This window comes from Microbacterium sp. LBN7 (genome assembly GCF_045690345.1).
Lineage (GTDB): Bacteria > Actinomycetota > Actinomycetes > Actinomycetales > Microbacteriaceae > Microbacterium.
Genome location: NZ_CP147856.1, coordinates 959,353 through 1,413,742 on the forward strand (window position 1 = coordinate 959,353; position 454,390 = coordinate 1,413,742).

A 454,390-nucleotide genomic window follows, 5' to 3' on the forward strand; every position below is an offset into this window, starting at 1 on the left:
CACCATTGTCAATCACACATTTATGTGAGGGCTCCCGTGGCAGTTCTGGCGGGTGTCTCCATCCACGACCCGCCACAGCTGCCACGGGAACGAGAAGGCATGGGGGCACAATGGGGTCATGCTCCCCCCGCTCGCAGACCTCCTCGCTTCCGCCCGCGTCGTCTCGCTCCCGATGCACACCCGGTTCCGCGGCGTCGACACGCGGGAGGCGCTCCTGTTCGAGGGGCCGGAGGGGTGGGCCGAGTTCTCCCCCTTCGTGGAGTACGACGACGTGGAGGCTGCGACCTGGCTCGCCGCCGCCATCGATTTCGGCTGGCAGCCCCAGCCCGCGCCGCTGCGCGGTCGAGTACGCGTGAACGCGACGATCCCCGCGATCCCGGTGGAACGCGTCGCCGAGGTCCTGGCGCGCTTCGCCGGATGCCGGACGGCCAAGGTGAAGGTCGCCGAGCCCGGCCAGACGCTCGCGGACGACGTCGCCCGGGTGCGCGCAGTGCGGGAGGCGATGGGCCCGGAGGGTCGCATCCGTGTGGACGCGAACGGGATGTGGAACGTCGACGAGGCCGAGCACGCGGTGCACGCCCTGAACGAATTCGACCTCGAGTACGTCGAGCAGCCGTGCGCGACCGTGCCGGAGCTCGCCGACCTGCGCAGGCGGGTGAAGTACATGGGCATCCCGGTCGCCGCCGACGAGAGCGTGCGCAAGTCGTCGGACCCGCTCGCCGTCGCCCGCGCCCGCGCCGCCGACATCCTGGTGGTCAAGGCGCAGCCGCTGGGTGGAGTGACGCACGCACTGCAGATCGTGACGGCCGCCGGTCTCCCCGTCGTCGTGTCGAGCGCACTCGACACCGCGATCGGCCTGTCACAGGGCGCCGCCCTCGCGGCTGCTCTCCCGAACCTGGACTACGACTGCGGACTCGGCACCTCGTCGCTCTTCCTCGATGATGTCGCCGACCTGCGCCCTGTCGATGGCGCGATCCCCGTCGGCCGGGTGACGCCGGATGCCGCAGCGCTCACGCGCCTGGCCGCCTCGGCCGAGCGCCGCGACTGGTGGCTGGCCCGACTCGAGCGCTGCCACGGAGTGATCGCCGAGGGCTGAGCCGGCTCAGCCCTCGATGAGCAGCTGCACCAGCCGGCCGAGCTCTTCGCTCCCGGAGTGGCGGAGCTTCTCGTCATCCTGGCCGGCCATCGCACCGCGGACGGTCATGCCCTCCCAGACGATCATGAGCATGCGGGCCGCGACGTCGGCCGGCAGTCGCAGCTTCAGCAGTCCCGCCGCGACGATGTCCTCGACGATCCGCGCGATGCTCGCGACCATCTCCCGCTCCTGCGCGAGGTAGGCGATGCCGAACTGCTCGTCGCGCAGGGCGCGGATGCGGATCTCGCTCATCAGCATCACCCCGAGGCGATCATCGCCCCCGAGCTCCATGACCTGCTGCACGAGATCGATCGGATCGCATCCCGGGGAGAGCGCGCCCTCTGCCGTCATCTCCTCGACCCGGGTGCGGACCGCGTTCACGCGCACCTCGGCCACACTGGCCGTGAGCATGAGGAACAGCTCGTCCTTCGACTCGAAGTTGGAGTAGAACGCGCCGCGAGTGAAACCGGCGCGCTCGCAGACGGCCTCGACAGAGGCGCCGTCGAGGCCGACCTCCGCGAAGACCTGTGCCGCCGCCTCGAGGAGTCGGGCACGCGTGTTCTCCCGACTGCGGGTTGCGGGTGTCGTCATCGAAACCTCCTGACCCTTCACTCTCGCATGATTCACACCCCGCACACAGACTCCAGCGGGCGGGTCACTTTACGATACATCTATGTATTGAGTACACCTGTGTATCCAATCGGCATCTCTCGGAGGAACGCGTGTCCACTCTCCTGTCCTCGCTCGGTCGCTGGTCCTACCGGCATCCGTGGCGTGTCCTCGTCTCCTGGCTCCTCGCGCTCGGCATCGCCGGGGCGGGCGCCCTGGTCCTCGGTGCAGGAACGGACAACTCGTTCTCGATCCCCGGCACCGAATCGCAGGCCGGTCTCGAGCAGCTGTCGCGCTCGTTCCCCCAGGTGAGCGGCACCAGCGCGCAGATCATCGTGGTCGCCGCCGACGGCGACAAGGTCACCGACGACGACTATCGCGACGAGATCGAGCAGTCCATCGGCGAGATGGAAGACCTCGACGGCGTGCTCGCGGCCAACTCGCCCTACGACGAGATGGTCAGCGGCATGATCAACGACGACGAGACCGCCGCGATCGTGCGGCTGCAGTTCGACGGCGAATCCACCGACGTCTCGGACGAGACGAAGGACTCCCTGCGGGCGGTGTCCGATGAGCTCGGCGAAGCGCTCCCCGACGGCGCGCAGACAGCGCTCGGCGGCGACCTCTTCGCCACATCGATCCCCGGCCTGACGCTCACCGAGGCGGTCGGGCTGCTGATCGCGCTGCTCGTGCTGATCGTGACGTTCCGCTCCTTCGTCGTCGCCGGGCTCCCCCTCCTCACGGCGGTCCTCGGCGTCGGCATCTCGATGGCCGGCATCTTCGCGGCCACCGCGTTCGCCACCGTCTCCTCCACCACCCCGCTTCTGGCACTCATGCTCGGCCTCGCGGTCGGCATCGACTACGCGCTGTTCATCATGGCCCGGCATCAGGACCAGGTGCGCGACGGCGTCGATCCCGAGGAATCCACGGCCAGAGCCGTCGGCACGGCCGGATCCGCTGTCGTTTTCGCCGGCGTCACGGTGCTCATCGCCCTGATCGGTCTCGGATTCGCGGGCATTCCGTTCCTCACGACCATGGGCATCGCGGCATCCGTCGCGGTGGCCATCGCGGTCGCGATCGCGGTCACGCTCACTCCGGCACTGCTCGGCTTCATGAAGGGCAACGTCGTCGGCCGCCCGCGTCGCGCACCCAAGCCCAAGAAGGGACAGAAGGTCGCCGCTCCGCGTCGCCGGTTCAGCGACCGCTGGGTCGGCGGCGTCACCAAGCATCCCGTCCTGGTCTCGCTCGCCGTGGTGATCGGGCTCGGCATCGTGGCAGTGCCCGCGCTCAGCCTGAACCTGGCCCTCCCCAACGCCGGCGTGCTGCCGAAGGACTCCGAGGCGCGCCAGAGCTACGATCTCGTCGGCGAGGAGTTCGGGCCCGGTTTCAACGGTCCCCTGATCCTCACCGGAACCATCGTCACCTCGACCGATCCGCTCACGCTCATGGAGGATCTCGGGGACGCCGTCGCCGACATCCCCGGCGTCAAGGAAGTCGCCCTCGCGACCCCCAATGAGACCGCCGACACCGGCATCGTGCAGATCATCCCGGAGACGGCACCCGACGATCCTGCGACGGCCGACCTCGTGCGCGAACTCCGGTCTCATCACGACGAGTGGCTCGACGAATTCGGGATCGACCTCAAGGTCACCGGCTTCACGGCCGTCGGCATCGACATCTCCGATCAGCTCGGCAACGCCCTCCTGCCGTTCGGCATCTTCGTGATCGGGCTCTCGCTGATCCTGCTCACGATCGTGTTCCGCTCGCTCTGGGTGCCGATCACCGCCGCCCTCGGCTACCTGCTCTCGATCGTCGCCGCATTCGGCGTCGTCGGCGCGGTCTTCGAATGGGGCTGGTTCGCCGATCTCCTCCATGTCGCCAAGGTCGGCCCCATCATCAGCTTCATGCCGATCATCCTGATGGGCGTGCTGTTCGGCCTGGCCATGGACTACCAGGTGTTCCTCGTCTCCCGCATGCGCGAGGACTTCGTGCACGATCCCGCCTCGAAAAGCCCCGATCGCGCGACCCGTCGTGCCGCCGCCCTCCGCGCCGTGCGCAGCGGATTCACCGGCTCGGCGAAGGTCGTCACGGCCGCGGGCCTCATCATGTTCGCGGTGTTCGTCGCATTCGTCCCCGAGGGCGACTCCTCACTCAAGCCCATCGCCCTCGGCCTCGCGGCCGGCATCGCGATCGACGCCTTCCTCGTGCGCATGACCCTGATCCCCGCGCTGATGGCCATCCTCGGCGAGCGCGCCTGGGAGATCCCGACCTGGCTGGAGAAGATCCTCCCCCGCGTCGATATCGAGGGCGAGGCCGTCGAACGGGAGCGCCACCTGTCCGAGTGGCCCGGCGACGGCTCCGTCGTGGCAGCGGACGACCTGGTGATCAGCGCGGACGCGCCGGTCATCGAAGGCCTGACGGTGCGCATCCTCGAGGGCGGCGCCGTGGTCGCGACCGGAAGCGACGCGCGCACCCGCCGCGCTCTGGCGCTCACGATCGCCGGCCGCATCGCCCCGAGCGACGGGCGTCTCCGGGTCGGCGGCCACCTGCTCCCCGGCCGCGCGGCCTGGGTGCGCTCGCACGTCGGGTGCGTGCTCGTCGACGATGCGGATGCCGCGCTCGACGATCTCGCCGAAGCCCTGCGGGGCACCTCCGCGGTCGTCGTGATCGACGGGCTCGACCGTCTGAGCGGCGGCCAGCGCGATCAGGCCGAGGCGATGCTGCGGGATGCCGCGGCCTCACGGCCCCTCGCCGTCTTCGCGACCGCTGCCGATGCCGCATCGGCCCGCACGACTCTCGCCGAGGCCGGCTGGCCCGACGCCGACACACTCGACACGCGCGCTCCGCGCCGAATCGCCGCAGAATCCACCGAGGTGACCGCATGACACTCCCCATCGAGCGCGCCCGCTCCCGCAAGCCGGTCACGTGGCTGACCATCCTCGGCATCCTGCTCCTGCCGGCGGCCGTCGGCGGCATCCTCGTCGCGGCGCTGCAGAACCCGACCGAGCGGCTCGACTCCATGACGGCGGCGATCGTGAACCTGGATGAGCCTGTCACGATCGACGACCAGCTCACGCCCCTCGGGCGTCAGCTGGCCTCGGGACTCGTGGAGGGCTCTGACGAGCTCGACTCGAACCTCACCTGGGTCATCTCGAACGAGGACGACGCGAAGGAAGGGCTGGCCGACGGCACCTACCAGGCCGTCATCACGATTCCCGAGGACTTCTCCGCGGCGGCGACCTCCGCGGGGCAGGCCGTCGCCGACGGCGGAGGGGATGCCGAGAAGGCCACCATCACGGTGACCACCCCCGACGACGGCCTCGTCGCCGACGACCTCATCACCGGTCAGATCGCGAACGTCGCCGCATCGACCATGGGAACCATGCTCACCGAGGCGACGACCGACAACATCCTCGTCGGCTTCACCACGATCGGCGATCAGATCGGCGAGGCAGCCGACGGCGCCGTCGAACTCGCCACCGGCGCCCGATCGGCCGCCGACGGCGCGGCCGCCATCCCCGACGGCGCCACGCAGCTCGCCTCCGGGGCGAGCCAGCTCGCGACGGGGGCGTCGTCGTTGGCCTCCGGGCTCGACACCATCGCGGGCAAGACGCGCGAAGCGGCCACCGGCGCCGGGCAGATCGGCGCCGGACTCACGAGCGGAGCTGCAGCTCTGGAGCAGAACGTCGGAGGGATGAACCAGCTCGTCGGAGCGATCCAGGCAGGTTCCGCCTCCGCGGGATCGGCGGCGACGCAGTCGGCCGATCTGGCCCAGCGTCTCGGCGAGATGGCGGCTGCCTGCGTCCCCGCCACGAACGGACAGGCGATGTGCGATGAGCTCTCCGCGGCAGCCGCGGATGCCGGCGTCGCCGCGGAGTCCGCCGGCACCGCATCCGGAGTGCTGAACAGCGACCTGGTCGCCCCCGGTGTCGCCGCGATTCCCGGAACCTTCAGCACTCTCGCGGCGAGCATGTCCCAGGCCGGCGCCGGCGCCACGCAGCTCGCGGGCGGACTGAACCAGCTCGCCGGTGAGGGCATCGACCAGTCCGCGGCCGGTGCGCGCTCGCTGTCGTCCGGTGCGACCCAGCTGTCGGGCGGCGCGACCGAGCTCGCCACCGGCACGTCCGAGCTCGCCACAGGACTGGACACTCTCGCGACGGGCACCGGCGATCTCGCCGGCGGTCTGCGCACCGCGGCCGAGTCCCTCCCCTCGTTCAGCGACGAGGAGTCGACGTCGCTCGCCTCGGTGATCGCCGACCCGGTGTCGACGAACTCGTCGATGAACACCATCTTCGGCCCGACCGCGATCCCGCTGCTCGCGGCCGTCGTGCTGTGGTTCGGCGGATTCGCGTCGTTCCTGGTGATGCGCGCGCACACCGCCCGCACCCTGACCTCGCGGCGTCCGTCGGCCGCCCTGACGCTACGCGCGTTCGCTCCGGCCGCACTGATCGGTGCGGGACAGGGCCTGCTCGTCTCGCTGGTCGTGCAGATCATCGCCGGCTACGAACCCGCCGCGTGGTGGGCGTTCGCGGGCACCGCGGTGCTCGCCGGGATCGTGTTCGCCGCCGTGAACCAGGCGCTCGTCGCGCTCTTCGGCGGCACGGGGCGCTGGATCGCCGCCCTGGTCGGCGTCCTCGCGGTCGCGACGGGACTCATCTCCACGGTTCCCGACTGGCTCGCCGGTCTCGGAGCCGCCCTGCCGACGGCTCCGGCCTTCGCGGGCCTGATCGCGGGCAACGGCTCGGCGATCGCGGCGCTGGTCGTGTGGGGCGTGCTGTCCCTCGTCGCGACGACGCTCGCGGTGACCCTGCGCCGCACGACCTCGGCGAAGGCGGTCCTCGCCACCGCGTAGCCCCGGCACCCCCACCGCAACAGGGCACCCCCACCGCACGACTTCGGAGATCGGCCTCGACTCGCCGAGAATCGCCCCTCGAACACGGCGAGTCGGGCCGCAGCTCCGAAGCCGTGCCCGGGATCGCACGTGTTCGGCGTACGCTCGCGTCATGCGCCGACCGTTCATGGACACGCCCGACCAGCTCGCCTCACTGGAGGGTCAGCAGTACCTCGTGCTGCGTCCGACGCTCGGCGTCGCCTCCCTCTTCCGAGAGGTGCAGGATGCCGCGCTCGCGCGTTTCGGCGGTGAGATCCGGCATCCGCACACCGAGCATGCGACGCTGCGCGCGTTCTTCGAGCCGGACCGTCGGGCGGAGCTCGGCGCGCTGATCCGCCGGTGGGCGGCGGACCAGCCCCCGATCGAGGTCACGGCCGAGGCGATCGACGCGTTCCCCGCACCGTGGCAGGTTCTGATCGTGCGTCTCGCACGCACACCCTCCCTCGTCGCGGCCTATGCGAGCCTCTCCGCGGCCCTGGCGGGCACCGACTTCCGACGGCTCGACGAGCTCAGCGTCGACGACTGGACGTTCCATCTCTCCGTCGTCTACGGCAGGTCACTCGAGCCTGCGGTGTGGGAGGAGTTCCGTCAGACGTCGGTGAGCGAGCTCGGACGCACACCCACCGAGACGATCGCCGAGGCGGAACTGGTCTGGTACCAGGACGGCGCCGAGCACGCGGAGCTCATCCCCCTCGGCGGCTGAAGCCCGGGAGACCCAGACCGTGCACGACGGACTCGGCGCGTCCCCGCCCGACACGCCGAGGCGACGGCATCCGCTCTCCGTTCTCCGAGAGCGAGCCGGACTCAGCTGAGGCCGGAGTACGCGTGCAGGCCCTTGAAGAAGACGTTCACGATCGTGAAGTTGAAGATCACGGCCGAGAAGCCGACGATGGCGAGCCATGCCGAGGGGTTGCCCCGCCAGCCACGGGTCGCCCGCGCGTGGATGTAGCCGGCGTAGATGACCCAGATCACGAAGGTCCAGGTCTCCTTCACATCGAAGCCCCAGAAGCGGCTCCACGCGTAGTACGCCCAGATGGATCCGGCGATGAGCGTGAAGGTCCAGAGGATGAACCCGATGATCGTGAAGCGGTACGCCATGCTCTCGAGCCGCTCGGCGGAGGGGAACGTGCGGAGGAAGCCGGGGCCCGTCTTCTGCGCGTCCTCGGAGATGAGGCGCTCGCGTCGCGACTGCATGAGCTGGATGACGGAGAGCGCGAAGGCGAGCGCGAAGAAGGCGGTCGCGAGCGACGCCACGAAGACGTGGATGATGAGCCACACGCTCTTCAGCGGGTCCATCAGCGGCGAGACCTCGACGTAGAAGTTCGTCGCCGCGAGCCCGAGGAGCACCACGACGAGACCCGTGATGAACGTGCCGAGGAAGCGCAGATCGATGCGGGTGAGCACCACGAGGAAGACAGCCACGATGAGCAGCGTGCCGATCATCGCGAACTCGTAGAGGTTCGCCCACGGCACGCGACCGGCCGCGATGCCGCGGGTCAGCGTCGCCCCGAGGTGGAAGAGGAACGCGAGCACGGTGAGCGAGGTGCCGATCCGCGCCATCACGAACCGCTGGGGCTTCGCGTCGGTGACGGATGCCGCACCGGAGGCCTTGACCGCGCCTCCCCCTGCGCCGACGAGGGCGGACTCGCGCACGGTCTGCGCATCCGCCGACACCTCGGAGCGGCGCGCGAGATCGAAGGCGTAGGCCACGAAGGCCGCCGCATAGATCGCGATCGCCGTCCACAGCAGGATCGGCGAGATCTCGTTGAGCTCGAGCATGGTGTCAGTCTACTTTCGGGGAATCGGATGCCGGGGCCTGCTGCGCCGTGGACGGATCGGCGTCGGCCTGGGGTTCGCGGGCGGTGGTGCCACCCGCTGCATCGAGCAGACGCGCGTGCCCGGCGACAAGGTCGTCGACGGCAGCGGCGAGGGTCGGGTCCTCACCGCGGGCGAGCGCGGCGTACTCGATGGTCACGGCGCCACCGTCGGCGGTCGCCTTGACCCAGACGCGGCGTCGGGGGACGAACAGCGCGATCATGAGGCCCGCGAGGGCGAGCAGCGCGAAGCCGAGCACCCAGGGGCCGGAGTCGTCGCGGTGGATCTGCAGCGACGCGAACCGCTTGACGGACTCCGAGGCGTCGGTCGCCCCCGCGGGGGACTCGTCGTCGAACGTCACGCTGCCGAGGCCGTTCGGCAGCTGGGCGGTCTCCCCCGGCGTGAGCTCGATCGACTCGACGTCGGTGGTGCGTCCGGTCAGCTTCGTCATGCCGGTGGTGTCGAGCACGTAGACCGAGCGGGGGACGCCGTCGTTGATGCCCAGGTCGCCGGTGTAGACGTCGAGGGTGAGCGTCGGGTTGGTGAGGTCGCCGTAGGCCGAGAAGAACGCGCCGCTCTCGAGGATGCCGGTGGTCGGGTAGAAGAAGCCGACCAGGCCGACCTGCTCGGCGAGTCCGTCGGGGATCTTGAGGACGCCGAGCGACGTCATGTTGTTGTCCTGCGGGAGGAATGGCGTGCTGTTGGTGAAGACGACGTCGCCGTCGGGGTCGCGCACCGTGACGGTCGGAGCGTACCCGTTGCCGAGCAGGAAGACGTCGTCGTCGGCGACCGCGAGGGGCTCGTTGACCTTGACCGCGCCGGTGCGCTCCTCGCCCTTCTCCTGCACGGTCATGTTCGCGGAGAAGTCCCCGGCCTGCCCGGATCCGGGCTCGCCGAACGGCTGGTACGACACATCGAACGAGTCGAGGCGCATCGAGTAGGGCGCCAGCGCGTCGTCGCCGACGAAGCGCCCGCGGTTCATCGAGTCGTAGTCGACCAGCGTGTTCGCGAAGGTCTCGCCCTCGACCAGCACGCGCTGGCCGGTGTACGAGAAGCCTCCGCCGATGCCGACCGTGACGAGCACGCCGACGAGCGCCAGGTGGAAGAGCAGGTTGCCCGTCTCGCGCCAGTAGCCGCGTTCGGCCGAGACCGAGAAGGTCCGTCCGCGGTCATAGCGCTCGACGCGGTATCCGAGTGCCTTGAGCTGCGTGGTCGCGACGTCGACGGAGGCGGATGCCGCGGCCTCGGCATCCGTCCCTGAGCTTGTCGAAGGGTCACGCACCACCGACCGGTAGTCCTCGAGACGCTGCAGACGGGCGGGTGTGCGCGGCGGACGCGCGCGCAGCGCCTTCGCGTGATGCTTGATGCGCGGGATGACGCAGCCGACCAGCGAGGCGAACAGCAGCAGGTAGATGGCCGAGAACCACGGCGACAGGTAGACATCGAACAGCTTCAGGGCGTCGAGCACCGGGAAGAGGTCGGGGTTGTCGCGCTGCCACTGCGTGACGCCGTTCGGGTCGGCCATCCGCTGCGGGAAGATCGAGCCGGGGATCGCGGCGATCGCGAGCACGAGCAGCAGGATGAGCGCGGTGCGCATCGAGGTGAGCTGTCGCCACCCCCACCGGAGCCAGCCGACGAGGCCGAGGCGCGGCTGCGAGATCGAGTCGTCGCCGTCGACATGGTCGGACGGACGCAGGGGGTCGCTGATGTCGCTGTTCACAGCATCCTTGTTCTTCGTGGCGTCGGTCTCAGAGCGGGAGGATGACACTGCCGATCACCGCCGTCAGCCGGGACATGATGTCGGTCCAGAGTCCGGTCACCATCAGGATGCCGAGGACGACGAGCAGCACGCCCCCGATGATGTTCACGACGCGGATGTGGCGGCGCAGGAAGCCGATCGCCTTGGTGGCCCAGCCGAATCCGAGAGCGACCAGCAGGAACGGGATGCCGAGGCCGAGCGAGTAGGCGAGTCCGAGGAAGCCCGCGCGCACGGGGTCACCGGCGTTGAACGACAGCGCGACGATCGCGGCCAGCGTCGGTCCCATGCAGGGCGCCCAGCCGATGCCGAGCGCGATGCCGAGGAGCGGGGCTCCGACGACGCCGTACTTCGAGTCGACGTGGAACCGGAACTCGCGCTGCGCGAATCCGAACAGCCCGAGGAACACCAGGCCCATCGCGATGATGACCACACCGAGGATGCGGGTGATCAGATCGCCCCACTGCAGCAGGAAGACGCCCGCCGTGCCGCCGAGCACCGTGTAGAGGATGAAGACGATGCTGAACCCGAGGATGAACAGCAGCACCCCGAGCACGAGCCGCCCCCGCGTGGCCGTGGCCGTCGCGTCGGTCGCACCGCTGGGTCCCTGAGCCTGTCGAAGGGCGCCATTCGACGAAACCGACCGAGGCGCGACCGCACCCCCGAGGAATCCGAGGTACCCGGGCACGAGCGGCAGCACGCATGGGGACAGGAACGACACGAGCCCGGCCAGCATGGCGACAGGGATCGCGAGCCAGAGGGCGCCGGATCCGATGATCGTCTCGGTGTTCACAGCGCTCCCGTGGCGGTCACGAGGACTCCGCGAGCGCGTCCCCCACGAGCGTGGAGAGGATCGAGGTGCCGTCGATCGGCCCGATGATGCGAGCGGCGACACGGCCCTGCTTGTCGAGGACCAGCGTCGTCGGGGTGGCGGCGATCGGGGTGACCTCGGCGAAGGCGAGCTTGGCCTCGGCCGTGTCGACGTCGATCAGGCTCGGGTACGTGATGCCGTACTCCTCGGCGAACGCGACCGCCGTGTCGGCCTGGTCGCGGGTGTTGATGCCGACGAACGAGACGCCGTCTCCCTCGTACTCCTGCCAGACGCTCTCCAGAGCGGCGGCCTCCACACGGCACGGTGCGCACCCGGCGTACCAGAAGTTGACGACCGTGACCTGCCCGGCGAGGTCGGCGCTGTCGAGCTTCTCCCCGGTCTCGGTGACTCCGCCGAAGTCCACCGGCTCACCGCGTTCGGCCTCGGGGATCTCGACGATCGCGCCGTCGGCCGCCACGTAGCCGGTGTTGTCACCGCTCAGGAACGACTCGCTCACCGGATCGGGGGCGCACGCGCTCAAGCCGACGGCGAAGAGCGCGGCGAGCGCGACTCCGAGCGCACGCCGCGGGAGGCGGGTGCGGGAGGGGCGGCCGCTGCGGATCGGCCCTTCGACAGGCTCAGGGACCCAGCTGGTCTGTGGCACGATTCCCAGTTTACGTGCGGGTTCCTATGCATGGGGTGGACGAGGCTGCCGGTCAGACCGCCCCGACGTCGACCGCGCCGTCGGTCGCTGCGGGCTCCGCGTAGGCGACTTCGCGCCAGACATCGCCGACCCTCTCGAACGAGGTGACGCTCGACAGCGCACAGCGCCGTGTGCGCGGATCGTGGCGGAGCGGAAGACCCGCCACCCTCAGGTGGGTGATCCAGATCGGCGCCTGGTGCGAGACCATGACCACGTCGCCGCCGTCGGCGGCATCCCACGCCTCGTCCATGATGCCCAGCATCCGCTCGGCGATCGACGCGTACGGCTCGCCCCAGCTCGGCAGCGCCGGCTGACGCAGGTGCCACCAGTTGAGCGGATTCATCAGGGATCGCCGCATCTGGGTTCCCTCGAACACGTTGGTCGGCTCGATCACGCGCACGTCGATCTCGGGCACCAGGTCGAAGCGCTCGGCGAACGGCTCGGCCGACTCCTGCGCCCGCTCCAGCGGCGAGGAGTACAGCGCGGCGATCGGGCGGTCGAGGGAGGCGACGTGGTCCGCCGCCGCCCTCGCCATGCGCCGGCCGGCTTCACTCAGGTGATAGTCCGGAAGTCGCCCGTAGAGCACACGATGAGGATTGTGCACCTCACCGTGTCTGACGAGATGCAGGCGCTCTCGCGACATCAGACCTTGTTGTACTGGGCCGAGCCGAAGCCGATGATCAGGTGGCCGATGAAGGGGAACAGCCAGAGCAGGAAGAAGGAGAAGACCCCGCCCTTGCCGAAGTTCTTGCCCTCCTTGATGGCGACGACGATCGCGAAGATGACGTTCACGATCGGGATGAGGTAGAGCAGCGCCGCCCAGCCCGACATGCCGGCGATCTTGACCAGGAACACCCAGTTGACGATCGGGATCAGCGCGAGGATTCCCGGGTATCCGGCCTTGGAGAAGACCTTCCACATCGTGATCGCGTAGATCAGGTAGTAGATCACCGAGATGACGACCGAGCTCGTGCTGAAGACCTGCTCGCTCAGCATGTTGGAATCCATGGGTTCTCCTTCGTTGTTCGCCCGCCGGCCCCTCGTACCGTCGTGGCTTCGGCGTGAGTCTAGCGACTGCCCTCGTCGCGTCGTGGCGTCGTGGCCGACCCCGCATCGTTCCGGGTTCCCGCGCCCGTAGACTGGGCGGGTTCGCCATTTCCCAGATCAGAAGGAATCCTCCGTGCTTCGCACCCACTCGGCAGGCTCTCTGCGAGCCGAGCACATCGGTCAGACCGTCACCCTCACGGGTTGGGTCGATCGCCGTCGTGATCACGGAGGAGTCGCCTTCATCGATCTTCGGGATGCGTCGGGCATCGCCCAGGTCGTCATCCGCGACGAGGAGATCGCCCACCCGCTGCGCAACGAGTTCGTGCTGAAGGTGACCGGCGAGGTCTCGCAGCGCCCCGAGGGCAACGCGAACCCCAACCTCCCGACCGGCGAGATCGAGCTCATCGCGAACGACGTCGAGGTGCTCAACGAGTCCGCTCCGCTGCCGTTCCAGGTGTCGACGGCTGTCGCCGACACCGAGACCGTCGGCGAGGAGGCACGCCTCAAGTACCGCTACCTCGACCTTCGTCGTCCGGCTCAGGCGTCGAACCTGCGCCTGCGCTCGAACGTCTACAAGGCGATCCGCGACGTGCTGCACGCCGAGGACTTCACCGAAGTGGAGACCCCGACCCTCACGCGTTCGACGCCGGAGGGCGCCCGCGACTTCCTCGTGCCCGCGCGCCTCAGCCCCGGCAGCTGGTACGCGCTGCCGCAGTCCCCGCAGCTGTTCAAGCAGCTGCTGATGGTCGGCGGCGTCGAGAAGTACTTCCAGATCGCGCGCTGCTACCGCGATGAGGACTTCCGTGCCGACCGCCAGCCGGAGTTCACGCAGCTCGACATCGAGATGAGCTTCGTCGACCAGGAAGACGTCATCGCGCTGATGGAGTCGCTCGTCGTCGCGATGTGGAAGACGATCGGCGTCGAGGTCGCGACCCCGCTGCCGCGCCTGACCTACGCCGACGCGATGGCGAAGTACGGCTCCGACAAGCCCGACCTGCGCTTCGGACTCGAGCTCGTCGAGGCGACCGAGTACTTCGCCGAGACGCCGTTCCGCGTCTTCCAGGCCGAGTACGTCGGCGCCGTGCGGATGCCCGGCGGCGCGAGCCAGCCGCGCAAGCAGCTCGACGCGTGGCAGGACTGGGCCAAGCAGCGCGGTGCCCGCGGTCTCGCCTATGTGCTCTTCAACGAGGACGGCTCGCTCGGCGGCCCTGCCGCGAAGAACCTGTCCGAGGCGGAGCAGGCGGGCCTCGCGGCCTTCGTCGGCGCCGAGCCGGGCGACTGCGTCTTCTTCGCCGCGGGTTCCACCAAGGAGAGCCGTGCGCTCCTCGGCGCCGCGCGCGTCGAGATCGGCCGCCGCCTCGGCTACCTGAACCCGGACGAGTTCGCGTTCACCTGGGTCGTCGACGCCCCGATGTTCGAACCTGCGGCGGATGCCGTGGCCTCGGGCGACGTCGCCGTCGGCGCCGGCGCCTGGACCGCCGTGCACCACGCGTTCACCGGCCCGAAGCCGGAGTTCGCCGACACGTTCGACACCGACCCCGGCTCGGCCCTCGCCTACGCGTACGACATCGTGTGCAACGGCTCCGAGCTCGGCGGCGGCTCGATCCGCATCCACCGCGAAGACGTGCAGAAGCGCGTGTTCGAGGTCATGGGGATCAGCGACGAGCAGGCCGACGAGCAGTTCGGGTTCCTCCTCGACGCGTTCAAGTTCGGCGCTCCGCCGCACGGCGGCATCGCGCTCGGCATGGACCGCGTGCTGCAGCACCTGTCGAAGACCGAGTCGATCCGCGAGGTCATCGCCTTCCCGAAGTCCGGCAACGGCTTCGACCCGCTGACCGCGGCTCCGGCTCCGATCACCCCGGCGCAGCGCGCCGAGGCCGGGGTCGACTTCGAGCCGGAGGACGACGAGGCCTGATCCGCGCGTCTCGTCTCATGGCGTTTCGTCTCGCTTCGCTCGCTCGACGACCGGGCTCCTCCGGTCGTCGAGCCTGCCGCCACTTGGGTCCCTGAGCCTGTCGAAGGGCCCGGGTCCCCGAGCCCTGGGTCCCTGAGCCTGTCGAAGGGCCCGGGTCCCCGAGCCCTGGGTCCCTGAGCCTGGGTCCCTGAGCCTGGGTCCCTGAGCCTGTCGAAGGGCCCCGTCGCTGGTGCTTCGACAGGCTCAGCAACCCAGAAGGCACGCTCAGCAACCCAGAAGGCAGGCTCAGCAACCCAGAGGGTGGTCTCAGCAACCCAGAGGGCGGTCTCAGCACTCGGGGTGATGGTCAGGCCGCGGCCAGCGCCGGCGCGATGTTCTCGTTCCAGACGTCGACGCCGAGCTTGCCGATGAGCCCGATCACCACGACGAGGAACACGACGCGGATGAACGTCGTGCCGCGCGAGATCGCCATCCGCGACCCGAGGTAGCTGCCGCCGACGTTCGCCACCGCGAGGATGCCGCCGAGCAGCCACAGCACCGATCCGTTCGGGATGAACAGCAGCAGGGCACCCGCGTTCGTCGCGAAGTTCACGATCTTGGCCTTGGCGCTCGCCTGCAGGAAGTCGTAGCCGAGCAGCGCCACCAGGGTGATGACGAGGAAGGTGCCGGTTCCCGGGCCGATCATCCCGTCGTAGAAGCCGATCGCGAGACCCGCGAGACCGGCCATGACGTGGTGCTTGTGCCCGTGGAACCGCAGCTTCGTCGCCGCCCCCATCTGCGGTCGGAACGCGGTGAAGAGCGCGACGGCCAGCAGCGCGACCACGATGATGGGCTTGAAGGCGGCGGGCGGCAGGATCGTCGCCACCGCCGCCCCGCCGAAGGACCCGGCGAGGGCGATCCCGGCCATGGGCAGAGCCGTGCGGATGTCGGGTTTCGCCCGTCGGTAGTACGTGACACTGCTGGTCGCCGTGCCGAAGACCGAGGCGAGCTTGTTCGTCGCGAGGGCCTGGATGGGCGCCATCCCGGGGATCAGCAGGAGGGCAGGAAGCTGGAGCAGACCTCCCCCGCCGACGACCGCGTCGATCCAACCGGCTGCGAAAGCCGCCACGATGACGAGGATCAGCATCCCCCAGGTGAGCTGCTCGAGCCCGAGGAGTGCGCCGATGTCCATCCCCTCAGGATGTCAGACTGGACGCATGCTCGATGCCCTCGCCCTGCCGCATCCGATCGACTCCCGCGCCGGCGCCGCCGTCCTGCGCCGGGCGACGATCGACGATGCGGATGCCGTCATCGCCCTGCTCGCCGACGACGCGATCAGCGCTGCCCGCGGTGACGTGGCATCCGACGACGATCGCCCCGCGTACACCGCCGGACTCGTCGAGATCCTCGCCGACGCCTCGAACGATCTGCTCGTCGTCGAACTCGACGGCGCCATCGTCGGAACTCTGCAGCTCACCTCGATCCCCGGCATGTCGCGACGGGGCGCCCGTCGGCTTCTCGTCGAGGCCGTACGGGTGCGCAGCGACCTGCGCTCGTCCGGCATCGGCTCCGCGTTGATGCGCTGGGTCTCCGACGACGCCGCACCGGCCCTCGGCGCCGCCATGGTGCAGCTCACCTCGGACGCCAGCCGCATCGACGCGCACCGCTTCTACGAGCACCTCGGGTACGTCGGCTCGCACAAGGGCTTCAAGTACGCGGTCCCGCAGGGCTGAACGCCACCGGCATCGGCTCCGCAGCGCAGGAGAAGCGCGCTTCCGAAGGATGAATCGTCCGGATTCGTCCTCCCGTAGCGCACTTCTACTCCGCAGGCGCTCGCGAGCGCGTTCTCGCCACGACCCGGTCACCTGACGTTCACCCTCGCCGGCACAATCGGCAACCTCGCCCTCATAGTGTCCTCTCGCAACCCCGAACCGGCCTTCGCCGGTCACCCGAGAGGAATCACATGGCTCGCAACATCCGCCGCGCGCGCATCGGCGCCGGCATCGCCCTGGCCACCACGGCCGTACTCGCGCTCACCGCGTGCTCCGGCGCCGCTGACGCCTCCGCCGGTGGCGGCGACTCCGCCGTCGATGCGGCATCCGCGACGTCGGTCGCCGACTTCGGCACGTTCGCCGACCTCGAGGCTGCAGCGAAGGCGGAAGGGCAGCTCAACGTCATCGCACTCCCCCGCGACTGGGCGAACTACGGCGAGATCCTCGATCTGTTCGCCGAGAAGTACCCGGAGATCACGATCAACGAGGCGTCGCCCGACGTCTCCAGCGCCGAGGAGATCCAGGCCGCCGAGACCAACCAGGGCCTCGACACCGCCCCCGACGTGTTCGACCTCGGTCTGACCGTCGCCCTGCAGAACACCGACGTCTTCGCGCCGTACAAGGTCGAGACCTGGGACGACATCCCCGACGCCCTCAAGGAGCCGACCGGCCTGTTCGTCGGCGACTACGGCGGGTACATGTCGATCGGCTACGACTCCTCGAAGTTCGATGCCCCCGAGTCGCTCGACGACCTGAAGAGCGCCGACTACAAGGGCGCGGTCGCGATCAACGGCGACCCGACTCAGGCCGGTGCGGCGTTCGCCGCGGTGGGCCTCGCGACGGTCCAGTCCGACGGCACGCTCGACGACTTCCAGCCCGGCATCGACTTCTTCTCCGAGCTGCAGAAGGCCGGCAACCTGCTCAAGGTCGACGTCACGACCGCGACCGTCACGAGCGGCGAGACCCCCGTCGTCTTCGACTGGGACTACCTGAACGCGTCGCACGTGGCCGACAACGAGAACTGGAAGGTCGTCGTGCTCGACGGCACCGGCTACGCGGGCTACTACAACCAGGCGATCAACAAGGATGCCCCGAACCCGGCCGCCGCGCGCCTGTGGCAGGAGTTCCTCTACAGCGACGAGGTCCAGAACCTGTGGCTCAAGGGCGGCGCACGTCCGGCCCGCATGGAGGCCATGACCGAGGCGGGCACGATCGACGCCGACCTGGCCGCGACCCTTCCCGAGGTTCCGTCCGAGACCGTCGTGCCGACCGAGGAGCAGTCCACGAACGCCGGTACCCTGCTCGGCGAGAAGTGGGCCGCGGCCGTCCAGTGACGACCCTCACCCGAACGGGGGCGGATGCCGCGACATCCGCCCCTGTCACCACCGCCGGGACCTCGCATGACGCGAGGGCCCGGCGGTCCGCGCCCTCGTGGGCCTGGCTGGGCCTCGTGCCCTTCGCCGCCTACGTCGTCCTCTTCCTGGCGGTCCCGACAGCCCTCGCGATCGGCTCCGGCTTCTTCACCGAGAGCGGCGCCTTCACATGGACCAACGTGTCGGCGCTCGGTGATCCGGTCGTGCTGACCACGTTCGCCAACTCCGCCGGCCTGTCGCTGCTCACCGCCGTCGTCGGGGCGCTCGTCGGCGCCCTCGTCTGCTACGCGCTGCTCGGCATGAACCCCGAGGGGGCCATCCGGTCGATGGTGGATGCCGCGGCGGGCGTGCTCGCGCAGTTCGGCGGCGTCATGCTGGCGTTCGCGTTCATCGCGACGATCGGCATCCAGGGCGTCCTCAAGCTCTTCCTCCAGGACTCCTTCGGCATCGACATCTACGCGAACGGCACCTGGCTGTACGAGCTTCCCGGCCTGATCCTGCCCTACATCTACTTCCAGATCCCGCTGATGGTGATCACGTTCATGCCCGCACTCGCCGCGCTCAAGCCGCAGTGGTCCGAGGCGAACCTCACGCTCGGCGGCACCCGCGCGAGCTTCTGGCTGCGCATCGGCATCCCTGTGCTCGCCCCCTCGTTCCTCGCCAGCCTGCTGCTGCTGTTCGCGAACGCGTTCTCGTCCTATGCGACCGCGGCCGCACTCGCCAGCCAGGGCTCGCAGATCGTGCCGCTGCAGATCCGCACCGCCCTCACGAGTGAGACCGTGCTCGGCCGGGAGAACCTCGCCGGGGCGCTCGCCCTCGGCATGATCGTCATCGTCGGAGTCGTGATGGCCCTGTACTCGCTCATCCAGCGTCGAGCCGCGCGGTGGCAGTCGTGAACCGCCTCGGCCCCTCGCTCGCGACCCGCTGGGTCATCGGCATCCTGGTCGGCGCCTTCTTCGCGATCCCGCTGGTGTCGACGCTGCTCTTCACCCTGCGCGATCCGTCCGGCGGGATGTCCCTCATCCACTGGACGGCGCTGTTCGACCCCGCCGCATCCGCCGCCATCAAGCCGATCTGGACCGGACTCGGCAACTCGCTCATCCTCGCCGTCGTCACGGTCGCGATCGTGCTCTTCCTGCTGGCACCGACGATGATCCTGGTGAACCTGCGCTTCCCCCAGCTCAAGCCGGCGTTCGAGTTCGCGGTGCTGCTGCCGATCTCGATCCCCGCGATCGTGCTCGTCGTCGGCCTCGCGCCGATCTACCTGCAGATCGGCCGCTCCCTCGGCACCGGGACCTGGACGCTCGCGTTCGCGTACGGCATCACGGTGCTGCCGTTCGCGTTCCGCTCCATCCAGGCCTCGATCGACGCCGCAGATCTCAAGACCCTCGCCGAGGCCGCCCGCTCCCTCGGGGCGAGCTGGCCGACCGTCGTGCTGAAGGTGCTCGCTCCGAACATCCGTCAGGGCCTGCTCGCCGCATCCCTGATCTCGATCGCCGTCGTGCTCGGCGAGTTCACGATCGCCTCTCTCCTGAACCGCCAGGTCTTCCAGACCGCGATGGTGGTCGTCCAGAAGCAGGACCCCTACGCACCCGCGATCTTCACCCTGCTGGCCCTGGTCTTCGTCTTCGTCCTGCTCCTCGTCCTCGGCCGCGTCGCCCGCGGCACCGGAAAGGCCCGCTCATGACCCTCGACCACGCGCTCCCCCGAACGAAGGACAACGTGCTGCTCGCCGAAGCCGGGGAGGGCACCCGCGTCGAGCTGCAGGGCATCGTGAAGAGCTACGCCGGCACGAGGGTGCTGCACGGCGTCGACCTCGACATCGCGCCCGGTGAGTTCGTCTCCCTGCTCGGTCCCTCCGGCTGCGGCAAGACGACGCTCCTGCGCGTGCTCGCCGGGCTCGAGGGCGCCGACGAGGGAGCCGTGCTGCTCGGCGGCGGCGACGTCTCGCGCGTGCCGACGAACAAGCGCGACATCGGCATGGTCTTCCAGTCGTACTCCCTGTTCCCGCACCTGCGCGTCGTCGACAACACCGCCTTCGGCCTGCGGCGGCGGGGAGCAGGGAAGACGGATGCCGCGAAGCGCTCGCTCGACGCCCTCGCCCTCGTGGGTCTCGCCGACTTCGCCGACCGCTTCCCGCACCAGCTCTCCGGCGGTCAGCAGCAGCGCGTGGCCCTCGCCCGCGCGCTCGTCACCGAGCCCAAGGTGCTGCTGCTCGATGAGCCGCTGTCCGCCCTCGACGCGAAGGTGCGCGTGCAGCTGCGCGACGAGATCCGCCGCATCCAGCTGCGCCTCGGCATCACGACCGTCTTCGTGACGCACGACCAGGAGGAGGCCCTGGCCGTCTCCGACCGGATCGCGGTGATGAACTCCGGTCGCATCGAGCAGATCGGCTCCCCCGAGCAGCTGTACACGACGCCGTCGACGGCGGGCGTGGCCGCGTTCGTCGGGCTCTCCAGCGTCGTCTCGGGGGTCGCCGACGGAGATCATGTCATGGTGTGGGGGCAGGCGCTGCCGCTGCAGACGCCGGCCGACGGTCCGGTCGACGTGTACCTCCGTCCGGAGAACGTGCACTTCGCCTCCGAGGCGGATGCCGCGACCGACGCGCTCGTCGAGGAGAGCACCTTCCTCGGGAGCATGCGACGCACGCTGGTGCGGACCGAGTCGGGCGAGCTCGTGCGGGTGCAGCATGCACCCGGCATCCATCCCTCCTTCGGCGACCGCGTGCGCATCGCGGTCGCGCCCGAGCCCGTCGCGGTGCATCCGCGCGGCTGACCGGCTCTTCCCTCCGATATACGGGTGGGGATAGCGTGAACGCGAAGGGTCGATCCCCCGACCCGACAGAGAAAGGACGCCTCCATGGCAGGCAAGTTCGAGCTGTACACCGACAAGTCCGGCGAATACCGGTTCCGTCTGAAGGCCGGCAACGGCGAGGTCGTCGCCGTCAGCGAGGGCTACTCCTCGAAGTCGAGCGCTCTCGCCGGAATCGAGTCGGTGCGCCGCAATGCCGCGGACGCCGAGGTCGTCGAGGCCTGACCGCGCTTCTCGGTCGTTGCGCGAGGAGCGCAGCGACGAGACGAAACGCCTCACGTTCCGCGGAACGTGAGGCGTTTCGTGTCGCTGCTCCCGCGCGACGAGCGAACTGGAGCCGGGTGCTAGAGCACGCGGGACAGGAAGTCCTTCGTGCGCTGGTTCTGCGGGTTTCCGAGGACTTCGCGCGGGTCGCCCTCTTCGACGATGTGACCGCCGTCCATGAAGATGAGCCGCGAGCCGACTTCGCGGGCGAAGCCCATCTCGTGCGTGACGACCAGCATCGTCATGCCCTCGTCCGCGAGGGAGCGCATGACCTGCAGCACCTCGCCGACGAGCTCGGGGTCGAGCGCCGAGGTGGGCTCGTCGAACAGCATCATGTCGGGGTTCATGCACAGCGCCCTGGCGATCGCCACGCGCTGCTGCTGACCTCCCGAGAGGTGCCCGGGATAGGCATCGGCCTTCTCCGCCAGCCCGACGCGGGCGAGCATCGCCAGCGCGACCTGCTGCGCCTCGGTCTTGGAGCGCTTCTTCACGCGCTGCTGCGCGATCATGAGGTTGCCCATGACATCGAGGTGCGGGAACAGGTTGAAGCTCTGGAATACCATGCCGATGCGCGTGCGCACGCGGTCGATGTCGACGTCGGGGTCGGTGATGTCGATCCCCTCGATGAGCACCTTGCCGCCCGTCGGCTCCTCGAGCAGGTTCACGGAGCGCAGCAGCGTCGACTTGCCCGACCCCGAGGGGCCGATCACGCAGACCACCTCGCCGGCGGTGACCGTGAGGTCGATGCCCTTGAGCACCTCGTTGTCGCCGAAGCTCTTCACGAGCCCCTGCAGGTCGATCGCCGGGGCGTGCACATCAATCAGGTCGGTGATCATCGCTGCTTCGCCATCCGTCGTTCCAGCCACGCACTGAAGCGTGTGAGGGGGATCGTCACGATCAGGTACAGGATCGCCGCCATGATCAGCGGCGTCGCGTTCGTGTTCTGCGTCGCCGCGTCACGGGCGAAGTTGGTGAGCTCCTTCGACCAGATGAAGGTACCCGCCACGAAGAGCAGCGAGGTGTCCTTCAGCAGCAGCACGAACTCGTTCGTCAGCGGCGGGATGATGATCCGGAACCCCTGCGGCACGATGATCCAGAAGGTGGTCTTCATGGGCGACATGCCGAGCGAGCGAGCCGCCTCGGTCTGGCCCTTCGGAACCGCCTGGATGCCGGCGCGGATGGTCTCCGCCATGTAGGCCGACGCCACGAGGATCAGACCGATCAGCCCCAGGACGACAGGACCGCCGAGATCACGGCCCGAGATCCCGAGAGCGATCGGCAGGATGAAGGCCACCGCGAAGATCGTGAGGATCGCGGGGAGCCCGCGGAACAGCTCGATCCAGGCGGTGGCGATCCACCGGAAGGGCCCGATGCTCGAGAGCTTCAGGAGCGCCAGGACCACGCCGAGCACGAGCCCTGCGACGAACGCCACCGCGGTGAACCACAGGGTGTTGACGAGCGCGGTCGTGATGATCCCGGGGAACATCTTGACCGCGACCTCGGGGTTGAAGAACAGCGGACCGATCTTCGCCCAGTCGGTGCTGACCGCCGCCCAGACGACGACGGCGATCAGCACCACATAGACGATGTACCGATAGAGCTTGCTCTTGGTGGTGCGCCTCAACGCCATTGTCAAGGTCTCCTTGCTCTACGCTGCTCGCCGATTACTTCGCGGTGAAGTAGTTGTCGTAGATCGTCTGGTAGTCGCCGCTGTCCTGCAGCTCCTTCAGCGCACCGTTGATCGCCTCGCGCAGCGCGTCCTTCTCGCCCTTGGCGAACGCGAAGCCGTAGGACTCGCCGGTCTCGTACTCCTCGACGATCTTGTAGGCGCTGTCGGCCTTCTCGTGCTCGAGGTTCACGGGCTGGTCCTGCAGGATCGCGTCGATCTGGCCGGCCTGCATCGCGGGCCACAGTTCGCCGTCGGACGGGTACTGCACGAGCTGGGCGCCGGTCGCGTTCTCGGTCGCGTAGGCCTCACCCGTCGTTCCCTGCTGCACGCCGACGTTCTTGCCGGAGAGGTCGTCGATCGACTTGATGCCCGAGTCGGTGCGCACGAGCAGCGACTGCAGCGACTCGTAGTACGGGTCGGAGAAGTCGATGTTCGCCTTGCGCTCGTCGGTGATCGTCATGGCCGAGGCGCCGATGTCGCAGGTGCCTGCCGCGAGGGTCGTCCCGGACTGGAGTGCGTCGAATCCGACGTCCTGCACCGAGAGCTTGAGGTCGAGCTTCTTCGCGATCGCGTCGAGCAGATCGATGTCGAACCCGGTGTAGCCGGTGCCGTTGTCGCCGCCCTCGAACTCGAAGGGCGCGTAGGGGATGTCGGAGCAGACCGTCAGCGTTCCCGCCTCGACCAGACCGTACTCGTCACCCGCGGCGGGCTCGCCGCCTCCGGAGTCTCCCGCGCCCGTGGCGCAGCCTGCGAGGGCGAGAGTGGCGGTCGCCACGAGGGCGAGGCCGGCGAGGATGTTGCGACGGGACATGTCGACTCCTGTGAGACGAGGGCGATGACGCCCACGGACTGGTAGGTGATCATCTAAACATGCGGCTCGTCGCCCCGACCAACGGGAGAGGACCTCCGCGGATCACATTTGTGTTGCAAGTGTGTCCGATTGTGACGGCCGTGTTTCCGAATCAGACCTCGAAGTCGACGGCGACGCGCGACGCGACGACCGAGCGCACGTAGGCGACGACCTCCTCGTGCGCGGGGTGCACCTGATACTCCTCGAGCGCGGCGATCGAGGCGAAGTCGGCGACGAGGGTCACGTCCCAGTTCGCGTCGGGGTAGGCCATGTTGGCCCCGGCGGAGATCGACAGCAGCTGCGGCACCACGCCGTCGAGCGCATTGAGACGACGGGCGACCTCGGCGGCCTGCGCGCCGCGCTCGGCGGCATCCTCGGCGGCGAGCTTCCACGTCACGACATGGCGAACGGTCACTTCGACTCCTTCTGGTCGCTCAGCGCGACGGCTCGGACGGACTCCTCGAGGGCGAGGCGCAGCCGGTCGGGCGAGAGCCGCCAGTGCGCATGGAGCTGTCCGTCGATGAGGACGACCGGGATCTTCTCCCACCACAGCTCGTAGAGCGCCGGGTCGTCCTTGATGGAGACCTCGGTGATCTCGATCTGCTCCGCAGCGGCGTCCGGCAGCTCGGCGACGACCGCGTCGATCACCTCGGACGCGACGTCGCAGAGATGGCAGTCGGGCTTGCCGATCAGCGTCAGCGTGGTCACGCCGACGGCACCTCGACCTCGCGGCCCTGGGCGATCCATTCGCCGGTGCCGCCTTCGACGTTCGTCACGTCGTAGCCGCGCGCCTCGAGCGCCTCGACGACACGGGCAGAGCGACCGCCCATCTGGCAGATCACGTCGAAGGCCTCATCGGGCAGCTCGTCGAGGCGGTTGCCGATCTCGGACATCGGGATGTTGACAGCACCGGGAACATGGCCCGAGGCGAACTCCGCGGTCTCGCGCACGTCGATGAGCGGCGTGGTGGAGCGCTCGGCAAGCTCGGTGACGGTGATCGACTTCATGACGTCCTCTCGACGGTGCAGACATGCGGGCAGAGACACAAAGCGCCCGTCCGAAGACAGGCGCTCGTGTCTGGCCGCTTACTTCTTGTTGCGGCGCTGGTGGCGAGTCTTACGAAGCAGCTTGCGGTGCTTCTTCTTCGCCATGCGCTTGCGGCGCTTCTTGATGACAGAACCCACGGAAACCTCACTAAGTCAGCGGCTGGGCGTCGCGCAAAATCGGACGCCCGGGTAACGGGCACGAAAAAATGCCTCGGATCAGTCTAGCAAACCCGAGCGGCCCCTCTGTGCGGTCTCACTCCGCGACGTCGTCCGTCACCAGGAACCGCCACACGAGGGCGTGCCCGAGAGCCACCAGGCCGATGAGGAGCAGCGCCTCGACCTGGATTCCGGTGAGGCCGAGAGACGTCACGAGCTGTGGAGCGACGCCGATGACGGCGATCGCGATGTACACGAGCACGGTCCCGAGCTGGGTCCAGCGGATCGCCGCGGGGGTGCCGTCACGACCGGCCTGCGCGACCAGGCGCACCATGGATGCGCCGCCGACGACGGCGACGACGACGAACGACGTGCGCCACAGCAGGGGGTTCTCCGTGCCCCCGACCTGGGCGAACAGGCCCATCAGGGCCGGCAGCAGGAAGGAGAGGTAGATGCCGCCGATCGTGCGACGCATCGCCGGATCCGCGGTCCAGTCACGGCGAGCTCGGACGACGTTCCACCAGAGCCCGGTGAGCGTGAAGCACGTGGTGGAGAAGAGGGCGTAGAACGTGCTGACATCCACGACATCCTCCCGTCAGGTATCAGCCGACGTCGGCGATGGGTCGCTGCAGGGCGTCGCTGACCGCTGATTCGGGCACGCGGTAGCTGCGGCCGAAGCGGATGGCAGGCAGCTCGCCGGCGTGAACGAGCCGATACACGGTCATCTTCGACACGCGCATGAGCTCGGCGACCTCGGCCACCGTGAGGAACCGGACGTCAGGCACTTCGGGCATCCCACGTACCCCTTTCTCGATGTGCACACTCTATGGGGTGGGTGGGACACCTGTAAACCCATGTGGCTCGTGTGATCAGTGAGGTGCCGCGACCGTCGCGAACGCGCGGACCGGGAATGTGCCGAAGCCGCGCACCGCCGGGGGCGCGGCCGTGAACCGGGCGCCGCGCGGCGGCAGCCGGTCGAGCCCGGTCAGGTGCTCGACCACATGGATCCCGGCGGCGAGCAGGATGCTGTGCGCCGGCCGCTCCCCTCCGCTCTCGGTGTCGTCGATGTTGAGCGCATCGATGCCGACGAGCCGCACGCCGGCCTCGACGAGGAAGCGCACGGCGTCCTCGGCGAGGAACGGCGAGCCGGTACCGTACGCCGGGGTCCCGAAATGCCGGTCCCATCCGGTGTCGAGGAGGACGGCGGCGCCGCGGAGGTCGCGATCCCCGAGCGTGATCGCCGCGATTCCGCGCCGCTCGGCCGTCCAGGCGTCCCGCAGGTGGAACACCTCGGCGGGAAGATCGACGAGGGTCTCGAGGTCGAGCGAAGCCAGATCGCCGCCGTCCGCGTAGCGGTGGAACGGCGAGTCGATGTAGGTGCCGGTGTTCCCGATCATCGTGATGATGTCCATCGCGAACTCGGTCCCCGGCGCGTACTTCGATCGCGAGTCCTCGCGCGTGAGGTGCGAGGTGATGGTGGGCGCGGGAAGCCCGGGGTAGGTCACCAGTCCCGCTTCGATCGGGTGGCTGAGATCGATGACGCGCATCGCCGCAGAGGCCTCGACGGGGGCCGACGTCTCGACGCCCCGACTGCCGCGATGCGCCTCGGCGACGATCCGGAGGTCGCGGATCACGACCTCGCTGACGAGCGCGAGACCCAGGTGCGCGACGAGAAGCGCGCCCACCTGATCCGACGTCATCTCCTCGCGCGGCACATCGAGACGGAATCCCTCGCCCTGCATGCCGCCGCCGTTGGCGAAGGCGATCGTGAAGTCGAAGTGCGCTCTGAAGTCGGTCGTCATCCCCCTATCATCCCGGTGGCACGGCCTCCGGGATGCACGTCAGGCGGACTTCGCCGCCTTCGCCAGCCGCTCTCCGGCCTCGCGCAGCGTCTGCCGCTCGACCTTGCGCGCCGCGCGAAGCATCTTCTCGGCCTCGCGGACGGCCTTCTGCGCCTCGCGCAGCCGGCGGTCGCCGGCGAGTTCGGCGGGATCCAGAGCGACCCACTCGTCCGAGGGATCGCGCGGCTCGTCGCGATCGAGCGTCGCGATGTAGGCGGCGACGCCGTCGAGCATCCGCTCCATCCCGAACCGGAACGGGTCGGCCGGAGAGAGGAACACGTCCTCCTCGATCGCGCGACGGAGGGCGGGGAATTCGTCGGCGGTGATCACCCGGTCGTAGAGGGTGGCCTCGCGCACGGCGACCTCTTCCGGCGTCAGCCCGGAGCCGCGGGACTGGGCGGTGTACCCGGCCTGCACGATCCCGCACCACCGCGCGTCACCCGTCACCGCCAGCGCGACGGCCACCCGCTCATCGGCGGTCAGAGGTGTGCTCTCGAGTGCCGCGAGCGACGCGTCCAACCACGCCGAGCTGTTGGGCGTGATCGGCGAGCCGTTGATCGGCAGGGACAGCATCCAGGGATGCCGGAGATACAGGAGCACCTGCTCCTCGTAGAGGGCGAGCATCCGCTCCCGCCAGCCATCCACCTCGAGGTGGCTCTCCGGCGGGAGCCCGGTCGCCTGCTCCTGCATCAGCAGCAGCAGGTCGTCCTTCGCGCTCACATAGCGATAGAGCGACATCGGTGTGAATCCGAGCTTGGCGGCGACGGCGGCCATCGACACGGCGCCGATGCCCTCGGCATCCGCCAGCTCGACGGCCGCGTCGACGATCTTCTCGACGCTCATCTCGCGCTTCGGTCCGCGCTGCGGATCGGCGGCCACGCCCCAGGCGAGCGCGATCCCCCGCGGCAGCTCCGGCGGCTCGGTCTCAGTCATGCGCTTCATCCTACTTCTGTTTATTTAATAAACAGTGTGTTACGGTCATACACAGTTGTTTGTCACGTACACAGTTTTCCCCATACACAGAGAGGATCGACCATGGAGACAGCCATCGCGGTGCAGGGCCTCAGCAAGGCCTTCCAGGGCAGGGTCGTCGTCGACGACCTGGACTTCACCGTCGCGCGCGGAGAGGTGTTCGCGCTGCTGGGGCCGAACGGCGCCGGAAAGACCACGACGATCAACATCCTCACCACGCTCACCACCGCGGATGCCGGCTCGGCCGAGGTGGCCGGATGGGACGTGCGCACGCAGAGCACCGAGGTGCAGCGCCGGATCAGTCTCACCGGGCAGTCCGCCGCGGTCGACGACGCGCTGACCGCCACCGAGAACGTGGTCATGTTCGCCCGACTGTCGGGCCTCGGCCGCGCTGCGGCGAAGCGCCGCGCCGCCGACCTCATCGCGCAGTTCGACCTGACGGATGCCGCGGGCCGGATCGTGCGGACCTTCTCCGGTGGCATGCGTCGCCGTCTCGACCTCGCGCTGAGCTTCGTCGTGACACCCGAGGTGCTGTTCCTCGACGAGCCGACGACGGGCCTCGACACCCGGAGCCGTCGCGACCTCTGGGACATCATCCGCATGCTCGCGAGCGCCGGCACGACCGTCTTCCTCACGACGCAGTATCTGGAGGAGGCCGATCAGCTCGCCGACCGGATCGCCGTGCTCCACGACGGGAGGATCGCCGCCCTCGGCACCCCCGCGGAGCTGAAGGCCCGCATCGGGGGCGACACCGTCGAGCTGCACGACGATCGCGGCGAGCTCCGCCGGGAGATCCCCACCGACGGATCCGTCGCCGACCTCCGCCGCGCACTCGACCTGCTCGACGAGGAGGGCGCGGACGGCATCGTGACCCTCCGTCGTCCGACACTCGACGACGTGTTCCTCGCCGTCACCTCATCCCCTGCCGCCCGCTCGTCGAAGGAGCTCGCATGAACATCGCCATCGCCGCGCCCCGCGCCACGGCATCCGTCCCCTCGTCCCCCGTCCCGCGCCCGCGCGTGCGCGGCCTCACGGCCGAGTCCGTGTTCGTCGGCCGGAGCCTTCGCCATTCGCTGCGCGACGGCGAATCGCTGCTGATGGCGATCATGCTCCCCGTGATGCTCATGCTCATGTTCACGTGGGTGTTCGGCGGGGCGATCGATCCCTCCGGCGCCTACGTCGACTACGTCGTCCCGGGGATCATCCTCACCTGCGCGGGCTTCGGAGCCTCGTCGACGGCCGTGTATGTCGCGAACGACATGCGCACGGGGATCATCGACCGCTTCCGCACGATGCCGCTGCGCGCCGGAGCCGTGCTCACAGGGCATGTCGTCGCCAGCGTGCTGCGCAACCTCATCGCGACGGCGATCGTGATCGGCGTCGGCATCCTCGTCGGCTTCCGACCGACCGCGACTCCGCTGGAGTGGATCGCCCTGACGGGACTGATCGCGCTCTACATCCTCGCGATCACCTACCTGTTCGCCGCGATCGGTCTCGCCGCCGGCAGCCCCGAGGGCGCGAACGGCTACGGCTTCGTGCTGCTGTTCCTGCCGTACCTGTCCAGCGCATTCGTCCCGGTGGCCAGCATGCCCGCCTGGTTGCAGCCGGTCGCCGCCCACCAGCCGATCACTCCCATCGTCGAGACCATCCGCGGACTGCTGACGGATGACCCGCTGCAGAGCGAGCCCTGGTGGGCGATCGGGTGGTGCCTGGTCATCCTCCTGATCGCGGTGACCTGGGGCGCCTGGCTCTTCCGCCGCAAGGCCGCCCGTCGTTGACACCGAGGACCACAGGTCCGGGACGGAGTCTCAGCTGAGACATAGCCGTTCCGGGCCTTCCACCCAGCCAGGCCTGCGATGGTTCTGGCAGGACTTGTGCCGGCACCGCCGAGTCCACGCGGGCTGGGGCCCGCGGATCGCCCCTGATGACATGCCCCCCTGTCATCGGGGGCGTGTCATGTCCAGGGCGGAACCCGACGGCGGGAGCGGATGCCGTCAGGCGCCGAGCCGCTTGAGCGCCGATGTCACGACGTGCTTCGCGGAGGCGGCCGCGCGTCCGACGACCTCGGCCGCGTGAGCTGCGCTGTCGGGCAGCGGGACCGGGTAGGCGATGTCGGGAGCCTCATCGCCGTACGCGTCGACGAGGAACGGCACCAGCCAGTCGTCGACGACCTCGAGGGGCTCGACGGACAGGCTGTAGAAGCGACGCTGCCCGTCTTCGCGCACCGAGACGAGCTCGGCGTCGCGCAGGACCTTGAGGTGCTTCGACACCGTGGGCTGGCTGATGCCCAGATCGGCGACGATGTGGCTCACGCTCGTGCCCGACTCGCCTTCGGCCGTGCGTCGCAGCAGGAGCTGGAGGATGTCGCGCCTCGTACCGTCTGCGATCACGTCGAAGATGTCCGTCATGAGATCAGGGTAGTCGTCCCCGGCACGGAGTACCATGACGAAGGCTCGGCGAAAGGCGCCGTGTGACCGCACCGCGGGCAGGCGCAGGACGAAGGGGGACGCGATGTCGGGCATCGCTTCGGCGTCGTCCCCACGGGAGCGCCTCGAGAGCGTCGCCGGCTGGGTCAAGCACATCGTCACCTCGTCGCCCTCACGATTCGCGATCGTCATCTTCGCTCTGCTGATCCTGGTCTTCACCGTCCTGCTGTCGCTGCCGATCGCCTCCGCGAGCGGCACGGTGACTCCGCTGAGCGACGCGCTCTTCACCGCCGTCTCCACCATCTGCGTCACGGGCCTCGCGACCGTCGACATGGCGAACCACTGGTCGCCGTTCGGTCACGTGCTGGTCTTCGTCGGCGTCAACATCGGAGCCCTGGGCGTGCTCACGCTCGCCTCGCTGATGGGAATGCTCATCTCCCGGCGGCTCGGCCTGCGCGCCAAGCTCATGGCCGCCGGAGACACGAACCCCCTGCGCGCGCACGGCGGGGTCGTCAACGAGAGCCAGACCGTGCGTCTCGGCGAGGTGGGCCAGCTGCTCACCACGGTCGCCGTCTCCGCGTTGATCATCGAGGCCTCCCTCGCGGTGCTCCTCTACCCCGCGCTCGTGATGGCGGAGGTCGACCCCATCGCCGCGCTGTGGGAGGCGCCCTACTTCGCCGCGATGGCCTTCACGAACACCGGCTTCGCGCCCAACGACGGCGGCGTCGCGGTGTTCGCCGACGACTACCTCGTGCTCTTCCTGCTGATGGTGGGCGTCTTCCTCGGAAGTATCGGGTTCCCGGTCATCTACACGCTCGCCAAGCACGTCTGGCACGTCAAGAAGTGGTCTCTGCACACGAAGCTCACCCTCGTGACCACCGTGCTGCTGTTCGTGCTCGGCGCCGCGGTCTTCCTGATCCTCGAGTACGCCAACCCGAAGACCTTCGGGTCGATGGATGCCGCAGACACCACGTTCCAGGCCTTCTTCCTGTCTGCGATGACCCGGTCCGGCGGGTTCAACGTCATCGAGATGGACGATCTGAACGGCTCGTCGCTGCTGGCGGCCAGCATGCTGATGTTCGTCGGCGGCGGCTCGGCGTCGACCGCCGGCGGCATCAAGGTCACGACGCTGGCGGTGCTGGCGATCGCCGTCTGGTCGGAGGCGAAGGGACGCCAGTCGGTCGAGGTCTTCGGCCGTCGCATCCCCAGCGACGTGCAGCGCGTCGCGCTCAGCGTCGTCGCGTGGGGCGCCACGATCGTGGCCCTGTCGACCATCATCATCGCCCAGATCACGAAGGCCGACATCAGTCATGTGCTCTTCGACGTGATCTCGGCGTTCGGCACCGTCGGGCTGTCGACCGGTCTCACGGCGGAGCTCCCCGATTCAGCGTCCTATGTGATGGCCGCGACCATCTTCATGGGGCGCGTTGGTACAGTGACTCTCGCCGCGGCAGTCGCCGCGACATCGCGATCGCAGTATTACTCGCTGCCCGTGGAAAGGCCGATCGTTGGTTGAAGTCCTCCGGGGCGACGCTCCCGTCCTCGTCATCGGTCTCGGTCGATTCGGCGCCGCGTGCGCCGGTGAGCTCGACCGGCTCGACCGCGAGGTCCTCGCGATCGACGACAACCTCGAGCTCGTGCAGAAGTGGTCGGACCGCGTCACGCACACGGTGCAGGCCGACGCGAAGAACATCGATGCACTGCGGCAGATCGGCGCCGGAGACTTCCAGGTCGCCGTGGTCGCGGTGGGCTCGTCGATCGAGGCATCCGTCCTCATCACCGCGAACCTCGTCGACCTCAAGGTGCCGCAGATCTGGGCCAAGGCCGTCTCGCAGTCGCACGGCAAGATCCTCGCCCGCGTGGGAGCGAACCACGTCATCTACCCCGAGCGGGAGGCCGGCGAGCGCGTCGCGCACCTCGTGAGCGGCCGGATGCTCGACTTCATCCGCTTCGACGACGACTTCGTGCTGGCCAAGATGTACCCGCCGAAGTTCATCCGCGGCGTCGGGCTCAACGAATCGGGCGTGCGCTCGAAGTACAAGGTCACCGTCGTGGGTGTGAAGAGCCCCGGCAAGCCGTTCCGCTACGCGGAGGCGAACACGATCGTCACCAACCACGACCTCATCATCGTCTCGGGCACCAACAGCGACATCGAGCGCTTCGCCGCGCTCGACCGCTGACGCGGACGGTAGCTACTCAGGCGTCGATATCGAGGGTGATCGCGACGACGTCGTCCACGGTCACTCCCTCGCGGTCCTGCAGCACCTTCTTGATCGGCACGATGTAGCCGCCGTCCTTCGGCCAGAGCGCCGTCGTCACGGTGGTGGCGCCGATCGTGACGGACGCCGGGATCATTCCCCATCCGTAGGTCACGATCGAGGCGATCTCGTGGATCAGCTCGCTCTCCGCGGGTGGCACGGCGACGAAGTGGAACGGCGCAGGACCCCGCCAGTGGAAGATCTCCCCCTCGATCCGCAGCCGCATCGCTCAGGCTCCTGCCGCGAGCTCCTTGGAGCGGGCGAGGGCCGCCGCCGCGGCATCCGAGAAGGTGCGGTCGAGTCGAGCATCCTGCAGCACGGCGATCGCGCGCTCGGTGGTGCCCTTGGGGCTCGTGACCCGGCGGCGGAGTTCGGCGGGGTCCTCTCCCGAGGCATCGAGCAGCGCCGTCGCACCGATGAACGTGTGTTCGGCCATGAGGCGCGCATCGGCCTCGGCGAACCCCAGACCGATGGCGGCCTTCGTGAATTCCTCGATCAGCAGGTAGACGTACGCGGGCCCGGAACCCGAGATCGTGCCGAGCGCGTCGATCTGCGATTCGGGCACCTCCACGACCGCGCCGACGGTCTCGAACAGGCGGCGGACGAGGGCCAGGTCGTCTGCGGTCGCAGAGGCCCCGGCTGCGAGCCCGGCGACGCCCTTGCGCACGGTGGACGGAGTGTTCGGCATGGAGCGGATGACGCGGGCGTCGTCGCCGAGCACATCGGCGAAGGTCTGGAGGGTCACGCCCGCTGCGAGGCTCACGACGATCGCGTCGTCCGCGAGGTGCGGGGCGATCTCACGGAGCAGCTCCGGCACCATCGCCGGCTTGACGCCGACGAGCACGATGCGCGCTCCGGCGACGGCATCCGCGTTGCCCTGCGGCCGCTCGGAGAGCGCGATGCTGGTGACCCCGTCGACGTCTTCGAAGGCCGCGGCCTTCTCGGGCGTGCGGTTGGTCGCGGTGATCCCGCCGTCGATGCGGATGCCGGAGGCGACGACGCCCCGGAGGATCGCGCCTCCCATGGAACCGGCACCGAGGAACGCGAGCGAGGGAAGCGATTCAGCCATGTCGTCATCCTACGGCGGGCGCTCCGGAATCCATCGGCGAGCAGTTCTAGACTCGTGCCATGAGTGCATCCGGAGGCAACAAGGCCATCGTCGCGGCGTTCCTGGCGAATCTGGGCATCGCGCTCGCGAAGTTCGTCGCCTGGGCGCTCTCCGGCTCCGCGTCGATGCTCGCCGAGGCGATCCACTCGGTCGCCGACTCCGGCAACCAGCTGCTCCTGATGCTCGGCGGACGCAAGGCCCGGCGCGAGGCCGACCGCTCCCACCCGTTCGGCTACGGGCGCGAACGCTACGTGTACGCCTTCGTCGTCTCGATCATCCTCTTCTCCGTCGGCGGCCTGTTCGCCATCTACGAGGGCGTCGACAAGCTCACCAACCCGCACGAGCTCGACAAGACGTGGTGGTGGCTGCCTCTCGTCGTCCTGGTCATCGCGATCGGCCTCGAGTCGTTCTCGCTGCGCACGGCCGTCAGGGAGAGCAATCTCGTGCGCGAGAAGGGGCAGTCGTGGGTCTCGTTCGTGCGCCGATCGAAGGCGCCGGAGCTCCCGGTCGTGCTGCTCGAGGACGTCGGCGCGCTGACCGGTCTCACCTTCGCCCTCCTCGGCGTGGGTCTCACGCTGATCACCGGCAACCCGGTGTTCGATGCACTCGGAACGGTCATGATCGGCGTGCTGCTCGTGCTCATCGCGATCGTGCTCGGCGTCGAGACCAAGAGCCTGCTGGTCGGCGAGGGCGCGACGCAGGCCGACTACGACCGGATCGTCGACGCGATCAACGCGGGCGATGAGATCGAGAAGATCATCCACATGAAGACCCTCTACCTCGGTCCCGACGAGCTGATGGTGGCTGCCAAGATCGCGCTCAGCGCCGACAAGCCGCTGCGCGAGGCCGCCGACGACATCGACGCGATCGAAGCCCGCATCCGCGAGGCCGTGCCGGTCGCACGAGTCGTCTACATCGAGCCGGACGTGTATCGACCGGCGATCGATCCGCAGCCCTCGACCGACGTCTTCGTGCTCAAGTCCTCGGACTGAGTCTCTCCGAAGAACGTGGAGCTCAGCGACGCTGCTCGAAGAAGTCGCGCAAGAGGGCCGTCGCGGCATCCGCTTCGATGCCGCCGATGACCTCCGCGCGGTACGGCAGGCGCCGGTCGCGGAGCACGTCGTACAGGGAGCCCGCCGCTCCCGCCTTGTCGTCCCACGCCCCGAAGACCACGCGGCCGATGCGCGCCTGCAGGATCGCCCCCGCGCACATGAGACACGGCTCGAGCGTCACCACGAGCGTGTGACCCCCGAGATTCCAGGAGCCCGCGGATGCCGCGGCACGTCGCAGCGCGTCGATCTCGGCATGGCCGGTGGGGTCGTGCGTCTCCTCGCGGTTGTTGCGCCCCTCGGCGACGATGCGACCCTCGGCATCGAGGATCACCGCCCCCACCGGGATCTCCGACGCAGCCGCAGCCTCCGCCGCGAGCACGAGCGCGCGTCGCATCGCGAGATCGTCGGCTTCGGTCATGGGTCGAGCCTACGACAGCGGCCTCCGGCATCCGGCAGCATCGATGTCGTGCGGAGGGGCCCCGCGCATTAGCCTGTATCCATGCGTGTTCACGTCGCCGACCACCCCCTCATCACCCACAAGCTCTCGGTGCTGCGCGACCAGCGCACCCCGTCGCCGGTCTTCCGGCAGCTCACCGAAGAACTCGTGACGCTGCTCGCGTACGAGGCGACGCGCAACGTCAAGGTCAGCCCGATCGAGATCACGACACCGGTGACGACGACGATGGGCGTGAAGATCTCGGAGCCGCGTCCGATCGTGGTACCGATCCTGCGCGCCGGTCTCGGCATGCTGGAGGGCCTCGTGAAGCTCCTCCCGACCGCCGAGGTCGGCTTCCTGGGCATGGTCCGCGACGAGACGACCTTCGAGCCGACGACCTACGCCGAGCGTCTTCCCGACGACCTGAGCGACCGCCAGTGCTTCGCCATCGACCCGATGCTCGCCACGGGCGGCTCGCTCGCGGCGGCGATCCAGTTCCTGTTCAACCGCGGAGCCAAGGACGTCACCGCGATCTGCCTGCTCGGCACCCCGGAGGGTGTGGCCGCGATCGAGGCCATGGCCGGCGACCGCGATGTCACGCTCGTGCTCGGCGCCCTCGACGAGCGTCTCAACGAGAAGGGGTACATCGTGCCCGGACTCGGCGACGCCGGCGACCGGCTCTACGGCACCGTCTGATACCCCGGGCGCGGCGGCTCGCCGACCGATCTAGCCCGCCGACCGATCCGCTCGCCGACCGATCTAGGCGAGATCCAGGCGATACGCCCGCTCATCGCCGTAGTGCTCGAAGCCGACCCGAGTGAGGATCGGCGCCGAGGTGGCGATCCGGCCCTTCACCAGCGCGGTCGTCGCGCCGAGCTCGACGCTCGCGCGCAGCCTTTCGGCGAGGACCGCGCGGTACACGCCTCGGCCGCGGAACTCCGCGAGAGTCGCCGCGCCCCAGAGCCGTGTGAAGCCGTCGACGATCGTGCATCCACCGGTGCCGACCGCCAGGCCGTCGAGGCGTCCGAGCACGCGCAGACCCTCCCCTGCCTCGCGCTCGGCGGTGAGCTCGGCCAGCTCGACGCGGAGGCCCTCGTCGTCGAGAGGCTCCTGCTCCCAGACCGGCACGTTGATCGCATCGACCTCGCGCACCTGATCGAGAGTGCGGACGACCTCTCCCGATGCCTCCGGGGGAACGTCGCCGGCGAGATCGTCGATCGCGGGCGCATCGATGGCGCGCGCGAGCACCGCGACCGTATCGATGTGCTCCGCACCGCGTCGTCGCAGCTCCGCTTCGAGGTCGGGATCGTCCGAGGGGTTGGTCCAGAACGTCAGCCGAGACTCGCCCCAGCTCCTCGCGCGCTCGACGGCGTGATCGAGCACCGCCGCGGCCTCCGAGGTCGAGTGCACCTGCGAGCCACGCACTCCGCCGCCGAGTCTGGCGGGATAGCGCACGAGGCGGAGGTGGACGTTCTCCTGCTCGCCGTCTCGCGGGAACCACGACCACGCTGCCGCGGCCCGGAGGATGTCGCCTTCGGTATGGGTCGGCGCGGTCACGACGCGGCTCCGACCAGACGCGCGAACGCGCTGAGCCGGGCGACGCCCTCCGGCGTGTAGGGCAGGTCGTCGAGCAGTGCCGGGGAGTGGATCAGGTAGGCGACGGCCTGGGCCCGGGAGATCGCGACGTTGAGCCGATTCTGCAGCAGCAGGAACTCCGGTCCCCGAGGAGCATCCCGCCCGCTCGACGCCGCCAGAGAGGTGATCGACACGACCGCCTCCTTGCCCTGGAAGTTGTCGACCGTGCCGACGGGGACATCGGGGAATCCGGCATCCGCGAGCGCGTCGAGGACGAGCTGGCGCTGCGCGTTGTAGGGCGTGACCACGATGATGTCGGACGGCTCGAGGGGCCGGATCGAGGCATCTGAGTCGTTGTCGGTGAAGGTGCGGCCGACGAGGTCTCGCACGAGACGCACCACCTCGGCGGCCTCCTCGGGCGACTGGGTCGCGTTGCCGCGATGCCGGAGAGGAATCACGTGGAGCCCCGGCTCGATGCCGTCGATCGAGCGGCGTTCCGTTCCCGGTGCAGAGGCGAGCTGGCCCGCGTACGCGAGCTTCGAGACAGGAGCCGCCACGAGCGGATGCATCCGCCACGACCGCGCCAGGAAGTAGCCGAACTCCGGACGCACGACCGGGTCGCCGTCCATCACCCAGCCGAGGGCCGACGTGTCGACGGGCTCGGGGTGAGCGCCCTGGCTGACCTGCGGGAGCTGCTGCGGGTCGCCGAGAAGGAGCAGCCTCTGGGCGCCCGCCGCGACCGCGATCGTCGACGCGAGCGAGAACTGCCCCGCCTCGTCGATCACGAGCAGGTCGAGCCCGCCCCGATCGACGCGCTGGGTGTTGCTGAAGTCCCAGGCGGTTCCGCCGACGACGGCGCCCTCGTCGGCGTGCTCTGCGAGGAATGCCGCCATGCCGTTCTTCGGTATCGCGGTGTACGAGGTCTCGGCCTCGCTGTCCTTCGGCGCCTTGGCGACCTGAGCCGGCGCCACGCCGTCGGAGACCACCCGCTCCAGCAGCGTCTCGATGATGGCGTGCGACTGCGCGACGACGCCGATCTTGAAGCCGTGCTCGTTCACCAGCCGCGCGATCACCCGCGACCCGGTATACGTCTTGCCGGTTCCGGGAGGGCCCTGGACCGCGAGATAACTGCGGTCGAGATCGAGGACGCCGCGCACGATCGCGTCGATCACATCGTCTTCGGCAGGGGGAATCGGCGCACCCGATGCCGTGCGCGGCGGAAGGCGCCGCAGGATGTCGGTGGCAGGGTCGGCCGGGAAATCCGGCGCCGCAGCGTGCACGGCATCGGCCCACTCGTCGATCGCACCCTGCAGCGACACCACCCGCGGCGGCGCGGCAGGCGTGAGTGCGAGCGGGAGCTCGTCCCATGTCTGCCCCTGCACGGCCGACTCGGTCACCAGATAGCCGTCGTCGAGCACCTCGGACACGGTGACCGTGTGCGGGACATGCACCGCCCGGGAAGGCACCTCGGTGTCGAACGGCGCCGGCACCTCGTACAGCGCGAACGGCTGCGCACCGACGCCCAGCGTCGTTCCCGGTGAGACCTCGCCGCGGATCTCGATGTCGCGCGACATCGAGCGCCGTCCCTCACCGATGCTCCAGTCCCGGCGGACCGACGAGGACGGCCGATCGACCCGCACCACGTCGCGCGTGCCGTCCCACATGGTCACGGGTTCGCGCAGACGCTGGAAGTGCGAGACCCAGAAGCTCTTGGCCTCGCGAGGGAAGTAGTCGATCGCGGCTGCCGCGATGCGGTGCACGAGCCCGTCACCGCCGGCGTCGACCGCGCGTTCCGCATCCGCGAGAAGGGCGACGGATCGCGGAGAGGGCTCGTAGATCACCTCGTCGATCTCGTCCGGTGGCGCCGGGGTCACGCCCTCCTTCCGAGCGATGTCGATCAGCCAGTTGCGCAGCCGACGCGTGGAGACGCAGTCATAGCGGTTGTAGTCCGCGAGGTCGGCGAGCACGGCATCCGCTTCGCCCCGCTCCCCCGCGGCGGCGAGCTCTCGTGCCGCGACGTACTGCACGATCGAGTCGTCGCCCTTCTGCACATCACTCGTGCGCACGTCGTCGCCCATGTAGAGCGGCTCGAGCTTCTTGATCGAGTACGAGCGGGACCCGACCCTGACGGTGCGCAGCACGAGCGGATACAGATCCACGAACACGCCCTCGCGCAGCAGCCGGTCGACCTCGCCCTCACGCACACCGTGCCGTGCCGCCATCGCCACGAGGTGCGAGGTCTCGTAGGGCGCGTAGTGATAGATGTGCATGGCGGGGTGCGCGGCCCGTCGCACCTTCACGAAATCGAGGAATGCTTCGAGGGCCCGACGCTCGTCGGCGAAGGTGTGCGCCCACAGCGCGGAGTACTGGTCGGCGTTGTCGACCCAGCCGAACAGGTAGTCGATGCCCCAGTGCGCCTCGCCGTCGGGGGCCGGTTCCGTGTAGAGCGGATCGCCTTCGAAGTCGAAGAAGATGTCGCCGTGGCTCGGAAGAGGAAGGGTGTGGATCGCCGGCGCGTAGTGCACGTCGTAGGTCGGCGTGCCATCGGCATCGGCGCGGATCTGCAGACGCGCCTGCGCGCGGAGGTTCTCGAAGGAATCGACGTTCATGCCGACAGGAGCGTCGGATGCCGTCGCGAGGGCGTCGATCGTGTCGATGCCGGAGGCCCGCAGACGTGCCCGCTGCACCGGACGCATGCGCGCGACCATCAGGAGGTCGCGGTGCGCGAGGACCTGCTCCTCGCAGGTCGCGCACCGACCGCACGCCACGATCTGCAGGTCGTCACGGTCGTCGCCCCAGGCCAGCGGGGTGCCGGTCGCTCCGTCGCCGATGCGACGATCGGCGATCAGCGCTCGCAGTCGCGCTCGGCGCACCTGGAACAGCGGGAGGAGATCGTCGACGCGGTGCGTGCTGAGGGTGCTGTCGCCGAGGATCAGGTCGACCTCGTCGGATCGTGGGATGCCGAGACGATCGAGCTGGTCGACGTATGCCGCCAGCTGCATGAGCGCGGTCACGCGCGCCTTGCGCGCCAGCTTCGAGTCCTGCACGCGCCAGCGGCCGTCGTCGTCCCTGCGGAGGAAGTCGGCGAATCCGACGAACTCCTCGGTCGCGAACGCTGCCTGGAAGACGACCAACGCGTCGGACTGCAGCGCAGCGACCGTCTCCTCCGTCGCAGCGCGAAGGGCCTCGGCGTCGACGGACGAGACCTTCTCGATCTGGTGGACCCTGTCGTCGCCGAGTTCGTCGACGTACCGCGCCAGCACATTCTGCTCATGCACGTCGCCGAGCAGCGCGGCACGCTTCAGAGTGGCGTCTTCAGGCTCCTCGACGGCCGGGACGCGGCCGAGCTTCGCGTCGATCGCACGGCACCAGGCGAACTCGCATTCCGCGGCCGCCTTGAGATCGCTGGCGCTCCAGATGACGCGCTGCGCCGCAGTGTCGATCCGCACGATGCTCCCGTTCTGTCGGATGCTTCGACACTATCCGCGGCATCCGACACGGGACGAACGGCGCGCACCTCCGGTCAGCGCCACCAGTCGTCGTCAGGGGTCACCGGGAGGTGGCGCTTGTGCTGCGTCGCGAGGTACTTCGCCTCGATGCGTCCGGCCGCCTCGGGGTCGACGGGTCGCCCTTCGAGGAAGTCGTCGATCTGCTCGTACGTGAGGCCGAGCTCGTCCTCGTCCGCGCGACCCGGCTGGCCGTCGAGGAGGTCGGCCGTCGGCACCTTGAACGCGAGCCGGTCGGGAGCGCCGAGGAACTGCAGCAGCGAGCGGCCCTGCCGCTTCGTGAGCCCCGAGAGCGGCAGGATGTCGGCCGCTCCGTCGCCGAACTTCGTGTAGAAGCCCGTCACGGCCTCGGCCGCGTGGTCCGTGCCGATCACGAGCAGGCCGTCGTGGCCGGCGAGCGCGTACTGCGTGACCATGCGCACGCGCGCCTTGATGTTGCCGCGGTTGAAGTCGCTGATGTCGCTGGTGACGGCGAACTCGATGTCCTCTTCGACCCCGTCCACCCCGTTCTGGATGTTCACCTCGACGGAGGCGTCCGGCGCGATGTACTCGAGTGCCGCCTCGGCATCCGCCGCATCCTTCTGCACCCGGTACGGCAGACGCACGGCGAGGAACTTCGCCTCGCCGCCCTCGGCGCGCACGCGTTCGACGGCGAGCTGCGCCAGGCGCCCCGCGAGGGTCGAGTCCTGCCCGCCGGAGATACCGAGGACGAAGCCCCGTGCTCCTGTCGTGCGGAGATAGTCGACGAGGAATCCGACTCGACGCTCCACCTCGGCTTCGGGATCGACCTCGGGCTGGACACCGAGGGCTTCGGAGATCTGCTGCTGCAACGACACGGGGGCCTCCACTCTTCCTCGAATCAGTATCGCGCTTCTGTGTTACGCCGGGGTGACAGAACCGCCCGTGCACACTCCTGTCAGCCACGACCTGAAAGAATGAGGAAGTGAAACTCCTCGTCGCCGCCCTCGCGTCCGAACTGTCCGCCTTCCCTGAGGCACTCGAAGGCTTCGACCGCCTCGTCACCGGCCCCGGCAAGCTCCAGGCGACCTACGCGCTCACCCGGGCGCTCGACGCACGCGCCTACGAGGAGATCGTCGTCGTCGGCACCGCCGGCGCGATCGCCCCCGGTCTGGAGGCGACGGTGCACGAGATCGGCACCGCGTTCCAGCACGACGTCACCGACCTCGACGGCATCGCCGGCCAGCATGTCTCACTGCCCGCCCGGGTGTCGACCGGACGCGAAGGCGTTCTGATCGCCACCGGTGATCACTTCGTGGAAGACGCGGAGGTCACTGCGGTGATCCGCCCCTCCGGTGCCGCGCTGGTGGACATGGAGACCTACGCCTACATCTGGGTCGCCGAGCAGTTCGACGTGCCCATCCGGGTGTTCCGCGCTGTCTCGGACCAGGCCGAGGACGGGGCGCTCACGGACTGGCGCGAGGCCGTCGCGCGGTGCAGCGTCCAGCTGCGCGATTTCATCCGCAGCGAGTACGGCGTCTGACCTCGGGTCGACGCCGCCGGATCAGGAGACGCCTCAGCGCGTCTCGATGATGCTCGGCCCGTGGGGCGTGGCGCGGACGGTGAGCTGCGCGGGGATCTGCTCCTGCATGGCCTCGACGTGGCTGATCACGCCGACCGTGCGGCCACCCTGCCGGAGTTCGTCGAGAGTGCGCATCGCCACGTCGAGCGTGTCGCCGTCGAGGGATCCGAAGCCCTCGTCGATGAAGAGCGTGTCGAGGCGGATGCCGCCGGCCCGCGCGGTGACCACCTCGGCGAGCCCGAGCGCGAGAGCCAGCGAGGTGAGGAAGGTCTCGCCGCCGGAGAGCGATTGGGGCGGACGGGTCTGACCCGTGAAGGCGTCGGACACCACGATCCCGAGACCGGATGCCGCGCCGCGCGCAGCGAGAGCATCGGAGTGCTGCAGCTGGTAGCGGCCCGTCGACATGTCGTACAGCCGTCGGTTCGCGGCCTCGACGATCTCCTCGAGCTCGGCCGCGAGGACGAAGGTCTCGAGCGCCATCTTGCGGGTGTTCGCACCCCTCCCGGCGATCGTGTCGGCGAGGCTCTGGAGCACCTCGAACTCGGCGGCGTCGTCGGCCGTCTTCGCGTGCTCGGCGTCGGCGGAGGCGATCAGGCCGTCGAGCCGCTCAGCGGTTCCGGTCGCGCGGCTCGCCTCGTCGACCGCCCGCACCCAGCTCGCGCGCGCCGTCGCCGCGGCCGCTTCGGCGGGCGAGAGGTCGATGGGCTCCTCGGGGAGCGTGCGCAGCTCGAGGTCGAACAGGGTCGCGCGCTCCTTCTCGCGTTGCACCGCGTGCTGGGAGATCCGCTCGTCGAGAGCCTCCTGCGCGGCGGTCGAGCGCAGTGCGGCGACAGCGGCGGCGGCATCGTCGAACGCCGACCCGGTCAGCGCGGCATCCCTCTCGCTCTCCGCCTCGCTCAGGGACTGTGCGCGACGCGCGCGTTCGGCCATGGCCTCGACGAGTGCGCGCGCCGCCGTCACCTTCGCCGTCGTGTCGGCGAGGCGTTCGGCCACGGTGTCGAACGGCCCGCGTGCGTCGGCGATCAGCCGGCGCGCTTCGGTGACGCGCTGGGTCAGCAGCGCGTGCTGCTCGCGCGAGGCCGCGAGCGCAGCATCGTCATCCGCTCGTTCGCGCTCGAGCAGCTCGATTCGATCGGAGAGCGCCTGCAGCCGCGTGTCGAGGGACGCGACGCGATCCGCCGCGACGAGGCCCTGTTCGTGCCCCTCGACGGCCTCGAGGTGCTCCTTCTCAGCCTGCTCGACGGTGCGCCCGTCGGCCTTCGTCTCCGCGGCCGCGAGTTCGGCCCGGAGCGCGGACGACGTCGCCGCCGCGTCGCGCTCGCGCTCGGACGCGGCATCTCGGGTGACCTCGGCGGCGGCGATGTCATCGGCCGAGACGGGATCCGCGTGCGTTGCCGGCGCCGGATGCTCGTGCGCACCGCACACGGGGCACGCTTCACCGTCAGCCAGCCCCGAGGCGAGCTCGCCGGCCATGCCGTCGAAGCGGCGCTGCCGGAGCTGCGCCAACGTCGTCTGCGCAGCGGCGTGCTCCGTCGTCGCGGCGGCCAGCTGCTGCTCGGCGCGCGCGTGGTCCGTGCGCAGCCGCACCGCGTCACGGGCTGCACGGAGGCGGGAGTCAGCGACGTCCCGAGCGATGAGCAGGTCACCGGCACGGTCGGCGACCCGCCGTGCCTCGTCACGCTCGATGGTCAGCGCGGAGATCTGCGCCGGCAGCTCGGCGCGCTGCGCAGTCCCCGCCTCGGCGCGGGCCTCGGCCGACCGCACGGCGGCCTCGGCCGTCTGGAGCTCGTGTGCGAGGGAGCTCTCCTGCCGCTCGAGGTCGAGTGCGCGCTCCCATGCTCCGCTCTCCTTGAGGCGCTCCGCAGCCCATGCGGCCAGCTCGTCGTCGACCTCGATGTCGAACGACCGCCACGACTCGCGGGCGACGTCCTCTGCTCGGCCTGCACTCTCGAACGCGCTTCGCGCTCGGTCGGCTGCGGCGATGGTCGAGCGGAGCGCTTCGGCCGCGCGCGCCTCATGCAGTTCGGCGCGGGCCGCCGTGATCGAGGGCTCCTCGGCGTCGAGACGGTCGAGCGCGGCCCGCGCGCGATCCCTCTCGGTCTGCGCACGCTGCTCTTCGCGGGTGGTGGCCAGCACGGCATCCGCGTCGGCCGAGCGCTTCTCGGCCTCGGCGCGTTCCGAGGCGCGACGCTCCGCGCGGTAGTCGGCCCTGGCCTTCGCGCGCCGCAGGTCGTCGAGACGCTCCGGGGTCGTGGCCGCCACCGTGGGATGAACGGATTCCCCGGCGCCCGCCTCGTCGTCGGCCCCGTCTCCCCAGAGGCCTTCCGTCGAGACCAGCCGCTCCGCCTCGTCGACCCGCGCGGCGACGGTCGCGAGGCGAGCCCCGAGCGCCTGCTCCGCGGCCCTGCGCCGGTCGTCGAAACGCGACTGGACGTCTTCGAACCGCTGGGTGCCGAACAGCCGCCGGAGAAGCGTCTGACGGTCTCTGCTGCCCGCGAGGAGGAACTCCGAGAACCGGTTCTGCGCGAGCAGGATGACCTGCAGGAACTGTTCGCGACTCAGCTGCAGGATCTCGTCGAGCTCGGTGGCCACGTCGACCGCCCGCGCCGCGCGGCCGACCCACCCCGCATCCGTACGCTCCTCGAGCGAGACGGCGGCGGCCTGCTTCGTCATGCCGCCGCCGCGCTTGGCCGGGCGCAGGTACTCGGGTGACCTGGTCACCCGGAAGTGACCGGCGGAGGCGCTGAACTCCACGACGACCTCCGAGATGTCGTCGGGTTCGCAGTGGTCGCTGCGCAGCCGCTTCTCTCCGCCGTCGTAGCGCGGTACCCCGCCGTAGAGGCCGAAGCAGACCGCATCCAGGATGCTGGACTTTCCCGCGCCTGTTCGTCCGGCGATCAGGAAGATGCCGTCGTCGGCGAACGCATCGAAGTCGACGGTCTGGCGGGAGCGGAACGGGCCGAATCCCTCGACCTCGAGGCGATGGAGACGCATCTAGACGAGCGCCTCCGCGCGCACGCGATCGTCGAGCACGGCGCGGATGAGGCGGCTCTCGGTCTCTGTCGCTCCGTGGCCCGCGCGCACATGCTCGAGGAAGGCCTCGATGCGCTCCGCGTCGGTGACCGCCGCACGCAGTCGCTGGGAGTAGCTGCGCTCGCGCTCCTCGGCGACGACCTCGGGCTGGTGCTGCACCATCGCGCAGAACGGGAAGCTCTCGCGCAGGCGACGCATGGGCTCGGCCTGCGGCGCCGCGTCGGTGTAGATCGCGCACACCCAGTCGTCGACATGCTCGGCGATGTTCGCCTCCGAGAGGATCTCCTCGAGCGGACCCGTGAGCGTGACGAGCCGTCGAGGCACCGGCAGCTCCAGCCACTCGACACCGGCGAGCCCATCGGCATCGAGGTCGACCAGCCACGAGCCACGGGGCTTGTGCTGCTCGCCGAAGCTGTAGTGCAGCGGGGCGCCCGCGTAGCGCACGCGCTCACTGATCTGCTGGCGTCCGTGGATGTGTCCGAGCGCGACGTAGTCGGGCCCGTCGAACACGCTCAGCGGCACGACGTCGAGACCGCCCTGTCGCACCTCGCGCTCGAGCCCCACCGTCGCATCGACGCCGGCGGCGAAGCAGTGCGCGATCGCGACCGAGCGACCGGAGTGCCGCCCCATGCCGATCCGCACGAGATCCATCGCATGCGCCATGGTCTGCGCCTGCGTGCGCAGCTGACGCCCCTCGGCGTCGCCCTCCGGCCAGTGCTGACGCACGATCGCCGGCTCGAGATAGGGGATGCCGAAGAAGTTGACCGGCCCGTCGGCATCGGCGATGATGACCGGCTCGCCGACGGCGAGCGGATCGGTCAGGACGTGGATGCCGTCGCGCAGCAGCCGTGCCTGGAAACCGAGCCGGGCCGCGGAGTCGTGGTTGCCGCTGGTCACGATCACGCGAGCACCCGTCTCGTGCAGCGCGACCAGCGCATCGCCGAGCAGAGTGTAGGCGGGACCCGAGGGCGTCGCAGAGTCGAAGACGTCTCCGGCGACGACCACGACGTCGACCGCGTTCTCCCGCACCTGCTCGGTGAGCGCGGCCAGCACGTCGGCGAGCGCGTTCATGGTCGAGTGACCGTGGAACGTGCGACCGATGTGCCAGTCGGAGGTGTGCAGGATTCGCATACTCACACGCTACGAACCACCACGGACATTCGGCCCCAGGCGTGCCGCAGATGCGGAGGAGAGAGCGGAAGGTCCCCTGACCCACCCTCGTCACGACGATCGGCACGCGGTGATGCATGGTGCGCTGTGCGCTTTCACCTGTGCGGCGTGCGGGGCTGCGCGATGCGATCCGGGCTGCCCTCCGCCCTCCAGGTGTGCCGGAACTTGCCCCTCCCGGCGGGGGTTGTGCCCGCTCCGTCGTGACTACCGACTTCCGCTCTCCTCCTCCAGCTCGTTCGTCCAGTTCGCCTGCTGGATCCGGTTGTCGAGTTCGCGAAGCTCCTGCGCCACCGCGTCGGCTCTGGCGCGCAGCTCGGCGACCGGGAGCGCGGAGATCTTCCGGAGCTCGGATCTCATCTGGCGCTGGAAGTGGTCGTTCGCTCCGGATGCCGCTGCCGCGGCATCCGTCAGCAGGGAGTGCTGGAGACGCAGCACGTCGCGCGCGGCGAGGGCATCGGTCATGGTGCCGTCGCGGCCGAGATCGAGGCGCGAATTCGTGGCGTTGACGCGACGGATCAGGTCGCGCAGCTGGGTGAGCGCGGCATCCGCTTCGACGATCAGGGCCCCCGCGTCCTCCGCAGGCTCCTCGCCCTCCTGGTAGCGCGCGTTCGAGGTGATGCGGGCGCGCAACTGCTCGATGCGACGCTGCAGATCGGCTCGTGCGGTGAGGGCCTCGGCGAGTTTCATGCCTTCATCCTCGCAGGGCCGCCGCGTAATAGAACGAAATACTCGGGCGCGTCAGCGCGAGCGCAGCAGGTGGGCGTGCTCCGGGTTCGCCGAGAACCAGTCGGCGACGTACCAGCAGACGGCGTCGACCTTGCGATCGCCGCGCGACTCGATGTCGGCCACGGCGCCCTCCACGACCTTCCCCGCATAGCCGTGGCCGCGGAAAGTCGGGATGGTGAACGCCCTGGTCAGCGCGATCGTCCGACCGTCGTCACGGTAGTCGAGCACGCTCACCAGCCGTCCGTCGCGCATGAGGGTGTAACGCGATTCATCCTTCTCGTCGGTCAGGATGAAGCCGCCGACAGTGGTCGAGATCGTCATTCGAGCAACGTTACGCCCGCTTCTGCGCACGGAGCCCGTTTTGACACGAGGCGACACGATCAGACATAATCCCCCCATGACCACCAACGCACGCCCTTTGTCCGCCCAGGAGGCGAACGGGACTGCCGGGATGATGATGCCCGGTCGCGTTGGCATGTGTTGCCGAATGTGTCGCTGAACGAACAGCCACCCCGCCTGACCTGATCCTTCGCCATCTGCGAGGTCAGAGTCACCGAGCATCCACCCTTGCTCGCTTCCCGGCTCCGCCGGTCATTCATGCAACGCATCAGAGCCGCTCACCGGCTCACGTCCTGAGGACTTCATCATCATGTCGAACATCGCACTTCTCGAGCGTCCCGCCTCCTCCGCCCAGGCCCGCACCGCCCGCCCCACCTCGTCCGAGGCCGCAGCGCCGCTGAACGGCGCAGCCGCAGATCTCCCCGCCGTCCGCTCGCCCCGCGGCTTCGCCCTCTACGTCGGGCTCGACGAGATCAAGGCCGCCGAGGCCGGCGTCAGCCTCCCGCTCCTGGTCGACGCACTTCGCCGTACGCTGGCCGAGCTCGCACCGGGCGCCGAGACCCACGCGACGGTCGCCCTCGCCCCGCACGGCTCCGGAGGTCGCGACCTCGACGTCGTCCGCCTCGCCCTGCAGGAGCCGGGCGCGATCGCCCGGACCAAGGCAGCTGCCGAGGAGGACATCGCCGAGGAGGAGACGGGCGTGACCGTCGACATCTCCCGCAAGCGCGTGCTCATCGACGGCGAGTCCGCCGCGTTCACCTACAAGGAGTTCGAGCTGCTGCAGTACCTCGTCCTCCGCGAGGGTCGCACCATCGAGCGCAGCGAGCTCGTCTCCGCCCTCTGGCAGGCGCAGGACGACGAGACCCCCGGAGAGCGCACGATCGACGTGCACGTGCGTCGACTGCGCGCCAAGCTCGGCCGCTACGAGGACATCGTCCGCACTGTTCGCGGCATCGGCTACCGGTTCGACCGCCACGCCGACGTCGTCATCCGGTACGGCCACGGCACCCCGTCACCCGACCGCTTCTGACCCGCGTCGCGCAGATTCGCCGTGGTCGCACCTCAGTCGTGAGGGCGGTGTCAGCGCCGCCGCGTAGGGTGGGCGCATGACCCTGACAGCCGATCCCGCCGCGGCCGGTGCCGCGCGCGCGAGCGCGGCGCAGGAGACGGTCTATCGCCCCTCGTACGACCTCGATCTCAGTCGCACGGTCGGCGTGCTGCGCCGCGGGGGAACCGACCCGACGACCGTCGTCGAGGGCCCCGTGATCTGGCGGGCCGTGCGCACGCCGCTCGGCACGGCGACTCTCGCGCTGCGGTCGGTCGGCGGTGAGGTCAGGGCCACCGCGTGGGGAGCCGGAGCCGCCGTGGCACTCGACCGAGTGCCCGAGCTGTGCGGCGCGCGCGACGATCCCACGGGCTTCGACGCGTCGCGGCATCCGCTCATCGCCGAGGTCGCCCGGCGCCACCCCGGCATCCGTCTCACGCGCACTGATGAGATCTTCGACGCGCTCGTCGGCTCGATCCTCGAGCAGAAGGTCACGGCGGTGCAGGCGTTCGGCGCCTGGCGGTTCCTGGTGTCGCGCTTCGGAGAACGCGCGCCGGGTCCCACTCCGCGCCCGATGTTCGCTCCTCCCCCGGCATCCGTCTGGCGGACCGTCCCGTCCTGGTCCTGGCATCGTGCGGGCGTGGAGCCGCCGCAGTCCCAGACGATCGTGCGATCGGCCCGACGCGGCGACAGCATCGAGCGGGCCGTCCGCGCCGCGTCGACCGGACCGGACCGCGACCGCGTGCTCAGCAGCCTTCCGGGGGTCGGCGCGTGGACCTCGGCCGAGACCCGTATCCGGGCGCTCGGCGATCCGGATGCCGTGAGCGTCGGCGACTTCCATCTGGCGCACGAGGTGGGCTACGTCCTCGCCGGCGCGCGCACCGACGACGACGGGATGCTGGAGCTCCTCGCTCCGTGGGCGGGCCATCGCCAGCGCGTGATCCGGCTGATCTACGCCAGCGGGGTGAAGGAGCCGCGCCGCGGTCCGCGCCTCGCACCGGAGAACCATCGCGACCGCTGAATCGGCACCCTCCATGGGACAGGATCTAGGCTGAGGCCATGTCCCGCACCGCGCTCCGCGTCTCCGTCACCGTCGGCCTGCTGATCCTGGGCGTCGTCATCGGGCTGATCTTCCAGAACGTCTGGCTCGGCGTGCTGCTCGCCGCGATCGTCTGGCTCGGCTGGTTCCTCGGCTACGAGTCGCGGCGCGGGAACAACGCCGGTGTCAACGACGAGGACCACGGCATCGAGCTCTGAGTCGCGCTCGGGTGCGTCAGTAGTAGACGGCGAGCGGTCCGGAGGGCCCGTCGATCACGTGCACCGGTGTCTCGAAGACGCGGGTGAGCACATCGTCGGTCATGATCTCCCCCGGAGCACCGAACTCCACCACCGCGCCGTCCTTCATGGCGCAGATGTGATCGGCGTAGTGCCCGGCGAAGTTCACGTCATGCAGGACGATGACGATGGTCCGCCCGAGCTCCTCGGCGGCGCGCCGCAGATGCTTCATCATCTGCACCGCGTGCTTCATGTCGAGATTGTTCAGCGGCTCGTCGAGCAGCACGAACTCGGTGTCCTGCGCGAGAACCATGGCGACATACGCGCGCTGGCGCTGTCCGCCGGAGAGTTCGTCGAGATAGCGCCCCTCCAGGGCAGCGAGATCCAGGAAGTCGATCGCGCGGCTGATGATGTCCTCATCCGCCCGGTTCAGCCGCCCCTTCGAGTGCGGGAAGCGCCCGAAGCCGACGAGCTGACGCACCGTGAGTCGCGTGACGAAGTGGTTCTCCTGCCGGAGGATCGACACCACCTTCGCCAGGTCCTTCGACTTGGTCGAGGCGACGTCGAGACCCGCGATCTCGATGGCACCGGCATCCATCCCGTTCAGACGGCCGATCATCGTGAGCAGTGTCGACTTGCCCGCACCGTTCGGACCGATGAGGGCCGTGATCCCGCCGGCCGGGATCTGGAGGTCGACGGGGCCGATGGCGACCTCGCTGCTGTAGTCCCGGCGGACGCCGTCGAGTGCGATCACAGCCTGCCCTTTCTGAGGATGACGATGAGGAACACGGTGCCGCCGACCAGCTCGATCAGGATCGACACCATCCCCTGCGCGTAGAAGATGTTCTTCATCACGAAGTACGCCCCGGCGAGGATCGTGAACGCCGTGAGCACCGCCACGGGGAAGATCAGGCGGTGGTCGTACGTGTCGGCGAACTGGTAGGCGAGAGTGGCGACCAGGAAGCCGAGGAACGTCATCGGCCCGACCAGCGCGGTGGAGGTGGCCATCAGCACCGCGACGAGGAACAGCACGATGAAGAGTTCGCGGCGGTGATCTAGACCGAGCGAGCGCGCGGCATCCGACCCCAGCGCCATCAGGTCGAGGCGTCGCGAACGCAGCCACAGCAGGACGGATGCCGCCACCACGAGCGGGATGGCCAACGGCAGGTACGAGGGGTCGGCGTTCGACACGTTGCCGAACAGCCGCGCGGTGAGCACGTCGAACTCGCTCGGAGTGAGGAGGCGCTGCATGAACGTGGACACGGCCCCGAGCCCGCCTCCGATCACGATGCCGATCAGCAGCATGATCTGCAGGTTGCCGTAGCGTCCGGAGAGCAACCAGCCGTAGAGCGCCACCGCCAGCCCCACCATGATGGCGACCTGGATCGCGAACTGACCGACGCCCTGGATCGCGACGACTCCGGCCACCCCGAAGAGGTACACGGTCGAGGTCTGCACGACGCGGTACAGGGACTCGAAGCCCATGATCGACGGTGTGATGATGCGGTTGTTGGTGACGGTCTGGAAGCTGACCGTGGCCACCGCCTGGGCGATCGCGACGAGCACCATCACGGTGACGTCGGTCGCCCGATGCTGCGCGATGCGCCAGAACCCCTCGGAGCCCGGCGGCATCGGATTGCCCCAGGCGAGCAGGCCGAACCCGGATCCGACGGCGAGCACGGCCAGGATGGCGACCACGATCACATAGCGGCGACGCGCGCGCGGTGACGTGAAAGCTCCCGCCGATCGCGAAGGAAGGCCCGCCGGTGCGGTGACCACCTGGCCCTCAGCCACGTCGACGCTGCCGGAGCAGGAGGAGCACGAAGACGACAGCGCCGACGACACCGAGGATCAGGGACACCGGCACCTCGAACGGCATGATGATCGTGCGGCCGATGATGTCGCAGACCGTGACGATCGCGATGCCGAGCAGACACACCCACGGGAGGTTGCTGCGCAGATCATCGCCTCGGACCATCGAGACGACGTTCGGCACGATGAGGCCGAGGAAGGGCAGATTGCCGACGACCACCGTGACGACTCCCGTGGTGATGGCGATGAGCACCGTTCCGAGCAGGATGATCCGGTTGTAGTTCACACCGACATTCGTGGCGATCTCCTCGCCGAGTCCCGCGATCGTCAGGCGGTCCGCGACGATGAACACGATCACGCCGACGAGCGCGACGATCCACAGCATCTCGTACTGCCCGCGCATCACCGACGTGAAGCTGCCGGCGAACCAGACCCCGATGATCTGCAGCGAGTTCGTCGCGAGGGCCAGGTAGGTCGAGACGGCGCCGACCACCGCGCCGAGCATGATCCCGACGATCGGGACGATGAGCGAGGACTTCAGGGCGACGCGGCGGAGGAAGGCGAAGAACACGAGCGTGCCGACGAACGCGGCGAACACCGCGCCCGCCATGCGCAGCGGAAGCGAGGGCTGCGGCACGAGGACCATCACGGCGAGAAGGCCGAGTCCCGCCCACTCGGTGGTGCCGGTGGTGGTCGGCTCGACGAAGCGATTCTGGGTGAGCAGCTGCATCACGAGTCCCGCCATGGCCATGGCGGCGCCGGCGAGCACGAGGGCGATCGTGCGGGGGACGCGCGTGATCTGGAACATCTCGGCGCCGTCGCCGGCGCCCGCGATGTCGTAGACGCCGGTGAACAGCGAGATGACGAGCAGGACGGCGACCGCGAGAACGCCGATCAGCAGCTTCACGTCGAAGAGCCGCCCGGCGTTGCGGGGCGGCGCGGCGGGGCCGACAGAGGTCATGAGGAGGTTCCCTGGTTGTTGCCCTTCGTCTCGCTCCGCGGGTCCTGAGCGAGCGGAGCGAGACGAAGGGCGCTCGACGACCGGCGACTGCTACTTGGCGCCCTCGAGGGCGTCGGCGAGGTCGTTGAAGAACGTCGTGTACGTCTGGATGCCCTCGTTCAGGTAGGTGTCCGTGGGCATGTAGACGATCTGCTCGTCCTTCACCGCGGTGACGCCGGCGAGCGCCTCGGAGCTCTCGAGGATCTCGGCCGCCTGCACGTAGTCGGGCGTCTCGGCCGCGAACACGGCGTCGCGGTCGAGGACCAGGACCCAGTCAGGGTTCGACGCGGCGATCGCCTCGACGGAGATCTCATCGCCCTGGTGGTCGTCGGTGGCATCGTCGACCTCGAGCGCGGGGGTGAGACCGAGGATGTCGTACACCGGGCCGAGCGAGCGGCCGACGGTGGGCGCGAGATAGCCGATCTCGCCGCCCGAGGTGTTGACGGCCATGACGGTGTCGGCGTCGTCATAAGCAGCCTTGGCGCGCTCCACGGCGGCGTCGAACTCGTCGACCAGCTTCTTCGCCTCGTCCTGCTTTCCGAAGATCTCGCCGAGGACGGTGATCTGCCGCTTGAGCTCCTCGTCGAAGGGCTCTCCCTCGCGCGGCTCGAGGTCGATGATGGTGGCATCCGGCACCAGGTCGGCGATGGCCGCGTTGTGCTGGGTGAAGCGCTGGCCGCTGATGATCAGGTCCGGCTCGACCGCGACGACAGCCTCGAGGTTCGGCTCGCTGTGCAGGCCCACGTCGACGATCGCGTCGTCCTTCACGTAGGAGACCGTCTCCGGCATCAGGGCCACGGCGCCGGCGGAGAGCTCGACTCCCCAATCGGACAGGGTCTGGAAGGTGCGGTTGTCGAGCGCGACGACGGATGCCGGCGGGGTCGCGATCTCATGCTCGCCCGTGTTGTCCTCGATCGTGACGGATGCCGGTGCGGCTTGCGTCTCCTCGGGTTCGGCGGCCGCCCCCGAGGCGCAGCCTGCGAGAGCGAGAAGGCCGACGAGGCCGAGGCTCGTGGCGGTGAGAGTTCTGGGCACGGACATGGAGAGACTCCTGTTCTGCGGGATCTGCGCGCACGCGTCGGGGCGCCGGACGGGCGAAGTTAGGGTGACCTTGCCTTCGCCTTGATTAGGTTAGCCTTACTTTATGAGCGATACGAAATCAGGCTTCTCGATCGAGCGTCGCGGCCTCGATCTGCGCTTCCGCAACGTCACCCTGAGCGCCCGCGAGTGGCTGGCTCCGGACTTCGTGCGGGTGCGATTGACGGGGCCCGATCTCGCGGGCTTCGACTCTCCCGGCTCCGACGACCACATGCGCCTGTTCTTCCCCGCCGGCCCGACGGAGACGGTCGATGAACTGCGCGCCGCTCCCAGCCGCGAGTACACGCCTCTGGCGTGGGGCGAGGACTGGCTCGACGTCGAGTTCGCCGTCCACGGCGATGCCGGTGTCGCGGCCCCCTGGGCGGCGACGGCACCTCTCGGCTCAGCGATCGGCGTCGGCGGCCCACGCGGATCCGCGGTCCTGGTCGGCACGCCGGACTCCTGGCTGCTCGCCGGCGACGAGACCGCGATCCCCGCGATCCGCCGGTTCGCGACGCTCATCCCCGCAGACTCCCCCGCGCGGATCGTGATCGAGACGGTCTCCCCCGGTCGCGAGATCGAGATCGACGCCCCGGTCGACGTGGAATGGCTGCATCGCGGCGAAGCCCCTTCCGGCTCGGCGCTCATCGCGTTCCTCGAGTCGCTGACCGCGGATGACGCCGTCGGCGAGGATCCGTTCGTCTTCATCGCCGCCGAGCAGTCGATCGTGAAGCCGGGTCGGGCACTCCTCGAGCGGTGGAGCGTCGATGCGTCGCACGCCGTCGTGAAGGGCTACTGGAAGCGCGGCGAGGCCGAGTACCACGCCCCACACTAGTGCGACGTCCGCGGTCCCTGGAAGACTGGCGGCATGGCTCTTCTCGATCATCTGGGCATCACCGTCGACGATCTCGAGCGCGGCCGGGCGCAGTTCCATCCGGTCCTCACGGCGCTCGGCTACCGCAGCGGCGGCGAAGACGACCACTCGATCTCGTGGAACAACGGCGACGAGACCGAGATCATCCTCTACACGTGGGATGAGGACTCCGGTCCGCACCGGCACGGTCGCGTCGGGTGGCAGCATCTCGCTTGGGCGATGGACTCGCGGGACGAGGTCGATCGCCTGCACGCCGTGGCGCTGGACGCGGGGTGGACCGCCGTGCGCGACCCCAAGGAGTACCCCCGCTACTCCGATCGCTACTACGCCTCGTTCGTCGAGGACGCCGACGGCATCCGCATCGAGTTCATGTACAACCCTCCGCGCGAGCAGGCTTGACGCCCGGGCGTGTCGCCCCCTAGTCTCGGAAAGCTGTGCCGACCGGCGCAGCACGCCAGCCGAGGAGACGACAGGATGACCGCTCTGCGGAAACTCCCCTTCGCCACGGTCGAGGCGCTTCAGCCGAAGCGCAACGACCGTCACGAGTCGTACCCTCCGGCGCGCGCCGTGTGACAGCATCCGCTCTCGCAACGCCCCGCACCGTCAGGTCCGGGGCGTTTTCTGTGGGAGAGACCCCCTGACCTGTGGCTGCACACCACCACAAGGAAAGGAATCATGGAGAGGCTCTCCGCACGGCTGCTGTCGTGGGCGTCGCTGATCGACGAGAAGACACTCGCGCAGGCGCACACCACGGCACGCATGCCGTTCATCCACCCGCACCTGGCGCTGATGCCGGATGCGCACCTCGGCAAGGGGGCGACGGTCGGCTCGGTCATCCCGACGCTCGGCGCGATCATCCCTGCCGCCGTCGGTGTCGACATAGGCTGCGGCATGATCGCGGTCCGCACCCAGTTCACGAGAAGCGACCTCGAAGGTCGTGAGCTCGCGGAGCTCCGGGAGCAGATCGAACGCGCCATCCCGCTCTCGGCCGGCCGGTACAGCAACAAGGTCGTCACGACCGCCGAGCCCCGCATCGCGGAGCTCGAGGCACTGGCGGAGAAGAACGGGTTCGACCCCGCGCAGTACGCCGGGAACTGGCGCCTGCAGCTGGGCACGCTCGGATCGGGCAACCACTTCATCGAGGTGTCTGTCGACGAGCGGGACCGGGTCTGGCTGTTCCTGCACTCGGGATCCCGGGGCATCGGCAACAAGATCGCCATGAAGCACATCTCGGTCGCGCAGCGGCTCGCGAGGCAGTGGTGGATCGACCTCCCCGACCCCGACCTGGCCTACCTCGTCGAGGGAACGCCCGAGTTCACGCGGTACATCCGAGAGCTGCGGTGGGCCCAGCACTTCGCCCTGCTGAACCGGGAGGAGATGATGGACCGCGTCGCGCGGCAGGTGTCCGAGTTCCTCGGGACGGCTGTCGACGAGCAGGAGAGGATCAACTGCCACCATAACTTCACCGAGTCGGAGAAGCACTTCGGCAAGCAGGTGTGGGTGTCGCGGAAGGGTGCGATCCAGGCGGATGCCGGTCGGCCCGGACTCATCCCCGGCTCGATGGGCACGGCTTCCTATGTGGTGGAGGGGCTCGGCGACCCGCAGTCGCTGAACTCGTCGCCGCACGGCGCCGGGCGGGAGTTCTCCCGGTCGACGGCACGGAAGACGTTCACGCACGAGCAGCTGCGGGAGGCGATGACGGGGATCGAGTTCCGTGACACGGACGCCTTCATCGACGAGATCCCACAGGCGTACAAGCCGATCGACCAGGTGATGGCGGATGCCGCGAGCCTCGTGTCGATCCGGCACACGCTGCGGCAGCTCGTCAACGTGAAGGGCGACTGACCGGAGGGGGCGGGCGGAGCAATCTCCGTCCGCCCCCTCTCCGAATTCCGCCAGGGAGCTTCGCCTCCGGCGCGGCCGACGTCAGACCGCCGGTGCCGCCTCGGTCTCCACCGACCGATCCGTGAACGCCGCCTTCGGGACGAAGACGAGCAGCACGGCGGCCGCGAGCGCGGTGACACCGCACACGACCCAGACCGTGAAGTAGCCGGCGAGCGACCCCGCCGTTCCTTCCGTGGCACCGGCCGTGCTCGCGACCCCGTTCAGCAGGGCGATGCCGAAGACGCACGATGCGATCGCCCCACCCACCGTCTTCACCGAATTGGTCAGCCCGGTCGCGACACCGGTCTGCGACGCAGGCGCAGCGGATGCCGCGGCCGCCGGGAGCGCCGCGACCAGAGCGCCGGAACCGAGTCCGACGATCACCATGTTCGTGATCACCTGGGCGTACTCATGGTGGAAGGGCAGGAACAGCAGGAAACCGATGCCCACCAGCACGGACGCCCCCATCAGCGTGAGGCGCGGCGACATCCGTCGCGCGATCGTCGGGAAGAGCAGGGCACCGGTGATCATGGCGATGAGGTAGACGCCGATGATGAGCGACGTCGCGAATCCGGTCGTGCCGAGCCCGTAGCCGTACACCGTCGGATCGGTGCGCGCGAAGGTCGACAGCGGAGCCTGTGCACCCAGCACGCTCACCCCGAAGAGCCCGGCGGTCAGGAACACCGGGCCGAGCGCCGGCGACCGGAACATGCGCACGTCGATCAGCGGGTCATCGCACCGCAGCTCCCAGAGCACGAAGGGGATGACCAGCAGAAGCCCGGCGACGACCACGGCCCAGGACCAGGGGTTCGCGAGGCCGCCCTCGAGGCGCAGAAGGCTGAGTCCGCCGGTGAAGCACACGAGCGCCAGCGAGATGAGAACGAGACCGACGGTGTCGAAGATGCCGCCGGTCGGATCGGGCGACTCCTTCACTCCGAACAGGATCACGAAGAAGCAGACCACGATGAGCACCGCCGGAACCAGCAGCACGACGGTGAGCGGGAGCACGTCGATGAGCGCTCCACCCACGAGGGCGCCGATGATCGCGCCGCCTTCGAGAGCGGCCACGAGGAGTCCCGCGGCCTTCGCCGTGATCGACGAGCGCCCCTCCATCCGACGCGACCGCGACCAGATGAGGGCGATCTCCAGCGGGAGCCACACGACGTAGAACCCCATGAGCGCCCAGGCCGCGAGGAAGACGCCGAACGAGTCGGTGAACGGCAGCACGAGCGCCGCGGCAGCCGTGAGGGCCGTCGAGATCAACAGCATCCGCTTGTGGCCGACCATGTCGCCGAGCTTCGCGAACGCGGGGACCACGAGGGCCGACAGCATGAGCTGCGCTCCCTCGAGCCAGTTCACGTCGGCGTCGTGGATGCCCAGGTGACGGGCGATGTCGCTGAGCATCGGCGTGTAGTAGCCCTGCAGCACACCGCTGGTGAACTCCACGAAGGCGAGGAAGCCGACGACGACGGCGAGGGTTCCCAGCGTGCGGGTGCGCGTCATCGCGTCTCCTGCTTCTCTCTAGCCCCGAGCAGATCGAGGGGCGGGTGAGATCACTGTAGCTGCTCGAGGAGAGCGCGATGGAATCGCTCCCCACGCTCCAGGGCGGCGATCTCGACCCTCTCGTCGACCCCGTGGATCGACGCCCGCTGCGCGTTCGACATCTCCAGCGGCGCGAAGCGGTAGACCGCCGGCGAGAACCGATGCAGATGCCGTGAATCCGTCGCGGCCATCATCACATACGGCACGGCGGGGACGCCCGGGTGGGAGACCTCGAGGGCCGACGCGAGGAGCGCGAACTGCGCGTTGTCGGTCGGCGACTCCGGGGACGGCTCGCTCGCCTCGACAACCTCGACGGCGACGAGCGGGTCGCGGATGCGGCGTCGCACGCGGAACACCGTCTGACTCGTCGTCTCCCCCAGCGCGATGCGGAGGTTCACGGTGGCGGAGGCCTGCGACGGAAGCACGTTCGCCGCCGTGCCGCCGGACTGCATCGTCGGTGCGACGGTGGTGCGCACGAGAGCCGCAGGTTCGCCTCCGAGCGCGGCAAAGAGCCGGGCGGTCAGCAGCGGCGCCGCGCCGAGCAGACGCAGCAGGTGGCGGGCGGGGCCGGGCGTCTGCGCAGCCAGCTGCGTCAGCATCCGCCGGATCGCCGACGACGCGTGCGGCCGGAACGTGGAAGGTCCGAGTCGGTCGACGGCGCGGGCGATACGCCGAACGGCCGTCAGCGAGGGAGGTGCCGAGGCGTGGCCGCCATCGCCCCGGGCCGACAGCCGCACGGTCATCACGCCCTTCTCCCCGACGCCGATCATCGCCGCCCGCCCCGGCACGAACGGCAGCGGCGCGTCCACCACCGCTCCGCCTTCGTCGACGACGAGCCAGGGGACGATCCCGCGCTCGCGCAGCACACGTGCGATCTCCTCCGCCGCCCGCCCGTACGTCTCCTCGTTGCCGCCGAACGAGAGATAGACGTCGCGCGCCGGGACGAATCCATCGGCGAGGAGGTTCTCGACGGCCTCCAGCACCACGATCAGCGGACCCTTGTCGTCCAGCGCGCCGCGACCGTGGACGGAGCCGTCGGCGATCACCCCGGCGAAGGGCGGGTGCGACCAGTCGTCGCTCTCGTCGACGGGGACGACGTCGTAGTGCGCCATCAGCACGAGGGGGCCGTCGGATGCCGCGCCGCGCCCCGCCCAATGGAACAGGAGCCCGAAGTCCGTGTGCCGCTCCAGCCGCAGCGTCTCGTGCGTGAGCGGATACAGCTCGGCGATGAGGGCGACGAAATCCTCGAACGGACCGGAGCCTCGTTCCTCGAGCTCGGCCGACACCGTGGGCAGCCGGATCATCTGCGAGAGCCGGTCGGCGATGCCCGGGCGCACGGTCGCTGTGGTCACAGTCGCCATCGTAGCGAGCGCCCCGTCACTGCCACTGCGTGAGCTTGTCGGGGTTGCGGACGATGAAGATCTCGGTGATGCGATCGCGGGCGACGGCGAAGGATACGACCGAATCGGTGCGGCCGTTCAGCGTGGCCAGCAGCGCGATGCCGTCGGGCGTCTCCGTGGGGGTGAGCTCGATCCCCGGATTGAGATGCGGGATGCCGAGCAGGAACCGCGCGACCCGGTCCGGGCCGACCACGGGACGCCGCGCTGCGGACATCTTGCCGCCGCCGTCGGACCGCAGCACGACGTCGGGATCGAGCAGTGCGATGAGCCGCTCGAGCTCTCCGGTCGCCGACGCCTCGAGGAAAGCGCGCGCCACGGCGTCGTGCTGCTCTCGTGTGGCCATCCCGGCTCGACGATCCCGCACGCGCCGTCGCCCCTGCGAGGCGAGCTGGCGGACCGCGTCCTGGCTGCGGCCGACCGTCTCGGCGATCTCGGCGAACGGCACGCCGAACACGTCGTGCAGCACGAACGAGACCCGTTCCGCCGGCGTGAGCGACTCCAGCACCACCAGCAGCGCCATGCTCACGGACTCATCGAGCGTGACGCGCTCGAGCGGATCGAGTGGGGCGGAGGCCACGAGCGGGGAGCTGCGCGGGAGCGGTTCGGGAAGCCATGGACCGACGTAGCTCTCGCGTCGCACCCGCGCGGATCCGAGGACGTCGAGGCAGACGCGCCCGGCGACGCGCGTGAGCCAGGCCGCCGGGTTGAGGATCTCGGCGCGCTCCTCTCCGGACAGGCGGTACCAGCGCACATACGTCTCCTGCACCGCGTCCTCGGCGTCGGCCACGGTGCCGAGCATGCGGTACGCGAGGGCGAGGAGGTTGCGGCGCTCGGACTCCAGCGCGTCGATATCGTCCATCGCCCTCTATCCTGTCCCGGATCAGAGCATCCGTCGACACGGGCGCCTCACGTTTCCGGTGCCCGCGTCGTCGAAGGAGTATGAGCCCGTATCGAGGAGAGTCCGTCATGAAGATCGCCATCGCAGGAGGAACCGGAGTCGTCGGCAGGCATACCGTCGAGGCGGTGCGGGCAGCCGGCCACGACGCCGTCGTGCTCAGCCGCTCGCACGGGGTCGATCTCGTGACCGGGAGCGGCCTGTACGCCGCTCTCACGGGTGTGGATGCGGTCATCGATGTCGCGAGCGTCGAGACGCTCAAGGCCGCGGAGGCGATCGAGTTCTTCACCGCCGCGACGGGGAATCTCGTCTCGGCCGCCGCGGACGCCGGCGTCTCGCACGTCGTGCTCCTCTCGATCGTCGGCATCGATCGCATCCCCTACGACTACTACGCAGGGAAGGTCGCGCAGGAGAAGGTGATCGAGGCGTCACGGGTGCCGTGGACGATCCAGCGTGCGACGCAGTTCCACGAGTTCGCGGCGCAGCTGTTCGCGCGGGCGAAGGTGGGCCCCCTCCACATCGCCCCGAGGGCCCGCACCCAGCCCATCGCCGCTCGCGAGGTCGGCGAGCGCCTGGCCGCCCTCGCCGTCGACGAGCCACGGGGACGGGCGGCGGACATCGCGGGTCCGCGCGAGGAGCAGCTCGCCGACATGATCCGCGCCTATGCGCGCGGACAGGGCTATCGCGGATGGATCCCGGCGCTGAACGTGCCAGGGCCGCAGATGGCCGGCATGCGCGCCGGGGCCGCCCTCCCCGGGCCGGATGCCGTTCTGGGGCGACAGACCTTCGAGGAGTGGCTCGCCGCGCGCTGACGGATGCCGGGCGGCGGCGACAATGGAGGGGTGAGTCTCTTCACCTTCGCGCCATCGCGCGGTCCCCGGTGGCCGCTCGCGCTGCAGGCCGCGCTGGGCATCGGGGTTCCGATCGCCGTGATGGCCCTTCTCGGTCAGCCGGCCCTCGGATACATCGCCGCGAGCGGTGCGTTCACCGTGCTGTACCTCGGCTCGGCGCCGACCGTCGATCGGGCACGAGCGCTTCCGCTGATCGCGGCCGGTCTCATGCTCAGCGCGGTGCTCGGCGTTCTCGTCGCAGAGAGCCCGTGGCTGGTGAGCGCCGGTGTCATCGTCGTGGCGGTCGCCTCCGCCGGGCTCGCCTTCGGCTTTCGTCTCGGCCCGCCGGGACCGCTGTTCTTCGTGCTGGTCTTCGGGCTCTCCGCGCACGTGGTGGCGGCCTCGGACGTGTCACCTCTCGTGTATGTCACCGCGCTCGCCGCGGGGTGCGCCTTCTCGTACGCCGTCGCCCTGACCCCGCTGCTGTCGGCGAGAGCACGCGCCAAGACCGCACGACGGCTGAACGCGCTGCTTCCCGGGCCCGCGCTCGACGCCGGATCCCGCGTGCTCCTGCTGCGCGTCGCCATCGTCGCGGTCGTCGGCGTGCTCCTCGGACTCGTGATCGACCCTGCTCGCACCTACTGGGTCGTCGGTTCGGCGGTCGCGGTCATCGGTGTCGCCGCGGCCCGAGGCGCGGCATTCCAGCGCGGGTTGCATCGTATGCTCGGCACCGTCGTCGGGGCCGGCGTCTACGCGGCTCTCGCCCTGTTGCATCCGTCCGGACTCTGGCTCGCACTCCTCCTGGCCGCGCTGCAGTTCCTGATCGAGCTCGTCGTGGTGCGCCACTACGCCCTGGCGCTGGTGTTCATCACACCGCTCGTCCTGCTCCTCACGGGAGCCGCGACCGGGGAGATCGGCGCGATGGACGTCGCCGGAGAACGCATCGTCGACACACTCGTCGGGGCGGTGCTGGGCGCGGCATCCGGCCTGCTGCATCCGCGGGTGATGCCCGAGAGCCGCTGAGAGCGTCAGTTCTCCTCCCCAGAGCCTGCGGGATACGGCTTGTCCCCAACCGCTGCCGCAACACGCAACCCCTTGGCAGGATGGCATCGTCCGAACAGAATGGGAGCGTGCCCGCCTTGACCGAACCTCAGACCTGGACCATGATCGGTGCCGTCATCGCTCTCATGTTCGGCATGCTCACGATCGTGTCGACGCTCTTCATCCGCATTCTCCGGGCGGAGATCAGCGGGTTGCGCGGAGAGGTGATCGGCCGGTTCGACGCTGTCGACTGGAAGTTCGAGTCCGTCAACTCCCGCTTCGACTCCATCAACTCCCGATTCGACTCCGTCAACTCCCGATTCGACTCGGTGAACTCCCAATTCGACTCGGTGAACTCCCAATTCGACTCGGTGAACTCCCGATTCGACGCCATCGACTCCCGCATCGACGGGCTCGACCGAGACGTCCGCGCACTCGTGAAGCACACCTTCGGGCTGGACAGAGGCTGACCATGTCTCTCCCCGACGACGTACTCGGCTACCACCGAAAGCTCGCGCCCGAGGATCGGGAGATCTGCGACCTGCTGGCGGCGGAGATCGACCGAGGGCTCCCCGAAGCGGCCGCGAAGGTCTGGCATGCGCATCCTGTCTGGTTCCTCGACGGCAACCCGATCGTCGGCTACGACCGCCCGAAGGACGCCGTGCGGCTGATGTTCTGGAGCGGGCAGTCGTTCGACGTCGAGGGACTCGCACCGTCGGGTTCGTTCGAGGCCGCAGAGGTGCGTTACCGGGGCGCCGACGACATCGACGTCGAAGCACTGGGCGCCTGGCTGTCGGCGGCTCGCGAGATCCAGTGGGACTACGAGCACATCCGCACCAATCGCGGCCTCGTCAAGCGCACCGAGTTCTGAACGCGGTCGAGGCGCGCCGGCCCCTCAGGGAACAGGCGACGATCGCCGGCGGTTGCATCCGAGGAACAGGCATGGTCCCGAGGAGGTGCGGATGGAGCTGACCCTGGTCTCCTCGTCGTTCTGTGGCGCGTGTTCGCGCACCCGCTCGGTGCTCGCCGATGCCGTCCGGTTCCTTCCGGACGCCACGGTCACGGAGATCGACGTCGCTCTCGAGCCGGATGCCGCGGAAGCGCTCGACATCCGCTTCACGCCCACCGTCATCATCCGGGACGGCGCCGGCGTCGAGGTCTTCCGCGCCGAGGGCGTGCCCACGGTCCCGCAGGTTCTGACCGCGGCGGTCAAGGCGCTGCCGACCTGACACAGGACCCCTTGCGGACGACCCCGACCCGGCGCAGACTGTCGTGCATCGATGCCGATCCGGGCTCCGTCCCGCACATCCTTGGAGTCGTCCATGCCCGACCTCAACCCGTATCTGTCCTTCCGCACCGACGCGCGCGACGCGCTCGAGTTCTATCAGAGCGTCCTCGGCGGGGAGCTCGACATCAGCGTGTTCGGGGACTTCCCCGACATGGTGCAGGACCCGAGCCAGAAGGACCTGGTCATGCACGGCCAGCTGACGACACCCGAGGGGCTGGTGCTCATGGCGTCGGACACTCCCGACGGCATGACGTACGAGAAGCCGCAGGGCATATCGGTGTCGCTGAGCGGCAACACGCAGCAGGTCACGCAGCAGGTGTGGGACAGGCTGTCCGACGGCGCGACGATCACCATGCCATTGGATGTCCCGCCCTGGGGCGGCACGTTCGGCATGCTCGTCGACCGCTTCGGCATCGCCTGGATGCTGCACGGCAACCCGGAGTGATCCGAGGCGTCCGCGCACGCCGACTCAGTGCAGCGCGTTCTCCGCGATGAAGGCGCGGAGCACGTGCTCGTCGTCCGCCATCTCGGTCACGTGCTGCGGAGCATCGAGCATCTCGCGCAGCTCGGGAGCGTAGGCGAGCTCGACGCCGATGGCCTCGTGGATCGTCTCCGCGAACTTCTCGGGCTTCGCGGTCTCCAGCACGAGCATCGGCACACCGGGCTCGAGGTACTCCCGGGCGATGCGGACGCCGTCGGCCGTGTGCGGATCGATGATCTCGCCCGTGGTCTCGTAGACGGAGCGGATCGTCGCGAGCCGGTCGTCGTGGGTCGATGTGCCGCTCACGATGCCGAACTCCGAGGCGAAACGGGACAGCTCGGCGGAGAAGTCGAAGAAGCCCTGCTCCTCGAGGTCGCGCCAGGCGCCGACGACCCGTGAGGCATCACGACCGACGAGCTCGAAGATGAACCGCTCGAGGTTCGACGCCTTCGAGATGTCCATCGACGGGCTGGAGGTGGCCAGCGTCTGCTCCGCGCTGCGCGGACGATAGATACCGGTCCGGAAGAACTCGTCGAGCACGTTGTTCTCGTTCGCGGCCAGGACGAGCCGACGGACAGGGAGCCCCATCTGCTTGGCGTAGAACCCGGAGAGGATGTTCCCGAAGTTGCCGGACGGAACCGTGAACGAGAGCTCGGTCCAGCCCCCGGCATCCGTCGCCCGCAGCCAGGCCCAGAAGTAGTACACGACCTGCGCGGCGATCCGCCCGAGGTTGATGGAGTTCACCGCGCCGAGGTGCTGAGCGCGCTTGAACACGAGGTCGCCCGCGAGGTGCTTGACGAGATTCTGGCAGTCGTCGAAGACGCCCTCGACCGCGATGTTGTGCACGTTCGCGTCGTCGAGCGAGAACATCTGCGCGCGCTGGAACGCGCTCATCCGCCCCTGCGGCGAGAGCATGAACACCGCGACGCGCTCCTTGCCGCGCAGGGCGTGCTCGGCAGCCGAGCCGGTGTCGCCGGAGGTGGCGCCGAGGATGTTGAGCACGGCGTCCTGGCGCTCCAGCGTGTACTCGAGCACCTGGCCGAGGAACTGCATCGCCATGTCCTTGAACGCCAGCGTCGGCCCCTCGGAGAGTCCGACCAGCGTGAGGTCGCCGTCGATCGCGCGCAGCGGGACGACGCCGGCCGGGAAGTCCGCGTACGCGTCGGCCGTCATCCGGGCGAGGTCGGCACGCGGGATGTCGGTGGCGAACAGTCCCAGCACCTCGGTCGCGAGCTGCGGATACGTGAGCGCGCGCCAGCGCTCGAGCGTCTCGCCGTCGACCGTCGGGATCACCTCGGGAACGGCGAGTCCCCCGTCGGGCGCGAGGCCCTCCAGCAGCGTCTCGCTGAACGACTGCGGCTGCATGCCGCCGCGGGTGGAGATGAACTGCACGTTGGCTCCTCGGGATCGGGACTCGGCGCCTCCATTCTCTCAGGCCGCGGTGGGCCGAGATGACGGGATGACGAGGACCGGATCAGAACAAGGAGGCGGGCAGCGCGCCCTCGAGTTCCAGCAGCCATCGCTTCGTGGCGAGTCCCTCGCCCGGGTTGCCGCCCGAGTATCCGCCGAGGCCGTCGCCGGCGACGACCCGATGGCACGGCACGATGATCGGGATCGGGTTCGCTCCCATGATCGAGCCGATCCCCCGCGCGGGCACGTCGGAGCCGCTGCGCGCGGCGAGCTGACCGTACGTCACCGGCGTGCCGTAGCCGACGGTCTCGTGCAGCGCCGTGAGCACGGCGTGCGTGCTCGCCGTCTGCGCGCCGAGATCGATCGGCAGATCGAACGTCGTCAACTCGCCTGCGAAGTAGGCGCGCAGCTGGGCGAGCGCTTCGCTCAGCAGCGGATCCGGCCGGGAATCGCTTCCTTCGGGAGCGGGGGCGCGCCAGCCGAGGCGAGTGATCGCGGTGCCGTCGGTGACGACGCCGATCACGCCCACCGGGGTGTCGAGCGTTCCGAAAGCGACCATGAGCCGAGGCTACTCCGCGCCACGGACCTGACGTCGCACTCCCGACGTGTGGCTCACCCCGCGGATCGGCTCTCGGGCGAGGGCAGCCACGCGCCCGCCGGAACATCGAGCCACCCCCGGGTCTCCGTGAGCCGACGAGCGGCCTCGCGCAGCTCGTCGAGCCCCGGGTGGTCGAGATCACTCCGCCACGACATCGCCCAGGGGAAGAGCGGGATCGGGTCGACCACCGGAAGGAGGACGGCCCCCTCGACCGGATGCTGGGAGGCGAGAGCGAGCACGGGAGCGCTGCGCAGCCGCAGATGCTGCGCGAGCTCCTCCCCTCCCGCCACCACGGGGTGGCCGATCGCCGGGTCTATGCCGAACGGTGCCAGCAGCTGCGCGGTCGCGTCGATCCACCCCTCTGTCACGTGCCCGCCGGCACGCGAGCAGACGCGCGTGCCGCGCAGATCCTCGAAGGCGACGGCGTCCCGATCCGCCAGCGGATGCCCCTCCGGCACGAGCACCGCGAGCGGTTCGAAGCGGACCAGCTGAGACGACACCTCGGGCGACGGACGCCGCACGCGATCGAAGAAGACGTCCGCCGACGAGCCTCGGCCCCCGTCCCCGCGCTGATCGAACCGGGCGATGAACTCGCTGCCCGATGCTCGGCTCCGCACGGCTTCCAGCACCAGAGCTGGAGTCAATTCCGCGTCCACGACGTCGACCACGAGGGGTTCATCGTCACGGAGCTCGCGCAGCGCGAGGTCGTGCAGCGCCAGCATCTCCTTGGCACGCGGCAGCAACCGTCGCCCGGCATCCGTCAGTTCGACGCTGCGGGTGGAGCGGATGAGCAGCGGGGTGCCGACCCGATCCTCCAGCCGCCGGATGTCGCGGCTCAAGGCCTGCTGGGCGATGAACAGCCGTTCGGCGGCACGACGGAAGTGCAGCTCCTCCGCCACCGTGACGAAGTGGCGCAGCAGACGCAGCTCGAGCTCATCGGCCATGGTCTCGTTATACCGGATTCACAACAGGAACGCGTCAATCGCGCGCAAAAGGGTGTTGGAGATGGCGGCCGGTGCCGGCGCACCCTGGAGCCATGGACATCCTCCGCTCCCGCCGCCGACTCATCACCCTCTGCCACGGGCTGACCGGTCTGATGACAGCGGTCTGGGGCGCAGGTCTCCCCGCGCTCGACGCGCGCCTCGACCTCGGACCGGCGGCCATCGGCGTCATGCTGCTCGTCGTCGCGGGCTTCGCGCTGCTGGCGATGCGGGCCGCGGGCCGCTTCTCCGGTTCGGCCGGGCGGATGCTGGCCGCGGCACTGCCATGCGCCGGCGGTGCCCTCATGCTGGCGGGCATCGCGCCGTCCCTTCCCGTGCTGCTCCTGGCGGCCGGGATGTTCGGACTCGGCTGCGGTGCGACGAACATCGCGCTCAGCACCCAGGCGATGGCGGTGGAGACGGCGATGGGGCGGCCGGTGATCGCCCGCATGCACGGCTTCTGGACGCTCGGCGCCGCGGGCGGCGGGCTGCTGCTCGCCGCCGCTCTGCACGCGGGCCTCGACAGTCGCCTCGCGATCTCCGGAGGCGCGGGGCTCCTGGTGACGGCATCCGCTCTGGTGGGGATGCGGCTGCGCGGGCTGCCGACGGCGTCCGGTGCTGCTCCGGCGTCCGCGCTCGTCCCTTCCGTCGACGGCGATGCAGGAGATGCCGGCGCTGCACCGCTCCGGCCGGGCCATCTCGTCGCCCTGGGCATGGTGGGGGCGGCCGCCTTTCTCGCCGAAGGTGCCGCGACCGACTGGGCGGGTGTGCACACGACCCGCATCCTCGGCGCGGATCCGGCGACCGGTTCCCTGGTCTACGGCGTCTTCTTCGCGGCGATGACCGTGATGCGCTTCGGCGGCGACGCGCTCCGCCGCCGGCTCGGGCCGCTGCGCACGGTCCGCCTCACGAGCGGGCTCGCCGCGATCGGCTATGCCGCCGTGCTCACCGCGGGTCTGGTGCCGGACAGGCCCGTCGCCGTGATCGTCGCCGTCTCCGGCTGGGCGCTCGCGGGGGCCGGGACCGCCCTGATCTGGCCGATCGTGATCGGCACCCTGGCTGAGCGCGGCGAGACCCCCCGGAAGCTCTCCGTCGTCACGATGATCAGCTACGGCGGCGGGCTCCTCGGCCCCGCCCTGATCGGATTCCTCGCCGCCGCGGCCTCTCTGCCCGTCGCGATGCTGCTGCCCGCCGGGCTCGCGGTCCTCCTGGCGATCACCGCGCCGTCCGTGATCCGCCGCTGCCGCGGCATCCGCTCGACGTCATCGTCGACGCCCCTGACCACCGCCGTACCCCAGAAGCAGTGACCGAGAGAAGGAGACACCCATGAACACCACCTCGACCCTCGACCGCCCCGACGCACGCCTCCACTACGAGGTGCGCGGGGAGGGTCCGCTCATCGCGCTGATCGGCTCCCCGATGGATGCCGACGCGTTCGCCCCTTTCGCGGACGAGCTGGCCGCCGATCACACGGTGCTCACCGCCGATCCCCGCGGGATCAAGCGCAGCACGGTGGCCGACCCGACACGCGAGTCGAGTCCTGCCGTGCGGGCGGCGGATCTCGCCGCCCTGATCGAGCATGTCGGTCGCGGACCCGCGACGGTCCTCGGATCGAGCGGAGGTGCCGTCACCGTGCTCGCCCTCGCGCAGGACCGACCGGACCTCGTCGAAGTCGTGATCGCCCATGAACCGCCCCTGCTGCGCCTGCTGCCCGATCACGAGGCCCAGCTGCAGACCGCTGAGGACCTCATCGCGCTCGCTCTCGGCGGGGATCGCCTGGGCGCGTGGCGGATGTTCTTCGCGCAGGCGAACATCGTCATGCCGGAGGAGGTGCTCGTGCAGTGGTTCGGCGGGGATGCCGATCCGCAGAGCCTCGCCGACGAGCGGTTCTGGTTCGAGCGCGAGTACCTCGGCAGCGTCGGCTGGCAGCCCGATCTCGACGCGCTGCGGCGCGCAGACGTGAGCTTCGTGCTCGGCATCGGCGAGGAGTCGGTCGGCCAGCTGTGCGAGCGCACCACGACGGCGCTCGGCGCGCAGCTCGACGTCGAGCCGACGAGGTTCCCGGGCGATCACACGGGCTTCGTCGACCACCCCGCGGAGTTCGCCGCACGGCTGCGAGCCGTGCTCGAGACCCGGTGATCGGAAAGGGGGTGCGCCTCGGACGCACCCCCTTTCCTCACGCCGACCGCGCGAACCACCGCCAGAGCCCCGACCACTGCTCCGGTCCGAGATCGCGCGGGAGACGCCGGTCCGATGCGCCGGCGGCCGTCAGCGCCTGCCGCGCCTGGGCCCTCGACACGCGAGCCGCCGAGGCCACGACCGCGTCGAGGGTCGCCCCGCGCGCCGTGAACATCGACCGGACGAACCCCTCGTACGCGCGACGCTCGGCGGTCGGCACGAGCGGTGAGCCGCGTCGCGTGATCGACAGCAGACCACCGTCGACGCTGGGCTGCGGCGAGAAGCCCCACGCCGGGACACGCCCTTCGAGTGAGAACTCGAACCACGGTGCCGACTGGGCGGTCATCAGGGTGCCTCCCCCGACGCCCGCCCGCTTGCGGGCGACCTCCCACTGCGTCAGCAGAACCGCGTCGCGCCACCGGCCCGTCGACAGCATCCGCCGCAGGATCGGGGTCGTCAGGTGGAAGGGGATGTTGCCGACCACGACATCGGCGTCGAGCGGATGGCGCGTCGCGTCGGCGTGCTCGACCCGCACGCTCGGCAGGCGCCCGCTCAGTCTGCGGACCCGATGCTCGTCGATGTCGATCGCCGTGAGCGGTCGTCCGAGCTCCGCCAGCGAGCGGGTGAGAGCGCCGTCGCCGGCGCCGAGTTCGAGGATCGACCCGGACGTTCGCCGGACGATCATCGTGATGCGTCCGAGGGTGGGGCGATGGGTGAGGAAGTTCTGGCCGAGTTCGTGTCGGCCGCCGTGGATCGAACGAGGCATGAGTGCGCTCCAGAGGAAGAATCGGAGCACCTCGAAGGAGGGAAGGACGCGGAGACGCGTCAGTGAGGACTGCCCGTCCCGAGGTGCGATGACATCTCGATGGACGGCGCGCAGATGCGTGCGAGCGAGCGCGCCGTCAGGCGCGGCGGTCGCGGAACACGAGGGTGCGCCCCATCACGGGCGCGAAGCATATTGTTCCCATGGCCGACAGCCTAGCGACCTCCAAGACGCGGCTCCAGTCAGATCCAGCCGCGCTCCTCGGCGATCAGCACGGCCTGCTGTCGGGTGCCGACGTGCAGCTTTCCGAGGATCACCGAGATGTGGTTGCGGACCGTGCCCGGCGCGAGCGCGAGGGCACGGGCGATCTGTCCGGTCGTCTCCCCCCGCCGTCCGGCACGCAGCACGTCCAGCTCGCGATCGGTCAGCGGCGAGCGCTCGTCGCTCAGCGCATCCGCCGCGATCTCCGGGTCGACGTAGCGCGCGCCCGCTGCCACCCGCCGGATGACGGCCGCGACCTCGTCGGCACCGCGGGACTTGGGCAGGAACCCCGCGACGCCGGATGCCAGCGCGCGACGCAGCACGCCGGGCCGCGCGTGACGGGTGACGACGACGCAGCGCGTCGCGATCGCCCGATTCAGACGCTCGGCGACCTGCACGCCGTCGAGGCCCGGCATCTCGAGGTCGAGCAGGCAGACGTCGGGCTGCAGGCGCAGCGCCTCGGCGACCGCCTGCTCGCCGTCCTCGCACTCGGCGACGACCTCGATGTCCTCCTCCAGGCGCAGCAGCGCCGCGAGCGCCGACCGGATCATCCCCTCGTCGTCGGCGAGCAGCACGCGGATCATCGAGCCTCCTCCACGTTCGACGGCACGGTCACCACGACCACGAACTCCTCCGCGTCGGCGTGGATCTCGAGCGTGCCGTGCACGTCGTCGATCCGACGACGGACACCGTCCAGGCCGGAGCCGTCGTCACCGAACCGGGCGCCCTGCACCGCGTCGTTGGCGATCTCGTACCGCCAGGCATCCACCGTCCGGGTCAGGGCGAGACGCGCACGGCGTCCACCGCCGTGCCGCAGCACGTTCGTCGTCGTCTCCCGGATCACCGGCCCGAGAGCGGATGCCGGTGCGGCGGCGGCATCCGGATCGATCACCGCCTCGACCTCGAGGCCGGCGGCGCGCAGGAGGTCTCGGGCGTTGGCGAGCTCATCGCTCAGCGGGACGGACCGGTACCGGGTCGCGAGGTCCCTCGTGCCCTGGCGCGCCTCGTCGACGCTGACCCGCGCGGCGCGGAGCTGTTCCATGCCGGCATCCGGATCGCGCGGCAGCAGCCGCTCCGCGAGCTCCAGCTGCAGCGCGATGACCTGGAGGTGATGCCCCTGCAGGTCGTGCACATCGGTCGCCACGCGCAGCCGCTCCTGCGTCGCCGCGAGGCGCGCCTCCGATGCACGGGCGCGGTCCAGAGTCACCATGACGTCCCAGAACCACAGCGAGCTGACCGTCATCCCCGGCAGCAGCGCGGTGTAGGCACCCGGGAGCCAGGTGGGGATCCCGACACCGAGCGCGTCGGTCGCCGAGTCGACGAGGGCGAGCGCCACCAGGAGCAGCGTCGCCGCCACGACCACACGGAAGCGGACGCCACGCGGCCAGTTGAGCAGCACCAGCGACTGCGCGAGCGGCATGACGGCGAGCTGCCAGCTGCCGGTGAGCGCTCCGGCGACCGCCCCGAAGGCCACGGCGACGACCAGCGGGACGGCCAGGCGCCGCCAGGGCACTCCCGGTCCGGCATCGATGCGGTGCCGGTAGTCGAACAGCAGCAGCAGCGTCGACGCGCACCACAGCAGGCCTCCGACGGCGATGACGAGGACGACAGTGACGCGGAGGTCCATCGCCGCCACGATGCCCGCCCAGGCGCCGATCAGCATGACCTCGATGAACAGCACGGCGGTCAGCGTGTACCACCAGGTGACCGTGACGCCGCGCGTCAGCGAGACCGCCCCCGGGGTCGGAACGGCGGGGGCGAGGGGCTCGATGCGGCTGCTCACGCTCTCACGATACGGGCGTGACAGATGTCACGGATACGACGTGCGATACACCCGAGAAGCGGTGACGGCCCGGCACTGTCGTGCGCGACCCCGGAGCGGTGGACTGGATCCATCGCGACGGACACGCCGTTCGCACCGACAACCGGGAGCACACCCCATGAACCTCATCGAGATCTTCCAGAACTGGGTCGCCCAGGTCCCCGAGCTCGTGCAGCCGCTCATCGTCGCCCTCGCCGGCGCGATCCCCTTCATCGAGGGCGAGGGTGCCGCGAGCATCGGGATCATCGGCGGCATCCACCCGGTGATCGCCGCCGTCGCAGCCATCGTCGGCAACTTCGTGTGCGTCGCCGTGCTGGTGCTGGCGAGCTCGGGTGCCCGCAGCGCGATCGTGAACCGCTCTCGTGTGACGGAACCGGCCCTCGCAGGAGGAGGAGCGGCAGCTGCACCCGCGTCCGAGGCGCCGCACGCCGATCGCAAGGCCGCCCGCCGGGAGAAGTTCCAGCGCGCGTTCGAGCGCTACGGCGTCCCCGGGGTCAGCCTTCTCGGACCGCTGCTGCTGCCGACCCACTTCACCGCCACGATGCTCGCCGCGGCCGGCGTCGGCAAGGCGCGCGTGCTGTTCTGGCAGGCGCTCGCGATCATCGGCTGGACGACGGCGGTCGCCGTGATCGTCGGCGGTGCGGTCTACGCCATCCGCTGATCCGAACGGCGCCTCCGACCGATTCGGCGGACTCGCGTCATGATTCGTCCGCCACGGGGTCTTGCCTATGACGGAGGTCCGGGCCTTTGGGGATATTGGCTCGCTCCGTCATCGGCCGCCCACCCCTCACACAGAGCGGCCAGAGGGTGGGATCCCTTCCCCGGGATCCCACCCTCTTTCTCGTGGTGCGGTGCTCCACTGTCGTCGTAACCCTCGCATGTCGGCCACCCGGTCTGCGGTAATCTCTCAATCCCCCGACGCGACACCCGGACGTCGTGCGACGGAACACGAGGTCCCATGGAAAGCTCTGGCGCAGGCACCGCCGACGAGACCGACGCCGACCTCCTCCGGCGCAGCCGCGACGGCGACCGTCGCGCGTTCTCCGAGCTCTGGCGCCGACACGCTCCGACCGCCGTGGCCTATGCCCGCAGCCTCGGCGCCGCGCCGCCCGACCCCGAGGACGTCGTCTCGGATGCGTTCCTGAGCATCCTGCAGCTGGTGCGCACCGGCCGAGGGCCGGAGGAGAGGTTCCGTCCCTATCTGCTCACCACGGTGCGCAACACCTGGCTGACGGCCGCTCGGCGCGCGCCGTCGACGGTTCCGCTCGACGCGGTCGAGGAGCCCCCCTCGGGCGTCGGCACGATCGACGTCGAGGCGATGATGAACTCCACGGCCCTCGCCGAGGCCTTCTGCGCGCTTCCGGATCGTTGGCAGCATGCGCTCTGGCTCAGCGAGGTCGAACAGCTCCCCCCTCGCGAGATCGCCGATGTGCTCGGCATGAGGGCGAACGCCGTGGCCGCTCTGACGTACCGCGCCAGGGACGGGCTCCGGAAGGCGTGGATCGGCGCGCACCTCCGCCGTGCACCTGCCGGTTCCGACCATGTGCGCGTGATCGAGCTGCTCGGCGCCTACGTGCAGGGCGATCTGGGTCCGCGCCCGCAGAAGTTCGTCGCGGGGCACCTGGAATCGTGCGCCGACTGCCGCGCGGCGGCCGGTGAGGCGAGACACCTCGCGCGCGCCATCACGCTCGGCCCGCTCCTCGTCGGCGGCGCCGGACTCGTCATCGTCCCCGCGTATTTCGGGGCGGGGCAGGCCGCAGCGGCGATCGTTGCGGCCGCAGCGCCGACGGCGCCCGTGCTGTGGCCCGTCGCCGCCGCCGTGGCCGTGGCCCTCTCGGTGAGCGGCAGTCTGTTCCTGCGCACCCCGACCGAACCGGACGCGACCGCGGTGGATCTGCCGTCGGTCGCGCTGCCGGACGAGGCGGCATCCGCACCGCCTCTCGCTCCGTCTCCGGACCTCGCACAGCCGAATCCCGCCACGTCCTCGACCGTGGGCATCCGCGAGATCGCCGCTCCGATCGCCGACGCTACGAGCACTCCGGCACCGGTGCCGACTCCCGTTCCGGTGCCGGCACCCGACGCCGCTCCGGCGCCCGTCGAAGAACCTCCGGCGTCACCCACGACCGCCCCCGTGACGGCGCCCGTGACCGCGTCGAGCGAGCACGATCCCCCACCGACGACCTCCCTCAGCCGATCGCGCTGGTGGTGGGTCGATGTCGCCGTGACTCCCGCCGATCTCATCGGATGCCCTCCGATCGCCACCGTGACCATCGGCGGGGTCGCCGGAACGACTGTCCTGGTCGTCATCGATGATCAGCGCAGCGGAGCGGTCGTGACCCTCGATTCCGACGGCGTCTGGACAGGAGAGATCGAGCTGCCGATGACCTCGGGGCAGCATGCGGTGTCGATCATCGATACCGGCCCGCGGGACGAAGATCCCGAGGTGCTCGCGCAGGGCACCGTCGACTACTGATCTCAATTCAGGCATTCCTGAATTCAGGTTCTGCTGTACGGTTGTCATCATGACCACGGCGACGGCATCTCTCACCCATACCGCGGCGGTGGCCCGTCTCGGCCACGCATTGTCCGATCCGACGCGTGCCGGCATCCTGCTCGCCCTGCGGGCGACCGACCGCTACCCCGCCGAACTGGCCGATGATCTCGGCGTCTCCCGGCAGGTGATGTCCAACCACCTGGCCTGCCTTCGCGGATGCGGACTGATCGAGAGCGTCCCCGACGGCCGCCGGAGCAGCTATCGCCTCACGGACCCGCACCTCGCGCCGGCCCTCGACGAACTCGTGCGCGTCACCCTGATCGTCGAGCCGGACTGCTGCGACGGCGAAGGATGCAGCTGCTGATGTCGACGCTCACCGCGGACCGCCGCGCGACCCTCCATCGACGCATCCGACTCATCGTCGCGATCACGATCGCGTACAACCTCATCGAGGCGGTCGTGGCGATCGCCGCCGGGTCGATCGCCTCATCGGCGGCGCTCGTCGGGTTCGGCCTCGATTCGACCATCGAGGTCCTCTCTGCAGCGGCCGTCGCCTGGCAGTTCACGCGACGCGACCCGGAACGCTGGGAGAAGCCGACCCTGCGCGTGATCGCGATCGCCTTCTTCGCGCTCGCCGTCTACGTCACCGCGACCTCCGTGCTCGCCCTCGTCACGGCGGAACGACCGGAGCACAGCACGATCGGGATCGTCCTGACCGCCGTCAGCGTGGTGGTCATGCCCTTCCTGTCGTTCGCCGAGCGGCGAGCGGGTCGCGAGGCGGGATCCGCCACTGCCGTCGCCGACTCGAAGCAGACGCTGATCTGCACCTACCTGTCGGCCGCCGTGCTCGTCGGCCTCGTCGCGAACTCGCTGTTCGGCTGGTGGTGGGCGGATGCCGTGGCCGGGCTGGTCATCGCGGCCTTCGCGGTGCGCGAGGGCGTGGAGGCATGGAGGGGCGACGCATGCGCGACCTCCGTCGGGATGATCTTCGACGACGAGCACGATGACCACGACCACGATCACCACGATCACCACGCGCACTGAGCATCTAGGTTGGGGAGATGGATGCTCGCCTGCCGCTGCGGCACGACCTCGACGGTCGCACGATCCTCGTCACCGGAGCCAACGCGGGAATCGGGTACTGGTGCGCCGAGCGTCTCGCCGCTCGCGGTGCGCGCGTGCTTCTGGGATGCCGATCGCCCGAGCGAGCGCAGACCGCGGTCGCGGCGATCACAGCCCGCGTCTCCGACGCGCAGCTGCGCATCGTCTCCGTCGATCTCGGCTCACTCGACAGCATCCGCAGCGCGGCAGCCGACGTCGATGAACGACTCGATGCGGTCATCTGCAACGCCGGTGTGAAGACCGCCCGCAAGGATGCCCGGACGCACGACGGCTTCGACCTGATGATCGGCACCAACTTCCTCGGGCATTTCGCTCTGCTCGCCCAGCTCGCCCCGTTCTTCGCCGACGATGCCCGCGTGGTGGCGGTCGGCTCGATCGCGCATCGCTTCGCCCGGCTCGAGCCCGGCCGTCTCTCGGATCCCTGGCGCGGCTCTTCGCTGCGTCAGTACGGGCGTTCCAAGGCGGCGCTCATGGCGTTCGCCTTCGAGCTGGACCGACGCTGGTCCGATACCGGGCGATCCGCCCTCTGCGCACATCCGGGGTACGCGGTCGATCCGCTCACCGCCCCGCGGCCCGGACTCGTCGAGGTGCCCGCGGTCGTGCGCGCTCTGGCCACCCTGAGCCGACCGTTCGTGCAGGGCAAGGACGACGGCGCCGCGCCGCTGATCCATGCGGCCACGGCCACCGAGGCAGAGAGCGGCGACTACTGGGGCCCGGGAGGGGCGCTCGAGTTCCGCGGCGCACCCACCCGCGTGCGCGCCTCGGACGAGGTCCGATCGCCTGCCACCGGCCCCGCCCTCTGGGATGCTGCGGAGCAGCTGACCGGCGTGCGCTTCCCGACCTGAGCCGATGTCGGATGCCGCGGCCAGACTGGGGTCATGATCACTCTGCTGTCCGCCCCCAGCAACCTCGGTCTGCGGCCGCCTCAGCGCGGAAGCGTGCCGGGCACGGCGAAGGCTCCGGAGGCGCTGCGCGAGGCAGGACTCCACACCCGCTTCGCCGAGCGCGGGGCGATCGACGGAGGTGTCGTGCTCTCCGCACGCTATGTCGATGACGACGACACCAGGGCCGCCGGGCATGTCCGCAATGAAGCGGCGCTGGTCGAGCACTCCCGGCGCCTCGCCGCGCGCATCACCGACGTGCTCGCCGCGGAGAGTGCTCCGCTGGTGATCGGCGGCGACTGCGCCCTGCTGCTCGGCGCCGGCATGGCCTCGGCGCGACGAGGTCGCACCGGGCTGGTGCACGTCGACGGGCACACCGACTTCCGCCATCCGGGGAACAGCGACGAGAGTGCGAGCGTGGCCGGCGAGGCACTGGCGGCCGCGATCGGGTACCACTGGCCCGCCATCGCGGACATCGACGGCCTCTCCCCGTACTTCGCGGCTGCCCGCACCGCACACATCGGTCATCGCGATGACGACGAGGAACAGGAAGAGGTGCGCGCGCTCCTCGGACTCGTCACCCCCGCCGCCGATGTCATCAGACGGGGTGCGGCGGCCGTGGCGGCCGACTCCGCCGCGGCGGCCGGTCCCGACGGTTACTGGCTCCAGGTCGACGTCGACGTGCTCGATGCCTCAGTGATGCCGGCGGTCGACAGCCCGGATCCCGGCGGCCTGACCGCGGCGCAGCTCACCGATCTCCTGCGGGAACTGGCACCTCGGGCCATCGGCGCGAGCATCACCGTGTTCGACCCCGACCTCGACCCAGACGGCCGCTACGCGCGACTGCTGGTCGACATCCTGGATGCCGGCCTGCGCGAACTCGGGTCGGGCATCCGCGGTTGACGCGACAGCCCTGATCACGCCGGCGTCGCCTCGGCATCCGCGTGAGCCGTCACCTGCACGAGGGAGATGCGGCGGCGATCGAGCTCGACCACCCGCAGCGTCGCTCCGTCGACCTCGATGCAGTCGCCGACTGCGGCGAGCCGCCCGAGACGCTCCGTGACGAATCCGGCGATCGTGTCGGACGACCCGCGCGGGATCGAGAGGCCGGTGAGCTCCTCGAAGTCCTGCAGGTTGAGCCTGCCGTCGATGCCCGCGTCAGGAGACGCGACGACGTCCGCGTCGTACTCGTCGAAGATCTCCCCCACGACCTCTTCCACGAGATCCTCGAGCGTGACCAGTCCGTCGGTGCCGCCGTATTCGTCGACGACCACCGCGATCTGATGACCGTCGGCCCGCATCCGGGTCAGCGTCGGGAGGACGCGCGCGGTCGACGGGATGTACGGGATCTCTCGCATGAGAGATCTCAGCGGCTCGGTCACGCCTGCGCCTGACGCCTCGAACAGATCACGCACGTGCACGAAGCCGATAATGTCGTCGATCGAGCGATCCGAGACCGGATAGCGGGAGAACGGCAGATCCCGCACCTGGACCACGGCGTCCGCCACACTCGCCGATTCGTCGAGCGCGACGACCTCCGGACGGGGGCGCATGACCTCGCTGATCTGCCGCCCGCGCAACGAGAGTACATCGTCGAGGATCCGACGCTCATCGTCGGGCAGTCCCTGATGCGAGGCGACGATGTCGCGCACCTCGTCGTCGGTCATCTCCTCCCCCGTCTTGTGCGGGTCGCCGCCGAGCAGCCGCACGAGGGCGTTCGTCGACACGGAGAGCAGCCAGATCACCGGGCGCATCACGGTCGCGAAACCGTTCAGCGCCGGCGCCACCGCATAGGCGAACTGGGCATTCCGCTGGATCGCCAGTCGCTTCGGGACCAGCTCGCCCAGCACGAGGGAGAGGTAGGCGATCAACAGGGTCAGCACGACCGTCGCGATCGTGAGGGCGAGAGCGGGCGCGGCGCCCCACATCTCGAACAGCGGGGCGAGCGACGGCGCGATCGACGTCGCTCCGTATGCGGCCGATGCGAAGCCCGCCACGGTGACGCCGATCTGCACGGCCGAGAGGAAGGTGTTGGGATTGCGAGCGAGCGCCGCCACCTTCGCACCACGGCGTCCACGGAGCCCGATCGCGGTGATCTGGCTCTCACGGAGGGTGACGAGCGCCATCTCGGTCGCGGCGAAGACACCGCCGACCAGGACGAACACGAAGACGAGCGCGATGTTCCAGAGCAGATCACCCATCAGCGGAAGCTCCCGCTGAGGGGACCGAGCACGCCCGGTGGGAGCCGGGCGCTCATACTGTCAGGGTCTGAGGAAGGGGTGGAGCAGCGCGACGCGCTCACGAATTCTCCTTGTCGATGGCGGATGTCGAGGGAACGGCGATCCCTGCGGTGTCGGTGCTCTCCAGCGAGCTCAGAGTCCCCGAGGCATCGACCGTCTCTGCGGCCCCCGGGGATCGCCGCGTCTTGAGGAGGCTGGCGACCGTGGCGACGGTGATCGTCGCGGCGATGAACAGCAGCGAGAACCAGATCGGGATCTCGGGAGCCCAGAGCATCGGCTCGCCGCCGTTGATGAAGGGCAGCTCGTTCACGTGGAGGGCGTGCAGCACGAGCTTCACGCCGATGAACGCGAGGATGACCGCGAGCCCTTGGGCCAGGTAGACGAGGCGCTCGAGCAGGCCGCCGATGAGGAAGTACAGCTGCCGCAGACCCATGAGCGCGAACGCGTTGGCCGTGAACACGATGTAGGCCTCGTCGGTGAGCCCGTAGATCGCCGGGATCGAGTCGACCGCGAACACGAGGTCGATGAAGCCGATCGCGATGATCGTGAGCAGCATCGGGGTGACGAAGCGCTTGCCGTTGTTCACGACGGTCAGCTTGTCCTCGTTGTACTCGTCGGTCACCGGGAGGTGCCGACGGACGAACGTCATGAAGCGGCCGTTGGCCGGGTTGCTCTCGTGGTTGCTGAAGGCCTGTCGGTACGCGAGGACCAGCAGCAGCGCGCCGAACAGGTAGAAGATCCACGAGAAGTTCTCGATGAGAGTCGCGCCGACGGCGATGAAGATGCCGCGCAGGATCAGCGCGATGACGATGCCGATCATCAGCACCTTCTGCTGGTAGATCTTCGGCACGGCGAAGCCGGTCATCACGATGAGGAACACGAAGAGGTTGTCGATCGACAGCGCCTTCTCGGTCAGATACCCGGCGAAGTACTCCCCGCCGAAGGTCCATCCGGAGAAGACGCCGATCCCGACGCCGAAGAGCAGAGCGAGGCTGATGTAGAAGATCGACCAGCGGGCGGATTCCGCGATCGAGGGCTCGTGAGGCTTGCGCACGTGGGCGAAGAACTCGTACACGAAGAAGGCGATCGTGACCGCGATCGTGATGATCCAGATCAGAGGCGTGATTTCCAACAGGGGCTCCAGACTCGGCGTGACAAAGCAGCGCCAAAGTCTTCTCCATTCCTGAGATCAGGAACCGGTGGCCCGGGATGCGACGTGCATCCGTAATGACGACCCGACCGTATCGGAGTACTCCCCTTGGGATCTCCAGGGTACAAGGAGGCCTGGATCATCCCTGTGGATCTGCCGACAACCGCGGGGCGGCGGGCGCAGCGCACGACGCCCCGCGGTTGAGACGGTCAGTTCAGGGTGAACGTCACCGTCGCGCTGTTGCCCGCGACGTCCTGGACGACCAGGGTGTTCTCCCCCTGGACAGCACCGAAGACGCCGGGCTTCACGTGGTTGATGTCGGACCACGTGTTGTCGGAGAGGTCCTTCACCACCCCGTTGAGCGAGACCTGCGAGACCTTGCCCGCGTCGAAGAGCTTGAAGCTGACGAGGTCGTAGACCCCCGCGGAGCCCGCGGTGAACGATGCCCCCTCCTTGACCGTCGCGGTCGGAGCGGTGGCATCGATCGTCACCGCGAAGACGCCGGTCTGCGCGATGTTGCCCGCGAGGTCCTCCGCGTTGTACTTCACCGTGTACGCACCGTCGGGCAGGGTCTGGGTCGTCTCGTGCACACCGCTCGTCGCACCGTCGATCGCCGACTGCGTGCTCTTGACGAGCGTGCCGTCCTTGTAGATGTTCGCGACGATGCGCTTCAGACCGATGTCGTCGGTCGCGTCGACGCGCAGCGTCAGCGCGGGCATCGGACCGGCAGTGGTCGGCGCGACGAGAGTCGCCACCGGCTTCGTGGTGTCGACCGGAGCAGCATCCTGGCCGAGGGCGACGCGATCGACCGCCCAGAACGCGCTGTTGGTCCCGGTGTAGTGGAATCGGAACTGCGCGGTCTGCGCGCCGGCAGGCACGTCGAAGACCAGACGCTCCTCGGCATTCGTGTTCGCCGTGTACGCCTTGAGCGACTGCGCCTCGCCGCCGTCGAAGCTGACGAGGACCTCGGCCGACTGCGGCCCGTCGATGAAGTAGTTGGTGGCGTACGCCAGAGTCGCCGTGGAAGCGCCGGTCAGCGGGTAGGCGGGGCTGACGAGCGTCGAGTCGAAGGCGCCCGCCGCGTGCGACTTGTCGTCCCACTCATCCGAGTCGGCCACGGCGAAGACGTCGCGGACGCGCACCGACGTCTCCCGACGCTGCCCCAGCTCGACGTTGGTCCAGAAGTCATCGGTGGAGAAGGACCAGCCGGCCCATTCCCTCACACCGCCGGAGGGCATGAGGGAGTTGTCGATGCTCCAGCCTTCCGGTGTCGCATGCGTCCAGCCGAGGACATCCGCTCCGGGGCGGGTCTCGTCCGCGCGGGTCTGCAGCGCTGGGCGCAGCGCGTCGAAGGCATCGGGCGCGAGGTCCGGTACGGCAGTGCCGTCGAGTGCCCAGGCCGGGTCAGCCGCGATGCCGACGGCGGAGAGGACGGTGGGGGCGACGTCGGTGATCTTGACGTCGTGACGCACACCGGGCTCGATGCCCGGTCCCGCCGCGATCACGAACACCTTGCGCTCAGCCGGGCTGCTTCCGCCGTGACCACCGGTCGGAGTGTGGCCGTGATCCGCCGTGACGACGATGGTCCACTCCTCCTCCGAGGGTCGGGCCTCGACCGCGGCGAAGATCTGGCCGATCTCGCCGTCCGCCTTCGCGAGTGCCTGTCCGTAGGCAGTGCCGTTCGTGCCCGTGCTGTGCCCTGCGCCGTCGACCTCGTCGAGGTGCACGAACACGTCGTCGGCGCCGCCCGCGATCGCCTCGACCGCCTTGGCCGTCGTGCCGACATCGTTGCCGCCCTGGATGCGCGAGTCCGCGGCCGGCCCGAAGACCGTGGTCGCGATCGGAGACCACGTCGCCACGACCGCCGTGGAGCGCTCCGGCTGTGCGGCTTCGATGCGCGTCAGGTAGTCGGGGTAGAGGTCGTACCGAGGTGCCGTGAAGTTGTTGTCGACGACGTTGTGCTTGTCGGGCCAGACACCCGTGGCGATGGTCGACCACCCCGGTCCGGAGATGGTGCCGGCCAGCGGCGTGCCGTACAGGTTGCTGGACGAGACCATGCCGCGCGCCATCAGCGCGTCGAGGTTCGGCATGTCCGCATCGTCGAGGAAGTCGAACGACGCACCGTCGATCCCGATCACGAGGGTCTTGACGGCGGCCGCGTCGGCGGCCGCCAGGGCGGGTGCGGCCACCAGCGGGGACAGGAGGCATGCGGCCGCAGTTGTCAGCACAACTGCGCGCTTGCGATACGAGGGCATTTGATCTCCGAGACGTTGGTTTCACGGGCATGGTGACGTCCATGCCCGGAGACAGTCTCGAACTCGGAGACCGCGCCGCCAACGGTTCGCGCGAAGATGTCAATACACGTTGAGGTGCCGTTCACTCTCGGGCGCGCAAATAGGTATCTATGTGCGTGAACGGACGAGCGCCGCGGTCAGTCGAGCAGCTCGCCCACCAACTGTTCGATGCGGCTGCGGATGTCGTCGCGGATCGGCCGCACCGCGTCGATGCCCTGGCCGGCAGGATCATCGAGCTTCCAGTCCTCGTAGCGCTTGCCCGGGAAGAACGGGCACGCGTCGCCGCACCCCATCGTGATCACGACATCGGATGCCTGGACGGCCTCGGTCGTGAGCACCTTCGGCGCTTCCGCCGTGATGTCGATGCCGAGTTCGGCCATCGCCTCCACGGCGATCGGGTTGATCGCGTCGGCGGGCATGGACCCGGCCGAGCGGACCTCGATGCGGTCGCCGGCGATGTCGCGGAGAAACCCCGCGGCCATCTGCGAGCGGCCGGCGTTGTGCACGCACACGAACAGGACGGAGGGGGTGGATGCGGCGTCGGGCATGGTGGCTCCTGTCTACGTTTCCAGTCTGACATTCATCGATGCGGGGGAGGCTGCTCGGATCAGCCGACCGCGGCAGGGCGCGAGCCGATCTGCAGCACGGAGGGCGCAGGAGCGGCGCAGCATCCGCTCGCTCCCTCGTCGAAACCGCCCGCGCCGCCGCAGACACCGGTGTCCGGCAGCACCAGCTCGTTGCGGGCCGCGGACTCGTGATCTCCGGCGAGGTGCGCGACGACGCTCCGCACCTGCTCGAAGCCTGTCAGGGCGAGGAAGGTCGGCGCGCGCCCGTAGGACTTCGCGCCGACGATGAACAGACCCTGCTCCGGCTGTGCGAGCTGACGCGCACCCGTCGCCGACACCGAACCGCACGAGTGGATGTTCGGATCGATCTCGGTCGCGATGCCCGCGACCGCCTCGAGTGCGGGATCGAGATCGATGCGCAGCTCCCGGAGCAGGTCGGAGTCGGGTCGGAATCCGGTGAGCGCGAACACGTGGGAGACGTCGGCGACCTCTCGCCCGTCGTCCGAGCGGATGCGGAGAGCGCCGTCCTGTGCCCGGAACTCGGCGACACGGAACCCGGTGACGACGTCGACCACGCCGGACTCGATCACGCGGCGAGCGCGCGCTCCGAGAGCCGCCCGCTCGGGGAGCTCGTCGCCGGCACCGCCTCCGAACACGTTCGTCGCGGTTCCCCGTCGCAGCAGCCAGGTCACCCGCGTACCCGGTGCGCGGCGTGCGAGCTCACTCAGTCGCAGCACCGCGTGCGTCGCGGAATGGCCGGCTCCGACCACGACCACGTGCGCGCCCGCGAAGGCGGCGACGTCGTCGGGGATCCGATAGGAGATGCGATCTGCCGAGGCCGGCTCGCCCAGCGCAGGGTAGCCGTCCGCACCCGCCGGGTTCGGCTGCCCCCACGTGCCGCTGGCGTCGATCACCGAACGTGCGAGGAGCCGGCTCTCGGTGCCGTCGGCATCTCGCGTGTGCACCACGAACGACTGACTCCGACGTCCGCCGTCGACGACCTTGTCACGCCCGTAGCGTGCGACGCCGGTGACGGCGACCCCGTAGCGGACCCGCTCACCCAGCGCGTCGGCCAGTGGGGCGAGGTATCCCTCGACCCACTCCGCACCCGTCGGGTACCCGGCCGGCGGAGCCGACCACCCCGACGGCTCGAGCAGGCGCCGACCGGCCGCATCGGTGAGTTCCGGCCACGAGGAGAACAGCCGCACATGCCCCCATTCCGAGACCGCGGCCGCGGCCGCATCCCCGCGTTCGAGGACGACGGCGTCCAGCCCGCGTTCGGTCGCATGCGCCGCGGCGGCGAGGCCCTGCGGCCCCGCTCCGATGATCACGACGGGCAGTTCATCCATGGCGTCTCCTCAAATCGAAAAACTTCAATACGAAGACCATCCCCCACCTATCGAAGAATGTCAATACGTGACAGACTAGCGGGGTGAGCCTGCCCCTGACCATCGAAGCGACCTCCTGCTGCGTCCCCCGCGTCACCTCTGCCGTCTCCGTCGAGGACGCGGAAAGGGCAGCCCGCGTGTTCAAGGCGCTCGGCGACCCGACACGCGTTCGACTGCTGTCACTGATCGCCGCGGGCGAGGGCGGGGAAGCATGCATCTGCGACCTCACGGAGCCGGTCGGTCTCTCCCAGGGCACTGTCTCCCACCACATGAAGCTGCTCGCAGAGGCGGGGCTCGTCACGCGCGAGCAGCGCGGCAAGTGGGCGTACTTCGCCCTCAACGACTCAGCGCTCGACGCGGCCGCCGATGCCCTGCGGACGACCTGAGGGTCGCACCGCCGGCTCGGCCTCGAAGTAGAGGTGGGCATGCAGCGCGCACCTCTCGTTGAACCCGGCATCGCACTCCGGACATGAGGATGCCGCCAGATAGTCCGTGATCGTCAGCTCCGCACCGCAGGCTCCGCACAGCACGGCCTTCGTCTCGCGCTCGTCGAAGCCCCACTGGCGCGCGGGATGCCCGGCAGCCTCCGCATGACAGAGGTGGCACGGGTAGTACTCGCCGCAGCAGGCGAAGCGGATCGCGATGATGTCGACGGCGGTCCGATAGTGCACGCATCGGGTCATGTCGTCGACGACCGCGCCGCGGACGAGCGGACGACTAGGCATGGGGCTCGCGACCTTCGATCAGGGCGGCGAGAGCGTCGAGCGTACGCGCGAGCCCGAACGCCCAGGCCTGGCTCGCACCCCACGCGCCGCCCTGCGCCTCTCCGGCGGCGGCGCCGATGCGCACCGCCCGCGGAAAGGCCGCAGGGTCGAGGGCGCGGGCGAGGATCGGCTGGTTCGCCGACCACCACTGCTCATCGCTCATCGCGGTGTCGGTGACCGCTCGGGCGGCGTCGTGCGCCGAGCGACAGTGCGCCTGGACGAAGCCGAGGAGGTAGGTGAGCGAGGCGTCGACGTCGACATCCGAGAGCCCGGTGCCGTCGAAGGCGGCGAGCTCGTGCTCGTACTTCGCCATGACCCCGGGACCGAGCGGCGGTCTGCTGAGCGCGGCGACCTCGGTGAGCCACGGATGCCGGGTCAGCAGCTCACGGTTCGCCTGCGCGATCTCGGTCACCCGTTCGCGCCACGGCCTCTCCCCTGGATCCGGCCGCGCCATGCCGGCGTAGAGCGCGTCGACCATCAGGTCGAGGAGCTCCGGCTTCCCCGGGACATAGGTGTACACCGACATCGGCGCGATGCCCACGCGCTCGGCCACGGCACGCACGGTGACTCCGGCGAGCCCCTGCTCATCGGCGATGGCGAGGGCCGCCTCGACGAGCCGACCCACGGCGACGGAGCGCGCCGGGCCCTTCCGCGGAGCCGACGGCTCACCCCAGAGCAGAGCGAGGGTCCGGCTCGGCTCTCCTGCGCCCGTGCGATCGGCATCCATGGGAATGATCTTGCCACATCTGCGTTATACGCAGTACATTGTACGTCGTACAGTGTTACCGATAGGAGCATCCATGCAGTTCACCTCGACAGCGATCTCGCTGAACGTGCCCGACGTCGACGCCTCCGCCGAGTGGGTGCAGAAGCACCTCGGCTTCTCCGTCGCGATGGCGGCCGACGGATTCTGCTCGCTGCAGCATCCGGATGCCGGGATCAACCTGATCTACCTCCGCACGGGCCTGCCGACGTTCAAGCCCGCGTCGGCGGCTGCGGACGCGACAGGCCTCCTCGTCGTCTTCACGGTCGACGCCATCGACGACGACTACGCCCGCCTGCGCGAGGAGGGCGTCACCATCGTCACGCCGATCGAGACCGAGCCCTGGGGCGAGCGCTACTTCCAGATGACGGACCCGAACGGCATCGTCTACCAGCTCGTCCAGTGGGTCGAGCCGACGGAGGAGCACGTCGGCTGACAGCGGTGCCACGCGCTGAGCCGCCTCGACGCCGCTCAGCGCGTGGGTGCGCTCGACCGCCCCTGATCACGACCGCTGAGCTCTGCGTCGAGCGTCTCCTGGGCGACGCGCATCTGCTCGGCGTAGACCGGCTCCCGCAGGCGCTCCCAGATCAGATCCTCCGGGACGTCTTCGACGTCGCTCACCACCCACCAGATGTTGCCGAACGGGTCTTTGATGCGTCCCCCGCGCTGACCGAAGGCATTGTCGTCGAGTGCGGTCACGACCACGGCTCCCGCTGCGATCGCCTGAGCGAAGGTCGCATCGGCATCCGGTACCCACACCCGCAGCAGGCTCGGCATCACCGGCCACTCGGGACGGCGATCGAAGGCCAGGACGACCGTGTCCCCGACCCGGACCTCGGCGTGGCCGATCAAGCCGTCCTCCGTGGCGACGCGCGCGATCTCCTCGCCGTCGAACGCCGCGGCGACGAAGTCGAGCAGTGCTCCGGTGTCGTCCGTGACGACCCATGGCGCCACGGTCGTGTAGCCGGCGGGGGCGGAGTTCTTCGTGTCGGTCATCTTCTTCTCCGATCTGGATGTCATGCGATGAACCTACGAGCAGATGCGGACAGATCCTGTCCTCGTACCCTCCAGCCGACACCCGGTCAGTGCGCGTACCGCGGCCCCAGGACCGAGAGCAGCTTCAGCTTCTCGTGACTCTCCGACCCCGGGGCCGCGGTATAGACCAGCAAGGCCTGCGAGGACCCCGGATCGATCAGGCTCTGACAGGACAGATCGAGGGCGCCGAGCTCCGGGTGGATGAACCGCTTGGTCTCCTGCGGCCGCAGCCCGATCTCCTGCCGCTCCCAGAGCATCCGGAATTCCTCGCTCTCATCGCGCAGCAGGCGGCAGAGCTCGGCGGCGCGCGACTCCGGGCCGTTGCGGGCCATCACCTCGCGCAGGCCGGAGACCCACAGCCGCGCGAGGAACGCGTGGTCGCGGGGGTCGTAGAGCTCGCGCGAACCCGGATCCGTGAACCACCGGAACCCGATGCTGCGCTGCGGGCCGGTGAGCTGCGCGGTGTCGCCGGTGAGCGCGACGCCGAGCGCGGTCTGACGCAGCGTCTCCCCCAGCTCCGTGACGACCTCGGCCGGCGTGTCCTCGAGGCGGTCCAGGATGCGCAGCATTCCCGGTGAGACGTGGTCGCTCTCCACACCGCGGGCGGGAGGTCGGTGGCCCGCCAACCGGAACAGGTGGTCGCGTTCATCCGCCGAGAGATGAAGTCCCTGGGCGATCGACGCGATCATCTGCTCCGACGGCAGCGGGCCGCTGCCGCGCTCGAGGCGCGCGTAGTAGTCGGCCGACATGTGACTGAGCGCAGCCACCTCCTCGCGCCGGAGTCCGTCGGTGCGCCGACGCTGCCCGCGAGGCAGGCCGACGTCCTCCGGCTGGAGCACGTCGCGCCGCATCCGGAGGAACTCCGCCAGCCCTGCCCTGTCGATCCCCATGCGCACGGCATCCTCTCGTCGCCACGATCCTGACACGCCGGTGCTCCGGCATCCACTGATCGACGAGTCCTGGATAGCGCGCCGGGCACCGATGAGAGTGGAGGAGACCTGAAGGAGCACGCTCATGCCACGCACCATCGACATCACCATCCCACCGCTGCACGGTCGACGCGCCGTCGTCACCGGCGGGAGCGACGGCATCGGACTGCGGATCGCCACCCGTCTCGCCCAGGCCGGCGCAGACGTCGTGCTACCGGTCCGCAATCTCCGCAAGGGCGAGGCGGCGGCCGCCGGGATCCGGGAGAAGGCTCCGTCCGCCGAAGTGGAACTGCTGCCCCTGGACCTTTCATCGCTCGCGTCGATCGCCGCATTCGGCGACAACATGCGAGAGGACGGACAGCCCATCCATCTCCTCATCAACAACGCCGGCGTGATGACGCCACCGGACCGGCAGGTCACGGCCGACGGCTTCGAGCTCCAGTTCGGCACGAATCACCTCGGCCACTTCGCGCTCGTCGGGCAGCTGCTGCCGCTGCTGCGTGCAGGCAAGGCCCGCGTCACGTCGCAGGTCAGCGTCGCCGCGAACGAGCGATCCATCCACTGGGACGATCTGAACGGGGAGCGCTCGTACAACGGCATGACCGCGTACAGCCAGTCGAAGATCGCCTTCGGTCAGTTCGCGCTCGAGCTCGACCGTCGCAGCGAAGCACAGGGCTGGGGCATCACGAGCAACCTCTCCCACCCCGGAGTCGCCCCCACCAGCCTGCTCGCCGCCCGGCCGGAGCTCGGACGCGGACAGGACACGGTCGGTGTGCGGGTGATCCGGTGGGGATCCGCCCGCGGGATCGTGTTCGGCACTCCGGAATCGGCGGCTCTCCCCGCCCTCTACGCAGCGACGTCTCCCGACGCCCGCCGTCGCGCGTTCTACGGACCGCGAGGGATCGGTCACCTCGGCGGCGCTCCCGCCGAGCAGCGGCTGTACTCCCGTCTGCGCAGCGAGGAGGAGGCGCGGCGGGTCTGGCAGGTCTCCGAGGAGCTGACCGGCATCCGATTCACCGGCGACGGACCGATCGAGACTGTGAGCCCACCCAGCTTGGGGGCGTAACGTCCGGTCATGAACGCACAATTGAAGATCGCGGGGCACAGCCCCGATCCGCTGGGTCACGGATCTGCCCTCGTCGACGCGCTTCCGGCCGCCTTGACGACGAAGCACGTGCCTGACCACCACACCGCCGCAACGGTGACCGACGACGACGAGGCACGCATCTCGGACTGGGCCGAAGAGGGCGGTGCCGCCCGCGACTAGGGCGACACCCGCGAAGAGGTCATCATGGACGACATCCGTCCGACCGTCCGCACCCGTCCGCGCGACAGCGCGGCCCGCGCATCGAGCACCTTCACGGAGCTCGCTCAGACCGTCCGCGAGCGCGGACTGCTGCGCCGCCGTTACGGCTACTACTGGTCGAAGCTCGTGGGAGCGCCACTGGTGCTCATCGCCTGCATCCTCGTGTTCGTCTGGATCGGCGACACCTGGTGGCAGCTGTTCACCGCGGCCGTGCTCGCGATCGTGTTCACTCAGATCGCGTTCCTCGGCCACGACGCCGCCCACCGCCAGATCTTCGTCTCCGGACGCTGGAACGACTGGATCAGCCTGATCCTCGGCGACCTGCTCGTCGGCATGAGCTACGGCTGGTGGCAGCACAAGCACACCCGGCATCATGCGAATCCCAACAAGCTCGGCGCCGACCCCGACATCGAGCTGCCTGTCATCGCGGTCACAGCCGACAGCGCCGCACGGCATCACAGCCCGCTGGTGTCATGGCTGCGGGCGCACCAGGGCCTGATGTTCTTCCCGATCCTGCTCTTCGAGGGCCTGTCGCTCCACGCGTCGAGCGTTCGACGCGTGTTCACACGCGGACGCCTCGAGCGGCGATGGGTGGAGATCGTCTTCCTGGCCGTGCGGATGATCGGCTATCTCGTCCTGGTCTTCCTGGTGCTGTCACCGGGCATCGCCTTCGTGTTCCTCGCCGTGCAGCTCGGACTGTTCGGCTTCTACATGGGCATCGCCTTCGCACCGAACCACAAGGGGATGCCGGTCGTCCCGCGGGACATGACGCTGGACTTCCTGCGGCGCCAGGTGCTGATGAGTCGCAACGTGAGCGGAAGCCGGTTCATCGATGTTCTCCTCGGCGGGCTGAACTACCAGGTCGAGCACCACCTCTTCCCCTCGATGCCTCGCCCGCACCTGCGTCGCGCGGCGCCCGTGGTCGAGGCGTACTGTCGCGAGCTCGGGGTGCCGTACACCCGCATCGGCCTGTTCGCCTCGTACGCGATCGTCGTCCGCTACATCAACCGCGTCGGCCTCGGCGAGCGCGACGTGTTCAGCTGCCCGCTGATCGAGCAGCGCAGTCACGTGTAGTGCGCTCCCGTGGCAGGTATGGCGGGTGTTTCGCTCGCAGACCCGCCAAAACTGCCACGGGAGCACCATGATGGACGGATGACGGACGGGTATCGGGACGACTTCCTCGCCACCGCGGTGGCGTTGCCGCAGACGGGGCGCGCCACTCGGAGGCTCGACTACCCGCGCTTCTCGGTGCTGCTCGACCCTTCGCGTCGCCTCGCGGCGGCGACGGCGGTGAACATCGACGGCGCCGAGCTCCGCGACCTCGCCAGGGAGGGCGAGTGGCGCCTCGATCCCCGGGTCGATGCCGACGAGCAGACCGGCCCCGAGGTTTACGCGCGCAACGACCTCGACCGCGGGCACCTGGTCCGCCGGCGCGATCCCGGCTGGGGCGAGCCTGCCGACGCACGGGAGGCGATGGAGGCGACCTTCTTCTACCCGAACGCCGCGCCGCAGGCCGCCGGCTTCAACCAGTCGAAGGAACTGTGGCTCGGCCTCGAAGACCATGTGCTCGCCTATGCCGAGACGACCGATCAGCGGCTGAGCGTCTTCACCGCGCCTGTCCTCGCCGACGAAGACCCGGCGTACCGCGGCATCCGGATCCCGCTGCGATTCTGGAAGGTCGCCGCCTGGCAGGATGCGATCGGTCTTCGCGCCGCGGGGTTCGTCCTCGACCAGACCGAACTCGTCGACACCGGCGAAGGCCTTCTGGCGAAGCCGCCGCTCGGGGCCTTCCGCACCTTCCAGGTGCCGATCGCGGACATCACGGGCATCACGGGTGTCGACTTCGGGCCGCTCGCTGACGCCGACGTGCTGGATCGCGCCGACCTGCGGGCGGGCGGCTGGCGCGCGCTGCGCTCGGCGGGCGACACGATCCTCTGAGCAGCCGCCCGCCCCGGGTCAGCCCTGACGACCCTTGAATCGGGGGTTGACCCTATTGATGACGAAGACGCGCCCGCGACGGCGCACGACCTGGGCGCCGGGTTGATTCTTCAGGGACTTGAGCGATGCTCGAACCTTCATACGATCTCCTTATTGATAATCTTTCTCAATAACAAGGTAGGGTGGCGAGGACCGCCCGTCAAGAAGAGAGCAGATCGTCCATGGAGCACCCCCTCATCGTCGTCGGCGTCTGCGTGCCGGAGCGACGACGGTACGCGGCCGCGCTCGCCCGAGCGACCGGCAGGCGCCTCGTGCGGATCTCGGAGCTCCCTCCCGCGCGTCGGGAGGAACGCGATCCGATCCCGTCGGAGCGGTCTCTCGGCAGCGGCGAACTCTGGCGATTCGTGGCCGACATCGGGACCGAGATCGACCTCCCGCACGTCGACCTCGCGACGGATCCGCGGATTCCGGTCGTGTGCGTCGTGGACGCCCTGCACCTACTGGAGGACCTCGCCGACCAGCGCCCGCTCCTCGAGACCGCAGGCCCCGGTGACGACCGCGGCGACGTCGGCGCTCGCGCCCGTCGCGCCGTGTCCTTCGTCGAAGGCGCGACGCTGATCTCCTTCGTCAACTGGGAGGCGGTCGACACGCCCCGTCTGGCCCTCGTGATGACGATCGCCTCTCACCTCAATCCCGCCGCCCGCGTGCGTCTGTCGCGCGGACCGGCGGACGACATCCGCGCCCTGAGCTCCGGGTCGCCGGAGTCGCCGCTGCTGCTGGAGAGAGCGGGCTGGGTGCACGCGCTCAACGATGAGCACGATCCGCACATGACAGATGCGCGTGTGACGACGCTCCGCTACGAGCAGCCCCGCCCGTTCCACCCCGCGAGGCTCGCCGCTGCGCTGGACGACATCGAGTCCGGTCGCCACGGCCACATCCTGCGGTCGGCGGGATTCTGTCGTCTCGCGACGCGGGCGAGCGTCCTCGCACGCTGGGATCACGTCGGTTCCGCGATCTGGATGGATCCGCTGTCGTCCGATATCGAGGCGGCGTCGACCGTGCAGGACATCGCGTTCACCGGGCTCGGCATCGATGCGCGGGCACTCCGCGACGCCCTCGACGACGCCGCCGTCACCGACGAGGAGCTCACCGCCGGTCCGGTCGCATGGCGCGAGTTCGAGGACCCGCTCCCCGCGTGGCCGTCGATCGTCGAGGAGCGCCCCTGAACGACCGCCCGTCGGTCGTCGTGTCCGGCCGCTCGCTGCCTCAGGCTTCGGCCGATGCCGCCTGGTCCGCGCTCGCCGACTCCGTCGCGACCCAGCTGGCGAGCATCTTCAGCTTCTCCTCGGATGCCGTGCCGGGCTCGGCCGTGTACGTCGACATGCGCAGTCCCGGGTCGGAGGGCAGCTCGAACGCCTCGTAGACGAGCTCGATCTCGCCGACGACCGGATGCCGGAGCCGCTTGACCCCACTGCGGTGGTGGCGCACATCGTGCGCGGCCCACAGTGTGCGGAACCGATCGCTGCGCGTCGAGAGCTCGCCCACCAGGTCGCTGAAGCGACGGTCGAACGGATTGCGGCCGGCCTCACCGCGCATCGCCGCGACGATCTCACGGGTGACACGGTCCCAGTCGGGGTAGAACTCGTGCGCCGCCGGATTCAGGAAGGCGAAGCGCACGCTGTTCGGCGCGGGATCGGTGAAGTGCGGCGAATAGAGTGCCTTGCCGAGCGCGTTCGCGCCGAGATAGTCGAAAGAGCTGTTGCGCACGAGTGCCGGCGCCCCGGTCATCGCGTCGAGCAGGCGCTGGATGCTGGGGCGGATCGCCTCCGCCTTCTTTCGCGGCTTCCTGGCCACGGGTGAGGCGTTCGCGGTGCGGGCGAGGTCGAAGAGGTGCGCCGTCTCCGCGTCGTCGAGCTGCAGCGCCCTCGCGAGGGAGTCCAGCACGCTGTCGGACGCTCCGGAGAGGTCACCGCGTTCGAGGCGGGTGTAATAGTCGACGCTGACGCCCGCGAGCAGCGAGACCTCCTCGCGACGGAGCCCCGGCACGCGTCGGTTGCCCCCGAACACGGGGAGCCCTGCCTTGTCGGGGGTGAGTCGTGCGCGCCTCGTGGAGAGGAACTCACGCACCTCGCTGCGGGTGTCCATACCTCGACGGTACGCCTCGCCGGCTGCGGAAGGGAGGTACCAGCACCCCCTCCCATCCGGCCGCGTCCATCCGCACACTGGAGGTATGACCATGAATCTCACCCTGAACAACGGCGTCACCATGCCGGCACTCGGCTTCGGCGTCTTCCAGGCCGCTCCCGAGGAGACCGTCGCAGCGGTGACCGCGGCGCTCGAGACCGGCTATCGCCTGATCGACACGGCAGCGGCATACGGCAACGAGCGCGAGGTCGGACAGGCCATCCGACAGTCGGGCATCTCCCGCGACGAGATCTTCATCGAGACCAAGGTGTGGATCAGCGACTTCGGCTACGACGAGACGCTGCACGCCTTCGAGAAGTCGACCGGCAAGCTCGGCGTCGACACTCTGGACCTGCTCATCCTGCACCAGGCGCTGCCCTCGCAGTTCGACCTGACCGTCGGCGCATACAAGGCCCTCGAGTCCCTGCTCGGCGAGGGGCGCGTGCGCGCCATCGGCGTCAGCAACTTCATGCCGTCGCACCTCGCCGACCTGGCCGCCTCGACCTCGATCGTGCCCGCGGTCAACCAGGTCGAGGTGCACCCGTACTTCCAGCAGCGCGATGTGCAGCGGGCGGATGCCGCGGCGGGCACGATCACGCAGGCCTGGTCGCCGATCGGCGGCATCACCGCATACCGCCCCAACGGCGCATCTGCCTTCGACGACGAGACGCTGAAGGCGATCGGCGCGGAGCGCGGCAAGTCGCCGGCACAGGTCATGCTGCGCTGGCACCTGCAGCAGGGCCGCTCCGCACTGCCGAAGTCGGTGCGACCCGCGCGCATCGCCGAGAACTACGACGTGTTCGACTTCGAGCTCACGGCCGAGCAGCTCGCCTCGATCGACGCGCTCGACACCGACGTGCGTCGCGGGCCCGAGCCGGAGGCCGTCACTCTCGAGGCCTTCGGTCGGGAGATCCCGGAAGCATGAGCCGTTCGGCGAGCGCCGCGGTTTCACCGCCGCGGACGGCACCGTCTGGAGCGTGATCGCGCTGGACGAGGACGAGCTGGACATCACGGGCTCGGGATAGAACTCCTAGGCTGTCGGGATGAGTGACGCGCTGGACGAGGGACCGTTCTTTCACGGCACGAAGGCCGATCTGCAGGAGGGCGACCTCCTGACGGCGGGCTTCCGCTCCAACTACCGCCCCGAGATCGTGATGAACCACATCTACTTCACGGCTCTGCGGGATGGCGCAGGGCTGGCGGCCGAACTCGCGGCGGGTGACGGCGAGCCGCGCGTCTACCTCGTCGAGCCGACCGGCCCCTTCGAGAACGACCCGAATGTGACCGACAAGAAGTTCCCCGGCAACCCCACGCGCTCGTATCGCAGCACCGAGCCGATCCGGGTCGTCTCCGAGGTGCTCGACTGGACCCGGCTGACCCCCGAAGCACTCGCGACCTGGCGGGAGACGCTGGCCGCGATCCGCGCCGACGAGCGCGGCGAGATCATCAACTGACCGCGGCGACGACCGGAGCCGCACCATTGCCGCCGCGGTGGCGGCATGAGAGGCTTTCCGTCGTGACCATCTGACAGCGATCCCCCTCCTCCCCACGCCGTGGGTGAGTCGAACGATCCCGCGAACCGAAGGTTCACCATGTCATCCCCTGATCACACCGGCGTCGAGCCGGCCTTCACGATCTCCGCGCTCACCGTGCCGGAGACCATCGATTCCCCTGATGCCGCGGACTTCATCGGCATGGCCGAGGTGAGAAGCACCGTCGAGGCCGAGCAGCGCGGAGCCCCGGGCGAGCTCTTCACGGCAGAGGAGATGCTGCCGAACTGGAAGGACGAGAGCACCGAGATGCTCGGGTTCGTCGCCAAGGTCGACGGCCGGGTCGTCGCGCGCGGCAGCCTGGCGCTCCCGGCCGATGCGAGCGAATGCTGGGCCTCCGTCGCGGTGCTTGCCGATCACCGGAACCAGGGCGTCGGCTCAGCGCTCTACGAGCGCCTCGAGCAGACGGCCAGAGCCCGAGGTCGAACGACGGTCCAGAATCAGACGAGCTTCCTCGCGACGCCGACAGACACGGGCGACCGCATCTCCGCCCCGACCGGCTTCGGATCCGTGCCGGCAGAGCTCGCCTCGACGCGCTTCCTGCGGAACCGCGACTTCTCTCTCGAGCAGGTCGGTCGGTTGAGCGGCCTCGCACTGCCCGTCGATGAGGAGGCCTTTTCGGCCCTGCTCGCTGAGACGACCGCGGGGGCCGCCGGCTACCGCACTGTGACGTGGCAGGGGCGGACGCCGGACGAATGGATGGAGAGCATCGCACATCTGCGCACCAGGATGAGCACCGATGCTCCGAATGCCGTTATCGAACAGAGCGAAGACGTCTGGACGACCGAGCGTGTGCGTGCGTTCGATGACCTGTGGGAGACGAGCCCTCGCATGCTGCTCACGACCATCGTGGTCCACGACGCCACGGGAACGGTGGCGGGTTACACCGAGCTCGATGTACCGCCGGAGCCCGATCGATCCGTGGAACAGCGCGACACCCTGGTGCTGCGCGATCATCGCGGTCGCCGCCTCGGGATGCTGTTGAAACTCGCCAACATCCGCGAGCTCCGCGACGGGTTCCCCGATCACGGTCTCATCGAGACGATGAATGCCGAAGAGAATCGCCACATGCTCGACGTCAACGAAGCAGTCGGATTCGTGCCGCTGTCGTACGCCGCCCGATGGAAGAAGGTCCTCGGGCGAAGGTGACGGAAGTCGTCGTCACCCGCCCGGTGTCAGTCGTCCGCCGGCGTGCGCGTACGCCGCTCGCCACGCTCGGTCGAACTCCCGTCGACTGATCACGCCGTGTCTGCAGGCGAAGGCGGCATCCTGCAGAGCTTCGGCGATCGTGTCGAGCCTGCGCTGCTGCGCGCGCTCCTCGGCGGTCTCCTCGTGCAGGCCGGACCGGCTCGCTGCCAGCGTCACGGTGCGCTGACGGATGCCGCGCGCACGGCGCGAGAGCGAGATGCCGACCGGGAGCAGTGCTGCCGTGAGCACCAGGGCGGCGAGCATCGGGGGGACGTCCACTGCGCAGAGGCCCACCCAGACGACGACGCCCCCGCCGAGCGCGAGCGGCGTGAAGAAGCGGTTGGCCTCGGCGAGGCGCCGTTCCGCGCCGGTGGAGTCCGGCGGGTAGACGGCGAGCACGGACGCGACGGTACCGTAGTGGCTCACGGTGCGCGACACGTGACCCCAACGCGGAACCGACGAATCTGCGGGAGCGGGGACGGTGCGGGTGGTGGCAGTGAATCGAGGACGATGGACGAGGGACATGTCCCCCACATTCCTCCGCGCGGACCCCGGGAGCGCGGATGCACACGGAACCCATGCGGCCCCGCCCCGTTTCCATGCGAGAAGGCGACGCCGTCGCAGTGAGCCGACTAATCCTGACGGGGTGGGGACGGCTGCCCGTTGTCTTCGATGCTGAGCATCCGCAGCCGGGTCGTGCTCCGCCGGCGACGCGGTCGGCGTAGGCGGGCGGCTCGTCGACCCCGCCTACGTCCTGCGACGAGCTGCACGTAGAGCGTCGCGACGCCGGCGATCAGCAGACCGGCGAGATTGACGAGCAGCTGGATCGCGGAGCCGCGCGCCTCATCCCAGGCGCCGACGGCGAGCGTGAGCCCGATGGTCCCCACCGCCGGCACCGTGGTGATCGAGATGAACACTCCGACGAGGGCCGAGGACTTCGCCGTCGTGAGCGAGAGCACGCCGGCGATCCCGGCGAGGATCGCGATGACGAACGACCACGCGTCGGGAGCGACGATGAACTCCGTCGCGGGGCCGGTGGTCGCCTGCTCGTAGGTGATGACGCCGATCGAGTAGAGGATCGCCCAGATCGCCCAGGCGATGGCGGCGCACGCGGCGAAGCCCCCGAGGAGCGTTCCGAGGGCGGGACCGACGATCCCGCGGCGTCGACGGACGATCGCGTAGGAGATCGCGGCCAGCGGCGCGAATTCCGGGCCGACGACCATCGCACCGATGATGAGGATCGGCTGGTCGAGCAGACGGCCCACACCCGCGATGAGCGTCGCGAGCAGCAGGAAGACGAAGAAGGAGACCGACGGATGCGCATCTTCCTCCGCCTTGCTCGCGAGCTGCGCCCAGAGCACACCGTCGGCAGGATGTCCGGGGGCGAGAGCCTCGGCCCGGTCGGCGGCATCGGAGACCACGACCAGAGGTTCCGACACGACGATGCCGCCCTCGGCGGGGATGCCGAGGTGCCGCAGCGAGCGCATGATGTTGTTCGCGTTCTCCCTGGTCATCTCGAACAGGATCACGTCGCCGCGTCCGTCCAACGCCGCCCCGGGGAGGACGGCCAGCCCGCAGACGGTGGGGTCTCCCGAGAGAATCTCCTGCGTCTGATCGGAGAGAGCCTGGGTGACGCTGACGCGGACGGAGAGCATGCAGCTATTCTGCTCTGTTCACCGCTCCCGCCGCGCCGACAGGAACATGCAGCTCTGTGCGCACATCATCGGTGCGGCATGCGCTCTCGGGACTGTGGAATCGGCCGATATCGTGGAGGCATGAGCCGCCCGGAACCCCGTCCCCTTCTCGGACTCGTCGGGGCATTGCTGTTCTGGGGCGGCCTCTGCTTCACCATCCTCTTCGGCGCGGTGGGCGCCTGGCTTCTCGCGACAGGATCTCAGCCGTCGTGGATCCTGCTGGCCGTCACCGCGGGAGTGTGCCTCGTGGGTCTCGGGATCGTGAAGTGGAGCGGCGTGCCCCTGAGCGAGGCGATGCTGCTCTGACGGGAGCTCCCCGAAGGGCGCCCGTGCGCGCGACGCCGCGAAGTCATCGTCGGATGCCGGCCTGCAGCGATGCGTGCAGGCGCATCAGCTGCGGGACCACGAGGTAGACCGCGACGGGAACGACCACGATCGTGAGGACGAACGCGCGGAGCACGGGATTCCATCCCTCGGAGAACGGTGCGATCGCGATGAAGCCGAGCGTCACGAGCGGGAAGATCGCGAGCCAGGTGATGACGGCGCGGACATGCACGGACGGAGGCTTCGTGATGGCGCGGTCGGCGGGGCGCGTGGCGGCCTGAGGGTTCGACATCGTCTGTCCTTCATTCGGGGTAGGAGCGCGGCTTCTCCGCGCATGGGACCACCGTCCCAGGTACCGGCACGAAAGTGGGAATTCCGTTGCCGAAACCGGGAAGGAGATGCTTGAGTGAGCGGATGAGCACGAGGCAGCGGATAGAGACGGAACTGAGCCAGATCGGGCCGCGGCTTCGACGAGTCCGTCTGGCCAAGGACACCACTCTCCTCGACCTGGCGAGCATGACGGGGATATCGAAGAGCACCCTGTCCAGGTTGGAGTCCGGTCAACGCAAACCCAGCCTCGAGCTGCTGCTGCCGATCGTCGCCGCTCTCGCCGTGCCTCTCGAGCAGATCGTCAGCCCTCCCCGCATCGGCGACCCCCGTGTGGCTCCGAAGACCTCTCGCGCCGACGGACGCATCCTCACGAGACTCTCGGCCAGAGGAGGTGAGCCGCAGGCCTTCCAGATCACGATCCCTGCGACTGAGCGGGAGCCGACCCTGCGCGCCCACGACGGGTACGAATGGATCTACGTACTGGACGGTCACATGAGGCTCGTGCTCGGCGAGCACGACATCGTCATGCGGCCGGGCGAGGTCGCGGAGTTCGACACGAAGAACCCGCACTGGTTCGGGTCGGCCGGCGCGGGACCCGTCGAGATTCTCAGCCTGTTCGGCGCACACGGACAGCGGATGCATCTCCGCGCGCGCACGACTCCCGCGAAAGCCGGCTGACGCGCACTCACGCAGCCGTCAGCGACGGATCACCGCTCGTCGCCGTCGCCGGCTCGCCGGCGCATCCGCCCCGTCTGGTGCGCCCAGATGGCGATCTCGACGCGATTGCGGGCGCCGAGCTTCGTCATGAGGCTCGCGACGTGCGTCTTCACCGTGCTGATGGTGATGTAGAGCTCGCTCGCGATCTCACCGTTGCTCAGGCCTCCCGCGACGGTCGCGAGCACCTGCTCCTCGCGCTCGGTGAGCGGCTCGACGGGCTGCGGGGGCGGCGCGGCGGGACGCGCTCCGGCGAATGCCTCGAGCAGCCGGACCGTGACGTTGGGGGCGATCAGAGCATCCCCGCCGGCGGCAGCGCGGATCGCCTGCGCGAGAAGCTCCGGTCCGGCATCCTTGAGCAGGAAGCCCTTGGCGCCCGCCCGCAGCGCGGCGAAGACGTACTCGTCGAGATCGAAGGTCGTGATGACGACGACCGCCATCGGGTCATCCACGCCCGGACCGGCGAGCAGGCGGGTCGCCTCGATGCCGTCGAGATCGGGCATGCGGATGTCGAACAGGCAGACGTCTGGCCGCAGGCTGCGGGCCAGGGCGACGGCTTCGTTGCCGTCGACGGCCCGACCCACGACCTCGATGTCCGGCTGGGCGCCGAGGATCATGCTGAGGCCCGTGCGCACGAGCTCCTGGTCGTCGGCGACGAGCACGCGGATGGTCATGCTGACCATCCAACACGAGGGAGCACCGCGGTGACGGCCCATCCGCCGCCGGGCGCCGGTCCTGCCTGACAGGTGCCGCCGAGCAGAGCCGCGCGCTCCATCATGCCGATGATCCCGAATCCGGGCGTGGGAGAGGAGGCGACCTCTCCGTCGTTCGTCACGCTCAACCGCAGCCCTCCCGCGTCCGCCTCCACGAGCACGTCCACACGCGTGACCTGCCGGGCGTGACGGAGAGCGTTGGTCACGGATTCCTGCGCGAGACGGAAGACCGCGGCGGCCACGGGCGGCGGGATGCTGCCGTCATCCCCCGCCACCTTCACGACGACCGTCGCGCCACCGGGTCGTGTTCCGGCGAGCTGCATGATGTCGCCCAAACGCGGACTCGGCGCAAGCTCGGCCGTATCGCCCTGTCGCAGCACCCGCACCATGGACCGCAGCTCGCTCAGGGTCTTGGCCGCCTCCGCCTCGATCACGCCGAGCGCGTCCTCCGCCGCTCCAGGGTCTCGCGCCGCCACCGCCAGGCCCGCCTGGGCCCGGATCGCGATGGCCGAGACGTGGTGGGCGACCGTGTCATGCAGATCACGGGCAAGATGCTCACGTTCCCGCATCCGGATGCGGTCGAGGCCACGCTGCCGGGATCCGGCGCGATAGCGGAAGGCGATGCCGAGCAGCACCACCGTCAGCAGCAGCGCGAACCCACCGATGAGCTCATCAAGGCCTTCCCCGCGGACGAACGTGAGGCCGAGGCTCGCCAGGAGGACGACCGAGCCGATCACGAGGTCGCGACCTGCCCCCCAGCGATAGAGCGCGTAGACGTTCACCATGGCGAAGAGGCTCGTGTAGAGGGTCGAGTCGGGCAGGAGCAGCCCGAGCGGCACCATCACGGCGATGAGCATCAGCAGCGGCTTCGTGCGGCGCCAGAGCACTGACGGCAGCACGGCGAGGAGCACGAGCACCGAGAGCAGCGGCTGTTGCAGGTCGGTTCGGAGGATGCTCTCGACCACCGCCAGCACGGCGACGACGGTCAGGAGAACCCAATCCCGCCAGACCCGGCGCGGCGGAGGGGGCACAGCGCTCGGCGCACTCCACGCGGAACGCAGAAGTCCGGTCACTCCGTCAGGATACAAGCGCAGCGCCATCCGTCACGCGGCTCATCCGCCGGCCGGTCCGTCGGCGGATGAGCAGCTCCGCCACGACGCTGTTGATGACGAAGGCCACCGCGACCAGCCAGGCCTCGCCGAGCGCGTCGACCTCGCCGAGGGGGATCGTCCACGACGCGAAGACGAGCGCCTGGGTTCCGCCGGAGATCGCGATCGCGTAGGCGCGTGTCATCCATGCACCGTGCGCGGGGAAGTCCCGGCGTCTGATCGCGATCACCGCTCGCACCAGGAACACCGTCATCGCCGTCGCGAAGACGAGGCGGATCATCGCGAGTGCGAGCTCGTCCGGAGGTCCGCCGAAGAAGACGGCGAGCCAGACGGCGGACGAGGCCGCGAGGAAGGCGGCGGGAACCAGGACGCGGCCGGCGGAGCGATGCCAGCGATGCCGTGCTCGCAGCGCCGGAGAGAACTGGAAGGCGCCGAGAACGCAGTACACGGTCATCGCCACGATGTGCACGACCAACGCGACTGTCGAGGCCGGAGGCGACGGGTCCCCGGAGCCGGCGCCCACCTCTCCGAGGCGGAGCACGCCGCCGAGCACCGGGAGCGCACTGAGCAGCAGGAGCCCGGTGATCGCCGGCCATCCGCTCTTCGGACGCGCCCGCCGTCGCACCGAGGTCGGACGGCGGGTGGCCTTCATCTGTTGCGACATGTCTCGATGCTCGTCGCCTCGGAGGGCCAGGACATCGGCCCGCGGCACAGAACGGATGCCGTACTTTCGGCCGAGCAGAGCCGGACCGCCTGGCCGATGATCCGCGCACCCGGGAAGACGAGCATCGAGGCATGACACCCGATAAGACCATGACCGCGGCCGTCTACCGCCGGTTCGGCGGCCCTGAGGAGGTGCACCTCGAACAGCGCCCCATCCCCTCGCCGAAGTCCGGCGAGGTGCTCGTCCGGGTGCACGCGAGCACGGTGAGCATCGCCGATCATCGGTCCCGCGCTAGGGACGTGCCGCCCGGCCTCGGTCTGCTCGCGGCCGCCGGGATCGGCGTGTTCCGGCCGAAGCATCCGATTCTGGGCATGGATGCCGCGGGCGTCGTCGAAGCCGTCGGCCCGGGCGTCACAGCGTTCACCGCCGGCGACCGTGTCATCGCGGCGATGGGCGGAGCGTTCGGCGGTCACGCCGAGTACGTGTGCGTGCCCGCCGACGGGGCGATCACCCACGCTCCGGCGAGCATGACCCTCGAGGAGGCCGTGACCCTCGTGTTCGGCGGCATCACCGCGCAGGGCTTCTTCAGACAGGTCTCGATCGGGCCGGGCACCTCGGTGCTCGTCAACGGAGCATCCGGCGCGGTCGGCACTGCGGCGATCCAGCTGGCGAAGCAGCTCGGCGCCGACGTGACGGCCGTCACCAGCGGCGGCAACGCCTCTCTGGTCCTGTCACTCGGCGCGGACCGGATCATCGACTACACCCGCCAGGACTTCACCGCGGGCGACGAGACGTACGACGTGGTCGTCGACGGCGTGGGCAATGCCGGGTTCGACCGCGTCGAGGAATCGATCGCTCCCGGCGGGGCGCTCCTGCTCGTGGTCGCCGATCTGCGGTCGATGCTGCGCAGCCGCGGTCAGATCCGTCGATCGGGAAAGCTCGTCACCTGGAACGTCGGCAAACCCGGCGCCGACGAGCTCGCCCACCTCGTGGCTCTCGCAGACTCCGGTCGCTACCGACCCGTCATCGACCGGTCCTTCGCCCTGGCCGACATCGTCGAGGCGCACCGCTACGTCGACACCGGGCGCAAGCGCGGCAACGTCGTGCTGCGCATCGCCGACGTCGACCCCCTTTCATGATCCGCACCCGACAAAGGAGTACCTGATGAACACACGACGACCCACCACCACCGCGCTGGAAGAGCAGCGGATGCCGGTCAGAGTCAGACTCGCTGCCGCCTGGACGAGCTTCATGCTCTTCTACATCTACGTGGACATCCTCGCCTTCTACAAGCCCGGCGTCGTCGATGACATCCTCGTCGGCGTCGTCTGGCAGTTCGACATCACCCAGACCTGGGCGATCATCGCGCTGAGCCTCCTCGCGATCCCGATCCTCATGGTCGTGCTGTCGGTGGCGCTGCCCGCCCGAGCCAGCCGCATCGCCAACCTCGTCGTGGCCTCGATACAGGTCCCGTTCGCGGCCTTCAACGCCGTGGGCGAGGTAGGCGGGTCGTGGCTGTTCTTCTACCTCCTGGGCGTCGCACTGGAGCTGGTCGTGCTCGCGTTCATCGTGCGGTGGGCCTGGACATGGCCGCGCGGCGCAGCAACGACGGACACGGCGGCCAGCGCAGAGCGTGCGGTGAGAGACGTGCGGTAGGCACGGATTCGACGCTCACGGATGGGGTCCCCTGGGATCCCGTCCGTGTCAGGCGGCGGCCTTCTCGACCCAGGCGCGAATCGTGGCCTCGGTCGCAGCATCCAGCGATGTGACCGTCCACGCGACAGGATGCAGATGGGCACCCTCTTCTCGTGTCGGGTTGACGACCTCGCCGAAGCCGAACGCGAGGTAGTCCTTGTCCGGCTTGATGTAGCAGATGTCCTTGCCGTCTCTCACGTAGAACACGAGTCCCCAGCGGACGACCGGCTCCAACGAGGGCGCGCTCTCCCGGACGAGAGTGTGGAGGCGCTCAGCGACCTCCCGGTACTGCGCGGGGGCTTCTCGGAGCTTCGCGAGAACAGCCTCGTCGCCCTTCTTCGCAAACAATCCCATGTTCCTGCCTCCCTGAGTCAGCCTGTGGTCACCGGTGGCGAGTCTATGTCGACGGGCTCGAGAGCGTCACTCCTACACCGCCGGCTGGCGTCTGGGATGCCGCGGCGTGCATAGTGAGAATGTGAGCGATCAGCACGTACGGAGAGCACGGCCTGAGGAGCACGAAGAGATCTCAGCTTTGGCTCTGCGCTCGAAGGGGTACTGGGGGTACTCAGCCGAGTTCCTCGAGGCATGCCGAGCAGAGCTGACCTTCGATGCGACGACCTGTGGGTCACCGCTGATGTGGGTCGTGGAGCAGGACAATACCGTTCTCGGCTTCAGCCTCGTGAAAGGTGACACAGACGAAGGCGAGCTATCGGCGTTGTTCGTCGATCCGTCCGCGATCGGCACCGGATGCGGCCGAATGCTGCTCGAGCACACACTGCACTCCGCGCGGGCCGCGGGGTTCACACGCCTGGAGCTCGATGCGGATCCAGGTGCGGAGTCGTTCTATCTGCGTTTTGGAGCTCGACGCATCGGCACCTCGCCCAGTGGCTCCATTCCGGGCCGCGAGCTTCCGCGACTAGCGATTGCGCTCACGGAGTAAGCGGAAGCCGGAAAGGAGCAACCCCGATCGACAGTCTCCTGTCCGATCTCGCGTGAGCTGTCACAAAGTGCGACACGACTTCTGCGGAATTCCGCGGGAATCGTGTCAGGCTCATGAGGTGACCTTTTTCACCAGACCTGTCTGAAAATCCGCGATCCATCCGCCCTGCTCGCTACTCAGCGCCGGCCGAGTCCGTGCTGCTCGGCGCTGTGTCAGCTGGGGTCGACGCTGTACATTTCGCCGGGCCTCAGGACGCTCGGCGCAACAAGACAGCAGGTCGATGAACGCGATCGCGTTCCGCAATGCACCTGCGGCGCTTCGGAGCAGTTGAACATCCGCCACCAGTTCGTCCGATGAAGGACGGGTGACGACGTCGGCCTCAGAGCCGAGCACCTCAGCTGCTTGGCGATGATATCGGGACCGAGTACTTGCATCACCTTTCCGTGCTCGGTTCGCTACCGGTCCAGCGCCGAAGTTGCCGCTGCTGCTCAGGAGGACGCCGGGGCTGTCGGGCTATCTGCGGGTTCAGAGACGGAATGCGTGTCCGCTGCTCGCGCGAGCCCAGTGGGAGATCCAACATGCGAACGGTGTCGGGAGATCAGAAGCCACAGGATGAGCGAGGGCAGAATCGGAGCCACGAGCGCATAGACCAGATTAGTGGCCCCGCTCACAGTCGACTGGTAGACCAGGATTGCCGCGGCACTGGCCACGAACGCGGCAAGGCAAGCCGCGAGCCGCTTCGGCGCTGACAGGCCTGAAGCGGCTGCGAAAGCGACGATGCCGTTGATGAGGAACGGCGCGATGAAGAGGCCTTGCACCTCGAGTGTGAGGCTGTTTCCGGCGTCGATGGTCGCACCCGCTGCCAGGGCAAAGAGCACAGATACGACTGCGTACCCCATGAATGCGAGTGACGCCGCTACGACGGCACGCAACAAACGTTCAAAAACCGCAGGAAGCGCAGCGAGCACTCCCCGCGGATGGCGAATCACGAGCCCCGTCAAGACGCTGAACAGGAGGGTTTGCACGAGCATCTCCGGCAATCCGATGGCGTGATACCAGAGCGGCAGTTTGGTGTACACGACTCCCTCGATCGACGATGGCGCCGCAGCCGCTGTAGAGAGGATGGAGATTCCCACCATCAACATCCATAGCCAGAACCAGCCATATCTGGCTGCGAGAGCACTGCGGAACGGCAAGAGCACAGCGGCGATGATCAGACCACGAGCTACTTGGACGACGGGACCGACGAAAAGCGCAATGGACCCGAAACTCTTCATGTACTCCCGAATGATCGGTTCCGCGAAAAGCGACTCGTAGTCGAGCACCGTCGCAGCGACCATTCCCACGAGGAAGTAGGTCACGACGTGGGCCACGGTGACCTTGACGAGGAAGTTCGCGACTTCTGATGGCTTCTCCACGCAGATAGTCTCGTCAACGCTCCGCTCGGCGATCGGGCCGAAGGTCCCGCGGGCCATGGGTTCGGGATGACGGCTGTTCGCGCGTTCAGCGAGCTTCCTCACAGGCACGCTTGAGCCATCCGATGAGCTCGTCGTCGACGTCCGCCACCGATCGAAGCTCAGCGTGGTGCATCCAAGTTCGCGGCGACACATGGACGACTTCTTTGAACCGAGAGGAGGAGAGCTTCTCGCGCAACGCGATGGACACGACGAGAGGCGCAGTGCTTTTTACATAGCGAGAGGGGTCCCACGCGTACGCGAATGCTCGTCGCGCCCGGAGTGCCACCTGACTTCGCGATACCACCACATTGACGCCGTCGAGCGCCACAAGCGGTCGGGCGAGCGAACGATAGATCGGGATCGCCTTCTCATTCGAGGCGAAGAACGTCTCGCCGATGACTGGCCGCGCCATAGGACGATCTCCGGGGCCAGATCAGGCGCCGAGAGCTTCCAGTACATGAAAGATGACGTAGGCGGGCCAAACGGCCGCTTGAAGCAGGCCCAGGATCGCGCCCCAGAAGCTGCCATCTGCACCTGAGATGAACTAGATCGCGGCACCGATGTAGGCGAGCAGGAAGAAGAAGCCCCATTGGCCGGCCGTCTCCACCACTCTGATGGTGCTCCGTTCTTCACGCATACGACTTCCTCGTTTCGGTCTGTGCGCTAAGCATCTTGGGCGACTAGCGATGCGAGCGGGCCGAAAGTCCCCCGACCGATCGTCGTCGGTCCTCGCGCGCGGGCTGAGATCGTCTGGCTCCGGGTGTTCCGTGGGACGTTGGACTCTATGGCGCACCGTCGCGCCCATCAGTGTTGTGGAATGACGAATATCCGGATCACCGAGGAGCCTCAGCAATGGACCGCCGGCGTCAGGGAGCGGGTTCCCGCTACGGGCCTGACCGAGTTTTTCTCGCGAGCCTTCCGCGACACCATGAGTGTTCTTCAGTCCCAGAACATTCGACCTCTCGGTGCTCCGTTCGCAAAGTACTACGGCTCTCCGACTGACACCATCGATGTCGAAGCGGGGTTCCCAGTAGCGCTCCCCATCATCGCGACCGGCGACGTGAAGTCCGGCACGCTTCCCGCAGGAAAGGTCATCGAGGCATTCCACACTGGGCCCTACGACACGCTTGAAGAAACCTACGCAGAGATCGAGCGATACATGTCTTCGGCGAACCTCGCGCCTGCGGCGGTGATGTGGGAGCACTATCTGACCGATCCCGAAGCAGAGCCTGACCCTCGCAGATGGCTTACCCGCGTCTGTTGGCCCTTCGTACCCTCGGATGCGGCGACCGAAGCAGAGGACAAGTGATCAGCACTGTGTCGCACGTCGCCTCGCGAGATGCTCGGCGCCGTCTCCCCGCACAACCGGACCAGCGCACGCAGTGATCGGAAGGACGAAGATCGTGCAAGAGAGCATCCTCGTAGGAGTGACCGACACCCAAGCCTCCCGGCGAGCAACCGACTGGGCAGCAGAGCGCGCGCAGGAACGCAAGGGCAGGATCGAACTCATCTCGATCGTCGGTGGGGCGACAGGCGCCGTCGGCGAGGGAGCTGTCGTCGATCAAGCCATGACGCTCACTCAGACGAGGCTGGATCGAGAGGCTAAACGCATCGGCACCAGAGGTATCGCAGCCGACACGCGAGTCGGCCGCGGGAACCCTGTCGAAGAGCTCATCAATGCGTCGATGATCTTCGATCTGCTTGTGATCGGAAGCGACTACCGCGGACCGGACGCGGGGATCAGCCGCGGACCGCATGGGATCCGGATCGTCGCAGGCGCGCATTGTCCCGTCGCCGTGGTTCCCGACATCGATCTGGCGGGAAGAAGCGGAGTCATCGTCGGTATCGACGGATCCCCGACGTCGGAGCGAGCCCTCGCAGTCGCAGCTGCGGAGGCGGACCAAGCTGGCGACCGGCTGACCGCCGTCATGACCTGGTCGACTGTTCCGCTTCCCGTAGGTATGCACTCCTACCCAACGACTTACTTGTCCGGCATGCAGAAGATCGCAGAGGAGACTCTCGGCATCGCGCTAGCCGGAATCGGACAACGGTACCCGGACCTCGTCGTGCATCGTCTCGTCGAACGCGGATACCCGGAGAACACCATCAACCGCCTCGCGGCGACAGCCCGTCTGACTGTCATCGGATCTCATGGACGAGGAGCGATCGCGCGCTTTCTCCTTGGATCGACCAGCCGGGAAGTCCTCGCCCGAGTCGCCACCACCACCATCGTCGTCCGCTGAACCGCGGAGCGTGCTCCGATCGCACCCTCCGTGCGCGGCCGAGTCCTGGGCCCGATCACGTCACGCCACGCGCGGTCCCCGCAGCGCACGGAGCGCATAAAGGATCGTGGCCAGGTCGACGAACTCCTGAGTGACAGCACCGACGACGGCCGGGATGATTCCGCTCATGGCCACGACCATGAGCACGAGGCTCAGCCCGATGCCGATCCAGATCGCCGCAAGTGCGACCTGAAGTGTGTGGCGGCCGATCGCCACAGCATCGACAACACCTGCCAGAGAATCCACGAGGACCACGACATCGGCGGCATCGCCGGCGGCGGTCGCCCCCTTCGCTCCCATGGCGACACCGATGTCTGACGCGGCCAGGACGGGTGCATCGTTGACCCCGTCACCGATCATCATCATCGGTCGAGGTTCGAGCTCCCTCGCGAGGCCCACCTTCTCCGGAGGCAGCAGCTCAGCGCGAACCTCCGTGATCCCGACGCGCTGCCCGACGGCCTCGGCGGTCGACCGCACGTCGCCGGTAAGCATGATGATCTGATCGATACCGTGGGCGCGCAGCCACGAGACGACGTCCGCTGCTTCCGGACGTACGTCGTCGGCGAGTACGAGCACGCCGGCGAATCGTCCGTCCACTGCCATGTAGGCCGCGGCCTCGCCGGCATGAAGCAGGGCCCGAGTGGTACCGGGGGCGAGCTCGGCGACGAATGCGGGCTTGCCGACGACCACGGTACGCCCATCGATCGTTGCCACGACGCCGTTGGTGGCTTCCTCGCGAGCATCGGTGACAGCCCGCAGGAGGAGACCCCTGCTCTCTGCAGCACGCCGGATCCCGTCGGCGAGAACATGAGAGGAGTACTGCTCCGCTGAGGCCGCGAGCTGCAGGATCTCGTCGGCGCCGAACCCCTCTGACGGGCGGATATCGACAACCTCGGGGCGCCCCTGGGTGAGGGTTCCCGTCTTGTCGAACGCTGCAGAGCGCACCCGGGCGATCTGCTCGATCACCGCACCGCCCTTCATGATCACTCCCGCCTTCGCTGCCCGAGAGAGACCGCCGAGGAACGCGACCGGTGCTGCGATCAGGAGTGGGCAAGGCGTGGCCAGCACGAGGACCTCAGCGAACCGTGTGGAGTCTCCCGAGATCGCCCATGCCGTTCCCGCCAAGATCAGCGCTACGGCGGTGAACGGTATGGCGAAGCGGTCAGCCAATCGGACGACGGGAGAACGGGAGTCTTCCGCGGCCCGCACGAGTGCGACGATCTGTTGATACTGGCTGTCGGCGCTGGAGCGCTCCGCACGAATTCTTACCGCCCGGTTCCCATTGATCGATCCCGACAGTACTTCCCCGCCGGCTTCGCGAGTGACAGGCATGCTCTCGCCCGTCAGCGAGGACTGGTCGAAGGAGCCGGTGTCGGTGAGGAGGGAGCCATCGACGGGGACGATCTCGGATGGGCGGACGAGAAGCACGTCTCCGACGACGACGTCATCCACCGGGACGTCCTTGACCTCTGCGCCAGTCGGGTCATCAGCGTGCACGAGCACATGTGCGACACGGGGCGACCTGTCGAGCAGGGCGGACAGATCGCGCTTGGCGCGTCTGCTGGCGAAGTCCTCCAACGCCTCGCCGCCGGCGAGCATCAGCACGATGATGAGCGAGGCGATGTACTCGCCGACCGCGAGGGTGGCGATCATGGCCACAAGGGCCAGGATGTCGAGCCCGACGTGTCCGCGAATCACGTCGCGGATCATGACGTTCATCGTCCAAGCGATGAACCCTCCGACGTAGATCGTCGCTATCCACCGCCCCGCGTTCTGCGTGCCGATGGCATGCAGCGCCAGGACCCCGATGAAGACGATGATCGTGATCGCGATGACGGGGTACCTCCGGAGCAGAGAGATCAAGAAGTCGCTTCCTCGTCCGCGCCCTCATTGGTTTTCCGTGTGTGCACGATCAGCACCGGGCAATGCGCGTGCTCGGCGCAAGCCGCACTGACTGAGCCCAAGAGGAGTCCCACGAATCCACCATGGCCTCGACTGCCCAGCACGAGCATCGCGCACGTATCGCTCAGTCCGATGAGCGTGCGCGCTGCTGCCCCGGGGAGGACGGCACGGGTGAGTCCCTCAGGGGGCGTCTTGCCGAAAGCCTCCTCGATCGCGGCGTCCAGCGTCTCCCCGGCGTACTTCTCAGGCGTCCAGTCGATGGCCAGGTAGGGATCGATCGGGGGTGCTGTCCACGTCGTGACGACGTGCAGCGGCGCGTCAAGTGCGGCGGCCATTCGCGCGGCGTAGCGAAGGGCTGAGATAGAGGATTCAGATCCGTCCACGCCGACGACGATGCGATCTGCGGCTGCTTTTTCCATAAGTCCACGGTGTCTTGCCGAGCTCGCAGCGAACGGGACGAAGGTCATACGAGCATCGGTGCGGTCAGTCGTGGGACCTAGGACCCTGACGCCCCTGGGCAAACGCGACGACCGTGAATCGTGTGCAGGAGATGCACCTCAGCGAAAGGAAGAACCATGCCCATTGCCACAGACAGCGACCTCGACGTGCAGATTCTCGTCATCGATGAACTCGAATGGACCCCGGATGTCGACGCCGCGCGTATCGGCGTCGCCGTCGCGGACGGGACTGTCACGCTCTCCGGCGAGGTGGACACGTATGCGGAGCGCCTCGCCGCGAAGCGCGCGACTCGCCGTGTTCGGGGAGTGCGGACGATCGTCGACGACATCAGGGTGCACCCGAGGTCGGCGAACCCCGTCACCGAGACGGACATCGCGAAAGAGGTGAACCGTGCGCTCGCACGGACCGCCAATGTCCCTGACGCCGTTCAAGCGGAGATCGACGGCCACAACGTCACGCTCACGGGTGAGGTCGACTGGGACTACCAGCGGACAGCCGCGAAGCGGGCCGTCCAGTACCTGCGTGGCGTCTATACCGTCAACAGCATGATCACACTGAAGGCGCGTCCCTCCGCCGCTGATACGGAGGAGCGCATCCGCAAGGCGCTTGTCCGGAACGCCCAATTGGAGGGCCACGGCATCCATGTTCGTGCCGAGGGCGACAAGGTCGTCCTGACGGGAACCGTGAAGTCGTGGGCGGAACGTCGCCAAGCGGCGAACACCGCGTGGGCCTCTCCGCACGTCACCGACGTGGACAACAGGATCGAAGTTCGCGGCTTGTGAGGCGACGAACCAGAGGGGCGCCGCATCCATCGATGCGGCGCCCCTCTGGTCCGGATGCGACGTGCGAACCTCGAGGTTCTCAGGACGACGGTCCAGTCACGAGATCGAACGCTCGACCTTGGACGCTGGTGGGAGTGATCCGCACCCAACGGTCCTTCTCTTCCGGGGCCCAGGGACGCACCCCCAGGCGTTCCGCGTCTCGCACCTCAGCATCCCGGTCGAACTCCTCCGCGGTGCCCTTGACGACCACGCTGAAGGCCTCACGATCATCGTGCCCGTCGATCTCGAACGCGACCGAGCTGCGGATCGTCAACTCCACCAGCTTCGTGCCCGCCGACGTGCGGAAGACGAGGGAGTGCCCGTCCGTCCGGTGGTTGACCGGGAAAATATCGATCTCGCCGGCTGCGCTGGATGCGATCCGTCCATAGGGTGCCCGCGACAGATGCTCCCAGCACTCATCCTCGGTCAGCTGTCGAGAAGGCTGGCGTTCCGTCTCGGTCATGATGGCTCCCGTTCTTGAGACTTCGGTGTCGTGCAGACATCGTGGGCCCGCTTCGCTGGTGCAGCCAGGGTCGAAGGTCCCGCCACCGCGATCCCGACCGGCGGGACCTAGGGCACTGGCGCGGGTGTCGGCTCAGGGCAAGACTGCAGCAATGGACGAACTATCCGCTGGGATGCCCGATGACCGCTCCGTCGACTTCCTGGCCGCACATCCGTGGCCGCTACGTGGCGTGAGGCCCGTCGCAGAGCCGACACTCCATGCTGTGAACGCGTGGTGGCGGGCAGCGAACTATCTCTCCGTCGGGCAGATCTACTTGCTCGACAATCCACTGCTTCGAGAACCGCTTGACAGGGAGCACATCAAACCGCGACTACTCGGACACTGGGGAACCACCCCGGGCCTCAACTTCGTCTACGCGCACCTCAATCGCGTCATCCAAGAGCGATCTCTCCACGCGATCTACATCGCCGGCCCCGGGCACGGCGGTCCCGGCATGGTCGCGAACGCCTACCTGGATGGGACGTACAGCGAGATCTACAACTCCATCGATCGCTCGGAGGACGGCGTGCGGCGACTGTTCCGCCAGTTCTCCTTCCCTGGGGGCATACCGAGCCACGTCGCACCGGAGACCCCCGGGTCGATCCACGAGGGCGGTGAGCTCGGCTACTCCCTCTCTCATGCCTACGGCGCCGCGTTCGACAATCCCGACCTCCTCGTCGCCACGGTCGTCGGTGATGGCGAGGCAGAGACCGGCCCTCTGGCGACCGGGTGGCACGGGAACAAGTTTCTCGATCCGCAGCAGGACGGGGTGGTTCTGCCGATCCTGCATCTCAATGGATACAAGATCGCCAACCCCACGCTTCTCGCTCGGATACCCGAGACGGAACTGCTCGAGCTCATGCGTGGGTACGGCCACACCCCGTACCTTGTCTCCGGTGGGTTCGACGGCGAGGATCCGATGGACGTGCATCGACGCTTCGCCGTGGTCATCGACGAAGTACTGGATCACATCGCGCAGATCAAGGCCGATGCAGACTCCGGCGCTCTGCGCGGGCGACCGGCGTGGCCGATGATCATCCTGCGCACGCCGAAAGGGTGGACGTGCCCGAGAGAGATCGACGGCCACCCGGCGGAGGACAACTGGCGATCGCATCAGGTGCCGTTGCGCGATGCGCGCGACACCGAGGCGCACACAAGGCTGCTCGAATCGTGGATGCGGTCCTACGGTCCGGATGACCTCTTCGATGAGAACGGCGCCGTCGCCGAATCGGTCTCAGCACTGGCCCCCGACGGGGACCTGAGGATGAGTGCCAACCCGGTAGCGAACGGCGGGCTGCTGAGGAAGGATCTGCGACTCCCGGACTTCCGCGAATACGCGGTCGACGTCCCAGAGCCGGGCGCGACTGTGAGCGAGGCGACCCGTGTGCTCGGGGGCTGGCTTCGCGATGTGATCGAGGCCAACCCGCACGACTTCCGCATCTTCGGCCCCGACGAGACAGCATCCAACCGCCTCGATGCCGTCTTCGAAGTGACGGACAAGCAATGGAACGCCGAGTCGCTGCCGATGGACGACGACAACCATCTGGCGCGCACCGGCAGGGTCGTGGAGATGCTCAGCGAACATCAGTGCCAGGGCTGGCTGGAGGGATACCTGTTGACCGGCCGCCACGGCCTCCTCAACTCGTACGAGGCGTTCATCCACATCGTGGACTCGATGTTCAATCAGCATGCGAAGTGGCTGAAGACGAGCCGGGGCATACCGTGGCGGAGGCCGATCTCCTCGCTGAACTACCTGCTCAGCTCTCACGTCTGGCGGCAGGACCACAACGGGCTGTCCCACCAGGACCCCGGGTTCATCGACCACGTCGTGAATAAGAAGGCCGATGTCGTCCGGGTGTATCTGCCGTTCGATGCGAACACCCTCCTATCGACTTACGACCATTGTCTGCGTTCTCGCGACTACGTGAACGTCGTCGTCGCAGGGAAGCAGCCTGCGCCGAACTGGCTCGATATGGATGCCGCGATCGAGCACTGCACCCGCGGATTGGGCCTTCTCGACTGGGCAGGGACGGAACGGCCCGGGGAGGAACCCGATGTCGTCCTCGCGGCGGCGGGCGACGTCCCGACGCTGGAGGTGCTCGCCGCAGCATCCATCCTGCGGAGCCGGATACCGGGACTGAAGGTGCGCGTCGTCAACGTCGTCGACCTCATGCGGCTCCAAACGCAGGGCGAGCATCCGCACGGCCTGGACGATCAGGAATATGACGCGATCTTCACCGCCGACAAGCCTGTCGTCTTCGCCTACCACGGCTACCCGTGGCTCATTCATCGTCTGACCTATCGCCGGCACGGCCACGCCCATCTCCACGTGCGCGGATACATCGAGGAAGGCACCACGACCACACCATTCGACATGGTGATGATGAACGACATCGACCGGTTCCACCTGGTGATGGACGTGATCGACCGAGTTCCTGGTCTCGGAGCCAGGGAGGCGGGCTTGCGACAGGAAATGCAGGATTCACGGGTACGCGCACGGGCATATACGCGGCTCCATGGCGAGGACGCACCCGAGATCAAGAACTGGACCTGGACGGGGCCTGCTGGAGGGACCGTTCACCGACCGAGCGGGTGATCGGTCGAGCGATTTGCCCGCTCAGCCTGAAGGACTGCCGCCTGCGTGCGCCGCTCAAGCCCCAGCTTGTTCAACAGGGAAGAGACGTAATTCTTCACGGTCTTCTCGGCCAGGCCGAGCCGGTCGCCGATCTGCCGATTCGATAGTCCCTCGGCGATGAGGGCGAGGATCTGCTTCTCGCGCAGACTCAGCGCGCCGAAGCGAGGGTCCTCGTCGTCAGCCGCACTGACACTGCGCGTGACATGTCGCACCATCGATGGTTTCAGCAGTCTCTGGCCTCCCGCGACGGCGCGGACCGCCGCCACGAGTTCGCCGGTGCGTAGCGTCTTCACCAGGTAGCCTGCCGCGTCACCCATCACGGCCGCGAAGACCGCATCGTCATCGTCGAACGCGCTGAGTATCAGACACTGCACTCTTGGATGCGCCTGCCGAATCTGACGGCAGAGATCGATGCCGCTGCCGTCAGGGAGATGCACGTCCAGCACCACGACATCCGGCAGCGTTGCCGCTACGCGTGCGGCAGCCTCGCGAACGGTCGCCGCCTCGCCGATCACGGTGAGATCCGGCTGCGCGTCCAGGAGGTCGGCGACACCGCGCCGAACCACCTCGTGGTCGTCGACGAGAAAGATACGGAACATCTCGCCCCCGTTCATGTCGCTGTTCTCAGGTGCGCATCAGCGTACCGCTGGAATCGCAAGCATTCTCGGGACCTTCGACCCTGTCCGGTCGGGCTGCTCGACGGTTGACTGGACACCTTCTTGCACAGCAGCCGGCGACTCAGGAGACAGACGATGGCAAACGACGACCCGAACCCGTACTACCGCGATGCGCCGCTCGCATCCGTGCGGGCCGAGTTCGCCGGCGTCGAGAAGATCGGCACGGCCATGTGCTGGCGGCTGGTTGAGGCGAACTCTTTGGGCCGGCTCGCCATCCAGAACGTCGATGGCCACCCCGATGTGTTTCCTCTCGACTACCTCGTGCACGAGGGGAACCTGTTCATGAGGTCGGCGCCGGGCACCAAGCTGAGAAGCATCGTCGCCCATCCCGAGGTGGCTCTCGAGGTCGACGGCATGGAGGACGCGTTCCATTGGAGCGTCGTGATCAGGGGAACCGCGACGCGAATGAATACCGATGCGGCCATCGAAGCGTCCGGGATTCTCGGCCTTGTCTCGAGCACGCCCACCGCCAAGCACAACTACGTGCGACTCGTCCCAGAGACGGTCACAGGTCGCCGCTTCGCTGCACGCGGTCCCGTCTCGAACCGTGGAGGCGATCCATCCCCGACCCCCGGTCTCGAGATCACATCGGACGGACGCAGCTCGACGCGGGGCCGTACGCCGCCTCAGGCGGCAGACAAGCCGCATCCGATCCCGCATCTCAGACCGTGGGGCGGTGGGTGACGCTGCACAGTACGAGACCACGTCCGGAGGGATCGATGGTCAGCCGCCTGTACTGGGGATTCGGTCTTGTGCCAGGTGTGGGACCTGACACAAAGGCGAAGGGTGGCGCCGAGAGGGGAGATGGAAGGGGCGGTGCTTCGGGCGCACCGCCCCTTTCACGGGTGTGACGCTCAGATGTTCAGTGCGGCGGGAGCGTGGACGACGAGGACGGGACAGCGTGCATGGCTTGCGCAAGCGGTGCTGACTGAACCGAGCAGCAATCTGCTGAATCCGCCGCGGCCGCGGCTGCCGACGACGAGCATCGCCGCGCGGTTGCTCTGCTCGAGCAGCACCTCGGCGGCCGGACCAGGAAGAGTGGAGGCACGAAACCGGTCTGGAGGGGCTCCTTGAAATGCTTCTCGCACGGACTCGTCGAGAAGCCTTTGCGCCTCCTCCTTCGGCGACCAGTCAGTGCTTGGATCGAACGGATCCACCATAACCGGGTACGTCCAGGTCGTGATCGCCTCAAGCGGCGTATCGAAGGCGGCAGCAATTGTCGCCGCATGCACGAGCGCCTCCACCGAAGCGGCGGAGCCGTCGACACCCACGATGATCGGCACAGCAGCGGCGTTATCGATCATGATGTTCGCTGCCCTCCCAGCTCGGCGTGGTCCTCCGGTGACGGGCGTACGATCAGGACGGGCGCGTTGATGTTCACGAGCACGTCATGGGTCACGGATCCGAGAGCATGCCCGGCTCCCCGCGGGTGCCCCGCTCCGATGATGAGAAGTGACGCGTTCCGCGAGGCGTCGAGCAGTGCCTCCGCGGGCGCGCGCTCCGTCCCGTGGGTTCGAACCCTCAGGTCAGCACCGTTGATGATTGCCGCGGACGCAGCGCGATCGAGGATCGGCCCCCGCGTCTCGACGGGGGCAGGGACGAGACCGGCAAACGATGAGTGGATCAACTGAAGCGGCTCCTTCCGGGCACGCGCCTCCTCAGCGGAGGCCCGAATGATTGCCGGCAGCAGGTCGTCGTCTTTCACACCGGCGACGACCCCGGTACGGAACCGCAGGTCGACCTCAGGAATCACGGCGACGCTGCACGCGACCTCAGCGGCGATCTGCAAGCTCAACGTGCCGAAGACACGGCTGCGGATGAACCCGGTCTTACCCGTACCGATCACAAGGATGTCATCGGCATTTACGAAGCGCGCGAGTGCTTCCGGGACCGGACCGTCGAGATACACCAAATCGTGCGCCGGAGTGTAGTCGGCCGCGTGATGATGGTGTGCGGCAACGGCATCTGTCCTTCGGACGCGCACACGGACTAGAGGAACGTCCGCGACGGACGCGTGGGATCTCGCCCAGGCCTCGGCCCCATCCACCCCATCTGGATTGCCGACGCCGAGGACGTATCGTGCAGGCATTCGTCCACCGCCTCTTGGATCGGAACAGGTTCGAAACGATCGTCGGTCATCCGTCGCCCGGCGTGCAGAGTCGAAGGTCCCTCGGCGTCTGTTCGGGAGTAGTGTCGTCAGCATCGACAGCCCGGAAGGGAGTGCGATGGAGGAAGGTCACCTCAACTTCCCAGATGAGCGGCGCTCGGAGTTGGAGCGCACGATCGGGGAACTGGTCGAACGCGCTCACCGTGTTCTGGGGGCTCAAGGACGTCTTCGCAGTCTTCTTCGCGCGAACCAAGCCGTGGTCGAAGATCTTGAACTCGAGCAGGTCCTTCGCCACATCGCCGAGGCTGCCCTCACTCTGGTGGATGCACAATACGGTGCTCTCGGGGTCATCGATCGCGACGGACGTCTCGAGCAGTTCATCCACGTGGGGATGCCTGACGAGGTGGCCCTGGAGATCGGACACCTTCCCGAAGGTCACGGCATTCTCGGAGCGGTCATCGAGAGCGAGCATCCGATCCGGCTCGAAGATCTCGGAGACGATCCTCGGTCGGTAGGGTTCCCGGCCCACCATCCACCGATGCGCACCTTTCTCGGGGTGCCAATCCGAGTGCGCGGTGAGATCTACGGGAACCTGTACCTCACCAACCGCGCCGACGGCACTTTCTCCGATGAAGACGAGGAGCTCGTCCTCGCGCTCGCGTCGACCGCGGCGATCGCTATCGACAACGCCAGGCGCTTTGAGGAGTCCCGCCGACTGCAACGCCTGAGCACCGCACTCGCCGAGATCAACGCTGCTCTCCTGGCCCCGGACGCTGGCGACGTTTTCGGCGTGCTCGCCGAGCGGGTCGCCTCGCTCGTCGAAGCCGACCTCGTCTACATCGTCGTTCCGAACCTTCTCACCGGCCATTATCGTGTCGAGACGGCGCGCGGAGCCGGCGCTGAGTCCCTCGAGGGCGCAGAGATCTCGAGTCCCCGGTCGGCGGCGTCGCGAGCGATGGCCACTGGGGGCGCGGCGGTGTCCGAGGGGCCCCCGGATGCATTGTCGGACGACCCGCGCCTCGCCGGCGGCGCCACGGTCGCAGTTCCTCTGGTGGTCGGGGGTGAATCTGCTGGAGCTCTCTGCGTGACACGTGACGCGAAGGGTCGACGGTTCTCGCCCGAGGATCTGTCGACGCTTGCGGAGTTCGCCGCCCAGGCGGGTCTCGCACTCGCACTCGCTCAGGCGCGCGCCGATCGTCAGCGGCTGGACCTGATTGAGGACCGAGCCCGTATCGCCAGAGATCTTCACGACAACGTCATCCAGCGACTGTTCGGCACAGGACTCGGCCTGCAGGCGCTCGCGGCGAAGATTCCCGAGCACGCCACGAAGATCACCGCGCAGGTGGGAGAGATCGATGCCGCCATCGCCGATTTCCGCACGGCTATCTTCACGCTGCAGACCTCTGATCCCGGATCGCTCCGCCATCGCCTGCTCGATGTGGCGAACGAACTCACGCCGCTTCTCGACAGCTCGCCCCGTATTGCATTTGCCGGGCCGGTCGACCTCTTGGTGACGGGAATGCTCGCCGATGACGTGGTCGCCGTTGTGCGCGAATCGCTCACCAACGTCGCTCGTCATGCCCGTGCGACGACTACGGAGGTCAGCGTCTCGGCCACGGCTTCGCACGTCACGATCATCGTGGACGACGACGGGATCGGCATGCCCGCGCGGCCGGCGCGCGCGAGCGGCACGGCGAACCTCGCCACTCGCGCGCGCACACACGGCGGCGTCTGCAACATCGAGCCCCGAAGCACGGGCGGCACGCGGGTGCGATGGCACGTCCCGCTCGAATCGGCAGAGGAGATCTCTCCATGACCCGCGTGTTCCTCGTAGACGACCACGAGATCGTGCGCCGCGGCATCGCTCAGATGATCGATGCTGACCCAGGACTGGAGGTCATCGGGGAATCGGGGGCCGTCCACGGGACCCTCGGGCGAGTCGCCGCGACGTCGCCCGACGTGGTCGTCCTCGACGTGCATCTTCCAGACGGGAACGGGATCGACCTGTGTCGCAGCATCCGATCCGAGCATCCTGGCATCTTCTGCCTCATGCTCACCGCGTTCGATGACGATGCTGCGAGCGTCGCCGCGGTGATGGCGGGGGCGTCCGGGTACGTGCTCAAGACGATTCGGGGCACGCTGCTTATCGAGTCGATCCACCGTGCGGCGCGAGGCGACAACTTGATCCCTCAGGAGATAGCGGATCGCGTGCGCCGCAACATCGAGGCCCGAGCGGCAGAGACGCGCTCTCCGTCGGTGGATTTGACTCTTCGAGAGCGCCAGGCTCTGGGGCTGATCGCCGAAGGGCTCACGAACCGTCAGATCGGAGAACGCCTCGGTCTTGCTGAGAAGACGGTCAAGAACTATGTCTCCGGCCTCCTCGCCAAGCTCGGCATGGTGCGCCGCACCCAGGCCGCGGTCTATGCGGCGGCTGAGGGAGCGGGCCACACACCAGCTTGATTCACGCTTCGCTCGTGTGCGGCACGCGGTCGTGAACGTCAGAGGGATGCGAGTGGGGCGGGCCCTGCGCGTGCATTTCGCGGAGCAGATCCAGCTGAAGTCGGTTGATCTCCATCAACTCCTCGAGTTCCTGCTTGGCCGCGACGTTCGTCTCGTAGTCGTGTTGTGCGAGCACAGCGGCGATCGCGTCCTGACGCTTTGCGGCGATGAGAAGGATGGCTCCCTGCAGACCAGCCAGCATGCTGAGGAACAGGTTCAACAGGATGTACGGGTAAGGGTCCCAGGAGAAATCCATCGCATTCACGCCAGCCCAGGCGAGCATGAAGAGAAGGAAGCACGCGATGAAGAACCAGGACCCCATCCCGTTCCTCAACTTGTCAGCCGCCCGCTGCCCAGGGGTGAGGGCCTCGCTGTGCTGTGTGTGCCAGTTGGTCGTCGGGCGAGACACCCGCACGCGGCTTTGCTGCCCGTAACTCTCGGTCGTGGCGGTCATCGTCTCTCAGCCCTTCTCTCTTTGCATCGGTCGCCGAAAGCTATCTCGACCTACGTTGCGCAAGAGGGCAAAAGGTCCTCCGAACGTTGCTGAACGCCATGGGACGTTCGACCCTGCGTCCGAATCGGCGACGGGAAACGATGTGACATCGGGGGAACCAGATCGCCGCACAAGGAGCATCATGAACGACACCAGCTTCGTCATCCGTCCACCGCTTTCCGTCGGTCCGGCCGACTTGCAGCTTCCGCCCACGCAGCCGATCGACATCACCGATCTGATCCGAGTGGAGACGGGGCGGTGAACACGGATGCGCCTCAAGAATCGCTTCCGACGGTGACCCTCGTCTTCGAATCGCTGTTCGGCGGAACGCGGCGCGTGGCTGAGGCCATCGCTGACGGAATCCGGGAGACCACTCCCGTGTCTTTGATGTCCGTTGTCGACGCACCCGCCGTCACTGAATGCGACGTCCTGGTCCTCGGCGCGCCGACTCACGCACATTCGCTGAGCGGGCCTGCCTCCCGGGCGGAGGCCGAAAGCTGGGCACGCGACCCGGTCAAGCATCTGCGGTTCGAAGGCAACGCCGGCACCACCGGGGTGAGGGAGTGGATCGACCGCTGTCCCTCCGTCGGTATCGGCTACGTCGCGTTTGACACCCGCGTCGATATGCCGCGGATCTTCACCGGTTCCGCAGCTTCCGCGATCGCGAAGCGGCTGAGAAAGCAGGGCCTGCACGAGGTGCTCCCCTCGGAAAGCTTTCTCGTCGACAAGGACAGTCACCTGCTGCCGGCGGAACTGGACCGTGCACGACGGTGGGGCCGTGAGATCGCGAACACGGCAGCGGCAGCGGCACCTCCGGAGACTCGGGTGAAGCGATGACCGCGAGAGACCGGCGGCGTGTGCGGGACTCGGGCGGCGTCTCGCTGGCGTTTCTCGGCGCCGCGGACACCGTGACGGGCTCGCGCTACCTTGTCTCCGACTCATCCTCGCGGGTTCTTGTGGACTGTGGGCTCTTCCAGGGCTTCAAGGTGCTCCGCGAGCGAAACCGAGCCCCGTTCCCGGTCCCTCCGGAGTCCATCGACGCGGTAGTGCTCACGCATGCGCACCTGGATCATTCCGGCTACCTTCCGGCGCTCGTGCGCGACGGGTTCCGCGGTCGCATCTACGCGAGTGAGGGCACGGTCGCGCTCTGCCGCATCATGCTCCTGGACAGCGCGCATCTTCTCGAGGAGGAAGCGCGCCATGCGGCAAAGCACGGTTGGTCCCGGCATCCGGAACCCCACCCGCTCTATACGGTCGACGATGCCACCGCGGCCTTGGAGCGGTTTGTCGCCGTGCCTGAGGGCGACGACGTCGCGCTCACCCGGTCGGCGAGTGTCCGGCTCCTCAGGGCCGGCCACATTCTGGGGGCCATGAGCGCCTACCTTGATGTCAGCGGGGTCCGGCTGTGCTTCACAGGTGATCTTGGCCGTCCGGATGAACCGCTCATGCGCCCACCGCACCCATTCGATGGCGCCGACGTGCTCGTCACCGAATCCACTTACGGAAACCGCAGCCACAGCGACGCCGATCCGGAGGAGCAGCTCGGGGACATCGTTCGCCGCACTGTTCGCCGGGGTGGCGTCGTCCTGATCCCGGCTTTCGCGGTGGGCCGCACAGAGACGATCCTGCTCCATCTGTCCAGGCTCCTAAAACGCGGAGATATCCCCGACGTGCCGATCTATGTGAACAGCCCGATGGCTGTGAGCGTCGCGGATGTCTATCGCGGCCATCCCGAAGAACACCGCATGTCGTCCGAGGAGGTCGAGCGCCTCTACCAGGTTGCGACACCGGTCCGCAGCGTCGACGAATCGAAGCTCCTCAACCTCCGCGGCGGTCCGATGATCATCGTCTCGGCCAGCGGGATGCTCACAGGTGGTCGCGTCCTTCATCATCTCCGGGCATACGGTCCTGACCAGCGCAACACCATCGTCCTCACCGGCTTTCAGGCGGGTGGCACGCGGGGAGCACGCTTGGCCGCGGGCGAACGTTCTCTGCGCATCTTCGGCAAGGACGTGCCGATCAAAGCTGAAGTCGCGGCGATCGACTCGATGTCCGCGCACGCTGATGCCGACGACATCATCGACTGGATGCGGAAGGCTCCTCGGCCGCCGGCTGCCGTGTACGTCACCCACGGCGAGCCCGCAGCGGCCGACACGCTCCGCCTGCGGATCGAACGCGAGCTCGGCTGGCCTGCGCGGGTCCCCGAGCACGAGGAAGAGGTTCCGGTCGCGCCGAGCGCCGCCACTGCCCTCTCCGTGCCAGCAGCGCCATGATCGTCGGTCCGCACCACACGATCTCCACACGAAGGGACCTTGGACCCGTGGCCTCTCCATCACCCGCGAAAGACTTCCGTCGTACGAATCCCGTCAAGGAGGAATGATGCGAGCAGCAGTTGTCACAGAATTCGGTTCGCCGGCGCACGTCGAGGAGCGCCCGATCCCGCAGCCCGGTCCCGGACAAGTTCTGGTCCGCCTCGAGACGTGCGGGCTGTGCCACACCGATATCCATGCGATGCACGGAGACTGGCCGGTGAAGCCGAGTCTTCCTCTGGTTCCCGGGCATGAAGGCGTGGGGATCATCGAGCAGCTCGGAGACGGGGTGACGAACCGCACGATCGGGCAGCGGGTCGCGATGCCGTGGCTCGGACACGCGTGCGGCGAGTGTCGGTACTGCATCGACGGCCGCGAGAACCTCTGCGAGCAGCAGTACAACAACGGCTACGCCGTAGATGGCGGGTTCGGCGAGTACATGCTGGCTGACTCCCGTTTCGCCACCCCCGTGCCCGACGGCGTCACCGCGCTCGACGCCGCACCCCTCACCTGCGCGGGAGTCACGACGTACGCAGCGATCAAGAACGCGCGCGTCACTCCGGGAGAAACCGTCGTGATCTTCGGCATCGGCGGACTCGGACATCTCGCCGTTCAGTACGCCCGCCTCGTGGGCGCCAAAGTCATCGCAGTGGATGTCACGGACGACAAGCTGGAGCTGGCATCCGAGCTTGGCGCAGATCACGTCGTAGACGCGCGCAACTCGGATCCAGTGGAGCAGATCCGGAGTCTCGGAGGTGCCGACGTGGCCGTGGTTCTCGCCGTCGCGCCCACCGTCTTCGACCAGGCATTCACGTCTCTGAATCGCGGAGGCCGACTGGTTCTCGTCTCCCTGCCCGCAGGCGGCGAGTTGACGGTGCCGATCTTCGACACCGTGCTCAAGGGCATCAGCATCATCGGTTCCATCGTCGGTACCCGGCAGGACCTCACCGAAGTCTTCGCCCTGCACGCCGCCGGACGCACCAGGGTCGTCACGGAGCCGCGCGAACTGCAGCAGGTGAACTCGTCCGTCGACGAGGTACTGGCAGGCGCGGTGCCCGCTCGCCTCGTGTTCCAGTACCACACGGCTGACGTTGTCCCGTTCTCCGAGCCAGCAGTCGCCGCCCGGTGAGGCGTGAGGAGAGCGAGATAGGACGAAACGACGCCGTCACAAAGATTCCGTGACCAAACCGTTGCATTCGTTACCTCGCCGTTATACAGTGATCACACGGTGAATGTTTGCTGTGGCACTCACCGCATGTGATTGCAGGACACTCTTGGTGCAAGGGACAAGGGCCGGTCGGGAGCCTCTCCGACCGGCCCTTTACTGTTGCCAGTATTCTGTGACCATGACCGATCGCAAGCTCGCCCTGGAGGCCTGGGAGAGCCTGTTCCGCGCGCAGCACGAACTGTTCGACGAGATGGTCACCGACTTCGAGCACGGCGATCTCGCACAGGCCGAGTACGACGTGCTCCTCACGGTGACACGCTCCCCCGGCATGACCGCCCGCCTTCGCGACGTCACGAACAACATGCTGATCAGTCAGCCCAGCGTCTCGCGACTGGTCGACCGCATGGTCACGCGCGGCCTCGTGGCGAAATGCCCCGACCCCGACGACGGCCGTGGCGCGTTGATCCGAGCGACGGATGCCGGGGCCCGCACGTTCCGCGCTCTCGCGACGATCCACGGTCGTTCGATCGCCGAGCGCATGTCGCGCCTCGACGACGACGAGCTCCGCACCCTCCGCGACCTGGCCGAGAAGCTCCGCCGCGGTTGACCCTTCTCACCGCGCTCCGCCCGATCTGGCAGGGTGGAGCGTGAAGGCGCGCAGCATCGCGCGCCACCCCTTGGGGGGAAGAGGGAGGGTCATTCATGGAGATCGCCGGAATCATCGGCATCCTCGTCATCGTCGGCATCGCCGTCGTCGTCGTTGTCGTCGTCCTGCTCATCCTGCTGCTGTTCGCACGCAGCTGGATCAAGGTCGCCCGAGCCGACGAGGCTCTCGTCATCTCGGGACGCAAGCAGAAGGTGCAGCTCGCGGTTCTCGGTGCCGACGGATCGAGCCGCGACGAGATGTCGGAGTCGCCCGTCACGGTCATCGTGAACGGCAAGTCTCTGGTCAACCCGATCACCCAGCGCCACGAGATCATCTCGCTCCGCTCGCGCCAGGTCTCCCTCAACGCCGAGGCGCAGTCGCTCGACAGCGTCACCCTGAACGTCGACGGCGTCGCGATAGTGAAGATCGGCTCCGACCCGCTCCTCGTGCGCCGCGCCGCCGAGCGCTTCGCCTCACAGGACACGGCCATCGAGCAGTTCACCACCGAGCAGCTCGAGGGTGCCCTCCGCGGCATCGTCGCCACGCTGTCGGTCGTGGAGCTCATGCGAGAGCGCAAGAAGTTCTCCGATCAGATCGCCGCCGACGTCTCGCAGGAGCTCGCCGAGCAGGGCCTGATCCTCGACTCGTTCCAGATCAAGGGCATCACCGACAAGGTCGGCTACATCCAGTCGCTCGGTGCTCCCGAGATCCAGGCGAAGCGTCAGTCGGCGGAGATCTCGCAGACCAACGCCGACCGTGCGATCAACCAGAAGAACATCGCCAACCAGGAAGCCAACCTGGTCGAGCAGACCGCGCTCGACACCAACACCGCCAACGCGAACGCCGGCATCGGCCGGGCGCGCGCCGAGGCGGAGCAGGCCGAGAACCTCGCCCGCGAGCAGGCGCAGCAGGCCGTTCTGCAGCAGCAGGCCGAGAACCGGCAGGCTCAGCTCGACGCCGACGTCAAGCGCGTCGCCGACGCGCAGCGCTACGAGGCCGAGACCCGCGCGCAGGCCGAGCTCTACACCCGTGAGCGCGCCGCAGAGGCCGCCGCGATCGAGCAGGTCAAGCAGGCCGAGGCCCGCACCCGCATCGCCGAGCAGCAGGCTCAGGCCGACAAGGCCCGCGCCGACGGTGAGGCTGCCGCGGCCGTGGCGAGCGCCACGGGTGAGGCCGACGCGCTCCGCTCCAAGGCCGAGGCCGAGGCACACGCCCGTCGCCTGCAGGCCGCCGCCGAGGCCGAGGCGATCCGCGCCACCGGTGACGCCCGCGCCGCCGCACTCGAGGCAGAGGCCAAGGCCATCGCCTCCAACCAGGACGCCTTCCTCTCGCAGCGCGTGCTCGAGGTGCTGCCGTCGATCATGGCCGAGTTCGCCAAGGGATATGGGGCGATCGGCAACGTGTCGATCATCGGAAGCTCCGGCGAGGACGGCGCATCGAGCGTCGTCGGCGCCGACAGCGCGAAGGCCCTGCGCTCGGTGTTCGACAGCGTGCACTCGGCGACCGGACTCGACCTCGCCGGCATCATCCAGGGCCAGGCCGTCGGTCGCGGCATCGGCGAAGGCGTGGCTGCGGCTGCTCCTCCCGCCCCGCGCACCCCCGCGCCGACCAGCCCGCCGCCGCCCGCTCCCCCGGCGTCTGCCGCGGAGTAGAGCACAGGACACAGCGGACGCCGCGGCCGATTCGGTCGCGGCATCCGTCGTCTGCGGGCAGTCGCGCGTGCGCAATTCAGCAAGAACGGCGCGCAAGCGGTCGGATTCGGCCTGCGCGGCGCTGATCCGCTGCGTTCTGACTGAATTGTGAACGAGCCGCCGAGCTGCCCGACCCGCCAGTCCGCGCGCCGACCGGGCAGACTGGGACGATGACGTCCGCCGCCTTCGACCTCGCAACGATCGGCGCGGGTCTGTCGTTCGCGGCCGCCGTCGACGAGCTCTCGACGGCCCTCGACACGAGCACGTCCGTGGTCGTGAGCGCTCCTCCGGGCACCGGCAAGACCACGCTCGTGCCGCCGCTGCTCGCCTCGCGCCGCCCGGGCCGCGTGATCGTCACCCAGCCGCGTCGGGTCGCCGCCCGCGCCGCCGCGCGTCGACTGGCACAGCTCGACGGCTCGCCGCTCGGCACCCGCGTGGGGTTCACCGTCCGCGGCGAGCGCAAGGCCGGTGCGGACACCCGGGTCGAGTTCGTCACGGCGGGTGTGCTCCTGCGGCGTCTGTTGGATGACCCGGGACTCGCCGGGGTGGATGCCGTGATCATCGACGAGGTGCACGAGCGCGCCCTCGAGACCGACCTCCTGATCGGCTTGCTCTCGGAGGTGCGCGAACTGCGCGACGACCTCGTGCTCATCGCGATGTCGGCGACTCTCGATGCCACGCGGATCGCCGCTGTGCTCGGCACGGACGAACAGCGCGCTCCGATCGTCGACCACGTCGTGCCCGCCTTCCCGCTCACCGAGCGTTGGGCCCCGAGTCCCGCGCCGCGCCTCGACGAACGGGGTGTCACCTGGGCGTTCCTCGATCACGTCGCTCGAGTCACGGCATCCGCTGCCCGGGAGCTGCACGACGACGACCCCGCTGCCGACGTGCTGGTCTTCGCACCGGGCGCGCGCGAGGTGTCGGAGATCGCGCGCCGCATCCGCAGCGCGACCGAGGCGTTCGACGTGCGGGAGTTGCACGGACGGATGCCCGCCGCCGATCAGGACGCCGTGATCCGCGGACGCCGCCCCGGCGAGCTGGCCCGCATCATCGTCACCACCTCGCTCGCGGAGTCGTCGCTCACCGTGCCCGGCGTGCGGCTCGTGGTGGACACCTGCCTGGCCAGGAGCCCGCAACGCGATGCAGCCCGCGGGATGACGGGGCTCGTGACCACCGCCGCCTCCCGCGCCTCGTGCGTGCAGCGCGCCGGGCGCGCGACCCGTCAGGGGCCGGGGTCCGTGGTGCGCTGCGTCGACGAGCGCACGTATGCCGCTGCTCCCGCACGGCCGACGCCCGAGATCGCCTCGAGCGATCTCGCGGATGCCGCCCTGCTGCTCGCCTGCTGGGGTGCGCCCGGCGGAACGGGTCTGCGCCTGATCGACCCGCTGCCTGCCGAGAGCCTGGCAGACGCAGTCACGGTGCTGCGCGATCTCGGCGCGATCGACGACGACGGCCGCGCGACCGCCGCGGGCCGCGCCCTCGCACGCATCCCGACCGATCCCCGGCTCGCCCGCGCCTTGCGCGACGGCAGTCCGGTCGTCGGCACTCGACTCGCCGCCGAGGTCGTCGCGCTGCTGGGTGGCGACGTGCGCACCGCCGACGCCGATGTCGCACAGGCGCTCATCGCGCTCCGTGGCGGCCGGACGCCCGATGCGCGTCGGTGGCGCAGTGATGCCGATCGCCTCGAAAGGCTGACGCCGTCAGCGCCCGGCGCGCGCTCCGATCTCGATGGCACAGGTCTCGTGATCGCGCTGGCGTTCCCCGAGCGCGTCGCCCGACGCGTGGACCACACGGCCGGCGGAGCGACGTTCCTGCTGGCGTCCGGCACGCGCGCCGGAGTGAGCGGTCCGCTCGCCGCGCTGGAATGGCTGGCCATCGCCGATGTCGCGCGGGCGTCCGGCCGTGCGGCCGCCGGCTCCGGGGCGATCGTCCGGTCCGCTGCGGCGCTCACCGAGGAGCAGATGGAGAAGGCGGCCAGCCACCTGCTCTCGGACCGCGTCGAGGCGGAGTTCGTCGGAGGTCGCATCCAGGCGCGCCGCGAGCGTCGGGTGGGCGCGGTCCTGCGGTCCTCGGCGCCGGTGCGGGCGTCGGCCGACGAGGGGAGGGACGCCGTTCGCCGAGCACTTCGGCGCGAGGGGCTGAGCCTGTTCGTCTGGTCCGAGACCGCGGTCGCGCTGCGACGCCGCCTGGCGCTGCTGCACCGAGAGCTGGGATCGCCCTGGCCGGATGTGTCGGATGCCGGACTCCTCAAGGCCCTCGACTCCTGGCTCGCGCCCGAGCTCGACGCGCTGGCCGGCGGCACCCCTGCGGCCCGGCTGGACCTGACCACCGCGCTGCGCCGCCTGCTCCCCTGGCCCGAGGCCGGGCGCATCGACGAGCTCGCGCCCGAGCGTCTCGAGGTCCCCAGCGGATCCCGCATCCGCATCTCGTACCCGGACCCCGACGACACCGACACCCGCCCCGTCATGGCCGTCAAGCTGCAGGAGTGCTTCGGATGGGCGGAGACTCCCCGGCTGGTCGATGGGCGCGTGCCGGTGCTCTTCCACCTGCTCTCCCCTGCCGGGCGCCCGCTCGCCGTCACCGACGACCTCACCTCGTTCTGGTCGGGTCCGTACGCCCAGGTGCGCGCCGAGATGCGCGGCCGCTATCCGAAGCATCCGTGGCCCGAGGATCCCTGGTCCACTGCACCGACCAGGCACACCAAGGGCCGCGCCGCGCGCTGAGGCCGGCCGCTGGCGTCCACAACTCAGCCAGTTCTGCGCGCGCGCCCTGGAAACCGGTCCGTCTGTCCGCGTTGTGCGGCGTTCTTGCTGAATTGTGAACGGGCAGGGTCGATCAGCGCGTGCGCCGCCGCAGAGTCAGAGACGCGAGCACCAGCGCACCGACAGCGAAGGCGACCACGATCAGCAGCGGCCCGAACACGTCCCACCCGTCGTCACCCGCCGCGACCGCGTTGATCGTGTCGATAGCGTGGCTCAACGGCAGCCAGTCGGAGATCGCGTGCAGCACATCGGGCATCCGGTCGCGCGGCATGAACAGTCCGCCGAGGATGATCTGCGGGAACACCAGCAGGGGCATGAACTGCACGGCCTGGAACTCGGTCTGGGCGAAGGCGCTCGCGAGCAGCCCCAGGGCCGTGCCGAGCAGCGCGTCGACGACCGCCACCAGGCCCAGCTGCCAGAGCGGGCCGTCGACGTCGAGCCCGCACACGCCCACCGCGAACGACACCGTGATGACGGCCTGCAGCAGCGCCATCAGCCCGAAGGCGAGTGCGTAGCCGAGGATGAAGTCGGCTTTGCCGAGCGGCGTCGTCATCAATCGCTCCAGCGTGCCGGACCTGCGCTCGCGCAGCGTCGTGATCGACGTGACGAGGAACATCACGACGAACGGGAAGAGCGCCAGGATCGCGCCGCCGAACTGGTCGAACACCCCGTCCTGATCGCTGAACAGCCAGGCGAACAGGCCGACGAGAAGGCTCGGTGCGATGAGCATCAGGGCGATCGATCGGGGGTCGTGCCGCAGCTGTGCGAGCACGCGCCCTGCGGTCGCCAGCATCCGCCGGCCGTTCACCGCCCCGCCTCCTCGTGGTGATCGCGTGCATCCCTGCGGGATCGACGCGTGTCGCCGTACACCTCGCGGTCACGTTCGATGAGCGCCAGGAACGCGGCCTCCGGGTCGGCGGTGCCGGTGTCCTGCAGGAGGGCCGCGGGAGTCGTGTCGGCGATGATCCGGCCCTCGCGCATCAGCAGCAGTCGGTCACAGCGGAGCGCCTCGTCCATGACGTGACTCGACACGATCAGGGTCACCCCCCGATCGGCGAGCTCGCGGAACAGCCCCCAGAGCTCGGCGCGCAGCACGGGATCGAGACCGACGGTCGGCTCATCGAGCACGACCACCTCCGGCGAGCCGATGAGCGCCATCGCGAGCGACACTCGAGTGGCCTGCCCGCCGCTGAGCGAATCGACCAGCTGACCGCTCTGCGGCCCCAACCCGACCTCGTCGATCACGCGGTCGACGTCGGATCTCGGCGCCTTCAGCAGGGCAGCGAAGTAGACGAGGTTCTGTCGCACGCTGAGGTCGCCGTAGACCGCGGCACCCTGGGTCCCGTATGCGACGCGACGGCGCAGCTGGCGGGATCCACCGGGCTCACCGAGAACCACCACCTCACCGGACGCGATCTTCTGCACGCCGACGATCGTGCGCATGAGCGTGGTCTTGCCGCACCCCGACGGCCCGAGCAGTCCGGTGATCTGCCCCCGCGGAATCGCGAGGTCGATGCCGTCGAACACGTGCGTGCTTCCCCGCCGCACACGCAGCTGTGAGATCTCGACAGCCGAGTTATTCATCATGTGATGAATTATGCGCCTCGGACCCGAGCACGTCAACGATGCCGACACCCACCGCACAGCTTCGGAGAACCGGGGCGACACACGCGCAGTCCTCCGCCGACACCGGCGCGGCGGATGCTGTCTCCGAAGCTGTGCGCGGGCGCGGGGGCGGGGGTGCGGCAGCGGCGGGGTGGGTGGGACCGCGGCGGGGTGGGGCGGGTCAGGCGAAGAGGTAGCGCTGCACCGTGGGGCCGATGCGGGCGACGAGCTCATCGATGGATGCCGCGGCGATGGGCGCGATCTTGAGCACGTAGCGCGTGAGGAGGAGCCCGGCGATCTGCGAGGCGACGAGTGTCGCGCGCAGCTCGGCATCGTCCACTCCCAGCTGCTTCGCGATCCGACCGATCAACTCGCGCGAGAGGAAGCCCGCGAGGAGCGGCGTCGTGAGCCGACTGCCGATCGCCGTGCGCATCAGCATGACGCCGCGACGGCGGATGTCGGGCTGCTCGAACGCCTCGAGAACGTAGCGGACGAGGCGCTCGCCGACCTCGTCTCGGGGCCCGCTCACGATGCCGGGGACGTCGATGTCCGGACGGAGCGGGATGCCGACGGCCTCCGCGAACAGGTCGGCCTTGGTGCCGAAGTAGTGGTGCACGAGCGCCGAATCCACGCCGGCGCGCGCGGCGATCGAGCGCACGGTCGCGCCGTCGTACCCCTGCTCGCCGAACTCGTCGACGGCCGCCCCGATGATCCGCTCTCGCGAATCGGAACCACCCCGCGGGCGCCCGCGACGACGCAGCGGCTTCTGCTCGGTCATGCCCGCCAGCCTACGACGCCGCCACCACCGCTAGTCGAGCAGGTGCCGAAGGTAGCGATCGGGACTGTCGAGGAACGAGCGCCAGTGGTTCACGATCTCGAGATCGTCCCACTCGGTCGGCCGGATCCCCCAGTCTCCGACCTCGAGGATGCGGGCCCCGGGAAGCGCGGCGAGCACCGGTGAGTGCGTCGCGCAGAGCACCTGCCCGCCCTCGTCGGCGATCCGCCGGAGCACCGCGATCAACGCGAGCGTCGAGTTGAACGACAGCGCCGCCTCCGGCTCGTCGAGGCAGTAGAAGCCGGGATCGTCGAAGCGGCTGTCGAGCAGCGCGAGGAAGGACTCTCCGTGGCTCATCTCGTGAAACGGGACGTCGGGCCCGCGGGTCGACGGGTTCTCCTCGAGATATGTGTAGAACGAGTGCATCGTCTCGGCTCGCAGGAAGAAGCCCCAGCGATTCGCGCCGACGCCGCGCTGCAGACGCAGCCAGTCCGACAGGGGCGACTCCGTCGGGCGGGTGCGATGCCGAGCCTGCCGCGAACCGCCCTCCGGCGACAGGCCGTAGGCGATCGCGATGCCCTCGACGATGGTCGACTTGCCGCTGCCGTTCTCTCCCACGAGGAAGGTCACCCCCGGGTCGAGCTCGAGTCCCTCTCGGAGCACCTGCGCCACCGCGGGGATGTTCGTCGGCCAGTCGGCGCCCGCCTCGGGAGCGTCATCGGCAGGCTGCACCGAGACCACGGGCTGCTGCTTTCGTCGACGCGAGGTCGGCAGCCAGAAGTCACCCGTCATGCTCACTCCCCCGGCATCCGCTCACTCAGGGAGACTAATCGCGACTCCCGACAAAGGCGACCCACCCCTTCTCATGCGAGTGGCCCCCGTGAGGGCGCGCACCGAGGGGCCGCTCGTGCACAAGGGGAGCGCTCGGCGAGACGGGAGGGGTCAGCACTCGATGACGTTGACCGCGAGGCCGCCCTCGCTGGTCTCCTTGTACTTGGTCGACATGTCGGCCCCGGTCTGACGCATCGTCTCGACGACGGCATCCAGCGACACGTAGTGGCTGCCGTCGCCGCGCAGCGCGAGCCGCGCGGCGGTGACCGCAGTCGAGGCGGCGATCGCGTTGCGCTCGATGCACGGGATCTGCACGAGCCCGCCGATCGGGTCGCAGGTGAGGCCGAGGTGGTGCTCCATCGCGATCTCGGCCGCGTTCTCGATCTGGCGGTTCGTGCCGCCCATCACCGCGGTGAGGCCGCCGGCCGCCATCGCGCACGCGGAGCCGACCTCGGCCTGGCATCCGCCCTCCGCCCCCGAGATCGACGCGTTCGCCTTGAAGAGCGATCCGAGAGCCGTCGCCGTCAGCAGGAAACGACGGATGCCGCGGCGGCGGTTCGCCTCCGCGACGAGGTCGTCGTCGCGCTTCGCCTCGTCGCTCGACGACCGCGAGCCATCGAATCCGAGCAGGGCGCTGCCGACCAGCTCTCCGTAGGGGGTGACGGCATTGCCGGCTCCGAGCCCGGAGTCGGCCATGAACCGCCACCAGTACATGCCGACCGCCGGGAGGATGCCCGCGGCACCGTTGGTCGGAGCGGTGACGACGCGACCGCCGGCCGCGTTCTCCTCGTTGACGGCCAGAGCGAAGGCACCGAGCCACTCGCCCGGGAGCTCACGGTGCCCGTCGGCTTCGGACTCCTCGAGCTGCGCGCGGATCGTGCCGGCGCGACGCTTCACCTTCAGCATCCCCGGCAGGACACCGTCGGAATGCAGCCCCGCGTCGACACAGGCGGACATCGCGTTCCAGATCGCATCGAGCCCCGCGGCGACCTCGTCCTCGCCTCGCACCGAGGACTCGTTGAGTCGCGCGAGCTCGGCGATCGACAGCCCGTTCTCGTCGCAGAGGGCGAGCAGCGACGCAGCATCCGTGTACGCGTAGGGGAAGCTGCCGGTCGTGAGCCTCGCCTCCTCGCCGTCGCGGCGGATGAAGCCCCCGCCGATCGAGTAGTAGGTGTCTTCGGCGACGACACCGCCGTCGGCGTCCCACGCGGTGATGGTCATGGCGTTCGGGTGGCCGGGGAGGCGCGTGCGCGGCTCGAAGACGATGTCCTCCTTCGCGAAGGCCACCTCGTGCACGCCGTTCAGCCTCAGCGGCTCGCCGGGCGTGTAGGCGGTCCACGCCGAGCGGACTTCGGCGGGGTCGCATGTCTCCGGCGAGAGCCCGCGGAGCCCGGCGACGACGGCATCCGGTGTGCCGTGGCCGATCCCGGTCGCGCCGAGGGAGCCGTAGAGCGTGCTGCCGATACGGGCGACGCGGTCCACCGCGCCGCTCGCGTCCAGCCGCTGCGCGAAGGCGAGAGCCGCCCTCATCGGTCCGACCGTATGGGAGCTCGAAGGTCCCACTCCGATGGAGAAGAGGTCGAAGGCCGAGACATACGCAGTCACAGGTCCAGGCTACGCCGCATTCCCGCACTCGGTTCACCCCCGCTGACCTGACGCTCGTCAAGCCCCTTCATCGAGGAGGGGTGACGCGGCATCCTGATCGTGACGACATCGAGAAGGGACGATCATGACCGACAGCATGCCAGACCAGGGAACGACACCGGCCGTCGACGAGGACACGGTGCACGCCCAGACGCCCGAGCAGGTGCACACGACGGATGACGCCGAATCATCCGGCGAGGCGACGACGCCTGCCGAGGCCGAATCACCCGAGCAGGCAGACCCGGAGGAGATTCCGACCACGGAGCAGCTCGAGGAGCCCAGCACCGAGAAGGACCCCGGCGAGGAGCCGAAGGCCCCGAAGCGCGATGACCCCGAACCCGACCATGAGGCGGTCGGGATCGGGGTCATCGACACGGAAGAGCCGCAGGCCGGCTGAGCCCTTCGACAGGCTCAGGGACCCAGAGGCGGGCTCTTCGACAGGCTCAGGGACCCAGAGGCGGGCTCTTCGACAGGCTCAGGGCCCCAGAGGCAGGCTCAGTGATCCGGGGATGGGTCGCTGAGCCTGTCGAAGCGTCGAATCTACTCGACGAGCTTGCCCTCGGTGTCGACCTCGCGCATGAGCTCGGCGATCTCGGCCGGGATCTCCGGGATGGCCTCCCGGGTCACGCCGTCACGCGGGCTCCACACGAGGTTCACCTGCAGCGTCGGGTCGCTGTCGGGGAAGTCGCTGCGGTTGTGGCATCCGCGGGTCTCCCGTCTCTCCAGCGCCGCCTCGAGCGTGGCGCGAGCGGCGAGCGCCGACGCCTTGAGGTCGAACGCGTGCGCGAGATCCTGGAATCCGGCGATGTCGGGGTGGATGCCGACGTCCTCCATGCGCCCCTCGATCATGTCGAGGTCGGCGAGCCCTGCGCGCAGCCCGTCCTCCGAGCGCACCACGCCGGCGTACTCGGTCATGAGGTTGCGGATCGCGCGCTGCAGCGCCCGGACGTTCTCGCGGCCGTCGGCGGCGAGGAGATCGGCGATCTCGGCGCGTGCCTGAGCGACCGCCTCCGGCGAGCGCCGCTGTGCATCGAGCCCGGCCGCGTGCGCCATGGCCGCCTGCCCGACGATGCGCCCGTAGACGAGCAGCTCGATGAGCGAGTTCCCGCCCAGGCGGTTCGCGCCGTGCAGTCCGCTCGAGGCCTCGCCGATCGCGTAGAGTCCGTCGACGTCGGTCTGGTGGTCTTCGGGCCGCACCCACACGCCGCCCATCGAGTAGTGCGCCGTGGGGGCGATCTCGATCGGATCGGTCGTGATGTCGAGCATCTGCAGCTCCATCATCGTCTGGTAGACGCGGGGCAGCCGGGTCATGATCGTCTCGCGCGGCAGGTGCGAGACGTCGAGCCAGACGCCGCCGTTCTCGGTGCCGCGTCCCTCCGCGATCTCGGTGTACGCGGCGAGCGCGACCCGGTCACGCGTCGACAGCTCCATGCGCTCGGGGTCGTACCTCTCCATGAACCGCTCGCCGAGCGCGTTGCGCAGGATGCCGCCCTCGCCGCGGGCCGCCTCGGAGATGAGCGTGCCGGCGGCGTTCTCGGGCTCGATGATGCCGGACGGGTGGAACTGCACGAGCTCCGGGTCGCGCAGCCGGGCCCCGGCGTCGACCGCGAGGCGGAACGAGTCGCCGGTGTTCTCATCGCGACGCGACGAGGTTCGACGCCAGATGCGGTTGTGCCCGCCGGCGGCGAGGATCACGGCATCCGCGTGGATCAGGTAGCGCGTGCCGTCGGCCTGGTCGAAGCCGTAGGCGCCGAACACGACGTTGTCACGCACGAGCAGACGCGTGATGTAGACGTGGTCGAGGATCGGCACCTCGAGCTGCTCGGCCCTGCGCACGAGGGTGCGCTGGATCTCGAGACCGGTGTAGTCGCCGGCGAAGGCCGTGCGACGGAAGGTGTGGGCGCCGAAGAAACGCTGCGAGATGCGGCCGTCGTCCTCGCGCGCGAAGTCCATGCCCCAGCGCTCGAGATCGCGGATGCCGCGCTCCGCTCCCTGCGTCACGATCTCGACCGTGTGCGGATTGGCGAGGAGGTAGCTCTCCTTGATCGTGTCCGCCGCGTGCTGCTGCCAGCTGTCATCGGCATCCATGGTGCCGAGCGCGGCGTTGATGCCGCCGGCGGCGAGGGAGGTGTGGGCATCCTGTCGGGGGCGTTTGCCGACGGCGAGGACGTCGATGCCGTGTTCGGCGACCTCGATCGCCGCCCGCAGCCCGGAACCACCGGTCCCGATGACCAGGACGGTAGTGGAGATCTGACGTTCGCGTGTACTCATGCATTTCACGCTAGTTAGGCGATCCTAATAACTCCAATGCATAGTTCGACTTCGAACCATGCAGGTAGGCTATGGTCATGAACCTCGAGCAACTGCGCGGGTTCGTCGAGGTGGCACGACTCGGCCACTTCACCCGCGCCTCCGAGCACCTGCATCTGGCGCAGCCCTCGTTGAGCCGCCAGATCTCGACGCTCGAGCGCGAGCTGGGGGCCGAGCTGTTCCATCGCGCACGCGGTCACATCGCTCTCACCTCCGCCGGAGAGACGCTGCTCCCCCGCGCTCAGCGGATGCTCGCCGAGGCCGAGGCCATCCGCGAGGAGATGGACGAGCTGCAGGGCCTGCGCCGCGGGCGCGTGCGACTGGGGGCTCCTCCGACGCTGTGCATCAGTCTCGTCGCCGAGGCGATCAGCGTCTTCCACTCCGCGCACCCCGACGTCGATCTGCACCTCATCGAGAGCGGCTCGCGCCTCCTCGTGGAGCAGCTCGCCGTCGGCGCCGTCGACATCGCGCTGATCACCGAATCGGACGGACCGCCGCCATCGGGGTTCAGTCTCACGCGCACACCGCTGCTCACCGAGGAGCTCGTCGTCGTCTCTGCGGCATCCCGGCCACCGGTGGCGGTGACACCTGCGATCGGACTCGAGCATCTCGCCACCCTCCCGCTGATCGCGCTCGACGAGACCTACGAGCTGCGCGCCACGACCGACGCCGCCTTCCGCTCTGTGGGGCTCACGCCGACGCATGTGCTGGAGGGCGCCGAGATGGACGCCGTGCTGCGCTTCGTCGAGCGCGGGCTCGGTGTCGCGGTGGTGCCGGCGATGGTGCTGCTCGACCAGCCGGCGCTGCGATCGGTGCGGCTGACGCATCCGATGATGACGCGGATCGTGAGCCTCGCACACCGATCGGACGTGACGCCGGCCGTCGCCGTGGCCGCCATGCGGAAGGTCATCCTGTCGACCGCCGCTGAGGTCGCCCGCCGCGACCCGGCGATCACGAGCCTGCTCTGACGCGGTGCGGCTCATCCTCCCGAGGTATCGGATTCCACCCCGAGGATGACGACCCGTGCAGGCGCCGGCTCCTAGCGTGGAATACATGCCCTGGCTCGACATCGCGGTGGCCGTCGGCCTCATCGCCACCCTCCTCACCGCGCTCACGACACGCAAGCGCTCCCTCACTCCGGTCTCGGTTGTCGGCGGTGCGGCGTTCATCCTTCTCGGCGTCGCGTGGTGGGTGGAGGGCGACCGCTGGCAGGTCATCGCTCTGACCGTCTGCGGTGCGCTCGTCGCCGGTCTCGCCGTGTGGGCGCGGTCCGGCCGGCTCACGGTGCTGTCCCGTGCGGCATCCGTCGTCGTCGTGGCCGCGCTCGTCATCGTCGCCGGTGCCGCGTGGGGACTGCCACCGCTGCGGGTGCCCGTGCCGTCCGGCCCGCAGGCCGTGGGTGTGGGGTCGACGGTGTGGATAGACGACACCCGCGATGCGCGCGGCGGCGACGGGGGCGAAGGCGAATCCCGATCGATCCCGGCCACGGTCTGGTACCCGGCCTCCGCCTCGGGCGAGGCCGCCGCCTACCTCCCCGATCGAGGACGAGTGGATGAGCTCACCGGCGGGCTGGCCGCCCAGTACGGCATGCCCGCCCTGATGTTCGACGGCGTCGCCCGCGCTCGCGCCAACGCCACCGAGGATGCCCCTCCGACCGACGGCCGCTTCCCCGTGGTCATCGCATCACCGGGCTCGGGGAGCACCCGATGGCTGATGACCTCGTGGGCGGAGGAGCTCGCGAGCCACGGCATCATCGTCGTGGCGCTCGATCACCCCTACGACTCGGCATCCGCCGAGCTGGCCGACGGCTCGACGGCCGACAGCGAGCTCGTCGCGACCGGAGATGACGAGCGTGACCAGGCCGCAGCCGACGCCGCGGCGGCGATCCGCGCGCAGGACATCAGCGCGGTCATCGACCGGATCGATCGAGGAGACGCCGGGCTCCCGGCGCTCGACCATGCGGATCCGTCGCTCATCATCGCAGCCGGGCATTCGCTCGGCGGCGCCGCCGCGGTCGAGGCCGCACGGATGGACGATCGGATCCGGGGCGTGATCGACATCGACGGGATGCCGCGATCCCCCGCCGGCACGGACCTCGGCCGCCCCGTGGTCTTCCTCGTCGCAGGAGACAGCGACCCCAACCCGGAGTACGAGACCGCGGTGAACGGCTTCCTCGCGCACGGGGATGCGGAGCGCGTGACGCTCGACGGCGTCGCCCATCTCGGCTTCGTCGATGCGGGACTGATCCTCGCTCCGCTGCCGACCATCACCGGGATCCGGGGGCCGGAGGGTCCGCGTCTCTCGGCGCAGGCGACGCTGGCCCTGGTGGATGCCGTGACCTCGGATGCACCCCTCGACCAGAAGGCGCTCAGCGGGATCGGCGTCGTGGGCTGATGAGCGGGTCGGGAGCACCGCCCGGTCGCACGCGAGACCCCGGACGAAGCAGAGACCCCGTCGCTTTCGCGACGGGGTCTCTGTCACTGTCTCAACACAGTGTGCGCCCGAAGGGACTCGAACCCCTAACCTTCTGATCCGTAGTCAGATGCTCTATCCATTGAGCTACGGGCGCATGACTCGCGCTGCGGTGAAGCTCAGCGGGCCGACGATAAGCCTACAACAGTCCCGACGCGAAAGCGAAACGAGGCCTCACTCCGAGGCGGCGTCGGCCGTCTCCTGCTTCTTGCGGCGCTTCGCCCGTGCACGCTGCTCGGACGACAGTGCCTGAAGGTCGACGAGACGGAGCGCCTGCATGCGCGCCTCGCGCATCTTGCCGTACTCCGGATCCTGGTCAGGACGCATGCCCTCCACCCGCAGTCGGCGGTCGAGGTTGTGCCGCACGTCGGCCCAGGCCGCCTCGCGCGCCTCTTCCACGATGACGCTCAGCCGCTGCCGGTCCTGCATGATCTCGCGCAGCTTCACGGCGACGCCGGTGGACTGCTTGGCCCGTCGGCGGAGGTTGCGCACATCGCGGTCGCGGTAGTCATGCGTGCCGTGCGGATCGGAGTGACGACCGCGAGCGCGCTTGCGCAGGGCCGTCACGTTCGCGGCGGCCTCTTCGGCCTCGGCGGCCATCGCTCCGAGCGCCTCGCGGGCGTCGGCGATGTACTTGTCGGTGTCGAAGACGCCGTCCTCGGCGATGGTGCCCACGAGGATGTGGTTCTTCACGGCGAGGCGCGCGGCAGCGGTCGCGATCGCAACGCCTTCGGCGATGGCATCCGCTGTTCGTCCCACCGCGACCTCCTCTCCTCGAGCGTACCGGTATGCCGCCGGAGCGGTGTGGGTGAGAATGGGTACCGGTTCAGCATCCCCCATCGGTCCGACATTCGCCCGGTGCGACCCGTGACGCGTCCGCAGGAGGCCGCATGAAGCATCTCGACCTGGTCGGCAGCACCACCGTGATCACGGGAGCGGCGAACGGCATGGGCGCAGACATCGCCCGACTCCTCGCGGCCCGCGGAGCGCATCTCGCGCTGATCGACCACGACGCGGCGGCCCTGTCGGCGCTGGCCGACGGGCTTCGCGGGTCCACGGTCACGACGCACGTCATCGACCTCCGCGACGATGACGCCGTGTTCGCCGGCGTCGCGGAGATCACGGGCGCGCACCCGCGCATCAATGCGCTGATCACCTGCGCCGGCTCGTCGATGCTGGGCACCCTCGACCAGCTCACGATGGAGGAGATGCGCTGGCTCACCGACGTCAACCTCTGGGGAACGGTCTCGGTCACCAAGGCGCTGCTCCCGGCGCTGCGCGCAGCCCCCGCCGCGCACATCACCCACCTCGCCAGCGTCTACGCCCTGGCTGCTCCCGCGGGACGGATCCCCTACGCGATGAGCAAGTTCGCGGTGCGGGCGTTCTCCGAGGCGCTGCGGCACGAGCTCGAGGGCAGCACGGTCTCGGTCGGCGCGGTGTATCCCGCCGGCGTGCGCACCGGGATCATCCTGCACGGCCGCTACGCCGCGGCGATCGATCCCGATGTCGCCGCGCGAGCCGCCGCCGCGCAGGCGGCGATGTACCACACCGAGCCCACGGATGCCGCGGCCCGGATCATCCGCGCGACGGAGCGCCGCGCGGCGCGCACGATGGTCGGGCGCGAGGCCCGCCTGATCGACGTGCTGGTGCGCGCCACGCCGTCGGGCTACTGGCGGGCGATGCGCCGGCCCCTGCGCGCGGCGATCGACACGACGACGCCCGTCGCCTGACCGCGCGACAGAGCGGTCACTGGACCGCGCCGACCCAGATCCCGGATGCCCAGGCCTGCTGATCGCCGTCGCAGCCGACCGAGCCCGGATAGCCGCGGACCACGGCCATGCAGTTCGCCAGGAACTCGGGATCGGACCCGAACATCGAGTCGTACGCCGACGACGAGGTCAGGGAGCCCCAGACGCGGAACTGGTAGATGTGCGCGAGCTCGTGCGCCATCGCCCAGTTCAACCGCCCCTCGTCCCAGTCGGCGACATCGGCGCGGTACTTGATGTACCCGTTGCTGTTCGCACAGGCCGGCGCGCTCCCACCGGCGCAGGACGACGACTCGTAGAGACCCACACCCGCACCCCCGACGCGGTCGAGAGCCGCGCGCACCCTGGCGTAGCCGCCCGGACCGCTCGTCGCCCACGGGGGGCCGTCGGGGCCGGCATACTGCGCGGCCTGGACCGACTCCCAGCTCGCCACCTCGGAGCCGACCTTGGCGGTCAGTGCGTGGATCGTTGCCGTCGCCGCCACCACGGTGGCGGGATCCGCCTTCTCCGCGAGGACCGTCTGCTGTGTCGAGAGCGCCGACGCGAGATGCGTCGCGGTGTCGACCTTGCCCTGCGCCCCGTCGAGCGCCGCGCTCAACCCCGCGAGCTCGGTGACGAATGCCGGGCGCACCTCCAGCACGGCAGCACGATCCTCCGCGTCCTGCTCGGCCCGGTCGACGGCGCCTTCGAGGTAGTCGGTGCGCTGCGCGGCGGAGTGCGACTGGGCTGCCAGCGCACGGAGCTCAGCGACGGCCTCCGCCCGCTCCTGGTCGAGTCCGGCGGCGCGCGCCGCGATGCCGGCGCAGAGCAGGATCGCGGACACGACCATGACCGCCAGCATCCGGCGCATTACTTCAGGAATCCGGTGGTGTCGGCGAGCTTGGCGTCCTGTTCGGCGATCTGGGAGCGCAACGTCGTGAGCTTCTCGGCGAGCTCGAGGTTCTCGCCGCGCGACGCATCGAGCTCCTGCTCGACCTGCTCGATCTGCGCCTTCACCTCGGCGACGGCCGAGGCGCGCTCCTGATCGGCGACCATCACGACGACGGCTCCGCCGACCAGCAGCAGGCTTCCGACGACGACAGCAAGATTCCGCATCTCGCTCCCCAGGGCAATCGCGACAGCTCCGGAACCGTTCCGATGTGCCCAATATACAACTGGGGCGCGGGCCGACCCACCCGTCGCCGCTCGCGCGTCGCCGGGTCAGATCACGACGTCGTTGTCCGCGAGCCGCAGCTGGGCCGCCAGCTGGCCGCTCGCGAGATGCTCGGGGACGATGCGGCGCAGCGCATCCGTGTCGCGGGCGCTGATGGCCTCGAGGATCGCGCGGTGCTCGGCCGCCATCGCCAGCAGATCGTCGTGCTGCCCGAACAGCCAGCGCAGACGGGTCGCGAAGACGTCGATCAGTTCGCACAGCATGTCGTTCCCGGCGAGGACGGCCGCGACCTCGTGGAACTCCCCCGCCGCCATCCGGGCGGCCTCCGCGTCGCCCGCCTGCGCGGCGGCGAGCTCCCGCTCGTACACGTCTCGGAGTCGCGCGATGCCGGCTTCATCGTGTCGCTCGGCGGCGAACACGAAGATGAGCGTCTCGACGGACTCGCGCACCTCGGCGAAGTCCCTGATGTCGCGCTGCGTGAACTCCCGCACCACGGCCCAGCTGCGCGGTCGCGCGACGACGACACCCTCCGAGACCAGCGTGCGGATGGCCTCACGCACCGGGAGGCGCGAGACATCGAGCTCGGCCGCGATGTCCCGTTCGACGAGTCGCGATCCCGGAAGTCGTCGACCCAGGACGATGTCGTCGCGCAGAATACGCGTCACCCTCACCGACTCCAGTTCGCCGGTCGCCCCCGCCGCCGTCATGTCCGCATTCTCTCACCTGGACGACGGTTCACCAACTTTTGGTATCCCAACCGTGACGGGAGGGGACCCCGAGCGGCGGGGCCGCCGTTCAGGGCAGGCGGTTCGCGATCGCGAGGTTGGCCTCGAGCTCCTCGGCGTTCTGCCGCACGACGTACGCCGGACGGTCGCGCTCGACGCGCCAGGATTCGCTGAGCGGTCCGACGTTGACGGTGTCGAACCCGGCCTGGTCGTAGAAGCGCGTGACGAAGGCCACGGCCTCGGCATCGTCACCCGCGGTGGCGAGCGCCCGGCGGTCGGGGGTGCCGGCCGGGGTCCCCTCGCTCGTGATCGCGGCGGCGTAGATGTGGTTGAACGCCTTGGCGATCCTCGAGGTGGGAAGCTGGCGCTGCAGCAGTTCCGACGTCGTCGTCTCGCCCTTGTCGAGCGCCTCGATGTGGCCGTCCCGCTCGAAGTAGTAGTTGTTGGTGTCGAGGACGATCTTGCCCGCCAGCTCCTCGACCGGCAGGCGATCGATCGCGTGCAGGGGTACCGTCACGACGACGGCATCGCCGGCCGTCGCCGCCTCTGCCGCGGTGGCCGCGGTCGCCCGCGGTCCGAGCTCTGCGACGAGGTCGGCGAGAGTCTCCGGGCCGCGCGAGTTGGCGATCACCACGTCGTAGCCGTTCGCCACCGCGACCCGCGCGACCTGGCTGCCGATGTGTCCTGCACCGATGATTCCGAGAGTTGTCATGCTCGGGGCAACGCCGCAGCGCCGGGGCTATTCCCGGACGTGACGCCGTGTGACCGCGTCCCGCGCGGAGTCAGCTCCGCGTCAGCGCGTCCTCGGCGGCGACCCAGGCGAGCATCGCGCACTTGACCCTGGCCACGTACTTCGAGACCCCGCCGAGCGCGGCCGCGTCACCCAGCAGCTCCTCGTCGGGTTCGATCTTCCCCCGCGAGCGCATGGCCTCGCGGAACGCCGCGATCCGGACCTCGAGCTGCTGGACCGAGAGACCCTCCGCGAGTTCGGCGAGCAGAGAGGCGGAGGCCTGCGAGATCGCGCAGCCGTGCCCCTCCCAGGCGATCGCCTCGACGGTCCCGTCGGCGGCGCGGTGCACCTGCAGGGTCACCTCATCCCCGCACGTCGGGTTCACCTGATGCGACTGCGCGGGGATCTCGTCACGCAGCCCGTACCCGTGCGGCGTGCGGGAATGGTCGAGGATCAGCTCCTGGTACAGATTCTGCAGATCGCTCATGCGCCCCTCCGGAAGAAGTCGATCGCGCCGGCGACGCCGTCGATCACCGCGTCGACCTCGGCATCCGTCGTGTAGAGATAGGTGCTCGCCCGCGTCGACGAGGTGACGCCGAGGCGGCGATGCAGCGGCTGGGCGCAGTGGTGCCCGACGCGCACGGCGATGCCGAGGTCGTCGAGGTACTGGCCCACGTCGTGCGAGTGGATGCCGGCGACGTCGAAGCTCGCGAGCCCTACCCGCGGCAGATCGATACCGGCGCCGAGGACGCGCACGCCGTCGATCGCGGCGAGTCCGTCGACGAGTCGCCGACCGAACGCCGCCTCATGGGCCGCGATGCGCGGCATCCCGACAGTCGTCAGGTAGTCCACGGCGGCGGCGAGCGCGATCGCCTGCGAGACGCGCTGCGTTCCGGCCTCGAACCGCTGCGGCGGCGGAAGGTACTCGGCCTCGGTCGTGGTGACGGTGGTGATCATCGAGCCGCCGGTGAGGAACGGCGGCATGGCCTCCAGCAGCGCACGCCGACCGTACAGCGCGCCGATGCCCGTGGGTCCGAGCATCTTGTGGCCGGAGAGCACGGCGAAGTCGACGTCGAGCGCGCGCACGTCGAGCGGCAGATGCGGGGCCGACTGGCAGGCGTCGAGCAGAGTCAGCGCTCCGACCCCGCGGGCGAGCGAGACGAGCTGATCGACCGGATTGATCACGCCGAGCACATTCGAGACGTGCGTGAACGCGACGAGCTTCGTGCGCTCCGTGATGAGGTCGGCCGCGACGTCGAGGCGGAGGGCGCCGTCGTCATCCAGCGGGATCACCCGGAGCGTCGCACCGGTGCGGGCGGCGAGCTCCTGCCACGGGATGAGGTTGGCGTGGTGCTCCATCTCGGTCGTGACGATCTCGTCGCCCTCGCGGAGACGCAGTCGTCCGGCCGCCGCTCCCCCGCGGCCGACGGACGCGTTCGACAGCGAGTAGGCCACCAGGTTGATCGCCTCGGTGGCATTCGAGGTCCAGACGATCTCGTCGTCGTCGGCGCCCACGAAGTGCGCCACCGTGCTGCGGGCGTCCTCGAAGAGCTCGGTCGCCTCGGCGGCCAGGGTGTGAGCGCCGCGGTGCACGGCGGAGTTCATGGTCGTCGCGAACGCGCGCTCGGCATCCAGGACGGCGAGCGGCCGCTGCGAGGTCGCCCCCGAATCCAGGTAGGCGAGCGGATGCCCCTGCACCTGCGTCTGCAGGATCGGGAAGTCCTCGCGGATGCGGCGGACCTCGGCCTCGCTCAGAGGGGCGATCACGTCGACTGCGGGCGAATTGCTCATCGTTCCAGTTTCTCACCTGACGGCGCGGACGGGGCGATGTCACGGATCCGACCGCTGTCCGGTCACAGCTGGTGTCACGGATCCGACCGCTGTCCGGTCGCAGCTGGAGACAGGTGCGTGCGCGACGGCGCGCGTACGATGACCACGAAGGGTGGAGCCGCATGCAGCAGGAGCCGATCACCGAGCTGGACGACGCGATCGCCGTCTTCGATGCACACAGGCGGCGACTCTTCGGCATCGCCTATCGGATGCTCGGCACCGTCTCGGATGCCGAGGACATGGTGCAGGAGACCTGGATCCGCTGGCAGAGCACCGATCGCGCCGACATCCGCGAACCCGCCGCCTTCCTCGCGACGATCACCACCCGGCTCTCCATCAACGCCCTGCAGTCCGCGCACTCGCGGCGCGAGACCTACATCGGTCCGTGGCTCCCGGAACCGGTCAACACCGACGACGACCCCGCTCTCGGCGCCGAGAAGGGCGAGGCTCTGCAGTACGCGGTGCTCATCCTCCTCGAGAAGCTCACCCCCACCGAGCGCGCGGCCTACGTGCTTCGCGAGGCCTTCGACTACCCCTACCCGCGGATCGCCGAGGTCATCTCGTCGACGGCGGTCAACGCCCGGCAGCTGGTGAGCCGCGCCCGCGGTCACCTCGCCTCGGCGCGGAAGGCCGAGGCGAGCAAGAGCGAGCAGCGCCGACTGCTCGAGGCCTTCCTCTCCGCCGCACAGCGCGGCGACGTGAGCGCCCTCGAATCGATCTTCGCCGCCGACGTGGTCAGCTACACCGACGGCAACGGGGTGAAACTCGCCGCCCGGATCCCGATGTTCGGCCGCACGCGGGTCGCGAAGTTCACCGCCGCCTTCGCCGATCACTTCTGGACGGGGAAGACCATCGGCTGGGTCGAGGTGAACGGCCAACCTGCGGCGACTCTCCTCGTCGACGGCGAGGTGACGACGCTGGTCACCGTCGTCACGGGAGAGGACGGCATCGAACAGGTGCTCTGGGTCATGGCTCCGGACAAGCTCGGCAACGCCGAGCTGGTTCGGGGATGACGACACGTCCGTCTCGGTGGTGGCGACGACGACGTGAGAGCGTGCAGGACGCGGAGCTCGTCGCTGCGCTCGCGACCGCGATGATCGTCAAGGATGCGGCCGGGATCCGGAGGCTGCTCGACGCCGAGGTGACGATGGTCGTCGACGGCGGTCCGCTCGACCTCGGCGGCGAGCTGATCGGTCGCGACGTCGCGGCGGTCGAGCTGCTGTCGTATCCGCCCGACCTCGCGGTCGTGGGCATCAACGGCGCACCGGGCATCGTGGCGCGGCGCGACGGCGAGGTCGTCGCGACCGTCAGCGCGGTCGCACGTCGCGGGCTCATCGTGACGCTATGGTCGGTCCGCAACCCGGACAAGCTGCGGCACTGGGATTCCTGAGCAGAGTCGGCGCGCACCCGTCACAATCGCGGGTGCCGCGCGGACCTAGCTGTGGGGCGACATCACTCTCATCGCATCCGCGCTCCAGAGGGAGTCACCATGAACATCGTCGTCATCGGCGGAACAGGACTCATCGGCGCCCGCGTCGAAGTGCGGGAAGCATGCAGAAGGGGCCGGGATCCATCAGGATCCCGGCCCCTTCGTCGTGGAGAGCTGTCAGCGCGTGGGCGGCGGATTCAGCGGCAGCCAGTCGGCGAAGCGCGTTTCGAAGATCTGCGCCCCGGAGCCCGGGAGCAGCATCTCGGTCGTGAGCCGCTCGCCGAAGTAGGTCGCGTCGGGGTCGACCACCACCGGTCGCGGGTCTTCGCGGAACGTCAGTCCGGTCCGCACGAAGTCCGCCAGGGTGAACTGCTCGGGACCGGCGACCTCGGTGATCCCGCGCGTCGGCGACCCGACGGTGGCGCGGGCGACGGCCGTCGCGACGTCGTCCGCGGCCATGGGCTGGATGAGAGCCGAGGAGAGGCGCACCTCGTCGCCCACGGTCGCGCTTCCGGCGATCGCGCCGACGAACTCGAAGAACTGCGTGGCGTGGACGATCGAGTACGGGACCCCCGAGTCCGCGATCAGGCGCTCCTGCTCGACCTTGGCGCGCATGTATCCGCTGTCGGTCATGCGCTCCGCTCCGACCACCGAGAGCGCGACATAGTGACCGACGCCTGCCTCCGACGCGAACCGGGTGATGTTGCCCGTCGCCGTGGTGAAGAAGGCGAGAACATCGGCGTCGGCGAAGGACGGCGAGTTCGACACGTCGAGCACCGCCGATGCGCCGGCGAGAGCCTCGGCGAGCCCGGCTCCGGTGAGCGTGTCGACTCCGGTGTTGGGCGATGCGGCGACGGCCTCGTGTCCGTGTTCGGCGAGCAGTCGGACGACCTTGGATCCGATCAGACCGGTGCCTCCGATGACGACGATCTTCGACATGGGATTCCTTCCGTGAAGGGGGGCGCCGAATGCGCCCGCTCTGTCGGCTATGACCGGGCACCTCGACGATCCGTGACAGTAAGCTCGCACCATGTTCAGCGCCGAGACCCTCGTGACCTTCATCATCGCGGCCTTCGTCATGGTCGTCATCCCCGGTCCGACCGTGCTGTTCACGATCGGGCGCGCGATGGCGCTGGGGCGCCTGGGCGGTTTCCTCAGCATCCTCGGCACGGCCGTCGGCTCGATCGTGCTCGTGGTGGCCGTCGCCCTGGGTGTCGGCACCGTGGTCGCGCAGTCGGCGGTGCTGTTCACGATCGTGAAGGTCCTCGGCGCCGGGTACCTGGTGTTCCTCGGCATCCAGGCGATCAGGCACCGGAAGGACGCGGCGAGCGCGATGTCGGGTGCGCAGCCGCAGCGCTCGCGTCCGCGGCTGCTTCTCGAGGGCTTCGTGGTCGGCGTCACGAACCCGAAGTCGATCGCCTTCTTCCTGGCGATCCTCCCTCAGTTCGTCGACCTGCACGCCGGCTCCGTCCCGACGCAGCTCTTCGTGCTCGGGGTGATCGTCGTGACGATCGGCGTCGCCTGCGATGCCGTCTGGGTGCTTCTGGCCAGCGCGGCACGCGACTGGTTCGGGCGGTCCCCGCGCCGGATCGAGGCGATGGGCGCGACGGGTGGGGCCCTCATGATCGGCCTCGGCGCCTTCCTCCTCGTCTGGAGCGAGAAGCCGGCGACCACCTGATCCCCGTGTGCGACTACATCCGCGCGTAGCGCGAGCGCGCGATGCAGAAGAGCCCGTAGACGGCGAGCCCCACGCCCACCGCGCAGAGGATCGCCGGTCCGAGCGGGAGTGCGACCAGACTGCGCAGGGCACCGTCGAGACCCGCCGACTTCTCGGGGTCGTTCGTGAACGCGGCGACCACGAACAGCACGCCGGTCACCGCCACCGCGATGCCCTTGGCGATGTAGCCCACCACTCCGAAGGTCACGATGCCGCCGCGCTCGGCGCCGGAGGGCAGATCGAGCAGCTTCTCGAAACCGCGCGTGAAGCCGCTCACGACGAACCCGACGCCCACCCCGCTGACGGTGAGTCCGATGATGACGAGCACGACGACGCCGGCGGGTGCCGCGAGCATCACCTCGCTGAGGGTCTGCGAGGCCTTCTCGGAGGAGACCCGGCCGCCGAACGCGACGATGAGGGCCATCCCGGCGATGACGAGATAGGCGAGGGCGATGCCGAAGAACTTGACCCGCTTGCCCCACTTCTTCGTGTCCGCCGGGTCGGAGGCGAGGAAGGCGCTCGCGATCTGCCACCCGGCGAGGCCGATGAGCCCCGCCGCGATCACACCCAGCAGCAGCCCACCGACGGGACTCAGCCGCACCTGCTCCATGGCGCCGTCCTGGTCGGCGTCGCCGCCGGCGCCCACGGCGAGCGAGACGGCGAGGCATCCGATGATGATGTGGATGACCCCGACGATGACGAAGCCGACACGAGCGATCCGGCGGAACCCGTCGGAGCGCTGGGCCGCGCGCGCGGCATCTTTGGCGGTGGTCATCGCTGCAGACTACGCCGGTCGTGGGCGGGGTGCCGAGGGGGTTGCCTTCCTCACCACCGGGTCACTCGCCCGCCGATCCGTCGATTCTCGCCACCGGCTGCCGCAGGATCGTGCGCAGCTTCGACGGCTCGACGCGACGCATGTCGCTCAGATAGATCTCGTGATGCAGCCCGGTCATCTCCAGCCCGTTCTCGGGGATGAAGCGATGGTGCAGGTCGTCGAGCACCGGTCCCTCGTCGTCGAACGGTCCGACATGCAGCGTCTGCACGCTCAGCCCCTCGGCGAGCGTCTCGAGGCGCACCGACGGGAGCGCGGGTGACGGCTGCTCCTTCTTCTTGACCGCCTTCGTCTCGACGCTCGCGACCGCATCGGCGAACATCTCGGGGGTGACGTGGTCGGGGACCATGATCATGAGGGTCCACAACCAGGCCGACTTGTCGCGCTGCGAGGTGAACGACTCCATGTCGGGCGCATGCCAGAGCCCTTCGAGCGGCATCACCACGGTGTCGATGCCGAGCTTCTCGCGACTCGCGAACTTCAGGGTGTATGCCAGGGGGAACAGCGCCGTCACGGCATCCTGATACGCCTGCGCCGTGTTGGGATCGCCGGTGCCGTCGACCATCAGATACTGCAGGGGCGGCACCTCGACCAGGCGGATCACGCCGCGCTTCGCCTGATACGCGTCGAGTGTCTTCTTGGGATCGGTAGCCATGGCACGCCTCCGTGTTCGTGCCACCAGTGTGGCAGGGCCCGCCGACATCGGGCCGGGGACCGCGGTGATCGCGCTCCCCGGCCCGGCCGGGTGCTCAGCCCTGCTCGATCGGCAGCCAGAGCTGGCAGGACGCGGTCGTCCCGGTGAACTCCAGATACCGGACGATCGACGGACCGGGCCGCAGCCGCCACGGGTTCGACGGGAACCACTCGGTCGCCGTCGCCGCCCACAGGTTCTGCAGCGTCTCGGGGAACGGGCCGCTCGACGCGAAGACCGCCCACGCACCCGCCTCGAGGCGGATGGCGTCGAGGTCGTCGGGCACCGGCGTCGACGCCTGCAGGGCGACCCCGTGCAGGTAGGTGAGCATGCTGCCCTCCGGCGCGTCGGGCTCGACATCGGCGGTCACCGCCAGGATGCCGCTCGGCTCGGCGTCGCCGAGCGCCTTGAGGCGAGCGTGCTCGCTCGGCGGGATGGCGGCGATGTGCTGCTGGATGTGAGGGTTGACGCCCTCGTGGATGAGCGGGACCTCGGCCGAATGACCGGCGAGGACGAGCTCGGGCTGCTGCGTGATGGTGACATCCATCGGGGTTCTCCCTTCGACGCTCAGGCGGAACCGGAGCGTGGGTTGTGTGCGGAGAGGCCCCCCGTCTCGACGCGCATCGTTCGGGCCGATCCCGTGCACGGCGCGGAACGCGCGGCCAAACGCCTCGATCGAGCCGTAGCCGTGGCGCACCGCCACGTCCAGGATGTTCGCGGCGCCGGCCACGAGTTCGGCTCCGGCCAGCGTCATCCGCCGCCGACGCACGTACTCCGAGAGCGGCATCCCCGCCAGTGCCGAGAACATCCGACGCAGGTGGTACTCGGTCGTGCCGTGCTCGCGGGCGAACCCGACGACGTCGATCTCCTCGCCCGCATCGGCGTCGACGAGATCGATCAGGGCATTGAGCGTGCCGATCATGAGGTCCTCCTTTCCTCACCATCGTCGGTGCCGGACGCACCTCGTCACCCGATCATTCTGGTCGGATCCGATCGGCCAGGGCATTCATCACACTCGATCAGCCAACTGTGAACAAGGGACGGCTAATGTTGATGTTCCTGGGGAAAACGGCGAAGGCGAAGCAACATGAAGGTGAACGATGTGCTCGCCGGCGTCCCCTTCCGGGCACCCGACCTCGACGATGCCGAGAACCCGTTCCTGCACACCGAGCTCTTCGTCGACGCGCAGGTCACCCGCATCCTCGTCGACGTCATGACCGGCACCGTCGGCATCCTGTTCGAGCTGCGGCAGGCCGAGCGCCTGCGTGCGAACACCGCGCTGCTGCGCGTGACCGGCGTGGCGCAGCAGAACTGGATCTGCACCGCGATGGCCAACGAGTTCACCGCCTGGTCGATCACGGGAGCCACGATCCACCAGCGACTCGGCGAGTTCCAGTTCGTCGCGCAGTGCCTTCCCGCGGGCGCCCTGCGTGTGGTGGGCTCCTCAGCGGAGTTCATCCTGCTGGAGGCCTCCGCTCTCGCGACCGCGCCGCCCGACTACCGGACGGACTCCCACGACCTGATCCGCTTCGGCGTCGCGAACGAGACCACCGAGTGCGAGGCGGTCGGCATCGCCCGCTCGGTGCAGACCGAGAAGGTCTGACGCGGAGTCAGCGCGAGAAGGCGGCGAGCGCTTCGTCGACGATGTCGAGGCCCCGTGTCGCATCCTCCGCGGTGATCACGCACGGCGGAACGACGTGGAGGCGGTTGTCGGCGAAGAACGGCAGCAGACCGCGCGCGAGCAGATCGCTCTTGAGCGCACCGATCGAGGCCGCCGGCAGCGGCGCCCGTGTCTCCCGGTCCTCGACGAGCTCGACGGCCCAGAAGACGCCGCTGCCGCGGACCTCGCCGATGACGTCGTGCTTCTCCGCGAGCTGCTCGAGGCGCGGTCCGATGACCTCGGCGCCGATGCGCTTCGCGTTGTCGACGACGCCTTCCTCGCGCATGGCCTCGATCGTCGCGACGACGCTGGCGGCCGCGAGCGGGTGGCCGGAGTAGGTGAGCCCTCCGGGGAAGACGCGCTCATCGAAGTGGTGTGCGATCTCACCGGGGATGATGACGCCGCCGATCGGCACGTAGCCGGAGTTGACGCCCTTCGCGAAGGTGATGAGGTCGGGGCGCACGCCGAAGGCGTCGAGCGCGAGCCACTCGCCGGTGCGGCCGAAGCCCGCCATGACCTCGTCGAGGATCAGCAGGATGCCGTAGCGGTCGGCGATCTCGCGCACGCCTTCGAGGTAGCCGGGCGGCGGCGTGAGGATGCCGGCCGTCCCGGGCACGGTCTCGAGCAGGATCGCGGCGATGCTGTCGGGGCCCTCGGCCTGCACGACGCGCTCGAGGTGGTGCAGCGCGCGGGCGGACTCCTCCTCGGGCGTCGTCGCCCAGAACTCCGAGCGGTACAGGTACGGCCCGAAGAAGTGCACGTGTCCGCGGGAGTACTCGTTGGGGATGCGGCGCCAGTCGCCGGTCGCGACGACGGCGGCTCCCGTGTTGCCGTGGTACGAGCGGTAGGCCGAGAGCACCTTGTCGCGCCCGGTGAACAGGCGGGCCATCCGGATCGCGTTCTCGTTCGCGTCGGCACCGCCGTTGGTGAAGAACACCTTCTCGAATCCCTCGGGAGCGATGTCGACGATCAGCCGCGCGGCCTCGGCGCGCACGGCGTTGGCGTGTGCGGGAGCGACGGTCGTCAGCACCTCCGCCTGCGCCTGGATGGCCGCGACGACCTTCGGATGCTGGTGCCCGATGTTCACGTTGACGAGCTGGCTCGAGAAGTCGAGGAACTGATTGCCGTCGGCATCCCACACCGTGGTGCCCGAGCCGCCGGCGATCGCCATCGGCGCGAGCGAACCCTGGGCCGACCACGAGTGGAACACCCGCGAGCGGTCGGCGTTCGACACCTCGGCGTTGGTGAGGGTCGAGGCGGAGGGGGTGCTGGTCGTCATGGAGGGCCCTTCGAAGTCGGCGGCACCCCGATCATCTCAGGTCGCGGCGCGGAGAGATCGCGACAATCCGTCTACCAACCGGCCACTTGACGGACAGAACGGCATCGGACAGGATGCGGGAGTGCCCGCCACTCTCCGCGCCCTGCTGAACGAGTCGCGCTTCGACCTGCGTCCGGTCAGCGGCGTCGACGACGCCCTGCTCGCGCAGGCCGTCCTGTGGGCGCACAACTCGGACCTCCCCGATCCGACCCCCTGGCTCGACTCGGGGGGTCTCCTGCTGACCGACGGCGTGCAGTTCGACGCACCCGACCCCGAGCCGGCGCACCCCTATGTGCAGCGGCTCGTCGATCACGGCGTGCTCGCGCTGGGATTCGCCACCGGGATCGTGCACGAGCGCATCCCGAGCGAGCTGACCGAGGCCGCCGCGGCCCGGGGCCTCCCTCTGCTCGAGGTCCCGAGGGACACCCCGTTCATGGGGATCATCCGCTTCATCTCCGACGCGGTGGCCGACGACGACCGGCAGATGCTGGAGCGATCACTGCGCGCGCAGCGCTCGGTCGCCCGCGCGGCCCTGCGGCCCGACGGACTCGCCGAGATCCTCCGCGAGCTCGAGCGCAACCTGGACTGCTGGGTGGCCCTCTTCGACGCCTCCGGCGCGCGCGTGAAGGTGCCGACGCTGCGGGAGATCCCGCCGTCGATGGCACCCGAGATCCAGGATGCCGTGGCGAGCATGCTCGCGCGCAGCCGCACGGCGGCCGTGCGGCTCAGCGTCACCGGAGCGGACGAGGTCACGCTGCAGACGCTCGGTCAGCGCGGAGATCTGCGCGGCATCCTGGCCGTCGGCACGGGCACGGGGGCTCTCGATCGGGCACGCGCCGACCTCGTCGATGCGGTGATCGCGCTCGCCAGCATCGCTCTCGAACAGAGCCGCACGCTCGACGATGCGCGGCGGCGCCTGCGCTCCGGCGTGCTCGAGCTGCTCATGGCCGGCATCACCGCGGTAGCGCAGCGCACCGTGGCGCACCTGTGGGGGCCGCTCCCCGACGGCCCTCTCCGGGTCGGCGGCATCGCCCTGCCGGACGACGCGGAGGGCGGCGCGCAGGCCCTGCGCTCCGCCCTGGAACTGCTCGCCGTCGAGAGCCGTGGAGCGGTGTTCTTCGCGGAGCGCGGCGACCGTGTCGTGACGGTCACGCCCGACGACGGCAGAGCCGGATTGCTCGCGCTGCTGAATCGCCACGGCGTCGCCGCGGGTTTCTCGGCGGCCGCGAGCTGGGACCGGCTGACCGAGGCGATGGCCGAATCCGAGCGGGCGCTGGCCCGGACGACGCCGCACGAGCCGATCGCCGAATTCGACGACATCGCCGGGGCCGGACTGCTCGGACACCTGGAGCACACGCAGGCGCACGACATCGCGAGACGGATGCTGCTGCCGCTCGAGAGCGCCAACGACCCGGCTGACCTGCGGCGCACCCTCGAGGTCTGGCTGGAGCACAACGGCGCGTGGGATCCCGCGGCCAAGGCGCTCGGCATCCATCGGCATACCCTGCGCGCCAGGGTCGATGCCGCCGGCGCGCTGCTCGCGCTCGACCTCGACACGTTCGCGGCGCGCGCCGAGCTCTGGGGCGCCCTGCAGCTCACGCAGCGCTGATCCCCCCTCTCTCGGCGAGAAGAAGGGCTCAGTTGTTCTGGGGGAAGCCGAGGTTGATGCCGGTGTGGGCGGAGTCGTTGCGAGTGGCGGGGTCGATCCACCGGGCGGTGACGGCCTTCTCGCGGGTGAAGAAGTCGAAGCCGTGCACACCGTAGGCCTTCGCGTCACCGAACAGCGACTTCTTCCAGCCGCCGAACGAGTGGTACGCGACCGGGACGGGGATCGGGACGTTGATGCCGATCATCCCGACCTGCACCTCGTTCTGGAACCGGCGGGCCGCGCCCCCGTCGTTCGTGAAGATCGCCGTCCCGTTGCCGAACTCGCCCGAGTTGATCAGGGCGAGGCCCTCGTCGTACGAGGCGACCCGGACGACGGAGAGCACCGGCCCGAAGATCTCCTCCGTGTACGCGCGGGAGGTCGTGGGGAGGCCGTCGATCAGGGTCGGGCCGAAGAAGAAGCCGTCCTCGTGACCGTCGACCGTGAACCCGCGCCCGTCGACGACGATCCTCGCCCCGTCGGCCTCGGCGATGTCGACGTAGGAGGAGACCTTGTCGCGGTGCACGTCGGTGATCAGCGGGCCCATGTCGGGCTCGACGCCGTCGAAGCCGGCGCCGTTCCCGATCTTCAGAGCCGCGATGCGGTCCGTGATCTTCGCGATCAGATCATCCGCGACCGGCTCCACGGCCAGGACCACGCTGATCGCCATGCAGCGCTCGCCCGCCGCGCCGTAGCCGGCGTTCACGGCGTTGTCGGCCACCAGGTCGAGGTCGGCATCCGGCAGCACGAGCATGTGGTTCTTCGCCCCACCGAGGGCCTGCACGCGCTTGCCGTGCTTCGACGCGGTCTCGTAGATGTACTGCGCGATCGGCGTCGACCCCACGAAGCTGATCGACTGCACGACGGGAGAGGTGAGCAGCCCGTCGACCGCGAGCTTGTCCCCCTGCAGCACCGTGAAGACGCCATCGGGAAGCCCGGCCTCCTGCCAGACCCGCGCGAGCCACAGGGCGGCGGACGGGTCCTTCTCGGACGGCTTCAACACCACCGCGTTGCCGGCCGCGATCGCGATCGGCACGAACCACAGCGGCACCATCACCGGGAAGTTGAACGGCGAGATCACCCCCACCACGCCCAAGGGCTGCTTGAGGGAGTACACGTCGATGCCCGACGACGCGTTCTCACTGAACGCGCCCTTGATCAGGTGCGGGAATCCCGTCGCGAGCTCCACGACCTCCTGCCCACGCAGGATCTCCCCCATCGCATCCGACACGACCTTCCCGTGCTCGGAAGTGATCAGCTCCGCCAGCTCCTGCTTGCGGGCGTTCAGGATCTCCCGGAACGCGAACAGCACCGACTGCCGCTTCGCGATCGAGAACCCCGACCACACCCGGAATCCCGCCTCCGCCGACGCGATCGCCTCATCGATCTCGGCCTGATCCGCCAGCGCCACATGCGCCTGCACCGCACCGGTCGCCGGGTTGAAGACCGGAGCGGTCCGCCCCGACTCCGACGGCCGCAGCGCGCCATCGATCCAATGCGCGATCACAGGAACGGAGGATGCCGTCGTCGAGGCGGCGGACGTGTCAGTGATGGTCATTCTTCACCTCGGGGTCGTCGGGGGTGGTCGACCTCAGTGAAGCAGGACACGCGCAGGCGGAGACGTGCCACTACGTCCTGACACCACGAATCTCATCGACAGTCAGGCAGCACCGCGGCCCCGACGTCCGCCGCGAACGAGATTGGCTACTGTCGATCGGGAGAGCGAACCGGGAGGCGTCCGCATGAAGAAGCGACGACGGGCCGCCGTCGCCCTTCTCGTCGGAGGTCTCGCCCGGCTCCGCTCGCGATCTCAGCCGAAGCCGCCGCTGGACAGCCCTCGCTAGGATGGCCTGGTTCGCCGCCCGGTGACGATTCGCGGGCGCGCAGAGGGAGAGAGATGCCACGGTCGAGCCGGAGGACTCGGATCACCGACGTCGCCCGGCTCGCGGGAGTCTCCCTGTCGACCGTGTCACGGGCGATGAACGACAACCCCACGGTCGACCCCGCCCTGGTCGCGCGCGTCAAGGCCGCAGCCGCCGAGCTCGGCTACACCGCGAACCCCGTCGCGCGCAGCCTCGTGCTGAGGCGCACGCAGACGGTCGCCGTGGTCGTCCCCGACCTCGAGAATCCCACCTTCCAGGCGATCCTGCGCGGACTCAGCCATGCCGCGGCATCCGACGGCTATCACGTGCTGATCGCCGACTCGGTCGAGGATCTCGACAGCGAGCGCGCCCTCGCCCGGGCCACACGGCTACGCACCGACGGCCTGGTGCTGTGCTCGCCGCGGATGCCCGCGGACGAGCTGACCGACCTGCTCGCCGACGTCTCCCCCGCCGTCGTCATCAATCGCGAGGAGCTCCCCGACATCCCGGTGATCGCCGCCGACTACGGCGCGGCACTCGGCGAGCAGATCGAGCACCTGCGCGCGCTCGGTCACACGCGCCTCGCGTATCTCGCCGGCAGCACCCGCAGCGCGTCGCACCACGCGCGGCGAGAGGCCATCGCCCGCGCTCGGGTCGACCAGCCGCAGATCGAGGTTCTCGAGATCCCGACCGGCGTCGACTTCGAGAGCGGTCGCGCGGCGGCGGATGCCGTCGTCGATTCGCGGGCGACGGGCGTTCTGGCCTTCAACGACCTGGTCGCGATGGGGCTGCTCACCGCGCTCGCCGATCGCGGCATCCTGGTCCCTGCCGACATCTCGGTCGTCGGCTTCGACGACATCCCCTTCGCCGCACACGCCCACCCTCCGCTGACCACGTCCGCCGTGCCGGCGCACGAACTCGGAGCGCGTGCGTGGCAGGCGATGCACGAGCAGCTGGAAGGGCATGCCGCCCCCGGCAGGCAGACGCTCGTGCCGCGGATGGTCGTCCGCGCGAGCACCGCTCACGTCGCGCACTGACCGCAGCGACTTCCTTGCCACCCGGCCAGACCGCTGTGTTAGCGTGAGATGAGAAAACGTTTCCTGGAGGTCCTGCGATGGCGAAGAGCTCTCCCCCGTCGATCGGCGCATCGTCATGAGGATCGTCGTCACCGGCGGCTCCGGGCGCCTCGGGCGTTCCCTCGTCTCCGATCTCGCGGATGCCGGGCACGAGCTCGTCTCGCTCGATCGCACCCCGACGTCGTCGCTCGACCGCGACGGCGTGGAGCAGGTCGCCGTCGATCTCGTCGACGCCGGCGCCACGGTCGATGTCCTCACCGCCGCTCGCGCCGATGCCGTGATCCACCTCGCCGCGATCGCGGTGCCGTTCAGCGCACCGGAGGACGAGATCCTGCGCACCAACGCGGCCCTGGCCATGTCGGTGCTGGGTGGCGCCGTGACCGCCGGTGTCCCGCGTATCGTGGCGGCGTCCAGCCCGACGGTGATCGGCTACGGCGCACCGGCCGGGTGGGCGCCCGATCGGCTCCCGCTCGACGAGGAATCGCCGACCCTGCCCTGGAACGCCTACGGCCTCTCGAAGCTGGTGATCGAGCACACGATCGGGATGCTGCGGCGTCAGACCGGCGACAGCACCCGGTTCGCGGCGTTCCGCCCCTGCTACGTCATCGCGCCAGAGGAATGGGCCGGTGCTCCGACCCAGCAGGGGCATACCGTGCGGGAGCGGCTCGATGACCCGGCGCTCGCCGCACCCGCCCTGTTCAACTACGTCGACGCGCGCGACGTCGCGACCTTCGCCGACACGCTGGTGCGAGGACTCGACGACATCCCGAACGGAGAGGTCTTCTTCGTCGGGGCCGACGACGCTCTCGCCCGCCAGCCGCTCCGCGAGCTGATCCCCCGGTTCCACCCCGGAGCCGCGCCGGCCGCTGAAGCCCTCGACGGCACGGCATCCGCCTTCAGCTCGGCGAAGGCCCACCGGCTGCTGGGCTGGCGGCCGACGCGCACGTGGCGCAGCGAGCTCGCCCCCTCGACATCCCTCCCCACGAAAGGTCTCTGATGGACTTCCGCGGCATCCTGTTCTTCCCGGTCACCCCCTTCGACGCCGGCGGTGCCGTCGACCACGATCTGCTCCGCGCGCACGTCGACGCGGGCATCGCCGCCGGAGCGGGCGGGGTGTTCCCGGCTTGCGGCACCGGAGAGTTCCACGCGCTGTCGGCATCCGAGGCCGCGTCGGTCACGCGGACGGCCGTCGAGGCCGTGCAGCGACGGGTGCCGGTGATCGCCGGTTCCGGCGGCCCTCTGGGCCACGCGCTCGAGGTCGCTCGCGCGGCGGCGGATGCCGGCGCCGACGGACTGCTCGTGCTGCCGCCGTATCTCGTCGGGGGCACGCAGCAGGGCCTCGTCTCCTACGTCGAGCAGATCACCGCGGCATCCGCGCTCCCCGTCATCGTCTACCACCGCGCCACGGCGCAGTTCTCCGTGGACGTCATCCGCCGGCTCACGCAGAACCCGAAGGTCGTCGGGTTCAAGGACGGCACCGGAGACATCGGCACGACGCAGCTCATCGTGCGCGCGATCGCCGAATCCGGGCGCACGGACTTCGCCCTCTTCAACGGGCTGCTCACCGCCGAGCTCACGCAGGCCGCCTATCGGGGCATCGGCGTTCCGCTGTACTCCTCGGCCGCGTTCGCGATGATCCCCGAGGTCGCGAACGCCTACTACCGGGCCTACGTCGACGGCGACGACGAGCGCAGACTCCGCATCCTCGACGGGTTCTACCGTCCGCTCGTCGCGCTGCGCGACGAGACTCCCGGCTTCGGAGTCTCCCTGATCAAGGCGGGTCTGCGTCTCTCCGGCGTTCCGGTCGGCTCGGTGCGGGCTCCGCTCGTCGACCCGACACCGGATCAGGAGGCGCGGCTCGGCGAGATCCTGGCGGCAGGACGCGCGCTGTTGTGACCACGATCGAGCGGTTCGAGACACGCCTTCAACGCATCCCCCTGACCCGCCCCTGGGGAACCGACGTGACCTCGGTCGGAGTGATCGCCACGCACGTGGTCCGCTCCGACGGCGCCGAGGGCTGGGGATTCTCATGGACCCCGCAGATCGGGGCCTCGGCCGTGCACTCGCTGCTCGCGGACGACATCACCGCGTTCGCCCTCCGACGCTCGGCGGTCCCCGGCGAGATCTGGCAGAGCGCCTGGGAGCACCTGCACGAAGCGGGCGGGGGCGGGATCACGACGATCGCGCTCGCCGGACTGGATCTCGCACTCTGGGATGCCGCCGCCCGCGCCGACGACGTGACGGTCTCCGCACGGATCGGCCGGCGGCGGGACCGGGTACGGGCGTACGGGTCAGGCGTGAACCTGCATTACTCGCAGGACGAGCTGCTCGCGCAGGTGCAGCGCTGGATCGATGCCGGCTTCCCGGCCGTGAAGATCAAAGTGGGAGGGCCCGATCTCGCCGAGGATGTGGACCGTGTGGCCGGTGTGCGCGAGCTGCTCGGCCCCGACCGCGCGCTGATGATCGATGCGAACCAGCGGTGGGATCTCGCGCGTGCGACGACGGCGATCGAGGCGCTGTCGGCCTTCGACCCCGCCTGGATCGAGGAACCGCTGCGGGCCGACGACCTCGCTGCGCATTCCGAACTGGCGCGCCGTATCGACGTTCCCGTCGCCGTCGGGGAGAACATCCACACCGCGCACCGCTTCGCCGACTTCCTCCGTGCGGACGCCGCGCAGATCCTTCAGCCGAACATCGTCCGCGTCGGCGGCATCACGCCGTTCCTGCGCATCGCGGAACTCGCCGCGGAGCACGGCGTCGCGGTGCACCCGCACCTGCTCCCCGAGCTCTCCGGGCAGCTCGCGATCACGCTCGACGGCGACCCCTGGGTGGAGGATGTGGAGGATGCCGGGTTCGGCGCGCTCGGTGCCCTGGCCGACCCCGCGCCCGTGCGGATCGCCGACGGCTACCTGACCGAGGCGCCGCATTCCGGGCTCGGCATCCGTTTCGCGCCGGTGCTCGGCGGGGAGCCCGATCGCACCGGCCCTCGTTGACGCCGCTCCGCGACCTCTCGGACCCGACCGGTCGCTCCGGTGTCGCGCGCCCTCACACCTCGGCGGCCACGCGGGCCCAGATCGTGCGATCGGGGTCGAGTGCCCCTCGCGAGGATGCGTCGCTCGCCAGGAAGACGTTGAGGCCCGGCGGGACGCGTACGGGCTCGCTGCCGAAGTTCGTGATCGACACGAACTGCCGGCGCCGGAACGCGATGACATCGTCGCCCAGATCGAGCCACTCGAAGTCGTCGGCGCGCAGGTCGGGGATCTCCCGTCGCGCCCGCAGCGAGGCGCGGTAGAGGGAGAGGGTCGAATCGATGTCCTGCTCCTGGCGCTCGGCGGCGTAGGTGTACCAGTCGTCGGGCTGCGTGAGCCACGTGGACGCCCCCGCGTCGGGCGAGAATCCGAAGGGGCGGCGCATCCCCGCCCAGGGCAGCGGAACGCGGCATCCGTCACGACCCGGACTCTCGCCACCGGTGCGGAAGTACATCGGGTCCTGCAGCTCGTCCGGCCGCAGATCCTCCACCTCCGGAAGGCCGAGTTCGTCGCCCTGGTAGACGTACAGCGATCCGGGAAGGGCGGCGATCAGAAGAGCGGCCGCGTGCGCCCGACCCCGGCCGAGGGCGAGATCCGTGTCGACGCCCCAGCGCTTGGCCTCGAAGGAGAACCCGGTGTCGGCGCGGCCGAATCGGGTCACGGGCCTGGTGACGTCGTGGTTGGAGAGGACCCACGTGCAGGGCGCACCGGCTCCGCGGTGCAGGTCCATCATCCGGTCGATCGACTCGCGGTACTCCTCCGCCCGCCACGCCCTCGTCATCAGGTCGAAGTTGAAGGCCGTATGCAGCTCATCAGGCGCGAGATAGCGCGCGAATCGCTGACCGTCGGGAATCCATACCTCTCCGATGAGCACGCGCGGCTCGTCGTAGCCGTCCGCGATCTCGCGCCACCGCCGGTAGACCGCGTGCACCTCGTCGCGGTCGAGATTCGGATGACGCCCCGGGGCGTGCGATCCGTCGTCTTCCGGCAGCGCGGGATCCTTCATGATGTGCGCGGCGGAATCGATCCGGATGCCGGCCACCCCGCGGTCGAACCAGAAGCGCAGCAGGTCCTCGTGCTCGCGCGCGACGTCGGGGTGGGTCCAGTTCAGATCCGGCTGCTCCGACGAGAAGAGATGGAGGTACCACTCCCCCGGCTCGCCGTCGGCATCCGTCGTCCTCGTCCAGGTTCCGCCGCCGAAGTTGTTCTTCCAGCGGGTCGGCGGTTCCGATCCCCCTTCGCCGCGGCCCGGATGGAACCAGAACCGCTTGCGCGCCTCCGAGCCCGGAGGAGAGGCCAGCGCCTCGACGAACCAAGGATGTCGCTCGGAGACGTGGTTCGGCACCAGATCGATGATGGTGCGGATCCCGACCTCCCGCGCCTCGCGGATCAGCGCCTCGGCCTCCTCCAGCGTGCCGAACGCCGGATCGATCTGCCGGTAGTCCTCGACGTCATAGCCGCCGTCGGCGAGCGGAGATCGGTACCACGGGGTGAACCAGAGCGCGTCGATGCCGAGCGAGACGAAGTACGGCAACGCGGCCCGCACGCCGGCGAGGTCGCCGATGCCGTCGCCGTCGCCGTCGCGGAAGCTGCGCGGATACACCTCGTAGACGGCGGCGCTGCGCCACCATTCCTGCTGCTCGCTCATGCGTCGTTCATCCCTTCAGCCCGGAATGCGCGAGACCCTCGACGAACTGCTTCTGCGCGATGATGAAGACGATCAGCATCGGCACGACCGTCATCGTCGCGGCGGCGAGCTGCGTGTTCCACATCTCCCCGCCGTACGCGTCGGCGTAGCGGGTGAGCGCCTGCGGCAGGGTGAAGAGCTCGGGAGACGTGAGGTACACGGTCGGCTCGAGGTAGAGGTTCCACGAGGCGAGGAACGTGAGGATCGCGACCGCCGAGAGCGCCGGCTTGGCCAGCGGCATGCTGATCCGCCACCAGATCCCGACCCGTCCCAGCCCGTCCAGGCGCGCCGCCTCTTCGAGCTCGCCGGGAAGGGCGATGAAGAACTGACGCATGACGAACGTCGCCAGCACGCAGGGCGCGGCCAGCGCCGTGACCAGGATGAGCGGCCAATGGGTGTTGACCAGGCCCGCCTGCGTGAACATCTGGAACAGCGGCACGATCGTCACCTCGCTCGGCACGAGCAGTCCGACGAGCACGATGAAGAAGAGCAGGTTGCGCCCGCGGAACCGGATGCGTGCGAACGCGTAGCCGGCGAGACTCGCGACCAGCATCGTCACGAGCGTGACGACGACGGCGATGTACACGCTGTTGAAGTACTGGCGCGCGAACGGCTGGAACGTGAACGCCTCCGCGTAGGCGGCGAGCGTCGGAGATCCCGTGAAGATCGTCGGGGGCGACTGGAAGATCTCGTTCAGCGGCTTGAGAGACGAGGCGATCATCCACACGGTCGGCAGGACGAAGGGGATCGCGAGGACCGAGAGCGCGACGATCAGGATGACGCGGCGCAGGACATGGGCGCCGCGGCGCTGACCTCGGGAGAGGACCTCAGTCTTCATAGAACACCCACTTCTTGCGGAGCTGCCACTGCAGCAGCGTCAGCAGCATCACGAACGTCAGCAGCATGAGCGCGAGAGTCGACCCGTAGCCGATGTTGTTGAACTCGAACGCCTGCTGGAACACGTAGTAGACGAGCACGGTCGTGGAGAGCCCGGGACCGCCACCGGTGAGCACCGCGATCTGGGCGAAGGCCTGCAGCGCGCCGACGATCGTGATGATCGCGGTGAGCAGCACGGTCGGCGAGATGAGCGGGAGCGTGATGCGGAAGAAGATGGTGGCGCTGCCCGCCCCGTCGATGCGGGCGGCCTCGTGCAGTTCGCTCGGCACTCCCTGCAGCGCCGAGAGGAACAGCACCATGTTGATCCCGACGCTGCGGACCACCTGCGAGACAATCACGGCGATCATGGCGGTGTCGCCGCTCTGCAGCCAGTTCGGGCCGTCGATGCCGATGACGGAGAGCGCGCCGTTGATGCCGCCGTTGTCCTGCAGGAGGAAGCCCCAGACCAGCGTCCATGCCACGACCGACACGACGACGGGCGAGAAGAACAGCGTGCGGAAGAAGGTCACACCGCGGAAGCGGCGATTGAGCATCACGGCGATTCCGAGCCCGAGGGCGATGTTCAGCACGACGATGCCGCCCGAGAACACCACCGTCGCGAGGAGGACGGACGGCAGCTGAGGATCGGTGAGCAGGTCGGCGTAGTTGTCGCCGCCGACGAACTCGAGCCGGCCGCTGAAGATGTTCCAGTCGTTGAGGCTGTACCAGACGGCGAGCCCGACGGGCACCAGCACGAACAGCACGACGCCGATGAGCTGCGGAGTGATGAACAGGTAGCCCGCGAGCGCGTCGCGGCGGCTCGCCGACCAGAACCGTCGTCTGGGCGGCGCGGCGGGGGGCCGGGAGGCGCCGGCGGGCGCCTCCCGGGTTTCGACGGTGGTGACGGTCATGTCAGTTCGCGAGCACGGGCTGGATGGCCTCGCACACCTCTCCGAGCACGGCCTCGACATCGGCATCCGCGACCCACATCGCATCGAAGGCCGCCTTGCCCTTCTGCGCGATCTCCGCCGGGTTGGTGTGGTTGGGCAGCGTCACGGAGTCCGGCACCTGGTCGACGACGACGGTCTGGAGCTGATCCGCCGTGAGCTTGGCGTTGTTCTCGGCGAGCTTCTCGCCCGTGAGGAGCGACGCGCGGGGCGGCGGGAAGTACTGGGCCAGCAGCGCGGCGTTCTCCGGATCGGTCAGGTAGGCGAGGAAGTCGGTCGCCTCCTGCGTGTGCGCGCTCGAGGAGAGCACTCCGACGCCGGCCTGGCCGATCACCGAGTAGTCGCCCTCGGGCCCCGCGGGCAACGGGATCACGTCGTAGGCGAAGGTCCCGTCGAGCAGCGACGCGCGCGACACCTGCGCCACGGTGAAGGCCGCGTCGCCGGCGAAGAAGTCGGCGGCCACCCCCGGCCCCGGCATGGACTTGTCGACGAAGGCGGCGTCGTGGAGGAACTGGAACGCGTCGACCATCTCGGGGCTGTCGAACGTGCACGTCGCCCCGTCCTCGGACCACGCCGATGCTCCCCAGCCGGTCCAGACCGTGGCGAGGTTGTTCCACGACGAGTAGTCGAAGTCGCGGATGACGAAGCCGGCCTTGCCGGTAGCGGCGTTGACCGCGGCGCCGATGGTCGAGATGTCCTCCCACGTCGGATCGCCGGTGGGGAGCGTCTGGCCCGCCGCCGTCAGGAGGTCGGTGTTGACATAGAGAGCGAACGGCGAGTTCGAGAACGGGTACGCGTAGAGCTCGTCGTCGACGGAGAACTCCGCGGTGACGCTCCCCAGGAGATCGTCGTAGTCCCAGCCCTTCGTCGCCTCGAGCTTGTCGGTGAGCGGGACGAGCGCGTCCGCGGCGATGAGATCCTTCGACAGGTCGCCCATCCAGGCGAGGTCGGGCGCGTTGCCGCCGGCGATCTGCGTCGTCAGCGTCGTGTTGTAGTCGGCGAAGGGGAGGCTCTCGAACGTGATGGAGCCGATCTCCGGATGGTCGGTCTTGTACGCCTCGGCGATCGAGTCGAACAGGGCGAGCTGGTCCTCGTTCGAGGTCCACACGCTCATCCGGAGATCGACGCTGCCCGGTGCTGCCTCGGTCTCGACGGGCTCCGGCGGGGATGCCGCGCAGCCCGCGGCCACGAGGCCGATCGATGCGGTCAGCGCTGCGGCGCTGAACAGCTTCTTTGCTGTGTTCATGTCGTTTCCTTCTCTAGTAGCCGATGATCTCGGGCCAATGGATCTCCACGCCGGCCTCGATGAGACGGGACTGGAGCTGTACGGTGAGCGCGGCCTGCGCCGCGACGTCCTGCGGGCGGAGTCCCTGCTCGAGGCAGAAGCCGGCGAGCTCGCCGGCCGATTCGCCGATGTTCCACTCCACGGGGTGCAGGCGGTACGCGCCGTTCGTGATGTGGGTCGTGCCGATGTTCTTCGCGGCGGCGAGCAGGTTCTTCGTCCGCACGGGGATCAGGGCACCGAGCGGGATCTCGAACGGAGCGCACTCGACATCGATGTAGTTGTCGCCACCCGTCGACGGGTGCAGATCGATGCGGTACATGCCGACCCCGACGGTGTCGTCGAAGGTCGCCGGTCCCCCGTGGCCGCGGTACGCGACGGAGATGTCCTGCTCGACCACGGTGCGCAGCGCGCGGATGCGGCGGGACTCGCGGATGTACGGCGCCTGGGCGAATCCGTCCTCCGTTCCGGTGACGTCGCCTCGGAGTCGGAGTCCCGGCCATCCGCGGCCGCCGTCGGGGCGCGGTGCCTCGGTCTGCAGCCAGTGGAAGTAGGCCAGCGACTGCGCCTTCGCCGCCGCCAGATGCGACTCCCGGTCGGCGGTGTCGATGATCGACCCGCCGACGTAGTCGAGCTGCGGCCAGTTCGCCAGCACGATGTCGCTCGGGGCGAAGCCATCGCGGAAGGTCTGGCGGGCAGCGATCCGACGGAACTGCCACAGGTCGGTGTCGCCGGGGTCTACGCGCGGATCACCGGAGCGATCGAGGTCGGGGTTGACGTCGAGCGTGCGCTCCTCCGGCTCCAGGGTGCGCGGGTTCGGGGCGGTGAACGACAGCATCGGCGCACCCCAGAAGGGCAGCTCGAGCTGCTTCCACTCGTCGTAGTCGGCAGGACGCGGGATCGTGTGATCGCCGTCGACGTGATCGAAGACGAAGCACCAGGCGATGGACTGCACGTTATCGGGATCGGCGACCGCCGCCGCGCTCGGCTCGCCCGTCTCGGAACGGGCCTCTGCGCCGACGACGTAGTCCGTGCCGGTGAGCGGCAGCAGGTCTCCGGTCTCGGTGGCGTCCAGCACGAACGACGCCTCGATGACGGTGCGGATGCCGGACCTCGTGTCTTCGACTGTGACGGAGCGCACCACCCCGTCGGTCACCGCGGCAGCGACCGGCACAGCCGGCTGCAGCACGACGAGCTGCCCGTTGGACCGGTACGGCGCCAGCATCTGGTCGATGACCGAGACCGCCACACGGGGCTCATGGCAGAGGCGGCTCACGCGCCCGCGCCCCGGATTCAGCGTCCTGTCGGCGCGTGCCTCGTCGGAGAGGGGGTAGTGGTCGCGGTAGTAGCGGCGGATGCCGTCGCGCAGGGCGCGATAGCGGGCGGTCACGCCGAACTGCTCGACCCAGATGTGCTCGTCGGGCGGCACGGCCTGCGAGGTGAGCTGTCCGCCGAGCCAGGCGTACTCCTCGGTCAGGACGACACGATGGCCGCGCTCGAGCACGGCGAGGGCCGCGGCGACGCCGCCGAGTCCGCCGCCGATGACGGCGACGTCGGTGGTGAGGTTCACTCTGGATGCCGTTCGACGAGGGTGGCGCCGAACTCGACCTCGGCACTCAACAGGCGCTGCGTGTCGAGCTGGGGCCAGTCCTCCTCCGCCGAGCTCGAGACGAGCTGCTGCAGCAGAGCGAGGGCTTCGACCGCGACCTGCTCACGGGGAACGTGGAACCCGGTGAGCGCACGGTCGCCGACCCGGTGCCCGCGCACCTCGGCGAGGGATGCGACCGAGAGGTCGCCGGGAACGCTGATGCCCGCCTTCGACAGGGCGTGGATCACGTCTTCCGCGAGGAACGAGTCCTCGGCGAACACGACGCTCGCCGCGCCGATCGCGCCGGGGAGCGACGCGAGATCGGCCTCGCGGACGTAGTCGAACGCCAGCAGCCGCGCCGCGTCCGCCGCACGAACGGCGTTCATGCGGTCGTCGGCGGCCGGGCTCGTGAGGTCGTGGTGCACGTAGACGGCGCGCTCGTGCCCGAGGTGCGCCGCTCGTTCGATCAGGGCCGTGGTCGGGGTGACGTAGTCGAGTCCGACATAGGGGACCTTGGCGTCGGTCTCGTCTCGGCGACCGACGGCGACGAAGGGGAACTGCTCGTCGACGAGACGGGCCAGGTCGTCGCCGTCCATCCGCTGCCCCAGCAGGATGCAGCCGTCGGCCAGGCGCAAGCGCGTGTTCTTGTGGAAGAGCCGGCGAGAGCCGTCCTCCACCGGAGAGCTCGTGAAGAACAGGAGGTCGCAGCCGGCGCGCTCCGCGGCGCGTTCGATCCCGTTGAGGAGGGGGCCGTAGAAGTCCATGCTCTCCGGCGAGAGCGCCGCCTCGTAGGTGAAGACGCCGATGATCTGGTTGTCGAGACCGGCGAGCCGCCGGGCCGCAGGGTCGGCGACGTATGTGGACTGCTCGATCGCCTGCCTGACTCGAGCACGGGTCGCCTCGGGGATGCGGACGCTCGCTCCGTCGCGGTCGTTGAGCACCATCGACACAGTGCTCTGACTCACCCCGGCGATCTCCGCGATCTCGCGTTGCGTCACCTTGCGTGGCTTCGATGCCATCCTGACTCCTGACCCAGTGATAATTCGTATTTGCAGGACGCTAATACGTATCTGCAACTTTTGCAAATTCGCTTGACAACCGTCGGAGACACTCCTCAGGATGGGGAAACCGAATCTGCTGATACGCATGAGCAGATTCCTCCCCCACCGACAGCAGGAGTGACGATGACGTCAGCAGCAGCCCCCCGCACGCCCGGCCTCAGCCGCCGGGGATTCCTCAAGGCCACGATCGTGGCGGGCGTCGTGCTCGTCGCGGAGGCGAGTCCGGTGACGGCACACGCGGCCGCCGGAGACGTCACCCTCTCCGCGACCGGCATCAGCGTGCTGGCGAGCGTCGGCGGACGCGTCGCAATCCGCGACGCGTCCGGAGTGATCCGCACCCAGGGTTCGAAGTTCCAGGTGAAGGATCGGGTCACTGGCATCCACGTCTCCGTGGGAGGCACTCCGAGCCTCGTCACAGCCCCCGACGGCTCCCCGGCGATCCGCATGGACTACTCGTTCGACGCCGCAGCCGGACCGACGACCGTCGTCGGACTGATCACCCTGTCGACCAACCATGCCCACCTCGAATGGGAGGTGCAGGGAGACGCGACCCTCGTCCCGGACGGCTTCCTCTTCAGCCGCGCGATCCTCGCACCGACAGCCCCCGACGACTTCGTCGCGGTCACCGAATGGGTGCGCGACGACCGCGGCGGGATCCCGTACGAGGAGACCGCGGGCGTCGCCCACGTCTCGACCTGGGGCGCGCTGCACGGCATGTTCCTGCTCGAGCGCTCCCGCCAGGCGTGGACGAACACCACGTGGGTGCACTCCCCCGGCACCGAGCTGTCCGGTGGCGGCTACCTGAGCCAGGCCGACTTCTTCTTCAGCGAGACCCGCCCCTCGGCGACGGCGACGATCGGTCACGGCGACGAGCTCGGCATCGAACTGCGCACGGATCAGGCGTTCAACATCTGGGAAAGCGGCCAGACCGCGTCCGTGACGGCCCTCGTCGCCAACGGCGGAGCGACCGCGAAGAACGTGGAGCTGTCCTGGTGGGTTCGCGACTTCAACGGCACCGAGCTGGCAGCCAGCACCGTGACCGTGCCCGTCGGCGCGGCCGGGACGGCCGAGCACACGTTCACCCTCACCGTTCCCGCGCAGGGGATCGCTCTGGCGGAGGTGACGGCAAGCGCGGGAACGGATGCCGCTTTCGCCCGCACCACCCTCGCCGCACTCCCGCCGCGGACCCTCGATCCGAGCGCGGCGAGCATGTTCGGGATGGCGAACTACCCCTGGCTGCTGCGTCCCTCTGCTCCGGCCGTCCTCGATCTCTGGCAGCGCGTCGGCGTCAGCCGGGTGCGGATCTCCTATGCCGGAGGCCCCGGCCTCCCGCCGGCGGACTTCGATGCGCGGGGAATGCTCCACAACATCGAGCTCCAGCCCTCCCTGGAGGTCACCGACACGGCAGCCGCGGACTGGGCGGTCGCCAACGTCGCGACCGCGATCACCGCGGGCGCCGAGTACTTCGAGGTGGGCAACGAGCTGAACCGTCCCTTCAACACCGGCCTCGCCGCGCAGGCCTACATCGACAAGGCACTCCGCCCCGTCGTCGATCGGGTGACGGCGACGGGCTCGACGCTCAAGATCATGAACAACGGCCTCGCGGGGATGGACAAGCCCTGGGTGGAGAACTTCATCGCCGGCGGCGGCTGGGATCTCATCGACGCCTTCGCCTACCACCCCGGACGCGGCAACTTCACTCCCGACTACGTCCCTGCGGGTGACGACTGGGAGGAGTCGAGCAACGGCACCTACTGGAACTTCGCCGGCGGCCTGAAGCAGCTGAAGGCGCTGATGGCCGTGCACGGCGAGAAGGAGATCTGGCTCACGGAGGCGTACGCCTGCACGCGACCGAACGGCTGGTGGAACGACACCTACCGACATGCGGCGGAGAACGTGTTCCTCACCCTCGCGCTCGCCAAGGCGGAGGGCATCCGCAACGTCTGCTGGTATCAGTTCCACGACAGCGTGCTCGGAAACCCTCAGGTCGCCGACCCCGAGAACGTCGAGTACCACTACGGGCTCATGAACCGGGATCTCAGTGCGAAGCCGTCACTCCTCGCGTACGCGAACGCCGCGACGACGTTCGACGCCGCGACATTCCTCGGGTGGCTCGACCTCGGCGACGCGCACTCGAAGGGCCTGCTGTTCGACACGCCTCTCGGGCAGGCGGCGGTGCTGTGGAATCGCGCGGACGGCTACCTCCTCAACACGGACCACGATCCCGCCGACTGGCACTTCGCCGCGCCGGAGGTCTGGGTCGATCCGTGGCCCACGAAGACGCCCCTCACGCTGCCGGCATCCGGCGGAGCCGCCTTCCGGATCGATGCGATCGGACAGCGATCCGACCTCGCCGCCGCGGCGGGCATGATCGATGTCGTGCTCGACGGGGCGCCGCGCGTGTTCTACGGGCTCGACCTCACGTCCTGCCTGGTCGACGGCGACAGCGACTCCGACTAGAGACGGCGCAGGGACCGCAGCAACTCTGCGTGAGCGCGTGCACGGCGCAGGCCCCCGCGTGGCGGAGACGCATCCGGCCGCACGCTTCCGCGGAGGACGCGATCTCAAGGAGTCGATCGAGGCGGAGAGCCTGTTGACGGTGTGAGCGCGCGCCTCGACCGCATGGGGATTCGGCGTCGACACGGCCCGCTCAGCGCTCGATCCGGAAGTCGTCCGGGACGGGGACATCGGAGTGGCGCGCGGTGCGCGCGTCGCGTTCCAGACCGGAGCGCTGCGTGAGGATGCCGTAGAGCTCCGGGCGGCGGCCCAGGAGCCACCGGCGACCGGTCGACAGCGGAAGGAGATCCATGTCGAGGTCGGCGGTCACCACCGCTTCGTCAGCAACGGGCGTCTCGGCGACGATCCGCCCGTACGGGTCGAGGATCATCGCGTTCCCCGTGCGGATCTCGTCGTCGTCAGGGCCGATGCCGTTGCTGAAGAGCAGGAAGATCCCGTTGTCGTGTGCGCGGGCAGGGAGCCAGCGCAGGAGCCAGCCTCGCCCGTTCGGACCGTCGACCGCCTCCCGCAGAGCCTCGGGGTTCTCGAACCGGTCGCGCCAGAGCTCGGACGGAATCACCTTCATGCCGTGCGGGCTGCGCGAGCTCGTGCCGCCGGTCTGGTGGGGAGCGATGAGCACCGTTGCTCCGAGCAGCGCGACCGCTCGCACGTTCTCGACGAGGTTGTTGTCCCAGCAGATCAGAATCGCCATGCGCACGCCCCAGGGCGTGTCGAACACCGTGTAGTCGCTGCCGCTCGAGATCGCCTCGTGCTCGAAGGCGTGGAGCTTGCGATGGATGTGTACGGTGCCGTCGGGGAAGCAGACGGCGTAGGAGTTGAACAGCTCGTCGCCGTCGGACTCCAGGAAGCCCGCCCCGATGCCCACGCCGAGGTCAGCGGCGATCTCCTTCAGGGCCCGGACCAGCGGCCCATCAGCCGGCTCTGCGAGTTCACGCAGGCGCTCGGTGGTCGACGTGGTGAGGTGCCAATACGCCACCAGGCACATCTCCGGGAACACGACCAGGCGCGATCCGTCCTCCGCCGCAGACGTGGCGAGGCGCCGCACCGTCGCGAGGTTGCCCGCTTTGTCTGCCGGAAGGGCTTCGAACTGCACCACGGACACGCGGAGGTCGGCTGCGGATTCGGTCATCGGGTCTCTTCCCTTCGTCGAGGACTGCTTCCACTCAACTCGATTCATTGCATGACATCCAATGAATTCTCACTAATCAGATATATCCTCTGGGAATGGATATCCGATTGTTGCGCGCCTTCGTCGAGGCCGCCGATCGGCAGACCTTCAGCGAAGCCGCGATAGCACTCTCCATCACCCAACCCGCGTTCACCAAGCAGATCCAGCAGATCGAATCCCTGGTGGGAACACCCCTGTTCCACCGTGGACGTCACGGTGCCGTGCTCACCGCCGCCGGCGCGGAACTCATGAGTGAGGCCCGCGCGATCGTTGACCTCGCCACTCGTTTCGAGGAACGGGCGAAGCGCGTCGGCGCCGGAGAAGAGGGTCATCTCACCATCGGCTTCGGGCTCTCCAGCATCGGGGTCGCACCCCGGGCGGTCGCGGCCTTCCGCGTGAGCTCCCCCGGGGTCTCCGTGCGCTTGGAGGACATGTCGTCATCGGCTCACGTCGACGGCGTACGAAGCGGGGAGCTGGATATCGCGTTCACCCGTCTTCCGGTTCCGCGCGACCTCCGCGCCGTCTCCGTGCTCTCGGATCATCTGGCGATCGCTCATCCCGCCCACTGGGTGCCTCCCGCAGACGACACGGCGCTTCCGCACTGGCTCGACGAGCATCCGCTCGTCCGGCTGTCCGTCGGCCGCGGCCCGGGACTCGCTGCTCAGGCCGCCCGCTATGTCGCGGATGTCGGAGCCCAGCCGACCATCGTCCAAGAGGCCGACGACCTCCAGACGGTCCTCGCGCTGGTCGCAGCAGGAATCGGCATCGGGATCGTGCCGGAGAGCGCGCGCAACATCGCGCCCCGGCACGTGGGCATGCGGCGCCTGCGCGGGGCGAGCGCCTCCTGGAAGGTCGGAGTGGTCTGGAACCCGAGGAACGAGACGCCGGTCGTCCGCTCGTTCCTCGACGCTCTCGCGACGCTTCCCCCCGTCGAGGCCTGACGCGGTCGGACGACGACCTCGGCGCTCCGCTCGCCTCGCAGCGTCACGGCGACGAGAGCCTGATCCGTGAGCTCCTCCGGGTGGTGCGTCTTACCCCTTTTCGTTTTCTCGATTATCGATTATTGTCGGATCTCACGCATGGTCCGCAGCTGCCCGCGCAGCGCGTGCCGAACTCACCGAGGAGAAACGACGCAATGAAGCGCATGCCCATCGCCCTCTGCACCGCCTTCCTTCTGGCCGTCGGCCTCGCCCTGGCACCCGCAGGCGCGCAACCCGCATCTGCGGCCGGTCCCTTCGAGGTCTACGTCTCCCCCGACGGCGATGACTCCGCCGCCGGCACGGAGGATGCGCCGCTCAAGTCACTCGAGGCCGCGCGCGACGCGCTTCGAGTCGAGCGGGCGGCGAACGGCCTCGACGAAGGCGCGACCGTCTACCTCCGCGGCGGCTCGTATCCACGCTCCGAGTCGTTCGAACTCACCGCGGAGGACTCGGGGACCGCTGATGCCCCGATCACCTACCGCTCCTACCCGGGCGAGACCGCGCGTCTGACAGGGGGCGTCGAGCTCGACAAGAACGCCTTCGTGCCCGTGGACGATCCTGCGGTACTCGACCGGATCATCGACGACTCCGCCCACAGCCGCGTCCTCCAGCTCGACCTCGGAGCGCTCGGCATCACGGATTACGGTCAGGTGAGCCGCCACGGATACTGGAAGGCCAACGACGTCAGCGAGACGCCGCCCATGGAGCTCTACGTCGGCGGAGAGGGCCAGACGCTCGCGCGCTGGCCCAACACGGACACCGTGCAGATGGGCGAGATCCTCGATGCCGGCCCGGTGCAGGGCGACGCGGACCTCCAGGAGCGCGGCGGCACCTTCACGTACACCTACGACCGCCCTCAGTATTGGACGGAAGCCGAGGACATCTGGCTCGACGGGATCTTCGGATACAGCTGGGAGTGGTCGTACAACCGCATCGAATCGATCGACACCGAAGCCAAGACGATCAGCCTCGCCTACGGCGAGATGTCGGGCCTCATGAAGACGTGGTTCGAGGACTTCCATTTCGCGGAGAACCTCCTCGAAGAGCTGGATGCCCCCGGCGAGTACTACATCGACCGCGAAGCCGGCATCCTCTATCACCTGCCGAACGCCGCGTTCTCGACCACGGACGCCGAAGCTACGGTCACGATGCTCGACGAGCCGATGATCTGGACCGATGAGACATCGCACGTGCGCTTCGACGAGCTCGTCCTCGAATACGGACGCGCGACGGCAGCCGTCATCCTCGGCGGAGCCGATGTGCAGATCACGAACAGCGACATCCAGAACTTCGCCGACGGCGGCGTGCTGTTCAACACCCCGGGTCGCTACACCTACGACGAGATCCCGGTGAACCGAGGCGGCGTCGATCACGCGATCGTGTCATCCGAGCTGCGCCACATCGGCGGAGTGGCCGCCGTGCTCCAGGGCGGCGATGCCGAGACGCTGACGCCCGGCAACATCCGGGTGGAGAACTCGCACATCCACGACTTCGCCTACTACCACAAGGCCTACAACCCGGCGCTGATGTTCGTCGGGGTCGGCAACATCGGGCGCGGGAACGAGATCCACGATGCGCCTCACCCCGGGATCATCGTGCACGGCAACAATCATCTGATCGAGTACAACGAAATCTACGACATATGCAAGCTGTTCCAGGATCTCGGCGCGATCTACATGAACGCCGGCGCCACTCCCCAGCAGCGCGGCACGGTCATCTCGAGGAACTACTTCCATGACACCGGAATCGGCCGCCTGGGAGTGGAGGGCATCTATCCCGACAACCTCACCCGCGATCTCCTCATCGAGGAGAACGTGTTCTACCGGATGGGCAACGACGCGATCAAGAACGGTTCGGGCGACTACATCACCGCCAGGAACAACGTCTTCGTCGACACGCACATCCCCTACAACAACTACGAGATGTGGATGGGGGACGAACCGGGCAACAAGGTCGACACCGACTACATGCCGGGATGGATCGAGCTGTTCGAGGAGAACAACGGATTCGTCGACACTCCGTACGCCGCGCAGCACCCCGAGCTGCTGACGTTCTTCGAGGAGGACCATCACTTCCCCGCGCACAACGTCTTCGAGCGCAACGTCACCTGGAACCCGACGATGCCTCGCAGCGGTGATGTCAACGCGCATGGCGCCCGTGATGTCGTGGAGCTCATGAGCTACGCGGACAACTGGGTGACCGACTCCGATCCCGGTTTTGTGGACTGGCAGGGGGAGGACTTCCGGCTCGCCGAGGATGCAGCCGTCTTCGACGCGGTGCCCGGCTTCGCCGCCATCCCGTTCGAGCAGATCGGCCTGCAGGGTTCGGTCGGTGTCAGCGACGGCATCGACTCCATCCCGCTCCAGTCGATCCACCTCCCCACCGATGAGGCGGCCGTGCCCCTCGGCCAATCCCTGTCCCTCGCGGCCGAGGCGGTGCCGTGGAATGCGGACGACACCTCGGTGACCTACACGAGCAGCGACCCGGCGGTGGCGTCCATCGATGCCGGTGGCGTGCTCACCGCTCTCGCTCCCGGCTCGGTGACGGTCACGGCGACCTCGGTCGCCGACCCCGGCCTCACCGATCAGATGGTCGTGGTCGTGCTCGACGGAGACGGCGTGCTGCACTTCACCGACTTCGAATCCGGCGGCAACGGGTGGCCGGTCGACGGCAACCTCACGCTCGTCGAGGACGAGAGCGGCGACCACTGGTACCGCGTGCGCGGAGGGGCGAACGGACAGCTGGATCGTCAGTTCGGCGAATACGTGCTCCAGTTCCAGATGCGCACCCCGGAGGAGCTCACCGAGGGCGGGCAGATGCTGATCTACGACCGCAGCGGAGCGACCACCGCGGGATACGTGCGCTATCAGCACCTCGCCGCCGGTTCGGAGTGGATCATCTTCGACGGCGCGTGGGGAACGGTCGAATCCGTCGTGCTGCCTGCGGGCGAGGGCCTCGCTCCCGACACCGTCTACGACATCGAGCTGGTGGTGACGGCATCCGGGATCCGGGTCAGCGTCGATGGCGAACTCGTGATCGACGGCGAGAACCCGGCGCCCGAGGTACGCGGGAAGGTCGGGTTCTACGTGCAGGATCTTGCACACGTCGAGTTCGACGACGTGCGCCTGTCGCTCGTTCCCGTGGAAGTGACGGGCCTGACCCTCTCGCACGAGTCGGTCGGGCTGGCGGCGGGCGAGCGCCTCACCCTCACCGCGTCCGTCACCCCGCCGGATGCGCGTGCCGATGTCACCTGGACGAGCGCCGACCCGGCCATCGCCTCGGTGGCGGAGGACGGGACCGTCGTCGGCGTCGCCGCCGGAGACGTGGTGATCACGGCGACCTCCGTGGTGAACCCCTCGGTCACGGCTGCCGCGACCGTGTCCGTCACCGATCCGGAGTACGCCGTGATCGATCTCGGCGACCGACTCACCGATGTGGAGGGATGGCCGGCGTCGGAGGCCGTCTCGGTGGGCGACGCGGGCGTCTCGGTGACCGCCGAGGGGGTGGTCGGCTACGCCGCGGAGACGTTCGGCGACGGGCTCCTCAGGTTCGATGCCACCGTCGACGCCTTCGAGGACGGCTGGTTCGGCTTCGCGGTGCGCTCCGACCGTCCCGGCGATCCCCCGTGGGTCGACGGGAACAAGGGATACCTGGTCGTCATCAAGGAGGACGTCATCGAGTTCCAGAGCTGGAAGCCGGGCCAGACGATGATCGACGTCATCCCGAACTCGACGATCTCGGCCGGCACGCCCCACACCATCGAGTTCGGCGTCGTCGCCGCCGGAGCCGAGGCCACCGCCGGTTCCCGGCTGGTGCTGCGCGTCGACGGCGTCACGGTGTGGAGCCGGGTCGATGCGGACACGGCGAACCCGATCGCCTCGGAGGGCTACCTGAACGTCTTCCACTACGTCGAGGGCAACGGGCTGCTGCTCGCCCCGACGGTGGGCTCGTCGGAACCCGGAGAGCCCGGAGGGCCGGGCGGCCCGAGCGGGCCCGGGGCGCCGACCGGGCCTTCCGCATCCGGCGGCGGTCTCGCGCTCACGGGCGGCTCCGTCGGCTGGGCGGCCGGTGCGCTCGCGGCGGTGCTGCTCATCCTGGGCACGGCGTTCGTCCTGCGTCGACGGTCACGCGTCTGATCCGACGGAAGGGGCGGTCGCATCGGCGACCGCCCCTTCCGCATGTTTCTAGCGATTATCGATAGAGTGGTGGCAAGGAAAGGAAGCGGATGTCAGCACACGAGATCCTCATGTTCGTCGGCGACTCGATCACCGACGCGGGTCGCGATAGGAGCCGGCCGGATTCCCTGGGTGACGGGTATGTCTCCCTGGTGGCCCCCGAGCTGCCGGGTTCCCGGATCATCAATGCCGGCATCGCCGGCGACCGCGTCCGCGACCTGTCCGCCAGATGGGAGCGCGACGTCCTGTCCCACTCCCCCTCCACACTCACCGTGTATGTCGGCGTCAATGACACCTGGCGCCGGTTCGACGACGGAGATCCGACGACCTCGCAGGAATTCGAGGACGCCCTGGGCGACCTCCTCGACGTCTGGCCGCGCGACCATGCTCCCCGCCTGATCCTCATGGAGCCCTTCCTGCTTCCCGTGCGATCGGAGCAGCGCGAGTGGCTCGACGACCTTGCAGGGAAGAGGCGCGCGGTCGCCGCCATCGCTGCAGAGCTCGACGCATCGTTCGTCCCGCTGCACGGCATCCTCTCCGAGGCCGCGGCGGGTGTCGGCGGCGAAGCCCTCGCCCCCGACGGCGTGCACCCGACAGCCACGGGATCCCGCATCATCGCGGACGCCTGGCTCGACGCGTACAGCGGTCGGGCGTGACGCTGTGAACGATTGTCATAGAGAGGTTATGGTGTGCACATGAGCGATGTGTTCAGCTCGGTCACCGGTCTGCAGAAAGGCCTGCTCTCCGACCAGATCTATGTGCTGATCAAGGCCATGATCAAGGATGCGACCCTGCACCCGGGAGAACAGCTCGTCGAGTCTCAGCTGGCCCGCAAGCTCGAGGTCAGTCAGGCCCCGGTCCGCGATGCGCTCAAGCGGCTCTCGCACGAGGGTCTGGTGACGCACATCCGTCACCAGGGCAACTTCGTCGCCAGGTACTCCGACGAAGAGGTGGAGCAGGCGAAGGTCGCTCGAGCCGCTCTCGAATCGCTCGCCGGCTCGCTCACCTGCGGTCGTCTGGATGACGCGACGCGGCGCCGCCTCAGCGGCCTCATCGACGAGATGCACACCGCCGCCCACGACCTGCGCCTCGGTGAGTTCCGCGAGCTCGACTTCGCGTTCCACCGGGCGGTCATCGAGGCGAGCGGCAACGGCTACCTCCCTCGGATGTGGGACATCATCGAGCCGAGCCTGCGATCGATGCACGTGCTCGGCGACCCGCATTTCCCGGGAGACTGGGTGCAGGTGGCGGATTGGCACCGCAGCCTCCTCGATGTGCTCGAAGGATCCGATCCGGCTGCCGCCGCAGAGCTCTTCCGCGCCCACGCCGCCGGAACGCTGCTCGTCCCGACCGATCAGGACGAGGCGAGCGAGTAGGTCCGCGCGGCGGTACCCGACCAGAATGCTCGCGCACCGACAGCGTCCAGCTCTCCGACGGCTTCGGCCGTCAGACGGATGAGGTCTCGGTAGGGCAGCACCCGAGACGACATCGGCCAATCGCTGCCGAACATCAGCCGGTCCACTCCGACCGCGGCCTCGGCATCGGCGAAGAGCGAACGCAGTCGCCGCCCATCGCCCGGCGTCCGTGCGACGCCGGAGAACTTCGCCACGACCGCGGGCAGGTCGACGAGCGACCGCAGATCATCACGCCATCGCCGGGTCGGCTCCGCCATCCCGAGACCGAGGTGGCACACGACGATGGCGAGGGACGGATGCCGTTCGGCGAGCCCTCGCACCGCGGGGAGCTGCTCGGCCCGGATGAGCACCTCCATGACCCTTCCCGTCTCCGCGAGTCCCTCCGCGAGCCTTTCGAGGTGCGGCACGTCGGCGAGATCCGCCCGAGCGGCGGGTGCAGCCACGCGCATGCCGGCCACGCGGCCGCCGGATTCCTCGATCGCGGCACCCGTCGCGCCGCTCCACTCCTGATCGTGCGGCTCGTATTGCAGCACGACGCGGGATGCCGGCAGCGACGAGACCTCGCTGAGCAGCCATCGCGCCTCGCCGAGGGTGTCCGCCGCCTGCACGGCGAGGACCGAGCGCACGTCCGTTCCCGCCAACGTCTCGCGCAGCTCGGATGCCGTCACCGATCGCGGCAGCCGGAGGTCGTCACGGAACCAGGGGATCGACATCCGCTCGACGTCCCACAGGTGCACGTGCGCATCGACGATGGGAGTCATCGAGCGATGCCGGATGCCGCCTCGTCCAGCTCCTCCCAGAGCTCGCCGGGGAGCTCGGCCTCGAGTCCGTCGGCGAAATCGTCCACCTCGTGCGCCGTGCGAGCACCGACGACGATCCCCTCCACCTGTGCGTATCGCAGCGGAAAGCGCGCCGCCGCCCAGGCGAGCGGAACCCCCCACCGGCGGCACACCGCCGCGAAGGCATCCGTCTGCTCGCGGTGTCGATCGGAGGCGGCGCGATAGTCGAAGTAGGGCGAGCCCACCGGGTCGGCGAGGATCCCGGAGTTGAACACCCCAGCCCCGATGATCCCGACGCCGCGCTCACGGGCGAGGGGCAGCAGCTGCTCCTCGGCTGACCGATCGAGGAGGGTCAACCGGCCCGCGGGCATGACGACATCGACCTCCGCTTCCGCGACGAAGCGCACCAGCGGAGCGGTGCGGACCATACCGATCCCGATCGCGCGCACGACGCCCTGATCCCGCAGATCGTGAAGGACGGGCATCACCTCGGCGAGTGCGAGATCGACGTCCTCCGGATCATGCAGGTGCAGCAGATCGATCCGATCGGTGCGCAGGCGACGCAGACTGCCCTCGAGACTCCTCAGGACTCCGTCGCGGGTGAGGTCGCCTGTGGTGTCGACGCCGATGCCGCCGGTCTCCACGGTCGCCCCGTCGGCGGCGACGATCCTCCGCCCGATCTTGGTCGCGATGACGACGTCGTCGCGCGGCACCCCGGCGAGAGCGGCGCCCAGGCGTCGCTCGCTCTCCCCCGCCCCGTAGTGCGGGGCGGTGTCGAAGAAGCGGATGCCGCGCTCGAGGGCGCGCTCGATGGTCGCCGTCGCGGCGTCATCGGGGACGGGTGTGTAGAGGTTCCCGATGGGTGCGCACCCCAACCCCGCCAGCAGCGAACCCGATCGGCCGCTCGCCGGCCTCAGGCTCGGGCGGAGAGCCACGACTCGTACTCCTGCCGAGCGTCGGGCGACAGCGGGTAGTAGTCGCTCAGGACCGCTCCCTCCTCCAGTCGCTGCCTGCTGAAGACCTCCCACTGCTCGTGATCCTGCGCCGCATCGACGACGTCATGAGCCAGCCGCTGCGGAACGATGACGGGGCCGTCGTCGTCTGCCACGACGAGGTCACCGGGCATGCAGAGGGTACCGCCGACGGCGACGGGCACATCGTACGCCCACGGGAAGAGCTCGGATTGCGAGGCGTAGTGCGGCGTGGTGCCTGTGGACCAGACGGGGATGCCGAGGTCGCGGATGCGACCGGCATCGCGGATGCGTCCGTCGACGACGATGCCCGCCCCGCCCTTGCGGGCGAAGTAGCTGGCGAGTATGTCTCCGATGCAGCCGGAGAATCGGCTGCCGTAGGCCTGGATGACGAGCACGTCTCCGGGTTGCACCGTCTCGAGCACCTCCCACAGCGCCGTGTGACGTTCGACGTACTCCTGCCCGAGCCCGGAGGCCATGTCCTCCCGCTGCGGCATGAACTGCAGGGTGAGGGCGGAGCCGACGACGCGCTGTCCCGGTGAGAGCGCCTGCGGTCCGTCGACGAACGAACGGGTGATCCCCATCCCGTGCAGCTTGGCACACGCCGTCGCCGACGACACCGTCCCCATTCTCGCGATCGACTCGACGTCGGCGCGTTCGAATCGTCCGCCGCGCACGGGAAGGTCGAAGTCTGGTCGAGCGAGCTCGATCGGGGAATCGGACATGGGTGGAGCTCCTTGTGCTCTGGATGGCGTACTGCCGGCGATGTCGTCGGTCATGAGGTTGCCCTGCCGGGGCGCTTGTGGGTGGGACGATCGGATGCCGCCACCGTGGTGAGCGTGAGCCGTGCACCGTGGGCGGGAGGCAGCACGACGACGACGTCCGGGACGTCGAGGTCGCGGTGTTCGGAGAAGCGCTCACCGGGAACCGAGGCGAAGGTCGTTGACGCGCCGGGATGCACGCCCCCGCGTTCGCCCTCGCTCGTGACGCCGCTGATCCGCTTCTCGCCGAATCTCGACGGCCGAACCCGTACGCGGCGCGTTCGGGTGTGGGAGGTGTTGACGAGTTCGAGCTCGATCTCGGCTCCGTCGAGTCGGTGCACGAGGGCCGCGACATCCGGCGGCAGACCGGGTCGGGCCGCATCGACATCCTCATAGGCGACGGCCATGAACGGGAGTCCTCCGTTGTAGAGGATCTGCGGCGTCCCGCTGATCAGCTGACCGAGCACCTCGGTGACGACCGGGTTCACACGCTGCCAGAAATGGAGGTGATCGCCGTCGGGATCGAGTTCGTCCGAGTCCATGATCGCGACGCGACGCGCGATCTGACCGAGCGCCATCGACAGTGCCTGCTCGGGGTAGTCGGGGAGCCTGCCGGCGAGGAACTCGAGCCACGGCGCCTCATGTCCCGCCTCCAGCTTGTCCCGGAACGGCATCACCGGATGCTCCGTGCGCGGGTAGCCGTCGATGACGCGGATGAGCCTCTCGAGGTCGGCGGCGTCTCTCGACCACCACCACAACCACGTCGGGAGGTCGAGGGAGAGCGGGCCGTAGTCGAACCAGCCGTCGCGGCCGTAGCGGTAGGGGACGAGAGTCATCGGCTCTGACGCGGCCGAGCCGAGTTTCGCGAGCCAGCTGCCGCGCATGCTGAAGGGCGTCTCGGCGACGGATGCCGTGATCGAGTGGTCGAGCACGGTGTCGAGCGCTGTGCGGGCGAGGTCGAGATATCGGTCGTCGCCGGTGACGAACGACGCGTTGATGCCGCCGATGAGGGCGACCATCCCGACCGAATGCAGACCGTGCGGCCATCCCCAGCCGTAGTGACCGCCGTACCAGCGACCGTCGTGGCGCCCTCCGGTGATCCCCTCCGGCGACACGTTGTCGGGGATGAGCCCGCCGTGATCCGCGGCCCGTCCGATCCAGCCGTCCACGTATCGCTGCACCCAGGAGGCGGCCGCCGGGTCTCCGTCGTAGAGCCACCGGTTGACGACCAGGCTCGTCGATGCGAGATTCACGGGGACATCGCCGATCGCGAGCTCCTGCATCGCACGCCCCATGGTCTCGGCGTTGGCGGGACTCGCGAGATCGTCCCACGTGCGGATCCCGTCGAGGTGCTCGAGCGGCAGCCCGTACGGTCGCATCTCGGGCTGGCTCGCCGAGTACGCCTGCCATTGCCTGCCGAGTCCGGTGAGTGCGCCGAGTGCTCCGTTGTGGGGAGCCCGGATGATGTTCGCGGTCGGGTCGTAGTTGCCGTGCGCGGCATCCGTGTAGAGCTCCGCGAATCGCCGGGCTCGATCCGCGAATCGCACGTCGTCGGGATCGGCAGCGCACAGCGCGTAGAAGAACAGCAGCGACTCGCCCTGATGGAACCAGTCGTATCCGTTCTCGAACTCCCCCGTGAGCATGCCTGCTTCGGTGAGCTGCGCGGTCACGCCCTCCCAGTGCCGCTTCGCGGCGATGAGGATGTCGTCGCTGCCGCCGAGCGCATGGAAGGTCGGCCAGTTGAAGAACGGCTCGTAGAAGTCGTCCACACCGTCTCGACTGTCGAACGAGCCCGACCAGTTCAGCCGGCCGTCACCGCCCGTGTACCTGTCGGAGAAGCTCCTCCAGGCGACCTCGATCTCGTCGAAGACGCGACGCTGGAGGACGGCCCAGGCCGGGATGGCACGGAGCGGCGTCGAGGGGATGTCGATCGTCACGGGGTCAGCCCTTCGTCGCGCCGGCGACGAGGCCGCCGATGATGTGGCGCTGCATGACGATGAAGAACAGGACCGCGGGCGCGACAGCGAGTAGAAGGGTCGGGAAGACCGTCGTGTAGCTCGTCGAGAACTCGCCCACCGCGGCGTAGACCCCGGTGGTGACCGTGTAGATGCCGGAGCTCGGTCCCAGGATGATCTGGGGACTGGCGAAGTCGTTCCACACGCTGATCGAGTTGAGCACGACGACCGTTGCCACCACCGGCTTCATGATCGGGAAGATGCACGACCAGAAGGCCCGGATGCGACCCGCTCCGTCGAGGGAGGCGGCCTCGTCGATGTCCCTCGGCACGGTGCGGAGATAGGCCGCGAAGAGGAAGATCGTCACGGGCAGCGTCGCCGCCGTCTCGAAGAGGAGGAATCCCGGGATCGTGTTGATCAGTCCGAGCAGTCGGAGCACGAAGACGACCGGGATGAGCGTCACCTGCCCGGGGATGAACAGCCCCGAGACGAAGACCAGGAGCAGCCCCAGATGCCATCGGGAGCGACCTCTCGCGATCACGTAGGCGACGGGGGCGGCGAGCGCGATGCCGAAGACGTTGACCAGCACCACGAAGAGCAGCGTGATGCCGTAGGCGCCGATGACGTTGAACTTCTCGCTCGTTATCGCCTCGGCGAGGTACTCGAGAGTGAAGATGCTCGGATCGATCGCGAGAGGCGAGCGGATTATCGCCTCCTGCGGCTTGAACGCGCTGATGATCATGATGTAGAGCGGCACGAGCATCACGAGCGCTCCCGAGCCGAGCAGCACCCATTTGAGGGTGGTGCCCGCACGAGCGAGCGGACCGCGGGATCGGATCCGACGGGGACGGCGACGACGCGGTCCCTCCGGCGGCTCGATCTCCTCGATGATGCCAGCGGATACCGTCATGATCGTCCTCGTCTGCGTGGTGGTCATCATCAGTCCGTCACCTTCTTCTCGGAGCCGCGCCTGGCGAGCGTCACGGCCAGACCGAGGACCGCGGTGACGACGAGGAGGATCACCGACTGGGCTGCGCCGAACCCGAGCTCGGCCTGGGCGAACGAGTCCTTCAGCACCTGGTACACGATCGTCTGCGTCGATCCGGCTGGACCGCCGTCGGTCAGCGCGAGCACGATGTCGTAGACCTTGAGCAGGCCGACGAGCGTCAGGACGAGGTTGACGGTGACGACCGGAGCGATGAGCGGGATGGTGACGTGCCGGAACTGCTGCCAGCGGGACGCGCCGTCCACCGTCGCCGCCTCGTAGAACTCCGCGGGGACGGACTTGATGCCGGCGATGTAGAGGATCATGTTGAAGCCGAAGTGCGACCACACCACCGTGAAGATGACGCTCGCCTTGGCCCATCCCGTGTCGGTGAGGAACGGCAGCGCCGAGATCCCCAGCTGCTCGAGCAGCCCGTTGGTCGCGCCCTGGGGCGCGAGTATCGCCGACCAGAGGAAGCCGATGATGAGGGCGCTGATGATGTAGGGGTAGAAGAAGATCGTCCGCATCACGGTGTTGGCACGGCCGGGTCCGGCGATCAGAGCGCCGACCGCGAGCCCGGCGACGTTGCAGAGCACCGTGCCGATGAGGGCGATGGTCGCCGTGAAGATCGCGGCATCCACCGTTCGCGGATTGCGGAAGGCGGAGAGGTAGTTCTCCACCCCGACGAACGTGAAGTTGAGGCTGTAGCCGTTCCAGTCGGTGAAGCTGAGCACGACGGCGAGGATCATCGGGATGATGAACATCGCGATGAACACCAGCAGTGCGGGGCCGCCCATGATGATGCCGGGCAGCCGGTGGCGCCAGACCTGCGCGGCGCTCCGCGACGCGCGAGCCGCAGTCGGGCGGAATGTGGCACTCACTGCCATGAGGGACCTCCGTCGTCGAGGGGGGACCGGGGGTGCTGCAGCACCCCCGGAGTGGATTGCTAGCGGTTGGCGTCGAACCAGGCGTCCATGGCGGTGAGCACATCCGCAGCCGGCACACCGCCCAGCAGAGCCTGCGTCTGAGCGTTGATCTCGGTCGAGTACCCGCCGGGCAGAACGCGCTCGCCGTAGCCCTCACCGGTCGGGGTGTAGTCGGCGGCAGGCGTGTCTGCGACGATCGCGAAGAGCTCCTCGCCCAGCGCGGTCATGTCGTACTCGTAGCCGTCGCGGAAGTTGCCGTCGACCACGAGCTGATCCATGACCGCGGTCTCATCCGTGGTGAGGTACTCGATCAGCTTCGCCGCGGCGTCCTGATGCTCCGATGACTTCATGATGAGGTACGGGCTCGCGATGTTGGCACCCATCGCGGGGTTGTCCACGCCCGCGACGGCGGGTGCGCGGAAGACGCCGATCTCGGGAGCGTCCTCGGTCTTGGCCTCGGTGCCCGCGAACCAGCTGCCCATCGGGTAGATCGCGCTGCTGCCCGCGAGGAAGGTCTGTTCCGCATCGGGATACTTGACCCCGAGCGCATCCTGGGGGATGTAGCCGGCCTTCACCCAGTCGGCGTACTGCTCGACGGCATCCGCGTACGTGTCGCTGAAGGTGAGCTCACCGCCGTCCATCTCGGCGAACCAGTCCGGGTGCTCCGCGATGATCGAGGGAAGCCCGATCGCCTGGAGCAGGTGGCTGGACATCCAATCGCCGCCGGTCTGGAGGGGAACCCACCCCGCTGCGGACAGCTTGCCCAGTGCGGTGTCCAGCTCCTCGAGGGTGGTCGGGACCTCGGCGATGCCGGCTTCTTCGAACGCGGCCTTGTTGTAGAACATGAGGCTCTGCAACTGGACGCCGATGCCGGCCATGTAATAGGCGCCGTCGATCGAGTACTGGTCGGCGAGAGGGCCTTCCGACGCCCATTCGTACTTCGAGAGGTCGACGAGCTCCGGGGCGAGCTCGAGCGACGGAGGGATGCTCTGCACGATGTCCGGCACGTCGCCGGACGCCAGCAGTCGCGGCACCGCCGCTGTGACTCCCTCGGCACCGGGGTTCTGGATGACGACGTCGATGTCGGGGTTGGCCTCTTCGAAGGGGGCGACGAGATCGTTCCACCACTCCTCGGTCAGATTGGGGGTCACGTTCACGAGCATGCGGATCTCGGTCGCGCTCCCGTCGCCCTGACCTCCGCCCGTGGCACACCCGGCGAGAGCGGCTGTGGTCGCGGTGAGGGCAGCGGCAAGCGCGAGTTTCCGTCGTCTGAGCATCGTCGATCCTTTCAAGAACACATCGTTGTGGAAGAACAGTCATAACATACAGTAATCGATAATCGTTTGTCACTTCGAAGAAGACAGGTCATGGTTCACAGCCTCGAATACTCCCGTCCCGCAGAGACCTTCGACGAGGCCCTGCCGCTCGGCAACGGCCGCCTCGGCGCGATGTGCTCAGGCGACCTCCTTTCCCCTCGCCTGCAGATCAACGACGACACCGCGTGGTCAGGAGGACCGGGCTCCGAACTGCTCGCGCCGGTCGCGGCCGATATCGCGTCCGAAGCGCTCCGTCGCGCGAGAACCGCGGTCTCCGAACAGCGATACGCCGATGCCGAGCACGCACTGCGCGCGCTCCAGCATCGCCACAGCCAGGCCTACCTCCCGTTCGCCGACGTGGAGATCCGCGTCGATCCACCTCCCCACGCATCGACCGACACGGTCGACCACTACCACCGAGAACTGCACCTGCCGACGGCGACTCACACGGCGTCCGGGCGCATCCGCGGCGTCGACCTCACCCACGTCACACGCGTGAGCGCGCCGGATGGCGTCCTGATCCACGACATCACGGCGAGCGAACCGGTCGACATCCGCGTCCGCATGACCAGCGCGCTCCGAGTCCTCGCGAACCGGCGCGGAACGGGAGTCCTCGAGATGCTGCTCCGCATGCCGGTCGACGTCTTCCCACCCCATACGGATGCCGACCGGCCGGTCCGCTACTCCGATGACGGCCGCGAGTCCCTGCAGGGCGCCGCGGTGATCGCCGTGGAGCACGACGGCGTCACGGATGAGTCGATCGCAGAGGCAATCGGGGTGCGATCTGCGACGAGACTGACTCTCGTCCTCGCCACCGCGACCACCTACGCCGACGACGGCCGCGCCCTGCGCGGCGATGCCGAGTCGGCGTCGCGCGAGGCGGGTCGACGGGTCCGCTCCGCACGGGACCGCGGGCTCGATCTCGTGCGGGCCGATCAGGTGGCGGATCACGCCGCGCTCTACGAGAGGACCGTGCTCCACCTCGGCTCCGCGGCCTCCGCGGGCGACACCGGGAGGCGCCTGGAGAACCTCGACGTCGGAGGTGTGCGACTGGAACGCGATCCCGCGCTCGCTGCGCTGCTCTTCAACTACGGTCGGTACCTGCTCATCTGCTCGTCGCGGCCCGGCACGCTCCCCGCCAATCTCCAGGGCATCTGGAACGACAGCATCCGTCCGCCGTGGAGCTGCAACTACACGCTCAACATCAACCTGCAGATGAACTACTGGGCGGCGGATGCCGTCAACCTGGCCGAGACGGCCGAGCCTCTCGATCGCCTCATCGGACGGCTCGCGGAACGGGGCACGGAGACCGCTCGCCGACTGTACGGCGCCGACGGGTGGGTGGCGCATCACAACACCGACGCCTGGGCGTACACGCAGATGATCGGGCACGGCACCCACGATGCCAAGTCGGCGTTCTGGCCCATGGGCGGCCTCTGGCTCGCCCGCCGCTTCATCGATCACGCCTCCTACGGCGATTCCCGCGCGGTGCTCGAGCGACGATTCGGCATCCTGGCGTCCGCGGCACGGTTCGCGCTCGCCATTCTCCGGGCGGCGCCGGACGGACAGCTCGGGACGTCCCCCTCGACGTCCCCCGAGAACGACTTCGTGACCGCTGAGGGTGTGGGTGCCGTCGCGGCATCCGCGGCTCTGGATCTGGACCTGGTGCGCGACCATCTCCGCGCTTTGATCGACGCAGGGCGCGTTCTCGGACGCGCGGACGACGAGGTGGTGCTCGCCGCGATCGACGCCCTCCCCCGCATCCCGGGACCGCGCATCTCGAGCTCCGGCAGCATCGCCGAGTGGGCCGGCGATCTCACGCCGACCGACCCGCATCATCGTCACCTGTCCCCGCTCTACTTCCTCTATCCGGGCCCGGGCTCGAGCGATGCTGCACTCCTCGCCGCGGCCAGTCGATTCCTCGACGAGCGCGGCGACGAATCCACCGGATGGTCGCTGGCGTGGAAGCTCGCGTTGCGAGCGCGGCTGCGGCAGACGGAGCAGATCGATCGGCTGCTGCAGCTGATGTTCCGCGACATGTCGGTCGATCGCGGAACATGGGTGGGCGGTCTCTACCCCAACCTCCTCTCGGCGCATCCGCCGTTCCAGATCGACGGCAACCTCGGCTACCTCGCCGCGGTCGTGGAGATGCTCGTGCAGTCTCACGAGGGCGTGCTCGATCTGCTCCCGGCGGTCCCCCGCTCGTTCGGGCCGGGACGGGTAAAAGGGCTGATCGCGAGACCGGGGATCTCCATCGACATGGAGTGGACTTTCGATGCATCGGGGACGGCGCAGCTCGTGGCCGCCGAGTTCGAGTGCCGCGCGACGGACGCGCTCGGGGCACACATCGTGCTGGCACCCGGCATCACGACCGAGGTCGTCTTCAGATGCATCGGAGATCGGGTGCGACCCGGAGGAGGAATCGTCTGAACGATCCAGGTGCGGAGACGAGGGGATTTGAACCCCTGGTCCCCGTGAGGGGACTCCACCTTAGCAGGGTGGTGCTCCCTCCATGGCTGGCTTCTCGCCCGTCTGCGCGCTTGGCCCCGGATCGCCTTGGGCACCGCATGACAATGCGGATCTACAACCGTTCAACATTGGCTCTCGTGGTTCTCGCCACACTCGCATTGCGCTCTGAGATCGCTGTGCTCGGGACACTCCGGACACTTCCCGGACACTCGTCGAGGCCCAGCATCACACGCGCACCGTCACGGAGCGGCTCTTCGGGGCCATGTCCCGAAGAGAGCTCACGATCGTCGATGCCACGCTCGAACATCCGATATGCAACGCTACAGCTACTCCGCCCTCAGTTCTGTCGGCGCGTGATCTCAGCCATCGCCGACCAGTCCAGCTGCGAAAGTTCGCCGTCCTCAAGAGTCTGCTCGAAAATGTCGGCGAGGACATCCGCCGTAGGAAGGGCAGCCCGATATTCCTGTGCGGCAGACTGCGCCAGAGTGAGATCTTTGAGACCCAGCGCAGCGGAGAATCCGACTGGCCTGTAGCCGCGCTCGGCGATCATCTTGCCGTATCCGGTGTACGCAGTGCCCGTGTAGGCTGCGTCGGTCAGGATCTCGACGAAGACTGAACCGTCCACACCGCCCCGCTCGACGAGGTTGACGGATTCGGCCAGGGCCTGCAAGGTATGGATGAGGTTGTAGTTGACCCCGATCTTGACAAGATTCGCTCGCTCGGGTTCCTCTCCGAGCCGCCAGGTCCGCTTCCCAAGCACAGAAAGGAATTCCTCGGCGCGATTCAGGGCGTCCGACGGCCCAGCCGCGACGATGTTCAGCCCGCCGCTCGCAGCGAGGTGGGGGCGTCCGAGTACAGGGGCAGCGACGTACGCCACGCCGGCCTCGCGGTGCCGCACGACCAGCTCCCGCACGGTGGCGAGGCTCAACGTGGACATGTTGACGTGCACCGCACCGGACGCAGACCGAAGCGCATCGGGAGTGAAGACGGCACTGGCCGCGGCGTCGTTGGCGAGCATGGAGATGGCCACACCCGCACGGAGGGCTTCCGCCGGATATTCCACCGATCGAGCGCCGGCCGCGACTAGCGGCTCTGCCGCTGCACTCGACCTGTTCCAGACGAGCACGGTGTGGCCAGCATCGATGAGGCGGCCCGCCATCGCCGCCCCCATCGTGCCGAGACCGATGAATCCTACGGTAGTCATTAGTTCATCCGTTCGTTGTTCGAGTGTGATCTGGACTGAGAGGGCGCGTGGAGCGGCGCTCGATGAACTCAGGGGCGAGTATGAGTCGGGATTGTGCAGGTCTCACCCCTTCCAGGAGATCGAAAGCGAGGCGAGCGCTTCGTCGCCCGAGTTCGAAACCGGGAAGACGCACTGTCGTCAGCGGCGGATCGATGTGATCGATGAGCGGTGCATCATTGAATCCGACCACGGAGATGTCTTCGGGACACCGCAGGTCGATTGCGCGGATCGCGTCGATCACCCCGACTGCCATCAGGTCGTTATGCGCGAAGATGGCTGTCGGTCGCTCTTCCGGGCGCCTTTGCAGAAGCGCATGCGCGAGCCGTCGCCCCTCGTCGACGGTGCTTTCCGTGGCGCGCACGCCGGTCGAGACGTCGACGACATCGGGATGTTCTTCAACGGCAGCGGTGAAACCCCGCTCCCGGTCGATGAACGACGAGATCTGCGACGTTCCGGGAATCTGCGCGAGACGGCGGTGGCCCAACGCGATCAGATGCTCCGCCGCGAGGCGAGCACCCGCGAAGTCATCCGGAAGCGCTTCCAGGTGGTGGGTGGGGCTGTCGGGCTCGGCAGCGCCGAACCCTCGCACAGCGAGAACGACGGGCACCTGACGCTCGAGGTCGGCGACGAAGTCCCCATCATCAATCTGGGCAGCGCTCAAGATGATGCAGTCCACCTGATTGCGGAGCAGCCGGGTCACGACGCTGCGCAGCGTCTCCGGGTCGTCATGAGTCTCGACGACGAGCGGGGTGTAGGTGCCCCCGCGCGACTCGAACTCGATCCCGCGTAACAGCGAGACCACGAATGAGTTTCCCAGATCTGCGACGACGACGCCGACCGTTCCCGTGCGCCCCGTACGCAGACTCTGCGCAACCGCGTTCGTCCTATAACCGAGCTTTTCGGCGATAGCGCGAACCCGCTCCTTCGTCGCTTCGCTCACGAGGTGCGACTGATCGACGCTCAGCGCACGAGATGCTGTCGCGACGTGGACTCCAGCCTCATGTGCGACGTCTTTCAGATTGGGAGTGCGCGAATCTGCCATGCTCGCACTGTAACGTCGATTCATGTGCTCGTTGGGGACCGACGCCGCGGCGCCGCTGGGGCGATCGACCCCGACTGGGGTGCAGATCCCCCCTCCGCGTACGTCGCGACGCATCGGAGCTGCTGGTCTTCTCTGCTTCTCATGTCAGTAGGGGTTGGCGACCATGAGCTCGTCGGCCGGATACTTCGTGAGAATGACTGGACCGTCCTCGGTCACCACGACCTCTTCCTCGATTCGCGCAGCGGAATAGCCGTCGCTTGCCGGGCAATAGGTCTCGACCGCGAACACCATGCCGGTCTTGATCTCGACTGGTTCGCGATAACTGTTCAGCCGCGAGATCACCGGGCGTTCGTGGAGGCCGAGTCCAAGTCCATGGCAGAACTGCAGACCGAACGCCGAGAGCTCGTCGTCGAATCCCAAGGACTCCGCCGTCGGGAACAACGAAGCAATCTCGTCTGAGCCCACCCCTGGTTTGATCGCTGCGATCGCGTTGTCCATCCACTCTCTGGCACGCGAGTAGGCCGCCTTCTGAGGCCCCGTTGCGCGACCGACACTAAACGTGCGGTAGTAGCACGTCCGGTAGCCGTTGAACGAGTGGATGATGTCGAAGAACGCCTGATCTCCGGGACGGATGATCCGGTCGGTGAAGTTGTGCGGATGCGGGTTGCAGCGCTCTCCCGAGATGGCGTTGATCGCCTCCACCTGATCGGAACCATACTCATAGAGCTTCTTTGCAGCCAGGGCGACTATGTCACTCTCGCGCACGCCGGGCTTCAGCGCCTCGACGATATCGGTGTAGACGCCGTCGACCATCGCCGCCGCCTGATTCAGGAGCATAATCTCATCCGCGCTCTTGATCTCGCGGGCGTCCAACATGTGCTGCTGGGCGTCGACCACTGTGAGTCCCTGTCGCTGCATCTCGAACAGGAATGGCGGCTCGACGATGTCGACCCCGACAGGAGCGTTGTGCAGTCCGAGGTCCTTGAGTATCCCCTTGATCTCGGTCACCGCATCGACCATGAGACCCGCGGTGGGAGCCACCGCTCCACGGAATCCAAGAAAGCCGGGGTGATTGTGCTCCTGCTTCAGCCACGGCGAGTAGAGCTGATGGTGCTTCACGGCAGAACCGAAGTCCCACAGGTGCGGCTCGCCCCCGCGCGTGAGCAGGGCGTACCGGATCATCTTGTCCCCCAGCGCGCCCCCCACCCATGACGAAGTGGTGTAGCGGATGTTGTAGAAGTCGAACAACAGGAAGGCCCCGCATTCGCTCGCCTCGAGGGCTGCTTGGGCACGCTGAAGTCGATAGTCGCGCAGACGGGAGAAGTCGACTCGCATCTCGTAGTCGACTCCCATGTGTCCGGGCGTCAGAAGCGGTCGGGGGGTGTTGGCGGCCTCAGCCATCGGTGACGGCCTCTCTGTTGGGACGGTGGTCGAGATCGACGTTACCGCAAATTCAATCGATTGCATTAAGTCGGAGTCCGATCTCTAAGGGGATCGCAGCCGTTTCCCCACCACGATGGCGAGGAGGCCATCGGAGGGCACAAGACGAGCCCCGAATGGGCGGTGAAGATTCCGCCCAGATTCAGAGCGACGACAGCGCCGGACGAGTGGGTGGCCGCTCACACCGAGAGGCCACCCACTCTCTCCGTCCTATCGGGCGGCGGCGATGCCGTCGATCTCGATCGTGGCGCCGTTGTAGAGGGAATGCACGCCGATGACGGTGCTCGCGGACGGCGTCGTCGTCTTGATGATCCCGTTGCGCGTTTCGCGCCACGTGAATAGCTTCTCCTGGTCGAGCTCCGTGATGTAGACGTTCACGCGCACCAGGTCGTCGTACGTGACGCCGGCAGCGTGCAGGGCACGCTCGAACTCGCCGTAGGTGAGCTCGATCGCGCGCTTGAAGTCGGTGGGGACCGAGCCATCCTCTTCGAATCCGACCTGCCCCGAGATGAAGACGAGCTCGCCCGCGGCGACTCGGGTGCTGTCCGAGATACCGGGAACCACGGGAGCCGGGATGCGAGAGATGCGTTCGTTGGTCATGGTGACTACTCCTTGTTGTATGCGGTTGATTGATCGGGTCTTACTCGTCTCGTCCGTAGACGACGCAGAACGGAACGGACGATGTGGGAAGCGTCGATCGATCCGAGAGCGTGTGCCAACGCCGGTTGTGGTACACGAGCGGCACCGGCTCCTGGTCCACGTCGTCACCGTGCTGCTTGGATTCGATCGCCTCGACGACGATCAGAGTCGATCCGTTCGCGTCTACGCGCTGGACGACTCTGCCGCGCAGCCAGTGCGCACCCGGGTAATAGGGTTCGCCGGAGGGGAGCCGACTCCATTCGATGTCCGGGCCGAATCGGTCGACTCCGCGCTGCGCCCCCAGCTTGGCCAGCGCCACCTGGTCGGCGGCGAGCATGTGCACCACGACCGTCTCCGCTTTGAGGATGGTCGGCGTGCTCGACGAAAGGGCGGAAGCCGAGAAGACGAGAGTCGGCGGGTCGATCGACACGGATGCGACAGAGCTGACGGTCATCGCGACCGGGCCGTCTCCGGCATCGGCGGTGACGATCGCGACGCCCGCCGGGTGCGACCGAAAGGCGAAGCGGAAATCATCGGCGGAAATAGCGGAATGCGTATCAGTCATGGTCATCTTCTCACCGTTCAGTTGGTTGGGTTCGGAATCGGGGTCGACACTCGGGACTCACACAACAGGCAGGACGAAGCGGGCATCGCTTTCACGGCCCACCATCACCCGCCCGAGAGCCTCATAGCCGCTCGCCGAGAGGGTGTGCCCGTGTCGGGCTGCTGCTGCCTGGTCGCGCCAGATCCGCTGGAGCGTCGACGAATCGGCGAACCCGGCGGAACCGTGCGCCGTCACCAAATCGCCGATGAGCTGAGTGATCGTGTCGATGATCCAGCCGACCTTCGCGCGCAGCGCGATCCGGTCGGCATACGGTGCGTAGTCGCCCCGCTCTGCCGTGAGGTAGATCTCGTCGGCGACCTGCTCGGCCAGCGCCTCGGCCGCGGCGAGCTGCACGGCAGACTTCGCGAGCGCGTACTGGAAGATCGTCGAATCCGCCTGACGGTCATATCCCGTGAAGGCGATCGACTTGGTCTCTGCCGCCGCGACCACGAAGTCCAACGCCGCGCGCCCCATCCCGAGATGGGGTCCCACCAGATTCATGAAGAGAGAAGGCACGAACATCGTGCGGTACGACGTCCCCCGGTTGCTGCCGGTGTATTCACCCTCTATCGCCGCGGTCAGCCGGAAGATGCGGTGACTCGGCACGAAGACATCGGTCGCGAGCTGAGTTACGCTCGCCGTCGACTTCATTCCGGCGACGAACCAGTCGTCTTCGAAAGTGAGGTTCTCGCGGGGGATCAACGCGACACCGGCGTCGATGATCTCGCCCGTACCGTCTTTGAGCGGGATACCGAGGAGCGACCAGTCCGCCTCACGGCTGCCCGTGCCGTACGTCCAACGACCAGTGATGCGGTATCCCCCGTCGACGGCGACAGCCTCTGACGTGGTGGCCAGAACGATGGAGACGAGAGCGCCCACCTTTCCTCGCTCGCCCCAGGCGTCTTCCTGGGCCTGATCGCTCATGAGACTCAGCACCCAGGCGCCGGTGTTGTAGATGCCGGCCATCCAGGCGAGGCTGCCGTCGCCGGCGCCGATCGCACTGGTCACGGCCTGCACGTCGCGGGAGTTGGCCGCGAGCCCGCCGAACTTCTCCGGCGCCGACACGTTGAAGGCACCTGTGGCCTGAACTGCCTTGAAGACGCGCTCCGGAACACGCCGGGAGAGATCTCCTTCGCGTCCCCCTTCCGCGAGCTCGGGGCGAAGCATCGTGAGCTGATCGATGATCTCGGTGATCGATGGTCGAACAAGCGTGTCAAACATAGGTGTTCCTCCTCGGGGCGTCTGATCGTTCGAAGCGAAAGGATGATTGCAAACGATTGCTTGCGTCTGATGCTAGGTCGAGATTGTTGCCGCGATGTTTCCAGGTCGTGATAAGTCGGATTCGCCTGCGTCGTGTGCGCGGAGGCGTCACCTTCCGCGAGTCAGGCATCAAAGACCTCGGGATGTCGAACCAGTTCAAGTCGACTGCGGCGGATATGCCGACGGAGCACCTGCTCGGCCTCTTCGGCGTCTCGACGACGAAGAGCCGTGACGAGGAGGTGGTGATCATGATGAACGGCATCATCGCCCTCACGATAGAAGAGACGCGTTGCGGCTCGACGGTAGTGCTGCGTGCGATTCCACAGACGGAAGACCGTCTCAGCGAGAACAGTGGTCTGCACCGCCTGAAGGCTCGAGTGATGGAACTCGCGGTCTAGGAGCAGGAAACGCTCGACGTCGGAGGTGCTCTCCATCGCGTCAGCGAGGGCGCTCATGTCGTCGATCACAGATTCCGGCAGCACAGACACGTTCAGACCGAGGAGAAGCGGCTCCAGACATTCCCTCATGCGATACATCTCTTCGCAGTCCGATGCCGTGAGCTTCGACACCCAGGCTCCGGTGTTCGCGACGATCGTCACGAGACCTTCGGCCTCAAGCATCCGCAGCGCCTCCCGCACGGGCAGGCGGCTGGCGCCGAGCTGGTCGGCAAGCTGGCCTTGGCGAATGCGCTCACCTGGCGCGTACTCGCCCAAGAGGATGGCGTCGCGCAGCGTCGCCGCGATGCGAGCGCCGGTCGCGCCATGGATGGTCGAATTGTTCACCATCGACATGACTGTCTCACCGCCCCGGGTGCGCCGGGTGCCACAACAGGCGGTCGGCTGACTGCTCGTACGCCTTACCCTGGGGGAAGCTCACGAGTTCGAACTGCAGACCCCACGGACTGATGAAGTAGACCCAGCGCTGGCCTTCGGCTGCTTGGGCACTCGACGTCGGTGAGCCCATGACTTCGACGCCTTTGTCTTTCAGGTAGCGCACCGCTTCGTCGAGGTCATCGACGTAAAACGCGATGTGATAACCGCCGAGATCGCTGTTGCGAGGATGGGGCGCCTGACCGTCGGCGGCCTCGTACAGGAACACTTCGAAGTTGGCTCCGTTGCCGAGCCGGAAGAAGCGGATCTCGCTGATGACAGTACGCGGATCCACTCCGAGATGCGTCTGCATCCAGTCGTCGTCGGACTGCTTCGAACCGAGGGTGTAGACGCGATCGCAGCCGAGGATGTCGACGAGGAAGCGCTCAGCTTCTTCCAGATCCGGGACGGTGAATCCGATGTGGTCGGTTCCGCGGATTCCCGGGATGCCAGGTCGCACGGCGTCAGCCATGGTGGACTCCTCTGTCACTGCCAAATTGGATACATCGTACCCACATTGGGAGTCTACGACGAGAAACCCGCATATGCAAACGTTTGAATTGTATCCGATACTCCGCTACCGTCGTTTCAGCGGTCTAGGTGATCGCGCGAGAGGAATGGGCGAAGATGCCGAAGAAGAAGCGACTCCAGACCGGCGCCGACTGGTTCCAGTTGACCACTACGGACGCGGACTGGAATGCAGCCGATCCCGCACTCCTGGGAACGATGCTGAGCCAACTGCATCTGATCCGGGCCTTCGAGGAGACCGTCCTCGAGATCGCCGGCGAGGGACTGGTGCACGGCCCCGCGCACTCGAGCATCGGACAGGAAGGCGGGGCGGTCGGTTCGATCGTGGGGCTCCGCTCGACGGACGGTGTCAACGGCTCTCATCGTGGTCACCATCAGTTCCTCGCCAAGGCGCTCACCCACGTCAGCGCAGGAAGGATCGACCCGACCCAGCCTGTGAGCGAAGACATCCAGACCGTCCTGCAGCGCACTCTGGCCGAGATCCTCGGCCTCGCGCAGGGATACTGCCGCGGTCGCGGTGGATCGATGCACCTCCAGTGGTTCGAAGCCGGAGCTCTCGGCACCAATGCGATCGTCGGCGGCGGCGCGCCGATGGCCACCGGCAACGCCTGGGCACAGAAGCACTCAGGAACGACAGATCTGTCGATCAACTACTTCGGCGACGGTGCCGCGCAGATCGGATCCGTCCTGGAATCCATGAATCTCGCCGCAGCGTGGAAGCTGCCGGTCTGCTTCTTCGTCGAAAACAACCTCTATGCGGTATCGACGCGTGCCGACGAGATCACCGCCGATCCCCGATTCTCGGTTCGCGGCCAGGGCTTCGGTATCCCGTCCTGGCGCGTGGACGGCATGGACCCGCTTGCGGTGCACCTGGCCACCCTTGAGGCATCCGAGCGGATGCGTTCGGGCGAAGGTCCGACCATTATCGAGGCCGAGGTGTATCGGTTCTTCCACCAGAACGGCGCCTACCCGGGTAGCGCGTTCGGGTACCGCACGAAGGAGGAAGAGGCGCACTGGGTCGCCCGCGACCCCCTGGATCTCGTGGCGCGGCACATGATCCGCCGTGGACTCATCGACGTCGCAGGCGTCGCCGCCCTCCGCGAGCGCGTGCAGCGCGCGATGACCGAGGCCTCGGCGCAGCTCCTCGAATCCGACCCGGACCGTCCAGGCAAGCGCCGTATCCGTCCGGAATTGTGGCCGGAGACGGGCTTCGTCAACGTGGGCGTCCGCGGCGACGGCAGCGAGTTGCACGGCCTCCCCGCACTTGACGAGGCCGCTCCGCTCCGACCGGTGAAGTTCATCGACGCGGTGGCTCAGGTGATGGACCGCCGTATGGAGACGGACCCGCGCATCGTCGTGATGGGCGAAGACGTGCACCGCCTCAACGGTGGGACGAACGGAGCCACGAAGGGCCTGTCGAAGAAGTACGGCGACGAACGCGTCCTCGGCACACCGATCAGTGAGAACGCGTTCGTCGGGCTTGCTGGCGGTCTCGCACTGGACGGTCGCTTTCGTCCGGTCGTCGAGTTCATGTACCCCGACTTCATGTGGGTGGCCGCAGACCAGGTCTTCAACCAGATCGGCAAGGCCCGGCACATGTTCGGCGGCGACAACGACGTGCCGCTCGTGCTGCGCACCAAGGTCGCGATGGGTTCCGGCTACGGCTCGCAGCATCTGATGGACCCCGCGGGAATCTTTGCGACCAGCCCCGGATGGCGCATCGTCGCCCCCTCCAATGCGAGGGACTACGTCGGTCTGATGAACTCGGCACTCGCACTACAGGACCCCGTGCTCGTGATCGAGCACGTCGACCTCTACAGCACCGCCGACGAGATCCCCGAGGGCGATCTCGACTACATCATCGAACCCGGCTCGGCGGCGGTCCTTCGCGAAGGTTCTGATGTCACAGTCCTCACATACCTGTCCATGGTCGCCCACTCCAAGGAGGCGATCGAGCAGACCGGGATCGATGCCGAACTCATCGACCTGCGCTGGCTCGACCGCGCATCCATCGATTGGGACACGATCGGCGAGAGCATCCGCAAGACGAATGCCGTGCTGATCGTCGAACAGGGCTCGCAGGGAACGTCTTACGGCGCGTGGCTGGCGGACGAGATCCAGCGGCGATTCTTCGACTGGCTCGACCAGCCCGTCGCCCGCGTCACCGGCGAAGAAGCATCCCCCAGCATTTCTCGCGTATTGGAGCGGGCTGCCATCGCCCGCACGGAAGAAGTGGTCGCGGGGCTCGAAGCTGTCCGCGCCGGATTCGGATCCTGATCATGGTGGAAATCATCCGTATGCCCGCGATCCTCGCCGGCGCAGAGGAAGCAGCCGTCCAGTCGTGGCTCGTCGCGCCGGGCGACACCATCGCACAGAATCAGCCGATCGCCGAGATCGAGACCGACAAGGCGAGCGTGGAGATGCTCTCGGAGGTCGCCGGAGTGGTCGGACGCCTCCTGGTGCCCCAGGGCGACAGCGTCGCAGTGGGCGATCCGATCTTCGTGATGCTCGCCCCCGGCGACGCCGAGAAGGACATCGACGGCGCTCTCGCCGCGATCGGACTGGGGGCGCCGACAACGCCCCCGCTGTCAGAGCCGGAACCGGCGAGCGCCACCCTGGCGGCTGCGCCGACGACCTCGTCGGATACGACGGCTACACACGTCGCGGAGCAGAGCGACGATGGCCAGACGCGGCGGCTCTTCGCGACCCCTATCGTTCGGCGCCTCGCCGCTCAGCACGGTGTGGCGTTGAGCGACGTTCAGGGAACTGGACCGCACGGCCGGATCGTGCGTCGCGACTTCGAGACGCACCTTGCACAGCTGACGGTGGCCCCGACCGCCACCTCGCCCGCTCCGGCACAGGAACCGTCGGGTGCGGACCCTGCTGCGGCCGCGCCGAGCAGCGCCGCAGCCTACGAGGACATCCCCCTCGATCGAATGCGCAAGGCGATCGCCCGACGACTGACCGAGAGCAAGTCCACGGTGCCGCACTTCTACCTGGTGGCCGACTGCCGCGTGGACGAACTGATGGACCTGCGCACGACGGTGAATCAGACGGCGAGCCGAAAGATCTCTGTCAACGACTTCGTCGTGAAGGCCGTCGGTGCAGCGCTCATGGAAGTCTCGCAGGCGAACGCGACGTGGAATGGCGACAGCATCCGGCAGTTCTCGTCCGCGGATGTCTCCGTCGCCGTCGCCACGGCAGGCGGACTGACCACACCGGTCCTGCGCGGCATCGAGCGCATGTCGCTCACGGAGGTGAGCGCCACGATCGCCGAGATGGCGGATCGTGCTCGCTCAGGGCGGCTCAAACAGCACGAGCTCGAGGGAGGCAGCTTCTCGGTGTCGAACCTCGGCATGTACGGCACGTCGCAGTTCAGCGCCATCCTCAACCCTCCCCAGGCGGGAATCCTCGCGGTCGGCGCCGCACGCTCCGTTCCAGCGATCGACTCCGACGGAGCGCTCTCGGTCGGGAAGGTCATGACCGTGACGCTCTCGGCCGACCACCGCGTGCTGGACGGAGCGGTCGCAGCCCAGTGGCTCGCCGCCTTCCAGCGACGCATCGAGAACCCCCTCACCATCCTGATCTGACCTGACCTGACCTGACGAAAGAAAAGCAACCATGGCAATCATGCGAAGTGTCAATCCCACCACCGGTGAGGAGCTGGCGACGTTCGAGCAGGACAGCGAGGATGTCGTCGAACAGAAGCTGGCCGCTGCCAGTGCCGCCGTGCCGCAGCTCAAGGCCGCAGGGTGGGCTCGCCGAGCCGAGCTCATGAACGCCGCTGCCGATCTGCTGGAGGCCGACCTCGAGCAGGTCGCGGCGATGATCACCGACGAGATGGGCAAGCCCATCGCACAGTCACGTGGCGAGGTGGCGAGGTGGCGAAGTCCGTCTACGCGATGCGCTACTACGCGGAGAATGCCGAAGGCTTCCTCAGCGGACGCTCGCTCGATGACCCCTCCGCCGTCGGAGCGAGCCAGGCCGGCACACGCTTCGACCCGCTCGGGGTCGTCCTTGCCGTCATGCCGTGGAACTACCCCATCTGGCAGGTCATCCGCTTCGCCGCACCCGCGCTGATGGCGGGAAACGCCGGCGTCTTGAAGCACGCATCGAACGTGCCGCAGGCAGCGGTCTATCTCGGCCGCCTCTTCACACGCGCGGGTTTCCCGGAGGGCTCATTCTCGGCCCTCCTCATCGGCGCCGGACGCGTCGAGGGCGTCATCCGCGATTCGCGTGTGTCGGCCGTCACGCTGACCGGTTCCGAGCCGGCCGGGCGATCGGTCGCGTCGATCGCGGGAGATGTGCTGAAGAAGGTCGTGCTCGAGCTCGGCGGATCAGACCCGTTCATCGTCATGCCCTCGGCTGACCTCGACGCCGCCGCAGAGATGGCGGTGAAGGCCCGCACCAGCAACAACGGCCAGGCCTGCATCAACGCGAAGCGCTTCATCGTGCACACCGATGCCTACGCGACCTTCGCCGCGAAGTTCGCCGAGAAGATGGCACAGCTGCAGATCGGCGATCCGCACGACGAGAGCACTGACATCGGGCCCCTGGCCACCGCCTCCGGTCGCAACGACATCGTCGAACTCGTCGACGATGCTCGGGAGAAGGGCGCGGACATCATCGTGGGCGGCTCCCTCGACGATGGCGCCGAAGGATGGTTCTATCCGCCGACCGTGATCGCGGGGATCACCCCCGAGATGCGCCTGTATGCGGAAGAGGCCTTCGGGCCGGTCGCGGGTCTGTACGAAGCGGCGTCGCTCGAAGACGCTCTGACGATCGCCAACGGTCTCGATTTCGGCCTGGGATCGGCATTCTGGAGCTCGGACGAAGCAGAGATCGGGCACGCGATCAAGACGATCGAGTCAGGCGCCGTCTTCGTCAACGGCATGACCATCTCGTACCCCGAGCTGCCCTTCGGAGGCATCAAGAGATCCGGTTACGGACGTGAGCTCTCGGCCGAGGGCATCCGGGAGTTCTGCAACCTCAAGACGGTGTGGGTCGCCTGAGAGCTCCTTCTCGGAAGGAACGCGTGACATTTCGGCCGATGCGTCTCAAAGCAGAAGCAGACCACAGGGGATGTCCGTGAGGAACTCGAATGCCTCGGGCTGGTGAGTGCGATCACCAGCCCGAGGCATTCGCCCTTCTAGCGGAGCGTTCGAACGGGCGCAGGGAGCAGACCTACTTCCTCAGGGCGAATCCGCCGTCCCATCCGACGATCTCCTGAGCGGCAAGGGTGATCTGGAGGAAGGCGAACGCTTCCAGCTCCCTCGCTCGCTTGAGCGATCCGATCACGGCCGCCTCGACGCCGCCGGCCGTGACGAGGTCGACTAGGGCCCGTGTCGCGTTCTCGTCATCCCCGGCGACGAGAACAGTGGTGGGGACGTCCCCGACCAGCCCCGTCGATATCGTGCCCGCGAAGTTCGTGTTGAAGGCCTTGAGCACTCGCGCGTTCGGGAGCCGCTTCTGAAGCTCCGCAGCCGCCGATGAGTCGGAGGGCACCAGCAGCTCATCGAACGTCGAGAAGTCGACCGGGTTGGTCACATCGACCACCACCTTGCCGTCGAGCTGGTCCGCGTACTGCTCCGCAAGTTCCTCCAGCGCCTCGTAGGGCACGGCGAGCACCACGATGTCGCCCAGGATCGGGTCGCCCACCTTGCCTGCTTCAGCGCCCGACTCGGCGACGACACTGCTGGCCTTCACGGCGTCTCGGCCTAGAAGCTGCACGCGAGCGCCCGCCTTTCCCGCTACCGAAGCCACCGCTGATCCGATACTGCCTGTTCCGATCACTGTCACGTTCGTCATGGTCTTCGCCTTTGGTTGAGGGGGGGGAACATCTGGTCTTCTGCCTTCGCTGCGCCGCGAGCACCGATGACATGGAGCCCTCGAGGCAGCGATGCCGTCCCGAGGGCCCCGTCACACACGATCAGAAGGGCTGAACGTTGTCTTCGATGCCGAAGAGGAACTTGCCGTAGACCTCGGCGCCGATTTCCGGGTGCACCAGAGCGTGGCGGCTGGCGGTCTCGCTATTGCGCCAGAAGCGCTGCAACGGGTTGATCTCCGCGAAGCTGAACGCACCGGCGATGCTGAGGCAGCGGTTGATCGACTTGCGCACCAGTGCCGCGGCCTGACCGTTGTCCATGCGAGTCCTGGCGCGCTCTTCCACGGTCATCGGGCGACGGTCACGGGCGGCGGAGTCGATGGCCGCAACGCTGCGGATCACGAGGAGGTAGGCCTGGTCCGCCTCGGACTGAGCCTTGGCCAGCTCGATCTGGTGCACGACCGAATCCTTCGCGTGCTGGTACACCGAGTAGGTGATCGGCTTCTCGCCGACGCGGCGGGCCAGCTCGATGGCGCCGCGCGCCATACCGAGCTGCGCGGCGCTCAGAACGATCTCCGCGACCGGCACGAAGGAGGCGTTGTAGTTGTCCTCCTCAGCCCACTCACGCGGGTACTGCTCGGTCGCAAAGTCGCCGATCGGCACGATCCGGTGCTCGGGGATGAAGACGTCATCGACGACGACGGTGTTCGAACCCGTCGCACGCATGCCTGCGACATACCAGGTGTCCTTGATGCTCGAGTCGGCCCTCGGAATGAGTACGAGCGAGTTCACGGGAAGACCATTCTCGTCCTCCCCCGTGCGCACCGGCACGATGGACCAGTCCGCGTGAAGCGAACCTGTGGAGTAGCCCCATTCGCCGGTGAGGCGAATGCCGCCCTCGACGTGCTCGATCTTCTTGGTGGAGTTCGCCTGCATGAAGGGGCCGCCTGGCGAGAGCACAGCGGCGACGGACGCGCGGGGGTTCGCTCCGAAGACGTCTTCTTGGGCCTGATCGGGGAACAGGGTGGCGAACCATGTGGACGAGTTCAGGAGTGCGGAAACCCAGCCGGTCGCACCGTCGGCCTGGCCCACCGCCGCGACGGTGTCGATGAAAGTGCGGAAGTTTCCGCCGAGACCGCCCCAGCGTCTCGGGATTGAGACATGCAGGAGTCCTGCATCCCGCATCGCCGTGATGACCTCTTCCGAGACGCGACGGTTCTCCTCGCCCTGTTGGGCGTACTCGCGGATCAGAGGCTGCAGTGCCTCCGCCTTCGCAACGATGTCCTGGTCGGGACCGGGAGCGCCGAAGAAGGCGTCCATGGTCGATGTCGCTTGTACTGAACTGCTCACTGTCGCTCTCCTTAGGTGACGCTGGCGTGGAGCCTGCGTGTGATTGCAATCGTTTGCTTCTCCTCCTGATGCTATATGCCCTCAGGTCACTTTTGTGTTTCGGTTGTGAAAACTTCCCCTCGTGCGACCTGCCCCCTACCGTCGCGCGCGACACCGACGGACTCCTGAGGATCCGGTAGCTGCATTCCCGACCACGCGCGCTCGCCAGTCGCGTTCTCCATCCCGATCAGCGCCGCAGGTTTTAACTTCCACGTAACGAATCGGACACAAGCAAACGATTGTATAGACGCATCGTTCAGTATCAACGTACATTGGCGCAACACGTCAAAGGTCGGCTCACGGTCACTCCACCCGAACGCGAAGGACTCGCCGCCCCTGTGTCACGCGTCACAAAGTTGTGCCAGCCTGTCGAGCAGCCCGCTCGAGCCCCAGATGCACTGGCCCGTCCAACGGATCGAGGAAAGCCCATGCAATCGTTCTCCAAGTCGCGTCGTCTCGCGACCGTGACCGCAACCATCATCGCCGTCGCCCTGGTCTCAACAGCCTGTTCGCCTGGTGGTTCAGGCAACTCCGCCAACGCCTCGTGCGAAGAGGAGTACACCATCGGCTTCAGTCACCCCGCAAGCGAGGCATCAGCCGTCAAGGTCGTCAAGGAGGCTGCTGCGGCGCATGCGGAAGAGCTCGGCTGCATCACGGTCCTGCTCGATAACACCAGCGGAATGAACCTCGAAACCCAGCGCTCCACACTCGAGAGCTGGGTCACCCAGAAGGTCGACGCGATCGTCGTCCTGCCCGTGGACCCCGCAGCGCTGGAGAACCTGCGGGAGAAGGCGCAATCGCAAGGCACGAAGTGGCTGACCTACGTGGCCTCCAACCCCGAAGAGGACGGAACCGTCGGATTCGACAACGAGACGGCCGGCAAAGACATGGCAGCCTACCTCGGCGAGTGGGTCGCCGAGAAGCACCCGGACGGTGACATCACGGCCGCCGTGACCACCGCAACGCCGCTTCCGTCGATCCAGCCGCGTGTGCTCCCGGCCATCAGCCTTCTCGAGTCCTCCGGCATCGATGTCGTCTCGCAGCAGGACTGCGCTGCGCAGGACTGCGGCCTGCAGCTCGCTGAGGACGCACTCCGCGCACACCCGAATCTGCGCGTGTTTATCGGCCTCAACGATGATGCAGCGCTCGGAGCGCTGCGAGCCTTCCAGAACGCCAAGGTGGATCTCGACGAGGTGTTCGTCGCCGGGTTCGACGGTGCTGAAGAGGCGCTCGTCTCACTGCGGGACAAGACCGGATACACCGCATCGTCGGCGATTCCGACGATCGAACTCGGTGCGTCGGTCGTCGACAACGCCATCGCTACGATCACCGGCGATGGGGATGCGAGCAAGCAGACGCCGATGTTCCTCGTCAACCCGTCCGACAGCGAGAAGATCGCTGAGCTGCTCAAGGCATACACCACGTTCGCCAAGTGAGAGTCGTACCGAGGAAGAGGCGAGAGGAGCGGCCGATGGTCGTCGCGCTGGAGACGAAGGGCCTGGAGAAGAGCTTCGGCTCGAACCGAGTACTGAAAGGCATCAGCCTGGAGTTTCGCTCCGGCGAGGTGACGGCGCTCCTCGGAGCGAACGGAGCAGGGAAGTCCACTTTCCTCGGATGCATAAGCGGTGCCGAAGCACCGTCATCCGGTCAGATCCTGATACACGGCGAGGAACACTCGGGGTCCAGCCCCAGGGAGTCGATCGAAGCCGGGATCGGAATGATCTACCAGCATTTCCAGCTGATCTCCTCGCTCAGCATCGCCGACAACGTCTTCCTCGGTTCCGAAGTACGCACAGTCCTGGGCGCGACCGACCGTCGCGCCCAGGAGCGCGAGACCCTGAGCCTGCTGCTGCCGCTGGGACTGACGCTGAATCCTGCCGCAACGGTCGGGAGCCTCAGCGTCGGTCAGCAGCAGGTGGTCGAGATCGTGCGTGCACTGCGACGCGACCCGAAGGTGTTGATCCTGGACGAGCCAACGGCGGCACTGAGCCACAGCGAAGTGTCGGCGTTGCTGGAGTTGGTCTCGATGCTCGCGCGCACACGGGACATCGCAGTGATCTACGTCAGCCACATCTTGTCGGAGATCGTTCACGTTGCCGATCGCGCGATCGTGTTGCGAGACGGCGTCGTATATGAGGACCGGAGACGCGGAGAGTTCGAGATCTCAGACCTCGTCGACTTCATCTCCCCGAACAAACGGCTGCCGTCGGTGCGGGACACGAGGGACGCGAGCGCCGAGATCGCGCTGGGGCTCTCGTCATTCAGCGGCTCGGCCAGCGGCCCCGTCGACCTCGGCGTGCGCGAGGGGGAGATCATCGGAGTCTTCGGACTGCTGGGATCCGGGCGGACGAACCTGGTCGAGACGCTGGCAGGCGTTCGTCCCACCCACGCAGGCACGGCAAGAGTGGGCGGCACTGTGCTGAACGCCCGGACTCCGCGCGATGCGGCGGCGCGAGGGATCGTCCTGGTGCCCGCCGACCGCAAACTCCAAGCCCTGTTCCCCGACATGACGGCCGTTGACAACGTCGTGCTCCCGCATATGCGGAAACTGGGGAAGTTCGGCATTCGCTCGAGGCGTTCGGAACGAGCTGCCTTCGACACGATCGCCGATGCGCTCGCCCTGCACCCGCGTGAGCCCGATCAGGCAGGCGGCGCGTTCTCCGGGGGGAACGCGCAGAAGCTCATGATCGGACGATGGACCAACCCGGCCAGCGACGCGAAGGTGCTCCTGTTCGACGAGCCGACCCAGGGAGTGGATGTCGGCGCTCGAGAAGACATCTACGCCTTCGTCAGAGCATTCGTGTCCGAGCCCGGCCGGTGCGCGATATTCACGACCAGCGACTACGAAGAGGCAGTCAGCCTCGCCGATCGAATCGTCGTGCTGCATGAGGGCGAGGTCCAGGCGATCATCGACTCCTCTGCTAGCGAGGCAGAGCTCATGTCGCTGGCCTTCGGCGAAGACACGACACTCAGCACCCAATGAACCTTCACGCTTCACGTTTCACCAGAGGATCCCTCACATGATGTCGACGAAAACAGCACACACACCGACCGCACCGTCCACGACACCTCGCAAGAGCGTGCTGCTGCGGTTCCGCCAAGCCATGGATCTCCAGCTGGTGATCCTCGTCATTGCCACCGTCCTGCTCATGGGTGGCTTCACCGCAGCCTCTCCAATGTTCTTCACGGCGGACAATCTGCTCAACATCGCGAACCAGAATGCGTCGACGTTCATCGTCGCTGCCGCGGCCGGGATGCTTCTTATGGCGGGATACGTCGACATGTCTGTGGGGTCGGTCATGGCACTGGCCGGCGTCTGCGCCGCGTTCGCATCGATCGAGTACGGAATGATCGCCGGCATCGTGTGCGCCGTGCTGGTCGGAACGCTGGTGGGCACGCTGAACGGAGTGCTAATCGGCCAGATCGGCATGTCGCCCATCGTCGTGACGCTCGGTGTGCTCGCGGCCGCGCGCGGACTCGCGCAGTTGCTCTCTCCCGGCTCGCTCTATGGTCTGCCCGTTGACCTCATCGGAATGGGATCAGGTGTGTTCCTCGGCATACCCATCCTGGTCTGGATCGCCGGAGTGATCTGTGCGATCTTCTGGTTCGTGTCCGCGAGGATGCCCGCGGGCAAGCACACACTCGCAGTAGGAGCGAACCCGCGCGCAGCGTTCCTGACCGGCATCCCGGTCAAGTCGTTCGTCATGGTGCTGTACATCGTCGTGGGCATCAGTGTCGGAATCGCCGCGATCATGCAGGTCGCGCGACTCGGCAGCGCACCGTCCGGCACGCTCGGTCTGGGGTTCGAAGTCGCCGTCCTGACCGCTGTCCTTCTGGGAGGCGTGCCATTCACAGGTGGACGAGGCAGCGTCATCGGAGTTCTTATCGGTGTGTGGCTGATCGCAGTCCTCGGCAATGGACTCACGCTGCTGAACGTGCCGACCGAGATCTCCGGGATCGTCACGGGTGTCGTTCTCGTCCTCGCCGCTGCGAGCTCGCTGAGCGGTTTCCAGCGGCGAAGAAGGCGTCCGCGTCGAGTGCAGCTGAGCGCGCGCACCGCTGCCGTTCGCGTCTCCAAGTAAGCCCCCCACCCACCGACGGACGCGGGTCGTTCGTCATACCAGAGGAGAACCACATGAGCTCACAGGCACCAGTGGCCGCAGACGCAGGCGAGTTCCTCGCCGTCGTGAAGGACGCACCACCCCTCGACACTCAGAGCGCGGAGCAGAACCGGCTGGATCTCGAGCAGGCGATCCCGCTGACGGGAGTCGGGGCAGATGTCATGCTCGTCGAGGACACAGAGATCGCAGGAGTCAGGGTCCGTGTCCACGCATACTCCAACCAGCCCGACCAACCCTGCATCGTGTATTTCCACGGTGGCGGCTGGGTCATCGGCGATCCAGATCTCGCCGACTCCACCACCCGCGATCTCGCTCTTCATGCCCAGGCGACCGTCGTCAGCGTCGACTACCGTCGCGCACCGGAGAACCAGTTCCCTGCGGCTCACGAAGACGCTGTCGCCGTGACGAAGGCGCTGCTCTCCGGCAGCGCTGGACTGTCGATCAACCCGGATGCCGTCGCGGTCGCCGGGGACAGCGCGGGCGGCAATCTTGCGGCCGGGGTGGCGCTGGCCCTCCGGCACGCCGAGCGCCAGCCGGTTCACCAGGTGCTGATCTACCCGAACCTGGATTGGGACATGATCCGCGAGTCCGAGGCGTGGCGCACCTACGGCGAAGGGCACTTCCTCACGGCTCGTGATCTGAGGTACTTCTACGCCGCCTACGCCCCGAATGCTGACGGTTCGGATGCAGATGACCTACGTCTGAATCCGGGGAAGGCGACCGACCTCAGCGGACTCCCGAAGGCGCTCGTCCTCACCGCCGAATGCGATCCGATCCGCGACAGCGGAGAAGACTATGCGCGACGGCTGAGCGAGGCCGGTGTCGACACGACATGCGTGAGATTCCAGGGGCAGGTTCACCCGTTCTTCTACATGGGCGGAATCATCAAGGACGCCCTCGCTGCACGGCGATTCGTCGGTGCAGAGCTTCGAGCCACGTTCACTGAGGTTGCAGCCAGTACGGCAGCGAAGAATTGAGTGCCCACCGCGGCGAGGACCGCCGCTGCGGGCGAGGTCGGCGATGAGCAGTGACGGCCGGACGTTCCCCGCCTGGTTCGCGCTCTTCGGTTCCGGGATCGCCGGCGTTCTCGTCGCAGTGCAGTCGCAGTCCAACGCAGCGCTGAGCGGGGAGATCGGCGACGGGTACCTGGCGTCGGCGATCTCCTTCGGCTCGGGACTACTCGTGATGCTGGTGGTCCTGCTCTTCTCCTCGCGCGGCCGACAGGGCCTGCGGCGCGTTCACACGCAGGTGAGGGCAGGGACGCTCCCTGTCTGGGCTCTTACCGGCGGGGCATGTGGCGCATTCTTCGTTCTCGGACAGGGACTCGCTGCGTCGGCGACAGGCGTGGCGCTCTTCACTGTCGGCATCGTCGGCGGCCAGGTACTCGGCGGTCTGCTGATCGACAGGATCGGCGTCGGTCCGAGCGGCGTCGTCAGGCCGAGCGTTCAGCGGGTCGTCGGAATGATCCTCGCCGTGGGGGCCGTGGCCATCGCCGTGCTATCCGATCAGAGTTCCTTCATCGCCGTCGGCCGACAGTTCTGGTTGATACTGATCCCGGTCGTCGCGGGGATCGCCGTCGCTTGGCAGTCTGCAGTCAACGGTCTTGTGCGCGTCGCTGCCGACAGCGCCGCGTCGGCGACGACCGTGAACTTCATCATCGGAACATCCGTACTGTTCATCGCAGCCGTCGTCTCGGTCAGCATCCAGGGTTGGCCGCACCATTGGCCGAGCAATCCCGGCTACTACATCGGTGGCTTCGTCGGCACCCTCTTCATCGGCCTCGCGGCCGTCTTCGTGCGCACAGTCGGCGTGCTGTTGCTGAGCATGTCGAACGTTGCAGGGCAGCTCCTGGCCGCCGTGGCGCTCGAGTCTGCCCTCCCCCTGGCAGAGGGATCGACGCCAGGACTTCTCGCTGGAGTCGCCGTTGCTCTCTGCGCGGTCACGATCGCGGCGCTCCCCCGCCGTACCCGGTGAGGCGCCAGCTGGCGGGGAGAGCGATGCGCATGATGGCAGGGATCCTGGTCAGCTGACGATCGATCGAGTCAGGATCCCCGGGACGATTCCTCGCAGGGCCGCCTCGGCGGTGGAGAGTGAACCAGTTCGCGGTGCCCATCGCGAAGTGATTTGACCGGCGCACCGAGCCGGGCGGCCGTCTCTCGCCTTCACCCATCGAGCATCCCGCCCCGATGACTGGCGGCGTTCGGCTTATTAGCGAGCGAGATCAGACCACCGTCACGGCGGCCGTGTCGATCGATGCTCGCTGCCTCGCGCGCTGACAGTCCACGGCGGCGACATCGAAGAGGGATGCTCACGCCTCGCGTCGGGCTTCCTTCACGATGATCTTGACCTCACCTGCGACGGGGAGTCCTTGCACACGGACGGGTGACCTGGCGCGGCTCCGCTCCTCGGAGCGGAGCCGCGCGGGTCTCAGGCCTGTCCTTGCCCCCAGATCGTGTTCAGGTGCGACTGCGAGTCGCGCTCGTTCTTCAACGGACCGCCGACGGCGATGTAGCGCGGGCCTGCGATAAGCAGCTCTTCCGCCGGGAACTTGGTGATGACCTCGCACCCGGTCGCCGTGACGACGACTTCCTCTTCGATCCGTGCGGCGCCCCATCCATCGGCAGACGGCCAGTAAGTCTCGAGCGCGAAGACCATGCCCTCTTTGAGCTCTTCCGGGTGATCAAAGGACGTGAGGCGCGAGAAGATCGGCTTCTCCCAGATCGACAGCCCGACGCCGTGACCGTACTGTAGAGCAAACGCCGCTTCCTCGTCGGCGAATCCGAACTCCTGAGCTGTCGGCCACACCGCGCAGATGTCGGCTGTCGTCGCGCCCGGCCTCACGAGAGCGATCGCACGGTCCATGTACTCCCGAGCGCGCGTATACGCATCCTTCTGCTGCCTCGATGCCGATCCCACCGCGAACGTCCGGTAGTAGCAGGTGCGATACCCGTTCCAGCTGTGCAGGATGTCGAAGAACGCCGGATCACCCGGGCGGATGAGGCGATCGCTGAACACGTGAGGGTGCGGTGAGCATCGTTCTCCGGAGATCGCATTCACACCCTCGACGTACTCGGAGCCGAGGTCGTACAGGGTCTTGGCAACGAGACCGACGGCTTCGTTCTCACGCACCCCCGGCCGCAGGAAGCGATAGAGCTCCTCATACGCGGCATCCACCATCGAGGCGGCCTGCGTGAGCAACCGGATCTCGTCATGCGTCTTGATCCGTCGAGCCTCCATGAACACCTGCTGGCCGTCGACGACCGTGATCCCCTCCTTCTGCAGTGCGAAGAGGATGGGGAGCTCGATGACGTCGACGCCCAACGGCTCGTGCGCGACCCCGAACTTCTCCAGCTCGCGCTTGATCTTGCGCGCGACCTCCTCCGCGACACCCGCGTCAGGCGGGAACGCTCCGCGAAGCGTCGAGATACCCGCCCGTGCGCCCGACTCCAGACGCGGACGTTTCGTGCCCTCGTGCGGCGCATGCGGATCAGCATCCATCTCCGACGAGGTCACGTCGAGCCACGGGTTGTAGAGCGCATGGTGCTTCGCTGCCGAGCCGAAATCCCACGAGATCGGATCGGTGTTGCGGGTGAGCAGACTGAATCGGATCAGTTTGTCCATGGCCCACGTGCCGATGTGAGTCGACGTCATGTATCGGATGTTCGAGAAGTCGAACGCCAGAACAGCTCCGAGATCCGACGAAGCCAGTTCGCTCTTCAACCGGCTGAGGCGCTCGTCGCGCAGGCGGTCGAAGTCGACGCGCGCCTCCCAGTCGACACCGTTGGTGCCTGTCGTGCCCGTGCTCTTCATTGCTTTCCTCCAGGTCGGACGCGACGGCGCGCCACGATGCGGGTTGGGTGTGCGTAAACGGTCGAGGCTGTCACGGCGCCGGTCGACCGAGGGGCCGCCTGCGGCGCACTGGCACACGCAGACGACCGCCGGCGCTGCGGGCGGATCAGACGATGGGCAGGACGAAGCGCGCGTCTTCTTCCCGGCCGAAGATCACCTTTCCGAATGCCTCGTAGCCACTCGCTCCGAGCGTGTGGCCATGGCGCGATGCCGTGGCCTGGTCGCGCCAGATCCGCTGGAGCGGCGACACGTCTGCGAAACCTCCCGATCCGTGGGCGGTCATGAGGTCGTGGATCATGTTCGTGATGGTCTCGACCACCCACGCGGCCTTCGCCCGCATCTCGATGCGCTCGCTGTAAGGCGCGTAATACCCCGTCTCCGTCCCGGCGTAGATCTCGTCGGCGACCTGTGCCGCGACGAGCTCCGCGGCCGTGAGGTCGACGGTCGCCTTGGCTATCGCGGTCTGGAAGAGGACGGAGTCCGCCTGCTTCGCATAGCCGGTGTAGGCGATCGGCTTGGATTCGGCCTTCTCGATCACGAAGTCGAGAGCCGCGCGTCCCATTCCCAGGTGCGGTCCGACGAGCTTCATGAACAGCGACGGCACGAAGATCGTCTTATAGGCGGCCTCCGGGTTGTCGCCGAGATATCCGCCCTCCACGGCGGCAGTCAGCGGGAGGACCCGATATGCGGGAACGAAGACGTCCTCGGCGATCTGCATGACGCTCGCCGTCGACTTCATCCCTGCGACGAACCAGTTGTCGTCATAAGTGAGGTCAGCCGTCGGGATCAGGGCGAGGCCCGCGTCGACGACCTCTCCGGCGTCGTTCTTCAGCGGAATGCCGAGAAGCGACCACGTGGCATGCATGCTGCCGGTGCCATAGCCCCACTTGCCGGTGACACGGTATCCGCCTTCGACGGGCTCCGCTTCAGAGGTGGTTGCGAGCACGATCGAGATGAACGAGTCGAGGCCATCGCCCCAGACGTCCTGCTGTGCGCGCTCATCCATAAGGCTGAGTACCCAGGCGCCGGAATCGAGGATGCCGTCCACCCACGCCAGGCTGCCGTCACCGCGACCGATGGCTCGTGCCACAGCATGGGCTTCGCGCGTGTTGGCCGCAAGCCCGCCGAACTTCGTCGGAGCGGAGATGCTGAAGGCGCCCGTCGCAGCGACCGCCTCGAAGACCTCGCGCGAGATACGACGGTTCTGATCGGCTTCGCGTCCGCCCGCAATGAGCTGAGGGCGCAACTGGTCGATCTTCTCGACGATCGCTGCGATTTCGGGCCGAATTCCTGTCATTGCCATGGCACTCTCCTCGTGGCGGCGCGGTCGGCTGTTCCGGCCGTGTCTCGCGTGTTCAACAACAATGACGGAGCATCCCCATTGTGTCAAGTGCCACTGTACATCTGCCGTGGGGGCGCTGCAGAAGGAGCTTCTCTCCCCAGGCCCAGCGCGCCAAACCTCGTGGAGACTTTCGCGGCCTGGAAACGCCGCAGGGATCGACCATCGTCGACGTCGACGACAAGGAGAGAAGCGACGGATCGGAGGACGGCGTGCCTCTGACTCTCCTCCGGAGCACGAATCGTGCATCACACAGGACGACGTGCCATGCCGGAGAGCCGTCGGCTTCAGACGCTGGAGGGGTGGGCTTCAGACGTTCGGGGTGTCGTGTCTGCCGATGACAAACCACACCCCACGGGCAGGGACCGCCCCCCTGTTGGCCAGCAGATGCGGCCGCGACGATTCGAAATGGAGCGAATCGCCGGGCGACAGCTCGTAGGTGTCGAAATCAAGCTGGAGCGTCAGCACACCCTCCAGCATGTACCCGTACTCGATCCCAGCGTGACGCATGAGCCGCCCGTCCACCGAACTGGAGGCGCCGGGATCGTATGTGATGAGCAACGCCTCGACCGCACCGCCCTGCGACATCGCGAGCCGCTCCCATCGGACGCCGTTCTCCATCTCGATCACAGGGCCATCGCCCGCGCGCTGGACATCGGACCGCGCAACGGCCGCAGAGGAGCCTCTCGAATGGTCGGATCCCATGCCGAGCAGGTCGTCAGCCGATACCTCGAGGAGATTCGCGAGGGCATAGAGGGTGGACACGGAAGGCTGGGACTTTCCTGTCTCGACCTGCGATATGAGGCTGGGCGACACGCCGAGCGACTGCGCGACGCTACGGAGGCTCAGGCTTCGCGACTGCCGAGCTTGTCGCAGGCGCGTTCCCAGTTCATCAGCGGCCACAATATGATCTCCGTTGCCTCAATCATGCGATTCGGCAAGACTATCGTGCCAGGCTCAAAGTCCGTGCAACGCGACTACACAGAGCGATGGGTGTCAGATCGCGGCGATCGCGTCGATCTCGATCACCGCATCGTTGTAGAGCGAGTGCACGCCAACGGCCGTGCTCGCCGGCAGCTGATCCGGATCGAGGATCGAGTCGCGGACGCGGCGGTACGCCTGAAGCTTCTCCTCGTCGAGATGCTTGATGTAAACGTTGACCCGAATCAGGTCTGCAAAGGTCGCGCCGCCTCTGTGCAACGCCTCTTCCAATGCTCCGAAGGTCAGCCTGATCGAGTGCTCGTCGTCTTCGGGGTAGGGAGCGTAGACGCCTGATACGTACAGGAGCCCCGTGGCAGTGTCCAGGACACTGTCCGCGATTCCCGGGACCACCGGAGCGGGAAAGCGTACGAGTCGATCACCGGGCATCTCCGTCTACTTTCCTCAAGCTGTCAGGCGGCGCAGGTGCACAGCCATCCGCCGCAGCCTTGTTGTCCGCGCTCTGACGTTACCGTCTGATTAAAAGTATTGCAATCGTTTGTGAAGAGATGTACATGTAGGTGTACTGCACACCCGTGCAGCAACGTCAGCTCTCATACAAGACCAGGCCCGCAACCCGAACCCGAGAAAGCGCCATCATGAGCGAACGCAAGACCGACTACTCGATCTATTCACTTGAGTTCTGTCAGGGCACCATGCCCCATGACTTCTTCGGAGGTTCAGGCCTCTACAGCAATGCAGGAACGGTGCGCATACCGATGCTTTACACCCTCCTGATCGGTGGAGAAGTGGGAGGCAAGCAGCATGTCGCACTCGTGGACTGTGGCTTCCGCAACGACTACTGGCTCGATCGATACCCGTTCCAGAGTTGGGAGAGCCCGGTAGAGGTTCTCGCGAAGGTCGACCTCACCCCGGAGGACATCGACGTCATCCTCGTCTCCCACATGCATTTCGACCACATGGGCAACTTCGAGGCATTCCCCAACGCCCAGCTGTATGTGCAGTTCGACGAGTACGTCGGGTGGTCCGAAGCGGTGGATCTGGCGAACCAGATGCCGAGCGATGCCGACCGCGCATGGATCTTCTCATCGTTCGACCCCACCGACCTGGCCCGTGCGGCCAAGGGCATCGCGGACGGCCGTATCCGCTTCGTCAACGGCGACGAGGAACTGCTCCCGGGAGTGACGGCTCGTCTGGCCCGCGACTCCCACACGTTCGGGTCGCAATGGTTCAAGATCGAGACGCAGAGCGGCCCGTTCGTCGTCGCCGGTGACACCGTGTACTGGTATTCGAACGTCGAGAAGATGTGGACCCCCGGCTATGGTCAGGGCAACGACTTCAACCTCATCAGGCTCTACAAGACGCTCAAGGAAGAACTCAAAGACGAGACGAGCCGGATCATTCCCGGCCACGACATCGACATCGTGCAGCGCTACAAGTCCTGGACGACCGACAGCGGCAACTACGTCATCGAGGTCAACCGACGTGAGAACGAGGCCTCCAGGGCACCTGCGAACGCAGGCGTGCTCCTGACCTGATCGACAACAGACGGCGCCTGTAAGAAGAGCTCACGTGCAGGCGCCGTCTTCGGCGGATGCGGGGAGCATCGCCGCCGACGCGACGATAGGAATCGAACGAGGAGACGGCGACATCGAAGAATAAGACGATCCTGATCGTCGGCGGATCACGCGGCATCGGCCTCGAACTCGCAAAGGCTCTCATTGGCTCAGGCAACGACGTCATCATCACGAGCCGCTCGCGGCGCACAGGATCACGCGCTGGACGTGGCCGAGCCGGAGGGCATCGACGGCTGGTCGTGGACTGCTCACTGCCACCGCCATCACTCCTCTCACGTCGAACGTCGCCTTCTCCGCGCTGACTCGCGGTGGCGACGCAGCTGATCGTGAAACACTCGCTGCGCTAGGGGGAGCGCGCTGCGACCGCTGCTACTTCGGAACGATGAGCGCCTCATCGACGCTTACACGGAGACTGCACTGAACCACATCTGGAAAGCTCAGCACTCCTCATGGTGGATGCTGCACGCCGCTCCGGGCGCGTCGGACTTCGACCGCCTCCGGCAACTCGGCGAGCTGCGTTCGTTGGTCGGCTCCGAGGCCGGGCGCACATTCCTCGCCGAGGCTTACTCTGGCTGGCTCCTCGCCTGACGCCGTTCTTCACGGTCTGAACCTGTGACGCTGCGGCGCACATCCTGCACAACACCGCGGCTGGCAGAGCACCTCCTCCATCACGGCCAGCCCCCTCACCGCCACCGATCGGGCCAGACGCGCGCGAAGACGTTCCCAGAGCAGGCGAATACCGTTCTCGAGCTCCGGGCGACGACGAAGCCGCCGATCAACTCGCATGGAGCTCGGTCAGCACCATTTCCAAGGGAGCGATGGGACGCGACCAGAGCTCGGCGAAGGCCTCCCCAAGCGCCTCCTCGACGCCGTCGAGGGACCGGACTCGAAACACGGCTGCGAATGACCTCGCCCCGCCGCCCCCAATCGCCCCGTGTGTTCGAAGGCCGTGGTCGACAGCGCGCATCCATGTCTCGCCTGCTGCTTTGAGGGTGGCGTAGTTCGCAGAGCCGTCGGTCGGGCGGGAAGCTACGACGGACGAGACGATCGCGGTACGGCCGGCCGACGACTGTCTTAGATCACGGTCGAACGCGCGCGACACGTGCCGCAGGGCTGACAGACCGGTTTCCAACAGACGGAATGCCTCCTCCGTCTGCGCGGCGAGGCCGCCACCCCCGCTCCATCCGCCGACCAGATGGAACACCCCATCGACCGGCCCCCACATGTCGTCTACTCGCGCCTTCAGTTCTGCGACCGACTCCTCGCTCGCAAGGTCCGCGCGCTGAACATACACGTGCGGCAGCTCCCTTCGACACCGAGCGAGCTTCTCTTCATTCCGTCCGGCGATGATCACTCGGGCGCCGCGGGCGAGAAGCGCCTTCGCGGCGGCAAGTCCCGAAGCGGATGTCCCCCCGGCGAGCAGCACTAGCCTGCCCGCGATGGGATGCGCGGGGGTGGTCTCCATCTGAATCTCTCTTCGTACGGTCAATGCGGCCCTTCTCTCGTTGATGTTCTCCACTGCAGCAGCCGTCACCCTGACGACCCGTGCAGGATGCCGTCTCAGTTCCGGGCGCGAGCGACGAGGAGCGCATCGACCACGAATGTGGTGCCTCCGATCGGGTCGATGATCACCGGGTTCAGGTCACCTTCGGCCAAGAGATCCTTCATGTCCTCCGCCAGCCACGAGAGCTTCACGAGGACGTCGAGAAGAGGTTCGACATCGACGACAGGATGCAGATTTCGGAACCCGCTCAACAGACGAGCGAGACGGGTCCGGTCGAGCAGCTGCCGCGCTGTATCCGCCGAGAATGGTGCGATCGCGTACTCCACATCGCCGAGAAGCTCGACCAGCACTCCACCGACACCGATACCGACCGCCACGCCGATGTCGGGGTCCGAGACGAAGCCAACGAAGGCTTCGATCCCCGAGAGTATCTGCCTCTGCACCTCGATGCCGCGCACAACGGCATCAGGGCGATGGCGATGTGCTGATTCGAGAATCGACTTCCATGCATCGCGCAACTGGCCCTCGTCCTGCAAGTCGAGCGCCACCCCGCCTACATCGGAACGATGGGTGATGTCCGGAGAATCGATCTTCGCCACGACGGGGTATCCATTGCGCTCACACCATCGAACCGCCTCATCCACATCGCCGAAGGAACGCGATCCGACGGCGTTGATGCCATACGCATCGAAAACCCGTCGCATGGTGTCTCGGTCCAGCACGCCCGATGTGCGCGCGAGAGAGTCGCGGATCTCGCCCACGATCGATGTGCCGGGAACCGACGATGGGCGGGCGGGCAGTCCCGCGCCCGAGCCCGCGACAAGAGAGGCCGCACGCACTGCTGTCAACGCGTTGCGGAGTCCGCGGAGCACCGGGATGTCCGTGGGGGTCGTGGGCACCCGGGCAGGGTGGACGGTCATCGAGGAGCTGGAAGCGAAGAGCACGGGGATCTCGGTCTCAGTGTTCAGATGCGTGAAGGCATCGACGATATCGTCTTCGTATTCCAATTCGATCGAAGTCAGACTCGACTGTGCATCGATGACACCTAGTACGACATCCACGCCCTCGTCCTCGCTGACGATCTGCAGAGTGCGACGGAAGGTATCGTCGTCGGCATCCGCGCTTCCCCATGCGTCGAGCGGGTTGATCGCGTGCATGTCGGGGAGTACCTCCTCGAGGCGCCGTTGGGTCTCCTGCGAGAAGCGCGCCAGCGTCGCCCCCACCTGTTCGGCCAGGTCCGCAGCCAGAGCTGCTTGGCCCCCGGAGAGAGTGACGATCGCGGTACGCCCCGCTCCGACGGCTCGTGCGTCGACGCGGGCGAGCAGGTCGATCGCAGCCGCCAACTCGTCGTAGTCCGACAGAAGAGGCACGCCGATCTGCTCCATGTACGCGTCGATGACCGTTCGATTGCTGAGCATCGCTCCGGTGTGCGCGAGAGTCGCCGCCCGCCCGGAATCAGAAGCTCCCACCTTCAGCGCCACGACCGGCTTGCCGGCCTTCCGAGCGGCGTCGACCGCGCGAGCCAGACCCTCGGAGTCGTACACCGACTCCAGGATGAGCGCGATGACTCCCGTCCTGGAATCCTCCGCGAGGTATCGCACATAGTCGGCGGTCGTCAGCACCGCTTCGTTGCCCGTCGACACGATGTGGGAGAAGCCGACACCACTCGTCGATCGCGCCACGAAGATCGCGCCAGACCCCGACTGCGAGACGATGGCGACATTGCCGGCGGGCAGGTCGGCGAGGATCCCCTCGTCCGCCCACAACATGGTGCGGTCGTGGACGTTGATCAGCCCCATGCAGTTCGGTCCGTGGATATGCATGCCCGAGCTGCGAGAGAAGTCGCTGATCGCCTGGATCTCGTCGGAGGTGAATCCCACGCTCATCACGAGCCCCGTCTTGACGCCGACAGCCGCGAGGTCACGCAGCGCGGGGAGCACGGCTCCTGCTCGAAGGGTCACGACGGCGAGGTCGACGTCGGCCGCCTCGCTCACGTCGGCCAGCGGCACGATGCCCTCGATCGTGCCATCGCCCCGGCTGAGAACATCGATCCGGCCGGTGAAACCGCCGCCGCGGAGATTGCGGAGCACTTGGTTCCCGGTGGCATCGGGTCTGGTCGAGGAAGCGCCCACGACGACGACTCGCCTCGGGGAAACGAGCGTGATCAGCGGGACGAGCTTGGCGAGCGACATAGGGACTCCTTATTATGTAGCAGTTATTATATAAAAAGCGGAGTGCCACGTCCAGCCCGATCCTGCAGCGGAACGGCGGCCAGCCCGGCTGCATCCGGGCTGGCCGCCGTTCCGATCAGGCCGTCGCTATTCGGCGCTCCCGATGAAGGAGAGCGACGGAAGGTTGACGTAGACCGAAGAGGCGATCACCCCGCCCAGACGATCGCTGACGAAGTTGACCTGGTAGGGGTTGACGATGGAGATCGTCGCGGCGCGCTCCTCAAAGCGATCCTGGATGTCGAGGGTGATCTCGGTGCGGCGCTTCTCGTCGAGTTCGCCGACGGCCTCACCGAACAGTCCCGCGAGCCTCTCGTCCACGTAGCCATCCCAGTTGTAGAGGCCGTCGGGCAGGTAGTAGTAGCGGATCGAGGCGAGCGGCTCCTGCACGATGTCGCCGCTGCTGCTCAGAAGCAAGTCGCTGTCCCCACGCACGGACGGGTCGTACATCGCCTGGGCGTACTCGAGCGGCTGGAGCGCCCTGATCGAGACGCGAAGGCCCGCGGCCTCCGCCTGGGCCTGAACGAGCTGGCCGAGCTGAGAAGCCGTCTCGTCTCCGCTCGCCACGATCAGCTCGATCTTCCGCCCCTCGGCTCCGGCCTCTTCCACCAACTGCTTCGCCTTCTCCGGGTCGTAGCCGCGGACGTCCGCGATCGCGGACGTCCGCTTCTGCGTGCTCTCACGCACGGAGGCCGGCCACGAGTTGGGGCTGATCGCGGTGCTCCACGACCGGGCGGCACCATGGAAGACCGTCTTCGCGATCGCGTCCCTGTCGATCATCTGCTGGAAGGCCTGCCGCAGCGTGGCGTCGGTCGCGAGGATGCTGTCGGGGCTCGCGACACGGAGAGACCAGATCGTCGTGGTGTTGCCGTAGTACAGAGACCCGGTGTCGACGGCCTCCAAAGCCGGGATCGACGACGCGGGAATCTCCCATCCGCCATCGACTTCACCGGTCGCCATCGCCTGAGTGAGCGCACTCGTGTCGGTGATGAAGGTGAGGCGGACGTCGCCCACCTTCGCCGCTCGTTCTTCGTTCCAGTAGTTCTTGTTCTTGACGAGGCGGATGTCGGTGCCGACGTTCCACTGGGAGATCTCGAACGGGCCAGAACACATCAAACCGCCCGCGGGGGTGCCGAGCGCTTCCCCGGCCTTCTCGCTGAACGCCTTCTCCATGACGACACCCCCGACGCCGACCATCGTCGGCAGGAAGGTGGCATCGGGGGCGCTGAAGTCGATCGCGACCTCCGTGTCCGAGATGGCCGAGATCGACGCCACGTTGGCGAACGTCGGCGCGAGGTAGGACGACGGCGACGCGGCCCGGTTGAGGCTGTAAACGATGTCCTCGGTCGTCAGCGGCGCCCCATCCCAGAACGTCGCGTCCGCACGGAGGGTGAACACCGCCCTCAGCGGGGACTCCTGGGTCACGGACGCAAGACCGGGCACGATCGCCCCCGACTCGTCCACGGAGAGCAGGGAGTCGCAGACGCTGGTGACGACGGCCATCGCCGAATAGGTCGGGACGTTCGGCGGGTCCAGAGTGGCGGGCTCTCCGGACCCGAGGTTCCAGGTGATCGAGTCGACAGGCCCGTCCCCTCCCGGGGATCTGAGCACCGTCTTCACAGCGGCGTCCGGCGTCGTGTCCGGCGTCACCGCCGTGCATCCGACCACCGAGCTCGCGGTCGCGATGCTGACGGCGGCGACGAGTGCGGCCCTGCTCAGGGTCCGGCGCGATCGGTTCATATCGTGCTTCCTCTCGACGTTCATCGCAGAGCCCTAGGGACGGACTCCGGTTCCGTCATTGAACCGCAGATCGACCTTAATGTGGTGACTTTTATATAACGATCGCTCCATCACGCACATCCGGAAGAAGCCTGAAAGATCTTCTTGCAAATGTCTATCTATTGATACACACTGTGACTTGTCGTACTAATTATGTGACAGGAGATGCCGTGAACACCGCCACAACCACTGCCGAGGCCACGCTTCTCGAGCGCGTGACCGAGATCTTCCCCCTTGTTCGCGATGCCGAGGAGATCATCGAGAACGAGCGGAGGATGCCTGAAGAGATCACCGACGCCCTCTACGAGTGCGGGATGTACCGCGCGTTCCTCCCGAAAGAGCTGGGTGGGCTGGAAGCGCACCCCGTCGAATGGCTCGAAGCCGTCGAGGCGCTCTCCCACGTGAACGGCTCCGCAGGCTGGCTCTGCATGCTGCACACGGGGCAGACCTGGGCCGGAAAGGACGCGATGCGACGCATCCTCGAAGACGAGCGATGGATCATCGCAGGCAACGGAGGCCGCGCCGGCGGAGTCGCGCGCGCCGTGGAGGGAGGCTACTGGGTATCAGGACGCTGGCCGTTCTCGAGTGGATCCCCGGAGGCGACCCATCTTTTCGGCCTGTGCGTGCTCCACGACGACAATGGCGAGGTCGTGCTCTCTCCGAAGGACGGCACTCCGTGGTTCGTCGTTCCCTATTTCCGCCGGGAGGACGTGACTCTCCACGACACCTGGGACGGTCTGGGTCTGCGCGGAACAGGAAGTGGCGACTTCTCGGTCGACGAAGAGGTGTTCGTTCCTGCCGACATGGTGGACGAGCGCGGTATCTGGGGGATCACCTACGGCACGCCGCACGAGAAGGGGCCATTCATCCAGGCCGCACACTCTGCTCATGCGCTCGGGCTGGCAACCGCCGCGCTGGAGGAGCTGATCAAGCAGACACACCTCAAAGCCCGTCGCGGCTCTTATCGTCAGCTTCGCTTCGCGACCGACGAGAACCTGCACATCGCTATCGCTCGGTCGGACGCGCGGATCCGCGCATCGCGGCTGCTGCAGAACGATGTGATCTCCCGCGCGTTCGAGAGTGCGCAGAACAACCGCTTCATCGACTACGAGCTGCGTGTGCTCATGGCGGAGATCAACACGTTCATCGTTCACGAGTGCCGAGACATCGTGAACACCCTGTTCGTCGAGAGCGGCGTGGGCGGTGTCGGGGCCAAGTCCCGTCTCGCACGGATCTTCCGCGACATGGCGGTGGCAGCGAACCACATCATCATCGCCCAGAACCAACTTCCCTCCGTCGGCGCCTACTGGATGACTCGCGACATGGAAGGCGGTCCCTTCATCGACAATATCGAGATGTCCGCCATCTACCCGCCCCACCCGCAGTTCGCCGACCGGGCGAGCATCCGCGTCGACCTTCCCACCCGCAAGCGGTCATGATGAACACGTCGACACTGCGGACCCCGTCCCTGCTCGATGCACAGGCGCTGCGTGGCGCGTTCTCGCGTTTCGCCACCGGCGTCACGATCGTCGGCTTCGAGAACCATGACGGCATCCACGGGCTCACCGTCAACGCCTTCACCTCTGTGTCGCTGGACCCCCCGCTGCTTCTCGTATCGATCCAGAAGACGTCCCGATCGCACGAACCGCTCATGCAGCAGCCGTTCTCCGTGAGCATCCTCGCGGACACGCACGCGGCGGCTGCGCGGTCCTTCGCCTCGAAAGACCGCGCAGGGGCACCGGACTGGGATCGCTCCGGTCGAGTGCCGCGAATCGCTGACGCGATCGGATGGTTCGAATGCGAGCACTGGGCGCAGCATGATGCGGGCGATCACACCTTGGTGGTCGGAAGGATCACGGACTTCGGGAGGACCGACGGAGAGCCGTTGCTATTCTTCAATGGTGCGCTCTCCGGACTCAGCTGACCCCCATGGCGATGCCGGCCTTTTTCGTCATGTCCCACAGAAACCGGCGAGCTGAGTTGGCGACGTCCGATTCCTCGACGACGGTGGAACGATCGATCGCCCTGCTCTGGGAGCTCTATGCGAACCCGGAGGGACTATCCGCATCCGACCTCGCGCGTCGACTCGACACGCAGCGCACGGCTCTCTACCGCCTCTTGCGACCGTTCCTGCGCACGCAGTTCATCCGCAGGGACGATCGTAAGCGCTACTATCTCGGATTCGGTATCACGGCGCTCGCTCGAGCGGTCGCCGAGCCCATCGAGAACCTCGTCCGAGGTTCGCTCCAGAAGCTCGCTGATGACACGGACTGCTCGGCGATGATCATCGCCGACACGGACGGCATCCTGGTCACCGTCGCGAGCGCCGGCCCGCAGCGTCCCGGCATGCATGTCGCCGCGCCGCCAGGATTCGTGCATGAGAACAACGACGTCGCTCTCAGAGCGATCGACGCAGGCAGGGGGGCTGCGGCGACCGATCCGCTCGCGGATGCCGCAGGATTCAGCAATGCGATCGGTGGACTGGCGACGACGATCGCGCTGCCCCTTTACGTGCCGATCATCGGATCGGACGCGTGCATACTACTGGCCTCCGTCACTCCGTTCCGGCTCGACGACGTGCTCCCCCTCCTCTCACGAGCCGTCGACGAGGTCGCTCGCTCACAGCATTCGTGATCTCTCTCACCGACGTTTGCGCTGCGGCGGTGTCCAGCCCGGTACCGGCACGGACTCTATGAGCCTGCGGGTATAGGCAGCCTGAGGATCGTCCAGCACCTGGTCGATGGGACCTTCCTCGACAACGGTTCCGTCTCGCATCACCAGAACGCGATCGCAGATCTGACGGACGACGGCCAGGTCGTGCGAGACGAACAGATACGCCAGCTGCGTCTCCTCGCGGAGGTCGCTGAGCAATCTGAGCACCTGCGCCTGGACGCTGACGTCGAGCGCCGACACCGCTTCGTCGAGGATCAGCAGGTGCGGCTGCGGCGCCAAAGCCCGCGCGATGGCGAATCGCTGCCGCTGACCTCCGGACAAATGCCGGGGATAGGAATCGGCGTGGTGCGCCTCCAGTCCGACACGCTTCAGCAGCGTGCGGGCGAACTCGTTCGTCGATTGACCGGCCGGCGTGCCATGGATGGCGAAGATCTCCGCGAGACACGCTCCGAGCTTCTGGCGAGGGTCCAAGGATCCGAACGGGTCCTGGAAGACCATCTGCACTCGTCGGGCCTGGGCGCGGCGAGCGACCGCTGTCCGGGCGGGTCTCGTCTGCTCGCCCCAGAAGGTGATCCGCCCCTCTGTGGTCCGCTCGAGCCCCGCGATCATTCGTGCGGTGGTCGATTTCCCCGAACCCGACTCACCGACGATCCCGACGGACTCGCCTGGCATCAGATCGAAGCTCACATCGTCGACGGCTCGGAAATCTCCGCCGGGAGAAGCGAAGACCTTCGTCACGTGTTCCAGTGATACAAGAGATGCGCTCACTGTGCGATCCTCTCCAGCCGGTTTCGGATCTCGTGAGTTCTCACGCATGCGGACACACTGTCGTCGCCCACTGGCCGCAGCCGCGGTTCGCTCTCGACGCATTCGGGCTCGACGAAGCGGCATCGATCCGCGAAAGCGCAGCGATCGTGCACGGACGACGCGAGCGTCGGGACTCCCGGGATGCTGGCGGGAAGCTCGCGTCTCGTCAGAGAAGGGCGCGCGGCCAGCAACGCAGAGGTGTAGGGGTGCGTCGGGGTGCTCGTCACTGAGCGAGCCGGCCCCGCCTCGATGATGCGCCCCGCGTACATCACCACCAGCCGATCGGTCGTGGCCGCGGCGAGATCGAGATCATGGGTCACGAAGAGGAGCCCGACATCGTGAGCCCGAATCACATCTCCGAAGATCGACATGACCTCCGCCTGAACGGTGACGTCGAGCGCGGTGGTCGGCTCGTCGGCGAGCAGGAGCTGAGGTTCGGGCATCAGGGCGGCGACGATCATCACGCGCTGCAGCAGACCCCCCGAGAGCTGGCCGGGGTACTGCTTCATCTGCCGCACAGGATCGCGGAACCCCACCTCTTCGAGCAGTCGCCCGGCGCGATCCCGCGCTTCGCGGCGGGACAGACGGCGATCGGCCACGACCGCCTCTGTGAGGAAGTCGCCGATGGTCCACAGTGGGTTGATGTGCGCTCGAGGATCCTGGTAGATCATCCCCACCCGACGAGATCGAAACCTCGCGAGGTGCGAAGGTCGCATCGAGAGGACGTCCTCACCGTCGAACTCAATGCTGCCCTTACTGCTGAAGCCCTTGGGCAACTGCCCCATCACCGCGCGCAACGTCATCGACTTGCCCGAGCCGGACTCCCCTACGACGCCGACGGCTTCGCCAGGGCGCACGTCGAGGTCGACTCCGCTGAGGACCGGCACGAGCTCGCGCCCGATCCGATTGCGTACGTGCAGGCCCCGGATCGAAAGAAGCGGGGGACGAGGGTCTTCTGTGTGTGTCATCGACTCGCTCCCAGCATCCTCTGCAGACGTTCCCCCAGGAGGGTGAAAGAGATCACGGTGAGGACGATCATGACTCCGGCCGCCGTCGTCTGTTGGGGATTCCCGGCGAGGAGCTCGGTGCGGCCGGCGATGACCATGGCCCCCCATTCCGCGGTCGGCGGCTGGACTCCGAGTCCGATGAACGACAGCGCACCGAACTCGAGCAGCGCGACGCTGAAGCCGAAAGTCGCCTGAGCGAGCACGATCGGCATGACACCGCGCAAAATATGCGCATTGATTCGCACGGTCGACACTCCAGAGAGTGCGAGCGCCTCGACGTAGGGGCGGTGACGCTCCTGCAGCGCAGTTCCCCTGATCACGCGCGCCACGTAAGGCGAACTCGCGAATGCCATGGCCAGCACGGGCGCCCAGAACCCGGCACCGAGAACCGTGACCGCGATGATGGCCACGATCATCCCGGGTATGGCGATGAACACGTTGAGAACCGAGGACGTCGCACTGTCCACGAACCCGCCGTACCAGGACGACAGCAGAGCGAGGAGGGTGCCGATGATGACGCTGATGCAGACGATGAGCAAAGCCGCCGCGTAGCTGATCTGCGCGCCCCAGAGGATCCGGGAGAGAAGGTCTCGTCCGAGCGAATCCGTGCCGAGGAGGTGCGCCGGACTCGGGCCTTGGTTAGCGGCGAGGAGATCAGTGGAATCCGGGGCATACGGCGCGACCAACGGCCCGATCGCGGCCATCACGATAAGCGCCCCGCAGAGGACGATGAGGAAGATCGTGTACGGATCCAGGGCACGCAGGCGTCTCCGGCCCCACCGAGGAATGCGCAGAGCTGAGGTGATGCCGGCGAGTGTCATGCTCTCTCCTTTCGGGACCGGAGCGACGGATCCAGGAGCACGTGGATCACATCGACCAGTGCCATGACGATCACGTACACGGCGACGACGATCACGGACACCGCCGCGACCACAGGGACATCCTTGGTTCCCACGCTGCGGACGAGCAAGGATCCGATCCCGTCGAGGGTGAAGGCGGTCTCGACGATCACGCTGCCCGCCACGAGTGCGGCGAGAGTGAGACCTGTCGCTGTGACGATCGGGACCCCGGCATTGCGCAGCACATGCTTCCCGATCACCAGATGCCGCGGCAGTCCCCTGCCGATCGCCGTACGGACATGCTCCTTCGACCGCTGATCGTCGATGGACGCCATCGAGATCTGCGCCATGTAAGCGATCCACGACACCGAGAGCGCGATCGCCGGGAGGGTCAGATGCCAGAACCGATCCACGCCGGGCGCGCCCGCGCCGAAGCTCGGAAACCACCGCAGGTTCACTGCGAAGAGCCCGAGGAGCGCCGTCGCCGCAACATAGCTCGGTATCGAGATCAGCAGGGCGATCAGTCCCGCGATCGCAGGTCTGATGCGCTCGGTGAGCCCGCCGATCAGACCGAGCGCGATACCGAGCAGCACGATCAGGACGGCGGCGTAGAGGACCAGTTGCAGAGTGACCTCTGCGCGAGGCGCGAGCACGGAGATGACAGAGTCCCGGTAGGTGTACGAGGTGCCGAGGTCTCCACGCAGCAGACCTCCGATCCACTCGACGTAGCGCACGATCAGCGGCCTGTCCAGGCCCAGCTGCTCTCGCATGGCCGCGCGGGCCTCTTCGGTCGCCTTCCCTCCGAGGATCTGAGCGATCGGGTCTCCCGGCGTGAGGGACAACGCCGAGAAGACGAGGAACGACGTCACGAGTATCGTCGCCACGGGGAGCACGATCCAGCGCACGAGCCGTTGGCGCACTCTGGTCGCCGCAGAGGCGCGCCTTCCGATCGCCCGCACGCTCACGGTCGATGGCCCCAGATCGATCCCCGCTGTCACAGCCGGAACTCCGGGCGCAGGTGAGCCCACGGTTGCAGCGTCTCCCAGACGGCGGCCATCTGCAGAAGCCGAGCGTCCTGATGCTGAGGCATGTGCAGCTGCATGCCGACAGGCATCCCGTCGGAATCGAACCCCGCCGGCACCGTGATCGCGGGGATCCCGGCATGAGATGCGGGTTCGGTGTACCGATGAAAGTCGATCGCCGGGTGCGCGACGGGCACCCCGTCTATCTCGGTGTTGCCCCCTGCTGCGCCCGGATGCGGGAACGCCGCCACCGGGCTCGTGGGAGTGATGAGCAGATCGAACTCCTCGAACACGCGGTTGTAGGTCCGGGTGATCTCGGCTCGAGTCTCGGAAGCCGTGTGAAGGTGTCTCTCCAATGTGACCCGCTGCGCCGCCTCGCTGACGCTGCGCATGGCGGGATGCGGCAGCGGGGCGTTCGGATCGAGGAAGGCGGGACCCCAGAAATCGATGAAGTACTCCACCGGGTCCGGCAGAGGCAGGTCGATGAGATTGACCTCGGCTCCTGCGCCCACCAGCACGTCGATGGCCCGACGGACGACGGCAGCCACCTCAGCACTCGGGGCCGCACCGGACGGGCTCTGCGCGTAGGCGATGCGGACACCGGCGAGGTCGGCGGGAAGGGCGCGCACGGCGCTGACGAAGTCGCGGGCGGGCAACGGCGTCGAGAACGGAGCCAATGGGTGATGCCCCGCCGTGACCTCCAACAGAAGAGCCTGATCGACGACGGTACGGGTGAGCGGACCGTCGGTCACCGCCGAGTCCCAAGGGTGCTCACCCGGGATCCAACGCAGCGAGGCTTTGAGCCCGACCACACCGCAGTAGGACGCGGGGATGCGCACCGACCCGCCGCCGTCTGAGCCCCAGGCGAGCTGTCCCATGCCGGATGCGCTCGCCACTGCTGCACCGCCGCTGGATCCGCCGGCGGTGCGCGACAGCCGCCAAGGGTTGTTGGTGACTCCGGTGAGTGCGCTCTCGGTGACTCCGAGCATCCCGAACTCCGGGGTGGTCGTCTTGCCGATGAGGATAGCCCCAGCGCCTCGAAGACGGCCCACTGCGAGAGAATCCGCATCGGGGACGTGCTCGGCGAACTGCGTGCTGCCGAAGGTCGTTCTGATCCCCGCTGTGGCCGAGAGGTCCTTGACGGTGAGCGGCACGCCGAACAGCGGAGGCAGGTCTGCTGGATCTGCTCGCATCACCTCCTCGTCCGCACGCGCCGCCTGATCCATTGCCTGCTCGGCGAGGACCGTGACGAAGGCGTTCGTCTGCGCTTCGTGCTCATCGATCTGCTGAAGCGCGGCGGCCACCGCCTCCGACGGCTTGACGCTGCGCGAGCGGATGAGGGACGCCACGTCTGCACCGGACATCCAGGCGAGCTCGTCGGAGCGCGGAGTCGTCGACATCACGCCTCGTCCTCCTCGTCCACGCTCCACAGCGCCTTCCACGTCGCGACCATCGCCGGTCGCTCGGATCCCTCGATCTCCATGACGCAGTCGTAGGTGACGAGGTAGCCGCCGGCTCGAGGCTGCAACTGCGTGATCTCACCCGCGACTCGCACACGGTCGGAGATGGTCACCGGAGACGTGAACCGGACTCGATCGAGACCGTAGTTCCACCCCGTCCACGCGTCCGCCTCCACGTACGACACCTGGCCGACGAGGTGATCCAGGAGCGCCAGCAGGTGGAATCCTTCCACCAGGCCCTCCGGATAGCCTGCAGGATCGAAAGGGCTCTCGGCCTGATCCAGGTAGGACGCCTTCTCGAAATGGATTCTGGCGTCGTCTGATATCTCGAGCCATTCGCTGACGAACCGTCGTCCGACGAGACTCTCGATCTCGCTCCAAGGGGCCACGGCGCGCTCTGCGCTGGTTGGGATAGTGCTCACGGTGCTCCTCGGGTACTCGCACTCAAGGTCGGGTGAAAGCACTCTACGAAAAAACTCGCCGTTTGTATAGAGCTCGTCACAAAATAATAATCGTCAGCCGTTCGCGCTCTGCACGCCCACCAAGCCGAGCGCCGCCAAGCCGCGCTCCACCACCGCTCGCTGACGCTCTTCCGTCCAGTACTGCGGGTGTTCGACCGCGGAGAGCACAGCTCCGTTGACGAGCGTGCGAAGGAAGTCGATCGCCTCCCCCATCGCATCCTCATCAATCAGACCGTTGAGCCTCGCCCGGAATGCCGAGCGGGCCCTGCCCTCCATCGAGTCGAAGAAGCTCGCTATCGCACTGTTGTCCGCGGAGTGGACGAGCGCGACTCTGCAGCGCTCGATATCGATCTCCTCAGGTGTCAGCGGAACCATCCACAGCAGGTACGCACGCAGGTCCTCGACGCGGTCGCCGGTCAGGGGCAGCGATGCGACATCATCGTCGTAGTTTGTGGACAGCTCATCGATGATGCCGGCCAGGAGCGTCTGCCTGTCCGCGTAGAAGTGCGTCACCAGCGTGATGGAGCCCTTGAGTTCGCGGGCCAGCGCACGCAACGTCAGCCCGTCGGGGCCGCTGCGGGCGAGCACGCGCATCGCCGCCACGCTGATCTCATGCCTGCGCGCCGCATGGTCGACGATCTTCGGCATGATCCCTCCTCCGTCTGTAACACCCCGCCCGGTCAGAGCAGCTGGAATACGCGGATCCGGATCCGCTGGCCTTCATCGCTCGCCACCCCGATGAACTGATTCTCCGCCAACCATCGGTACGTGGGCGAATCCGTGCGGAAAGTGAAGGCCGTACGGAAATAGTACGAGCCTTCCTCGACGGGTTGCCCTGCCTCGAGAAGCTCCTCGACCTCGAGCGTCGCACGGAAGTAGCCCACATTGGTGACGTCCACCACGACGCCATCGCTCGTCTTGATGAGATACCGGGCCTCGACACGCGTCGTGTCCTGCCGCTTCACCGACCAGTCGCCGCCGCCCGACAGCACCTCGCCCGAGAGGCGTGGCCCTTCGAAACTCCCCCCCGTGATCGGAGTGAACCACAACTTCTCGTCTTCTCCGACACCGATGTGCCACCCCTCGGCGATGTCCACGAGGATGTCGAAGGCGAACTCGAAGGTCGGCATGGTCAGGTCGGGCATGGGGTTCCTCTTGTCGTGGTCTTTCAGGTGTGTTCCTCGGCGGTCATGCGCAGACCCGAGCGGAATCATCGGGGCGCCGGCAGACGTCCCGACACGACCGCACCCCGGTAGACGACCGCGGTCGGATGTACGGCGGCGAGGTCGTAACCGGGAGTCGTGAACGGGTCGACGTTGAGCACGACGAGGTTTGCGAGCTTTCCCGGCGATACGCTGCCGTAGTCCTTCTCGATGCGCAGCTGCACCGAGGCATCGATCGTGTACCCCCGAAGCAGCCTGGACAGCGAGAGCGATGCTGCGGCGGCAGGTCGCCTGCTCTCGACGAATCGTTCAGCATCCAGAGGCACCTCCGGATCGATCCGGGTGACGGCGATCTGCATGCCGAAGAAGGGTGCCGCCCGGTGCAGTTCAGCGGCCGACACCACATCACTCGAGAACGTGACCCGCGCACCGGCGTCGGCGATCGCGGCCACGTCGTACATACGCTCCCAGCGATGCGGACCGAGGTGGCGTGCGGCCTCCTCCCCGAAGTATCCGCCGGACCAATGATTGGTCCAGTTGACGATCACTCCGAGCTCAGCGGGCCGAGCCAGATCGGCCGGATCCACGAGCTCGCAGTGAGCGAACGTGACCTGGACGTTCCATGCGGTGCCCTCTGCCTCCACCTGAGACCGTGCACGCTCTACCGCGTCGCATGCCGTGCGGAAGGCCCGGTCGCCGACCATGTGGATGTGAAGGTCCACGGCTGCTCCGTTGCACAGACGCAGGCACTCCACGAGATCGTCGAGCTCCATCTGGATCGCCCCCAGCGGGCCCGCATTGTCTTCGCTGAGCAGCGGATCGATGACGGCTCCGCTGCCGAGCTCGTTCGTGCCGTCGAGGAACAGCTTGACGGTGCGCACCCGCACCTTGCTCGAGTCGGAGTCGTCGTCGAGCGCAGCCACCGTCTCGAGCGCCTCTGGCAGATCGGCCAGGGTGCGGAACCGAATCGCTCCTTCGTAGTGCATGTGGAGGTCTCCACGGCTGTCGAGCTCTCGCATCGCAGTGATGACCTCCGGCGACTCGATGAGCGCGTCGAATACGGCCACCACTCCGGTGCTCCCGAGGAAGTCCAGGACCGGCCGGATGATCTCCGGCGTCGGCCGCTCCGGCGGAGTCCAGCCCAGCGCCTCATACATTCGCGGAAGGAACCCCGCGTGCGCGTTCTCGAAGATGTACCCGGTCGGGCGTCCACCGGCATCCCTCGCGAATCGCTCAAGTCCTGGCACAGGGTCCGGAGTGTTCTCGTCGACACCGAGGAGCTCGAGCATCCGGGTGTTGACCCAGCTCGCATGATCGCCGGAGTCCTGTACGAGCACCGGACGATCGGAGATAGCGCTATCGAGCAGCTCCTTCGTCGCGCCGGCTTCGCCGAGGAGAGCAGTCGGGAAGTACTCGAAATACAGGTACGGCGCCTCCTCTTTCGGATGCGCTGCGCCGTGGTCGCGAATGGCATCGAGGAGCTCGTCCACGCTGTGCGTCTCCGGCAGCTGCACATGCCATCTGCTCATCGCCACCAGGGCGGGGTGGGAGTGGGCATCGATCAGACCGGGGATCACCGTCCTCCCATCGAGATCCATCGTCGGGAGATCGTGATCCGCGGGGAGATCGGAGGCACGACCCACCCACTCGAAGCGGCCGTCTCGGATCACGACGGTGTCCGCCACGGGACACTGGTCGTCGGAGGTGTGGATCACCGCATTCGTCAGGATCATCCCGGACATCACCCTTTCGCGGGGCAGGACTCCCCGGTTCATTCGCCACCACCGGTGCCGCCGAGGTAGGCGACGGAGGGCATCGACATGTACGCGAACGACGTGATCGCGCCGCCGAGGCGGCTGTTCAGAAACGTCGTGGTGTGCAGGCTCAGCAGCGGGATCGCGGCCGACGTCGCCTCCCCGATCTCCTGCGCCTCGATCACGAGGCGCGCACGGTCCTCCGGATCGACGGCCGCTCGCGCCCGCTCGAGGAGAGTGGCGAGCTCGGGATCGGCGATCTGCGTGTAGTTGTAAGGGGCACCTTCAGTCAGGGTGAACCCGAGGGGCTCCAGCGGCTCCGCCGTCGCGTTGAAGGACTCGCCGAGCAGCAGGTCCAAGCCGAAGCGCTCCCTGGTCACCGTGTCGTAGGAGGCGGTCGCATAGTCGAGGGGCTGGAGATCCTTGATCTCGATCTGCACACCGACCGCCTCTGCCTGCTGCTGCACCAGCTGCGCCACCCGCGAGAGGGTGGCCTGCCCCGCGGGCACGCCCAGCACCAGCGTCTCGCCGCCATAGCCTGAGCCTTCGACGAGCTTCTTCGCGGCCTCGGGATCGAACGTCCGCGCAGCCGCCCACTTGTCATAGGCGTCCTGGTACAGCTCGTGCTGCGCGGTCGGCCACGTGCGCGGGGTCACCGTGGCGTAGAGAGGGGCCGCCGCTCCGGAGTACACGGTCGTCGCGAGCGCTTCTCTGTCGATGGCCTTCTGCAGGCCATCCCGGAGGGCGACGTCGGCCAGCGGCCCGTCCGCCCTGGCCACATACAGCTGCAGGCTCTCCATCGACGGACCGAAGAAGAGCTGCCCGTTCGAGGCTGCTCCGAGAGTCGGCACTGCGGAGGGATCGATGCGGTATGCGCCGTCGATCTCGCCGGTCGACAGCGCCTGGGATGCAGCCGTGCTGTCCGTGATGAAGGTGAACTTCGCGCGCTCGACGAGCAGAGGGAGCTCCTTGTTCCAGTAGTCGGGGTTGCGCTCGATGGTGATGTCGCTTCCCGGGCGCCACTGGTCGAGCGTGTACGGCCCGCTGCACATGATCCCTCCTGCCGCGGTTCCGAACGACGCACCGGCCGTCTCGGCGAAGGAGCGTTCCACGACGGCACCGGCGAACGTCGCCATCTGCGCATTGAACATCGCATCCGGCTGGGCGAACCGAACCGTCACCGTGGCATCGTCCGTCTTCTCGACGTCGGCGACGTTCGCGAACAGGAACGCGGTGATCGCAGCCGGGTCCGCCGCTCGGTCCAGACTGTAGACGATGTCGTCTGCGGTGACGGGCCGACCGTCCCAGAACGTCGCCTTCGCTTCGATGGTGTAGACGAGCGTCAGCGGGTCCGGCGCCTCGAAGCTGACGAGGTTCGCATGCAGGGTGTAGTCCTCGTCGATCGCCAGGAGCGGGTCGCAGAGGTTCGCGACCACCGTCGCGCTCGAGTACGTCGCGGAGTCCCTGGGATCAAGCGTCGCCGGCTCGCCATCCGAGAGGTTCCACGTGATCTCCGACACCGACTCCGCAGCCGATGGTGCGCGATCGGTCAGGTCGACCTCGATCTCGTTGGATCCCGTCGGGGTCGAGCATGCGGTGATGGACAGGAGACCCGCGGCGATGGTCGCCATCGTCAAGACCCTGCGGTATCGAAGGGACGTGCGTTCGGCCATGGAGTCCTCCGGATGGGCGGCTGTTCAGACTTTTATAGAACACTTGCTATTAAAAAAGCAAGAGGCTTCCCGTTGCAGAACGACCGCTCCGGGCTCCGCGAACACGCGCCTCAGCCGCGCGAAGAGAAAGCGATCTCCCGCAGGATCGCAGCGAGGCGATCCTGCGTCTCCTCGTCGAGCACCGAGTACAACCGCTCCTCCGCAGCGCGCGCCGCGTGGTGGGCGACACGGTGCAGGCGCACTCCGGCATCCGTCGCGACGACGACGTTCGCCCGACGATCTCGAGGGTCGGGCTGCCGCTCGACGAGGCCATCGGCCTGCAGCTCGTCGATGAGCGCCACGACCTGACTGGGATCGAGCCGGAGGAAGTCAGCGAGCTCGCGCTGCGACGGACGCTCGCCGGAGACGGCGAGCGCGAGCACCGAATAGGACCTCACTCGCAGCCCGTGCGCCGCGAGCGCCACGTTCCCCGCAGCGAGCGACAGCGCGTTCGTCCGGGCGAGCAGGAAACTGAGCTCGTCGGCGAGACCGCTCTCGCGCAGCCGGTCCACAGCCACGCTCACATCATCAGTCGGAATCGGGGAGGTCACGACGCAACGATAACAAATGATGAGCGAACACAATGATTGACTTTCTCAATCATTGTGTGGTTCGATCATCGTGATTCGAAAGGACATCATGTCTCTCAACGGAAAAGCCGCCATCGTCACCGGCTCCGGCCGCGGGCTGGGCCTCGCCTACGCGCAGGAACTCGCACGCCAAGGAGCCTCCGTCGTGATCAACGACGTCGACGCCGCCATCGCCGACTCAGCGGTCGAGAGCATCCGCTCAACGGGCGGAAACGCCACCGCCGTCGCGGCGCCGGTCGGGTCTGCGGACACCGCACAGGCTCTGGTCGATGCCGCCGTCTCCCACTTCGGACGACTCGACATCCTCGTGACGAATGCCGGAGTCCTACGCGACACCGTGCTGTGGAAGATGAGTGACGACGACTTCGACACCGTGATCGACGTTCACCTGCGTGGAACATTCACCACCGTCCGCGCCGCTGCCTCCTATATGCGTGAGAACGAGATCGCCGGCCGCATCATCTGCATCGGATCGCCTACCGGCCAGCGCGGCAACTTCGGGCAGACGAACTATGCGGCGGCGAAGGCGGGGATCGTCGGGATGGTGCGCACCTGGGCGCTCGAGCTCCGGCGGGCGGGGATCACTGCGAACGCGGTCATTCCCGTCGCCGCCACGGCGATGACCGCGACGGTGCCGTACTTCGCCGCCGCCGTCGAGGCGGATGCCGCAGGCCGACCGATGCCCGACTTCTTCCGGCACGACCTCGGCTTCGGCACCGCTGCCGACGTCAGCGGACTCATCGCCTACCTGGCCTCGGACGACGCGGCCGGCGTGACAGGACAGGCGATCGGCATCGGCGGCGACCGCATCCAGCTGTGGTCCCATCCCGAGCCCGTGGTCACGGAGTACCGTGACGGAGGCTGGACGACCGCCGCGCTCGAAGAGCTCTTCCCCGCACTGATCGGCGAGCGGCTGCAGGACGTCGGCGAGAAGTTCCCGCCTCTTCCCGCCGAACTCCAGCGTCCTGCTCCTCAGGCCTGATGACCGTGGCCCGCTACGAGTCGGCCATCGACCTCGCCTCGATCACCGCCGTCGACATGCATGTGCACATCGAGGTCGATGAACACGGGCACACCTCGCTGCCACCCGACCTCGCCGACGCCGCCTCCGCCTACTTCTCGACAGAGGGGCCGCGCCCCGATCTCGACTCGGTGGCGTCCTACTATCGCGATCACCGCATGGCCGCAGTCGTCTTCACCGTCGACGCGACGACGCAATTGGGCCACAGGGGCCTCGCGAGCGAGGAGATCGCCGAGGGTGCAGCGCGCAACAACGACGTGCTGATCCCGTTCGGCTCGGTGGACCCGCGCCTCGGCATCGAGGCCGTCGACCGCGCACGGCGTCTCATCGACGAGCACGGCGTTCGCGGATTCAAGTTCCACCCCACTGTCCAGGGGTTCGATCCCAGCAATACGACGAACTACGCGCTCTACGGCGTCCTGCAGGACGCGGGAGTGGTCGCCCTGTTCCACACCGGGCAGACAGGCATCGGCGCAGGACTCCCCGGTGGGCGTGGCCTGCGTCTCGGGCTGTCGAACCCGATCCTGCTCGACCCGGTTGCCGCGGACTTCCCCGACCTGCAGATCGTCATGGCGCACCCGTCGGTGCCCTGGCAGGACGAGGCGCTGTCGGTGGCGACCCACAAGCACAACACCTGGATCGACCTGTCGGGCTGGAGCCCGAAGTACTTCCCGGAGAACCTCGTCAGGCACGCGAACACGCTTCTCCGGTCCCGCGTGCTCTTCGGCTCCGACTTCCCCCTCCTCACCCCCGAACGCTGGATGCGCGACGTCGACAAGACCTCGCTCAGATCAGAGGTGATGCCGGGGATCCTCAAGGACAACGCTGCACGCCTGCTCGGCCTCGCACACTGACCCCATCGAAAGGAACATCATGACCACCACCGTCGCCTATGCCGACGTCGACGGACTCGCCGGAACAGATCTCGGCTGGTCCGAATGGCTGGAGGTCACGCAGGACCGCGTGAACCTCTTCGCCGACGCCACCGACGACCACCAGTGGATCCACACCGACCCGGAGCGTGCGAAGGACGGCCCCTTCGGAGGACCGATCGCGCACGGCTTCCTGTCCCTCTCGCTCGTCATCAAGTTCTGGACCGAGCTGTTCGACGTCGACGGCGTCTCCACTAAGGTCAACTACGGTCTCGACAAGGTCCGCTTCATCTCCCCCGTCACCGTCGGCGCTCAGGTGCGCGGCAACGCCGTGATCGCCGAGGTCGCCGAGATACCGGGCGGCTACCAGCTCGCCGTCGACCACACCATCGAGATCCAGGGCGCCGCCAAGCCCGCCGTCGCCGCGCGGAGCCTGTACCGCTTCTACGCGTGACACCTCTCGGCGCCCGGCACACGGCGGGCGCAGACACCGCTTCGGCGCAAGGACGCGCCCCACCTCGAAGAAGAGAACGATGCACACACAAGGCCTGGGAGCCTGGCTCCCTCGACGCCGACTGCGAAACCCCCGCAAGGCGGCGATCGCCTTCGGAGACGGGCAGCAGCTCTCCTATGCGCAGCTCGCGCACTCGGCGGAGCGCATGTCCGCGGTCCTCGTCGAACGCGGCGTGCGCCAGGGCGACAGGGTCGCCTATCTCGGCGAGAACAGCCCGGACTTCCTCATCACGCTGTTCGCAACGGTGCGGATCGGCGCCGTGTTCGTCCCCGTCAACACCCGCCTCGCGGTACCCGAGATCGCGCACGTCCTCACGGACAGCGGCGCTCGCATCCTGATCTACGATCCGGAGTTCGCCCATCGGCTCGAGCGCATGCTCGCCGCGCCCGGAGCCCCGGCCCATGCCATCCGCACCGGATCGTCAGGGCGCGACGGCTCCCTCGGGCTCGCCCGTCTGATCGATCAGGCCACGGAGGTCCCGCCATTGCACGCGGCCGACGACGACACTCCTGCGGCCATCGTCTACACCTCGGGGACCACGGGTCGGGCCAAGGGCGCCGTCCTCACGCACGCGAACCTGACCGCGGTGGCCGTCAACAACCTCATCGACTATGACATCTGCTCCGACGACGTCGCACTGATGATCTCCCCCCTGTTCCACGTCGCGGCTTTGGGCATGGGGGCACTGCCGGTGCTCCTCAAGGGTGGCACCCTCGTTCTCGAGAGAGGCTTCGATGCCGGCACGGCGCTGGATCTGATCGAACGTCACCGCGTCACCATGCTCTCCGGCGTCCCCACCACGTTTCAGCTGCTGGCCGATCACCCGGCTTGGGGCTCGACCGACCTGTCGAGTCTCAGCAAACTGACCTGCGGAGGGTCCGCGGTGCCCTCGCGCATCCTTACCGCCTATGAGGAACGCGGGATGTCGTTCTCCCAGGGGTATGGAATGACCGAAACCTCGCCTGGTGCGACCTCGCTAGCCCCCGAGATGACCGTGCACAAGCACGGCAGCGTCGGTCTTCCGCACTTCTTCACCGATGTCCGCGTGGTCGATGAGCGCGGCAGGGAGGTCACGGCGGGAACCGTCGGCGAGATCCAGATCACGGGGCCCAACGTCTTCGCGGGTTATCACGGCCTTCCCGATGCGACGGCCGCTTCGCTCACTTCGGATGGCTGGTTCCGCTCGGGTGACCTCGGATACATCGACGACCACGGCTACCTATACGTCGCCGACCGGTTGAAGGACATGATCATCTCCGGCGGGGAGAACATCTATCCCGCCGAGGTCGAGTCACTCATCGCAGACATCGACGGGGTGACGGGAGCCGCCGTGATCGGGGTCCCCGACGAGAAATGGGGCGAGGCGCCGATCGCGGTTCTCACGGTTGGCGATGGTTTCGACATCACGCTCGACACCGTTCGAGGAGCGTTGGAAGGTCGCGTCGCCCGGTACAAGCTGCCCACCCGCATCGAGATCGTCGACTCGCTGCCTCGAACCGCCTCGGGCAAAGTGCGCAAGAACGAGGTTCGAGCACTGTTCTCGCGGTGAGGGCGCTCGTCTCGCCGGCTTCCGGGTGCAGGACGCTCGAGGCCGGCGCCTCGCCCGCGAGCCGCCCTGCCCCTCGAGCGGAGACGCGCCCGAGGAAAAGCATGCCGGCTCGTCGATCGATCTTGTACTACCTTGGCGTCAACAACGGTGATCAACGCTCGAGAGGTACGACTGCATGCCGGAGGATCGCGCTCGGTCGGCGTCTATGCGCGACGTGGCCGAGCTCGCGGGCGTATCCGGACAAACCGTCTCTCGCGTGGCGAACAATCTGGGCAACGTGACGGAGCGGACACGCCGTCGCGTCGAACTGGCGATGAAGGAGCTCGGCTATCGTCCGAACATCGCGGCGCGTGCCCTCCGAAACGGCGAGTTCCGATCGATAGCCGTCGTGGTGTTCGGCCTCGAGACTCTGGGCAACGTGCGGACAGTGAGCGCGATAGCCGAGGAGGCGGCGAGACGGAGCTATGCCGTCGAACTGATATCGGTGCAGCATTCGCCCGAAGAAGCGGGCACGGCCGACTTCTCATGGGCCATACGTAGACTCGGGCAGGATGCCGTCGACGGCATCATACTGATCCTGGAGACGAGCAACTCCGCCGGAGCGGCAGTCCGCCTACCTCCTGGCGTTCCCGCGGTGATCGTCGATGCGGGCGCCGCTTTCGAGCATCCGTCGGTCGACGCGAACCAGGAGCAGGGCGCCCGCCTCGCCGTGGATCACCTTCTTGAGCTCGGACATCCGACCGTCTGGCATATCGCCGGGCCGCCCGAATCGAACGCGGCGGCTGCACGTGCACGAGCATGGCGGACTCAGCTCGAACAAGCCGGTCGACTCGTTCCCGAGATGCTCATCGGCGACTGGACCCCTGAGTCCGGCTACAACGCAGCGCTGGAACTGGCCGCCCGCCAGGAAGTGACGGCGGTCTTTGCAGCAAACGATCAGATGGCACTCGGCGCCCTCCGCGCGTTTCACGAGAACGGGGTCCCTGTACCTGAGGGCATCAGCGTCGTGGGATTCGACGACATGGTCGAGTCATCGCAGTTCTGGCCCCCGCTCACGACGGTGCGGCAACGCTTCAAGGCAGCGGGTGCCACCGCCGTATCCCTGCTCGTCGACCAGATCGAGCATGGTGAAGCCCCGGCAGGACGGCGCGTGATCGATACAGAGCTCGTGGTGCGCGCGTCGACCGGCCCCTTCGGCGAGCGATCTTCCCGCCGATAGGCGATCGCCCGACTCACGCCGTTGACATCAGCGTTTCCGAGCATGTATCTTTGGCTCGAATGTTTACGTAACCATTCGTATTTTCGCGGGACCACACCGACATGAAGCTCCCCTCAGAGTTCGGACCCACGATCGTCGAAACTCATCCCTATCCCCCTCCGTTCGTGAGCGAAAGGCCGCTGTCCGTGACATTCACGCAGACCGATCAGACCGGGCCCACCGGGCGCACGACTGAGACCCGTTCCGGGCGGGAATCCTTCATCAGCACGAGCACCGCGCCGCACTGGTTCGATGGCGTCGTCACGGGAAGCGGAGTCGTCGGTGCGATCGTATGGGGCGCTCCGCACGAGCACGTGGTCTCCCTCTCACATGAGCGGTTCTTCGTGCCCGCGAACTCGATCATGCCGCCTCCCGACACCGGCGCGCGGATCGAGGACATTCGACGAGAGCTCCTCTCCGCGAACCCGTCCGCCGCAGCGGCTCTGGTCGCAGACAGCGTCGCGGAAGCTGCAATGGACGATCTCATCTGGACAGACCCGCTTGGCCCCACGTCGGAGCTGCGCATCGAGTGCGCGACGGTCGAACCGCACACGTATCGCCGATCCGTGGACTTCGCCACCGGCGAGGTCCACATCCGCTGGATGGACGACGCCGGCGCGACCGAACTTCGCGTATCCGCCCGCCGCGGCGACTCGAACGTCACCGTGCGGTACCGCTCCGACAGCCCCGGGCCCGTGACGGCGCACCTCGGCATGCCTCGCAACAGAGAGGCACTGCGCGGCGAATCACCCGACTACGCCGACGACGTCGAGTGCCGCGTATGGGAGGAGAGCCCCACGACGGCGAGCCTGGAGCTGCGTGCGACGCACCCCGAGAGTGGACGCATCGTCTCCGCCACGACCCGCATCCAGGCGCCCCTCGCCTCGCAGGTGCGCATCCACGACGGCGACATCATCGCCCGCATCGACACCCTCGCCGGCGAATGGGCGCAGGTCGATATCACCGTGGACGTGAACGACGGCGCTGCGCACTCGTCATCCGATCCCCACGCGCATGACGCGTTGCAGAGAGCCTCCACCCTCTCTCTCGCTTCGCTCGTTCCCGCGGACATCACGACGGAGGAGCTGCTCGGCCGGGCCCCCGACGACACGGACCACGCACTCGCGCTCATCGAGCTGGCCTACGCGGCAGGCCGATACAACATCATCTCGTCGACAGGCGAGCTCCCCGCCACCCTCCAGGGAGTCTGGCAAGGCACATGGTCACCCCCGTGGTCGGCGGACTACACCCTGAACGGGAACGTGCAGAACGGGTCGATCGCCTCGCTCGTGTCTACGGGCACCCCCGAGCTCATTCGATCGGTCACGCGACTGGTCGTCCCTCGCCTCGAAGACTTCCGCACCAACGCGAGACGCGTCTTCGGAGTCGAGGGCGCCCTGCTTCCGTCTCGCATGAGCAGCCACGGCCTCGCCAATCACTTCTCCGCTGACTACCCTCTCCAGTTCTGGACAGGATGCGGCGGCTGGATCCTCCGTATGCTCGCAGACGCCGTCCTGGCGACGGGCGACCGCGAGCTCGTCGACGACAGCACATGGCACCTCGTGGAGGAAGTGCTGCGCTTCTACCAGGAGGTCGGCTCCCAGGTTCCGCTTGCGCCCGCCTACTCGCCGGAGAACACCCCGTTGGGCGCCCCCACCCCCATCTCCGTCGACCCGACGATGGACATCGCGATCCTCCGGGACCTTGCCCGGTCTGCTACCGTGCTCGCCGAGGCCAGAGGAGTGCCGACTCCGGAACTGCCCACGGTCGCTGCACGGTACCGCGTGGAAGACGGGCGTCTCGCCGAGTGGTCATCCCCAGGACAACCCGATGACGTCGCCCATCGTCACGTAAGTCAGCTGTACGGCCTCTGGTACGAGCCCGATGATGCCTTCGACGACCCGCAGCTGCGCAGCGCCGCGGCAAAGCTGATTCACGACAAGATCGCCTGGCGGGCCGAGAACCCAGGACCACCTCCTGGCAACATGGAGATGGCGTTCGGGCTCACACAGCTCGGTCTGGCCGCGGCCACGTTGGGAGACTCCGACGCCCTGCAGCAGTGCATCGAATGGCTCACACAGCTGCACTTCACGACGGCGATGACGACCACTCACGATGCCGGAAGGATGTTCAACGTCGACGCGAGCGGTGGACTGCCCGCTGTGATCGCTTCCGCTCTCGTGCAGTCGACCCGCCAGACGATCCATCTGCTGCCTGCGCTGCCCGGGCCCTGGACGAACGGATCCGTGACGGGGCTCACCACCCGAACCGGCCTGCGGGTGGACGAGCTGAGTTGGGACGAGCACGGCATGACCGTCGCACTGTCCGGCGATCCGGCCTCACGCTGGGTGCGTCGCGAGGGCGTGACTGTTCAGCTCCCCCGGCCTGCGTCCCTGCGCAGCGGATCCGACCCTGCCACGCGCTTCCGTCTTGCGGAGGCCGACTCGCACACCTTGAACTTCCGGTGGGTCGAGGAGACGACTCCCTCGAGATCATGACCAGGTCTCGCCTCCACGCGCCACCACCGGAACCCGCATGCCCGCCGACCCACCCCGAGGCGACCCCCGTCTTCCGCCTCAGAACAGGAATCAGGACCCGATGAACAGACCACTCTCACCCCTCGATCCGTCCACTCTCCCTGCCCCCGTGGACGTCTCCGACAACTCCGCCGCACTTGCGGCAGTGGATGCGGTGATCGAGGCGGGTCCGTACGCGGCGGACTGGGAATCGCTTCGCGCGTACGAACCGCCCCGCTGGTATCTCGATGCCAAACTCGGCATCTTCATCCACTGGGGCGTCTATTCTGTACCTGCTTTCCACAACGAGTGGTACTCGCGAAACATGTACCGCGAGGCGAGCGAAGACTTCGCTCATCATCGGGAGACCTATGGTGAGCATCGCGACTTCGGATACAAGGACTTCATCCCTCACTTCACGATGCGCGACTTCGATCCTGACGAGTGGGCGGCTGTGTTCAAGCGCGCAGGAGCGCAGTTCGTGGTTCCCGTCGCCGAGCACCACGACGGCTTCGCGATGTACGACACGGAGCGATCGCGGTGGAACGCGGCGGCGATGGGACCGCAGCGGGATGTCTTCGGCGATCTGACCGCGGCTGTCGACCGCGCCTGGATGGTACCGGGGGCGTCATCGCATCGGGCCGAGCACTGGTTCTTCATGAACGGCGGTTCCCGTTTCGACTCCGATGTGCGCGACCCTGCGTACGCGGACTTCTACGGACCGGCCCAGCGGGAAGAGGTGGCGCCGAACGAGCGGTTCCTCGAAGACTGGCTGCTGCGGACCGTCGAGGTCATCGACAAGTACCGCCCCCAGGTCCTGTGGTTCGACTGGTGGATCGAGCAGCCGGCCTTCGAGCCCTACCTGCGCCGGCTGGCCGCGTACTACTACAACCGCGCTGCCGAGTTGGGGCGCGAGGTCGCCATCAATTACAAATGGAAGGCGTTCGCCGAGGGCAGCGCCGTGTACGACATCGAACGCGGGACGATGGGCGGGATCCGTCCGGCCGTATGGCAGAACGACTCGGCCATCTCGAAGAACTCGTGGAGCTGGATCGAGGGTCACGAGTACAAGACGGTCGATGCGCTCGTCGCCGAGCTCGCGGACACGGTGTCGAAGAACGGCCTGCTCCTGCTCAACGTCGGCCCCACCCCGGAGGGAACCATTCCGGATGCCGAGAAGCGTGTTCTCGAAGGCATCGGGGACTGGCTGACCCGCAACGGCGAGGCGATCTACGGCACCCGCCCCTGGCGGATCGCCCAGGAGGGCCCGACGCAGCTGACCGTCGGGTCATTCGTCGACGCCGCGACCCCGGAGTACGGCTCTGCAGACATCCGTTTCACCACTCGGCACGATGTCACGGGCGACTACCTGTACGCGATCCTCCTCGCCGAGCCCGACGATGGCGTGGCGCGGATCCGCTCCTTCGGCACGGGATCCGGTCTGCTCGACCGCGGTATCCGCGAGGTGACGGTGCTCGGCGTCGCCGAAGCCGTGGCCTGGGAGCAGACGGCCTCTGAGCTGAGCGTGACGCTGCCCCCGCAGAGCCCGCTCGCGTGCGGTCCCGTCGTCAAGGTGTTCCTCGAAGAGGCCGTCACGCCGCCGCGCCAGGACTTCCTCCACGGCTGAGCCGAACGAAGAGGTGCCAACGGGCCGCTCGATCCACACCGCGGATCGAGCGGCCCGTGTCTTGCGGGACAGTCGCATACTCGCGGTGTGATCGACGAGTGCGGCATCCCGAACATGGAGTACGACGATTGACCCCTCGACATGTGCCGCCGAGTCCCTCGGGCTCGAATGCACAGAAGGAGCGCACGTCCCCAGGTCGAGGACGTGCGCTCCTTGTCTGTGCGATGCGGCCGCCGGGTCAGACGCCGATGACGCGGCGACTCTTAGCGGCCGCGAAGACTCCACCCGCGGTCAGCAGGACGAGCGCGAGCAGCGCCACCGCGATGGGCAGTTCGGCTCCCGTGATTGCCAGGTGTCCGGTCGTCGATCCGCCGACAGATCCGCCGACTATCCCGCCGCCCGCGCCGGGCGTCGTGCCCGGGCCTGCGCCGCCTCCGGGAACGGTCGCGGCGCGCACCGCGGCGGTGGGATCGCTCGTCACCGAACCGTCTCGGAAGCCCTCGAGAGAACCCGTGACGGTGACAGTGATGCGGGAGCCCACGGCATCCGCGGGAATCACGAACTGATCGCCCGTCTGTGCCGCCGCCGCCGAGAGAAGGATAGACGCGGGGACAGTATCGTCGCTCCTGGCTCCGACGGGGACGCCGTCGACGGCCCACTCGTACGTCAGCGACGTGCCCTCGGGCCAGCCCTCCGACTCCGCGGCGAGAGTCTCTCCGACCACGGCCTGGCCCGAGATCGACGGACGCTCCGACGGAGCGACCTCGTCGACGACCGTCGGTGCGGCGAACGTCAGGGTCAGGCGCGGTGCCAGGCCCTCCGCGTTGGGGTTACGGGCGCCGCCCTCTCTCGAGACGAAGAGAAGATCCTGCCTCTTCGTCTCGTTCACGGCGAAGGAGACCGCGGAGGCGTCCGCGGCGAGCCGCGTGACAAGAGGAAGGACGTCGATCGTCGCCTTGGAGCCCACCGGCTTCTGCGTCGCGGAGTACGACGCGTCCGATCCGACCTTGTTCGGTGATGTGACGTCGAAGGGTGCCGACGTGGCGGTCACCGTGGTGTCGATCGCCGGCTTGGTCAGCCAGGTCACGGCACCGTCCACGGTGTTCGTGCGCGCCGGAGGCGTGCTCTTGCCGTCCCCTTCGATCCACCCGGGGGTCGCGAGCGCCGCGACCAGGCTGTTGGAGCCGCTGAGTCCACCCTTGGCGGGCCCCGCGTACGTCATGGTGAGCTCGGCGGACAGCAGTTCCCCTGCCGCGATGCGCTCGCCCAGGTCTCCCAGCTCGAACGAGAGCAGGCTGAGCTTGGAGTCACGATTCGACTGGTTACCCGCGTACTTCTCGCCGAGGACGCCGCCGAGGTTCGCGTCGTTGAAGTTCAACATCCGCAGCAGTTCGCCGTCACCGTAGTTCAGGGTCTGCTCCGCGTTCCACGTCTGTACGTTCGTGTCCGCCGCGACCGGGATCTCGATCCTCTCCGCATCGGGATCGATGACCTTGACCGTCGCCGATCCCGTCGCGGTCGCACCGTGGGAGTCGGTCGCGAGGAGGGGGATGCTGGTGGTGCCGGCCTGAGCGCTGGTGGGCGTCCAGTGCAGGGCGTTGTCCGTGATGGTCGCGCCCTCCGGCAGCGACGGGGACGATACCTGCACGGTGTCGCCGTCGCCGTCGCTCACCGGAATCGGGAGGACGAGCTCGGTGCCGACCTCGATCTCCGACGTCGGGATCGTTCCGAAGACGGGCGCGACATCCTCGATGAAGTCGAAGTCGCGGTTCACGACGTTCGTGAGCTTCAGGGCGAACTGCGTCAGTCTCGTGACCGGCGTTCCGGCGACCGAGAGGTCGTGGATGCGCAGATCAGTGGTGTTCGAGATGTTGATGGGCAGATTGTGCGAGAACCAGACGTCGTCCAGGATGAGGGAGCCGAAACGGTCGGATGCGGAGCTCCCTCGCCCGCCGATGGACGCATTGGTGGTGACCTTGGAGGTGTCGAACGTCGCGTCGGTGAACTTCACCTTCGTGTCCGCGGTGAAGTTGGACAGCGTGATCCCGAGGTTCTTGAATCCGACGTAGTTGACGTTCTCGAAGGTGAAGTCCTTCTGCGTGTAACCGCCGCCACCGCCGATGCGCACGCCGTTTCCTGCACCTGCGGTCCAGCCGAGGTGGTTCTTGACCGAGATGCCGAACGTGTCCGCGGTGTCCCACGACAGCCGGTCGGGGTCGGGGGTGAACTTGTCGTTCGGGTTGTAGTGACCGCTCGCGAAGGTGTCGTCGTTGCCCAGGGAGAGCGCTCCGTTCACCGTGACGTTCTGGCCGCTGGCCAGGTTGATCCCGTCGACCCAGGGCTGTGCGTAGGGGGTCAGGCCCTTGATGTTGTTGAACGTGATGTTCTTCGCGGTGTGCGTCTCCCAGTTCCACTGCTTCGCATCGCGGGCGAGGGTGTCGTTGAACGTGATGTTCTGCGAGTGGAGGATCATGACGCCACCCTGGTGCTGGGACGTCGCCGCATCGTGGCGCCAGCCTCCGTTGCCCGTGTCGTAGTTCGCGAATCCGTTGCCGTCGAACACGCCACGTCCGTAGAACGTGATGTTGGCCGAGTTCCAGATCCCGATGGTCGGCTCCATGGCCTCCATGGTCGGCTGGATGCGGTTCTTCAGCAGAGCGCCTTCCGCGGTGTAGATCGTGACGGGCTTCGTTCTATTGCGCAGATCGAGACCGGCATATGTGTACCATCCGTCGGGGAAGTACAGCGTGTCCTTCGAGTCGTCCGAGTAGAGCTCGTCGATAGCTGCCCGGATCTGAGTCGTCTGATCGGTAGCGCCCGTCGCGTCGGTGACGAAGTCCATGACGTTCACCACGTTGTCGGCGCTGGGGTCGGGGATGGTGGCCGGGTCCTCGAGCGGGTCGTTGACGATGGCGAGTCCCGGCTGCGCTCCGTTGATCTCCACGATGACGTAGCGCAGTTCGCTCGACATCGTGAAGGTCAGTGTCGTGCCGGACACCGCGACGGCCGAAGCGGGATAGTCCTTCTCGGGGTAGATCTTCCACGAGGTGATCGGCTCATTCGCCGTCACTGTGAGGACGGGCGTCGAATCGTCCGACGCGAACCGTGCGACAGCCATCCGGTTGTTGAATCGGTTCGAGTACTTCGCGACGAACACGTCCGTACCGTTCGCCTCGAGCGTGAAGCGATCGGACCGGGCATCTCCCGGGGTGTCGCGATACGTGTGCACGGATGCAGCCGCCTCAGCGGCGGCGGGAGGTGGGGCCGAGATCAGGGGGCTGATCAGAATGGCAGCGATCAGTGCCGCAGTGACCGCCCGGGGTGACTTCTTCGTCATGACTTCCTCGCTCGTAGATTGATCGGGTCAAAACGAAGATAGATCTGATCCTTGTTCACGTCAACAACGGGATGGCTGGAGCCCGTCGACGCGCGTTCCCCCAGAGAACTAGCTCGAAAACAAGCGGTGAGGCGGCCTCATCTCCTGCCGGCCTTGACATATGGCGACGTCAACACATTATGATGAAACATCGGATGATCACGTCACCATTCGACACCGAAGGATTGGACATAGATGTCAACCATGGCAAGGCCGACGGCTCTCGCCCCGCGCAGACCACAACCTGGCCGACCACGTCGTCGTCGCCACAGGTGGGCAGGGCTGGCTTTTCTGACGCCCTTCCTCTGCGTGTTCGCCGTCACGGTCCTGGCGCCCGTCATCTACGCGATCGTCCTGAGCGTGTTCCGTGAGCGACTGGTCGGAGGCAACTCTTTCGTAGGGTTCGACAACTATCTCGCCGCGTTCGCAGACCCCAAGTTCCTCGAGGGACTCCTCCGTGTGTCCGGTTTCCTCGTCGTCCAGGTCCCCATCATGCTGGTGCTGGCTCTTCTCGCGGCCATGGCGATCGATTCCCGACGGCTCGCGAAGCCCGGCTTCTACCGCATCGCACTGTTCCTGCCCTACGCGGTTCCCGGCATCGTGGCGGTGCTCATGTGGGGGTTCCTCTACTCCGACCGCGTCGGCATGGCGGGGAACATCAACTCCCTCCTCGGCTTCGAGCTGATCACGCCCTTCGCATCCCAGTGGATCCTCTTCGCCATCGGAAACATCGTCACGTGGCAGTTCGTGGGCTACAACATGGTCATCTTCTACGCAGCCCTGCGAACCATCCCCGAGGAGCTGTACGAGGCGGCAGCCATCGATGGGGCCGGGGCCTGGCGCGTCGTGGCGAGTGTCAAACTCCCCGCCCTGCGTGGTGCCATCGTCATCGCGACGATCTTCTCCATCATCGGAAGCTTCCAGCTCTTCAACGAACCGAACATCCTCCGCGCGAACGCCCCAGGCCTCATCACGACGTTCTACACACCCAACATGTATGCGTACAACTTGAGCTTCATCGGGCAGCAGGCCAACTACGCGGCAACCTTGGCGATCATCATGGGCGTCATCACGGGAGTGATCGCCTACATCGTCCAGGTCCGCGGTACCCGTCAGGAGATCCAATGAGTCGCGCAGTGGCGGATCGCCGTCGATTCCTCAGCAGCCCGCGACGGTCTGTTGCCCTGACCATCGTCATGGTCGTGTTCGTGCTCTACTCACTCGTTCCGCTGGCCTGGCTCATCATCAGTGCCACCAAGACGCAGCAGTCGCTCTCCGGATCCTTCGGCCTGTGGTTCTCAGGGCCGTTCGCTCTCTTCGATAACATCTGGCAGACGCTGACCCACGACAACGGCATCTTCGTGCAGTGGCTGGGCAACACGCTTCTGTACGTCGTCGCCGGGGCGGGCGGAGCCACGCTCCTGGCCACCCTCGGCGGCTATGGGCTGGCACGGTTCGAGTTCCCTGGCAAGCGCGTCATCTTCACTGTGATCCTGGCTGCGATTGCGATCCCCGGAACCGCGCTCGCCGTGCCAACCTTCCTGCTGTTCAGCCAGATGGGTCTGACGAACACGGTGTGGGCCGTGATCATCCCCTCACTCGTGTCTCCGTTCGGTCTCTACCTGGTCTGGGTGTACGCGCAAGAGGCAATCCCTGCAGAACTCCTCGAAGCTGCTCGGGTGGACGGATCCGGAGAGCTTCGCACGTTCTTCACCATCTCACTTCGGCTGCTGGCGCCCGGCGTGGCGACGGTGGGCCTGTTCTCGATCGTCGCCTCATGGAACAACTACTTTCTCCCGCTCATCATGCTCAGCGACCCTGAGCTCTATCCCCTGACCATCGGTCTGAACCTCTGGAACCAGCAAGGCCAGGGAATCGGCGCCGATCCGATCTTCAACCTCGTCATCACGGGATCGCTCCTGACGATCATTCCCATCGTCGGCGCATTCCTGCTCATGCAGCGGTACTGGCAGTCCGGCCTCGCGGCCGGCAGCGTCAAGCAGTGACCGCTGCATCCGATGACGCCACCCCATCCCCTGGGGCCCGCATCACCACCACCCACAGAAAGGAACACAGCATGAACCGTCGTCTTATCGTGCGCAGCGTCGCCGCGAGCGTCGCCACCGCTCTGGTCGGCCTGAGCCTGGCAGCGTGTGCCAGCACCGGCACGCCCGACTCCGGAGAGAAGGGAGCGGACGCCGTCGAGAAGGCCCTGGAAAAGGGAGGCGAGATCACCTTCTGGAGCTGGAGCCCGTCCGCCGAGAAGCAGGTCGACGCCTTCGAGAAGGCCTACCCGAACGTCAAGGTCGACTTCGTCAACTCCGGCGGCGCGAACGACAGCAACCTGAAGCTGCAGAACGCGCTGGCCGCGGGCAAGGGCGCACCCGATGTCGTCCAGCTCGAGTACATGTCGGTGCCGCAGTTCGTCCTCGCGGACGCCTTCGTCGATCTCACCGACTACGGCTTCGCCGACTTGAAGGATCAGTACTCCGAGTCCTCCTGGACCAACATCAGCCAGGGCGGCATCTGGGGCCTTCCCCAGGACTCCGGCCCCATGGCGCTGTTCTACAACAAGGCGACGTTCGACAAGTTCGGCCTCACCGTTCCCACGACCTGGGACGAGTACATCGACGCAGCCCGCAAGCTCCACGCCGCCGACCCGGAGTACTACATCACCAACGACTCCGGACTCGACGGCGGATTCGGCTCCGCGATGCTCTGGCAGGCAGGCTCCAACGCCTTCCAGGTCGACGGAGACAAGGTCACCATCGACCTGCAGGACGAAGGCGCCCAGCGCTATGCCGAGAAGTGGGGGACGCTCGTCAAGGAGGGCCTCCTCGACGGCATCGGCGGATGGAGCGACGAGTGGTTCGACGGTCTCTCCAGCGGGAAGATCGCCACTCTGGCAGCCGGCGCCTGGATGCCCGGCGTCCTGGAGTCGGGTGCCTCCGACAGCGCCGGCGACTGGCGCGTCGCGCCCATGCCGACCTACGACGGCGGGGCCCCCGCGACGGCGGAGAACGGTGGCAGCACGGAGGCCGTCACGAAGCAGTCCAAGAACCCTGCGCTGGCCGCCGGCTTCCTGAAGTGGCTGAACTCTTCGGATGAGTCGATCGGCATCTTCGTGGACGGCGGCGGCTTCCCCGCCACCGTCGCGCAGCTCGAGTCGTCCGAGTTCCTCAACGCGGAGCCCGAGTTCTTCGGCGGGCAGCAGATCAACAAGGTGCTCGTGGACGCGTCCAAGTCCGTCGTGCCCGACTGGCAGTACCTGCCGTGGCAGGCCTACGCGAACAGCATCTACGGCGACGCCATGGGTCCGATCTACACGAGCAACGGTGACGTCGCCGACGGCCTGAAGGCCTGGCAGGACGCGAACATCAAGTACGGCGAGACGCAGGGCTTCACCCTCGGAAAGTGACATCCGAGAGAGGGTGTGGGCTGCTCGCCACGAGCGGCCCACACCCTCTCTTCGGTAGAAGGAGGACACAACAATGACCGCCGCACGCTTCTCGTACGACGACGAGACGTTCCGCCTCGATGGCGAACCCTTCCGCATCGTCTCCGGCGCCCTGCACTACTTCCGTGTGCATCCCGACCAGTGGGCCGAGCGGATCGCGATGGGTCGCCTCATGGGGTTGAACACCATCGAGACCTACATCCCGTGGAACGCGCACAGCCCGATGCGCGGAAGCTTCGACACCGAGGGCGGCCTCGACCTCGGGCGATTCCTCGACCTCATCGCCGAAGCCGGAATGCATGCCATCGTCAGGCCCGGTCCCTACATCTGCGCCGAATGGGACAACGGAGGGCTTCCGCACTGGCTCATGGCGATCCCCGGGATCCGCGTGCGCTCCTCCGAGCACCACTACCTCGAGGCTGTCACCGAGTACCTCGAGTCTGCTCTCGCCGTCGTCGCCCCGCGTCAGATCGACGCCGGGGGCCCCGTGGTGCTGATGCAGGTGGAGAATGAGTACGGCGCCTACGGCGACGACTCCGACTACCTTCGCACGCTCGTGGACATCTACCGACGCAACGGCATCACCGTTCCCCTCACGACGGTGGACCAGCCGCGCGACGGCATGCTCGAGCGCGGGAACGTGCCTGGCCTGCTGGCGACGGGATCTTTCGGCTCCCGTGTGCACGAACGCCTCGCCGCGCTGCGCACCCACCAGCCGACCGGGCCGCTCATGTGCTCGGAGTTCTGGTGCGGGTGGTTCGATCACTGGGGCGGCTTCCACCACGTGACGGATGCGGAGGAATCCGCGCGGAGTCTCGACAGCATTCTCGAGGCCGGCGCCTCCGTGAACATCTACATGCTGCACGGCGGCACGAACTTCGGCCTCACCAACGGCGCGAACGACAAAGGGGTGTATCAGCCGACGGTGACGTCGTACGACTACGACGCCCCGCTCGATGAAGCGGGCCGACCCACCGCCAAGTTCTGGCGCTTCCGGGAAGTGATCGCCCGCCACGAACCCGTCCCTCCCCTTCCCTCGGATGCACTCGGCTCTTCGGACTTCGTGGTCCCCGCATCCGTCTCCCTGCAGGGGGTGGGAGCACTCGATCAGGTCGCCCCCGCCGAATGGAGCGTCTTCGGCGACCTCCCGACGCTGGACGATCTCGGCTCGGCCAATGGCTTCATCCGCTATCGCGCCTCACTCTCCGCCGGCGATGAGCCGACTGTGCTGCAGTTCGCCGACGTGCGTGATCGCGCGTGGGTGTCCCTCGACGGAACGGCTGTCGGCGTGCTCTCCCGATCGGCGGGCGAACGTTCGATCACGCTCCCCCGAGGAACAGGCGTGCTCGAGGTTCTCGTCGAAGACGAGGGGCGGGTCAACTACGGTCCTCGGATCGGCGAGCCGAAGGGCCTCATCGGTCCGGCCGTGCTGGCCGGGCGGGAGATCACCGGATGGGAGGCGTCCGTCGTCCCCCTGACGGACCTGCCGACCCTGGCGGAGCGCTCGACCTCGACCCTCTTCCCGCTGAAGGCGGGGCTCATCCGGGCTGAGTTCGAACTGGATGCGCCGACGGATCTCGCTCTGCACACCGGCGATCTCGGATGGGGCGTGGCGTGGATGAACGGGTTCAACCTCGGAAGGTTCCGTCCCCGCGGCCCCCAGCGGACGCTCTACGCGCCCCGCCCCGTCACTCGACAGGGCACCAACACCGTCCTCCTGTTCACGCAGGAGCCACCCCGATCACGCCAGCTGACATTTCGTCCGACTCTCGACCTAGGGCCCGTGGATGACTGATCCCTCTCCTCGCGTCATGTACGGCGGTGACTACAATCCCGAGCAGTGGCCCGCCGCCATCTGGGACGAGGACGTGCGTCTCATGAAACTCGCCCGGGTGTCGACGGTGACCCTCGCGGTCTTCGCATGGGCCCAGCTCGAGCCCGAGCCCGGTCGCTACGACTTCGCCTGGCTCGACGATGTGCTCGATCGTATGCACCGCGGCGGCATCCGGGTGATCCTCGCGACGGCGACCGCGTCACCGCCCGCCTGGCTCGCCCACCGGTACCCGGAGTCGCTGCCCGTCTCGATCGACGGCGTCAGGCTCGCTTTCGGCTCTCGTCAGCAGTTCAGTCCGAGTTCGGCGGCGTACCGCCACCATGCGATGCGACTGGTGACCGAGCTCGCCGCACGGTACGCTCAGCATCCGTCCCTAGTGGGATGGCACGTCGGAAACGAGTACGGCAATCATGTGACCCGCAGCTACGACCCCGAGTCGGCGGAGGCGTTTCGGGGGTGGCTGCAGGATCGCTACGGCAGCATCGAATCCCTGAACGCCGCGTGGGGGACGACGTTCTGGTCGCAGACCTACCAGAGCTTCGCCGAGGTCGGCGTCCCCTCCGCAGCTCCGATGATCCGCAATCCCACGCAGGTGCTCGATTTCGATCGCTTCAGTTCCGATGCCTTGCTCGACCTGTACCGCGCCGAGGCGGAGATCATCCGCTCCTACGCGGGGGACCGGGCTGATACGCCGATCACGACCAACTTCATGGGCTTCTTCAAGGACGTCGACTACTGGTCCTGGGCCCCGCACGTCGACGTCGTCTCGGACGATCTCTACCCGGATCCCGCCGATCCGCGCAGTCATGTGCTGTCTGCGGCGGCACGAGACCTGATGCGGTCTTTGGGTGGAGGCAGACCGTGGCTGCTGATGGAGCAGGCGACCTCCGCCGTCAACTGGCGTCCGCCGAACGTGCCACTGGCCGACGGACGCCACCGTCTGAACTCGCTCCAGGCCGTTGCCCGGGGCGCTGATGCCGTCCTGCACTTCCAATGGCGTCAGTCGGCCGCCGGCGCCGAGAAGTTCCATTCCGCGATGCTCCCGCACGCGGGCGAGGACACCCGTGTGCATCGCGGTGTCCGTGCTCTCGGCGCAGAGCTGAGCGAGCTCGGTGATCTCGTCGGCGAGGGCGTCTCCAGCAACGTCGCACTGTGCTTCGACTGGGACTCATGGAGAGCGATCGAACAGGACGGCACCCCGGTGAGGGTGGACTACCTGGACACCGTCCTGCGCTTCTACGAGGGTTTCCTCCGTCGCGGGGTCACGGTCGACTTCATTCATCCGGAAGCCGATTCGACAGGCTATTCGCTCGTCGTCGCGCCCGCGACGCACGTTCTCTCCGATGACGCAGCGCGAGCGCTGGCGGAGGTGCCGGGTCGTGGGGACACGCTCGTCGTCACATATCTCAGCGGTGTCGTCGACGAACGGCTCCATATCCACCTCGGCGGATATCTGGGAGGCGACGGCCCCCTGCGCAGCGCCCTCGGCGTGCGTGTCGAGGAGTTCGCGCCGGCCGCCGACGGGTCCCCCTTCACGCTCACGGGAGATCTGGCGGGCAGATCAGACTTCTGGCAGGAGCTCATCAGGACCGAGGATCCGCGGGTCGAGGTGGTGGCCTCCTTCGCGGACGGATTCGCAGACGGTTCGCCGGCCGTCACCGTCAACCGCAGGAGCGGACAGGGAGCAGCGTGGTACGTGGGCACCCGGCCCTCGACCGCGCTCATGGACGACCTGGTGGCGGCCTGGCTCGACGACGCCGGCATCAAGGCGCCTCTCGCCGAGAGCATCGCCGGTGTGGAGACCGTCGTGCGCGGCGGGCGGCGTCTGATCGCCAACCACACACCGGATGTCGTGACCGTCGTCGTGTCAGGGCACCGCATCGACCTTCCCGGGTACGGCGCCGAGTGGATCTGCGTCGCCCCCGAGGACCAGACTCACACGATTGGCAGCTGAATGGCACGTCTCGACGACACGGAGGACCGCGCCACGGGCGCGGGCTATCTCTATGTGCATTTCAAGCGCGAGAGCGAAGACGGGGAGCAGATCTACTTCGCTCTGAGCGACGGCGATGACCCGCTCCACTTCGATGACCTGAACGGTGGTGAGCCCGTTCTGCGCTCGACGCTCGGTCAACGCGGAGTCAGGGATCCGCATATCGTCCGGTCGCCGTCCGGCGACCGGTTCTACCTGGTCGCCACAGACCTGCGCGTGTACGCCAACGACGACTGGGATCAGCTCGAACGGCACGGCAGCCGCTCGATCATGGTGTGGGAGTCCGCGGATCTCGTGCACTGGGGGGAAGGCAGACTCGTCGAGGTCGCCCCCCAGGAGGCCGGGAACGCGTGGGCTCCGGAGTCCATCTGGGACCCCGAGCAGAACGCATTCCTCGTGCACTGGTCTTCGAAGCTCTACGACGATGCCGAACACGAGGGAGAGAGCTATCACCGCATCCTCTACGCGACCACTCGCGATTTCCGCACCTTCTCCGCGCCGCGGGTGTGGATCGACAGAGGATGGCAGACGATCGATGCCACGGTGATCGAGCACGGCGGACTCTACTACCGATTCGTGAAGGACGAGCGGCATCGGACGGCGACCAGCCCCCACGGCAAGTCCGTCTTCTCGGAGACCTCCTCGTCGCTGACCGGGGACGAGTGGACGCCCCTGACTGAGGGCATCGGACTCGACGCCATCCGTCAGGGCGAGGGTCCGCTCGTGTACAAGTCGCAGACCGAGGATCGGTGGTTCCTCTGGATCGACGAGTTCACCGCCGAGCGACGATACGTCCCGTTCGAGACGGCTGATCTGACCAGCGGGAGATGGGCGCTCGCCGACGATGTGCGGCTGCCGCGGGATGCCTGCCACGGGGTCGTGCTGCCGGTGACCTCGGAGGAGTACGCGCGTCTTCGCGAGGCGTGGAAGCCATAGCCTCCACAGCAGGAAGAACTCGTTGCTCTCATCCTTGCGCTCACCAGGGACCTGCTGTCGCCGCTGTCCTCCTCCGAGCAGCACGTCCTCATCGGCCTGTTGGGGAAGGTGGCCGCGGCGAGCGCCTGAGCCCTCACTGCTCGCCGTCGGAGCCGGCGTCGGAAGCGGGCGGATGTTGCGCCCGAGTTTCTCTCGCGACTCGGGCGCAACATCGGCGCGAGCGTTTCAGGCGACGAGATTCTCTCCTATCCATTCGCGGAGGGTGGTGGTCGGGATCCCGTGGCGCGCGTTGAAGGTCGCCGCCTTGTCCCAGGCCACACCACGCCCCTGCGCGAAAGCCGCCCGATACTTGCGGGTCATGTCGTCGGGGTCTGCGGCGAGTTCGTCCATGAGGAGCGGCTCCGACCACACCCGCAGCTCGAACGGGCGGCCGAGCATCTCCTCCAGCGTCGTCGCAAGCTGGGCGTAGGTGATCGTGTCTCCGGCGACGTAGACGATCTCATCGCGGATCCTCGGCTCGGCGAAGAGGATCTCGGCGGTGAGCGCGCCGATGTCTTCGGGGGTGGTCACGGTGACGGCCGTGTCGGCGGTCCCGAGCGCGTTCACCGCGTCGTTCGAAAGGTCCACCATTCCCGACCCCGGCTCGAAGAGGTAGTTCATGAACATGCCCGTGGAGATGATCACCCACTCGGTGCCGTCCTGCGATCGGAGCAGGTCCCGTACGTCGAGCTGCGAGTCGAAGATGTCCTGGGGGCTGCCGCGACCGATGACGTCGAAGTCGACGCCGAACTGCCACGGGAAGTATCGGGGGAGCTTCGCCTGCAGCGCCGCCCGCGCGACCTTCATGGGAGCGTCGAGCCCGGCGGTGATCCCCGTGCACCCGATGACCGTGTCGTAGCCCGAGAAGATCTGAGCGAGGTCGTCGACCGTGCTCTCCACCAGGTCGCCGGGGACGACCCCTATACCGAGGCTGCGGATCTCGGCGACATCGCGCTGCTTCGCGGTCACGGTCGACTCGATGGTGCGAGGACGCAGCAGCACGTCTACCGACGAACCCGGCACGGCGGCCGCTCTTCGGGCGACGTTGCGCAGGACGGGCATCCCCAGCTCACCCGCCCCGATGACGAGGATCCTCCGCGACGTTCCTGTCCAGTCGCTCATCGACATGTGTCTTCCTTTCTTCGGCGGCCCGCAGTTCGGGACACGGCGCACGAACACCAATGTAAACTTTGACATCACTGTCAAGGTCAAATTCATCTCCATCGAGGGTCGAAGAAGGGCGCGCCACCATGAGGATCAGCGAGGCTGCCGAAGAGATCGGGGCTCCCGCGCGGATGCTGCGCTACTACGAGCAGCAGGGGCTCATCGAGGCGTCGAGGTCGGGGAACGGATATCGCGACTACACGGAGGAGCAGATAGAGAACGCCCGCCATGTGCGAGCCCTCGTCGAGGCAGGGCTGTCCACGCGAATGATCAAGATCGTGCTGAACATCGAGGCGTCCTCGCCGGAGCACCAGACGGGAGCACACAACCGAACCTCGGCTGAGGAGCTGGCGAGGGAGTTGCGTGTGGTGGAGAACCGCATCGTATGCCTGGAGAAGAGTCGCGAGGCTGTCATCGACTACCTTCGGCGTACCGGCCACACCGATCTGCTCTCGGCGACCACGCCCTGACCAGCGCAGGCGGAGAGCTCTCGGAGAGCGGGCAGGCATCCGCGCACTCCCTCTAAACGGTGCCGAATGCGTGCGCCAGCTTGATCGGCACGACGACTTCCGATGCGAGGAAGGCGAGAAGTGACGCAGCGCGCGACGGGTCAGCGGATGCTGTCGCCACGACGCCCCCGAAGACGGTGTCGATCGCGGCATCGTCGGGCATCACCCCGAGGATGCGCACGCCGATCTGCCCGACCAGCTCGCTGAGCTGCTGGAACCCCAGATCGACCTCCCCGTCTGCGAGGAGCGCGGCGACCGGAACGCCTGGGCGCGCCTGCACGAGGCGGTCGCCGAACTCGTCGGCGAAGCCCCATTCATCGATCATGCGCAGCAGCGCCGTCCCGCTCGGGCCGGTCGAGTAGCCGATCCGTTCCGCCGCGCGCAGCGCCTCGCGCAGGCCGGCCGCGTCGTCGAAGGCCGGTCCGAGCGGGAGCTCCGCAGGACCGGTCGAGCCGGACCGCACCGCCACCGCGACCTGCGACACGACGAGCGGCATCACCGTGCTGGCGTCCACGTGCCCGCCGACGGCGAGTCGGCGCAGGGCGCTCTCGGCGAGGAACACCAGGTCGAACCCCTCCCCTGCCGCGACGCGTCGCTCGGCGTCGACGCCGCCGACGGATTCGACGATGACCTCCGCGCATCCCGCCGAGGCGGCCGAAGCGACGAGGTCGGCGAGCAGATGCCGGGTCGCCATGGACGAGATCGCCTTCACCCTGCCTCCTCGAACGCTTCGGTGTCGACATCGGCTGCGGGGCCCGAGGCGTAGCGAGGGCCGGAGATCGTCGCGGTGCAGATGAGGTCGCCGGCCCGAGCCAGCAGAACCGGGTCGATCACGAGATCCATCGCCGCGCGGTCGTCGCGGAGGTGGTCGGGGTTCGTGGTGCCCGGAATCGGAATGACGTGATCACCGCGCGACATCACCCACGCGAGGGCGAGCTGTGCCGGCGTGCATCCTGCCTCTGCGGCGAGCGCACGCCAGCGCGGCAGCAGCGCGGCGTTCGCCGGCCAGTGCTCGGGGCGGAAACGGGGCATGGTGCGGCGGATGTCGTTCTGCGCCAACGTCGACGGATCAGCGACGCTGTCGCTGAGGAATCCGCGAGCCACCGGGGAGAACGCGACCAGTGCGATGCCTGCGTCACGCGTCGCGTCCAGCATCCCGAGCTCCGGGTTGCGACTCCACAACGAGTACTCGTTCTGCACCGCGGCGATCGGTGCGACCCGCTGCGCCTCGCGCAGCCTCGCGACCGACACCTCCGAAAGGCCGATCGCGCCGATCTTGCCTGCGTCGATGAGCGCGGCGAGCGCGCCGACGCTCTCACCGATGGGGACCGAGCGATCCCACCGGTGCAGGTAGTAGAGGTCGATGCGGTCGACGCCGAGCCGCGCGAGCGAGGCGTCCACCTGAGCCCGCAGCGTCTCCGGCCGCCCGTCGATGGTGCGGATGCCGTCGATGAGCGCCATGCCGCCTTTGCTGGCCAGCACGACGTCGTCCCGGCGCCCCGCGATCGCCCGTCCCACGAGCTCCTCGTTACGACCTCCGCCGTACAGCGTGGCGGTGTCGAGCATTCCGACTCCCTCATCGAGAGCGACTCGAAGCAGGCGGATCCCTTCCTCCTCCGAGGGTGGGACCCCGTAGGCGTGGCTGAGGTTCATGCAGCCGAGGCCGAACCGCGGCAGCATCACGCGAGCTGCGCCTCGAGCGCCCCGAGCACGCGGTAGCAGTCGATGACCTGGCGCAGCGAGGAATTCGGCTCCCGCCCGTCGCGGATAGCCGCGACGAACTCACGATCCTGCAGCTCGATGCCGTTCATGCTCACAGCCACCGTCGAGACGTCGATCTGCTCCTCCGCACCCGTGAACAGGTCGTCGTATCGCGCGACGTACGTCGCGGTGTCGCCGATGTAGCGGAAGAACGTACCGAACGGCCCCTCGTTGTTGAACGACAGCGAAAGCGTGCAGATCGCCCCGGTCTCGCTCTTGAGCTGGATCGAGAGGTCCATCGCGATGCCGAGCACGGGGTGGATCGGGCCCTGCATGGCATGCGCGTCGACGATCCGTCCGGACTGATAAGCGAAGAGATCGACCGTGTGCGCCGCGTGGTGCCACAGCAGATGATCGGTCCACGAGCGCTTCTCGCCTCTGGCGTTCGTATTCGTGCGCCGGAAGAAGTACGTCTGCACGTCGAGCTGCTGCACCGCGAACTCGCCGGATCGGATCCGCTCGTGCACGAACTGGTGCGAGGGGTTGAAGCGGCGGGTGTGGCCGACCATCGCGACGCGATCGGACGCGTCGGCGACGGCCAACGTCGTCTCCGCGTCGGCCAGCGAATCTGCGAGGGGTATCTCCACCTGCACGTGCTTCCCCGCGGCGAGCACGGCCTGCGTCTGCGCTGCGTGCAGACCGGTGGGCGTCGCGAGAATCACCGCTTCGACGTCGTCGCGGCGGAGCACCGCGTCGAGACCCACGACAGCGTGTGCGACGCCGTACTGTGCGGCGACCGCATCCGCCTTCTCCTGCGAGGTCGCGCTGACGACCGTCACCTCGGCGTCGTGGATGTTCGCGAGGCCGTCGAGGTGCTTCATGCCGAAAGCGCCGTTGGCGCCGACGACGGCGACGCGGATCTTGTCGTTCATGCGGAGTCCTCACGTGCAGGGTTGCTCATCACGAGATGGCCGACCGCGGTGTTGGATGCAGGAACATGGTAGAACCTGTGGTCGGTCGAGGGCTCTCCGCCGCCGAACTGATCGTCCATCGCACCGCGGGCGATGAGCCAGTCGACCAGTTCGATGCCCTCCGACCCCGCCTCGTCGACGTACTCCATGTGCGGCCATTCGGTGAGCCCGAGCGGGTCGGCGATCAGGTGGTCGAGGAACGCGTTGTCCCACTCCTTGTTGATGAGCCCGGCACGCGGACCCTGCAATTGGTGGCTCATGCCTCCGGTGCCCCAGATCTGGACGTTCAGCTCCTCGCCATCCCATTTGTCGATCGCGCGGCGCAGGGCCTTGCCGAGCTCGTAGCACCGGCGACCGGACGGCACCGGGTACTGCACGACGTTGACGGCGAGGGGGATGACGCGCACCGGCCACTCCTCGACGTCGCCGTACACGAGCGACAGCGGTACGGTCAGACCGTGGTCGACGACCATCTCGTTGACGAGGGTGAGGTCGAAGTCGTCCTGGATGATCGACTGCGCGAGATGCGCGGCGAACTCCGGAAATCCCTTCACAGCCGGGACCGGTCGCGGTCCGTAGCCCTCGTCGGCGACCGGGTACTCGGCTCCGGTGCCGAGCACGAAGGTCGGGATGATCGAGGCGTCGAACGCAGTGGCATGGTCGTTGTAGACGAGGATGACGACGTCTGGAGTGTTCTCCTCCGCCCACCTCCTGGTCCAGCGGTATCCGTCGAAGACCTTCTTCCAATACGGCTCCTCGGTCTTGCCGAGGTCCATCGCGGCGCCGATCGCCGGGACGTGGGAGGTGAACAGCGCCGAGGTGTAATGGGCCGGCGCATCGGGCCGCATGGTCGTGGCCTTCTCCGCGGACGGGGGCGTCCACCCGTCGAGGTCCTTCAGGCGGTTGCCCTCGGGGCGCCGTCCGCCGCCGATCATCATGTCGCGGTACGCCGCCTCGCTCATGCCCGTCATGGACCCGGCCATCTGCTGGAAGCTCAGACCGTGCGTGGCGCCGATCTTGCTGAGGAAGTAGATGTTGCCGCCCTCGGCGATCATGGTGTTCAGATCCATGTCGAGCACGGCCTGACGCTGCACCGGGTTCAACGGCCACTCATCGAGGTATCCCGCCTGGTCGGCGAGGAAGCGCTGACGGTTCTCCGGCTTCATGAGCGACATCGAGAACTGGTTGAGGTGATAGCCCTTGCGGGCCTGCTCCGCGTCGTAGATCGTCGTGCCGGGGACGTCCTTGTACGGCTTGTCGAGTGCCATGGTCATGCTCCTTCGTCGCTCGCGGACTCGCCCCAGTAGAGACGGCGCGGGTTGTCGACCAGGAGCCTCCGCTGGAGCTCGGGGGTCGTCGCGATCTGCGGGATGTAGTCGACCAGCAGCCCGTCGTCGGGCATGTGGTCCTTGAGGTTGGGATGGGGCCAGTCGGTGCCCCAGAGCACACGATCGGGGAACTCCTCGACCACGCGTCGGGCGAACGGCACGACGTCTGTGTACGCGTGCTGCTCGCCGTCGAGAGCGCGCGGACCGCTGATGCTGAGCCGCTCTGGGCACGACACCTTGGTCCACACGTTGTCGTTCTCGCGCAGGAAGCGGAGGAAGAGCTCGAACTCGGGCCCATCCGGGTCCTTCGAGACATCCGGGCGCCCCATGTGGTCGACGACGATGTCCGTCGGGATGCGGGAGAAGAAGTTGTAGAGCTCGGGAAGGTCTTCGGCCTCGAAGTAGATGACGACGTGCCAGCCGAGAGGGGCGATCTTCGCGACGATGTCCTCGAGGGCGTCGGTGGGAACCCGGTCGACGAGCCGCTTGACGAAGTTGAAGCGCACTCCGCGCACACCCGCCTCATGCAGCTCCGCGAGCTGCTCGTCGGACACGTCGCGGCGGACGGTTGCGACGCCACGCGCGCGCCCCTCACTGCGAAGCAGCGCATCGACAAGGGCGCTGTTGTCGGCGCCATGGCACGTCGCCTGCACGATCACGTTGCGGTCGAAGCCGAGCCGGTCGCGCAGCGCGAAGAGCTGGTCGGCGGACGCGTCGCACGGGGTGTACTTGCGCTCGGGCGCGTACGGGAACTCGGCTCCCGGGCCGAAGACATGGCAGTGCGCGTCGACCGCGCCGTCCGGCATCCGGAAGCGCGGAGCAGAGGGCCCGTCGTACCAGTCGAGCCATCCTGGAGTCTTGTCGAACCCGCCCGTCGTCTCTCCGTGTGTAGTGTCGTCGTGCGCCATCTCAGTCCTCCACGTACTCCAGGCCGGCTGTCGCGAGCGGAGCGCGCATCCCGTAGAGATCGAGACCGAGGACGCCCTCGCGGAACTGTCGGCGCTTCGACTCTTCGTTGTCCTCACGTGCACGGCTCGCGTCTGCCACTGCCCCGACGAGCGCGCGCGGCACGACGACCACCCCGTCGACGTCGGCGACGACCACGTCGCCGGGGTTCACGAGCGCGTTGGCCGCGACGACCGGCACGTTGACCGAGCCGAGCGTCGCCTTGACCGTGCCCTTGGAGTTGATCGCGCGCGAGAAGACCGGGAAGTCCATGCGCTCGAGGTCGGCGACGTCACGCACACCGCCATCGATCACGAGGCCCTTGCAGCCGCGGGCGGTGAGCGAGGTCGCCAGCAGCTCGCCGAAGAAGCCGTCCTCGCTCTCAGTCGTGCAGCCCGCGACGATCACGTCTCCCTCTTGCACCTGCTCCGCTGCGACGTGGAACATCCAGTTGTCGCCCGGCTGCAACAGCACGGTGACGGCCGGACCGCACAGCGTCGCGCCGTGGTATGCGGGGCGGATGTAGGGACGCATGAGCCCCACTCGGCCCATGGCCTCGTGGATGGTCGCGACGCCGAACTCCGACAGCCTGGCGACGTCGTCGGGGTCGGGGCGCTCGATACGGGTGCGGACGATGCCGAGGTCGTTGAGTCGCATGGTGATTCCTTTCACAGCCCGCGTGCGGTCAGGGCACGGTCGAGGCGCGGGTACACGCGGCGCGCGTTGCCCTCGAAGACCGCGAAGCGTTCGACGTCGGTGAGGTTCGGGGTCGCGTCGACGTACCGCTTGGTGTCGTCGAAATGGTGGCCGGTGCGCGGATCCGTGTCGCGTACCGCGCCGATCATCTCGCTCGCGAAGAGGATGTTGCGCGCGGGGACCACCTGCGTCAGGAGGTCGATGCCCGGCTGGTGGTAGACACACGTGTCGAAGAAGACGTTGTCCAACAGGTGCTCCTCGAGCTCGGGCTTGCCCAGCGCCATCGCGAGCCCGCGGAAGCGACCCCAGTGGTACGGGACCGCACCTCCGCCATGAGGGATGACGAGCTTGAGGTCGGGGAAGTCGCGGAACAGGTCGCCCCTGATGAGCTGCATCACCGCGGTGGTGTCGGCACCGAGGTAGTGGTCACCCGTGGTGTGGAACACGTCTGGCCGACAGGTGGTGCTCACATGCACCATCGCCGGGATCTCGTACTCCACGAGCTTCTCGTAGACCGGGTACCAGGAGCGATCGGTCAGCGCTGGCGCCGACCATCTCCCTCCCGACGGGTCGGGGTTGATGTTGACGGTGACCGCGCCGAGATCCTCGACAGCACGGGTGAGTTCGGCGACGGTCGTGCGGGGGTCGACGCCGGGCGACTGCGGCAGCATCGCGCCGGGAAGGAACCGGTCGGGGAAGAGCTGGGCGACCCTGGCGACGAGGTCGTTGCAGATGCGGGCCCAGGTCTCGCTCACGGCGAGGTCGCCGATATGGTGCGCCATGAATGAGGCACGAGGGCTGAAGACGGTGATGTCGCTCCCGCGGTCGTTCATGAGGCGCAGCTGATTCGCCTGGATCGTCTCGCGGATCTCGTCATCGGTGATCCGGAGAGCGGCGGGATCCGGAGCCTCGCCCTCTCTCTCGGCGAAGGTTATCTGCAGCTCGCGCCACGCCCCCAGCGCGGTAGGGGCGGTCGTGTAATGGCCGTGGATGTCGATGATCACCGCGGGGCGTCCTTGTCGCTGGAGGGCTTTCCTCCGACGGTAGGGCGGTCATGATCTGCAGTCCAATAGATGATGGAGAAGCCTTGTATCGATAGCATCTATTCGTGGGAACCGTCGATCTGAACCAGTTGCGCACGTTCGTCGTGCTCTACGAGTTGCGCAGCGTGACGGGAACGGCCGAGAGGCTGCACGTCACCCAGCCCACCGTGAGTTATACGCTGCGACGGCTGCGCGAGCGATTCGGCGACGACCTCTTCCGGCGCGAGGGGCACGACATGGTGCCCACCGCCCGCGCCACAGCTCTGTTCGGGCCGCTGCACGAAGCGCTCGCCCAGATCGACTCGACAGTCGACTCCGACGCCGACTTCGAGCCGACCGGCTTCACCGGAGCGCTCGCCTTGGGGCTCACGTCGATCGGCGAGCAGACCTTCCTCCCCCCGATCATGGCGGCACTGACGCGCGAGGACGCCCGCCCCCGCATCACGGTCGAGAGACTCGACGCCGACCAGGTGGAGGACGGCCTCACCCGAGGAAGCATCGATCTCGCGATGACGGTGTCAATGATCGGCAGCCCCCGGCTGTGGCGCACGCACGTCCGTGCTGTCGAGTACGTCGCGCTCTCCTCTACGGCTCATCCGCTGCCTCCGACCGCACCGGACATGTTCGACGGCCGGCACTTCGTGCGCGTGTCGGCTCGGGGCGGACACGTGTTCCCGCATCAGGCCCTCATCGAGCACGGTCTCATGCCGCAGGTCGTGCTCACCGTCGAGGAGTACGCCACGGTGCCGTCGGTGGTGCAGACGACCGACCTCGTCGTGCTCCTGCCCCGCCATGTCGCGGAGGTCTTCTGCGGGTGGTTCGACGGCCTGGCTATCAGCGACCTCCCCTGGCCCGCGCAGAGCACACCGGTCTCGCTCTACACCCGCCGCGGGGCCGCGCTCTCGCCGGCGCAGCGGTGGTTCCGCGGCCTCGTGCACGATGCCGTCAGCACCGAGGAGTACCACGCGGCGAGAGAGACGCGCGACTAGGAGTGCATCGTGCGGTTCCAGCTCGCCTTCGCCGGGGCGAACGGGCTGCGAATGCGGATCGACCACGTCGAATGCGGATGGATCGAGAGGATCGCACCCTCGTACCAGGAGCGCGCCTCGTCGTCGAGGGTCGCGATCACGGCATCCTTGTCGACCTCGTCCTCCGGGCGCGGACGGAGGGCCTTCCACACGAGCTGGACCTCGGGGGCGCCGGTCGGCACGCCGTCGAGGTCGAGCACGGCCCGATCCCACGGCAGGGACAGCCGCGGATCTCGCTTGTAAACCCAGGCGCGGGGGGAGCCGTCCTCGACATTGACCTGCAGCACCCAGACTCCGCGTTCCTCGTCCTGGAGCAGCACGGGGTGCGGATCGGCGTCGGCAGGCGCCGTGTCGAGCGGGACGACGCACCCCTCGACGTCGGAGAGCGTCCACGCGGTGACTCGCGCAGGCAGGGCATCGACGAGCGCGGACAGGTCGACGGCGGCGACGCTCACATCGGTGTTCGGGCGCGTCCGGATCTCACGCCCCAGCCAGCGATCGAGCGCGGCTCCACCGGAGAGCCACCAGCGTACGGGCACCCCGCCGAGCAGGCCCGCGATCGAGTCGACGTCCGCTGGCATCCAGGGCGTCGAAGACGCGAGCACGGGAGCGGTCATGCACCGAGGCTACCGCTCACAGGTCGCCGAGCGACACGGGAGGCGTGCAAGACTGCCGGAATGGCGAACTCCCCCTCCGGCGACTCGATGACGGATCGCATCGTGCGGGTCCTCGACACGTTCGCGGCCGACCGGACGACGCAGACGGCGACGCAGATCGCGCGTCGTGCGAATCTGCCGCCGGCGACCGCGCACCGCATCGTGGGAGATCTCATCGCGGCCGGGCTGCTCGAGCGCGATGAGGAGATGCGGGTGCGGCTGGGCATGAGGCTGTGGGAGCTCGCGCTGCGCGGATCGCACGCGCTCCGGCTGCGTCAGGTCGCACTGCCGCACATGGAGCGCCTGCAGGACATGATCCGCGAGCACACCCAGCTCGCCGTGCTGGAGCAGGAGGAGGCGCTGTTCCTCGAACGGCTGTCTCATCCGGACGCCGGCGCCAACATCACCCGGATCGCGGGACGCCTCCCCCTGCACGCATCGTCTTCGGGACTCGTCCTCCTCGCCTTCGCTGCCCCTGAGCTCCGTGAGCGTGTGCTCCGGGGCCCCCTGCGCGCCGTGTCACGTGAGACGATCACCGATCCGTCGGTGCTGCGCGGCGTGCTCGCGACGGTCCGCCGCCAGGGGGTCGTGATCGCGGTGGGATCAATCGAGGCCGTGTCGACCGGCGTCGCGGTGCCAGTGCGGGAGCGCGGTCAAGTGGTGGCCGCCCTTTCCGTCGTGCTGCCCCGCGATTCCCGGAGCGACCCCGCCGTGGCGGTCCTGAAAAACGCAGCGGCAGCCATCGAGAAAGACCTGCACCCCGGCTAGATCTCATTCAATGGGATTCTTCGGTGCGCGCGGCAGGTGGTCGCGCACACTGATCGGCAGAGCGGACGCACCGGCGCCGCCGTCGAAGGAGACACCATGATCACCTCGATCCGAACCCGCGTCGCGATCGTCGGAGCCGGGCCGGCCGGCCTCATCCTGTCCCATCTCCTCGCCGAGGGCGGGATCGACTCGGTCGTGATCGACCAGCGCTCACGCGAGGAGATCGAGTCGACCATCCGGGCCGGCATCCTCGAGCAGGGCACCGTCGACCTGCTGACCCGCATCGACCCCGGCACCCGTGTGCACACCGTGGGTCATCGCCACGACGGGATCGAGCTGCGCTTCCAGGGCGAGGGGCATCGCATCGACTTCCCCGGCCTTGTCGGTCGCAGCGTCTGGCTCTACCCGCAGCACGAGGTTCTCAAGGATCTGCTCGAACTGCGCGTGCACGCAGGTCAGGATCTTCGACTAGGCGTCACGGCGACGCGCATCGAGGGAGCTGGGACCGACGCACCACGCCTCATCGCGACCGATGCGGACGGGTCCGCGGTCGAGATCGACGCCGACTTCGTGGTCGGGGCCGACGGCTCCCGCTCGGTCGTGCGCCCGGCGGTCACGGGCGGGACGACAAACGGCTACTTCCGCGAGTACCCCTTCGCGTGGTTCGGCATCCTCTGCGAGGCGCCGCCGAGCGCAGACGAGCTGATCTACAGCAACTCCGACAATGGTTTCGCGCTGATCAGCCAGCGCAGCCCGCTCGTGCAGCGCATGTACTTCCAATGCGCTCCGGACGCCGACGCCCAGGCTCTCAGTGATGCCGAGATCTGGAGCACGCTGCAGTCCCGCGTCCCCGGCACCACCCTGCAGGAGGGGCGCATCTTCCAGCGAGACGTGCTGCGTTTCCGGAGCTTCGTCGCGAGCGAGCTGCGGCGCGGACGTGTGGCCCTCGTCGGCGACGCTGCGCACACCGTGCCTCCCACCGGAGCGAAGGGCATGAACCTCGCCGTCGCCGACGTGGTGCTCCTTGCCGAGGCTCTGACGTCGTTCCTCGGGCGGCGCGACGAGAGCCTCATCGACGGCTACGCGGAGCGGGCGCTCCAGCGCATCTGGAAGGCGCAGCATTTCTCATGGTGGATGACGAGCATGCTCCACACCGCGACGGATGCCGACGGATTCGATCGCCGCCGCCAACTCGGCGAGCTCCGCTCAGTCGTCGACTCCGAGGCGGGGCGCGCCTACCTCGCCGAGGCGTACACAGGATGGCCGGCGTCCTGATCGCGGCCCCGACGGCGATCATGCGCGCCGCAAAACGTGCCGGACATCCGCTCACACCGGTTATGACGGGCCCGCGAGCGCGTACGGCGATGCTGAGCTCCGGCTCGACTTGGCGACCATATGCGGGCGGGTGCGGACTCCGACGCTCTGGAACCCACCGATCGGAGGTCAGCATCGCCGAGCACGGTGCAACACCTGTCGCGCTTGTCGAGCGCGAGCAGAGTCCGGCCCTCCACGACCTTCTGAGCGGTGCTCTGGTCGCTTCGGGCCAGGGCTTGATCCACGGTATCCCCTTCACCGGGGTGGAGTCGACGTTCGCCGAGATGGCGACGCATCCGATCCCGATGTGGCCCCCGATCTTCGGCTACGAGGCAGAACATGCGTACGACGACATCCGCGTTCTGGCGATCGAGCCTGCCCTCACCATCCCGGTTCATGTCGTGGCAGGGCCCATGTCGGCGAGGAGATCACGGAGACGATGCTCCGCTCATGCCAAGGCTCGGATATCTAGTGGTGCAGCCCTCGAGGCAGGACTTCAGACGGATCCGCTGAGCATCTGTGCGTACCCTTCCCGGAACGATGGGTAGCGGAGTGCACCGACGAAGTCGTGCATCAGATTGCCGTGGAGCACCGTTCCACCACCGCTCTCGCCCTCGGCGTGCGGCGGGGGCTCTATGCCGAGGCTTTCAGCGATGAAGGTCACGACTTCGCCCATCGCGATGGGCTCTCGATCGACCGCATGGACAAGCGGGGGGCGCGTTCTCGGCTCGGAGCATCGTGTACAAGAGCCCGACGAGATCGTCCTCGTGGATGCGATTCGTGCGTCTGGAGTAGTCGACCGGGGCGTGCGCGCGGACGCGACGGATCACGGAGTCCCGGCCCGGCCCATAGATGCCCGCTGGGCGGACGATGCATGCTCCGAACAGCCGAGACGCAAGCTGCTCTCCCTCCAAGAGAGCTCGTGACCGACTGCCGGCTAGGACTGGCGCGTCCGATTCGGTGAGCGGGCGAGGCCCTGCCACCCTTCGAGTACCCGAGTCGAAGAGACGAAGATCACGCGTGACGGGCGCGACGACAGCCCTCCGGCAAGGTTGGCGAGCGCCGCTGCGTAGACGTCACCGTCGGCTCTGTCCTCCGAGTCCGGAGGCAGGCTGACGACGACCGACTCACAACTGGGAAGGTCGCGCGGCGGGGCGGCACGCAGATCTTGAGTGATCGATCGGAAACCGGAAGGAAGCGGCCCCGCCGTTCGACGGAGCGCGAGCACCTCGTGTCCGTCTGCGACCAGCCGCTCACCGAGTCGCAATCCGAGCTTCCCGCAACCCGCAAGCAGGGTGCGCCCCGGCGACCGCCGGCCGTGCCCCCATGCATGCTCTCACGTCTCCATGCGCTTCCTTCTCTGCTGACCCGCAACCGACCCTGCCACACATCCACGCTGCGAATGCGTGCGTTACGGAGACGCCAGCCGGTCGTGTGCGACGCGCACTGGTCGCTACCCCGGGCGGAAAGCGCATCCTGAGAATGCCGACACCGACAACGGCGAAGGATCGCGGTAAAACTGTGGCTATGAACCCATCTTGGCGCGTTATACGCTGACCCACCTGTGAGTTATTGAGAGGCGCACTACGAGGTTGCGCTATGCGTAGTGCAACGAGGTTGCGAGCCGTTGCGAGTCTAAATTTCTCCGATCTCCTGCCCGAGTCGGAGATACATCTCGGTGACGGCTTCGTCGTTGACGCGGTAGACGACCCACTCGCCCCGCTTGCGCTCCCCGCGCGGGGGGTCTGCGAACAGGAGACCTACGCTTTCGAGTTCGCCGAGGTACGGGATGATCGTCGATGCCGGCAGCTGCAGCGCCTCGACGAGGTCCTTGCGCCCCACGTCCGGGGTCTTGCGTAGCTGCCGGATGATGCTGGTCTTGGCCCGGTTGCCGAGGATCGCGAGGAGGCTCTCGGCAGCTTCGCCATCGGCAGGTCGGGCGTACTTGGGCATGGCTCCATTGTCGTCCCTATAATCCACGCGATCCAGATGCAGACCGAACTATTTACCCATTTACTTCCGAAGTGAGTGGGTGTACCGTTCACTTCATGATTAAGGCATCGCAGCTATACAGCCCCGCGAACCAGCGGGAAGCCGTGGCGCGTTTCCCCCAAAAGGCCTATAGACGGGGCGATCTGACCGGAGTATTGTCCACTGGGTCACTGCGGCGTATGCCGGACCAGTGCAGCCCGCGCATCGTCGCCGTCCTGGAGCTTCGGGAGGGCTGACCATCGTGGCCAGGGAGCGGAACGGCAAGCGCGGTATCGCGTGGGCATGGATCGGCGCGGTCATCCTAGCCGCGGGTATCATCGCCATCATCTTCGGCGCGCTCCTGAACCAGCAGACCCCGATTCCTAGTCCGTCCGCATCCCCCGAGCCTCCCGACTCCCCTTCGGCCCTACCGACGGTGGTTCCCGGTGCCGTGGTGGATCCCAGCGTCACCGACAAGGGCTGGGTGCCCGAGCCGATCACGACGGACGCCAACTTCTACATCCAGCGGGCCCTCGAGGCGGCATCGACGTTCGACACACAACTGAGCTCGCGGGAAGAATGGCTTGCGTATCTCGAAACCTGGTTCACACCAGATACCCGGTACACGTCCGAGCCTGACCGTGACTCAGCATTGGATGCTGCGCTGCTCGAACTCCGGCAATCTGTGGTGCTCACGGAAGCGGACTGGGATTCCCTCGCCTCTGCGAAGGGGCGGGTGGTTGCGGCGCTCACCGGCGCGATTGAGGATGTTGCGGTGTCCGAGGATCCGTCAGGCGACATGCGGATCGGCACGGCCGACGTGGCCCTCTCCTACACCCGTGTCGATGGCGATGGGGCCGAGTACGGCTACGAGGACCGGGTGCGGGTCAGCGTGCAGGTGCTCTGCGGTGAGGGGTCCGTCCCGGCGCCCGGAAGCGCGCAGCAGTCGGGGGATTGCAAGGTCGTCCGGTTCTTTGCGGAGCCGATGGAGCCCTGACATGGGCATCCCGGTCCTGGCCGCTGCGGCCCTCGCGAAGTCGAGGACCGCGAGCCGGATCGTGACCGCGGTTCTCGCGGCCGGCGTGTTGCTCATGTTGCTCGTGCTTGCGCCACTCGCAGTGATCCCGTTCGCCGCGTCGGGGTCGCTCGTTGTGACGGGGACGTCGACTGGGACGACGGACGGTCCGGCGGTCAACGGTCAGTGGGGGTACCCGCTGAAGGGTGCGTACAGCACCGGGCGGGGGTTCGGATACAACCCGGTATCGGGCTGCAGTTACTGCTCCACGAATCACAAAGGCTATGACATGTCGCAGGCGTGCAAGAGCACCGTCTACGCGGCCGGTCCCGGGACGGTCGTCGTCGCCGGCTCCTACTTTGGGTGGGGGAACGCCGTGATGATCGACCACGGCGACGGCATCCAGACCCTGTACGGCCACATGCTGTGGGATTCGCTCCGGGTCGAGATCGGCGACGACGTGGCCGCCGGAACCCCGTTGGGCGCGGAGGGAGACACCGGGCAATCGTTCGGATGCCATCTGCATTTCGAGGTCCGTAGGGCCGGTGTCGCGATCGACCCGGAACCTTTCATGGCCGCTCTTGGCCTGCCGCTCAGATGAGAACAAGGAGTTCATCGTGATACTGCCGTTCGACGTCGACGTCCCCCCGATCAATCCGGACTTCTCCGCCCCGTTCTTCGGTGGACTGCAAGTCCTCGCCTCCTATGTGCTGGCCGGCGCGATGCTGGCCGTGTTCATCATGTTGGTCATCGCCGGCGCCGCCCTCGCCTTCCCCAACATGGCCACCCACAAGGTGCAGTCCTGGGCGGGCGACAACATCACCCGCATCTTCATCGCCGCCGCCATTCTGGGAGCGGCGAACGGACTGTTCGGCTGGTTCGTGAACTTCGACTTCGGCTTCTGATGTCCACTGCGCGCACCGTCCTGATCGGAGCTCTTCTCGGACTCCTCTCAATGCTTTGCGCGCTCGCACCCGCATCGGCCACGACCGAATCGACTCCGCGGTCGATGTCGGTAGAGGCAGGGCCGGGCGAACCTCTGATCGTCGTGGAGGGCGAGAGCTGGTCATCGCCGGCGTATCCCGTGTTCTGCCGGTACTCCTCCGGACAGGTCGCCTGCACACCGACGACCGCGAGCGAGGTGAAGCCTCAGCAGTGCTTTGTCGACGTGTTAATGAACGGCGCGTCCACAACGGTGTGTACGACATATGAAGGCCACGCCGCCGCGCTGCAGCAAGCGGGAGGGAAGAACTTGATCGTGAAATACGGCTGCAGCGTCGGCGATGTCGTGTGTACGACGTTCGAGAACGCCGGCCGCGGGATGGCGATCGCCTCCACAACCGCGATGCTGCTCGTCGCGTCGAGCCTGCGCTTCGACACCAGTACGGTGCTGTGGACCGCTGCGGCGACCGAGTGGTCGTTCTGGCAGTGGGCGGTCCTCGTGATCACGTTTGCCGCCATGGCCTGGTCCGTCGCCGCCGCGGTCATCTCCGGCGAACGCGACGAGCTGGTCAGCGCCGTGGTGCGCACGTTCCTCGCGATTCCCGCGGTGCCGCTGACGCTGTGGATGACCGGTCACCTTCTGAACGCTGTCGATGACCTCACCTGGTACATCCTGAACCGGGACGGGCCGGCGACGTTGTTCACGACTCTGCAGAAGGTAACCTGGGCGGGCGGGGAGGCGAACTACTTCTTCGCGTTCCTCATCCACGGGCTCCTGCTGTTGTCGATGCTGCTGCTCGTCCTCGTGTTCACGTTCCGCAACATCGCCCTGGCCGCATTGGTCACCGCGGGACCCGTCGCCTGGATGCTGTTTCCGCTGCGCACGATCGGCCCGCAATGGGTGGTCCGGTATGTGTCCGCTGTCGTGTCGCTGCTGCTCGCCGGGCCGCTGACGATCGGGTTCCTCACCCTCATCGTCAACGGGCTCGCCGAGGTGGAGACGATCTGGGACCCGCAGGCCTGGCCGCTCCTCATCGGGCTCGTGCTCGCGGCGTTCGCGCCGTTCGCGGTGTTCGGGCTGTTCACGTTCCTCGGCGGCGTCGCCGCGGACCGCATCGGATCGAGGATAGGCGGCCACGCCGCCCGCGCCGGATCGAACGCCGCCCGCTCCGCCGCCCGCATGCCTTCCCGGCTCGGTGCGCACCCCGCCGGCGTCCCCCGCGGCCCCGCACGCTCGACACCGACCACGCCCCGCACCGGGACGGGCGGACCGGGGGGTCCGCGGAAGCCCGCCTCCACACCGCCACCCAGATCCACGTCGGGCTCGACACCGCCACGCAGCCAAGCCACCTCGGCACCGCCTCCCCCACCATCCTCAACATCACCGGCATCTCCGCCGCGACCGGAAAGGAGCAGGCAATGACCGCTGAAGCTTCCCCAGACCGGCCGGTACGGCTACCTGGGCGGTCCCGTCAGGGAATCGTGCTGGGCATGGACCCCTGGCAGCTCGGATTCGTCACAGCCGCTGCCCTCGTGATCCTCGTGTTCATCAACCGCTTCGGACCCTTCGGGCTGCTGTACGCCGCACCTGTATATGTGCCCTTGGCGCTGACGGCGGTGGTGACCGTGCACGGCCTGTCCGCGCCGAAGATGGCCGGTTTGTGGCTGATGAAGCAGGTCCGGCACGTCGCCGGTGCGACGACGCAGACATTCCGTCCTGAGCGGATCCAGCTCGCCGGCACCCTCAATCTCCCCGGCACCCGAGCATCCGTGCAACTGTGGGACGTCGACGGGGTCGCCTGTGTGTATGACCCGCGCCGCCGCACGGTATCGGTCACCGCCGAGCTCGAGGTGCAGGGGTTCCTCATGCACGACATCCCGGAACGGCTGGACCTGGCCGAGCAGTGGTCACGGGTGCTCGCCTCCTTCACCCAACGGCCGGGGATGAAACGCGTCACGCTGCAGGAGCGCACCCTGCCGACCACGATCCGCGCCGCCCGCACGCACTACGACGCGGTCGTCGAGCACCGCGGGCAGGATCGAAGTTCACCTGTGGCCGTCAACTACGAGCAAGTCATGGACGACTCGGAGCGGTTCGCCGTAGCCCACCGCAACTACCTCACCTTCAGCCTCGATCTTTTCGCCCTCGGCGCCCAAGTCAAAGCGCTCGGCGGAGGGAAGACCGGAGCGCAGACCCTCGCGTTCATGGAAACCCGGACCCTCGCTGATGCGCTCACCGCGGCGAGCATCAAAGTCCGCGCCTGGCTCTCGCCGCGGCAGATCGCGGCGCTCGCGAGGGTCGCATTCGACCCGGAGTCCGCATCCCACATCCAGAATCGCGACGACGACCACGCCGGGGTCGATCCGGCCGCGATCGGCCCGATGTATTTGGAAGAACCCCGCGGATCCAACCACCTCGTCCGCACCGACTCCGGCGTGCACACCACCCTGTGGATTCACGAATGGCCGCGCTCAGACGCCTACGTCGGTTTCGTGTCGCCGATCGTGTTCGCCCGCCACCCGCACACCGGGGAAGCCGTCACACACATCTTCTCGATCGTCCTCACCCCGGTGCCGTTGAAGCGGGCGTTGAAGCGGGTCCGCGATGACAAGAAGATCTGGCGCGGTAACGAGCGCATGCGCGCCCGACGCGGCGCGGACGGATCCGCCGCCGACAAGGCCGACTGGGACGCGCTCGAGAAAGAGGAAGAAGAGCTCGTCGCCGGGAACGGCGAGTTCCGGTACGGCGCCTACCTGACCATCAGCGCCCGCGACGAAGAACAACTCGATCAAGCCGTCGCCGGGATGCGCAACGCGCTCGTGCAGGCAGAGATGGAAGCGCAGGTCCTCTACTGTCAGCAGGCCGAAGCGCTCCTGGTCAACGCCTTGCCCCTCGGATTGGGGATGAGCTGATGACCCGCCACCGCATCCTCTTCGAACCCTCCGAATTGTCGCGCCGGGAACGGCGCACACTGCGCCGCACCACCGCCGCCCCACCCGACCGGCCGCCTGCACGGTCGCGGCGCGAGCTCGCGTTGCCGGAGGCCGCGGTGCCGGGCCCGTTCGGCCCGGGGCTCACCCAGTCCGGGTACTGGAACCTCGCGGCGGCGACGATCCCGCCGCACCAGGCGACATCGCAGCACCTCGCCGGGATCTACCCGTTCGTCGCCGACGCCGGCCTCGGCCACAAGGGACCGATACTCGGCGTCGACCTCAACGCGGACGCACTCTGGCACTTCTCCCCCTGGGAGACCTACGCAGACAGCACCGACCGGGGCACGTTCTCCACCAACATCCTCGTCCTCGGCGCATACCGCGCCGGCAAGAGCGCCATCATCAAGACCCTCGTCACCCGCTCGTTGCCCTTCGGGCACCAGGCCGTGGTCCCCTCCGACCCCAAAGGCGAATGGGTCACAATGGCCGAGGCGATCCCGGGCGGGAACGTGATCCGACTCGGCGGGGCGCTCGACACGCGCCTGAACCCGCTGGATCGGGGTCCTCGGCGCACCGGGGTCAGCGACAGCCAGCACGAGCTCATGGTGAAACAGCGCCGCGTCACCGTCCTCACCTCCCTCGCCGAAGCCGCCCTCCCCGGTACCCGCCTCACCGCCGTCGAACACGCAGCCCTCCACGAAGCCCTCACCCGCTGCATCCGCCGCACCGACGACACTCCGACACTGCGCGGCGTCTACGCCGACCTCACCGCCCTCGCCGGAGACACCACCGCCGACCGGCACCTCGCCGACGGTGCCGTGCAGCCCAGCTACGTGCTGCGCCGCTTCGTCGACGGCGACCTCTCCGGTCTGTTCGAAGACGAGTCCACCGTCGTGTTCGACCAGGACGCGCCGATCGTCGTCGTCGACACCTCCGAACTGTTCGCCCGCGGCGACCTCGTCGCACAGATGTCGCAGATCTGCACCACCGCCTGGATCCAGGCCGTGATCTCCGACCGCACCGCCCGCCGCACCCGATACGTCATCCGCGAAGAAGGCTGGCGAGACATGACCTCCATCTCATCCCTGTTTATGTACCAGCAATGGTTGAAGCTATCCCGCCACTACGGCATCAGCAACATCGTCATCCTGCACAAGATAGGCGACGTCGATGCCGTCGGCGACGCCGACTCCCAAGAACGCAACCTCGCCTACTCGATCATCGGAGACATCGAGAACAAATTCATCTTCCGCGTCAACCAGCAAGAAGGCGACGCCCTCCAGCGACGCCTCAGCATCCCGACCGCGCACGTCGCCATGGCCCGCCAGCTCCGCAAAGGCGTCTTTCTCGCCTATGTCGGCCAGTACCCGTATCTCGTCGACGCGTTCAGCACCTCCACCGACTGGGAATACGACCTGTTCCAGACCGACGACGCCCTCGAACTCGACGACCCCTATACCAGGCCCTTCGGACCTGGATCTCCGCGATATCGACGTCGCCTGGCCGACCGACACCGCCGTCGATGGGTGGCTCACCACGGACAAGGAGCTGACATGAGCATCGGCACCACACCCCGCGCCTATGCGACCGTCACCGGCGCCACGGCGACATTCACCTCAACTGACGGGCACCGCGAGCCGATCACCGCTGCCCCTGGTGAGGACATCCGCCACCTCGTCGTGCAGCGTGCCGCCGCCGAAGCGATCCGCAGCGGGATGACGCTCGAGCTCGTCACCTGCGGAGACCGCGGCGATCACCGCCTCCTCGTCACCGCTGCGGGCGACATCTCGCCCGCCCCATCCAGGGAAGCACCCGAAGAGCACGCCGCTTCCGCAGCCTCCGCGACCGGTGATCCTGCTGAACCCGCCACCGCACGCCGCTCATTCATCGACACCACGCGGACGGACACCCCGTCGACCGGATGGCGAGCAGTCGCCGCCCGCGCAGGCATTCGCGTGTCCGAGTCACCGATGCAGAAGCTGAAGCGGGACGCGGTGGCGTGCGTCTCCCGGCACTGGGCGGGTTCCCGTCTGCTCGCGGTCGTGAACGGGAAAGGTGGAATCGGGAAGACCATGTCGACCGCGATGATCTCCGCCGTGTTCGCCCGCTACGGTGGCGGTAGCGTGCTCGCCTGGGACAACAACGACACCCGCGGCACACTCGGCTGGCGCACCGAACACGGCCTCTACGACACCACCATCCGCGACCTGCTACCCGCGGCCCCCGAGCTCCTCGATCCCGCGGCATCGGTGTCAGACATCGCCCGGTTCGTGCACCACCAGCCCGCCGACCGGTACGACGTCCTTCGCTCCAACCCCGAACTGCTCGCCGCCGACCAGCGCATAGCGACTGCCGAGTTCGACCTACTGACCCGCGTCGCGACGCACTACTACCGTCTCGTGATCTTCGATTCCGGCAATGACGAATCCGCCGACCGGTGGCTGCGGATGATCGACTACTCCCACCAGCTGATCATCCCCACTCTCCCGTCCGCCGACTCTGCCGAATCCGCCGCGCTCCTCCTCGAAGCCCTGAAGAACCGCGATGAGCACTCTGCCGACCTCGCCGCGAACGCGGTCGTCGTCGTCACCCAACCCGAACCCGGCTCCCGGCGAGAATCAGTACGGATCGCCCACGCGTTCGCCGGGCAAGTGCGGGTAGTAGGAGTCATCCCCTTCGACCCCGCCCTCAAAAGCGGCGCCCTGCGCTTCGATGCCCTCCGCACCCGCACCCGCGACGCGTGGATCCTCGTCGCCGCCAACGCCGCCATCGGACTCGACTGAGCAGAACGGGAGCCGATCATGAACAACCGGTGGGCCGGAAAGGGTGTCGCGGGGGTCCTCGCCGCGATCTTCCTGCTCAGCCTCCTGTTCGCGATCGTCGCCGAGGCGGTGACGCACACCGTCTGCGGCGCCCGCCCTGCGCCGGCCAGCATATTCGCCGGCATCGCCCTCGCTGTCACCGGCGACCCCGGTGGGTATGCGGCACTGGCCGGCTGCGCGATACCTGTCACCGCCATCCGGGTTCTGGATCTCGTCGCCGTGCTCCTGGTGCTTGCGGTCATCGCGGGTGGGGTGATCGGGTACCGGTGGTACCGGGAATCGGATCGGGCGTTCATCGCCGACCTGCGCTCCCGTCCCGGGTTCGCCCCTGCCTCCGAGATCCGCCAGCACCTATCCTCGGCGGCCGTCCTGCGACGCGCCGCGCAGCTGCGCCCGGACCTCGAGCACCCGCAGCCGGCGGACGTGGGGTGGCGGGTCGGGCGCTCCCGCGGCCGCGACGTGTACGTGTCGATCGAAGACTCCGTCGCCCTCGAAGGCCCACCTCGCTCCGGCAAGGGGTACCGGGTGCTGATCTCCGCGATCCTCGATTGGTCCGGGCCCCTCATCACTACCTCCACGACGAACGACAACCTCACCGCGACCATGCGACCCCGCACCCGCCGCGGCGCCGTGCACGTCTTCGACCCGCAAGGCCTCTCCGGCATCCGCCACCCGCTAAAAGTCAGCCCACTCCCCGGCTGCGAAGACCCCCTGGTTGCGATGCAACGCGGCACAGCGATCATCACCGGCACCGCGCTGGGCGCGTCGACAACGAACGGGGAATGGGCGCACGCCTCCGGAGTCGTCCTCGGCCGGCTCTTGCACGCAGCCGCTGTCGGCGAGCGGACCATCGAAGACGTCTATGACTGGGGTTCCAGCCCCGCCCTTGCCCGTACCGCGGTCGACATCCTCCGCTCCGATGGCGCCCCCGGGTGGGGCGACAACTTGGAGGCGACGATCAGCGGGGACGAGAAACTCGTCTCCTCCATCTGGTTCGGTGTCCAAGGTGCCGTCGCGCCCCTCGCCGTCCCTCAGATCCGCGACGCACTCATGCCTCGTCCCGGCGACAACATCTTCGACGCCCGCGCGTTCCTCGACGACGCGAACACTCTCTACCTCCTTGGCTCTTCCTCCGGCGCCGCCGCGATGGGAGGATTCCTCGGCTCGCTCCTCGACGACATCGTCGAAGTCGCCCGTGCCCGCGCTCTCTCATCCCCCGGCTCCAGGCTCACCCGGCCGCTCGGGTTGATCCTCGACGAGATCGTGAACATGTTCCGCTGGGGCGGGCTCCCCCGGGTGATGGCGGACGGCGGCGGACGCGGAATCTGCACCTTCGTCGTCCTGCAAGCCCTCTCCCAGGCCGAGACGGCCTGGTCGCGCGCCGAAGCGGACACGATCTGGGCCGCCGCAACCGCGAAAGTCCTCCTCGGCGGCGCCAGTCATGTCGCCCACCTCCGCGACATCGAGACGCTCCTCGGCACGAGAGATGCCCGCCGCACAGAGCGATCCTGGGACACGAACCAAGCTGGGCACCACACCGCCGAACGGCAGGATCGGCTGCCGTTGATGTCCGCTGACGAGATCCGCCGGATGCCGGAGACCCTGGGGCTGCTCGCCTACCGCAACCGCCGCGGCGTGCTCCTGGACCTCGCTGGCTGGGACGAGCGCCGCGACGCCGCCGACGTCACCCGCGGGAAGCAGCAGACCGAAGCCGAACAACGCAGCGTCTTCCACGACATCCACCACCGCGACGCGGTGAACGGCCCGGAGGAACCCGTCGCGGCGGAGGATGTCTCGGAGGCGGTGAGAGACGAATGAGCAACCAGCGCCGCACCGGCCTGAAGAACCTCTACCGGCAGGAGTTCCTCCGCTCCCCCGCCTGGCACGCCCGCCGCGACCGCTGGTTCCGCCAGCACACCCGCGCCGGCCGCGTCCCGTGTGCCGCGTGCGGCATCGCCGACACCGCCGACCACCTCGAACTGCATCACCGCGACTACGCAGGCGTCGGCATCGTGCACGGCGTCTGGCAGGCCTGGGAAGACGACGTCGACCTCATGCCCCTGCACCCGTACTGTCACGAACTGTTGCACCGGCTCATCGACCGCGACATCATCCTCGCCCACCACCGCACCCGCCGGCAAGCATCCGACCACGCCCTCACCGCCCTCCAGCAGCGGCTCCCGCAACTGCAGGAGGAGGCATCATGAACAGTCGCGACCGTGAGGACGTCGAGGCACTGCTCGCACAAGAACTCGCAGGCCTCGACCCTCTCAACCGCTACGGCACGTCCGCACCCATCGGCGGGATCGTGACGAACTGGCATGAGCTCGCCGACGACGATGCGTCCGAACGGTGGGAAGCATTGCGGGACTGGGTGGAATGGATGACCGTTCGCTACAACGTCCCAGTCAGCGTAATCCCCGCCTGCTGGTGGAAACACGACAGGCTCGTCGAAGAACTTTCCGCTCTCCACACCGCCCACCTCGCCGCCTTCGATCCCAGCGACGCCGGCTTCGGCCCCATCGGTTGGCACGAACGCCTCGCCATCGCCTGGCCCCGCCTCAGCCACGCCTACGGCGGCGGATGCTCCACCGGACACCGCCCCACCAAACCCCGCACCTGGGACGGCGCTACCGATGAGGAGGATTGGACCGCGTGGGCCAGCCAGGCCCGCGCCCACCCGGGGACGACCCCGTCCCCTGACGAAAGGAAAGAAGAATGACCACCAAGATCCCGGTGACGTTGGAAGGCAACCTCACCGCCGACCCCGAACACGGTTCCGGAGAATCCGGCACCGAATACACGCGGTTCTCCCTCGCCGTCAACGATCGGCGCCTCAACGAGGACACTGGCCGGTGGGAAGACGCAGGCACCGTGTTCCACCGCGTCGTCGTGTTCAACCAGCAGGCCCGACACGTCACCAACTCGCTCCACAAGGGCGACACGGCGATCGTCGTCGGCGACCTCCGCTTCGGCTCCTACACCGACAAGGAGACCGGGCAGGTCCGAGAGACCCGCGACATCCTCGCCGACACCATCGGCGCCTCACTCAAGTTCGCAGACGCCACCATCAGCCGCGCCCCAAAAGCTAACGGCCCCGCAGCAGACGCTTCGGGGCCGGTAGCAGCACCGGCCTCGTACGCCGGCGCAGACGTCGCGCGCTGAACCACCAGAACGGACGGGAGTGATGTTACTCCCGTCCGCTCTTCCACGACAGAGGAACCCTGAGCGCTGAGCGTCGCAGCGCTGCGTGGCGCTGCGAGGATAGGATGATGCCCGATACCCTGGACCGCCTGATCTACGTCGACGACTCCGGGCACCCGCAGTCCGGGCTCGTCGTCTACGGATGGGTCGAGTTCGCCCCGCACCAATGGGCCGGCATCCTGCGAACCTGGCTCGACATGCGCAAGCGGCTCTGGCGCGAATTAGGCATTCCCGTAACGCAGGAGCTGCACACGACCGACTACGTTAACGGCCGCGGACGGATCTCACAGCGCTTCCCCGATCGGCACCGCCACAACGGCGTCGAATACTGGAAAGACGTCGGCCGAGAGATCGCCACCGCGTGCCTCGAGACGCTGCGAAGCACCGAAGGCCTTACTGTCGGTTCGGTCTTCCGGCATGGTGCACCGCAAGACCTCGCCCGAACCCGCCAAGAAGCGTACTCAGCCCTCGTCGCGCACATCGAGCAGGAGCTCTCACGCTCCAGATCGCTGGCGATGGTGTTCATGGACGGCGACGGCACGGATCCGACCTACCGCTCCACCCATCGTGCCCTCAGGCTCGACCTGCGGCGAGTCATCGAGGACGCCATCCATCTCGACTCTCGGCACTCACAGCTCGAGCAGATGGCGGATCTCGTCGCCTGGAGCGCCTGCGCCTCCCTCGATCGCCACCCTGGCAACGAGTTCGCCTGGAACTGGTACCGCGACCACCTCGCCGAACGGGATCTCCGCCGGAGCCCGCAGCAGATCTGACGGCACGGAGATACAGCGAGACCCCCTTGATCCGCATGTACGGAGGGGGTCTGCGAGAACCATCATACGCCAGTTTGTCCGCGCATGATGGATTCAATTAAGTAGCTGCGCGGCGTCCTAGTCACTCCATGACCGGAGTCCCTTGTCGCAGAGACGCCCATCTCAGCGGCGACAGGAAGCCACGCCAACATCGTCCCCTCGCTTGACACGCTGGATTACTCCCCGGGGTCTTCAGGGGGCGAAGTCCTCATGCCCCAGAGCAACGCCGGACGGCGCTCGATGATTGCGCCGGGATTCGTCACGTAGGCCACATCCGCCGCTCCGAAGTGAATTGCAACATTGTGGCTCGAGAACCGTCGTAACGCCCTCAGAGTTCGCCGCACATCCAGGTAGGCGGACGTCGAACCAGGTCCGCTTTCGTGCTCGACTCGGAGATGAAGGCTCCCCGCTCTAGCACTGCTTGAGTCGTCCAACGACGAAATGTGCAGAGTCTCATCAGCAAACACGAAACGCACTCTCCAGTCGTTCGTTCCTACCTTTCCTGACCCTGCCAACCGATCGGCCTCGGTGAGAAACCGGTGCAGGTTTCTTCGGGCAACGACGACACTCGTGCGATCGGTGTCGACTAGCGGAGTGAATCGCTTCCGCCAGCTGCCAACACCCGTGGTCCAGGCCGTCCAGGTGCCGTTTGCGAGCATCAGGACATCGGTACCGTTCTCCTGGGTCACTCCGATCCGTGCCGGCCCCGGCCGGAAGAGGTTCCCCACTCGCTTGAGCCAGGAAGAATCGACGAACACATCGAAGCTTTGCGATTCGTGCGTCGCGGGAATAGTCGCCTCAGCCGCCGCATACCGGTCCGTTCCATCGAGAGTGAGAAACCCGTCCGACGCGCGGAATCCGATTCGATCGGTTCGAAGGACGTCGGCGCTGCCTTTCTCGTCCGCCGCCGCCGCGACGTGAAGAATTGCGCGCCCGAGCGCCGGGCCGTCGGCCACCAACACTTCGATTTCCGCCGTCGGCGGCACCGTTGGAGCATCGGAAGACCTGCGGAACGTAGCGACGCGGTGGGAACGGCCATGAGCGGAAAGTCGGAGGTGCGAATCTTCGGTCGTGACGGTGAGCGTTGCGTTCCTCCGTACCGATGCCGGCATCCCCTTCCGAAGCGCTTCCGTGAGGAGACGGACGTCTCGGGCGTCGACCAGAGTACGCCCGTATCCGAAGACCTCGGCGTCGATCACCGCCCTATGGGCGTCTTTATTGTTCGAGGTGATGACTTGAAGCTGAGATTCTCTGACTTCGATCCAGATACCGCCATACCAGTGGCCTGGAACCTCACATGGAGAAATCTGCGCGAGCGCGATGGCTGACTCCCAGTCCGCAAACGAGACGCAGAACGATACCGGGTCACTATCGAGTTCGGTCGGATCTGATCGCAAGGCTCGGTCGCGCCAACCGGGGATATCCACATCGGCTGCTGCGACTACGGTGATTAGGTCTTCGTACTGCTCCCGAGTGAGGTTGTCGACAAGTCGAGCGAACTCGGCTTTCGAAGGGATAGACACGTTACAGCTCTTTCGGGGGTTGACGACTCCGTTCCGCCGACGGAAATCTATTCTTCATCGGACGCGAGAAGTGGTCGCGTCGCCACCGCTAGCCGACCCCGCTCGGTGGCAGTGATGGTCCGCCTGCGGCCGTCGGTCTCGTCTGCCGCATAGTCGACAAGGCCGAGCTGCGAGAGCGCCTGAACGTGAGGTTGAAGCGACCCCAGGGACTTGTATCCGAAATCGCTGAAGTTCGCAGAGGTGGAGAAGCCATCAAGGCTCTTCACGAGAGTGGTGAGGACTTTCCAACGAGCCTCCGTGAGCTTACTTGAGACTTGCTCGATCACCTTCTCACCCTCGCGAACTTGCCAATCCCAGAACCTCGCGTCACGCGCCTCCGGAGACATCCAAGCCATGTCCCCGGGTTCGGTCCTCATCGAGAATCGCTCCGCTAGGCCAAGCGTCATTCTCAAATTCCGACCGGTCGCTATGTATGCATCCTCGAAGGCCGTCGCTGACACGGGCAGCTTCGCATCGCTTCGCGTCCGGAAAGCTTCCTCTCGACGCAAGATCACCTGAGATACAAGATCGTGTGGCAGAGGGGTGATCTCGATCGGCTCGGGGAAGACGCCGCTCATCTTCGGCGTGCTGAGGGCTGCACGCACGGTACCTTCGGCTCCACTGATGATCCATCGAAGTCCCTGCCGCTTGAACAGACGGTCGCGCAGGGACTCAAAGACTTGCACCCCCTTAGGGAAGTTGCCAAGGACTTCGAGATTGTCAAGCATCAGAATCACACCGCCGCCGGCGGGAGAGGTCGAGATCTCCGACAGCCAGGAATCGATCAGAGTTACAACGCCGATCTCATTGAAGCCAGGGCTCGTGTTCGGGCTCTTGTTCCTTCCTCCGGAGAGATTGGCACCGATGACATTCGGGAAGCTGACGCCGATGCCTGCTGACCACCCGCCACCGGATGACGTCGTAAGCCATCGGCGAAACTCGCCGATCTGCGGGAGCCTGAGCCCCTCTCTGACGAGCCGGTTTTCGTTCGCGAGGATTGACCCTGCTACTTGGTAATAGGCCCGCTTTCGAGCGATGCGGCTGTATCGCTCTCGTCTAGTTCAAGGGGCCGGCCAGGCGCCAGAAAGAGAGGTGCGATGCTTCGCGTATCCTGGCGCCACCTGGATGCCATCGAAGCAGCTACCGCTGCGAGACTCGATTTTCCCACCCCGTAATCGCCTTCTAGGGCGACCATCTGAGTGCCGCTCATCAGGTCGCGGAGAACGAGCCCAAGTTCATCGTCCCGGCCGACAAGCAGACTCTCATCGGCATCGTCGACTCGCAACGCTGACGTCGAGTACGGAGATGACCGGAACCCGTAGTGTCCCCAAACGCCCACCGGAAAATCCATGCGCACATGCTATCGGTCGCGCTCGGCACAGGCAGTGATACCCCTGGTCTCCCGACGCTCCGATCAATTTCATTCGCGGTCGTCGCCCCTGACAGCGCTGCCCCACACCCAGTACCGGTAGGTGTTCCCTCCTGCCCGGAACTCGATCCCGGGTGCCGCCGGCGTCGACGGTGACACCGCCGCGCACGCGGAGGCGTGGGCGTGGGCTCGGGCTTCGCGTTGCCAGTACGCCTTCCTCCGACCACTATAAGTGGTAGCAAGTATCGAACATTCGTTCTACACTCTTAACTCATGAGCGCCGCAACTGTAGAACAGCACGCGACGCTATGGTTGGCAAACGACATCCCCGCCCGCATGGTCTACGCCGGCCAGCGGTGGCGCGTCTCGGACATCCCGACCCGGTTGCGGCATTCGAACTGGACGGTGCCGCTCAGCGAACCGCATACCGGCCTGTGCGGGTGGAGGTTCCAAGGCACGAACGACGATGGCCTCTCACTTGTCTTCGATGTGTACAAGGCCGAGGACGGCTGGCACGTCCACCGCACTTACTACTGATCGGACACCGGACGCTACCTGGCAATGGACGGCCCTGACCCACTGCCCCTCACGCCGGGGCTGGTGCCGTGAGGCGCGGCTCGGTCGTACTTGTCGAGAACCCCATCGACTCTCCTCAGGGTGCGATCACGAACCTCACCGAGCCGTGTGCGCAGAGTCTCCGCGACTTCCGCGTCCAATCGTTCTTGTGTTTCCCGGTCGAGGTCGTAGGGTGGCAGTCCTCGTTGCGCTCGCGCGATCGAGTCCATGCGCACTTCTTCGCGAACCTTCGCCTGACGTCGCCGGCGGTGTCCTTCGTAGATCGCGGGTCGGGAGTCCAGGATCTTCTGGCGAGCGGCCTCGTGTGATTCCCTGACGCGCTGCAGGTCGCGGGCACGGCGTGCTCTGAGCGTCTCCGCGCGACGCACGTCTTGCCAGTCTTGGAGTCGCTGCCGGTACTCTGGTTCACGGACCGTCCGTCGAACTCGTTCGATGGCAGGAATCGACGGCGATCCTCGGAGGAGTTGCCGGCGACGTGTGTCGACCCGGTCGGGTACGGCGAGGGCATCCGGGTGGGATGCTTCCAGGGTGATCGCGGAGCGGATGTCAAGCGATCGTTGCCGTCGGAAGAACTCGTCCGCGTCGGCGGTGTGCGCGCGCTTGTCCGCCGCGTAGGTGCGGTGAACGTGCCGGGGCGGCAAGTCGAGCGCCTTCAGGCGGGCTCGTCGTCGTGACGCGTTGCGACCGCGTTCACGTTGCTTCTCGATGTTGCGCGCGTACTGCTCCTTGTATGCGTCGGGGTTGGCCCGTCGGCGCTCTGCGGCTGCGAGGCGTTGCCGTTCGCGGATCTCGTCCGCGTGTGCGTCGCGGTATCGTTGCGCGGTTGCGGCGGCGTTCGCGCGATGCCGCTCCGGGTGTCGTTCCTTGTAGCGGCGCTGGTACTCACACACCTTGTCCGGATGCTCCCGCCGAAAACGTCGTCCGCGTTCGATCTGCTGGTCGCGGATCTCAGGGTACCGTTCACGTGCACGGGCGTTGCGGGCCTGCTGCTGCCGGAGCCGCGCTGATCGTCGGCGTTCGGAGTCGCGGTTGTGTTGCCGTGCGCGCTCAAGATTCGCCTCGCGCCAGGCACGGGCCCGCTCAGCGAGATATTCGGAGTTCTTCTCCCTGTAGCGGCGCCGATAGTCGCGGAGGTGCTCGGCGTTCGCTTCCCGCCAACGACGGTCTACCTCACGCCGGTGCTCTGCATAGTCTTTCTCATCGGCGGACATGATCTCATCCGTCGGCCTCAGCGCCCTCGGGAACCAGTCCGTAGACCAGCTCGGTGAGAGCTTCCCGGTGCCCTGTCGGGTCGACGATGGTCCGTCCGACCAGCTCCCGCAGCTCCGCCGTCGTGACGTGTCCGTCGATGCCCTCGAGGCACCAGTCGATGTCGTCGTTCAGACGGTACTCGGGTGAATCTGCCGGCATGTCCGGGTAGTACATGATCGCGATCGTTCCCACCTTCTGCAGGAGCAGATCCGCATCCTCCAGTTTCATGTGATTCCTCTTTCTCTTCCTTCCGGCGCTCTGACGCCGGCCGTCATAAGTTCTCGGTCGCCGCGATCAGCAACGGGCGGGCTGTCCGCGGTGCGGATGTACCGTTCGAACGCGCCAGCTTCCGCCACTTCCGCAGCACGGATCCGCGAACGCAATGTCCCACGGGCTTCCTCCGACAGCTCGTCGCGCAGCGGTCGCGCATCGGGATGGCGGGTTCGCGCGTGGCCGCGGGCGTTGGTGTTCGCGAAGAGGGCGTCTGCCCGCCGCAGAACATTGCGGGCCGTAGTCAGCCACGCACCGACTGCGCTCGCGAGCTGCGTCGTGGCGGCACGCTCTTCGTCGGCGGGGTCTCGGGCCGCACGGGCGAGATCATGGGCGGCGCCGTGGATGGCGTCGTCATGTTCTGTTTCGGGCAGTCCTCGCATCATCTCTTCCGCGAGGCGTTGGCGGGCGTCGCTGTCGGTGCGGGCGATCACGACCGCTTCGTTGAGGTGGCGCCCGCGGGTGAGTCCGACGTAGCGGCCGGCCGCGGTGACGTCCGGACCGACCAGTGCGACATCGGTGGTCTCGCCCTGGATGCCGTGGACGGTGGTCGCGTACGCGAGTTGCACGTACTCCGCCGCGTAGTCGCTGGTAATCGTCCGGCGGTCGGTGGCGTCGTCGTGACGTTGCAGGTCGATCGAGGACGGGCCGACGCGAGCGACCGTCCACAGGGCGCGATTCTCGATCCCTGTCGCACGTTCGTTACGACGGGTCTGCACTATGTCGCCTTCCAACAGCCGCTGCTCCCCCGCTCCGACGCCGACCCGCTCCAGGGTCAGCTCACCGCGCGCGAGCCGTTCATCTTGGATGGCCTCGTTGATCTCCCGCGCTTCCTCGTTGCTGCCCGTCACGATCGCCACGCTCCGCGACTTCCCATGGTGGTGAAAGTATCCGGAGACGAGCACCTGACGCGCATCGAGACGGTCGTGAGCTCGGCGGACGTGACCACCGTCCTGCAGGTCCGCTGCAACGGCGAGCGCCTGTTCGAGCGTGCCAGGGGCGCGCAGCCGCAGCGTGAGGGTGGCGTAGTCCGGGTCAGCGAACCGATGCACCTCAGCGAGTTCCACCGCCCGTCCGGCCCGGTGCGCAGCGAGTTCCATCGCACCGGCATGGCCCACGGGACTCGCCTGCAACGGATCCCCGATCATCGCAATCCCGGCGCCCGTCTCAAGCGCGAGCTGGATCAGCGCGTCCGCCGCGTCCAGATTCAGCATCCCCGCCTCATCGACCACGATCCGCGTCGAGCCATCCACCTGCAACAGGCGCGGGCCAAGGTAACGGACGTGGGTGACCGGGTCGACAGCTCCCGGTCGCAGTTGCCACCACATCTCCGCTCCCGCGTCGTCGGTCCGCCACCGCCATCCGTAGTCAGCCAGCAGCGCGTGGATACTCGTGCTCGGCACTCCCACCTCTCGACCTGCGACCGCAGCCGCCTTACGGGTGGGCGCGACCACCACCAGATCCCGATGCTGCACGGCCAGGACGGCGCGAGCGAGACGCAGAAGCGTCGTCTTCCCGGTACCCGCCGGACCCGTGACAGTCACCAAGCTCTCGCCACTCGCGATCGCGTCCGCTGCCGCCCGCTGCGTCCCGTCCAGCATCCACTCCCCCGCGGCGAACTCACCGACCCCCACCTTGGAAGTCTCGGGCCCAGAGTGCGGACGCTCCGCGAGCGCGAGGAGGTGCGCGGCGAGCTCCGTCTTACGGTGCGCGAATGCCCGCGTGACGAGAGCCTTCACATGCTGCGGCCTGTCCGGGTTCTCAGGGAGGAGGTCTCTCGTGTAGGTCAAGGCCCGGGCAGTGACATCGTCGAGCAGCGACTGCAGCGCGTCGCGATCAGCGACCAGCTCCGCGGAGGCAACCGCGCGCGCCGCCCCCGCGCGCAGATCCAGAACGCTGAAGCGGCCATTGCTGGATCTCGACCGTTCATCCGCATCCCGGACCGCGCACCGTGCCAGGAAGTCCCGATCAACGATCGTCACTCCGGGCGCAGGGGCCCGTGGAGGCCGTCGCCTCTCGAGGAGGCGCGGATCCAGATGCTCGAGCTCGCTCAAGATCAGCGTTGTCCACTCCTGCTCATCGATCACGTCGGGTTTGTCGGGGCGATGCTGCGCCCACGCGTAACGGTCGATCTGCCGCCGCACATCGAAGTCCGGATGATGCCCAGGATGCCCTTCCTGCCAGTTCGCGAGCAGTACCGCCCGGTTCGCCTCGATCTGATTCGACCGCCGCGACAGAGGCCGCACCACATGCTTCAGCTCCGCGATCTCCCCATCCGCATCCAACGTGTACCCGTGCGCCGCAAGCGCGCGCAGCCACTGCGGATCCGTGCGCGCGGCAAGCTCCCCCTCCGCATTCACGAGAGTCTGCATCCGCATCGCCACCCGAGAATCGACGTTCGACCACTTCCCGTCCCCGCCCTGCACCTTGACGCTCAACCACAGATGCCGATGCACATGCGGATCCAACGCCCGGGATCGCCGATGCTGCAACTCGACCACCTCGATCCGTGCCAGTGATTCGCGCACTCGACCGCCGGCGCCGCGCCGGGCGTTCAACTCCGACTGCCAAAGAACAAGGACGCGATCACGCAACCGGTCCTGCAGCGCCTCGTACTCGGTCGCAAGATCAGGATGCAGCAACGCGGCGATGCTGAACGACTTCGCCGCATTCAGGATGCTGTCCAGAACCAGGTCCGCATCCGGTGACGACAACAGCCGGCCACGTCGCTCCTCCGTCAACGGATCACACCCGTCAACCCACAAGGCCAACTGCTCCGCGTCCAGCTCATCACGGTCGATCGCCCCGGCAGCGACGGTGAACCGTGCGACCGTCGCGTCGCCGATCTCGCTGTACCGGGCAAGCGCATCCCCGCCGGATGCTCGCAGGTGCGAATCACACGTCCCACGGAACGCATAGCTCATCGCCTGGCGAACCCCCTGGGAGCCCGCGCCACGCTTCCAGCGCTCGAGACCGCCTCGCACGTCGCCAGGCTACTCCCTTTTTGCCTATCACGCCAGAGTATTCACAGAAAGTGCCTGCGTGCATCTCAACTGGGTGATGTGGGACGGGTCAGATCAGCAGGTCCGCACGCGCATGTTGTCCGCTGGCATGGTCGTGAACCTCGATAGTCTGGGGCGCGAGAGGGAGAGAAGAGAATAGACATGCCTGGGGACATCGCTGAAGAAACCTCCGCGACGAACGGAGACGAACTCCTTGCCGGCGGATACGCATTCGTTGGCGCCGTACACAGCCTCGTACGCGCGGACCGATCGCCCACAAAGTTCGACCTGATCCTCGCTGCGGCTTGCCATTCCCTTCGAGACGGCGACAAGTCGGTCGAGGAACTTCACGGCCTCGTCAGCCGGGTCTGGCCAGGAGCACGAGTGGACGCCAAGGATGTCGAATCGGCGCTTGTGATGGGAGAAGAACTCGGCCTTGCGCACCCCGTCATCACCGCTGATGAAGCGCGTCTCTGGCAGCTGACTCCGCGGGGTGTCGATGATGTTCAGCGGCAAGCCGACTGGGTGAGCAAGGTACGCAAGCGAACCGGAACCGCTCTTGAGGGCAGGGCTCTTAAGGACCTCGGGCTGACGATCACGCCTCATCAGGCGGAACTCTGGTTGGAGCGAATCGTCAGTGCTCTGGTCACCGGGATCACCGCCTCCCAGGATGCCTATTTGGGCAAGGTCGATCACCTCGTCGGGCGCCGTCTCTCTCCACGCAAGGTAGATCGAAGACTGGTTCTATCCCATCTTGACGAGATCGAATCCGACCCAAGCATCGTAGAATTCTTGAAAGCATGCACGTTGGCCGCACTCGATCCGCTGGATCCTTTCGGCGATGAGTTGGTGTCGCACATCACCACCGGCTGTGTTCTACACTCCTATGTCGCTGGACGGGAGTCGGCGCCCGTCCTCGACGCACTCGGCACTCCCGCCGGGCAGCGCGCACTTATCGACACGCCGGTTCTCCTCGATCTGATCGGCCCTACTCGTGTAAGCAGAACAGTTGCGTTGACGATCAAGGCCGCTGTCTCCGCCGGCTGGGACGTGATCGTGTGCGAGCATTCGATCGACGAACTCATCCGGGTGGTGGATGTCGAGCTGCCTCAGATCCGCCAGCAGTTCCAACAAGCGCACGCACGCGGCATAAAGGAGGAGTGGTACGCGAGCCTTTCCGCGGACCAGCTTGCCTCCTACGCGATCGAAGTCCTCCGCGATGGCACATACAGGTCTCTAGATCAGATGCTCGGCGCCGCGCGGGCGGTCTCGTCGCGACTCGAGGAGCTCGGCGTGACCGTTCGCGACCACTTCAACGACAACGATCGGGCTAACGTCGACCGCTGCAGGGCGGCGCTCGACATTGAGCTCGCAGGATCGCATCGCTCCACCAACGCCATCCAGCGTGATGCGGAATCTATGGCAATCATCTGGCGCCGACGACGCCGTCAAGGATCAGCAAATCGGTGGCCTGGCGGATGGATCATTACGCCGGACCGCCACTTGTCCGCACCATACGCGTCGCTCGAGCGCTCCGACAAAGTAGCCATCAGTCTGAGTTTGGCGCAATGGAGCACCTTGCTATCGGTAACCGTTCCCCCTGCAGACGTAGTTTCGCTCGCCGAAGCGGCAGCGACGCAACTCGTCGAGGAAGCGATGTGGCTTCTCCCCTCACGATTCCCAAGCGAAGTTGCTCTCGAGCTCGCAGAACGTCTCTCTCCCCAACGTGGTGGTTCCGAGACCGACATCCGCTACGCGCAGATGACGCTAGACCTCGCGCTGGATGCCGACAAGAACGAACGAAGCGCGAACGCGATCGCTGCGGACGTGCTCGAGGCTCGCACCAAACGACAAGAACGCATCACGCGACTTGAACTCGAGACCACAAACGCCGCCCTGGCAACAGCAGAAGCATCCCGAGTCACCGCACAATCGCTTGCGAGCGCCCGGGAGAACGAAGCACGCTCGGCGCGGGCTGAAGTGGAGTCGTCGAACCTAGAGATTTCAGCGCTGAAAGACAGGGTCAATTGGCAGCGCGATCAACTGAAGCGCGTCCTCTGGTCGGTTGCCATGGGATTGACCGGGCTAACAGCGATTGCGATTGCTATCGCGATCGACGCCTGGACTTGGATCGTTGTGGGTATGGCAATAGCGTTCTTCGGCGGGGTATGGGTCCTCTACCGTTGGTGCTCATCTCCTGAGGCGAAGCTCTCGAAGCTTGTGTGGGCGGCGACAGCTCAAGCCATCGGTCTCGCATCCGCATGTGTCGGTCTGATCGTTGACCTTTCCGGGGCATAACCCCTGCGCCGAATCCGCGTGAGCATGTCCGACGAGCGGCGGACAGTACAGGTCGCCTCGCTTTACAGCACCGTGAAGTATGCGGTCTGCTCCGGCCCAGGTGTCCCAGCGCCACCTATGTGGCCGGTCGTTGTGTGGTGATGTCGGACATTGTTCTGTCTGCGTCTGGATTCGGTGAACCAGGCGAGGAACCGGAGCCGTGTGGTCGCGTCCCTCGCTCGAGTGCCTTTCGGCCCTTGCTGAATCACGGGGGGAGGGGGAATCGTCAAGGCCGGCGAGCGAAAGGTTCTCGGCCGAAATAAGCGCAGCGCGGCCGAGAAGCTTTCGCGTGCCTTGACGAGGAGGAATGCGCCCGTACACTCTGCAGCCGAAAGTCAATCCCGCAGGGATTGCCCCCTCCGCGATGTGCCCTCGTTTTCAACGAGCGGCTCGCACAGGCGTGAGCCCGTACGCAGCAGACGCGACACCGCCCGACTCCGCTTCGCTGTCGTGTTCGTCCATAACCTAGAAACTAAACTTCGCAGTGAAGGAGTCATCGTGTCGAAGCAGTCCTCACCGTGGCGAGCAGGTCCGGTCTCGACGTTCAACGCGCAACGCGAGGCCGAGCTCCGGTTGCGCGCCGAAGCGATGAAGGCATCGCTGGCGGGACTCACAGGCGACGCGTTAGACACGGCGATCATGCAGACGCTCTTCGCCGGCCAGGCGGAGCAACCGGAGCCGTCGTTCATCCTGCTCGCCGGACAGGTCGGTTCCGGTGCAGGGCGTTGGATCCCCCGGCTCTTGCAGGCGCATGATGTCGGTGCGGTGCAGCTCTCGGCGGAAGAGCTGCAGGCGTTCCATCCGCGCTTTCTCGACGCCTCGTTCCGGTCATCCCCGGACGGGCAGCGCGAGCTCCCAGAGTCCGCAGCCCGCTGGCTGCAGGCCGCGCTGCGGCACGGTCGCGAGCATCGGTACTCGATGTTGCTCGAAGGTGCTTTCGCGTCACCGGATGCCGCGTTGGCTGTGTCGCACCGATTCGCGCAGTCGGGCTACACCGTGCACGTCGCAGCCGTCGCCGCTCGCGCTGACGAGAGCCTACTCGCCAGCACCTCCACTGCACTGAGGCAGATGCGGGAACTTCAGGCCCCGCGCATCGTCTCTCCCCGCGAGCACGCAGCCACCCTCGAGGGAACCCGCGCCTTGATCGCAGCGTCCGAGATCGACCCGGCGGTGCATCGCGTGTCGGTGCTGGGACGCGATGGAGGCTTTGCGTTCAACGAGCAGCGCTCACCGAACGGTCAAGCGCTCGCGGGAGCGACTCGAGCATGGGAACTCGCCCAAGCTGAACGGATGACCACTCTGGAGTCCGCCCAGTGGCTGGGAGAGCTGCGCCGGATTACCGAATTCGCGCAGGCGCTGCGCCATCTGCCGACGCCCATCCGCGAGGCACTGATCGACCTGCACGAGATGGCGCTGCGCCGGGTAGTTCCCGAACTTCCTGTGCCGACGGGGTCGGAGGTTCAACGGCTCCAGGCGGGGCGGCACCGTGAAGCTCTTGCCGAGCTGACCCGCGGGTTCAATCGGCAACCGGGCCCGGACTCCGCGGCGCCGTCGATGCAGCCGACACCATCGACAGGGACTCTCGAACGCTGAGTACCCACCGCCCACCGGAGATGAAATCAATCCCGACAGCACGCTTCTACAATCCCAGTCGTCGTCCGAGAGCATCGATGAGGTCCGCCCTGAACCCCGCCCATCGGATCTGCCCGTTCTCCGCCTCGACGATAGGGGCTTCGCAGTAACCGAGCTCGTCGACGAGGAACGCACGCACGACCGCGTTGTGCGCCTCATGCAACTCCACAAGGTCGTAGCGGATGCCAAGCTCATCGAGCCGTTGACAGGTGAGTCGGCACCGTTGGCACGACGGCCATGTCGAGTAGACCGTCACGATCATGATCCATCTTCCAATCTGCGCATCAGGAACAGTTATTGACATATGTAGATGTCTTAGACGTACACTTGTCTCAGTGGTTCTGCGAATCTCCAGTGCGGTAAGGCAAACTGAGGGGGTGAAGGTCGACGTGAAGAATCTCGATGGCACGATGATGACGTGGCGATCCGCTACGCAGCCGGTCGGGTCCGCACTGCGCATCGCTCCGAAGTTCGTCGCATCCACCCGCGACGAGGCCACAGGGGTGCAGACCACGATCGAGGCACATTACAGCCATGACGAGGGACGCTACATCGTCGCCGCGATCACCAACCGCGCGTTCCGCGACGACTTCGATCAGCAGGCTCTGCGCCGCACAGCATCCGTGGCAATCCTGCAAGCAGCAGTCCCCCAGTGCATCGCCGTCCGCCTCACTGACGAGGACGAGACGGGCTGGACCTCGATCGCAGATCTCACCTCGAGCGAGGGCAGGATCATCCCTCCATGGATGGCCGCAGCGGCGGTGAAGCGCGGCGGGAAGGACGAGCGCATGGAGGTCATCGAGATCATCTACGGCGCATCTGCCCTCGCCGGCATCCCGCCTGTGCGCGCGGTGCAGCTCGAGCTCGACATCCCGCACCGCACTGCCTCGGACTGGATCAAGAAGGCTCGCGACAACGGGCGCCTGGACGGGATGACATACAACGTCGGCCGCCAGGCAGATGGTCAATAGGCAGCGCACATCCCTCGTTGACATAGCGGATACCGACACCCTCGGGCAGGCTGGATCAGAACGCCGTTCTGCATTGCCTCCCCTCTTCTATTCCGAAGAGGAAGCGGCACAACTTCTAGGCATCCATCGGACCACGCTCCGAACTCTCGCGGTCCATGGTTGCTCCCCGGTTCCCCCGGTTCAGATCACAGAGCATAAGCGGATCTACCGCCGCATTGACGTCGAGCGCCTCGCAGGAGTCGCGCCATGAGCATCGAGACGCGGCGAACGAAAGCAGGCAAGCCACGGTATCTAGCACGCGTCAAAGTCGGCGAAGTTCAGGTCGCCACGAAGACCTTCAGGCGAAAGAGCGATGCTGAGGCCTGGGAACGCGAGCAGAAGCACCTTCTGGCCACCGGGCGTCCCCTGCCGTCCACTAAGACGGTGACACTCAGCGAGCTCGTCGCCATGTTCAAGAAGGCGCGTGCGAAGGGCAACCCACACACCATCGATACCGACAACAACAACCTTGCGGCGCTGCCGAAGCGTCTGCTCGTGCGCCCCGTCTCGTCGATCCAGCCTGATGAGATCCGTGAGCACCTCATCTCCGAGCTTCGATCTGGCAAAGCGCCATCGACCGTCGCGCGAGCTAGAACGACATTCGGTGCGCTGTTCACCTACGCAGCAGAGCAAGATCTCCTTCGACAAGCGCACCCTGTGCGATCGATGAAGAAGATCCCTGAGCTCGGTACGGCCGCTCAACGGTCACTGAGCCTCAGCGAGATACCGACGCCGAAGCAAGTCAAGTCGGCAATCGACGCACTGCGTGAACGCCGCTCGGACATCGCCGATGTGTTCGAGTTCATGGCGTTGACGGGCGTCCGCTGGGGAGAAGCACGAGCGATCCGCGTGAGCTGGCTCAGCGATCACGGCCTTCCTCAGCTGGACGTGACCCGATCGCACTCCGACAGGTACGACGAGAAGTCCCCGAAGTCTTGGCGCGGAACCCGATCAGTCCCTCTGTCACCGCGCGGACTCGAGATCTTCCAGGCCCACGCGGCAGGAAAGGCAAGGACCGACTATCTCTTCACGAACCAATTCGGCGGCCAGCTTAAGGTTGGGGTCGCACGTAAGTTCCCACTCGGCTTCCGCCGCCATGCCCTCCGTCACTACGCCGCGTCGACGTGGTTGCGCCTCGGCACCCCCATCAACGAAGTCGCCGAGTACCTCGGCGATGATCCGCGCACTGTCTTGACGACGTACGCACATGTCCTCGGCGAGGGCCAGCGACGAGATTTCGCTAGCCGACTCGCCACCGCCGAGACCGAATCTCCTCGGCCCGTACACTCCACGTACACATTCGGCTCAGAATCGCCAGCAATGCACCCGAATCGCGATGGATCAGGGTTCGGAATCTAGCCCCTGATCAGGACTTCTACTGCGGAGACGAGGGGATTTGAACCCCTGGTCCCCGTGAGGGGACTCCACCTTAGCAGGGTGGTGCACTCGGCCGGACTATGCGACGTCTCCAGGCATCCGACCCGAAAGCACGGATGCACCTAGCCATCATAACGGGTCGGATGCGCAGGTACGAACCGAGCGGATGAGCGCCGTCGTCAGGCGTCGAGGAGACGCGTGGTCGCGGTCGACATATGGATCGCCATGGCCGATGCCGCGGCATCCGGATCGCCGGCGCGGACGGCATCCAGCACGGCTCCGTGCTCGGCGACGGCCTGCTCGGCGTGAGCGGGGTCGTGCACCGCACGGTCGGCGTACACCTGCAGCAGGGATCGCACGACGTGCACGTGATCGGTCAGCGTCTCGTTCCCCGCCGCCTCGGCGAGCGCGTGGTGGAAGTCGAGGTCGGCGCGGGCGAAGGTGGCGAGGTCGTCGATGCTCGCCCGCATCCGCTCGACGCTCTTCTCGAGTCGCTCGATGATCGCGGCGTCGGCTCGGGCCGCAGCCAGGCGCGCGACGAAGATCTCGAGGCCCTCGCGCAACTCCAGCAGCTGGGCGGTGTTGCGCTCGCCGATCAGCAGGCCCCAGCGCAGGGTCTGCGGCAGCAGCTCGCTCGCCGCTCCCCGGAGGTAGGTGCCGGAGCCGGGGCGGACATCGACGATCCCCAGCAATTCCAAGGCGGCGAGCGCTTCGCGCACGGCGGATCGACCGACGCCGAGCGATGCCGACAGCTGGCGCTCCGGAGGCAGGCGCGTGCCAGGGGCGATGGATCCGCCGGTGAAGAGGTCGAGCAGCCGACGGGCCACCTCCGACACCGGCGTGCCCGAAGGGATCGCGGTCAGCGCAGCGGCGATGTCGTCGATGGGTTCACCGGGAAACGCGGGCATGGTTGCCAACCTACCGTCACCGAAATACCACGAGCGACTTGAAATTGGTCAACCGGTTGTGCAGTATGGATGATGCGCACCGGACGAAACCCTGCGCGATCACCGTCGATACAGGAGTCACTGTGGACACCACCCAGACCGAAACGCCTGTCGCGAAGTCCGCGATCCGCAAGGTCTCGATACGCCTCGTACCGTTCGTGGCACTGATGTTCTTCATCAACTACCTCGACCGGACGGCGATCGGATTCGCCTCTCCCAACGGGATGAACGACGACCTCGCCCTGAGCGCCGCGCAGTTCGGCTTCGCCTCGGGGGTCTTCTTCATCGGCTACATCCTGCTGGAGGTGCCGTCGAACCTCGCTCTGCACAAGTTCGGGGCGCGCCGCTGGCTGGCCCGCATCATGGTCAGCTGGGGCATCGTCGCCCTCCTCTTCACCTGGGTGCAGAACTTCGAGCAGCTCGTCGTGCTCCGCTTCCTCCTCGGCGTCGCCGAGGCCGGCTTCTTCCCGGGCGCGATCCTCTTCCTCAGCCTCTGGGTGCCGTCGCAGTACCGCGGTCGCATCCTCATGCTCTTCTACCTGGCTCAGCCGCTGACCACCGTCATCGGCGCCCCGCTCGCCGGAGCCCTCATCCAGCAGCACGGTGTCTTCTTCGGCCTCGAGGGCTGGCGCTTCATGTTCATGGGCGTCGCGATCCCCGCGATCGTCGTCGGCGTCATCGCCTGGTTCTACCTGAAGGACAAGCCCTCCGACGCGAAGTGGCTCACCCTCGAGGAGCAGACCTGGCTCACCTCGGCCCTCGAGGCCGAGCGCAAGACGACCGCCGCGAGCCAGAAGCACGTCTCCGTGCGCTTCGCCTTCTCCAGCGGACGCGTCTGGATGCTGTCGTTCATCTACTTCGGCTTCATCTACGGCCTCTACGCGCTGGCGTTCTTCCTGCCCACGATCATCGAGGGCTTCCAGACGGCGACCGGCGGCACGTTCGACGTGCTGCAGAAGGGCCTCATCACCGCGATCCCGTACCTCCCCGCCGCCATCGTGATGTACTTCTGGTCGCGTGACGCCGGCAAGCGCGGCCTGAAGACCTGGCACATCGCGATCCCCGCGGTCGCCGGTGCGGTCTCCATCCCGCTGGCGCTGTTCACCGGATCCCCCGTGGCGACCATCGCGGTCATCACGGTCACCGCCTGCGCGATCTTCGCGGCCCTGCCGAACTTCTGGACGCTCCCGACGCAGTTCCTCACCGGCGTCGCGGCGGCCGCAGGCGTGGCGCTGATCAACACGATCGGCAACCTCGCCGGCTTCAGCGCCCCGTACATCACCGGCGCCGTGCACGACTGGACCGGCGGCTACCAGGTGCCGATGTTCATCGTCGGCGGGTTCATGCTGCTCTCGGCCGTGCTGATGGTGATCCTCGCCCGTCGGAGCCGCGTGCTCCCCGGCGCCACCGCCCCCACACCCGCCGTGGAGGAGACGCGATGACCAGGCTCTGGAACGACCCCGCCGACTTCGCGGACGAGATGATCGCGGGCTTCATCGCCGCGAACGAGCGCTCGGTGCGCGGGGTCCCCGGCGGAGTCGTACGCAGCACGGTCGTCCCCGAGGGCCAGGTCGCCGTCGTGATCGGCGGCGGCTCCGGCCACTACCCTGCCTTCGGCGGACTCGTCGGCCAGGGTCTCGCCCACGGCGCCGTGATGGGCAACCTGTTCGCGTCGCCCTCCACCCAGCAGGTGCACACGGTGGCGAAGGCCGCGAACCGCGGTGCGGGAGTCTTCCTCAGCTACGGCAACTACGCCGGCGACGTGCTGAACTTCGACGCCGCACAGGAGAAGCTCCGCGCCGAGGGGATCGCCTGCGAGACGGTCACCGTCACGGATGACATCTTCAGCGCCTCGGTCGACGAGAAGCATAAGCGCCGTGGCATCGCCGGCGACCTGACGGTGTTCCGCACCGCGGCCGCCGCCGCCGAGGCGGGCTACGACCTCGCCGGCGTCACCCGCGTCGCGACGCTCGCGAACGAGCGCACGCGCTCCTTCGGCGTCGCCTTCTCCGGATGCACGCTCCCCGGTGCCCCCGAGCCGCTGTTCACGGTCCCCGCCGGGCGGATGGCGATCGGCCTCGGCATCCACGGCGAGCCCGGCATCGAGGAGACCGACATCCCGTCGGCCGACGGCCTGGCCGAGCTCCTCGTCAGCCGACTGCTCGACGAGGTTCCCGCGGGTGTCGAGACCTCCGGCGCGCGCGTCGTCCCGATCCTCAACGGCCTGGGTTCGCTCAAGTACGAGGAGATGTTCGTCGTCTACCGGCGCATCGCGCAGCTGCTCGCGGATGCCGGTCTCGTGCTGGTCGACCCGCACGTCGGCGAGTACTGCACGAGCTTCGACATGGCCGGCACCTCGCTCACCCTGTTCTGGCTGGACGACGAGCTCGAGCAGCTCTGGGACACCCCCGTCGACACCCCCGCCTATCGCCGGGGGTCGGTGATCGCCGCCGCGCGCGCTGAGATCGTCGAAGCGGATGCCGTCGCCGTCGTCGCCGTCGAACCCGGCGACGAGAAGTCCGTGGCCGTCGCCGCCGTCGTGCAGGCCGCCGTGCAGCGCATCGTGGACACGGTCGACGAGCACGTCGAGGAGTTCGGCCGCATCGACTCCATCGCCGGCGACGGCGACCACGGCATCGGCATGCAGCGCGGCTCGCACGCGGCCCTCGCCGCCGCCACGGCTGCCGCTCGGGCGGGGGCGGGTGCGGCGACGACGCTCTCGCAGGCCGCCGATGCCTGGGCCGACCGGGCGGGTGGCACCTCCGGCGCACTGTGGGGCGTCATCCTGAACGCGATCGCGGCACGCCTCGGCGATGCCGGACGACCGGATGCCGCCGCGGTCGCGACCGGCGTCGCCGCGGGCGCCCGCGGAGTGATGGAGTACGGCAAGGCGGAGGTCGGCGACAAGACGCTGGTCGACGCCCTCGTCCCCTTCAGCAGCACCCTCACCTCTGCGACCGACGGAGGTGCCTCCTTCGTCGACGCGTGGCGGACCGCCGCGGATGCCGCCACGCGCGCGGCCGCCGCCACGGCCGACCTGCTCCCCCGCATGGGCCGCGCCCGCACCCACGGTCAGAACAGCGTGGGAACCCCCGACCCCGGCGCGCACTCGCTCGCGCTGATCGTGACGGCCGTCGGCGACGTGTTCGCCGACCTCGAAAGGAACCGCAATGACTGACACCCTCCGCCTCGTGATCGGCAGCGACGACGCCGGTTTCGACTACAAGGAGATCCTCAAGAAGGACCTCGAGGAGAACGGCATCGTCGCGAGCGTCGTCGACGTGGGAGTGCATGCCGACGGGCACACCGCGTATCCGCGCGTCGCGATCGCCGCCGCCGAGCTCGTCGCTGCGGGCGAGGCCGACCGCGCCCTCCTGATCTGCGGCACCGGTCTCGGCGTCGCGATCGCCGCCAACAAGGTCCCCGGCATCCGCGCCGTCACCGCCCACGACTCTTTCTCGGTCGAGCGCGGCGTGCTCTCCAACGACGCGCAGATCCTCACGATGGGTCAGCGCGTCGTCGGCATCGAGCTCGCCCGCCGTCTCGTGCGCGAGTGGCTGACGTACCGCTTCGACCCGAGCAGCGCCTCGGCCGAGAAGGTCGCGGTCATCGGCGAATACGAGTCCACCGGATCCTGCTGATGACGAAGGTGACGGTCGGCGTGAGCCTGAAGATGTACTTCGGTCATCAGCAGGCGGCGACATGGTTCGACGCGGTCGCCGCGCGAGTCCGCGCGCACGAGGCCGTGCGATCGGGCGCGGTCGAGCTCTTCATCACGCCGACGTTCCTCCAGGTGCTCCCGGCGATCGCCGCCTTCGACGGAACCCCGGTGCGGATCGGCGGACAGGACGTCGCCGCGGCAGACGGGGGCGCCTACACCGGAGAGGTGGCGGCGTCCGAGCTCGCCGAGGTCGGCGCGACGATCGCCGAGATCGGGCACGCCGAGCGCCGCCGGCTGTTCGCCGAGACCGACGAGATCGTGGCGCAGAAGACCGCCGCCGCCCTGCGCGCAGGCCTCACCCCACTCCTGTGCATCGGCGAGACCGAACTCCAGGCCCCGTCGGATGCCGCCGAGGTCGCCGTCGCCCAGCTGCGTGCCGCCCTCGCCGATGCCCCCGCCGGCGCCGTGATCGTCGCGTACGAGCCCGTCTGGGCGATCGGCGCGCCCGAGCCGGCTCCGCACTCCCACATCCGTGTCGTCGCGGCCGCCCTGCGCGCCGCGCTCGATGGCGATGCCGATCGCGCGGACTCCACCGTCATCTACGGCGGAGCGGCCGGCCCCGGCCTTCTCACCGCGCTCGGCGACGACGTCGACGGTGTCTTCCTCGGCCGGTTCGCCCACGATCCCGACGCCCTCGTCGCCGTGCTCGATGAGGCGGCGGAGTTGGCGGCCCTTCGACAGGCTCAGGGACCCACGGGAGGTGCGGCGTGATCGGCCTCGGCACCTACGCCTATTTCTGGCAGCACTCCGAGCGCGCGCCCGAGCCGCTGACCCTGGTCGGCGCGTTCGAGGACACCCGCGCCCAGGGCGTCGACCTCTTCCAGATCTGCGACTACGCCCCGCTCGAGCAGATGAGCGACGACGAGGTGCGAGACGCCGCCGCGGCCGCCCGTGACCTCGGCCTCACGATCGAGCTCGGCACGAAGGGCATCGTCCCCGCGCACCTCGACCGCTTCCTCGAGCTCGCCGCGATCTTCGACGCCCGGCTCGTACGCAGCATGCTCTACGGACCGGATTCGCGCCCCTCGGACGACGAGGCGGAGTCCTGGCTTCGCGACAGCATCCGCTCCTACGAGGCCGCCGGAGTGACCCTCGCCCTCGAGACGTACGAACAGGTGCCCACCGCCGACCTCCTCGGGATCATCGAGCGCGTCGGCAGCCCGAACCTCGGCGTCTGCCTCGACCCGGCCAATGTCGTCGCCCAGCTGGAGAGCCCGCGGACCTGCGTCGAGCAGACCGCGGCCCTCACCAGGAACATCCACGTGAAGGACTTCGCCTTCGCCCGCCAGCCGGGCTGGGTCGGCTTCACATACTCCGGCTGCGCGATGGGAACCGGTCTGCACGACTACGCCCATCTGCTCGCCACGGTCCGGCCGCGCGAGCGCGGCATCAACGAGATCGTCGAGCACTGGCTGCCCTGGCAGGACGACGCCGAGACCACCATCCGAACCGAGCGGGAATGGACCCGCCTCACCCTGGAAGAACTGAGGAGCACATCATGACCGACACGTCGACGAGCACCGCCACCTACAAGATCGCCGTCATCGGCGCCGGCGGCAAGATGGGCATGCGCGTGTCCAACAACCTCGCGAAGACCGACCACACCGTCTGGTACGTGGAGAACTCCCCCGCCGGCCAGCAGCGCACGGTCGACGCCGGGCGCGAGCTCACCGACGCCTCCACGGCCGTCGCCGACGCCGACATCGTGGTGCTCGCCGTTCCCGACCTGGCCCTCGGCCGGGTGACTGCGGATCTCGTCCCCCAGCTGCGCTCGGGTGCGGTCCTGCTGACGCTCGACCCCGCCGCCGCCTACGCCGGTCTGCTCACCACGCGCGACGACGTGATCCAGGCCGTGGCGCACCCGTGCCACCCGTCGATCTTCCTGCAGCGCGAGACCCCGGAGCAGTGGGCCGACACGTTCGGCGGCATCGCCGCCCCGCAGGACGCGATCGCCGCGATCGAGAGCGACGACGAGGCGAAGAAGGCGATCGTCGAGGCGACCGTCCGCGCGATCTACGCTCCCGTCATCGACGTGCACTGGGTCACGATCAAGCAGCTCGCCCAGCTCGAGCCCACCCTCGTCGAGACCGTCGCCTGCATGATCGGCGACCTGCTCAACGAGGCCCTGCAGGAGACCGTCAACACCATGGGCGTTCCGGAGGCCGCTGCCCGCAGCATCCTCTACGGCCACACACAGGTGGCTCTCGCCAACGGTCTGCGCGGCGACAACCCGTTCTCCGACGCGTGCCTGATCGCGATGGACTACGGCCGCGAGAGCATCATCAAGGACGACTGGAAGAAGATCTTCCGCGACGACGAGCTCGACAAGAACCTCGCGCGGATGCTCCACCTCGACAAGATCGAGCGCTGACGCCGGAAGGGGGATCGCTGTCCCGGCGGTCCCCCTTCCCCCTCTCGGGCTGGATCGAGAACGCATCTGCGACGGGGCCGCTGGCGGCACTTCTGATCCACGCTGCGCCTCGCGCTCCTCAGGGCGCGACCGGCGCCCCCCGGAGCCACTCCCGCACGTCCTCTCGGCGGGTCTGCGCGATCGCGGTCTCCCGCGCCCGCTCCAGGACGTCGTCGATCCGCACCCTGGCGCCGGTCTCCGCCGACGCGACGGCCGCCTCGACCATCGCCAGGCTCCGGAGGTTCTCTCGGATGCCGTTCTCCGGCTCGGCTCCGGTGCGGAGCGCGTGCACGAAGGCCTCGAGCGACCCGGAGATCTCCTCACGGATCGGAGCCGCCGCGACCGTGACCGGCTCGCCCGCATCCGATCGCTGCACGAGCGGATGCCCCGCACCGTCCCAGGTCGCCGTGCCCTCCGCGGCACTGACCCGCCACGAGCCGTTCCACGACGTCTCCTGCCCGGGTGAGCACCAGCTGCCGTTGTACACGTACCGCGTGCCGCCCTCGAACTCGAACACCGCGGCGGCGTTCGCCGCACCGGCGTACCAGCTCCACGTCGGGTTGTACTCCTCGCAGTACACCGAGACGGGTTCCGCGCCGATGACGAAGCGCGCGGCGTCGAAGGCGTGGATCGCCATGTCCACCAGCAGCACGTGCGGCATCTCCTCGCGGAAGCCGCCGAAGTGCGGGGCCTTGAAGAACTCCGTGGTGACCGTGCCGATCGCGCCGAGCCCCTCGACCTGCCGGCGCAGCTCCCTGAGGGCGGCGAAGTAGCGCCGAGACTGGCTGATCATGAGCAGTCGGCCCGACAGTGCGGCCATCCCCGCCTGGACCATCGCCGCCGCGACGGTCGGCGCCGCCGGCTTCTCGCAGAGCACGGGGTAGCCCGCACCGAGCGCCTCCTCGTTCACGATGAGGTGCGCCTCGGGCACCGTGACGTTCACGACGGCATCTGCCCCGACCGCATCCGCGACCTCCGCCGTGCTCCTGCCCACCTCGACACCGTGCAGTCCGGCATCCGCCAACGCGGCGCGGGCGACGTCGAGGTCGAGGTCGACGAGCCCCGCCAGCTCGACCTCCGGGCTCTCGGCGATCGTGCGCAGCCACGCGCGCCCCATGCCGCCGGCGCCGACCTGCACCAGGCGCAGCGGGCCCGTCATCGCTCCATCGCCCCCTCGTACCCGCGCCCGTTGTAGAAGTCCTCGGTCTCGTAGCGCAGAAGCACGGGGATCTCGCGGTTCGGACGCAGCGTCTTGGCCCACTCCACACCGTTCGCGATCACCTTCCGCACCTCGGCCTGGTGATAGACCGGGTAGTCCTGATCGCCGGGGCTGAAGTAGAAGATCTTCCCGAAGCCGCGCCGATAGGTCATGCCGCTGCGGAACACCTCTCCGCCCGAGAACGTCGAGAGGAAGACGAGCTCATCCGGTGCCGGCACATCGAAGAACTCCCCGTACATCTCCTGCGCCGGGATGAGGAACGGATGCGGGATGTCGCGCGCGATCGGATGCGTCGGGTCGACCGTCCACACGATCTCGCGGTCGTCCTTGGACCGCCAGCGCAGGGTGCAGGTCGTGCCCATGAGTCGCCCGAAGATGCGCGACCAGTGCCCGGAGTGCAGGACGAGGAGCCCCATCCCCTCGAGCACGTGACGCTGCACGCGATCGACGACCTCATCCGAGACCTCCCCGTGCGCCGCGTGCCCCCACCAGACGAGCACGTCCGTGGCCGCGAGGACCTCTTCGGTCAGACCGTGCTCCGGATCGTCGAGAGTGACCGTCGTGACGACGGCGCGCTCACCGAGGTTCTCCTCGATGCCCTCCTTGATGGTCGTGTGCATGCCGGACGGGTAGATCTCGCGCACCTTCTGTTCGACCTGTTCGTGCCGGTTCTCCCCCCAGACGACGACGCGGATGGGGTACTCGGGCGTGGTGGTGCCGCTCATTTCGTTCCTGCTTTCTGCTCTGGGGATGCGGGGATCGCCTGGGGTCTCGGTCATCGGGGCTACTTCACGGCTCCTCCGGTGGCACCCGCCGCGATGTACCGCTGCGCGATGACGAGCAGCACGATCGCCGGGATCGAGGAGAGCACCGCGGTCGCCATGACCGCGCTCCAGTTCGCGACCTGCGTGCCGAGGTACTGGTAGATGCCGAGCGTGACCGGGGTGATGTCGTCGGTGGTCGTGAGGGTCAGCGCGAAGAGGAAGTCGCTCCACGAGAACAGGAAGGCGAAGAGGCCTGCGGTGATGAGCGAGTTCTTCGCGACGGGGAGGACGATCGACCAGAACGCCCGCAGGTGTCCGGCGCCGTCGACGCGGGCCGCTTCGATGATCGAGGGCGGCACGCTCATCATGAACGCCCGCAGGATCATGATCGAGAACGGGATCGCATGGGTCGCGTCGGCGAGGATGAGGCCCGGGATCGAGTTGAGCATGCCGATGTCGTTGTACGCGGCGTAGAGGGCGTTCGCGATCACCACCCCGGGGATCATCTGGGCGATCAGCACGGCGAGCAGCGCGACGTTGATCCAGCGATAGCGGAACTGCGCGAGCGCGTAGGCGGCCGGCGCCGCGATCGCCAGGCTGAACACGACCGTCCCCACCGAGATGATGAGGCTCGTCACGAGATTCGGCCCCTGGTCGGCGAACGCCTTCTCGTACCCCGCGAAGCTGGGGTTCAGGGGCAGGAGCGAGGCGGTGAGGGTATTGCCCGAGGGCTGCAGCGAGGCGTTGAACATCCAGTAGACGGGGAACAGCATGATCGCGAGGAACGCGACGCCGAGCGCGGTGAACAGGATGTCGCGCCCGGAGCGCCGGGTCGCCCGCCGGTTCGCGGCGCCGTCGGTGACGATGGCCATGGTGGTCATTGCTCTGCCTTCCTACTCGTCCACCTGCTTGCGGTTCCCGCGAAGGTAGAAGATCGCGAACACCAGCGAGATGAGGATGAGGATGTTGCTGAACGCCGCGCCCACGCCGAATTCGAAGTCGACGAACGACGACTGATACGAACGGATGGCGATGGTCTGCGTCGCGTTGGCGGGCCCGCCGTTCGTCAGCCCGAGGATGATGTCGATCACCTTGAGCGTGTAGACCACGCCGAGCACGAGCACCACGTTGATCACGGGGCGGAGGTTCGGCAGCGTGATGTGCCAGAACGACTTCCAGCCGGTCGCGCCGTCGAGGGATGCCGCCTCGTAGAGCTCCTCCGGGATGTCCTGGAGACCGCCGTAGAGGATCGTCACGTTGAACGGGATGCCGATCCAGATGTTCACGAGGATGACCGCGATCAGCGCCACATCCGGGCTGTTCAGCCACGGCACGGCGCTGAGCCCCACCGATGTGAGGAACTCGTTGAGGATGCCGCTGTCCTGATCGAGGATGGACCGCCAGGTCGCGCTCGCGACGATGAGCGGGAGCAGCCAGGGCAGCAGGAGCATCGCCCGGAGGAAGCCGCTGAGCGGGAACTTCCGGCGGAAGAACACCGCCAGCGCGAGCCCGATCACGAACTGCCCCGCGATCGAGCCGACCGTGAAGAGCGCCGTGTTGAGCATCGCGGGCCAGAAGAGACCGCTGTTCACGACGGTCAGGTAGTTCGCGAGCCCCACCCAGGGGGCCTCCCCCGTGAAGAACGTCTTGGTCGTGTACTCCTGGAAGCTCATCACCAGGTTCTTCACGACCGGGTAGCCGAAGAAGAGCAGGATGTAGAGCGCGGCCGGGGCGAGGAACATCGCCTTGACCAGGCCCTCCCGCCGGAAGCGGCGGCGGGGGCGCTGCGGAGGCGTCCGCGGGGATGTCTCGGCCGAGACCGGCGCTGCGGATGTCGCTGTCGTCATCATCACGATTCCCTTCGAGGTGCCCCGCGGTCGGCCGCGGGGCACCTGCGGACCTCGATGGGTCAGCCCTGAGCCGCCTGCTCGAAGGCCTCGTCCGGGGTGGCCTTGCCGGTGAGGGCGAGCTGGATCGCGTTGTAGATGACCGTGGCCTGCTCGGGCCATTCCTCGCCGAGCTGTCCCGTCCGGGAACGCGCGTTGACGACCTGCTCGGCGAAGGCCTCCATCGAGGGCACCTTCTCGACGTACTCCGGGATCAGGTCGGTCCGGGTCGGGACCGTGAACCGCGACTCCGCCGCCGAGAGCTCGATGTCGTCGCCGGCCATGCACTCGACGAACTCGGCCGCCTTGGCCTGCTTCGCCTTGTCGCCGGTCTGCGGCACGGTCCACACCTCCCCGCCGAGGGGCGCCACGGGGGTCTGGCCGGGCTTGTTCACCGGCACCTGGACCGAGGCCCACTTCACGTCGGTCTCGTTGAGGGCCGGGATGTTCCAGGGACCGTTCACCATCATGGCGGCCTTGCCCGCCACGAACTGGTCCTTCACGTCGCCCTGGCTCCAGTTGATCACGCTCTCGGAGGCGGACCCGCTGCCGACGAGGTCGACCCAGAGCTGCAGCGCCTCGGCGTTCTCCGGGCTCTGCAGATCCGTCTCGTCTCCGCCGTTGGTCCACATGAAGGGAAGGAACTGCCAGCTGCCCTCGTAGGTCGCGATCGCCGAGAACGCGATGCCGTACTGGTCGCCGCTCGTCAGGGCCTTGGCCGTCGACTTCAGCTCATCCCAGGTCGTCGGCGGCTCCAGGCCCGCCTGCTCGAAGAGGTCGACGTTGTAGAAGAGGCCGAGGGTGTTGACCACCGGCGCGAGTCCGTAGACCTCGCCGTCGTAGGTGGCGGCATCGAGGATCCCCTGCGCGAAACCCGAGGTGTCGACGTCGAAGTCGCTCAGCGGCGCGAGCCCGCCGGTCGCGGCGATCTCCTGCACGTCGGGGTTGTCGAGCATGAGCACGTCGGGCAGGGTCTTCGAGGACGACCGCTGCAGGACCTTCTGGATGAGGTCCTTGCCGGGGACCGACTCGCGCTCGATGGTCACGTCGACGTCGGCGGCGCACTGGTCGAGCAGGTCCTGGACCAGGGTCTTGTCCGGCTCGTTGTTGTAGTAGTCGAGGATGGTGAGGGTGTCGGGGTCGCCGCTCGATGCGGACCCTCCCCCGCCGCAGCCGGCGAGGGCGAGTGGCAGGACGGCGGCTCCCGCCACCAGCGTGATCAGTGTCTTGCGTGTGCGCATCGTCTACTCCTTCGTGGGTGATGCAGGATGTGATTCAGGGTCGATCCGCGTCGACCGGCGTCCAGCCGGCGTCGGATGCCGCGCTGCGCTCGACGGCGTCGAGCACGCGCTGCACGTAGAGGCCGTCCTCGAAGGAGGGCTCCGGCGTGCGTCTTTCCGCGATCGCACGGACGAAGTCGACGACCTCGTGCACGAACGCGTGGTCGTAGCCGAGTCCGTGACCGGCCGGCCACCAGGCGCCGGCGTACGGATGCGATGGTTCCGTCATGTGGATCCGACGGAAACCCGCCTCCGACGCATCGACGGTGTGGTCGTGGAACCACAGCTCGTCCGCGCTCTCGAAATCGAATGCGACGGAGCCGAGCGAGCCGTTGACCTCGAGGCGCATCGCGTTCTTGCGCCCCGCCGCGAAGCGGGTCGCCTCGAAGGTCGCGAGGGCGCCGCCCTCGGTGCGCCCGATGAACACGGCGGCATCATCGACGGTGACCCGGCCGTATCCGGTGCCGGCCGTCGCGGCGAGCGCACCCGTCGCCGCCGGAAGCGGGCGCTCTCGCACGAACGTCTCGGTGAGTGCGCTCACCCCGGTGAGCCGCTGGCCGGTGACGAAGACGGCCGCGTCGACGATGTGCGCTCCGATGTCGCCGAGCGCACCCGAGCCCGCCCGCTCGCGGTCGAGACGCCAGACCAGCGGGAAGTGCTCGTCGACGATCCAGTCCTGCAGGTACTGGGCCCTGACATGGTGGATCGTCCCGAGCCGCCCGGCTCCGACCAGGGCTCTGGCGTGCGCGAGCGCCGGCACGAAGCGGTAGCTGTAGCCGACCATCGACTGGATCCCGCGCTCGCGCGCCGACCGGGCGGCCGCGACCATGGATTCGGCCTCGGCGAGCGAGTTGGACAGCGGCTTCTCGCACAGCACGTGCTTGCCGGCGGCGAGCGCCTCCTCCGCGATGACCGCATGCAGGTCGCCGGGCACGCAGATGTCGACGACGTCGACGCGGGGGTCGTCGAGCAGCCGCCGCCAGTCGGTGGACGCCCTGGCGATGTCGTTGCGCGCGGCGAACGCGGTCGTCCGCTCCGGATCCTGGCCCGCCACGGCGACGACGCGAGGGGTGAGCGCGAGGTCGAAGGCACGGGGTGCGAGGGTCCAGGCCTGTGCATGCACGCGGCCCATGAACGACGTGCCGACGAGGCCGACTCCGAGCTCGTCGCCGTCCGACATCCCTGTCATCACCACTCCTGTTCGTCTTCGCACGAGAGTTTCGGTTAAGCGTTTAAACTCACCGTTGTCCGAGTATGCAGACATATGTTGGACTTGTCAACATATTCATCCGCGATGATGGACGCACCCGTATCCCCGCGGGGTCGCCTCGCTCGAGAGGAACGCTCATGGTCACCATGCACGACGTCGCCGCCCGCGCGAACGTCTCGGTGGCGACGGTCTCGTTCGTCGTGAACGGCACCAAGTCGATCTCCTCCGCCACCACCGCGCGCGTCGAGCAGGCCATGCGGGAGCTCGGGTACCGTCGCAACCCGGTCGGAGCCGCGCTGGCCCGGGGACGCACGAAGATCATCGGCATGCTGTACCCCGCACTGCAGCGTCCGCTCAGCGGCACCGTCGGAGGCTTCTTCACGAGCGCCACCGCCCGCGCGCGCGAGCGCGGCTACCAGCTCGTGCTCTGGCCGATCAGCAACGAGTCCGATGAGGCGATGGCACTGGCCGACACCGGGCTCGTCGACGGCGTGCTGCTGATGGAGGTCCAGCTGAACGACCATCGCGTGCCCGCGCTGATCGCGGGCCGCACGCCGTTCGCCCTCATCGGACGCACCGCCGAGCCGGAGGGGCTCGCCTACGTCGACGTCGACTTCGGCGCCACCGTGTCGACGGCCGTCGAGACCCTCGCGGCTCTCGGACACCGTGACTTCTGCCTGGTGACGGGCGGCTCCCGCGCCGGCCGCTTCGAGGAGCACGGCCCCGCCGAGCGCTCGCGCGCCGCCTTCCTCGCCGACATGGAGAGCGCCGGACTGACGGGCACCGTGCGGTACTGCCTGGAGGACTCGCGCGAGGGCAGGGCGTTCGGGCGCGCGTTCCGCGACGAGCTCCCCGATGCGACGGCCCTGCTGCTGTTGAACGAGCACGCGGCACCGGGCATCGTGATCGGCCTGCGGGAGGCCGGGGTGCGCGTGCCCGATGACCTCTCCATCATCTCGCTGGGCTCCTCGGCCCACATGGCGAACATGGTCGATCCCACCCTGACGTTCCTGCGCTCACCGGCCGACGAGCTGGGACGCCTCGGGGTCGACACCATCATCGACCGCATCGAGAATCCCGACGCGGAGCTGCCCGCGGTGCTCATCCCCTGCGAGATGGTGCCGGGCGACTCCGTCGCGGCAGCGCCGCCTCGGACCTAGTCGAGGTGGTGCGCCTCTCGGAGCCCGACACGCACGAGGTGCTCGTTGACGAAGCGGCCCGTCGGGTCGAGGCGCTCGAACACGGCGCGGGCGTCGGCGAGGCGCGGCACGACCCGCTCGATGCACTCGCGCTCGAACAGATGATTCTTGCCCCAGTGCGGGCGTGCTTCGAACGGGGCGAGCGTCCTTTCGATGAGTCGAAGCGCCGCGGCGACCTCGGCGGACCGGTTCTCCCACGTGAAGTGGATGATGAAGGTCTCCCTTCGGTAGGCGCCGCTGAGCCACAGGTCGTCAGCCGCCGCCGTGCGGAGCTCCGTCCAGATCAGGTGCTCCGTGAAGGCCGCTGCGACCTCGCGCAGTGCTCGGAGCGCGTCCCCGGCGTGCGCGCGATCGATGAAGTACTCGGACTGCCTCTCGTCGCCACGAGAAGGTTCGGCGTCAGCACGGAAATGCGGGAGTCGCTGATACCAGGGACCGGGCGTACCGAGCTCGGTGACGTTGTCGCCCATCCCGAGCGCCGACAGTCCGCCGTCTGAGAGCCGTCCGTCGAGGAGCCGACCGGCGACCGCATCCGTGGCATCCTCCACTCGCCGTTTGACCCACACCCACCCGAGCTCGTCGCCCCATCGGGTGAACACCGACACGCTGTCGCCGGCCGCCGTGATGGCATCGAGGTCGCCGAGGAGGGCGTCCCAGGTGACGCCGGTGTAGAGGCTCTGCCGCACGTCGTACGTGGCCTGGATGTCGAGCGTCAGCTCGGTGAGGATGCCGAATGCCCCCACTCCGACGGCGACCGCGGGAAAGTCCGGCTCGCCCCGGCGGATGTCGCGGAGCTCGCCCCCGGCATCCATGAAGCGCACGCCGGCGATCGCGGTGGAGAGCACCCCGTTGCGGTCGCCGGAGCCGTGGGTTCCCGTGGAGGTCGCGCCCCCGACGCTGATGTGCGGCAGCGAGCCGGTGTTGTGCAGCGCCCAGCCGGCCTCGTGCAGCTGGCGGGCCAGCACGCCGTATCGTGTCCCGCCGGTGATGCGCACGGTGCGGGTGGACGCGTCGATGACGGCGGGGCGATCGAACCCCACCATGTCGATCAGAACGCCGGTCGTGTCGGGAAGATCCGTGAAGGAGTGCCGGGTGCCGAGGGCGTGCACCGGGACTGATCCTGCGAGCGCCGCACGCAATTCGCTCTCGGAGGAGACCATCACCCTCCGTGCCGCCCGGTACTCGTGAGTCCCTGCCCAGTTGCCCGCCATTCGGTTCATGCCTCTCTCCAGAGGCGGACGTCCCAGGCCGCCAGCCTCACCACGGAACCCCGATCATGCGCCCCCTCGTCGACGACGGACACGACCGTCGAGGCCACCTCGACCTCCGCGGGGCTCCCCGACCAGTTGTGCACCACCCAGAGTCGCGCGCCGCGCGCCCCGACCAGCGAATGCACGGTGACGCCGCGCGGCCGGTCGCCCAGCAGCGCGAGCGATCGCGGCGGGCCTGAGACGTCGGCAATCACCCGCGCGGCCGAGTCTCGATCGGGCAGCGTCCCGACGACCGTGATCTCGCCTTCGCCGACGGACCTCCGGGTGACGGCCGCCCATCGACCGTAGTGCGGATGCCGGTACCCGAGCAGCACCTCCGCCTCCCCCGGTTCCAGCGCGTCGATCCAGCCGTGCGCCTCGCCGACCACGGTGCCGTCCCGTTCGAGCGGGACCGGCGTCGGGGGCGCCGCGAACTCGCGATACGCGACACCGGCGAGAGGCCCGAGGACCGCCGGCGCCGTGACCGACCGCATCCGCCCCTGGTCGTCGGCGTATCCGGTGCGCGGACCGACGACGAGACGACCGCCGAGCCGTGCGTACTCGGCGAGGATCTCGAGTGTGCGATCGGATGCCGCGACGAGCCCGGCCACGATCAGGGTCGGATACCGCGACAGCAGCTCTGCGGCTTCCGTCACCTGCCGCTCATTCACGTACCCGATCTGCAGGCCCGCGTCGATCGCGGCACGGCCGAAGGCACCGACGATCCGCGCATAGGACCCGCGGTCGGGAGCCCCGCCGGACGCGGACAGCGGCGGCTCGAAGGTCATCATCCACTCGCTGTCGTGCGCGTACACGATGCCGATGTCGGCATCCGGTACAGCATCCGCCAGCCATTCCGACGCGGCGGCGAACTCCCGCCCGATCGCGGCGATCTCGTCGTACACCCGGCCCGGCCGGAGGTCGTGCCCGAGGATGCCGCCCCAGTGCACCTCCGCGCCTGAATGCAGGGTGTGCCAGTGCCAGGAGGAGACGAGGCGCGCGCCCCGCGCGACGAGCAGCCACGCGGCCTGCGCGAGCTGGCCGGCGTAGGGAGGTCTCGTCAGCGACGCCGCGCCGATCGACGCCGCGCCGGTCTCGGTGACGAGGAAGGACGCCTGCTTCGTCGCGCGCATCCGATCGGCGCTGAGGATCAGCTGCGGCACGTCATCGGCATACCACTGGCCGCCGGCACCCTCGCGCTCGTAGTCGAGCGAGTCCTGCGCGAGGTAGTACGCGTTGCCGCTGGCGATGTCGAGGTGCGCTCCGACGGCGACGTCGTCCATGGCCGGTCGCTGGTACGCGATGCAGGTGGTGAGCACGGTGTCTTCCGCGACGTACTCGCGCGCGATCCCGGCCTGCCAGCCGATGAACTCGGCGGTGAGCTCGGCTTGGAAGCGGCGCCAGGCGAGGTCGTACGCCGGGGTCGTGTTGCCCGCCGGAGCCCACAGCTCGTCCCACGCGGAGATCCGATGCGACCAGTAGGCCAGCCCCCATTCGCGATTGAGGGTCTCGACATCGCCGTACCGCTCCGCGACCCAGCGGCGGAAGCGCTCGACCACGTGCGCGTTGTGGATGAGGTGCAGGCCCGCCTCGTTGTCGAGCTGCACCCCGATGACGGCCGGGTGCCGGCCGTAGCGTCCGAGCACCGCACGGATCACACGCTCGGCGTACCCGCGGAAGACCTCGGATGCGAAGTCCACCTCCTGCCGGCCGCCCCACGGCACGGAAGAACCGTCCTTGCGGACGACCGCGAGCCCGGGATGCCGGTGACTGAGCCACGGCGGCACGGCGTAGGTCGGGGTGCCGAGGATCACATCGATCCCGTGCTCCGCCGCGCCGTCGAGGACGGGCGCCAGCCACTCGAGGTCGAACTCCCCGTCGCGCGGCTCCCAGGTCGACCAGACCGACTCCCCGACCCGGATGCAGGTGATCCCCGCCTCGACCATGAGTCGGAGATCCGTCGACAGCCGGGCAGGGTCGGGCAGGTACTCGTTGTAGTACGCCGTCCCGAGCCGCGGGCCCTCCGCCCATGCGGACCGGCCACGCGACGTGGTCCCGGGCACCGCTCAGGCCTCGACGCGGGTGATGCGGAGTGCGACCCGCTTCCCCGCGGGCAGATCCACCGGCGCGGAGGCACGATCGAAGGCCTCGTTGCGTGTGACCTCCGTGAGCGTGAACCGACGCCCGACCGGGGTGACGGTCATGCTCCAGGTGTCGATGACGTCGACCTCGAAGACATCGCCGACCACCGGGCTCTCGCCCGGCTGCCCGACCGGGATCCGGAACGACCACGACGCCGGGGCGGAGCGCCCGAGATACTGCACGTACTGCTGTCGATGCCAGCCCGCGACATATGCGGGGTCGTCCCATTTGTCGATCGGATCGAGCCCCGGCACGACGAGGTCGTCGAGGATGCCGCGCAGGAACGCGATCCGCACCGGGGACTCGCCGCGCAGCACGCCGCCCTCGACCATGTGCAGACTGCCGCTCTCGGTGCGGAAGCTCTCGCCGTGCGAGGCATAGCAGCCCGCCACGGTCGTGATCCAGAAGCGGTGGACGAGCTCCGGGCCGTCGAGGTGCCCCCAGCGGTCGGGGATGTCGCCCTCGTACTTGATCTCGTCGAGGACGACCGGCTTCTTCCAGACCTCTCGATAGAGGTTGGCTCGACCGTAGTCCTCCGTCGCCGATCCGTTCTGGATCGAGGCGTGGGTCACCCAGGGCTGGTTGTTGTCGTAGATCTCGATCCAGTTGTGGATCGAGCGCAGGTGATCGTGGGGGTCGACCGAGGCGAGGAGCGCCCCGACCCGGTCCCACCGATCATCCGACCGCTCGAGCTGGTCGAACTCGTTGCACAGCGACCACCACACGTGCGCGTACCCCGACAGCCGCGCGACGAGGTACCGCAGGTAGACGGCGTCCTCCTCCTCGCTCAGCGCGTCGAGTCCGAACTGGCCGCGGTCGTAGGCGTCGAAGATGAGCACGTCGGCCTGGATGCCGCGCGCGCCGAGCATCTCGACGGCACGGTCGAGGCGCTGGAAGAACTCCGGCACCGGGCGGCTGACGTCCCAGCGACCCTCGATCTTCTCGAAGGGCATCAGCGCGGGAACGTGCTCGATGTAGCCGCCGCCCTGCGGGAAGACCATGAACCGCAGCTTGTTGAAGCCGATCTCGGCGATGTCGTCGACCGTCTGCGTGAACAGCGGCTCCTCCTGGTGCAGCCAGTTGTAGGCGGTCGTCCCCACCGGGCGGTAGGGCGTGCCGTCGGCGTGCGCGAAGTGGAAGCGGTGCGCGACCCGCACCGGGCCGTGCGCGGTGCGCGGCCCGACGTCGAAGCTGCCGCTCGTTCGGTCGAGCGCGGTCCGCGCCCCCTCGACCTCCCACGTCCAGGTGCCCTCGGTCTCGGGGCCGATGCGCACGCGATACGTCGTCCCACCGTCCCAGAACGCGGGGACCACGAGCTCATCCCCGCCGTTGCGCAGGCGCACCGAGAAGGGCGGCTCTGCACCGATCGGCAGACGATCCGCGCCCTCGAAGGCGAGCTCGACGGTGTCGTACCTGGGGAACATCATCATCCTCCTGCGTCGGCGGCCACCCGTCGTCGGGCGTCGATGATCTCCAGTCTTGCATAATCCTTGCTCTATGAATCTCTATTCAAAGCGAATCTGCGAGAATATACTTTCATCAGCGAATCTCCATCCGTTCCCGCTGAAGCAGGAGGACCACCGTGTCGTCGACCCCCTTCGCCGCCCCCGTCGACGGCCAGCTGCGCCTGCTCACCAAGGTGGCGCGAATGTACCACGAACGCGGCATCCGCCAGTCGGAGATCGCCGCAGCCCTCAGCATCTCCCAGGCCAAGGTCTCCCGTCTGCTCAAGCGCGCGGAGACCGCGGGGATCGTGCGCACCATCGTCACGGTCGCTCCCGGCGTGCACGCCGAGCTCGAGGAGCGCCTCGAGCTCGGGTACGGGATCTCCGAGGCGGTCATCGTCGACGTGGAACCGGATGCCGACGAGGCCGAGCTGCTCGCCGCCATCGGCGCCGGAGCCGCCGGCTACCTCGAGGCGTCACTGTCGGGCGCCGACCGGATCGGCGTCTCCTCGTGGAGTCGTTCCGTGCTCGCGATGACCGACCGCATGCGCCCCCTTCCGACGCGCGGGGCGACGGAGGTCGTGCAGCTGCTGGGCGGCACCGGTGCCCCCGAGGTGCAGAGCCACTCGCACCGACTGCTCAGCTCGCTCGCGCGGATGCTCGGCGCCGACCCCGTCTACGTGCAGGCCCCGGGCATCGTGGCGGACCCCGCCGTGCGCGACAGCCTGCTCAAGGACCCGTCGATGCAGGAGACCATGCGCCACTGGGAGTCGCTGACGATGACCATCATGGGCATCGGCAGCATCGACCCGTCCGATGTGCTGTCCACGAGCGGGAACGCGTTCGCCGATGACGAGCGTGCTCAGCTGCTCGCCGAGGGCGCCGTGGGCGACATCTGCCACCATGTCTTCCGTGTCGACGGATCACCGGTGACCGGCGAGATCGACGACCGCGTGATCGCCATCCCGGTGGACAAGCTCCTGCGCATCCCGCGGCGCGTGGGGATCGCCGGCGGCGAGCGCAAGCTCGACGCCATCCGGGGCGCGATCGCCGGCGGCTGGGTGACGGCGCTGGTGACCGACCTGCACACGGCCGAGCGCCTCGCCGAGACGATCTGACGGTCGTCGGCGGGCGACGAGACTACAGCGCCGCGACCGCCTCGCTCAGACGTCGGATGCCGGGGTCGAGGCTCGTGAGCACGCGGGCCGTCACGTCGACGCCCTGCGCCGCGCTGGCCATCGACGCCTGCGCGAGCACGACGACGTCAGCACCCGCCGCCAGACGCTCGATCGCGGCGCCGACCAGCCGGTCGTGCGTGGCCCTGTCGCCGCCGGCGACGGCCTCGAAGGCCCCGGCGACGACCTCGCTGACGAACTCCGGTGCGCGTCCTGCGAGTTCCGCGCGCTCGCGGAGCAGGGCGAGCGTCGGGGTGAGGGTCGTCGGGAGAGTCGCCAGGACGGCGATCCGCTCCCCCGCGGCGACCGCGTCGTCGGCCATGGCCTCGTCGATCCGCAGCACGGGGATGCCCACGGCATCCGCCGTCGGACCGGCCAGGTGGGAGATCGACGAGCACGTGAACATGACGACATCGGCCCCGCCGGCGCGTGCCGCCTGTGCCAGGTCGATCAGGCGCTCCGGCACGGATGCCGCCCGCTCGGGGTCTCCGAGGTCGGCGACGATCTTGTCGTCGAGGTAGTTCACGGTCGTGGCCCCGGCGAGGTGCTCGCGCGCGAGGACGGCGACGGGCGGGATCACGACGGCTCCGGTGTGGATGAAGGCGACGCGCGGGGCGGAGGAGGTCATCGGATCATCCTTTCAGGGCACCGCCGGCCATGCCGGCCATGATCTTCTTGTTGAGCGCCAGGAACACGATCATCAGGACGACGATGTTGAGGCTCACGGCCGCGAACAGCGGACCGTACTGCGTGGAGCCGTACTCGTCGCTCAGACTGAGCAGGCCGACCTGGATCGTCGCGAGCTCCGGCTTTGTGGTGAACGTCAGCGCGATCAGCAGATCGTTCCAGACGCTGAAGAACTGCACGAGACCGACGGTGAGGATGGCGTTCTTCATCATCGGCATGCCGATCAGGAAGAACGACCGCAGCGGACCCGACCCGTCGACGGTCGCGGCCTCGAAGATCTCCCGCGGGACGGCACGGAAGTACGTCGCCATGAGGAACGTCGTCAGCGGCAGCCCCATCACGGTGTAGGTGATGATCATCGGCAGCATGGTGTTCGTGAGGCCGAGTCGGAAGTAGACGATGAACAGCGGGACGAGGATCATCTGCCCCGGCACCATGATGCCCGCGAGCACGTAGAGCAGGACCGCGTTGCGGCCCTTCCAGATCATGACCTCGAGCGCGTACCCGGCGGCGACGCCGATGAAGACGATCAGCAGGACCGACGGGATCGTCACGATGATGCTGTTGAGGTAGTTGCGGGCGACATCGCCGTTCGTGAGGGCGGCGACGTAGTTGTCGAACTGCCAGGTCTTCGGCAGTGAGAGCGCGGGGTCGGAGAGGAACTCCGACTGCGTCTTGAAGGAGCCGAGAAGCATCCAGACCTGCGGATAGAGCACGACCACCATGAGGAGCGCGACCAGGATCCAGACCGGGATGCGGCGGACGGCGCGCATCGCGGCGCGGCGGCCCTGACCCGGGCGGGGCCGCTGCACCGTGGGGGTGGCGACGGTGGGCTGTGTCTGCGTCTGCAGCGTCGTCATGATCAGACCTCCGCCTTGCGTCGCTGCGATCGGAAGATCGCGAGGGTGAAGACCAGGCACAGGATCGTGAGCACGAGGGCGATGGTCGAGCCGTATCCGTACTCGGCGTACTCGAACGCCGTGCGGTACATGTACAGCGTCAGCGGGGCCGTCGATGTGCCGGGCTGGCCGTTGTTCAGAGCCAGGAGGCTGTCGAAGACCTTGAGCGTCGAGTTCAGGCTGAAGATGATCGACGACAGCAGAATCGGGAGGGACAGCGGCAGGATGATGTTCTTCACCAGCCGCAGGCCGTTCGCGCCGTCGAGCCGCGCCGACTCGATGATCTCCTCGGGGATGTCGAGCAGGCCGGCGTAGAGCAGCACCGCGTAGAAGCCCATCGAGCTCCAGAGCGTCATGACGATCGCCGTCGACATCGTGCCCGCCGTCGACGCGAGCACCTCGACGCTCTCACCGCCGAAGAAGTTGATGATGTCGTTGACCGGCCCCTGGTTGTCTCCCACCGCCACGAAGCTCTTGAAGAGCAGCGCCACCGCGACCGTGGGGAGGATGGCCGGGAAGAACACGATCGTGCGCACGAGGGACGAGCCCTTGCGCAGCACGAAGACGTAGAGGAGCGCGAGCCCGTATCCGAGGGCGACCTGGCCGATCGTCGCGACGATGGCGAAGAACACGCTGACGCCGAGGGACTGCAGCGCGGCCTTGTCGGTGAAGAACGTCGTGAAGTTCTCGATGCCGACCCAGTCGAAGCCGCGCAGGGTGTTCCCCTCGAAGAACGACAGGCCGAACGACCACAGCACCGGCACGATCTTCAGCAGCGTGTACAGCAGAAGGGCGGGGCCGAGGAGGATGAAGATCGTCTTGCGATCTCCGAAGATCGAGTTCATTCGCTCGGTCCTTTCTCGGAAGAAGCCGACTCCTCACCTGTGCGGCGAGGAGTCGGCTTCAGGTCAGCGGTTGGCGTCGATGCTGTCCTGCAGCGCCGCCATGTAGTCCTCCGGAGACATCTGACCGGTGGTGAGGAGGGTGCCGTTGGTGGACGCGAGCGAGTTGCTCTTCGGGTCCATCAGGGCCTCGAACCACAGTACGGTCTCGTCGATGCCGGCGATGCGCTCCTGGATGTCGAGCGTGTTCGGGCTGATGTCGCTGACCTCGCCGTTCACCGCGAAGCCCGAGATCGAGCCGGTGTCCTGGAGGGCCTGCTGGCCGTAGTTCTCGGAGATGCAGGCGACCCAGTCCTTGACCTTCGGGCCGAACTGCCCGGCGTCGATGATCATCGGCGCTCCGGCGTTCGCCGGGTACTGGTCGATCGAGCCCTTGCCGCCGTCGACCGCGGGGAACGGCATGAAGCCGACGTTCTCGCCGCCGATCTGGTTGCGCTCCGGGTCGTTGATGGCGCTCAGCAGCCAGGTGCCGTCGTAGGCCATGCCGGCCTTGCCGGTCAGGAACAGGTTCGACGTGGCATCGGGGTCGCGGGTCGAGAAGCCCTCGCCGAAGTAGCCCTTCTCCGCGTACGCGGCGAGCGCCTCGGCGCCGGCGACGTACTCCGGGTCGGTCAGCTTCGCGTCTCCGTCGGCGACGGCCTGCATCGCCTCGGGACCGACGTTGCGGAAGATGTACATGCCCAGCAGACGCGTGAGCGGGAAGCCCGCGGCACCGGCCTGGGCCATCGCCGTGTAGCCCGCGTCCTGCAGCTCCTGCGAGACCTCGGCGAGCTCGTCCCAGGTCTTCGGCTCCTCGAGGCCGAGCTCTTCGAAGATCTGCTTGTTGTAGAAGATGCCCTCGATGTTGTACTGGTACGGCAGCGAGACGAAGCCGCCGTAGACCTGCTCGACGGTGGATGCCGCGGCGGGGAGCACGTTGTCCCACGCGTCCTTCTCCTCCAGTGCCGCCTTCAGGTCGCCGACCAGACCGGCGGCGCCGAGGTCGCCGTCGGGGCGGATGAGCGCCGTACCGGCGATCGTGTGGGTCGGGAGGGCGTTCTGACTGGCCAGCAGCGTGATGCGCTGCACGGTGTCGGCCTGCGCGATCTTCTGGTGCTCGATGGGGAGCGCCTCGTTCTCGGCCTTGCACTGGTCGGCGGCGAGGGCGTCGAGCGTCGGGCCGATGACCGTGTTCTCGTTCGCCGTCATGACCGTGAAGGCCTCGGGGTCGGTGCCGCCGTCGGACGAGCCACCACCACCGCCGCCGTTGTCACCGGAGCCGCCGCATGCCGCGAGGGGCAGCGCCGCGGCGACGACGATTCCGAGCGCGAGCCACTTGCGGCCGCGGGTGCTGTGGATGTTCATGACGTCCTCCTTGACGAAGTGCAGGGCGATGCGGGTACGACACGAGAATAGAATCGTTTCAACGGTGTGTCAACAATCAGTATTGAAAATATATTCACATCGACCCCGATTCCGCGCTAGCATGCATGATCATGCAGTCCTGTGATCTCTTGCACGGCGTGGGACCTGACTGCGGGAACTGATGGCAGCAGCCTCGGAAGGAACACGTCATGTCGACGACGAAGACTCTGCGCGAAACGAGCCCTCTGCGGCCGCTCGGCGCGGAGAGCGCCCGCTGGACCCATGGCTTCTGGGGAGGCATCCACGATCGCACCCGTGACGTCACGGTCCCGCAGATCTGGTCGTCGCTCAGCGACCCGGCGGTGAGCCCGGGACTGGCGAACTTCCGCATCGCGGCGGGTCTCGAAGAGGGCGAGCACCTCGGCCCCTCCTTCATGGACGGCGACTTCTACAAGTGGCTGGAGGCGGCCATCGCCAGCCTCGAGACCGACCCGGACGACGAGCTCGCCCGGCGCATCGAGGACATCGCCGCGCTGATCGCCTCGGTGCAGCGCCCCGACGGCTACCTCCACACTCCGACCATCATCGCGGACCGCAACGACGTCGATGTCGCCGCCCTCGCCGACCGTTTCCACTTCGAGACCTACAACCTCGGCCACCTGATCACCGCGGGTGTGCGGCACCACGAGGTCACCGGATCCGACACGCTGCTCGACGCGGCACGCAAGGCCGCCGGCTTCCTCGAGGACCTCGCCACGAACAAGCCCCTGGAGCTCGCCCGCAGCGCCATCTGCCCCTCGCACTACATGGCCGTCATCGAGCTCTACCGGGTGACCCACGAGGAGCGCTACCTGCGTCTCGCCGAGGCGTTCGTCCGCGTGCGCGACGACTTCGAGGGCGGCGACGACAACCAGGACCGCGTGCCGATCCGCGATCAGACGGTCGTCGCCGGGCACGCCGTCCGCGCCAACTACCTCTACGCGGGCCTCGCCGACCTGGTGCTCGAGACCGGAGACGCGGAGCTGAAGGGCGTGCTGGAGCGGCTCTGGCAGGACGTGGTCGACACCAAGCTCTACATCACCGGCGGATGCGGCGCCCTCTACGACGGCGCCTCGCCGGACGCCTCCCCGTGGCAGCGCGACATCAGCCGCGTGCACCAGGCGTACGGCCGCGCCTACCAGCTCCCCCACACCACCGCCCACAACGAATCGTGCGCCAACATCGGCATGATCTTCTGGAGCGAGCGGATGCTCGCCCTCACCGGCGATGCGAAGTACGCGGATGTGATCGAGCAGGTCGCGTACAACAGCCTGCTGGCGAGCATCAGCCTGGGCGGCTCCGAGTACTTCTACACGAACGCCCTGCGCCAGGTCCGCGACCTCCCCTACCCGCTGCGCCGTCCGGGCGACACCGCGATCCACCCGACTCCGCCGCCACCGCCCTCCGACGAGCGGCTGCGCGAGGGCTATCTCGCCTGCTTCTGCTGCCCGCCGAACATCGCCCGCACGCTCGCGCGGTTCCATGAGCGCGCCGCCGCCCTCGGTGACGACGGCCTGTACGTGCACCAGTACGGCGGCAGCGAGCTGACCGTGTCGACGGACGACGGCCGGTCGCTCGCCCTCCGCGAGGACAGCGACTACCCCTGGAGCGAGACGCTCACGTTCACCGTGTCCGCGGCATCGGGCGGCGGCCTCCCCCTGCACCTGCGCATCCCCGGCTGGAGCGAGGGGGCGACGGCGACCGTCAACGGTGTCGAGGTCGAGGTGTCGGCACCGGGCACCTACACCCGGATCGACCGCGCCTGGACAGCGGGCGACGTGGTCGTGCTGACGCTGCCGATGCCCGTGCGGATCCTGCGGGGTCACCGACTCGCCGAGGAGACGGCCAACCAGGTCGCGGTGCGACGCGGGCCGGTGGTCTACGCCCTGGAGAGCGCCGATCTGCCCGACGGCGTCGTGCTCGAGCAGGCCGCGCTCCGGCGCGGGATCGAACTGACGCCGGTGCCGACCGAGATCGACGGCCACCGCGTCGTCGCCCTCGACACCGAGATCGCCGTGCTGCCGACCACGGCGGAGGACTCGCTGTACGACCTGATCGGCGACGCCGAGGTCACCACGGCTCCCGCCCGCCTCGTCCCGTACTACACGTGGGGCAACCGGGGCGCGGGCGAGATGTCCGTGTGGCTCCCCCTGGTGTGGTGATCGGGATGAGCACCCACCACGTCGTCGCGACGTATGTCATCGAGACCTCCCTTCCGCTGCAGCACGCGGCCGAGGTGCTGGCGGGCGAGCAGTCCACCGGCACCTTCGTGCGCGTGCAGCGGGAGTCCGACGACGTGCGGGCGCGGTTCGCGGCCCAGGTCGAGTCGCTCCAGGAGATCCCGCTCACCGGCGCCTCCCCGCTGCCCGGCGCGGTCGGCGATCCCGCGGGGCGGCGCAGGGCCGTGCTGCGGCTGCGCTTCCCGCTCGACAACTTCGGGCCGTCGCTCCCGAACCTGCTCGCGGCCGTCGCCGGAAACCTCTTCGAGATCAAGGAGCTCTCCGCGGTGCGCCTGATCGACCTCGATCTGCCTGCCGCGTTCGCGGAGCGCTACCACGGCCCCCGCTTCGGCGTGGAGGGCACGCGTCGGCTGATGGGCGCATCCGACGGCGCGATGATCGGCACGATCATCAAGCCCAGCATCGGACTCGCCCCGACCGAGCTCGCCGAAGTCGTCGGAGAGCTCGCTGAGGCGGGCATCGACTTCATCAAGGACGACGAGCTGCAGGGGAACGGTCCGTCCTCGCCGCTGTCCGCACGCGTGGCCGCGGTCATGCCGGTGCTGCACCGATACGCCGACCGCACCGGCCGCATGCCGATGTACGCGTTCAACATCACCGACGACATCTCACGCCTCGAGGCGAACCACGATCTGGTGGTCGCCGCCGGCGGCACCTGCGTCATGGCGTGCGTCAACCTCGTCGGCCTCGCGGGTCTCGAGTTCCTCAGCGCGCACACGGCGGTCCCCATCCACGGGCACCGCACGATGTTCGGGGCGATCGGCCGGTCGGAGCAGGTCGGGATAGGCTTTCGCGCGTGGCAGAAGATCGCCCGCCTCTCGGGTGCGGATCATCTGCACACCAACGGCATCAGCAACAAGTTCTATGAGACGGACGACGAGGTGCTCGACTCCATCGCCGCGGTCCGCGAACCGCTTCTGGGCATCGCCCCGACCGTTCCCGTGCTCTCGAGCGGCCAGTGGGGCGGGCTCGCGCACGCCACGTACCGCGCGGTCGGCACGACGGATCTGCTGGTCCTCGCCGGCGGCGGCATCCACGGCCACCCGGACGGCGCGGCGGCCGGCGTGAGCAGCATGCGCGACGCCTGGGCATCCGCCGCGAGGGGCGAGTCGGCGCAGGAGGCCGTCGAGCGGTCCGGCGCCCTGCGGCGGGCGACCGAGGTGTTCGGCCCCGTCCGTGTCTGAGATCCGCGCGGCGTTCTACGGCGACGACTTCACCGGGAGCGTCGACGCGCTGCTGCAGTTCGCGCGGCGCGGATGGTCGGGCCGGCTCTTCACCACGCTCCCGACGCCCGCAGCGCTGCACGCGGCAGCGCGCGAGGTCGACGTGGTCGGGATCGCGGGCATCGCGCGTTCGCTCCCGCCGGAGCGGATGGATGCCGAGGTCACCCCCGCGCTGCAGGCGCTGGTCGCGACCGGCGCTCCGATCGTGCAGTACAAGGCCTGCTCCACCGCGGACTCCGCGCCGGAGGTGGGCAGCCTCGGACGCGTGATCGAGATCGGGCGCGAGATCGTCGCACCGCGTCCGGTGCCGATGCTGTTCGCCCAGCCGGACTTCGGGCGCTTCACCCTGTTCGGCACGCACTTCGCGTCGGAGAACGGCGTCGTCCATCGTCTCGACCGCCAGCCGACCATGTCGACCCACCCGTCGACCCCGATGACCGAGGCCGACCTGGCGATCCACATCGGCCGGCAGACCGCCCTGCCCGTGGGAGCCCTGCCGCTGACCGCGTACGCGGACCTCGCCCAGCGCCTGCGCGACGCAGACGTGGCCGGAGTCGTGCTGGATGCCGTGACCGACGCCGACCTCGTCACTGTCGGCACCGCCCTGCGCGACCTCTCCGCACCCGTGTTCGCGATCGGCTCCGGCGGTCTCTCGCAGGGCATCGCCGCAGCCGCCCCCGGCATGAGCGCGGCGGTTCCCGTCGCGACGCCCGCCGCGGGAGCGGTGCTGGTCGTCTCGGGCAGCCGCTCGCCGCAGACGCGCCGTCAGGCCGAGGCCGCCGCGGCGGCCGGGTGGCTGGTGCGGCCGCTGCCCCTCGACCTCGCCGGCGCCGCCGAGGCCGCACAGGAGGCCGTGGCTGCGCTCGCCTCCGGCCGCGGGGTGGTCTTCACATCCGCCGACGCCGAGGTGTCGGCGGTCGGCGACCGTCCGATCCTCGAGGCGATCGCGGAGGCATCGGCGATCATCGTCGATGCCGCTGCACAGGCGCGAGCCTCACGCCGCGTGATCGTGTGCGGCGGTGACACGTCCAGTCGCATCACTCGATTGCTCGGCATCGAGGCGCTCTCCATCGCCGCGAATCCCTGGGGCAATGTCGTGCTGCTGCGGCCGCACGCCGCGGACCCCGCGATCGACCGGCTGGAGCTGCTGCTCAAGGGCGGCCAGGTCGGTGCCGACACGCTGTTCCTCGACGTGGCCGCGCTCGACGGCTGCGCCCGAAGGGGCACTCGATTCGCTAGTCGTCCCCTGCGCCCCAGCGTCCCAGAGCGGTGATCGCCTCGCTCAGGGCCAGGCCGCGCTCGGTCAGCGCGTAGGCGCGGGTGTTGTGCCGGAGAGGCAGCCGCGTCAGCACGCCGGCCGCTTCGAGTTCGCGCAGACGCGTCGCCAGCATGTTCGTCGGCGCACCGAGGTCGCGCTGCAGGTCGCCGTAGCGCTGCGGGCCGTCGAGCAGCCGCTCCACGATGAGCAGCGCCCACCGCGCGCCGACGATGTCGAGGGCCGCGGCGAGATCGCTCACGCCGCGGGTTCGTCCGCCGGCTTCATCCAGAACGGGGAGTAGTGGTAGCCGTCGGGATCGTCGAACTGGCGCTGGTACATGAAGGGATAGTCGTCGGTGTCGCCGATGCGTCCACCGGCGGCACCGGCGCGCTCGACGAACTCGTCGACCGCCTCGCGGCTGCCGAGGTCGAACGAGACCGTGACCTTGGAGGGGGTGTCGGGGCCGCCGATGAGCTCCTCGACTCCTCCGACGCTCGCGTACATCTCGCGGCTGCCGAGCATGACGTACTGCTCGGGCGCGATCGCGAAGCACGACACGTTGTGATCCGACATCTCGGCATTGAGGGTCCAGCCGAGCGCGGTGTAGAAGGCGGTCGCGCGTTCGACGCTCTCGACCGGGCAGGTGATGAAGAGGCTCATGCGCTCATACTTGCAAAATACAAGTAAGGCGTCAAGAGGGTGTCAGCGTCGAGCGAGCGGATCTACCTGACGGGCGTCATCCGGCGGATCTTCGTGGCGTATCCGTCGAGGACACGGAGTATCCCGCGGTGCTGCCAGACACGATTGCGCCCCCTGCCGGTCGTCTCGACGAGCACTCCTCGGTCGGCGAGCGCGCCCAGCGCGCGCAGAGCTGCCATCTCGCCGAAGCCGAGTGTGTCCACGAGGTACTGCGTGTTCACAGCAGGCTGGCCGACCAGTGCGGGCAGCAGCCTCCACGCTGCGGCGTCGGCGCGGAGGCCCTGCATCCGGCTGCGCGATCCGTCCAGCTCGGCGACGAGATCATCGACGAGCTGCGTTCCCGTCGTCGCAGCGATACGGCTCGCGGCGGCGAACGCCCGGATGATCGGCCCCGCATCCCCCTCACGAAAAGAGGTGAGGGCTGCGAAGTAGCTTCCCGTGTCCAGGAGGAGGCCTGCGGAGATCGGCACCGCTGTCGAGCCGACCAGCCCCTTGTTCCGCAGGATCGACTGCGCCAGTGCACGGCCGGTTCGGCCGTTGCCGTCGACGAACGGATGAATGGTCTCGAATTGTGCGTGCGCGACGGCGACCTGGACCAGGATGGAGAGGTCCTGCCGCTGGACGAATCGGATGAGGTCGGCCATCGCGGCGGGAATCCGCTGCTGGTGAGGCGCGACGAACTCGGCCAGGCGCGGACCTGCATCCCCCACCCCGATCCAGACCTGCTCCTGGCGGTACTGGCCGGCGTCCTGCTCGGATCCGACCTGATGCCGAAGGAGCGCTGCGTGCATCTGGAGGATGGCGTCTTCCGTGATGTCTGCAGAGAGCGCCAGAGCCGCTTCCATTGCACGGACATTGCCGATGACAGTGAGCGCGTTGCTCTTCCCCCCTTCGTCGATCTCGGCGAGGGCGAGTTGCTTTGCGGATGTCGTCAGCTGCTCGATCTGCGAGCTCGACGCGGATTCGGTGCGCAGCAGGATCGCCGCCATCGGCCCGAGGACAGGACTGCCCATGCCGAGCCTGCGCTGGGCGTGGTCGTCGAAGGCGACCAGGCGACGGGTCGCATCCTCGATGTCCGCCGCGTCTTCGGCGGATATCCGAGGGCGCCACTCCGCGATCCGTGCAGTGATCGTCGCTTCATACGACCCCGTCTGCCGTTCGACCTCGGCTCGCGAGTACATCTCGGGCGCGCGCGGCGTCCAGTGAAGACTCTCGTGCGCGACAGCGTCGACGGAGATTCGCATGGTCGGGGAAGCCGTGGGCATACCAGTAATATTACCAACACATAGAGCCGTAAGTGTTGGTATGCGCCGTCCGCGCCAACACTTGGCCTCTGGGGGTGTCACACGACGGACAGCCGCACGCTCCACGCGGTGCGCTCTCGCGGAACGCGGTACCGTTCGGGGAGAGCCGGGCCGACGGATGCCGAGCCGATCCCCTGCTGACCGTGATCGAGGTTCAGCCACACCCGGTCGCCCGCGACGAGTTCGCTCGGGCGACGCGCAGCCTCGAGCTGCTCCGAGGTCCATCGTCGCGCCGTGAAGTCGAAGGGCTCGCCGTCGACACGCAGCGTGGGCATGCCTTCTGCCGAGAGTTCCAGCCACCGCGTCTGCGTGTGGTTGCCGTTCTCCTGTGGGATCGGATACGGCGTCTGCAGGGCGTCGATCGTGCGCTCGAAGCGGCCGACGCGAGCGCCGTCGACCGAGTCGACATAGGTCTCCTCCGGCCCGCGGCCGAACCACGCGATCCGGTCCGCGGCGGCGGGCAGGGCGAAGCGCAGGCCGAGCCGCGGCACCCAGATGTCCCGGTGCTTGAAGGGCGTGTCCGCCCAGGGGCCCACGAAGTCGACAGTGGTGTCCAGGCGCACGCCCTCACCGTCCGGTACCCACGTCATCGTCCAGGCGACGCCGTGCGGGTGCGTGCGCGGCGCGGTCCGCCCACGCACGACGAGGCGTTCGCCGTCGAGTGCGACGTCATCGACGCGGTGCAGCAGGCGGTGCAGGCCGGTGGCGTGCCACACGGCCGCCAGGTTGTTGTTGTCTCCCTGTCCACGGTCGTTCTCGGTGGGCGCCCGGTACAGGTCGATCCAGGGGCCGTCGATCGGCAGGTCGCCGAGCCCGATCAGGCGGCCGGTGGCGGCATCGAACGACGCCTCCCCGACGCGGATGACGTCACCGTCGCGGGAGGCCAACGCCGCGATGCCCCGCCCGGGCCGCGCGGCCTCCTCGACCGGCTCCGCGACCTTCTGCCCCCAGGCGATCACATGCCCTTCCGGTGCCCATGCGGTCGCGGCCGCGAGCGCCGCCTCGACCGTCAGCACGGCATCCGTCGCACGAAGAGCGGATGCCGCGGCATCCGGGATCGCGGTCTCGACGCGCTCCCCTCGCGCGATCGGCGGCACATCGAGCACTCCGCGCGCGACGACGCGCCCGTCGGCCTCGACGGACCAGCGGAACCCGAGGTCGGAGGTGTCGGCCGCGTGCCGCTCGTTCGCGATGCGCACCCGCTCGCCGACCTCGATGTCGATCACCTCGTGCGCCTTCGCGAGCTCGGCGAGGGCCGGCTTCGGGGTGCGGTCGCTCAGCACCAGCCCGTCGAGGCTGAAGCGGCCGCCGCGCGGCTCGTAGTCGATGTCCTCGCTCTGCAGGACGAACGCGTGTCCGTCGGCGTCGACCGCATTGATGCCGTGGTCGATCCACTCCCACACGAAGCCGCCGCAGAGCCGGTCGTACGCGCGGAGCACCCGCCAGTAATCCTGCAGGCCGCCGGGTCCGTTGCCCATCGCGTGGGCGTACTCGACCAGCAGGAACGGCAGCCCGCGGCGGCGCTCCTCCTCGGCCTCGGTCACGCCGGCGGGAAGCGGCTCGTCAGGGTCGTCGAACACCATGCCGTGCATGCTGAGCTTGCCGCCGCGCGGCTCCTCGCGCCGTCCGATGCTCTCGAGCAGCTCCAGCGACGGGTACATCAGCGCGTAGAAGTCCGAGTCGCGATAGCTCGGGTCGCGCTCGTACAGCACGACCCGCGACGGATCGCGCTCGTACAGCCAGCGGCGCATCTCGGTGAAGCCGTCTCCCGACATGCTCTCGTTCGCGAGCGACCAGACCACGATGCTCGGGTGGTTCTTGTCGCGCTCGACCGTGCGGCGGAGGCGATCCACGATCGCCTCGCGCCACTCCGGCAGCGCCGGTGGATTGTGCTCCCAGCCCTCGTAGATGAAGCCGTGGGTCTCCAGGTCGACCTCGAGGACCACCCACAGCCCGTACACGTCGCACAGGCGCAGGAACTCGGGGTGCGGCGGGTAGTGGCTCGTGCGGACGGAGTCGATGTTCGCGCGCTTCATCATCACGATGTCCTGGATCATCGTCTCGCGATCGAGCGTTCGCCCGGTGTCCGGGTGGTGCTCGTGGCGGTTCACTCCCCGGAACGTGAGCGCGCTCCCGTTCGCGCGCAGCACGCCGTCGACGATCTCGACGCGACGGAATCCGACAGCGAGCTCGACCGTCTCTCCCGCCGCCCGCAGGGTGCCACGGTAGAGACGGGGGATGTCGGCGCTCCAGGGCTCCACGGAGACGGTCGCGGTCTCCCCCGCCGGCATCTCGATCCCCAGCTCGGGGATCACGACGACCGCATCGATCGAGGCGTCGACGCGCAGGGTGCCGAGGCCGGTGACGTGGTCGTAGTCGGCGTGCACGAAGTGGTCATCGATCGCGCCCGTCGGCCGCGAGATCAGCTCGACGTCGCGGAAGATGCCGGGCAGCCACCACATGTCCTGGTCCTCGAGGTAGGTGCCAGCCGACCAGCGGTGCACCCGCACCGCGAGCACGTTCCGGCCGGCGCGCACGGGGGCGTCGAACTCGAACGGCAGCCGGCTGCCCGTCGACCAGCCCAGCTCCTCGCCGTTCAGCCAGACCTTCGCGCACGAGTCCACGCCCTGGAACCGCAGCACCGCAGGGCCGAAGTCGGCGGGGACGTCGAAGACCAGGCGGTAGTCGCCCGTCGGGTTCTCGGTCGACACGTACGGCGGATCGAGCGGGATCGGGTAGGCCGTGTTCGTGTAGAGCGGCCCCTCCTCCGTGCCGAGCATGCGGCGCGCGGGGCCGCCGACGAGCGGGGTGAAGGCCTCGAGGACCCAGTGCGAGGGGACGCGCATCTCGTCCCAGTCGGTGTCGTCGAAGTCCGTCGCGACGAAGCCGTGACCCGTCCCGGCGGCGGTCGGGGACAGCCGGAAGCGCCAGGTGCCGTTGAGGCTGAGGACCGCGGCGTCGCTCACGGCATCCGCGCGCGGCGCACGCCGACCGGCACCGGGCAGAGTGCTCTCCCAGTAGCGACCGGTCATTCGTCGGCTCCGTACCCGCTGTCGTCGATGGGCGACGGCGCGGGTCCGAGAGCGGCGAGCTCATCCCACACCGCGTCGGGGATGGACGTGGCCGCGAGCCGCAGGAGGGCGTCGAGTCGCTCGGGCGAGGAGACGCCGACAACCGTGCCGTCGATCATCTCCTCGCGCAGGGAGAGGGCGAGGGCGACGGCCGGCAGGGAGACCGCATGACGGGCGCACACGAGGTCCGCCTGCGCGGTCCAGTCGCGAAGAGCATCGGATGCCGGCCGGTAGTGGTACCGCGCACCCTCTCTCGGCCCTCGTGCCAGCAGATCGCCGCCGAACGGCGCCGCGTTGAAGACGCGCCGGCCGCGCTCGTGCGCGTCGCGGAACATCGATGCGGCGCTGCGATCGACGAGCGTGTAGCGGTTGTGGCAGAGCACCGCGTCGAACAGCTCGCTGTCGAGATAGCGCTGCAGCAGGGGAACGGGGCCGGCGGCGATGCCGATCGCGGCCGCCACGCCCTCGTCGCGCAGTCGCACGAGCGCGGAGACCGCTCCGCCGGGCGCGAGAGCATCACGGACCGTGACGACGTACGGATCGTGCAGGTGCAGCAGTGGCACCGCGTCGACGCCGAGTCGCCCTAGACTCTCCTCCACCGAGCGCAGCACGCGGTCGGCGTCGAAGCGACCGGTCTCCGGATCGCGATCGACCTTCGTGAGGATCCGGCGGGCTGCCGAGGTGCGCTCCTCGGGAGTCATGGCCGCGAGCGCCCGTCCGAGGATGCGCTCGGATGATCCGCCGGAGTAGTTGTTGGAGGTGTCGATGAGGTGTCCGCTGCGCAGCAGCGCCAGGGCGGTCTCGACCGCGGCCTCCTCGTCGCCGGAGCCGAGCCCCGAGGTGCCGAGCACCAGAACAGTCGGCCGCTGCCGGGACGTCATCGTGGGATCTCCTCGCCGCGAGTGCTACGGTCGGTTCTGAACCGTTTCAGCGCAAGTTTATTCATAGGAGAATTCACATGTCAACGGCATCCGCACCGAGTCTGATCGCGTCAGGAGCCGAACTCGAGCGCCTCGCCGACGGCGCCGAGTGGAGCGAAGGCCCGATCTGGCTGCCCGCGATCCGACGACTGCGCTGGAGCGACATCCCGAACGATCGCATCCTCGAGTGGGATGCGGCCACCGGCGAGGTCTCGACCTTCCGCCAGCCCGCCGAGTACACGAACGGGCGCGCACTGGACCACGAGGGCCGGGTCGTGCAGTGCAGCCACGGCCGACGCGCGATCGAGCGCGAGGGAGCGGCAGGACCCGAGGTGATCGTCGACCGCTGGAGCGGCGGCCGGTTCAACTCCCCGAACGATCTCGCCGTGGCAGCCGACGGGGCGATCTGGTTCACGGATCCGCCGTACGGCATCCACCCCAGCGGTCGCGAAGGACACCCGGGCACCTCCGAGTACGACGCCTGCTTCGTGTTCCGCTGGGATCCCATCACCGGCGAGGCGGAACCGGTCGTCACGACCATGGTGCATCCCAACGGCATCGCGTTCTCCCCCGACGGCTCCCGGCTCTACGTCGCCGACACGGGGTTCTACGCCGACCACCCGGAGGCCCAGCAGGTCCTCGTGTTCGAGGTCGACGGGGCGACGGTCGTCGGCGACGGACGGGAGTTCGCGAAGCCGCCGTTCGGTGCCTCCGACGGGTTCGCGGTCGACCGCGAGGGCCGGCTCTGGAGCTCGGCCGGCGACGGGATCTACGTCTACGCACCGGACGGCGAGCTGCTCCACCACGTCGCCGTACCCGAGACCGTCTCGAACTGCACCTTCGGCGGCGACGACGGCCAAGACCTCTTCATCACGGCCTCGACGAGCCTCTACCGGATCCGCACCACGACGACCGCGGTCTGAGCGATGTTCACCTACGCCGCCTACAACGCCGCTCCGGCCGAGCTCGCCGCTTCCGCGCAGGAGGAAGGCGAGTGGTACCGCCTCCTCCGCGCGGAACCGCTCATCGGCGGGCTCGAACTCGGGTTCCTGCACGGCCTGCATCCGCGCGGCGTCGAGCGACTCCGCTCCCTGCTCGATCCCGGATGGCGGAACATCGTCACCGCGATGCCGCACACGCTCGCGATCGTCGCCGAGGACCGCTCCTATGGACTCGCCTCCGCCGACGCGGGCGGTCGCCGTCGCGCCGTCGACGACGTGGCACGGCTGCACGACGAGGTCTTCGCGCTGCGTGCGGCGCTCGGTCCGCTCGCCGTGACCGCGGTCGAGCTGCAGTCCGCTCCCCTGGCCGCGACCGGAGCAGCGGGCGGCACGCACCTCGCCACGTCGCTCACCGAGATCGCCGGCTGGGACTGGGCCGACGTGCGGCTTCTGGTCGAGCACTCGGATGCGTCGACGTCGACCCACCCTCCGGCCAAGGGGTGGCTGTCACTGGACGACGAGATCGTCGCCGTGCGCACGGCCATCGAGCGCAGCGGCGCCGCCATCGGCCAGGCCGTCAACTGGGGCCGCTCGGTGGTCGAGACGCGCATGCCGGGCGGTGCCGTCGAGCACCTCGAGCGGCTGCGTGCGGCGGGGACGCTCTGGGGCTTCACCGTGTCCGGCGTGTCGGACCAGGCCACTTCGCGCAGCCTTCCGTGGGAGGACGTTCATCTGGCCATCGCCGACGTCGACCCGGAGTCGCTCCTCACCGCGGCGGCTCTCGCCGATGCCGTGGCTGTCGCGAAGCCGGCGAGCCTCCGGCAGGTGGGGGTGAAGGTCGGGGCGCCGGCGGCACCGACGAACCTCGCCGGGAGACTGGCACCCGGCCTCGGCACGCTGCGGGCTCTGGCCGGAGCCTGGTCGCACGTCGCCCCGAGCCCATGACGGGCCTCGATAGGCGAAGGCGCGGCTCCGGGAGCCGCCTAGGGGGCCGAGTGCTGTGCCGCCGCGTACTCCTCGCGCCACAGGTGGGCGGGCTCGAATCCGAGCCGGTCGCGCGCCTTGTCGATCGACATCAGAGTCTCGAACTCGCCGAGCCCTTCCCGCAGCGGGACCCCCGGGTAGTTGCGCGCCGCGTACTCGGCGGTCGGCATCGACACCCCGGAGTCGGACGCCGCGACGTTGTAGACCTCGAAGCCGGGGGACGCGTGCTCGAGCGCGAGGGCGACGGCGGTGGCCGCATCGCGCGCGTCGACGTAGGTGCCGAGCAGGTCGCGGCGGTAGTCGGCGGCACCGGCCCGCTCGAAGGTCGCGTACTCCCCTTCCGCGACGACGTTCGTGAACCGCAGCGCGGTGATGCTCGTCCCCTCGGCCCAGTGCACGAGCTGTGCGGCGATCGCCTCCTCGGCGACCTTGCCCAGCGCGTACGTGTTGTTCGCCTCGACGTACCCCTCGTCCACCGGAAGCGACGTCAGATTCGCGAAGTCGGGGAAGCCCATCGCCGTGATGCTCGACGCCTGCACGATGGTGCGGATGCCGGCGCGGAGGGCGCCGTGGAGCACATGGAACGTGGCGTTCATGTTGTTCGTGAACGTGGCGGCATCAGGGACGAGTCCGTTCACGGGCAGCGCGGCGAGATGCACGAGGGCGTCGAGGCCGTCGTGGCGGGCCGTGACGCCGAGCAGCGCGTCGAGCACCTGCCCGTAGTCCTGCAGATCCACCCGGACGAAGCCGAATCCCGGCTCCCCGACGATGTCGAATCCCACGACCTCGTGGCCGTCGGCGCGCAGCCGCTCCATGGTGGCACGCCCGAGCTTTCCCGAACTGCCGGTGACGACGACGCGCATGGGGATCCATCCTTTCGTTCCCCCTATCTTCCCGCCCACACTTGAAACGTGTCAATTCATCCGCGATGATCGAGACACACCCCGATCTGGAGACTCATGAGCATCGTCGTCGCTGCGCCCACGTTCGAGCACCACCGCCACGCCCTCGGCATCGGCGAATCCGCTCCCCGCATCTCCTGGAAGACGCAGGCGCCGGCGGGATGGAGGCAGGCGTCATACGAACTCGAGGTGACACGCGGCGACGAGGTGTCCACCGCCTCCGCCACCGACGACGACTCGGTCCTGCGCGCGTGGCCGTCGCATCCGCTCGCCTCGCGGGAACGCGCGGTCGTGCGCGTCCGTGTCTCGGGCGACGACGGCTCGGTCTCGGACTGGAGCGAACCCGCCGCGGTCGAGACGGGGCTGCTCGAGCCCGGGGACTGGTCGGCGATGGCCGTCGGCGCGAACTGGAACGAGAACCCGCTCAGCGACGAGCGCCGCCCGTCCGTGCTGCGGCGGGACTTCGCCGCGCGAGGAGGGCTCGTGTCGGCCCGCCTCTACGTCACCGCGCACGGCGTCTACGAGGTCGAGATCAACGGCAACCGTGTCGGCGACGATGCGATGTCCCCCGGCTGGACGCCGTACCGGCAGAAGCTCCGCTACTACACCTACGACGTGACCGACGCGATCGACGAGGGGCCCAACGCCATCGGGGCCTGGCTCGGCGACGGCTGGTACCGCGGACGCATGGGCTGGCGCGGAGGCTTCCGCAACGTCTTCGGCACCGACCTCTCGCTGCTGGCGCAGCTGGAGCTGCGCTACAGCGACGGCTCGACCGAGACGATCGTGACGGACGGCGACTGGCGTGCGGCGCCGAGCCCGATCCTGCACACCGGGAACTACGACGGCGAGACCTACGACGCGCGCGTCGCCGCCGAGATCGCAGGCTGGTCGCGGCCGGGCTTCGACGCCGCCGGCTGGTCCCGGGTCGTCGCGGCACATCGCGACCCCGCGACCCTCACCGCCCCGGAGGGCCCGCCCGTCCGCTGCACGCAGGAGGTGGCCCCGGTCGAGCTGCTCACGACGCCCAGCGGCCGGCGCGTGCTCGACTTCGGTCAGAACCTCGTCGGGCGTCCGCGCTTCCGCGTCACCGGGCAGGCGGGCGACGTCGTGCGCTTCCGCACCGCCGAGGTGCTGCAGCAGGGCGAGATCTACACGCGCCCTCTCCGCGACGCGAAGTCGACGGACGAGTACGTCCTCGCCGGAGACGGCGTCGAGGAGTGGGAGCCGCGATTCACATTCCACGGCTTCCGGTACGCCGAGATCGAGTGGCCCGGAGACGCGGACGCTCTCGAAGCCGCGGTCGCGGCAGGAGACATCGTCGCCCGGGTCTACCACACCGACATGGAGCGCACGGGGTGGTTCGAGTCGTCGAACGCCCGGGTCGACCGACTGCACGAGAACGTCGTCTGGAGCATGCGGGGCAACTTCCTCGACATCCCCACGGACTGCCCGCAGCGCGACGAACGGATCGGCTGGACCGGCGACCTGCAGGTGTTCGCTCCGACCGCATCCTTCCTGTACGACGTCTCGGGGATGCTCTCGAGCTGGCTGAAGGATGTCGCGATCGAGCAGCTGCCCGACGGCACGGTTCCCTGGTACGTCCCGGTGATCCCCGCCGACAAGCAGTGGACGCCGATCCGCCCCGGCGCGGCGTGGGGCGACGTCGCGACCTTCACGCCGTGGACCCTCTACGAGCGATTCGGGGACACCCGCATCCTCCGCGACCAGTACGAGAGTGCGAAGAAGTGGGTCGATCTGCTCGAACGGCTCGCCGGCGAGGATCGGCTCTGGGACGAGGGCTTCCAGCTGGGCGACTGGCTCGACCCCGCGGCCCCGCCCGAGGACCCGGCGGATGCGACGACCGACCGCTACCTGGTCGCGACGGCGTACTTCGCCCGCTCCGCGGACCGCGTCGCCCGCATGGCCGAGGTGCTGGGTCACGACGACGACCGGGCGCGATACGCGGAGCTCGCAGCCGAGGTGCGCGCGGCGTTCACGGCGACCTACGTACGCGAGGACGGCCGGATGACCAGCGATGCGCAGACCGCCTACTCGCTCGCGATCGCCTTCGAGCTGGTGTCGGATGAGCATCTCGCGACGGCGGGGGCCCGTCTGGCCGAGCTCGTGGAAGAGGCGGGGCACCGCATCGCCACCGGCTTCGTCGGCACGCCCCTCGTCTCCGACGCCCTCACCGTCACCGGCCACGCGGATGCCGCATACGACCTGCTCCTGGAGACCGAGGCGCCGTCGTGGCTCTATGCGGTCCTGCAGGGCGGGACGACGATCTGGGAGCGCTGGGACAGCCTCCGCCCCGACGGCACCGTGAACCCCGGCACGATGACGTCGTTCAACCACTACGCCCTGGGCGCGGTGGCCGACTGGCTGCATCGGACCGTCGCCGGGCTCGCGCCCGCAGCCCCGGGCTACCGGTCGATCCGCTTCGCCCCGACGCCGGGCGGCGGGTTCACGCACGCGCGCGCCGCACACGAGACGCCCTACGGACGGGCCGAGATCGCCTGGCGCGTCGACGGCGGATCGCTGCGGGTCGATGTCACCGTGCCGACGGGCACGACCGCGACCGTGGAGCTCCCCGGCGGCGAGCGCCACGAGGTGGGAAGCGGCAGCCACCGCATCGAAGGCGCCTGGAGCGCTCGCACCCTGTCGGCATCCGGCGACGACTCGCGGAGCTGATGACGGCGAGACCGTCGTCCATCGAACGGCCGGTCAGCCGGCGGTCGAGGCGCGCACGACGAGCTCGGGGCGGAATCGCACGTTCCGCTCGTACTCGCCATCGGGATCGTCGATCGACCGCAGCAGGAGATCGACCGCCGTCTGTCCGATGAGCCGCGCCGGCTGCCGGATCGAGGTCAGCGGCACGACCGTGGCCGACGCGAAGTCGATGTCGTCGTAGCCGATCAGCGCGATCTCCTCGGGCACGCGCACGCTCCCGAGGATCGTGAGCGCCTGCAGCAACCCCACCGCGAGGAGGTCGTTCGCCGCGAACACCGCGTCGGGACGGTCGGCCCCGGCCCTCGCGACGATCGACTCGCCGGCCTCCCGTCCGTGCAGGACGGTCAGCGCCGGAACCTCGATCACCTCGAGCTCGGCCTCGGGCACCTCGGCGACCGCGCGTCGCGCGCCCGCGAGACGGTTGGCGACCTGGGTGAGCGAACCGGGGCCGGCGAGGAAGGCGATGCGTCGGCGGCCGATCTCGAGCAGATGCCTCGTGGCCAGGTACCCGCCCTCGACGTCGTCGACGGAGACGGAGCAGAACCCGCTCCCGGGGATCTCGTGGTCGACCAGGACCACCGGGGTGCCGGCATCGGCGAGCCTCCGGATCCCGGCGACATCGTCGGAGGACGGCGTGATCAGCACCCCGTTCACCCGCTGCTCGCGGAAGAGATCGAGGTAGCCGTTCTCCCGCGCGGCATCCTCGTCGCTGTTGCCGAGCAGGACCGAGAGGTGGTCCTCGTCCGCGCGAGCCTCGGCGCCGCGGGCGACGTCGGCGAAGAACGGGTTGCCCGCGTCGAGCACGATGAGCCCGATGCTCCGGCTGCGACCGGCGCGCAGCTGACGCGCAGCGTCGTTGCGCACGAAGCCGAGCTTCTCGATCGCGTCGCGCACGCGCTGCACGGTGCCCTCGGCGACCTTGTCCGGCCGGTTCAGGACGTTGGAGACGGTGCCGACGGAGACGCCGGCGGTCGCGGCCACCTCGCGCACGCTCACTGCCAACGGGTGCCCCTTCCTGTCGTGCACTGTCCGCGAGTGTACGGCACGCCGCAGCCCCGCCTACTCCTTGTCCTCGGCTCGCCGCGCGCTCACCGCGGTCGAGACCCAACGGTGACTCCCGGAGCCGACGACGTGCCGTCGGCCATCCGGCAGCACGACATCCGCCTCGGTGTTCGCCGGAACCTGCGCGTCGATCACGACGCCGCCGTCGGAACGCTCCCATCGCACGCGCGCCTCTCCGTACGGGGTCAGGTGCACGGCCTCGGCGAAGTCGAACCCGTCCAGCGGATGGGGCTCGATCGCGAGACGCGCGTATCCCGGCTCCGCGGGCGCGAGTCCCGCGAGGGTGCGGTGCAGCCAGTCCGCGATCGCCCCGAGCGCGTAGTGGTTGAACGAGGTCATCTCGCCGGGGTTGATCGTGCCGTCCGGCAGCATCGAGTCCCAGCGCTCCCAGATCGTCGTCGCCCCCATCGTCACCGGGTACAGCCAGGACGGGTTCTCGGTCTGCGTGAGCAGCCGCTGCGCGACATCGATGTGCCCCGTGCGGGTGAGGGCGTCCGCGATGATGGGCGTCCCGACGAACCCGGTGCCGATCCGGTGGTCACCCTGCGCGGTGAGCTCCGACAGCCGGTCGCCCAGAGCCTGCCGCCGCCCGGGATCCACGATGTCGAACACGATGGCGAGGGAGTAGGCGGTCTGCGCATCGGATGTCATCCGCCCCTCTGCCGAGACGTACGCCGCGAGGAAGGCGAGCCGCACCTCTTCCGCGATCCGCGCGTACTCCGCCGCGTCGTCGTCTCTGCCGAGCAGCGCGGCCGTCCGCGCGGTGAGGTCGGCGGAGCGGAACACGTAGGCGGTCGCGACGATGTCGGCCGACGTCTTCGCGTCTGCCGGCCGCTCCGGCGGAGCATCCGGGTCCAGCCAGTCCCCGAACTGGAACATCCCCTCCCACAGCCGCCGCTCGCCGGACAGCCCGACGACGGCATCGGTCCAGCCCTTCATGCTGTCGTACTGCCGTTCGAGCGTCTCGAGGTCGTCGAACCGCTCATGCAGGACCCAGGGCACGACGGTCGCGGCGTCGCCCCAGGCCGCAGCCGGCTGCGCCGGCCCGAGCACGTTCGGCACGACGAACGGCACGACGCCGTCGACCTGGTCGATCGCGAGATCACGCAGCCAGGAGTCAAGGAATCCGCGTACGTCGTAGAGGAAGCTCGCGGTGGGCGTGAACACCTGGATGTCGCCGGTCCACCCGAGTCGCTCGTCACGCTGCGGGCAGTCGGTCGGCACCGACAGGAAGTTGCCACGAAGACCCCACACGACGTTCTCGTGCAGCCGTCGGACGAGCGGATGCGAGGTGTCGAACCACCCGGTGCGCTCCATGTCGCTGTGGATCACGACGGCCGTGACGTCGGACGGATCGAAGGCACCCGGCCAGCCGTCGATCTCGGCGTAGCGGAATCCGTGGAAGGTGAACTCGGGCTCCCACACCTCGACACCCCCTCCGGCCAGCGTGTACCGGTCGGTGGCGGCGGCGGCGCGCAGCGGACGCGTGCCGAGCTCACCGTGCTCCAGCACCTCCGCATGCCGCAGGGTGACCACCTGTCCCGCCTCGCCGTCGACCCGGATGCGCAGCCGCCCGACGAGGTTCTGCCCGAAGTCCACCACCGTCCTCCCGGAGGGGGTCGTGATGACCTCGACGACCGGGAGCTCCTCGATCCGCCGGACGAACGGCGAGACGCGGGCGCCCGGCACCGGCACGTCCTCGACCACCGCGACCGGCGCCCACGCCGACGCGGCGAGGCGGGCGTCGTGCTCCTCCCCGGCATACAGGCCGCTGGCCGTGATCGGGCCGGGGGCGCTCTGCCAGTCGGCATCCGTCACGATCGTCTCGGTGCGCCCGTCGGCGTATTCGATGACGAGCTGCGCGGCGAAACGGGGCTGATCGCCGTAGACCGTGGCCGCCTCGTCGCGGAAGCCGTAGCGTTCCGTCGCCCACGCTCCCGCGAGTCGCACCGCGATGGTGTTCTCCCCCGCAGAGAGCAGTCCGGTGACGTCGGTCGTCTCGTGCACCGTGCGGGCCTGGAACGGCGTCCATCCCGGCTTCAGCACCTGGTCGTCGACATCGACGCCGTTGATCGACACCTGATAGACGCCGACCGCCGTCGCGTACAGCGTGGCGCGACGCACGTCACCGTCGAGCGCGACCACGCGTCGCAGCTCGGCCGGCTCCGCCGAGGATGCGGGGGCCGCGACGCCGACGCTCTTCGCCTGCCACTCCCCGTCGGCGAGGAAGCCCGCGACGATGCGCCGCGGGGTGCTCCACTCCGACACCGCACCGTCGGCACCGGTCACGCGCACGCGCAGGTGCACCTCCTCGCGCGGACGCAGCGGGCGGAACGGCCAGCGGATGCGGACCGACTCCCGTCCGCTGATGACGTGCGTCTGCACGCCATCGCCGGTGAGTTCGAGCTCCGCGGCATCCTGCGTCCATTCCGGCGCGGAGGCCTCGGTCGCCCAGCTGATCGCCGGAGCGGCCACGGCGACCGCATCGCTGCGGTACGGCGCGTCCACGTCGACGCGCGCCACTGTCAGAGTCATTCTTCCCGCCTTCATGTCAGGTCACGGTCATCATTCCCCGCGTGCGCTTCATCGCGGCACACGAGTCGATCCTGAAACGATTCATGATCGGATGTCAAGGTCCGGATGCCGAGCGACGCCGCAGCGCCCGTCCGGAGCCGGACGCGGGTTCTGACGATTCGGTGACAATCGTTGACTCTCACTCCGGATCGTCGTACGGTACCGACGTTGAATGGTTTCAACCCTTCGACGCCGAACGCTCTCAGTGCAGAGATCGTCACAAGAGTCAGCTTTTACATGGAGGTAAAGGATGGACAACACCCGTAGTCGAAGGGTTCTCCTCGCCGCAGCAGGCGTCGCAGCCCTCGCCGTCCCGCTCGCCGCCTGCAGCACGGGCGGAGGAGGCGAGAGCGCCGACGGCAGCGTCGAGATCACGTTCCTCGTTCCGAACTCGGGCACGAACGTCGAATCCGCCGAGGCCATGATCGCGGCCTTCGAGGAGGAGAACGCCGACATCACCGTCAAGGTGGAGTCCCAGCCGGCCGGCACCGAGGGCGACAACCTCATGAAGACCAAGCTCGCCACGGGCGAGATGGCCGACGTGTTCTGGTACAACTCCGGTTCGCTGTTCCAGGCGCTGAACCCGGACCAGAACCTCGCCCCGCTCACCGACGAATCCTGGGTCGGTGACATGCAGGACACCATGAAGGCCGTGGTCGAGACCGAGAACGGCGTCTACGGCGCACCGTTCGGCGCGACCCAGGCCGGTGCCGTCGTCTACAACAAGAAGATCTACGCCGATCTCGGCCTCGAGATCCCGACGTCGTGGGACGAGTTCGCGTCCAACAACGCCGCGATCAAGGCGGCAGGCATCACCCCGGTCATCCAGACGTACGGCGACACGTGGACCAGCCAGCTGTTCGTGCTCGGCGACTTCGGCAACGTGCTCGCGCAGGATGCCGATTGGGGCAGCGAGTACACGGCCGGCGAGCGCAAGTACGTCGACGAGCCCGCGCTGGCCGGCTTCGCCAACCAGCAGGAGGGATTCGAAGAGGGCTGGTGGAACGAGGACTTCGCGTCCGCCCTTTACGACGACGGAGCGCGGATGGTGGCGACCGGCGAGGGCGCGCACTACCCGATCCTCACCGGGATCGTCTCGACGTTCCAGCAGAACTTCCCCGACCAGATCGAGGATGTCGGCGTCTTCCCGCTGCCGGCGCAGAAGGCCGAGGACACCAAGCTGACCGTCTGGCTCCCGAACGCGGTGTACGTGCCGAAGACCACCGAGGGCGCACAGCTCGAGGCGGCGAAGAAGTTCGTCGCGTTCATCAACTCGCCGGCCGGCTGCGACGTGCAGAACACCGCGATGGTCCCCTCCGGACCCTACGCGATCAGCACCTGCGAGCTCGGCGACGACGTGCCCGGCCTGCTGAAGGACATGCAGGTGTACTTCGACGAGGACAACACGAACCCCGCCCTCGAGTTCCTCTCCCCCATCAAGGGACCGAACCTCGAGAACATCACGGTCGAGGTCGGCAGCGGCATCCGCTCCGCCGAGGACGGCGCCGCACTCTACGACGAGGACGTGAAGAAGCAGGCCCAGCAGCTGGGTCTCGACGGCTGGTGATCGCCGACTGATCCCGGGGTGCGGGCCCTGCACGGGGCCCGCACCCGCCGACCTCACTCGACGGAGAGACCCATGACCGCCATCGCGACGCCACCCGCCGCCAAGACCTCGCCCCGGGGGCGAAAGGGAATCAGGAGCTCCTACCCGACGTGGTTCTACATCCCGTCGGCGGTGCTCTACATCGTCCTGTTCGCCATCCCGACCTTCGCCTCGTTCTACTTCAGCCTCACCCGCTGGTCGCTGTTCGACATCCAGTTCATCGGCTTCGACAACTACGTCCAGTTCTTCACCGAGCCCATGCTCGTGCAGGGCTTCGTCAACACGTTCGTCTACGGGTTCGTGACCTCCGCCCTGAAGGTGGTCCTCGGGCTCGGACTCGCGCTGCTGCTGACGGGCTCCATCCTCGGCCGCGGCTACCTGCGGTCGACGATCTTCTTCCCGGTCCTGGTCTCCACCGTCGGGATCGGCATCACCTTCAAGGTGCTGATGGATCCGTTCGACGGTCTCATCAACCAGAGCCTGTCGCTCATCGGCGTCGAGGGGCCCGGGTGGCTCACCGATCCGGCCTGGGCGCTCATGTCCGTCGCGCTCGTCGATGTCTGGAAGGGCGTGGGCATCGCGACGCTCATCTTCATCGCCGGCCTCGTCGCGATCCCGCAGGAGTACTTCGAGGCGGCCAAGGTCGACGGCGCCGGAGCCTGGCAGCGATTCAAGAACATCACGCTCCCGCTCGTGCAGCCCGCGACCGCGACCGTCATCCTGCTGTCGCTGATCGGCGGACTGCGGTCCTTCGAGCTCATCTGGGCCATGACCAAGGGCGGCCCCGGCTTCACCAGCGACGTGATCGCCTCGGTCATCTACAAGCAGTACCAGGCGGGCTTCTACGGTCTGTCCACCGCGGGCAACGTGGTGCTCTTCCTGGTGGTCACCGCGATCATCGTGCCGATCCAGTACATCCTCAACAAGAGGCAGGTGGAGCAATGACCCTCACCCGCACCATCACGACGGCCGGTGCGTCGAAGGCGAGGATCCGTCGCCAGGACCGCCGTCCGATGACCCCACGGCGGTTCCTCAGCCGCTACGTGGTGGGGATCATCGCGATCATCGCGTCGATCATCGTCTTCATCGTCCCGTTCGCGTTCATCGTGCTCACGGCGGCGAAGAACCCGGCAGAGGCTTCGCTGTTCGAGTTCTCGCTGCCGGCGCAGGGCTGGTACCTGTGGGAGAACGTCGTCACGGTCCTCGAGACCCGCGACTGGATGCTCGTGCGCGCGTTCATCAACTCGACGGTGCTCACCGTGGCGAGCGTCGCGATCATGGTGGTCTTCGCCGCCATGGTCGGGTACATCCTGCAGCGCCGCAAGTCGCGCTGGAACCACGTGATCAACGTCTTCGTGCTGGCCGGCCTCATCGTCCCGCCCGCCGTGGTGCCGACGATCTGGGTTCTGCAGGGCATCGGGCTCTTCAAGACCATGCCGGGCATGATCCTCATCGAGGCGACGTTCGGCCTGAGCTTCTGCATCCTGCTGTTCCGCGCGTTCATCTCGACGATCCCGCGCGAGCTCGACGAGGCGGCGGTGATCGACGGCGCAGGTCCCCTGCGACTCTTCTTCACGGTCGTGATGCCGCTGCTCAAGCCCGTCGCGATCACGGTGATCGTGGTGCAGTCCGTCGCGGTGTTCAACGACTTCACCGGACCGCTCTACTTCCTGCCCGGCGATGCGAACGCCACCGTGCAGCTGACGCTCTACAACTTCCAGAGCCAGAGTCTGAGCCAGTGGAACCTGCTGTTCATGAACATCCTGCTCATCACCATCCCGCCGCTGGTCATGTACATCTTCTTCAACCGGCAGATCGTGGCGGGCATGACGAGCGGCGCCGTCAAGGGCTGACCGGTGTCAGAAGTACTCCGCCGGCGTCGTGCCGCGCAGCCACGCGAGCTCGTTGTCGCGGATGAAGATCGAGAGGGATTCATCGCGCGTCTGGCCGCCGCCCAGCCAGTCGTCCAGGATCGTCGTCAGCGCCTCCGCGGATGCCGTGGACGGCTCGGCGACCAGGCGGTCCCAGGCCGCGACGAATCCGTCGGCGCTGGGCACCTCCCGGACCAGTCGGTGGATGTACTTCGGCCCCGGCATCAGCCGGTGGTCGGCCGCGATCGCGGCGCGCGCCGCCGCGAACGCCAGGTGCACGGCCGCGTGCTGGAGCAGGAAGGGGTCGTCGCGCTCCTCGGCCTGCCGGAGGAAGTATCCGCCGTGCAGGTGCGCCTGGGCGATGTGCGAGCTGACACGGCCCGCCCAGACCTCGTCGTCGAGGGCGCTGACCGCCTGGACGAGGGGCTCCAGCTCATCGGTGCGGGTGAACGCGACGCGCGCTCCGGCGAACGACGCCCTGGTGGGGTCGTCGGCACGATCGACCGCCGTGCGCAGATAGGCGAGGTCGGCGAGCTTCACGTCGATGTACGAACCCGGGTAGTCCACGCCATGGCGATCGATCCACGCCCATCGGTCTTCGGCGCGGGCGCGGGCGAACGCCTCCTCGGTGACGACGAGGTAGACGTCGACATCCGAGTCCTCCCGCTCCGTCCCCCGCGCCAGCGAGCCGATGAGGACCACGCCGAGGACCTGCGGGTCGGCGGCCACCTGTGCGACGTACGCGGACAGCGCGCGTTCCTGATGTTCCATAGCGACACCGTAGCGCCGCAGTTGCGGAGTCCTTCCATCCGTCCTATTGTTGAAACGATTCATTACGCGGTCGACGTCGACCGCGCCGACACCGAAGGCAGCGCCTCATGAGCATCCTCTCGACCGACAATCTCGCCGCTCTCGAGCAGCAGGGCATCGAGCTCCCCAGCTGGGCGTTCGGCAACTCCGGCACCCGCTTCAAGGTGTTCGGCACGCCGGGCACACCGCGCGATCCGTGGGAGAAGATCGCGGATGCCGCGCAGGTGAACGCCTACACCGCCCTCGCTCCCTCGGTCGCGCTGCACATCCCGTGGGACCTCGTCGACTCCTTCGACGACCTGCGCAAGCATGCGGAGGACCACGGCGTCGCACTCGGCACCATCAACTCCAACACGTTCCAGGACGACGACTACAAGTTCGGCGCCCTCACGCACGAGGACGCGGCGATCCGGCAGAAGGCGATCGACCACCACCTCGCCTGCATCGACGTCATGGACGCCACCGGCAGCCGCGACCTCAAGATCTGGCTCGCCGAGGGGTCGAACTACCCGGGTCAGGCCGACCTCCGCGGACGCCAGGACCGCCTGCAGGAGTCGCTGCAGAAGATCTACGACCGCCTCGGCGACGACCAGCGCCTCGTGCTGGAGTACAAGTTCTTCGAGCCGGCTTTCTACCACACCGACGTCCCCGACTGGGGCACGTCCTACGCCCAGGTGAGCGCGCTCGGCGACAAGGCCATGGTCTGCCTCGACACCGGGCACCACGCGCCCGGCACCAACATCGAGTTCATCGTGATGCAGCTGCTGCGCCTCGGCAAGCTCGGGTCGTTCGACTTCAACTCCCGCTTCTACGCCGACGACGACCTGATCGTCGGCGCGGCCGATCCGTTCCAGCTGTTCCGCATCCTCTTCGAGGTCATCCGCGGCGGCGGGCTGAACAACCCGGATGTCGCGTTCATGCTCGACCAGTGCCACAACGTCGAGGACAAGATCCCCGGCCAGATCCGCTCGGTGCTGAACGTGCAGGAGATGACGGCCCGCGCGCTGCTCGTCGACCGCGACGCTCTGACCTCGGCGCAGAAGTCCGGCGACGTCCTCGCCGCGAACGCCGTCTTCATGGACGCGTTCTACACCGACGTGCGTCCGGCCCTGGCCGAGTGGCGCGAGTCGCGCGGCCTCGCCGGCGACCCGATGGCCGCGTACGCGGCATCCGGCTACCAGCAGAAGATCGCCGCCGAGCGCGTGGGCGGCGTGCAGGCCGGCTGGGGCGCCTGAGCACCTGCTGCAGACGAACGAAGGGGGAGGGCCGCTGCGGCCCTCCCCCTTCGTTCCTTTCCTTCCGGTCACTCCTCCTGGCCGGTCAGCCCCTCGTACGCGATGTTGCCGCTCTTCAGGTTCTTGTTGGTCATCTCGCTGAGGTTCTCGAGGAACGCCTCGCGCTCCGTCACGACGTGGCTGATGGCCTCGTCGACGTTGTCCTTCGTGATCGCCGGCATCAGGTAGATCGGGTTCTCCTTGACGTCTTCACCGCGCACGACGGCGGCCGCGTAGGCGACGCCGGCCGACAGCTCGACCGTGCCGTTCTGCAGGGACGTGCCGATGAAGTCACCGTTCTTGACGGCCTCGAGGCCGTCGGCGATCCCATCGATGCCCACGATCGGGACACCGGTGATACCGGCCTCCTTGAGCGCCTGGAGGGCACCGAGACCCATGTCGTCGTTCTGCGCGATGACCCCGTCGATGTCGTCGCCGAAGGCGGAGATCCAGTTGCTGACCTTGTTCACCGCTTCGTCGCGTCGCCAGTTGGCGGTGTCCTTGGCGAGCACGGTCACGTCGGGGTAGTCGGCGAGGATGTTGTCGATGCCCTTCCCGCGGTTGATCTCGCCGGATCCGCCGAGCGGACCCTGGAGGATGATGACGTTCCCGGTGCCGCCGAGGGCATCCATCATCATCTGCGCCTCCTGCTCGCCGGCAGCGACATCGTCGGGCTGCACGGAGCCGGCGAGGTCTTCGCTGTCGAGCGAGGCGTTGACGTCGAAGAAGGGGATGTCCGCGGCCTTCGCCGCGGCGATCTGCGGCTGCAGCGAGTCGGCCTGGACCGGGATCACCACGATCGCGTCGACGCCGGCGGTGATGTACTGGTCGACCTGCGTGGCCTGCGTGTTGACGTCGAGACCGGCCGAGTTCCAGAGGATCTCGATGTTGTTCTCGTCGGCGTAGCGCTCGATGCCCTCCTTGCCCTCCGTGACGAACGACGACATGTCGTAGACGCTGACACCGATGGTGATGCGCTCTTCACCGCCCTCGGTCGCACCGGCACCGGCATTGGGGTCTCCGGCGCCGCAGGCGGCGAGAGACAGGGCGGCGACCGCGGTGAACGCGAAGGTCGCGACGATGCGGCTCTTCTTGATGGACATGGGATTCCTCTCCTTTGGTGATGCAGTGGCGTGACGATCCGGGTCGGATCGTCGTCTAGCGGCTTCGGCGTCGTGTCGCCCACACGTCGACGGCGACCGCCGCGACGATGAGCACGCCCTTGATGACCTTCTGCCAATAGGCGGGGACGGTCAGGATGTCGAGACCGTTGTTGAGTGTCTGGATGAGCAGCAGACCGAGGGCGGTGCCCCAGATGGATCCGCGTCCGCCGAGCAGGCTCGCACCGCCGATGACGACGGCCGCGATGGCGTCGAGCTCGTAGCCGACGCCGAGGTTCGGCGCCCCCAGCGTGACTCGGCTGGCGAGCATCACTCCCGAGATGCCGGCGAGCATGCCGGAGATCGCGTACACGCTGAAGATCGTCCGCCCCACGTTGATGCCCGCGATGCCCGCGGCGATCGGGTTGCCGCCGATCGCGTACACCCGCATGCCCCAGGTGGTCCGGCGCATCACGATCGCGAGACCGAGGATGCCGAGGATCATGAGGATGACCGGCAGTGTGAGTCCGCCGAACTGGGCGTTGGCGATGCGGGAGAACTCCGGCGGCAGCCCGGTGATGGGCGCGCCGTTCCCCGCGACGTAGGCGACACCGGACGCGAGGGTCAGCATGCCGAGCGTCGCGATGAACGGGGGAACCTTGATCACCGACACCACGAACCCGTTGATCGCCCCGGCGACGAAGCCGACGACGACGCCGGCGACGATCGCGAGCCAGATCTGATCCGGGAACGCCTTGGCGGTGAGGCTTCCGAACACGGCGGCTGCGGCGATCACGCTGCCGACGGAGAGGTCGATGCCGCCGGTGAGGATGACCAGCGTCTGTCCGAGCGCGATGAGGGCGAACGGCGCCGCGGCCACCAGGATCGTCTGGAGGTTGTCCACGGTGCCGAACCGTGCGCTGCGGTAGAGGAAGAACGCGATGATGAGCACCATCACGATCACCATGGCGTAGCGGATCGCCAGGTCGCCGAACCAGGGAGGGCTGAAGCGCTTCACTCCGGACTCGGGCAGGACGCTGCTCTGCGGAGCCGTGCGGGTGTCGGTCATTGGTCGTCCTTTGCGGAAGGGGCGGTGCCGGCGGGCACCGGGGAGATGTCGAGCCCGCTGGCGAGGCGGAAGATGCGATCCTGCACATCGGGCAGCTGAAGCGCGGCGCGGTCGAGTTCGGCGACCACTCCGCCCCCCTTGAGCACGAGCGCGCGGTGAGAGAGCGCGAGGATCTCCGGCATGTCGCTCGACGCCATCACGACGGCCATGCCGGACGCCGCGAGGTCGGTGATGATCCGGTAGATCTCGCTCCGCGCCCCGATGTCGACGCCGCGCGTCGGCTCGTCGAGGAGCAGCACCTTGACCTCGCCGGTGAGCCATCGCGCGAGCACGACCTTCTGCTGGTTGCCTCCGGAGAGGGTCTCCATCAGCTGGCCGAGACCGCGGCTGCGCAGCCGTACCGACTTCATGACCTCGGCGACGGCATCCGTCCGGCTCCGTCCCTTCAGCCAGCCCGCGACGGAGAACCGATCCATCCGCGGCAGCGTCGCATTGGCGAGGATGTCCATGCTGAGGACGGCGCCTGCACCCTTTCGGTCCTCCGGAACGAGCGCCATGCCCGCCGTGATCGCATCCGAGGGACGGCCGCGACGCACCCGGACCCCACCGACGCGGATCTCGCCGGCGGTCGAGGAGCGCACACCGAACAGGGCCTCGATCAGCTCCGTCCGTCCCGCACCGACGAGTCCGGCGAGGCCGACGATCTCGCCGCGCCGCACCTGCAGGTCGACCGGGTGAGGCGCCGGCGAATACGTCAGTCCCCGCACGGTGAGCGCGACGTCATCGGCCGCCGGGGGCAGATCGGGGAACAGGTCCTCGAGCTCACGGCCGATCATCGCGGTCACGATGTCGTCGTCGCTGAGGGCCGAGAGGGGCTCATCGGCGACGAGCCCTCCGTCGCGGAGCACGACCACTCGATCGGCGATCGAGCGGATCTCCTCCATCTTGTGCGTGGTGAAGAGGATCGCGACTCCTCGGTCGCGCAGCATCCGCATGCTCGCGATGAGGCGCGCCACCTCCCGCTCCGCGATCGCGCTCGTCGGCTCGTCGAGCAGCAGCACCCGGGCACCGGTGCTGGTGGCCTTGACGATCTCGACGATCTGACGGAGACCGACCGGCAGCGAGCCCATGCGGGCAGCAGGGTCGATGTCGACGCCGAACTCGGCGAGCATGTCCCGCGCCTCCCGGGCCATGCGCCGGCGATCGACGAAGCCGAAGCGGTTGCGCAGCTCGCGACCGACGAAGATGTTCTCGTACACCGTCGTGTCGAGGATCGACGCGAGTTCCTGGGGGACGATCGCGATCCCGCGCTGATGGGCATCGCGCGCGGACCCGGCAGCGAGCTCCTCGCCGCGCACGAGCACGCGCCCGCCGTCGGCCTTCATCTGACCGGAGGCGATCTTCATCAGCGTCGACTTGCCCGCGCCGTTCTCGCCCGCGAGCGCGGTGACGGTGCCGGGGACCAGGCTGAGTCCCACGCCCTTGAGCACCGGGACGCCACCGAAGGCCTTGCGGATGTCGATGCACTCGAGCATGTCCGGCTGCTCCTGGACGGCGATGCCGCCCGTGCGCCCGAGATCGGTCATCATCGCTCCGAGAACTCGCGGTCGGGGCGCACGATGCTCTTCAGCGTCGACGGATGCGATGCCGAGTCGAGAGCCTCCCGCACTTCGGCCAGCCCGAAGCTGCCGGTGACCAGCGCGTCGAGGTCGACGGCTCCGGCATCCACCAGAGCGATCGCGGTCGGCCAGGTGTTCGCGTACCGGAAGATGCCCGTGACGACCAGCTCCCGGTTCTGGATGGTGGAGACCGGCAACGCGATCTCGTCGGCGCCCATCCCGACCAGGACGGCGACGCCGCCGGACTTCAGTGCCGAGATGCCCTGCCTGACGGCGACGGGCGACCCGGAGGCGTCGATGAAGGCGTCGTACCCGGATCCGAGGGGACCGGCTGCCGGATCGACCGCGTCCGTCGCGCCGAAGCGGAGGGCGACGTCTCGGCGCTCGGCCATCGGGTCGCTGATCACGACCTCGGTCGCGCCGAACGCCCGCGCGGTCTGCGCCGTGACGATGCCGATCGGGCCGGCTCCCGTGATGAGGACCCGGCCGCCGGGACGGACACCGGCTTTCTGGATCGCCGCGATCGCGACGGAGAGCGGCTCCATCAACGCTGCGGCCTCGTCGCTGACGGAGTCGGGCACCGCGTGCGCGAAGTCCTGCTGGATCGCGACGTACTCGGCGAAGGCGCCGTCGATCGGCGGGGTCGCGTAGAACTCGATGCGTTCGCAGAGGTTGTACCGGCCACTGCGACAGAACGCGCATCGGCGGCACGGTCGCTGCGGTTCGATGGAGATCCGCTCGCCGATGCGGGAGGCCTCGACATCTTCGCCGACGGCGACGATCACGCCGCCGGCCTCGTGCCCGAGCACCAGGGGCGCCTCCACGATGAAGTCGCCGATGCGCCCTTCGTGGAAGTAGTGGACGTCGGATCCGCAGATGCCGACCGCGTTCACGCGGACGATCACCTGATCGGCCTGCGGAGCGGGAACCGGACGGTTCTCGACCGTGAGTTCGCCCGCTCGCACGAGCACGCTCGTCCGCATCGTGCTCGGTGTCTCGCTGCGCATCATCGGGCTCCTCCAGTGCAGTCGTGAGTGCTCGACCGACGATAGGGCATTCGTGACGAATGAGACAAGCACCCGCTCATATGAGCGAAACAGCTCAGAACGCGATAGGCTGAGTCGACTTATTCGACACGAGGTGAAGAGGCGACACATGGGCCCCGATGAGCTGGTCCGGATCTCGCACGTGGCGCGCCGGCACTACCTGGACGGATTGACGAAGATCGAGATCGCCGACGAACTCGGCGTCTCGCGGTTCAAGATCGCCCGGATGCTGGAGGAGGCGCTCGAGCAGGGCCTGGTGAAGATCACGATCGAGGCGCCCGATTCGCTCGACCTCGACCTGTCGATGCAGCTGCGCACGCGATTCGGTCTCACACGCGCCCTCGCGGTCATCACACCGGGGACGGCGCCGGAGCTCATCCAGGACCGACTGGGACGCGCAGCCGCCGACCTGCTCAGCGAGATCGTCACGGAGGGCGACGTGCTGGGCCTCACGGCGGGCAGGACCCTGACGGCGATGGCGGGGCACCTGCGCACGCTCGCCACCTGCGAGGTGGTGCAGCTCGCCGGAGTCGCCGCCCCCACGCCCGAGAACGGCGTCGAGGTGATCCGACAGGTGAGCCGGATCTCCGGGGGTCGCTCCCGTGCGATCTTCGCCCCGCTGCTCGTCGAATCCGCCGCCACCGCCTCCGCCCTGCGCCGGGAGCCCGGCATCCTGGAGACGTTCCGACGATTCGATTCGGTCACCAAGGCCGTCGTCGCGATCGGCTCGTGGAGCCCGCCCGATTCGCAGCTCTACGACAACGCCGGGCGCGCGGGAGTGCTCGACGAGCTCCTGGCATCCGGGGTGAAGGCCGAGATCTGCGCGACTCTGATCGACGAGGCCGGCCGCCCCGTCGGCTCGGTCGCCGAACGATCCCTCGCGGTGTCGACGGAACAGCTGCGCCGGATCCCCGAGGTCATCGCGGTCGCTGGTGGCCCGTCGAAGACGGATGCCATCGCGGCAGTCCTCCGATCCGGGATCGTCGATTCCCTCGTGACGGACGCCGCCCTCGCTCGACGGCTCCTCGAGACAGCCGTCTGACCCCGGCGTCAGGGGCGCGCGGGATCGTAGCGCCGCAGCTCCGTGGAGGCGCGCACCACACGGCGCAGATCGCCGAGACCTCCGCTCACGGCCCCGTGCGCGCGGGCCTGCACCAGGATGTTGCCCATCGACGTGGCCTCGGAAGGCCCGGCCTGCACCGTGCGGCCGGATCGATCGGCTACGGATTGGGCGAGGATCGGCGACTCGGAACCGCCGCCCACGAGATGGATGACCTGCACGTCGACGCCGGACAGGGCCGCGGCCTCGTCGACCTGTCGCGCCACGAAGGCGCCGAGGCTCTCGAGCACCAGACGGACGACGGCGGCGCGGTCCGTCGGAGCGCGCCCGCCGGATTCGGCGATCAGCTCCGAGATGCGCGCGGTCATCTGGCCGGGACGGAGCAGACGCGGATCGCCCGTGTCGATGAGGACGGCGGATGCCGGCGCTGCTTCGGCGCGGGCGAGGATCTCTCTGCGGGCCGCCGTGCTGCGCGCGCCCCAGCCGTCGACGCCCCATTCCCGCATGCACTCGTTCACGATCCAGAGGCCGGCCGCGATGCGGAGGAACCTCACGGTGCCGTCCAGACCGAGCTCGTTCGTGAAGCCGGCGTCGCGGGCGCGGTCGCTCGCGATGATCCGATCGACCTCGACTCCGGTGAGGATCCAGGTCCCGCATGAGACGAAGGCGAAGCGCTCGCCCGCAGCGGGCACGGCGATGACGGCGCTGGCGGTGTCGTGGGACGCGACAGCGGTGATGTCGGTCTCGTCCCCCGGCGCGAGGATCCCCGCGCTCACGCGACCGGTCACCGTTCCCGGTGCGACGGTCGGAGGGAAGATCCGCGCCGGGAGGTCCAGCGCGTCGATCCGCTCCCGGTCCCAGCCCTCGCCGTACGGCAGCGCGAGGCCGGTGCTCGACACGTTCGTCGCCTCGGCGACCTCCTCGCCGCCGAGCCAGTGCGAGAGGAGGTCGGGGATCAGCAGCATCCGGCGGACCGTGTCGAGCCGACCCCCGATCCGATCCGCCATGAGCTGATAGATCGTCATGATCGGCAACGCCGTCACGCCGGTCGCCCGGAACGCGTGCTGGGCGGGGAGCAGCGCCTCCACGAGCGGGAAGCTGCGGTCCGTGCGCGAATCCCGCTGATGGAACGGCGCATCGGCGAGTCCGTCGTGACCGAGCAGACCGTAGTCCCCGGACCAGGCATCCACCCCGACGCTGGTGAAGGCGGTGCCCTCCTCGCGGAGGGCTCTCAGCCCCGCGACCGCATCGCGATGCAGCCGCTGCGCGTCCCAGCGCAGGCCCAGTTCGTCGGTGAAGGCGCGATTGCGGAACCGACGCACCCCGTCGATCCTCAGCAGCCCGCCATCGACCGAGGCGCTGACGACACGGCCGCTGGAGCCGCCGAGGTCGACGGCAGCGGCGCGGAAGTGCGCCGAGCGTGAGGGCGTTGCGGGCATGGTCTCAGCCTATGGTCCGCGCGGTGATCACACGCTGGTGTAACCCCCGTCGATGAGGATGCTCTGGCCGACCACGTAGCTCGATCCCTCGCCCGCCAGGTACACGAGAAGGCCGCCGAGCTCGTCGGGCTCGCCCATGCGCCCCGCGGGGATGCGGCGCACCCAGTCGTCGGCCATCTCTGGGTTCGCCGCCACGAAGTCCCGCGTCATGTCGCTGGCGAAGTAGCCCGGCGCGATCGCGTTCACGCGGATGCCGAGCGGGAGCCACTCGATCGCCGCGCTCTTCGTGAACATCGAGACCGCGGCTTTCGATGTGTTGTACGCCGCCTGCGTCTGCGGGATGTTCACCGCGAACGCCGACATCGACGACACGTTGACGATGCTCGCCGGATTCCCTCGCGCCGCCGCGACGTGTCGCCGCGCGAACTCGCGACTGGCGAGGAACGTGCCGGTGAGGTTGACGTCGAGGACGCGCTGCCAGTCCTGCGCTGCAGTGTCGATCAGGGGCGTCCCCGACGTGATCCCGGCACTGTTGACGAGCACGTCGGGGGCACCGAGATCTCGGACGACCATGTCGAACGCCGCGGCCACGGACTCCTCCGCCGTGACGTCGACGGAGACGCCGAGACACCGGCGCCCCGAGTCGCTCTGCAGAGTCAGGGCCGCATCGCCGACGGCGTCGAGGCGGTCGAGGAGGGCGATATCGGCTCCGGCATCCGCGAGCGATCGAGCCATGGCATAGCCGAGGCCGCGTGCGCCGCCGGTGACGACGGCGATCCGACCGCGCAGCGGTTCAGTGGTGGTTCCAGACATGAGGCGAGCATAGCGGCGACGCTCATTCCAGAACACTACCCGCTCATATGAGCGGCTAGAATGCGGCGCTAGAGGAGTTCGACGCGCTCGCGATAGGCGTCGAGCCGGTGGTCACGCGGGTCGAGCTCGGTGATGAGCACACTCACCGCCTCCCAGTCGAAGCTGCGCGCGACATCCTGTTGCTCGAGCTTCGTGGCATCCACGCAGAGCACGGTCTCCCCGGCGACCGACGCGAACCGGCGCTTCACCTGCGCCTCCGAGAGCGAGACGTCGCTGGACCCGTGCTCGACGTCGATGGCACTGGCCGAGGCGAAGAAGCGCGCGTAGAGCATGGAGGCTGCGGCCTCGCAGGCGATCGGCCCGACGAAGCTGTCCGTGTGCTCCTCGGGCTCGCCGCCGATCAGCAGCGGTCGGGGCCCGCCCGTCCGGCGGACGGCCTGGAACACCTCCCACGAGTTCGTGGCGACGATGATGCCCTCCCTGTTGCCGAGAGTCGCGCCCAGCGCGGCGACGGTCGATGAGGCATCGAGGGCCACGGCGCCTCCGTTCGGCACCAGCCGCAGCGCCTTCTCCGCGATCACCGACTTGGCCCTGGCCGACCGCGCGCTCCGCTCCCGGAAAGGCTTCGGCCCGAGTGCGGGCATCGCACCACCCCGGACTCGACGAAGGACGCCGGCGATCTCCAGGTCGACGATGTCACGACGGACGGTCATGGTCGAGACGCCCAGCTCCTCGGCGGCGGAAGAGAGGCGGATGATGCCGTCGCGCTCGAGGATCGCCGCGAGGGTGGCCTTGCGCTGTTCGCCGTCGAGGGATCCCATGCTCATGTCACAAACCCTGGTACATGCAACAGAGAATCACAAACCGATGCGAGCCGCAGCGGTCGCCCTGCCGCTTGCACCGCCGGTTATCTTTTGTAATACTTCACAAGACATCACAACGTCAGGAGTCTCCCATGGTTGATGCCGATCCCACCGCTGCCGCTCTCATCGCGCGGTCGAACCGCCTGGGCGCCGACCCGAAGAACACGAACTACGCCGGCGGCAACACCTCCGCGAAGGGCGCGGCGACCGATCCGGTAACCGGCCGGCCGGTCGAGCTGCTCTGGGTCAAGGGATCCGGCGGAGACCTCGGCACGCTGAAGGAATCCGGACTCGCCGTGCTGCGGCTCGACCGTCTGCTCGCGCTGACGGACATCTACCCCGGGCTCGAGCGCGAGGACGAGATGGTCGCGGCCTTCGACTACTGCCTGCACGGCAAGGGCGGCGCGGCTCCCTCGATCGACACGGCGATGCACGGCCTCGTGGATGCCGCGCACGTCGACCACCTGCACCCCGACTCCGGCATCGCGATCGCGACCGCCGCCGACGGCGAAGCGCTGACGTCCACCATCTTCGGCGACAAGGTCGTCTGGGTGCCGTGGCGGCGCCCCGGTTTCCAGCTCGGACTCGACATCGCGGCGATCAAGGCCGAGAACCCGCAGGCGATCGGCTGCATCCTGGGCGGTCATGGGATCACCGCGTGGGCCGACACCTCCGAAGAGGTCGAGGCGAACTCCCTCTGGATCATCGACACGGCCGCCGCGTACATCGCCGCGCACGGCAAGGCGGAGCCCTTCGGCGGCGTCCGCGCCGGTTACGAGGCCCTGCCTGAGAGCGAGCGTCGCGAGCGCGCCGCCGCCCTCGCCCCGACCGTCCGCGGCATCGCCTCGCACGACCGCCCCCAGATCGGCCACTTCACCGACGCCGACGTCGTGCTCGACTTCCTGGCGTCCGAGAAGGCGCCGGCTCTCGCCGCCCTCGGCACCAGCTGCCCCGATCACTTCCTGCGCACCAAGGTCAAGCCGCTGATCCTCGACCTGCCCCCGACGGCATCCATCGAGGAGCAGACTGCGCGTCTGCACGAGCTCCACGAGGAGTACCGCGCCGACTACCAGGCCTACTACGACGCGCACGCGTCGACGGACTCCCCCGCGATCCGGGGCGCCGACCCGCTCATCGTCCTGATCCCCGGCGTCGGCATGTTCTCCTACGGCGCCAACAAGCAGACCGCCCGCGTGGCCGGCGAGTTCTACGTCAACGCCATCAACGTGATGCGCGGCGCAGAGGCGCTGTCCACCTACTCCCCCATCTCCGACGCCGAGAAGTTCCGCATCGAGTACTGGGCGCTGGAGGAGGCGAAGCTGCAGCGGATGCCGAAGCCCAAGAGCCACCAGGGCCGTATCGCGTTCGTCACGGGTGCGGCATCCGGGATCGGGAAGGCCATCGCCACCCGTCTCGCGGCGGAGGGCGCCTGCGTCGTCATCGCCGACCTCGACCTCGAGAAGGCGCAGGCCGCCGCGGCGGAGCTCGGGAACACCGACGTCGCGATCGGCGTCGCGGCGAACGTGGCGGATGCCGACGCGATCCAGGCCGCGCTGAACCAGGCGCTGCTCGCGTTCGGCGGCGTCGACCTCGTCGTGAACAACGCGGGGCTCTCCCTCTCGAAGCCGCTGCTGGAGACCACCGAGAAGGACTGGGACCTGCAGCATGACGTGATGGCGAAGGGCTCGTTCCTCGTCTCGAAGGCTGCGGCCCGGGCGCTCATCGACCAGAAGCTCGGCGGTGACATCATCTACATCTCGTCGAAGAACTCGGTCTTCGCGGGCCCGAACAACATCGCCTACTCGGCGACCAAGGCCGACCAGGCGCACCAGGTGCGGCTGCTGGCCGTGGAGCTCGGGGAGTACGGTATCCGTGTGAACGGCATCAACCCCGACGGCGTCGTGCGCGGCTCCGGCATCTTCGCCTCGGGCTGGGGCGCCAACCGCGCCGCGACCTACGGCGTGGCCGAAGAGGACCTGGGCCAGTACTACGCGAACCGCACGATCCTCAAGCGAGAGGTCGTGCCCGAGAACGTGGCGGATGCCGTCTTCGTGCTCACCGGACCCGAGCTCAGCCGCACGACCGGACTCCACATCCCCGTCGACTCCGGCGTCGCCGCGGCCTTCCTGCGATGACCTCCTCGGTCGGGAGGACGTCATGACCCTGCGCGCCGTCGCGGCCGTCGACCTCGGGGCGACCAGCGGTCGGGTCATGATCGGGCGCGTCGACGAGGGCACGCTCGAGCTCGAGCTCGTCTCCCGCTTCCCCAACGGCCCCGTCGAACGCGAGGACGGCCTGCACTGGGACTTCGCGGCGCTGTACGAGCACGTGGTCGAGGGGCTGGCGCAGGCGGTCCGACGGGAGCCGGCGATCGAGAGCATCGGCATCGACTCGTGGGCCGTCGACTACGGGCTCCTCGCGCACGGCGAGCTGCTCGCCGAGCCCTTCCACTACCGGGACGAGCGGACGGCGCGCGGCGTCGAGGAGGTGCACGCGATCGCCCCCTTCACCGAGCTCTACGGTCGCAACGGCCTGCAGTTCCTGCCGTTCAACACCCTGTACCAGTACCGCGTCGACACGCGCCTCGCCGACGCCGACACGGCGCTGCTCATCCCGGATCTCCTCGCCTTCCTCCTCACCGGCGCGCGCGTCGCCGAGCGCACCAACGCCTCGACGACAGGGCTGCTGCGCGTCGGGAGCGGGGAGTGGGACACCGAGCTCGCAGATCGGCTGGGCATCCCCGCCGCCCTGCTGCCGGATCTCGTCGACCCCGGCACGGTGGTCGGCGAACTCCGCCCCGAGCTGGTCGAGCGCATCGGCGCCCGACTGCCGGTCATCGCCGTCGGCTCGCACGACACCGCCTCCGCGGTCGCAGCGGTGCCGATGGCCACGCCCTCGGCGGCGTACATCTCGTGCGGCACCTGGGGCCTCGTGGGTCTGGAGCTGACGGACCCGGTGCTGACGGATGCCGCGCGCGACGCGAACTTCACGCACGAGCTCGGCGTCGATGGCCGCTACCGGTTCCTGCACAACGTCACCGGGCTCTGGCTGCTCAGCGAGACGGTGCGCGCCTGGGAGGCCGAGGACGGCACACCCGTCGACCTGCCGGAGCTGCTGGCCGCGGCATCCGCCGTCGACGAGGACGTGCCGCTGTTCGATGCGAACGACCCGTCGCTCAGCGCGCCGGGCGACATGCCGACCCGTATCGCGGCCCTTCTGGGCGCGGACGCTCCGTCGTCGAGAGCGGGCTTCGCGCGGAGCATCGTCGAGTCGATCGCGGCGGCGTTCGCGGAGGCCGTGCAGACGGCATCCGCTCTCGCCGGACCCGAGATCGACGGCATCCACCTCGTCGGCGGCGGGTCGCTCAACCGCCTGCTCTGCCAGGCGACGGCCGACCGCACGGGCCTCCCCGTGCTGGCCGGCCCCGTCGAGGCGACCGCTCTCGGCAACGTGCTGGTGCAGGCGCGCGCGCTCGACGCCGCACCTTCGACGCTGGAGGATCTGCGCGCGCTGGTCGCGGCGACCCACGCCCCCACGCGCTTCGAACCGCGCGGGTAGCGGGAGCCATCGGTCACGCCGGGACGGAACCACCCGCGTTCGCGGCCGCGAGCAGCTGCTCGACCTGCTCGTGCGAGACGTCGACGCCGGGGAAGCCGATGAGTCGGCCGATCGGGAACGAGGCCATCATCTTCTCCATCGCCTCGTCGTTCGGCATCATCGACGCCGCCGAGGAGTCGGCACCGGACAGCTCGCCGAGGAAGCCGCCGAGGGCGCCCATGACGATCGGCCCGGCGATCGGGTGCGCCAGGACGTCTCCGACCGAGGAGTTCAGCGTGAGCGGGAGGAGGATCTCGTCCCCCTCGACCTGCGCCGAGACCGTCGCGCGGATGTCGCGGCTGGATGCGGCGACATCGACGGTGTACTCGCCGCCCTCGACGATCCACCGATCCACGCGCACGTCCCAGTACGCGAGGTCCTGGCGGCGCACCACGAGCTCGACGGTCCTGGTCTCTCCGGCGGCGAGCTCCACAGAGGCGAAGGCCTTGAGCTCGCGCGGCGCGCGCTGCACGATCGACCGGACCGGCGCGACGTACACCTGCACGACCTCGCGTCCGTCGCGGGCACCCGTGTTCGTCACCTCGAGGTGCACGACGATGTCGCCGTCGGGGCCGACCTCGGCGGTCGTGCTGCCGTAGGCGAAGGTCGTGTAGGACAGCCCGTGACCGAAGGGGAACGTCACGTCGAGCCCCTTCGCGTCATACCAGCGGTAGCCGACGAGCAGGCCCTCGCCGTAGCGGACGTGCCCGAACTCACCGGGGAAGTTGCCGAAGGAGGGGTTGTCCGCCAGGCGCACCGGAATCGTCTCGGTGAGCTTCCCCGAGGGGTTGACGGCACCGTAGAGCACGTCGGCGACGGCGCTGCCTCCCGCCTGGCCCAGCAGCCAGCTCTCCACGATCGCGGGCACGCGGTCGGCGAAGGGCAGGGCGACCACGCCGCCGTTGGACAGGACGACCACCGTGTGCGGGTTCGCCTCGACCACGGCATCGAGCAGGACGAGCTGGTCGGCGGGAAGGTCGATGTGCTCGCGATCGAAGCCCTCGGATTCCTCCGCTGCGGGCAGGCCGAGGAAGACCACGGCCACCTCGGCGGCGGCAGCCACCGCGACGGCCTCGGCCCGCAGCTCGTCCGCCGGACGACCGGATGCCGCGATCGCACCGCCCTCGACGGCGAAGGCCGGAGCGTAGGACACGAGGTCGCCGCCGACGGCTCGCAGCGCGTCGAGCGCCGTGTCGACGCGGGTGGGGTTGATCAGCGAGGAACCGGCGCCCTGGAAGCGGGGCTCCGTCGCGAAGGCGCCGATGACCGCGATCCGCCGCGTCGGCGCGAGCGGCAGGACGGGCCCCTGCCCTTCGACAGGCTCGGGAACCGCGCGACGGGCCTCGTTCTTGAGGAGCACGATCGACCGACCGGCCGCCTCGCGGGCGAGAGCATGATGGGCGTCGACGTCGAGCGGACCATCGACGACGGGGCGCTCACCCGCCTTGCGCACGAGGTCGACGATGCGGGCGGCGGCGGTGTCGAGCACGCTCTCATCGAGCGTCGCGGCGCGCACGGCCGCGACGAGCTGCGCGTCGGTGCGTCCGCCGGATGCCGGCATCTCGAGGTCGAGCCCCGCGGCGACGCCGGCGACGCGGTCGTTCACGGCGCCCCAGTCCGAGACGACGAGCCCGTCGAAGCCCCAGTCCTCGCGCAGCACGCTCGTGAGCAGCCACGGGTCCTCCGAGGTCCAGACGCCGTTGAGCTTGTTGTACGAGCACATGACCGTCCACGGCGCGGCATCCTTCACGACCCGCTCGAAGCCGCGCAGGTAGATCTCGCGCAGCGGACGAGGATCGACGTCGGAGCTCGCACGCATCCGGTCGAACTCCTGGTTGTTCGCGGCGAAGTGCTTGAGCGACGTGCCGACGCCCTGCGACTGCACGCCGCGCACGGAGGCGGCGCCGAGCACGCCCGAGACGATCGGATCCTCGGAGAAGTACTCGAAGTTGCGCCCGCACAGCGGCGACCGCTTGATGTTGATCCCGGGTCCGAGCACGACCGCGACGTCTTCGATCGCGGCCTCGACACCGATCGCCGCGCCGACCCGCTCGATGAGCTCCGGATCCCACGACGAACCGATGCCGACGGCGGGCGGGAAGCAGGTCGCCGGAACGCTGCTGGAGAGACCCAGGTGATCCGTGCCGCCCATCTGCTTGCGGAGGCCGTGCGGGCCGTCGGTCATCATCACCGAGCGGATGCCGGCCCGATCGACCGCTTTCGTGGTCCAGAAGTCCGCGCCGCTGGTCAACGACGCCTTCTCCTCGAGGGTCAGGTCGGAGGCCGAGATCTCGGTCATGGTCTTCCTTTCGCAGCGACGGCGGTGTCCTTGCGAAAACTATATGCCCTTCAGTATTAGATTCCAAACGTCATTCAGGATTAGTCTCGACTCATGGCTGTCCGAGGTTCTTACGCGAAGGGCGTCGCGCGACGCGAGGAGATCCTCGAGAGCGCGCTCGACGTCATCGGCCGGAAGGGATACCAGAACGCGTCTCTCAAGGAGATCGCCGAGGTCGTCGGTGTGACTCCCGCCGCCCTCCTGCACTACTTCGGCTCGAAGGAGGAGCTCTTCACCGCGGTGCTGCGCAAGCGCGACGAGCACGACGGCCTCGATCCCGCCTTCCTCGACGCGGAGGGGGCGAGGGACGGCTTCCTCGAGGTCATCCGCCACAACACGCAGGTGCCCGGCCTGGTCGCCCTGTTCTCACGACTCGCGGTGGATGCCGCCGACCCCGCTCATCCCGCGCACGACTACTTCCTCGAGCGCAGCGAGCGGCTGCGCTCGAGCATCGCCGAGAGCTTCACGAACGACGACCAGCGTCCGGCCCTCGACCCCGACACCCTGGCGCGGATCATCCAGGCGGCATCGGACGGCCTGCAGCTGCAGTGGATGATCGACCCGACGGTCGACATGCCCGGCATCATGGCCGCGCTGATCGACACGCTGGCCCCGTCGCCCGCGCGCGGCGACTAGCCCTTCACCGCTCCCCCGAGTCCTGCCGAGCGCAGGAACACGGACTGGAAGACCAGGAACATCGCGATCGGGATGAGCGTGGCGATCGCGAGCGCGGCGAGGAAGACGTCGAGCTCGGTCTGCGACTGCACGGCGGGAAGCCGCACCGACAGCGGCTGCACGGCGGGGTCGGGCAGCACCAGCATCGGCCAGAGGTAGTCCTTCCACGCGGCGATGATCGCGAACACCGAGACGACGCCGAGGATCGGTTTCGACATCGGCAGCACGATCGACCAGAACAGGCGGAACGGGCCCGCGCCGTCCGTGCGGGCGGCCTCGAAGACCTCGCGAGGCAGCGAGTCGAAGAACCGCTTCACGAGCAGGATGTTGAAGGCGTTCGCCCCCATCGGCAGCCACACCGCGAGGTAGTTGTTGAGCAGGCTCACGTCGCCCAGCAGCGGCGGATGCACGATCGTCAGGTACAGCGGCACCAGCAGCACGATGCCGGGGATGAACAGCGTGGCGAGCACGAGCGCGTTCAGCAGCGGCGCGTACCGCGGCTGCAGCACGGACAGCGCGTAGCCCGCGGTCGTCGCGATGAACAGCTGCACGAACCAGGCGCCGAGCGCGATGACGACCGTGTTCAGGAAGTACTGGTCGATGTGGATGTCGTTCCACGCCGCCTGAAGGTTCGCCCAGTCGATGCCGTTCGGCCAGAGCGCGAAGGGCTGCTGCAGGGTGTCCTGCGTGGGCGTCACCGCCGACTTCGCGAGCCACAGGATCGGCCCGAGTCCGGCGACCACCAGCCCGACTGCGAGGAACACGTGCGTGATCGACATCCCGACGCGGATGCCGGGGCGCCGGCGCTCCGAGTCGGAGATCACGGTGCGATCCCCCACGCGGTCGGCGGCGCGTTCTGCGGCTCGCTCCGCCGCGCGCGTCGAGAGGCGGGTCGTGAGGCTCATGTCGTGCTCCATCGGTCGGTCAGCGTGAAGTACAGCCAGGAGAGGACGGCCAGCACGATCGCGAGCAGCACCGAGACCGCGGTCGCCTCGCCGTAGTCGCCGCCCAGGCTGTTCCGGAAGGCCTTGTCGTAGATGTACAGCAGCACGGTCTTCGTCGCGCCGGCAGGACCGCCGCCGGTGAACAGGAACGGCTCGAGGAACACCTGCGCGGTCGCGATGACCTGCAGGATCAGCATGATGAAGAGGATGCCGCGCAGCTGCGGCAGCGTGACGTGCCAGACCTTCTTCCAGATGCCGGCGCCGTCGACCTCCGCCGCGTCGTAGAGCTCGGGTGGGACGCCCAGCAGAGCGGCGAGGTAGATGATGATCGAGCCGCCGGCCCCGGCCCAGGTGGCTTCGAGCACGAGGGACGGCATCGCCTGCACGGCATCCTGGATCCACGGCTGCGGCGGGATGCCCACCCAGCCGAGCACGGTGTTGAAGACGCCCGACGGATCGGCGCTGTAGAAGAACTTCCACAGCAGCACGGCGACGACCGGGGGGATGACGACCGGGAGATAAGCAAGGGCGGAGTAGAGACCCTTGCCGCGGCGGACCTCGCTCATCAGCACCGCCATCAGCAGCGGCAGCGGGAACCCGAAGAGCAGCGCGAGCACCGCGAACCAGAGCGTGTTGATCACGGCCCGACCGAGCTCGGGGTCGCCGATCACCGCGAGGTAGTTGTCGAAGCCGACCCATTCCGCGACGATCAGGTTCGTCTTCTGCAGGCTCATGATCACGGACTGCACGATCGGCGACCAGGAGAAGAACACGAACACGAACAGCATCGGCAGGACGAACACGAGGTTCGCCAGCCCGCCGCCGCGATACCAGGTGAGCGGTGAGCGGCGGCGGGGTCGGCGCACAGCGGGCGGCGGAGAATCCTCCACCGCCGCCCGCTGTTCGGAGAGCGTCATCGTCATCGACTACTCGTCGAGCTTCGCCTGCGCCTCGGTCTGCACCTGAGCGAGGAGAGCGTCGATGTCGGCGTTCTGGTCCGTGAGCACGGTCTGTACGACCGAGTCGAGAAGCGAGTAGACCTCCTGGGTCTTCACCTTCGGCTCGCCGACCGGCGTCTGATCCCAGATGCGCTCGCTGAACGGCTTCATCTGATCGACGGGGACGTTGATGTAATCGGCGATCCACTCCTGCGACTCGTCATAGAGCTCACGACTGAGCACCGGCAGCAGCGGTGTGCCGACCGCCTGGCCCGACTCGTCGAGCGTCTTGGCGTCGAGCACCGCGGCGTCCTTGTCCATGAGCTTCTGCATGTAGTACCAGTCGATCCACTCGACGCCGGCGGCCTTGGTCTTCTCGTCGATGGTCGGGCTCATCACGGCGATGTCCCCACCGCCGAGCGTGCCCGGGTCGTCGCCCTCGAGCGGGACCACGGTCATGCCGTAGATCGCGGAGTCCATGCCGAAGTCGCGCACCAGCGCCGTGTAGATGTCGGAGCCCGACGTGTACATGCCGATGTTGCCGGCGGCGAACTCCTGGTTGATCGTGCCCCAGTCGAGGTCGACCTTCGACCCGAAGGAGCCGTCCGTCCACTTCACGTCATGCAGGAACTGGAGCGCTGCCTTCGTCGCATCGTTGTCGATGGTCGACTCCGCCGTGCCGTCGCCGTTGTCGGTCTGCGTGCGTCCGCCGCGGGCGACGGTCTGCGAGGTGAGCTGCCAGCCGCCGGTGTTGTTGATCGCCATCTGCGCGTAGCCGGCCTTGCCGGTCGCATCCGTGATCGCCTTCGCGGCCTCGCGGATCTCGTCCCATGTCTGCGGCGGGTTGTCGGGGTCGAGACCCGCCTGCTCGAACAGATCGCGGTTGTAGTGGAGTGCCGCGGCGTAGGCCTGGCGCGGGAACCCGTAGAGCTTGCCGTCGTCGCCCGTGACGCCGTCGAGGATGATCGGGTTGAACTTGTCGGTGTAGCCGAGCTCGTCGATCGCGTCGGTGACGTCCATGAGCTGCCCGTTCTCGAGGAGCGTCTTGGAGTCGGTGAACGGCACGGTGAAGACGTCGGGCAGGCTGCCGCCGGCGAGCTGCACGGCGAAGGTCGGACCCTCCCACTCGTACTCGACCCCGATGATGTCGATGTCGGGGTGCTCCTTCTCGAACTGCTTCTCCTGCGCCGCGAACGCGTCGTAGGCCGCGGCATCGGCCCCGGGCGGGAACGTCGCGACGCGCAGCTCGGTCTTGCCGCTCGCGCTGCCCTCGTCTCCGCCTGCGGAGCAGCCGGCGAGAGCGGTGACCGTGGCCAGCACGGCGACGCCGGCGACCAGGGTCCTCTTCGGTGACTTCATCGTCTTTCCTTCCATGTGATTGCTGATCGGGTCGTGCAGGGTTCAGTGGTGCGCTCCGCCGGCGCGCTCCGGCAGCGGGCGCAGGGCGAGCCAGGCCGTGGAGTCGGGCGGCAGCGCACCGTCGAGAGGCGTGCTGGCGAGGAGGACCTCGTGGTGCGCGGGCAGCGGCACCGGCGTCGGACCGAGGTTCGTGATGCTCAGCACCCCGTCGCCGCGCCGGAAGGCCAGCACGTCGGCGCCGAGCTCCAGCCAGGAGAAGCCGCCTTCGGCGAGGTCCTCGACGTCGCGGCGCAGCGCGATCGCGTCGCGGTACAGATTCAGCGTGGATGCCGGGTCGTGCTCCTGCGCGTCGACGCTGAGGGGCGCCCAGTCCCCCGGTTGCGGGAGCCAGGGCGTCCCGCCGAACCCGTAGGGGGTCGCGGTGCCGGACCAGGGCAGCGGCACGCGGCATCCGTCCCGCCCCGGGTCGACCCCGCCGGAGCGGAAATGCATGGGGTCCTCGATCGCGTCGAGCGGCAGCTCCACCTCCGGAAGTCCCAGCTCGTCGCCCTGATAGATGTAGAGGCTGCCGGGGAGGGCTGCCACGAGCAGCGCGGCGGCGCGCGCCCGCTCCCGCCCGCGCGCGGCATCGGTCGGGGTCCCGAAGCGCTTGCGATCGAAGGCGAACGAGGAGTCGGCCCGGCCGTAGCGCGTCGCCGGGCGGGTGACGTCGTGGTTGGACAGCACCCAGGTGGCCGGGGCGCCCACGGGCGCATGCTCGGCGAGCGTGCGGGTGATCGAGTCGCGCATGGCCTGCGCGCTCCACGGCTGCGTCATGAAGCCGAAGTTGAAAGCGGTGTGCATCTCGCCGGGGCGCAGGTAGCGGGCGAAGCGCTCGGCGTCTTCGAGCCACACCTCCCCCACGAGCACCCGCTCGCCGTCGTACTCGTCGGCGACGGCGCGCCAGTCCCGGTAGATGTCGTGCAGCTCGTCGCGATCGATGTGCGGATGCCCGATCGCCGGCGCGCTCCCGGGAGGCAGATCCGGGAGGGCCGCGTCCTTGACCGGCAGCGCGGCGGAGTCGATGCGCACGCCGGCGACCCCGCGGTCGAACCAGAAGCGCAGGATGTCCTCGTGCTCGCGCCTCACGTCGGGGTGGTTCCAGTTGAGGTCCGGCTGCTCGGGCGTGAACAGGTGCAGGTACCACTCACCGGGCGTGCCGTCGGGGTTCCGCGTGCGCGTCCAGGTCTCGCCCTGGAAGCTGGAGACCCAGTTGGTGGGGATGCCGTCGCCGGTCTCCCCACGCCCGGGATGGAACCAGAAGCGCTCGCGCTCGGGACTCCCCGGGCCCGCGGCCAGTGCACGCTGGAACCACTCGTGCTGATCGGAGATGTGATTGGGGACGATGTCGATGATCGTGCGGATGCCGAGCGCGAGGGCCTCGGCGATGAGCTGCTCCGCCTCCTCCAGCGTGCCGAACCGCGGGTCGATGTCGCGGTAGTCCTGCACGTCGTATCCGCCGTCGGCCAGCGGGCTCCGGTACCAGGGGTTGAACCAGAGAGCATCGACGCCGAGGCTCTTGAGGTACCCGAGGCGCGTGCGGACTCCGGCGAGGTCGCCGACACCGTCGCCGTTCCCGTCCGCGAAGCTGCGCACGTAGACCTGGTAGATCACGGCCGTGCGCCACCATCCCTCATCCGCCGGCAGGGTGGCGGTGCGTGCAGGCACGGGGGCGGTGCTGCGCAGAACATCGGTGTCCACGGAACTCCTCGTCGTCGGTGGCGATGTCCCGAATGTAGCTTTACCTCACGTTTGGCGCAAGAACTAAACAATTTGTCGCAATTTTGCGATTCTTGCGGACCGCATGAAAGTCGGCGGCGGGCCGACCGGATCCCGAAGGGTCAGGCCAGAGGCCCCGTCGACGCCCGGAGGACGAGCTCGGGCTCGAAGAGGAGCTCGTCGATCGGCTGAGCCGTGCCGGCGATCTGCGCGAGGAGGAGGGCGATCACCGCCCGCCCCATGGACTCGATCGGCTGACGCACCGTCGTCAGGGGCGGTTCGGTGCAGCTCATCAGGGCGGAGTCGTCGAAGCCGACCACGCTCACGTCTCCGGGGACCGAGAAGCCCGCGCGGCGGGCCGCGCGCACGGCGCCGAGCGCCATCGGATCACTCGCGCAGACGATCGCGGTCGCCCCGGCCTCGAGGAGGCGTGCAGCCCCGGCCTGCCCCGATTCGAGGGAGTACATGCCGCGGACGACGAGGTCGTCGGAGAGCGGGGTGCCGAGTCGCTCGAGCAGTCGGCGCGCGGCGTCGAGCTTCCGCTGCGACGGCACATGATCGCCCGGGCCGAGCAGGAGGCCGATCCGCCGGTGCCCCAGCTGGTGCACGTGGAGCACGGCCTGCTCGGCGGCGGCGGCATCGTCGGTGGAGACCGTGGCGAACTGCAGCTCGGGGACGCGGGCGTTGACCAGCACGGTCGGCAGGTTGACCTGACGCAGCCTCTCGTAGTGCTGGTGCGCGGCATCCGCCTGCGTGTAGTTGCCGCCGAGGAAGATCACTCCGGACACCTGCTGGGCGAGGAGCAGGTCGATGTAGTCCGACTCGGTGACGCCGCCCGCGTTCTGCGTGCACAGCAGGGGCGTGTACCCGTTCTGCGTCAGGGCGCCGCCGACGATCTCGGCGAAAGCCGGGAAGATCGGATTCTGCAGCTCGGGCAGCACGAGGCCGACCAGTCGCGCACGCTCGCCCCGCAGCTTCGTCGGCCGCTCGTAGCCGAGCACGTCGAGAGCGGTGAGCACCGCCTGGCGCGTCGCACTCGAGACGCCCGGCTTGTCGTTCAGCACGCGGCTGACCGTGGCCTCGCTCACACCGACCTTGCGCGCCACCTCGGCGAGTCGCTTCGACATGGGGTCAGTGTACGCAAGTTCTTGCAAGATCGCGCAAACGCGCTGCAAGCGCGGAGGATGCTACTCGCGGACGTTGCCGTTCGAGCAGGTCTGCTGCGCGGCGGAGTTGCCCTTGATCGTGTCGGGGAGCTGGACCACCGTCGGGTCCGGGGTCGCGCCGTCCACAGGCGGCGCGGCCTCCTGCACGACCACACCGTCGTTGCTGGTGTTCTGGTGCGTGATCTGCAGCTGCGCGTTCGCCGCGATGGCGTCCCACATGACGCTCGCCGCCTGCTCGTTGGGCACGACCTTGTTCGGATCGTCGCTGTCGCCGACGGTCGGGTACTGCAGGAAGACGATGTCCTCGAACGGCACCGACTTCACGGCCAGGGCGATCTGCACGATCTTCATCGGGTCGGCGAGCGAGGTGCTGGTCTCGAGGTTGTTGAGACCGATGTTCGCGAGCTTCAGCATGACCGGCACGTTGCCGAGCGTCTCGCCGCTGATCAGCGCGCGAGCGAGGCTCGACATGTACTGCTGCTGGTTGCCGATGCGGCCGAGGTCGCTGCCGTCGCCGACGCCGTGGCGGGTGCGGAGGAACTGCAGCGCCTGCAGGCCCTGCAGGTAGTGCGTTCCCGCCTCCATGTCGAGGCCGGTGTACACGTCGTCGATCGGGCTGGCGAGGCAGACCTCGACGCCGCCGATCGCGTTCGTGATCTCGATCACGCCGCCGAAGGTGACCGAGGCCGCGAACTGGATCTCCTGCCCGGTGAGCGCGGAGATCGTCTTGGCGACGCAGTTCAGCCCGGCGTCGGTGTAGGCGACGTTGAGCGGCTGCTTGCTCATGCCCGAGTGCACTTCACCCTCGGGGTCGGTGCACTCCGGGATCGGGACCATCAGGTCGCGGGGGAAGCTGACGACGGTGATGCGACGAGGCTCCTGCGAGACGTGGACCAGGAGGTTCACGTCGTTGAGCGTGCCTTCGGAATCCGCACCGGTGCAGCGATCGCCGAAGAGGTCCTTGTACTTCTCCTCGCACGTGTCGACACCGGTGAGGACGAGGTTGAAGCCCTCTTTGTACTCTCCGATGTCCGGCGGGAGCTGCTCCTGCCCCTCGAGGTCGACCGCGTTGGCGGAGACCGTGCTGGAGAAGTCGTAGAGGATGTACGCGCCGACGCCGAAACCGCTGACGAGCACCACGGCGAGGCCGATGGCGAGGAACTTCAACAGCTGCCCGACTGCCCCCGGGGTGCGCTGCTGACCGTGTCGCGCGATGGTGCGACGCCGTCGGGAGTTCTCGCTCACTCGTGGCCTTTCGGGGTTCAGTATGCGGAGGGTGTGGGATTCGAACCCACGAGACATCTCTGCCCACTGGTTTTCAAGACCAGCTCCATCGGCCGCTCGGACAACCCTCCCGACAGACGAATCTGCCGACAACGCGTGAGTCTAGCCGAGTTCTATTCTGACGCGTCGACCTGGGCGGGTGCTGGAAGCGTGTCGAGAGCCGTCGCCAGGCCGCCATCGGCCACGTCGTCCGTGACCTCGCTCGCGGCATCCTTCACCTCGTCCGGAGCCTGCCCCATCGCCACCGCACGACCTCCGTGGGACCGCGCCCAGCCGAACATGCCGATGTCGTTGCGGCCGTCGCCGGCCACGAGCACGCGACTGCCGTCGACGCCGAGCGCGGTGCGCACCTGCTCCAGGGCGGTGCCCTTGTCGACGCCCTGCGGGGCGATGTCGAGCCACGCGGTCCAGCCGATCGCGTAGGAGACCTCGTTGAGCCCGGCATCCGCCACCAGTCGGTGGAAGTCCTCCTCGTCGTGGCCCGGCGAGACGACGACGATGCGCGAGACCGGCTCGGCTCCCAGCTCGTCGAAGTCGACCTGGCGTCCGCCGTCGAGGGTCCAGTCGTCGAGCTGCGCGGTGTAGAGACGCTGCGCGGAGGCGAGCTCGACCATGTATCGCGCGTCCGGCAGGCGCTCCTGCAGCAGTGCGAGGACCGGCCGCGGATCGAAGGTCTCGATCTTCCAGCGCTCCCACTCCCCGTCGACGCGGCGCATGGTCACGGCGCCGTTCGAGCAGACCACGTACTCCGCCGTCAGGCCGAGCTCCTCGACATAGCGTCGCGTCGCCATCCAGCTGCGGCCGGTGGCGATGGTGACCTCGTGCCCCGCCTCCCGCACACGGGCGACCGCCTCGGGCACACCGGGACTCATCGTCTCGTCCTGCAGCAGGATCGTGCCGTCGACGTCGAGGCCGACGAGCCAGGGTTCGCTCATGAGGTGGATCCCTGCGGGCGGATCACGTCGAGTCCGCCGAGGTACGGGCGCAGCACCTCGGGCACGCGCACCGATCCGTCGACCTGCTGGTGGGTCTCGAGCAGAGCGACGATCCAGCGCGTGGTGGCGAGGGTGCCGTTGAGCGTGGCCACGTGCTGCGTCTTCGCAGCCCCCTCCGCTGCACCCTGGGTCCCCGAGCCCGTCGAAGGGGCGGGCCGGTGACGCACGTCCAGCCGGCGCGCCTGGAAGGTCGTGCAGTTCGAGGTCGACGTGAGCTCGCGGAACGCCCCCTGGGTCGGAACCCAGGCCTCGATGTCGTACTTGCGTGCGGCGCTCGACCCCAGATCGCCGGCCGCGACGTCGATCACGCGGTAGGCGAGGCCGAGCGAGGTGAGCATCTCCTCCTGCAGCGCGACGAGGCGGAGGTGCTCGGCCTCCGCGTCGTCGGGGTTCGTGTAGACGAACATCTCGAGCTTGTTGAACTGGTGGACCCGGATGATGCCGCGGGTGTCCTTGCCGTGCGAGCCGGCCTCGCGGCGGTAGCAGGTGGACCAGCCGGCGTAGCGGAGGGCGCCGTCCGTCAGATCGACGATCTCGTCCTTGTGGTACCCGGCGAGCGCGACCTCGCTGGTGCCGACGAGGTATAGGTCGTCGTCCTTGTCGAGGTGGTAGACCTCGTCGGCGTGCTCGCCGAGGAAGCCGGTTCCCTGCATGATCTCCGGCCGCACGAGGGTCGGCGTGATCAGCGGCACGAAGCCGTTCTGCAGCGCCTTGTCGAGGGCGAGGTTCATGAGGGCGATCTCGAGGCGCGCGCCGATGCCGCGGAGGAAGTAGAAGCGCGCACCCGACACCTTCGCGCCGCGTTCCATGTCGATCGCCCCGAGGAGCTCGCCGAGCTCGAGGTGATCACGGGGCTCGAAGTCGAAGGCGGGCACGTCGCCGACGCGGCGCAGCTCGACGAAGTCGGCCTCGCCGCCCGCCGGGACGCCGTCGATCACGACGTTCTCGATCCGGGCGAGCGCCGCCGCCGCTGCCTCCGATGCCTCGTTCGCCGCCTGCTGCGCCTGCTTGACGCGGTCGGCGAGCTCCTTGGCCTGGGCGACGAGAGCCGCCTTCTCGTCCTTCGGCGCCTTCGCGACCTGCTTGCCGAACGCGTTCTGCTCGGCGCGCAGCTCCTCGAACGTCGTCAGCGCGGCACGACGCGATCGGTCGGCCTCGAGTGCGATGTCGACGGTGCCCTGGTCGTTTCCACGGGCGGCCTGCGAACGGCGGACGATCTCCGGCTGGTCGCGGAGGAGTGCGAGGTCGATCATCCACCAAGTCTAGAGCGCGTGCCGGGGGCGTCAGCCGCGCCCGGTGAGCCCCCGCCACGCCTGAGCGAGACGTGCCACGCCCTCGGTCAGGTCCTGCTCGCTCACCTCCGAGAACGACAGACGAGCGAACCCGCGGAAGCCCTCACCCTCAGCCGCGAACCACTCGCCCCGCTGGTAGGTGACGCCGCGGTCCTGTGCGGCCTCGAAGAGCTGCGCGAAGTCGAGGTCACAGCCGAGACGCGCCCACGCGAAGAACCCGCCCTGCGGCTGCGCCACCTCGACCGCGTCGCCGAACTCCGTCCGCAGCGCCGTGACCAGCACCTGGGCCTTGCGGGCGTACCCCGCGCCCGCCGCGGTGATCGAGGCGTCCAGTCGCTCGTCGCCCAGCATCCGCTCGACGACGGCCTGCAGGATGCCGCTGGTCTGGCCGTCGAGCCGGTTGCGCAGGCGGGTGACGCGCTCCGAGAGCCCGGCCGCGAGCACGATCCAGCCGAGACGCAGTCCGGGCCCGAGCGTCTTCGAGAACGTGTTCACCGCGATCACCCGATCGGACGCGCGGAACGCGCGACGGTCGGGCACCGCGACGCCGGGGAACGAGATGGCACGGTAGGGGTCGTCGGCGATGATCGTGAACCCGTACTTCTCGGCGAGGGCGACGAGTGCGGCTTCCTTCTCGGCGCTCAGCGTGACTCCGGACGGGTTCTGGAACGTCGGGACGGTGAACAGCGCCTTGGGGCGGAGCCCGGCACGGAGGCGCCGCTCGAGCTCGTCCACGTCGATGCCGTCCGGTCCCACCGCGACGGGGGCGACCTCGACGCCGATCAGGTCGAGCACACGGAGGAAGAGCGGATACACCGGGTCGTCGACGACGATCAGGTCCCCCGGATCGAGCGTGCTGAGCACGGCGAGGGCGAGGCCGTGCGCTCCGCCGTTCGTCACGAGGATCCGGTCGGCGGACACGCCCTCGCGCGCGGCGATCGCCGCGCGCAGCTGCGGCAGGCCCGGGGCGGGCGTGTACTTGAGGAGCGGCGCGAAATCCGCGCTCTCGGTCACGGCGCGGAACGCGTCGCGATAGATGTCCAGGGGAAGCAGATCCGTGGCCGGGTTTCCGCCGCCGAGATCGATCGAGCCCGGTGCGAGCCGGATGAGCGTCGCATCGCCGAAGCCCTGGCGCGCAGGGAGCCCGGCCAGCAGGGCGCTCGGAGTCGGGGCGAGGTCGGTCATGGGGGTCCGATCGGTTCAGGGGCAGAAGGGGACGAGCCGGGGATCGGCGTCGCCGTCGAGGTCTCGAGCGATCAGCTCGCCGAGCAGGGGGGCGAGCGTGACGCCGCTGTGCGTGAGGGCCACATACACATCATCCGCGACGGCGCCGACGAGCGGCATCCCGTCGGCGGCGTGCGGGCGCGCCGCGTGGTCGACGCGCACGCTCGCCGCGGCGGGGAGTCGCCACCCGAGTGCGTGCTCGATCTCGTCGCGCAGGGCCGGCCAGACCGTGTCGACGGATGCCGTGACGCCGGCATCCCGCAGATCGGCTTCGATGCGCAGGCTCTGCGCGGCGATCCGCCCGTCGCCGTCGGGGCGCACCTGGAGCCCGGCGACGGAGCGGATGCGGTCGATCGGATGCCCGTCGACCTCGATCCGTGCAAGGAAGCCGTCGTCGCCGGCCGAGGACGACAGCCGCTGCACCCGCGGAGACACCGCCGCGACCAGCGCAGCGGTGCCGGTGCCGGCCGCCACGACGATCAGGTCCGCCGGTCCGACGAGGCCGCGCAGGTGCTCCAGCGAGGCCACAGGCGTCGCATCGCGCACCGTGCCGCCGGCGCTGCGAAGATCGGCGAGCTGCGCCGCGAGGAATGCCTCCGTGTCGACGTAGCCGTCATCGGGATACACGACGTCGTCGATCTCGGCTCCCGTGCGGATGAACCACGGGATGTCGTGTGCGGCGGAGCGCTCGGCGTGCCGACGCCTGCCGTCGGCATTCAACCGCCGGTACGACGCCGGTTCCTTGCCATGGTCGTTCACCCAGGCGAAGCTCGCTCGTGAGGCTTCCGTGCTCCCGGCCGGCTCGGCGGCGAGCAGGACGACATCCGCTCCGCGCTCGGCGATCCGCGCCGCGACGCACGCGCCGACCACGCCCGCCCCCACGACGACGACACGTCGGCGTGCGAGGGCGGCGTGATCACGGCGCGCGGTCGACGTCATCCGTCGATGAAGTGCCGGGCGATCCGGTTGCCGATGAACTGCACCAGCTGCACCAGGGCGATCAGCACGATGATGATGAGGATCATGACGGCGTAGTCGAAGCGCTGGTATCCGTACGTGAGGGCGAGGTTTCCGAGTCCGCCGCCGCCGACCGCTCCGGCGACGGCTGTCGCGTCGATCAGCGCGACGAAGATGAACGTCAGCGACAGGAGCAGCGGCCCGAACGCCTCGCGCACCACGAACCCGAAGAGGATGTGCAGAGGCGAGGCTCCGAAGGCCTTGGCCGCCTCGATGACACCGGGATCGACCGCGACGAGATTCGACTCGGCGACGCGCGCGATGCCGACGGAAGCCGCGATCGTCAGCGGCAGGATCGCGGCAGCCGGCCCGATGCTGGTGCCGATGAGGGCGCGGGTGAGCGGCGTCAGGGCGATGAGCAGGATGATGAACGGGATCGGGCGCAGCGTGTTCACGACGATGTTCAGGGTCGTGTGCACGATGCGGCTGTGCAGCAGCTGTCCCGGGCGCGTGGCGTAGAGGAAGATCCCGAGGATCAGACCGATCACCGAGGCGAGGAAGAACGCGACCGAGACCATGAAGAGCGTCTCGCCGAGCGCGCGGGCGACCTTCGGGATCACCACGTCGAGGTCGAGGACGTCGAGGCTCACCATGTCGTCACCTCCGTCCGGGTCGAGAGCGCAGCGACGAACCGGTCGACGGCGGCGTCCTCACCGTGGAGCGCGAGGCTGAGCTGCCCGTACGGCAGGTTCTTCACGCGCGCGACGCCGCCCTGGATGATCGAGAAGTCGACCTCGTGGATGCGGGCGAGCGACGAGAGCAGCGGCCCTTCCGCGACCGCGCCGTCCATCGCCACCGAGATGCGGCGACCGGCGAAGCTCGATGCCAGCTCGGCGCGCTGCGCGTCGCTGAGGAACGTGCGCGTGTACGAGCCGACCAGGTTCGCGGTGACCGGATGCTGCGGCCGGGCGAGGATCTGGTGGATGTCCCCCGATTCGACGACGTCGCCGTCGCTGAGGATCGAGACGCGGTCGGCCAGCTGGCTCATCACGTCCATCTCGTGCGTCACCACGACGATCGTGATCCCGAACTCCTGATTCACCGAGCGGAGCAGGTCGACGATCTCGGTCGTCGTCTGCGGATCGAGCGCGCTCGTCGCCTCGTCGGCCAACAGCACCGACGGCTTCGCCGCGATCGCGCGGGCGATCCCCACACGCTGCTTCTGACCGCCGGAGAGCTGCCGCGGACGCGCGAAGGCCTTGCCGCCGAGCCCCACGAAGTCGAGCAGCTCGGCCACGCGCCGCGAGATCTCGTCGTCCTTCCAGCCCGCGAGCTTGAGGGGCGTGGCGATGTTACTGAAGACCGTGCGCGAGTTCCAGAGGTTGAACTGCTGGAACACCATCCCGATGCCGTGCCGCAGCGTGCGCAGCTCGGCGGGCGGCAGTGCGTGCACATCGACGCCGTCGACCAGCACGCGCCCCTCGGTGGGAGCCTCGAGACCGTTGATCATGCGCAGCAGCGTGGACTTGCCCGCTCCGGAACGCCCGATCAGTCCGTAGACCTCTCCGGCATGCACCGTGATGTCGACATCGCGGAGCACCCGGACGGGCTCGCCCTTCCCTCGGGCGGGGTAGTCCTTCGACACCCCGGAGAGCTGGATGCGCTCTGTCATTCGATCCTCGGTCTGGTCGTGCGGCTGCTCCGCACCGTGGCGGACTACTGGGCGACGAGCTCGGCGAGCGCTTTGCGGAGGTCGTCGACGGGGAGTTCGACGATGGTGGCCTCGCCGCGCTTCTCCTCTTCGAGTGCCGCGACCACGCGCTTGTCGCGGTAGGTCTTCTCCAGCAGCGCCCAGGCCGGGTCGTCGGCGCGGTCTGCGGTCGTCGCGACCACGATCACGTACGGGCTCGACGTGGTGGCCGAGGAGTCCTCGAGCACGAGGGCGTCGTCGCTGGTGATCTCGAGCGCGGGGTCGAAGTCGTCGGTCGCGATCACGACGGCGGAGATGGTCGGGTCGCTGTAGCTGGTCTGCACCGATTCGTGGGCGATGCGCACGAGCTCGATGCCGCGCGGGTTCGAGGTGATGTCCTCCTCGGTCGGGAAGACGCCGGCGTTCTCGTCGACCTCGATGACACCGGCCGTCTGCAGGATGAAGAGGGCGCGGGAGAAGTTCGCCGGGTCGTCGGGCACGGCGACCTTGGCACCCTCCGGGATGTCATCGGCGGAGTCGAGATCGTCCGAGAACAGTCCCCATGCCGAGATCACGGTCGAGAAGACCGGCGTGATGTCCGACCCGTTCTCCTTGTTGAACTGGCTGAGCCAGGCGACGTGCTGGAAGGAGTTGCCGTCGACCTCGCCCTCGACGAGGGCGGTGTTCGGCAGGTAGGGGTCGTCGAAGTTCACGAAGGTGAGGTCGAGTCCGTTCTCCTTGCCGACCTCGATGATGGCGTCCTGGAAGTCGCTCTGCGCGGTGTCGGCGATCGTGAGGGGGATCAGCTCCTCCCCGCCGTCGCCGGAGGCCTCGGGGGCGGAGTTCTGCACGACGATCGGGATCACGAACGCGGCGGCGATCGCGACGACCGCGACGGCCCCGCCGATCAGCCACAGGCGCGTGCGCGACTTCTGCTTCGAGAGGTGCGCGTCGATCTCGTTCTGGGTCTGGTTCTGCTCTGACATGTCGTGCTCCTGCGAGGTGGGCCGGTCGTCGGGAGTGCGTCCATCGTCCGCGCCGGCCGATCGGGACGGCGGCGCGGGGAGATGCGGGATGGCTTCCGACGTTAGCCGCGGGGCGAGGGAGCGCACGATCCCGGAGGTAACGCACGGAAACACGGGGGCCTGCGTCGCCGGAGAGAGGGGGCCGATGCCGGGATTAGAGTAGCGCCATGACCACGAGCGATTCCGCCCGACGACAGGCGGCGCTCGTCTACAACCCGATCAAGGTCGACGGCAAGCGACTCCGCGCCGCGGTGCGCGATCTGTCGAGGGAGGCCGGGTGGGAGCATCCGGCCTTCTATCCGACGACCGTCGAGGACGCCGGCCAGGCGGCGACCGCGCAGGCGTTGGCCCGCGGCGTCGACGTCGTGCTCGTGGCGGGCGGTGACGGCACCGTGCGCGCGGTCTCCGAGGCGATCGCGAACACGGGTGTGCCGCTGGCCATCCTGCCGAGCGGCACGGGCAACCTGCTGGCGCGCAACCTGGGACTCCCGCTCGGCGATCCCGCGGAGATGATCCGCGCGGCGCTCGGCGACTTCCGGCATCCGATCGACATCGGCTGGGCGCGCGTGAGCCGCGCGAACGGCGAGGAGTCGGAGCACGCCTTCGTGGTGCTGGCCGGCATCGGCCTGGATGCCGACATGATCGCGAACACGCGCTCCGACCTCAAGAAGTCCGTGGGCTGGATCGCCTACGTCGACGGTGCGGCGCGGTCGCTCCCGCGGGCCAGGCCCTTCCGGGCCGTGTACCAGATCGACGACGGACGCCTGCACTCCACGAAGGTGCACAGCATCCTCTTCGCGAACTGCGGCACGCTCCCGGCCGGGATCGCGCTGATCCCCGATGCCTCCATCACCGACGCGACGCTCGACGTCGCCGTCATCCAGCCCACGGGCGTGCTCGGCTGGCTCGGCGTCTGGCGGAAGATCTGGTGGGACAACTCCGTCCTGCGACGCTTCCGGGCCGGACGCCGCGTGCTGGAGCGTCGCGGCAGAGACGCCTCGGTGCACTACTTCCGAGGAGCGGCGGCGGAGGCCGCGGCTCCCGGTCCGACTCCTGTCGAGCTCGACGGAGACGAGTTCGGCGAGGCGGTGCGCATCACCTGCCGGGCCGACCCCGGCGCGCTGCTGCTCGCGCTGCCCGCCGGGCACCCGGTGTCGATGCTCTGAGCCCGGCGGAGCGCCGGGCACCGGTCAGCTGCTGAGCACCTTCACGGTGCCCTCGAGGCCGCCGCCGGTGAGGGTCAGCGTGAAGTCGTCGTCGTCCACGTCATCGTCGGGGAAGGCGATGATCGTCGCCCGCGGCGCCATGTCCATGGTGCACACCTGATCGGCATCCGTGACGAACGTGACCGTGCCCGCGTTGCCGGACCCCTCGACGGCCTCGACGACCGGAGCGCACGAGGAGGAGCCCCACGTGAGCAGCACCAGGCTGCCGTCGTCGAACCAGCCGGCCGACGGCTGATACTCGGTCGAGCTCCCGGGCTTGCCGGTGAAGGCGGCATCGCCGTCGAGCTCGACATCGTCGACGATGTCCCCGTAGGTGACCTGCAGGGTGATCTCGGCGGTGGGATCCACTCCCTCGGGGAGGGCTCCGATGCTCGCGCGCGGCGCGAAGTCGGCCGTGCACACCTTCTCCTTGCCGTCCGCGGCGTCGAGATCCACGAGGTTCACGGTGACCGTCTGGCCCTCTGCCGAGACCTCGTCGACCTGCGGGATGCACCCGGACGACCCCCAGGTGACCACGGCGAACATGCGTCCCTCGTCGAGGAGAACGCCCTCGATGTCGCCCGCATCGTCACCGGTCGTCGAGCTCGGTGCGGGCGAGTTCGTCGGCGTCACGGCACCGGGCGTCGCCGTGCAGCCCGCACCGAGGAGCGCGATCGCGGCGAGGGACGAGAGGACGGCTGCGAGACGCGTGCGTGTGGCCATGGTCACAGGGTACCCGCCCGATATTCCGGTTTCATCCCCCAGACCGACCGGGATCGCGGCGGATCACTGCAGAGCGGAGGTGAGGCGTGCCAGGTTGTCGAGCACAGTCGACCGGAGGGGCTGCTGCATCCACTCCTCCAGGGTCAGCTCCCGGCTCAGGGAGCGGTACTTGTCCTCGACGGCCCGCATCTCGGTGACGAACTCCTCGCCGCGCACGAGCATGGACACCTCCAGGTTCAGACCGAAGGAGCGCATGTCCATGTTGCTCGAGCCGATGACCGCGACCTCGTCATCGATCGTGAGGCTCTTGGTGTGGAGGATGTAGGGCTTGCGGTACATCCAGATGCGCACGCCCGCCTTGAGCAGCACCTCGTAGTAGCTGCGCTGGGCGTGATAGACCATCGCCTGATCGCCCTCTTCCGAGACGAAGAGCTCGACCTCGACGCCGCGGTCGACGGCTGCCGTGACGGCGAGCAGCAGCGCCTCGTCGGGGACGAAGTAGGGGCTGACGATCATGATGCGGTTCTTCGCCGCGTAGAGCAGACCGAGGAACAGACGCAGGTTGTTCTCGACCTCGAAGCCCGGTCCCGACGGCACCACCTGGCAGTCCAGGTCGCCCGATCCGATGTTCGCGTGGGAGATGTCGATCTCCTCGAGCACCTCGTCGGTCTCGCTGTACCAGTCGCTCAGGAAGATCGCGTTCACGCTGAGGACGACCGGCCCGTCGATGCGCACCATCAGGTCGACCCAGTTGAGACCCCGCTTGATGTTCTTCGGGAGGTTGTACGTCGACGCCGTGACGTTCTGCGAGCCGAGGAAGGCGACCTTGCCGTCGACGACGAGGAGCTTGCGGTGATTGCGCAGGTCGGGCCGCTGCATCCTGCCCTTCAGCGGCTGCACCGGGAGCATGAGCTGCCAGTCGGCGCCCATGGCGTTCAGCCGCTTGATGGTGGCCCGGTAGCGCGGCTTCCAGCGGTTCGCCCAGTGATCGAGGAGCACGCGGACCTCGACGCCGCGGGCTGCGATCTCCTCCATGGCCCGGAAGAAGTTGTCGGTCGAGTCGTCGGACTGGAGGATGTAGAACTCGATGTGGACGTAGTCCTGCGCCTCGCGGATCGCGTCGGCCATCGCGTCGAGCGATTCCTGATAGTCCGAGATCAGGTGCGCGCCGTTGTCGCCGGAGAGGGGGAGGGCGCCGAGCCTCTGGTTCATCTCGACGATGGGGCCGAACCACGCCGGAGCGTGCGGCCGCAGGGTTCCGAAGTGGAGGTGCTCGCTCGTCTGCGCGATGTACTCGTTGATCTGGTCCTGCTTGCGGCGGCGGGCGCGCGGGAGGCGCGGGTTCCCGATCAGCAGGAAGAGGAAGACGCCGATGAAGGGGATGAAGAACACGGCGAGGAGCCAGGCCATCGCCGCCGTGGGACGGCGATTGCGCGGGATCACGATGATCGCCGTCGTGCGGATGACGAGGTCGAGCAGCAGCAGGAACGCGGCGGTCCACCAGGCCACGGTCTCCGGCGTCATCGTCTCCCCTTGCTCCGCCGGCGTCGATCACCGAGGGCTCGCGCGGTCGCCCGCGCATTGGCTACACAGTAGCCGATGGCTCGGACGTCTCTCAGGCGCGAGGAGGGAGGCCGCGCACGGCGCGCTCCTCGGCCTCGATGCGCGCGTGCACCTTGCGCTCTGTGCGGTCGGAGCGGATGATCCCGCGGAGCACGAAGAAGAAGACGGCGCTCACTCCGATGGTCGGCAGGATCGACCATGCCGCAGCGAGCCAGAAGTTCTCCATGTGTCCATCGTACGCGAGCGACTCTTCGTCCACATTCCTCGCCTTTCGCCCGAACACTCCACAGGGGGCGCTATCGCCCCCTGACCGGTCGGGGTTCGATCACACTCCTGGAATGACCACCGTGCTTCGCGCCTCCGACTCCACCGACTTCCTCCGCGTCGTCCCCGCTCTCGCCGGGTTCACGCCTCGACAGAGCATCGTGCTCCTCCCCTTCCGCGGTACGCGCACCTACGGTGCGATGCGCCTCGACCTCCCCGATGACGGCATCTCCCTCGAGGAGTACGCCGACGCGGCGGTCGGGCTGGTGTCGCGCGTGGAGGGGACGGATGCCGTGGCCCTGGTCGTCTACACCGACGCCGAGGCGCACCCGACGCGCGACGGTCTCGTCCTCCCCTTCGCGGTCGAGGTCGACGAGCTGCTCGGCTGCGCGGAGGACGCGGGTCTCCGGGTCGTCGACGCCCTGTGCGTGACCCCGGCCGGCTGGTCGAGCTACCTCGTCGACGAGCCCGTGATCGGCCTGCTCTCCGACATCGGGGCCTCGCCCGCCCTTTCGTCGGAGGGCGACGTGTCCGGAGACCAGTTCGCCGGCGTCGACCTTCCGCCCTCCGACCTCGCCGAGAAGGAGCGGGTGGGACGGGCGCTCCTCGAGCTCACCGAGATGCTCTGCCTCGACAGGTGCGGCGCACTCACCGGGCGGGAGAACCCGATGGCGATCGCCGCCCTCGTGATGCTGGAAGACGTGCCGGCGTTCTTCGAATCGGTCCTCCGAACGCCGCAGGACCTGCCGCCTTTCGCCACGGCTGCGCTGCTGTGGAGCCTGAACCGGCCGCTGCTCCGCGACGTCGCCATCGCGCAGTGGGCGACGGACCTGGCCGGCGGCATGCGCACGCTCGCGGCACAGCTCGCCTTCGCCGGCTCCGGCACGACGGTCCCCGACGATCTGGGTCAGGTCTTCCTGGGCCGCGGCCCCGCTCCCGATCTCGACCGTCTCCGGCTCGCGCTGTCGGTGGTCCGCCGGGCCGCGGCGCAGGCGCCCCGAGCGTACCGACCGGCGCCGCTCACGGCAGCGGCGTGGTTGTCGTGGGCGCTCGGCAGGTCGACCCACGCGGGCCGGTATCTCGAGATGGTGCGCGAGATCGATCCGCAGTACGGCCTCGCGGCGCTGCTCGAGACCATGATCGGCGGTGCGCTGCTGCCGGAGTGGGCGTTCCGACGCGGCCCTGCTGCGTGACCAGCGGGACGAGCTACTTGACCAGCGGGAAGAGGATCGTCTCGCGGATGCCGAGCCCGGTGATCGCCATCAGCAGACGATCGATGCCCATTCCCATGCCACCGGACGGCGGCATGCCGTGCTCCAGTGCCCGCAGGAACTCCTCGTCGATGGGCATCGCCTCGACATCACCGCGCGCGGCGAGCTTCGACTGTTCGACGAAGCGCTCGCGCTGGATCACGGGGTCGACGAGCTCGGAGTATCCCGTCGCCAGCTCGAAGCCGCGGATGTACAGGTCCCACTTCTCCACGACGCCGTCGATCGAGCGGTGCTCGCGCACCAGGGGCGACGTGTCGACCGGGAAGTCCATCACGAAGGTCGGGCGCACGAGGTCGCCCTTCACGAAGTGCTCCCAGAGCTCCTCGACGAGCTTGCCGTGCGTGGCCTGCGGCGGCAGATCGACTCCGCTCTGCTCGGCGAAGGCGATCAGGTCGTCGACCGAGTCCTGCGGGGTGACCGTGCGACCGGATGACGCGGAGAGCGACTCGTACATCGAGATGCGGTCCCACTCGCCGCCGAGATCGTACTCGGTGCCGTCGGCCCAGGTCACGGTGGTCGAGCCGGTCACCGCGATCGCGGCCTGCTGCACCAGCTCCTGCGTGAGTGCGGCCATCTGGTTGTAGTCGCCGTAGGCCTGATAGGCCTCGAGCATCGCGAACTCCGGGCTGTGCGTCGAGTCGGCGCCCTCGTTGCGGAAGTTGCGGTTGATCTCGAAGACCCGCTCGATGCCGCCGACGACGGCGCGCTTCAGGTAGAGCTCCGGCGCGATGCGCAGGTAGAGCTCGGTGTCGAAGGCGTTCGAGCGGGTGATGAACGGGCGAGCGGATGCTCCGCCGTGCTGCACCTGCAGCATCGGCGTCTCGACCTCGAGGTAGTCGTGCCCGGTGAAGGTCGCGCGAAGGCTCGCGTTCACCGCGGCGCGGGCGCGGACCGTGGTGCGTGCCTGCTCGCGCACGATGAGGTCGAGGTAGCGGCTGCGGACCCGCCCCTCCTCGCTGAGCTCGGAGTAGGCGTTGGGCAGCGGGAGGATCGCCTTGGAGGCGATCGCCCAGTCGTCGGCCATGATCGACAGCTCGCCGCGGCGGCTGGAGATCACCTCGCCGTGCACGAAGACGTGGTCACCCAGGTCGACGTACTCCTTCCAGTCCGCGAGGGACTCCTCGCCGACGTTCGCGAGCGAGATCATCGCCTGGATGCGGGTGCCGTCGCCGGCCTGCAGCGTCGCGAAGCAGAGCTTGCCGGTGTTGCGGCTGAACACGACGCGACCGGCCACTCCGACCACGACGCCGGTCTCGGCGCCCGCCTCGAGCTCTCCGTACTCCGCGCGGAGCGCCGGGATGGTGTGCGTCACCGGGACGCCGACCGGGAAGGCGCCGCCCGCGGCATCCGCCCGCTTCTCGATCAGGCGCGCGCGCTTGGCGAGACGGACGGTCTTCTGCTCGTGGGCGTCCTCTTCGTTCGAAGGGTCGGACGAGGCCGAATCGGGCGCGGCGGACGCGTCAGTCATGTGCGGGGCTCCTTGAAGTCCTCCCCAGTTTACCGAGACGGCGTGCCGACTCCTTCGCGCAGGCTGGGTAGCCTCGAAGCATGACCGCCACCCGGATCATCCGCGCGTTCGCCGCCATCGCCCTCGCCGTCGCCGCGGTCGCCGCCCCGACGTCGGCGACCGCCGCATCCGCGCCTGCCGACGCACGATCGACGGGCGCGCCCGCGAGCACCGTGGCGGATGCGGACGTCGACGACTTCTCCTACGCCTCCTGGGACGCGCTCTACGAGGTCGGGCTCGATGAAGAGGGCCGCGCGCGGATGCACGTCGTCGAGACGCTCGTCGCCCGCTTCCCCGAGTACGACCAGAACCGCGGCATCGTCCGCGGGCTGCCCACCGCGTACGAGGGGGCCGGCATCGACACCCGTGTGCTGTCGGTCACGGACGAGAACGGCGCCGACGTGCCGTACGAGACCGAGGAGGAAGACGGTCTGCTGCTCGTCCTCACCGGGAACGACGACTTCGTGCGGGGACTGACCACCTACGTGATCGAGTACGAGATGCGCGACGTCATCCTCGCGGCCGACGCATCGACCGGCTCCTCGACCCGCCAGAGCGTGCGCGGACAGGGCGAGGGGAACCCCGCGGTGGACGAGTTCTACTGGGACCTCCTCCCCCTCGACAGCACCCAGGCGATCGAGCGGTTCCGCGCCGACATCGTCCTCGACGCGGCGATGAGCGACCGCCTCACGGGAGCCGCGAGCTGCTACACCGGATACTCGGGATCGACCGACGAGTGCGACCTGCAGGGTCCGGCGGTCGACGGCGACGTCGCCACGTTCCGCGTCGAGTCGGGGGAACGCGCGGCAGGCGACGGGGTGACGGTCGCGATCGGATTCGCGCAGGGCACGGCCGTGCAGCCGTCCGCGCGCACGCCGAACCCGGTCACCGACACGGTTCCTCTGGCCGCCGCGATCGGCGCGGGAGGACTGTCGGTCGGCGCCTGGATCGCCGTGTCCGCCTTCAAGCGCCGCCGCCGCACCGCCACCGGTGTCATCGTCGCGCAGTACGACGTTCCCGACTCGATGCCCCCGCTGCTCGCCGCCGCCCTCCTGCCGAGCGCGAAGGATGTGATCCCCGCCGAGATCGTGCATCTCGCGGTGCGGGGAATGCTGCGCATCGAGGAGGGCGGCTCGCCCGAGCATCCGAGGCTGCGCCGCATCGCCGGGACGCGCATCCCCGATCAACTCGACGTCGAGGCGCTCGACGCCCTCTTCCTGAAGGCGAACGACGGCGGCGTCGTCGACGTGCCGAGCGCCAGCGAGGCCTTCGCCATGCGCATGGTCGCTCTCCAGGAGGCGGGGAAGACCGCAGCGAAGACCCGCGGTCTCACGACCACGGCGCGCAGTCGCGGCGCGGCGATCGTGCAGTGGTGTGCGATCGCGATCGCGGCCGTCGGCATGGGACTGAGCGTGTGGGGCGTGGCCTCCGGCCGGCTCTCCGCCGTCCCCGCTCTCGTCGCGATCTCCTTCGGACTCGTGCTCGTGCTCATCGCGAGCTTCTTCTCCTTCGCGAAGCACACGGTGCTCACCCCCGAGGGCGCCAGGGAATTCGAGTACCTGAAGGGCGTCGAGGAGTTCATCCGGGTCGCCGATGCCGACCGTCTGCGCATGCTGCAGTCCTACACGGGGGCGGAGCGCCGGCAGGACGGGACCGCCGACGTCATCCACGTGTACGAGCGCCTCCTCCCCTACGCGATGCTCTTCGGGATGGAGAAGGAGTGGGGCGACGTGCTCGAGACCGCCTACTCCCGCGAGCAGCGGGGACCCGGGTGGATCGGCGACCCGACCACCCCGTACCTCGGCGTCTACCTCTCGGCCTTCACCTCGTCGTCGCATGCCGCCGCGACCTACACCTCGCCGTCGTCGGGCAGCTCGTCGAGTTCGGGCGGGTCGTTCGGCGGCGGCTTCTCCGGCGGCGGAGGCGGCGGAGGGTTCTCGGGCGGACGCTGATGCTGCCCGTCGTGTGGGTCAGATCAGCGGCGGAGGATCGGATGCCTCGCGCAGGGCGCGCTCGACCGTCGACTGCACGAGCGCCGAGAGGTAGCCGCCGGGGTTCTCGACGCCGATCTCGCGCAGCCGCGCCGTGGACTGGCCGATGATCGACCGGGAGAACTCCGTCGCGGTCTGGATGGCGTCCGCGTAGGCGGGGCGATCCTCTTCGGCGATCACGATCGGCTCGCATCCCATCTCGACGGCGAGCGCCTGCGCGATGGGCAGCACCGGGGCAGGGGCCGTGACCGCGGCGAAGCCCGCCTGCAGCTGTCGCAGGTCGATCGAGGTCCCCGTGAACGTGATCGCGGGATGCACGGCGAGCGGGATCGCGCCGCGCTCGGCAGCGGGCCGCAGCACATCGGTGCCGTGGCCGGGATCGGTGTGCAGCACGAGCTGACCGATCTGCCACCCGCCGACCTCGGCGATTCCCGCCACGAGAGAGGCGAGCTGGTCCGTCGGCACGGCGAGGATCACGAGCTCCGCCCTGCGCACGACCTCGAGGGCGTCGAGCACGGGCACCTCCGGCAGGACGGCCGACGCGCGCTCGTCATCCGATCCGCTCGTGATCCCGACGATCGCGTGGCCGGCGCCGCCGAGCGCGGCGCCGATCACCGGTCCGACGCGGCCCGCGCCGATGATGCCGACGCCGAGACGCCCGTCGCGCACCACGGCGTCACTCCCCGTTCGTGGGCGGCGCGGGCGGCGGCACGACCGGAGGTGCAGGCGGCGGCGTCACCGGAGGCGCAGGAGGCGGTGCGACCGGAGGCGCAGGTGGGGGCGTCACCGGAGGCGCGTACGCCGGCGGTGCGACCGGAGGTGCAGGCGGCGCCGCGACCGGAGGCGCAGGCGGCGGCGTCACCGGAGGCGCGTACGTCGGCGGTGCAGGTGGCGCGTACGTCGGCGGCGTCACCGGAGGCGCGTAAGAGGGCGGTGCAGGTGGCGCGATCGGAGGCGGCGTCACGCCTGGCGCGGGGAGCGCGACCGGTGGTCCCGCAGGCGCCGGGAGGTTCGCGTACGCCGGAGGAGCCGGGTTCGCCGGAGCAGCCGCCGGAGCGTGCTCGCTCCAGCGATGGCTGGTGTCTCGCGACGCGGCTTCGGCCGCGGCGCGGCTGACATCGCCGAGCAGCGCCAGCGCATCCTCGCGCTCGAGTCCGGAGAGGTACCCCGTGATCGGTCCCGGTGCCGTGTGCACCTGGGCGCCCGAGACGCGCTGCGCCCGGTCGATGGGACCCTGCGAGAGCGAGACGCCCTGCAGACGGGCGAGCGGGAAGACCGCGAGCTTGCGCCACACGAACCCACGGCGCAGCAGGAGCCCGAAGTCGGCGATCGCATACCCGTGCCGCTTCCAGGACAGCGGACGACGCCACCAGGCACGTCGCGGCATCCGCCGGAACGGATCGCCGTCGGCAGGCCCGACGATGCCCTGCTCCCAGAGGAACGGGATGCTCGCCGCCGGCACGTCCGGCAGCACGAGGCCGAGCACGCGCTCGACATCGGCGCGCTTGCCCACCGGCAGCACCACGTTGAACTGCTGCGCGTTGCCGGACTGCTGCGCCGCCGCGCTCTTGCCGCTCATCCGGTTGATCTTGATCGTCCACCAGCCGAAGGGGCGCCACAGGAGCGACTGCGACACCTCGACCGCGAAGATGCGTCCGGGCGGCAGCGTCTCGGTCACCGTGGTGAGCAGACCGTACGTGATACGCACCCCGTCGGGCGTCGGCGCGATCGAATAGCGCAGCGACTTGGAGATCTGCGCCCAGGTGATGCCGACCACGGCGATGAGCATGGGGATGCCCATGGCGAGGCCGATGCCGAGCAGCACCACGCCACCGCCGGTGTCACCGTCGGCGACCAGGCCGATGATCGTGCTGCCGAGCGCGATCGCGAAGATGATGCCGAAGAAGAACAGCCACAGCAGCCCCGAGATGAGCTGCGATCCGATCAGACGACCGGCCGGGATCTTCACGACGCTCTCCGGAGCGACATCGGCGAGGTCGACTCCGGCGATCAGGCTCGTGACGCCCTCGTTGACCGAGCCGCGCAGCTGCGCCCGCGTCGTCGCGGGGACCGCAGCGGCATCGGGGCCGGGCGCCGGGGCCTGCGGGTTGAGGGCCGCGTGACGCGCGGCCCGTGCCCCGGAGGCGAGGCGCAGGATGTCGGCGCGCACCGACTCCGCCCGAGTCGTCGCGAGGTACTCCAGGTCGACGTTGGCGTCGTTGCCCGCGCCGACCACTTCGAGCTTGGCGAGTCCGATGATCCGGGCGGGGAACGGACGCGTGAGGTTGACGCCCTGCACGCGATCGAGGGGCGCGCGCCGGTGCGAGCGGAAGATGATGCCCTTGCGCACCTCGACGTGATCACCGGTGATGCGGAACTGGTGGAAGCGCCAGAGCATCCAGAAGACGAGCACCAGCACGACCACGAGCCCCAGGACTCCGAGGAGCACCAGCAGGATCAGGTTGTTCTCGAACACCCAGTCGACCGGGTCGCGGCCGGCGTAGTCGCCGTAGTGCGCCTCCTCGGGCGTGAAGAGCGTCACCAGCCAGGTGATGATCCGGTCCCGCATGTTCGCGATCAGGATGCCGGCGACGATGATCAGCACCAGCCCGCCCTTGAACAGGGGCGTCAGCGGATGCATCCGATGCCATTCGCCGTCCGCCAGAGTCGTCGACGCGTCGCCGACCTGCGTGGGCGCCGGTGCGTGCGGGGTGGCAGGGAACTGCTGCTCGCTCACAGGCCGGTCCGGCGGGTCTCGGCCACTTCGATGAGGGTGTCGCGCAGCGCTTCGGACGCGGGCTGGGTGAGGCCGGGGATCTGCACGCCGGTGGTGGCGGCCGCGGTCACCATCTTCAGCTGGGAGATTCCGAAGGCGCGGTCGAGCGGACCCTGCGTGATGTCCACGAGCTGCATGCGCCCATAGGGCACGGCGATCATCCGCTGCCACAGGATGCCCTTGCGGAAGACGATGTCGTCGGCGCGGAGCATGTAGCCGATGGCCCTGGCCTGTCGCGGCAGGATGATGAGCGCGATCACCGTGAGGAGCAGGATCACGCCGGCGGGGATCCACACCCAGTCCTGCTCCAGGAAGATGTTGAGCACCACGGCTGCCACGACCACCACGACGATGAAGATCACGTTCTGCACGATCTGCGAGACGACATAGCGGGGCGAGATCTGGTGCCAGGTGCCGTCCAGCTCCAGCCGCGCCTCGTTCCGCGCGGTGCGCAGCCGCGTGTAGGTGCCCTGGTCGAGGGCGTCGAGGTCAGTGCCCTCCGCCGGGTTCAGGGGCGCGGTCTCTGGGTTCTGAGTCATCAGGATCCTTCGGCAGGGTGCAGAACTGTTCGGCGACGAGCGCGGCGATCACGAGGACGATCGCGCTCCCGATCAGGGCCAGCATGGCCACAGTCGACCCTACCGGCGGATCGATGGGGCGGGTGAGGAGGAACACGAGGAGACCGGCTCCGAGGCCCGCCATGATCGCGCCGAGCAGACTCGAGGCGCGGGCGAGGGTCGCCGCCCTGAGTGCCCGGAAGGGATCGATCCGGATGCCGGAGCGCACGCTGTTCCGCACCGGCCAGGCCACGCCGAGAGCAGCGGCCGCGATCAGCAGGAGAAGCACCGGCAGCAGCAGCGACGGGGTGAAGGTCGCGCGACCGCTCGCGGTGAGCAGGTGATCGACCAGGTACCCGAGCCCGACCCCGAGGAGGGCCAGAACGGCGAGGAGGCCGACGGACGTGCGCCTCATCCATCGCCCCGATCGCGCAGCTCCGCCGCGAGGTCGGCGACCCTGCCGTGCCCGATGAGCTCGGCGTCGGCATCGAGATCGAGCCACGGACCCAGCACGAAGAGGCGCTCCGCAGCGCGCGGATGCGGGAGCTGCAGGTGCGGCTCGTCCGAGACGACGTCGCCGTACGCGATGAGGTCGAGGTCCAGCGTCCTGTCCCCCCAGCGCTCGCGGCGCTCCCGGCCGTTCTCGTCTTCGATGGCGTGCAGCATCCCGAGCAGGATCTCGGGAGCGAGCCGGGTCGTGACCAGGGCGACGGCGTTGACGTAGCCGGGCGCCTCGGGGTCGGGCCCGTCCACGCGTAGCGCGACGGTCTCGAACAGCGGGGACAGGCGCACCTCCCCGACGAGCGGCAGCCGCGCGATCCGCTCCGCGGCGGCGCGGATGGTCGCGTGACGTTCGCCGAGGTTCGCGCCGAGGGCGACGACGGCCACGGTTTCCGGACGACCCGGACGGCGCTCGGGTGCGTCCATGGGCTGGGCGAGATTCCGACTCATGCGGTGATGTCCTCCAGGCCAGGGGTGGGGCGGCTGCGATGAACCGTGACGGCCACGTCGGCGAACGTGAGCGGGATCGGGGCGTGCGGCTTGTGCACGGTCACGGTGACGCCGTGCACCCGGGGGTCTTCGAGGGCGGTGACGGCGATGCGTTCGGCGAGGGTCTCGATGAGGTTCACGGGCTCCCCGGCGACCACGGCCGCGACCTTCTCGGCGAGCTCTCCGTAGTGCACGGTGTCGCTCACGTCGTCGGATGCCGCGGCCTGGTCCAGCGCCAGCCGCAGGCGGAGATCGACCGTGAACTCCTGCCCGTCCTCCCGCTCGTGGTCGTAGACGCCGTGGCGTCCGAACACGGTCAGCCCGGTGAGGGAGATCTCGTCGAGGGAGTCCATGTCCCTAGCGTACGGCGGCGGTCGAGCCGCCTCACCCCGTCCAGGCGTGGGCGATGGCGAGCGCATCGCGGGTCGCGGCGACGTCGTGCACCCGGACGGCCCACACGCCGGCGCGTGCGGCCAACGCGCTGGTCACGGCGGTGGCGAGGTCACGGCGAGCCTCCGAGATCCCGCCGGTCTCCCCCGCCTCGGACGGCAGCGTCTCGGCGAGGAACCGCTTGCGGGAGGTGCCGATGAGCACCCGGGGTCCGAGCGCCACGATCTCGTCGAGCCCGCGCAGCACGTCCCAGTTCTGGGCGCCCGCCTTGGCGAAGCCGATGCCGGGATCCACGATCAGTCGCGAGGGGGCGATACCGGCTGCCGCGGCCTCTCCGATGCGCTCCTGCAGCTCTCCGGCGACCTCCCTGGCCGCTCGGCGGTACTCGGCGTTGGCGTACATGTCGGCCGAGAATCCGCGCCAGTGCCCGACCGCGTAGTCCGCACCGGATTCGGCGACCGCCGCCCGCATGTCGGGGTCGGCGAGACCACCCGAGACGTCGTTGACGATCCGGGCGCCGGCGCGCACGGCCGCCGCGGCGGTGGCCGCGCTGAGCGTGTCGACGCTGATCGGAACGCCCGCCGCGGCGAGCTGCTCGATCACGGGGATCACGCGTTGCTGCTCGACATCCGTGCCGACGCGCTCCGCGCCGGGCCTGGTCGACTCGCCGCCGACGTCGAGCACGCTCGCGCCGTCGGCACGCAGTCGCAGGCCGTGGGCGACCGCCCTGTCGACATCGAGATAGCGCCCGCCGTCGCTGAACGAATCGGGAGTGACGTTGACGATCCCCCAGATCCCGGTCATGCGTCGGATCCTGAACCCGTCGGACGATGGGGCGCTTCGTCTCGCTGCGGTCGCTCGATGACCGGAGCGGCGCCCGAAGCGCCGATCAGCGTGATGAGCTCGGCCCGCGCCGCGGCATCCGTGTACTCGCCGCGCGCGGCGATCGTCAGCGTCGACGCCTCGGTCTGCCGACCGCCGCGCATGGTGACGCAGCCGTGGCTGGCGTCGAGCACGACGAGGACGCCGCGGGTGTCGAGGTGCTCCGCGATCGTGTCGGCGATCTGCTCGCCGAGACGCTCCTGCACCTGCGGGCGGGCGGCGAGGATCTCGACGACGCGCACGAGCGCGCCGAGTCCGACGACCTGCTCGCCCGGCAGATACGCGAGGTGCGCGTGGCCGGCGAACGGCAGGAGGTGGTGCTCGCAGACGGAGCGGAAGCGGATGTCGCGCAGGAGCACTGCCCCGGACGGGAGGGTGTCGGGCGCCGGCCCGCGGGTCACGCTGATCGTGCGCGCCAGCGGTTCCGCGGCATCCGCGCCGACGCCGTCGAAGAACTCCGAGTACAGCTCGGCCATGCGGGTCGGGGTCTGCTTCAGGCCGGGCCGGTCCGGGTCTTCGCCGATCGCCTCGAGCAGCTCTCTGGTGAGCCGTTCGACGCGCTGCCTGTCGACGGTCACGTCACGCCGTCGCGGGACGGGGGTTGCTCACTCCGGCGGATCCCTGCTGGGCGCGCGGCGTCGCGGAGGGCGCCTCGACGGATGCCGCGAGCGACACGTCCTTCTTCGGCACCTCGATCGGGGGGCGCTCGGAGACCGGGCGGTCCTCGCTCGACAGCCACAGCGGACGCTCGGGGAGCTTCTTGATCTCGGTGAAGATCTCGGCGATCTGGTTGTGGTCGAGGGTCTCCTCCTCGAGCAGCGCGAGGGCGAGCTTGTCCAGGATGTCGCGGTTCGCGCTGATCACCTCGTAGGCCTCGTTGTGCGCCTGCTCGATCAGGGCGCGCACCTCGGCGTCGACCCGCTCGGCGACCCGCTCGGAGTACTCACGGCCGCGACCCATGTCACGACCGGCGAAGGGCTCGCCGCCCTCGGTGCCGAGCTTGACGGGACCGACCTGCGTGGTCATGCCGTACTCGAGCACCATCTTGCGGGCGATCGAGGTCGCCTTCTCGATGTCGTTCGAGGCGCCGGTGGTCGGGTCGTGGAAGATGATCTCCTCGGCGACGCGGCCGCCCATGGCGTAGGTCAGCTGGTCCTGCAGCTCGTTGCGGGTGACCGAGTACTTGTCGTCCAGCGGCAGCACCATCGTGTATCCGAGCGCCTTGCCGCGCGGCAGGATCGTGATCTTGGTGACCGGGTCGGTGTAGTTCATCGCCGCCGCCGCGAGTGCGTGTCCGCCCTCGTGGTACGCCGTGATCAGCTTCTCCTTGTCCCGCATCACGCGGGTACGGCGCTGCGGACCGGCGATCACGCGGTCGATGGCCTCGTCGAGGGCGCGGTTGTCGACCAGCTGCGCGTTCGAGCGCGCGGTCAGGAGCGCCGCCTCGTTCAGCACGTTGGCGAGATCCGCACCGGTGAACCCGGGGGTCTTGCGGGCGACGACCTCGAGGTCGACGCTCTTCGACAGGGGCTTGCCCTTGCTGTGCACCTCGAGGATCTTCTGGCGGCCCTTGAGGTCGGGGGCGTCCACGCCGATCTGACGGTCGAAGCGACCGGGGCGCAGCAGCGCGGGGTCGAGGATGTCGGGGCGGTTCGTCGCCGCGATCACGATCACGTTCGCGTTCGGGTCGAAGCCGTCCATCTCGACCAGCATCTGGTTGAGGGTCTGCTCGCGCTCATCGTTGCCGCCGCCCATGCCGGCACCGCGGTGACGGCCGACGGCGTCGATCTCGTCGATGAAGATGATGGCGGGGGCGTTCTCCTTGGCCTGGCCGAAGAGGTCGCGCACACGCGAGGCGCCGACGCCGACGAACATCTCGACGAAGTCCGAGCCGGAGATCGAGTAGAACGGGGCACCGGCCTCACCGGCGACCGCGCGGGCGAGCAGCGTCTTTCCGGTTCCGGGAGGGCCGTACAGCAGCACGCCCTTCGGGATGCGGGCGCCGATCGCCTGGAACTTGGCCGGGTCCTGCAGGAACTCCTTGATCTCGTGGAGCTCCTCGATCGCCTCGTCGGCACCGGCGACGTCGGCGAAGGTGACCGTCGGGGTCTCCTTGTTGACGAGCTTGGCCTTCGACTTGCCGAACTGCATGACCTTGCCGCCGCCGCCCTGCATGGACGAGAGCAGCCACCAGAACAGGAGGCCGAGCAGCACGAGCGGCAGGAGCAGCGAGAGGAAGCCGTCGAACCAGGTGGCGCGCGGCACCGCGTCGTTGAAGCCGTCCTTCGGGGCGGCCTCGTTGATCGCGGAGACCACCTCGTCGGCACGGGCGTCGACGTAGTAGAACTGCACGTTCTCGGAACCCTCGAACGGCTTCGACAGGGTCATGTCGACCCGCTGGTCGCCGTCGGTGTTCACGACCTCGGTGACCGAAGAGCCCGAGAGCAGCTTCAGCCCCTCCTGGGTCGTGATCTGCTTGGGCGCCCCGAGGTTCGAGATCAGGAGGAAGCCGCCGAAGAGCAGCACGCCGATCAGCGCGACGTAGATCAGCGGATTCCGGGTGAGCTTCTTCACATCCATGATCGGATCAGCGTATCGCGCGAGAACTAGGCACCCGCTGTGCGTTCACCCACGGCGTACCCTTCGTCAGGCTCAGGGACCCATGCACCGCTGGGCGCCCCACCTGGGTCGCTGAGCCTGTCGAAGCGTCAGCTGTAGACGTGCGGCGCGAGGACGGCCACGTCGCGCAGGTTGCGGTACCGCTCGGCGTAGTCGAGGCCGTAGCCGACGACGAAGTCGGTGGGGATGTCGAATCCGACGTACTTGCAGTCGATGACGACCTTCGCGGCTTCGGGCTTGCGCAGCAGCGCCAGCACCTCGATCGACTCGGCCCCGCGTGACTCGAAGTTCTCGAGCAGCCAGCTGAGGGTCAGCCCGGAGTCGATGATGTCCTCCACGATCAGCACGTGCTTGCCGTTGAGGTCGGTGTCGAGGTCCTTGCGGATCTGCACGACGCCGCTGGACTTGGTGCTCGCACCGTAGCTCGACACCGCCATCCAGTCCATCGGGGCGTGGAACGGCAGTGCCCGTGCGAAGTCCGCCATCACCATCACGGCGCCCTTGAGCACGCCGACCAGGACGAGCTCCTTGCCCGCGTAGTCGACGGCGACCTGGGCCGCGAGCTCGTCGAGCTTCGCGAGGATCTGCTCCTCGGTGACGAGGATCTGGGCAAGGTCGTCCTGGATTTCCGCGGCGCGCATGGATCGATTTTAGACTCCCTCCGACCCGGCATCCGCACTACTGTGAGCGGTGAGACGGGCGGATGCCCACCGACGGAAGGATTCACATGGCCCTGGACGACATCCTCAAGCAGGTGCCGGTCGACGACATCGCCGAGAAGCTCGGAGTCTCGCGCGACGAGGCGAAGGTCGCGATCGAGCAGGGCGGTGCGGTGCTGCTCGGCGGGCTCGCCAAGAACGCCGAGACCGCGGAGGGCTCTGCCGCCATCCAGAAGGCGCTGCAGAAGCACGAGGGCTCCACCGGAGCCGGGAAGGTCGACGACGTCGATCAGGCCGACGGCGGCAAGATCGTCGCGCACATCCTCGGCGGGAACGAGAAGGAGGTCACCACGAAGCTCACGGAGTCGAAGGCGACCCCGGGCATCGACTTCGGCAAGCTCCTGCCGATCCTCGCGCCGATCGTGATGGGCCTCATCGCGAACGCGAACAAGGACAAGAAGGCGGATGCCGGCGCGCCGGAGTCCGGCGGCGGCATCGGCGACCTCATCGGCGGTCTGCTCGGCGGAGGCAACAGCGGCGGCGGCGCGGGCGGCGGGGGCATCGGCGACGTGCTGGGCGGCCTGCTCGGCGGCGGGTCGGGAGGCTCCGGAGGCGGCGGGATCGGCGACCTCCTGGGCGGCCTGCTCGGCGGCAAGAAGTAGTCAGCGACCGGATGCCGTGAAGACGATCTGCCCGCCTCGGCGCACGGCCGAGCAGCCGGGCAGATCGATCGGCCCCTGACCCGCCCAGTCCGTCACGAGTCTCGCGACCTCGACGGTCTGCGCGCGGGTCAGGCTGACGCCGAACTCGCTGTCGACCACGAGGCGGATGATCCGGTTCCGCAGCGCGGCGGGGTTCGCCGCGAGCGCGGCGACGCTGACCGAGATGCCCGCCTCCGCATGCTCGACGATGTCCTCGATCGTCTCGTGGATCATCTCGTCGAACGCCTCGGCGTCCTCGCGGAGCTGCTCCGCCGTTCGGGCGAGCGCCTCCGCGATACCCGGCCCGAGCTCTGCCTCGAGCACCGGGAGCACCCTCTCGCGCACGCGCACCCGGGCGAACCGGTCGTCGAGATTGTGGGGGTCGTCCCACGGGTCCAGATCGGATGCCGTGCAGAACGCACGCGTCGTCTCGCGCCGCACCCCGAGCAGCGGCCGCAGCCAGCGCAGCCCGTCCTCGTCCTCCCGCGCCGGCGCCATGCCTTGAAGGCTCGCCGCCCCGGAACCGCGCGCGAGCCCGAGCAGCACCGTCTCGGCCTGGTCGTCGAGCGTGTGCCCGAGGAGCACCGCGGATGCCCCTCTCTCGGTCGCGGCATCCCGCAGCACCCGGTAGCGTGCCTCGCGCGCCGCCGCCTCGGGGCCTCCTTCGCCGTCGACGTCGACACGCACCACGATCGCTTCGAGACCGAGTCCGGTGGCGATGCTCGCCGCACGCGCCGCGACCTCCGCCGAGTCGACCTGCAGACCGTGATCGACGGTGACGGACGTCGCCGGTATCCCCCTCTTCGAGGCCTCGAAGGCCGTGGCCGCGGCGAGCGCGAGCGAGTCGGCGCCCCCGGAGAGGGCGACGATCACCGTCGAGCCCTCGGGGAGGTCGGCGAGCGCGGTGCGCACGGCGAGGCGGATCTCGGCGACGGCGGGGTTGAGCGAGGGCACGACCCAACGCTAGCGGGGTGCGCCGCCGCCTGTCCTCTTCATCGGGCCGACCAGCCGCCGTCCATCGTGTAGCTCGCCCCGGTCACCATGGCCGCCTCGTCGCTCGCGAGCCATGCCACGAGACCTGCGACCTCGGCCGGCTCGACCAGGCGCTTGATGGCGCTCTCGGTGAGCATGATCCGGTCCAGGACCTCCGCCTCGGGGATGCCGTGCACGCGAGCCTGGTCCGCCAGCTGCCTCTCGACCAGCGGTGTCCGGACGTACCCCGGGTTGACGCAGTTGCTCGTGACGCGATGCTCACCACCCTCCAGCGCGGTGACCTTCGACAGCCCTTCGAGCCCGTGCTTTGCCGCGACGTACGCCGATTTGTACGCAGACGCCCGCAGCCCATGCACCGAGGAGACGTTGACGATCCGCCCGAAGCGCTGCGCGTACATCGCCGGAAGAGCGGCGCGGATCAGCAGGAACGGCACCTCCAGCATGAGGGTCGTGATCCTCCGGAACTCGCGGGGATCGAAATCCTGGATGGGGCTGACGTGCTGGATCCCGGCGTTGTTCACCAGGATGTCGACTCCGTCGAGCGCATCCGCCAGCCGGTCGTCCGCGAGTGCTGCCGGGTCCAGCAGGTCGACGGCCCAGGCCGAGCCGCCCACCGCCTCCGCGGCCGCCGCGCACCCCTCGGCATCCCGGTCGGCGACGACGACGTGCGCACCGCGAGCCGCCAGCTCCTGTGCGACGGCCAGTCCGATCCCGCTGGCACCGCCCGTGACGAGCGCCCGTCGGCCGGCGAGTGGCTGCGGTGCGGCGCTCACCGGGCGGCCCTGGCCAGGCCGCGCGTGCGGGCGTCGGCCTCGTCCACGGCGAGCAGGGAGATCCCGCGGGTCTCCTTCATCGTGATCACCGCGAAGGCGGTGACGGCGCAGGCCACGGCCACGTAGACGGCCACCGGCATCCACGACCCGTACTGCTGCAGCAGCGCGGTCGCGATGATCGGCGCCAGGGAGCCGGCGACGATCGAGGTGACCTGGTAGCCGAGCGAGACACCGGAGTAGCGCATGCGCGTGGGGAACATCTCGGCCATGATCGCCGGCTGGCCGGCGTACATCAGCGCGTGGAAGCAGAGTCCGATGGTGACGGCCGCGATGATCAGGAACGGGTTCAGGGTGTCGAACATCGGGAAGGCGAAGAAAGCCCACGTGGCGCCGAGCACCGCACCGGCCAGGTACACCGGCCGACGACCGAGGGCGTCGGAGAGGCGCCCGACCTGCGGGATCACCAGGAAGTGGATGACGTGGGCGATCAGGAGAGCCAGCAGCAGCTGACTGGTGTCGTACTGGTGCACGGTCTTCAGATACACGATCGTGAAGGACACGATGATGTAGTAGAGGATGTTCTCCGCGAACCGCAGCCCCATCGCCCCGAAGATGCCCCGCGGGTACTTCTTCACGACCTCCAGCACGCCGTAGCCGGCGGCCTTGTCGGCCTCCACCTGCGCACGGGCCTCGAGGAAGATCGGCGCCTCGCTGACGTGGGTGCGGATGTAGTAGCCGATGATGACGACGATCGCGGACAGCCAGAAGGCCACACGCCAGCCCCAGCCGAGGAACTGATCGGACGGCAGGATCCACGACATCCCGAGCAGCACCAGGGTGGCGAGGAGGTTGCCGACGGGGACAGCGGCCTGCGGCCAGCTCGACCAGAAGCCTCGCGACCGGTCCGGGCTGTGCTCGGCGACGAGCAGCACGGCGCCGCCCCACTCGCCGCCCACCGCGAAGCCCTGGATGAAGCGGAGCGCCACGAGCAGCGCGGGCGCCCAGTAGCCGATGGTGTCGAAGCCCGGCAGGCAGCCCATCAGGAACGTGGCGACGCCCACCAGGATGATCGTGATCTGCAGGGTGTGCTTGCGGCCCAGCCGATCGCCGATCTGGCCGAACACGATGCCGCCGAGCGGCCGGGCGACGAAGCCCACCGCGTAGGTCAGGAAGGCGGCGATGATCCCGTCGAGCTCGGTGCCGGCATCCGGGAAGAAGAAGGTGCCGAAGACCAGCGAGGCCGCGGTGGCGTAGAGGAAGAACTCGTACCACTCCACGACGGTGCCCACCATCGATGCGGCCACGATCCTCTTCAGCCCGGATGTCTGCGGCTCCGTCTCCGGGACGGTCGTCGTCTTCTTGACGCTCATGGGTGCACTCCTTCGTGTTCTGCAGTGTCCGCATCGACATCTGCTGCCCTGGCCCCGCGCTCCCTCGGGAGGGGGGAAGCCCCAGCCAGTATGGGCACGACGGATGCTGTGCACCAATGACCAGTCGAGCAGAGGCGTGGTGCAGAATTGCAGATGTGAACGCATCGCCCGGAAGCTCCGCCAGCCCTGACGATCTGCTGATCCTGCTCGCCGTGTCGCGGACCGGGCGCTTCACGACCGCCGGAGAGAGCCTCGGGCTGAACCACACGACCGTCTCGCGTCGGATCGCCGCACTGGAGGCCGGCCTCGGCGGTCGGGCGCTGGCCCGCACACCGGGCGGGTGGGAGCTGACCGACCTGGGGCGTCGCGCCGTGCGGGCCGCCGAAGACGTGGAGACCGCGATGGCGAGCATCCACGAAGACGGCGAACAGTCCGACCAGATCACCGGCGTCGTGCGCATCTCCGCCACCGACGGGTTCAGCGCGTTCATCATCGCCCCCGCGCTCGCACAGCTGCACCGGAGGCATCCGCGTCTCAGCGTCGAGATCGTCAACCTCACCCGCCGCGCTCTCCAGCACCGCTCCGGTCTGGACATGGAGGTCGTGGTCGGCGAGCCGCAGGTGCACCGCGCCGAGGCGATCCTGCTCGGTCACTACACGCTGGGCATGTACGCCGCGCGCAGCTATCTGGACGAGTTCGGCACGCCCGCCGGCATCACCGAGCTGAGCGCGCATCCGCTGGTCTACTTCGTCGACTCGATGCTGCAGGTCGACGTCCTCGACGCGCCGCGGCGCCTCGTCCCCGGCATGCGGGATTCACTCAGCTCCACGAACGTCTTCGTGCACGTCGAGGCCACCAGGGCCGGGGCGGGGATCGGCTTCCTGCCGTGCTTCCTCGCCGACCGGCATCCGGACCTGGTGCGCCTCCTCCCGCAGGAGTTCGCCGAGCGCCTGCCGTACTGGCTCGTGCTGCGGCCCGACTCGCTGCGCCAGCCGGCCGTGGCCGCGGTCGCCGATGCGCTCCGGCGCCGCACGGCCGCCATGCAGGACGAGCTCCTGGGTGCGGTGACGGACGTCGATGCCTGACAGGTCCGCGCGAGCGGTCTAGTCTGGCGCCGTGACCGATCGCACGAGCCTCCGCTTCTCGACCGAGCGCTTCAAGGCGTTCGCCGACGCCGTCGTCGCGATCGCGATGACGCTGCTGATCCTCCCGCTGCTGGAGGCGGTGTCGGATGCCGGCACGAAGGGCCTCGCCACCGGAGAGTTCTTCGCCGAGAACGGCGGGCAGCTGTTCAGCTTCGCGCTCAGCTTCCTGCTCATCGCGAACTTCTGGATGGAGCATCACCGGCAGTACACCGAGGTCACGGCGATCACCCCCGCGCTGCTCTGGATCAACATCGCGTGGATGGCGACGATCGTCTGGCTGCCGGTGCCGACCGCGATGCTCGGGCAGATGGACACGGACCCACTCCAGGAGACGGTCTACATCGGCACGCTGATCCTCACCCAGGTCGCGACCCTCGCGGCGAAGCTGTACCTGCTGCGGCATCCCGACCTCACGAGCGCGCCGATCGCACGCGTGCGGCAGGACGTGGCCGGCGACGTCGCGGCGATCATCCTCTTCGGCCTGGCGCTCGGGATCGCCGTCGCCATCGGCGACCAGGGCTACTTCGCACTGTTCCTGCTGCTTCTCACGGGCATCCTGGCCCACGCGCTGAACCGGCTCTGGACCCGGCGGGCTCCGGGACGCGCGGAGGAGACCGTCGGAGACGACGGACCCGGCGCTCCCCGCGCACGCGGGTAGGCTGGTCCGCGGCATCCAACCGTCTTTTCTGAGGAGCACACGCATGGGCGCACACGACGCCGTCATCGAGATCCCGCGCGGCAGCCGCGTGAAGTACGAGGTCGACCACGAGACCGGACGAGTGCACCTCGACCGCGTGCTCTACACGACCTTCGGGTACCCGGCCGACTACGGCTACTTCGACAACACCCTGGGCGAGGACGGCGACCCGCTCGACGTGCTCGTGCTCCTCGACCACGCCATCTACCCCGGCGTCGTCGTCGAGGTGCGTCCCGTGGCCGTGCTCAAGATGAGCGACGAGGCCGGCGGCGACGACAAGCTGGTGGCCGTGCTGTCCAAGGACCCGCGCTGGGCGCACATCCAGGACATCGGCGACATCGCCGAGTTCACGAAGAAGGAGATCGCGCACTTCTTCGAGCACTACAAGGACCTCGAGCCCAACAAGTGGGTCAAGGTCGACGAGTGGGGCGACGCCGCTGAGGCGCAGCGCATCCTCGACGAGGCGATCGTCCGCTTCGGCGAGCAGGGTCACTGACCCGCTGACGCACGGATGGGTCGCTGAGCCTGTCACTGATGGGTCGCTGAGCCTGTCGAAGCGAAGACCCCCGGCCGCTCAGCGGCCGGGGGTCTTCTGGCGTCGAGGACGACGGCGCTCAGATCCAGATGTTCCGGTCAGCCATGAAGTCGGCGGGGTTCGTGTAGCGCCCGTCGATGTAGACCTCGAAGTGCAGGTGGCATCCGAAGGAGCCGCCGGTGTTGCCCGCATAGGCGATGACCTGTCCGGCCTCGACCCAGTCGCCGTTGCTGACCGCGAATCCGCCCGGCTTGATGTGCGCATAGCCCGTGGCCACCCCGTAGCCGTGCTGGATGCGGACGTAGTTGCCGTAGCCGCCGTTGTAGAACGCGGCATCGACGGTCCCGGAGTAGGCCGCGTAGATCGCCGCGCCGCATCCGTTCGCCAGATCGATGCCGTAGTGCCAGCTCGACGAACATCCGTTGGAGTTGCACTGCTGCGAACGGGGGCCGTAGCCCGAGCTGCGCTCGCCGCCGTGCGGGCGCACCCAGCCTCCGGTGCCCGGGGTGCCTCCTCCGCCGCTGTTGCCGCCGGCGTTGGCCGCGGCCTCGGCCGCTTCTCGTTCCCGCCGCGCCTGAGCCTCGGCCTCGACTCCGGCCTGGTATCCGGCCACCGTCGTGGCGGTGGTGTCCTTGAGAGCGGCGAGCTGCGCCTGCATGGTCGCGAGGTAGGTCGACTGCTCCTCGAGCGCGGCCTTCGCGGCATCCGCAGCCTGCTGCGCCGCCTGCATCTTCTCCTCGGCGACCTTCTGCAGACGGTCCCGCTCGTTGCGGGCGACGACGGCCTGGTCGCTGAGGGACTGCGCGGAGTTGCGGGCGGCGACGGCGTCGTCGTAGACCGACTGGTTGTACTCGAGGAGCTTGTCCATCGTGCCGAGACGGGCGAGGAGCTCGTCGGCGTTGTCGGCGGATCCGGCGAAGAACAGCTCGAGCGACGTGTCGTCTCCGCCGTTGCGGTAGAGCTGGGCAGCGACCTGTCCGGCCTTGCGCGCGGACTCGACGGCGATGGCGGACTGCTCATCGGCCTTGGCCTGCAGCGTGTCGGCCTCCGCGATCGCGGCGAAGTAGGCCTGCTGCGCGGCATAGAACTCGTCGGATGCCAGCTTGGCGGCGGCCTGCGTCTCGGCGACCTTCTGGGTCAGCGCCTGGATGAGGCCCTCGATACGGGTGACCTCCGCGGCGGCGGCGGCCTCGTTCTGCTTCGCGGCCTGCACGTCGTCCCAGCTGGGGTACGAGGCGGCGTACGCGGCGGAGACACCGGACGAGACACCGAAAGCACTGAGCGCGACGACGCTGAGCACGCCGATGCCGAGCGCACCGCGACGGCTGATCCCGGGCTTCGAGAAGGCGCGCTGTTCTGTCGGGCTGGGTGCACAGCCGCATTCCGCGGATGCAGCCTCAGCAGCATCCAGCGTGTTCCTGTCGTTCACTCGGCCCCTTCCGCCGGTTTCACACATGTCACACTAACAACAACATTCACTTCCGCAACAGGGTGTGGATACGGATGCCGTGACACATCTGACGTGTCCATCGTCCTCCTGATCCGTCCGTCGAGGAAGCCGCCGCGCCCTCGATTCGCGATTTGCCCGAAACATCCCTTATGCTTGAGCGTCGGCAAGGAAGTCCCCCGGGACTGACTCGGCCCCATCGTTTAGCGGCCTAGGACGCCGCCCTTTCACGGCGGTAGCACGGGTTCGAATCCCGTTGGGGTCACTCCATCCGATATAATTGAAAACAAGTATGGCCCTGTAGCGCAGTTGGTTAGCGTGCCGCCCTGTCACGGCGGAGGTCGCGGGTTCAAGTCCCGTCAGGGTCGCTCTAAGCGTCGAGCTCTTTCTTCGGAGGGGGCTCTTCGTCTAGGAAGCGACAGCATCGCCGTCGCTCGGCTCTGTAGCTCAGTTGGTAGAGCGCACGACTGAAAATCGTGAGGTCACGGGATCGACGCCCGTCGGAGCCACAGGGTGATCATTACAATCACCTTAGAAACCCTCGCCTAGCTTCTACATGGCGGGGGTTTTGCTTTGCCCTGGCGGACCTTCCGGTCGTCGAGCAGCGCAGCGAGACGAAACGCCTGCGACTCCTGGGGGCTTCTTCGTTCCGTCAGTCCTCTTCGGGAAGAGCGAACCAGCTGCCTTCCGAGATGACGCGCACTCGGCCGTCCGTGACCGCGATTGCCGTCTGATCGTCGATCGCATACGCCGGTCCTCCGATGTCGGCCGCCCACTCGCGCGCCCTCTCCGACGTGTTGGACTCCCATCCCGGGTAGTCCAGATGCGGGAACACGGAGAAGTCCACGATGCCGAGGGCCTCGTCTCCCTCCCCCGGTCTCCACCCCAGGAACGCTTCGCCCACACGAGGCGTCAGCGCCATGCTCCCGCCGCTGACTCCGACCCAGACCGTGTCGGTCAGCTCCGGCAGGAGTCGCTCGAGGCCGGACTCCCGTATCCAGTGCGCGAGGTAGATCGCCTCTCCGCCGTCCACCAGGAGCACGTCGGCGTCTCGGACCCACGGCTCCCATCGATCCCGATCCAGGCTCGGCAGAGCGGTGAGTTCGAGCAGCCCCACTTCCTTCCAGCCCAGCTCTACGAGATCCTGCCGCTCCGGCCAGCGGCCGGCGACCGACCTCCACGCCGAGAACGGCGAGCACATCGGGTGCCCCCACTGCGCCGTCGGTAGGAGCAGCGCCGTGCACTCCTCGATCGGCTTGCCGAGCATCTCGACCAGAGCGTCGCGGATGGTGACGTTGGTCACGCCTCCCGAGGTCAGCAGCAACTTCATCATCAGTTCCCTTCGGCTGACCCTCATCTTCGTCTCCGACGATCGCGAGGGGAACCCTGCGCGAGAACACCTCGCAGCGAGGATGAGAGGATGCATCCGACGCGTCTCGCCGATCGCAGGAGCACCATGCCCGAATCCTCACGCCGCATCGAGCTGACCATGCGCAAGCCGTGGTTCGCGCTGTATTTCGGCATCCGCCCCACCCTCGTGCTCGCCGGACGAGGGCAGCCGACCCAGTGGGGACTCGGAACCTGGCAGGTCCCGACCGACGAGACCGTGACCGTCGGCGTCTTCCTGTTCAACCGGCTCTGGCGGTTCGGCCAGGCGGAGTACGCCCTCGCCCCCGACGACACGGCGCTCGAGTACCGGGCGCCGGCGCTGCCGTTCCTTCCCGGCCGGATTTACTCGGCACCCCACTCACGGGCGCCTCGCGCCTAGGCTGCCGACATGGCCCCGGACCGCGCACTCCCCAACCTCCCGTCGAGCGACTTCGACGTCACGCAGCGCTTCTACGAGAGCTTCGGCTTCCGCCCGACGTTCCGAGACGACGGCTGGATGATCCTGCGACGAGGCGCCGTCGAGATCGAGTTCTTCCCGCATCCCGAGGTGGATCCGCTGACCAGCAGCCATCAGTGCACGATCCGCGTGGACGACCTGGACGAGCTGTGGCAGGCGATCCATGCGGCGGGCGTGCCGATCGCCGACCGAGGGCGTCCGCGCCTGCACGAACCCCGCGTCGAGAGCTCCGGACTCCGGATCGGCTACCTGATCGACACCGACGGCACGCAGCTCACGCTGATCCAGAACTAGGCACGGCGTCCCTGCGCCCCGGCACCCGTCGGCCGATGAAGAGCAGACCGAGGCCGATCGCCGTCAGCACGACACCCGCGCCGGCGGCGACCCACGCCGTCGATGCGGGGATGTCGAGGTACACCGTGATCCCGAGGATCCGCGACAGCCCCCACGGGAGCAGACCCATCTGGTCGTTCCACGCGGTGAGCGCTCGCTCGAGCCCGACCACCGCGATGACCGCAGCCGGCACCGCGAGACCCGCGCCGACGGCGGCGAGCACCGCGCCCGTCGCGCGCCGCGCGCCGATGCGGGCGGCCAGCGCCCAGCCGACGGCGACGAACAGCCAGACGAAGAGCGCGAACGCCACGGCGATGTAGAGCGAGCGGCGCACAGGATCGGTCCAGAACGCGAACCAGTAGCCCCCCGGGCCGCTGAACGACAGCGCCGTGAGCACGAGCGCGCAGCGCAGCACGACGACTCCGCCGATCGTGGCGAGCACCGCCCACCCCCACCGTCCGCGGAACAGCACGAGCAGCAGGGCGACGAACACGGCCCACGCTCCGAGCGTCACCGCGAGATGCACCCAGGACAGGAAGGACGTCTGCACCGCCCTCGTCGCGACGAGGAGCGCACCCGGCACGAGGACCAGCAGCACATGGTCGGCCCGCAGCATCCCGAGCGTCGACTCCCCCGCCCGCCACGGACGGGTCGAGCTGACCCAGGTCGCGCGCGCCGCCATCGCCCCCGGACGCCGGACCAGTCGCGTCCGCGCGGACAGGATGCCGATCAGCACCCATGCCGCGGTGAGCACCAGCAGCACCCGAGCCATCCACGCCATCGCGAGATCGCGGTCGCCGCGTTCGATCCCGAGCTCGGCGGCCGTGAGGTTGAACGCCGGGTGGTCGACGTCGCCCTCGTACGCGGCGAGGTGGGCGGCGGCCTGCGCCGTGTAGGCGTCACGGGCCGTCTGCCATGCGGCGTACGAGTCGGCGGAGAGCGTGTCGTGCCACGCTGCCTGATGCAGGATCATCGCGCGGTAGGACCCGAGCAGGTCGAGCGTGTCCTGCTCGTAGTCGAGGCTGCCGAGGAACGCCTCGCGCAGCCCGGCGTCGCGCCAGGTCGATGGGTCGGTCCCCTCGATCAGCGCGCGCATCCGCTCCACGGCGTCGGATGCGATATCGCCGCCCTGCACAGCCTCGTCGAGTCGGTCGCGGGAGATCGTGTAGATCACGTCGAGCACCGCGGAGTCGCCGGTGAGGATGTCCCACTCGAAGATCCACATCATGGGCGGGGGCTCCAGCCCGATCGCCGAGACGCGCTGCTCCGCGAACGGCGGGATGTACAGCCCCTGCTCGATGGCGGTGCGCGACAGCGCCATGGCATCCGTGATCGCCCGGACGGTGGCCGGGTCGTCGGAGAACCACTCCCGAGCCCACCCCTCCGTGATCTCGGCAGGGTCCGCGTCCGGATCGCGCGCGAGCTGCACGGCCAGCTGCGAGTTCAGGTCCGCGAGCTGCCAGAAGCCCGCCTTGTCGTAGAGGATCATCGGTCCCGCGCGCCACGGGCCGCCGTCCTGCGCCCACGCCCAGATGCCCTCGATGCGATCGTTCGACGCGAGCAGCTCCTGCAGCGCCCAGGCGTACTCCGCACCGAGGTCGTTCGGGAACGCCCCGTTGTTCTCGAACTCGCGACGACTCTGGAACTCGACGATCCGCCGCTGCTCGCCCTGCTGCAGGGTGTCGTTCAACGGCAGCCAGCTGTAGAAGTCCCCGAGCGTGTACTTCGTCGACACGATCAGCGCCGGCGAGTCGATCCCGCCGAGCACGGCCTCGTACGACGCGGCGTTCGTGTGCATGTCGCCGACGGCGCCGACGCCGACGCTCCAGGTGCGGAAGATCACCTCGCGTCCGGAATCCTCGGCCTGACCGGTGAGCGCGGTGAGCATCGCGCGCACCGCCTCGGGCGTGGTCACGGCCAGCGCCGAGTAATAGTCCCAGCCCTCCACGTCGTACACGCGCCCCGCTTCTCCGATACGGATGAGCACGCCGTCGAGCGCGGGCTCGGCGGCGTAGAGCTCGTCGAGCCCCGCAGCGTAGACATCCCAGAGCTCGGGTGACGTGGTGTCGAGGGTGCCGAAGCGGTCGGTGAGATAGGCCTCGAGCGGCGAGGTGAGGGTGAGCATGTCGGTGCGCAGGAACACCTTCATCCCGAGCTCCTCGGCGCGGTCCCAGAACGGCCCGAAGGCCTCGCGCAGCGCGAGCGCCTTGGCCACGTGCTCGTCGCCGTCCGCATAGACCCCGTCGACCTCGTCGAAGGTCGCGAACTCGACGAAGCCGGGGAAGGAGATGGCGTTGTACCCGTCGGCGATGACGCGGCGGAGGTATCCGTCGTAGTCGTCGTAGGCCGCGGCGAGCGCCTGCTCGTCGATGTAGGGCGCCTCGGGGAGGAACACATCCGCGAACGCCTTCGACGCGTGGGAGTAGTCGGTTCCCGGCAGCCATTCCGCCGGGTCCGCAGCGACGCCGACGGCACCGAGATCGACCATGCGGAACGGGAGTCGCGACGTCACCGGGGTTCCGATGCCGGCGGTGATGTCCCTCCCCTGCCGGATCGCGGCCGCCAGGTCGTAGATGCCGCGCGCCGCCCCCGCCTCCCCGGCCTCGATGCGCAGCGCATCGGGCGTGCCCGCCAGCAGATAGCCCTCGTCATCGACCGCACCCACGTGGGGTTGCACGAGCACGACGGTCAGGGTCGCGCTGCCCGCGGTCTCGACCCCCGCCAGCGCGGCATCGAGCTCGTCGACGGCGACGCGCATCCGCTCGGACCCGCCGGCACCGACCACGGTGATCTGCGGAGGCGGGACGGATGCCGACACCGTCTCGACCGCGCGAGACTCCCCGCCCATCCGCTCGGCGGGCTGGGCCCGGATCCCGAGGGCGTCGCCGACCACCAGCCCGACGCCGGCCCCCGCGGCCAGAAGCACGGCGACGACGATCAGCGCGAGGATGCCGCGGGCGCGCGCCGACTTCTCGGGCACGGCCGTCTTCGCTCGCATGGAGGAACTCTATCGACGTCCGGGGACTGTTCTCTCCACGGCGTCCGGCGTCGGAGCGCCCCGCTACAGCTCCTCGACCGCGCGTCGCGCCTCGGCGACCTCGTCGGCGGCGGCATCCGCCTGCTCCTGAGCCTTCGCCTGCGTCGCCTCGGCCTCGGGCGTCTCCCGCTGCACGCGGTCGCTCTCCTTCCGCACCTTCGCGAGCCGGGCCTCGAGGTCGGCCTCTTCCTCGGACAGCTCGGCGGCGCGCGAGCGGAGCGCCTCCAGCGCCGTGGTCTGCTTCGCCAGCGCACGCTCGGCCGTGGTGAGCTCCTTCTCCGCGGCGGCGACCCGTCGCTCGGCATCGCGGCGCACCCGCCGGGCCTGCAGCTCATCCGCGGGGCGCGCGGGAGCGGCCGGGAGCGCGGTGACCTCGCCGGCCACCGCGTCGCGCACGTCATCCGCGCTTCCGGTGGGCTCCAGGGCGCGGGTCAGCCGCCCCGAGGCGACCGCCGCCGCGGCACCGGGGTCGAAGAACGCGGCCGAGATGGTCTGCTCCACGGCCTCGAGCGTCGCCGGGGTGATGCGCTCGCCACGGGAACCCGCGAGTTCCGCCGCGGTCTCGGCCAGCCGTCGCGTGAGCGTGCGCCGTTCCCTGCCGAGCTTCGCCAGCGTCGCGGCATCCAGATCGTCCTGTGCCTCACGGAGCTCGGCGGCGAGCTGCAGCGCCTGGTCCAGCTGCCCCGCGCGCTCCTGGGCGAACAGGTTCACGACCCAGGCCGCGATCGACGGCTTGCGGAGCGCGCGGATCTGCGCGGACAGGGCGGCGTCGCCCACTTCCTTGGCACGGGCGTTGCGTGCGGACACGAAGTCCTCCGGTGGGCCGGCGCAGAGCCCGGCCGCGATCTCCTCGAGAGTCGGATCGGCCATGCGCCCACGATACGCGGACGACCCCGTCCGCCCGGGAGATCGGGAACGCTACTCGATGGACAGGTAGTCGGCGGCGTCTGCGGCCACGAGCGTGCGGGCGTTGAAGCCGCCCTTGCCGTTGCCCGGATAGAGGAAGAGCTCTCCCGCGGGAGTGCGTCCCAGCAGATCGGCGCGCTCGTCGCCGTTGTAGTCGACGCCGCCGGTGAGGGCGGTGAACTCCAGCCATCCGGCACCGGCCGTGCGGCGTGTGCCGAACCCGTTGACGCCGCCGGGATAGAAGTAGAGCGTGCCCGTGTCGTCGATCCCGATGATGTCACCGCGCCCGTCGTTGTCGAAGTCTCCGCCGACGAGGAAATGGAACCCTTCCCAGCCGCCGCCGAGCGTCACGTAGGGCGTCGCGAAACCTCCCCACCCGGAGCCGCGGAAGATGGTCATGACTCCGGCGGCCGAGACGCCGATGACATCCTGCTTGCCGTCTCCGGTGTAGTCCGCGCCCGATGTCACGTGCAGCATGTCGTACCAGCCGTTGCCCACGACCGCGACCGCCTGGAACCCTCCGTTGCCCACGCCGGCGAAGTACTCCAGCGCCCCATCGGATCGCGCCGCGATGATGTCGGCCTTGTCGTCCCCGTTGAGGTCGGTGTGCGTGAAGTGGCGCCGGACGGTGCCCAACCCGACGTACGTGGCGGTCTTCTGGAACCCGCCGGCGCCGTTGCCGGCGCGGAGCTGGACGTCCCCGTTGCCCGCGACCGTCAGCAGGTCGGCCTTGTCGTCGCCGGTGTAGTCGGCCGAGGCGACCACGGAGCCGTTGTCGCTGCCGAGGCCGGGGAAGAACAGCGGGATCGGGTCGCCGCGCCGCACGTCGCTCAGGCAGGTGAAGCCGCCGTTGATCGCCGTGTAGACCGCTCCGTTCAACCGCACCTCGAAGTGCAGGTGATTGGCGGTGGTCGCCCCGGTCTTGCCCACCACTCCGATCTGCTGGCCCCGCACGACCGCGGTGCCCGGCGGGTACCATCCGGGGGCGACCATGTGGGCGTAGCGCGTCACATAGCCGCCGGGGTGCTCGATGTCGGTGTAGTTCCCGTAGCCGTTGTTGGCGGTGCGGGTCTTGATCACTCCGTCGTACGCGGCGAGGATCGGATCTCCTCCGCGCCCGGTGATGTCGATCCCCTCGTGCGGACGGTAGTCGCCGAGGCATCCGTCCCAGACGATCGACTGGATGTTGCCCGAGGCGGGGAAGATCATCTGCCCGTCGGTGGCCGCTGCGGCCGGGGCTCCACCGGAGAGGGAGGGCACGAGTGCTCCGACGACCAGCACCATCGCGGTGACCGCGCTCACGCGCACGAGACGCCAACGGGATGCTCGCTTCATCTCGACGTTCTCTCTGCTCGGTCGGCCCCAGGGACGCAGTGTCCTCCGCCGTCACCGTACCAGGGCAGGTGCGGCCGATCGGCGAGCCTCGGCCGGGGACCGCGGGTGTCGCCCTGACGCGCATCGCCTCGGTCAGAGCAGGTCGAACGTGCCCCCGAACGGCGCGCTGTCATCGCCGTTGTCGCGGTGGTCGTACTCGACGGTGTCGACCGAGATCACCACCTGGGTCGCGGCGGAGACCAGCACGCTCACCGAGCGGTTCCCGACCACGATGAACTCGACGAAGCGCGGACCGGCCCGCACGGCCGACTCGATCTCCCCCTTCAGGTCGTCGACGTCCTGTCCCTGCGCCAGGAAGTACCCGACGTCGTTGACCGTGACCTGGGTGCGCACCATGGTCCGCATCTCACTCATTCCACTCGCCTCCCCGTTCTCCGTCATCCGGCGACACTAGACCGCCGGCGGTCGCCGCAGAAGGGGATTGCGCGCAGGACGATTCCCGGGCATGCACCGACGGACCTGCTCGGGTGTACGGTTCATGAATGGGCAGACTCCGGTACGACGGCACCTCGGATCCGATCCTCATCGAGGACAAGACCCTGGCGCATCTGAAGATCGTGATCGCGACCAAGCTCCGCCGCCAGGAGAGCTTCATGATGACGTGGCGCCCGGTCAACGGCGGCGAGGACCAGCGCGCGACCGTCTGGATCCACCCTGCGATCCCGTTGCAGTTCGGATTCGACAGCGCCGACCCGCCCGCGGTCGACCCGCACCTGATCGCCGACATGATGAAGGCCCTCAACGCCACGGGAGAACTCGTCCTGGACCACCTCGTCGACCCTCGCTGACGACACGGCGGAGGTCGCCGCCCTCACCGCCCGGAAAACCGAGCGCGCACGATGCGGAAGACGGAACTAGGCTGTATGCGCGCCCGCGCACGGCCTGACCTCCGCCAGGTCTCGGCCGCGGCGTGAGCCCATACGACCTCCCCCCACGGTCCACGTGTTCCCCGCTCGGCGGGACGGAGCTGCAGCTCCGCGACGTGGCCTCGCCAGAAAGGCTTGCAGCTCATGAGCGAATCCTCCGGAAGCACCGATCGCGACGAGCGGTCCCCCGACTTCTTCGATCAGCTGATCGAGACCAACCCGCGTGAGCCGCAGGCGGCCTTCACCGTGGGATTCCGCGGCTACGACAAGGGCGAGGTCGATGCTGCGCTCAGCACCCTCCGCACCCAGATCGAGCAGCTGACGACCGACCTCGCCGCGACCAAGGCCGCCCAGGCCGAGGCCGTCGAGGCCATCCGCGACGAGGAGCGCGCGGCCCGTGAGGCGCTCGAGGGCGAGCTCAGCGCCGCGGCGGCGAAGGCCTCCGACGCCGAGCAGCAGATCGCGACCCTCACCTCGGAACTCGTCGACGCCCCGCAGCCGGATGGCAAGGAAGCGCCGTCCCGCCAGCAGTTCGAGGCGATCCTCCGCGTGGCCGAGGAGCAGGCGAACGTCCTGATCCAGAACGCCGCCGTCCAGGCCGATCGCCTGATGACCTCGGCTCGTGAAGAGGTCACGGCGCAGCGCGCCGAGGCCGAGGCCGACGCCGAGCGCATCACCGCGCAGGCGCAGCGCGACGCCGATCAGGTGCGCCTGAAGATGGACACCGAGTACACGGCGCACGAGGCGCGCATCGAGCGCGAGGCCGCGCACGCCGCCGAGAAGGTGAACCAGGCCGCGCAGGAGGCGACTGCGATCCGCACCGAGGCGGAGAAGGGCGCAGCCGCGCTCCGCTCCCTCGTCACCCGCGAGACGACCCAGCTGCGCGCGGATGCCGAGCGCGAGGTGCGCGACATGAACGCGCGCGTCCTCGAGTTCGAGGAGACGCTGAGCCGCCGCCAGGATGACGCGCAGCAGGAGTTCCTCGTGCTGCACAACCAGGCCGTGGCCCACGCGGAGCGCATCACGAACGATGCCAACGAGCAGGTGGCGGCATCGCTCGAGCACGCCCAGCGCATCTCGTCCAGGGCCGAGGACTACGAGCACCTGACGCGCTCGCAGGCGCAGGCGATCGAAGCCGACGCGAAGGTGCGGGCCCGCGAGATCCTCGATCGCTCCCGTGTGAAGTCGCAGAAGATCGTCGAGTCGGTCACCGGTCACACCACGGCCGTGCTGCGCGATGCGGAAGACCGCGCCCGGCAGCTGCGCTGGCAGCAGCAGCAGCTGACGAGCTTCATGGCCGAGGTGCGCGAGCTCATCCGCCCCGACGGCATCTTCTCCGACGAGGCCCTCCCCGCGGAAATCGCCGAGAGCGCTCCGGCCGAGAACGCGGACGACGAGGTGGCCGACGACGAGTTCCTCGGAGACGAGCTGCTCGAGGACGAGCTCGACGACGACCGCCCGCTCGAGAAGATCACGATCGACGTGGTCGACGCCGAGGAGAGCAGCAAGCGCTGACGCGGTCGAACGATCGGAAAGAGGTGCGCGCGGGTGACCGCGCGCACCTCTTCTTCGTCCTGTCGGCATCCACCGATCGGTGGATGCCGTGATCCGCCGGTCCACCGCTACCGCCCACGGCTGCGCACCGGCAGTCTGGGATGCATGACAGAGAGCGTGATCGAGGTCCGCGACCTCCGCAAGGACTACGGCGACTTCACGGCGGTGGACGGCCTCAGCTTCGACATCGAGCGCGGCGAGACATTCGCGCTCCTCGGCCCCAACGGCGCGGGGAAGTCGACGACGATCGAGATCCTCGAGGGCTACCGCCACCGCAGCTCCGGCGAGGTGCGCGTGCTCGGCGTCGACCCGCAGCACGGCGGCCTGGACTGGAAGGCGCGGCTCGGCATCGTGCTGCAGTCCACCGGGGAGGCCGGCTCGTTCACGGTGCGGGAGCTCCTCAAGGAGTTCGCGGGCTACTACCCGCGGCCGCGTGACGTCGACGAGGTGATCGCCGCCGTCGGCCTGGAGGAGAAGCAGCGCACGCGGGCCGCACGGCTGTCGGGCGGTCAGCAGCGTCGGCTCGACGTGGCCCTCGGCATCATCGGCCGACCGGAGCTCCTGTTCCTCGACGAGCCGACCACCGGCTTCGATCCCGAAGCCCGCCGCCAGTTCTGGGAGCTCATCCGCTCGCTCAAGGCCGAGGGCACGAGCATCCTGCTCACGACGCATTACCTCGACGAGGCCGCGCAGCTCGGCGACCGCGCCGCGGTCATCGCCGGAGGGACCATCGCCGCGATGGGACGCATCGACGAGCTCGGCGGAGCGGAGTCGCGCATCCCGCTCGTGCGCTGGACCGACGGCACGGGGGCACGGCGCGAGGAGCGCACCGGCGAACCCGGGGCGCTCGTCGCCGCTCTGCAGCGCGACGGCGGCGAGCCCCGAGACCTCGAGGTCGTCCGCCCCACCCTCGAGGACATCTATCTCGACCTGATCCGCGCGTTCGACTCGCGCACCGAGGAGACGGCAGCATGACCACCACCACGATGAGCACGACGCCGACACGGTTCGGTCCGGGCCGCACGATCCGCCTGGGAGTCCGGCGCATCCCGTTCGAGCTGCGCCAGTACTTCCGGGCCGGAGATCAGGTCTTCTTCACGTTCCTCTTCCCGACGCTCATGTACGTCGTCTTCGCCACCATCTTCACGGGCGACATCGGCGAGGGCCCGGATCAGGTCAGCATGGCGACCTACTACCTGCCGGGACTCATCGCCGGTGGCATCCTGCTGTCCGGAGTGCAGGCACCCGCGCTCGAGATCGCGGCCGAGAAGAGCGACGGCACCCTGAAGCGCCTCGGCGGGACACCGATCTCGCCCGTCACCTACTTCATCGGCAAGATCGGCGAGGTGTTCGTCACGGCGATCCTGCAGATCGCCCTGCTGATCGTCGTCGCCGTCGTCGTCTACCGTGTCGAGCTGCCGACGGATGCGGCGATCTGGGGTCGCTTCGCCTGGATCTTCGCTCTCGGGCTGATCGCGTGCACCCTCCTCGGGATCGCGCTGTCGTCCGTCCCCCGTTCGGGCAAGTCCTCGGCAGCGGTGGTGATCCCGATCGTGCTGCTGATCCAGTTCGTCTCCGGTGTCTACATCGCATTCTCGATGCTCCCCGAATGGCTGCAGAACGCGGCAGGCGTCCTTCCCGTGAAGTGGATCGCCCAGGGGATGCGGTCCGTGTTCCTCCCCGATTCCTTCCGCGTGGCCGAGGCGAGCGGCTCGTGGGACATCGGGCTCATCGCCCTGATGCTGGTGGTCTGGCTGGCCGTGGGGCTGGTGCTCAGCCGGCTCACGTTCCGCTGGATCCGTCGCGATCGCTGACATCGATGGAAGAGTGGTCGGCATGAGGACGACCTTCACGGAGCGCGTGGGATGGGACCTCGCATCGGCGGCCCTGTTCGTCGTGACGCTCATCCTCGCCTTCACCCTGCCGCCGCGCTTCCCGGGCTCGTCCTGGCTGCTCGTCGCCACCGCCTGCGGCGTCGCCGCCGTCTACGCGTTCGGCGCCCGACGCTATGTGAGCTTCCGCGAGGGTCCGGAGCCCTCTCCCCTGGTCTCGGGACTGCTGCAGGCCGCCCTCGTCGTCCTGCTGGCGCTCGGCACCTCGATCGAGCCGACCATGATGCTGCTGCAGACGCTCGTGCTGCCGCTGATCTGGATGACGTCGCGCTCCACCCGGCAGTCCATCATCGTCACCCTGCTGAACGCCGTGGTGCTCGCGATCGCCTACGCCGCGTCCGACGGCTTCCGCCCGGGGACGCTGCTCGCCGGAGTCGTCACCTCCGGCCTGTCCGCGGCCTTCAGCGTCGCGCTCGGTCTCTGGATCACGCGGATCGCCGAGTGGGGCACGGAGCGGCAGCATCTGCTCGCCGATCTCACCGCAGCGCAGCACGGGCTGGAGGCCGCGAGCCGGGAGGCCGGTGCCGCCGCCGAGCGCGCCCGCCTCGCCCGGGAGGTGCACGACACGATCGCGCAGAGCCTCACCAGCATCGTGATGCTCGCCGAGCGCAGCCGCCGAGACGGCTCTCCGGAGGCGATCGCCCTCATCGAGGATGCCGCGCGCGAGGCGCTGCGCGAAGCGAGGGCCCTCGTCGTCGTCGAATCCTCGGCGGCCGATCCCTCGGGGTCGCTCGCCGAGGCGCTGCGGCGGCTCGGCGAGAGGTTCAGCCGCGAGACCGGCCTTCCGGTCTCGGTCGACGCCTCGCCGCTCGTCGTCCCGAGAGACCTCCAGGTCGTCCTCCTGCGCTGCGCGCAGGAGGGCCTCGCGAACGTGCGCAAGCACGCGGCCGCCGGAGCGGCGTCGCTCGTGCTGACCGTGGACGACGATGCCGTCCTGGTCGTGACCGACGACGGTCGCGGCCTGCGCGGCGCCCGTCCTGACGGCGGAGACATCGGTGCCGGCGGCGGGTTCGGCCTCGCCGGCATGCGCGATCGGGTCGCCCTCGTGGGCGGCACGCTCGAGGCGCGCGACGGCGAGACCGCCGGGACGACGCTCACCGTGCGCATCCCGCTCGCTGTCGGGCAGGAGACGGCATGATCCGCGTCATCGTGGTGGACGACCATCCGATCGTCCGGTCCGGCATCGTCGGCCTGCTCTCGCTGGACGACGAGATCGATGTGGTCGGCGAGGCCGCCGACGGCGCCGAAGCCATCGAGCTGGCCTCGGCCCTGCGCCCCGACGTCGTGCTCATGGACCTGCGCATGCCGAACGTGTCCGGCGCAGACGCCACAGCGCGGATCACCTCGGGACTCCCGGGGGTGCGGGTGCTCGTGCTCACGACGCACGAGGGAGACGACGACATCCTCGGCGCGATCGAGGCGGGCGCGAGCGGCTATCTGCTCAAGGCCGCGCCCCAGGCCGAGATCGTCGCCGGCATCCGATCCGTCGCCGAGGGGCACACCGTCCTGGCGCCCAGCATCGCGGCGACGCTCGTCACCCGCATGCGTCGGGAGGAGTCGACGCGCCCGTCGCTCAGCCCTCGAGAGCTCGAGGTGCTGCGCCTCGTGTCACGCGGCCGGAGCAACCCGGAGATCGCCCGTGAGCTCTTCATCGGCGAGGCGACGGTGAAGACGCATCTGCTGCACGTGTTCGAGAAGCTCGAGGTCTCGGACCGGACCCGAGCGGTCACGCTGGCGCTGGAGCTCGGTCTGCTCTGAGACCGCGCCCCGGCGCCCGGCGCTGCGGCTACGCGCGGCCGAACTGCGCGACGGCCGGGCAGTCGAACGGGTCGGCGCCGGCGGAGAGCCCCACACGGTTGAGGTAGTCGATCACGATCTTGTACGACCGCAGAAGGCTGGTCTCCGTGTACGGCACGTTGTTCGCCGCGCAGTAGTCGCGGACGATCTCGCGCGCCTTGGCCAGGTGCGGCCGCGGCATGCTCGGGAACAGGTGGTGCTCCACCTGGTAGTTCAGGCCGCCCATGAGCCAGGTCGTCCACCATCCGCCGCTGATGTTGCGGGAGGTGCGGACCTGCTTGGTGAAGAAGTCGAGGCGGGCCTTGGGATCGATGATCGGCATGCCCTTGTGGTTAGGGGCGAACGCGGCTCCCATGTAGACGCCGAAGACGGCGAACTGCACGCCCATGAAGGCGAACGCCATTCCGAGGGGGAGCATCATGAACACGGGCACGAGGATGAGGGCGAACCGCAGGGCGATGATGCTGAGCTCGGTCCAGCGGCCCTTCACGTTCTTCGTCGTCGTGAGGTACTTCAGGCCCAGGAAGTGGAGGTTCAGCCCCTCGAGCGTGAGCAGGGGGAAGAAGAGCCAGCCCTGCTTGCGGGTGATCAGCTTGATCAGACCCTTCGCCTTCGCGGCATCCTCTTCGAGGAACGAGATCGTGTCGACCTCGATGTCGGGGTCCTTGCCGACCTGGTTCGGGTTTCCGTGGTGCTTGGTGTGCTTCGAGTCCCACCACGAGTAGCTCATGCCGATGCTGGCGATCACGATGCGGGCCAGCTTGAAGTTCGCCGGCCCCGTGGTCAGGATCTGGCGGTGCGCCGCCTCGTGTCCGAGGAACGCGATCTGGGTGAGCACGATGCCGAGACCTGCGGCGATGAGCAGCTGGAACCAGCTGTCGCCGAGCAGGATGAAGCCCGTGATCAGTCCGCCGAGGGCGACGGCGATGCCGGCCGCGACGGCGACGTAGAACCACTGCGCGCGACGCAGGAGACCCGTCTCCTTCACGACCTGCGAGACCTGCTTGTAGGCCTGGGCCATCGGAGGGAACTCCGCGTTGCCGGCGTAGGTCTGACGGATCGGACCCAGCGTTGCCGCGGTCGTTTCGATCTGTGTGATGGAGATGATGCTCTCCCGTCGATCGGAGCCCTTGAGCTGTGAAAGCCCAAGGCGACTGCCCAACGCTTACCTCACGATAGCCCGACCCACATACGGCTCCGGGAATACATCCGGGGCCCTTGACGCGCCGCTTTCGGTGTGCTCGGCGTCAGGCGCGAGCGCGTCGCGGACGACGGCGGAACGCACGGGGAAGCACGAGTGCACGGCCCTGCGCGATCGGGGCCTTGGCGTGCTGGCGGCGCTCGAGAGCGGAGCGCGCGTCATCGAGGGAGTCGAAGGCGCCGAGCTCGGTGCCGTGGTTGTCGCGCACGAGGTGCGCGGTGCCGTCGAACTCGACGAAACCGGCGAATTCGCCGTTCCGGGTCGCGACGTGCACGTCGGCGTCGGCCTGCTTCCAGGTCAACGGATCGGATGGGGGGAAGGTGGTGGTGCTCATGGTGATGCTCATTGCTGTGTGGCGGGCACGCGTGGGCGCTCCGCAAGATGTGAGATTCAGAGCGGATGCCGCGCGCATCGATGTGCGTGGTCCGTGATGGCCCTGATCAGTGGCGACGTGGCGGCCGAGAGGGGCACAGCACACACGTTGCATCATCAGTGTAGCAGACCCCGCCGCACCCTCCTCCGCCTCCGTCTCACCGACTCAGTTCGAGGGCGGCTGGCCGCCTCCTCCCGGACCCCCCGCACCGCCGCCCGGTGCACCACCGGCGGCCGGCGCGGTGCTCGTGTCGACGCCGACCACGAGCGTCGCCGTGTACCCCTTCGTCGCATCGCCGCTGAGGGTGGCGAGCTGCGCGGCGCCCGCGTCGTCGCCGAACACGTTGTCGCCCGCGAGCGTGACCTGGGCCAGGTTCTGCGCGGACCCCGCATACGCGGACTGCGCATAGACGGCCGAGCAGGCTGCCTCGGGAAGCGCCATCTGCGAGGTCGCGATCGCGTTGGCGGCGTCGGTGATCGACGCGGCGTCGGGGAACACCTCGAAGTGGATGTGCGGCCATCGACCCGAGTAGCAGCCGGGGAAGATCGAGGTGAACGACACCCTGCCGTCGGCATCCGCCACCTGCACGCCGCGCAGATAGGTGACGTCCTCCAGGCCTGAGGAGTAGAGGGAGTACTCGCCCTGCGCCGTGCAGTGCCACGCGTAGACGGCGACGCCGGCGAAGGGGACGCCGCCGTTCGCCAGATCGACGATCTGGAAGGCGATGGTGAGCGGCACGCCGTCGGCCGTCGCCGCCCCGTCGATCGACGAGCGGATGTCGCGGCGGATGATGCCGGAGTCCTCGAGGACGTCCGGCCCGTTGGAGCCGTCGCCGGGATAGGGCCCCGCGGTCTCGTCGGGGATCTCCCCCGTCACGACCGCGCCCCCGGCGGTGGGCGTCGGCGTCACGGTCGGCGTGGGCGTCGCGGTCGCCCCGCCGGAGGCGGCCGGCGCGCAGGCGGCCAGCACGACGGCGCCGACACCGAGCCCGGCGAGGCCGAGGATGCCGCGGCGGCTCATCAGCGTGCCGATGTCGAAGACCACGCCCTGGTCGACGACCTCCTCGTCGGCCCGATCGAGCAGCCGCCCCTCGTAGGCGGGACCGTCGGGTGTCTGGATGGGTTCGGGGATACGGCTCATGGTCGGGCTCCTCTCGAGTGAACCGATGGTGGGTCGTCACCATGGTCCTGAACCACTCGATCAGGATGCTCTGCCCGGGCTATGGGCTTCCTATGTCTCGGAGCGCGGCGCGGTGACGGAGTCGCGCGGCACCGGAGGACGGAGGACCAGCACCACGACGACGATCACCAGGATCAGTGCGGAGAGCGTCACCGGGATCGGAAGCACGGGGTCGAGCAGCACGAGGAGAGCGCCGACCGGGACGACCGTGTTCACGACACGGTCGGCGTTCTCCCGGATCGCGATCCACCAGATGCCGATCAGGAACACGGCGATCGGGATCGTGACGGTGAACGAGGCGGCGATGTTGGAGATGTGGCTCTCGTGCGTCAGCACGTCGAGCTCCACCTCGATGCCGGCGGAGAACGCGGCGGCGGCCGCGAAGACGAAGTAGTGCGTGTACCCGTACCGCAGGGAGTTGCGGAAGCTGCTGATCGCGCGGTGATGCGGCGGCCAGAAGTAGATCCACCAGAGGGACGCCGTCACCACGAGCGTCAGCACCGAGATCGCGATCAGCGGACCGAGGGTCTCGACCTCGTCGAGCGCGTCGATGATCGCGTTCGCCGAGGCCAGCAGGCTCTCGCCGAGCACGATGAGCGTGAACAGACCGTAGCGCTCGGTGATGTGATGCGGATGCCACGGCGTCTGCTGCCGGTACTCGGCGAAGACCGGCACGCCGATCTCGATCAGCGCGAAGACGACGAAGGCCGTCACCTGCAGCGCGCCGGAGGGGATCAGGAGGAAGAGGATCCACAGCACCTGCACGGCCGCGATCCCGAAGGCGTATCTCTTCGTCGCCGCGCGGAGGGGCCCCGCCGAACGGGAGGCGCGCAGCCATTGCGCGACCATCGCGACACGCATGACCACGTAGCCGAGGACGCAGATCGTGAAGTCCCCCTCGTTGAACGCCCGCGGGATCCCCGCCGCGAAGACGAGGACGCCGCCCATCTGCACGAACGTCGTGACGCGGTACAGCCAGTCGTCGGTGTCGAACGAGGTCGCGAACCAGGTGAAGTTCATCCACGCCCACCAGATCGCGAAGAACAGCATGGCGTAGGAGGTGATGCCGTGCAGGAAGTCGCCGTGGCTGAGGGCGTGATGCAGCTGCGCGGAGGCGATGCTGACGGCCACGACGAAGACGAGGTCGAAGAACAGCTCGAGCGTGCTCGCGGTGCGGTGCGGCTGGGCGGGGTCACGCGGCAGCATGGTGCGAAGCTGGAAGCGCGAGACGGCGGAGTTCACGGTCACCGCGTCAGGATAGCCCCCTCCGGAACATTGATACGTCCATTCGGCGGAGATATCTTCCGCTCACGCCATCCATCCGCTACAGTGTTCAAAGTCTGCTGTGCCTGCTGCTAGCGACCGCCGTGTGGGACGGCGAAATGCACTCCGTGAGTGGGATCACCGAGTTCCAGCAGGACCCGAGGGGTCGGGACGCAGACGATTGCCGTGAACGTGGGGTTCATGGTCTGGGGAAATCTGGGGAATCACATGTCGCACTGGGGATTTTTGCGTACATTCACGGCTCAAGGGGCCTCGGCATGACTTCCGTCGAGGATGCTCTGAGCATCTCTCGTCCGGGCTCGGTCTTCCTGCCGATCGCCGCTCCGAGAGCGACCAAGTCGGTGACGCGCACGGTGGTCACACCTCGCGCCTCCGCGACTCTGGAAAGACGTCGCCAGTGGGAGCGCCGCTATCGGATGCGACTGCGGATCACGGATGCGGCCGTCATCCTGTTCGCCGTCGTCCTGACCGCGACGGTCCAGCTGAGCGCCGGCATCACCGGGTTCGAGGTCCTTCGAGACGGCGTCCCCCTCGCCGCTCTCTGGTACTTCATGCTCAGTGCTCTGCACACGCGGGACGCCGCGTTGTTCCGTGCGAGTGCCACCGAGTACCGCGGCGTGGTCCACGCCAGCGGGCTCGCCTTCGGGATCATCGCCATCGTGGCGGTGCTGCTCGCATGGGAGTCGATGCAACTGACGCTGCTGCTGGGGCTGCCCGTCGGTGTGCTGACTCTTCTGGTGACCCGGTGGTTGTGGCGCCACTGGCTCCAGGCCCAACGCACGCAGGGGAGGTTCGCCTCGCGGACCCTCGTCGTGGGCAACAGGGATGACGTCGAGTACGTGGTGCGCACCCTGCACCCGATCGGCGCGTCCGGCTACCAGGTGGTCGGCGCGACGCTCCTCGACGGCAATGCCCGCGAGGTGGAGATCGACGGCGCGGTGTTCCCCGTTCTGGGGAACGTGAACACCGTGTCGTCGGTCGCCGCCGAGCTGGGAGCCGACACGATCATCGTGGCCAGCCGTCCCGAGGGCGAGCCCGAGTTCGTGAAGCAGCTGAGCTGGCAGCTCGAGGGGACCGCTGCCGAGCTCGTGCTGTCGAGCCGTCTCACCGACGTCGCAGGCCCCCGGATCTCGTTCGCGCCCGTCGAGGGGCTGCCGCTCATCCAGGTCAAGATCCCGACGTACGAAGGCGGGGTGCACGTGCTCAAGCGCGCGCTCGACATCGCCGTCGCCACGGTCGCGCTGATCCCGATCGGACTGCTGACTCCGGTCCTCGCCGCGCTCATCAAGCTCGACTCTCCCGGACCCGTGTTCTTCTTCCAGGAGCGCGTGGGCCGCGACGGCCGCACGTTCAAGATCGTCAAGTTCCGTTCGATGAAGACCGACGCCGAGCAGCAGCTCGCCGCCCTCAAAGAGGCGAACGAGGGCGCGGGACTCCTGTTCAAGATGAAGGACGACCCTCGGGTGACCCGCGTCGGCAGGATCCTGCGCAAGCTCTCTCTCGACGAGCTGCCGCAGTTCTGGAACGTCCTCGTCGGCGACATGAGCGTGGTGGGTCCGCGTCCGCCGCTTCCGAGCGAGGTCACCGCCTACGACGGCACCATCTTCCGCCGCCTGTACATCAAGCCCGGCATCACGGGTCTGTGGCAGGTGTCCGGCCGCAGCGATCTCTCGTGGGACGAGAGCGTCCGCCTCGACCTCCGCTACGTGGAGAACTGGTCCGTGATGAACGACCTGCAGATCATGTGGCGCACAGCCAAGGCGATGGTGCAGCCGAGCGGTGCATACTGAACGGATGAGTCCAGGGAACACGGCACCCGTCGCTGAGTCCGTCGACATCGCCGGCGTCCGCGTCGACTCGTTCACCGAGGCCTCGCTGGTCGACCACGTGCTCGAGATGGCGAAGAGCGACGGCGTCGACGTGGCGGTCGGCGTCAACGCGCACGTGTGCAACCTGGCTCGCAAGGACCCGCGGTTCCGTCGCCTCGTGGACGACGGCTCCACGTACGCCGACGGCCAGTCCGTCGTGTGGGCCGCGAAGCTGCTCGGCGGGCATCTCCCCGGGCGGCTCGCGACCACCGACATCGCCGAGCCTGTGCTGCGCGCGGCAGCGGATGCCGACATCCCGGTCTACTTCTTCGGTGCTGCAGAGGGCGTTGCCGAGCGTGCCGCGGCGATCCTCCGGGCGAAGATCCCCGGGCTGCGGCTGCGTACGCACCACGGCTACGTGGCTGCCGACCGGATCGACGAGGTCCTCGACGACATGCGGTCGCACGGCACCGGCATCCTCTTCGTCGGTATGGGGGATCCGGCGCAGCAGCTCTGGATCGACGCTCACCGCGATCGCCTGCCTCCCGCTGTCCTCACCTGCGGCGGCCTCTTCGACTGGCTCAGCGGATCGAACAAGCGCGCGCCCGCGTGGATGATCCGCGGGGGTCTGGAATGGCTGTGGCGCCTCATCATCGAGCCCCGACGACTCGCGAAGCGGTACCTTCTGGGCAATCCGTCGTTCATGGCCGCCGTCGCGACGCAGAGACTCCGCGGGTCCAGGGCATGAGCGGTGCCGCGAGCTCGCCGCGCGGCGAGCTCGCCCGCGGCGGTGCGCTGAGCTTCGCGGGGTCGGCGGTGAGCGCCGTCATGGGGCTCGTGCTGATCGTGATCCTCGGCCGGCTGCTCGGCGACGCGGGCTCCGGAGTCGTGCTGCAGGCGGTGGGCATCTTCACGATCGCCCTCGGGGTCGCGCGTTTCGGGATGGACTCGGCGGCGATCTGGATCCTTCCGCGTCAGCTGGAGGACCAGCGGCAGCTGCTGCGGCCGACGGGGGCGTTCCTCCTGATCACATCCGCCCTCGTCGGACTGGTCTGCTCCGCCGTGCTCTTCGTCGGCGTCCTGATCGTCGAGGCGCGGGCCCCGGGAGACGAGGTCGCCGCGGCGCTCCGGACGATCGTCTGGTTCCTGCCGGTCGCCTCCGTCATGCTCACCGCGCTCTCGGCGACGCGGGCGCTCGGCAAGGTGAACGCCTACGTCCTGGTCGGCAACGTGGCACTCCCGACCCTGCGCCCGATCGCCATCGCCGTCGCGGTCGGACTGGGAGCCGGAGCGGTCGCCGCCTCCTTCGCCTGGGCGCTGCCGCTGCTCCCCGCCGCGATCGCCGCGGTCGCGGTGATGCTCGTGCAGCTCCGACGGCTGGGGCGGACGAGCGAGCCCGGCTTCCTGCGATCCGACGTGCCCAAGCGCACCCTGCAGTACGCACTCCCCCGCGTCGTCTCCTCGGCGCTCGAGCAGCTGCTGATCTGGCTGGCGGTGATCATCGTCGGCGCGATCGCCGGTCCCGCCGCCGCAGGCGTGTACGGCTCCGCGAGTCGCTTCGTCGCCGCCGGCATGATCGTCGACACCGCGCTCCGCGTGGTCGTCTCGCCGATGTTCAGCCGGATGCTGCACCGCAAGGACACCGGCGAGCTCGAATCCGTCTATCGGACGGCCACCGTGTGGCTGGTGCTGTTCAGCACGCCCGTGTACATCCTCCTCGCCGTCTTCGCCCCGGTCGCGCTGTCCCTGCTCGGAGAGTCGTTCGCCGACGGCCAGAGCGTCCTGATCGTGATGTCCGTCGGCTCGATCGTGACCTTCCTCGCCGGCAACATCCATTCCGTGCTGCTGATGAGCGGCCGCAGCGGATTGGCGGCGCTGAACAAGGCCGTCGCCGTCGCCGTCAACGTGGGACTCATCTATCTCCTCGTGCCCCTCTGGGGCATCACGGGCGCCGCCGTCGCGTGGGCGGTCGCCTGCGCGCTCGACGCAGCGCTCGCCTCCCTGCAGGTGCGCTTCGTCCTCGGGCTGCGGGTGTCGCCGCTCGCCGGTCTCTACCCGCTCGTCGTCGCCATCGTCACGATCGGCGTCCCCGCCGCGGGCTTCCGACTGCTCTTTGGTGCGACATGGCTCGGCCTGATCGCCGCGGCCGTGGTCGGCGCCGCACTGTTCCTCGCGTGGTGCCGACTCGATCGCCGGCGGCTCCACCTGGATCAGCTGCGCCTCCCGGGCGCACGATAGACCCGAAGACAGGTCTGGTGCGGGATTCACCGGCATGCTAGAGTGCCGCCTGGGGAATCTTCTCGTCTCTACGTATGAGAAGCCGCTCGGTGGGACGAGCAAATCAGAATCTGGGGAAAACAGGGGATGTCTAACGACGTTTTGGGGACGCCTGCTGCGAGAAAACGCAGCACGGCACTATGGATAGCGATCGCGGCAGTGGTACTCGCCGTCGTCGGGACGATCAGCGCGTTCGCGCTCACCGCCAACCGCGACGACCAGGCTGCGACAGGCTCAGGACCTTCGCCGACGCCGAGCGTGACGGCGACGCCCGCTCCGGCAGCGCCGCCGACCGTCGCCGGTGAGATCGACGCCGACGAGGCGCAGCTCACCATCCAGACCGCGCTGGCCGCGCCGATCGGCACCGCCGGTACGTCGGCCGATCTGGCCGCCGTACTGAAGGACGTCGCGGTCGACGCCTATGCGGCCGAGGTCGAGGCGCAGTGGCAGGAACTCATCTCGCGGGGCTGGAGCATCGACGGCTCGCCCACGCTGGTGTCGACCGAGGTCACGAGCCTCTCCGCCGACGCCGAACCTCCGACGGCGGAGGTCACCGCCTGCGTCGACTCGTCCGCGGTGACGATGCTCGACGCGAACGGCGATCCGATCGGCGACGACTCGGCGAAGACGCCCCGAGCGCTGCACCTCTTCACACTCATCCAGGGAACCGATGACATCTGGCGGATCTCCGCCCACGGCTTCCCCAACGACCCGACATGCTGAACACGGCTGCTGACGAAAGGCGCCCTGCAATGACTCGCTCCACCTCACGTCGCTCCGGCCGCATCGCGGTCGCCGCGGCGACCGCTGCCCTCACGATCGCCGCGCTGTTCACCCCGGTGTCGGCCGCGACGGCGGCAGAGCCCACGCTCCCGACGGCCGACGGCCTGACCGAGATCACCGCCGCCGCGTCGTGCTGGGAGATCAAGCAGCGCAACCCGCAGTCGCAGAACGGCGTCTACTGGCTCAAGACGCAGCCCATGGTCGCCGCCGACCAGTTCTACTGCGACCAGACGTCGAACGGCGGCGGCTGGCTGCTCGTCGGACGAGGCCGCGAGGCATGGGCGACGTCGACCAACGGCTCGGGCTCTCCCGAGCAGGTGCGCACCGACATCACCGGCGAAGCGGCCTTCAAGCCCCGCCAGCTGTCCGGTGAGCTGATCGATCAGCTGGCCAACAACCAGCCGATCAAGAACCTCGCCGACGGTGTGCGCCTCGTGCGCGCCACGAACACGGCCGGCACGACGTGGCAGGACCTGACCTTCACGTTCTCGAGCCCGCGCGACAAGTGGACGTGGATGTTCAACAACGAGCAGCGCGTCAATCAGTACAAGGTGGGCGGTGTGACCCGCAGCGGCGGCAACACCTCGAACTTCGGCAACGACAACAACTACGTCCGCGTCCGCACCATCACCGGTGCGACCGAGGGCTACGCGATGGGCTTCGGCTTCGGCAGCAACATCCGCGGCAATCCCGCGAGCTCGAGCTACCTCTGGTCGAAGGACACCAACACCGGCTACGCCCGACCGTTCACCCAGGTGTTCATCCGTCCGCAGCTGTCCACCGCGTCGTTCGAGAGCATCCCCGCGACCGGCACCGCCGCGATCGCGAACCAGGCCGTCGTCGACAGCTTCGCCCAGACGCAGAACTGGGGAGTCGCCGGCCTCGGCGCCGGCGCCGCCTCGACCGAGGGCAGCAATGAGGTCTCGGCGTTCACCGAGGTCGGGAGCACAGTCTTCGTCGGAGGAAACTTCACCACCGTGCAGAAGACCGCAGGCGGTGGGAGCGCGCAGTCGCAGGCCTACCTCGCCGCCTTCCAGCGCGATACGGCCGAGTTCATCCCGACCTTCCGGCCGACCTTCAACAACCAGGTCAAGGCGCTCGCGCCGCTCCCCGGCAACCGGGTCGCGGTCGGCGGGTTCTTCACCCAGGTGAACGGCCAGAACGCTGCGGGCCTCGTGGTCCTCAACGCGACCACGGGTGCGATCGACACGGCATTCACCGGCCGCCTCATCAACGCGCTCAGCGGCGGCATCCCCGTCGTGCGCACGCTCGACGTGCAGGGCGGATGGCTCTACGCGGCCGGCGTCTTCACCCACTCCACCGGGGGCACCTCCACCACGCAGAGCTACACGCGTGGCGCCGTGCGCTTCAACGTCTCCAACGGCACGCCCGACGGCACGTGGAACCCCGAGTTCAACGGCACCGTCATGAGCGTGGACGCATCCGCACAGGGTGACCGCGCCTACTTCGCCGGCTTCTTCACGATGTCGAAGGGCCGCCCGGCCGACAAGGCGGCGGCGATGTCGACGGCGAACACCGACCTGTTCCCGTGGGCCGTCGTCTTCTCGAACCGCAACAGCGGCAGGACCGGCTACCAGCAGGCGGTCCTCGAAGTCGGCAACCGCGTCTGGCTGGGGGGATCCGAGCACTCGCTGTTCAGCTACTCCCGTGACGGTCTCACGCTGCAGAGCTCGTCCGTCGGCAACGCCGGCGGCGACTTCCAGGCGATCGCGACCGACGGCAACGCCGTGTACGGCGGTTGCCACTGCTTCGAGACGCAGTACGACGGCTCGACGACATGGAACCCGGTCGGCACGGCCTGGACCGCTGCGGATGCCGTCTACGGCTCCGGCGCATGGAGCGCCTCGACGGGTGCGCGCATCCCGAGCTTCAACGGCGACTTCGACACCAACCGCGGCGCCGGCTCCTGGGCCCTGTTCGTCGACTCGACCGGCACTCTGTGGCAGGGCGGTGACTGGACCTACTCCACGCAGCCCGGCTACGTGCGGCAGTGGTCGGGCGGCTTCGTCCGCCACGGTCAGCGCGACATCGTCGCGCCGACGACGCCGACGAACCTCGTCGTGAACACGAAGCCCGACGGCGTGGCCCTCACGTGGGGCGCCTCGACGGACAACCGCGGCGTCACGGCCTACCAGGTGCTCCGCAAGGATCGGGTCGTCGCCACGGTGACCGGCACCACGGCGACGCTCCCCGCGGCACCGGCCGACACGCTCTACTTCGTCCGCGCCATCGACGCACGGGGCAACGCCTCGGCATCGACGGCCGGGGTGACGGCGGTGGCGCCTCCGGCGCAGCCGACCACGGCCACCCTCGTCGCGGCGGGATCCAACTGGTCCTACCTCTACAACGCGACCGGTCCGACCGGCGCCTGGACGACTCCGGGCTACGACAGCACCTCATGGCAGACCGGCGCCGCTCCGCTCGGCTGGGGACAGACGACCCTCGGCACGACGCTGACGACCAGCGTCACGCCGAAGCCGCTCGCCTCCTTCTACCGGCAGACGTTCCAGGTGGCGAACGCCGCGGTGGTCGAGTCGGTGAAGATCACGACTCGCGCGGATGACGGCATCGTCCTCTACGTCAACGGCACCGAGGTCCTGCGCAAGAACGTCGACGCCGGAACGGCGGGTGTCGGCACCTATGCCAACGTCGCCGTCGGCGCTGCCGCTGCGCTCGCGAACCCCGTGACGATCACCGTGCCGGGCAACCTGTTCACCACCGGCACCAACGTGATCTCGGCCTCGGTCCACTCGAACTACCGGACCACGCCGAGCCACAGCTTCGAACTCGAGGCCGTGGCGACGATCGGCACCCAGCCGGCCCCGCCGGCAGAGCCGGAGCCCGAGCCGGAACCCGAGCCCGAGCCGGAGCCCGAGCCGGAGCCCGCCGTCACCACGGTCGTGGCGGCAGGTTCGGCCTGGTCGTACCTGTTCTCGAACGACGCGACGCCCGCGAACTGGGCGGCGACGGACTTCGACGCCTCGACCTGGACCTCCGGCACCGGCGCGTTCGGCTGGGGGCACACCGAGCTCGCGACTCCGCTCGACACCACGCTGAGCCCGCGTCCGATCACGAGCTACTACCGGCACCCGATCACGCTCTCGTCGGTCGACTTCACGAAGCTGACCGTGACGACGCGAGCCGATGACGGTGTCGTGGTCTACGTCAACGGCATCGAGGTCGCACGGAAGAACCTGAACGCGGGTGCCGTCACGCAGGGCACCTATGCGAACGCCGCGGTGTCTGCTGCCGCCGCCGTCAGCACGCCGTTCGTGTTCGATGTCCCGGCCTCGGCCTTCGTGGCGGGTGCCAACGTGATCGCGGTCGAGGTGCACTCGAACTACCGCTCGACTCCGAGCCATAGTTTCGAGCTGTCCGCCGTGACATCATGACGGGAGTGATCTCACAGAGTCGGCCCGGTTTCCGCGAGTACCTCGCAGACCTCAACCGCGCCCAGAAGAGCGGCGCGGGGGTGCCCGCGTACACCCGCTGGGTGAACCGTCGGCTGGCCCGTGGGATCGCTGCCGGATCCTCGGCGCTGGGGCTCACCCCCAACGCGGTCACCACGATCAGCGCGATCCTGTCGGCCGCCGGGCTGGCTCTGATGATCGTCGTAGGTCCGACGTGGTGGTCGGCGCTGCTGACGGCCGCGCTCCTGGCCCTGGGCTATGTCTTCGACTCCGCCGACGGCCAGGTCGCCCGGCTCACCGGGACATCGAGCCCGGCCGGCGAGTGGCTCGACCACGTGGTCGATGCGATCCGCACGCCGGCGATCCACCTGACCGTGGCGGTCGCGGTCGTGCTCCACCGCCCGGAGCTCGTCTGGGTCGCGATCATCGCGCTGCTGTTCACCGTGATGAGCGTCGGGCAGTTCATGAGTCAGATCCTGGCCGAGCAGCTGGTGCGCAACTCCGGCGGCGAGGCCGAGGAGGGCAGCGGGCTGCGCAAGTCGCTCTTCCTCCTGCCGACCGACACCGGGGTGCTCTGCTGGAGCTTCGCGCTCTGGGCGTTCCCGCCCGCTTTCGCCGTGGTCTACGCACTCCTGTTCGCGATCAACCTCGTGCACACGGCGGCGTCGATGCGGCGCAAGTACCGCAAGCTCGTCGCACGCTGATCCCCCGCGCCGGTCACGTCCATCGGACGGCCGGCGCGTCGGCGTGTGTCAGGAGTCCGCTGCCACCGGGTTGCGCGCCTCGTGGCGCAGGGTCGCCGCCCTCTCGCTGCGTGCGGGGAACGGCCAGGCGATGCCCGACTCCTTGCGCTGCGCGCGCGGCAGGCCGCGCTCCGCGATCGCCCCGAGGATCCGCGTGTCGATCCCGTCGGCCTCTTCCCTGATCCAGCGGATCTCGGAGGTGGTCGTGTCACGCTCGCGCGTGACGACCACGACCGACTGCGCGACCCGCAGACCGGCGAGGATGCTCGCGGGATGAGCGGCCGACGAGAGCACGAGGAACGTGATCTCGTCGCTGCCGGCGTTCTCGATCGCCGCGTAGGTCTGATCGGTGAGCAGCAGGTCTCCCTGGTACTCGTCACCCTCGTCGGTCGCCGAGAACACGCGCAGAGAGGGGATGGTCGCGGAGGTCGCCGTGCCGGCTTCCTCCTCCTCGAGCGCGAGTGCCGCGCGCAGGTGCTCGTGGAACTCGTCCGTGCCCTCCGGGACGATGAACTGCACGTCGTGTCCTGCCTGCGCGGTCACGACCGCGAGGTTGACCGCGGTCGGCGACGTCTCCGTGCGGTGCGTCGCGTCGATGACCAGGACCGTCGTGCCCAGATAGATGTCGACGAGGAGACGCTCGCGGGTGACGCGCAGCGAATCGGCCGCGGCACCGCGCGCCGGCACGTCTTCACGCCGCGCATCGACCGTCGCGAACACCGGGGCCCGGAGCGCCCGTGACATCTCCTTGGCGTTGCGCAGCCGGCGATCGAAGGGATTCCAGACGAACGCGGCGATGAGCCCGAGGACGAGTCCTGCGGCGATGCCCGTGAGCAGGGTCACGGTGCGTCCCGGCGCGAAACCCAGTTCGTTGTCCTCGGCGGCCGAGAGGACGATGCCGCCGGTCGTGTCGACGCTCTGCAGACCGTTGCGCTGCGAGAGCAGTCCGTCGAGCTCGGTGAGGATCTGCTGGCGCTGCGTCGTCGCCTGCGCGTAGGCGGCGCTGGTCACCTCGGCGCTGACGAGCGCCTGGTTGGCCTCGCCGAGAGTCGTGTTGAGCGCATCGATGCGCTCGGTGAGATTGGTCACCATCACCGTGATGCGCTCCTGCGCCTGATCGCTGCGGAAGGACAGGTACGCGGAGGCGACGGCATCCGCCCCCTTGATGGCCTCCGCAGAGCTGTCCGCATCGAAGTCGACCGTGACGACAGCCGCACCCGACGAGGTCGTCACCGTGGAAGCGGCGCGGATCTCACTCGGGCTGAGATCGCCGTCGAGAAGATCGGACGCGCGCGAGGCGACCACGTGCGAACGGGCGATGGCCGTCTCGGTCGCATCGTCGAGCAGACCGGACGCCGCCTTCTGCGCACTGAACGGCTCGGTCGTGATCACGTTGAGGTTGATCGTCGTGGTGGCCGTGACGGTCTGCTGCGCGACCACGAGATATCCCGCTGCCGCGATGCCCCCGAGCACCGTCGCGGCGAGGATCACCCGCCACTGCCGCTTGAGCACGAAAACGTACTGCTCGAATCCGAGCGTCGTCGTGCTTCCCTGATCCTCGTCCATCAACGATCTTCCCCTCGACTGCGAGCGCGCCTGTGTCGACCCCCGGGCTCCCAGCCCTCTTCAGTGTCCGTGGGCCTATCCTAGGGGCGGAGCCTGAGTGAAAACGGAGGACGCGTGCGTACGGATCTCGCCGTCGTCGGTGCGACGCCCCCGTCGACGGTCGCCCGCGCCGCCCTGCCTCGGTGGCCCTTCACGGCGATGCTCGCACTGTTCCCCCTCTGGTGGGGTCTCGGGGTCGCCGAGATGGCCTGGATCCCGCTGGCCGGATGCATGGTCGTGCTCATGGTCAGACGCGGCGGCATCCGGGTCCCCCGCGGCTTCGCGATCTGGCTGCTGTTCATGGTCCTCATGTGCGCGTCGGTCATCGGCATCGACACGTCGGGCCGCCTCATCGGGTTCGTCTACCGTGCCCTGCTGTATGCGACCATCACCGTCGTCTTCGTCTACGTGTACAACGCGAAGGAGACGCTCACCCTGCGCTACGTGCTCGGGCTGATGACGCTCTTCTGGCTGTGGGCGGTCCTCGGCGGCTTCGCGGGTGTCATGGCACCCGAGTTCGCCTTCCGCACGCCGCTGTCGTACATCCTGCCGCAGGGTCTCCAGGCCAACGAGCTCATCAGCGAGATGGTGGTGCGGCGGCTGACGCAGTTCAACCCCGAGAGCTGGCTCGCGCTCGATCCGCGACCCTCTGCACCGTTCCTCTATACGAACGGCTGGGGCAACGTCTACTCGGTGACTCTCCCGATGGTGGTCGCTTACATGACCCTCATCCGCCGCGGCAAGGTCTTCTGGCTGCTGCTGCTCGCCATCCCGCTCTCGCTCATCCCGGCCTTCCTCACCCTCAACCGCGGCATGTTCATCGGACTCGCGGTGGCCGCCGCCTACCTGTTCTTCCGCTTCGCGATGGCCGGCCGACTCCGGCAGGTGCTGCTGCTCACCGTCATCGGCGTGGTGGCGGCCGTCGCCGCGATCGCCCTCGACGTGGGCAGCAAGCTCACCGATCGCGTCGAGACGAGCTCCTCGACGGAGGATCGCGCGAACCTCTACGAGGAGACGTTCGTCCGCACCCTGCAGTCGCCGCTCTTCGGCTACGGGGCACCGCGCCCCTCGTTCACCGACGGGGCGCCGTCGGCCGGGACGCAGGGCCATCTGTGGATGGTGATGTTCTCGCACGGCTTCCCCGCACTGATCTGCTTCGTCGGCGCCCTCGTGTGGATGTACTTCGCCACGATCCGCGGCCGCAGCACCGCGATGCTGGTGCTGCACACCGTGCAGCTCGTGATCCTCGTCGAGGTTTTCTTCTACGGCGTGCTGCCCAACGGCCTGATCCTCACCTTCCCCGCCGCGGCGCTGGCCATGCGGGAGCTGAGAACGACGTTGTCGCCGCCCTCGTCGAACCGGTAGGATGTAGCCCGTCACGCCTGAAGGGGAGCGCGTGGCATCGACCAAGACTTTGGGGAGTCAATGGTGCAACCGATCGTTAGCGTCGTCATGGCGACGCGAGACCGTCCGCAGCTGCTTCGTCGCGCCGTGGCATCCGTCTTCGCGCAGGAACACGTCCACCCGATCGAGGTGGTCCTCGTCTATGACGGCACGCCGATAGACGAGCTCGACGACCTCGAGCGCGGCCCGCACGTCCTGCGCGCCGTCAACAACGCGAGGACTCCGGGCCTCGCGGGTGCCCGCAACACGGGCATCCTGGAGGCGAGTGCGCCTCTCATCGCGTTCTGCGATGACGACGACGAGTGGAAGCCGGGCAAGCTGAGCGCGCAGCTGCCGCTGTTCGACGACCCCGAGGTCGTGCTCGCCGCCACCGGCATCGAGATCCACTCCGCGGGCGGGAAGCACGAACGCCACTCCCCCGCGTCGGTGGATCTGGACGACCTGCTGCGATCGCGCATCACCGAGCTGCATCCGTCGTCCTTCGTGATCCGCGCCGAGGTGCTCAAGGGCGCACTGGGGCTGGTCGACGAGGAGCTTCCCGCGTCATACGGCGAGGACTACGATCTGCTGCTCCGCGCCGCCAAGGTCGGCCGCGTGCGGGCGGTGCCCGAGGCGCTCACGATCATCCACTGGGACCGCACCTCGTACTTCAGCGAGAAGTGGCAGGGGATCGCCGACGGTCTGAGCTACCTGCTGGCCAAGCACCCCGAGTTCACACGGAGCGGAGAGGGCCAGGCGCGCATCGAGGGCCAGATCGCCTTCGCGCACGGTGCCCTGGGCGACCGGCCGCAGGCGCGCTCCTGGGCCCGACGGGCCATCGGCCACGACGCCCGCCAGCCGCGCGCGTACCTGGCGATGCTGGTCGGCATGGGAGTCGTGTCGGGAGAGCGGGTCGTCTCCGCGCTCAACAAGCGCGGACGGGGCATGTAGATGCCTCGCCTCTCGGTGATCGTCCCGGCCTACAACGCCGCCGGCACGATCGCCTCCGCTCTCCGATCGACCCTGAGGGCGCTGCCTCGCGACGCCGAGATCGTCGTGCTCGACGACGGGAGCACCGACGACACCGCCGGCGCCGCGCGGGGCACGGGAGACCGCAGGGTTCGCGTGCTGTCACGCCCGAACCGCGGCGTCTCCGCGACGCTCACCGATCTGCTCGATGCGACGGACAGCGAGCTCGTCGCCCGCATGGATGCCGATGACCTGGTCCTGCCCGGTCGATTCCGCCGGCAGCTCACGGCGCTCGACGGCGGTGCCGATGCGGTGTTCACCACGGTCGTCACGTGGGGCTCCGGGCTGCCCGGCGTGCCGCGCCCCACGGGGATCGACGCCGAGGACTTCGGCCTGCATCTGCTGCTGACGAACCCGGTCGCCCACTCCACGCTCGTCGCCCGGCGCTCAGCCATCGTCGATGCCGGGGGCTACCGCTCACTGCCCACCGAGGACTACGATCTCTGGCTGCGCATGGCCGAGCGCGGCGCGCGGATCCGACGGCTCGCGCTTCCGGGGCTGGCCTATCGCGTGCACCCGGGCCAGGTGACGGCATCCGAGACATGGCGACGCTCCTCGTGGGAGAACACGGAGATCGCCGAGTCGTACTCGACTCTCGCCGAGCGTCTGATCGGCACGCCCGCGACGCGCATCACCTCGCTCTCGATCGACGACTCCCTGAGCGCGAAGGAGAAGCTCGCCGAGGTGGACCGCTTCTCGGCGCTGTTCCGGCGCGCCCTCGACGGGCATCGGCCGTCGGCGCAGCGCGCGCTGCGCCGCAAGCTCGCGGAACGACGGGCCTGGCTCGCCGCACGGGTCGACGACGCGGCGGTGGCGGCGCGATGACCGCGCAGAGCCCGCGCCAGCGGTACCGGACCGCGTGGGCGGCCGATCGGCGGGCGAACGCCTCCTACCCGAAGAGCAGATTCGTTCTGCGGTGGTTCCGCAGCGCGCAGCGGTGGCGCGCAGGCCGTGGCCCGCTCGCCCGCCTCGTCTTCGTCGTGGTCGGCGGCTCCTACAAGCTCGTCACCGAGGGCTTCATGGGGATCGAGCTGCCGGTCAGCACGGAGGTCGGCCCCGGGCTGCGCCTCCGCCACGGCGTCGGGGTCGTCGTGAATCCGGCCAGCAGGATCGGCGCGAACGTCATGATCCGTCAGGGTGTGACCCTCGGCAACCGGAAGCTCCCGAACGACTGCCCGACCATCGAGGACGGCGTCGAGATCGGTGTGGGAGCGGTCGTGATCGGCGCGGTGACGGTCGGCGCCGGTGCGCGGATCGGTCCGAACGCCGTCGTGTTCCGCGACGTCCCTCCCGGCGCGGTCGTCGCCTCACCGGCGAGCGAGATCCGCGGCTGACGCCGGTCGGGCGAGCGCCGGATCGTGTCATGCGATTTGACCTCGGTACTCGAACGTGCTGTGATGAAAGCGTTATTTTCCGCGGAGGGGGTCCGACGGAATGAGTCTCCCGAATCATGCGAACCTCTCGAAGAACGTCTTTTGCTGCGCTCGGCGCCGCAGTTCTCACCTTCTCCCTCCTCAGCGGAGCTCCAGCTCTCGCCGCTGATGAGGACCTCCCTGGATGGACATTCCAGGAAGATGTCGACCTGTCCGATTCGAGCCGCTGGACGCTCGAGACCGGCCAGGCGTCGAACACCTCGTCGTACGACCTCCCGAGCAACGTCTCGTTCGGCAGCGACGGCCTGACGGTCGTCGGCGCCGAGGAGAAGCGCTCCTCGGCGGCCTACACCTCCGGTGACGCGAAGGGGCTCGACATCACGATCCCCAACTACTCGCGCGTCGAGGTGGTCGGCTCCGTCCCGTTCGGCCCCGGTCTGTGGCCGGCTCTCATGTGGCTGCGTCCGCTGGACAGCGCACACGGCGAGATCGACCTCATGGAGGTCTTCGGCGATGATGCTCGCCCGGCCGCGACGATCCACAACGAGTACGGCTCCACGCACCGCAGCCTGCAGGGATCCGTCCGGTGGGAGAACCTGCCGAATTCCGACCCGACTGGGGTGCACACCTACGTGATGGAGAAGACGCCGAATCGCATCGTGATCAGCGTCGACGGTCACGTGATGCTCGATGCGGGGCCGGAGGACGTGCGTCCCGGATTCGACTGGAACGCCATCTTCGAGCGCCCGGGAGCCACCTGGTACCCCCGCGTGACTCTGCAGATCGGATGCCCGCCGCTCGATCTGCTGTGCGGCATCGGTCTTCCCCTCACCGGCTGGCAGGGCGGTGCGATCAACCTGCAGAGCCTGAAGATCTGGCGCATGGCCGAGCCCGGCGAGCAGCCGCCCGTCGTCGAACCGCCCGTCGTCGAACCGCCCGTCGTCGAACCGCCCGTCGTGGTGCCGCCGGTCGTCGAGCCGCCCGTCGTCGAACCGCCCGTCGTCGAACCGCCCGTCGTGGAACCGCCCGTCGTCGAGAACCCGGTCGAGGCCGGCACGTTCGCGCTCTGGCCGGGCAAGGAGGTGCGCCACGAGTACGACGCCGGCGCAGCCGACGGCTCGGAGGCGCAGGTCGCCTTCACCGTGCCGAAGAACATCGGCACCGGGGTGATGTACCACTCGCTGCAGGTCGCGTCGTCCGATGACGGTCGCAGCGGCTACCGCGCGACGGTCACCCTCAAGGCATCCGGCAGCATCCGGCTGACCCTGGCGAGCGTCACCGGCAACAGGAGCACGGTGCTCGAGGACGTGACGGTCGCCAAGCGCGGCACCTACGCCCCGGGTGACGACGTCCAGGTCGCGATCAGCGTGAAGGACGGCACGGTCTCCGCCAAGTCGTGGGTGGCCGGTGCGGAAGAGCCGGACTGGCAGCTGACCGCCGACGGAGCGAAGCCCGCCGGCGACGGCGTGCTCCTCCTCGGCTACCTCTCCAAGCGAGCACCGAGCGCGGTCATGGCGCCCTGGTCCGACCTCGGCGTGACCGCTCCCTAGAGCTCGCCCGGTCTCATCGCCTCGGCGTCGATCGCGCGTATCACGCGCTGCGCGGCGGTATCCGGCTTCGGCTCGGATGCCGCCGCGTCGGTCTTGCGGCGCCGCTGCGGCGCGTAGACGACGAGCGAGTGGAAGAGGAACCGCGCGAAGAAGGCGACGATCAGCGAGAGCGCCGTCGCCAGCACGCTCGAGATGTGCCAGCTCTCCACCATCAGCGCCATCACGGGGATCCGCAGCGCGGCCTCGACGTTGTTGAAGGCGAACGAGCTGGCGAAGCGGATGCCGAGGGCACGGGCGTCCGTGCGCATGTCGGCGAACACGAATCGTTCCTGCAGCAGGAAGTTGCCGATGATCGTGACCTCGGCTCCGATGATCGCGGCCCAGATGTAGGGCACGCCCGCCGCGGTCAGCCCCCACATGATCGCGAGGTTCGCCACCGCCCCGATCGCGCCGATCAGGGCGAACAGCGACATCTTGCCGAAGCGCAGCCGCGCGAGATGCGCGAGGAACGTCGCCCCCTGGCGCAGGCTGGCCTTGGAGCTGCCGTGGCGCCTCTCGGCGAACTCCATGGGCATCTCGGCGATCCGCAGGTCGGTGCGCGCGAGGATCTCCAGCAGGATCTTGAATCCCTGCGGCCGGAGCGATGCGAGGTCGAGCCGGCTGCGGTCGACGAGGAAGAAGCCCGTCATCGGGTCGGTGCTGCGTGCCAGACGGATCGGGAACATCGCCCGCGTCAGCCAGGTCGCGGTGCGCGAGACGCCGAACCGGACGGCCGTGCCGAGTCCGCTGGTGTCTCCGCCGCCGATGTAGCGGGACGCGGCGACGACGTCGGCGTCGCCCTGCGCGAACCGGTCGAGGAGCACGGGCAGCAGCTCCGGCGGATGCTGCAGATCTCCGTCCATCACGATGCAGATGTCGGATGCCGCGGACACGAGTCCCACGACGACGGCGCCACCGAGACCACCGCTGTTCTCGTCTCGCCGGATCACCCGCACGGGGATCGGTGCATCCGCGGCGACCCTGGCGACCTCCACCGCCGTGTCGTCGGTGCTGTCGTCGACGAACAGGATCTCGGCGTCGCGCCCGGCGAGCGCGGCGGCGGTGCGCGCGACGAGCTCCGCGACGTTGTCGCGTTCGTTGAACGTCGGCACGATGACCGTGACGGCTGCCCCCACGTGCTCCCCCATCTCCACCTGATCTGCGGGCTCCATCGTTTCACGGGTTCCTATGGGTCGGGAAACCGGTTCTGCTAGACTCGGCACGGCGGCTGTGGGAGTCGTCAAGCGGGTGGGGATCCGCTTACTGGGGAATTACTGATCTGGGGAGATCATGGGGACGCGTATCGGCTACGCCGTTGGTGCTTTCGACCTGTTTCACGTCGGGCATCTCAACCTTCTTCGTCACGCCAAGCAGCAGTGCGACATCCTGATCGCCGGCGTCGTGAGCGACGAGATGCTGCGCCAGGTGAAGGGCATCGAGCCCGTCATCCCGACGGCGGAGCGTGCGGAGATCGTCAAGCACATCTCGTTCGTCGACGATGTCTACGTCGAGACCACGCCGTCGAAGATGGACTCCTGGCGAGACGTGCAGTTCACGCACTTCTTCAAGGGCGACGACTGGCGCGGCACCGAGAAGGGCCTGCGCCTCGAGCGGGAGTTCGCGGAGGTCGGCGTGGAGGTCGTGTACTTCCCGTACACCGCCCACACCTCGAGCTCGTCGCTGCGGCGAGCGCTCGACGCGATCACGGCGGGCGCGAACACCCCGACGGCGGCGATCTCGCGCTGACTCAGTTCGCGACGCCCAGCAGGCTCCGCGCCATCCGGGCGACGTGCGGCGGCGTGTGCGGACCGAGCCAGACGGTCCACTGCGCTGGCGGCTCCGTGCAGGTCCACTCGACGCACCAGGCGTGCACCGCGCTCGCGAGCCGCTCACCCTTGGTGTGCGCCCGGATTCCGTCGCCGCGCACGAGCCATCGCACCGACACGCCCTCCGGCACGTCGATATGGCGGAACTGGATGCGGGCCGCGGCCTCCAGGATGATGACGCCCTGCGCATCCCACGGCAGCCGGGCGGCGACGCGGGCGATGGCAGCGGCATCCGCCGCATCGCCGGCGATGAGCACGGCTCCGTCGATGTTCTCCCAGTCGGGATCGTCCAGGTGCTCGCACGCGCTGCTCATGCCAGAAGTATAGGTAAGGATAGCCTTACCTGGCAAGAAGCAGTGCGAGGACTTCCGCCTACTCCTCCCGCTCATCGCCCGTCAACGCACTTGTCCGCGCCAGGAGCGGAGAGCACGCTGAGCCGGTGAACACATCGTCGCGCTTCCGGCGTCGCCCCCGCTCGGCGGGCATCATCGCCGTTCTCGCACTGTCCGGCACCCTCACCGGATGCGGGCTGACGATCCCGGCCGACCCGAACGGCACACTGGATGCCGTGACGGGCGGCGAGCTGCGGGTCGGGACCTCGCCGAACGGGAGCCTCGTGGAAGTCCGCGACGGCGTGCCGTCGGGCAGCATCGTCGAGCTCGTCGACGACTACGCGCAGAGCATCGACGCCGAACCCGACTGGACCGTCGCCTCCGAGGAGAGCCTCGTGACCATGCTCGAGGACGGGGAGCTCGATCTCGTCGCGGGTGGCATCACCGCGAAGACCCCGTGGCTCGAGCGCGCCGGGGTCAGCCGGGGATACACCGGGATCGAGGGAGCAGACGGGCGCGAGATCGTCATGCTGGTGCCGCTCGGCGAGAACGCGTTCCTCTCCTCGCTCGAGACCTTCCTCGACGCGGAGGTCGGCTCATGAGCGAGACCGGCCAGTTCGGCCGGATCACGCTCCCTCCCGAGCAGCAGCGGGCGATCCGCCGGGCGGTGAAGTGGGAGGTCTTCACGATCGTCTACACCTCCATCACGATCGCCGTGATCGCGCTCGTGGTGGGCAACTCCCAGGCCATGCGGACGGCATGGATCGAGGACATGCTCTCCCTCATCCCGCAGATCGCGTTCCTCACGGCCCTGATCTTCGTCCGGCGCCGCCCGACGCTCACGCACCCGTACGGGCTGCATCGGGCCATGGGGGTCGGCCATCTCCTGGCCGGCGTCGCCCTGCTCGCGGTCGGACTCAACCTCGCGTTCGAGTCGGCCGTCGGACTCGTCGCCGGCGAGCATCCGACGATCGGGACCGTCGTGCTGTGGGGCCACACGATCTGGCTCGGCTGGCTGATGGTGGCCGTGATGGCGGTGGTCATCATCGGACCGGTCTTCTTCTACGGTCCGGCGAAGGCCAAGCTCGCCCCCGTGCTCCACAACAAGCTGCTGTATGCCGACGCCGACATGGCGAAGGCCGACTGGCAGACCACGGTCGCCTCGATCGTCGGCGTGCTCGGCGTGGGTGCCGGCGTGTGGTGGCTCGACGGCGCGGCCGCCGTGTTCATCTCGCTCGGCATCATCTGGGACGGCTTCCGCAACACCCGGGCCGCAATCGTCGACCTCATGGATCAGCGGGCCCGCACCTATGACAGCAAGGAGGCCCATCCCCTCGCCGCCGACATCGTCGCGTATCTGCGCGACCTCCCCTGGGTATCGGATGCCGCGGTGCGGATGCGCGACCAGGGGCAGGTCTTCCACATCGAGGCGTTCGTCGTGCCGCGCCGACGCAAGGTCACGGTGCACGACCTGACCCGGACCGCCGAGGGCGTCGCCGCGCTCGACTGGAAGGTGCAGGACGTCGTGATCGTGCCGGCGGAGCACCTGCCGGACGAGGCGGACACCGGACGATGAGCGCGCGTCACACCCGGAGCCCACCCAGCCAGGCGGCCGTAGGCTGGATGCATGACCTCTCCCGCTTCTGACACCCTCACGATGTTCGGCGCCGAGTGGTGCAGCGACTGCCGCCGCACCAAGAAGCAGCTCGATGAGCTGGGCGTCGCCTACACCTATGTCGACCTCGAGGCCGACCCCTCGGCGGCAGACGTCGCCAAGGAGATCTCCGGGCGCATGAACATCCCCGTGGTGCTGTACCCCGACTCCTCGCACCACGTCGAGCCGTCGAACGCCGACGTCGAGTCGAAGCTGCGCGAACTCGCACTGATCTGACCCGTCGCCGCGCCGATACACTGGCGCGATGAGCACCGAGGCTCGATCCGAACGAGCATCCGTCCGCCTGTCCCCGCGAACCGTCGTGCTGTACGCGATCGGCTCCCTCGGGACCGGCGGCTACGCCACCCTGCCCGGCCTGGTGCTGACGTACTTCCTGACCGACAACCTCGGCGTCGCCGCGCTGGCGGCCGGACTCATCGTCACCGCGGCGAAGATCTGGGACGTCATCATCGACCCGCTGATCGGCGCGGCCTCGGACCGCCAACTCGCGCGGACGGGATCGCGACGAGGGTTCATGGTCACGGGCGCCCTCACGCTCCCTCTCTTCTTCGCCCTCACGTTCGCGGTTCCCCCGTCGTGGGGTCCGGCCGCCGGCGCCGTGTGCGTTCTTCTCGCCTTCCTCGCCACAGCGACGTCCTTCAGCCTGTTCCAGGTGCCGTACGTCGCGCTGCCCGCCGAGCTCACCGATGGCTACGACGAGCGCACCCGGCTGCTCGGCTGGCGCGTGGTCGTGCTCACCGCCGCGATCCTGCTGTTCGGCGCGGGCGGCCCCGCCCTGCGCAACGCCGGCTCCGACCCGGTCCTCGGCTACCTCGTGATGGGCATCGCCGCGGGACTCGTGATCGGCATCGGCATGCTCATCGCCGCACGGACAGCCGGCCCGTCGACACGCTCAGGACCCCGGGACGGAGTCTCAGGGAGTCCGGTGCCGGCCTCCCCCTGGCGCGATCAGTATCTCTCCGGCTTCCGGGCGCTGCGGCGCAGCCAGCCGTTCCGCGCACTGCTCGGGACGTTCCTGCTGCAGGCCCTCGCGACCGGCACGATGCTCGCCGGAGCGCAGTACGTCGCGACCTGGGTGCTGCGTTCCGAGGATGCCGTGACGTTCGTCTTCGTCGCCCTCGTGGCTCCTGCTCTCCTCGCCACCCCCGCGTGGACCGCGATCGCACGTCGGATCGGCAAGGAGCGGGCATTCGCGATCGCGAGCGCGCTCTTCACCGTGGCCGCGCTCACCGTCACCGCCGCGGTCTGGGCACCCGGTGCGTGGATCTACGGCTCCGTCGCGGTCGCCGGCATCGCCTACGCCGGGCTGCAGTCGCTGCCCATGGCCATGCTGCCCGACGTCATCTCGCACGACGAGCGCACGAGCGGTCCCGGTCAGGCCGGCACGTTCACGGGCATCTGGACGGCCGGCGAGACGGTCGGCTTCGCCCTCGGCGCGACGGCCGTGTCGCTGACCCTCGCGGCGACCGGCTACATCTCGACGGTCGCCGGCGCGGTCGTCGAGCAGCCGGATGCCGCGATCACCGGGATCGTGCTCAGCTTCAGCATCCTCCCCGCCGTGCTCATGGCTGCAAGCCTCCTGGCACTGCGCCACTACCGCCTGCGGCGTCACGACATCGACGTCGCCGCCGAACCCGGCGCATAAGCTGGGATCCCGTCCGAGAAGGAGACGCCGATGACCTCTGCGACCACGCCGGCCACCCCGTCCACTCCCGCGAAACGCGCACCGAAGACCGTGACGCCCGCACTCGGCGAAGGCGTGCGGGAGCGGCTCGACGTGGCGATCGCGGATCTGCACGACGGCGCCCGCACCTGGTCGGCCCTCACGGTCGCGCAGCGGGTGACGCTGCTGCGCGCGGTGCGCACGAGTGTCGCCGCCGCCGCGGAGGACTGGGCGAACACGGCCGCCGCGTCCAAGGGGCTCGACGGCCGGCATCCGCTCCGTGGCGAGGAGTGGCTCAGCGGTCCCTACAGCGTGCTGGGCGCCCTCGACGCGTACATCGAGACGCTCTCGCGTCTGGCCGCCGGCACGAACCCGCTCGACGGCGTGCGCGTCACCCGAGCACCGGGAGGCCGCACACGCGTGCACTCCTTCCCGTTGACCGGCATCGATCGATTCCTGCTCTCCGGCTACACCGGCGAGGTCTGGCTGGAACCGGGCGTCACGCCGAACGCCGCGCGCGCCGCCGCCGGCCTGGCTCAGCGCACGCCGGCCGAATCCGGGGGCGTCGGACTCGTGCTCGGCGCGGGGAACATCACCTCGATCCCGGTGCTCGACGTGATGTACGAGCTGCTCGCGCACAACCGCACCGCCCTTCTCAAGGTGAACCCCACGCAGGATGCGCTGGTGCCCGTGTACAAGCGCGCCTTCGCCCCGCTCATCGAGCCAGGATTCCTGCGCATCGTCCGCGGCGGGCCGGAGGTCGGCGCCTACCTCACCGGTCATCGCGACCTCGCGCACGTGCACATCACCGGCTCGGCGGCCACCTTCGACGCGATCGTCTGGGGTCCGTCGAAGGGCGCCGGGGCCGCGGCGGCCGCACGACGGCGGCGCGAGAACCGTCCGCAGCTGAAGAAGCCGATCACGGCGGAGCTCGGCGGCGTCTCTCCGATCATCATCGTGCCCGGTGCGTGGACGGATGCCGACATCACCTACCACGCGGAACACGTCGCGACCATGCGTCTGCAGAACGCCGGCCACAACTGCATCGCCGGCCAGGTCGTCATCCTCTCGTCCGACTGGGATCAGGCGGATGCCTTCCGCGCCGCGCTCCGACGGGCCTACGCGAACGCGCCGGAACGCCCGATCTGGTACCCCGGCTCCCCCTCGCGCATGCACCTCGCGACGGAGGAGTACCCGGATGCCCTCGTGCTCGGCGACCGCCTCCTCGTCGAGATCGACGGCGACGAGGATCCGGCGGCGCTCCAGAGCACCGAGTACTTCGCCCCGGTGCTCGGCGTCGTCACGGTGCCGGGCGCCGGTCAGGCGTTCCTCGATGCGGCCGTGGCCCACGCGAACGAGAAGCTGCAGGGCACCCTGGGCGCCAACCTGTTGATCGATCCGGTCACCGAGAGATCGCTCGGCGCCGGCTTCGAGCGGGCGATCACCGCGCTGCGCTACGGATCGATCGCGATCAACGGCTGGACCGCCTTCGGGTTCATCACCCCGACGCTCACGTGGGGGGCCTTCCCCGGCAACACGATCGACGAGGTCGGCAGCGGCATCGGTGTCGTGCACAACGCGCTGCTCCTCGACCGGGTCGAGCGCTCCGTGATCCGCGGGCCCTTCCGGCCACTGCCGCGTTCCCTGCCGCTGCTCAACGGCGGCGGACGCCTGACCATCCTGCCCAAGCCGCCGTGGTTCGTCTCGGCGCGCACGGGAGCAGAGGTGAGCGAGGGCCTCACGCGGTTCCGCGCGAGCGGCGGCACGCTCGGGCTCGTGACGACGCTGCTCCGCGCGATGCGCGCCTGAGCGCGGTCAGTAAGCGGCGAACCGGTCTGTCGCCGCGCGCAGAGCCTTCTGGATGCCGGGCTCCGCGGCCGAGTGACCGGCGTCGTCGACCACGACGAACTCCGCCTCCGGCCAGGCCCTGTGCAGGTCCCACGCGGTCATCATCGGCGTGCAGACGTCGTGACGCCCCTGCACGATGACGGCGGGGATGTGCCGGATGCCGGCCACCCCGGCGATCAGCTGCCCCTCGGCCCACCAGCCGCGGTTGACGAAGAAGTGGTTCTCGATGCGGGCGAACGCGGTGGCGGTGCGCGGGTCCGACATCGCGGCGATCTGGTCGGCATCCGGTCGCAGGGTGACGGTCGACGCCTCCCAGGTCGACCAGGCGACCGCGGCCGGCTCATGCACGGCGGGGTCGGGGTCGAACAGGCGGCGATGGTACGCCTCGATCATGCGCGAGCGCTCGAGCACCGGGATGGGAGCGATGAAGTCCTCCCAGAGATCGGGGAACAGCGCCGCGGCACCGCCCTCGTAGAACCACTCGAGCTCTTCGCGCCGCAGCGTGAAGATGCCGCGGAGCACGAGCTCACTGACGGCATGCGGGTGCGCCTGCGCGTAGGCGAGCGCGAGCGCACTCCCCCAGGAGCCGCCGAAGACCTGCCACCTGGCGATGCCGAGGTTCTTGCGCAGCAGCTCGATGTCGGCGATCAGATGCGCGGTCGTCAGGAACCGCAGATCGGCGTCGGGGGCGCTGGCGTGCGGGGTGCTGCGACCGCAGCCGCGCTGATCGAGAAGCACGATCCGGTAGACCGCGGGGTCGAAGAACCGTCGCTGCCACGGAGAGGTTCCGCTGCCCGGGCCGCCGTGCAGGAAAACCACCGGCTTGCCCTCGGGATTGCCGCTCACCTCCCAGTACATGCGGTGGCCGTCGCCGACGAGCAGCTCACCCGTCTCGAACGGCTCGATCGGCGGATACAGCGCATCCAGGTTCATCGTCATCGATCCCCGGTCTCCGGTGTCTACAGGTCGCCCTCGGCGAGGGTGAAGGTCTGCGCGCAGACGCCGAGTCCGTTCTGGTACCCCTCGGCGAACCAGCGCTGACGCGACTCGCTCGAGCCGTGCGTCCAGCTCTCGGGATTGACGGTTCCGGACGACTGCTCCTGGATGTGGTCATCGCCGACGGTGGATGCGGCGTTCAGCGCATCCCTGATCTCCGCCTCGGTCGGCGCGATCAGGTACGGGTCGCCGTCGGCATCCTTCTGCTCCGTCATCCGGCCGATCCAGGCGCCGGCGTAGCAGTCGGCCTGCAGCTCCATCCGCACGCCGTTGCTGCCGGGACCGGTGCCGTTGTTGGGGTACCGCTCCATGTCGCCGGTGATGTTCTGGATGTGGTGGCCCCACTCGTGACCGACGATGTACAACTGGGCGAGGTTGCCGGCGGATGCTCCGAACTGCTGCTGCATGAGTCCGAAGAAGGCGGGATCGATGTACACGCCCTGCTCGGGCGGGCAGTAGAACGGTCCGACCGCATTCGACGCGGTGCCGCACTGCGTCGAGGTCGCGCCGTCGACGACGATCATCTGCGGCGGGGTGTATCCCTCCACGTTCTCGCTCCAGAAGGCGTCGAGCGCGACCTGCGCACCCGCCATCCGGCAGTCGACGTCGGCGTTCGCATCCTCGCCGGTGGCGCAGTTCTCGATCACCGACCCGCCGGCGGGCTCATTCCCGCCCCTCGGAGCGGCACCGCCGCCCAGCAGTCCGGTCAGATCGATGCCGAGGAGAGGGCCGGCGATCAGCGCGATGATGCCGAGCACACCCACGACGCCGCCTCCGGCGATGGCGGCGTTGCGTCCGCGTCGACGTGTGGTGTTGCCCGAGATGTCGGCGTCGGGATTGAAGGTCATGCGACGAGGGTACTCCGCGCGGCGGACGAGCAACGGACGTAGGCTCGAAGTCATGACGACGACGATCACCATCACGGGCGCGGGCGGGCAGATCGGCTACGCGCTCCTGTTCCGCATCGCGGCCGGCGACCTGCTCGGTCCGGACGAGAAGGTGCGGCTCCGGCTGCTCGAGATCCCGCAGGGACTCGCCGCCGCGGAGGGCGCGGCGCTCGAGCTGCAGGACGGTGCGTTCGGCCTGCTGCAGCACGTCGAGGTGACCGACGACCCTGCCGTGGGCTTCGACGGAGCCGACCTCGCGCTGCTCGTCGGCGCGCGCCCGCGCGGGCCGGGAATGGAGCGCGCCGACCTCCTCGCGGCCAACGCCGGCATCTTCGGCCCCCAGGGCGCCGCGATCGCGGCGAACGCGGCATCCGGCGTGAGGGTCACGGTCGTCGGCAACCCCGCCAACACGAATGCGCTGATCGCCGCGGCATCCGCCGACGGCCTGCCCGCCGAGCGGTTCACCGCGCTCACGCGTCTCGACGAGAATCGCGCGCGGGCGCAGCTGGCCCTGGCTCTCGGCACTCCGGTCGATACCGTGCGGCGCGTGCCGATCTGGGGCAACCACTCGGCGACGCAGTTCCCCGACATCTCGCACGCCACCGTCGGCGGACAGCCGGTGCACGAGGCGCTCGAGCAGATCGTGGGCGACGTCCCGACCTGGCTCGACGAGACCTTCATCCCCCGCGTCGCGAAGCGCGGCGCCGAGATCATCCAGGTGCGCGGGTCGTCTTCCGTCGCGTCCGCCGCGAACGCGACGATCGACCATGTGCGCGACTGGGTGCGCGGCACCGACGACTGGACGTCGGCCGGCGTCGTCTCGCACGGCGAGTACGGCGTGCCGGAGGGCCTGATCTCCTCGTTCCCCGTGCGATCCGTCGACGGTGAATGGCAGATCGTGGAGGGGCTGGAGCTGAGCGACTGGGCTCGCGCCCGCGTCGACGCCTCGGTCGCCGAGCTCGTCGAGGAGCGCGAGGCGGTGCGGTCTCTCGGATTGCTCTGAGTGTGGTCACCGCGCGGAGCCGGTTCAGTGCAGAATGGACCCAGGAGGTGCGCGATGAGCGAGACGATCGATCCCACGAAGGCTGCGGCATCCGTCGACGAAGCCCTCACCAGCCCACTGCACCTGCCGCACGCCGCGGCCGAATGCCCGAAGTGCTTCACCGAGCTGCAGCAGAACCGCGACTGGTGGCTCGCCCGCCCGGTCGGCTCACGCCTGGTCGGCCTCGTCGTGTCCCGTGAGGGGATGCCGTCGGTCGTCGAGCAGCGCGACGATCTCACCCGCTTCGGCGTGCCGATCGAAGGGTTCCGTCACCCGGCGCCCGACATCCTCGAGAGCTGGGGCGACCGGCTCGGCCGCCTCATCGCGACGCTCAACGTCGGCGACGTGCTGGTCGTCGCGAACATCAACGCCCTCGGCCGCGACGCCGAAGAGGGCAGGCGCACGGCCGCAGAGCTGCGCCGGCACGGGATCATCGTGAAGGTGCTCAACCACAACGCACGCCACCTCGCCGACGCCACGCGCTGAGCGCTGCCACGGCGGGACTCAGTCGCCGTCGGAGTCGCTCTGGTTCCTCAGCGCCTCGTCGTCGAGCAGCGGCAAGTCTGCGCGCGTGACCACCTGCGATGTCACGGCGTACTCGACCAGGCGGGCACGACGGTTGGTCGCCAGCTTTCCGGCGCCGCCACGGAGACCCTGCACGCCCATGCGGTCGAGCTTGTCGCACACGTTGTCGAGCTTGCGGTTGAACTTGCTCATGGTCCAGCCGAGGCGCTTGGCGGCGTCGCTCGACGACGGCAGTTCGTTCATGCTCACGCCTTCGCGGCGCAGCATGGGCTCGGCGAGTGCGACGATGAGCTGCTTCTGCAGTGGCGTGAAGCTGGCCGGCATGACCGTGGTCTCGCCGCTCATCGACATCTCCACCTGACGCGAGACCTCGTAGGGGGCCTGCTCGGTGTGCAGGCTCAGCTCATAGGTGAAGGGCCCCGCGGTGAACACGATCACGCTGCGCTCGAAGACGAGCGGCATGCGGGCTCCGGGCGAGAGCCAGGACTGGACGGCACCGCCGGCACTGGAGATCGTGGCGGCGAGGCGCACACCCACGTTCGCGAGCCACCACAGCCCATCCCGGTTCTGCAGCTCCAGGAAATGGCGATGAAGATAGGGGTTGTCGTCGATCTCGAGGTCGCCCTCTCGGCCGATGATGAACGGCCGGTCGTGCGGCAGGTCGTGCCACTCCCCGGCGAACTCCAACCGCAGTGGCACGATCTGCTTCCCCTCGGCCACCTTCGTGCCCGCGCCGAGCTCCGTCGCATTCCGATCAGTCACGTGACTACCCCCCGGGGTACATCCTGCCACGCTCGGACTCGGGCGGTGGTAGAGGGCGACTGCCAGATTTCCAGGATCCGCTCGGTCAGGACGCGGGATCGGGCTGCGCCTCGCCGGCGAGGAACTTCCCGACCAGGCGGTGCGCGTAGTACTGAGTGAGACTCATGTCGAGCTGGGACTCTTCGGCGACCTGCTTCGCACTGTCACGGCCCTCGGCGTAGCGACGAACATCGGTGATCTCGGCGTTGAGCGCTCGTCCGACGGCGGGAGGATGCGCGAAAGGTCAGGAGCGCTTCAGGAACCGCCCGACAGGCTCGGCTCCGTAGAACGCGTCGAGAGGATGCTCGAGATGCGGGTCGATCTTCGAGGGATCGGCCCCGCGGGCGTAGAGCGCACCGAAGACCCGATCGAGATCTGCGACGAGTTCGTCGTTCAGCGGCTTGGGGTCGACCCAGTCGGGCTCGTTGTGCCGGTGCTTGGGCAGGACCTGACGCGCTGTCACGACCGCACGGCCGAGCGCCGAGTTGCCGTACGAGTCGAGGGCGTGGACGTCGGCACCCTTCTCGAGCAGCAGCTCGAGCACCGCGAAGGCCTCGTCGGACTGATCCTTCGACTGCGCGAGGTGCCACTCCGGAGGATTGGCCGAACGGTCGCCGGGACGAAGCCAGCGCGACCGCATCACCGCGGCGACCACCGCATCATGCAGCACGGGTGCCGACCACCCGTTCGGGCTGTCTGTGTCGACGAAGTCCACGTCGGCCCCGTGCTCGACGAGCAACGAAGCGATCGCGAACTGCCCGGAGCGAACAGCGACCTGCAGCGGCGACTGCCCGCCGTACTTCTTCGGAGGAGCGGTCGCCGTCAGCGCGACGATACCGGAATCCCGTTCGAGCCGCTCGACGACCTTCTCGGTGTCTCCGTCGATGATCTCCTTGAACAGAGCCTGCATGTCAGCTTCCTTCAGGCAGGCGGACGCCCTGCCGCTCGATGGAGAACAGGCTCAGTGCCCGATGACACCCTGCAGGTCTACCGCAACCTGGATCGATGCGATGGTCTCCCTCTTATGCAGGTTCTCCACCTTCTCCTGACCGCCCAACGACAGCAAGGGCACGAAGATGAACGACTGGTCGTACGGAAGCTCACCGTGGGCCTCGACCGCCTTCGGGAAGATCTCTGCTCTCAGCCGGCTCAGGATCAGGCCGTCTTCGACGAGACGGAACACGCTGCGCACCCGCGAGCCGAGCCCGTACACGGTGCCGAGACGATACTGGATGGCGACGATGCCCAGGCTCGGCTCCCAGGTGATCAGGTCGCCGAGGCCGGTGACCATGATCGGGATCGCGATACCGTCGCCCTGCGTCTTGCCGATGCAGTCGCCCACCTCGGCCTCGTAGAGCTTCGGGTCGATGAGCCGCAGGAATCCGCCGCCGAACGTCCCGTACCCGTACTGCTCCCAGATCTCCACGAGCTCGTCCGGAACCCGCCCTCGGAACTCCTCGATGATCTCCGCCGGAACCGGCGCGTGCACCACAAAGTCAGCGATCTCAACCATGCTTCACAACCTATCGGAGGATGACGTTGATGTTCACGTCGTTGAGATCGACGCCCGGATTGGCGTTCACGTAGTCGATGATGGCCGTGTCGATGTCGCCCACGCGAGTCCTCCACTGCGACCCGAGCGAGGAGTTGATCCGGGTGTCTCCGACGCGGGAGATGTCTGTGACGTCTCCACCGGCGATTCCGTCGAGTCGATGCAGAGCAGCCTGGCCTTTGAGCCACTCCGCGGCGGCCTGCTGCGCCTGCTCGACGCTGAGCCCTTCATCACGCAGCTCGTCGTACTTGTCGTTGAGCGCCGCATCACGCGCAGCCTGCTGGGCGCGAAGCGAGTCGGACGTGCGGCCGTTGTCCAGGTATTCGATGCGGTTACGCAGCCAATCCGCGGCCGACATGTTCTGTAGAGTGTCCATCTGCTCGTTGTACTGGCTGTTGTACTCCGCCGAGTCGTGCTTCGGATTCCTCTTGAAGCGCTTGAGGCTCACGTCGATCGCGTTGTCGAACCGATCGTTGTCCCTGACTTGCCGGACCACACTGTCGAGGTGGTCGTTCATGTTGTCGGTGAGCTGGTGCAGCCTGTCCCTGGCGTGCACGCCACCTTTGAGAGCGGCCTGCTTCAACTCGCGGATGATTGGCTTGACCGCGCTCATCAGTCATCTCCTCCAAAGTCCAGCGCCGAGAACTCCGAGAAGAAGTTCGACGTCAGTGTCTGGATGTCCGCGCCGTGCACCTTCATGGTGGACTGCGCCTCTTCCAGTGCCTGCAGGTCGGTGTAGAACTCATCCGAGTCCCCGATGTTCCCCTCCACCATCGGCGCATCCAGGATCGCGTCGATCACGGCGGGAAGCTGCTCCGCCAGCGGCTCGATCGCCATCGGCGCCAACTGGTTGATCAGCTGCTCGACCGCGATGTCGACAGCGGCGTTGAGCAGCTTCTTCTTGATCAGCAGCATCGGTCCGGCGCCGGCCGCCGTGATCGGGTTCGTGAGCATCGCGACCAGGGTGATCAGCGTCGACGACACATCGACGATCACCTTCATCTTCAGCGCGAAGATCGCATCCGCGCCGATGTCCATCGCGGTCGCCGCGGGCGGCATGATGTCGATCAGCTTCTGCAGGTTCTGCGAACGATTGGCGTTCCAGGCGCTCATCGTGGCGGGCCCGGTCTGGCCCCGCATCGCTCCGGCGAGGTCGCCGTTGACCTTGCGATCGACGGCCTGGATCACATCCTCCAGATCCGACCCGAAGTTCCGCACCAGGGTCGCCCCCTTGCGCACCTCGTCCTCATCGATATCCGGCCACTCGAAACCCAGCTTCTCCATCACCCAGACAAGCTCATTCGGCAACATCATCCCCACAGCGACACCTCCTGCACAGACTGTACGTGGCAGTCACTCGTCCACACCATGGGTAGCGCTCCCCCTGGGCGCGCGACGATGGATCGGACTCTTCCCTCAGGCGTGGCTCAGTGGCCGATGACGCCCTGGAATTCCACCATCACCTGGATCGCGGCGATCGTCTCCCGCTTCTTCAGGTTCTCCACCTTCTCCGGACCGCCCAGAGAACGCAGAGGCACGAAGGTGAACGACTGCTCGTAGGGCAGTTCGCCGTGGGCCTCGACCGCCCGGGCGAAGATGTCCCAGTTCAGCGTCCGCGACAGCTAGAAGTCTCGCGCCCTGTTCAAAACATCGGGTGGCCGACAGCGCGCATGAAGACGGCGAGGTCGCCATCGACGGTCTTCGCCCCCTCGACCTCATCGGCCGCGGCCTGCGGAGCGTCGCCGCCGACCACCTCCCGCATGACGACGACCATCTTGAGCGCGTCCCCGTCGAAGTCGAACTGCACGAATCCGGGGTCTACCTGATACCGCACGAATGACTCCGTCGAGCGAAGCGGTGCGCCGAGCGCCTGCACGACATCGTCCGGTGACGCCTCGGGGGAGACCCCGCCGACGAGGCTCGCCCATCCGCCGTAGGTGCTCTGATCGGGTGTGTCGGTCGCGTAGACGAAGACCGTACTGAGCACGCCGTCCTTCAGCAGGAAGTCGACCCCGCGATCCGTCATGACGAGGTACTTCTCCTGCACGCCGCCTTCGTCGAACACCTCGACCTCGTGCGGGCCGTCGACGAACGCGAGAGCATGCTCCAGGCGCGGATCGCCTTCCCGCGCTCCGAGAGCGTTCAGGAAGGTGAAGACGTCACCCTGGAGCATCCGGTGTCTGGTCTCCTCGCGCGTCAGGGTTCCTACCGGTCACTTCTGAGTCTCGGGGTGGAAGAAGGCACCCCAGTCACCGAAGTCCGGGATTCTGGTCCAGTTGGCGGTCACGTCGACGTTGCGGAACTCGCGCGTCTCCACGTCCGCGGGCTCGCCGAAACCCCGTTTCGTGACCCGTTCTTCCTTGCCGTAACCGTCGGGGCCGAATGTCATCGACACGTTGCCCACGGACGCGTTCCTCAGATAGAAGCGCAACTCGTCCGGATAGGTGTACCACGTGATCGCGCTCAAGAAGACCCGGCTGTCGTCGCCGTCGTAGTGCGCTGAATCGGACGGGGTGTAATAAGCGCGCCAGGTGTAGGCGACGTCGACGCTTCCCTGCGCGTTCAGCTTGTGCATCTCCACCCCATTGGCCCTCGGGCACATCTGCAGGTAGGCGTGCGGCCGCTGATCGTCGGACTGGAGCACCACTCCGAACCAGTCCTCGCGACGTGCGGCATCGAGATCGTAGCGAGCGACGGCCTCATCGGTCGTCAACTCCTTGCTGAAGAGTCCCCATTGCTTCTTCGGGTGCTCCGGACCTGCTCCGACTTTGTCTGTGTAGATGTATCGCTCCGTCATGGTGATCCTAGTTATACACGTTTCCGAGGACGTCCCGTATCTGCACAGGCGGCTCCTTGCCGTTGGCGTGGTCGATCACGGATTGCGGTATGGGGTCGGTCTGTACGGGTACCTCGAGAACGGGCTGCCCGCTAAGCACATCGGGGGAGCCCGCGATGGGGGTACCGGGTGGGTACTTGTTCAGCAACTCATCGATGTACGAGTTGGCCGTCTCGGGTCGTACGCTGTCGAGCTGAGTGTTCTTGCGCGACACGATCTCCTCACCCGGCAGATAGGAGTCCAGGCGCTTACCGTTCCCCAAGGTGACCTCGTTCTGGGGATAACGATGGTGGTTCTGGTAGTTGAACTGGTCCCCCTCTGCCATGCGGCGGCGCCAGAATGGAAGGTCGTCGCGGTCCAGACGTTCGTTCAACCAGTCAGGATTCCGGTCCCGCACGATCGGCGGGTTCCCCGGCGCGCCGTCGAACCGGTCCTGGCCCCGCACGCGGACGCCCACGTCATCGACGTGCTTGACGATGTTGTCGGCAACCCCATGCAGCTTGTCCTTCGCGTGGGCGAAGCCCTTCAACACCGACTGCTTCACCTCACGGATGATCGGCTTGATCGCACTCATCAGTCATCACCACCGAAGTCCAACGCCTCGAACTCCGCGAAGAAATTCGACGTCAACGACTGGATATCCGACCCATGCAACTTCATCGTCGACTGCGCATCATCCAACGCCTGCAGATCCGCATAGAACTCATCCGAATCCCCGATGTTCCCCTCCACCATCGGCGCATCCAGGATCGCATCGATCACCGCCGGCAGCTTCTCCGCCATCGGCTCGATCAACATCGGCGCCAACTGATTCAACAACTGCTCCACCGCGATATCCACCGCCGCATTCAACAGCTTCTTCTTGATCAACAGCATCGGCCCCGCACCCGCCGCCGTGATCGGGTTCGTCAACATCGCCACCAGAGTGATCAACGTCGACGACACATCGACGATCACCTTCATCTTCAACGCGAAGATCGCATCCGCACCCACATCCATCGCCGTCGCCGCCGGCGGCATGATGTCGATCAGCTGCTGCAGATTCTGCGACCGGTTCGTGTTCCACGCAGACATCGTCGCCGGACCCGTCTGCCCCCGCAGCGCCCCACCCAAGTCCCCGTTCACCTGACGATCCACCGCCTGGATCACATCCTCCAGATCCGACCCGAAGTTCCGCACCAGGGTCGCACCCTTACGAACCTCGTCCTCATCGATATCCGGCCACTCGAAACCCAGCTTCTCCATCACCCAGACAAGCTCATTCGGCAACATCATCCCCACAGCGACACCTCCTGCACAGACTGTACGTGGCAGTCACTCGCCCCCACCATGGGTAGCGCTCCCCCGACCAGGGAAGGATCATCTCCCGTCGGGACGCTCGATCTCGACGCTCATGAAGCGCGAGCCGGGGATCGACGTGACCTCGAGGGTCGCCCCGTCGAGGGAACCCGGCGCCAGCCCGAACCGCGCCTCCAGCTCGCCGTTGCTCAGACCACGCAGGTCGCCTGCCTCGCTCGCAGGTGCGAGGAAGCGCATGTCTCCCTGCGCCGTCTCGCCGTACTTATCGGGGCTGTCCTGACCGATCGCGTCCTCGTACAGCTCCTCCAGCAGCTGTTTCGGCGCCTTCTTCGGCACGCCCTTCACCTCGTCGAGCACCTCGCCGGGAAGCCCTCGGACGTCCTTGCCCAGCGAGGTTCCCAGATCGCGGGCGGCGTCGTAGTCGGGGTCCGCGTGCTTCGGCACGTACCCGAGCGTCTCGAGACCGCGCCGCACATCCTCCCGGATGTCGTAGTCCTTCGCATGCGACGTCGGCGGCTTGCCGTCTCCGCGATGCCGCGGCTCGTAGTCGACGTTCCGCCGATCCCATCCGCGGATGACATCGGCATCCGCCCGGTGCTTGCCGCCGCGTTTGCGGAACGCGCTCGAGAACCCCTGCTTGAACTCGTGCCCTGCACCGTCCACCGCGTCGACGAGGTCATGCATCAGCTTCTTCAAGGTCATGGGTCAGCTCCCCGAGATCTGCAGGTTGGCGATGTCGGCGAGCAGCCGATCGGTGAGGTCCTCCACATCGGCCGCGTGCGCGTCCATGTCGGATGCTGCCTGGTCGAGCGCATCGAGGTCGGCGAAGAACTCGTCGACGTCTCCGATCGTCCCCTCGACCACGGGCGCGTCCATGAGTGCCATGACCAACGTGGGGACCTGCTCGGCGAGGGGTTCGATCGCCAGCGGGAGCACCTCGTCGATGACCTTCTCGAGCGTGATCTCCATCGCCATCGAGAAGAGCTTCTTCCGCGCGATGATCAGCAGCGCAGCCCCGCCCGCCCCGAAGGGGCCGGCGGCGAGCAGCGGGATCAGTTGGGCGAGGGTGACCGTGACGTCGACGATCACCTTCACCTTCAGCGCGAGCACGATGTCGGCGGCGATGTCGATGCCCACGGCCGCAGGCCCCAGGATGTCGAGCAGCTGCTGCACGTTCTCGGAGCGGTTGCGGTTCCAGCCGGTCACGTGCGCTGTGCCGGCCTCGCCGCGCATCGCAGACGCCAGCTCGCCGTTGATCCGACGATCGGCGGTCTGCACGAGCGACTCCATGTCGTCGCGGTAGGTGCGCACGTAGACGGCGGCCTTGCGTACCTCGTCCTCATCGATGTCGGGCCATTCGAGGCCCAGCTTGTCCATCACCCAGATGAGCTCGTCCGGCAGCATCATTCCCACGGCGACCACCTCCGGCCCCGACGCTACCCAGGGGGCGGATGCCGACGCGATGGGGAGATCAGCCCATCCCGCCTCACCCCCATCGACCGCCTCAGGAGGTGCGGGGCGCCTCGCCCGGCACGAAGTACCGCAGCGGAGACAGGCCTGTGCGGACGATGGCTTCGCCGCCGGCCTCGAGGAACTGCGCCATCGTGGCCACGCTGAGTTGCGTGCCCTCACCGGAGCTGTCCGCGATGATCACGTTGTCGACCACGGGGAGCAGCGACGCGACGCCCTTCGGCCACGCGGCGAACGTGGTGGTGACGCCCGTGTCGAGCACACGGATCTTCGGGTCGATGTAGCGCACGTCCGGACGCTGCAGAGCCGCCGTCTGGGCTTCGTACACGCGCACGCTGAACAGACGGAGCACGCGTTCGAACCGCATCTCGAGCGCCGGGAACCTCTCGCGCCACGGGAACGGCGCCCAGCCCTCGTCGGTGAGCGCGATCGGGTGCGCACTGACGAGGGGAGTGCCCGCGTCGTAGAGCTCCTCGGCGAGATCGAGCACGCGCACAGCGGCCGACTCATCGTCCGTCCCGACGATCGCGAAGCGATCGCGCGCGAGCCCGAAGACGACCGGCGCGCCCGCGATCCGGGCTCCTTCGAGCCGCGACGGATCGATCAGGACGGCGGATGCCGTCGCCTCGTCGTCGATGACGATGAGGCCTTCGGCGGCCTCCGGGAGGGCGCCTGCTGCAGCGACCGCCGACGCCACGACGTCGGGGAACGGCCGCGACCACCCTTCGGCCTCGCCCTCGGTGACCGCGGTGCGGTCTCCCGCCCGGTCGAGCCCCACGAAGAGCTCGCCGCCGGCGTACTGGACACGAGGGTGCGCATCCCCCGGCGCGGTGACCGCGAGGACCCCGAGCTCGTTCGCGCCGTAGACACGCGGGACGACGTTCACGTCCGCTCCCTCGAATGCCATCGACATGCGTTGCGGTCCTCTCCTCGGGTTCTCATCAGACTATCCGGCGCCGGTCACGTGCCGAGCCGGCCGCCGACCGGCTCACGCGTCGCTCACCAGGACGATGCCAGGGACACGACGTCCGCCCAGGACCAGGCGACGTCGATCGGCTCGTCGAGCGGTCGTTCCAGAGCGTCGGGCGATGCCACCCATCCGCTCGGCACGATGTGGAGCGCATGGGTGAGAGTGCCGGCATCCGGGTCTCCCGAGACGACGAGGACCACCGCGAGACCCGGCTCCGGCCGCCAGACGCCCGCACGCGTCGCCCCGGCCGTCACCAGCTGCGATCGATACGAACGCTCCCCCGACGGCGGCGCGTCCGCGAGGTCCAGGCTCACCCGGCTCCCTGCGCGGTGCTCGATCGCCCACCGGACGCTGTTCGACAGCTCCACCAGCTCGGCACGCACATCCGCCTGATGCTCCAGGGCCGCGCCCTGCGCACCGAGCGGGACGATGGTCGCCGCCCCGCGCTGCAGCACCGGAACCCGAGATTCCATGACCCCGTCGGTGGCTCTGCCGCGATGCAGGATCCCGTCGACGACGTCCATGATCTGGCGGGCCGAGGCGAGGACGACAGCTCCGGTGCGCAGCGACGCCTCCCCGAACACGTCCTCGGTCGTGAGCGGTGCCGCGCCGCGGGCACGGCTGCGCGCGTAGAGCTCGGCGGCTTCCCGAGGGCCGAGACCCGCGAAAGCCGCAGCGTCGAGATCGTCGGAGTCCCGCAGGTCGAGAACAGTGTCGACAGTGGGCGCCGGCCGCTCGATCCGCGCTTCTGGAGCGGATCGGAAACCGGTCACCTGGTCGTCCTCGCTGCGCGGAGCGATGGTCTCGATCCGCATCGCCCCGCCGGGATACGCGTCCCACTCGACCTGATAAGCCGTCGGGCCCTGATCGCCGTCCTGTTCGAACCGCGCCTCGCCGCCGGCCATCCGCACCCGATCGCCGTCCTGCACCCAACGCTCGCTCCGCACGCGGCGACCGTCGGCGGCGTACTCGTTGACGACGTAGTCCCGACCGCGCCGGGCCGTGAGCGACCAGGGCACGACGTCTCCCGCGTCGTGCGCGGGGAGCAGGTGAATCTCCTCCCCGGCTGCCCATCGCGTCTCGGCATCCTGGGCGCTGATCTGCGGCACCCCCGCTGTCCGGCCGAGCCGGTCATCGAACGGATGCAGCGCGACCGTGCCGTCCGGAAGGCCCGCGTCAGCCGGGTTCTGCTTCTTGCGGAAGATCATGGCGCGGTCACCGCAACTCGTAGTTGCCGCCGAACGTTCCCGGCCAGGATGCCGGGCCGCCGCCGCCGTTGCGCGATCCGGTGGCGGTGTCCGGCATAGTGATCACACCCTCGGGCACACCCGTCGGAAGATAGCCGCCGGGCAGCCAGTTCTCGTTCGCGCCGTTCTCGCGACCCGACGGAACGGTGAGTCCGTTGAGCTCATCCGGCGAGAAGTGGCGGATCTCGATCTGGAGCGGGTTGCCGTCCTCGTCGCGCAGCGATCCCCGATCGAACCCGAGCAGATCCTCGAGCTTGTCGGTGTCGTGACCCGCCTCGTTGAGAACCCGGTCGAGGTCTTCGGTCGGGAAGACGAAGGCATCGTGGTCGGCCTGCGCGGGACCCCAGTCGTTGAGAGAGTCCGACACGTAGATGCGGCTCGCGCCGTTGTCGAACCGCGCGAGGTGCCGGTCGATGTAGTCCTTGCTCAGGTAGTCCTCGGGGTCAGGACGGTCGCTCTTGTGATCGTGGTCGAACCGTCCGCCGGGAGTGTAGTCGCCCGGCTGGGTCGACGAGTTCCGGTCCCATCCCCCGCGCAGCGCCCACGGCGCGTCCCTGCCCTCGAACTTGTCCTGGCCGCGCACCCGTTTCGCGACATCGTCGACGTGGTTGAGCATGTTGTCGGTCAGCTGGTGCAGCTTGTCCTTCGAGTGGGCCATGCCCGAGAGGACCGCCTGCCTCACCTCGCGCATGATCGGCTTGATCGCGCTCATCGGTCGTTTCCCCTCATTTGACCTGATACGTGTAGTAGTTGCCGAGTTTCCTGATCGCGGCATCCGACAGCTCCGGATGCCTCTCACGCATCACGCGTTCGAGCTCGTCACCGATCTCGCTGAGGGACATGCCCGCCCAGTCGATCCGGGTGCTGATCGTCTCGTCCAGCATCGCACGTACCTGCTCACGGACCCCAGTCGAGCCGTATCGTGCCTCGAAAGCGGCCTCGTTCTTCCCCGGATAGTTCGTGAGGTGCACCACGATGGCTTCGCTCAGATCTGTGTTCTGGTCCGTCACGGCCGGGTTCCTCTCGCACCGTACGCGGCGTCGTAGGCCGCGAGATAGTCGCTCCCCAGCCGCAACCGCACGTACTCGTCGATGGCCTTCAGCGCTTCCCGAACCTGGTCCCGAGTGCCGCGGATCGACAGCCGCTGCCCGAGGATCTCGGACACCGATGCATCTCCGCCCAAGAGGATGC

430 protein-coding genes, 6 tRNA genes and 1 pseudogene (1 of these 437 cut by a window edge) are annotated in these 454,390 nt (G+C 68.3%); 192 read left to right on the top strand and 245 right to left on the bottom strand.

The window, feature by feature from the left end:
• The first annotated feature begins 118 nt into the window (after positions 1-118).
• Complete coding sequence (locus LBN7_RS04580; RefSeq protein ID WP_407361084.1) at positions 119-1,096, top strand: o-succinylbenzoate synthase; 978 nt, start codon at positions 119-121, stop codon at positions 1,094-1,096.
• Positions 1,097-1,102: 6 nt separating this feature from the next.
• On the opposite strand, the gene LBN7_RS04585 is transcribed toward LBN7_RS04580, so the two are convergent.
• Positions 1,103-1,726 carry a TetR/AcrR family transcriptional regulator gene (locus tag LBN7_RS04585; protein WP_407361085.1) on the bottom strand — a complete coding sequence of 208 codons (624 nt, stop codon included), beginning with the start codon at positions 1,724-1,726 and terminating at the stop codon, positions 1,103-1,105.
• Positions 1,727-1,857: 131 nt separating this feature from the next.
• Between LBN7_RS04585 and LBN7_RS04590 the strand changes: the two genes are divergently transcribed.
• The 3 genes from LBN7_RS04590 to LBN7_RS04600 all read left to right on the top strand — a co-directional run bounded on the left by LBN7_RS04590 (position 1,858) and on the right by LBN7_RS04600 (position 7,338).
• Positions 1,858-4,629 carry an MMPL family transporter gene (locus LBN7_RS04590; RefSeq protein WP_407361086.1) on the top strand — a complete coding sequence of 924 codons (2,772 nt, stop codon included), beginning with the start codon at positions 1,858-1,860 and terminating at the stop codon, positions 4,627-4,629.
• Positions 4,626-6,596 (top strand): YhgE/Pip family protein, encoded by a 1,971-nt coding sequence (locus LBN7_RS04595; RefSeq protein WP_407361087.1) that lies wholly within the window; start codon positions 4,626-4,628, stop codon positions 6,594-6,596. The genes LBN7_RS04590 and LBN7_RS04595 overlap by 4 nt, the downstream gene beginning before the upstream one ends.
• Positions 6,597-6,747: 151 nt before the next feature.
• A complete protein-coding gene (locus LBN7_RS04600) occupies positions 6,748-7,338 on the top strand; it encodes a 2'-5' RNA ligase family protein (RefSeq protein ID WP_341946238.1) in 591 nt (196 codons plus the stop codon).
• A gap of 101 nt (positions 7,339-7,439) precedes the next feature.
• Here LBN7_RS04600 and ccsB read toward each other — a convergent pair whose 3' ends face one another.
• From ccsB to LBN7_RS04630, 6 genes are read right to left on the bottom strand one after another with little or no spacing between them, the layout of a single operon-like run.
• On the bottom strand, positions 7,440-8,414 hold the full coding sequence (ccsB, locus tag LBN7_RS04605; protein ID WP_116634458.1) for a c-type cytochrome biogenesis protein CcsB: 975 nt from the start codon (positions 8,412-8,414) through the stop codon (positions 7,440-7,442).
• 4 nt (positions 8,415-8,418) lie between these two features.
• On the bottom strand, positions 8,419-10,170 hold the full coding sequence (locus LBN7_RS04610; protein ID WP_407361088.1) for a cytochrome c biogenesis protein ResB: 1,752 nt from the start codon (positions 10,168-10,170) through the stop codon (positions 8,419-8,421).
• Positions 10,171-10,198: 28 nt separating this feature from the next.
• Complete coding sequence (locus LBN7_RS04615) at positions 10,199-10,999, bottom strand: cytochrome c biogenesis CcdA family protein (protein WP_407361089.1); 801 nt, start codon at positions 10,997-10,999, stop codon at positions 10,199-10,201.
• Between the two features lie 16 nt (positions 11,000-11,015).
• Positions 11,016-11,681, bottom strand: a complete 666-nt coding sequence (locus tag LBN7_RS04620; protein WP_341946242.1) for a TlpA disulfide reductase family protein — start codon at positions 11,679-11,681, stop codon at positions 11,016-11,018.
• Between the two features lie 52 nt (positions 11,682-11,733).
• Entirely contained in the window at positions 11,734-12,363 is a 630-nt protein-coding gene (locus tag LBN7_RS04625; protein WP_116634455.1) for a histidine phosphatase family protein, read from the bottom strand.
• Positions 12,363-12,728 (bottom strand): DUF5684 domain-containing protein, encoded by a 366-nt coding sequence (locus LBN7_RS04630; protein ID WP_116634454.1) that lies wholly within the window; start codon positions 12,726-12,728, stop codon positions 12,363-12,365. Before LBN7_RS04630 ends, LBN7_RS04625 begins: the two co-directional genes overlap by 1 nt.
• 172 nt (positions 12,729-12,900) lie before the next feature.
• On the opposite strand from LBN7_RS04630, the gene aspS reads away from it, so the two are divergent.
• On the top strand, positions 12,901-14,682 hold the full coding sequence (gene aspS / locus LBN7_RS04635) for an aspartate--tRNA ligase (protein WP_407361090.1): 1,782 nt from the start codon (positions 12,901-12,903) through the stop codon (positions 14,680-14,682).
• A 346-nt stretch (positions 14,683-15,028) separates the two neighbouring features.
• On the opposite strand, the gene LBN7_RS04640 is transcribed toward aspS, so the two are convergent.
• Complete coding sequence (locus tag LBN7_RS04640) at positions 15,029-15,853, bottom strand: TSUP family transporter (RefSeq protein WP_116634452.1); 825 nt, start codon at positions 15,851-15,853, stop codon at positions 15,029-15,031.
• A 25-nt stretch (positions 15,854-15,878) separates the two neighbouring features.
• Between LBN7_RS04640 and LBN7_RS04645 the strand changes: the two genes are divergently transcribed.
• The 6 genes from LBN7_RS04645 to LBN7_RS04670 all read left to right on the top strand — a co-directional run bounded on the left by LBN7_RS04645 (position 15,879) and on the right by LBN7_RS04670 (position 20,842).
• Positions 15,879-16,394 carry a GNAT family N-acetyltransferase gene (locus tag LBN7_RS04645; protein ID WP_341946244.1) on the top strand — a complete coding sequence of 172 codons (516 nt, stop codon included), beginning with the start codon at positions 15,879-15,881 and terminating at the stop codon, positions 16,392-16,394.
• Between the two features lie 230 nt (positions 16,395-16,624).
• Positions 16,625-17,767 (top strand): ABC transporter substrate-binding protein, encoded by a 1,143-nt coding sequence (locus LBN7_RS04650; protein WP_407361091.1) that lies wholly within the window; start codon positions 16,625-16,627, stop codon positions 17,765-17,767.
• A complete protein-coding gene (locus LBN7_RS04655; protein WP_407361092.1) occupies positions 17,764-18,702 on the top strand; it encodes an ABC transporter permease in 939 nt (312 codons plus the stop codon). Before LBN7_RS04650 ends, LBN7_RS04655 begins: the two co-directional genes overlap by 4 nt.
• Positions 18,699-19,493: an ABC transporter permease gene (locus tag LBN7_RS04660; protein WP_407361698.1), complete on the top strand. Its 795-nt coding sequence runs from the start codon at positions 18,699-18,701 to the stop codon at positions 19,491-19,493. The genes LBN7_RS04655 and LBN7_RS04660 overlap by 4 nt, the downstream gene beginning before the upstream one ends.
• Positions 19,490-20,581, top strand: coding sequence for an ABC transporter ATP-binding protein (locus LBN7_RS04665; protein WP_407361093.1), 1,092 nt, complete (start codon positions 19,490-19,492; stop codon positions 20,579-20,581). Before LBN7_RS04660 ends, LBN7_RS04665 begins: the two co-directional genes overlap by 4 nt.
• 84 nt (positions 20,582-20,665) lie before the next feature.
• Positions 20,666-20,842, top strand: coding sequence for a YegP family protein (locus LBN7_RS04670; RefSeq protein WP_116634448.1), 177 nt, complete (start codon positions 20,666-20,668; stop codon positions 20,840-20,842).
• A gap of 119 nt (positions 20,843-20,961) precedes the next feature.
• Here the strand turns inward: LBN7_RS04670 and LBN7_RS04675 are convergent, their stop codons facing one another.
• From LBN7_RS04675 to LBN7_RS04725, 11 genes are all read right to left on the bottom strand, one after another.
• Positions 20,962-21,717: an amino acid ABC transporter ATP-binding protein gene (locus tag LBN7_RS04675; protein ID WP_116634447.1), complete on the bottom strand. Its 756-nt coding sequence runs from the start codon at positions 21,715-21,717 to the stop codon at positions 20,962-20,964.
• On the bottom strand, positions 21,714-22,511 hold the full coding sequence (locus tag LBN7_RS04680) for an amino acid ABC transporter permease (RefSeq protein WP_407361094.1): 798 nt from the start codon (positions 22,509-22,511) through the stop codon (positions 21,714-21,716). Before LBN7_RS04680 ends, LBN7_RS04675 begins: the two co-directional genes overlap by 4 nt.
• Positions 22,512-22,545: 34 nt before the next feature.
• Complete coding sequence (locus LBN7_RS04685) at positions 22,546-23,361, bottom strand: basic amino acid ABC transporter substrate-binding protein (RefSeq protein WP_116634445.1); 816 nt, start codon at positions 23,359-23,361, stop codon at positions 22,546-22,548.
• A 151-nt stretch (positions 23,362-23,512) separates the two neighbouring features.
• Entirely contained in the window at positions 23,513-23,815 is a 303-nt protein-coding gene (locus LBN7_RS04690; protein ID WP_116634444.1) for a Dabb family protein, read from the bottom strand.
• Positions 23,812-24,108, bottom strand: coding sequence for a glutaredoxin family protein (locus LBN7_RS04695; RefSeq protein ID WP_116634443.1), 297 nt, complete (start codon positions 24,106-24,108; stop codon positions 23,812-23,814). Before LBN7_RS04695 ends, LBN7_RS04690 begins: the two co-directional genes overlap by 4 nt.
• The gene (locus tag LBN7_RS04700; RefSeq protein WP_407361095.1) at positions 24,105-24,407 is read right to left on the bottom strand and encodes a rhodanese-like domain-containing protein; all 303 of its coding nucleotides are present in this window, start codon (positions 24,405-24,407) and stop codon (positions 24,105-24,107) included. The genes LBN7_RS04695 and LBN7_RS04700 overlap by 4 nt, the downstream gene beginning before the upstream one ends.
• Positions 24,408-24,485: 78 nt before the next feature.
• The gene (locus LBN7_RS04705) at positions 24,486-24,584 is read right to left on the bottom strand and encodes a 30S ribosomal protein bS22 (protein WP_003792170.1); all 99 of its coding nucleotides are present in this window, start codon (positions 24,582-24,584) and stop codon (positions 24,486-24,488) included.
• A 115-nt stretch (positions 24,585-24,699) separates the two neighbouring features.
• Positions 24,700-25,185, bottom strand: coding sequence for a hypothetical protein (locus LBN7_RS04710; RefSeq protein ID WP_116634441.1), 486 nt, complete (start codon positions 25,183-25,185; stop codon positions 24,700-24,702).
• Between the two features lie 19 nt (positions 25,186-25,204).
• On the bottom strand, positions 25,205-25,396 hold the full coding sequence (locus LBN7_RS04715) for a helix-turn-helix domain-containing protein (RefSeq protein WP_116634440.1): 192 nt from the start codon (positions 25,394-25,396) through the stop codon (positions 25,205-25,207).
• Positions 25,397-25,471: 75 nt separating this feature from the next.
• Positions 25,472-26,404: a cyclase family protein gene (locus LBN7_RS04720; RefSeq protein ID WP_407361096.1), complete on the bottom strand. Its 933-nt coding sequence runs from the start codon at positions 26,402-26,404 to the stop codon at positions 25,472-25,474.
• A gap of 39 nt (positions 26,405-26,443) precedes the next feature.
• Complete coding sequence (locus LBN7_RS04725; protein WP_407361097.1) at positions 26,444-27,376, bottom strand: TetR/AcrR family transcriptional regulator; 933 nt, start codon at positions 27,374-27,376, stop codon at positions 26,444-26,446.
• Positions 27,377-27,478: 102 nt separating this feature from the next.
• Between LBN7_RS04725 and LBN7_RS04730 the strand changes: the two genes are divergently transcribed.
• Both LBN7_RS04730 and LBN7_RS04735 read left to right on the top strand, forming a co-directional pair.
• Positions 27,479-28,369, top strand: coding sequence for an ATP-binding cassette domain-containing protein (locus tag LBN7_RS04730; RefSeq protein ID WP_407361098.1), 891 nt, complete (start codon positions 27,479-27,481; stop codon positions 28,367-28,369).
• Positions 28,366-29,193, top strand: a complete 828-nt coding sequence (locus tag LBN7_RS04735) for an ABC transporter permease (RefSeq protein WP_407361099.1) — start codon at positions 28,366-28,368, stop codon at positions 29,191-29,193. The genes LBN7_RS04730 and LBN7_RS04735 overlap by 4 nt, the downstream gene beginning before the upstream one ends.
• A gap of 216 nt (positions 29,194-29,409) precedes the next feature.
• Here LBN7_RS04735 and LBN7_RS04740 read toward each other — a convergent pair whose 3' ends face one another.
• Positions 29,410-29,823 carry a helix-turn-helix transcriptional regulator gene (locus LBN7_RS04740; RefSeq protein WP_116634764.1) on the bottom strand — a complete coding sequence of 138 codons (414 nt, stop codon included), beginning with the start codon at positions 29,821-29,823 and terminating at the stop codon, positions 29,410-29,412.
• Positions 29,824-29,926: 103 nt separating this feature from the next.
• On the opposite strand from LBN7_RS04740, the gene LBN7_RS04745 reads away from it, so the two are divergent.
• On the top strand, positions 29,927-31,357 hold the full coding sequence (locus tag LBN7_RS04745; protein ID WP_407361100.1) for a TrkH family potassium uptake protein: 1,431 nt from the start codon (positions 29,927-29,929) through the stop codon (positions 31,355-31,357).
• Positions 31,350-32,021 (top strand): TrkA family potassium uptake protein, encoded by a 672-nt coding sequence (locus tag LBN7_RS04750; protein ID WP_116634434.1) that lies wholly within the window; start codon positions 31,350-31,352, stop codon positions 32,019-32,021. Before LBN7_RS04745 ends, LBN7_RS04750 begins: the two co-directional genes overlap by 8 nt.
• 16 nt (positions 32,022-32,037) lie before the next feature.
• On the opposite strand, the gene LBN7_RS04755 is transcribed toward LBN7_RS04750, so the two are convergent.
• Both LBN7_RS04755 and proC read right to left on the bottom strand, forming a co-directional pair.
• Complete coding sequence (locus LBN7_RS04755) at positions 32,038-32,325, bottom strand: DUF1905 domain-containing protein (RefSeq protein ID WP_116634433.1); 288 nt, start codon at positions 32,323-32,325, stop codon at positions 32,038-32,040.
• A gap of 3 nt (positions 32,326-32,328) precedes the next feature.
• The gene (gene proC / locus LBN7_RS04760; RefSeq protein ID WP_116634432.1) at positions 32,329-33,168 is read right to left on the bottom strand and encodes a pyrroline-5-carboxylate reductase; all 840 of its coding nucleotides are present in this window, start codon (positions 33,166-33,168) and stop codon (positions 32,329-32,331) included.
• 59 nt (positions 33,169-33,227) lie between these two features.
• Here proC and LBN7_RS04765 point away from each other — a divergent pair, with 59 nt between their 5' ends.
• Complete coding sequence (locus LBN7_RS04765; RefSeq protein WP_116634431.1) at positions 33,228-34,199, top strand: cation diffusion facilitator family transporter; 972 nt, start codon at positions 33,228-33,230, stop codon at positions 34,197-34,199.
• A gap of 22 nt (positions 34,200-34,221) precedes the next feature.
• Here LBN7_RS04765 and tadA read toward each other — a convergent pair whose 3' ends face one another.
• A complete protein-coding gene (tadA, locus tag LBN7_RS04770) occupies positions 34,222-34,677 on the bottom strand; it encodes a tRNA adenosine(34) deaminase TadA (RefSeq protein WP_407361101.1) in 456 nt (151 codons plus the stop codon).
• Between the two features lie 81 nt (positions 34,678-34,758).
• On the opposite strand from tadA, the gene upp reads away from it, so the two are divergent.
• Positions 34,759-35,391, top strand: coding sequence for a uracil phosphoribosyltransferase (gene upp, locus LBN7_RS04775; protein WP_116634429.1), 633 nt, complete (start codon positions 34,759-34,761; stop codon positions 35,389-35,391).
• A 63-nt stretch (positions 35,392-35,454) separates the two neighbouring features.
• Here upp and LBN7_RS04780 read toward each other — a convergent pair whose 3' ends face one another.
• The 3 genes from LBN7_RS04780 to nadE form a co-directional block, all read right to left on the bottom strand.
• On the bottom strand, positions 35,455-36,252 hold the full coding sequence (locus tag LBN7_RS04780) for a GNAT family N-acetyltransferase (RefSeq protein ID WP_407361102.1): 798 nt from the start codon (positions 36,250-36,252) through the stop codon (positions 35,455-35,457).
• Positions 36,249-39,719: a TM0106 family RecB-like putative nuclease gene (locus tag LBN7_RS04785; protein WP_407361103.1), complete on the bottom strand. Its 3,471-nt coding sequence runs from the start codon at positions 39,717-39,719 to the stop codon at positions 36,249-36,251. Before LBN7_RS04785 ends, LBN7_RS04780 begins: the two co-directional genes overlap by 4 nt.
• Before the next feature lie 74 nt (positions 39,720-39,793).
• Positions 39,794-40,612, bottom strand: coding sequence for an ammonia-dependent NAD(+) synthetase (gene nadE, locus LBN7_RS04790; protein ID WP_407361104.1), 819 nt, complete (start codon positions 40,610-40,612; stop codon positions 39,794-39,796).
• A gap of 107 nt (positions 40,613-40,719) precedes the next feature.
• On the opposite strand from nadE, the gene LBN7_RS04795 reads away from it, so the two are divergent.
• Positions 40,720-41,277, top strand: coding sequence for a nucleoside phosphorylase (locus LBN7_RS04795; protein ID WP_116634426.1), 558 nt, complete (start codon positions 40,720-40,722; stop codon positions 41,275-41,277).
• A gap of 33 nt (positions 41,278-41,310) precedes the next feature.
• On the opposite strand, the gene LBN7_RS04800 is transcribed toward LBN7_RS04795, so the two are convergent.
• The 4 genes from LBN7_RS04800 to LBN7_RS04815 form a co-directional block, all read right to left on the bottom strand.
• The gene (locus LBN7_RS04800; protein WP_407361105.1) at positions 41,311-44,310 is read right to left on the bottom strand and encodes an AAA family ATPase; all 3,000 of its coding nucleotides are present in this window, start codon (positions 44,308-44,310) and stop codon (positions 41,311-41,313) included.
• Entirely contained in the window at positions 44,311-45,480 is a 1,170-nt protein-coding gene (locus LBN7_RS04805) for an exonuclease SbcCD subunit D (RefSeq protein ID WP_407361106.1), read from the bottom strand.
• 243 nt (positions 45,481-45,723) lie between these two features.
• Positions 45,724-46,206: a DIP1984 family protein gene (locus tag LBN7_RS04810; protein ID WP_407361107.1), complete on the bottom strand. Its 483-nt coding sequence runs from the start codon at positions 46,204-46,206 to the stop codon at positions 45,724-45,726.
• A 51-nt stretch (positions 46,207-46,257) separates the two neighbouring features.
• Positions 46,258-46,566 (bottom strand): GNAT family N-acetyltransferase, encoded by a 309-nt coding sequence (locus LBN7_RS04815; protein ID WP_116634422.1) that lies wholly within the window; start codon positions 46,564-46,566, stop codon positions 46,258-46,260.
• Between the two features lie 328 nt (positions 46,567-46,894).
• Between LBN7_RS04815 and LBN7_RS04820 the strand changes: the two genes are divergently transcribed.
• The 3 genes from LBN7_RS04820 (at position 46,895) to LBN7_RS04830 (ending at position 48,886) form a co-directional block, all read left to right on the top strand.
• Positions 46,895-47,614, top strand: coding sequence for a winged helix-turn-helix domain-containing protein (locus LBN7_RS04820; protein WP_116634421.1), 720 nt, complete (start codon positions 46,895-46,897; stop codon positions 47,612-47,614).
• Positions 47,615-47,690: 76 nt separating this feature from the next.
• A complete protein-coding gene (locus tag LBN7_RS04825; RefSeq protein WP_407361108.1) occupies positions 47,691-48,650 on the top strand; it encodes a DNA-3-methyladenine glycosylase family protein in 960 nt (319 codons plus the stop codon).
• A gap of 38 nt (positions 48,651-48,688) precedes the next feature.
• Entirely contained in the window at positions 48,689-48,886 is a 198-nt protein-coding gene (locus tag LBN7_RS04830; protein WP_116634419.1) for a hypothetical protein, read from the top strand.
• 16 nt (positions 48,887-48,902) lie between these two features.
• Here the strand turns inward: LBN7_RS04830 and LBN7_RS04835 are convergent, their stop codons facing one another.
• From LBN7_RS04835 to LBN7_RS04850, 4 genes are all read right to left on the bottom strand, one after another.
• A complete protein-coding gene (locus LBN7_RS04835; protein ID WP_116634418.1) occupies positions 48,903-49,658 on the bottom strand; it encodes an ABC transporter ATP-binding protein in 756 nt (251 codons plus the stop codon).
• Positions 49,655-50,698 (bottom strand): iron chelate uptake ABC transporter family permease subunit, encoded by a 1,044-nt coding sequence (locus LBN7_RS04840; RefSeq protein WP_407361109.1) that lies wholly within the window; start codon positions 50,696-50,698, stop codon positions 49,655-49,657. The genes LBN7_RS04835 and LBN7_RS04840 overlap by 4 nt, the downstream gene beginning before the upstream one ends.
• Positions 50,691-51,677: an ABC transporter permease gene (locus LBN7_RS04845; protein ID WP_407361110.1), complete on the bottom strand. Its 987-nt coding sequence runs from the start codon at positions 51,675-51,677 to the stop codon at positions 50,691-50,693. The genes LBN7_RS04840 and LBN7_RS04845 overlap by 8 nt, the downstream gene beginning before the upstream one ends.
• Before the next feature lie 90 nt (positions 51,678-51,767).
• Complete coding sequence (locus tag LBN7_RS04850; protein ID WP_407361111.1) at positions 51,768-52,757, bottom strand: siderophore ABC transporter substrate-binding protein; 990 nt, start codon at positions 52,755-52,757, stop codon at positions 51,768-51,770.
• A gap of 103 nt (positions 52,758-52,860) precedes the next feature.
• On the opposite strand from LBN7_RS04850, the gene LBN7_RS04855 reads away from it, so the two are divergent.
• The 3 genes from LBN7_RS04855 to LBN7_RS04865 all read left to right on the top strand — a co-directional run bounded on the left by LBN7_RS04855 (position 52,861) and on the right by LBN7_RS04865 (position 55,512).
• Entirely contained in the window at positions 52,861-53,628 is a 768-nt protein-coding gene (locus LBN7_RS04855) for a siderophore-interacting protein (RefSeq protein WP_407361112.1), read from the top strand.
• 33 nt (positions 53,629-53,661) lie between these two features.
• Entirely contained in the window at positions 53,662-54,066 is a 405-nt protein-coding gene (locus LBN7_RS04860) for a VOC family protein (protein WP_407361113.1), read from the top strand.
• Positions 54,067-54,342: 276 nt separating this feature from the next.
• The gene (locus LBN7_RS04865; RefSeq protein WP_407361114.1) at positions 54,343-55,512 is read left to right on the top strand and encodes an RtcB family protein; all 1,170 of its coding nucleotides are present in this window, start codon (positions 54,343-54,345) and stop codon (positions 55,510-55,512) included.
• 81 nt (positions 55,513-55,593) lie between these two features.
• Here LBN7_RS04865 and LBN7_RS04870 read toward each other — a convergent pair whose 3' ends face one another.
• The 3 genes from LBN7_RS04870 to sigJ are packed head-to-tail and all read right to left on the bottom strand — an operon-like array spanning position 55,594 to position 59,352.
• Positions 55,594-57,054 (bottom strand): MFS transporter, encoded by a 1,461-nt coding sequence (locus LBN7_RS04870; protein WP_341946265.1) that lies wholly within the window; start codon positions 57,052-57,054, stop codon positions 55,594-55,596.
• Between the two features lie 50 nt (positions 57,055-57,104).
• Complete coding sequence (locus LBN7_RS04875) at positions 57,105-58,454, bottom strand: M20/M25/M40 family metallo-hydrolase (protein ID WP_407361115.1); 1,350 nt, start codon at positions 58,452-58,454, stop codon at positions 57,105-57,107.
• 16 nt (positions 58,455-58,470) lie between these two features.
• Positions 58,471-59,352 (bottom strand): RNA polymerase sigma factor SigJ, encoded by an 882-nt coding sequence (gene sigJ, locus LBN7_RS04880; protein ID WP_407361116.1) that lies wholly within the window; start codon positions 59,350-59,352, stop codon positions 58,471-58,473.
• 107 nt (positions 59,353-59,459) lie between these two features.
• Here sigJ and LBN7_RS04885 point away from each other — a divergent pair, with 107 nt between their 5' ends.
• The 6 genes from LBN7_RS04885 to LBN7_RS04910 all read left to right on the top strand — a co-directional run bounded on the left by LBN7_RS04885 (position 59,460) and on the right by LBN7_RS04910 (position 62,992).
• The gene (locus LBN7_RS04885; protein WP_407361117.1) at positions 59,460-60,200 is read left to right on the top strand and encodes an SDR family oxidoreductase; all 741 of its coding nucleotides are present in this window, start codon (positions 59,460-59,462) and stop codon (positions 60,198-60,200) included.
• A gap of 30 nt (positions 60,201-60,230) precedes the next feature.
• Complete coding sequence (locus LBN7_RS04890) at positions 60,231-61,241, top strand: FUSC family protein (RefSeq protein WP_407361118.1); 1,011 nt, start codon at positions 60,231-60,233, stop codon at positions 61,239-61,241.
• Between the two features lie 107 nt (positions 61,242-61,348).
• A complete protein-coding gene (locus LBN7_RS04895) occupies positions 61,349-61,729 on the top strand; it encodes a hypothetical protein (RefSeq protein WP_407361119.1) in 381 nt (126 codons plus the stop codon).
• A 2-nt stretch (positions 61,730-61,731) separates the two neighbouring features.
• Positions 61,732-62,130 (top strand): DUF1801 domain-containing protein, encoded by a 399-nt coding sequence (locus LBN7_RS04900; protein WP_407361120.1) that lies wholly within the window; start codon positions 61,732-61,734, stop codon positions 62,128-62,130.
• Between the two features lie 91 nt (positions 62,131-62,221).
• Positions 62,222-62,488, top strand: a complete 267-nt coding sequence (locus LBN7_RS04905; RefSeq protein ID WP_116634404.1) for a thioredoxin family protein — start codon at positions 62,222-62,224, stop codon at positions 62,486-62,488.
• 93 nt (positions 62,489-62,581) lie between these two features.
• The gene (locus tag LBN7_RS04910; protein WP_116634403.1) at positions 62,582-62,992 is read left to right on the top strand and encodes a VOC family protein; all 411 of its coding nucleotides are present in this window, start codon (positions 62,582-62,584) and stop codon (positions 62,990-62,992) included.
• A gap of 24 nt (positions 62,993-63,016) precedes the next feature.
• Here LBN7_RS04910 and thrC read toward each other — a convergent pair whose 3' ends face one another.
• The 3 genes from thrC to LBN7_RS04925 form a co-directional block, all read right to left on the bottom strand.
• A complete protein-coding gene (gene thrC / locus LBN7_RS04915) occupies positions 63,017-64,420 on the bottom strand; it encodes a threonine synthase (RefSeq protein ID WP_341946272.1) in 1,404 nt (467 codons plus the stop codon).
• Between the two features lie 82 nt (positions 64,421-64,502).
• Complete coding sequence (locus LBN7_RS04920; RefSeq protein WP_407361121.1) at positions 64,503-64,997, bottom strand: methylated-DNA--[protein]-cysteine S-methyltransferase; 495 nt, start codon at positions 64,995-64,997, stop codon at positions 64,503-64,505.
• A 53-nt stretch (positions 64,998-65,050) separates the two neighbouring features.
• Complete coding sequence (locus LBN7_RS04925) at positions 65,051-65,980, bottom strand: LysR family transcriptional regulator (protein WP_407361122.1); 930 nt, start codon at positions 65,978-65,980, stop codon at positions 65,051-65,053.
• 92 nt (positions 65,981-66,072) lie between these two features.
• On the opposite strand from LBN7_RS04925, the gene LBN7_RS04930 reads away from it, so the two are divergent.
• Together LBN7_RS04930 and LBN7_RS04935 are read left to right on the top strand one after the other, a co-directional pair.
• Positions 66,073-67,323 (top strand): hypothetical protein, encoded by a 1,251-nt coding sequence (locus LBN7_RS04930; protein ID WP_407361123.1) that lies wholly within the window; start codon positions 66,073-66,075, stop codon positions 67,321-67,323.
• A gap of 19 nt (positions 67,324-67,342) precedes the next feature.
• Positions 67,343-68,155, top strand: coding sequence for an alpha/beta fold hydrolase (locus LBN7_RS04935; RefSeq protein ID WP_407361124.1), 813 nt, complete (start codon positions 67,343-67,345; stop codon positions 68,153-68,155).
• A gap of 37 nt (positions 68,156-68,192) precedes the next feature.
• Here LBN7_RS04935 and erm read toward each other — a convergent pair whose 3' ends face one another.
• The 3 genes from erm to LBN7_RS04950 all read right to left on the bottom strand — a co-directional run bounded on the left by erm (position 68,193) and on the right by LBN7_RS04950 (position 71,001).
• Positions 68,193-68,960 carry a 23S ribosomal RNA methyltransferase Erm gene (erm, locus tag LBN7_RS04940; RefSeq protein WP_407361125.1) on the bottom strand — a complete coding sequence of 256 codons (768 nt, stop codon included), beginning with the start codon at positions 68,958-68,960 and terminating at the stop codon, positions 68,193-68,195.
• A 239-nt stretch (positions 68,961-69,199) separates the two neighbouring features.
• Positions 69,200-69,802 carry a response regulator transcription factor gene (locus tag LBN7_RS04945; RefSeq protein ID WP_116634397.1) on the bottom strand — a complete coding sequence of 201 codons (603 nt, stop codon included), beginning with the start codon at positions 69,800-69,802 and terminating at the stop codon, positions 69,200-69,202.
• The gene (locus LBN7_RS04950; RefSeq protein WP_407361126.1) at positions 69,799-71,001 is read right to left on the bottom strand and encodes a sensor histidine kinase; all 1,203 of its coding nucleotides are present in this window, start codon (positions 70,999-71,001) and stop codon (positions 69,799-69,801) included. The genes LBN7_RS04945 and LBN7_RS04950 overlap by 4 nt, the downstream gene beginning before the upstream one ends.
• A gap of 157 nt (positions 71,002-71,158) precedes the next feature.
• On the opposite strand from LBN7_RS04950, the gene LBN7_RS04955 reads away from it, so the two are divergent.
• From LBN7_RS04955 to LBN7_RS04980, 6 genes are all read left to right on the top strand, one after another.
• Positions 71,159-71,701 (top strand): small multidrug efflux protein, encoded by a 543-nt coding sequence (locus LBN7_RS04955; RefSeq protein ID WP_407361127.1) that lies wholly within the window; start codon positions 71,159-71,161, stop codon positions 71,699-71,701.
• A 297-nt stretch (positions 71,702-71,998) separates the two neighbouring features.
• Complete coding sequence (locus LBN7_RS04960) at positions 71,999-73,513, top strand: sigma-70 family RNA polymerase sigma factor (RefSeq protein ID WP_407361128.1); 1,515 nt, start codon at positions 71,999-72,001, stop codon at positions 73,511-73,513.
• A gap of 49 nt (positions 73,514-73,562) precedes the next feature.
• A complete protein-coding gene (locus LBN7_RS04965) occupies positions 73,563-73,898 on the top strand; it encodes a helix-turn-helix transcriptional regulator (RefSeq protein ID WP_116634394.1) in 336 nt (111 codons plus the stop codon).
• Positions 73,898-74,578 (top strand): cation transporter, encoded by a 681-nt coding sequence (locus LBN7_RS04970; protein WP_116634393.1) that lies wholly within the window; start codon positions 73,898-73,900, stop codon positions 74,576-74,578. The genes LBN7_RS04965 and LBN7_RS04970 overlap by 1 nt, the downstream gene beginning before the upstream one ends.
• A gap of 17 nt (positions 74,579-74,595) precedes the next feature.
• Entirely contained in the window at positions 74,596-75,501 is a 906-nt protein-coding gene (locus LBN7_RS04975; RefSeq protein WP_407361129.1) for an SDR family NAD(P)-dependent oxidoreductase, read from the top strand.
• 33 nt (positions 75,502-75,534) lie between these two features.
• Positions 75,535-76,440: an arginase family protein gene (locus tag LBN7_RS04980; protein ID WP_407361130.1), complete on the top strand. Its 906-nt coding sequence runs from the start codon at positions 75,535-75,537 to the stop codon at positions 76,438-76,440.
• A 14-nt stretch (positions 76,441-76,454) separates the two neighbouring features.
• On the opposite strand, the gene LBN7_RS04985 is transcribed toward LBN7_RS04980, so the two are convergent.
• The 5 genes from LBN7_RS04985 to LBN7_RS05005 all read right to left on the bottom strand — a co-directional run bounded on the left by LBN7_RS04985 (position 76,455) and on the right by LBN7_RS05005 (position 83,136).
• The gene (locus LBN7_RS04985; RefSeq protein WP_407361131.1) at positions 76,455-77,738 is read right to left on the bottom strand and encodes a hemolysin family protein; all 1,284 of its coding nucleotides are present in this window, start codon (positions 77,736-77,738) and stop codon (positions 76,455-76,457) included.
• A 97-nt stretch (positions 77,739-77,835) separates the two neighbouring features.
• Entirely contained in the window at positions 77,836-78,909 is a 1,074-nt protein-coding gene (locus LBN7_RS04990) for a TerC family protein (RefSeq protein ID WP_407361132.1), read from the bottom strand.
• Between the two features lie 227 nt (positions 78,910-79,136).
• On the bottom strand, positions 79,137-81,116 hold the full coding sequence (locus tag LBN7_RS04995; protein WP_407361133.1) for an alkaline phosphatase family protein: 1,980 nt from the start codon (positions 81,114-81,116) through the stop codon (positions 79,137-79,139).
• A 242-nt stretch (positions 81,117-81,358) separates the two neighbouring features.
• Positions 81,359-81,769, bottom strand: coding sequence for an arsenate reductase ArsC (locus tag LBN7_RS05000; protein ID WP_407361134.1), 411 nt, complete (start codon positions 81,767-81,769; stop codon positions 81,359-81,361).
• Between the two features lie 59 nt (positions 81,770-81,828).
• Positions 81,829-83,136, bottom strand: coding sequence for an NAD(P)-binding domain-containing protein (locus tag LBN7_RS05005; RefSeq protein ID WP_407361135.1), 1,308 nt, complete (start codon positions 83,134-83,136; stop codon positions 81,829-81,831).
• 83 nt (positions 83,137-83,219) lie between these two features.
• Between LBN7_RS05005 and LBN7_RS05010 the strand changes: the two genes are divergently transcribed.
• Positions 83,220-83,561, top strand: coding sequence for a helix-turn-helix transcriptional regulator (locus LBN7_RS05010; protein WP_116634388.1), 342 nt, complete (start codon positions 83,220-83,222; stop codon positions 83,559-83,561).
• Here LBN7_RS05010 and LBN7_RS05015 read toward each other — a convergent pair.
• Together LBN7_RS05015 and LBN7_RS05020 are read right to left on the bottom strand one after the other, a co-directional pair.
• A complete protein-coding gene (locus LBN7_RS05015; RefSeq protein ID WP_407361136.1) occupies positions 83,520-83,900 on the bottom strand; it encodes a CHY zinc finger protein in 381 nt (126 codons plus the stop codon). The two genes, LBN7_RS05010 and LBN7_RS05015, sit on opposite strands and share 42 nt — an antisense overlap.
• Complete coding sequence (locus LBN7_RS05020) at positions 83,893-84,666, bottom strand: TetR/AcrR family transcriptional regulator (RefSeq protein ID WP_407361137.1); 774 nt, start codon at positions 84,664-84,666, stop codon at positions 83,893-83,895. Before LBN7_RS05020 ends, LBN7_RS05015 begins: the two co-directional genes overlap by 8 nt.
• A gap of 73 nt (positions 84,667-84,739) precedes the next feature.
• Here LBN7_RS05020 and LBN7_RS05025 point away from each other — a divergent pair, with 73 nt between their 5' ends.
• Positions 84,740-85,138 (top strand): VOC family protein, encoded by a 399-nt coding sequence (locus tag LBN7_RS05025; protein ID WP_341946289.1) that lies wholly within the window; start codon positions 84,740-84,742, stop codon positions 85,136-85,138.
• A 35-nt stretch (positions 85,139-85,173) separates the two neighbouring features.
• On the opposite strand, the gene LBN7_RS05030 is transcribed toward LBN7_RS05025, so the two are convergent.
• Positions 85,174-85,722, bottom strand: coding sequence for a VOC family protein (locus LBN7_RS05030; RefSeq protein WP_407361138.1), 549 nt, complete (start codon positions 85,720-85,722; stop codon positions 85,174-85,176).
• 62 nt (positions 85,723-85,784) lie between these two features.
• Positions 85,785-86,627 carry a helix-turn-helix transcriptional regulator gene (locus LBN7_RS05035; protein ID WP_407361699.1) on the bottom strand — a complete coding sequence of 281 codons (843 nt, stop codon included), beginning with the start codon at positions 86,625-86,627 and terminating at the stop codon, positions 85,785-85,787.
• A 124-nt stretch (positions 86,628-86,751) separates the two neighbouring features.
• Between LBN7_RS05035 and LBN7_RS05040 the strand changes: the two genes are divergently transcribed.
• The 4 genes from LBN7_RS05040 (at position 86,752) to LBN7_RS05055 (ending at position 89,910) form a co-directional block, all read left to right on the top strand.
• Entirely contained in the window at positions 86,752-87,732 is a 981-nt protein-coding gene (locus tag LBN7_RS05040; protein WP_407361139.1) for an SDR family oxidoreductase, read from the top strand.
• Positions 87,733-87,741: 9 nt separating this feature from the next.
• Complete coding sequence (locus LBN7_RS05045; RefSeq protein WP_407361140.1) at positions 87,742-87,933, top strand: hypothetical protein; 192 nt, start codon at positions 87,742-87,744, stop codon at positions 87,931-87,933.
• Positions 87,934-87,957: 24 nt separating this feature from the next.
• On the top strand, positions 87,958-89,046 hold the full coding sequence (locus LBN7_RS05050; protein ID WP_407361141.1) for a fatty acid desaturase family protein: 1,089 nt from the start codon (positions 87,958-87,960) through the stop codon (positions 89,044-89,046).
• Positions 89,047-89,124: 78 nt separating this feature from the next.
• A complete protein-coding gene (locus tag LBN7_RS05055) occupies positions 89,125-89,910 on the top strand; it encodes a DNA/RNA non-specific endonuclease (RefSeq protein ID WP_407361142.1) in 786 nt (261 codons plus the stop codon).
• Between the two features lie 18 nt (positions 89,911-89,928).
• Here LBN7_RS05055 and ykgO read toward each other — a convergent pair whose 3' ends face one another.
• A complete protein-coding gene (ykgO, locus tag LBN7_RS05060) occupies positions 89,929-90,051 on the bottom strand; it encodes a type B 50S ribosomal protein L36 (protein ID WP_407361143.1) in 123 nt (40 codons plus the stop codon).
• A gap of 80 nt (positions 90,052-90,131) precedes the next feature.
• On the opposite strand from ykgO, the gene LBN7_RS05065 reads away from it, so the two are divergent.
• Positions 90,132-91,136 carry a GTP-binding protein gene (locus LBN7_RS05065; protein WP_407361144.1) on the top strand — a complete coding sequence of 335 codons (1,005 nt, stop codon included), beginning with the start codon at positions 90,132-90,134 and terminating at the stop codon, positions 91,134-91,136.
• A 40-nt stretch (positions 91,137-91,176) separates the two neighbouring features.
• On the opposite strand, the gene LBN7_RS05070 is transcribed toward LBN7_RS05065, so the two are convergent.
• Entirely contained in the window at positions 91,177-92,055 is an 879-nt protein-coding gene (locus tag LBN7_RS05070) for a helix-turn-helix transcriptional regulator (protein WP_341946294.1), read from the bottom strand.
• 91 nt (positions 92,056-92,146) lie between these two features.
• On the opposite strand from LBN7_RS05070, the gene LBN7_RS05075 reads away from it, so the two are divergent.
• The 3 genes from LBN7_RS05075 (at position 92,147) to LBN7_RS05085 (ending at position 94,793) form a co-directional block, all read left to right on the top strand.
• Complete coding sequence (locus LBN7_RS05075; RefSeq protein WP_407361700.1) at positions 92,147-93,019, top strand: aldo/keto reductase; 873 nt, start codon at positions 92,147-92,149, stop codon at positions 93,017-93,019.
• Between the two features lie 118 nt (positions 93,020-93,137).
• Entirely contained in the window at positions 93,138-93,548 is a 411-nt protein-coding gene (gene arr / locus LBN7_RS05080) for an NAD(+)--rifampin ADP-ribosyltransferase (RefSeq protein ID WP_341946296.1), read from the top strand.
• Positions 93,549-93,686: 138 nt separating this feature from the next.
• On the top strand, positions 93,687-94,793 hold the full coding sequence (locus LBN7_RS05085; RefSeq protein ID WP_407361145.1) for a GNAT family N-acetyltransferase: 1,107 nt from the start codon (positions 93,687-93,689) through the stop codon (positions 94,791-94,793).
• Between the two features lie 12 nt (positions 94,794-94,805).
• Here LBN7_RS05085 and LBN7_RS05090 read toward each other — a convergent pair whose 3' ends face one another.
• Both LBN7_RS05090 and LBN7_RS05095 read right to left on the bottom strand, forming a co-directional pair.
• Positions 94,806-95,357: a DUF6611 family protein gene (locus LBN7_RS05090; protein ID WP_407361146.1), complete on the bottom strand. Its 552-nt coding sequence runs from the start codon at positions 95,355-95,357 to the stop codon at positions 94,806-94,808.
• Positions 95,358-95,464: 107 nt separating this feature from the next.
• Positions 95,465-96,487, bottom strand: coding sequence for a DUF389 domain-containing protein (locus tag LBN7_RS05095; protein WP_407361147.1), 1,023 nt, complete (start codon positions 96,485-96,487; stop codon positions 95,465-95,467).
• A 120-nt stretch (positions 96,488-96,607) separates the two neighbouring features.
• Here LBN7_RS05095 and LBN7_RS05100 point away from each other — a divergent pair, with 120 nt between their 5' ends.
• Positions 96,608-96,832 carry a hypothetical protein gene (locus LBN7_RS05100; protein ID WP_407361148.1) on the top strand — a complete coding sequence of 75 codons (225 nt, stop codon included), beginning with the start codon at positions 96,608-96,610 and terminating at the stop codon, positions 96,830-96,832.
• A gap of 43 nt (positions 96,833-96,875) precedes the next feature.
• Here the strand turns inward: LBN7_RS05100 and LBN7_RS05105 are convergent, their stop codons facing one another.
• The gene (locus LBN7_RS05105; protein WP_407361149.1) at positions 96,876-97,142 is read right to left on the bottom strand and encodes a hypothetical protein; all 267 of its coding nucleotides are present in this window, start codon (positions 97,140-97,142) and stop codon (positions 96,876-96,878) included.
• Positions 97,143-97,264: 122 nt separating this feature from the next.
• Between LBN7_RS05105 and LBN7_RS05110 the strand changes: the two genes are divergently transcribed.
• A complete protein-coding gene (locus tag LBN7_RS05110) occupies positions 97,265-97,858 on the top strand; it encodes a helix-turn-helix domain-containing protein (RefSeq protein WP_407361150.1) in 594 nt (197 codons plus the stop codon).
• Positions 97,859-97,887: 29 nt separating this feature from the next.
• On the opposite strand, the gene LBN7_RS05115 is transcribed toward LBN7_RS05110, so the two are convergent.
• From LBN7_RS05115 to LBN7_RS05125, 3 genes are read right to left on the bottom strand one after another with little or no spacing between them, the layout of a single operon-like run.
• The gene (locus tag LBN7_RS05115; protein ID WP_407361151.1) at positions 97,888-98,568 is read right to left on the bottom strand and encodes a response regulator; all 681 of its coding nucleotides are present in this window, start codon (positions 98,566-98,568) and stop codon (positions 97,888-97,890) included.
• A complete protein-coding gene (locus LBN7_RS05120; RefSeq protein ID WP_407361152.1) occupies positions 98,565-99,680 on the bottom strand; it encodes a sensor histidine kinase in 1,116 nt (371 codons plus the stop codon). Before LBN7_RS05120 ends, LBN7_RS05115 begins: the two co-directional genes overlap by 4 nt.
• Positions 99,681-99,684: 4 nt before the next feature.
• Positions 99,685-100,380 (bottom strand): DUF2306 domain-containing protein, encoded by a 696-nt coding sequence (locus LBN7_RS05125; protein ID WP_407361153.1) that lies wholly within the window; start codon positions 100,378-100,380, stop codon positions 99,685-99,687.
• A 131-nt stretch (positions 100,381-100,511) separates the two neighbouring features.
• Between LBN7_RS05125 and LBN7_RS05130 the strand changes: the two genes are divergently transcribed.
• Positions 100,512-101,519, top strand: a complete 1,008-nt coding sequence (locus LBN7_RS05130; protein ID WP_407361154.1) for an NAD(P)-dependent alcohol dehydrogenase — start codon at positions 100,512-100,514, stop codon at positions 101,517-101,519.
• A 25-nt stretch (positions 101,520-101,544) separates the two neighbouring features.
• Entirely contained in the window at positions 101,545-102,036 is a 492-nt protein-coding gene (locus tag LBN7_RS05135) for a DUF6326 family protein (protein WP_407361155.1), read from the top strand.
• Positions 102,037-102,084: 48 nt separating this feature from the next.
• Here the strand turns inward: LBN7_RS05135 and LBN7_RS05140 are convergent, their stop codons facing one another.
• The gene (locus tag LBN7_RS05140; protein WP_243408831.1) at positions 102,085-102,429 is read right to left on the bottom strand and encodes a DUF1801 domain-containing protein; all 345 of its coding nucleotides are present in this window, start codon (positions 102,427-102,429) and stop codon (positions 102,085-102,087) included.
• Between the two features lie 121 nt (positions 102,430-102,550).
• Here LBN7_RS05140 and LBN7_RS05145 point away from each other — a divergent pair, with 121 nt between their 5' ends.
• Positions 102,551-103,015 carry a GNAT family N-acetyltransferase gene (locus LBN7_RS05145; protein WP_407361156.1) on the top strand — a complete coding sequence of 155 codons (465 nt, stop codon included), beginning with the start codon at positions 102,551-102,553 and terminating at the stop codon, positions 103,013-103,015.
• A 488-nt stretch (positions 103,016-103,503) separates the two neighbouring features.
• On the opposite strand, the gene LBN7_RS05150 is transcribed toward LBN7_RS05145, so the two are convergent.
• Together LBN7_RS05150 and LBN7_RS05155 are read right to left on the bottom strand one after the other, a co-directional pair.
• Positions 103,504-104,433, bottom strand: a complete 930-nt coding sequence (locus LBN7_RS05150; RefSeq protein ID WP_407361157.1) for a hypothetical protein — start codon at positions 104,431-104,433, stop codon at positions 103,504-103,506.
• 85 nt (positions 104,434-104,518) lie between these two features.
• Positions 104,519-104,884 (bottom strand): DUF5655 domain-containing protein, encoded by a 366-nt coding sequence (locus LBN7_RS05155; protein WP_407361158.1) that lies wholly within the window; start codon positions 104,882-104,884, stop codon positions 104,519-104,521.
• Between the two features lie 405 nt (positions 104,885-105,289).
• On the opposite strand from LBN7_RS05155, the gene LBN7_RS05160 reads away from it, so the two are divergent.
• Both LBN7_RS05160 and LBN7_RS05165 read left to right on the top strand, forming a co-directional pair.
• Positions 105,290-105,781 (top strand): GyrI-like domain-containing protein, encoded by a 492-nt coding sequence (locus LBN7_RS05160; RefSeq protein WP_407361159.1) that lies wholly within the window; start codon positions 105,290-105,292, stop codon positions 105,779-105,781.
• A gap of 94 nt (positions 105,782-105,875) precedes the next feature.
• Positions 105,876-106,715, top strand: coding sequence for a universal stress protein (locus LBN7_RS05165; RefSeq protein ID WP_407361160.1), 840 nt, complete (start codon positions 105,876-105,878; stop codon positions 106,713-106,715).
• A gap of 60 nt (positions 106,716-106,775) precedes the next feature.
• On the opposite strand, the gene LBN7_RS05170 is transcribed toward LBN7_RS05165, so the two are convergent.
• Together LBN7_RS05170 and LBN7_RS05175 are read right to left on the bottom strand one after the other, a co-directional pair.
• Positions 106,776-108,617 (bottom strand): heavy metal translocating P-type ATPase, encoded by a 1,842-nt coding sequence (locus tag LBN7_RS05170; protein ID WP_407361161.1) that lies wholly within the window; start codon positions 108,615-108,617, stop codon positions 106,776-106,778.
• A complete protein-coding gene (locus LBN7_RS05175; RefSeq protein ID WP_407361162.1) occupies positions 108,614-109,075 on the bottom strand; it encodes a universal stress protein in 462 nt (153 codons plus the stop codon). The genes LBN7_RS05170 and LBN7_RS05175 overlap by 4 nt, the downstream gene beginning before the upstream one ends.
• A 156-nt stretch (positions 109,076-109,231) precedes the next feature.
• On the opposite strand from LBN7_RS05175, the gene LBN7_RS05180 reads away from it, so the two are divergent.
• Positions 109,232-109,897, top strand: a complete 666-nt coding sequence (locus LBN7_RS05180; protein WP_407361163.1) for a BON domain-containing protein — start codon at positions 109,232-109,234, stop codon at positions 109,895-109,897.
• Between the two features lie 79 nt (positions 109,898-109,976).
• On the opposite strand, the gene LBN7_RS05185 is transcribed toward LBN7_RS05180, so the two are convergent.
• Positions 109,977-110,399 carry a pyridoxamine 5'-phosphate oxidase family protein gene (locus LBN7_RS05185; RefSeq protein ID WP_407361164.1) on the bottom strand — a complete coding sequence of 141 codons (423 nt, stop codon included), beginning with the start codon at positions 110,397-110,399 and terminating at the stop codon, positions 109,977-109,979.
• A gap of 151 nt (positions 110,400-110,550) precedes the next feature.
• On the opposite strand from LBN7_RS05185, the gene LBN7_RS05190 reads away from it, so the two are divergent.
• On the top strand, positions 110,551-113,034 hold the full coding sequence (locus tag LBN7_RS05190) for a phosphoketolase (protein WP_407361165.1): 2,484 nt from the start codon (positions 110,551-110,553) through the stop codon (positions 113,032-113,034).
• Here the strand turns inward: LBN7_RS05190 and LBN7_RS05195 are convergent.
• Positions 113,016-113,687 carry a response regulator gene (locus LBN7_RS05195; protein WP_407361166.1) on the bottom strand — a complete coding sequence of 224 codons (672 nt, stop codon included), beginning with the start codon at positions 113,685-113,687 and terminating at the stop codon, positions 113,016-113,018. The genes LBN7_RS05190 and LBN7_RS05195 overlap by 19 nt on opposite strands.
• 138 nt (positions 113,688-113,825) lie before the next feature.
• On the opposite strand from LBN7_RS05195, the gene LBN7_RS05200 reads away from it, so the two are divergent.
• Positions 113,826-114,434, top strand: coding sequence for a pyridoxamine 5'-phosphate oxidase family protein (locus LBN7_RS05200; RefSeq protein ID WP_407361167.1), 609 nt, complete (start codon positions 113,826-113,828; stop codon positions 114,432-114,434).
• A 170-nt stretch (positions 114,435-114,604) separates the two neighbouring features.
• On the opposite strand, the gene LBN7_RS05205 is transcribed toward LBN7_RS05200, so the two are convergent.
• On the bottom strand, positions 114,605-115,054 hold the full coding sequence (locus tag LBN7_RS05205) for a universal stress protein (protein WP_407361168.1): 450 nt from the start codon (positions 115,052-115,054) through the stop codon (positions 114,605-114,607).
• Positions 115,051-115,839: a universal stress protein gene (locus LBN7_RS05210; protein ID WP_407361169.1), complete on the bottom strand. Its 789-nt coding sequence runs from the start codon at positions 115,837-115,839 to the stop codon at positions 115,051-115,053. The genes LBN7_RS05205 and LBN7_RS05210 overlap by 4 nt, the downstream gene beginning before the upstream one ends.
• Before the next feature lie 136 nt (positions 115,840-115,975).
• Here LBN7_RS05210 and LBN7_RS05215 point away from each other — a divergent pair, with 136 nt between their 5' ends.
• A complete protein-coding gene (locus LBN7_RS05215; RefSeq protein WP_407361170.1) occupies positions 115,976-117,673 on the top strand; it encodes a GAF domain-containing protein in 1,698 nt (565 codons plus the stop codon).
• Entirely contained in the window at positions 117,670-118,317 is a 648-nt protein-coding gene (locus LBN7_RS05220) for a response regulator (RefSeq protein WP_407361171.1), read from the top strand. Before LBN7_RS05215 ends, LBN7_RS05220 begins: the two co-directional genes overlap by 4 nt.
• A 1-nt stretch (position 118,318) precedes the next feature.
• Here the strand turns inward: LBN7_RS05220 and LBN7_RS05225 are convergent, their stop codons facing one another.
• The gene (locus tag LBN7_RS05225; protein WP_407361172.1) at positions 118,319-118,810 is read right to left on the bottom strand and encodes a DUF1003 domain-containing protein; all 492 of its coding nucleotides are present in this window, start codon (positions 118,808-118,810) and stop codon (positions 118,319-118,321) included.
• A 333-nt stretch (positions 118,811-119,143) separates the two neighbouring features.
• Here LBN7_RS05225 and LBN7_RS05230 point away from each other — a divergent pair, with 333 nt between their 5' ends.
• The 6 genes from LBN7_RS05230 to hrpB all read left to right on the top strand — a co-directional run bounded on the left by LBN7_RS05230 (position 119,144) and on the right by hrpB (position 127,386).
• A complete protein-coding gene (locus tag LBN7_RS05230) occupies positions 119,144-119,686 on the top strand; it encodes a flavodoxin family protein (RefSeq protein ID WP_407361173.1) in 543 nt (180 codons plus the stop codon).
• Positions 119,683-121,122, top strand: coding sequence for an MBL fold metallo-hydrolase RNA specificity domain-containing protein (locus LBN7_RS05235; RefSeq protein ID WP_407361174.1), 1,440 nt, complete (start codon positions 119,683-119,685; stop codon positions 121,120-121,122). Before LBN7_RS05230 ends, LBN7_RS05235 begins: the two co-directional genes overlap by 4 nt.
• Positions 121,123-121,228: 106 nt before the next feature.
• Positions 121,229-122,287 (top strand): zinc-dependent alcohol dehydrogenase, encoded by a 1,059-nt coding sequence (locus tag LBN7_RS05240; RefSeq protein WP_407361175.1) that lies wholly within the window; start codon positions 121,229-121,231, stop codon positions 122,285-122,287.
• Between the two features lie 217 nt (positions 122,288-122,504).
• Entirely contained in the window at positions 122,505-122,933 is a 429-nt protein-coding gene (locus LBN7_RS05245) for a MarR family winged helix-turn-helix transcriptional regulator (RefSeq protein WP_116634326.1), read from the top strand.
• 95 nt (positions 122,934-123,028) lie between these two features.
• On the top strand, positions 123,029-124,624 hold the full coding sequence (locus tag LBN7_RS05250; RefSeq protein WP_407361176.1) for an SPFH domain-containing protein: 1,596 nt from the start codon (positions 123,029-123,031) through the stop codon (positions 124,622-124,624).
• A gap of 209 nt (positions 124,625-124,833) precedes the next feature.
• Positions 124,834-127,386 carry an ATP-dependent helicase HrpB gene (gene hrpB / locus LBN7_RS05255; protein WP_407361177.1) on the top strand — a complete coding sequence of 851 codons (2,553 nt, stop codon included), beginning with the start codon at positions 124,834-124,836 and terminating at the stop codon, positions 127,384-127,386.
• A gap of 112 nt (positions 127,387-127,498) precedes the next feature.
• Here the strand turns inward: hrpB and LBN7_RS05260 are convergent, their stop codons facing one another.
• From LBN7_RS05260 to LBN7_RS05280, 5 genes are all read right to left on the bottom strand, one after another.
• Positions 127,499-128,233 carry an ABC transporter permease gene (locus LBN7_RS05260; RefSeq protein WP_407361178.1) on the bottom strand — a complete coding sequence of 245 codons (735 nt, stop codon included), beginning with the start codon at positions 128,231-128,233 and terminating at the stop codon, positions 127,499-127,501.
• On the bottom strand, positions 128,230-129,009 hold the full coding sequence (locus tag LBN7_RS05265; RefSeq protein ID WP_407361701.1) for an ABC transporter ATP-binding protein: 780 nt from the start codon (positions 129,007-129,009) through the stop codon (positions 128,230-128,232). The genes LBN7_RS05260 and LBN7_RS05265 overlap by 4 nt, the downstream gene beginning before the upstream one ends.
• 202 nt (positions 129,010-129,211) lie before the next feature.
• A complete protein-coding gene (locus LBN7_RS05270; protein WP_407361179.1) occupies positions 129,212-129,808 on the bottom strand; it encodes a TetR family transcriptional regulator in 597 nt (198 codons plus the stop codon).
• A 30-nt stretch (positions 129,809-129,838) separates the two neighbouring features.
• Positions 129,839-130,597 (bottom strand): AAA family ATPase, encoded by a 759-nt coding sequence (locus LBN7_RS05275; protein ID WP_341946317.1) that lies wholly within the window; start codon positions 130,595-130,597, stop codon positions 129,839-129,841.
• A 150-nt stretch (positions 130,598-130,747) separates the two neighbouring features.
• Complete coding sequence (locus LBN7_RS05280) at positions 130,748-132,241, bottom strand: L-serine ammonia-lyase, iron-sulfur-dependent, subunit alpha (protein ID WP_407361180.1); 1,494 nt, start codon at positions 132,239-132,241, stop codon at positions 130,748-130,750.
• A 124-nt stretch (positions 132,242-132,365) separates the two neighbouring features.
• Between LBN7_RS05280 and LBN7_RS05285 the strand changes: the two genes are divergently transcribed.
• Positions 132,366-132,677: a hypothetical protein gene (locus LBN7_RS05285; protein WP_407361181.1), complete on the top strand. Its 312-nt coding sequence runs from the start codon at positions 132,366-132,368 to the stop codon at positions 132,675-132,677.
• A gap of 143 nt (positions 132,678-132,820) precedes the next feature.
• Here the strand turns inward: LBN7_RS05285 and LBN7_RS05290 are convergent, their stop codons facing one another.
• Positions 132,821-134,551, bottom strand: coding sequence for an L-aspartate oxidase (locus LBN7_RS05290; RefSeq protein WP_407361182.1), 1,731 nt, complete (start codon positions 134,549-134,551; stop codon positions 132,821-132,823).
• 71 nt (positions 134,552-134,622) lie between these two features.
• Here LBN7_RS05290 and LBN7_RS05295 point away from each other — a divergent pair, with 71 nt between their 5' ends.
• Together LBN7_RS05295 and LBN7_RS05300 are read left to right on the top strand one after the other, a co-directional pair.
• Positions 134,623-135,558 (top strand): LysR family transcriptional regulator, encoded by a 936-nt coding sequence (locus LBN7_RS05295; protein ID WP_116634318.1) that lies wholly within the window; start codon positions 134,623-134,625, stop codon positions 135,556-135,558.
• Between the two features lie 85 nt (positions 135,559-135,643).
• Entirely contained in the window at positions 135,644-136,984 is a 1,341-nt protein-coding gene (locus tag LBN7_RS05300) for an alpha/beta hydrolase family protein (RefSeq protein ID WP_407361183.1), read from the top strand.
• Positions 136,985-137,086: 102 nt separating this feature from the next.
• Here LBN7_RS05300 and LBN7_RS05305 read toward each other — a convergent pair.
• Positions 137,087-137,159 (bottom strand) — tRNA-Arg (locus tag LBN7_RS05305).
• A gap of 77 nt (positions 137,160-137,236) precedes the next feature.
• On the bottom strand, positions 137,237-137,821 hold the full coding sequence (locus LBN7_RS05310; RefSeq protein WP_116634316.1) for an asparagine synthase: 585 nt from the start codon (positions 137,819-137,821) through the stop codon (positions 137,237-137,239).
• 131 nt (positions 137,822-137,952) lie between these two features.
• Here LBN7_RS05310 and LBN7_RS05315 point away from each other — a divergent pair, with 131 nt between their 5' ends.
• Complete coding sequence (locus LBN7_RS05315) at positions 137,953-138,792, top strand: SDR family NAD(P)-dependent oxidoreductase (protein ID WP_407361184.1); 840 nt, start codon at positions 137,953-137,955, stop codon at positions 138,790-138,792.
• 16 nt (positions 138,793-138,808) lie between these two features.
• Here LBN7_RS05315 and LBN7_RS05320 read toward each other — a convergent pair whose 3' ends face one another.
• The 6 genes from LBN7_RS05320 to LBN7_RS05345 all read right to left on the bottom strand — a co-directional run bounded on the left by LBN7_RS05320 (position 138,809) and on the right by LBN7_RS05345 (position 143,227).
• Positions 138,809-139,657 carry a hypothetical protein gene (locus tag LBN7_RS05320; protein WP_243408828.1) on the bottom strand — a complete coding sequence of 283 codons (849 nt, stop codon included), beginning with the start codon at positions 139,655-139,657 and terminating at the stop codon, positions 138,809-138,811.
• Between the two features lie 20 nt (positions 139,658-139,677).
• On the bottom strand, positions 139,678-139,923 hold the full coding sequence (locus tag LBN7_RS05325) for a hypothetical protein (RefSeq protein WP_116634313.1): 246 nt from the start codon (positions 139,921-139,923) through the stop codon (positions 139,678-139,680).
• 105 nt (positions 139,924-140,028) lie between these two features.
• Positions 140,029-140,688 (bottom strand): GntR family transcriptional regulator, encoded by a 660-nt coding sequence (locus LBN7_RS05330; protein WP_407361185.1) that lies wholly within the window; start codon positions 140,686-140,688, stop codon positions 140,029-140,031.
• An 88-nt stretch (positions 140,689-140,776) separates the two neighbouring features.
• Positions 140,777-141,418 carry an NADPH-dependent F420 reductase gene (locus LBN7_RS05335; protein WP_116634311.1) on the bottom strand — a complete coding sequence of 214 codons (642 nt, stop codon included), beginning with the start codon at positions 141,416-141,418 and terminating at the stop codon, positions 140,777-140,779.
• A gap of 70 nt (positions 141,419-141,488) precedes the next feature.
• A complete protein-coding gene (gene sufU, locus LBN7_RS05340; protein WP_407361186.1) occupies positions 141,489-141,923 on the bottom strand; it encodes a Fe-S cluster assembly sulfur transfer protein SufU in 435 nt (144 codons plus the stop codon).
• Positions 141,920-143,227, bottom strand: a complete 1,308-nt coding sequence (locus tag LBN7_RS05345; protein ID WP_407361187.1) for an aminotransferase class V-fold PLP-dependent enzyme — start codon at positions 143,225-143,227, stop codon at positions 141,920-141,922. Before LBN7_RS05345 ends, sufU begins: the two co-directional genes overlap by 4 nt.
• A 161-nt stretch (positions 143,228-143,388) precedes the next feature.
• Here LBN7_RS05345 and LBN7_RS05350 point away from each other — a divergent pair, with 161 nt between their 5' ends.
• Entirely contained in the window at positions 143,389-144,279 is an 891-nt protein-coding gene (locus LBN7_RS05350) for an RNA polymerase sigma-70 factor (protein WP_407361188.1), read from the top strand.
• A complete protein-coding gene (locus LBN7_RS05355; RefSeq protein ID WP_133192778.1) occupies positions 144,276-144,656 on the top strand; it encodes a siderophore-interacting protein in 381 nt (126 codons plus the stop codon). Before LBN7_RS05350 ends, LBN7_RS05355 begins: the two co-directional genes overlap by 4 nt.
• 216 nt (positions 144,657-144,872) lie before the next feature.
• Here the strand turns inward: LBN7_RS05355 and LBN7_RS05360 are convergent, their stop codons facing one another.
• Entirely contained in the window at positions 144,873-145,634 is a 762-nt protein-coding gene (locus tag LBN7_RS05360; protein ID WP_407361189.1) for an SDR family oxidoreductase, read from the bottom strand.
• A 91-nt stretch (positions 145,635-145,725) separates the two neighbouring features.
• Between LBN7_RS05360 and LBN7_RS05365 the strand changes: the two genes are divergently transcribed.
• Complete coding sequence (locus LBN7_RS05365) at positions 145,726-146,373, top strand: LysE family translocator (RefSeq protein ID WP_407361190.1); 648 nt, start codon at positions 145,726-145,728, stop codon at positions 146,371-146,373.
• 13 nt (positions 146,374-146,386) lie between these two features.
• Here the strand turns inward: LBN7_RS05365 and LBN7_RS05370 are convergent, their stop codons facing one another.
• From LBN7_RS05370 to LBN7_RS05380, 3 genes are all read right to left on the bottom strand, one after another.
• A complete protein-coding gene (locus LBN7_RS05370) occupies positions 146,387-147,187 on the bottom strand; it encodes a DUF1206 domain-containing protein (protein WP_116634303.1) in 801 nt (266 codons plus the stop codon).
• Between the two features lie 61 nt (positions 147,188-147,248).
• Positions 147,249-147,899 carry a GyrI-like domain-containing protein gene (locus LBN7_RS05375; protein WP_407361191.1) on the bottom strand — a complete coding sequence of 217 codons (651 nt, stop codon included), beginning with the start codon at positions 147,897-147,899 and terminating at the stop codon, positions 147,249-147,251.
• A 94-nt stretch (positions 147,900-147,993) separates the two neighbouring features.
• Positions 147,994-148,857 (bottom strand): GyrI-like domain-containing protein, encoded by an 864-nt coding sequence (locus LBN7_RS05380; protein ID WP_407361192.1) that lies wholly within the window; start codon positions 148,855-148,857, stop codon positions 147,994-147,996.
• 165 nt (positions 148,858-149,022) lie between these two features.
• On the opposite strand from LBN7_RS05380, the gene LBN7_RS05385 reads away from it, so the two are divergent.
• Positions 149,023-149,538: a hypothetical protein gene (locus tag LBN7_RS05385; protein WP_116634300.1), complete on the top strand. Its 516-nt coding sequence runs from the start codon at positions 149,023-149,025 to the stop codon at positions 149,536-149,538.
• Between the two features lie 7 nt (positions 149,539-149,545).
• On the opposite strand, the gene LBN7_RS05390 is transcribed toward LBN7_RS05385, so the two are convergent.
• Positions 149,546-150,874 (bottom strand): aspartate aminotransferase family protein, encoded by a 1,329-nt coding sequence (locus LBN7_RS05390; protein ID WP_116634299.1) that lies wholly within the window; start codon positions 150,872-150,874, stop codon positions 149,546-149,548.
• 121 nt (positions 150,875-150,995) lie between these two features.
• Between LBN7_RS05390 and LBN7_RS05395 the strand changes: the two genes are divergently transcribed.
• Positions 150,996-152,522: a PucR family transcriptional regulator gene (locus LBN7_RS05395; RefSeq protein WP_407361193.1), complete on the top strand. Its 1,527-nt coding sequence runs from the start codon at positions 150,996-150,998 to the stop codon at positions 152,520-152,522.
• A 28-nt stretch (positions 152,523-152,550) separates the two neighbouring features.
• Here LBN7_RS05395 and LBN7_RS05400 read toward each other — a convergent pair whose 3' ends face one another.
• Positions 152,551-154,116: a CoA-acylating methylmalonate-semialdehyde dehydrogenase gene (locus LBN7_RS05400; RefSeq protein WP_407361194.1), complete on the bottom strand. Its 1,566-nt coding sequence runs from the start codon at positions 154,114-154,116 to the stop codon at positions 152,551-152,553.
• Positions 154,117-154,455: 339 nt separating this feature from the next.
• Between LBN7_RS05400 and LBN7_RS05405 the strand changes: the two genes are divergently transcribed.
• From LBN7_RS05405 to LBN7_RS05420, 4 genes are all read left to right on the top strand, one after another.
• Complete coding sequence (locus tag LBN7_RS05405; protein WP_407361195.1) at positions 154,456-155,457, top strand: LacI family DNA-binding transcriptional regulator; 1,002 nt, start codon at positions 154,456-154,458, stop codon at positions 155,455-155,457.
• Between the two features lie 115 nt (positions 155,458-155,572).
• Positions 155,573-156,493 carry an NAD-dependent epimerase/dehydratase family protein gene (locus LBN7_RS05410; protein ID WP_407361196.1) on the top strand — a complete coding sequence of 307 codons (921 nt, stop codon included), beginning with the start codon at positions 155,573-155,575 and terminating at the stop codon, positions 156,491-156,493.
• Positions 156,493-157,392 (top strand): 5-dehydro-4-deoxyglucarate dehydratase, encoded by a 900-nt coding sequence (locus LBN7_RS05415; RefSeq protein WP_407361197.1) that lies wholly within the window; start codon positions 156,493-156,495, stop codon positions 157,390-157,392. Before LBN7_RS05410 ends, LBN7_RS05415 begins: the two co-directional genes overlap by 1 nt.
• Complete coding sequence (locus tag LBN7_RS05420; protein ID WP_407361198.1) at positions 157,389-158,489, top strand: mandelate racemase/muconate lactonizing enzyme family protein; 1,101 nt, start codon at positions 157,389-157,391, stop codon at positions 158,487-158,489. The genes LBN7_RS05415 and LBN7_RS05420 overlap by 4 nt, the downstream gene beginning before the upstream one ends.
• Positions 158,490-158,541: 52 nt before the next feature.
• Here the strand turns inward: LBN7_RS05420 and LBN7_RS05425 are convergent, their stop codons facing one another.
• From LBN7_RS05425 to LBN7_RS05450, 6 genes are read right to left on the bottom strand one after another with little or no spacing between them, the layout of a single operon-like run.
• Positions 158,542-160,173 carry an alpha-amylase family glycosyl hydrolase gene (locus tag LBN7_RS05425; protein WP_407361199.1) on the bottom strand — a complete coding sequence of 544 codons (1,632 nt, stop codon included), beginning with the start codon at positions 160,171-160,173 and terminating at the stop codon, positions 158,542-158,544.
• A gap of 7 nt (positions 160,174-160,180) precedes the next feature.
• Entirely contained in the window at positions 160,181-161,050 is an 870-nt protein-coding gene (locus LBN7_RS05430) for a carbohydrate ABC transporter permease (protein ID WP_407361200.1), read from the bottom strand.
• Entirely contained in the window at positions 161,040-161,999 is a 960-nt protein-coding gene (locus LBN7_RS05435; protein ID WP_407361201.1) for a carbohydrate ABC transporter permease, read from the bottom strand. Before LBN7_RS05435 ends, LBN7_RS05430 begins: the two co-directional genes overlap by 11 nt.
• A gap of 1 nt (position 162,000) precedes the next feature.
• The gene (locus tag LBN7_RS05440; protein ID WP_407361202.1) at positions 162,001-163,281 is read right to left on the bottom strand and encodes an ABC transporter substrate-binding protein; all 1,281 of its coding nucleotides are present in this window, start codon (positions 163,279-163,281) and stop codon (positions 162,001-162,003) included.
• Positions 163,282-163,294: 13 nt separating this feature from the next.
• Entirely contained in the window at positions 163,295-164,887 is a 1,593-nt protein-coding gene (locus tag LBN7_RS05445; RefSeq protein ID WP_407361203.1) for an FAD-dependent oxidoreductase, read from the bottom strand.
• The gene (locus LBN7_RS05450; RefSeq protein ID WP_407361204.1) at positions 164,884-165,924 is read right to left on the bottom strand and encodes a LacI family DNA-binding transcriptional regulator; all 1,041 of its coding nucleotides are present in this window, start codon (positions 165,922-165,924) and stop codon (positions 164,884-164,886) included. Before LBN7_RS05450 ends, LBN7_RS05445 begins: the two co-directional genes overlap by 4 nt.
• A 165-nt stretch (positions 165,925-166,089) precedes the next feature.
• On the opposite strand from LBN7_RS05450, the gene LBN7_RS05455 reads away from it, so the two are divergent.
• Positions 166,090-168,426, top strand: coding sequence for a hypothetical protein (locus tag LBN7_RS05455; protein ID WP_407361205.1), 2,337 nt, complete (start codon positions 166,090-166,092; stop codon positions 168,424-168,426).
• Positions 168,427-168,616: 190 nt separating this feature from the next.
• Here the strand turns inward: LBN7_RS05455 and LBN7_RS05460 are convergent, their stop codons facing one another.
• Positions 168,617-169,612 carry a nitrilase family protein gene (locus tag LBN7_RS05460; RefSeq protein ID WP_407361206.1) on the bottom strand — a complete coding sequence of 332 codons (996 nt, stop codon included), beginning with the start codon at positions 169,610-169,612 and terminating at the stop codon, positions 168,617-168,619.
• A gap of 95 nt (positions 169,613-169,707) precedes the next feature.
• Between LBN7_RS05460 and LBN7_RS05465 the strand changes: the two genes are divergently transcribed.
• The 4 genes from LBN7_RS05465 (at position 169,708) to LBN7_RS05480 (ending at position 176,182) form a co-directional block, all read left to right on the top strand.
• Positions 169,708-170,592 carry a LysR family transcriptional regulator gene (locus tag LBN7_RS05465; protein WP_407361207.1) on the top strand — a complete coding sequence of 295 codons (885 nt, stop codon included), beginning with the start codon at positions 169,708-169,710 and terminating at the stop codon, positions 170,590-170,592.
• A gap of 194 nt (positions 170,593-170,786) precedes the next feature.
• Complete coding sequence (locus LBN7_RS05470; protein ID WP_407361208.1) at positions 170,787-174,767, top strand: Ig-like domain-containing protein; 3,981 nt, start codon at positions 170,787-170,789, stop codon at positions 174,765-174,767.
• 89 nt (positions 174,768-174,856) lie between these two features.
• Positions 174,857-175,462, top strand: a complete 606-nt coding sequence (locus tag LBN7_RS05475; protein ID WP_116634273.1) for an SGNH/GDSL hydrolase family protein — start codon at positions 174,857-174,859, stop codon at positions 175,460-175,462.
• Positions 175,463-175,501: 39 nt separating this feature from the next.
• The gene (locus tag LBN7_RS05480; protein WP_116634272.1) at positions 175,502-176,182 is read left to right on the top strand and encodes a GntR family transcriptional regulator; all 681 of its coding nucleotides are present in this window, start codon (positions 175,502-175,504) and stop codon (positions 176,180-176,182) included.
• On the opposite strand, the gene LBN7_RS05485 is transcribed toward LBN7_RS05480, so the two are convergent.
• From LBN7_RS05485 to LBN7_RS05515, 7 genes are read right to left on the bottom strand one after another with little or no spacing between them, the layout of a single operon-like run.
• Positions 176,161-176,982, bottom strand: a complete 822-nt coding sequence (locus tag LBN7_RS05485) for an amidohydrolase family protein (protein ID WP_407361209.1) — start codon at positions 176,980-176,982, stop codon at positions 176,161-176,163. The two genes, LBN7_RS05480 and LBN7_RS05485, sit on opposite strands and share 22 nt — an antisense overlap.
• Positions 176,979-177,935, bottom strand: coding sequence for an aldo/keto reductase (locus LBN7_RS05490; RefSeq protein WP_407361210.1), 957 nt, complete (start codon positions 177,933-177,935; stop codon positions 176,979-176,981). Before LBN7_RS05490 ends, LBN7_RS05485 begins: the two co-directional genes overlap by 4 nt.
• Positions 177,914-178,696 carry a ribonuclease activity regulator RraA gene (locus LBN7_RS05495; RefSeq protein ID WP_243408823.1) on the bottom strand — a complete coding sequence of 261 codons (783 nt, stop codon included), beginning with the start codon at positions 178,694-178,696 and terminating at the stop codon, positions 177,914-177,916. The genes LBN7_RS05490 and LBN7_RS05495 overlap by 22 nt, the downstream gene beginning before the upstream one ends.
• Positions 178,697-178,746: 50 nt before the next feature.
• Positions 178,747-180,669: a hypothetical protein gene (locus tag LBN7_RS05500; RefSeq protein WP_407361211.1), complete on the bottom strand. Its 1,923-nt coding sequence runs from the start codon at positions 180,667-180,669 to the stop codon at positions 178,747-178,749.
• Between the two features lie 4 nt (positions 180,670-180,673).
• Positions 180,674-181,597: a carbohydrate ABC transporter permease gene (locus LBN7_RS05505; protein ID WP_407361212.1), complete on the bottom strand. Its 924-nt coding sequence runs from the start codon at positions 181,595-181,597 to the stop codon at positions 180,674-180,676.
• Positions 181,598-181,626: 29 nt separating this feature from the next.
• Entirely contained in the window at positions 181,627-182,559 is a 933-nt protein-coding gene (locus LBN7_RS05510) for a carbohydrate ABC transporter permease (RefSeq protein ID WP_116634267.1), read from the bottom strand.
• Positions 182,560-182,618: 59 nt separating this feature from the next.
• Positions 182,619-183,875 carry an ABC transporter substrate-binding protein gene (locus tag LBN7_RS05515; protein ID WP_407361213.1) on the bottom strand — a complete coding sequence of 419 codons (1,257 nt, stop codon included), beginning with the start codon at positions 183,873-183,875 and terminating at the stop codon, positions 182,619-182,621.
• A 90-nt stretch (positions 183,876-183,965) separates the two neighbouring features.
• On the opposite strand from LBN7_RS05515, the gene LBN7_RS05520 reads away from it, so the two are divergent.
• Positions 183,966-186,344: a glycosyl hydrolase family 95 catalytic domain-containing protein gene (locus LBN7_RS05520; RefSeq protein WP_407361214.1), complete on the top strand. Its 2,379-nt coding sequence runs from the start codon at positions 183,966-183,968 to the stop codon at positions 186,342-186,344.
• A gap of 376 nt (positions 186,345-186,720) precedes the next feature.
• Here LBN7_RS05520 and LBN7_RS05525 read toward each other — a convergent pair whose 3' ends face one another.
• The 8 genes from LBN7_RS05525 to LBN7_RS05560 all read right to left on the bottom strand — a co-directional run bounded on the left by LBN7_RS05525 (position 186,721) and on the right by LBN7_RS05560 (position 193,952).
• Positions 186,721-187,587, bottom strand: coding sequence for an NAD(P)-dependent oxidoreductase (locus LBN7_RS05525; RefSeq protein WP_341946343.1), 867 nt, complete (start codon positions 187,585-187,587; stop codon positions 186,721-186,723).
• A 4-nt stretch (positions 187,588-187,591) separates the two neighbouring features.
• A complete protein-coding gene (locus LBN7_RS05530; RefSeq protein ID WP_341946344.1) occupies positions 187,592-188,668 on the bottom strand; it encodes a LacI family DNA-binding transcriptional regulator in 1,077 nt (358 codons plus the stop codon).
• Positions 188,669-188,812: 144 nt separating this feature from the next.
• Positions 188,813-190,069, bottom strand: coding sequence for a Xaa-Pro peptidase family protein (locus LBN7_RS05535; RefSeq protein ID WP_341946345.1), 1,257 nt, complete (start codon positions 190,067-190,069; stop codon positions 188,813-188,815).
• A 249-nt stretch (positions 190,070-190,318) separates the two neighbouring features.
• A complete protein-coding gene (locus LBN7_RS05540) occupies positions 190,319-190,708 on the bottom strand; it encodes a RidA family protein (RefSeq protein WP_407361215.1) in 390 nt (129 codons plus the stop codon).
• 40 nt (positions 190,709-190,748) lie between these two features.
• Complete coding sequence (locus tag LBN7_RS05545) at positions 190,749-191,312, bottom strand: flavin reductase family protein (protein WP_341946347.1); 564 nt, start codon at positions 191,310-191,312, stop codon at positions 190,749-190,751.
• 57 nt (positions 191,313-191,369) lie between these two features.
• Positions 191,370-192,572 (bottom strand): acyl-CoA dehydrogenase family protein, encoded by a 1,203-nt coding sequence (locus tag LBN7_RS05550; RefSeq protein WP_407361216.1) that lies wholly within the window; start codon positions 192,570-192,572, stop codon positions 191,370-191,372.
• A gap of 161 nt (positions 192,573-192,733) precedes the next feature.
• Positions 192,734-193,402, bottom strand: coding sequence for a GntR family transcriptional regulator (locus LBN7_RS05555; protein ID WP_341946350.1), 669 nt, complete (start codon positions 193,400-193,402; stop codon positions 192,734-192,736).
• A 7-nt stretch (positions 193,403-193,409) separates the two neighbouring features.
• Positions 193,410-193,952 carry a VOC family protein gene (locus LBN7_RS05560; protein ID WP_341946351.1) on the bottom strand — a complete coding sequence of 181 codons (543 nt, stop codon included), beginning with the start codon at positions 193,950-193,952 and terminating at the stop codon, positions 193,410-193,412.
• A 155-nt stretch (positions 193,953-194,107) separates the two neighbouring features.
• On the opposite strand from LBN7_RS05560, the gene LBN7_RS05565 reads away from it, so the two are divergent.
• From LBN7_RS05565 to LBN7_RS05580, 4 genes and pseudogenes are all read left to right on the top strand, one after another.
• Complete coding sequence (locus LBN7_RS05565; protein WP_341946352.1) at positions 194,108-196,285, top strand: thiamine pyrophosphate-dependent enzyme; 2,178 nt, start codon at positions 194,108-194,110, stop codon at positions 196,283-196,285.
• 2 nt (positions 196,286-196,287) lie between these two features.
• Complete coding sequence (locus LBN7_RS05570) at positions 196,288-197,598, top strand: dihydrolipoamide acetyltransferase family protein (protein ID WP_341946353.1); 1,311 nt, start codon at positions 196,288-196,290, stop codon at positions 197,596-197,598.
• 40 nt (positions 197,599-197,638) lie between these two features.
• Positions 197,639-197,812: pseudogene (locus tag LBN7_RS05575) on the top strand (aldehyde dehydrogenase family protein); the annotation flags it as partial.
• A gap of 77 nt (positions 197,813-197,889) precedes the next feature.
• Entirely contained in the window at positions 197,890-199,020 is a 1,131-nt protein-coding gene (locus LBN7_RS05580; RefSeq protein WP_407361217.1) for an aldehyde dehydrogenase family protein, read from the top strand.
• A 172-nt stretch (positions 199,021-199,192) separates the two neighbouring features.
• On the opposite strand, the gene LBN7_RS05585 is transcribed toward LBN7_RS05580, so the two are convergent.
• Together LBN7_RS05585 and LBN7_RS05590 are read right to left on the bottom strand one after the other, a co-directional pair.
• A complete protein-coding gene (locus LBN7_RS05585; protein WP_341946355.1) occupies positions 199,193-199,816 on the bottom strand; it encodes an NADPH-dependent F420 reductase in 624 nt (207 codons plus the stop codon).
• A 121-nt stretch (positions 199,817-199,937) separates the two neighbouring features.
• Complete coding sequence (locus LBN7_RS05590; protein WP_407361218.1) at positions 199,938-201,182, bottom strand: acyl-CoA dehydrogenase family protein; 1,245 nt, start codon at positions 201,180-201,182, stop codon at positions 199,938-199,940.
• 311 nt (positions 201,183-201,493) lie between these two features.
• Here LBN7_RS05590 and LBN7_RS05595 point away from each other — a divergent pair, with 311 nt between their 5' ends.
• The 5 genes from LBN7_RS05595 (at position 201,494) to LBN7_RS05615 (ending at position 207,316) form a co-directional block, all read left to right on the top strand.
• Positions 201,494-202,657, top strand: coding sequence for a sugar ABC transporter substrate-binding protein (locus LBN7_RS05595; protein ID WP_341946357.1), 1,164 nt, complete (start codon positions 201,494-201,496; stop codon positions 202,655-202,657).
• 35 nt (positions 202,658-202,692) lie between these two features.
• A complete protein-coding gene (locus tag LBN7_RS05600; protein ID WP_407361219.1) occupies positions 202,693-204,204 on the top strand; it encodes a sugar ABC transporter ATP-binding protein in 1,512 nt (503 codons plus the stop codon).
• Positions 204,205-204,241: 37 nt separating this feature from the next.
• Positions 204,242-205,303, top strand: coding sequence for an ABC transporter permease (locus tag LBN7_RS05605; protein WP_341946359.1), 1,062 nt, complete (start codon positions 204,242-204,244; stop codon positions 205,301-205,303).
• 200 nt (positions 205,304-205,503) lie between these two features.
• Entirely contained in the window at positions 205,504-206,319 is an 816-nt protein-coding gene (locus tag LBN7_RS05610; RefSeq protein ID WP_341946360.1) for an alpha/beta hydrolase, read from the top strand.
• A gap of 43 nt (positions 206,320-206,362) precedes the next feature.
• Positions 206,363-207,316, top strand: coding sequence for a DMT family transporter (locus tag LBN7_RS05615; RefSeq protein ID WP_341940285.1), 954 nt, complete (start codon positions 206,363-206,365; stop codon positions 207,314-207,316).
• A 453-nt stretch (positions 207,317-207,769) separates the two neighbouring features.
• Here the strand turns inward: LBN7_RS05615 and LBN7_RS05620 are convergent, their stop codons facing one another.
• From LBN7_RS05620 to LBN7_RS05635, 4 genes are all read right to left on the bottom strand, one after another.
• Complete coding sequence (locus LBN7_RS05620) at positions 207,770-209,152, bottom strand: Xaa-Pro peptidase family protein (RefSeq protein ID WP_341946361.1); 1,383 nt, start codon at positions 209,150-209,152, stop codon at positions 207,770-207,772.
• A gap of 145 nt (positions 209,153-209,297) precedes the next feature.
• Positions 209,298-210,494 carry an acyl-CoA dehydrogenase family protein gene (locus LBN7_RS05625; protein WP_341940287.1) on the bottom strand — a complete coding sequence of 399 codons (1,197 nt, stop codon included), beginning with the start codon at positions 210,492-210,494 and terminating at the stop codon, positions 209,298-209,300.
• Positions 210,495-210,839: 345 nt separating this feature from the next.
• Positions 210,840-211,433, bottom strand: coding sequence for a helix-turn-helix domain-containing protein (locus tag LBN7_RS05630; protein ID WP_341940288.1), 594 nt, complete (start codon positions 211,431-211,433; stop codon positions 210,840-210,842).
• A 93-nt stretch (positions 211,434-211,526) separates the two neighbouring features.
• A complete protein-coding gene (locus LBN7_RS05635; RefSeq protein ID WP_341940289.1) occupies positions 211,527-211,862 on the bottom strand; it encodes a RidA family protein in 336 nt (111 codons plus the stop codon).
• A 182-nt stretch (positions 211,863-212,044) separates the two neighbouring features.
• Between LBN7_RS05635 and LBN7_RS05640 the strand changes: the two genes are divergently transcribed.
• Together LBN7_RS05640 and LBN7_RS05645 are read left to right on the top strand one after the other, a co-directional pair.
• Positions 212,045-213,007, top strand: a complete 963-nt coding sequence (locus LBN7_RS05640; RefSeq protein ID WP_341946363.1) for an N-acyl homoserine lactonase family protein — start codon at positions 212,045-212,047, stop codon at positions 213,005-213,007.
• Positions 213,008-213,141: 134 nt separating this feature from the next.
• Positions 213,142-213,348 (top strand): hypothetical protein, encoded by a 207-nt coding sequence (locus LBN7_RS05645; RefSeq protein WP_341942594.1) that lies wholly within the window; start codon positions 213,142-213,144, stop codon positions 213,346-213,348.
• 473 nt (positions 213,349-213,821) lie between these two features.
• Here the strand turns inward: LBN7_RS05645 and LBN7_RS05650 are convergent, their stop codons facing one another.
• The 3 genes from LBN7_RS05650 to LBN7_RS05660 all read right to left on the bottom strand — a co-directional run bounded on the left by LBN7_RS05650 (position 213,822) and on the right by LBN7_RS05660 (position 218,518).
• Positions 213,822-214,565 carry an SDR family oxidoreductase gene (locus tag LBN7_RS05650; protein WP_341940291.1) on the bottom strand — a complete coding sequence of 248 codons (744 nt, stop codon included), beginning with the start codon at positions 214,563-214,565 and terminating at the stop codon, positions 213,822-213,824.
• Between the two features lie 41 nt (positions 214,566-214,606).
• A complete protein-coding gene (locus tag LBN7_RS05655) occupies positions 214,607-216,742 on the bottom strand; it encodes an acetate--CoA ligase family protein (protein ID WP_407361220.1) in 2,136 nt (711 codons plus the stop codon).
• A gap of 126 nt (positions 216,743-216,868) precedes the next feature.
• Entirely contained in the window at positions 216,869-218,518 is a 1,650-nt protein-coding gene (locus LBN7_RS05660) for an ABC transporter substrate-binding protein (RefSeq protein WP_407361221.1), read from the bottom strand.
• Between the two features lie 209 nt (positions 218,519-218,727).
• Here LBN7_RS05660 and LBN7_RS05665 point away from each other — a divergent pair, with 209 nt between their 5' ends.
• From LBN7_RS05665 to LBN7_RS05675, 3 genes are all read left to right on the top strand, one after another.
• Positions 218,728-219,996, top strand: coding sequence for an acyl-CoA dehydrogenase family protein (locus LBN7_RS05665; RefSeq protein ID WP_341940294.1), 1,269 nt, complete (start codon positions 218,728-218,730; stop codon positions 219,994-219,996).
• Positions 219,996-220,481, top strand: coding sequence for a flavin reductase family protein (locus tag LBN7_RS05670; protein WP_341946367.1), 486 nt, complete (start codon positions 219,996-219,998; stop codon positions 220,479-220,481). Before LBN7_RS05665 ends, LBN7_RS05670 begins: the two co-directional genes overlap by 1 nt.
• A gap of 83 nt (positions 220,482-220,564) precedes the next feature.
• The gene (locus LBN7_RS05675) at positions 220,565-221,191 is read left to right on the top strand and encodes a helix-turn-helix domain-containing protein (protein WP_341946368.1); all 627 of its coding nucleotides are present in this window, start codon (positions 220,565-220,567) and stop codon (positions 221,189-221,191) included.
• A gap of 6 nt (positions 221,192-221,197) precedes the next feature.
• Here LBN7_RS05675 and LBN7_RS05680 read toward each other — a convergent pair whose 3' ends face one another.
• The 11 genes from LBN7_RS05680 to LBN7_RS05730 form a co-directional block, all read right to left on the bottom strand.
• A complete protein-coding gene (locus tag LBN7_RS05680) occupies positions 221,198-221,998 on the bottom strand; it encodes an ABC transporter ATP-binding protein (protein ID WP_407361222.1) in 801 nt (266 codons plus the stop codon).
• The gene (locus LBN7_RS05685; protein WP_341946370.1) at positions 221,995-223,005 is read right to left on the bottom strand and encodes an ABC transporter ATP-binding protein; all 1,011 of its coding nucleotides are present in this window, start codon (positions 223,003-223,005) and stop codon (positions 221,995-221,997) included. The genes LBN7_RS05680 and LBN7_RS05685 overlap by 4 nt, the downstream gene beginning before the upstream one ends.
• Complete coding sequence (locus tag LBN7_RS05690; protein WP_407361223.1) at positions 223,002-223,865, bottom strand: ABC transporter permease; 864 nt, start codon at positions 223,863-223,865, stop codon at positions 223,002-223,004. The genes LBN7_RS05685 and LBN7_RS05690 overlap by 4 nt, the downstream gene beginning before the upstream one ends.
• Positions 223,862-224,911, bottom strand: a complete 1,050-nt coding sequence (locus LBN7_RS05695) for an ABC transporter permease (protein WP_407361224.1) — start codon at positions 224,909-224,911, stop codon at positions 223,862-223,864. The genes LBN7_RS05690 and LBN7_RS05695 overlap by 4 nt, the downstream gene beginning before the upstream one ends.
• Positions 224,878-226,305 (bottom strand): amidase, encoded by a 1,428-nt coding sequence (locus LBN7_RS05700; protein ID WP_341947869.1) that lies wholly within the window; start codon positions 226,303-226,305, stop codon positions 224,878-224,880. The genes LBN7_RS05695 and LBN7_RS05700 overlap by 34 nt, the downstream gene beginning before the upstream one ends.
• Entirely contained in the window at positions 226,305-226,787 is a 483-nt protein-coding gene (locus tag LBN7_RS05705; RefSeq protein WP_341946373.1) for a hypothetical protein, read from the bottom strand. The genes LBN7_RS05700 and LBN7_RS05705 overlap by 1 nt, the downstream gene beginning before the upstream one ends.
• 93 nt (positions 226,788-226,880) lie before the next feature.
• Complete coding sequence (locus tag LBN7_RS05710; protein WP_341946374.1) at positions 226,881-227,474, bottom strand: TetR family transcriptional regulator C-terminal domain-containing protein; 594 nt, start codon at positions 227,472-227,474, stop codon at positions 226,881-226,883.
• Positions 227,475-227,506: 32 nt separating this feature from the next.
• A complete protein-coding gene (locus tag LBN7_RS05715; RefSeq protein WP_341940303.1) occupies positions 227,507-227,971 on the bottom strand; it encodes a DUF3237 domain-containing protein in 465 nt (154 codons plus the stop codon).
• A 65-nt stretch (positions 227,972-228,036) separates the two neighbouring features.
• Positions 228,037-229,722: an amidohydrolase gene (locus tag LBN7_RS05720; RefSeq protein WP_407361225.1), complete on the bottom strand. Its 1,686-nt coding sequence runs from the start codon at positions 229,720-229,722 to the stop codon at positions 228,037-228,039.
• Positions 229,723-229,760: 38 nt separating this feature from the next.
• Positions 229,761-231,374: an ABC transporter substrate-binding protein gene (locus LBN7_RS05725; protein WP_407361226.1), complete on the bottom strand. Its 1,614-nt coding sequence runs from the start codon at positions 231,372-231,374 to the stop codon at positions 229,761-229,763.
• A gap of 152 nt (positions 231,375-231,526) precedes the next feature.
• Positions 231,527-231,973, bottom strand: coding sequence for a MarR family transcriptional regulator (locus tag LBN7_RS05730; protein WP_341940306.1), 447 nt, complete (start codon positions 231,971-231,973; stop codon positions 231,527-231,529).
• A gap of 121 nt (positions 231,974-232,094) precedes the next feature.
• Here LBN7_RS05730 and LBN7_RS05735 point away from each other — a divergent pair, with 121 nt between their 5' ends.
• The 7 genes from LBN7_RS05735 to LBN7_RS05765 all read left to right on the top strand — a co-directional run bounded on the left by LBN7_RS05735 (position 232,095) and on the right by LBN7_RS05765 (position 241,402).
• Positions 232,095-233,027 (top strand): SDR family NAD(P)-dependent oxidoreductase, encoded by a 933-nt coding sequence (locus LBN7_RS05735; RefSeq protein WP_341940307.1) that lies wholly within the window; start codon positions 232,095-232,097, stop codon positions 233,025-233,027.
• The gene (locus tag LBN7_RS05740; protein ID WP_341940308.1) at positions 233,027-233,920 is read left to right on the top strand and encodes an amidohydrolase family protein; all 894 of its coding nucleotides are present in this window, start codon (positions 233,027-233,029) and stop codon (positions 233,918-233,920) included. The genes LBN7_RS05735 and LBN7_RS05740 overlap by 1 nt, the downstream gene beginning before the upstream one ends.
• Before the next feature lie 19 nt (positions 233,921-233,939).
• Positions 233,940-234,392 (top strand): MaoC family dehydratase, encoded by a 453-nt coding sequence (locus LBN7_RS05745; protein WP_341940309.1) that lies wholly within the window; start codon positions 233,940-233,942, stop codon positions 234,390-234,392.
• A gap of 79 nt (positions 234,393-234,471) precedes the next feature.
• Positions 234,472-236,001 (top strand): acyl-CoA synthetase, encoded by a 1,530-nt coding sequence (locus tag LBN7_RS05750; protein ID WP_407361227.1) that lies wholly within the window; start codon positions 234,472-234,474, stop codon positions 235,999-236,001.
• A gap of 205 nt (positions 236,002-236,206) precedes the next feature.
• Positions 236,207-237,220: a LacI family DNA-binding transcriptional regulator gene (locus tag LBN7_RS05755; protein WP_341940311.1), complete on the top strand. Its 1,014-nt coding sequence runs from the start codon at positions 236,207-236,209 to the stop codon at positions 237,218-237,220.
• A 185-nt stretch (positions 237,221-237,405) separates the two neighbouring features.
• A complete protein-coding gene (locus tag LBN7_RS05760) occupies positions 237,406-239,757 on the top strand; it encodes a glycosyl hydrolase family 95 catalytic domain-containing protein (protein ID WP_341946381.1) in 2,352 nt (783 codons plus the stop codon).
• A gap of 100 nt (positions 239,758-239,857) precedes the next feature.
• Complete coding sequence (locus tag LBN7_RS05765; RefSeq protein ID WP_407361228.1) at positions 239,858-241,402, top strand: alpha-L-fucosidase; 1,545 nt, start codon at positions 239,858-239,860, stop codon at positions 241,400-241,402.
• A 238-nt stretch (positions 241,403-241,640) separates the two neighbouring features.
• Here LBN7_RS05765 and LBN7_RS05770 read toward each other — a convergent pair whose 3' ends face one another.
• Positions 241,641-244,739, bottom strand: a complete 3,099-nt coding sequence (locus LBN7_RS05770; protein WP_341940314.1) for a putative Ig domain-containing protein — start codon at positions 244,737-244,739, stop codon at positions 241,641-241,643.
• Between the two features lie 234 nt (positions 244,740-244,973).
• Between LBN7_RS05770 and LBN7_RS05775 the strand changes: the two genes are divergently transcribed.
• The 6 genes from LBN7_RS05775 to LBN7_RS05800 all read left to right on the top strand — a co-directional run bounded on the left by LBN7_RS05775 (position 244,974) and on the right by LBN7_RS05800 (position 252,998).
• The gene (locus LBN7_RS05775; RefSeq protein ID WP_341940315.1) at positions 244,974-245,906 is read left to right on the top strand and encodes a sugar ABC transporter permease; all 933 of its coding nucleotides are present in this window, start codon (positions 244,974-244,976) and stop codon (positions 245,904-245,906) included.
• On the top strand, positions 245,903-246,784 hold the full coding sequence (locus LBN7_RS05780; protein ID WP_341940316.1) for a carbohydrate ABC transporter permease: 882 nt from the start codon (positions 245,903-245,905) through the stop codon (positions 246,782-246,784). Before LBN7_RS05775 ends, LBN7_RS05780 begins: the two co-directional genes overlap by 4 nt.
• A gap of 71 nt (positions 246,785-246,855) precedes the next feature.
• Complete coding sequence (locus LBN7_RS05785; RefSeq protein ID WP_341940317.1) at positions 246,856-248,196, top strand: sugar ABC transporter substrate-binding protein; 1,341 nt, start codon at positions 246,856-246,858, stop codon at positions 248,194-248,196.
• Between the two features lie 73 nt (positions 248,197-248,269).
• Entirely contained in the window at positions 248,270-250,030 is a 1,761-nt protein-coding gene (locus LBN7_RS05790) for a beta-galactosidase family protein (RefSeq protein ID WP_341940318.1), read from the top strand.
• Entirely contained in the window at positions 250,023-252,023 is a 2,001-nt protein-coding gene (locus LBN7_RS05795) for a beta-galactosidase (RefSeq protein ID WP_341946382.1), read from the top strand. Before LBN7_RS05790 ends, LBN7_RS05795 begins: the two co-directional genes overlap by 8 nt.
• Positions 252,024-252,998 carry a glycoside hydrolase family 43 protein gene (locus tag LBN7_RS05800; protein ID WP_341940320.1) on the top strand — a complete coding sequence of 325 codons (975 nt, stop codon included), beginning with the start codon at positions 252,024-252,026 and terminating at the stop codon, positions 252,996-252,998. It abuts the gene before it with no gap.
• Positions 252,999-253,223: 225 nt separating this feature from the next.
• Here the strand turns inward: LBN7_RS05800 and LBN7_RS05805 are convergent, their stop codons facing one another.
• Positions 253,224-254,165: an aromatic alcohol reductase gene (locus tag LBN7_RS05805; RefSeq protein ID WP_341946383.1), complete on the bottom strand. Its 942-nt coding sequence runs from the start codon at positions 254,163-254,165 to the stop codon at positions 253,224-253,226.
• Positions 254,166-254,287: 122 nt separating this feature from the next.
• Between LBN7_RS05805 and LBN7_RS05810 the strand changes: the two genes are divergently transcribed.
• A complete protein-coding gene (locus tag LBN7_RS05810; RefSeq protein ID WP_341946384.1) occupies positions 254,288-254,671 on the top strand; it encodes a MerR family transcriptional regulator in 384 nt (127 codons plus the stop codon).
• 52 nt (positions 254,672-254,723) lie between these two features.
• Here the strand turns inward: LBN7_RS05810 and LBN7_RS05815 are convergent, their stop codons facing one another.
• From LBN7_RS05815 to LBN7_RS05845, 7 genes are read right to left on the bottom strand one after another with little or no spacing between them, the layout of a single operon-like run.
• Positions 254,724-255,422, bottom strand: coding sequence for a substrate-binding domain-containing protein (locus tag LBN7_RS05815; RefSeq protein WP_341946385.1), 699 nt, complete (start codon positions 255,420-255,422; stop codon positions 254,724-254,726).
• Complete coding sequence (locus LBN7_RS05820; protein ID WP_407361702.1) at positions 255,419-256,363, bottom strand: aldo/keto reductase; 945 nt, start codon at positions 256,361-256,363, stop codon at positions 255,419-255,421. The genes LBN7_RS05815 and LBN7_RS05820 overlap by 4 nt, the downstream gene beginning before the upstream one ends.
• A 26-nt stretch (positions 256,364-256,389) precedes the next feature.
• Positions 256,390-257,343, bottom strand: a complete 954-nt coding sequence (locus tag LBN7_RS05825; RefSeq protein WP_341940324.1) for a Gfo/Idh/MocA family oxidoreductase — start codon at positions 257,341-257,343, stop codon at positions 256,390-256,392.
• Positions 257,340-258,650, bottom strand: a complete 1,311-nt coding sequence (locus LBN7_RS05830; RefSeq protein WP_341940325.1) for a protocatechuate 4,5-dioxygenase subunit alpha/beta — start codon at positions 258,648-258,650, stop codon at positions 257,340-257,342. Before LBN7_RS05830 ends, LBN7_RS05825 begins: the two co-directional genes overlap by 4 nt.
• 2 nt (positions 258,651-258,652) lie before the next feature.
• Positions 258,653-259,618 (bottom strand): amidohydrolase family protein, encoded by a 966-nt coding sequence (locus tag LBN7_RS05835; protein WP_341940326.1) that lies wholly within the window; start codon positions 259,616-259,618, stop codon positions 258,653-258,655.
• Position 259,619: 1 nt separating this feature from the next.
• Complete coding sequence (ligK, locus tag LBN7_RS05840) at positions 259,620-260,312, bottom strand: 4-carboxy-4-hydroxy-2-oxoadipate aldolase/oxaloacetate decarboxylase (RefSeq protein ID WP_341940327.1); 693 nt, start codon at positions 260,310-260,312, stop codon at positions 259,620-259,622.
• 11 nt (positions 260,313-260,323) lie between these two features.
• Positions 260,324-261,355: an amidohydrolase family protein gene (locus tag LBN7_RS05845; protein WP_341940328.1), complete on the bottom strand. Its 1,032-nt coding sequence runs from the start codon at positions 261,353-261,355 to the stop codon at positions 260,324-260,326.
• 104 nt (positions 261,356-261,459) lie between these two features.
• Between LBN7_RS05845 and LBN7_RS05850 the strand changes: the two genes are divergently transcribed.
• On the top strand, positions 261,460-262,383 hold the full coding sequence (locus LBN7_RS05850; RefSeq protein WP_341940329.1) for a LysR family transcriptional regulator: 924 nt from the start codon (positions 261,460-261,462) through the stop codon (positions 262,381-262,383).
• Here the strand turns inward: LBN7_RS05850 and LBN7_RS05855 are convergent.
• Complete coding sequence (locus tag LBN7_RS05855) at positions 262,380-263,039, bottom strand: hypothetical protein (RefSeq protein ID WP_341940330.1); 660 nt, start codon at positions 263,037-263,039, stop codon at positions 262,380-262,382. The two genes, LBN7_RS05850 and LBN7_RS05855, sit on opposite strands and share 4 nt — an antisense overlap.
• Positions 263,040-263,099: 60 nt before the next feature.
• Here LBN7_RS05855 and LBN7_RS05860 point away from each other — a divergent pair, with 60 nt between their 5' ends.
• A complete protein-coding gene (locus LBN7_RS05860) occupies positions 263,100-263,846 on the top strand; it encodes an IclR family transcriptional regulator (protein WP_341940331.1) in 747 nt (248 codons plus the stop codon).
• A 96-nt stretch (positions 263,847-263,942) separates the two neighbouring features.
• Entirely contained in the window at positions 263,943-265,121 is a 1,179-nt protein-coding gene (locus LBN7_RS05865; RefSeq protein WP_341940332.1) for a 4-hydroxybenzoate 3-monooxygenase, read from the top strand.
• Between the two features lie 535 nt (positions 265,122-265,656).
• Here LBN7_RS05865 and LBN7_RS05870 read toward each other — a convergent pair.
• Both LBN7_RS05870 and LBN7_RS05875 read right to left on the bottom strand, forming a co-directional pair.
• Positions 265,657-265,836, bottom strand: a complete 180-nt coding sequence (locus LBN7_RS05870) for a hypothetical protein (RefSeq protein WP_341940333.1) — start codon at positions 265,834-265,836, stop codon at positions 265,657-265,659.
• A gap of 959 nt (positions 265,837-266,795) precedes the next feature.
• Positions 266,796-267,113, bottom strand: a complete 318-nt coding sequence (locus tag LBN7_RS05875) for a hypothetical protein (RefSeq protein ID WP_341940334.1) — start codon at positions 267,111-267,113, stop codon at positions 266,796-266,798.
• Between the two features lie 280 nt (positions 267,114-267,393).
• On the opposite strand from LBN7_RS05875, the gene LBN7_RS05880 reads away from it, so the two are divergent.
• The 11 genes from LBN7_RS05880 to LBN7_RS05930 all read left to right on the top strand — a co-directional run bounded on the left by LBN7_RS05880 (position 267,394) and on the right by LBN7_RS05930 (position 278,821).
• A complete protein-coding gene (locus LBN7_RS05880; protein WP_341940335.1) occupies positions 267,394-268,128 on the top strand; it encodes a hypothetical protein in 735 nt (244 codons plus the stop codon).
• Between the two features lies 1 nt (position 268,129).
• Positions 268,130-268,747 (top strand): M23 family metallopeptidase, encoded by a 618-nt coding sequence (locus LBN7_RS05885; protein ID WP_341940336.1) that lies wholly within the window; start codon positions 268,130-268,132, stop codon positions 268,745-268,747.
• Between the two features lie 16 nt (positions 268,748-268,763).
• Positions 268,764-269,051 (top strand): hypothetical protein, encoded by a 288-nt coding sequence (locus LBN7_RS05890; RefSeq protein WP_341940337.1) that lies wholly within the window; start codon positions 268,764-268,766, stop codon positions 269,049-269,051.
• Positions 269,051-270,511, top strand: coding sequence for a hypothetical protein (locus LBN7_RS05895; RefSeq protein ID WP_341940338.1), 1,461 nt, complete (start codon positions 269,051-269,053; stop codon positions 270,509-270,511). Before LBN7_RS05890 ends, LBN7_RS05895 begins: the two co-directional genes overlap by 1 nt.
• The gene (locus tag LBN7_RS05900; protein ID WP_341940339.1) at positions 270,508-272,001 is read left to right on the top strand and encodes an SCO6880 family protein; all 1,494 of its coding nucleotides are present in this window, start codon (positions 270,508-270,510) and stop codon (positions 271,999-272,001) included. Before LBN7_RS05895 ends, LBN7_RS05900 begins: the two co-directional genes overlap by 4 nt.
• Positions 272,001-274,805 (top strand): AAA family ATPase, encoded by a 2,805-nt coding sequence (locus LBN7_RS05905; RefSeq protein WP_407361229.1) that lies wholly within the window; start codon positions 272,001-272,003, stop codon positions 274,803-274,805. The genes LBN7_RS05900 and LBN7_RS05905 overlap by 1 nt, the downstream gene beginning before the upstream one ends.
• 18 nt (positions 274,806-274,823) lie before the next feature.
• A complete protein-coding gene (locus LBN7_RS05910) occupies positions 274,824-276,662 on the top strand; it encodes a TraM recognition domain-containing protein (protein WP_341946390.1) in 1,839 nt (612 codons plus the stop codon).
• Positions 276,659-277,051 (top strand): hypothetical protein, encoded by a 393-nt coding sequence (locus LBN7_RS05915; RefSeq protein WP_341946391.1) that lies wholly within the window; start codon positions 276,659-276,661, stop codon positions 277,049-277,051. Before LBN7_RS05910 ends, LBN7_RS05915 begins: the two co-directional genes overlap by 4 nt.
• Positions 277,048-277,566, top strand: a complete 519-nt coding sequence (locus LBN7_RS05920; protein ID WP_341946392.1) for a hypothetical protein — start codon at positions 277,048-277,050, stop codon at positions 277,564-277,566. The genes LBN7_RS05915 and LBN7_RS05920 overlap by 4 nt, the downstream gene beginning before the upstream one ends.
• A complete protein-coding gene (locus LBN7_RS05925; RefSeq protein ID WP_341946393.1) occupies positions 277,563-278,009 on the top strand; it encodes a single-stranded DNA-binding protein in 447 nt (148 codons plus the stop codon). Before LBN7_RS05920 ends, LBN7_RS05925 begins: the two co-directional genes overlap by 4 nt.
• A 107-nt stretch (positions 278,010-278,116) precedes the next feature.
• The gene (locus LBN7_RS05930; RefSeq protein WP_341946394.1) at positions 278,117-278,821 is read left to right on the top strand and encodes a DUF3800 domain-containing protein; all 705 of its coding nucleotides are present in this window, start codon (positions 278,117-278,119) and stop codon (positions 278,819-278,821) included.
• 215 nt (positions 278,822-279,036) lie between these two features.
• Here the strand turns inward: LBN7_RS05930 and LBN7_RS05935 are convergent, their stop codons facing one another.
• Both LBN7_RS05935 and LBN7_RS05940 read right to left on the bottom strand, forming a co-directional pair.
• A complete protein-coding gene (locus LBN7_RS05935) occupies positions 279,037-280,383 on the bottom strand; it encodes a hypothetical protein (RefSeq protein WP_341946395.1) in 1,347 nt (448 codons plus the stop codon).
• Between the two features lie 47 nt (positions 280,384-280,430).
• Entirely contained in the window at positions 280,431-281,150 is a 720-nt protein-coding gene (locus LBN7_RS05940) for a hypothetical protein (RefSeq protein ID WP_341946396.1), read from the bottom strand.
• A gap of 914 nt (positions 281,151-282,064) precedes the next feature.
• On the opposite strand from LBN7_RS05940, the gene LBN7_RS05945 reads away from it, so the two are divergent.
• Positions 282,065-282,328, top strand: coding sequence for a hypothetical protein (locus LBN7_RS05945; RefSeq protein ID WP_341946397.1), 264 nt, complete (start codon positions 282,065-282,067; stop codon positions 282,326-282,328).
• A 14-nt stretch (positions 282,329-282,342) separates the two neighbouring features.
• On the opposite strand, the gene LBN7_RS05950 is transcribed toward LBN7_RS05945, so the two are convergent.
• From LBN7_RS05950 to LBN7_RS05960, 3 genes are read right to left on the bottom strand one after another with little or no spacing between them, the layout of a single operon-like run.
• Positions 282,343-283,578 (bottom strand): hypothetical protein, encoded by a 1,236-nt coding sequence (locus LBN7_RS05950; RefSeq protein ID WP_407361230.1) that lies wholly within the window; start codon positions 283,576-283,578, stop codon positions 282,343-282,345.
• Between the two features lie 4 nt (positions 283,579-283,582).
• Positions 283,583-283,846, bottom strand: a complete 264-nt coding sequence (locus tag LBN7_RS05955; RefSeq protein WP_341946399.1) for a hypothetical protein — start codon at positions 283,844-283,846, stop codon at positions 283,583-283,585.
• Complete coding sequence (locus LBN7_RS05960) at positions 283,843-286,872, bottom strand: AAA family ATPase (RefSeq protein ID WP_341946400.1); 3,030 nt, start codon at positions 286,870-286,872, stop codon at positions 283,843-283,845. The genes LBN7_RS05955 and LBN7_RS05960 overlap by 4 nt, the downstream gene beginning before the upstream one ends.
• 180 nt (positions 286,873-287,052) lie before the next feature.
• Here LBN7_RS05960 and LBN7_RS05965 point away from each other — a divergent pair, with 180 nt between their 5' ends.
• Entirely contained in the window at positions 287,053-289,188 is a 2,136-nt protein-coding gene (locus LBN7_RS05965) for a hypothetical protein (RefSeq protein ID WP_341946401.1), read from the top strand.
• A gap of 537 nt (positions 289,189-289,725) precedes the next feature.
• Positions 289,726-290,820: a zeta toxin family protein gene (locus LBN7_RS05970; RefSeq protein WP_341946402.1), complete on the top strand. Its 1,095-nt coding sequence runs from the start codon at positions 289,726-289,728 to the stop codon at positions 290,818-290,820.
• A gap of 46 nt (positions 290,821-290,866) precedes the next feature.
• Here the strand turns inward: LBN7_RS05970 and LBN7_RS05975 are convergent, their stop codons facing one another.
• Positions 290,867-291,121 (bottom strand): glutaredoxin family protein, encoded by a 255-nt coding sequence (locus tag LBN7_RS05975; RefSeq protein ID WP_341946403.1) that lies wholly within the window; start codon positions 291,119-291,121, stop codon positions 290,867-290,869.
• Between the two features lie 73 nt (positions 291,122-291,194).
• Here LBN7_RS05975 and LBN7_RS05980 point away from each other — a divergent pair, with 73 nt between their 5' ends.
• The 3 genes from LBN7_RS05980 to LBN7_RS05990 are packed head-to-tail and all read left to right on the top strand — an operon-like array spanning position 291,195 to position 293,228.
• On the top strand, positions 291,195-291,830 hold the full coding sequence (locus LBN7_RS05980; protein WP_341946404.1) for a hypothetical protein: 636 nt from the start codon (positions 291,195-291,197) through the stop codon (positions 291,828-291,830).
• Entirely contained in the window at positions 291,820-292,080 is a 261-nt protein-coding gene (locus LBN7_RS05985) for a helix-turn-helix domain-containing protein (RefSeq protein ID WP_407361231.1), read from the top strand. Before LBN7_RS05980 ends, LBN7_RS05985 begins: the two co-directional genes overlap by 11 nt.
• On the top strand, positions 292,077-293,228 hold the full coding sequence (locus tag LBN7_RS05990; RefSeq protein WP_341946405.1) for a tyrosine-type recombinase/integrase: 1,152 nt from the start codon (positions 292,077-292,079) through the stop codon (positions 293,226-293,228). The genes LBN7_RS05985 and LBN7_RS05990 overlap by 4 nt, the downstream gene beginning before the upstream one ends.
• A 22-nt stretch (positions 293,229-293,250) precedes the next feature.
• Here the strand turns inward: LBN7_RS05990 and LBN7_RS05995 are convergent.
• Together LBN7_RS05995 and LBN7_RS06000 are read right to left on the bottom strand one after the other, a co-directional pair.
• Positions 293,251-293,339: transfer RNA gene (locus tag LBN7_RS05995), tRNA-Ser, on the bottom strand.
• Between the two features lie 86 nt (positions 293,340-293,425).
• Complete coding sequence (locus LBN7_RS06000) at positions 293,426-294,154, bottom strand: FadR/GntR family transcriptional regulator (RefSeq protein WP_407361232.1); 729 nt, start codon at positions 294,152-294,154, stop codon at positions 293,426-293,428.
• Between the two features lie 122 nt (positions 294,155-294,276).
• Between LBN7_RS06000 and LBN7_RS06005 the strand changes: the two genes are divergently transcribed.
• From LBN7_RS06005 to LBN7_RS06030, 6 genes are read left to right on the top strand one after another with little or no spacing between them, the layout of a single operon-like run.
• Positions 294,277-295,635, top strand: a complete 1,359-nt coding sequence (locus LBN7_RS06005) for an MFS transporter (protein WP_407361233.1) — start codon at positions 294,277-294,279, stop codon at positions 295,633-295,635.
• Entirely contained in the window at positions 295,632-297,371 is a 1,740-nt protein-coding gene (locus LBN7_RS06010) for a dihydroxyacetone kinase family protein (protein ID WP_407361234.1), read from the top strand. The genes LBN7_RS06005 and LBN7_RS06010 overlap by 4 nt, the downstream gene beginning before the upstream one ends.
• Positions 297,364-297,834, top strand: coding sequence for a ribose-5-phosphate isomerase (locus LBN7_RS06015; RefSeq protein ID WP_407361235.1), 471 nt, complete (start codon positions 297,364-297,366; stop codon positions 297,832-297,834). The genes LBN7_RS06010 and LBN7_RS06015 overlap by 8 nt, the downstream gene beginning before the upstream one ends.
• Positions 297,834-298,625 (top strand): triose-phosphate isomerase family protein, encoded by a 792-nt coding sequence (locus LBN7_RS06020; RefSeq protein ID WP_407361236.1) that lies wholly within the window; start codon positions 297,834-297,836, stop codon positions 298,623-298,625. Before LBN7_RS06015 ends, LBN7_RS06020 begins: the two co-directional genes overlap by 1 nt.
• On the top strand, positions 298,622-299,416 hold the full coding sequence (locus LBN7_RS06025; RefSeq protein WP_407361237.1) for a sugar phosphate isomerase/epimerase family protein: 795 nt from the start codon (positions 298,622-298,624) through the stop codon (positions 299,414-299,416). The genes LBN7_RS06020 and LBN7_RS06025 overlap by 4 nt, the downstream gene beginning before the upstream one ends.
• Complete coding sequence (locus tag LBN7_RS06030; RefSeq protein WP_407361238.1) at positions 299,413-300,285, top strand: phosphogluconate dehydrogenase C-terminal domain-containing protein; 873 nt, start codon at positions 299,413-299,415, stop codon at positions 300,283-300,285. The genes LBN7_RS06025 and LBN7_RS06030 overlap by 4 nt, the downstream gene beginning before the upstream one ends.
• Positions 300,286-300,403: 118 nt before the next feature.
• Here the strand turns inward: LBN7_RS06030 and LBN7_RS06035 are convergent, their stop codons facing one another.
• The 6 genes from LBN7_RS06035 to LBN7_RS06060 are packed head-to-tail and all read right to left on the bottom strand — an operon-like array spanning position 300,404 to position 306,662.
• Positions 300,404-301,483 carry a Gfo/Idh/MocA family protein gene (locus LBN7_RS06035; RefSeq protein ID WP_407361239.1) on the bottom strand — a complete coding sequence of 360 codons (1,080 nt, stop codon included), beginning with the start codon at positions 301,481-301,483 and terminating at the stop codon, positions 300,404-300,406.
• Positions 301,480-302,268 (bottom strand): ThuA domain-containing protein, encoded by a 789-nt coding sequence (locus tag LBN7_RS06040; RefSeq protein ID WP_407361240.1) that lies wholly within the window; start codon positions 302,266-302,268, stop codon positions 301,480-301,482. The genes LBN7_RS06035 and LBN7_RS06040 overlap by 4 nt, the downstream gene beginning before the upstream one ends.
• Before the next feature lie 59 nt (positions 302,269-302,327).
• Positions 302,328-303,188: a carbohydrate ABC transporter permease gene (locus tag LBN7_RS06045; RefSeq protein WP_116634255.1), complete on the bottom strand. Its 861-nt coding sequence runs from the start codon at positions 303,186-303,188 to the stop codon at positions 302,328-302,330.
• Positions 303,189-303,200: 12 nt separating this feature from the next.
• Positions 303,201-304,157 carry a carbohydrate ABC transporter permease gene (locus LBN7_RS06050; RefSeq protein ID WP_407361241.1) on the bottom strand — a complete coding sequence of 319 codons (957 nt, stop codon included), beginning with the start codon at positions 304,155-304,157 and terminating at the stop codon, positions 303,201-303,203.
• 59 nt (positions 304,158-304,216) lie between these two features.
• Positions 304,217-305,434 carry an extracellular solute-binding protein gene (locus tag LBN7_RS06055; protein WP_407361242.1) on the bottom strand — a complete coding sequence of 406 codons (1,218 nt, stop codon included), beginning with the start codon at positions 305,432-305,434 and terminating at the stop codon, positions 304,217-304,219.
• Between the two features lie 34 nt (positions 305,435-305,468).
• Complete coding sequence (locus LBN7_RS06060; protein WP_407361243.1) at positions 305,469-306,662, bottom strand: Gfo/Idh/MocA family protein; 1,194 nt, start codon at positions 306,660-306,662, stop codon at positions 305,469-305,471.
• A gap of 158 nt (positions 306,663-306,820) precedes the next feature.
• Between LBN7_RS06060 and LBN7_RS06065 the strand changes: the two genes are divergently transcribed.
• Entirely contained in the window at positions 306,821-307,843 is a 1,023-nt protein-coding gene (locus LBN7_RS06065) for a LacI family DNA-binding transcriptional regulator (protein WP_407361244.1), read from the top strand.
• Here the strand turns inward: LBN7_RS06065 and LBN7_RS06070 are convergent.
• Genes LBN7_RS06070 through LBN7_RS06080 form a run of 3 tightly spaced genes read right to left on the bottom strand, consistent with a single transcriptional unit; the run spans position 307,840 to position 312,701 of the window.
• The gene (locus tag LBN7_RS06070; RefSeq protein ID WP_407361245.1) at positions 307,840-309,042 is read right to left on the bottom strand and encodes a D-arabinono-1,4-lactone oxidase; all 1,203 of its coding nucleotides are present in this window, start codon (positions 309,040-309,042) and stop codon (positions 307,840-307,842) included. The genes LBN7_RS06065 and LBN7_RS06070 overlap by 4 nt on opposite strands.
• A 56-nt stretch (positions 309,043-309,098) precedes the next feature.
• On the bottom strand, positions 309,099-311,195 hold the full coding sequence (locus LBN7_RS06075) for a beta-galactosidase (protein WP_407361246.1): 2,097 nt from the start codon (positions 311,193-311,195) through the stop codon (positions 309,099-309,101).
• 3 nt (positions 311,196-311,198) lie between these two features.
• Positions 311,199-312,701: a DUF4038 domain-containing protein gene (locus LBN7_RS06080; protein ID WP_407361247.1), complete on the bottom strand. Its 1,503-nt coding sequence runs from the start codon at positions 312,699-312,701 to the stop codon at positions 311,199-311,201.
• A gap of 155 nt (positions 312,702-312,856) precedes the next feature.
• On the opposite strand from LBN7_RS06080, the gene LBN7_RS06085 reads away from it, so the two are divergent.
• Positions 312,857-313,837 carry a sugar-binding transcriptional regulator gene (locus tag LBN7_RS06085; RefSeq protein WP_116634249.1) on the top strand — a complete coding sequence of 327 codons (981 nt, stop codon included), beginning with the start codon at positions 312,857-312,859 and terminating at the stop codon, positions 313,835-313,837.
• A gap of 22 nt (positions 313,838-313,859) precedes the next feature.
• On the opposite strand, the gene LBN7_RS06090 is transcribed toward LBN7_RS06085, so the two are convergent.
• From LBN7_RS06090 to LBN7_RS06105, 4 genes are all read right to left on the bottom strand, one after another.
• Entirely contained in the window at positions 313,860-314,522 is a 663-nt protein-coding gene (locus LBN7_RS06090) for an aspartate/glutamate racemase family protein (RefSeq protein WP_407361248.1), read from the bottom strand.
• A 4-nt stretch (positions 314,523-314,526) separates the two neighbouring features.
• Positions 314,527-315,441 (bottom strand): carbohydrate ABC transporter permease, encoded by a 915-nt coding sequence (locus tag LBN7_RS06095; protein ID WP_116634247.1) that lies wholly within the window; start codon positions 315,439-315,441, stop codon positions 314,527-314,529.
• A 2-nt stretch (positions 315,442-315,443) separates the two neighbouring features.
• Positions 315,444-316,325 carry a carbohydrate ABC transporter permease gene (locus tag LBN7_RS06100; protein WP_116634246.1) on the bottom strand — a complete coding sequence of 294 codons (882 nt, stop codon included), beginning with the start codon at positions 316,323-316,325 and terminating at the stop codon, positions 315,444-315,446.
• A gap of 63 nt (positions 316,326-316,388) precedes the next feature.
• Positions 316,389-317,726, bottom strand: coding sequence for an ABC transporter substrate-binding protein (locus LBN7_RS06105; RefSeq protein ID WP_116634245.1), 1,338 nt, complete (start codon positions 317,724-317,726; stop codon positions 316,389-316,391).
• 209 nt (positions 317,727-317,935) lie between these two features.
• Between LBN7_RS06105 and LBN7_RS06110 the strand changes: the two genes are divergently transcribed.
• The 3 genes from LBN7_RS06110 to LBN7_RS06120 are packed head-to-tail and all read left to right on the top strand — an operon-like array spanning position 317,936 to position 322,501.
• Positions 317,936-319,927: a glycoside hydrolase family 127 protein gene (locus LBN7_RS06110; protein WP_407361249.1), complete on the top strand. Its 1,992-nt coding sequence runs from the start codon at positions 317,936-317,938 to the stop codon at positions 319,925-319,927.
• 5 nt (positions 319,928-319,932) lie between these two features.
• Positions 319,933-321,189: a RuBisCO large subunit C-terminal-like domain-containing protein gene (locus LBN7_RS06115; protein ID WP_407361250.1), complete on the top strand. Its 1,257-nt coding sequence runs from the start codon at positions 319,933-319,935 to the stop codon at positions 321,187-321,189.
• Positions 321,182-322,501, top strand: coding sequence for a four-carbon acid sugar kinase family protein (locus LBN7_RS06120; protein WP_407361251.1), 1,320 nt, complete (start codon positions 321,182-321,184; stop codon positions 322,499-322,501). Before LBN7_RS06115 ends, LBN7_RS06120 begins: the two co-directional genes overlap by 8 nt.
• Here the strand turns inward: LBN7_RS06120 and LBN7_RS06125 are convergent.
• The 5 genes from LBN7_RS06125 to LBN7_RS06145 all read right to left on the bottom strand — a co-directional run bounded on the left by LBN7_RS06125 (position 322,464) and on the right by LBN7_RS06145 (position 328,441).
• The gene (locus tag LBN7_RS06125) at positions 322,464-322,745 is read right to left on the bottom strand and encodes a helix-turn-helix domain-containing protein (protein WP_116634242.1); all 282 of its coding nucleotides are present in this window, start codon (positions 322,743-322,745) and stop codon (positions 322,464-322,466) included. The genes LBN7_RS06120 and LBN7_RS06125 overlap by 38 nt on opposite strands.
• Complete coding sequence (locus tag LBN7_RS06130) at positions 322,742-323,146, bottom strand: VOC family protein (RefSeq protein WP_341946420.1); 405 nt, start codon at positions 323,144-323,146, stop codon at positions 322,742-322,744. The genes LBN7_RS06125 and LBN7_RS06130 overlap by 4 nt, the downstream gene beginning before the upstream one ends.
• Positions 323,147-323,208: 62 nt before the next feature.
• A complete protein-coding gene (locus tag LBN7_RS06135) occupies positions 323,209-324,450 on the bottom strand; it encodes a Fic family protein (RefSeq protein ID WP_407361252.1) in 1,242 nt (413 codons plus the stop codon).
• A gap of 77 nt (positions 324,451-324,527) precedes the next feature.
• Positions 324,528-327,521 (bottom strand): glycoside hydrolase family 2 TIM barrel-domain containing protein, encoded by a 2,994-nt coding sequence (locus LBN7_RS06140; RefSeq protein ID WP_407361253.1) that lies wholly within the window; start codon positions 327,519-327,521, stop codon positions 324,528-324,530.
• Entirely contained in the window at positions 327,518-328,441 is a 924-nt protein-coding gene (locus tag LBN7_RS06145) for an aldo/keto reductase (protein ID WP_116634238.1), read from the bottom strand. The genes LBN7_RS06140 and LBN7_RS06145 overlap by 4 nt, the downstream gene beginning before the upstream one ends.
• Before the next feature lie 77 nt (positions 328,442-328,518).
• Here LBN7_RS06145 and LBN7_RS06150 point away from each other — a divergent pair, with 77 nt between their 5' ends.
• Both LBN7_RS06150 and LBN7_RS06155 read left to right on the top strand, forming a co-directional pair.
• Positions 328,519-329,403 carry an SMP-30/gluconolactonase/LRE family protein gene (locus tag LBN7_RS06150; protein WP_407361254.1) on the top strand — a complete coding sequence of 295 codons (885 nt, stop codon included), beginning with the start codon at positions 328,519-328,521 and terminating at the stop codon, positions 329,401-329,403.
• A gap of 3 nt (positions 329,404-329,406) precedes the next feature.
• Positions 329,407-330,366, top strand: coding sequence for a DUF4862 family protein (locus tag LBN7_RS06155; protein ID WP_407361255.1), 960 nt, complete (start codon positions 329,407-329,409; stop codon positions 330,364-330,366).
• 38 nt (positions 330,367-330,404) lie between these two features.
• On the opposite strand, the gene LBN7_RS06160 is transcribed toward LBN7_RS06155, so the two are convergent.
• Positions 330,405-331,268, bottom strand: a complete 864-nt coding sequence (locus LBN7_RS06160) for an NAD-dependent epimerase/dehydratase family protein (RefSeq protein ID WP_407361256.1) — start codon at positions 331,266-331,268, stop codon at positions 330,405-330,407.
• Between the two features lie 96 nt (positions 331,269-331,364).
• Between LBN7_RS06160 and LBN7_RS06165 the strand changes: the two genes are divergently transcribed.
• The gene (locus LBN7_RS06165) at positions 331,365-334,001 is read left to right on the top strand and encodes a family 78 glycoside hydrolase catalytic domain (RefSeq protein WP_407361257.1); all 2,637 of its coding nucleotides are present in this window, start codon (positions 331,365-331,367) and stop codon (positions 333,999-334,001) included.
• A gap of 33 nt (positions 334,002-334,034) precedes the next feature.
• On the opposite strand, the gene LBN7_RS06170 is transcribed toward LBN7_RS06165, so the two are convergent.
• Both LBN7_RS06170 and LBN7_RS06175 read right to left on the bottom strand, forming a co-directional pair.
• Positions 334,035-335,042 (bottom strand): LacI family DNA-binding transcriptional regulator, encoded by a 1,008-nt coding sequence (locus LBN7_RS06170; protein WP_407361258.1) that lies wholly within the window; start codon positions 335,040-335,042, stop codon positions 334,035-334,037.
• 57 nt (positions 335,043-335,099) lie between these two features.
• On the bottom strand, positions 335,100-337,637 hold the full coding sequence (locus LBN7_RS06175) for a family 78 glycoside hydrolase catalytic domain (RefSeq protein ID WP_407361259.1): 2,538 nt from the start codon (positions 337,635-337,637) through the stop codon (positions 335,100-335,102).
• 289 nt (positions 337,638-337,926) lie between these two features.
• Here LBN7_RS06175 and LBN7_RS06180 point away from each other — a divergent pair, with 289 nt between their 5' ends.
• The 3 genes from LBN7_RS06180 (at position 337,927) to LBN7_RS06190 (ending at position 341,135) form a co-directional block, all read left to right on the top strand.
• Entirely contained in the window at positions 337,927-339,243 is a 1,317-nt protein-coding gene (locus tag LBN7_RS06180) for an ABC transporter substrate-binding protein (RefSeq protein WP_407361260.1), read from the top strand.
• Between the two features lie 72 nt (positions 339,244-339,315).
• Positions 339,316-340,227, top strand: a complete 912-nt coding sequence (locus LBN7_RS06185) for a carbohydrate ABC transporter permease (protein ID WP_116634231.1) — start codon at positions 339,316-339,318, stop codon at positions 340,225-340,227.
• Between the two features lie 68 nt (positions 340,228-340,295).
• Entirely contained in the window at positions 340,296-341,135 is an 840-nt protein-coding gene (locus LBN7_RS06190; RefSeq protein WP_165808027.1) for a carbohydrate ABC transporter permease, read from the top strand.
• Positions 341,136-341,141: 6 nt separating this feature from the next.
• Here LBN7_RS06190 and LBN7_RS06195 read toward each other — a convergent pair whose 3' ends face one another.
• Positions 341,142-341,924 carry a nucleotidyltransferase domain-containing protein gene (locus tag LBN7_RS06195; protein WP_407361261.1) on the bottom strand — a complete coding sequence of 261 codons (783 nt, stop codon included), beginning with the start codon at positions 341,922-341,924 and terminating at the stop codon, positions 341,142-341,144.
• 107 nt (positions 341,925-342,031) lie between these two features.
• Between LBN7_RS06195 and rhaI the strand changes: the two genes are divergently transcribed.
• Positions 342,032-343,198: an L-rhamnose isomerase gene (gene rhaI / locus LBN7_RS06200; protein ID WP_407361262.1), complete on the top strand. Its 1,167-nt coding sequence runs from the start codon at positions 342,032-342,034 to the stop codon at positions 343,196-343,198.
• Between the two features lie 68 nt (positions 343,199-343,266).
• Here the strand turns inward: rhaI and LBN7_RS06205 are convergent, their stop codons facing one another.
• Genes LBN7_RS06205 through LBN7_RS06220 form a run of 4 tightly spaced genes read right to left on the bottom strand, consistent with a single transcriptional unit; the run spans position 343,267 to position 348,035 of the window.
• A complete protein-coding gene (locus LBN7_RS06205; protein WP_407361263.1) occupies positions 343,267-344,340 on the bottom strand; it encodes a substrate-binding domain-containing protein in 1,074 nt (357 codons plus the stop codon).
• A gap of 55 nt (positions 344,341-344,395) precedes the next feature.
• Positions 344,396-345,406: an ABC transporter permease gene (locus LBN7_RS06210; protein ID WP_407361264.1), complete on the bottom strand. Its 1,011-nt coding sequence runs from the start codon at positions 345,404-345,406 to the stop codon at positions 344,396-344,398.
• Positions 345,403-346,992, bottom strand: a complete 1,590-nt coding sequence (locus LBN7_RS06215; RefSeq protein ID WP_407361265.1) for a sugar ABC transporter ATP-binding protein — start codon at positions 346,990-346,992, stop codon at positions 345,403-345,405. Before LBN7_RS06215 ends, LBN7_RS06210 begins: the two co-directional genes overlap by 4 nt.
• Positions 346,992-348,035 (bottom strand): NAD(P)-dependent alcohol dehydrogenase, encoded by a 1,044-nt coding sequence (locus LBN7_RS06220; protein ID WP_407361266.1) that lies wholly within the window; start codon positions 348,033-348,035, stop codon positions 346,992-346,994. The genes LBN7_RS06215 and LBN7_RS06220 overlap by 1 nt, the downstream gene beginning before the upstream one ends.
• A 145-nt stretch (positions 348,036-348,180) precedes the next feature.
• Here LBN7_RS06220 and LBN7_RS06225 point away from each other — a divergent pair, with 145 nt between their 5' ends.
• Positions 348,181-349,113, top strand: coding sequence for a sugar-binding transcriptional regulator (locus tag LBN7_RS06225; RefSeq protein WP_407361267.1), 933 nt, complete (start codon positions 348,181-348,183; stop codon positions 349,111-349,113).
• Positions 349,114-349,121: 8 nt separating this feature from the next.
• Here the strand turns inward: LBN7_RS06225 and LBN7_RS06230 are convergent, their stop codons facing one another.
• From LBN7_RS06230 to LBN7_RS06240, 3 genes are all read right to left on the bottom strand, one after another.
• Positions 349,122-350,570 (bottom strand): rhamnulokinase family protein, encoded by a 1,449-nt coding sequence (locus tag LBN7_RS06230; RefSeq protein WP_407361268.1) that lies wholly within the window; start codon positions 350,568-350,570, stop codon positions 349,122-349,124.
• Positions 350,571-350,597: 27 nt separating this feature from the next.
• Positions 350,598-351,383: an SDR family NAD(P)-dependent oxidoreductase gene (locus LBN7_RS06235; protein WP_407361269.1), complete on the bottom strand. Its 786-nt coding sequence runs from the start codon at positions 351,381-351,383 to the stop codon at positions 350,598-350,600.
• A 68-nt stretch (positions 351,384-351,451) separates the two neighbouring features.
• Positions 351,452-352,210: a DeoR/GlpR family DNA-binding transcription regulator gene (locus tag LBN7_RS06240; protein WP_407361270.1), complete on the bottom strand. Its 759-nt coding sequence runs from the start codon at positions 352,208-352,210 to the stop codon at positions 351,452-351,454.
• A gap of 128 nt (positions 352,211-352,338) precedes the next feature.
• Here LBN7_RS06240 and LBN7_RS06245 point away from each other — a divergent pair, with 128 nt between their 5' ends.
• A complete protein-coding gene (locus LBN7_RS06245) occupies positions 352,339-354,381 on the top strand; it encodes a bifunctional aldolase/short-chain dehydrogenase (RefSeq protein WP_407361271.1) in 2,043 nt (680 codons plus the stop codon).
• Positions 354,382-354,403: 22 nt separating this feature from the next.
• Complete coding sequence (locus LBN7_RS06250) at positions 354,404-355,804, top strand: rhamnulokinase family protein (protein ID WP_407361272.1); 1,401 nt, start codon at positions 354,404-354,406, stop codon at positions 355,802-355,804.
• Between the two features lie 13 nt (positions 355,805-355,817).
• On the opposite strand, the gene LBN7_RS06255 is transcribed toward LBN7_RS06250, so the two are convergent.
• A complete protein-coding gene (locus tag LBN7_RS06255; RefSeq protein WP_407361273.1) occupies positions 355,818-358,142 on the bottom strand; it encodes a glycoside hydrolase family 3 C-terminal domain-containing protein in 2,325 nt (774 codons plus the stop codon).
• Positions 358,143-358,235: 93 nt separating this feature from the next.
• Here LBN7_RS06255 and LBN7_RS06260 point away from each other — a divergent pair, with 93 nt between their 5' ends.
• The gene (locus tag LBN7_RS06260) at positions 358,236-358,817 is read left to right on the top strand and encodes a TetR/AcrR family transcriptional regulator (RefSeq protein ID WP_407361274.1); all 582 of its coding nucleotides are present in this window, start codon (positions 358,236-358,238) and stop codon (positions 358,815-358,817) included.
• Here LBN7_RS06260 and LBN7_RS06265 read toward each other — a convergent pair.
• From LBN7_RS06265 to LBN7_RS06330, 14 genes are all read right to left on the bottom strand, one after another.
• On the bottom strand, positions 358,814-359,761 hold the full coding sequence (locus LBN7_RS06265) for a carbohydrate ABC transporter permease (RefSeq protein ID WP_407361275.1): 948 nt from the start codon (positions 359,759-359,761) through the stop codon (positions 358,814-358,816). The genes LBN7_RS06260 and LBN7_RS06265 overlap by 4 nt on opposite strands.
• Positions 359,758-360,723 carry a carbohydrate ABC transporter permease gene (locus LBN7_RS06270; protein WP_407361276.1) on the bottom strand — a complete coding sequence of 322 codons (966 nt, stop codon included), beginning with the start codon at positions 360,721-360,723 and terminating at the stop codon, positions 359,758-359,760. Before LBN7_RS06270 ends, LBN7_RS06265 begins: the two co-directional genes overlap by 4 nt.
• A 3-nt stretch (positions 360,724-360,726) precedes the next feature.
• On the bottom strand, positions 360,727-362,097 hold the full coding sequence (locus LBN7_RS06275; RefSeq protein ID WP_407361277.1) for an ABC transporter substrate-binding protein: 1,371 nt from the start codon (positions 362,095-362,097) through the stop codon (positions 360,727-360,729).
• Positions 362,098-362,139: 42 nt separating this feature from the next.
• Complete coding sequence (locus LBN7_RS06280; protein WP_407361278.1) at positions 362,140-363,837, bottom strand: glycoside hydrolase family 13 protein; 1,698 nt, start codon at positions 363,835-363,837, stop codon at positions 362,140-362,142.
• Between the two features lie 140 nt (positions 363,838-363,977).
• On the bottom strand, positions 363,978-364,982 hold the full coding sequence (locus LBN7_RS06285; protein WP_116634220.1) for a LacI family DNA-binding transcriptional regulator: 1,005 nt from the start codon (positions 364,980-364,982) through the stop codon (positions 363,978-363,980).
• Between the two features lie 60 nt (positions 364,983-365,042).
• Positions 365,043-366,266, bottom strand: a complete 1,224-nt coding sequence (locus LBN7_RS06290; protein WP_407361279.1) for an LCP family protein — start codon at positions 366,264-366,266, stop codon at positions 365,043-365,045.
• Positions 366,267-366,291: 25 nt separating this feature from the next.
• Positions 366,292-366,376, bottom strand: a tRNA-Ser gene (locus tag LBN7_RS06295).
• Positions 366,377-366,418: 42 nt separating this feature from the next.
• Positions 366,419-367,240: an HAD family hydrolase gene (locus LBN7_RS06300; protein WP_116634218.1), complete on the bottom strand. Its 822-nt coding sequence runs from the start codon at positions 367,238-367,240 to the stop codon at positions 366,419-366,421.
• On the bottom strand, positions 367,237-368,553 hold the full coding sequence (gene serS / locus LBN7_RS06305; RefSeq protein WP_407361280.1) for a serine--tRNA ligase: 1,317 nt from the start codon (positions 368,551-368,553) through the stop codon (positions 367,237-367,239). Before serS ends, LBN7_RS06300 begins: the two co-directional genes overlap by 4 nt.
• A 30-nt stretch (positions 368,554-368,583) precedes the next feature.
• Positions 368,584-369,777: a PLP-dependent aminotransferase family protein gene (locus LBN7_RS06310; protein ID WP_407361281.1), complete on the bottom strand. Its 1,194-nt coding sequence runs from the start codon at positions 369,775-369,777 to the stop codon at positions 368,584-368,586.
• 15 nt (positions 369,778-369,792) lie between these two features.
• Positions 369,793-370,755, bottom strand: a complete 963-nt coding sequence (locus LBN7_RS06315; RefSeq protein ID WP_407361282.1) for an NAD(P)/FAD-dependent oxidoreductase — start codon at positions 370,753-370,755, stop codon at positions 369,793-369,795.
• Positions 370,752-371,426, bottom strand: a complete 675-nt coding sequence (locus LBN7_RS06320; protein WP_116634214.1) for a methionine ABC transporter permease — start codon at positions 371,424-371,426, stop codon at positions 370,752-370,754. Before LBN7_RS06320 ends, LBN7_RS06315 begins: the two co-directional genes overlap by 4 nt.
• Positions 371,420-372,445: a methionine ABC transporter ATP-binding protein gene (locus tag LBN7_RS06325; RefSeq protein ID WP_116634213.1), complete on the bottom strand. Its 1,026-nt coding sequence runs from the start codon at positions 372,443-372,445 to the stop codon at positions 371,420-371,422. Before LBN7_RS06325 ends, LBN7_RS06320 begins: the two co-directional genes overlap by 7 nt.
• Before the next feature lie 44 nt (positions 372,446-372,489).
• Positions 372,490-373,449 carry a MetQ/NlpA family ABC transporter substrate-binding protein gene (locus LBN7_RS06330; RefSeq protein WP_407361283.1) on the bottom strand — a complete coding sequence of 320 codons (960 nt, stop codon included), beginning with the start codon at positions 373,447-373,449 and terminating at the stop codon, positions 372,490-372,492.
• 206 nt (positions 373,450-373,655) lie between these two features.
• On the opposite strand from LBN7_RS06330, the gene LBN7_RS06335 reads away from it, so the two are divergent.
• On the top strand, positions 373,656-374,654 hold the full coding sequence (locus LBN7_RS06335) for a diacylglycerol kinase family protein (RefSeq protein ID WP_341946444.1): 999 nt from the start codon (positions 373,656-373,658) through the stop codon (positions 374,652-374,654).
• Positions 374,655-374,678: 24 nt separating this feature from the next.
• Here the strand turns inward: LBN7_RS06335 and LBN7_RS06340 are convergent, their stop codons facing one another.
• From LBN7_RS06340 to LBN7_RS06350, 3 genes are all read right to left on the bottom strand, one after another.
• On the bottom strand, positions 374,679-375,416 hold the full coding sequence (locus LBN7_RS06340; RefSeq protein ID WP_407361284.1) for a hypothetical protein: 738 nt from the start codon (positions 375,414-375,416) through the stop codon (positions 374,679-374,681).
• 63 nt (positions 375,417-375,479) lie between these two features.
• On the bottom strand, positions 375,480-376,940 hold the full coding sequence (gene cls / locus LBN7_RS06345) for a cardiolipin synthase (protein WP_341946446.1): 1,461 nt from the start codon (positions 376,938-376,940) through the stop codon (positions 375,480-375,482).
• A gap of 91 nt (positions 376,941-377,031) precedes the next feature.
• A complete protein-coding gene (locus LBN7_RS06350) occupies positions 377,032-377,205 on the bottom strand; it encodes a hypothetical protein (protein ID WP_407361285.1) in 174 nt (57 codons plus the stop codon).
• 112 nt (positions 377,206-377,317) lie between these two features.
• On the opposite strand from LBN7_RS06350, the gene LBN7_RS06355 reads away from it, so the two are divergent.
• The gene (locus tag LBN7_RS06355) at positions 377,318-378,436 is read left to right on the top strand and encodes a DUF4192 family protein (RefSeq protein WP_407361286.1); all 1,119 of its coding nucleotides are present in this window, start codon (positions 377,318-377,320) and stop codon (positions 378,434-378,436) included.
• Positions 378,437-378,449: 13 nt separating this feature from the next.
• On the opposite strand, the gene lysS is transcribed toward LBN7_RS06355, so the two are convergent.
• Positions 378,450-379,982 carry a lysine--tRNA ligase gene (gene lysS / locus LBN7_RS06360; protein WP_407361287.1) on the bottom strand — a complete coding sequence of 511 codons (1,533 nt, stop codon included), beginning with the start codon at positions 379,980-379,982 and terminating at the stop codon, positions 378,450-378,452.
• A gap of 80 nt (positions 379,983-380,062) precedes the next feature.
• On the opposite strand from lysS, the gene LBN7_RS06365 reads away from it, so the two are divergent.
• Positions 380,063-381,973 carry a DUF2207 family protein gene (locus LBN7_RS06365; RefSeq protein WP_407361288.1) on the top strand — a complete coding sequence of 637 codons (1,911 nt, stop codon included), beginning with the start codon at positions 380,063-380,065 and terminating at the stop codon, positions 381,971-381,973.
• 18 nt (positions 381,974-381,991) lie between these two features.
• Here the strand turns inward: LBN7_RS06365 and LBN7_RS06370 are convergent, their stop codons facing one another.
• The 10 genes from LBN7_RS06370 to hpt form a co-directional block, all read right to left on the bottom strand.
• Positions 381,992-382,684 (bottom strand): DUF2520 domain-containing protein, encoded by a 693-nt coding sequence (locus tag LBN7_RS06370; protein ID WP_407361289.1) that lies wholly within the window; start codon positions 382,682-382,684, stop codon positions 381,992-381,994.
• A gap of 4 nt (positions 382,685-382,688) precedes the next feature.
• Positions 382,689-384,749, bottom strand: a complete 2,061-nt coding sequence (locus LBN7_RS06375) for a PH domain-containing protein (protein WP_407361290.1) — start codon at positions 384,747-384,749, stop codon at positions 382,689-382,691.
• Positions 384,746-385,327 carry a PH domain-containing protein gene (locus LBN7_RS06380; RefSeq protein WP_116634202.1) on the bottom strand — a complete coding sequence of 194 codons (582 nt, stop codon included), beginning with the start codon at positions 385,325-385,327 and terminating at the stop codon, positions 384,746-384,748. Before LBN7_RS06380 ends, LBN7_RS06375 begins: the two co-directional genes overlap by 4 nt.
• Positions 385,278-385,760 carry a DUF3180 domain-containing protein gene (locus LBN7_RS06385; protein ID WP_116634201.1) on the bottom strand — a complete coding sequence of 161 codons (483 nt, stop codon included), beginning with the start codon at positions 385,758-385,760 and terminating at the stop codon, positions 385,278-385,280. Before LBN7_RS06385 ends, LBN7_RS06380 begins: the two co-directional genes overlap by 50 nt.
• A complete protein-coding gene (folK, locus tag LBN7_RS06390; RefSeq protein ID WP_407361291.1) occupies positions 385,757-386,296 on the bottom strand; it encodes a 2-amino-4-hydroxy-6-hydroxymethyldihydropteridine diphosphokinase in 540 nt (179 codons plus the stop codon). The genes LBN7_RS06385 and folK overlap by 4 nt, the downstream gene beginning before the upstream one ends.
• A complete protein-coding gene (folB, locus tag LBN7_RS06395) occupies positions 386,293-386,688 on the bottom strand; it encodes a dihydroneopterin aldolase (protein WP_407361292.1) in 396 nt (131 codons plus the stop codon). The genes folK and folB overlap by 4 nt, the downstream gene beginning before the upstream one ends.
• Positions 386,689-386,719: 31 nt before the next feature.
• Positions 386,720-387,529: a dihydropteroate synthase gene (gene folP / locus LBN7_RS06400; protein ID WP_116634198.1), complete on the bottom strand. Its 810-nt coding sequence runs from the start codon at positions 387,527-387,529 to the stop codon at positions 386,720-386,722.
• Entirely contained in the window at positions 387,526-388,185 is a 660-nt protein-coding gene (gene folE, locus LBN7_RS06405; protein ID WP_407361293.1) for a GTP cyclohydrolase I, read from the bottom strand. Before folE ends, folP begins: the two co-directional genes overlap by 4 nt.
• Before the next feature lies 1 nt (position 388,186).
• Positions 388,187-390,187: an ATP-dependent zinc metalloprotease FtsH gene (ftsH, locus tag LBN7_RS06410; protein WP_116634197.1), complete on the bottom strand. Its 2,001-nt coding sequence runs from the start codon at positions 390,185-390,187 to the stop codon at positions 388,187-388,189.
• A gap of 128 nt (positions 390,188-390,315) precedes the next feature.
• Complete coding sequence (gene hpt, locus LBN7_RS06415) at positions 390,316-390,867, bottom strand: hypoxanthine phosphoribosyltransferase (RefSeq protein WP_116634196.1); 552 nt, start codon at positions 390,865-390,867, stop codon at positions 390,316-390,318.
• An 86-nt stretch (positions 390,868-390,953) separates the two neighbouring features.
• Here hpt and LBN7_RS06420 point away from each other — a divergent pair, with 86 nt between their 5' ends.
• Positions 390,954-391,547 (top strand): DUF937 domain-containing protein, encoded by a 594-nt coding sequence (locus LBN7_RS06420; protein ID WP_407361294.1) that lies wholly within the window; start codon positions 390,954-390,956, stop codon positions 391,545-391,547.
• Here LBN7_RS06420 and tilS read toward each other — a convergent pair whose 3' ends face one another.
• From tilS to LBN7_RS06435, 3 genes are read right to left on the bottom strand one after another with little or no spacing between them, the layout of a single operon-like run.
• Entirely contained in the window at positions 391,548-392,540 is a 993-nt protein-coding gene (tilS, locus tag LBN7_RS06425) for a tRNA lysidine(34) synthetase TilS (protein ID WP_407361295.1), read from the bottom strand.
• Between the two features lie 38 nt (positions 392,541-392,578).
• Positions 392,579-393,352 carry a 3-hydroxybutyrate dehydrogenase gene (locus tag LBN7_RS06430; RefSeq protein WP_407361296.1) on the bottom strand — a complete coding sequence of 258 codons (774 nt, stop codon included), beginning with the start codon at positions 393,350-393,352 and terminating at the stop codon, positions 392,579-392,581.
• On the bottom strand, positions 393,349-394,722 hold the full coding sequence (locus tag LBN7_RS06435; protein WP_407361297.1) for an MFS transporter: 1,374 nt from the start codon (positions 394,720-394,722) through the stop codon (positions 393,349-393,351). Before LBN7_RS06435 ends, LBN7_RS06430 begins: the two co-directional genes overlap by 4 nt.
• Positions 394,723-394,838: 116 nt before the next feature.
• Between LBN7_RS06435 and LBN7_RS06440 the strand changes: the two genes are divergently transcribed.
• The 3 genes from LBN7_RS06440 to LBN7_RS06450 are packed head-to-tail and all read left to right on the top strand — an operon-like array spanning position 394,839 to position 397,060.
• Entirely contained in the window at positions 394,839-395,807 is a 969-nt protein-coding gene (locus LBN7_RS06440) for a LysR family transcriptional regulator (RefSeq protein ID WP_407361298.1), read from the top strand.
• Between the two features lie 31 nt (positions 395,808-395,838).
• The gene (locus LBN7_RS06445) at positions 395,839-396,525 is read left to right on the top strand and encodes a TMEM175 family protein (RefSeq protein ID WP_243408817.1); all 687 of its coding nucleotides are present in this window, start codon (positions 395,839-395,841) and stop codon (positions 396,523-396,525) included.
• Positions 396,526-396,568: 43 nt separating this feature from the next.
• Positions 396,569-397,060 (top strand): inorganic diphosphatase, encoded by a 492-nt coding sequence (locus LBN7_RS06450; RefSeq protein ID WP_116634191.1) that lies wholly within the window; start codon positions 396,569-396,571, stop codon positions 397,058-397,060.
• A gap of 118 nt (positions 397,061-397,178) precedes the next feature.
• On the opposite strand, the gene LBN7_RS06455 is transcribed toward LBN7_RS06450, so the two are convergent.
• A complete protein-coding gene (locus LBN7_RS06455; RefSeq protein WP_243408816.1) occupies positions 397,179-398,528 on the bottom strand; it encodes a M23 family metallopeptidase in 1,350 nt (449 codons plus the stop codon).
• 210 nt (positions 398,529-398,738) lie between these two features.
• Here LBN7_RS06455 and LBN7_RS06460 point away from each other — a divergent pair.
• The 3 genes from LBN7_RS06460 to LBN7_RS06470 all read left to right on the top strand — a co-directional run bounded on the left by LBN7_RS06460 (position 398,739) and on the right by LBN7_RS06470 (position 399,055).
• A tRNA-Glu gene (locus LBN7_RS06460) sits at positions 398,739-398,811 on the top strand.
• 29 nt (positions 398,812-398,840) lie between these two features.
• Positions 398,841-398,914 (top strand) — tRNA-Asp (locus LBN7_RS06465).
• A 68-nt stretch (positions 398,915-398,982) separates the two neighbouring features.
• Positions 398,983-399,055 (top strand) — tRNA-Phe (locus tag LBN7_RS06470).
• A 143-nt stretch (positions 399,056-399,198) separates the two neighbouring features.
• Here the strand turns inward: LBN7_RS06470 and LBN7_RS06475 are convergent.
• A complete protein-coding gene (locus LBN7_RS06475) occupies positions 399,199-399,876 on the bottom strand; it encodes a Type 1 glutamine amidotransferase-like domain-containing protein (RefSeq protein WP_407361703.1) in 678 nt (225 codons plus the stop codon).
• 126 nt (positions 399,877-400,002) lie between these two features.
• Between LBN7_RS06475 and LBN7_RS06480 the strand changes: the two genes are divergently transcribed.
• Positions 400,003-400,314 carry a hypothetical protein gene (locus LBN7_RS06480; protein WP_407361299.1) on the top strand — a complete coding sequence of 104 codons (312 nt, stop codon included), beginning with the start codon at positions 400,003-400,005 and terminating at the stop codon, positions 400,312-400,314.
• A gap of 9 nt (positions 400,315-400,323) precedes the next feature.
• Positions 400,324-400,686, top strand: a complete 363-nt coding sequence (locus LBN7_RS06485) for a bleomycin resistance protein (RefSeq protein ID WP_407361300.1) — start codon at positions 400,324-400,326, stop codon at positions 400,684-400,686.
• Here the strand turns inward: LBN7_RS06485 and LBN7_RS06490 are convergent.
• From LBN7_RS06490 to LBN7_RS06505, 4 genes are all read right to left on the bottom strand, one after another.
• Positions 400,667-403,723: a hypothetical protein gene (locus LBN7_RS06490; protein WP_407361301.1), complete on the bottom strand. Its 3,057-nt coding sequence runs from the start codon at positions 403,721-403,723 to the stop codon at positions 400,667-400,669. The genes LBN7_RS06485 and LBN7_RS06490 overlap by 20 nt on opposite strands.
• A gap of 63 nt (positions 403,724-403,786) precedes the next feature.
• Entirely contained in the window at positions 403,787-404,632 is an 846-nt protein-coding gene (locus tag LBN7_RS06495) for a transposase (RefSeq protein WP_116634188.1), read from the bottom strand.
• A 48-nt stretch (positions 404,633-404,680) separates the two neighbouring features.
• Positions 404,681-406,003 (bottom strand): peptidoglycan DD-metalloendopeptidase family protein, encoded by a 1,323-nt coding sequence (locus tag LBN7_RS06500; protein WP_407361302.1) that lies wholly within the window; start codon positions 406,001-406,003, stop codon positions 404,681-404,683.
• 132 nt (positions 406,004-406,135) lie between these two features.
• Positions 406,136-406,417, bottom strand: coding sequence for a hypothetical protein (locus LBN7_RS06505; RefSeq protein WP_341946466.1), 282 nt, complete (start codon positions 406,415-406,417; stop codon positions 406,136-406,138).
• Between the two features lie 128 nt (positions 406,418-406,545).
• Between LBN7_RS06505 and LBN7_RS06510 the strand changes: the two genes are divergently transcribed.
• The 6 genes from LBN7_RS06510 to LBN7_RS06535 all read left to right on the top strand — a co-directional run bounded on the left by LBN7_RS06510 (position 406,546) and on the right by LBN7_RS06535 (position 412,133).
• The gene (locus LBN7_RS06510) at positions 406,546-406,851 is read left to right on the top strand and encodes a hypothetical protein (RefSeq protein WP_116634185.1); all 306 of its coding nucleotides are present in this window, start codon (positions 406,546-406,548) and stop codon (positions 406,849-406,851) included.
• 222 nt (positions 406,852-407,073) lie between these two features.
• Positions 407,074-408,444 (top strand): cell division initiation protein, encoded by a 1,371-nt coding sequence (locus LBN7_RS06515; protein ID WP_116634747.1) that lies wholly within the window; start codon positions 407,074-407,076, stop codon positions 408,442-408,444.
• 144 nt (positions 408,445-408,588) lie between these two features.
• A complete protein-coding gene (locus LBN7_RS06520) occupies positions 408,589-409,458 on the top strand; it encodes an ABC transporter ATP-binding protein (RefSeq protein ID WP_407361303.1) in 870 nt (289 codons plus the stop codon).
• Positions 409,455-410,297 (top strand): ABC transporter permease, encoded by an 843-nt coding sequence (locus LBN7_RS06525; protein WP_407361304.1) that lies wholly within the window; start codon positions 409,455-409,457, stop codon positions 410,295-410,297. Before LBN7_RS06520 ends, LBN7_RS06525 begins: the two co-directional genes overlap by 4 nt.
• 22 nt (positions 410,298-410,319) lie before the next feature.
• Positions 410,320-411,513, top strand: coding sequence for a sensor histidine kinase (locus tag LBN7_RS06530; protein ID WP_407361305.1), 1,194 nt, complete (start codon positions 410,320-410,322; stop codon positions 411,511-411,513).
• On the top strand, positions 411,510-412,133 hold the full coding sequence (locus LBN7_RS06535; RefSeq protein WP_116634181.1) for a response regulator transcription factor: 624 nt from the start codon (positions 411,510-411,512) through the stop codon (positions 412,131-412,133). Before LBN7_RS06530 ends, LBN7_RS06535 begins: the two co-directional genes overlap by 4 nt.
• A 28-nt stretch (positions 412,134-412,161) precedes the next feature.
• Here the strand turns inward: LBN7_RS06535 and LBN7_RS06540 are convergent, their stop codons facing one another.
• From LBN7_RS06540 to LBN7_RS06555, 4 genes are all read right to left on the bottom strand, one after another.
• Complete coding sequence (locus LBN7_RS06540; protein WP_407361306.1) at positions 412,162-413,334, bottom strand: fatty acid desaturase family protein; 1,173 nt, start codon at positions 413,332-413,334, stop codon at positions 412,162-412,164.
• 85 nt (positions 413,335-413,419) lie between these two features.
• Positions 413,420-413,707 (bottom strand): hypothetical protein, encoded by a 288-nt coding sequence (locus LBN7_RS06545; protein ID WP_133192776.1) that lies wholly within the window; start codon positions 413,705-413,707, stop codon positions 413,420-413,422.
• Positions 413,708-413,911: 204 nt separating this feature from the next.
• A complete protein-coding gene (locus LBN7_RS06550) occupies positions 413,912-414,886 on the bottom strand; it encodes an intradiol ring-cleavage dioxygenase (protein WP_407361307.1) in 975 nt (324 codons plus the stop codon).
• 90 nt (positions 414,887-414,976) lie between these two features.
• Positions 414,977-416,131: a low temperature requirement protein A gene (locus LBN7_RS06555; protein ID WP_407361704.1), complete on the bottom strand. Its 1,155-nt coding sequence runs from the start codon at positions 416,129-416,131 to the stop codon at positions 414,977-414,979.
• A gap of 335 nt (positions 416,132-416,466) precedes the next feature.
• Here LBN7_RS06555 and LBN7_RS06560 point away from each other — a divergent pair, with 335 nt between their 5' ends.
• The 6 genes from LBN7_RS06560 to LBN7_RS06585 all read left to right on the top strand — a co-directional run bounded on the left by LBN7_RS06560 (position 416,467) and on the right by LBN7_RS06585 (position 425,212).
• Positions 416,467-417,999: a sugar transferase gene (locus tag LBN7_RS06560; protein WP_116634178.1), complete on the top strand. Its 1,533-nt coding sequence runs from the start codon at positions 416,467-416,469 to the stop codon at positions 417,997-417,999.
• A 4-nt stretch (positions 418,000-418,003) separates the two neighbouring features.
• Positions 418,004-418,765, top strand: coding sequence for a WecB/TagA/CpsF family glycosyltransferase (locus tag LBN7_RS06565; RefSeq protein WP_116634177.1), 762 nt, complete (start codon positions 418,004-418,006; stop codon positions 418,763-418,765).
• Positions 418,762-420,255 (top strand): oligosaccharide flippase family protein, encoded by a 1,494-nt coding sequence (locus tag LBN7_RS06570; protein ID WP_407361308.1) that lies wholly within the window; start codon positions 418,762-418,764, stop codon positions 420,253-420,255. The genes LBN7_RS06565 and LBN7_RS06570 overlap by 4 nt, the downstream gene beginning before the upstream one ends.
• Before the next feature lie 198 nt (positions 420,256-420,453).
• Positions 420,454-421,017 carry a hypothetical protein gene (locus LBN7_RS06575; protein ID WP_407361309.1) on the top strand — a complete coding sequence of 188 codons (564 nt, stop codon included), beginning with the start codon at positions 420,454-420,456 and terminating at the stop codon, positions 421,015-421,017.
• A 29-nt stretch (positions 421,018-421,046) separates the two neighbouring features.
• The gene (locus tag LBN7_RS06580) at positions 421,047-424,490 is read left to right on the top strand and encodes a fibrinogen-like YCDxxxxGGGW domain-containing protein (RefSeq protein ID WP_407361310.1); all 3,444 of its coding nucleotides are present in this window, start codon (positions 421,047-421,049) and stop codon (positions 424,488-424,490) included.
• Positions 424,487-425,212, top strand: coding sequence for a CDP-alcohol phosphatidyltransferase family protein (locus LBN7_RS06585; protein WP_116634174.1), 726 nt, complete (start codon positions 424,487-424,489; stop codon positions 425,210-425,212). Before LBN7_RS06580 ends, LBN7_RS06585 begins: the two co-directional genes overlap by 4 nt.
• A gap of 48 nt (positions 425,213-425,260) precedes the next feature.
• On the opposite strand, the gene LBN7_RS06590 is transcribed toward LBN7_RS06585, so the two are convergent.
• A complete protein-coding gene (locus LBN7_RS06590) occupies positions 425,261-426,817 on the bottom strand; it encodes a Wzz/FepE/Etk N-terminal domain-containing protein (RefSeq protein WP_407361311.1) in 1,557 nt (518 codons plus the stop codon).
• Between the two features lie 114 nt (positions 426,818-426,931).
• Between LBN7_RS06590 and LBN7_RS06595 the strand changes: the two genes are divergently transcribed.
• From LBN7_RS06595 to LBN7_RS06615, 5 genes are all read left to right on the top strand, one after another.
• Positions 426,932-428,221 carry an O-antigen ligase family protein gene (locus LBN7_RS06595; RefSeq protein WP_243408813.1) on the top strand — a complete coding sequence of 430 codons (1,290 nt, stop codon included), beginning with the start codon at positions 426,932-426,934 and terminating at the stop codon, positions 428,219-428,221.
• Between the two features lie 60 nt (positions 428,222-428,281).
• Entirely contained in the window at positions 428,282-429,190 is a 909-nt protein-coding gene (locus LBN7_RS06600; RefSeq protein ID WP_207769906.1) for a glycosyltransferase family 2 protein, read from the top strand.
• A complete protein-coding gene (locus LBN7_RS06605) occupies positions 429,191-430,093 on the top strand; it encodes a glycosyltransferase family A protein (protein ID WP_207769905.1) in 903 nt (300 codons plus the stop codon).
• Complete coding sequence (locus LBN7_RS06610) at positions 430,090-430,602, top strand: serine acetyltransferase (protein ID WP_341946472.1); 513 nt, start codon at positions 430,090-430,092, stop codon at positions 430,600-430,602. Before LBN7_RS06605 ends, LBN7_RS06610 begins: the two co-directional genes overlap by 4 nt.
• A 116-nt stretch (positions 430,603-430,718) precedes the next feature.
• A complete protein-coding gene (locus LBN7_RS06615; RefSeq protein WP_407361312.1) occupies positions 430,719-432,191 on the top strand; it encodes a family 16 glycosylhydrolase in 1,473 nt (490 codons plus the stop codon).
• Here the strand turns inward: LBN7_RS06615 and LBN7_RS06620 are convergent.
• Entirely contained in the window at positions 432,188-433,402 is a 1,215-nt protein-coding gene (locus LBN7_RS06620) for a glycosyltransferase (RefSeq protein WP_116634170.1), read from the bottom strand. The two genes, LBN7_RS06615 and LBN7_RS06620, sit on opposite strands and share 4 nt — an antisense overlap.
• Positions 433,403-433,520: 118 nt before the next feature.
• Here LBN7_RS06620 and LBN7_RS06625 point away from each other — a divergent pair, with 118 nt between their 5' ends.
• Entirely contained in the window at positions 433,521-433,976 is a 456-nt protein-coding gene (locus tag LBN7_RS06625) for an adenylyltransferase/cytidyltransferase family protein (RefSeq protein ID WP_116634169.1), read from the top strand.
• Position 433,977: 1 nt separating this feature from the next.
• On the opposite strand, the gene LBN7_RS06630 is transcribed toward LBN7_RS06625, so the two are convergent.
• On the bottom strand, positions 433,978-434,370 hold the full coding sequence (locus LBN7_RS06630) for an SIP domain-containing protein (protein ID WP_407361313.1): 393 nt from the start codon (positions 434,368-434,370) through the stop codon (positions 433,978-433,980).
• 125 nt (positions 434,371-434,495) lie between these two features.
• Here LBN7_RS06630 and LBN7_RS06635 point away from each other — a divergent pair, with 125 nt between their 5' ends.
• Genes LBN7_RS06635 through LBN7_RS06655 form a run of 5 tightly spaced genes read left to right on the top strand, consistent with a single transcriptional unit; the run spans position 434,496 to position 439,535 of the window.
• On the top strand, positions 434,496-434,990 hold the full coding sequence (locus LBN7_RS06635) for a hypothetical protein (protein ID WP_407361314.1): 495 nt from the start codon (positions 434,496-434,498) through the stop codon (positions 434,988-434,990).
• On the top strand, positions 434,987-435,964 hold the full coding sequence (locus tag LBN7_RS06640) for a cation transporter (protein ID WP_407361315.1): 978 nt from the start codon (positions 434,987-434,989) through the stop codon (positions 435,962-435,964). Before LBN7_RS06635 ends, LBN7_RS06640 begins: the two co-directional genes overlap by 4 nt.
• 51 nt (positions 435,965-436,015) lie before the next feature.
• The gene (locus LBN7_RS06645; protein WP_116634166.1) at positions 436,016-436,279 is read left to right on the top strand and encodes a glutaredoxin domain-containing protein; all 264 of its coding nucleotides are present in this window, start codon (positions 436,016-436,018) and stop codon (positions 436,277-436,279) included.
• 28 nt (positions 436,280-436,307) lie between these two features.
• Complete coding sequence (locus LBN7_RS06650; RefSeq protein ID WP_407361316.1) at positions 436,308-437,708, top strand: MFS transporter; 1,401 nt, start codon at positions 436,308-436,310, stop codon at positions 437,706-437,708.
• A gap of 30 nt (positions 437,709-437,738) precedes the next feature.
• Positions 437,739-439,535, top strand: a complete 1,797-nt coding sequence (locus LBN7_RS06655; protein ID WP_407361317.1) for an aldehyde dehydrogenase family protein — start codon at positions 437,739-437,741, stop codon at positions 439,533-439,535.
• Between the two features lie 6 nt (positions 439,536-439,541).
• On the opposite strand, the gene pip is transcribed toward LBN7_RS06655, so the two are convergent.
• On the bottom strand, positions 439,542-440,513 hold the full coding sequence (gene pip, locus LBN7_RS06660; RefSeq protein ID WP_407361318.1) for a prolyl aminopeptidase: 972 nt from the start codon (positions 440,511-440,513) through the stop codon (positions 439,542-439,544).
• 20 nt (positions 440,514-440,533) lie between these two features.
• Positions 440,534-441,418 (bottom strand): neutral zinc metallopeptidase, encoded by an 885-nt coding sequence (locus LBN7_RS06665; RefSeq protein WP_407361319.1) that lies wholly within the window; start codon positions 441,416-441,418, stop codon positions 440,534-440,536.
• 52 nt (positions 441,419-441,470) lie between these two features.
• On the opposite strand from LBN7_RS06665, the gene LBN7_RS06670 reads away from it, so the two are divergent.
• Entirely contained in the window at positions 441,471-442,460 is a 990-nt protein-coding gene (locus tag LBN7_RS06670; protein ID WP_407361320.1) for a malate dehydrogenase, read from the top strand.
• Positions 442,461-442,514: 54 nt separating this feature from the next.
• Positions 442,515-442,985, top strand: a complete 471-nt coding sequence (locus tag LBN7_RS06675; RefSeq protein WP_116634161.1) for a dehydrogenase — start codon at positions 442,515-442,517, stop codon at positions 442,983-442,985.
• 18 nt (positions 442,986-443,003) lie between these two features.
• On the opposite strand, the gene LBN7_RS06680 is transcribed toward LBN7_RS06675, so the two are convergent.
• From LBN7_RS06680 to LBN7_RS06760, 17 genes are all read right to left on the bottom strand, one after another.
• Positions 443,004-443,726: a hypothetical protein gene (locus LBN7_RS06680; protein WP_116634741.1), complete on the bottom strand. Its 723-nt coding sequence runs from the start codon at positions 443,724-443,726 to the stop codon at positions 443,004-443,006.
• Between the two features lie 343 nt (positions 443,727-444,069).
• Positions 444,070-444,735, bottom strand: a complete 666-nt coding sequence (locus LBN7_RS06685) for a hypothetical protein (RefSeq protein ID WP_407361321.1) — start codon at positions 444,733-444,735, stop codon at positions 444,070-444,072.
• 51 nt (positions 444,736-444,786) lie between these two features.
• Positions 444,787-445,338, bottom strand: coding sequence for a GAD-like domain-containing protein (locus LBN7_RS06690; RefSeq protein WP_116634159.1), 552 nt, complete (start codon positions 445,336-445,338; stop codon positions 444,787-444,789).
• A 10-nt stretch (positions 445,339-445,348) separates the two neighbouring features.
• Positions 445,349-445,990: a polymorphic toxin type 15 domain-containing protein gene (locus LBN7_RS06695; RefSeq protein WP_243408810.1), complete on the bottom strand. Its 642-nt coding sequence runs from the start codon at positions 445,988-445,990 to the stop codon at positions 445,349-445,351.
• Entirely contained in the window at positions 445,990-446,661 is a 672-nt protein-coding gene (locus LBN7_RS06700; RefSeq protein WP_407361705.1) for a hypothetical protein, read from the bottom strand. Before LBN7_RS06700 ends, LBN7_RS06695 begins: the two co-directional genes overlap by 1 nt.
• A 143-nt stretch (positions 446,662-446,804) precedes the next feature.
• Positions 446,805-446,999: a T6SS immunity protein Tdi1 domain-containing protein gene (locus tag LBN7_RS06705; protein ID WP_407361706.1), complete on the bottom strand. Its 195-nt coding sequence runs from the start codon at positions 446,997-446,999 to the stop codon at positions 446,805-446,807.
• A 20-nt stretch (positions 447,000-447,019) separates the two neighbouring features.
• Entirely contained in the window at positions 447,020-447,550 is a 531-nt protein-coding gene (locus LBN7_RS06710) for a hypothetical protein (RefSeq protein ID WP_407361322.1), read from the bottom strand.
• Positions 447,551-447,589: 39 nt separating this feature from the next.
• Positions 447,590-448,090: a hypothetical protein gene (locus LBN7_RS06715; protein ID WP_407361323.1), complete on the bottom strand. Its 501-nt coding sequence runs from the start codon at positions 448,088-448,090 to the stop codon at positions 447,590-447,592.
• Positions 448,091-448,181: 91 nt separating this feature from the next.
• The gene (locus tag LBN7_RS06720; RefSeq protein WP_407361324.1) at positions 448,182-448,787 is read right to left on the bottom strand and encodes a hypothetical protein; all 606 of its coding nucleotides are present in this window, start codon (positions 448,785-448,787) and stop codon (positions 448,182-448,184) included.
• Positions 448,787-449,458, bottom strand: coding sequence for a hypothetical protein (locus tag LBN7_RS06725; protein WP_243408860.1), 672 nt, complete (start codon positions 449,456-449,458; stop codon positions 448,787-448,789). The genes LBN7_RS06720 and LBN7_RS06725 overlap by 1 nt, the downstream gene beginning before the upstream one ends.
• A gap of 114 nt (positions 449,459-449,572) precedes the next feature.
• Complete coding sequence (locus LBN7_RS06730; RefSeq protein ID WP_407361325.1) at positions 449,573-450,214, bottom strand: hypothetical protein; 642 nt, start codon at positions 450,212-450,214, stop codon at positions 449,573-449,575.
• Between the two features lie 3 nt (positions 450,215-450,217).
• Entirely contained in the window at positions 450,218-450,919 is a 702-nt protein-coding gene (locus tag LBN7_RS06735; protein ID WP_407361707.1) for a hypothetical protein, read from the bottom strand.
• A gap of 97 nt (positions 450,920-451,016) precedes the next feature.
• The gene (locus LBN7_RS06740; RefSeq protein ID WP_407361326.1) at positions 451,017-451,895 is read right to left on the bottom strand and encodes a hypothetical protein; all 879 of its coding nucleotides are present in this window, start codon (positions 451,893-451,895) and stop codon (positions 451,017-451,019) included.
• Positions 451,896-451,981: 86 nt separating this feature from the next.
• A complete protein-coding gene (locus LBN7_RS06745; protein WP_407361327.1) occupies positions 451,982-453,160 on the bottom strand; it encodes a hypothetical protein in 1,179 nt (392 codons plus the stop codon).
• Between the two features lie 7 nt (positions 453,161-453,167).
• A complete protein-coding gene (locus LBN7_RS06750; RefSeq protein ID WP_407361328.1) occupies positions 453,168-453,911 on the bottom strand; it encodes a hypothetical protein in 744 nt (247 codons plus the stop codon).
• A gap of 13 nt (positions 453,912-453,924) precedes the next feature.
• A complete protein-coding gene (locus LBN7_RS06755; protein ID WP_116634147.1) occupies positions 453,925-454,209 on the bottom strand; it encodes a hypothetical protein in 285 nt (94 codons plus the stop codon).
• On the bottom strand, positions 454,206-454,390 hold the 3' portion of the coding sequence (locus LBN7_RS06760; protein ID WP_116634146.1) for a hypothetical protein. Its footprint extends 172 nt past the window's final position; 185 of the gene's 357 nt are visible here — the last part of the coding sequence; its start codon lies off the right edge, out of view — the gene reads right to left on this strand; the stop codon is at positions 454,206-454,208. Before LBN7_RS06760 ends, LBN7_RS06755 begins: the two co-directional genes overlap by 4 nt.

Bases quoted from the DNA above. Each gene is read 5' to 3' on its own strand.
- LBN7_RS04910 (WP_116634403.1), top strand. From the start codon at position 62,582: ATGCCCGACCTCAACCCGTATCTGTCCTTCCGCACCGACGCGCGCGAC.
- LBN7_RS05235 (WP_407361174.1), top strand. From the start codon at position 119,683: ATGACCGCGAGAGACCGGCGGCGTGTGCGGGACTCGGGCGGCGTCTCG.
- LBN7_RS05295 (WP_116634318.1), top strand. From the start codon at position 134,623: ATGGTCATGAACCTCGAGCAACTGCGCGGGTTCGTCGAGGTGGCACGA.
- LBN7_RS04800 (WP_407361105.1), bottom strand. From the start codon at position 44,310: ATGCGTCTCCATCGCCTCGAGGTCGAGGGATTCGGCCCGTTCCGCTCC.
- LBN7_RS06135 (WP_407361252.1), bottom strand. From the start codon at position 324,450: ATGCCCACGGCTTCCCCGACCATGCGAATCTCCGTCGACGCTGTCGCG.
- LBN7_RS05860 (WP_341940331.1), top strand. From the start codon at position 263,100: ATGGCGAACTCCCCCTCCGGCGACTCGATGACGGATCGCATCGTGCGG.
- LBN7_RS05625 (WP_341940287.1), bottom strand. From the start codon at position 210,494: ATGGCAATGACAGGAATTCGGCCCGAAATCGCAGCGATCGTCGAGAAG.
- LBN7_RS04885 (WP_407361117.1), top strand. From the start codon at position 59,460: ATGAAGATCGCCATCGCAGGAGGAACCGGAGTCGTCGGCAGGCATACC.
- LBN7_RS06750 (WP_407361328.1), bottom strand. From the start codon at position 453,911: ATGAGCGCGATCAAGCCGATCATGCGCGAGGTGAGGCAGGCGGTCCTC.
- LBN7_RS05410 (WP_407361196.1), top strand. From the start codon at position 155,573: ATGAGGATCGTCGTCACCGGCGGCTCCGGGCGCCTCGGGCGTTCCCTC.
- LBN7_RS06580 (WP_407361310.1), top strand. From the start codon at position 421,047: ATGACTCGCTCCACCTCACGTCGCTCCGGCCGCATCGCGGTCGCCGCG.
- LBN7_RS06555 (WP_407361704.1), bottom strand. From the start codon at position 416,131: ATGCTGCCGCGTGACCCCGCCCAGCCGCACCGCACCGCGAGCACGCTC.
- LBN7_RS06440 (WP_407361298.1), top strand. From the start codon at position 394,839: ATGACCAGTCGAGCAGAGGCGTGGTGCAGAATTGCAGATGTGAACGCA.
- LBN7_RS05775 (WP_341940315.1), top strand. From the start codon at position 244,974: ATGTCAACCATGGCAAGGCCGACGGCTCTCGCCCCGCGCAGACCACAA.
- LBN7_RS04945 (WP_116634397.1), bottom strand. From the start codon at position 69,802: ATGATCCGCGTGCTGCTCGCCGACGACGAGGGGATGATCCGGTCGGCG.
- LBN7_RS05090 (WP_407361146.1), bottom strand. From the start codon at position 95,357: ATGTCCCTCGTCCATCGTCCTCGATTCACTGCCACCACCCGCACCGTC.
- LBN7_RS04865 (WP_407361114.1), top strand. From the start codon at position 54,343: ATGGAGAGGCTCTCCGCACGGCTGCTGTCGTGGGCGTCGCTGATCGAC.
- LBN7_RS05390 (WP_116634299.1), bottom strand. From the start codon at position 150,874: ATGACGACCAGCACCCCCTCCGCCTCGACCCTCACCAACGCCGAGGTG.
- ftsH (WP_116634197.1), bottom strand. From the start codon at position 390,187: ATGGATGTGAAGAAGCTCACCCGGAATCCGCTGATCTACGTCGCGCTG.
- LBN7_RS04935 (WP_407361124.1), top strand. From the start codon at position 67,343: ATGAACACCACCTCGACCCTCGACCGCCCCGACGCACGCCTCCACTAC.
- LBN7_RS06105 (WP_116634245.1), bottom strand. From the start codon at position 317,726: ATGAACATCCACAGCACCCGCGGCCGCAAGTGGCTCGCGCTCGGAATC.
- LBN7_RS04585 (WP_407361085.1), bottom strand. From the start codon at position 1,726: ATGACGACACCCGCAACCCGCAGTCGGGAGAACACGCGTGCCCGACTC.
- LBN7_RS06640 (WP_407361315.1), top strand. From the start codon at position 434,987: ATGAGCGAGACCGGCCAGTTCGGCCGGATCACGCTCCCTCCCGAGCAG.
- LBN7_RS05770 (WP_341940314.1), bottom strand. From the start codon at position 244,739: ATGACGAAGAAGTCACCCCGGGCGGTCACTGCGGCACTGATCGCTGCC.
- LBN7_RS06330 (WP_407361283.1), bottom strand. From the start codon at position 373,449: ATGTCAGAGCAGAACCAGACCCAGAACGAGATCGACGCGCACCTCTCG.
- LBN7_RS04875 (WP_407361115.1), bottom strand. From the start codon at position 58,454: ATGGCGACTGTGACCACAGCGACCGTGCGCCCGGGCATCGCCGACCGG.
- LBN7_RS06420 (WP_407361294.1), top strand. From the start codon at position 390,954: ATGGCCCTGGACGACATCCTCAAGCAGGTGCCGGTCGACGACATCGCC.
- LBN7_RS06645 (WP_116634166.1), top strand. From the start codon at position 436,016: ATGACCTCTCCCGCTTCTGACACCCTCACGATGTTCGGCGCCGAGTGG.
- LBN7_RS05370 (WP_116634303.1), bottom strand. From the start codon at position 147,187: ATGACCACCGCCAAAGATGCCGCGCGCGCGGCCCAGCGCTCCGACGGG.
- LBN7_RS06165 (WP_407361257.1), top strand. From the start codon at position 331,365: ATGAGCATCGTCGTCGCTGCGCCCACGTTCGAGCACCACCGCCACGCC.
- LBN7_RS06505 (WP_341946466.1), bottom strand. From the start codon at position 406,417: ATGAGTGAGATGCGGACCATGGTGCGCACCCAGGTCACGGTCAACGAC.
- LBN7_RS05365 (WP_407361190.1), top strand. From the start codon at position 145,726: ATGTTCAGCGCCGAGACCCTCGTGACCTTCATCATCGCGGCCTTCGTC.
- LBN7_RS05655 (WP_407361220.1), bottom strand. From the start codon at position 216,742: ATGTCGCTCGCCAAGCTCGTCCCGCTGATCACGCTCGTTTCCCCGAGG.
- LBN7_RS04600 (WP_341946238.1), top strand. From the start codon at position 6,748: ATGCGCCGACCGTTCATGGACACGCCCGACCAGCTCGCCTCACTGGAG.
- LBN7_RS05615 (WP_341940285.1), top strand. From the start codon at position 206,363: ATGAGCAGTGACGGCCGGACGTTCCCCGCCTGGTTCGCGCTCTTCGGT.
- LBN7_RS05180 (WP_407361163.1), top strand. From the start codon at position 109,232: ATGCCCATTGCCACAGACAGCGACCTCGACGTGCAGATTCTCGTCATC.
- LBN7_RS05855 (WP_341940330.1), bottom strand. From the start codon at position 263,039: ATGACCGCTCCCGTGCTCGCGTCTTCGACGCCCTGGATGCCAGCGGAC.
- LBN7_RS04765 (WP_116634431.1), top strand. From the start codon at position 33,228: ATGAGTGCATCCGGAGGCAACAAGGCCATCGTCGCGGCGTTCCTGGCG.
- LBN7_RS04855 (WP_407361112.1), top strand. From the start codon at position 52,861: ATGAGCGATACGAAATCAGGCTTCTCGATCGAGCGTCGCGGCCTCGAT.
- LBN7_RS06080 (WP_407361247.1), bottom strand. From the start codon at position 312,701: ATGATGTTCCCCAGGTACGACACCGTCGAGCTCGCCTTCGAGGGCGCG.
- LBN7_RS05350 (WP_407361188.1), top strand. From the start codon at position 143,389: ATGCAGCAGGAGCCGATCACCGAGCTGGACGACGCGATCGCCGTCTTC.
- LBN7_RS05320 (WP_243408828.1), bottom strand. From the start codon at position 139,657: ATGGTCGTGTCCGCGATCCTGCTCTGCGCCGGCATCGCGGCGCGCGCC.
- LBN7_RS06285 (WP_116634220.1), bottom strand. From the start codon at position 364,982: ATGTCGAAGCGACTCGCCGAGGTGGCGCGCAAGGTCGGTGTGAGCGAG.
- LBN7_RS05205 (WP_407361168.1), bottom strand. From the start codon at position 115,054: ATGATCGATAACGCCGCTGCTGTGCCGATCATCGTGGGTGTCGACGGC.
- LBN7_RS06650 (WP_407361316.1), top strand. From the start codon at position 436,308: ATGAGCACCGAGGCTCGATCCGAACGAGCATCCGTCCGCCTGTCCCCG.
- LBN7_RS06450 (WP_116634191.1), top strand. From the start codon at position 396,569: ATGGGCGCACACGACGCCGTCATCGAGATCCCGCGCGGCAGCCGCGTG.
- LBN7_RS04955 (WP_407361127.1), top strand. From the start codon at position 71,159: ATGAACCTCATCGAGATCTTCCAGAACTGGGTCGCCCAGGTCCCCGAG.
- LBN7_RS05780 (WP_341940316.1), top strand. From the start codon at position 245,903: ATGAGTCGCGCAGTGGCGGATCGCCGTCGATTCCTCAGCAGCCCGCGA.
- LBN7_RS04805 (WP_407361106.1), bottom strand. From the start codon at position 45,480: ATGCGAATCCTGCACACCTCCGACTGGCACATCGGTCGCACGTTCCAC.
- LBN7_RS06060 (WP_407361243.1), bottom strand. From the start codon at position 306,662: ATGACAGGGATGTCGGACGGCGACGAGCTCGGAGTCGGCCTCGTCGGC.
- LBN7_RS04920 (WP_407361121.1), bottom strand. From the start codon at position 64,997: ATGGTCGCTTTCGGAACGCTCGACACCCCGGTGGGCGTGATCGGCGTC.
- LBN7_RS04595 (WP_407361087.1), top strand. From the start codon at position 4,626: ATGACACTCCCCATCGAGCGCGCCCGCTCCCGCAAGCCGGTCACGTGG.
- LBN7_RS06480 (WP_407361299.1), top strand. From the start codon at position 400,003: ATGCCCGAATCCTCACGCCGCATCGAGCTGACCATGCGCAAGCCGTGG.
- arr (WP_341946296.1), top strand. From the start codon at position 93,138: ATGAGTGACGCGCTGGACGAGGGACCGTTCTTTCACGGCACGAAGGCC.
- ligK (WP_341940327.1), bottom strand. From the start codon at position 260,312: ATGCGACTCAACGACCTCGGCATCGTCCGCACCCGTATCGAGCGCCCC.
- LBN7_RS06010 (WP_407361234.1), top strand. From the start codon at position 295,632: ATGACCAGGCTCTGGAACGACCCCGCCGACTTCGCGGACGAGATGATC.
- pip (WP_407361318.1), bottom strand. From the start codon at position 440,513: ATGACGATGAACCTGGATGCGCTGTATCCGCCGATCGAGCCGTTCGAG.
- LBN7_RS06550 (WP_407361307.1), bottom strand. From the start codon at position 414,886: ATGAGCCGTATCCCCGAACCCATCCAGACACCCGACGGTCCCGCCTAC.
- LBN7_RS05465 (WP_407361207.1), top strand. From the start codon at position 169,708: ATGGATATCCGATTGTTGCGCGCCTTCGTCGAGGCCGCCGATCGGCAG.
- LBN7_RS05175 (WP_407361162.1), bottom strand. From the start codon at position 109,075: ATGGAAAAAGCAGCCGCAGATCGCATCGTCGTCGGCGTGGACGGATCT.
- LBN7_RS06485 (WP_407361300.1), top strand. From the start codon at position 400,324: ATGGCCCCGGACCGCGCACTCCCCAACCTCCCGTCGAGCGACTTCGAC.
- LBN7_RS05000 (WP_407361134.1), bottom strand. From the start codon at position 81,769: ATGCCCGACGCCGCATCCACCCCCTCCGTCCTGTTCGTGTGCGTGCAC.
- LBN7_RS06600 (WP_207769906.1), top strand. From the start codon at position 428,282: ATGGTGCAACCGATCGTTAGCGTCGTCATGGCGACGCGAGACCGTCCG.
- LBN7_RS05920 (WP_341946392.1), top strand. From the start codon at position 277,048: ATGAACAGTCGCGACCGTGAGGACGTCGAGGCACTGCTCGCACAAGAA.
- LBN7_RS06160 (WP_407361256.1), bottom strand. From the start codon at position 331,268: ATGCGCGTCGTCGTCACCGGCAGTTCGGGAAAGCTCGGGCGTGCCACC.
- LBN7_RS06070 (WP_407361245.1), bottom strand. From the start codon at position 309,042: ATGGTCTCCTCCGAGAGCGAATTGCGTGCGGCGCTCGCAGGATCAGTC.
- LBN7_RS05800 (WP_341940320.1), top strand. From the start codon at position 252,024: ATGGCACGTCTCGACGACACGGAGGACCGCGCCACGGGCGCGGGCTAT.
- upp (WP_116634429.1), top strand. From the start codon at position 34,759: ATGCGTGTTCACGTCGCCGACCACCCCCTCATCACCCACAAGCTCTCG.
- LBN7_RS06045 (WP_116634255.1), bottom strand. From the start codon at position 303,188: ATGACCACCATGGCCATCGTCACCGACGGCGCCGCGAACCGGCGGGCG.
- LBN7_RS04665 (WP_407361093.1), top strand. From the start codon at position 19,490: ATGACCCTCGACCACGCGCTCCCCCGAACGAAGGACAACGTGCTGCTC.
- LBN7_RS04630 (WP_116634454.1), bottom strand. From the start codon at position 12,728: ATGGATTCCAACATGCTGAGCGAGCAGGTCTTCAGCACGAGCTCGGTC.
- LBN7_RS06690 (WP_116634159.1), bottom strand. From the start codon at position 445,338: ATGGTTGAGATCGCTGACTTTGTGGTGCACGCGCCGGTTCCGGCGGAG.
- LBN7_RS05035 (WP_407361699.1), bottom strand. From the start codon at position 86,627: ATGGGGATCGACAGGGCAGGGCTGGCGGAGTTCCTCCGGATGCGGCGC.
- LBN7_RS05105 (WP_407361149.1), bottom strand. From the start codon at position 97,142: ATGTCGAACCCTCAGGCCGCCACGCGCCCCGCCGACCGCGCCATCACG.
- LBN7_RS04820 (WP_116634421.1), top strand. From the start codon at position 46,895: ATGTCGAACATCGCACTTCTCGAGCGTCCCGCCTCCTCCGCCCAGGCC.
- LBN7_RS05110 (WP_407361150.1), top strand. From the start codon at position 97,265: ATGAGCACGAGGCAGCGGATAGAGACGGAACTGAGCCAGATCGGGCCG.
- LBN7_RS05745 (WP_341940309.1), top strand. From the start codon at position 233,940: ATGACCACCACCGTCGCCTATGCCGACGTCGACGGACTCGCCGGAACA.
- LBN7_RS05710 (WP_341946374.1), bottom strand. From the start codon at position 227,474: ATGCCGAAGATCGTCGACCATGCGGCGCGCAGGCATGAGATCAGCGTG.
- LBN7_RS05495 (WP_243408823.1), bottom strand. From the start codon at position 178,696: ATGTCCGATTCCCCGATCGAGCTCGCTCGACCAGACTTCGACCTTCCC.
- LBN7_RS06320 (WP_116634214.1), bottom strand. From the start codon at position 371,426: ATGGTGAGCCTCGACGTCCTCGACCTCGACGTGGTGATCCCGAAGGTC.
- hpt (WP_116634196.1), bottom strand. From the start codon at position 390,867: ATGCGCGCCGCGGAAATCCAGGACGACCTTGCCCAGATCCTCGTCACC.
- LBN7_RS05965 (WP_341946401.1), top strand. From the start codon at position 287,053: ATGCCTGGGGACATCGCTGAAGAAACCTCCGCGACGAACGGAGACGAA.
- LBN7_RS06190 (WP_165808027.1), top strand. From the start codon at position 340,296: ATGACCCCACGGCGGTTCCTCAGCCGCTACGTGGTGGGGATCATCGCG.
- LBN7_RS06065 (WP_407361244.1), top strand. From the start codon at position 306,821: ATGGTCACCATGCACGACGTCGCCGCCCGCGCGAACGTCTCGGTGGCG.
- LBN7_RS05355 (WP_133192778.1), top strand. From the start codon at position 144,276: ATGACGACACGTCCGTCTCGGTGGTGGCGACGACGACGTGAGAGCGTG.
- LBN7_RS05685 (WP_341946370.1), bottom strand. From the start codon at position 223,005: ATGACACACACAGAAGACCCTCGTCCCCCGCTTCTTTCGATCCGGGGC.
- LBN7_RS06340 (WP_407361284.1), bottom strand. From the start codon at position 375,416: ATGGCCACACGCACGCGTCTCGCAGCCGTCCTCTCGTCCCTCGCCGCG.
- LBN7_RS06585 (WP_116634174.1), top strand. From the start codon at position 424,487: ATGACGGGAGTGATCTCACAGAGTCGGCCCGGTTTCCGCGAGTACCTC.
- LBN7_RS05040 (WP_407361139.1), top strand. From the start codon at position 86,752: ATGCCACGCACCATCGACATCACCATCCCACCGCTGCACGGTCGACGC.
- LBN7_RS06155 (WP_407361255.1), top strand. From the start codon at position 329,407: ATGTTCACCTACGCCGCCTACAACGCCGCTCCGGCCGAGCTCGCCGCT.
- LBN7_RS05975 (WP_341946403.1), bottom strand. From the start codon at position 291,121: ATGATCGTGACGGTCTACTCGACATGGCCGTCGTGCCAACGGTGCCGA.
- LBN7_RS05450 (WP_407361204.1), bottom strand. From the start codon at position 165,924: ATGGCATCGAAGCCACGCAAGGTGACGCAACGCGAGATCGCGGAGATC.
- LBN7_RS04985 (WP_407361131.1), bottom strand. From the start codon at position 77,738: ATGGGTGATCTGCTCTGGAACATCGCGCTCGTCTTCGTGTTCGTCCTG.
- LBN7_RS06230 (WP_407361268.1), bottom strand. From the start codon at position 350,570: ATGCCCGCAACGCCCTCACGCTCGGCGCACTTCCGCGCCGCTGCCGTC.
- LBN7_RS04860 (WP_407361113.1), top strand. From the start codon at position 53,662: ATGGCTCTTCTCGATCATCTGGGCATCACCGTCGACGATCTCGAGCGC.
- proC (WP_116634432.1), bottom strand. From the start codon at position 33,168: ATGGCTGAATCGCTTCCCTCGCTCGCGTTCCTCGGTGCCGGTTCCATG.
- LBN7_RS05670 (WP_341946367.1), top strand. From the start codon at position 219,996: ATGAACACGTCGACACTGCGGACCCCGTCCCTGCTCGATGCACAGGCG.
- LBN7_RS05725 (WP_407361226.1), bottom strand. From the start codon at position 231,374: ATGGCGACCATCGCCGCGGGTCTCCTGTCCATCACCGCATGCTCGACC.
- LBN7_RS05095 (WP_407361147.1), bottom strand. From the start codon at position 96,487: ATGCTCTCCGTCCGCGTCAGCGTCACCCAGGCTCTCTCCGATCAGACG.
- LBN7_RS06245 (WP_407361271.1), top strand. From the start codon at position 352,339: ATGGTTGATGCCGATCCCACCGCTGCCGCTCTCATCGCGCGGTCGAAC.
- LBN7_RS06300 (WP_116634218.1), bottom strand. From the start codon at position 367,240: ATGAGCGAACCCTGGCTCGTCGGCCTCGACGTCGACGGCACGATCCTG.
- LBN7_RS04670 (WP_116634448.1), top strand. From the start codon at position 20,666: ATGGCAGGCAAGTTCGAGCTGTACACCGACAAGTCCGGCGAATACCGG.
- LBN7_RS05285 (WP_407361181.1), top strand. From the start codon at position 132,366: ATGACCGACAGCATGCCAGACCAGGGAACGACACCGGCCGTCGACGAG.
- LBN7_RS05130 (WP_407361154.1), top strand. From the start codon at position 100,512: ATGACACCCGATAAGACCATGACCGCGGCCGTCTACCGCCGGTTCGGC.
- LBN7_RS06110 (WP_407361249.1), top strand. From the start codon at position 317,936: ATGTCGACGACGAAGACTCTGCGCGAAACGAGCCCTCTGCGGCCGCTC.
- LBN7_RS05300 (WP_407361183.1), top strand. From the start codon at position 135,644: ATGCCCTGGCTCGACATCGCGGTGGCCGTCGGCCTCATCGCCACCCTC.
- LBN7_RS06725 (WP_243408860.1), bottom strand. From the start codon at position 449,458: ATGGAGAAGCTGGGTTTCGAGTGGCCGGATATCGATGAGGACGAGGTT.
- LBN7_RS05020 (WP_407361137.1), bottom strand. From the start codon at position 84,666: ATGGATGCCGATCGCACGGGCGCAGGAGAGCCGAGCCGGACCCTCGCT.
- LBN7_RS05380 (WP_407361192.1), bottom strand. From the start codon at position 148,857: ATGATCGGCACGCTCAATGCCCTGATCGATCTCGTCGACGCCGATGCG.
- LBN7_RS05950 (WP_407361230.1), bottom strand. From the start codon at position 283,578: ATGTCCGCCGATGAGAAAGACTATGCAGAGCACCGGCGTGAGGTAGAC.
- LBN7_RS05530 (WP_341946344.1), bottom strand. From the start codon at position 188,668: ATGGCAGATTCGCGCACTCCCAATCTGAAAGACGTCGCACATGAGGCT.
- LBN7_RS04970 (WP_116634393.1), top strand. From the start codon at position 73,898: ATGTCGACGCTCACCGCGGACCGCCGCGCGACCCTCCATCGACGCATC.
- LBN7_RS05930 (WP_341946394.1), top strand. From the start codon at position 278,117: ATGCCCGATACCCTGGACCGCCTGATCTACGTCGACGACTCCGGGCAC.
- LBN7_RS05925 (WP_341946393.1), top strand. From the start codon at position 277,563: ATGACCACCAAGATCCCGGTGACGTTGGAAGGCAACCTCACCGCCGAC.
- LBN7_RS05345 (WP_407361187.1), bottom strand. From the start codon at position 143,227: ATGAGCAATTCGCCCGCAGTCGACGTGATCGCCCCTCTGAGCGAGGCC.
- LBN7_RS06710 (WP_407361322.1), bottom strand. From the start codon at position 447,550: ATGCTCCAGGGTGACGTCTTCACCTTCCTGAACGCTCTCGGAGCGCGG.
- LBN7_RS06385 (WP_116634201.1), bottom strand. From the start codon at position 385,760: ATGAGGCGCACGTCCGTCGGCCTCCTCGCCGTTCTGGCCCTCCTCGGG.
- LBN7_RS05525 (WP_341946343.1), bottom strand. From the start codon at position 187,587: ATGACTACCGTAGGATTCATCGGTCTCGGCACGATGGGGGCGGCGATG.
- LBN7_RS06745 (WP_407361327.1), bottom strand. From the start codon at position 453,160: ATGATCTTCCGCAAGAAGCAGAACCCGGCTGACGCGGGCCTTCCGGAC.
- LBN7_RS05545 (WP_341946347.1), bottom strand. From the start codon at position 191,312: ATGACTGATACGCATTCCGCTATTTCCGCCGATGATTTCCGCTTCGCC.
- LBN7_RS06175 (WP_407361259.1), bottom strand. From the start codon at position 337,637: ATGACTCTGACAGTGGCGCGCGTCGACGTGGACGCGCCGTACCGCAGC.
- LBN7_RS06310 (WP_407361281.1), bottom strand. From the start codon at position 369,777: ATGACCGACCTCGCCCCGACTCCGAGCGCCCTGCTGGCCGGGCTCCCT.
- LBN7_RS04825 (WP_407361108.1), top strand. From the start codon at position 47,691: ATGACCCTGACAGCCGATCCCGCCGCGGCCGGTGCCGCGCGCGCGAGC.
- LBN7_RS05375 (WP_407361191.1), bottom strand. From the start codon at position 147,899: ATGGCTACCGATCCCAAGAAGACACTCGACGCGTATCAGGCGAAGCGC.
- LBN7_RS05475 (WP_116634273.1), top strand. From the start codon at position 174,857: ATGTCAGCACACGAGATCCTCATGTTCGTCGGCGACTCGATCACCGAC.
- LBN7_RS04830 (WP_116634419.1), top strand. From the start codon at position 48,689: ATGTCCCGCACCGCGCTCCGCGTCTCCGTCACCGTCGGCCTGCTGATC.
- LBN7_RS04720 (WP_407361096.1), bottom strand. From the start codon at position 26,404: ATGACGACCGACTTCAGAGCGCACTTCGACTTCACGATCGCCTTCGCC.
- LBN7_RS05055 (WP_407361142.1), top strand. From the start codon at position 89,125: ATGACGGACGGGTATCGGGACGACTTCCTCGCCACCGCGGTGGCGTTG.
- LBN7_RS06530 (WP_407361305.1), top strand. From the start codon at position 410,320: ATGAGGACGACCTTCACGGAGCGCGTGGGATGGGACCTCGCATCGGCG.
- LBN7_RS05945 (WP_341946397.1), top strand. From the start codon at position 282,065: ATGAGCGCCGCAACTGTAGAACAGCACGCGACGCTATGGTTGGCAAAC.
- LBN7_RS04640 (WP_116634452.1), bottom strand. From the start codon at position 15,853: ATGGACATCGGCGCACTCCTCGGGCTCGAGCAGCTCACCTGGGGGATG.
- LBN7_RS05790 (WP_341940318.1), top strand. From the start codon at position 248,270: ATGACCGCCGCACGCTTCTCGTACGACGACGAGACGTTCCGCCTCGAT.
- LBN7_RS06130 (WP_341946420.1), bottom strand. From the start codon at position 323,146: ATGAGCCTCTTCATCACCTGCCCGGTCGAGAGCGTCGAACGCGCGACC.
- LBN7_RS05690 (WP_407361223.1), bottom strand. From the start codon at position 223,865: ATGACACTCGCCGGCATCACCTCAGCTCTGCGCATTCCTCGGTGGGGC.
- LBN7_RS06240 (WP_407361270.1), bottom strand. From the start codon at position 352,210: ATGAGCATGGGATCCCTCGACGGCGAACAGCGCAAGGCCACCCTCGCG.
- LBN7_RS06665 (WP_407361319.1), bottom strand. From the start codon at position 441,418: ATGACCTTCAATCCCGACGCCGACATCTCGGGCAACACCACACGTCGA.
- LBN7_RS04905 (WP_116634404.1), top strand. From the start codon at position 62,222: ATGGAGCTGACCCTGGTCTCCTCGTCGTTCTGTGGCGCGTGTTCGCGC.
- LBN7_RS05750 (WP_407361227.1), top strand. From the start codon at position 234,472: ATGCACACACAAGGCCTGGGAGCCTGGCTCCCTCGACGCCGACTGCGA.
- LBN7_RS06365 (WP_407361288.1), top strand. From the start codon at position 380,063: ATGACCGCCACCCGGATCATCCGCGCGTTCGCCGCCATCGCCCTCGCC.
- LBN7_RS05470 (WP_407361208.1), top strand. From the start codon at position 170,787: ATGAAGCGCATGCCCATCGCCCTCTGCACCGCCTTCCTTCTGGCCGTC.
- LBN7_RS06475 (WP_407361703.1), bottom strand. From the start codon at position 399,876: ATGAAGTTGCTGCTGACCTCGGGAGGCGTGACCAACGTCACCATCCGC.
- LBN7_RS06275 (WP_407361277.1), bottom strand. From the start codon at position 362,097: ATGAAGTCACCGAAGAGGACCCTGGTCGCCGGCGTCGCCGTGCTGGCC.
- LBN7_RS04735 (WP_407361099.1), top strand. From the start codon at position 28,366: ATGAACATCGCCATCGCCGCGCCCCGCGCCACGGCATCCGTCCCCTCG.
- LBN7_RS05905 (WP_407361229.1), top strand. From the start codon at position 272,001: ATGACCCGCCACCGCATCCTCTTCGAACCCTCCGAATTGTCGCGCCGG.
- LBN7_RS05600 (WP_407361219.1), top strand. From the start codon at position 202,693: ATGGTCGTCGCGCTGGAGACGAAGGGCCTGGAGAAGAGCTTCGGCTCG.
- cls (WP_341946446.1), bottom strand. From the start codon at position 376,940: ATGACGCCGGAGACCGTGGCCTGGTGGACCGCCGCGTTCCTGCTGCTG.
- LBN7_RS05220 (WP_407361171.1), top strand. From the start codon at position 117,670: ATGACCCGCGTGTTCCTCGTAGACGACCACGAGATCGTGCGCCGCGGC.
- LBN7_RS06035 (WP_407361239.1), bottom strand. From the start codon at position 301,483: ATGACGGGCCCGCTGCGCCTGGTGCAGGTCGGCGCCGGCGGCATGGGG.
- LBN7_RS05210 (WP_407361169.1), bottom strand. From the start codon at position 115,839: ATGCCTGCACGATACGTCCTCGGCGTCGGCAATCCAGATGGGGTGGAT.
- LBN7_RS06545 (WP_133192776.1), bottom strand. From the start codon at position 413,707: ATGAGCACCACCACCTTCCCCCCATCCGATCCGTTGACCTGGAAGCAG.
- LBN7_RS06700 (WP_407361705.1), bottom strand. From the start codon at position 446,661: ATGGAGAAGCTGGGTTTCGAGTGGCCGGATATCGATGAGGACGAGGTG.
- LBN7_RS06260 (WP_407361274.1), top strand. From the start codon at position 358,236: ATGGCTGTCCGAGGTTCTTACGCGAAGGGCGTCGCGCGACGCGAGGAG.
- LBN7_RS05900 (WP_341940339.1), top strand. From the start codon at position 270,508: ATGACCGCTGAAGCTTCCCCAGACCGGCCGGTACGGCTACCTGGGCGG.
- LBN7_RS06055 (WP_407361242.1), bottom strand. From the start codon at position 305,434: ATGCGCACACGCAAGACACTGATCACGCTGGTGGCGGGAGCCGCCGTC.
- LBN7_RS05955 (WP_341946399.1), bottom strand. From the start codon at position 283,846: ATGAAACTGGAGGATGCGGATCTGCTCCTGCAGAAGGTGGGAACGATC.
- LBN7_RS06140 (WP_407361253.1), bottom strand. From the start codon at position 327,521: ATGACCGGTCGCTACTGGGAGAGCACTCTGCCCGGTGCCGGTCGGCGT.
- LBN7_RS05400 (WP_407361194.1), bottom strand. From the start codon at position 154,116: ATGACCATCACTGACACGTCCGCCGCCTCGACGACGGCATCCTCCGTT.
- LBN7_RS05460 (WP_407361206.1), bottom strand. From the start codon at position 169,612: ATGACCGAATCCGCAGCCGACCTCCGCGTGTCCGTGGTGCAGTTCGAA.
- folK (WP_407361291.1), bottom strand. From the start codon at position 386,296: ATGAGTCGGAATCTCGCCCAGCCCATGGACGCACCCGAGCGCCGTCCG.
- LBN7_RS05050 (WP_407361141.1), top strand. From the start codon at position 87,958: ATGGACGACATCCGTCCGACCGTCCGCACCCGTCCGCGCGACAGCGCG.
- LBN7_RS05115 (WP_407361151.1), bottom strand. From the start codon at position 98,568: ATGACCATCCGCGTGCTCGTCGCCGACGACCAGGAGCTCGTGCGCACG.
- LBN7_RS05585 (WP_341946355.1), bottom strand. From the start codon at position 199,816: ATGACGAACGTGACAGTGATCGGAACAGGCAGTATCGGATCAGCGGTG.
- LBN7_RS05480 (WP_116634272.1), top strand. From the start codon at position 175,502: ATGAGCGATGTGTTCAGCTCGGTCACCGGTCTGCAGAAAGGCCTGCTC.
- LBN7_RS05430 (WP_407361200.1), bottom strand. From the start codon at position 161,050: ATGAAGACTGAGGTCCTCTCCCGAGGTCAGCGCCGCGGCGCCCATGTC.
- lysS (WP_407361287.1), bottom strand. From the start codon at position 379,982: ATGACTGACGCGTCCGCCGCGCCCGATTCGGCCTCGTCCGACCCTTCG.
- ccsB (WP_116634458.1), bottom strand. From the start codon at position 8,414: ATGCTCGAGCTCAACGAGATCTCGCCGATCCTGCTGTGGACGGCGATC.
- LBN7_RS06020 (WP_407361236.1), top strand. From the start codon at position 297,834: ATGACGAAGGTGACGGTCGGCGTGAGCCTGAAGATGTACTTCGGTCAT.
- LBN7_RS05700 (WP_341947869.1), bottom strand. From the start codon at position 226,305: ATGTCGACGACTCCGCGCTCCGACGAGCTCGCCTGGATGTCCGGTGCA.
- LBN7_RS05215 (WP_407361170.1), top strand. From the start codon at position 115,976: ATGGAGGAAGGTCACCTCAACTTCCCAGATGAGCGGCGCTCGGAGTTG.
- LBN7_RS04580 (WP_407361084.1), top strand. From the start codon at position 119: ATGCTCCCCCCGCTCGCAGACCTCCTCGCTTCCGCCCGCGTCGTCTCG.
- LBN7_RS06590 (WP_407361311.1), bottom strand. From the start codon at position 426,817: ATGGACGAGGATCAGGGAAGCACGACGACGCTCGGATTCGAGCAGTAC.
- LBN7_RS05325 (WP_116634313.1), bottom strand. From the start codon at position 139,923: ATGCGGAATCTTGCTGTCGTCGTCGGAAGCCTGCTGCTGGTCGGCGGA.
- LBN7_RS04645 (WP_341946244.1), top strand. From the start codon at position 15,879: ATGCTCGATGCCCTCGCCCTGCCGCATCCGATCGACTCCCGCGCCGGC.
- LBN7_RS05620 (WP_341946361.1), bottom strand. From the start codon at position 209,152: ATGAAGAGCACGGGCACGACAGGCACCAACGGTGTCGACTGGGAGGCG.
- LBN7_RS05740 (WP_341940308.1), top strand. From the start codon at position 233,027: ATGACCGTGGCCCGCTACGAGTCGGCCATCGACCTCGCCTCGATCACC.
- LBN7_RS05075 (WP_407361700.1), top strand. From the start codon at position 92,147: ATGAATCTCACCCTGAACAACGGCGTCACCATGCCGGCACTCGGCTTC.
- LBN7_RS04925 (WP_407361122.1), bottom strand. From the start codon at position 65,980: ATGGCCGATGAGCTCGAGCTGCGTCTGCTGCGCCACTTCGTCACGGTG.
- LBN7_RS05830 (WP_341940325.1), bottom strand. From the start codon at position 258,650: ATGGCACTCGACAAGCCGTACAAGGACGTCCCCGGCACGACGATCTAC.
- LBN7_RS04715 (WP_116634440.1), bottom strand. From the start codon at position 25,396: ATGCCCGAAGTGCCTGACGTCCGGTTCCTCACGGTGGCCGAGGTCGCC.
- LBN7_RS05785 (WP_341940317.1), top strand. From the start codon at position 246,856: ATGAACCGTCGTCTTATCGTGCGCAGCGTCGCCGCGAGCGTCGCCACC.
- LBN7_RS04930 (WP_407361123.1), top strand. From the start codon at position 66,073: ATGGACATCCTCCGCTCCCGCCGCCGACTCATCACCCTCTGCCACGGG.
- LBN7_RS05160 (WP_407361159.1), top strand. From the start codon at position 105,290: ATGACGAATATCCGGATCACCGAGGAGCCTCAGCAATGGACCGCCGGC.
- LBN7_RS05240 (WP_407361175.1), top strand. From the start codon at position 121,229: ATGCGAGCAGCAGTTGTCACAGAATTCGGTTCGCCGGCGCACGTCGAG.
- LBN7_RS06685 (WP_407361321.1), bottom strand. From the start codon at position 444,735: ATGCAGGCTCTGTTCAAGGAGATCATCGACGGAGACACCGAGAAGGTC.
- LBN7_RS05015 (WP_407361136.1), bottom strand. From the start codon at position 83,900: ATGCCTAGTCGTCCGCTCGTCCGCGGCGCGGTCGTCGACGACATGACC.
- LBN7_RS05385 (WP_116634300.1), top strand. From the start codon at position 149,023: ATGAAGGTGAACGATGTGCTCGCCGGCGTCCCCTTCCGGGCACCCGAC.
- LBN7_RS06100 (WP_116634246.1), bottom strand. From the start codon at position 316,325: ATGAACTCGATCTTCGGAGATCGCAAGACGATCTTCATCCTCCTCGGC.
- LBN7_RS05335 (WP_116634311.1), bottom strand. From the start codon at position 141,418: ATGACAACTCTCGGAATCATCGGTGCAGGACACATCGGCAGCCAGGTC.
- LBN7_RS05870 (WP_341940333.1), bottom strand. From the start codon at position 265,836: ATGGGCGAAGTCGTGACCTTCATCGCTGAAAGCCTCGGCATAGAGCCC.
- hrpB (WP_407361177.1), top strand. From the start codon at position 124,834: ATGACGTCCGCCGCCTTCGACCTCGCAACGATCGGCGCGGGTCTGTCG.
- LBN7_RS05405 (WP_407361195.1), top strand. From the start codon at position 154,456: ATGCCACGGTCGAGCCGGAGGACTCGGATCACCGACGTCGCCCGGCTC.
- LBN7_RS05990 (WP_341946405.1), top strand. From the start codon at position 292,077: ATGAGCATCGAGACGCGGCGAACGAAAGCAGGCAAGCCACGGTATCTA.
- LBN7_RS05065 (WP_407361144.1), top strand. From the start codon at position 90,132: ATGGAGCACCCCCTCATCGTCGTCGGCGTCTGCGTGCCGGAGCGACGA.
- LBN7_RS06610 (WP_341946472.1), top strand. From the start codon at position 430,090: ATGACCGCGCAGAGCCCGCGCCAGCGGTACCGGACCGCGTGGGCGGCC.
- LBN7_RS06435 (WP_407361297.1), bottom strand. From the start codon at position 394,722: ATGAGCGTCAAGAAGACGACGACCGTCCCGGAGACGGAGCCGCAGACA.
- LBN7_RS04965 (WP_116634394.1), top strand. From the start codon at position 73,563: ATGACCACGGCGACGGCATCTCTCACCCATACCGCGGCGGTGGCCCGT.
- LBN7_RS06520 (WP_407361303.1), top strand. From the start codon at position 408,589: ATGACAGAGAGCGTGATCGAGGTCCGCGACCTCCGCAAGGACTACGGC.
- LBN7_RS05985 (WP_407361231.1), top strand. From the start codon at position 291,820: ATGGTCAATAGGCAGCGCACATCCCTCGTTGACATAGCGGATACCGAC.
- LBN7_RS04850 (WP_407361111.1), bottom strand. From the start codon at position 52,757: ATGTCCGTGCCCAGAACTCTCACCGCCACGAGCCTCGGCCTCGTCGGC.
- LBN7_RS04680 (WP_407361094.1), bottom strand. From the start codon at position 22,511: ATGGCGTTGAGGCGCACCACCAAGAGCAAGCTCTATCGGTACATCGTC.
- LBN7_RS04745 (WP_407361100.1), top strand. From the start codon at position 29,927: ATGTCGGGCATCGCTTCGGCGTCGTCCCCACGGGAGCGCCTCGAGAGC.
- LBN7_RS06565 (WP_116634177.1), top strand. From the start codon at position 418,004: ATGAGTCCAGGGAACACGGCACCCGTCGCTGAGTCCGTCGACATCGCC.
- LBN7_RS06720 (WP_407361324.1), bottom strand. From the start codon at position 448,787: ATGAGTGCGATCAAGCCGATCATCCGTGAGGTGAAGCAGTCGGTGTTG.
- LBN7_RS06185 (WP_116634231.1), top strand. From the start codon at position 339,316: ATGACCGCCATCGCGACGCCACCCGCCGCCAAGACCTCGCCCCGGGGG.
- LBN7_RS06510 (WP_116634185.1), top strand. From the start codon at position 406,546: ATGGGCAGACTCCGGTACGACGGCACCTCGGATCCGATCCTCATCGAG.
- LBN7_RS05720 (WP_407361225.1), bottom strand. From the start codon at position 229,722: ATGATCCTGACGAATGCGGTGATCCACACCTCCGACGACCAGTGTCCC.
- LBN7_RS06030 (WP_407361238.1), top strand. From the start codon at position 299,413: ATGACCGACACGTCGACGAGCACCGCCACCTACAAGATCGCCGTCATC.
- LBN7_RS05885 (WP_341940336.1), top strand. From the start codon at position 268,130: ATGGGCATCCCGGTCCTGGCCGCTGCGGCCCTCGCGAAGTCGAGGACC.
- LBN7_RS05245 (WP_116634326.1), top strand. From the start codon at position 122,505: ATGACCGATCGCAAGCTCGCCCTGGAGGCCTGGGAGAGCCTGTTCCGC.
- LBN7_RS06620 (WP_116634170.1), bottom strand. From the start codon at position 433,402: ATGGAGCCCGCAGATCAGGTGGAGATGGGGGAGCACGTGGGGGCAGCC.
- LBN7_RS05875 (WP_341940334.1), bottom strand. From the start codon at position 267,113: ATGCCCAAGTACGCCCGACCTGCCGATGGCGAAGCTGCCGAGAGCCTC.
- LBN7_RS05315 (WP_407361184.1), top strand. From the start codon at position 137,953: ATGAAGCATCTCGACCTGGTCGGCAGCACCACCGTGATCACGGGAGCG.
- LBN7_RS05610 (WP_341946360.1), top strand. From the start codon at position 205,504: ATGCTCGTCGAGGACACAGAGATCGCAGGAGTCAGGGTCCGTGTCCAC.
- LBN7_RS06515 (WP_116634747.1), top strand. From the start codon at position 407,074: ATGAGCGAATCCTCCGGAAGCACCGATCGCGACGAGCGGTCCCCCGAC.
- LBN7_RS04900 (WP_407361120.1), top strand. From the start codon at position 61,732: ATGTCTCTCCCCGACGACGTACTCGGCTACCACCGAAAGCTCGCGCCC.
- LBN7_RS04675 (WP_116634447.1), bottom strand. From the start codon at position 21,717: ATGATCACCGACCTGATTGATGTGCACGCCCCGGCGATCGACCTGCAG.
- LBN7_RS04650 (WP_407361091.1), top strand. From the start codon at position 16,625: ATGGCTCGCAACATCCGCCGCGCGCGCATCGGCGCCGGCATCGCCCTG.
- LBN7_RS06050 (WP_407361241.1), bottom strand. From the start codon at position 304,157: ATGATGACGACAGCGACATCCGCAGCGCCGGTCTCGGCCGAGACATCC.
- LBN7_RS06500 (WP_407361302.1), bottom strand. From the start codon at position 406,003: ATGAAGCGAGCATCCCGTTGGCGTCTCGTGCGCGTGAGCGCGGTCACC.
- LBN7_RS06325 (WP_116634213.1), bottom strand. From the start codon at position 372,445: ATGACAGAGCGCATCCAGCTCTCCGGGGTGTCGAAGGACTACCCCGCC.
- folB (WP_407361292.1), bottom strand. From the start codon at position 386,688: ATGGACTCCCTCGACGAGATCTCCCTCACCGGGCTGACCGTGTTCGGA.
- LBN7_RS05755 (WP_341940311.1), top strand. From the start codon at position 236,207: ATGCGCGACGTGGCCGAGCTCGCGGGCGTATCCGGACAAACCGTCTCT.
- LBN7_RS06560 (WP_116634178.1), top strand. From the start codon at position 416,467: ATGACTTCCGTCGAGGATGCTCTGAGCATCTCTCGTCCGGGCTCGGTC.
- LBN7_RS06380 (WP_116634202.1), bottom strand. From the start codon at position 385,327: ATGACTCAGAACCCAGAGACCGCGCCCCTGAACCCGGCGGAGGGCACT.
- LBN7_RS06205 (WP_407361263.1), bottom strand. From the start codon at position 344,340: ATGTCCATCAAGAAGAGCCGCATCGTCGCGACCTTCGCGTTCACCGCG.
- LBN7_RS04755 (WP_116634433.1), bottom strand. From the start codon at position 32,325: ATGCGGCTGCGGATCGAGGGGGAGATCTTCCACTGGCGGGGTCCTGCG.
- ykgO (WP_407361143.1), bottom strand. From the start codon at position 90,051: ATGAAGGTTCGAGCATCGCTCAAGTCCCTGAAGAATCAACCCGGCGCC.
- LBN7_RS05025 (WP_341946289.1), top strand. From the start codon at position 84,740: ATGCAGTTCACCTCGACAGCGATCTCGCTGAACGTGCCCGACGTCGAC.
- LBN7_RS06000 (WP_407361232.1), bottom strand. From the start codon at position 294,154: ATGCCCGCGTTTCCCGGTGAACCCATCGACGACATCGCCGCTGCGCTG.
- LBN7_RS04975 (WP_407361129.1), top strand. From the start codon at position 74,596: ATGGATGCTCGCCTGCCGCTGCGGCACGACCTCGACGGTCGCACGATC.
- LBN7_RS05915 (WP_341946391.1), top strand. From the start codon at position 276,659: ATGAGCAACCAGCGCCGCACCGGCCTGAAGAACCTCTACCGGCAGGAG.
- LBN7_RS05910 (WP_341946390.1), top strand. From the start codon at position 274,824: ATGAACAACCGGTGGGCCGGAAAGGGTGTCGCGGGGGTCCTCGCCGCG.
- LBN7_RS06150 (WP_407361254.1), top strand. From the start codon at position 328,519: ATGTCAACGGCATCCGCACCGAGTCTGATCGCGTCAGGAGCCGAACTC.
- LBN7_RS05155 (WP_407361158.1), bottom strand. From the start codon at position 104,884: ATGGCGCGGCCAGTCATCGGCGAGACGTTCTTCGCCTCGAATGAGAAG.
- LBN7_RS05070 (WP_341946294.1), bottom strand. From the start codon at position 92,055: ATGGACACCCGCAGCGAGGTGCGTGAGTTCCTCTCCACGAGGCGCGCA.
- LBN7_RS04810 (WP_407361107.1), bottom strand. From the start codon at position 46,206: ATGAAACTCGCCGAGGCCCTCACCGCACGAGCCGATCTGCAGCGTCGC.
- LBN7_RS05435 (WP_407361201.1), bottom strand. From the start codon at position 161,999: ATGACCGTCACCACCGTCGAAACCCGGGAGGCGCCCGCCGGCGCCTCC.
- sufU (WP_407361186.1), bottom strand. From the start codon at position 141,923: ATGAGCGATCTGCAGAATCTGTACCAGGAGCTGATCCTCGACCATTCC.
- LBN7_RS06315 (WP_407361282.1), bottom strand. From the start codon at position 370,755: ATGACGTCGACCGCGCGCCGTGATCACGCCGCCCTCGCACGCCGACGT.
- LBN7_RS05125 (WP_407361153.1), bottom strand. From the start codon at position 100,380: ATGTCGCAACAGATGAAGGCCACCCGCCGTCCGACCTCGGTGCGACGG.
- LBN7_RS06090 (WP_407361248.1), bottom strand. From the start codon at position 314,522: ATGACCTCCTCCGCCCCGCGCGTCGCCTTCATCCACACCGGAGCCGTC.
- LBN7_RS05865 (WP_341940332.1), top strand. From the start codon at position 263,943: ATGATCACCTCGATCCGAACCCGCGTCGCGATCGTCGGAGCCGGGCCG.
- LBN7_RS05795 (WP_341946382.1), top strand. From the start codon at position 250,023: ATGACTGATCCCTCTCCTCGCGTCATGTACGGCGGTGACTACAATCCC.
- LBN7_RS05425 (WP_407361199.1), bottom strand. From the start codon at position 160,173: ATGAGCGAGCAGCAGGAATGGTGGCGCAGCGCCGCCGTCTACGAGGTG.
- LBN7_RS06210 (WP_407361264.1), bottom strand. From the start codon at position 345,406: ATGACCGACACCCGCACGGCTCCGCAGAGCAGCGTCCTGCCCGAGTCC.
- LBN7_RS05765 (WP_407361228.1), top strand. From the start codon at position 239,858: ATGAACAGACCACTCTCACCCCTCGATCCGTCCACTCTCCCTGCCCCC.
- LBN7_RS05190 (WP_407361165.1), top strand. From the start codon at position 110,551: ATGGACGAACTATCCGCTGGGATGCCCGATGACCGCTCCGTCGACTTC.
- LBN7_RS05265 (WP_407361701.1), bottom strand. From the start codon at position 129,009: ATGAATAACTCGGCTGTCGAGATCTCACAGCTGCGTGTGCGGCGGGGA.
- LBN7_RS04980 (WP_407361130.1), top strand. From the start codon at position 75,535: ATGATCACTCTGCTGTCCGCCCCCAGCAACCTCGGTCTGCGGCCGCCT.
- LBN7_RS06695 (WP_243408810.1), bottom strand. From the start codon at position 445,990: ATGAGCGCGGTCAAGCCAATCATCCGCGAGTTGAAGCAGGCCGCTCTC.
- LBN7_RS06015 (WP_407361235.1), top strand. From the start codon at position 297,364: ATGACTGACACCCTCCGCCTCGTGATCGGCAGCGACGACGCCGGTTTC.
- LBN7_RS04685 (WP_116634445.1), bottom strand. From the start codon at position 23,361: ATGTCCCGTCGCAACATCCTCGCCGGCCTCGCCCTCGTGGCGACCGCC.
- LBN7_RS04730 (WP_407361098.1), top strand. From the start codon at position 27,479: ATGGAGACAGCCATCGCGGTGCAGGGCCTCAGCAAGGCCTTCCAGGGC.
- LBN7_RS04725 (WP_407361097.1), bottom strand. From the start codon at position 27,376: ATGACTGAGACCGAGCCGCCGGAGCTGCCGCGGGGGATCGCGCTCGCC.
- LBN7_RS06525 (WP_407361304.1), top strand. From the start codon at position 409,455: ATGACCACCACCACGATGAGCACGACGCCGACACGGTTCGGTCCGGGC.
- LBN7_RS06145 (WP_116634238.1), bottom strand. From the start codon at position 328,441: ATGACGTCCCGGCAGCGGCCGACTGTTCTGGTGCTCGGCACCTCGGGG.
- tadA (WP_407361101.1), bottom strand. From the start codon at position 34,677: ATGACCGAAGCCGACGATCTCGCGATGCGACGCGCGCTCGTGCTCGCG.
- sigJ (WP_407361116.1), bottom strand. From the start codon at position 59,352: ATGGACGATATCGACGCGCTGGAGTCCGAGCGCCGCAACCTCCTCGCC.
- LBN7_RS05555 (WP_341946350.1), bottom strand. From the start codon at position 193,402: ATGTCGATGGTGAACAATTCGACCATCCATGGCGCGACCGGCGCTCGC.
- LBN7_RS05715 (WP_341940303.1), bottom strand. From the start codon at position 227,971: ATGCCCGACCTGACCATGCCGACCTTCGAGTTCGCCTTCGACATCCTC.
- LBN7_RS06270 (WP_407361276.1), bottom strand. From the start codon at position 360,723: ATGACGATGACGCTCTCCGAACAGCGGGCGGCGGTGGAGGATTCTCCG.
- LBN7_RS06655 (WP_407361317.1), top strand. From the start codon at position 437,739: ATGACCTCTGCGACCACGCCGGCCACCCCGTCCACTCCCGCGAAACGC.
- LBN7_RS05195 (WP_407361166.1), bottom strand. From the start codon at position 113,687: ATGAACGGGGGCGAGATGTTCCGTATCTTTCTCGTCGACGACCACGAG.
- LBN7_RS06615 (WP_407361312.1), top strand. From the start codon at position 430,719: ATGCGAACCTCTCGAAGAACGTCTTTTGCTGCGCTCGGCGCCGCAGTT.
- LBN7_RS04815 (WP_116634422.1), bottom strand. From the start codon at position 46,566: ATGACGATCTCGACCACTGTCGGCGGCTTCATCCTGACCGACGAGAAG.
- LBN7_RS06235 (WP_407361269.1), bottom strand. From the start codon at position 351,383: ATGTCTGGAACCACCACTGAACCGCTGCGCGGTCGGATCGCCGTCGTC.
- LBN7_RS05360 (WP_407361189.1), bottom strand. From the start codon at position 145,634: ATGTCGAAGATCGTCGTCATCGGAGGCACCGGTCTGATCGGATCCAAG.
- LBN7_RS06670 (WP_407361320.1), top strand. From the start codon at position 441,471: ATGACGACGACGATCACCATCACGGGCGCGGGCGGGCAGATCGGCTAC.
- LBN7_RS05415 (WP_407361197.1), top strand. From the start codon at position 156,493: ATGGACTTCCGCGGCATCCTGTTCTTCCCGGTCACCCCCTTCGACGCC.
- LBN7_RS05735 (WP_341940307.1), top strand. From the start codon at position 232,095: ATGTCTCTCAACGGAAAAGCCGCCATCGTCACCGGCTCCGGCCGCGGG.
- LBN7_RS06730 (WP_407361325.1), bottom strand. From the start codon at position 450,214: ATGACCTTGAAGAAGCTGATGCATGACCTCGTCGACGCGGTGGACGGT.
- rhaI (WP_407361262.1), top strand. From the start codon at position 342,032: ATGAGCATCCTCTCGACCGACAATCTCGCCGCTCTCGAGCAGCAGGGC.
- LBN7_RS06740 (WP_407361326.1), bottom strand. From the start codon at position 451,895: ATGTCGATGGCATTCGAGGGAGCGGACGTGAACGTCGTCCCGCGTGTC.
- LBN7_RS05895 (WP_341940338.1), top strand. From the start codon at position 269,051: ATGTCCACTGCGCGCACCGTCCTGATCGGAGCTCTTCTCGGACTCCTC.
- folP (WP_116634198.1), bottom strand. From the start codon at position 387,529: ATGACCGGGATCTGGGGGATCGTCAACGTCACTCCCGATTCGTTCAGC.
- LBN7_RS05085 (WP_407361145.1), top strand. From the start codon at position 93,687: ATGTCATCCCCTGATCACACCGGCGTCGAGCCGGCCTTCACGATCTCC.
- LBN7_RS06605 (WP_207769905.1), top strand. From the start codon at position 429,191: ATGCCTCGCCTCTCGGTGATCGTCCCGGCCTACAACGCCGCCGGCACG.
- LBN7_RS05510 (WP_116634267.1), bottom strand. From the start codon at position 182,559: ATGGCAGTGAGTGCCACATTCCGCCCGACTGCGGCTCGCGCGTCGCGG.
- LBN7_RS05455 (WP_407361205.1), top strand. From the start codon at position 166,090: ATGACGTCAGCAGCAGCCCCCCGCACGCCCGGCCTCAGCCGCCGGGGA.
- LBN7_RS05570 (WP_341946353.1), top strand. From the start codon at position 196,288: ATGGTGGAAATCATCCGTATGCCCGCGATCCTCGCCGGCGCAGAGGAA.
- LBN7_RS05330 (WP_407361185.1), bottom strand. From the start codon at position 140,688: ATGACGGCGGCGGGGGCGACCGGCGAACTGGAGTCGGTGAGGGTGACG.
- LBN7_RS06355 (WP_407361286.1), top strand. From the start codon at position 377,318: ATGACCACCGTGCTTCGCGCCTCCGACTCCACCGACTTCCTCCGCGTC.
- LBN7_RS06535 (WP_116634181.1), top strand. From the start codon at position 411,510: ATGATCCGCGTCATCGTGGTGGACGACCATCCGATCGTCCGGTCCGGC.
- LBN7_RS05520 (WP_407361214.1), top strand. From the start codon at position 183,966: ATGGTTCACAGCCTCGAATACTCCCGTCCCGCAGAGACCTTCGACGAG.
- LBN7_RS05660 (WP_407361221.1), bottom strand. From the start codon at position 218,518: ATGAACCGATCGCGCCGGACCCTGAGCAGGGCCGCACTCGTCGCCGCC.
- LBN7_RS05605 (WP_341946359.1), top strand. From the start codon at position 204,242: ATGATGTCGACGAAAACAGCACACACACCGACCGCACCGTCCACGACA.
- LBN7_RS05045 (WP_407361140.1), top strand. From the start codon at position 87,742: ATGAACGCACAATTGAAGATCGCGGGGCACAGCCCCGATCCGCTGGGT.
- LBN7_RS05505 (WP_407361212.1), bottom strand. From the start codon at position 181,597: ATGACGGTATCCGCTGGCATCATCGAGGAGATCGAGCCGCCGGAGGGA.
- LBN7_RS06335 (WP_341946444.1), top strand. From the start codon at position 373,656: ATGACCACGAGCGATTCCGCCCGACGACAGGCGGCGCTCGTCTACAAC.
- LBN7_RS04740 (WP_116634764.1), bottom strand. From the start codon at position 29,823: ATGACGGACATCTTCGACGTGATCGCAGACGGTACGAGGCGCGACATC.
- LBN7_RS05135 (WP_407361155.1), top strand. From the start codon at position 101,545: ATGAACACACGACGACCCACCACCACCGCGCTGGAAGAGCAGCGGATG.
- LBN7_RS06495 (WP_116634188.1), bottom strand. From the start codon at position 404,632: ATGGCCGATCCGACTCTCGAGGAGATCGCGGCCGGGCTCTGCGCCGGC.
- LBN7_RS06735 (WP_407361707.1), bottom strand. From the start codon at position 450,919: ATGATGCTGCCGGACGAGCTCATCTGGGTGATGGACAAGCTGGGCCTC.
- LBN7_RS05200 (WP_407361167.1), top strand. From the start codon at position 113,826: ATGGCAAACGACGACCCGAACCCGTACTACCGCGATGCGCCGCTCGCA.
- LBN7_RS05535 (WP_341946345.1), bottom strand. From the start codon at position 190,069: ATGGCTGAGGCCGCCAACACCCCCCGACCGCTTCTGACGCCCGGACAC.
- LBN7_RS06570 (WP_407361308.1), top strand. From the start codon at position 418,762: ATGAGCGGTGCCGCGAGCTCGCCGCGCGGCGAGCTCGCCCGCGGCGGT.
- LBN7_RS05565 (WP_341946352.1), top strand. From the start codon at position 194,108: ATGCCGAAGAAGAAGCGACTCCAGACCGGCGCCGACTGGTTCCAGTTG.
- LBN7_RS05560 (WP_341946351.1), bottom strand. From the start codon at position 193,952: ATGGCTGACGCCGTGCGACCTGGCATCCCGGGAATCCGCGGAACCGAC.
- serS (WP_407361280.1), bottom strand. From the start codon at position 368,553: ATGATCGACCTCGCACTCCTCCGCGACCAGCCGGAGATCGTCCGCCGT.
- erm (WP_407361125.1), bottom strand. From the start codon at position 68,960: ATGCCTCGTTCGATCCACGGCGGCCGACACGAACTCGGCCAGAACTTC.
- LBN7_RS06255 (WP_407361273.1), bottom strand. From the start codon at position 358,142: ATGACCGAGATCTCGGCCTCCGACCTGACCCTCGAGGAGAAGGCGTCG.
- LBN7_RS05440 (WP_407361202.1), bottom strand. From the start codon at position 163,281: ATGAACACAGCAAAGAAGCTGTTCAGCGCCGCAGCGCTGACCGCATCG.
- LBN7_RS06265 (WP_407361275.1), bottom strand. From the start codon at position 359,761: ATGAGCCTCACGACCCGCCTCTCGACGCGCGCGGCGGAGCGAGCCGCA.
- LBN7_RS05485 (WP_407361209.1), bottom strand. From the start codon at position 176,982: ATGACTCCCATCGTCGATGCGCACGTGCACCTGTGGGACGTCGAGCGG.
- LBN7_RS05835 (WP_341940326.1), bottom strand. From the start codon at position 259,618: ATGGCGCACGACGACACTACACACGGAGAGACGACGGGCGGGTTCGAC.
- LBN7_RS05820 (WP_407361702.1), bottom strand. From the start codon at position 256,363: ATGAACCTCAGCCACGCCTACGGGGTCCCACCCTCGGAGGAGGAAGGG.
- LBN7_RS05140 (WP_243408831.1), bottom strand. From the start codon at position 102,429: ATGGGATTGTTTGCGAAGAAGGGCGACGAGGCTGTTCTCGCGAAGCTC.
- LBN7_RS06250 (WP_407361272.1), top strand. From the start codon at position 354,404: ATGACCCTGCGCGCCGTCGCGGCCGTCGACCTCGGGGCGACCAGCGGT.
- LBN7_RS06220 (WP_407361266.1), bottom strand. From the start codon at position 348,035: ATGATGCGCAGCGAGACACCGAGCACGATGCGGACGAGCGTGCTCGTG.
- LBN7_RS05185 (WP_407361164.1), bottom strand. From the start codon at position 110,399: ATGACCGAGACGGAACGCCAGCCTTCTCGACAGCTGACCGAGGATGAG.
- LBN7_RS04625 (WP_116634455.1), bottom strand. From the start codon at position 12,363: ATGTCGCGAGAGCGCCTGCATCTCGTCAGACACGGTGAGGTGCACAAT.
- LBN7_RS05515 (WP_407361213.1), bottom strand. From the start codon at position 183,875: ATGCTCAGACGACGGAAACTCGCGCTTGCCGCTGCCCTCACCGCGACC.
- LBN7_RS06225 (WP_407361267.1), top strand. From the start codon at position 348,181: ATGGGCCCCGATGAGCTGGTCCGGATCTCGCACGTGGCGCGCCGGCAC.
- LBN7_RS06675 (WP_116634161.1), top strand. From the start codon at position 442,515: ATGAGCGAGACGATCGATCCCACGAAGGCTGCGGCATCCGTCGACGAA.
- LBN7_RS04870 (WP_341946265.1), bottom strand. From the start codon at position 57,054: ATGACGCGCACCCGCACGCTGGGAACCCTCGCCGTCGTCGTCGGCTTC.
- LBN7_RS05225 (WP_407361172.1), bottom strand. From the start codon at position 118,810: ATGACCGCCACGACCGAGAGTTACGGGCAGCAAAGCCGCGTGCGGGTG.
- LBN7_RS06095 (WP_116634247.1), bottom strand. From the start codon at position 315,441: ATGACGACGCTGCAGACGCAGACACAGCCCACCGTCGCCACCCCCACG.
- LBN7_RS06115 (WP_407361250.1), top strand. From the start codon at position 319,933: ATGAGCACCCACCACGTCGTCGCGACGTATGTCATCGAGACCTCCCTT.
- LBN7_RS05100 (WP_407361148.1), top strand. From the start codon at position 96,608: ATGAGCCGCCCGGAACCCCGTCCCCTTCTCGGACTCGTCGGGGCATTG.
- LBN7_RS05805 (WP_341946383.1), bottom strand. From the start codon at position 254,165: ATGTCGATGAGCGACTGGACAGGAACGTCGCGGAGGATCCTCGTCATC.
- LBN7_RS05825 (WP_341940324.1), bottom strand. From the start codon at position 257,343: ATGAACGACAAGATCCGCGTCGCCGTCGTCGGCGCCAACGGCGCTTTC.
- LBN7_RS06490 (WP_407361301.1), bottom strand. From the start codon at position 403,723: ATGCGAGCGAAGACGGCCGTGCCCGAGAAGTCGGCGCGCGCCCGCGGC.
- LBN7_RS06180 (WP_407361260.1), top strand. From the start codon at position 337,927: ATGGACAACACCCGTAGTCGAAGGGTTCTCCTCGCCGCAGCAGGCGTC.
- LBN7_RS06195 (WP_407361261.1), bottom strand. From the start codon at position 341,924: ATGGAACATCAGGAACGCGCGCTGTCCGCGTACGTCGCACAGGTGGCC.
- LBN7_RS05290 (WP_407361182.1), bottom strand. From the start codon at position 134,551: ATGAGTACACGCGAACGTCAGATCTCCACTACCGTCCTGGTCATCGGG.
- LBN7_RS05540 (WP_407361215.1), bottom strand. From the start codon at position 190,708: ATGACCAACGAACGCATCTCTCGCATCCCGGCTCCCGTGGTTCCCGGT.
- LBN7_RS05275 (WP_341946317.1), bottom strand. From the start codon at position 130,597: ATGACGGGTGACTTCTGGCTGCCGACCTCGCGTCGACGAAAGCAGCAG.
- LBN7_RS04960 (WP_407361128.1), top strand. From the start codon at position 71,999: ATGGAAAGCTCTGGCGCAGGCACCGCCGACGAGACCGACGCCGACCTC.
- LBN7_RS05810 (WP_341946384.1), top strand. From the start codon at position 254,288: ATGAGGATCAGCGAGGCTGCCGAAGAGATCGGGGCTCCCGCGCGGATG.
- LBN7_RS05270 (WP_407361179.1), bottom strand. From the start codon at position 129,808: ATGACCGAGCAGAAGCCGCTGCGTCGTCGCGGGCGCCCGCGGGGTGGT.
- LBN7_RS05940 (WP_341946396.1), bottom strand. From the start codon at position 281,150: ATGCTTGACAATCTCGAAGTCCTTGGCAACTTCCCTAAGGGGGTGCAA.
- LBN7_RS05250 (WP_407361176.1), top strand. From the start codon at position 123,029: ATGGAGATCGCCGGAATCATCGGCATCCTCGTCATCGTCGGCATCGCC.
- LBN7_RS06630 (WP_407361313.1), bottom strand. From the start codon at position 434,370: ATGAGCAGCGCGTGCGAGCACCTGGACGATCCCGACTGGGAGAACATC.
- LBN7_RS06215 (WP_407361265.1), bottom strand. From the start codon at position 346,992: ATGACCGATCTCGGGCGCACGGGCGGCATCGCCGTCCAGGAGCAGCCG.
- LBN7_RS04845 (WP_407361110.1), bottom strand. From the start codon at position 51,677: ATGACCTCTGTCGGCCCCGCCGCGCCGCCCCGCAACGCCGGGCGGCTC.
- LBN7_RS04700 (WP_407361095.1), bottom strand. From the start codon at position 24,407: ATGAAGTCGATCACCGTCACCGAGCTTGCCGAGCGCTCCACCACGCCG.
- LBN7_RS06625 (WP_116634169.1), top strand. From the start codon at position 433,521: ATGGGGACGCGTATCGGCTACGCCGTTGGTGCTTTCGACCTGTTTCAC.
- LBN7_RS06350 (WP_407361285.1), bottom strand. From the start codon at position 377,205: ATGGAGAACTTCTGGCTCGCTGCGGCATGGTCGATCCTGCCGACCATC.
- LBN7_RS05005 (WP_407361135.1), bottom strand. From the start codon at position 83,136: ATGGATGAACTGCCCGTCGTGATCATCGGAGCGGGGCCGCAGGGCCTC.
- LBN7_RS05550 (WP_407361216.1), bottom strand. From the start codon at position 192,572: ATGTTTGACACGCTTGTTCGACCATCGATCACCGAGATCATCGATCAG.
- LBN7_RS06040 (WP_407361240.1), bottom strand. From the start codon at position 302,268: ATGAGCGGCACCACCACGCCCGAGTACCCCATCCGCGTCGTCGTCTGG.
- LBN7_RS05030 (WP_407361138.1), bottom strand. From the start codon at position 85,722: ATGACATCCAGATCGGAGAAGAAGATGACCGACACGAAGAACTCCGCC.